Origin of the sequence: Bradyrhizobium sp. HKCCYLRH2047, from assembly GCF_051168175.1 — a bacterium.
GTDB lineage: Bacteria > Pseudomonadota > Alphaproteobacteria > Rhizobiales > Xanthobacteraceae > Bradyrhizobium.
Genome location: NZ_JBNPUM010000002.1, coordinates 462,501 through 807,065 on the forward strand (window position 1 = coordinate 462,501; position 344,565 = coordinate 807,065).

Genomic DNA, 344,565 nt, shown 5'->3' on the forward strand with positions numbered 1-344,565 from the left:
CCTCAACGATCTCAATGCGGCGCTCAAGGCGAAGCCGCCGGAGGTCGAGAACAAGGGCAATATCGATCTCGTGGTCAAATATTACGACAAGCTCGCCGCGGCCTTCGGCGAGGACGACAACTGACAACCGAGGCTTTGCCTCCACCTCGATCCGCCAAGCCCCGACCGTCGGTCGGGGCTTTTTCGTTGTGGGTCATGCGAGCGGAGCGCGCGCTCAGCGCGCGAACGCGGCCTCCATCTGCTTGCGTACCTTCACGGTCTCGTCCGCGGCATCGGCTGCGACGTCGCTCCAGCGCACGATCTCGCCATGCGCGACGTCGTTCACGAGCTTCAGCCGATGCGCCAGCCCGATCGGCAGTGCCCCGAGCTGCAGGCTGGTCCTGGCCGGTACGACCTTGCCCCACACCGTATAGCCACCTTCGCCATCGAGCATCTCGCCAGCCCGCAGATCCTTCTTGGCAACGGCGACGACATCGCCGCGGAAGCCGAGCGGTTGGCCGGTGGGCTCCTTGCGCAGGGCCGCCGAGAGCACCGAGACGTTCAGCTCCAGCCCGATCAGGTGATAGGGCTTGTACATCGCCGCATAGCGGCCGCTTGAATCGGTCTTGAGTCCGTATTGCCGGAAGCAGTCCGCGGCGTAGTCGTTCGGCGCCTCCAGCACGACATAGACGCCCCAGCGCAGATCGCGAAATACCGGACGCCCGTCCCGCTCCAGCGATGAGACCACCTCGACCATGCCGGAGCGCTCGAGCACGCCGCCGCGGTCGCGAGGCCGCAGCACATGCGGCAGGTCATCGACACCGCAGGGTGGAAACAGCAGTCCGTTCGTGGGCACGTCGAGCCCCGTCGCGTTGGCGATCGCGGCCATCTCGATCGCCGACTTGGTGCCGTCGAGGAAGGAATTGAACATCTGCGGGTTCATCCCGGCCGACTGCGCCTCGCCGGCGGTGAGGCCGTAATGTTGCCAGACGCCGTCCGGCGTGACGTCGTGATAGGCCGGCAGATACTTCGTGCCCTTGCCTGCGGCGACGACATGGAAGCCGGTCGCACGCGCCCAGTCGACGAGCTCGGCTGTCAATGCCGGCTGGTCGCCATAGGCGAGTGAGTAGACAACGCCGGCCCTGCGCGCCTCGTCGGCCAGCAACGGCCCCGCCAGAACGTCAGCCTCGACATTGACCATCACGATGTGCTTGCCGGCCCTGATGGCCGCCTGCGCGTGGCGGATGCCCGCGGCCGGACTGCCGGTCGCTTCGACGACGACATCAATGGTGTCAGCAAGCGCTTTTGCGCCGTCGGGACTGAACGCGGTGCGTTCGATCCGCTCGGCGCTCCAGCCGACGGTGCGGCAGGCGTCCCGCGCGCGCCCCGGATCGAGGTCGACGATGACGGGCACCTCGAGCCCCGCCACGTGCGGCACCTGCGACAGGAACATCGAGCCGAACTTGCCGGCGCCGATCAACGCGACGCGCACGGGCTTGCCGGCGGCGGCGCGGGCTTGGAGGAGGGCGTGGAGGTTCATTGTATTGTCCGGTTTCCAGATTGTCGCGCGACCTGCAACTACCACCTCCGTCGTCATGGCCGGGCTTGACCCGGCCATCCATCTCTCAGCAGGGCGGCTTTGCCGAGAGGATGGATGCCCGGGTCAAGCCCGGGCATGACGACCTGCTTTCGTGATGGCGATATGGCTTACTCCGCCGCCTCGCGATGCGCTCGCGCGAGTTGCAGCAACACATCATCCGGCAGGGTTTCGATCGGCGTGAAGTCGCGATGCGCGATGTACTCCGGGCGCGTCGGGGTGCGGATGTGGTTCGAGACGGCGTTCAGCGTGAGATACACGATCTTGCGCGGGTAGGGCGTGATGTTGCCGGCGGAGCCGTGCACAAGATTGCCGTGGAACATCAGCATGCCGCCGGGCTTTCCGGTTGGCGCGACGATGCCGCCTTCCGCGACCAGCCGCGTCACCGTGGCCTCGTCCAAGGTCCACAACGGATAGGACGTGGTCGCGAGATCATGCGAGGCCTCGAGATCGCCGGCATGCTGGCTGCGCGGCACCAGCATCAAGGGGCCGTTGATCGGCATCACCTCGTCGAGGAAGATCGCGATGTTCATCGCGCGCGGCTCCGGCATGCCGTCGTCGCGCTTCCAGGTGCCGTAGTCCTGGTGCCATTGCCAGACATCGCCGGTGAAGGCCGATTTGGCGTTGATCTTGAACTGATGCATGTAGAGTTTCTCGCCGAAGATCTGCTCGATCGGCTCGATCATGCGCGGATGCGCGGCCAGCACGCGGAAGGCGTCGTTGTAGAGGTGGGCGGCAAACGCCGTGCGCGGCGCGCCGCTCTTCTCGCGCCAGACCTCGGGCCTGTCGGCGGCATAGATCGCCTCCGCCTCGCGGGCGAGGAACGCGGTCTCCTCCGGGCTGAACAGCTCGGGCAGGAACAGCCAGCCCTCGCGATTGAAGAATGCAATCTGCTCCGGCGTCAGCTTCATGGCCTTCTCCCTCGCCTTGGTTTCCTCGGATGAGGCGCCCGCTCTTTGCGCCGGGCTGCCCCTGTGCCGTGCTCCCATCCTTTCGGCCTGCCGATGGGCATCACGGCGCTTCCGCTGTCGACATTGGCAGAATCCGGGTGGATCGCAACATTCTCCAAGCCTAATTTGACTGGCAGATGATACGGGGCAGAGCGGCGATGGAGTCCGTCATGTCAGAGCACAGCTTTGCGATTTTCGAAACCGCGATCGGCCCTTGCGCGATCGCATGGGGAGCGCGCGGCATCAATGCGGTGCAACTGCCGATGGGCGGCGTCCCGCAGATCCGCATCCGGATGCAGCAGCGTTACGACGGCATCGGCGAGGCCGAGCCGCCGCCGCATGTGCGGCGCACCATCACGCGGATCACGGCGCTGCTTGCCGGAGAGCCGGATGATCTCAGCGATGTCGACCTCGATCTCGACGGCGTCAGCGCGTTCCAGCGCGGCGTCTACGAGATTGCGCGCCGGATCCCGCCGGGCCGGACCCTGACCTACGGCGATATCGCCAAGCAGCTCGGCGGAGTCGAGCTGTCACGCGAGGTCGGCCAGGCACTGGGGCGCAACCCGTGCCCGATCGTGGTGCCCTGCCATCGCGTGCTCGCGGCCGGCAACAAGCCCGGCGGCTTCTCCGCCAACGGCGGTGTGGAGACCAAGCTGAAGATGCTGGCGATCGAAGGCGCCGCCGTGAACTATACGCCGAGCCTGTTCGATTGATGCGAAAGCGCGCGGCGGGCGCCAGGCTCGGGCGTCAGACCGCCTCGCAGGCGAAGGCACTGCCCTTGCGCCTGATGCGGCCGACCGAGGGCGACGGGAAATGCGCCGTGCAGCACAGCGTCGCGGTGTCGCAATAACGCTCCAGGAACGTTCGTCGCGTGACAGCCGCCTGTTTCGGGTCGACGTCGAACTTCGGTGACAGTTCGGGAAGCCCGAGCTGCAACGGCGTGTGGATCAGGTCGCCGGCGAACACCGCGTCGTCTCGGCCCTTGCCCACGGCGATTGCGACATGGCCGGGCGTATGCCCCGGCGTCGGCAGCAGGCGGATATGATCGCCGATCGAGAATTCGTCGCCGACGATGTCGGCGCGCTTGGCCTCGACCACCGGCAGCACGCTGTCGGCGAATGGAGGCACCTCGGCCTTGGCGTTCTGCGCCACCCAGTAGTCATATTCGCGCTGCGCGAAGACGTAGCGCGCATTCGGAAAGGTCGGCACCCAGCGGCCATTGTCGAGCCGCGTGTTCCAGCCGACATGATCGGTGTGCAGATGGGTGCACATCACGACGTCGATGTCGTCGACCGAGACGCCGGCGGCTGCGAGCGCCCGCATATAGCTGTCGTCGCTCTTCATGTTCCAGACCGGCCGCGCGCGCGGCTTGTCGTTGCCGATGCAGCTGTCGATCAGGATGGTGTGGTGAGGCGTCCTCACCACGTAGGACTGAAAGCACAGGATCAGCGTGTCCTGCGCATCGAGCGCGCCGGCCGCCTGCAGCGCGCTGCGCTCTGCCGCCAGCATCTCCGGCGTCAGCTCCGGAAACATCTCGCGCGCCGGCAGGAACGTGGTTTCCTGCTCGATGATGCGATGAATGGTCGTGTCTGCAACCGAGAATGTCAGCGTCACGGCAGCTCCTGTTCGGGGATCAAGCCGCCGGCGGCACCGAGATCTTCACCGATTCGCGTTCGAGCATCTTGTTATGGAACGCGTCGAGCGCCGGAAACGCCTTGCGCCAGCCGCAATCGGCGAAGCGGAAATCGGCATAGCCGAGCACGCAGACGAGGCCGATCGCGGCGACGTCGAACGGGCGCGTCATCAGGTCGCTCTGCGCATTGAAGCGCGCCATGCCCATCCAGGCTCTGTTCCAGTGGTCGTCGGACCAGGCCTGCCAGCGCATTCCCTCCGGGCGCACCAAGGCCTCGTAGCGGCACAGCAGCATGGAATCGAGCATGCCCTGCAGCATCGAATGCTCGCTCTTGACCTTCCAGCGCGACGGGCCGGAGGCGGGGATCAGCTTGTTGCCGCCGGCGAGCTCGTCGAGATATTCGACGATCACGTAGGAATCCAGGATGACGTCGCCATTGTCGAGGATCAGCACCGGCAGCTTCTTCAGCGGCGTGATCTTCGAATATTCCTCATTGGCCTGACCCGGCACCACGGCCGCAGGCACGAACTCGATTTGATCGATCAGTCCGAGCTCGATGGCGGCGATGCGCACCTTGCGGGCGAACGGCGAGGCGGGCGAAAAGGTGAGTTTCATCGGCGTCTTCCTGTTGGCTCGATGCGGATTGTTATCCGTCATTGCGAGGAGCGAAGCGACGAAGCAATCCAGAGCCGCGCGTGACGCCCTGGATTGCTTCGCTTCGCTCGCAATGACGGTGAGGTGACGTTACGCCTCGATGATCTCCTGGCGCTGCTCGCCGAGGCGCTCGATGCCGAGCGTGACGACGTCGCCGACGTTGAGGAAGGTCGGCGGCTTCATTCCCATGCCGACGCCGGGAGGCGTGCCGGTGGTGACGATGTCGCCGGGCAGCAGCGTCATGAACTGCGAGACGTAGGAGATGCACTTGGCCATCGAGAAGATCATCGTCGCGGTGGTGCCGGTCTGGCGGCGCAGGCCGTTGACGTCGAGCCACATCGACAGGTTCTGCACGTCCGGAATCTCGTCCTTGGTGACGAGCCACGGGCCGACCGGACCGAACGTGTCGTGCGACTTGCCCTTGGTCCACTGGCCCAGGCGCTCGATCTGGAAGTTGCGCTCGGAGACGTCGTTGCAGACGGTGTAGCCGGCGACGTGGTTGAGCGCCTCGGCCTCCGAGACGTATTTGGCGCGGGTGCCGATGATCGCGGCGATCTCGACCTCCCAGTCGAGCTTGGTGGAGCCGCGCGGCTTCTCGACCTGGTCATAGGGACCGCACAGCGCGGTGTTGGCCTTCAGGAAGAAGATCGGCTCGGCCGGGATCGGGTTGCCGGTCTCCTTGGCGTGGTCGGAGTAGTTGAGGCCGATCGCGACGAATTTCGAGATGCCGGTCACGGGGGCGCCGAGCCGCGGCTTGCCGGCGACGGCGGGCAGGGAGGCCGGATCGAGCGCGGCGAGCTTCTTCAGGGACTCCGGCGCATAGGCCGCACCGTCGAGGTCCTTCACATGCGCGGACAGGTCGCGCAGCTGGCCGGATGCATCGATCAGGCCCGGCTTTTCCGCGCCCTTCTCGCCGTAGCGAACAAGCTTCATTGGTTTCTCTCCCTCAATTCCTTGGTATTCCAGAGCCCTGTCATGGAGCATGGCGGGGCGAAATTCAACCTCGCGGGCTATGCGCTGCCGCGGCCCGGCACTGCCTGGAAGCGGAAGGTGGCGCCGTTGCGCCGGATATGGCCGGCATCGAAATGGCCGCCGATCACCAGCGCCTCAGTGTCGGCGAAGCGCGAGAACAGCGCCCGGCGCGTGGCGGCCGCCTGCGCCGGATCGGAATCGACCGTCGAACTCCAATCGAGATGCGCCATCTGGCAGGGATGGTGGGCGACGTCCCCGGTCAGCACAGCCTCCGCTCCCTCCGAGCGGATGTGCAGGCTGACATGACCCGGGCTGTGCCCCGGCGTCGGGATCAGCGTGATTTCGTCGGTGATCACATCCTCGCTTCCGACGAGCTCCGCGCGTCCGGCCGCGACGATCGGCTGGACGGAATCGGCGAAGGTCGCGGTCTCGTCGGCGGCCTCGCTGTGATCGCGCCAATGCTCATATTCCGCGCGGCCGAAGACATAGCGCGCATTGGGAAAGGTCGGCCCCCAGCGGCCGTCGACCAGCTTCGTATTCCAGCCGACGTGGTCGACGTGGAGATGCGTGCAGATCACCATGTCGATGCTCTCAGGCGGAAAGCCGGCCGCGCTTATCGTCTCGAGGAAGGGCATGGTCCGGTTGTTCCAGATTGGCACGCTGCGGCCCTGCTTGTCGTTGCCGAGCCCGGTGTCGACCACGATCCGCATCGTCGGTGTTTCCAGCACCAGGGTGTGGATCGACATCTTCAGCCGACCTTCATCGGTCGCAAAATCGGGCGTGAGCCAGGACAGCTCGCGGATCGTCTCGGGTGTTGCCTGCGGCAGGATGAAGCGGGTGCCGCCGACGGTCTCCAGCTCGACGAATTTGGTGATCCTGACCCGGCCGATCGTCCAAGACATGCGCGCTTCCTCGTCTTATTCTTGATGCCGGTAACGATGCCGCGCGGCTTGTTCCGGCGCAATGGATCAACTGCCCGGAACAGGCGTTGCTGCAGTCCGTCCATGAGGAGAACGCCATGCCAGAGCTGACGATATCGCCCGAGAAGGTTGCCTTCCTGATCGAAAAGGCGCGCGAGTTCGACGTCAAGGAGCAGGCGACCGATGAGGATTCCGGCTCGAATGCCGCCGATGACGACATGGTCGACGTGCTCCAGGACAGCGGCGATGATCCCGTGGTGCGCGAGATCACCGGCTTCATCAACGCGATGACCGAGGATGAGCAGACCGATCTCGTCGCCTTGATGCGGCTCGGTCGCGGCGACGGCGATATCGACGAGTGGGACGAGCTGCGCCGCGAGGCCGCCGGCCAGCGCGACCGCCACACCGCGCGCTATCTGCTGGGCGAGCCGATGCTCGGCGACCTGCTGGCCGAGGGCCTCGATGCGTTCGGCATCGACTGGACCGAAGGCCGCACCACGGCGGATTCGTCGAGCCCGAGCCAGCGCGACGAGGACGAGATCACGAAGCGGTAGGTCTTTGCAGATCAGGGCAGGTAACTACTACGCAATAGTGACCGCAGGCTTTCCAGCTAAGAGTCGAGCGCTCTCCGCGACGCCGGTGCGCTCCCTCTCCCCGTTCTTCACGGGGAGAGGGGTGGGGTGAGGGGCAGCCGCACGGGAGGTGTCAGAGGGCAAACGCTCGGGGAGTGTTCGTGGTGAGGCCTGTACCCCCTTCACCCGGATCGCATCTGGCGATGCGATCCGACCTCTCCCCGCACGCGGGGAGAGGCGCAGAGCGAGCGAGTCGCGAGAGACCTCTGCACTCCAACGTTTCCCGCAATACGCTGCTCACAGCGTGCCCGGGAACGCGCCGCCGTCGAGCAAAATGTTCTGGCCGGTGATGTAGCCGGCCTTGGCGGCGCACAGGAAGGCGCAGGCGAGGCCGAACTCTTCGGGATCGCCGAAGCGTCCGGCGGGATTGGTCTTGGCGCGGTCGGCCAGGATCTGCTCCGGCGTGACGCCGCGCTTTTCGGCTTCGCCCTTTGCCGTGGAGAGAAGGCGGTCGGTCTCGAACGGCCCCGGCAGCAGCGCATTGATGGTGACGTTGTTGATCACGGTCTTGCGCGACAGGCCGGCGACGAAGCCGGTGAGGCCGGCGCGGGCGCCATTGGAGAGGCCGAGAATGTCGATCGGCGCCTTCACCGCGGCCGAGGTGATGTTGACGATGCGGCCGAACTTGCGCGCCATCATGCCGTCGACGGTCGCCTTGATGAGCTCGATCGGCGTCAGCATGTTGGCGTCGAGCGCCTTGATCCAGTCATCGCGCGTCCAGTTGCGGAAGTCGCCGGGCGGCGGGCCGCCGGCATTGTTGATCAGGATGTCAGGATCCGGGCAGGCCTTCAGCACCGCGGCGCGGCCCTCGGGCGTGGTGATGTCGCCGGCGACTTCGGTCACGGTAATCCCGGGATTGGCGGCGCGGATCTCGGCCGCGGTCTTGGCCAGCGCCTCGGCGCCGCGCGCCGTGATCGTGACATGCACGCCCTCATTGGCGAGCGCGATGGCGCAGGCGCGGCCCAAACCCTTGCTGGAGGCGCAGACGATGGCGCGGCGGCCCTTGATCCCGAGATCCACGATTGATCACTCCGATATGTCAGTGAGGCTGGAAGACAGATGGGCGCATTCTAGCCAACGGGATTGCCGCTGATAAGAGCAGTCGGCCTGTGCCGAATTGCATGGCTCGGTAAGACGGGAGAGACGACGCTGCCGGGTCGGTCAGATGCGCCGTTCCTGCTTCAGCCGGTCGATCAGGCTTGCGACCTCCGGGGGCAGCGAGCGGAAGCCCTTTGCACCTGCGAGCGAGAGCAGCGGACGCAGGCGTGATCCGTCGAGGAAGCGCGGCTGGCGCTCGGGGGGAACGATCCGGTCGAACACCAGCACCAGCGTGGTCGCGACCATGCCGGTGCGGACCGCGCCCAGCAGCGCGCCGCCGAGCCGGTCGCCGAAGCCGGCCTCGGAACCGATCGCCTCGTCGAGCAGGATGCGGCCGATCTTGCCCAGCGCCATGCCGATCACGACGAAGGCGGCGAAGAACTGCAGCCAGTTCTGGGCCAGCGGGGTGCCGTGCGCGTCCTGCAGCTGCGGGCTCATCGCTGCGACCGCCCCCATCGCCAGCGGCATCGCGAGCAGGTAGGCCAGAATCGTGATGGCGCTGCGCAACAGCCCGGTCGAGAAGCCGCTGTAGACGGCAACCATCAGTGCGGCACAAGCGGCGAGGTCGAAAGCGTTCATGGTTGCTCCGCCGCGGTTGTAGGCCGCGCCCGGTAAACGATTCCGGTTTGCGCTGCTTCAAATCGTCTGTATCAATGCGCCGCAACAAATGAGCAAATCGTGGGAGGAACCATGTCCGAGCTGTTCGACGTCAGCCGCGAGGTGATCCTGATCACCGGCGCGAGCCAGGGTCTCGGGCGGCAGTTCGCCCGGGTTCTATCGGCGCATGGCGCCGCCGTCGCGCTCGCGGCACGCCAGACCGGCAAGCTCAAGGCGCTGGAGGCGGAGATCAGGGCGAGGGGCGGCCGCGCTGCTGCCGTGGAGATGGACGTGACGAGCATGGCGTCGATCGCCAGGGGCATGGACGCCGCCGAGGCCGCGCTCGGGCCCGTCACGGTGCTGATCAACAATGCCGGCATCGCCGTGGAGAAGCTCGCGGTCGAGCAGAGCGAGGCGGATTGGGACGCCGTGATCGGCGCCAATCTCAAGGGCGCCTATTTCGCCGCAACCGAAGCGGCGCGGCGCATGGCCGCGCGCAAGGCCGGCGGCAACATCATCAACATCGCCTCGGTGCTCGGCTTCAGCGTCGTGAAGTTCATCTCGCCCTATGCGATCTCCAAGGCCGGCGTGGTACAGGCGACCAAGGCGCTCGCGCTGGAGCTCGCGGCGAGCGGCATCCGCGTCAACGCACTGGCGCCGGGCTACATCGACACCGACATCAATCACGAGGTCTGGGAGACGCCGGCGGGCGAGAAGCTGATCAAGCGCATCCCGCAGCGGCGCGTCGGCCATGAGAGCGACCTCGACGGCGCGATCCTGCTGCTGGCGTCCAACGCTTCGCGCTACATGACCGGCAGCGTGGTGACGGTGGACGGCGGCTTCCTGCTGACGTGAGGCCCGGCTGATCCGCAGGTTGATTTCCCACGATGGCGAGCGGTCTCAGCCCTTCAGCTCGTCCTTGATCATGTCGGCGGCCTTCTCGCCGATCATGATCGTCGGCGCATTGGTGTTGCCGCCGATCAGGGTCGGCATGATCGAGGCGTCGACCACGCGCAGGCCGGACGTTCCGTGCACCTTCAATTCGGGATCGACCACGGCGAGCGGATCGTCGACGCCCATCTTGCAGGTGCCGACGGGATGATAGACCGTATCGACGCGGGCTCGCAGGATGGCGCGGATGTCGTCGTCGGTCCTGACATCCGAGGTGAACAGGTCACGCGTGGCGAGGCTGCGCATGGCCGGCGTCTCCATCAGCCGCAGCGTCGTCTTGTAGCCGGCGACCATGGTCTCGACATCGTCGGCCTCGCCGAGGAAGTTCGGATCGATCAACGGCGGCGCCAGCGGATCGGCACTCTTCAGTCCCACCGTGCCGCGGCTCTTCGGCCGGAGCAGACAGAAGTGGCAGGAAAAGCCGTTGCCGTGGCGCTTGCGGCCGTGATCGTCGGTGACGGCCATGCCGAAATGCAGCTGGATGTCGGGCACGTCGAGATCAGGCCGCGTCTTCAGGAAGCCGCCGCATTCGGCGAAATTCGAGGTCAGGACGCCGCGGCGCTCGCGGCGATATTGGCCGATGCCCGCCAGCAGCCGGCGCAGGCCTTTCGGCGACAGCGAGGAGAAGTTGGGGTTGTCGGAGGTGTAGGCGAAGATGAAATCCGGATGGTCCTGCAGGTTCTGTCCGACGCCGGGCAGATGATGGATGCTGGCGATGCCGAGCCGCGCCAGCGCGCTTGCATCTCCGACGCCGGAGAGCATCAGCAATTGCGGGGTTTGGAACGCGCCGGAGGCGAGGATCACTTCGCGGCGGCAACGGATCTGCTTGACCTCCTTGCCCTGGCGGTACTTGACGCCGACGGCGCGCTTGCCCTCGAACAGGATCATCGACGCATGCGCCGATGTCTCGACGCGCAGGTTGCTGCGGCTGCCGATGTGCGGCTGGATGTAGGCCCGTGCCGCGCTCCAGCGCTCGCCATTGGCTTGCGTGACTTGATAGAGGCCGAGCCCTTCCTGCGTCTCGGCATTGAAATCGTCGCGGACCGGAAACTGCGCTTCGCGCGCCGCCTGGAGAAAGATGTCGTGTACGGGATTGTCGGTGCGCAGCCGGTTGACCGGCAGCGGTCCCGATTGGCCGTGATACGCGCCGTTGAACTCGGCATTGTTCTCGGCGCGCTTGAAGTAGGGCAGCACGTCGTCATACGACCAGCCGGTATTGCCGAGGGAAGCCCAATGATCGTAGTCGGCGCGGTGGCCGCGGATGTAGACCATGGCGTTGATCGCGGAGGAGCCGCCGAGCCCGCGGCCGCGCGGCTGATAGCCGCTGCGCCCGTCCAGGCCCCTCTGCGGCACGGTGGTGAAGGACCAGTTGTTGACGGGCCCCGCGACCATCAGGAATAGCATGTAGGGCGTTGTCACGATCCAGTTGTCGTTGCGCCCCCCGGCGTCGAGCAGCGCGACGGATGTCGCCGGATCTTCCGACAGGCGGCCGGCAACCGTTGCGCCGCCGCTGCCGCCGCCTACGACGATGAAATCGACCTCGTCCGTCACGTGCTGTCTCTCCCTGATTTGCTTTTTTATTTGGTCGTCATCCGGGGCGCCGCGCGTCCCGGAATGACCGAACGGGTCAGCTCAGAAACCGCAGCAGCTTCTCGATGCGGGCGATGCTGGCCCCATAGGGCGGATAGAGATCCTTCATGCGGTTGAAGGGCGAGCGGTAGAACACCGGCTTCAGCTTGCTGAAGCTGTTGAAGCCCCATTCGCCGTGATAGTGGCCGATGCCGGAGGCGCCGACGCCGCCCATCGGCTGATTCATCTGCGCAAAATGCAGAAGGCAGTCGTTGATGGTGACCCCGCCGGAGACGGTGCGCGCCAGCACCGCGTCGCGCGCCGCCGCGTCGCTGCCAAACCAGTACAGCGCAAGCGGCCGGTCGTGGGCATTGATGTGGCGGATGACGTCGTCGGATTGCCGATAGGGCATGATCGGCAGCAGCGGGCCGAAGATCTCCTCCTGCATGATCGCCATGTCCGCGCTCGCACCCGTCACGATCGTCGGCGGAAACTTCCGCAGTTTCTTCCAGGCCGGATCCTCCGGGCTGGTCGTGCTCAGCGTGCTGGCGCCGCGCGCGATCGCGTCGCGCAGCAATCCTTCCAGCCGGGCATAGTGCCGCTCGGAGATGATCGACGTGTAGTCGGCATTGGCCGGGTTGGTGCCGAACATCCGCAGCATGTGCCGGTGCAGCTTGCTCGCGAACGCGTCCGCGTGCTGCTCGGGCACGAACACGTAGTCCGGCGCGATGCAGGTCTGGCCGGCGTTGAGCAGCTTGGCGTAGGCGATACGCTCGGCGGCCTCGTCGATGTTGGCGGAGACGTCGACGATGGTCGGTGACTTGCCGCCGAGCTCGAGCGTCACCGGGGTCAGGTTGCGCCCGGCGGCCTCGGCGACGATGCGGCCGACGCGGGTCGAGCCGGTGAAGACCAGATGATCGAACGGCAGTGCGGCAAAGGCCTCCGCGACGCCGTCCTCGATGCCGGTGACGGTGAGCTGGGTCGGATCGAAATTCGCCGCGATGAGCTCCTTGAGCAGCGCGGAGAAGTGCGGCGTCAGCTCGCTCGGCTTGATCATGACCCGGTTGCCGGCGGCGAGCGCGCCGATTGCTGGGGCCAGAGTCAGCTGCAGCGGGTAGTTCCAGGGCGCGATGATGCCGACCACGCCGAGCGGCTGCGGCATCAGGCGGTTGCGCGCCGGCCAGAACTGCAGCGCGGTGGCGATGCGTCGCGGCGCCATCCAGCGCGGCAGCGCCTTGAGCGTGTGCCTGATCTCAGCCTGCAGGAACAGCGTCTCGGCAATCGTCGTCTCGACCGCGCAGCGGTGGCCGAAATCGGCTGAGATCGCCTGCTCCAGGCGGGTCTCATTCTCCGACAGCATGGCCCGCAGCCGCGTCAGGCCGTCCAGCCGTGCTGCGAGGGCGGGCGGAGGCGCATTGCGTGAGGCTTCGACCTGCGTGTGGAACGCGTTGTCGAGCGCCGAGAGGGCGGGGCTCTTCAGGGACTGGTCCATGGACGTCTCCTCGCGTGTAGCGCGGCCGCGTGCAGGGCCGTCATTCTGGTTGGCTTAAAGCTGCCGCGTTGCGGAACCCTTGGCAAGCGCGGCGTCGGTTTCGCGCCGCCTGGCGCGCGCGTGGAGCCGATCCATTTGGCGGGCGTGTGTCGTCGGTCCCTGCCGCCGCCCTTCGAGGAACTTTTTCCTTGTCCCCAGCCCGCGCCGTGCCCCTGGTCCCGGCCGGCAAATAGGCCGCCACATAAGCGTCTGTCATATCGATGTAATTTCTGAAATGAGTCCCGCGACAAGCGGTGTCACAATCCGGCAAAAAAACTTCCCGAAAGCCCTTTCCAAACCGGCCTCGCATTGGTACATACCGCCCGCACCCGACGGCCGGCTAGGCCAACGGGCTCAAGCCTTCTCAGGAAGCCTTTGGGATGGATCGGCAGCGCCTCAGGTGTCTGCCAGGACCGCCCGGCACTTCCCTGAAGGTGACGCACAAGTTAACGCGGGGTGGAGCAGCCCGGTAGCTCGTCAGGCTCATAACCTGAAGGTCATAGGTTCAAATCCTATCCCCGCAACCATTGAGACCGACACTCCCGTAGCCGATGAGGCTGCGGGAGTTTTGGTTTGTGCCTCTGCATCCCTGTTTCATCCCCGTAAGCTGCTGTGCAGCTGAGGAGGACGGTGCCGCCTTCCTCGGGAAGCGTAGCGTCGGACGATCCGAGGATTATCAGGGGGACTGCGCTCCAGACGGGCCACTGGGAGTGGGCAGTCAATTTGCGAAGCTTGCGTTGAACTGAAAGCGTTGAGGGAACGGACGAAATCCACGGTCCGCTTGCCTGCGGCACAGCGTCATTGGCCAGCCGTGGGAGCAAGTTCGCACATTGCGCGAGCGTAGCCGCTCGTCACGATGTCAGACGCAGCAGGTTGCGCACGGCAGGGCGCCATTCGCCGGTCATGGTGTATTCGAGGCCGAGACGTGCGCCGCAGGTGATCGCCAGCATCGTCAGCGGTGCCGAGACCGCCAGCGTCGAGAAGGCCGAGAGGCCCTGTCCGATCGTGCAGCCCATCGACATGATGCCGCCGGTGCCCATCAGCAGTGCGCCGGTCATGTGACGCTTCAGCTCGCGCGCGTCGTCGCAGGCTTCCCAGCGGAAAACGCGCGAAAACATCGCCGCGACGAACGAGCCCAGGATCACGCCGGCGACCGAGCCGATCGCGAAGTCGGCGTGCGTGCCCGAAAGCGTGGCGATGTAGAGCACGGTGTTGCCGAGCGGGGCAACGAAGGTGAGGGATGCCACGCGCGCCGGATCGAAATCGTCATTGCCGAGCCAGCTGGTGGCGAACCAGCCGAACGCCACCGCGAAGCCCACGGCGAGGCCGGATAGCAGCAGGCGCGGCGATCTCACGAGGCGCCCGTCGGCCAGTGCCCAGGCCGCGAGCGCAACTGCTGCGACGGATACGGTCAGCGGCCGCGCATATGAGCCGAGTGCGGACGACAGCAGCGCATCCATGCCCTGGGTCATGGTCTCGGGCAGGCGGATGGAGAGCGGCTCGATCAGCGAGATGCGCAGGAATCCCGTGAGCCCGCGCATCGCGGCTAGGGCCGACACGCCCAGCACCAGGAACACGACGATGGCGCGCAGGTCGCCGCCGCCGATCCGGACCAGCGTGCCGAAGCCGCAGGTGCCGACGAGGGCCATCCCGATTCCGAACAACAAGCCGCCGATGATGGCGCCGCCGAGCGGAATCGAGGATGTCAAATAGATCGAGCGCGACAGGTCGATCAGGCCGAAGCTGGCGAGCAACTGGGTTGCGACCAGCGCCACCGCGGCCGCGAGCGCGAACGATTTGAGCCGGCGGGTATCGGCGCCGAAGAACGCGTCCTCCAGCATCGCGAGCGTACAGAAGCGGCCGGCGCGGCCGGCGACGCCGAGGACGGCGCCCGCGAGCAGCCCACACATGAACGTCAGTGCTGACGGGCCGAGCATTCCTCTCCGACGTCCTCGTTGGTTTCCCGGTATTGTGCTCCAGGAACGGCGGGGACGCCAGACCTCTTGCGCCGCTACAGGGCGCGCCGATGCGAAGCCCGAGACCGCGAGGGCGAACCTGTCAGCGGCGGCGCTTGCGGACCGGCTCGCAATAGACGTCGTAGATCGCCGTCAGGATCTTGCGGACATCTTCGCTCGCAAGGCTGTAGTAGATCGTCTTGCCGTCGCGCCGCGTCGTGACCAGCCGGTCGAGCCTGAGACGGGCGAGCTGCTGCGAGACGGTCGACTGCCGCTCGCCCAGGAACTGCTCGAGCTCGGTGACGGATTTTTCGCCTTCGGCGAGGATACAGAGCAGCAAAAGCCGGGACTCGTGGGACAGCGCCTTCAGCATCTCGCTGGCTTCCCGCGCCTTCTCGATCATCTGCTCGAGCTCGGCAGAGGTTTCGATGTCCTTCAAGTTCGGCAGCGGCATGAATTCGGGATCCCTCGGTTGGCGTCAGGAGCGGGCCGGCGCCCCGCTTGTAGCATTCATTATACGACCCAGCATCCCAAAGAAAAACGCGTCGCCGGGATAGCCGCGGATGCGTCCGATCTCGCGGCCCTGATCGACCACCACGAAGGTCGGGGTGAACGCTCCCGGATCGATACCGGACAGGTCCGTCGGCAGCGGCTTGGCAAGGTCGACCCGTCGCAGCGGCAGCGCGCGCCCCTCGTCGGTCTTGTCGTAGATCGGACCGATTTCCGCGTTGAAGCGGGCGCACCAGCCGCAGCCCGGACGTTCGAACATCACGAGCTCGGAGGCGAAAGCCGGCGACGAGAGGCAAATGCCGGTCACCACCGCTCCTGCGAGCGTTGCGAATCCGCGCGATGCAGTTCTGCCGGTCATGCCGAGATCCTCTCTGGACTTGTCGGTCAATCTATCATTAAATTCGAATATGTACTAGTGCGCGATTTCCGAATCCTGCCCGGCAGGCCGGGCACGCAGCGCTGGCCGACCGGGAGGAAAGATGGATCTCGACGTCACGCTGGGCGCCGCGCTGGCCGCGGGTCTGTTGTCGTTTCTGTCACCGTGCATTCTGCCGCTGGTCCCGCCGTTCCTGTGCTACATGGCCGGCGTCTCGGCGGCCGACGCGATCGGCGAAACCAGCATGGCCCAGCGGCGGCGGACGGTGCTGACGGCGCTGTGCTTCGTCGGCGGTTTTTCGCTGGTGTTCGTCGGTCTCGGCGCCACCGCCTCGGTGTTCGGACGGTTCATCGCCGGCCATCTCAGCCAGCTCGGCATCCTCGCCGGCCTCGTCATCATCATGATGGGGCTGCACTTCCTCGGGGTGCTCCGGATTCCGCTGCTGTACCGGAGCGCGACGATCGACGTCGGACGCAAGCCGGCCGGCCTGCTCGGTGCGTTCGTGATGGGACTGGCCTTCGCCTTCGGCTGGACGCCGTGCGCGGGGCCGGTCCTGGCCGCCGTGCTGATGATGGCCGGCGCGGAGGCGACGGTGGGGAAGGGCGCGCTGCTGCTCGCCGCCTACTCGGTCGGGACCGGCATCCCGTTCCTGATCGCCGCTGCCTTTACGGGGCAGTTCATGACCATGCTCAAGGGCATCAAGCCGCATCTCCCCCTGGTCGAGAAGACGATGGGCGGCTTTCTCGTCCTGACCGGCGCTGCCTTTCTCGCCGGCGTGATCCCACGGATGTCGGAATGGATCTTCGAGCGCTTTCCGTCGCTCGCCACCATCGGCTGATCAGCCGAAGCGGAAGTCCAATAGATTGACGAAGGACTGCAGTTCGATCTCATAGCGATGCACCAGGCCGGCGTCGCTCTCGCGCGCAGCGCGGCCGATCTCGTTGGCACTCGTCGAGGCGCCGTCGATCAGGCGGCGGAATTCGGCCTGGCTCGCCACGTCGGGCGTGGCGAGGCCGTTGCAGCGTTGCAGCCGGTCGCGCAGCGCTGTGCCGGCCTGGACGACCTCGCCAGGCTCGGCCTTGCCCGCTGCGAACCGCGCCGCGGCGTTGCGCAACGCGTCCATGACGGGTGACAGGTCGAACACGCAATCACTGAGCTCGACCACGCCGGCGTCCTGCCTCAGGGCGTGAAGCGACCGGCGCAACGCGGCAATGGCCGCCGCAGCGCGTGCCCCGTCACCTGCGGTCAGCGCTTCGTCCGCCTGCTTCAGGCGATCGTTGCCGGTGGCGATCAGCTCTGCAAAGGATCTGGCCGAATAGGGCGCATGGGAGCGCTCGGCGAGCCGGCTGAGCCTGCCCCAGGCGATCCGGGCGTCGTCGAGCTCGATCTGCGCCAGGCCCACATTGCCGGTGCGGCCATAGCTCGCGGCTGTGCGCAGGCTGGCCATCGCCGAGTGCATGAAGGCAGCAACATCCGCGTTCCCTTCGGCGTGCCCACGGACGCCATGCGTGAGGCATGACAGCACGAGCGACAGCATGATGACGCGGCGCAGCATCGAATGTCCTTTTCACATTCTGTTATTCGAATATCATGTATCGAAATTCCGTGGACTTGGCAAAGTGGACTTGGTGCCAGTGACTTGGCAAAGCGCGCGAGCAGGCTGATGACGACGAACCGGACGATGACACGGCGCAATCTGGTTGCGCTGCTGCCTGCCGCGGCGGCCGTCGGCCTGGCCTCAGCGCCGGCGCAGGCCGACGCGGTGCTGGGCGACGACGGGCTCTATCACCAGTCCTGGTTTCTCAACAGCTTCCTGGACCTGCGCGAGGATCTCGAAAGCGCGGCGTCGGAAGGCAAACGGCTTGCGATCATGTGGGAGCTGCGCGGCTGCCCGTATTGCCGCGAGACGCATCTGGTGAACTTTGCCGATCAAGAGATCACGGACTACATCCGTGCCAATTTCGAAGTGCTGCAGCTCAACCTGCTCGGCGCGCGCAAGGTGATCGACTTCGACGGCAAGGAGCTCACCGAGAAGGAGCTCGCCGAGCGCTACGCGATCCGCTTCACGCCGACGTTCCAGTTCTTTCCGCCATCGGCCGAGGGCGTCTCTGCGAAGGAGCCGCTCGCGCGCGAGGTGGCGCGCGCGCCGGGCTATCTCAAGCCGCCGCATTTCCTCGCAATGTTCCGCTTCGTGCGCGAGAGGGCCTATGAGCGCGGCACATTCCGCGACTATCTCGCTTCGACCAAGGGTTGAGTGCACTGCGGCATCGAAATACGCTTGACACCAATCACATTATCAAATCATAATTCTTGAATATGATGGATCGTAAGTCCGTCGTGTCATCGTAAGGCGAGGGGACGCCTCGTCGGTCAGGGTGGAAACATGCGCCGTTTGATTCCGGCCGCCTTGCTGTGCGTGTTGCTGTCGGCAACCGCGCGAGGTGACGAGCCGATCAGGCTCGATGTCGTCGACTATGCCATTCCGAAATCGCTGACGGGCGCGCCCGGCAATGCCGATGCCGGCAAGAAGGTGTTCTTGACGCGGACGCTGGGCAATTGCCTCGCCTGCCATCAGGTGTCGTCGCTGAAGTCGGAAGAGTTTCACGGCGAGTTCGGTCCGTCGCTCGACGGCGTCGCGACCCGCTACAACACGGCGCAACTGCGCCTGATCGTCGCCGATCCCAAGCGCATCTTCACCGACACGGTGATGCCCGCCTTCTACAAGAACGACGGACTCAATCGCGTCAGGCCTGAGTTCGTCGGCAAACCCGTCCTCACCGCCGCGCAGGTCGAGGACGTCGTCGCCTATCTCGAAACATTGAAATAACCGCCTCTGGAGGATGATGCATGGGCGCAATCAACAGACGACAGGCGTTCCTTCTCGGCGGCGGTTTCGTCGCTTTGACGGTGCTGCCGATGGCCGCCAACGCCGAGCCGAGCAACGACGCGGCCGAGATGATCAAGAAGTTCACCGGCGGCAAGGAAGCGGCCAAGGGCAAGATCACGCTCGATCTGCCTGAGATCGCCGAGAACGGCAACACCGTGCCGCTCGCGCTCTCGGTCGAAAGCCCGATGACCGCCGAGAACTACGTCAAGGAAGTGCTGTTCGTGGCCGACGGCAATCCGAACGGCGGCGTCGCCACGCTGATGTTCACGCCGATGTCCGGCAAGGCCGAGGCGTCGATCCGTATCCGTCTGGCGCAGACCCAGAACGTGATCGCGGTCGCGAAGATGAGTGACGGTTCGCTCTTCACAGAGCGCAAGACCGTCAAGGTCACCATCGGCGGCTGCGGCGGCTGAGACAGGGAGAGACGAACATGGCAGACAAGCCGCGCATCAAGCTTCCGAAGGAAGCCAAGAAGGGCGAGATCATCCAGATCAAGACGCTGGTCTCGCATCTGATGGAATCGGGTCAGCGCAAGGATGCGCAGGGCAAGCCGATCCCACGCAAGATCATCAACAAGTTCACCTGCGAGTTCAACGGCAAGCCGGTGTTCTCCTGCGCGCTGGAGCCGGCGATCTCCGCCAACCCGTACATCCAGTTCGACGCAAGGATCGACGAGGAAGGCACGTTCAAGTTCGCATGGACGGATGACGATGGCTCCGTCGTGACGGCCGAAGAGAAGATCGCGTTGAAGGCCTGATCGGCAGCGTGTGATCGCTAGGAGGAGTGACGGATGTCCATTCGCTACGGTTCTCTCGCCGTCCTGGCGTCGGCCGCGCTGGCCCTGTCGGCAGTCGCGACGTTCGGCCAGGAGGCCGAACGGAAGGGCATTCCGGCGCCTCCCGGCCACGTCTTCAAGACCATCATCTCGGGCTATCAGTTCCGCACCAAGGAAACGCGCGCGCTCCAGGATGACGATCTGGAGAATCCCGGCTTCCTCGCGGTGGAGCGGGCCGCCGACGTCTGGAAGACGGTCGACGGCGGCGAAGGCAAGTCGTGCATGAGCTGCCACGGCGAGGCGGAAAAGACCATGAAGGGCGTCGGCGCGGCCATGCCCAAATGGAGCGAGAAGCTCAACAAGCCGGTCAATCTTGAGCAGCAGATCAACATCTGCCGCACCGAGCACATGAAGGCGCAGCCCTGGCCGTTCAAGTCCAAGGAGCTGACGGACATGACGACCTTCGTCCGCTATCAGTCGCGCGGCATGCCTGTGGCGGTGAAGACCGACGGCCCGATGTCGCCGTGGTTCGAGAAGGGCAAGGAGATCTACTACACGCGGGTCGGCCAGCTCGATCTCGCCTGCGCCTCCTGCCACGAGAAGAACAACGGCAAGTTCATGCGCGCCGATTTTCTGAGCCAAGGCCAGACCAACGGCTTTCCGACCTACCGGCTGCGCGATCAGCGCCTGGTCCCGCTGCACGAACGGTTCGAGGGCTGCATGTTCGACGTTCGCGGCGTGCCCTACAAGCCGCTGTCGGACGAGTTCCTCGCGCTCGAAATCTACGTCGCCTGGCGCGGCATCGGGCTTCCCGTCGAGACACCGTCGGTCCGCAACTAGCCGCGGCCACAAGGAAGACACATCATGATATCGCGTCGCGAATTCGTTCAGGTCGCATTGGCGGCGGCTGCCTTGACGGGTGGCTCCGGTCTTGCGGGTGCGACCCGCGCCTTTGCTCAGCAGAAGCTGACCGAGAAGGAGCTGCTGGCGTTCGATCCGGTCGGCAACGTCACCTTGGTGCATGTCACCGACATCCACGGCCAGCTGATGCCGCTGTATTTCCGCGAGCCGTCGACCAATCTCGGCGTCGGTGACGCCAAGGGCCAGCCGCCGCATGTCACCGGCAAGGATTTCCTCACCCGCTTCGGCATCGCGCCGGGCTCGTCGTCGGCCTATGCGCTGACCTCGGAGGATTTCGAGGCGCTCGCCAAGACGTACGGGCGGATCGGCGGGCTCGACCGCGCCGCCACCGTCATCAAGGCCATCCGCGCCGAGCGCGGCGACAAGGTCGTGCTGCTCGACGGCGGCGATACCTGGCAGGGATCCTGGACGTCGCTGAAGACCCGCGGCCAGGACATGATCGACTGCATGGCGCTGCTGAAGCCGGATGCGATGACCGGGCATTGGGAGTTCACCTACGGCACCGAGCGCGTCAAGCAGGCGGTCGATGGTTTGGGCTTCCCCTTCCTCGGCCTCAACATCCGCGACACCGAATGGAACGAGCCGGCGTTCGAAGCCTCGACGATGATCGAGCGCGGCGGCGTCAAGATCGCGGTGCTCGGCCAGGCCTTCCCGTACACGCCGGTCGCCAATCCCCGCTGGATGATTCCGAACTGGTCGTTCGGCGTGCGCGAGGAGGATGTTCAGACCCAGGTCGACAAGGCGCGCAAGGACGGCGCCGGCCTCGTGGTGCTGCTGTCACACAACGGCTTCGACGTCGACCGCAAGCTGGCCAGCCGCGTCAAGGGTCTCGACGTCATTCTCACGGGTCACACCCATGATGCATTGCCTGAAGCGGTCAAGGTCGGCAAGACGCTGCTGATCGCGTCGGGGTCGTCCGGCAAGTTCGTCTCGCGGCTCGATCTCGACGTCAAGGACGGCGAGGTGAAGGGCTATCGTTACAAGCTGATCCCGCTGTTCTCCGACGTGATCACGCCGGACCCGGCGATGGCGGCGAAGATCGCCGAGGTGCGCAAGCCGTTTGCCGCCGATCTTGCCCGCCCGCTGGGACGGACCGAGACGCTGCTGTATCGCCGCGGCAATTTCAACGGCACGTTCGACGACCTCATCTGCCAGGCGCTGCTGCAGGAACGCGATGCCGAGATCGCGCTGTCGCCGGGCTTCCGCTGGGGCACAAGCGTGATGCCGGGCCAGGACATCACCTTCGAGGACGTCACCAACGCCACCGCGATCACCTATCCGGCCGTCTATCGCATGGGCATGACCGGCACGCGGCTGAAGGAGATCATCGAGGACGTCGCCGACAACCTGTTCAACGTCGATCCCTACTACCAGCAGGGCGGCGACATGGTCCGCATCGGCGGCATGTCCTATGCCATCGACGTCAACAAGCCGCAGGGACAGCGCATCTCCGACATGCGCCTGATCAAGACCGGCGCCGCGATCGATCCGGCGCGCGAGTATCAGGTCGCGGGCTGGGCCAGCGTCAACGAAGGCACGCAGGGGCCGCCGATCTGGGAGGTCGTGTCGAGCTATCTGCAGCGCCAGAAAACCGTTCGTCTCGAGCCCAACCGGGCCGTCAAAGTCTCCGGAGTGTGACGACGATGTCCAAGGACAAATCACTTCCCTCAGCCTCACGCGCCTCGCGTCGTGGTTTCCTGACTGCGGCCGGCGGTCTCGCCGCCACCGCGCTGGCCTCGCAGGCGCGAGCCGGCGCCGGCAATCCCGCCAACCAGCCGCCGAACGTGCCGGAATGGACGCGCACCCTCGGCGAGGGCGTCGCCGTCCGGCCCTACGGCAAGCCGTCGAAGTTCGAGAAGGACGTCGTCCGCCGCGACGTCGAATGGCTGACGGCTTCGCGCGAATCCTCGGTCAGCTTCACGCCGCTGCACGAGCTGGAAGGCATCATCACGCCGAACGGACTGTGCTTCGAACGCCATCACGGCGGCGTGGCCGACGTGGATCCGGCCGATCACCGGCTGATGATCCACGGCCTGGTCGAGCGGCCGCTGCTGCTGTCGCTCGACGAGCTCAAGCGCTATCCGCGCGTCAACCGCATCCACTTCATGGAATGCGCTGCCAACTCCGGCATGGAGTGGCGCGGCGCCCAGCTCAATGGCTGCCAGTTCACGCATGGCATGATCCACTGCGTGCAATATACCGGCGTCTCGCTGCGCACCCTGCTCGAAGAGGCCGGCGTCAAGACCAACGGCAAATGGCTGCTGGTGGAGGGCGCCGACTCCGCGTCGATGGATCGCAGCCTGCCGATCGAGAAGGCGCTCGACGACTGCATCATCGCCTACAAGATGAACGGCGAGGCGCTGTATCCCGAGCAGGGCTATCCGATGCGCCTGGTCGTACCCGGATGGCAGGGCAATCTCTGGGTCAAATGGCTGCGCCGCATCAAGGTCGGCGACCAGCCCTGGCACACCCGCGAGGAGACCTCGAAGTACACGGATCTTTTGCCGAACGGCAAGGCGCGACGCTTCACCTGGGCGATGGATGCGAAGTCGGTGATCACGAGCCCGAGCCCGCAGGCGCCGATCAAGCATGGCAAGGGCTTTACGATCGTGTCGGGCCTGGCGTGGTCGGGCAACGGCAAGGTCAAGCGCGTCGACGTCTCGCTCGATGGCGGCCGCAACTGGTGGCCGGCGCGGATCGACGGCCCGGTGCTCGACAAGGCGCTGACGCGCTTCTACTACGAGTTCGACTGGAACGGCGAGCCGCTGCTCTTGCAGTCGCGGGTCCAGGATGAGACCGGCTACGTCCAGCCGTCCAAGGCCGAACTGCGCAAGGTGCGCGGCTACAATTCCATCTATCACAACAATGGCATCCAGACCTGGCACGTGCAGGCAAACGGTGAGGTCGAGAATGTCGAGGTCGCCTAAGCTCATCATTGCCGCCGCAGCGCTCGCAACCCTTGCGGGCTCGGTGGCATTCGCCGGCGGTCCGAGCGAGAAGACAGAGGCCAAGATTGATGTAAAGGCGCCGCAGCGCTTCAACATCGGCCGCGCGCCGAGCGCCGAGGAGATCCGCGGCTGGGACATCGACGTGCGTCCGGACGGACAGGGGCTGCCCGTCGGCAAGGGCACCGTCGCCCAGGGCGAGAAGCTGTTCATGGACAATTGCGCCAGTTGCCATGGCGAATTCGGCGAGGGCGCCGGCCGCTGGCCGGTGCTTGCCGGCGGCAAGGGATCGCTGACATCAGACAATCCGGTCAAGACGGTCGGCTCCTACTGGCCCTATGCCTCGACGCTGTTCGACTACGTCCGCCACGCGATGCCGTTCGGCAGCCCGCAGTCGCTGAAGGTCGACGAGTACTATGCGCTGGTCGCCTATGTGCTCTATCTGAACGACGTGATCACCGATCAGAACTTCGAGCTGAGCAACAGCAATCTCGCCACGATCAAGATGCCGAACGAGGGCGGGTTCATCATGGATGACCGGGCCACGAGCGAGAAGGCGTTCTGGCAGAAGGATCCCTGCATGAAGAACTGCATCGCGCCGGTCAAGATCACCGGACGCGCGACGGCGGTCGACGTCACGCCGGAAGAAAAGGACGGCAAGCCGCGAGGCGTCGAGTGAGGATTGCCGGATGCAGCCGCCGCGAGATGCTGTTGGCGGCCGCATCCGTCGCCCTGGCCGGAAGCGGGGTTGCATCCATCGCCGCTGCAGCCGAGCCACATAGGCTCGCGTTGCAGATCAGCGACGAGGATCCGGCCAAGATGCGCGCGGTGCTCGACGTCGCCGCGAATGTCTCCCGCCACTATTCGGGCGAGGGCGCGGAGGTCGAGATCGTGATCGTCGCGTTCAATGGCGGCCTCGACATGCTGCTGGCCGACCGCTCGCCGGTGAAGGAGCGGGTGCTCGGCTTCGCCAAGTCGATGCCCAATGTGAGCTTCATCGCCTGCGGCAATACCTTGGAGACGCTCGCGAGCAAGGAGGGACGGCGGCCGCCTCTGCTCGATGGTGTCACGGTCGTCAAGACCGGGGTCGCGACCCTGCTGGAGCTGTCCGAGAAGAACTGGACGATCGTGCGTCCCTGAGGAATTTGCGATGCGGTGGTGGCTCGCTCTTGTCGTCTCGTTCATTGCGTCGGTCGCATTCGCGGCCGAGGAGCCGCGCGAGCTCACGATCGGCGGGCGTACGGCGCTCGGCACGCTCCGACTGCCGGCGCAGTCTGGACCGGATGTGCCGCTGGTGCTGATGACGCACGGCACGCTCGCGCACAAGGACATGGAGACCATCCAGGGCCTGTCCAAGGCGTTGGCCGAGCGGGGCATCGCCTCGCTCGCGCACAATCTCGTGCTCGGTCTCGATCGCCGCACCGGCATGTACGATTGTGCCAAACCCCATGACTATGTGACGGACGATGCGGTCGTGGAGATCACCGCCTGGCTGAGCGAAGCGCGCAAGACGTCGTCGCACGTCTTCGTCCTCGGACATTCGCGCGGCGCCAATCAGGTCGCGCGCTATCTAGCCGCCAATCCCAAGGCCGCGGTCGACGGTGCGATCCTCCTGGCGCCGGCGACGGCGAGCATCGAGACCGGCTTGAGAGACGCCTATGCGGAGAGCTACGGCCAGCGATTGGCGCCGCTGCTCGACAAGGCCGAGGCTGCGATCGCCGCCGGGCGCGGCGGTGATTGGATGTCGGTGCCGGGCTTCATCTATTGCCGCGATGCCAAGGTGACGGCGCGCGCATTCGCAGCATTCTATCGCGCCGACCGGCGCCAGGATACGGCGGCGCTGATCGCCGATGTGAGCCTGCCGGTTCTGGTGCTTGCGGCAGCGCAAGACAAGACGGTGCCGGACGTGGCAGCGTCGTTCGCGCCGCTGGCCTCACGCGCCGGCAGCCGTGTCCGACTGGAGACGATTGACGACGCAGATCACTTCTTTCGCGATCTCGCCGCCGAGGATGCCGCTGATCGCATCGCAGGATTCATTGCAGCCGCGCGCTAGGAGCCACCATGGAACGTCGATCTTTGATGCAAGCTGGTCTTGCCAGCCTGTTTGGAATCTTCGGTGTCAGCAGCGCACGCGCGGCGACGGAATCTCCGCGCCAGCGCGTCGCCTATCATCTCGCCGATCAGGACCGCGCCCTGTTCGTTCTCGGCAACCTCCAGAACCACGTCGATGGCACCGGAGGACCTGGACGCGCAGACATTCGCCTGGTGATCCACGGTCCGGGCTTGCGGGCCTTTCATGCGATTTCGGCCGACCAGACCATCTCGGCTCTGGCCGAGCGCCTCATGAAGGCCGGCGTCGGCTTCGAGGCCTGTGCGAACACCATGAAGGCGCAGGGCGTGAAGCTCGACGATCTCTTGCCGGGCTTTGCGGTGGCGGAGAAGGGCGGCGTCGTGCGCCTCACCGAGCTGCAGCAGAGTGGATACGCCTACCTGCGCCCGTGACGGGCACATGCGTCCTTGCCGATGCCGCCCGGCAGGTTGAGCGGCCGGCCTGAACGACGGGAGCGCCTGTGCTCACCGCATTGATCGACCTTCTGGGTGAGGAGCTGGTGTCGCTGCTGTGCGGGCTCGCGGCCGGCGGCGCGTTCGGCTTCTTCGCCCAGCGCAGCCGCTTCTGCCTCCGGGCGGCCACGATCGAGTTCGCGCGCGGGCAGGGCGGTCCGCGGCTGGCGGTGTGGCTCCTCACCTTCGCCTCGGCGCTGCTGGGCACCCAGGCGCTGGTGGCAATGGGCCTGCTCGACGTCTCCGAAGCGCGCCAGCTGGCGCAGCAGGGCAGCATTTCCGGCGCGATGATCGGCGGCACGCTGTTCGGCTGCGGCATGATCCTGGCGAGAGGCTGTGCCAGCCGTCTGCTGGTGCTCTCGGCCAACGGCAATCTGCGGGCGCTGCTGTCCGGCCTCATCTTCGCGGTGACGGCGCAGTCCGCCTATCGCGGCCTGCTCGCGCCGGCACGCGAGTGGCTCACCAATCTTTGGCTCGTCGACGGCGGACCGTCGCGCGACATCATGAGCCTGTTCGGCGGCGGTACGCCCGAGAAGCTCGGCTTCGGCATGCTGTGGTTCCTGGCCGGGCTCGCCGCCGTGTCGAAGTTTCAGGTTGGCCCGAAGATCCTGCGCTCGGCGGTGGCCGCGGGCGCGGCGGTCGCCGGGGGCTGGCTCCTCACCTATCAGCTCGGCCAGGCCTCGTTCTCGCCGGTGCCGCTGAAGAGCCTGACATTCAGCGGTCCTTCGGCGGAGCTGCTGATGCAGGTGCTCGCCAGCCCGCAACTGAAGCCGGGCTTCGATCTCGGCATCATTCCGGGCGTGTTCATCGGCTCGTTCGTTGCGGCCGCGCTGGCGCGCGAACTCAATCTCGAAGGCTTCTCGGATGGGCGCGGCATGCGCCGTTACATGATCGGCGCCGTCCTGATGGGATTCGGCGCGATGCTGGCGGGCGGCTGCGCCGTTGGCGCCGGCGTGACCGGGGCATCGGTGTTCGCGCTCACAGCGTGGATCGTGCTCGGTGGCATGTGGTTGGGTGCGGCCGTCACCGATTTTGTCGTCGACCGCTGGCTGTTCGCCACCAAGCCGGCGCAGAGCCCGGTTCAGTCGCCCTCCGCCATGCCTTCTTGAGGCATCCTGCGGAAGCGAGCCTGCCTCTGCCGAGCGGCATTGCAAATGCAGCGTCAAAGAGCAGCATTCATGAATCTCCGGTCACAGGCTCGTCGATGCCTGGCGTGTCGGCGCACTTCCAGCCTCTGACGAAAAATACTGTCTGATCAGATCGGATCGAACCTGAAGACACGCGTCTTTGCGTCGTCACGCCGGCGCGCAGATCGCGTAGTCCGCGGTTGGCTACAGGAGATGCGCGCCGAACACGGCATTCGGACCATCACGCCCGAACATCACGTTGGTAGATCCCATTCTGGAGATCCCGCATGTTAACCAATTTGCGAAGGTCGGGTGTTACCGTCGCGCGGGGGACGGCGCAATCATGCGGCGGACCGATAGGAATCGCCGGGACGACGAAAGGCACGCGAGATGTCGCAACTCTCCATTCGAGCAAAGATGGCGGCCGTCATTGCGCTGCTGCTGGTGGCGATGTCCATCGTCGGATTGCTGGCCGTCCGCGGCATGCAGACAATCAATACGCATACCGAAATGATCGCCAAGAACTGGCTGCCAAGCGTGCGCGTGCTCGGCGAGTTGCGTTCGGCGATCAACCTCAATCGGGCGCAGCTCCGGGCTTACATGACGGCTGATACGACTGAGGAGAAGGACAATCTCGACCGCAACATGAAGGCAACGCTCGTCGTCATCGCGACGGCGCGCCGCTCCTATGAGGCGATGATCTCGTCGGCCGAGGAGCGCAGCCTGTTCGAGAGCTGGTCTCGGGGCTGGGAGCAATACGTCAAGGCTGCCGATGGTGTGCTCGAGGTGCTGCGCGCAGGGAAAGGCAATACGACCAAGCAGGCGAGCGATCTGTTCAACAAGACGGTCCGGAGCGTCGCCAATCAGTCGGACGAATTTCTTCGGAAGCTGATTGACCTCAACAATCGTGGCGCCGACGCCGAAACCAAGATCGCCGCGGATGGCTATGCGGAGGCATTTGAATTGATGTCGACGGTCATCGTCCTTGCCGTTCTCGCCGGCATCGGCATCGGAAGCTGGTTCGTTCGCGACATTTCCCGGTGCATCGCCTCCATCATCAGGCCGATGCAGGCGCTCGGTGAGGGCAACCTGGCGATGGAGATCCCCTATCGCGGCCAGAAGACCGAAGTAGGCATGATGGCCGACGCCCTGGAGGTCTTCAAGACCGCCCTGATTGCGAAGAAGCAGGCCGACGACATCGCTTCGAAAGAGGCGGAGGTGAAACTGGAACGCAGCCGGCGGCTCGACGAGATCACTGGCCGCTTCGAGGCCGTGGTCGGCGAGATCGTCGACACCGTGTCCACGGCATCGAGCACTCTGGAGGGTCACGCCGGCGGGCTCAGCAACACGGCGAGCCGAGCCCAGAACCTCGCCACGTCCGTCACCGCGGCTTCCGAGGAAGCCTGCACCAATGTGCAGTCGGTGGCATCTGCGACCGAGGAGCTCTCCGCGTCCGTCAACGAGATCAGCAGGCAAGTCCAGGATTCCGCCCGGATGGCCAATGAGGCGGTGGCACAGGCCCGCAAGACCAATGAACAGGTCAGCGAGCTTTCGAAGTCCGCTGCCCGCATCGGCGACGTCGTCGAGCTGATCAATACGATTGCCGGACAGACCAATCTGCTCGCGCTGAATGCAACGATCGAGGCCGCACGCGCCGGCGAGGCCGGCCGCGGATTTGCGGTGGTCGCATCCGAGGTCAAGGCGCTGGCCGAGCAGACGGCGAAGGCCACGGGCGAGATCGGCCAGCAGATATCCGGCATCCAATCCGCCACCCAGCAATCGGTCGGTGCCATCCGCGACATCAGCATCACCATCGAGAAATTGCAGGAGATTTCGTCGACGATCGCATCGGCCGTGGAGCAGCAGGGCGCCGCGACGCAGGAGATCTCGCGCAACGTCCAGCACGCGGCGGCGGGAACGCAGCAGGTCTCGGCCAACGTTGCGGATGTGCAGCGCGGCGCCGTCGATACCGGAACCGCCGCGTCCCAGGTGCTGTCCGCCGCGAAATCGCTGGCCGACGACAGTGCCAGACTGAGCATCGAAGTGAAGAAGTTCATCGCCGGCGTGAGAGCCGCCTAGGAGCTCGCAGCGACCGAGAGCCGCAGAGATCCGATCTCGCCGCCATTCGCCGGGCCGCGTCGGGGGTGCTGGACAGGTGCGCAGGCCCCGGCCACCCCTCGCCGGCCATCGCTTCTGCGTTGGCCTGCGAGCCCAATCTCGATGACTTCTCCCTGCGGCCGCGGCAAGCTGCGCGACCGAGTCGCGTGGTGACGATGGGCTTGCGAGGCCCGCGCCGACATGAATAGAGCGCGTGGGGCCGCGGCGGATCAAGCTCCGCCGCGGCTTGCGCGGGGCTGCCGTTCCCGAAGTCGTCAGTGCCGCTGTTTCCTCACCGTCACGCTGCCGCAGAGCCCCGCCTCTTCACCTATCGGCATCGTCACCTATCGGCACCCGCTGAATTATAATTGCATAAATTCGAATATATGCATATAGTGGCGTACGTCGGTCGCGGCGCTGGGCCGCGTCAGCAGGAGGACCCGTCGTGGCAATGATGAACGACGTCATGGTCAAGGATCTGGGCACGTCCCGGGGGATCGACTGGTCGCCTTATCTGGTCGGCGCCGGCATCGGCATCCTCAGCTGGGTGGCCTTTGCCGGGTTCGGCGACCCGCTCGGCGTGACGACGGCGTTCTCGCGCATCGCGGCGCTGTTCGCCGCGCCGGTGATCGGATCCGACGCCGTCGCCGCCAACAGCTATTGGAAGTCGATGCCGCTGAAATGGGACTATGGCGTCTGGTTTCTGGTCGGCATTCCGCTCGGCGCATTCCTGTCGGCGGTCATCTCCGGCACGTGGCGCCTCGAGCTGGTGCCGGAGGTCTGGAGGGAGCGCTTTGGTCCGTCGGTGTTCAAGCGCTTCGTCGCTGCGTTTCTCGGCGGCATCGTCATCATGTATGGCGCGCGTCTGGCCGGCGGCTGCACCAGCGGACACGGCATTTCAGGCGGTCTGCAACTGGCGCTGTCGAGCTGGCTGTTCCTCGCCGTGATGTTCGCGACCGGCCTTTTCGTGTCGCGCCTCATGTTCCGCAAAGCGTAGGAGAAGGGCCATGACGTCGCTGATGAGCATCGCCGGCCCGCTGTTGATGGGCGCCGTGTTCGGCTATCTGTTACAGCAGGGCAAGGTCACGAGCTGCAACGTGATCGAGAATCAGTTCCGGCTGCGCGACTTCACCGTCTTGAAGGTGATGGGCACCGCGATCGTCGTCGGCGGCATCGGCGTGCTGCTGCTGGTCGACACCGGCAACACCAAATACTACGTCAAGGACGCCAACATGCTCGCGGTCGCGCTCGGCGCGGCGCTTTTCGGCATCGGCATGGTGGTCTACGGCTACTGCCCGGGCACCGCGCTCGGCGCCATCGCCAGCGGCAGCGTGCATGCCGCAGTCGGCGCTTTCGGCATGATCGTCGGCGCGATCCTCTACGCGCTGAGCTTCGACTGGGTGAAGGCCCACGTCCTGAATGTTTGGGCGCTCGGCAAGGTGCGGCTGCCCGACATCACCGGCGTGCCGGATGGCGTCTGGTTCGCCGCGCTCGCGATCGGCGCAGGTGCGTTCTTCTTCTGGGTCGAAGCGTCCGAGGCCAAGGCGAAGCGGACGCAGGGCTAGGCTGAGTCGCCCGAGTGCCCCTACGTCAAACAGTGAGAGGTTCCTCCCATGCTATCAGGACTGTTCAGCAGGTTGACGGGGTCGACCAGCGTGCCGGCGATCGAGCATGATGAGCTGGTGCGGGCGCATCAGCAGCGAAGCTGCGTCATCGTCGACGTGCGCGAGCCGCATGAGTTCAAGGGCGGCCACATCCCGGGCGCCGTCAATCACCCGCTGTCGCGTTTCGACCCGGGCAACCTCGTGCACGACAAGCCGGTGGTTCTGATCTGTCAGGCCGGCGGCCGCTCGGCCACCGCCCTGCGGCGGGCGCTGTCGGCCGGGCGGCAAGATATCCGCCACTATGCCGGCGGCATGAGCGGCTGGCGGGCGCGGGGCGGCCCTGTCGCGTAGGCTCGTACTGTCCCGACCAGCCCGACATTCAGCGATGTCATGGCCTGAGATCGAAGATATGCGAAGTTGAATGTCGGCATGTCTGCAATCAACGGGGATTGCGGCAGGTTAATAACAAGTCGGGGGACGGGAGTTTCGCTAGCAACGTCGCGCCGCCCCGTCGCGAGAGTTTGCTGTTAGTCCCGCTACAATGGCTGACTCGTTCAGGAATAATTAGTTGCAGCGCTGCAATACTCGGACACCAGTCGACGTTCGAGGATCGCATGTTGAAGTTTGTTGGCTTGAGAACCCGGATCACCCTTTCTCTGGTGATCGGTGCGGCAGCGACGGCCCTCTTCGTGCTGCTGGTCGCCATGTGGATCATCGGCGGCATCATCGACCGCGCCAATGAGCGCGAGCTCCACGCCCAATATGACGCCTTCAATTCGCGCCTGCAGCTGGAGTCGACCCGCGCGGAAGCGATGAGCGCGGTGGTCGCCAAGATCCCCGCGGTCCAGGACGCCATGGCGCAGAACGACCGCGACGCCTTGATGCGGCTGTTCGGTGCGGGCATGGCCAGCCTGAAGGCCGATTACGGTGTCGACCAGTTTCAGTTTCACACGCCGCCGGCGATGTCCTTCCTGCGGGTGCACCAGCCGGCCAAGTTCGGCGACGATCTGTCGGGATTCCGCAAGACGGTGGTGGCCGCCAACACCGACCGCAAGCCGATCGTCGGGCTGGAGGGCGGCGTTGCCGGCCTCGGCCTCCGCGGCGTCGTACCGATCGTTTCCGCCGGCAAACATCTGGGCTCAGTCGAGTTCGGCCTGACCTTTGGCCAAAACTTCTTCGACGAGTTCAAGCGCAGCCGCAGTGTCGACGTCGCGTTCCGCCTGGCTGGCGACACCGGCTTCAAGCTGTTCGCGACGACGATCGGGGAGACCTCCTTCTTCGCAAGCGGCGACTATCGGGAGGCGTCGGCCGGCGGCTTCCTGTCGCGCCAAGGACAGCTCAAAGGTGTTCCGGTCGTCGCGTTGCTGGGCCCGATCAAGGATTTCTCCGGCAAGCCGATCGGTGCCGTCGAGATCGTCATGGACAACAGCGAGTTCATCCAGGCTCGCAATCGCGCCGGGGCGTTGGCAATCGGGATGACGCTGGCCGGCCTCGTGCTGATCGCGCTCGCCGGGCTGTTCATCGCGCGCAGCATCTCCCGCCCGATCGTCCAGATGACGAGCGCGATGCGCGAGCTCGCCGACGGCAACCTGGACGTTCGCGTCCCGGCCGACTGGCGCAAGGACGAGGTCGGACAGATGGCAGGCGCCGTTTCGATTTTCAGGGACAACGCCGTCCGGATGAGGGATCTGCAGGCGGAGCAGGAGAAGGCCCAGGCTCGTGCCGAGGAGGACCGGCGCCGCATGCTGATGGAGGTGGCCGATGGCTTCGAGGCCAGCGTCCGCGGCGTCGTCGACGCAGTGTCGGCTGCGGCCATCGAAATGGAGGCGACCGCCCGTTCGATGTCGGTGACGATCGATCAGTCGAAACAGCAGGCCCTGACGGTATCGCAGGCGTGCGGCTCCGCATCGGACAATGTCAACACCGTTGCCTCGGCGGCCGAAGAGCTGTCATCCTCGATGAACGAGATCAGCAAGACGCTCGAGCGTGCGTCGTCCGTGGTTCGCAAGGCGGCGGACGAAGGGCAGCAATCCAACGACAAAGTGCAGCGGCTCAACCTCGCGGCCGGCAAGATCGGCGAGGTCGTCGCGCTCATCACCCAGATCGCCAGCCAGACCAATCTGCTGGCGCTGAATGCGACGATCGAGGCCGCGCGCGCCGGCGAGTCGGGCAGGGGATTCGCCGTCGTCGCCAGCGAGGTGAAGACGCTGGCGACCCAAACGGCCAAGGCAACGGAAGAGATCGGGGCTCAGATCGCCGCGGTTCAGGCCGAAACCGCCGCTGCCGTCCACAGCATCGGCATGATTTGCGCCACGATCCAGGAGGTCGATGAGATCTCGACCATCATCGCCTCATCGATCGCGCAGCAGGACGCGGCGACCCGCGAGATCGCCGGCAGTGTGAACGTCGTTGCCGGCAAGACCCAGGACGTCACGCGCAACATCGCGGGCGTCACGTCCGGCGTCGTGCAGACCGGCCATGCCGCCAACGAGGTGCTGTCGGCGGCCGGCGAACTCGCGCAGCAGTCGACCCGGCTGCGCAGCGAGGTCAACCAGTTCCTGGCCCATATCAGAGCGGCCTGACCGCTCGTTGGGCGGCTGACGTATCGAGCTCGCCGACACGCCGATCGCTCCGGCGTATCCGCCACGGGCGCGAGCTGGGGCGGGGCATCCTGTCCCGTGGCTCACGCCTGCTTCGCGGCCGCCTTCTCGAGCCGCTTCGCCATCACGCGCCAATAGGTGCCCGGCATGAACCGCTGCAGGACATCCATGAAGCGCGCATCGCCGCCGATCAGGATGCGGGGCTCATTGCGCTCGATGCCCTCGATGATCCGCAACGCGGCGTCGCGCGGGCTGGTCCTGGCAAGCCGCTCGAACCGCTCGATGGCCTGCACGCGGCGCGCATTGTCGGTCATGCCCTGGCCGGCGCGGGCGTTACGCGCAATCGCCGTGGCGATCCCGCCGGGATGCACGACCGACAGCCGCACGGGACTGCCGGCGGCTGTGAGCTCGTGACGCAGGCTCTCGGAAAATCCCCTTACCGCGAACTTTGCCGCGGCGTAGGCCGATTGGCCGGGCGGAGCGATGATGCCGAAGATCGAGGACAGGTTGACGACATGCGCTTCGCGCCGGCGCGAAAGATGCGGCAGGAACGCGCGCGTGCCGTGCACGACGCCCCAGAAATTGATGTTGAACAGCCAGTCCATCTCCGCCTGATCGATCTCGGCGAAGCTGCCGAACAGGGCCACGCCGGCATTGTTGACGACGATGTTGAGGCCGGGATGCGCGCGGGTCGCGTCCTCGGCGAACTGCGTGACCGCAGCCACATCGCTGACGTCCAGCCGGTGCGTGGTCACCTTGCGGCCGCTTGCGGTGAGCTCGGCGGCGAGGCTTGCGAGGCCCGCCTCATCGCGATCGGCAAGTGCGAGATCGCAGCCGCGCGCCGCCAGCTCCTGCGCCAGCGCACGGCCAATACCGCTGGCTGCGCCTGTCACGGCGGCAGCTGCGCCTCGAATGATCGTCATTGTCGCTTCACTCCCCTGATGGACCGGTTCCACGTGCCTGGTTGAATTGCAGCTGGGTTTTCTGCCACTTTTTCTGATTGGAACCGAACCATCCGGCGGTTCAGCTTTTAACTCACATTACTTTACGAGCACACATTCGTGGAGGACCTGCATGGGACAGTCGCAACCTTTTCGCGCCACCGCACTGATCGTGGAAGACGATCTGGCGCAGCGCGAGATGATCACGCTGCTGCTCGAAGAGAGCGAGTACGACGTGATCGCGTGTGAGAGCGCGGAGGCCGCCGAACTCGTCCTGAACAAGCCGGGGCATCGCATCGTGCTGCTGATGACCGACGTCAATCTGGCGGGCCGCATGAACGGGGTCGAGCTTGCCCATGTCGCCAAGGCGCGTCACCCCCACATCAATGTGGTCGTCACGTCTGGCCGCCCGTTGTCGCAGCCGCTGCCGGGCGGCACGAAGTTCTGGAACAAGCCGTGGGCGCCGCTGGACGTGCTGCGCGAGGCCGAGGTGACGCTCGAGCGCACGCCCGATATCGGATGAGGCAAGGTCTCGCGCCGCCAGCGTTGCTCAAAGGGTGATGCGTGGCAAACGCCGACCGGTGGAGACGTAGTAGAATCGGCTAGCGGTCGAGCCAACTGAGAGCCGGGTGGAAGCCGCGCTCCCACCCGGGAAGTGCAACTACTTCTTCTTGGCAGCCTTCTTGGTCTTCTTCGCAGCTTTCTTGGTGGCCTTTGCGGCCTTCTTCGCCTTCTTCGCCATGGAATCCTCGTCAGGAGTTTGATGGATTGCAACGCGACTTCGAGGCTTCGCTGGCGCACGCCAGCCATGCATCAGCCTCGGGTGTCGATCCCAGCAGATTCGCGAAGCTCTGCCTCACGCCGTCACCAGCGCCGTTGCGCTTATCCACAGCTCGATGCATTGGCCGGCCAGTTGCGCCGCTGGCGCTCGGGTCCTGACAAGGTTAGCGGATTGTAAAAAGTGTCTTCATTGATTCAAAACCAAGGCGCAATCTTGGTTGCGCCCTTGAGGAACCGTTAACTGCGCCGCGCCCATGTTGCCCCGAACAACAGGGTAGCTCATGAGCGTGGCGTTATTGAACATCGAGGACAGGGCCTGCGGCGTCCTGCTGTCGGGATGCTGAACGTTCCGACGCTGTGGACCGCCTTCGTGGTCAATTTCCTCGCGTTGGGCCTGATCTGGGCCTACGTGATGCGCAGCTATCCCAATCTGGATTCGGCACGGTACTGGACGGCATCTGCGTTCATGTGCGCGCCGGCGGCGACATTCGCGCTGACGCGGTTCTATTTTGGCTCGTTCGTTCCGCTGCTGGCCGGCGGCTCGCTGATGACCTTCGCGATCTGCCTCGCGGCGATGGGCGTGGAGCGCTTCTACGGCTACAGGGCGTCGTGGCGGCTGAGCCTGACCGTCGTCGCGATGACCTGCGCGTCGATCGCATTTTTCCAATACGCATACGACCACGGCCCGCTGAGGATCCTGTGCTACTCGATCGGGCAGGCGGTCCCCATGGCGATCATCGCGCGACTGGTGCTGGATGCGAGGCGCGGGCCCATCAATCCGGGAGCGCGGCTGGCCGGCCTGCTGTCCGTTCTGATCATCGCGGTGTTTGCTGCGCGGTCGATCGGGGCGTTCATCGGCGCCGATTTCAATTTCAGCCACTCCACCAGCGGCCAGGCCGCCGCGGTGCTGCTGCTGATCTTCCTGTCGATGTCGCTCAATTTCGGCTTCCTGCTGATGGCGGTGGACCGGCTGCGCAACGAGGTCGCCGATCTCGCGCTGCTCGACGATCTCACCGGCGTCGCCAACCGCCGTCACCTGATGCAGCGCCTGAGCGAGGAGTGCGCGCGCGCCGAGCGCTCGCGACGGCCGTTCGCGCTGTTGGTGATCGACCTCGACGGCTTCAAGATCATCAACGACACCCATGGCCATGCCGCCGGCGATGCCTGCCTGCAGCACTTCACGCTGATGGCCCAGACCCGGCTGCGCCCCGGCGACATGCTGGCGCGTACCGGCGGCGACGAATTCTGCATCGTGCTGCCGGCGTCCTCGCTGCGCGAGGGCGCGATGATCGCGCGGCGCATCCTGCAGGTCTGCCGCGACGATGCGGAGGCCTGTGCCGGCGCCGAGGTGCCGATCGAGGTCTCGATCGGCGTCGCCGAATGGAGCGAGGATGTCGGCGCATTCCCCGACCGGCTGATGGCGCGGGCGGACCAGGCGCTGTACGTCGCCAAGAAGGACGGCAAGAACCGCTATGCCGTCGTCACGCCCGACCACGAGACGCCGGCGCTGGCGCCGGACCAGATCGAGCCGCTGGTGGCAACGCCCCGCCGCCAGGATGCCGCCGCCGGGTAGGCGGTGCTATCATGGCCGGCCATGAGGCCGGTCCTGTTCTCCCTCCGCGCGGCGCTCGCGCTGCTTCTCAATCTTCTCCCTCCGCCCGCCTCGGCCGAGGACCTCGCCGCGCTGGCCCGATCATCCGGCACGCCGGAGATCCCGGGGCTCAGAATCGTCTGGCTGGCGCCGTGGGGCGATCCGCACCTCGCCCATCCCTGGACCAACATCATCGTGCACCAGACCGAGGGGCCGGCCGGGTCGGCGCGGGCGGGGGCGCTGGCGCAGGCCAAGAACCCGAAACGGCGTGGCGTCACCATCTGGGTGGAAACCGAGGGCACCGTGTACTGGGCGGTGCCGGAAACCCTGGTGACGCTGCATGGCGACGGCGCCAACCGCAACGACAACCGCTATATCGACAACGGCCCGACCTATCGCAAGGTCGTGCGCGACAATTCCATCGGCGTGGAGTTCGCCGGCAACTATCCCGACGTCACCACGCCTCCCACCGAGGCCCAGATCGCCGCGTGGCGCATCCTCTCGAAGCTGCTCCGGCTGCGCTACAACATCCCGCGGGAGCGGATCTATGCGCACAACTGGATCGACTACAAGGACGCCCGCTACTGCGAGGGCTGTGCGCTCGCCGGGCTCGCCCGCGCCGCGCCGGACTGATCGCACCTAACAAAGAAGCCGGCGTCTCCGCCGGCTCCGATCGCATCCAAAGACCACCTTCAAGCAAGCCGTGCACCTAGTGCGCGGCCTCCAGCGCCGCCGCCTCCTGCTTGGCGATGGCGCCCTTGACGGCGGACTGCACCTTCTCGAACGCGCGCACCTCGATCTGGCGGACGCGCTCGCGCGACACGCCGAACTCGGCAGCGAGGTCCTCGAGCGTCATCGGCTCGTCGGCCAGGCGCCGCGCCTCGAAGATGCGGCGCTCCCGCGCGTTGAGCACGCCGATCGCGCCGTTCAGCGCCTGCCGCCGGTGGTCGTACTCCTCGTGCTCGGCCATGATGGCTTCCTGGTTGGGCGAGTTATCGACCAGCCAGTCCTGCCATTCGCCCGCTTCGCCGTCGTCGCGGATCGGCGCGTTCAGCGAGGCGTCGCCGCCGAGGCGGCGGTTCATGTCGACCACGTCCTGATCGGTCACGCCGAGGCGCTTCGCGATCAGCTTGACCTGATCCGGGTGCAGATCGCCTTCATCCAGCGCGTTGATCCGGCTCTTGGCCTTGCGCAGGTTGAAGAACAGCTTCTTCTGGTTCGCGGTCGTGCCCATCTTCACGAGCGACCACGATCTCAGAATGTACTCTTGTATCGACGCCTTGATCCACCACATGGCGTAGGTGGCGAGGCGAAAGCCCTTCTCGGGCTCGAACCTTTTCACCGCCTGCATCAGGCCGACATTGCCTTCCGAAACGACTTCGGATATCGGCAGGCCGTAGCCGCGATAGCCCATGGCGATCTTGGCCACGAGCCTGAGGTGGCTGGTCACGAGTTTATGCGCTGCGTCGCTGTCGTCATGCTCGCGCCAACGCTTGGCGAGCATGTACTCCTCCTGCGGTTCCAGCATCGGGAACTTGCGGATCTCGGCGAGGTAGCGTGAAAGTCCCGATTCTCCGTTGAGAACCGGCAGAGTAGCTGTACGGGCCATCGAGCGCCCTCCAGTTGGTTCAGGCCCCCGATAGCGGCGGGCCAGGCAAAGCGGTCGCTTGGTTAAAGCCGGCCGGTTTGCGACGTTCCATGCGTCGACCATTCGACGCAGGCGCAACATACACCATTTTCGCCCCCCGGTGGAAGGATTCCGGGGGTCACGACCCCGTGTGGCTCCATTAAGTTTTTGACATGCTTGCGTTTTTCTGAAGGTCCTGCGTCATAGCGCCGCTCGCAAGGCGCGCCCCAAAAGAGAAAGATCCTCCGGAAGCTCCGATTCCCAGCGCATTATTTCTCCGGTCCGGGGGTGCTCGATCACCAGCAGATAGGCGTGCAGCGCCTGCCGTCCGAGCGCCTCGAGCGCCGCCCGCGCGCCCGGCGCGAGCTGGTTGGCCTTGGTCTTGAAATGCGGGCCATAGACGGAATCGCCCATCAGCGGGTGCCCGAGATGGGCGAGATGCACCCGGATCTGGTGGGTGCGCCCGGTCTCGAGATGGCAGGCGATCAGCGACGCCACCGGCTTGCCGTCGCGGCCGGTAAAGCCCTCCTGCACCTCGTAATGGGTGATGGCCTCGCGCCCTTTTGCGCGCACCGCCATCTTGTCGCGGGCATGCGGATGGCGGTCGATGGCCGCGTTGATGGTGCCATGCGGCCGGTGCGGCACGCCCCAGGCGAAGGCGAGGTAGCCGCGCTCCATCGCGCCGGTGCGGCCGTGATCGGCGAACTGCGCGCTCAGCGAGGCGTGGGCGTGGTCGTTCTTGGCGACCACCATCAGGCCGGTGGTGTCCTTGTCCAGCCGGTGCACGATGCCCGGCCGCTTGACGCCGCCGATCCCTGAAAGACTGGCGCCGCAATGCGCGATCAGCGCGTTGACCAGGGTGCCGGTCTCGTGCCCGGCGGCGGGATGCACGACCAGGCCGGCCGGCTTGTCGATGACGACGATGTCGTCGTCCTCGTAGATGATTTTCAGCGGGATCGCCTCGGCCGCGGGCTCGGCCGGGACAGCCTCCGGAACGTCGATTGTGATCGTGTCGCCGGCTGTGACGTGATAAGCGGGGTCCCGCACCGCCTGCGCGCGGAGCGACACCTGTCCGGCCAGGATCAGCGCCTTCAGCCGCGACCGCGACAGCTCCGGCAGCTTGGCCGCGAGCACGCGATCGAGCCGCGGCGAGCCTTCGTCGCCGGCGACCGTGACCGTCATCAGACCGTGGGATTGTGAAGTCGAGATGTCCATGAACTCTACCGTTGCGCCCGAGCCGTCCTCGCCGGAGCAGGCCCAGCTGATGGCACGGCTGCGGCGCATGATGATGATCGCGGGCGTGACCACCTCGATCGCGATCGCCGTGCTTCTGGTCGCCATCGGCTACCGCCTTTTCCGCGGCGAGGGAAGCACAGCTTCGGGCCCGGACCTCACCGCCATGCTCCCCAAGGGCGCCCGCATCGTCGCCACCGGCACCGCCGGCGACCGCCTGGCGGTCACCCTGGATGTCGGCGGCACCACCGAGATCCGCACCTTCGACGCCAAGACCCTCAAACCCACCGGCCGCCTCCGCTTCGCGGTGGAGCCGTAAGGGCCCGGCGGTTTCGCCCGCCCGTTTCGGCCCCTCTCTCTTTTGGCCCCACCTCCGACGACACGGGCAGTCAGCGCCTCCCCCGCCTGCGGGGCGAGACGAGCGAAGCTCGCTCTGAGAGCTTGCATCGCATCTTCGGTGCGATGCGAGTGGGGGGAACTCTCTCCATTGGCACCAGCGCCCGCGGCGCCCCCACCCCAACCCTCCCCCGCAAGCGGGAGAGGGAGCCCACAGCCCTCGCGGCCGGCTGCTTTCATCCCATGATGGTCGAATGAGCGATCCTCGCCACCCGGGGCAGTCCGTTCCCCTCCCCTTGTGGGGAGGGGCTAGGGGAGGGGGCCCACACGGGGAAAGACCCTTGGGGCACGGACACCGCACCCCCACAAATTCTGCATCCGCCGTCTTGCGGCGCGGCGCGTTCAAGGCTATGCGGTTCACCTCACGCTCCCTTCGTCTAGCGGTTAGGACGCGGCCCTCTCAAGGCTGAAACAGGGGTTCGATTCCCCTAGGGAGCGCCATTTCCCGGCGCTCAACCCTTCATCTCTGACCTGTACGCGCGGCTCCTCGGCCTCGCGGCGCACAGTTGCGTCCGAGCTTTGCTTCATCTCGGCACCCTCCAGAAGAAGGGCGCAGGGAAGGCCGGGTGCAGGCCGCACCCATGGCCCGCCTGCAGAAAGAAAAGCAGGCGGCAGTCACCACAGGATTGGCCGAACAACCGGCCTTCCCTGCGCGATGGTTTGAACGGCTGCTCCGTGCTCTCCCAGGGGACCGGGCTTGCTTGCCCCCGTCATCGGGATGTCGCCGACCAAGACACCAGCGTCGGGGTGTCGGGACCACACGGCTTGACCGTCCGCTCGGGGTTCGTTCGTCCGCACGCGAAACGCGCACTGCGACCCCAGGCGGCCACCGCATCTCCCGCTCCACGGTCCGTGACGATCGCGAAACGCCCCTTCAGCGAGCAGGAGACGGCGAAGAGCATCGATCTGATTTGCCCGACGACACAAGGCCGGATTTGCCCGACGGAATGCGACAGATTGGCACGACGGGCAGTTTGGGCAGGGGCGGCTCACTCGGACAGACATGGAGCCAACTCAGGGCCGGAGAATGCAACGTCCTAGCGGCCAAGCCCTCGCCGGCGTCGAGTTCACTGCCATCGTAATCTGATGCGACGTAACCTCTTTTGACGGGCGGCTATGTAGGGCCCGGGTCCAAGTTGTGTGTTGCGGTGCAATGCGTGAAGTCCGCCCTTGAGCATTGCGGAACTTTCCTTAAGGTTCACGTACAACGTGTACCGAGCCCCAACACAGGCTCCAGACGCTCTCATGAGTCAGGTCCAGACCCAGACAACACGGAAGACGACGGCGCCCGGGCAATATCTGGGCTACTCGCTTCAGCAGCTTCGACTTTGTCATCATTTGCTTCGCAAGAAAGCGAACTATGAAGTTTCCTTGGAATTTCTCGACGACATAGCAGTGCACACGGCCGGCGAACCCCTGTTGCTGGAGCAGTGCAAAAGCGTAACGTCTACCAATGCGCTTGCCGATCGTGCGGTCGATCTCTGGAAGTCGCTTGCAAACTGGGCGGATCTTTGCAAGGCGGGCACAGTCGATGCCAACGAAACAGTTTTTCGACTCTATATATGTCCTGACGGAAATCCAACGCTCGCCCTGGAGCTAAGTAGTGCAAAAACGATCCAAGCCGCTTCGGAAGCGCTTAAAAAAGTAAAGAAACTTCTGAAGAAGGGCAAACAAGCTGCGGCTGTCGACGAACATATCGCTCGTTTTCTTGCGGTTGGTGATGATATCAACCAAGCGATCATCCGGAATTTTGAACTTGTTATCGATAATAATCCCGTCGAGAGCGTAAAGAGCCTCCTGCACCTCTCCGCTGTGTCGGATGTCGTGTTAGACGAAATCGCAGCTGCTGCAATCGGTATGGCTCGCGACAGGATCGATAACTTAATTTTCAAAAAGCAGACGCCGATTATCGGCTCATCCAATTTTCAGACCGATATTCGAGCGTTCATCCGCAAACATAACTTGGCAAATCTGCTCATCTCGAAGGCCCCAGAGCCGTCGCCGGAGCATATCTCCTCGCATCTTGATGCGCCTCCCATGTTTGTGAGGCAGCTCCAATCGGTCGAAGCCTCGTCTGATCTACTAACGACAGCAATCAGTGATTGGTTAAAGGCAAATGCCGACAAGATCTACTGGGCCAACGAAGGGCACGTTTTTGTTGGAAGCTTCCAAGATTTTGACGCGGCACTCATCCGCAAGCACAAGTTGGTGCGTGACGAAGTCGAAGACATTCTCTCGGAAAAGTCTGCAGAACAGCGCGGTCGAGAGGTCTATCGGCGCTGCACACAATCCGCCATACCGTTAGAGGGAAATGATCTACCTGATCACTTCGTTGCAGGCTCCTACAACTGCCTTGCCGACGAAATGAAACTGGGCTGGCACCCTCAATATACCAAGCTTTTTCCTGCCGAGGAGTCCGTTTAAATATGGCCAGCGAACGCCCTGTAGCGCTTGTCCAGAATCCGGCTCTCGGCGCTATTCTGCTTTGGAGATTTTGCCGCGGCTTTCAAAAGGAGCGTCCCGACGCTCTTCCATTGCTGCCCAGCCTGTTCTGTGTGCTGCCCATCGTCTACCACGGTCCGACACTTCGAGATCTCAAATCGACGCTATTGCCTTCCGGGCTGGTGAGATTTGCGACGAAACTGGGTGAAGAGCGAGAGGCGCTCATGGCAATCCATGATCGGGCACTCGTTATGCGAGAGTTGACCTTGGAATCCATAGCTACCGGCATAGCGGCGGGGGTGCTTCGACTGAATTATTCCAATGCAGAGGTCAGCGGAATTGAGGAGCATCCTCCCATCGTGCCGGACAGGCTGAAGGATCATCATTCTGGTGCGGAGAAGCTCGGACATTGGTTTGCACGCCTGCCGCTTTCTCATGCGCTTTCAACGCTTAGGATTGAGATCTAAAATGCGATTTCAGATTCTGAAATTGGTCCTTTGGTCGAAGGCCGAACATCCGCCGCGAGTGATTGAATTTGAGCCGGGCCTGGTCAATGTAATTAGCGGCGCCTCAAAAACCGGCAAGTCTGCAGTGATTCCCATAATTGACTACTGCCTTGCCAGCGGGAAATGTAGCATTCCGGTAGGAACCATACGAGAGGCGTGCTCGTGGTTCGGCGTCGTGATCGACACGATGGAGGGGCAGCTGTTGCTTGCCCGACGGGAGCCGGGGGACGCGAGGCAAACAGGCGACATGTTTGTTCTGGAAGGGGAGGCGATCGAAATCCCGCCAGCAATCCCCGAAAAGAACTCGTCCGTTGATGCGGTGAAGCGCAAATTAGACGCGCTCGCTGGCTTATCGCAACTAGGACTAGAGCCGGAAAGCGACTCTGGATTTTTATCGCGTGTCAGCTTTCGCGATTTGGTCGCATTCACGTTCCAGCCACAATACATTGTGGCCAACCCGATGGTCCTCTTCTACAACGCTGACACGACGGAACACCGAGAGAAGCTCAAATCGATTTTTCCATATGTTCTAGGCGCGCTGACGCCTGCTATGCTGGCAGCAAGTTGGGAAATCGCTCGCTTGGCGCGCGACCTTAGGAGAAAAGAGGCAGCTCTCGCATCTACGAAGTCGGGAGTGAGGGCATGGCAAGCTGAATCGCAGTCGTGGATACGGCAGGCAATTGAACTTGGCCTACTGCCTGCTGATACGCAGGTCCCGGGCGAATGGCCTGATATCGTGGACCTTTTGCGGCAAGCCGCCAACAGCAACACTCGGTCTGCTCGTCCTTCTCTCGAAACGATCGAAGGAGCCCTGTCCCAATTAGAAACGTTGCGAGAGGAAGAGTCCGCTGCTGCCGCAGATCTAACTCTAAAGCGGCAGCGACTGAATGAAATTCAAAGGCTCGTACAGAGTAGCCAAACATATGGTTCTGCGATTCGAATCCAGCGCGATCGGTTGAACATCGCAGGATGGTTGCGTGACCGCGCTGTTAAACCAGTTGGTCCGCTCGAGACAGTTACTGGCGCGGGCAAGGAGCAACTGGATAGCCTCGTTGAAGCCTTACAGGGCGTTGAGATCCAACTGCAATCCCAGCCGGGGCTCTCTGATGCCTTCGATAAGGAACGCCTCCGTATCCGGGGGGACGTCGATGACGCCGCGGGAAAGCTATCAGAGGTTCGGCAGTCGATAGCCCTGTTAGAACGTCGATCAGAACAGGTCCGCCAGGAGATTTTTCGTCAAGATCGCGTCGAGCGCTTCGTTGGGCGATTAGAGCAGGCGCTGGAGTCATTCGATCGGTCGGACGAGGGGGCAACGCTTGCCCAAGACGTCGTCCGAATTAAAGATCAAATCGCCGAACTGAGGAAGATCTATTCCGAGGGGCAGGTGAAGGCTAAGACTGAAAACGCGCTATCGATCATCGCCTCCTACTGTGGAACCGTTGTTCCAATGCTCGATGCAGAATGGCCCCGAACGCCAATCAGGTTGTACGTGCCTGATCTCACGGTTCAAGTCATTCAGCCAGATCGGCAAGACTTCCTCTGGGAAATTGGCAGCGGCGCCAATTGGCTTGCTTATCACATCGCAGTTACGGTCGGCCTTCAACGATTCTTCCTGGATCGGAAGGATCATCCAGTGCCTGGCTTATTGATCTACGACCAGCCTAGCCAAGTATATTTCCCTCGCGGGTTTGAAGGCGAGCATGTCTCGTCCATGGGCCGATCGCGTGACGAGGATGTCGCCGCTGTGCGAAAGGTTTTCGAGGCCCTGGGCAAGGAAGTGATAGAGGCAAAAGGTCGCCTGCAGATCATCGTTCTGGACCATGCCGGTCATGACGTGTGGGGCGAGATTAGCGGCGTAACGCTGGCCGGAGAATGGCGGGGCGACGAGAAGCTTGTCCCTGATAAATGGCTGAAGCAATAGATCGGCGCACGCAACCAATATCTTTGATCTGACCGACGATGAAGGACCATTGTGCATGTCGGAGGAAAAGCCGAGTCCTGAAGCTGCCAACGCCGCGACACAGCCTAGCACCGAGGCAAGTAGATTCATTCAGAGCATCATCGACGCCCGCGGCATCACGATCTTATCTTATGCCCAAGTCGAATGGTACCTGGCCAAACTCATTCTGGAGGGAAAAGAGTACGACCAATATAAGCAGATCGACTTGTCGTTTTCGCAGGATGCGAAAACTAGGGCGGATAAAATTAAGGCCATGCTCAAAGTCGATGGTGGCCCCTTGAGTCCCTATGCCGACAAACTTACGAAAGCGATTGACGACGTCTTGGCATATGAGGAACTCCGGAACTATGCAGCCCATGGCTTGCTCGTTCGGCCCGACCCTAACGATTATTCGTTGAATTCGAAGATCCACCTGCGACGGTTCAAGATGTTCAAGGGAGGGAAACTCGACGACGCAAGCCGAACTTTAACACTCAAGGAATACACTGATGAGCAGGTAGCTCTGACAAAAGCAGCCAAGAGTTTCTTTTCGATCGTGCAAATAATTTGGAAAGACCTTGGTTTGAAGAATCTGGACGAGTAGTCGTGAACGTCCTTAAGCTCTTCCGTTCCGAAAGCTCCTCGATATGGTCGTTCGTAGCGAAAGAGATGAGGTGAGCCGGGCCCTTGTGCTTGCGCACAAAATGGCCGACGCGGTCGCAGGTCCTATTATCAATTAGCTCGTGAAGAATGCGGTGCGCTCCATGTTGCGCGTTCGGGGCGCCGTGGTGGACGACGGTCGGCAACAGTCCGCGGCCGTATCGCATGTACTGAGGCAATACGAAGAACGACGCCCCCACTCTATCGCAACCTCACCGCCAACCCCAGCGGCCCTCGAAACCCGAACCCGTGCCACCGCACGCTGGCCGCATCCACCAGCTCCATCCGCGGAAACCGCTCGAACAGCATCGGCAGCAGGATGGCGCCAACGGTGCGGCGGGAGAGGTGGGCGCCGGCGCAGTGGTGGGGGCCGTTGCCGAAGGCCTGGTGGGGGTTGGGGTCGCGCAGCGCGTTGTAGTGCTCGCCGTCGGTGAACAGGTCCTCGTCGCGGTTGGCGGAGGCCTGGATGGTCATCACGGTGTCGCCCTTCGGGATCAGGCAGCCGCGGATCTCGGTGTCCTCCATCACCAGGCGCGAGCTCGCCTGGATCGGCGCCACCCAGCGCACGCCTTCCTCGAAGGCGGAGCGCCATTTGTCCTGCGCGCGGACAGCTTCGAGCTGGTCCGGGTTGGTGAGGAGGCCGTAGAGGATCGTCAGCAGCGCGTCGCGCGGCTCGTTGATGCCGCCGCCGATCGCGATCTTGATGTTGGCGATGATCTGGCTGTCGGGGATCGGGTTCTTCGCGTTGACCATGAAGGACAGCGCGGAGGAATCCGGTGCGGCCTTCACGCGCGCCATGTTGGCACTGATACAGCGGTCCATCTCCGCATTGGCGATATCGGACGCGTCGAATGGCCCCGGCGTCCAGCCGAAATTGCCGGCGCCGTCGATCAGGGCCTGCGACCAGCGCTGCATGTCGGCATCGCTGGCGTCGGGAATGCCCATGACATGGGCGAGGATGCGCGCGGCCAGGGGGCCGGCGAGCGCGGGGAAGAGATCGACGATCTCGCCGCGCGGCAGCCGGTCGAGATATTCGGTGGCGAATTGGGTGTAGAGCGGCTCCCAGACGGCTTCGATCGTCTTCGGCATCAAGGCCGGCATCATCGCCATGCGCTCGGCGCGGTGCTCGTCGTGATCCTTGCGCATCAAGGTGTGCGCGAGGAAGGCGCGCTTCATCGGCGTGTTCGGATCGTCGGACGAGAACAGCGCCGCATTGTCCTTCACATATTTGGTGTCGGCCGCCTTGGTGAGGAACGTCCGGCCCACCGACTTGACCCGCAGTACCGGCGCCTCGCGCCGCAGCCGGCGGTAGATCGGATAGGGATCGCGCGTCAGCTCCGCGATGGTGATAGTCTCGTCCAGGGGAGCCGGAGTCTGAGACAAAGTCGCGGTCGGCATGGGGCGCTCCTGTTGCGGTGCGGGCCAGCGCGTGTCGTGCCTGAGGATAGTGGCAGGGACGGAGCCGTGCAATCCCGCTCCGCTGCCCCGGGCAGGGACGAGCGCCTGATCTGAACGAGCTTCCGACCTCGCCAGTTCCGCTGCTGCAGCGATGCCGCCGCGGAATTCATGCCTCTGAAGAAGCGACCGGCCGGGGCCGTGGCCCGACCGCCGATCTCGGCGGCTGTCAGGTGGCGTTCGGGCCACGAGGTCCTCGCAGCACGTGGCGGGTCAGCTCTGCGCAGCCGGCCAGACCTCCTGCGGCTTGGTCAGCAGCTCTCCCTCGCGGCGCAGCTGTCCTGCGGCGAGAAGATCCTGGAGGCTGCCTTGCAGCACCTCGCGCAGCTGGGCGCTGGTCGAACCGAAGCCGAACAGCCGGGCGACCGCCTGGATCAACTGGTCTTCCTCGGCGCCGTAGTTCTGCGCCACGACCTGCATGATCGCCGCCTTGATCTCGTCCGGCGGCAGCATCTCGGGCTTGCGCAAGGACTGTGATTGCACGTCCTCGCGGTTTCGAATGATGATCGCCTGGCCGGGGACGGCGTAGAACGGGCCTCCGGCGATCTGTCCCTTCGCCACTGCCGACGTCAGCGCCGTTCGCACGGCATCGCGGATGCGATTGCCGGCGCGGGCAAGGCCCCAGGCCGACCTGATCCGGACGATGATCTCCGATTCATGCACCGGCCCTTCGACGGCGACGATCTCGACGACATGCCGCGTCATGTCGGCGAGCGGCGTCTCGTGCGGCTCGATCTCCCGACGCACGCGCAGCTTCGCCTCTTCATAGGGGGCCACCGTCGGTGCCTGTGCGAGCATCTCCAGAGGGCGCTCCTCGGCCTGCTCCGGCGCCGGCACGGCGGGGATTGCCGGAGGCTCGGGGTGAGCGCGCGCAGCCCCTTGGTCGATGTCTTGCCAATGCGCCTTCGCCGCCTCGATCGCGCGAACAACCTTGTCCGTCTCTTCCTGCGGGCGGAGAAACCAGTCGGTCGACCAGATGCGATGCAGCACCCAGCCATGCGCCTCCAGCACGTTCTGCCGCAGGCGGTCGCGGTCTCGCGCCGAACGGGACGCATGGTACTGGGCGCCGTCGCATTCGATGCCGAGCAGGAAGCGGCCGGGCTTGTCGGGATCGACGACAGCGAGATCGACGAAGAAACCGGCGGTGCCGATCTGCGTCTTCACGTCGTGGCCGAGCGCCCGCAGCCTGGCGGCGACCTGCTCCTCGAACACCGAGTCGGGATCGCGCCCGGTCTCCTGCGCGATGCCGAGCTGCCCCGTCTGCGCGAAGGTCAGGAACGTCTTCAGCGCCGCGATGCCGCGGCCCTTGGCGCGCGACAGGTCGATGTCGTCGCCGGTGATCGAGGAGAACACTTCGCATCGGAGCTTGGCGCGCGAGATCAGCACGTTCAGCCGGCGCTCGCCTCCGTCGGAGTTGAGCGGGCCGAAGCTCATCGAGACGAAACCTTCCTTCGTTCGCCCATAGCCGATGGAGATGAAGATGACGTCGCGTTCGTCGCCCTGGATGTTCTCGAGGTTCTTCACGAAGAACGGCTCGCTGGCCCCGCGGACGAAGAAGCTCTCCGTCGCCGGGTTTTCCTTGCGCAGGATTTCGAGCTGATCCTGGATCGCCTGGCGCTGTGCCACCGAGAAGGTCGCGACGCCAAGGCTGCGATCCGGCGTCTCGCGCGCATGGCGCATGACGGCCTCGGCGACGAGCCGCGCTTCCCTGGGGTTGGTCCGGCTGCTGCCGCGCTCATAGTGCGCATCGGGGGTGTAGTTGAACTTCAACCCCATTCCCGCAACCGCATCGTACGGGCTCGGCACGATGAACAGCCGGTTGTCGTAGAACTGCTTGTTGGACACGGCGATCAGCGACTGGTGCTTGCTGCGATAGTGCCAGTTCAGCATCCGATGCGACAGGCCCTTGGCAAGGCAGAGGTCGAGAATGCTCTCGGCGTCCTTGACCTGGAAGGTCGGCTGATCCTCGTCGTCATTGTCCTCGTCGTCATTGCCCGTCAGCTTCGCGAAGAAGCGCGTCGGCGGCAGCTGCCGCTCGTCGCCGACGACCACCATCTGCCGGCAGCGCGCGACCGCGCCGAGCGCGTCGACCGGCTCGATCTGCGAGGCCTCGTCGACCACCAGCAGATCGAAGGCGATCGCGCCGGGCTTGAGGAACTGGGCCACCGACAGCGGACTCATCAGGAAGATCGGCTTGATCTGCTGAATGACCGGACCGGCCCGTTCCAGCAGCTGGCGGATGGGCAGATGATTGCGCTTCTTGGCAAGCTCGCCGTTCAGCACGCCGAGCGGCCCGATGCCGCCGGCGTTGCGCGGCAGGGCCGCCGCATGCTCGTGAGCGATCTGGTCGCGGGCCAGCTGCATGCGTGCGACGTCGAGCTTGCGGAAGCCGTCGACCAGCCGGTCGTGCGATTCGCCGTCGAACCGCTTCAGCTCGGGATGCTCGGCGAAGATCACGCCGCGCATGGCGTCGTAATAGGACCGGTCGAAGGCGGCTTCGAGCGCGTCGCCCGGCAAGGAGCCGTCGAGCGCGCGGTCGGCCAGCGCGGCGAGGCCTTGCGCGCGCGCCAGGCGGACCCGGCCCATGAACGCGATCCAGCGGGTGAGGCGCTCGGTCGCGGTCTGCCACTCCGACAAGGTCTGCGACAGGTCGGCCAACCGGATCTGGTCGCCGGCGTCGAGCGGGATGCGGGCAGGCTCCAGCTGGAGGAAGTCGATCAGCCTGCCGAGCCCGGACCTCAGACTTGCGAGGCTGTCGTTGAGCTGTTCGATCGATCGCCGATCATCGGCCGACAGCGTGAGCTGCGCCAGCCGCTGGCGCGTGTCGTCGTTTGCGAACGGTTTGGGGAATGCGGTCCACCAGCTCGCCAATCGGGACAACGCGTCCCAGTCCGACTGTTCCTTCTGCCACGCCGTTCCGAAGGCGGTGCTGCCGGCGGCTTCGACCTCCGCGAAGGACCGGCGCGCGGCTTGCGCCGCGATGAGGCCGTCGAGCAGCAGAAGCCGCTGCTCGAGCGTTTTCGGCATCGGCACCTTCAGGTACGAGGCCAGCAGCGCCACCTGCTCGCGATAGCGCCGGCTGAACAGGCGCAGCCAGGAGCGGCCCTTCTCGGCGATGACCTTGCGGCACTCGGCGATCGGTGCATCCCAGGCGGCCTCGACGAAGGCGCTCTCGACGGCCGTCCTCAGTTTCGCGTAGCGCAGCCCCTTGTCGATGATGTCCGTGATGAGTCCGGCCTGGCTCCAGACGGCGTCGCGGAAGGCCGTCCGGTCGCACTCCGGCATCGCGGCCGCGGCCTGCGCAAAGGCCAGCACCGCCGCGGCGTCGGCCAAGGTGGCCGGCGGCGGGAGGCCGAGCAGCGTCCCCAGGCGGGCCGCGCCCGTGGCGACGCTGTCGACAGCGTTCGAGATGTCGTTCAGCGAGCTCCGCAGCTCGGTCATTTCGGCGGGATCGAGCGCGTCGCGGCCGACGCCGCGCCACGGATGCAGGTGAGGCGCGCCGTCGGTCGCAATTCGTTCGACGAGTTCGGCGATCAGCTCACGCCGCCGCTCCAGATCCAGGGGAGACCAGGAGGGGGCGCCCTGCAACGGGTAGGGAGGCTGCGCGGAGTTGTCTCCGCAGCGCACGAGATGACCGAGCAGCCTGAACGGTGTCAGCTCGCTCGGCTGATGCGGCTGGTGCATCATCTCCGCATGCCGGTTGAGGCCATCACGGCTGTCGGTCAGGCGCTGCACCAGCGTGGCTTCGCCGCGCGGGACCGCGACCTCGGCCGATTTGCAGCGCTTCAGCTCCTCGAGCAGAACGCGCTTGTTGGCCTTGTTGGAGTGCAGCTCCAGCGCGAGCGCGCCGAGACCGACATGCTTCAGCCGCCGGTGCACGACCTCGAGCGCCGCCATCTTCTCGGCGACGAACAGCACCGTCTTCCCCTCGGCGGCAGCCGACGCGATGATGTTGGTGATGGTCTGCGATTTGCCGGTGCCCGGCGGTCCCTTGACGACGAGGTCGCGTCCGCGGACCACTTCCTCGATCACCACGGCCTGCGATGAATCGGCGTCGACGACATGGTTCATCGCCACCGGCTGGATGACGGAATCGATCTTGCCGTCGTCGGCCACGATCGGCTCCGCGCCCTCGAAGCCGTCCTGAAGCAGCGCCGCGATCAGGGGATGACGATCAAGGCCGCCATCTGCGGGCCAGTTGTCAGGGTCCAGATCGCGATACATCAGGAACTTGGAGAACGAGAAGAAGCCGAGGACGATCGCGTCCGTCCTGACCTCCCACCGCTGCTTGCTGGCGATCGTCTCCGCGACGCCGGCGAGATAGGCCGCGATGTCGACATCGTCCTCGTCGCCAAAATCCTCGATCTTGAGTCCGAACTCGGCGTCGAGCTTGGCCTGGAGCGAGAGGTTCGGCGATGGTGGCTCAGCGCGCGAGACCAGGTGAAACCGATCGGCGGCACTGCTGCGCTCGAGACGGACCGGCAGCAGGACGAGCGGCGCGAAGCGCTCGACGTCGGATTTGTCGTCCTCGAACCATTTCAGCAGCCCGAAGGCGAGATAGAGGATATTGACGCCCTGTTCTTCCTCGAGCGTTCGTGCGTCGTACCAGATGTCCAGCAGGCGCTTCTGCAGCGACTCCGATGACAGCCGGGTCCTGAGCCGGGTGTCGGGCTGCCGGGGCTCTGACTCCGAAGCAGCTGACTCCGAATCATTCTTTTGCTGGTCCACCTTGACGCTCGGCGCGTCGGACCGAGGGGCCGGCAGGCTCAAGGGCAGGGTGCCGTCCGCTTCCACAGCCTCCGCCTTCGCCGGCAGGAACGTGAAGCGCTTGCCTTCGCCGAGAAGCTCGAACAGCGCAGCAGAGCGCGCGGCGACGATGTCGATGGTGCGGATGGTCTTGGTCTTGAGCGGGATGTGCACGAGCCGGTTGCGCGTGCCCAGATCGAGCAGCGCGCGCCGGTCGGCCAGCAATCGGTCTCGTACGGATGTGGTTGCCACGTGCAATCCTCCTGCGATTCGAGGATTGCAACCCGGCGTGATCGCGGTCAAGCATCCGGCGCGGTGGAGATGTGCTCGTGGAACAATGTTCGATCTCCCCGCACCATTTCATCTCCCCATGAGCGGGAGATGAAATTCGCATGCGGTTTACGCCGCCGCCTTGTGCCGCGCCAGTTCCGCCTTGTAGAGCTCGAACTCCTCGGCGATGGCGCGCGCGACCGACGGCCGTGCGCGCAGGCGCTCGTAGTAGGCCTTCACGGCCGGCCATTTCGCGAGCTGGACCGGCGGCGTCGCCATGGTCCAGTTGATCACGGTGACGAGATACGCGTCGGCGACCGTGAAATGATCGAGCAGATAGTCGCGATCCCGCAGGTGGTTATCGAGATGATCGAGCCGCGACAGGTTCTTGTTCAGGACATGGGCCTTCATCTCCTCGGGCGCGGTCTTGTCGAGGATCGGAATGAACAGACCCTTGTGCAGCTCGGTGCCGATGAAGCACAGCCATTGATGCAGGCGGCTGCGGTCCATGCCGGGGCCGGTGCCGAGCTTCGCTTGCGGGAAGTGATCGGCGACATATTGCAGGATCGCGGCATTCTCGGTCAGCAGGTCGCCGTCATCGGTGCGGAGCGTCGGGACGAGGCCGAGCGGATTGACGGCGCGGAAATCGGAGCCGTCGTTGAGGACGATCTTGGTCTTGGGGTCGACCTCGAGATAGTTCGCCGCGGCGCCGGCTTCGTAGAGCGCGATGCGGGTGGCGAGGGAGCAGGCGAGCGGCGAGAAATACAGGTCCATGGACGTCTCCCTCGGGCTCCGGACCGGAGCGTTGATTGATTTTTATACTGTCCCGCATAATATAAGGCCGGTCAAGGAATTTAGTGCGAAATGGTACAAAAAAAGAAGGGGCCGCCGCAGGGCGACCATCCCCAGAAAATGGCTGCCGCCCAGGTCGAGCCGAAGCGGCGCGGGAGGCCGCGGGCGTATGAGCCGGAGGTCGCGCTCGGCAAGGCGCTCGACCTGTTCCGGTCGACCGGTTTTGCGGCGACCTCGCTCGACGATCTCAGCGCCGCCACCGGCATGAACCGGCCGAGCCTCTATGGCGCGTTCGGCGACAAGCGCGAGCTCTACATCAAGAGCTATCAGCGCTATCGCGACAACGCGCGCGCCCTCATGGGCGACGTCTTCAGCAACGATTGGCCGGTGCGACGGCAGCTCGAGCAGATCTTCGCCACGGCGCTCGACATCTATCTCTCGGGCGAGGAGGGACCGCGCGGCTGCTTCACGGTGATGACGGCCGGCTCGGAGGCGGTTGCCGATCCCGACATCCGCGCCATGGTGCAGAACGCGTTGACGGAGCTCGACAAGGCCTTCGCGCACTGCTTCCGCCGCGCCAAGGAGAAGGGCGAGCTGCCGGCGGACGCCGACCCCGCCGTGCTGGCACGGCTGGCGTCGGCGACGATCCACTCGATCGCGGTCCGCGCGCGCGCGCGGGTGCCGCGTCAGGAGCTGGAGGCGATCGTCGCCGGCGCAATCGATATGATGATTGGCAAAAAATAGCGTTTCAATATCCCCTGACGCGATCGACCAGGTTGCGCAGCGCTCCGCCGGCCTCGAAGGTCGCGATCTGCTCGGCGACGTAGCGCGAGATTGCGTCGGCGTCGGTGTCGGCTGCGTTGTGCGGCGTCAGCACCACCTTCGGGTGGGTCCAGAACGGGCTGTCGGCCGGCAGCGGCTCCTGGCCGAACACGTCGAGCGAGACCGAACCGAGTGTATCGTCGTCGAGGCAGGCGAGGATGTCGGCCTCGTTCTGCAGCCCGCCGCGTCCGGCATTGATCATGACGGGGGCGCCGAGCGGCGAGCTGCGCCGAAGCCGCGCGAACATCCTGCGATCCAGAATGCCGCGCGTATCCGGCGTCAGCGGCAGCAGCGACACCAGGATGTCGGTCCGCGCCAGGAACGCATCGAGCTGCGCCGCGCCGTGGAAGCATTCGATGCCGTCGGCCTGCTTGGCGCTGCGGCTCCAGCCGGCGACCTGGAAGCCCAGCCGCTTGAGCACCTCGGCCGCATCGATCCCGAGCGTGCCCAGTCCGAGAATGCCGACGCCGATCGCGGCCGCCGGCCACTGGTACTTCGGCGCCCAGCGCTTCACCCGCTGCGACTCGCGCAGATACAGCTCCTGGCGATGATGCATCAGCACGTGCATCACGACATATTCTGTCATCCGCGCCGTGAGATCGTCGACCGCGACGCGCGCCAGCGGCACGCTCGGCAGCGTCTTGTCGGCCATCAGCGCGTCGACGCCGGCGCCGAGGTTGAAGATCGCGCGCAGGTTCGGGAAGCCGGCGAGCTCGCCGGGCACCGGTTTCCAGACCGCCGCGTAATGCACGTCGGCCGGATCGAGGCCGGCATCGGGCAGCAGCACCACCGGGCGGTCGCCGCAGACATCGTCGAAACGCGCCTTCCAGCGCTGCGGCGACCAGTTGTCGGTGCCGCCATGGATCAGGAGCGCCAGCGCGCCTTTGGTCATCGGAGGGTCCTCGAGCTTATGTGACGCGTTCCACATACCAGATCGTGCGGGCAGGCCAATCTCCGGCCATCAACACGGAGACATCGCCATGCGCAAATTGCTTCTCGCCACTGCTCTCGTCATCGCATCCGCCTCGGCCCAAGTCCCGGCTCAGGCCCAGACCATCGACGTCGGCTCGATCCTGTCGGCCAACGGCATTTCCATCGGCAAGGGCGGCAGTCAGCCGCAGGCCGGCAGTCAGCAGGGCGCCGCGGCCGGCATGGCGCAAGGTGCGGGTGGTCAAAGTGCCGCAGGGCAAGGGCAAGGTCAGGGGCAAGGTCAGGCCCAAGGTCAGTCGCAGCGCCAGGCCGGCCGGGCCAAGCAGCCCCGCGAGAGCGCACAGGAGACGCGGGCGCGCAACATCGCGGCCAAGTACGGTATCTCCTGGTAGGCCGGTCGTTCCGGCCTGCGGAACCGGCGAAAATTCTTCGCCGGTCTGTCGGCTCCGGGCATACTCCGCCGTCTTGAAGACGAATGGAGATGCCTTCCGATGTTGTATGCGCTGCTCTGCTATCATGACGAGGACGTCGTCTGCACCTGGAGCAAGGACCAGGACGCCGCCGTCATGGCCAAGCTTGCCGTTGTGCAGGAGAAGCTCGCCAAGCAGGGGCGGCTCGGGCCGGTGGCGCGGCTGCTGCCGACCACGGCCGCGACGACCTTCCGGAAGGAGGATCCGCCGCTCGTCATCGACGGTCCCTACGCCGAGACCAAGGAGCAATTGCTCGGCTTCTATCTCGTCGACTGCGCCAATCTCGACGAGGCGCTCGAGGTCGCGCGCGAGCTCGGCGAGGCCAATCCCGGCGGCTCCTACGAGATCCGTCCCGTCGGCACGTTCAGGCCGGGCGGAGCGCTGGCATGAGCGACGCGGCCTGGATCGATGCAGCCCTGACATCAGCACGTCCCCAGGCCGTCGGCGCGCTGCTGCGCTATTTCCGCGACCTCGACACGGCGGAGGAGGCGTTCCAGAACGCCTGCCTGCGCGCTCTGAAGAGCTGGCCGCAGAACGGGCCGCCGCGCGATCCCGCGGCCTGGCTGATCATGGTCGGACGTAACGCTGCCATCGACGATGTCCGCCGCGTCCGCCGCGAGCAGCCGCTGCCGGAGGACGAGGCGATCTCCGATCTCGACGATGCCGAGAGCGCGCTGGCCGACCGGCTCGACGGCTCGCATTATCGCGACGACATCCTCCGTCTGCTGTTCATCTGCTGCCACAAGGACCTGCCGGCGACCCAGCAGATCGCGCTGGCGCTGCGCGTGGTGTCCGGGCTGACGGTGAAGCAGATCGCCCGCGCCTTTCTGGTCGGCGAGACCGCGATGGAGCAGCGCATCACCCGGGCCAAGGCGCGCGTCGCCCAGGCGAACGTGCCGTTCGAGACGCCGGGCGCGGTGGAGCGCTCGGAGCGCCTGACCGCGGTCGCCGCCATGATCTACCTGATCTTCAACGAGGGCTATTCGGCCAGCGGCGAGACCGCTGCGCTGCGCCAGCCGCTGTCGGAGGAGGCCATCCGGCTGGCGCGGCTGCTGCTGCGCCTTTTTCCGAGCGAGCCGGAGATCATGGGGCTGACGGCGTTGCTGCTGCTGCAACACGCGCGCAGCGCCGCCCGCTTCGATGCGGAGGGGATGCCGATCCTTCTCGACGACCAGGATCGTTCGCTGTGGAACCAGCCGATGATCGCGGAAGGCGTAGCCCTGATCGACAAGGCGATGCGCCATCGCCGCAGCGGACCGTATTTGATCCAGGCCGCGATCGCGGCGCTGCATTCGCGCGCCGCGCGCCCGGAGGACACCGACTGGACCCAGATCGACCTGCTCTATGGCGCGCTGGAAGTGGTGCAGCCCTCGCCGGTGGTGACGCTCAATCGCGCCGTTGCGGTGTCCAAGGTCCGCGGCGCTGAGGCGGCGCTCGACCTGATCGCGCCGCTCGAAGGGCGGCTCGCCAACTATTTCTATTTCTTCGGTGTGCGCGGTGCGCTGCTGATGCAGCTCGGGCGCACCGACGAGGCACGGACCGCCTTCGACCGCGCCATCGCGCTGGCGCACAGCTCGGCGGAGGCCGCGCATATCCGCATGCAGCTCGACCGGCTGATGCGCGACGGTGCGACGGCTCGGGCTCGGGTCGGCCAGTGAAATTCTGCCGAGATTCGATCTAAAATTCTGCACCGGGCTGTCGGTGGCACGCTCCTTCATTCGTCCTTGGAGCAGCATCACGGGGGAGGAGCTGCAGATGACGACGATCACCTTGGAAGAACCGGTCTCGCGCGCCGAATTGTGGAGCGGGCGCATCCTGAGCGGGCTGGTGACGCTGTTCCTGCTGTTCGACGGCGCGATCAAGCTCGTTCCTCTGCCGGTCGTCACAGAAACGCTGGACCAGATGGGCTATGGTGCAAGCGACGCCATGGCGCGTGCCCTCGGCCTCATCACGCTTCTCTGCACCGTGCTCTATATCCTGCCGCCGACATCGTTCGTTGGCGCGATCCTGCTGACAGGCTATCTCGGCGGCGCCATCGCCTCGCATGTCCGGATCGGCAGTCCGCTGTTCAGCCACGTCCTGTTCGGCCTCTATCTCGGGCTGATGCTGTGGGGCGGCTTGTGGCTTCGCGACCGCCGGCTGCGCGGACTGCTGCCGCTCTCGCGCTGACGAATGATCTTTCAACCAAGGAGGATGACGATGATCTGTCCCTATCTGACGTTCAACGGCGATTGCGAACAGGCGTTGAAACACTACGGCGAGGTGCTCGGCGCCAAGGTCGACATGATGATGCGCTATGGCGAGGCGCCGCCAGAGATGCCGTCCGCGCCGGAGCACAAGGACAGGATCATGCATGTCCGCTTCTCGATCGGCGACGGCGTCCTGATGGCCTCGGATTCGCCGCCCGAATATTATCAAGGCAAGCCGCACGGAATCTCGGTCTCGCTCCAGATCGCAGACCCGGCCGAGGCCGAGCGCAAGTTCAACGCGCTGCTCGCAGGCGGTGCCGTCACCATGCCGTTTGGCAAGACCTTCTGGTCCAAGGGCTTCGGCATGGGCGTCGACCGCTTCGGCATTCCGTGGATGATCAATTCCCCGGCGGACGGCTACGCGGCGTGACGCCGCTAGCGGCGCGAGGCGTACATCGCCTTGAGCTCGCGCCCGCGCAACAGCAGAAGCCGCGACGTCAGGCCGCCGCGGCGCTCGATCCAGCCGCGCACCGGCCTGGGATAGGTCTGCAGCACCAGCTTGGAAGCCTCGGGTTCCGCATAGACGCGGCCGCGCCGGTCGACCGAGCGTGCGGCGTGGAAGCCGAGGGTGGCCCGCCGCGTCACGCAGATGCGGTCCTCGGGCACCACGCTGAGCACCAGCGTGCAGGCCGACAGGCAGGGCCCGTCGATGATGACCCGCTCGCCGGAGGCGCGCACCTTCTCGAACAGATCGAGGAACGGACCCACCTCGCCGCCGGGCGAGGAGATGATGCGGACGTCGGCGCGCGCCAGCATCGTCGCGATCCCCCACAGGACGGCCGCGAGCAGCAGGGTCAGGATGATGCGCATCCGGCTCGGCATCGTTTCATGTGTTCCTGCGTTGGCCGCGCAAGGTCGGCAATCCGATTCCCGCGGCATCGAAGCCGCCATCGACGGCCAGGATCTGTCCGGTGATATAGCTGGAGCGTTCGGAGCTGAGAAACAAGATGGCCTCGGCGAGCTCGTCCTCGAGGCCGTAACGATTGAGCGGAATGGCGTCGTGATAGTCGGCGCGGATCTCCGGCGTGTGCACGTCCTTGGCCATCGCGGTCTCCACCGGGCCCGGCGCCACCGCGTTGACGCGGATGCCGGCGGACGCGAGCTCGACCGCGAGCTGCTTGGTCAGATGCGCCAGCGCCGCCTTGCTGGTGCCGTAGGCGGAGCGCAGCGTGGAGGCGCGGACGGCCGAAATCGAGGTGATGTTGACGATGGTGCCGCCGTGCTCGCGCATCAGTGGCACCGCGGCGCGCGTGCACAGAAACGGCCCGGTCAGGTTGACGTCGAGGATGCGTTGCCAGTCGGCTTCGCTGGTTTCCATGATCGGGGCGAAGCGCGCCACGCCGGCATTGTTGACCAGCGCATCGAGACGACCGAATCGGCCGGCAATGCGCGCCAACGCATCGGCGACCATCGCCGCGTCCGCGACGTCGCAATGCAGCGCGAGCGTTCGATCGGGGGATTTGAGTGCCGATGTGGCGTCGTCGAGCAGCGTCTTCTCGATGTCGAGAAGCGCCACGCGCCAGCCCTCATGCAGAAATCTCTTTGCTGTCGCCAGCCCGATGCCGCGTGCCGCCCCGGTGATCAGGGCGACCTTGTCAGTCAACGTCGTCGTCGATGTTTCCGTCACAGGGGTCGACTCCTCGGGCCGGCAGTCCGGCTCTTCTCGTCGTTGAGTCCTAACATGCGCTGCGCGGATCGGCTGTGAAGGCCGTCACATCTGTCAGTGTACGTTCAATCCAGCTCCACGCGACGCGTATAGCCAGCGAAGTTCGTGGGCGTTGTCAAACAGCCAGGGGTAGCAGCGGGCACATCGGTTCGCGTTTTCGCGGTGTCAAAGCATCCGAGTCGTGCTCGCCTTGGTCTCCCTCCCGATCGGAGGGAGCAGGGAAGACCGGGAGCTCGCCGCCCCATGGCTCCCGGCGGGAAAAATGCACGGGGCAGGAACCACAAGGTTCTGCTGAGACATCACGGCCTCCCTGCGCGATGGTCTGACGGCTTCTACGCGCTCTCCCCGGGGACCGGCTGTCTTGCCCCCGTTTCCGCCACAATGCGTTCATGCATCGGACACGGCATCAGCATCGGGATGACAGGACCACACGATTTCGCCGTACGCGCCGCGTTGTTCGTCTGCGTGTCCTCATATGAGCATGATCTTGTCGGAAAGCTGTGGCGCAATGCGTGTCAACGGCCTCCGGTTCCGAATCATGCTCCACGCTGCAACATCGACGCGTCCACCGCATCCTGCTCCCCACGTTCGTGACGATCGCGAAACGTCCCTCTCGATCGGGAATAGGACGTGGCTAAAAGAGCGTGAATTCTGGAAAGGCGAAATAGAACTATCTTTACGGGTAGGACTGGACAAGGGTAATCGACTTGAAAGTCTTCACGAAAAGAGCTCCGTGGCACGGGCGGTGTCGCGGCCGCGCCACAGCCTGCCAAGGCGCATTCCCCCGTGGAATTGGACAGTCCCGCCGTCGGCTGATTTGCCCGTCGTCGGGTCGCTCTCGGACGTGTCCGGGACGAATCTGAACCGGTAGCGTAGAGTTTTAGAGTCTCGGTAGAATCGACATGGGCGATCTATTCATCAGCCGGCGAATCACTCTCGTCAGAACCACGGAGCTGCACGCTTCGGCGCACGGGTCGAATGGTCTGAGGCGCGGGTGCGGCGCGTTGCTGTTGTCGTGCATTGTCCTCGGGCTCGCGGCGTCCGGCGCCGCCGGAGCGGATGGCAGCGTTGCTGCGAAACCGGCAGAGACCGAGCAGGCCGCGCACGATGTCGCGCCGCCGCCGCAGCCGCAGACCGCGGAGCCCGAGACGGTGGGGCGGCCGTCGGACGTGCAGACGCCGGCTCCGAAGGTGGTCGTGCCATCGACCGAGCCTGCGAAGCCGGTCGCGGCCGAGCGCAAGGGCGACGCCAAGACCACGAAGAATCTGTCGGTGCCTCAGCGCGCGCTGCCGGCCGACGTCGCGCAGATGATCGGCCGCAAGATCTGGCTCAACGAGGCCGGGGGACGGCGCGACGCGATCACGTCGTGGAATGCGGGTGAAGAATTCGCCTCGCTGGGAATCGGGCATTTCATCTGGTATCCGGCCACCGCGAAGCCGCCGTATGAGGAGGGCTTTCCGGGGCTGATCGCATTTCTGCGCAAGGGCAAGACGCCGTTGCCTGCATGGCTCGACAAGACGCCGACTCCGGCATGCCCCTGGACCAGCCGGGCCGACTTCAAGCGGAATTTCAACTCGCCGCAAATGCGGCAATTGCGGCAGTTCCTGCTCGACACGATTGCGGAGCAGACGCAGTTCCTGGTGGCGCGTGCGCAAGGCGCAATGGACAAGATCCTCGCCAACACGCCCGACAGCGCCGAACGCGAGCACATCGTCGCGCAGTATTCGCGAGTCGTCCGCGCCTCGAACGATCTCTATCCGCTGATCGACTACATCAACTTCAAGGGCGAGGGCACCAACCCATCCGAGACCGCCGTGGACAAGGAGACGGGCCAGCGCCAGGGCTGGGGTCTCAAGCAGGTGCTGCTCAAGATGAACGGAACCACGACCGAGTCCAAGGCCGTGCTCGCCGAATATTCCGACGCGGTGCAGGTCGTGCTGCAGCAGCGGGTGCGCAATCTACCCTCGAACCGCGTGTGGGAGGCGGGCTGGCTGCGTCGCGCCGAGACCTATCGCCGTCCGATCGCGCAGCTCGAGCAGACCCCCGAGCGCGCGCCGCGCAGGTCGTCGCGTTACAGGGCCGACAACACGCGGTTCTGACGGGAGCATCGTTCCGGACGATCGAGGGGCGTGCGATCCGCGCGTCCCATGCGCGTGTCCGGCAAGCGAGCGTCTGATCACGACTTGCCCGAAGCGGCCTTCTTGTCGGCAACCACCTTCTCGTAAGCCGCCCTCAGCCGCTGACCGACGCTTGGCCCGGCCTTCCTGCGCCGTTTCGTGCCGAGATGAATCTCGCGCAGCTCATCCATGAACTCGGCCCACATCTTCGGCCCGCCTTCCATCAGCAGCCTGGCGCGGATGCCGAGCTCCTCTGAAACCGGCAGATATTTGTAACCCCAGCCCGCCATCTGCGCGAGGATCGGCAGCAGCTCGATGCCCTGCTCGGTCAGGGAATAGATGCCCTTCTGCTTGTGGCTCGGATCGTCCTCGCGGCTGATGATGCCGGCGGCGAGCAGCGTCTTCAGCCGGTCGGCGAGAATGTTCGAGGAGATGCCTTCCTCCGAGCCGCCGAGCAGCTCGCGATAATGCCGGCGATTTCCGAACATCATGTCACGGATGATCAAGAGGCTCCATTTGTCGCCCACCACTTCGAGCGAAAGGTTGATCGGGCAGCCGGAACGCTGAAGGTCGGACATCGACGTCTCATTGGGAGGGATCGCATATAAACCGCTTGCAATATTGCACCGGTCTGGGCATTCTCCAACTGCTTGCAAAATGAAAGCAGTCAGGGAGGAGCGTCGATGGCGAGACTGGTGATGTGGAACATGATGACGCTGGACGGCATGGTTGCGGGCCCGAACGGCGACATCTCCTGGCACGAGGATGTGTGGGGCCCGGAGCTAGAGCAGATCTCCGAGACGCAGCTGCAGGAGGCGGGCGGATTGCTGTTCGGCCGGGTGACCTACGATCTGATGGCCGGCTATTGGCCGACGGAGAAGGGCGTGACCGCCGACTTCATGAACAGCATCCCCAAATATGTTGCCTCCCGCACGCTGTCTCGCCTGCCATGGTCGAACGCGCATCTGCTGGGTCCGCAGCTTGCGGCTGAGGTCGACAAGCTCAAGCAGGAGAATGCCAAGGACCTGTTCCTGTTCGGCAGCGCGGACCTCGCCTCGACGCTTGTGGCGTCCGACCTGATCGATGAGTTTCGAATCGCGATCAATCCGCGCGTGCTCGGTGCCGGACGCCCGCTGTTCAAGCCGGGTCAGGCCTTGAAGCTCCGCCTGATCGACAGCCGGGCGCTGTCCAACGGCGTCGTCATCGCGCGCTACGCCCCCGTTCGGGACGTGTGAGCCCTATCTTGCGCCGCGTTCCGTGTCCCGGGCGAGCGCAGGTCTTTCAACTCACGCACCCGCCCGTCCAGCCCCTCACCTCAGCCCCCTCGAACAACGGGGCGCGGGAGCGCGCCGTCCTGCGGCCGCGCGTTCGGGACCAAACAACTTGTTCTCACCCCAACCTATCAGGAGCTTAAGATGTCCCTGACCCTTTACTATCATCCGCTGTCGTCGTTCTGCTGGAAGGTGTTGATCGCGCTGTATGAGAACGACGTTTCGTTCACGCCGAAGCTGATCAATCTCGGTGACGCGGATGAGCGCGCGGCGTTCTTGAAGCTGTGGCCGGTCGGCAAATTTCCCGTGCTGCGCGACGAGCAGCGCACGATTCCGGAATCGAGCATCATCATCGAATATCTCGACCAGCACTATGCGGGCGGGACGCGCTTCATTCCCGATGATCCCGATCTCGCCTTGCGGACACGTCTGCGCGATCGCTTTCTCGACCTTTATCTGCACATGCCGACGCAGACCGTCGTGTTCGACCGGCTGCGGCCGGCCGATGCCCGCGATCCGCTCGGCGTCGCCGACGCGCGAAGCCGGCTGCGCACGTCCTACGCGATGCTCGAGGCCGAGCTGCCGCCGCGTGGCTGGGCGATGGGCGACCCGTTCACCCTGGCGGATTGCGCGGCCCTGCCGGCGCTGTTCTACGCCGACAGAGTCGAGCCGCTGGGTGACGGGCTGCCTGGGGTCACAGCCTATCTCGACCGGCTCAAGGCGCGGCCATCCGTGGCGCGGGTGCTCGCAGAGGCCCAGCCTTATTTCCACATGTTCCCGCAAGAGGCGGGCTGAACCGGGAACCCGGTCAAAATAATCGCGAGGGCGTGTCGGCGGCGCCGGGACCGGATCGTCTTACTGATGCGGGCAGGGCAGTCCTGCCGCACAGCATCAGGAGAGAAGCCATGCGGTTCATGGTGATCGTGAAGGCGACCCGGGACACGGAAGCCGGAATCCTGCCGACCACCGAGGAGTTCGCGGCGATGGGCCGATTCAATGAGGAATTGGTCAAGGCCGGCATGATGGAGGCGGGCGAGGGCCTGCATCCGACCGCGAAGGGCGCGCGGATCGACTTCTCGAACGGGACGCCGAGCGTCGCGCGCGGTCCATTCGACCTCTCCGGCGATCTCGCCGCCGGTTTCTGGATGATCAAGGCCGGCTCGCTCGACCAGGTGATCGAGCACATGAAGCGCGCGCCGCTCCCGGGCGGCCAGATCGAGATCCGGCAGGTCTATGCACCGGAGGATTTCGGCGAGACGTTCACGCCCGAATTGCGCGCGCGGATCGAACGGCTGCGTGCGCAGGCCGCCAAGGGCTGAACCGCGACCCTGATCAGGAGAGGAGAAACGCGGATGCGATTCATGATGCTGATGATCCCGCTCGGCTATGAGAGCGCGCCGCCCGACGTGGAGCTCGATCCCGAGCGGGTCAAGGCGATGATGCGCTACAACGAGGCGCTGAAGGAGGCTGGCGTGCTGATCACGCTGGAGGGCCTGCATCCGCCGTCGATGGGGGCGCGGGTCTCGTTCGCGGGCGGCAAGCCTGTGGTGACGGACGGCCCGTTCGCGGAGGCCAAGGAGGTGCTCGGCGGCTATTGGATGATCGAGGTCGCGTCGCGCGACGAGGCGATCGCCTGGGCCAGGCAGTGCCCGGCCGCGGACAACGAGATCATCGAGATTCGCCAGGTCCAGGAGATGGCGGACTTTTCCGAGGAGGTGCAGCAGGCCGCGGCCGGCTTCGCCGAGCTGCCGCATGCCGGCCGTGTCTGATCGATCCGTTTCACAGCAGGAGAGGGAAGTGCAATGAGCGACAACAGCAACACCTATCTCGCCGTCTTTCTCGGCAGCAAGACCAGTCCGGCCTCGAAAGCCTGGGAGGCGCTGTCCGAGACGGAGCGCAATGCCAGGGGACAGCAGGGCATGGCGGCCTGGCATGCCTGGGTCGACCAGTACAAGGACGCGATCCTCGCGATGGGCGGGCCGCTCGGCAAGACCAAGCGGGTCGACAAGGGCGGCGTCAACGACATCGCCAACGAAATGGGCGCGTTCACCGTGGTCCGCGCCGCCTCGCATGAGGATGCGGCGAAGATGTTCGTGAACCATCCGCATTTTGCGATCTTCCCGGGCGAGCGGGTCGAGATCATGCCGGTGCTGCCGATCCCGGGCGGCGGATAGTTTCCAGTGGCGAGGACGCGCGGCCTTTGCCGCGCGTACGTTCTCAAGCGGGAAAATGCTCGACATGCGTCTCGGCGGTGCGGCCGAAATAGACCACGCGGCGGCCGGCAAACGACACCAGGTAGCCGGCGCAGCCGGCGGCTTTCGCCTTCTCGCAGAAGGCCACGTAGTTGTAGTCGGCGGGATTTGCCTGCGCCCATCGCACCAGATGCGCGATCTCCCGGGCATCGAAGGCGGGCGCGACGCGTCCGGCTGACGGCTGCATCGCGAGCGTCGCATGGTCGCCGTCGGGCAAATAGCAGGTCTGGGTGTTGCAGCGATAGTCGACGGTGTAGCTCTCGAATCCGGCAGCCATCAGCCGGCCGACGATTTCCGGAAAGCTCAGGCTGCCATCGTGGGCAGCATTGAGGCATGTCTTGGCAATGGAAATCCGGTCCGTGTCCATATCGGCGTCCTTCGATGAATCGAGTGCGTTCAGTCCAACGGGATCGTCTTGAGGCCGCGTCGTTCGGCGAGCGCCTTCAGCAGGCGGTTGAGCGTGTGGTGCTCGCCTTTGCTGAGCACGCCGAAATAGGCTGCGTCGTTCGCATCGGCCAGCGCGGCAAGCACGGGCACCTTGAACCGTCCCTCGGCCGTCAAAGCGAGGCGGTGCCCGCGCTTGTCTTCCGGGTTCTCCGTTCGCGCGATCAGGCCTTTGCTCAGAAGCCGATCCGCAAGCTTGCTGACCGCCCCCCGGGTCAGGCCCATCCGCTGCGCCAGAACGGAGGGGGGCATCGGGCCTTGGTCGTAGAGCGCCCGCATGAACGACCATTCCGCAACCGTGACCCCCTCGGCCGCGACCTTCCGCGCGAATTCCTGCGACACCGCGTTCGACACCATCCGCATCCAGAAGCCGGTATGGTCAGTCAGGTCCGAGACGGGGGTCATGTGATCGCCATGTGGTTGACAAGGAAACTAAATGGATTTTGTTTCCTGGTCAACTACATTTGGGCAAGCCTGCGCGCCGGGACGCCGGGGGCCGGCCGCAGGACTGCGGACAGCCGCAGGCGCCTGAGCAAGTTCATCGACGCCGGGGACGGGGGACGTAAGCGCTCCGTCAATGTCGGCGGTAGTCGGTGACTGTCGGCACGTTCGAAAAGTCTCTGGCGTCTTTTCGTCCGGCTCATGTAAAAGCCCTTCACATGAGCTGGCGCAAGGAGCAGCGCCGCGCCGAGCGCGGCTATCATCACGGCAACCTCAAGGAGGCGCTGCTGCAGGCGGCGCTCGACCTGATCGCGCAGAAGGGCGCCGCCGGCTTCACCTTCGCCGACGCCGCCCGCATGGCCGGCGTCAGCCCGGCCGCGCCGTACCGGCATTTCCGTGACCGCGACGAGTTGCTGTCGAGCATCGCCCAGCGCGGCTTCGAGCAGTTCGAATCCCAACTCTCTGCGGCGTGGGACGATGGCCGCCCCGATACCGTTACGGCGTTCGAGCGCGTCGGCAAGGCCTATCTCGCTTTCGCCCGCGCGGAGCCAGCGTTCTATTCGGCGATGTTCGAATCCGGTGTGCCGGCCGACTCCACGGCGGGCCTGCTGGCGGCCGGCGAGCGGGCGTTCGGCGTGATCCGCGCCGCGGCCGAGCGGCTGGCGGCGCTGGCGCCGCCTGGCGTGCCGCGGCCACCGGCGATGATGATGGCGCTGCACATCTGGTCGATGGCGCACGGCATCGCCTCGCTGTTCGCCCGTGGCGACGCCGCCCGGCGCAAGCTGCCGATGTCGCCCGAGGAGCTGCTGGAAGCCGAGGTGCTGATCTATCTGCGTGGGCTCGGCTTCCCCACCGATCGCCGGCCTGCCGGGTCCTCCGCCGCCGAGCCGCCGCCGCTGCCGGACGACGACAAGCCGGCAGGGCCCTGGGGCCGCCCGAAATAAGGTTCAAAGACGAGCGAAAAATAATTCGGGCGACGCGTCAGGCGGTCGCCTTGACAAAATCCCGGGTTGGTCTAGCTATGTAAATGTTATTTACATTCACACGGCATGGCGCCGCGAATGGAGAGGGAGATGGCCTACACCGCAGATGTCAATCGTTGGCGCGGTTCGGAGGAGGAGCAGAGGTACCGGCCCCACATGATGGAGTCGCCCTGGCATCCCGGCTGGATCGCCGTGACCGTGCTCGGCTTCATCATCTGGTGGCCGATCGGACTTGCCCTTCTCTTTTTCACACTCGGGAGCAGAAAGATGGCGTGCTGGAACGGCGGTGATCGCTGGTCGAACAAGATGGAGCGGATGCAGTGGAAGATGGACCGCATGCGCGACAAGATGGAGCGCCGCGGCTTCGGCTTCGGGTTCTCGGCGCCGTCGTCGAGCGGCAACCGCGCCTTCGATGAATACCGCATGGAGACCCTGCGCCGGCTCGAGGAGGAGCAGCAGGAGTTCCGCGACTTCCTGACCCGGTTGCGCCACGCCAAGGACAAGGAAGAGTTCGACGCGTTCATGGCCCAGCACAAGCCGCGTCCGGCGACCCCGCCGAACGACCAGCCCTCGAGCTGATCGCCCCTCACCCTGACGCCGCAGGGCTTTCAGCCCCCGCCCTGACGGCACAAGACGCCCGCCTGCGGTTCCCCGCCGGCGGGCGTTTTGCGTTTCCCGTTACCGTCCGGCTGCGGCGGCTGGCCGCTGCCGACGCCGGCCAAAATGGTCAAGCGGCTGATCACAAAGGCTCTATCTGGCTGGTCCGGCTGGACCTTTGACCTCCGCAATACTCCGCGGTAACCCCGCCTTAACCCCGGACGGGGTTTGGTTAAGGGGCGCTTACGCGCGCCAAGAGCCCTTGTTTTGACACGTTGGCAGAGGAAGCAGGCCGCTTATGGCTTCGGCGGGCCTCTTAAAGCGATCAGTTCAGGGTTTTCTCGCGCAGGCGCTTTCCGCCGCGACAGCATCCGGCATGGAACGGCGGCTGCATGGTCCCGGGCGTCCCGGGATGATTGGTTGAGAGGATATTTGCAGATGTCTGTCGATAGCGGCGGCCTGTCCCTGATCGATCTGTTCGGCAATGCCGGCTGGGTGGTCCGGATCATCATGCTCGGCCTGATCTCCTGCTCGATCTGGGTCTGGGCGATCGCGATCGACAAGATGTTCCTGTTTTCACGCACCCGCCGCTCGATGGACCGGTTCGAGCAGGCCTTCTGGTCCGGGGAATCGATCGAGGAGCTGTACCGGGTGCTGTCGGCGAAGCCGACGCAATCCATGGCGGCGTGCTTCGTGGCGGCGATGCGGGAGTGGAAGCGCTCGTTCGAGGGCCATGCGCGCTCCTTCGCCGGCCTGCAGATGCGCATCGAGAAGGTGATGAACGTCTCGATCGCGCGCGAGGTCGAGCGGCTGGAACGCCGTCTCCTGGTGCTCGCCACGGTCGGCTCCGCCGGCCCGTTCGTCGGCCTGTTCGGCACGGTCTGGGGCATCATGACCAGCTTCCAGGCGATCGCGGCCTCCAAGAACACCTCGCTGGCGGTGGTCGCCCCGGGCATCGCGGAGGCGCTGTTCGCCACCGCCATCGGCCTGATCGCGGCCATCCCGGCGACGATTTTCTACAACAAGTTCTCTTCGGAGGTGAACCGGCAGGCGCAGCGGCTGGAAGGCTTCGCAGATGAATTTTCCGCCATCTTGTCCCGTCAGATCGACGAGCGGGGATGAGGGCAGGTATAGTGGCATCCGGATCGTGAGTACCACAGCATGGGCATGAGCATGGGCAGCGCGTCCGGCGGCAGTGGTCGCCGCGGTCGGCGCAAGGCGGCCGTGATGGCGGAGATCAACGTCACGCCGATGGTCGACGTCATGCTGGTGCTGCTGATCATCTTCATGGTCGCAGCGCCGCTGCTCACCGTCAACATCCAGGTCGACCTGCCCCAGGCGCAAGGCGGCTCGGCCTCGACGGCCGACGCCAAGCCGCCGCTCGAGGTGACCGTGAAGAAGACCGGCGGCGGCTGCGCGTCGAAGGTCGACGTGTATCTCGGCGACTCGCCGATCGCGATCAACGAGCTCGGGCCGAAGATCAAGGCGATGAAGGATGCGGGCGCCGGCGGCGCCGACAACGTCGTCAAGATCCGCGGCGACCGTGACGCCTGCTACTCCGACATGATGAAGGTGCTGGGACTGGCGCGCGACGCCGGCTATCGCGCCAGCATCGTCGTGCTGCCGGATCAGGGCTCATGACGTCGAAAGACCTCATCCGGTTCGTGCGCACGCGCAAGGGGACGGTGCTGTCCGTCGCCCTGCACGTGCTCGTGCTGTGCTGGGGTCTGTTCAGCTTCTCCGCGCGCTCGATGGTGGCGCCGCCGGAGGACCTGGTGCCGGTCGACGTGATCTCGGAGGACAACAGCTCGAAGGCCAAGGCCGGCGCCCTGACCGGCAAGAAGGAAGCCCAGAAGCTGCTGGCCGACAAGATCGGCGAGAAGAAGCCGACCGAGGACATCGTCGGCAAGGTCGATACCAAGCAGGTCACCGAGACCGATGCTGCGCCCGAGCCGCTGCCCAAGCCGGAGAAGCCGGTCGAGAAGAAGCCCGACCCGCCGAAGCCGGTCGAGAAGCAGCCTGATACGCCTAAGCCCGTCGCCGAGAAGAAGCCGGAGCCGCCGAAGCCCGCGCCGGCCGAGAAGCCGAAGCCGGAAGAGAAGAAGCCGGATCCGTTCAATCCGGACCAGATCGCCAGCATGCTCAACAAGGACAAGACGAAGCATCCGCCGAAGCCGCAGCAGGCCGCCGCGGCGCCGCCTGAGCCGCCCAAGCACAAGAGCGAGCGCAAGTTCGACGCCGAGAAGATGGCGAGCCTGATCAATCAGAAGGACCCGACGCGCCAGGCCGTGACGGGTTCGGAGCTGAACGCCAACGCCGCGCTCGGCGCTGTTCATGGCACGGCGGAGAGCAATGTCGCGAGCTGGCAGGCCGCCTTCCAGGAGGCGGTCACGCGCTGCTTCACGACGCCTTATAACGGCGTCGATGAAGACAAGATCGAAGTCGATATCGACATCCAACTCCGTCCCGACGGCTCGCTGGCCGCCGTCCCCTCGGTCGCGGGAACGCGAGGGCCGCCGCGGGTGAGCGCGGCGATGGCGGATAGCGCGAAGCGTGCGGTCGAGAACTGCGCGCCCTACGCGTTTCTGCCGAAGAACCGGTACAATGAGTGGAAGTTGATCCCGACGACATTCAATCTCAAAATGATGAATTCGATGCGAGGCCGAACTTGACGACACCTCCAACGCGCAAGACTGGATTCACCACGCGGCGCCAGGTTCTGCTGGCCGGAGGAGCCGCGATGGCGGCGTGGGGCGCGGGACCCGCCTTCGCTCAGCAGCGTCTGCAGATCAATCCCGGCGAGTTCAAGCCGATCCCGATCGCGATTCCGCCCTTCGTTCCCGGCGGTGCGGGCGATGCCGATGTCGGCAACGGCATCGCGCAGGTGATCACGAACAATCTGAAGCGCAGCGGCCTGTTCGCGCCGGTCGACCCGGCTGCGTTTCCCGAGCGCATCAGCAATTTCGAGGCGCCGCCGCAGTTCGCCAGCTGGAAGCCGCTCAACCTCACCGGGCTCGTGACCGGCCGCGCGACGCGGCAGCCGGACGGGCGCCTGAAGGCCGAGTTTCGGCTGTGGGACCCGAACTCAGGCCAGCAGCTCACCGGGCAGCAATATGTGACGGCGCCGGAGTATTGGCGGCGCATCGCCCATATCATCTCCGATCAGATCTACACGCAGATGACCGGCGAGAAGGGCTATTTCGACAGCCGCGTGGTGTTCGTCGACGAGAGCGGGCCGTCGGAGCGGCGCGTCAAGCGGCTGGCGCTGATGGATCAGGACGGCGCCAACGTCCGCTATCTGACCCGCGGCGCCGACCTCGTGCTGACGCCGCGATTCTCGCCGTCGAGCCAGGAAATCACCTACATGGAGTTCGGGCAGGGCGACCCGCGGGTCTATCTGTTCAACATCGAGACCGGCCAGCGCGAGATCGTCGGCAACTTCCCGGGCATGTCGTTCTCGCCGCGGTTCTCGCCGGACGGCCAGCGCATCATCCTCAGCCTGCAGCAGGGCGGCAACTCCAACCTGTTCGTGATGGACCTGCGCTCGCGCACGACGACGCGTCTCACCGACACGCCGGCGATCGACACCTCGCCGTGCTACTCGCCGGACGGCAGCCAGATCTGCTTCGAGAGCGATCGCGGCGGCAAGCCGCAGATCTATGTGATGGCCTCCAGTGGCGGCGCCGCGCAGCGCATCTCGTTCGGCGAGGGCAGCTACTCGACGCCGGTGTGGTCGCCGCGCGGCGACTACATCGCGTTCACCAAGCAGGGTGGCGGCCAGTTCGCGATCGGCATCATGAAGACGGATGGCTCGGGCGAGCGCATCCTCACCGCCGGCTTCCACAACGAAGGGCCGACCTTCTCGCCCAACGGCCGCGTGCTGATGTTCTTCCGTGACCCCGGCGGCACCGCCGGCCCGTCGCTGTATTCGATCGACGTCTCCGGCCGCTTCGAGCAGAAGGTGCCGACGCCGGGCTTCGCCTCGGATCCGGCCTGGTCGCCGCTGCTGTCGTGACGGCGAGCGAGCCTCTGGGCCCGCTCACGTCGTGGTGGACGCGATTTTTCGAGTCGCGCGATGCGTGTTCCCGTAAAATATGGAACCATTCGTTGCAGCAACCGGGTAGTGTTTGCCTAGTTGGCTGAATTTTCGAGCGAATCCGATCACTTCGCGAGTGCGGAAACGCTCTGCTAACGATGTTCCCTCAGAAAGACTTCACCTGCGAACGGTAATGTTGCGCACCGAACAGGACGCGTGCGCACGAATGCAGCTTGCCACTCAGAACGGAGAAGACGATCGAAAGTTGTCGCCTGCGATCCAGGCGGCTCTCGTCGACTCCCTCTTCCAGGATCCCGGCCCGATGTTCGCCGGCGCACTCTGCGCTGCCGTCGCCGCCGTCATGACCGCGATCAAGAGCGGCGACGTCAATCTGTGGCCGTGTGCCGCGATGCTGATCATCGCAGGAGCGTTCCGCTCGCTCGACATGCGCTACTATCGGAGCCTGTGCGACGCCGGCCGCCTCACGCAGACGGCGGTCGAGCGCTGGGAGGTTCGCTATCAGATCGGCGCCATGATCTATGCGCTGGTGCTCGGCATTTGGTGCGTGGTCGCCCTGGTCGACAACAGCGACCCGGTGGTGCACCTGATCGCGATCACGGTGACGCTCTGCTACATGTCGGCGGGCGCAGGCCGGACCTACGGGCGGCCCTGGATCTTCCACGTCCAGATCCTGCTCGCCTGCGGACCGCTCGCAGTGGCTCTCGCGATCCACGGCAGCCCTTATTACCTGGGCATGGCGGCGTTCTGCGTGCTGTTCTTCCTGTCGCTGAAGCACATCTCGACCAACTTGCAGCGGATCTTCGTCCAGGCCTTCGTGGCGCGCGAAAGCGAGGCTGCACTGGCCAAGCAGTTCGATACGGCCCTGAACAACATGCCGCACGGCCTGTGCATGTTCCGCTCCGACGGGCGTCTGGCCGTGATGAACCATCGCTTCGGCCAGATGATGAGCCTGCCGGATGACATCCTGCAGCGTGGCGGCAAGGCGGCCGACATCATCAACGCCTGCGTGATCGCAGGCTCGATCTCCGCCTCGAGCGGCCGGCTGATCCTGGCCGAGATCGAGCACACCAAGACCCATAATGTCATCACGAGCGATCCCGACGTCGCGCGCGACCGGTCGCTGTCCTGGACCTTCCAGCCGATGGCCGACGGCGGCGCCGTGGTCCTGCTCGAGGACATCACCGAGCGACGGCATGCCGAGGCGCGCATCTCGCATCTGGCGCGCTACGACGAGCTCACGACCTTGCCGAACCGCGTCAGCTTCCGCGACGAGATCGAACGGCTGCTCAGGATTCCGCAGCGGCACGGCGAATTGTCCGCGCTGCTGTTCGTCGATCTCGACCGCTTCAAGCAGGTCAACGACACGCTCGGCCATCCCTGCGGCGATCAACTGCTCTGCGCGGTCTCCGAGCGGCTGCGCGACATGCTGCGTCCGGAAGACTTCGTCGCGCGCTTCGGCGGCGACGAGTTCGTGGTGTTCCAGCGCAACATCCGCTCCAACGACGACGCCGCGATGCTGGCGCGCCGGATCGTCGATCAGCTCAGCGAGCGCTACAAGATCGACAATCACCTGGTCGAGATCGGCGCCAGCGTCGGCATCGCGATGACCGCGCCGGGGATCAGCGCCGACACCCTGCTGAAGAATGCCGACATGGCGCTGTACCGCGCCAAGGCGGAGGGACGTGGCACCTTCTGCTTCTTCCGCGACGAGCTCGCCCAGACGGTGGAAGCACGCCGCATCCTCGAGCTCGACCTGCGCAAGGCGCTGGCGAACGAGGAGTTCGAGCTGTTCTACCAGCCGCTGGTCAACCTGAAGTCCGGCAAGATCTCCACCTGCGAGGCGCTACTGCGCTGGAACCACCCGGTGCGCGGGACGGTCTCGCCGGTCGACATCATTCCCGTCGCCGAGGACATGGGCCTGATCGTCGATCTCGGCCGCTGGATCCTGCGCAAGGCCTGCCTGGAATGCATGAAATGGCCGGATGCGGTCAGCGTCGCCGTCAACTTCTCGCCGCAGCAGTTCCATCAGCGCGATGTGCTCAGTGAGGTCCGCTACGCGCTGGAAGTGTCCGGGCTGCCGCCGCATCGGCTCGAGATCGAGATCACCGAATCCTCGCTGTTGCGCAACACCCAGCTCACCCACGATGTGCTGTCGCAGCTGCACATGCTCGGGGTCCGCATTTCGCTCGACGATTTCGGCACCGGCTATTCCAGCCTCAGCTATTTGCACAACTTCCCGTTGGAGAAGGTCAAGATCGATCGCTCTTTCCTCGAAGGCATCGACAGCGATCGGCCGCTGACTCTGTTGCGCGGTGTCGCAAGATTGTCCGCCGATCTCGGCATGTCCGTGGTGGTGGAGGGCATCGAGACCAACGAGCAGCTCGAACTGGTCAGCGCCGACGGCACGGTCACCGAAGCGCAGGGCTATCTGTTCAGCCGGCCCGTCCCCGCAATCCGCATCCGGCAGCTCCTGAATGCATCGCATGGGCGCCGTTCGAGCGACGGGGCGATCGCGGCCGCCGGCGGGACACGTTCGATCGCTTGATCGCTCGACCTCCGCCTTGATGCGGAGGTGCCGCGAAGATCGACCATTGGAGGCGAGCCCTGTGCGCTGCATCCCGCCGGTCCGAGCATGGCTCGTATGTGAATGGCGATGTGACAACCCCACGTCGCATCATTCGGAAACATTGCGCGTGTATGCCAAGCGAATCCGTTTCGATTTGACACGCAAGTGATCCGAAGCAATCCGTCCAGCACTGCATCCAATCCCGTAAGTCACGGTTAAGTCTCCGGGATTCTACGTGCCGTTAACTTTGTACCGCCGAAAGCTTTGCGTCGGCATTAACCCGCTGTTAAGCTCATACTGCTCGTAGGAGTTGTGTGAAAAGGGGTTGCGGATGAAGTCGGCGGCTAGAGTGAGTGCCGTTGCTGAACAGAAGTCGGATGTGCTGGAGAACGTGGACTATCGACTGGCGCTGACTGCTGAGGACAAGGACGAGATCTATCGGCTGCGCTACCGCGCCTATCTGCGTGAAGGCGCCATCCTGCCGTCGCCCAGCGAACGCGTCAGCGACGAATATGATGATCTTCCCAACAGCTTCATCTTCGGCGTCTACGTCAATGGCGAGCTCTACAGCTCGATCCGCATCAGCGTGCTGAACTCGCAATGGCGCCGATCGCTGTCCTCGGACATGTTCGCCGACCTGCTGCATCCCGAGCTCGACCGCGGCAAGGTCATCATCGACCCGACACGGTTCGTCGCCGACCATGAGAAGGCGCGGCTGTTTCCGGCGCTTCCCTATGTGACCGTCCGGCTCGGCTACGTCGCCTGCGCCCATTTCAATGCGGATATCGGTCTCGCCAACGTGCGCCCGGAACATCGCGCCTTCTACAAGAAAGTGTTCCTGCAGGAACCATGGGGGGAGCCGCGGCTCTACTCCGGCCTCACCAAGCCGGTCGGCCTGGTCGCGGCGCATTATCCGTCGATCCGCGATCGCGTGTTCCAGCGCTTTCCGTTCATGCGATCCAGCGCGTTCGAACGGCGGATGCTGTTCGATCGTCCCGCGCCGGACGCCTTCACTGATTCGTTCAGGATTCAGGCGGTCGCGAAGGCCGGCTGATCATCGGCCGATATCGGAGCCGGTTCGGCCGTCCGGCCGGTTCACACCGTGGCGCTGATGCAAAAATCAGCGAAAAAGCGCCCTGCTGCAGGCGCTCAGCGGCTTGCCTTCACCCTGGCGCCACATTTACAACCCATTAACCATCGCGGTCGCTTTTCGGGTTTCGTTAGCATTTGACGGGGTTCGGCAAGACCCCATCAAGGTTGACGGAACGTTCGCTTAACCATCGCCCTGTAGACCGGATGGCAGTCTAAGAACGTGAGCGTGGAGGCTCCGGGAATGAAATATCAGATGCGTATCCTCCAGGGATTGAAGTTGGCCGCCGTGCTGGCCGTGGCGCTGTCGATGGGCGCCTGCGCCAACAAGAATCTCACCGGGGCCGACGGGGCGATGGCCAGCGCTGCGACTCCAGGCAGCCAGCAGGACTTCGTCGTGAATGTCGGCGATCGCGTCTTCTTCGAGAGCGATCAGACCGATCTCACGCCGCAGGCGATCGCGACCCTGGAGAAGCAGGCGCAGTGGCTGCAGAGCTATCCGCGCTACTCCTTCACGATCGAGGGCCATGCCGACGAGCGCGGCACCCGCGAGTACAACATCGCGCTGGGCGCGCGGCGCGCGCAGTCGGTCCGCAACTTCCTGGCGTCGCGCGGCATCGACCAGGGCCGCATGCGCACGATCTCCTACGGCAAGGAGCGGCCGGTGGCGGTCTGTAACGACATCTCGTGCTGGTCGCAGAACCGCCGTGCGGTGACGGTCCTGAACGCCAGTTCATAAAGCTGAACGAATCCGTTGCTGATGAAGCCGGCGTCGCCCATCGACGCCGGCTTCGTCGTTTCTGCTCGGCGGGTCTCGTCCGGAATTGGTTTTGTCTTCGCTTGAACGTCATTTGTATCTATCGCATTTCTGCTTTACAGCCTCGCTCACAGGCCTGTTTTCAATGTCTCGCCGATCCGGTCGTCAGGGCAGCATGTCATTCATGTTTCTTCCACGGAGCGCCGCCGCGATCCTCGCCGCGCTCGTCATTTTCTCGTGCCAGGCAGTTTCGTCGCGGGCGCTCGCCCAGACCGATGATGATGATCCCGAGATCCGGATTCAGCGGCTCGAAAATCAGCTCCGGCAACTGACCGGTCAGAACGAGGAGCTGCAATATCGCAATCGCCAGCTCGAGGAGCGGCTGCGGCAGTTGCAGAGCGCTGCACCCGGCGGTGCGCCCGCGGCGCAGACCAACGCGGCTGCTCCCGCGCCGGCCAATCCCGCTTACGGCCAGCCCCCTCAGGCGGCCAACGGCCAGCAGCCCTATGGCCAGCAGCCGTACGGCCAGCCGCAACAGGCCTATCCGCAGCAGCAGCCGGTCTACGCGCAGCCGCCCGCCGTCGGTGCGCCGGTGCAAATCGTCCAGGAGCCCGCGGCCCCCGGTCGGGGCCGCCGCGGCGATGCGTTCGACCCGAGCCAGAATCCGACCGCTCCAGGCGCCCCGCAGGCGCTCGGCGGCGGCCAGTTGCCGATCCAGCCGGGTGGCGGCCAGCCCGCTGGCCGTCCCGTCGGCGATCCCGCGGCTCTCGCCAACACCGCGGGCGGGCGCTATCCCCAGGGCGCGCCGCCGGCCGCCGCGCCGGGGGCGGGCGGACTGGAGACCGCGCCGCCGCGGCAGACGCCGCGCGACGAATACGACCTCGGCATCGGCTACATGCAGCGCCGCGACTACGCGCTGGCCGAGCAGACGATGCGCAACTTCACCCAGAAATATCCGAACGATCCGATGGTCGGCGACGCGCAATACTGGCTCGGCGAGAGCTTCTACCAGCGTCAGCAATATCGCGATGCCGCCGAAGTCTTCCTCGCCGTGACGACGAAATACGAGAAGTCGGGCAAGGCGGCGGATGCGTTGCTCCGGCTCGGCCAGTCGCTCGCCGCGCTGAAGGAGAAGGAGGCGGCCTGCGCCGCGTTCGGCGAAGTGACGCGCAAATATCCGCGCGCCTCGGCGGGCGTGAAGGCGACCGTCGATCGCGAGCAGAAGCGGGTGAAGTGCTGAGCGCCTGCGGGCGAGGGGAGGCCTCTCGCCTATAACCGGCGGGGCGGATAGGCTGCGGCGCCATGTCGAAGGCCCGTTCCGAAGCCGATCTTGCGATCTCCGCCGCCGAAGCCGAGCGCCTGCTCGCGCCGCTTTCGGCCGCGCCCGCACTAGTGCTCGCCGTATCGGGCGGTCCCGATTCGATGGCTCTGATGTGGCTCGCGGCGCGGTGGCGTGCGGGGCTCGCACAGGGACCGCACCTTGTGGCCGTGACGGTCGACCATGCGCTGCGGCGCGACTCCGCCCGTGAAGCCCGCATGGTGAAGGAGATCGCGCGCCGGCTCGCAATTCCGCACCGGACCCTGCGCTGGACCGACGCGAAGCCGGATACCGGAATTCCCGAAGCGGCGCGGTTGGCAAGATACCGCCTGCTGGCGCGCGCGGCACGGCAGGCGCGTGCCGGACACGTCGTCACCGCCCACACCCGTGACGACCAGGCTGAGACGGTGCTGATGCGGCTGTTGCGCGGCAGCGGCATTGCGGGGCTCGCGGCGATGGCACCGCTCAGCGAGCGTGAAGGGGTGTTGCTGGCGCGGCCCTTGCTGAACGTTGCCAAAGTCCGGCTGGTAGCGACGCTGCGCTCGGCCGGCATCCCGTTCGCAGATGACCCGACCAATCAGGATCCCACCTTCACCCGGCCGCGGCTGCGCGCTCTGATGCCGGCCCTGGCCGCGGAGGGCGGCGATGCCCGGACGTTGGCGACGCTGGCCGACCGGCTCGGACGGGCCAACGCCGCGATCGAATTGATGGTGGATGGCGCCGAACGCTATCTTGCACTGCGCGCGGCCGGGAGCAGGCCGGTCGACGGGGTTCACGGCGAGACCTTCGAGGCGCGCGCCTTTGTCGCACTTCCAGCCGAAATCAGGCTGAGGCTGCTGATCCGCGCGATCAATCGCATTGGAACCGAAGGTCCCGTGGAACTCGGCAAGGCTGAGTCGCTGCTGGCGCGGCTGGACCGGACTCTTGCGGGGATCGCAGATGGTGGTACGTCTGCTCCGGGCAGGCTAAAACAGACCCTGGCTGGTGCACTGGTAAGCATGACGAGAGAGACGATCCGCATCACGCCCGCGCCGCCGCGGCGGTCGCGCGGGATTTGAAGCGGTTCACCGCCTTCGCGGACGCTTAACCACCTGCCTTGGCGACGCTTTCCCGCGCCATTTTTTGAGCGGGAATCGGGCTAGGATGCGATAAATAGTCCTTTCTAGTTCCCTTGGCATTGCCGTGAGTGGTACCTAGATTACGAGACGGTCGACCGGGGGATTCCCTCGTGGCTACCCAGGGATGAGTCCGAGGACTAACGGCCGCGATCCGCGCGACCACGAAGGAAAATCGATGAACGCCAATCTGCGCAATTTCGCCCTTTGGGTCATTATTGTCCTGTTGCTGTTGGCGCTGTTCACACTCTTCCAGAACCCGGGGCAACGCGCGTCGTCGACCGACATCAACTTCTCGCAGTTGTTGACCGAGGTCGATCAGGGCAATGTGCGCGACGTCGTGATCCAGGGGCCGGAGATTCACGGCACCTTCAAGAACGGCTCGTCGTTCCAGACCTACGCGCCGAGCGATCCGAACCTCGTGAAGCGGCTGTACGACGCCAAGGTCAACATCCAGGCCAAGCCGCCCGGCGACAACGTGCCGTGGTTCGTGTCGCTGCTGGTCTCCTGGCTGCCCTTCATCGCGCTGATCGGCGTCTGGATCTTCCTCTCCAGGCAGATGCAGGGCGGCGCCGGCAAGGCGATGGGCTTCGGCAAGTCGCGCGCCAAGATGCTGACCGAGGCGCATGGCCGGGTGACGTTCGAGGACGTCGCCGGCGTCGACGAGGCCAAGCAGGACCTCCAGGAGATCGTCGAATTCCTGCGCGATCCCGGCAAATTCCAGCGGCTCGGCGGCCGCATTCCGCGCGGCGTGCTGCTGGTCGGCCCTCCGGGCACCGGCAAGACGCTGATCGCGCGCGCCGTGGCCGGCGAAGCCAACGTGCCGTTCTTCACCATTTCGGGTTCTGACTTCGTCGAGATGTTCGTCGGCGTCGGCGCCAGCCGCGTCCGCGACATGTTCGAGCAGGCCAAGAAGAACGCGCCCTGCATCATCTTCATCGACGAGATCGACGCCGTCGGCCGCCATCGTGGCGCCGGTCTCGGCGGCGGCAATGACGAGCGCGAGCAGACCCTCAACCAGCTGCTGGTCGAGATGGACGGCTTCGAGGCCAATGAGGGCGTGATCCTGATCGCCGCTACCAACCGTCCCGACGTGCTCGATCCGGCCCTGATGCGTCCCGGCCGCTTCGACCGCCAGGTCGTGGTCTCGAACCCCGACATCATCGGCCGCGAGCAGATCCTGAAGGTTCATGTCCGCAAGGTGCCGCTGGCGCCGGACGTCAACCTCAAGACCATCGCCCGCGGCACGCCCGGCTTCTCCGGCGCCGACCTGATGAACCTCGTCAACGAGGCCGCCCTGACCGCCGCCCGCCGCAACAAGCGGATGGTCACGCAGTCCGAGTTTGAGGAAGCCAAGGACAAGGTGCTGATGGGCGCCGAGCGCCGCTCGATGGTCATGACCGAGGAAGAGAAGATGCTGACCGCCTATCACGAGGCGGGCCATGCGATCGTTGGCCTCAACGTTCCGAGCCACGACCCGATCCACAAGGCGACCATCATTCCGCGCGGCCGCGCGCTCGGCATGGTGCAGTCGCTGCCCGAGGCCGACCGCCACTCGCACACCCGCGAATGGTGCGTCTCCAAGCTCGCGATGATGTTCGGCGGCCGCGAGGCCGAGGTGCAGAAGTTCGGGCCGGAGAAGGTGACCAACGGCGCCACCGGCGATATCCAGCAGGCCACCAACCTCGCGCGAGCGATGGTGATGGAATGGGGCATGTCCGACAAGCTCGGCCGCGTCCGCTACCAGAGCAATGAGCAGGAGGTGTTCCTGGGCCATTCGGTGGCGCGCTCGACCAACATCTCCGACGATACCGCCCGCCTGATCGACTCGGAAATTCGCGGCCTGATCGAGGCCGGCGAGCAGGAGGCGCGCCGTATCATCACCGAGAAGCGTGACGATTGGGAAGCGATCGCCCAGGCCCTGCTGGAATACGAGACGCTGACCGGCGAGGAGATTCTCGACCTGCTCAAGGGCAAGAAGCCGAACCGCGAATCGGCGATCGAGCCGTCGACGCCGCGCGCGTCGGCCGTACCGCCGGCCGGCAAGCCGCGGCCGCGACCCGATCCGGGCCTGGAGCCGCAGCCCCAGGCGTGAGCTGATAGCCGCGACAGGCTTCCGGCGGTCAGCCCGTCTGATCCGGAAGGCCAAGAGAAACGAAAGGCCCGGCTTGCAGCCGGGCCTTTTGTTTGTTTGGAGATATGTGCCGGCGGTGGTCCGAACCGGGGGTGAAGAGCGTGTCAGCTCTTGCCAAGTCGGTGGTTGACGGAGTGCCGCGGACCGCATCCAGCGGCGCCGCGCGCCTTACGGCTTATCGAACCAGGCCTTCCACTGCGGGACGGCGGTCGCGAACGTGCCGCGATGGCTGGTCGGTCCCGTCGACACCGCCTCGACCTTGCTGTTGCCGGCCCCGATCGCCTGCTGGTAGGTCATCGCCAGCCGACCCAGACCGGTCGAGATCGCCTCGTCGGTCTCGCCGTAATAGTTGCGCACCGGCGTCTTGATGATCCAGCGATAGGCCTGCGTCTGCGCGACCAGGCGGCCGTAGGCCGACGCCGCGAAATACTCCGCATCGAAATAGTCGGGCTTGAGCAGCTTGTGCAGATCGGTCGGGACGTCGGCGACGTTGAAGGGCTCGCGCTCATAGGCCTTGCGCGCGACGTCGTAGTAGCTGTCGCTGATCACCGAGCGCGCCAGCCCCGGCACCGCATAGTAGTTCTCGAACGCGAACGCCGACAGGATGAACAGCGAATTGACCCAGGCGGCGTCGTTCTTGCGCGGGAAGCTGAGGAAGCCGTTGAGCGCCACGGACACGTCGACAGGAGCGCTCGCGGTCGCCGCCGCCGTCACCGGCACGCCGGCGCCTTCGAGCTTCTCGAGAAAGGCCATGGTCACGAAGCCGCCTTGCGACCAGCCGGCGATATCGAGCCTGGAGCTCGTCAGCTTCATCTGTTCGAGCACGGCGCGGCTCGCCCGCAGCATGTCGTAAGTGGCCTGCTGATGGCTGGCCTTCACCATGTAGCCTTCCGGCTCGGTCGAGATGCCCATTCCGAAATAGTCGGCGCCGATCAGCAGATAACCTTGTCCTGCGAACTGCGCGATCATCAGCTGGGTCTCGGGCGACTGCTCCGGAAACGACGGCACCTCCTGCTTCCCGTACACCGTCCCGTGCTGATAGGACACCATCGGCAGGCTGGTCTCGCCGGTCTCGGGCACCGCGAGCAGGCCGCTCGCCGTGATCGGCTTGTTGCCGCGCTCGGGGATGACGGACGCATAGGTGACGCGATAGAGCCTGACGGCGTTGCGGGCCGGGGTGTAGGTCACCGAAACGCCCGCGAATTTCGGCGTGTCGACGGCGAGGATGGTGTTCAGCCGGGCGACGTCCCAGCGGGCCAGATATTCATAGCTGACGTCGGAGGAGACGCGGACGGGAGCCTTGTCCTGGGCACGGCTTGCGGTCGGCCAGATGGCGCAGACGAGCACCGCGATGAGAGCGCGATAAACGAACATGGAATCTCCCCGGCCTGCCGCCGTCGGTTGCATTCGGACTCCTGCGATACAGATCGCGAGTAAACAATCGGTGCGGCGCCGGCAGCCGCGCGCCGTCGCCCGCGCCCACGCTTAAGCCTTCTTCAAGCGTCCCCGCCTATGTCTCGATGAGGAGGCGCCCATGCAGGCGCGGGGCGAGGTCCAGATGGCTGACAATCCTGATGCCGCCGCGATCCCATCGCAGCGCCGTGACGTTCCGCTCGGCTTGTTCGCGGCCTGCTTTGCGCTCGCCTGCATCAACGCCTCGTTCTTCCCGGCCGGACTGTGGTCGGGCACCTGGATCTGGGACCAGGCGGGTCTCGGCATTCCCACCGACTTCGTCAACGTCTGGGCGGCCGGCAAGCTCGCGTTGCAGGGACATCCGGCGCTGGCCTGGGACTGGAACGTGCAGCGCCAGGTCGAGCTCGATCTGCTCCGGCAGGATTTCCCGGGCTACTTTGCCTGGCACTATCCGCCGCCGTTCCTGTTCGTCGCGGCGTTCCTGGCGCAGTTTCCCTACACGCTCGCCTTCGTCGGCTGGGTCTATGCCAGCTTCGTTCCCTATGCGCTCGCGATGCGCGCGATCGTCGGCCGCGGCTTCGGCCTGCTGCTGGCAGCCGGCTTTCCGGCCCTGTTCTCCAACGCGCTGGTCGGGCAGAACGGATGCCTCACCGCCGCGCTGGTCGGCGGCACGCTCTATCTGCTGCCGGTGCGGCCGGTGCTGGCGGGGATCTGTCTCGGGCTGCTGACCTACAAGCCGCAATACGGTCTGCTCTTCCCGATCGTGCTGATCGCCACCCAGCGCTGGACCGCGTTCATGTCGGCGAGCGTCACCGCCGTCGTGCTGGCACTGCTGTCATGGCTCGCCTTCGGGCTGGAGAGCTGGCAGGCCTTCTTCCATTGGCTGCCGATGTTCTCGCAGGCGTTCCTGACCGAGGGCAAGGCGACCTGGTGGAAGCTGCAGAGCCTGTTTTCGCTGGTGCGCTATTTCGGCGGCTCGGAAGCGCTCGCCTGGACCGTCCAATGGGTGCTGACCGCAACCGTCGCAGTCGTGCTGGTGACGCTGTGGCGCAGCCCGGTACGCTACGCGCTGAAGGCGGCGGCGCTTGCCGTCGGGCTGCTGCTGACGACGCCGTATCTGTTCATGTACGACATGATGGTTCAGGCCGTCGCCGTGGCCTGGCTGGTGCGGATCGGCCTCGCCGAGGGCTTTCGCCGCTACGAGCTGCCCGCGCTCGGCGGCATCGCGGCGCTTCAGATCACGTTCATGCTGTCCGGGATTCCGCTCGGGCTCGCCGCCAACCTGATCATGGCCGGCCTGGTGCTGGCGCGCGCCGGCTCGTGGTGGCGTCGGCAGCCGGCGCCCGCCGACATGGCGCTCGCGAGCGCCTGACGCTCCGGTCGGGGTCGGGCAGGGTCATGATTTCCCTTGTCTTCCTTCGTGAACAGGTGTTCAGTTCTTCCCACCTTTTGTGAGGTCGATCCTCCAAAAACACTGAACCAGCGTTCGCCGGGTGCCCTGGACGAGCGCGTCCGGGACGAGAAACGCCATGGTCTATCGGCGAACCCATCAGGTCGTGAAGCGGCTGGCGGCCCGCCGCAGCGCGATTTTGGCTGCCGCCCGTGAGACCGCCGCCGAAGGCGGCATGTCGGCCGTCCAGATCGCCCCGGTGGCGGTCCGGGCCAATGTCGCAGCCGGCACCGTCTATCGCTACTTTCCCTCGAAGGCCGATCTGATCTCGGAGCTGATTGCGGAGGTCTCGCGCGACGAGCTCGCCGCCGTCCGGCGCGCCGCCGACGCCGCGCCCGGTCCATCCTCGGCCCTGGCTGCCGCGGTATCCACAGTCGCAGTGCACGTCCTGTCGCAGCGCAAGCTCGCCTGGGGCATCCTGGCCGAGCCCGTCGACGTCGACGTGACGGCGTCACGGATCGCGAGCCGCCGCGAGATCGTCGGCGAGATCGCCTCGCGGATCGACGCGGCCGTCCGTGCCGGCCACCTTCCGGCGCAGGACACCCAGTTGGCCGCGACCGCGCTGCTCGGCGCGCTGCACGAGGCGCTGGTGGGGCCGCTGGCGACGGAGAATCCCGACGACCCTGCCAAACTCCGCGACACCGTTCAGGCGGTCACCCTGCTGGCGCTGCGCGCGGTCGGCGTCATGGACGCGCGTGCGCGCGGTCTCGTCGTGCAGGCCGTGCTGCCGGTCAGGAGCCTGGTCGGCGCGTAGTCCGCGCTTAAGCAAGGATTCACCCGGCGCGGCGATGGTGAGGCTGGCGTGCCGCGAGAGCACCGCCTTGCCCCACTCCAGGTGCCTCCTCGGACGATGTCGATTGCACGCAACCCTCTGGCGACGCGCCTCGTCATCGCCGGATCGGCCGCCGCCGGCGCCGTCTATGCGTATCTGGCCGGCGAGGACATCAACTGGGACTGGCAGAACTATCACGACTATGCCGGCTTCGCGCTGCTGCATGGCCGCTTCGATGTCGATGCGGCGCCCGGCGGCTTTCAGAGCTTCCTCAATCCGCTGATCTATGTGTTGCCCTATGCCGTCCGCCACGGGCTCGATGCGCCGTGGTGGGGCGTCACGCTGGGCGCGCTGCACGGCCTCAATCTCGCGCTGGTCTATTGGGTCGCGCGCGTGCTGCTCGGGCGCCTGGCGGACGCGTTCACGCTCAGCGCTGCGCTCATCATCGCGGCCCTCAGTCCGATGGCGCTGTCCGAGGTCGGCACCAGCTTTGCCGACATTCTGACGACCCTTCCGATCCTTGCCGGCATCGCGCTGATCTTCGGCGAGGACGATGAGCGTGGCCGCCGTTTCGTCGTTGCCGGCCTGCTGATCGGCGCGGCCACGGGATTGAAGCTCACAAATGCGACGTTTCTGGTCGGCGCCGGCGTGTCGCTGCTGCTGGTGGCGCGGCCGTGGCGCGCGATCGCCGCGTTCGGAGCGGGCAGTGCGGCCGGCGTGATCGTGACTGCGGGGCCGTGGGCGCTGAAGATGACGCGCGACTACGGCAGCCCGCTGTTTCCGTTCTACAACACGATCTTCCGGTCGCCCGAAGCGCCGCTCGCCTCGATCGTCGATACGCGCTTCATGCCGCAGGGCCTGCTCGATGCGCTCGCCTATCCGTTCTACTGGGTGATCGGCAAGCATCCCTCGTCGGAATGGCCGTTTCGCGATCCGCGCTTCGCCGTCGTCATCGTGCTGCTCGTCGCGCTGATCGTCACCGGCCTGTGGCAGCGGCGCGAGGTGCTGCCGCTGCGCGAGCGGCGGCTCCTGATCTTCTTCTGGCTCAGCTACGTCCTGTGGATGCTGGCCTTCTCGATCCAGCGCTATCTGATGCCGCTCGAGCTGTTGTCGGCGCCGCTGATCGTCCTGCTGCTCATCCGCCTGATTGAGTCCTGGCAGGCGGGCTCTGGCTTGGACGTGTCACCGCCGCGGCGGATGACGCAGGCCGTCGCGGTGATGGCCGCGCTCGGCATCGCGCTGGCATCGCAGCCGACCGACTGGATGCGGCGGCCGTGGTCGGATCCCTACCGGCCGCAGCTCGCGGCCAGCCTGCAACGTCCGGCGACGTTCCTGCTGCTGCAGAAGCCGCTCGGCTACGTCACGTCGTTCCTGCCCCAGGGCTCGCGCGTCTATCAGTTGTCGGAGCTCGTCGTGCCGATCGTGCCCGGCGGCGTGCTCGATCGCCGCGTTCGCAACGGCCTGGCCGATCCGTTGCCGGGCGGCGTCTGGGCGCTGTATTTCTCCAACAGCCCGGACGACAACCCGCCGCGGCTCGCGGCGCTTGCGGACTACAACCTTGAGATCGATTCATCGCGCGGCTGTGAGCGCATTCCCGGCGCCGCCGGCATTGCGATCGAGGCGTGTCCGGTGATTGCGCGGGTCAAGGCGCCGTCAACGGCCGGACTGGGATCGATCGAAACGACCCAATAGGCTCGTCTCAGATATGGGCGTCGCTCGACGGCCCGACATAGGCGATCCGCACCATGTTCGTGGTGCCGGGTGTGCCGAGCGGCACGCCGGCGACGATGATGACGCGCTGCCCGGCGCGGACGAAGCCGTCGCGGAAGGCGATCGAGCCGGCGCGCTCGACCATGTCGTCCTGGTCGCGCGCGTCCTCGGCCACCACGCAGTGCACGCCCCACACGACCGACAAGCGGCGCCCGGTCGCCAGGTTGGGCGTGATCGCGACCACCGGCGGCTTCGGCCGCTCGCGCGCGACGCGGATGGCGGTGGAACCTGACGAGGTCCAGCAGATGATGGTGGGCAGATCGAGATTCTCCGCAATCTGCCGCGCGGCTTCGGCGATGGCGTCGCCCGCGGTCGATTCGGGCTCGGGGCGCTGGGCCGCGATCACGGAGCGGTAGACCACGTCGCGCTCGACTTCCTCGCCGATGCGGTTCATGGTCGAGACCGCCTCGACCGGATATTTGCCGGCGGCCGACTCGGCCGACAACATGATGGCGTCGGCGCCTTCATAGACCGCGGTGGCGACGTCGGAGACCTCGGCGCGGGTCGGCACCGGCGACTGGATCATCGATTCCAGCATCTGCGTCGCCACCACCACCGGCTTGCCGGCGCGGCGCGCCAGCCGCGTCATCTGCTTCTGCAGTCCGGGCACACGCTCCAGCGGCAGCTCGACGCCGAGATCGCCGCGCGCCACCATCAAGGCATCGGAGACGTCGACAATGTCGTTGAGCCGGTCGATCGCCTGCGGCTTCTCGATCTTGGACATCACGGCGGCGCGGCCGCGGATGATCTTCTTGGCTTCCAGCACGTCGTCGGCGCGCTGCACGAAGGACAGCGCGATCCAGTCGATGCCGATGTTCAAGGCGGCGTCGAGGTCGGCGCGGTCCTTCGGCGTCATCGCCGACACCGGCAGGTCGGTGTCCGGCAGGCTCACGCCCTTGCGGTCGGACATCCTGCCGCCGATCACGACCCGGGTGACGGCGCGGGTCGGCGAGGTCTCCTCGGCGATCAGCCGCACCTTGCCGTCATCCAGCAGCAGCGCATGTCCGGGCTGCAGGGCGGCCAGGATTTCCGGATGCGGCAGGTGGACCCGCGTCGCATCGCCCGGCGTCTTGTCTGAATCGAGCACGAAGCTCTGGCCGTTGTTGAGCTGAACCGGGCCCTCGGCGAAGGTGCCGAGCCTGAGCTTCGGGCCCTGGAGATCGACCAGAATGCCGATCGGGCGGCCGTAGCTCGCCTCGACGCTGCGGATCGTGGCCACCAGCTCCCGCAGCTTGTCGTGCGGGGTGTGGCTCATGTTGATCCGGAAAATGTCCGCCCCGGCCTCGAACAGCTTGCGAATCATCGCGCTGTCCGAGGAGGCGGGACCGAGCGTGGCGAGGATCTTGATGCGTCGCAGCCGCCTCATGGCTTGGGTGCTTGCCCTGGCGGCAGGGCCGGCGCGGCCGCCGGCGGCGTGCCCTGCGGCCCATTCGGCAGACCGGGGACGTTGCCTCCGGGTCCAAGCGTGCCGGGAATTCCAGGCACGCGCTGCTGCGCCGGCTGCTCGTTGGCCTCGGTGAGCTGTACCGTCCAGGCGCGCTGGTCGCCGGTGTCGACTTCGAAGAAGCCGGTGCGGTCGAAGCCGCGGGCCAGGCAATTGTCGGTGCCCTTGATCGTGAATTCCTTGTCACGCGAGCACATGAAGGCCTGTCCCGACCATTCGCCGCCGCGGTCATAGTCCAGCGCATAGATGTAATAATAGCGCGCCACCAGCGTGCCCTTGAGCAGCGTCTCGCAGCTGCGTGACGACACGTTCCACCAGCCTTCGGTGGTCCAGCCTTCGGAGTCCTTGTAGCCGAGGGCGATCCCGACCCGGCTTGAGGTGTTGTTGCAGAGCCGAAAATCGGCGGCCGCAGGGGAGGACCACAGACAGAGCGCGGCCAGCCCAAGCAGCGAAAGCAGTCCGTAACCGGGGCGGAAGGGATTGCGATGCAGGAGAGAGGAGATTTTCGGGATCATTGCGCGACGCTATATCAACCGTTGAACGATGTCGCTGGGCTTGGCTGCGGCTGTCAACGCCATGACGATCTCGTGCGAAGCCGCTGCGATCGAGCGCCTCGCTCCTCCTGACGGTGCTGCGATATGGCCAAATCCGCGACGAAGCCTCATTATATAGCAGACATCCGTCACGGCGCGGAACAGGGAACAAAGAGATGACGATGGACAGCACCACCCGGACCGAGCTCGAAGCCGCCGCCTTTCGCCGGCTTGTCGAGCATCTGCGGACGAGAACCGACGTTCAGAACATCGATCTGATGAATCTGGCAGGCTTCTGCCGCAACTGTCTCTCCAACTGGCTGAAGGACGCCGCCGACGCCCAGGGAGCGCCAATGACCAGGGACGAGAGCCGCGAGGCGGTCTATGGCATGCCCTACGAGGAATGGAAGGCGAAACACCAGCGTGAGGCCAGCGCCGAGCAGCGCGAAGCCTTCAAGAAGTCGCATCCGGGCCACTGATCAGACGCGCAGGAGCCGCGCTGTCCGGCGCGGCAATGTGCGAATCGGGTGCTGCGCGGGATGGCGACGAAACACAAGTGGCGCGAGCTGCTTGCGCAGGCTTGACGCTGCGCAGGCCAACAAGGTGTGGGCGCTCTGTGGATGAGGTCGATGCCGCCTTGACGCAGGGCACGCCAGATTTGAGGGTCGCGGCGAACACGTAGCGCCCTTTGGCGCCTTTCTTGGACACAGAGTTCCACTCAGGAGTATCAGATGGCCACCTCCGCCGCCGCGAAGGACGACGACTCGCCCGCGACCCGCTTTGCCGTAGACCAGCTCAAGTCGATCATCGAGCGGATCGAGCGTCTCGAGGAGGAGAAGAAGGCGATCTCCGAAGACATCAAGGACGTCTACGCCGAGAGCAAGGGCAATGGCTTCGACGTCAAGGCGCTGCGCACGATCATCCGGCTCCGCAAGCAGGACCCGAACGAGCGCCAGGAAGAGGAAAGCATCCTCGAGACCTATATGCAGGCGCTCGGAATGATCTGAGCAGCAGGCCTCGCTCACCTGCAGGAGATCTCCGCTGCCCCTGACGGGGCATTCGCTTTCTCCAGATCAGGCTCGGCGCGCCGGCGGCATGCGCGTGTTGCGGCGATCGACGCCGCACTCCAAACCCGTCGATGCTGAGGAGAACGACTAGCAGGCCGCCGCGGCGTCAGCGCAAGGCTGCCGCGCGCATGGCGAAGGATTTGGTTTCGAGCTTGATGATCGCCGGCCCTGTGAACTGGTCGTAGCTCAGTCCTGGCGTCGGCTCGGCGGCGAAGCTCATCGCCAGCGCGACCTGCGGCTTGACGAAATAGCTGCGCATTACGGTGAGGTCCACGTCGCCCATTTTCGTCACGGACATCGAGGATGAAGCGCTCGGCGTCAGCATGATGGCCCGCATCCAGGTCGAATCGGGACCCTTGGCCGCCGAGATCCGCGTCGCCATCGTGATGGCGCCGTCCTGACCTTGCCCATTCTTCGCGGCCTCCGGCACCGGCGCGACGCTGCGGGTCGCCGGGCGGGCATTTCGCACCGGGATGACGGTCGTGGAGGCGGCATTGGCGCGATCGAGCGGAGAGGAGGCCGGGGGCGCGAAGGCCATGGCCTGCATCAGGCTCGCGGTCTGCTGCTGATCGATCGACGACAGCGCACGGCGCGCCGTGATCGCGGCAACCTGCTCGGGGGTGGCCTGCTTCGGCGTGCCGGGATTGTCACCCCAGAAGCCGCGCGAATTGATGATGTCGGCGACGCTCTGCGGCGCGCCGTCCCTGGATCTGCTGCCGACGGCGCCCGTCGTTTCGGACTTCGTCTCCGGCTTGGTCGCCACGGGCTGAGCTGCAGATTGCGCATCCGCGGAGGCCAACTGCAGGGTGTTGACGATCTTGCCACGCGCGGTGGCGGCTTTGCTGTCCACCGATCGCTCGGCGGTCCGGCTGTCCTTGTCGGAGTTCTTGTCAGCCGGCTTGGCGGCGAGTGCCGCGGTTTGAACCGGCTTGGCGTCGGCCTTGCTCTCGCTCTCGCCCGACTCCTCGTCATCCTCGCTCGGACGACCGCGGAACAGCCGTGCAAACAGGTTGGGGCTGGACGACGTGTCATCGCCATTGCCGCGCTTCTCGATCTCGGCCTTGGCCAGCTCATAGCCCTTGAGCGGAACGCCGTTGCTCGGCACGTGAACGGTCTTGCCGTCCGGGAACACGCGGGCGAGCTGCTCGGCGGTCATGCGCGGCCAGTGGCGGATGTTGCCGGTGTCGAGATGGACGAAGGGCGAGCCGGAGGTCGGGTAGAAGCCGACGCCGCCGCGCTGCAGGCGCAGGCCGGCGAAGCGAATCTGCTCCAGCGGCACGCCAGGGATGTAGAAGTCCATCGCATGGCCCAGCATGTGCTGGCTGTGGCGGGCCACCCCGGAATGCGCCGAGCGCCGGCGCAGCATCGAATTGGTGGCGGGCGACCGGTACGACGAGATGATCTGGATCGGCTGCTTGGCGTCGACGTCGCGATAGACTTCCCAGAGGATGTCGAACAGGCGGCGGTCCATGACCGTCTCGTCCTGGGTGCGCCAGTCGCGCAGGAAATGGTTGAGCTTCTTCAGCGCGTCTTCGTCATAGCGGCCTTCGCGCTTGAAGGTGACCGTGAGATCTTCGCCGGAATGGGTATGGTGGAAGGAGAGCGTCTTGGTCTCGTTCAGTGCAGCGGCGTCGTGCACCGAGCCGGCGCCCAGCACCAGGAGCAGTGCCGCCAGTCCGTATTGGCATCCAGCCTTCCAGCCCGCTCTCGTGAGCGAAACAGATTGGCGCGCGAAAACAGACAGCAAGATGCAGCCCACCCCGTCGACGAGCGTTTACTCGAATACCCTCTTGCGGCCCGTCCGGCGGAAGAGAGAGGAAACGCTTACCTAAGGCGGGATGGTTAAGGGATACTCACCGACCCGCCCCCCAATTACCCTTAACATATACTCTTGAGTGTGGCGAAAAAGAGCCATCGAATCTTGGTTGATCATTGTGGTTAACCTAAAGCAAAGGCCCCGCCGATCGGCGAGGCCTTTGATCTCAAAATGGAATTTGACCGTGATCGGCGGCCTGATCAGCGGGTGAAGACCCGCCGGGCAGGGCGGCCGACCGGCGCCGGCGGCGTCGGCGCGCCGCCGCCGCCGCCAAACAGCCGCTCGAAGAAGTTCGGGCCGGAGGAGAAGCTGTTGTCGCTGAGGCTGACCGAGTTCGGCAGCGGCCCCTTCGGACGCGCGTAGCTCGGCTGGGCATGGGCGACGACGTTCTCGAGATCCTTGCCGCGGCTGTTCTTCAGGATCGCGATCATGGTGGCGTCGCGGCCATAGATGTCCTTGCGGAATTGCAGCTTGCCGGCATCGTCGACGAAGGCGGTCTGGTAGGTGATGTTGACCGGAATCGGCGTCGGGAATTTCAGGTCGATCTCGCTCCGGCCGTACATGCTGCGGATGCGCTCGGGCGTGTAGCGCTCGCCGGGCATGGTGATGTTGAGCAGGACCGACGCGTACTGATCCGGATACTGTACGCGCATGCAGCCATGGCTGAAGGCGCGCTCGTCACGGGCGAACAGGTTCTTGTCCGGCGTGTCGTGCTGATAGACCAGGAACTTGTTCGGGAAGTTGAAGCGGATGCGGCCGAGCGCGTTGGCCTCGCCCGGCGGCTGCGAGATGTGGATCGAGCCGTCGCGCGCGCGCTCCAGCCGGAGCCCCATGCGGTCGAGCACCGTCGGATCCTGCTGCAGGGCCGGCAGATACTCGTTGTAGATGATCGACGGCGGCACGTTCCAGGTCGGATTGACCGTGATGAACTTCATCGTCTCGCTGAGCAGCGGCGTCGCATGCTGCCCGGGCTTGCCGGTCACCACGCGGGTGCTCCACACCTGCGCGCCGTGCTGCATCACCTTCAGCGTGTAGTCGGGGATGTTGAGGATCACATAGGCGTCGCCGATGCCGGGGGCGCCGAGGTCGCGCGGCAGCCAGCGCCAGCGCTCCATGTTGACGAGGACCGTATCGATCTGCTTGTCGCGCTTGGGCGTGTTCAGCGCCTTCACCGTGCGGTCGTCGAGCACTCCGGTCGGCTTGAGGTCGACGCTCTCCTGGAACTTGCGGACGGCGGCGGCGACCTTGGCGTCGTAGCGGATGTCGTCGGCATTCTCGGTGAGACCGAGCTTGGCGCGCAGCTTCGGCACGCGCGGGTCGGACATCTGCGCCTCGGCCTCCGGCGCATTCTTGCCGCGGGCAGGCGTGTATTTCAGCGGCTGGCCTTCGTCGATGATCACGGGCGCGCCGTCGGTGACGCCGCGCAGCTCGGCGAGCTTGGCCTTCAAGAGCTTGTAGAGCTTGTGCGGAGGGTTGTAGCTCTCGAGCGCCGCCGAGGCGTCCTTGGCGCCGGTGACGTTGGCCAGCACCTCGTTGGGGTCGACCGGATGCTCGGGATACTGGATGTCCGCCGAGACCTGCGACCAGTGCATGCGGCCGCTCTGCGCCTGGCGCGCGTAGTCCATCATGCTCTCGGTGAGCCTGAGGTCGGCTTCCGCGAGTGCATCCGGTGCGGAGGCTGCGGCTGCGAAGTCCGGCACCGGATAGTCGCCGGGATTGAGGCCGTCGGCTGCTGCATCCTTGAGACGGGCGATGACGCCCTTCGCGGCGGCGGTCAGGCTGCCGCCCTGGGTCCAGACCGGCGCATAGTCGCGGCCGGTGTAGAACTTCTCGACGGCGGCGCGCTCGGCCTTGCGGTCGAAATACTTCGTCGCCTTGGTCGCCATCAGGTCGCGCAGACGGTCGGCAACGGGCTGGTCGGCGGCGGGAATGGTGCTGGCGGCCTTGACCGGCTCCGGGGCTGTCGCGGTGACAGGAGCCGCTGCGGGCGGCGTGGCGACGGTCTTGGTGGGATCGGCCGCAGGCGCCGCCGCAGAGTCGACCGGCTTGACCGTGGTCTCGGGCGCCTTGACCTGCTCGGGCGACACGGTTGCGGTGGTGTCGGATTTGGTTGTGTCGAGTTTGAAGTCACTGGCGGTCGGCGGCGGCACGTTGGCCGGCTCGGGGAACGGGATCGCCGCATCGATGGCCAGCTCGGCCGCGCTGTTGCGGGGCGGATCGCTCTGGGCGAAAGCAGAGGTCGAGGACACCGCGAGGAAGGTCGCCGCGACAGCCATGAGCACGCGGTCATATCCGCCACGGGTGGTCACACAATCTCGCATCGTCAATCCCTCGGATGATCTGTCCCGGCTGGAACAGGTGTAACAAGGTCGATCCGCCAGCTTCGGCGTAGGTACCGCCGGTGAGGATGGCTCACGTCTGCACGCAATGATTCACGCCCAAACGATACTCAAGCCCCACTTCTGCGGCCAGCGCCACACGGGACAACTCACGACAAACTGACTCTTGGGAAACCCCGGCCAAACCGATCGTGCGTTTGTGCCACGCGTTATTTCCTTTGTCTGTCACCGCAAGGCAACGGTTCAGATGTTCCATTGTTGCCAAGACTTGCGGCCTTTTTCGGACGACAGCCGAGCGCGACCATGGTGAGCATCCGCGCGGCTCAGCCGAGCGGCGGGCTTTCCGTTGCGGGCGTCTCGCCATTGGCTTCGTCGAGCTTGCGGTAGAGCGTTGAGCGTCCGATTTTGAGGCGGCGCGCCACCTCCGACATCTGGCCGCGGTAATGGGCGATGGCGAAGCGGATGATCTCATGCTCCATCTCCTCGAGCGGCCGCACCTCGCCGCTCGCGGTGAGCAGCGGCAGGAACCCATGCGAGGGCAGAGGGGCAATGGGTACTTCACTACCCGGTACCATCGCAGGCAGGGGAGGAACAGGCCGCTCCACGGTGAGGGCCGGCGCAGGCTCGACCGGCGGCGCGTGGGTGGGAATCAGCGGAAAATCGGCCACGCCGAGCTGGTCGCTCTCGCCCATGACGACGGCGCGGTAGACCGCGTTTTCCAACTGGCGGATGTTACCGGGCCAGTCGAGCTTGGTCAGATAGGCGACGGCCTCGCCGGTGATGCCCGAAATGGCGCGGTTCTCCTCGGCCGCAAACCGCGCGAGGAAATGCCGCAACAGATGCGGGATGTCCTCGCGGCGGGTGCGCAGCGGCGGAATGGTCAGCGGCAGCACATGCAGCCGGTAGAACAGATCCTCGCGAAAATGTCCTTCCTTGACGCGGTCGAGCAGCCTGCGATTGGTCGCCGAGATGATGCGCACGTCGACCTTGACCGGCTTGCGGCCGCCGACGGCCTCGACGGCGCCCTCCTGCAGGGCGCGCAGCAGCTTGACCTGGGCGGCGAGCGGCAGCTCCGAGACCTCGTCGAGGAACAGCGTGCCGCCATGGGCTTCGACGAACTTGCCCATGTGACGCTCGGTCGCGCCGGTGAATGCGCCCTTCTCGTGACCGAACAGGATCGATTCCACCAGATTGTCCGGAATCGCGCCGCAATTGACGGCGACGAACGGCTTCGTCTTGCGCTCGCTGGTGCCGTGGATGGCGCGGGCGAACAGCTCCTTGCCGACGCCCGATTCGCCTTCGATCAGCACGGGAATCGACGAGGCCGCGGCCTTCTCCGCGATGCGCAGGATCGGCGCCATCGCCTCGGCGCGGGTGATGATGTCGGCGAAGGTCAGGCGGCCTTCGCGGCTGTGCCGGATGCGCTGCAATTCGCCCTTCAGGGCCGAGGTATTGAGCGCATTGCGCAAGGAGACCTGGAGCCGCTCGATGCCGACCGGCTTGACGACGAAATCCTGCGCGCCGGCGCGCATCGCGGAGACCACGTTGTCGATGCCGCCATGCGCGGTCTGCACGATGACAGGTATCGAAATCCCGATCTCGCGCATCTTCGAGAGCACGCCCATGCCGTCGAGGCCGGGCATCACGAGGTCGAGCACGATGGCGTCGATGGGGCCGGCGTCAGGATTGGTCAGCTTCTCGATGACGGCGTCGCCGGTCTCGACGACGACCGCCTCGTAGCCGCATTTCTGCACCATGTTCTCCACCAGCCGGCGCTGGACCGGATCATCATCGGCAATCAAAATGCTGGCAGCCATGGCTTTCCTTGCACGCTACGACTATCTGTCTCGAATCGGGGCACTCTCGCCGACGCCGATTAACGCAACCTTAAACCTCGCTGATCGGGATAAACGTTCGAACAACAGGTTACCCATCCGATGACCTCGCGCGCCTCTTCTGCCCTTCGCAAGCCGACCAAAGCTGCTCCTCCGCCCAAAGCCGCGTCAAAGACTGCCAAGGCCAAACCGGCCAAGACGTCCGTCGTCAAGACGCCGTCGAAGCCGGCGGCCGCCAAGGCCAAGCGTGGCGCGACGGCCAAATCATCTGCAAAGCCGGCGAAGAAGGTGGTCGCGGCCAAGACCGGAATCGGAACGCTGCCCGAATGGAATCTCGGCGATCTCTATATGGGCATCGACGCGCCTGAGATCGCTCACGATCTCGCGAAGATGGATGCCGAATGCGTCGCGTTTGAGACCGACTACAAGGGCAAGCTCGCCGAGCACGTGGCGCGCGAGGATGGCGGCGAATGGCTCGCAGAAGCCGTGCGGCGCTACGAGGCGATTGACGATCTTGCCGGACGGCTCGGCTCGTTCGCCGGTCTCGCGCATGCCGGCGACAGCGTCGATCCGGCGATCTCCAAATTCTACGGCGACATCTCGGAGCGGCTGACGGCCGCGTCGACGCATCTGCTGTTCTTTCCGCTCGAGCTCAACCGCATCGACGACGCCGTGATCTCGCGCGCGATGGAGACGCCCGCGCTCGGTCACTACCGGCCGTGGATCGAGGACCTGCGCAAGGACAAGCCGTATCAGCTCGAGGATCGCGTCGAGCAGCTATTCCACGAGAAGTCGCAGACCGGCTATTCGGCCTGGAACCGGCTGTTCGACCAGACCATCGCTGGTCTGCGGTTTCAGGTCGGGGCCAAGGAGCTCGCGATCGAGCCGACCTTGAACTTCCTGCAGGACCGTGACGGCGCCAAGCGCAAGGCCGCCGCCGAGGCGCTGGCCAAGACCTTCAAGGCCAATGAGCGAACCTTCGCGCTGATCACCAACACGCTCGCCAAGGACAAGGACATCTCCGACCGCTGGCGCGGTTTCCAGGATGTGGCGGATTCGCGCCATCTGAACAATCGCGTCGAGCGCGAGGTGGTCGATGCGCTCGTGGCCTCGGTGCGCGCGGCCTATCCAAAACTGTCGCATCGCTACTACCAGCTCAAGGCGCGCTGGTTCAAAAAGAAGAAGCTCGCGCATTGGGACCGCAACGCGCCGCTGCCGTTCGCCGCCAATGCCACCATCGCGTGGCCGGAGGCGAAGAGCATGGTGCTGACGGCCTATCGCGGCTTCTCGCCGGAGATGGCCGACATCGCCCAGCGCTTCTTCGATCACAGCTGGATCGATGCGCCGGTGCGCCCGGGCAAGGCGCCGGGCGCGTTCTCGCATCCGACCACGCCCTCGGCGCATCCCTATGTGCTGATGAACTACCAGGGCAAGCCGCGCGACGTGATGACGCTCGCGCATGAGCTCGGCCATGGCGTGCACCAGGTGCTGGCGGCCAAGAACGGCGCGCTGATGGCGCCGACGCCGCTGACGCTCGCCGAGACCGCGAGCGTGTTCGGCGAGATGCTGACCTTCAAGCGGCTATTGTCGGAGACCAAGGATGCCAAGCAGCGCCAGGCGCTGCTCGCCGGCAAGGTCGAGGACATGATCAACACGGTGGTGCGGCAGATCGCGTTCTATTCGTTCGAGCGCGCGGTTCATACCGAGCGCAAGAATGGCGAACTGACCGCGGAGCGGCTCGGCCAGATCTGGCTCTCGGTGCAGACCGAGAGCCTCGGCGAGGCGATCGAGATCAAGCCGGGCTACGAGAACTTCTGGATGTATATCCCGCACTTCATCCATTCGCCGTTCTACGTCTACGCCTATGCGTTCGGCGACTGCCTCGTGAACTCGCTCTATGCCGTCTATGAGCACGCCGCCGACGGCTTCGCCGAGCGCTATCTGGCGATGCTGTCCGCCGGCGGAACGAAGCACTATTCGGAGCTGCTCGCCCCATTCGGACTGGACGCCAAGGATCCCAAGTTCTGGGACGGCGGCCTGTCGGTCATCGCCGGCATGATCGACGAGCTGGAGGCGATGGGGTAGGGCTGTTAAACATTTGTTGAACGGCAGAAAGGGGTGCGTTATACGTCTGTATAACACGCCCCTTTCTCGCTAGCGGACCTCACCATGAAGATCGAGATCAAGAAGATCGGCAATTCCGATGGCCTGTTGCTGCCGCGCGAGTTGATGCAGCGGCTCGATCTCAAGCGCGGCCAGCAATTGCATATCGTGGAACTGCCCGGGGGCGGATTCCAGGCGCTCCCCTACGATCCGGATTTCGAGCGGACGATGGAGATCGCCGACGACATTATGGATGAGTACCGCGACACCCTCGCCGCGCTCGCCAAATGAGCGACCAGCAAGAGCCGCTTTGGATCACCTACGAGCAGGCGATCGCGATTCACGCCCGTCAGTTGCGCCGCTTCGGCGGCGCGCCAGGACTGCGCGAAGAAGGAATGCTGCGGTCGGCGTTGGAGCGTCCGGTCAACAAATGGAGCTATGAGCAGGCGACGCTGCCGGAGCTTGCCGCGGCCTACGCATTCGGGCTCGCCAAGAACCACGCCTTCGTCGACGGCAACAAGCGCATCGCGTTCATGGCGATGATGACGTTTCTGCGCAGAAACGAAATCGCGTTCGCGCCCGACCCTGCGCAGGCAACTGCCATGATCCTCGCCCTCGCCGCCGGCGAGGTCAGCGAGGCCAGCCTGACGCGCTGGATCCGTGACAATTGGCCTGGCCAATAGCCCGATCGGAAAAACCGATAAAATCGCCTTGCATGCCAGCCGTTGCCCTTGCATCGGCTTTGAGGTATGCGACCTTAACAAAGCAATTTTTCTTTGGGGGACCCCGATGGCAAACCATGGCGAGATCGCCTACTCGACGGCTGACGGCAACGACTACGTGGCGCATGAGGCCACCTATGAGGGCTTCATCAAGCTGGTGAAGTACGGCACGATCAGCGTCGCTCTCATCGTCATCTTGATGGCTATTTTCCTCGCTTAATGTCGCTATGGGCCCGCCGGCATCTCCGCCGGCGGGCCTTCAGCTGACTGGCCGGGCCGATCCGCCGTCATGCTGAAGCCATGGACGTCCCGCCCTTTTAAGCTCGCGCGCGCATTCGCGCCGGAGGCCTCATGAAGATTGCCGTCGCCAAGGAAATCGACCCGTTGGAGCCGCGGGTCGCCGCCTCTCCCGACACGGTGAAGAAGTTCAAGGCGTTGGGTGCCGAGATCGCGGTCGAGCCCGGCGCCGGCATCAAGTCCGGCCTGCCGGATTCGGAATTCACGGCGGCAGGCGCAACCGTCAGCGCCGACGCGCTGAAGGACGCCGACATCATCATCAAGGTGAAGCGGCCGGAAGCCTCCGAGCTCGCCAACTATCGGCGCGGCGCCTTGGTGTTCGCGATCATGGATCCCTACGGCAACGATGCCGCGCTCAAGGCGATGGCCGATGCCGGCATTGCCTCGTTCGCGATGGAACTGATGCCGCGCATCACCCGCGCCCAGGTGATGGACGTGCTGTCGAGCCAGGCGAACCTCGCCGGCTACCGCGCCGTGATCGAGGGCGCCGAGGCGTTCGGTCGCGCCTTCCCGATGATGATGACCGCGGCCGGCACCGTGCCGGCGACCAAGGTCTTCGTGATGGGCGTCGGCGTCGCCGGCCTGCAGGCCATCGCAACCGCGCGCCGGCTCGGCGCCATGGTCTCCGCCACCGACGTGCGCCCCGCCACCAAGGAGCAGGTGGAGAGCCTCGGCGCCAAATTCCTGGCGGTCGAGGACGAGGAGTTCAAGAACGCGCAGACGGCCGGTGGCTATGCCAAGGAGATGTCCAAGGAGTACCAGGCCAAGCAGGCGGCGCTGACGGCGGAACACATCAAGAAGCAGGACGTCATCATCACCACTGCGCTGATTCCCGGCCGTCCAGCGCCGCGCCTCGTCACCATGGAGATGGTGAAGTCGATGCGCCCTGGCTCGGTCCTGGTCGACCTTGCGGTCGAGCGTGGCGGCAATGTCGAGGGCGTCAAGCTCGGCGAGACCGTCGAGATCGACGGCGTCAAGATCATCGGCTACCCCAATCTCGCCGGCCGGGTCGCAGCGTCCGCCTCCGGCCTCTACGCCCGCAACCTGTTCTCCTTCATCGAGACGATGATCGACAAGAAGGAAAAGACACTGACGGTGAACTGGGACGACGAGCTGGTCAAGGCCACGGCTTTGACAAAGGATGGCGCCATCGTCCACCCGAACTTCCAGCCGAAGGCCTAAGGAGCAGAGCCATGGAACATGTCGTCCAAGCCGTCGACCCCTTCGTCTTCCGGCTGTCGATCTTCGTGCTGGCGGTGTTCGTCGGCTACTTCGTGGTGTGGTCGGTGACGCCGGCCCTGCACACGCCGCTGATGTCGGTGACCAATGCGATCTCCTCGGTGATCGTTGTCGGCGCGCTGCTGGCGGTCGGCGTTCCCATGCTGTCGAGCGGCAGTGGTCTGGCGCGAGCGTTCGGCTTCATCGCGCTGATCTTCGCCTGCGTGAACATCTTCGGCGGCTTCCTCGTCACCCAGCGCATGCTGGCGATGTACAAGAAGAAGTCCAAGTAACAACGCCGCACGACGCGGGATGACAGGCACAACGGGGCATCTGCAATGAACGCCAATCTGTCGGCACTCCTTTATCTCGTGGCAGGTGTGCTGTTCATCCTGTCTCTTCGCGGGCTGTCGAGCCCGGCCTCCAGCCGGCAAGGCAACTTCTTCGGCATGGCCGGCATGGCGATTGCGGTCGCCACCACGCTGGCTGGGCATCCACCGGCGGATGCGATCGCCTGGATCCTCGTGATCCTCGGCGTTGCGATCGGCGGCGGCATCGGCGCAGTCATTGCGCGCCGGGTGCCGATGACGTCGATGCCCGAGCTCGTCGCCGCCTTCCACTCGCTGGTCGGCATGGCCGCGGTGCTGGTCGCCGCCGGCGCGTTCTTCGCGCCGGAAGCGTTCGACATCGGCACGCCCGGCAACATCCATCCGCAGAGCCTGGTCGAGATGTCGCTCGGCGTCGCCATCGGCGCGCTGACCTTCACCGGCTCGGTCATCGCCTTCCTCAAGCTGTCCGCGCGGATGAGCGGCGCGCCGATCATTCTGCCGGCGCGTCACATCATCAACATCGCGCTCGCCGTGGCGCTGGTCTTCTTCGTGATCCGCCTGGTGATGACGGGCGGCGGCTTCGACTTCCTGATGGTGACGCTGCTGGCGCTGGCGCTCGGCGTGCTCATGATCATCCCGATCGGCGGCGCCGACATGCCGGTCGTGATCTCGATGCTGAACTCCTACTCCGGCTGGGCGGCCGCGGGCATCGGCTTCACGCTCGGTAATTCGGCGCTGATCATCACCGGCGCATTGGTCGGCTCGTCCGGTGCGATCCTGTCCTACATCATGTGCCATGCGATGAACCGGTCCTTCATCTCGGTCATCCTCGGCGGCTTCGGCGGTGAGACCGCAGCGGCGGGCGGTGGCACCGGCGAGCAGAAGCCGGCCAAGCTCGGCTCGGCCGACGATGCCGCCTTCATCATGAAGAACGCCTCGAAGGTGATCATCGTGCCCGGCTACGGCATGGCGGTCGCCCAGGCGCAGCACGCGCTGCGCGAGATGGCCGACACGCTGAAGAAGGAAGGCGTCGAGGTGAAATACGCGATTCATCCGGTCGCTGGCCGCATGCCCGGCCACATGAACGTGCTGCTCGCCGAAGCCAACGTTCCCTATGACGAGGTGTTCGAGCTCGAGGACATCAACTCGGAATTCGCCCAGGCCGACGTCGCCTTCGTGATCGGCGCCAACGACGTCACCAATCCGGCGGCCGAGGAGGACAAGTCCTCGCCGATCTACGGCATGCCGGTGCTGCAGGTCTGGAAGGCCGGCACCGTGATGTTCATCAAGCGCTCGCTGGCGTCGGGCTATGCCGGCATCGACAATCCGCTGTTCTACCGCGACAACACGATGATGCTGCTCGGCGACGCCAAGAAGATGACCGAGAACATCGTCAAGGGCATGTAGCCGGCGGCATCGGGAGCCATGACGTTTCTGAAATGGCTCCTGATCGTCGTGGCGGCGGTCTACGGCATCGTGCTTGCGGCCCTATTCGTCCGCCAGCGTGCAGTGCTGTTCCCCATTCCGCCGGTGGGCCGCACGGCACCGGCTGCAGCCGGGTTTCCTCAGGCTGAGGAGCATGTGCTGACCTCGGTCGATGGCGAGAGGGTCATCGTCTGGCATGTGCCGGCGAAGCCTGGCCACAAGGTCGTTCTGTACTTCCCGGGCAATGGCGATTTTCTCGCGGGCGTGGTGCCGCGCTTCAAGGCGCTCACGGCCGACGGCACCGGTCTCGTTGCGCTGTCCTATCGCGGCTATGCGGGGTCCAGCGGCAGTCCCAGTGAGCACGGGCTGCTGCAAGATGCCGCAGTCGCCTATGCGTTCACGACACAGCGCTACGAGTCGGGACGGATCGTGGCCTGGGGTTTTTCCCTCGGCAGCGGCGTGGCCACCGCGATCGCCGCGGAGCATCCGGTCGCCAAGCTGATCCTCGAAGCGCCCTATACATCCACGGTCGATGTCGCGTCGGAGATGCTGAAGGTGGTTCCGGTCAATCTGCTGATGCTCGACAGCTTCCATTCCGATCGGCGCATCGCCGATGTGCGTGTGCCGCTCCTGATCATGCATGGCGAAAGGGATCCGGCGATTTCGATCCGCTTCGGGGAACGATTGTTCGCACTTGCGCATGACCCCAAGCGCTTCGTACGGTTTCCCAACGGCGGACATAATGACCTGGATCTTTTCGGTGCGACTGAGACGGCCAAGAGCTTCATCGACGGCTTGTAACGTCCATCGATCGCGGTGGCCGGCTCTCCTCGGGATCGTCCTGCTCTTTGGGAGCCTGCCGGTGCAGGCGCATGCCGCCGGGCTGAACGGCGCGGCGATGACCTGGCCGTTCGCACTGCCATTCGCGGGACTGCTGTTGTCGATCGCGCTCGGGCCGTTGCTGTTTGCCAGGTTCTGGCATCATCACTACGGAAAGATCGCCGCGGCATGGGCCTTGGTGGCGTTGGCGGCGTTGACCTGGAATGCAGGGCTTGGCACGGCGCTCGCTGCCTTCGTCCACGCGCTGCTCGCCGAATATCTCAGCTTCATCGTGCTGCTGTTCGCCCTCTATACGGTCGCCGGCGGCATCCTGGTGACCGGCGACATCAAGGGCACGCCCGCGACCAACACCGCCATCCTGGCGCTCGGCACGATCATCGCGAGCGTCGTCGGCACGACGGGCGCCGCGATGATCCTGGTGCGTCCCCTGATCCGCGCCAATCTGAGCCGGCCGCATAATGTGCACGTGCTGATCTTCTTCATCATTCTGGCCGCCAATGTCGGTGGTGCACTGAGCCCGCTCGGCGATCCGCCACTGTTCGTCGGCTTTCTGCGTGGCGTCGACTTCTTCTGGACGACGCAACACCTCTGGCTGCAGACCGCGATCGTCGCCGGCCTGTTGCTCGTGATCTTTGCCGCGATCGACGCATGGCGCTTCCGTGCCGAGAAGCCTTCGAGCACGGATGGCACGAGCGAGCCGGTTCGTGTTCGCGGGCTCGTCAACGTCGTCCTGATCGCGGCCATCGTCGTCAACACGCTGGTATCGGCGACCTGGAAGCCGGGCATCTCCTTCGACGTCTTCGGCACGCATGTCGAACTTCAGAACCTCGTGCGCGATGCCGTTCTCTTGGCGATCGCCGGACTGTCGCTCTGGCTGACGCCGGACGAGCACCGCGAGGCGAACGGGTTCAACTGGGAGCCGATCCGAGAGGTCGCCAAGCTGTTCGCGGCGATCTTCACCGCGATCGTTCCGGTCATCGCCATGCTGAATGCGGGTCGCAGTGGCTCTTTCGGCTGGCTGTTGGATGCCGTGACGACACCCGCCGGCGCGCCGCGGGAGGTCGCCTATTTCTGGTCCACCGGGCTGATGTCGGCCTTCCTCGACAATGCCCCGACCTATCTCTTGTTCTTCGAATTGGCGGGCGGCGATCCCAAGGTGCTGATGGGCGAGCTCTCGGGAACGCTGGCGGCGATCTCGATGGGCGCAGTCTACATGGGCGCACTGACCTATATCGGAAATGCGCCGAACTTCATGGTCGCAGCGATCGCCAATGAGCGGGGCATCCAGATGCCGAGCTTCTTCGGCTACATGCTGCGGGCAGGTGCCGTCCTCATTCCGCTGTTCGTGCTGCTGACCGTGCTTCCGATTCATCCGCTGCTCAGTCCGCATTGACCTGATCGACGGCACCTTCGGAGACCGTCCTGGTTGAGACCCTGTCACGGCCGGACCGCGTGACGATCGCCTCGCTGTCGCGCATAGTCGGACAGAACGGATCGAAGGACGCGAATCATGAGCGTGAAGGGCGCAACGCCCGCATCATCGGTGATCTTTCCCGGCTTGGCGGTCGCGCTGGTCGCAATCGTCACGGCGACGCATTATGACTTCACGCCTTCGGCCGCTGGCGTGGTCTTCGCCGCGGTGCTGCTGGTGGTCCTGTTCGGCACGGTGTTCGCGGCCGTGCACCATGCCGAGGTGATCGCGCATGAGATCGGCGAGCCGTTCGGCACGCTGCTCCTGACCCTGGCGGTGACGGTGATCGAGGTGGCGCTGATCGCCACCATCATGCTCGGCGACAAGGCTGCGCCGGCGCTGGCCCGCGACACCGTGTTTGCGGTGGTCATGATCGTGTGCAACGGCCTGGCCGGCATCTGCATCTTCATCGGCGGCCTGCGTTATCGCGAGCAGGACGTGCTGGTCTCCGGTGCCAATCTGTATCTCAGCGTACTGTTCACGATGGCAACCATCACGCTGGTGCTGCCGAATTATACCTTGACGTCGCCAGGTCCGGTGTATTCTGCCGTGCAGATCGCCTTCGTCAGCGTCGTGACGATCCTGCTCTACGCGGTGTTCCTGTATACGCAGACCACCCGCCATCGGGATTATTTCGTCGGCAACTCGGTGGGGTTCGCCGATGACGATGTCAGGCTGCCGCGCGCGAAGCTGTTGCTCAGTGTCGGGCTGCTGCTGGTCGCGCTGCTCGCTGTGGTCCTGCTTGCCAAGAAGTTCTCGCTGGTGGTCGACGCCGGCGTTGCCGCAACGGGTGCGCCGCAGGCGGTCGCAGGCGTGCTCGTGGCGCTGTTGATCCTGCTGCCGGAGAGTGTCGCCGCCCTCTCGGCCGCCCGCGCCAACGACCTGCAGAAGAGCATCAATCTCGCGCTTGGCTCCTCGCTCGCCACCATAGGGCTGACCATCCCGGCAGTGGCGGTCGCCGCCCATGTGCTCGACAAGCAGCTCGTCCTCGGGCTGGACCCGCAGGGAATAGTGCTGCTGGTCCTGACCTTCGTCCTGAGCATGCTGACCTTCGGCACCGGACGGACGAACATCCTGTTCGGGCTGGTGCACATGGTGGTGTTCGCGATATTCCTGTTTCTGCTCTTCGTCCCCTGATTCAAGAGATCCAGCATGCTCAGCGCCCAGTCCGACGTCCAGGTCGATACGCCCGAAGTCCGCGTCACGGAGTGGCGGCTATTGCCCGGCAGTGCCACGGGGCGCCATGTTCATGAGATGGATTACGTGATCGTGCCGGTCACCGCGGGCGAGATGACGATCGTGGCGCCGTCCGGCGAGCGCTCGAAGGCGCAGCTCGCGGTCGGCAAATCCTATTTCCGAAAGGCCGGGGTCGAACACGATGTGCTGAACGAGACCGGTTCCGAGATCGTTTTCCTCGAAGTTGAATTGAAGCCGTAACCAATTGTTTACCGGGATGCCGCTGATTGTGGTATCTTGAGCCGGCGATCCGGAAGCTGTGGCAACACCCTCGGATTGCTGCACGGCTCCGGTTCGAAGGGTTTCAGGAAACGACTTTTCGGCGGTCGCGGCTGCACGGAGTGCAGTCCGCGAGCTCCGGAAGGTGTGGGATGGTCCCTTAATTGTGCCTCAAAGTTCCCGCAAATACCGCGCGGGAGTGGTCAGCATGCTGAAATATCTCACAAAGTTCGCCATGGAGATCATCCCGTCGGTGGTTGCCACCATCATCGGGGCCTACATCGTCAATCACTACATCAACACCAAGCCCGACTCGCCGCCATCGACCATGGCGGCGGTGGCCTCGGCTGCTTATGCCAAGCTCACAGGCTCAAAGAGCGAGGCTCCGAAATCCACGGGCAAGGGGACCGACCCTGCCAAGCTGGACGCGAAGGCCGATCCCAAGTCTGACGCCAAGCCGGCGGAAACGTCGAACGAGGTCTCCAGCATTCCCGCTCCCGGCATCAAGGCCAAGGGCGTGTCGGAGAAGTCGCTGGCCGACAAGGCCGCTGAGAAGGCCGTCGAAGTGAAGCCGACCGAAACGGCGAGCCTCCCGGCCGATCCGCAGGCCTCGCGCCATCCTGCATCGTCGAAGGAAAAGCTGATCGTGCGTGGCACTTCGGCCGAGGCCCCAGCGACCCAGCAGGAAGATCGCCGGGATGCTGCCGACCTTGCCCGCGCCGCGATCGAGCGGTTGCGCGCGAGCGAAGGTGCCGGCAAGGCGGCTGCCGAGAAGCCATCGACCGATGCAGCCCGCGGGGCTGGCGAGGCGCCGCGCGTCGCAACCGTGTCACCTCAGGTGTCGCCGGTTCGTCCGCTGCCGCCTCCGGTGACGGTCTCCGCGCCTCCGGCCGAGCAGGGTTTCATCATGCCGTCGGCCTCGAGCCCGACCTACACGGGATCATTGCAGCCGGACGGGCGCCCGACGCCGCCCGCGGAGATCCCCGTCCAGCAGTTGCGTCCGCTCGACCTGCGTGCCGACAAGTCCGATCCTTCGATCAAGGACCAGATGTCCAACGTGGCGCAGGACATGATGTCGGCGGCGAAATCGGTGTTCCACTCGGTGCTGCCGAAATAATTGATCGGCATTGCTCTCGAACGAGATCGAGCGGCGGGCCTGCTGGTCCGCCGCTTTTTCTTTGGGGCGTGCCGTGCTCTGCATCGTAGCGACGGGCGGGCACACCGCGGCTGGATCCGGACGCCGGATGGCAGGGAGGCGCGAAATCAAAATGAGGTGCCCAAAACAAAAACGCGAGCCAGAGGCCCGCGCTTCAGACGACGTCAGATCTATCGGGCCAGATCAGCGCGGCGCGCCGGGACGGGCACCTGCGCCCGGACCACGACCAGCACCACGGTCACCGCCGGGGCCAGCGCCAAACACCGGCTTCGGCTTCATCGGCAGCAGGCCTTCACGCTGCAGCTTCTTGCGGGCCAGCTTGCGCGCACGGCGCACGGCTTCGGCCTTCTCGCGGGCTTTCTTCTCGGACGGCTTCTCGTAATGGCCGCGAAGCTTCATCTCGCGGAAAATGCCCTCACGCTGCATCTTCTTCTTGAGCGCCTTGAGGGCTTGATCGACATTGTTATCGCGAACGAGAACCTGCACGCGGCATCCTCTTTCTCAGTCTATCGGTTTGAAATCTGGTGAAGTCAGGGCTGGCAAATGGCCGCGCCCTTAACCTTGAGGGCGCCCGTGTATCAGAGGACACCGTCGCTGTCCACCCGCTGACGGGCTCTTGACCGCAAGTTTAACCCGCCCGAGCGGTTTATTTCAGCCCTGCCTCGGCGGCAGGGGCGAGACCTGGGTCACATGCCCCATCTTGCGACCCGGGCGGGCGGCGCCCTTGCCGTAAAGGTGCACGGTGGCGCCGGGAACCGTGAGCCACTGCTCGTAGGTGTCGATCTCGTCCCCGATCAGGTTCGTCATCGTGACGTGGCCGTGGCGCAGCGGCTTGCCGAGCGGCCAGCCTGCGATCGCGCGGATGTGCTGTTCGAACTGGGAAATCGAGGCACCGTCGAGGGTCCAGTGGCCGGAATTGTGCACCCGGGGGGCAATTTCATTGACCAGGACGCCGGGCGCAGGTCCATCGGATACCACGAACATCTCCACGGCGAGCACCCCGACGTAATCGAGGGCGGTGGCGATCCGGCTGGCAATGTCCCGGGCCTCGTCGGCGAGCGGATCGGGGATGCGGGCTGGCGCCCGCGACACCTTCAGGATGTGATCGCGATGCTCGTTCTCGGTGACGTCGAAGCACTCGACCTGGCCATCGGCCGCGCGGGCCGCTACGACCGAGATCTCGCGCTCGAACGGAACGAACGCCTCGAGGATCGCCGATTTGGTGCCGAGCTCGGCCCAGATCCGATCGAGATCGTCACCCTGGCGGATCTTGATCTGGCCCTTGCCGTCATAGCCGAACCGCCGTGTCTTCAGCACGGCCGGCAGGCCGATCCGAAAGGCTGCTTCGCGCAACGTGGCGAGTGAGGACACGTCGGCATAGTTCGCCGTGCGGATACCGAGCGAGGTGACGAAATCCTTCTCGATCAGCCGATCCTGCGTCGTCTCCAGCGCAGAGCGGCTCGGCAGCACCGGGCGCCTTGCCGCCAGCACCATCGCGGCCGCCGACGGGACGTTCTCGAACTCGTAGGTGACGACGTCGACGTCATTGGCGAACAGCTCGAGCGCCTCGACGTCGGCATATTCGGCGCAGGTGGCGTTCAGCACGACGTCGAAGGCGGGCGAGTCCGGGTCTGGCGAGAACACCTGGCAGCGCAGCCCGAGCCGCGCCGCAGCCAGCGCCAGCATGCGGCCGAGCTGGCCGCCGCCGAGAATACCGATGGTGTCGCCGGGCTTGAGCTTCACCCGATTGGAGCCGGTCACGCCGTGCCCTCCGGACGTTCGGCGATCGCATTGGTCTGCGCCTGCCGCCAGGCCGACAGGCGGCCGGCGAGCGCGGAATCCGAGAGAGCGAGCACGCTGGCCGCCAGCAGCGCTGCGTTAATGGCGCCGGATTTGCCGATGGCGAGCGTTCCGACCGGAATTCCGGCCGGCATCTGGACGATGGAATACAGCGAATCGACCCCCGACAGCGCCTTCGACTCGACGGGGACGCCGAACACGGGCAGTTCCGTGAGCGAGGCCGTCATGCCCGGCAGATGGGCGGCGCCGCCGGCACCGGCGATCACGACCTTGTAGCCCGCCGCCTTGGCACCCTTGGCGAAAGCATACAGCCGGTCCGGGGTGCGGTGCGCCGAGACGATCCGGGCGTCGTAGCTCACGCCCAGGGCTTCGAGCGTCTCGGCGGCATGGCGCATGGTATCCCAGTCCGACTGGCTTCCCATGATGATGGCGATCGGGGCGGTCATGACCTCAATTCTTCTCGGGAATCCATCAGCATGGGCCGGAGTATAGGATCGGTCCTGACAGCGGCAAGCCATGGCATGAAGGTCCGAATGGACTATCCTGTCTTGGTCAAGCCCGGCAAGCCCAAACGGTGGCGCGGCAGGTGTCCGATGAAAAAGAAGCGCATGGCGGCCGCGTGGCGAGCCGGGAAGCGAAGAACCCGGTACCGTCATCGGCCTTCGCGGCGCGCGCGGGCTCCTGAACCCGGTTCCGTACCGGCAGGCGCGCGGCAGACGATCCGACGCCTTAATGCCGAGTTGGCGACAGCACAGGCCCGGATCGCCGAGCTGACGGCCTCCGCTGAGCGCGACTTCCTGCTCGACATCTTCAATCGTCGCGGCTTCGCCCGCGAGCTCCATCGTTCGATCGCCTTCATCAAGCGCTATGACGCGACCGGTGCCCTGGTCGTGCTCGACGTCGATCGGCTGAAACCGATCAATGATACGTTCGGCCATGCCGCCGGTGACGAGGTCCTGAAGGCGGTTGCGCGTGTCCTCAGCGAGCATGTCCGATCCTCCGACGTGATCGGCCGGCTCGGCGGCGACGAGTTCGGCGTGCTGCTCTGGCATCTCAGCGCGGCGGACGCCCATGCCAAGGCGGCGGAACTGGAGCAGGCCATCGACAGCCTGACCTTCACCTTCGGCGATCAGACCGTGCGTGCCGGCGCGTCGGCCGGGATTGCTCTGCTCGACAAGCGCGTCAACCCGGTGCGTGCGCTGGAGGAAGCCGACCGCGCGATGTACATGCGCAAGGCCCAACGAAGGTACGAGAGCCCAGCGCACGCAACGGCCCGGTCGGGCGACCAGCGGTGACGCTCCCGGGCCATCCGCGCCGATGACAGAGCTTGTGGTGCACGGCGCTCACAACTCGCCGAGATCGTCGGGCAACTCGCCGAACTTGTGCAGCAGCCGGGCGTCGCTGAATTCCCCCATCAAGGGATCGCCGCTGCGGCTGAAGGCAATGGCGCCGATGTTGTCCGGCAGGCGCGACATCGCTTCGGCACGACGCAGCGCTGCGGACGAACTCTGGCATTCCTCGGCCGCGCCTGCGACCAGCATCCCTGCCTCGTCCCGTCTGAACGGCATGGCGACGTAATAGGTGATATCAGGCATTGCACGCACCTCCCGGCCTTCGTCGAAGCTGCGAGCGAGCGCGGTGGCAATCGTCCGGAGAGTCTCGACGGCCCGAGGACTCAGGTAAGACTCAGGCAGGGCTCAGGCCGCATTGCTCTCCGGACCGTCCGAAGCGGTGTTGGGCACGCAGCCGCAGGAGATCGCGGCCCGCAGCTCCTGCAGCTCCAGCTCGAGATACTCGTTCGCCATGATCAGCGCCTTGATCGTGGAGCGCAGATTGCCGTCGCACATCGCGATGGCCTGGTCACAGGCCTGTTCGTAGAGCCGATCCTGTGGGGAGAAGGAGGCGGGCATCACAACCATCCTTGTTGTCGTCAGGGGACGAGGGATGACCTGATTGTTCTCTTTTTGTTCTGTTTGTCAAGGCGCCTCGGCATATCCTGCACCGCTGATGCATATTGCCTGTGTGCATACGGTCAGGCGTGCTGACGCTTCGCCTCAGGCGATAATGTCGGGCGTGATCTGGTCTTCGATGAAGGCGATCCGATCGCGTAGCAGAAGCTTCCGCTTCTTCAGTCGTTGCAGCCGCAACAAATCGGGGGCGGGCGATTGATGCAAAGCGTCGATCGCCGCGTCGAGATCGCGGTGCTCCTGCTGCAGGCGCGCGAGTTCGGCCTGCAGTTCGCGCTCGTCTTGGTCAGCCATGATCTATGATAGCAAAAAAGCGGAAGGAAGTGGAAAGCCTTGCGAAGGCGGGCGCAAATATTGCGCCTGCGAAGCTGATAAGCAAGCCGCGCCCCTCAAGATCCGTGCAGCTGTCCCGTGAATTTCAGGTTGGCACCGGCGTTAGATTCGTCCGGATCTGCTCACGGTTCGTTACACACGGCGCTCAAATTTGCATGTGCGGTCTTTTGGCCCCATCGACAGGTCAAGCGACTTGTGTACACTCATTAGCCCTGGTCGAATCTCAGGTTCACCTACCGAGGAGGTTTCGAATGGCCATTCAGGCGCATCTCGTTGAACTGGAGCGTAAGCATAAAGTTCTTGAAAGCGAATTGCATGAAGCTCTCCTGCATCCATCGACGGACGACCTGCGAATTGCCGAACTGAAGCGACGCAAACTGATGGTGAAGGACGAGATCGAGCGCTTGAGACAGGTAACCAGCGAAACACTTCACTGACATGTGACCATCACCCGCCGTACCATCCGATCGTAAGACCGTGCGCCTGGGATGGTGACTGTCCATCCCAGACGCAACTTCAATCAAATTAGTTGCGATAGACTTAGTTGCGATAGACGATGACGCGAACGCATCTGCCTGCGTTGTCTCCCGCTATCGCCACACGCCGTTCATCCCGATATCGGGGTCTTCAGCTCAAGGCGAGATCGCGGACGTGAGCCGCAATCGCCAGCGATGACGTCAATCCAGGCGATTCAATTCCGAACAGATTGATGAGTCCGGGCACCCCGTGATCGCGGGGGCCCTGAATGACGAAATCCTGCGACGCCACGGCCGGCGGTACGATCTTCGGCCTGATGCCCGAATAGCTCGGCATCAGCGCCCCATCCGGCAGCGACGGCCAGTACTTGCGGATCGCCGGGTAGAAGCGCTCGGCGCGCGCCGGATCGACCGTATAGTCGATCCGGTCGATCCACTCGACGTCGGGGCCGAATCTGGCTTGGCCTGCCATGTCGAGCGTGAGGTGCACGCCGAGGCCGCCTGGTTCCGGCACCGGGTAGATGAGTCGGCTGAACGGTGCCCGGGCGCTGCAGCTGAAATAGTTGCCCTTGGCGAGATAGGTCATCGGCACCAGCGGCGACGGCATGCCGTCGATCAGCCGCGCCAGCTCGGGCGCGTCGAGGCCGGCGGCGTTCACCAGCAGCCGGCAGCTCAGCGTCATCGGTTGCGCGCCGCCCGCATCGACCTCGATCGATCCCCCCGTCGCCTTGGCCCGCAGCAACGGCGTGTGGAAGGCGAAGGCGCCGCCGGCGTCCTCGATCTCGCCGCGCAGCGACAGCATGAAGGCATGGCTGTCGAGGATGCCGGTGGATGGCGACAGCAGCGCGGCCTGGCAGGCCAGGGCCGGCTCCAGCGCCAGGGCTTCGGACCCGGGCAGCAGCCGCATCCCTTCGACACCATTGGCTTCGGCGTGCGCGCGGATGCCCTGCAGCTTCTCGGTCTCGGCTGGATTGGTTGCAACGATCAGCTTCCCGCAATTGCGGTAGGGCACGCCATGCTCGTCGCAATAGCGGTAAAGCATGCGCTTGCCGGCCACGCAGAAGCGGGCCATCAGGCTCCCGGCCTTGTAATAGATGCCGGCGTGGATCACTTCGCTGTTGCGAGACGACGTGACGGTTCCGATGCCCTCGGCCGCCTCGAGAACGATGACCTCGCGTCCGGCCCGCGCCAGTTGACGTGCGACGGCAAGTCCGACGACGCCGGCGCCGACGACCACGCAATCCACTCTATCCATGCATAGTCCTGAAACGATTCGGGGAACTCATGGCTCGCCGCAATCCCTGGTGGGTAGATCTCGGTCCGCCCTTAGCAAACGATTCATCATAGGGCGGCCATTGACCAAATTTGCTTCGTCTTTTTCGAAGTTTGCGGAACCCGTTTACCCGATCCCAATAGGTGAAGCCAGATACTGTCGCCGAATACCGCGGGTGATTGATGGCTGGCAAGAATTGGCAGGCGAGCGACCGAAACGCGTTTTCTGCGCGTGTCGTTGCGGCCTCGGTGGCCGCCATGGCAGCGTGGGCGGCTGCGCCGACGCGCGCCTGGGCCGCTTCCTCCGATTTCTCGCCCTCCGGCTACCTGGGCACCATCGAGCCGGACGTGCTCTGGAAGGTGTTGATCGCCGGCGTTGTCGTCTGCGCCTTCCTCGCGTCGGTCGTGATCTGGATCCATTCGGCCTTGCGGCGCGCCAAGCGGGCACAACTTCGGCGTAACGTTTTCATCAGCTCCGCGCTCAACAATCTGAGCCAGGGGCTGATGCTGACGGACGCCGCCAACCGCGTCGTCTTCTACAACCACCGCTTTCTCGAGATCTACGGCATGAGCCGGGCTGACATTCCGCCCGGCTGCACCGGCCGGGATCTGGTCGAGTTGCGGCGGCAGCGTGGCCTGCTCAATCTGACGGTCGAGGACTATGCGCGCCAGGCGCGGCAGCCGGACGGGTGCCTGACCGAGCTGCCCGGCGGACGTGTGGTGCGCGCCCAGATGTTCCGTCTTCCGACCGGCGGATCGATCGGCATCCATGAAGACTGTACGGTGCAGCACCGGCTGGAGCGCGAGCTCGCCTCGACCAAGCAGTTCCTGGAATCGGTGGTCGATCAGGTTCCCGTCTGCGTCGCCGCCAAGAACATCGAGGACGGCCGCTACATCTTCGCCAACCGGGCGTTCGAGCAGTTCGCGCAGGTGCCGCGGGATCAGATCATCGGACGGCGCCCGAGCGACCTGTTCGGCGAGGAGACCGCGGCCGACATCGCAGCTGCCGACCGCGAAGCGATGCTGGCGCCCGGCTCCACCTATTGCAGCGAACTCGTGGTTCAACGCGGTGACGAGAAGCGCATCCTGGACGCCCACCGGGTCGTTGCACGCAACGACAAGAACGAACCGCAATTCCTCATCGCGCTGTTCGACGATGCCACGGAGCGGCGATCGCTGAGCCGCGAGCTGGAGAACAGCAAGAAGTTCCTGGAACTGGTCGTCGACAACATTCCGGTTTCGCTCATCGTCGAGAGCGTCAGCGACGGCCGCTATCTGCTCGCCAACCGCAGCGCCGAGATCATCCTCAACCGCAAGCGCGAGGACGCCACCGGCCTGACCACCGCCGACATCTTCAATCCGCGCGAGGCCAGACTGATCACGGCGCGCGACGAAGCCGCCATCAAGAAGCGCGGCCTTCTGACTGAGGAACATCCGATCTCGACCAAGGACGGCCTGCGGCTGTTCCTGACGCGGCGGGCAACCGTGCTGGGCGAGACCGGCCAGCCGCAATATCTGATCAAGACCTATGAGGACGTCACCGATCGGCGCCAGACCGAATCGCGGATGGCGCACATGGCCTATCACGACGGCCTGACCGATCTGCCTAACCGCGCCGCGTTCCTGCAGGCCCTCAGCCAGATGATCGAGGCCTGCGCGGATACGGACGAGGAGTTCGCGGTCCTGAACGTCGATCTCAAGGGCCTGAAGGACGTCAACGACGTCTTCGGCCACGCCATCGGCGACAAGCTGTTGATCGAGGTCGCCCGTCGCGTCCATGCCGTTGCCCGGGGCGGCGTCGTTGCCCGTCTCTCGGGCGACGAGTTCGGGCTGATCATCGACGGCAAGCAACCGGAAACGGGCAGGGCCCTGGCCGAGCAATTGGCGGCGGCGATCGCGGTGGACTTCCAGATCGAGGGCAAATCGATCCGCACCGCGCTGACGACGGGCATCTCGGTGTTTCCGCACAATGGTTCGGATCCGGCGTCGCTGCTCGCCAATGCGGGTGCTGCTCTGTTCCGCGCCAAGGCCAAATCGCGCGGCAGCATCACCTTCTACGAGCCTGAAATGGATCAGCAGATTCGCGACCGCCGCGTTCTGCATCAGGAGCTGTCTGTCGCGATCAAGCATGGCGAACTGTCGCTGTACTTCCAGCCGCAGGCCGTCTCCGGCCGCACGGTCGACGCCAGCGAGATCATCGGCTTCGAGGCGCTGGCGCGCTGGCAGCACCCGGTCCGGGGGTTCGTGCCGCCGAGCGACTTCATTCCGCTCGCGGAAGAGAGCGGCCTCATCGTCGAGATGGGCGAGTGGATCCTGCGCGAGGCCTGCCGCGAGGCGGCGTCGTGGCCGAAGCCGCTGCAGGTCGCGGTCAACCTGTCTCCGGCGCAGTTCGTCCATGGCGACCTCGTTGCGCTGGTCCACTCGATCCTGATCGAGACGGGGCTCGCGCCCGGCAGGCTCGAGCTGGAGATCACCGAGGGTGTGCTGATCGAGGATTTCGATCGCGGTGTCGCGCTGCTGCGCCGGCTGAAGGCGCTCGGCGTTCGCGTCTCGATGGACGATTTCGGCAGCGGCTACTCGTCGCTGAGCTACCTTCAGGCGTTCCCGTTCGACAAGATCAAGATCGACCGCGCCTTCGTCATGAATATCGGCCGCAACCCGCAATCGGCGGCGATCATTCGTGCGGTCATCGGTCTGGGTCACGGCATGAACATGTCGATCGTGGCGGAAGGCGTCGAGACGCCGGAGCAGCTCGGCTTCCTCGCCGAGCAGGGCTGCGACTCGGTTCAGGGCTATCTGCTCGGCAAGCCCCTGCCGATCGACAAATATGACGGCATTGTCGGTCGCGCTCACGACGACGACGACGTCGCGTCCGTTCGCAAGACCGGCTGACCTGGCAGTCCGGTCAGAGGCTGTTGCGCAACAGCGCGAATTTATCCGCACTCGTAACAGTTGGGTCGCTACGAGAATCATTTCCGCCGGTCTACGATCGTTCGTCCTGGCACGCTCGAAGACCTTGCGTATGGCGGACTACGATCTGGCGATCATCGGCGGAGGTCTGAACGGCGTCAGCCTGGCGCGTGATGCGGCTGGCCGCGGTTTGCGCGTGATCCTGGTCGAGCAGGGCGATCTCGGCGGCGGCGCCTCGTCGGCCACGTCGCGGCTGGTGCACGGGGACCTCGCGGCGCTGGAGCGCCGCGGCTTTCTGCGCGTGCGTCGCGCGCTTGCCGAGCGCGACGTCTGGCTCACGGTCGCGCCGCATCTTGTGCGGCCGATCCGTTTTGCGATTCCGGCTCACGCCGATGAGCGGCCGCCATGGCAGTTGCGCGCAGGGCTCTGGCTCTACGATCGCCTCGCTGCGCGCAACCGGCTGCCGGCCGCGTCGGCGCTCGATGTCACGCATCATCCGGTCGGCGATGCCTTGAAGCGTCCGATCGGGACGGCATTCGACTATTCCGATTGCGTGGTCGACGATTCCCGCCTGGTGGTCCTGACCGCGATGGATGCCGCCGAGCGCGGCGCAGAGATCCGGACCGGCGCCCGCTGCGTGCGGGCCGACCGCGACCAAATATGGCGCCTCGCCATCATCGACCGCGGCCATCGCCGCATCGTCACCTCGCGCGCGCTCGCCAACGCCACCGGCGCGTGGAGCGTCTCGACGGCGGAAACCGTGCTGCGTCAGCCGCTGCCGTGGGTCACCGTGCGGCAGGTCAGCCAGATCATCGTGCCGCGGCTGTTCGATGTCGAAGCGGTCTACGTGTTTCAGAATTCGGATGGACGGCTGATCTTTGCCCAGCCCTACGAGCAGGATTTCACCCTGATCGGCACGGTGGCCCACGGCTTCAAGGGCGACCCAGCCGTGGTGGCGGTGCCTGCGGCAGACGTGGCTTATCTCTGCAGGGCGGCGAACCGCTATTTCCGCTCGGACATTCAGCCTGCGGACGTGGTCCGGAGCGTGGCTGGCGCCAACATGATGGTGCTGCGCGCCGCCGACAGCGGACGGTTGGAAACGGTCGTGTGCCTCGATGCTGGACGCGCCAGGGAGCCGGCCAAGGCGCCGCTGCTGACCATGTGCGGCGGCGACGTCACGACGGTCCGGCACCGGGCCGAGCAGGCGGTCTCCCGCCTCGCGCGCTTCTATCCAATGTCGCCACGCTGGACTGCGAGCGCGCCGCTTCCTGGGGGCGACTTCGCCTGGGACCGGTTCGAGGATCTCGTCGATGACGCACGGGACCGCTGGCGCTTTCTCGGCGAAGCCGAGGCCCGGCGGCTGGTCGGCGCCTATGGCACCCGGCTGGCGGAGATGCTGGGCGAGGCGAGATGCCGGGCCGATCTCGGACAGGCGTTCGGGCCGCAGCTGACCGAGGCGGAGGTCCGCTACCTCATGACGCGCGAATGCGCACGCTTTGCCGACGACGTGCTGTGGCGGCGAACCAAGCTGGGCCTGACGCTTCCCGCTGCCGACCGCGACGCGCTCGCTGCGTTCATGGCCGCTGCGACCTGTGGCCGGAGCACGCCGCAGGCGGCTGACGCGAGCGGGGATAGTCCGGCCCGTGCGGTTGAGCTGCAATCCGCGGGCGGCTAGCTTGCCGACTGGCCCGGCGTTGTGGCCGGGCAGGGTGACTAGATCAGGACATGGCTGACGAGACCGCAAATCCAGCACCCGCCGAGGAGCCGGTAGCATCGCCACCGCCGGATCCGCGCCCCGATCCTCAGCCGCCGCTCCTGCGCATCGAGAACGTCGTCAAGACCTTCGGCAGCTTCCGCGCCGTCGATGGCGTCTCGCTCGACATCCGCGCCGGCGAGTTCTTCGCGCTGCTCGGCCCCAGCGGCTGCGGCAAGACGACCTTGCTGCGCATGCTGGCCGGCTTCGAGACGCCGGATGAAGGACGCATCCTGCTGTCGGGCGAGGACATCGCGCAGGTGCTGCCGCATCAGCGGCCCGTCAACATGATGTTCCAGAACTACGCGCTGTTCCCGCATCTGAACGTGCGCGACAACATCGCCTTCGGCCTGAAGCGTGCCGGCATGCTGCGCGCCGAGATCGCCACCCGTGTCGCCGAGATGGTGGCGCTGGTCCGGCTCGAAGGCCTGGAGAAGCGCAAGCCCGATCAACTGTCCGGGGGCCAGAAGCAGCGCGTCGCCTTGGCGCGCTCGCTGGCGCGCCGGCCGCAGGTGCTGCTGCTGGATGAGCCGATGGCGGCGCTCGACAAGAAGCTCCGCGAGAGCACGCAGTTCGAGCTGATGGAGCTGCAGCGCAAGCTCGGCATGACCTTCATCATCGTCACCCACGATCAGGAAGAGGCGATGACAGTGGCGAGCCGCATCGGGGTGATGAACGCGGGACGGCTCGAACAGGTCGCTGCACCGCGCCGGCTGTATGAAGAGCCCGTGTCGCGGTGGGTCGCGGAGTTCGTCGGCGACATCAACCTGTTCGAGGGCGAGGTGATCGCGCGGGAGCCGCACCGGCTGCGGATCACGACTGCCTCGGCCGGCGAGCTCGCTGCGGCACAGCCCGTCACTCCCGTCAGCGAGAGCAGGGTTGCGGTCGCGATCCGTCCCGAGAAGATCCGTCTCGCGCTTCGCCGGCCGGCCGGCGATGCCGCCGCGATCAACTGTGTCGAGGGGACCATTTCCGATGCGAGCTATCTCGGCGGCAAGACCGCGTACAAGATCCAGCTCGACGGCGGCGCTGTCCTGCACGCCTCTCAGGCCAACACGGCCCGGCTCGACGTCGACGGCTATGGGCTGAACCAGCGCGTCGTGGCCTGGTTCACGCCCGATGATTGTGTGGTGCTGGAGCGATGAGCGCGCGCCGCATCTTCTCGCGTCCGGCCCGCTTCGCGGCGATCGCGCCCTACGTCTGGATGGTGCTGTTCTTCCTGGTGCCGTTCGCCTTCGTCGCCAAGATCAGCCTGTCGCAGACTGCGATCGCGCAGCCGCCCTATACGCCGGTGTTCTCGCTGGCTGATGGTTTGTCGTCGCTCCGGGATGCATTTGCGGCGCTGTCGCTCGACAATTTCCGTCTGCTGCTGTCGGACGACCTGTATCTCGCGTCCTATCTGCGCAGCGTCGTCGTCGCGGCGACGTCGACGGCCATCCTGCTGCTGATCGGCTATCCCGTCGCCTATGGCATGGCGCGGCTGCCGAGGCGCTGGCAGGGCGTCGCGATGATGCTTGTGATCGTGCCGTTCTGGACCTCGTTCCTGATCCGCATCTATGCCTGGGTCAACATCCTCCAGCATGACGGGCTGTTGAACCAGGTGCTGCTCGCGCTGCATCTGGTCTCGGCGCCGGTGGTGTGGTTGTCGACCGACAGCGCCATGTATGTCGGTATCGTCTATTCCTATCTGCCGTTCATGATCCTGCCGCTGTTTGCGACGCTGACGAAGCTGGAGCCGGCGCTGGAGGAGGCCGCTGCCGATCTCGGCGCCTCGCCGCGCGAGACCTTCTGGCTGGTGACGTTTCCACTGTCGCTGCCGGGAGTCGGCGCCGGCGCGCTGCTGTGCTTCATCCCGATCGTCGGCGAGTTTGTCATTCCCGACCTTCTCGCCGGTTCGAAATCGTTGATGATCGGCCAGACGCTCTGGCTCGAGTTCTTTACCAACAAGGATTGGCCGGTGGCCTCCAGCATCGCCGTGGTGCTGCTCGCCGTCCTGTTGCTCCCGCTCCTGCTCTACGACCGGCTGCAACGCCGGCAGCTGGAGGAGAGCCGGTGATGGCTGGAGTGCAGCGAGGCACGCTCTCTCGCTCCCCTCCCCCTTGCGGGCAGGGGTTGGTGGTAGGGGTCCGCATCGGCAGTCTTTGCTGGGGGCCGCCCTCCTTGACCCTCCCCCACAAGGGGGGAGAGAACGGAGAAAGCTTCGCCCGGGTCGACGGAGGAGGCGCTCATGCCTAAAGCCTCCCGCCTTTCTCGCTTCAATGTCGCCTCGCTGACGCTCGGGCTGGCGTTCCTGTATCTGCCCATTCTGATCCTGGTGATCTACTCGTTCAACGCCTCGCGGCTGGTGACGGTGTGGGGCGGCTGGTCGCTGCGCTGGTATCACGAGTTCTTCAACGACCGTGCCATGATCGATGCGGCCTGGATGAGCCTGCGTGTCGGCGCCACCGCGGCGACGGCGGCGACGGTGCTGGGGACGCTGGCCGCGGTGGCGCTGTCGCGCGGCCAGGGCTTTCGCGGCCGCATGCTGTTCTCCGGCATGCTGTATGCGCCGCTGGTGATGCCCGAGGTGATCACCGGCCTGTCGCTGCTGCTGCTGTTCGTGGCGCTGGAGGCCGAGCGCGGCTTCTGGACGGTGACGATCGCCCACACGACCCTCACGATGTGCTTCGTCGCTGTCGTCGTGCAGTCGCGTCTGGTGTCGCTCGACCGCAGCCTGGAGGAGGCCGCGATGGATCTCGGCTGCGATCCGCTGCGCGCGTTCGTGATGGTCACCTTGCCGCTGATCGCCCCTGCGGTGATCGCTGGCTGGATGCTCGCCTTCACGCTGTCGCTCGACGATCTCGTGATCGCGAGCTTCACCACCGGACCGGGCTCGGCGACGTTGCCGATCCGAATCTACTCGGAGGTGCGGCTCGGGGTAAAGCCGGAGATCAACGCGATCTGCACGCTGGTGATCGGAGTCATCGCCGTGGTGATCGTGATCGCATCACTCGCCTCGAAATTGTCGAGCGACCGCGGCGAGAGCGCGGCCCCGCTCTAACTTCTCGTCATTGCGAGCGAAGCGAAGCAATCCAGGGCCGAGCAAGGACTCTGGATTGCTTCGCTTCGCTCGCAACGACGGAGGATGTTGTCGCAGCGTCACTCAACAGCGAACAGCTCTAACGCAGCAGCGATGACCGAGCGATGAACCGCGCCGCGATCGACCGAAGGCGGATCGACGCAGCTGGCCGGATCGGAGCTGCGGCCGAGGTCGGTGCTCTCGGGCAAGAAGACATAATGGCCGGCGTCGGCGGCGACCATGTCGAACGTGCTGCGCGGCAACCGCTCCTGCAGCCAGCGTGCGGCCGGCAGCAGCGCGTCCACACCTCCGACCATGATGCGGGTCGACACGCGGATCGCGGTGACGCTCTCCTCCGAGAAGCCCTGCACCGATCGGCCCGGCGCCAGCAGCAGCGCCGCCTTGATGCGGGGATCGCGATAGGAGGCCGACATCCGCGCCCAGGAGTCGCGGAAGACCTGGCTCTTCTCCATCAGCCGCGGCAGATGATCGACGAGATCGGGAAACTCGCGCGGTCCGCGGCCGAGATTGGCGCCGGGCTCGAACGGCGAGCGGAGCATGATGGCGCCGAGCAGGGCCGTCGCCGTGACGCCACCGAGCGAATAGCCGATGGCGTAGTTGCGGGCGAGGTTGATGCGGCCTTCGAAATCGGGATGAGCGACGATGTGGTCGATCAGCAAGGACACGTCGCGCGGGCGTTCCCATGAGCAGAGGAAGCCCTCTGCGCGGTAGGGCTCGGCGTTGCTGTTGCCATGATGATTGACGGCGACCGCGACAAAGCCGCGGGCCGCCAGCTCGCGCGCCAGCCATTCGAACTGCAGGCCGTTGCAGCCGGTGCCGTGCGAGTACACGACGAGAGGACAGGCGTCCGCGCTTGCAGCGAGCGGCGAATTCAAGGCCGCTGGTCCCGCATTGAACCAGCCCTGCGGCCACGGTGCGAGCGGGAGCGCCGTCTCCTCGGCGTCGTCGGCGACCGGGTACCAGGCGAACCAGTCGATCGGTCGCGGCCCGTCGCCATCCCAGTTCGCCCGCGATGCGTCGGCGAACCGTCCCTGACGAAATCCGACCCTCATCGCTCCGTCACGACTTCACGGCGCCCGCGGTCAGCCCGCCCACCATATAGCGCTTGAAGGCATAGTAGACCGCGGCGGGCGGCAACGCGTAGATGAAGCCGGTGGTCATCAGCAGCTCCCACGGCGAATCGTCGGCGGCCAGGAAGTTGCCGAGCGCCACGGGCAGCGTGATATCCTTGTCGTTCGAGAGCAGCAGGAACGCGTAGAGGTACTCGTTCCAGGCCAGCAGCACGGCATAGGTGCCGATCGCGACCAGCGAAGGCATCATCAGCGGCACATAGACGAGGCGGAAGATCTGCAGCGGACTGGCGCCGTCCATGACAGCGGCCTCGTCCAGCTCGACCGGCAGCTTGTCGGAGGCCTGTTTCAGCACCCAGATCGCGTAGGGCGAGGCGATCGTCACCATCGCCAGGATCAACGACCAGTCGTTGTTGAGGAGGCCGTATTTGCCCATGGTGCGATACATCGGCACCGCGAGGAACGCGGCCGGGATGAAATAGGTGAACAGCGCAAGGTTCATCACCACGCGGCTGCCGGGCACGCGCAGGCGCGAAATGGCGTAAGCCGCGCAGGTCGCGATCACCAGGGTCAGCGCGCCGACGGCGGCGGCAATGAGGACGGAGTTGCCGAACTGGATCCAGAAGTCGCGCAGGAAATAATGCTGCTGGTGGAACACGATCGAGAAGTTGTGCAGCGTCGGATGATCCGGCCACAGCTTACCCGAGAACGCGTCCTCCTTCGGCGAGATCGCGAACAGGAACATGTGGTAGATCGGAATCATCGTCCAGATGAAGACGGGAATGCCGATCAGCAGCAGCCGGGCCTCGGTGCCAACCTCGCGCAGGGTGGGGAGCTTCATCGCGACAACCGCTTCATCATGAAATAGACCAGGGGGAGCACTAGCGGCATCGCGCAGACGATCGAGGCCATGGCAAGGCTGAGCTGATCGAGCCGGAGATAGCGGATGCCGAGTGTCGACAACACGTGGGTGAGATCGGCGGGACCGCCGCCGGTCAGGAGATAGACGCTGTTGAAGTCGCCGAGCGTCCAGATCATCGAGAGCAGCGTGCAGGTGATGTAGAGCGTCTGCATCGACGGCCAAGTGATGAAGCGGAACTTCTGCCACCAGGTGGCGCCATCGACCTCGGCCGCCTCGAACAGGTCCTGCGAGATCGCGAGCCGACCCGTCATCAGGATCAGCGTCCAGAACGGCAGCGACTTCCAGATGTGCATGCCGATCGCCATCGACAGCGCAACGGTCGGATCGTTCAGCCAGTTCGGGCCGTCATCGCCGGTGAACTTGAAGATCAGCTGGTTCACCACGCCCCATTCGGGATTGAGCATGAAGCGCACCGACAGGATGGTCGGGATCGAAGGCACCGCCCAGGGCAGGATGAAGATGACCGACAGCCATTTGATCCAGCCGCGCTGCTGAATGAAGAAGCCGGACAGGAACAGCGCGACCACCATCTTCAGATTGATGCCGACCAGAAGGAAGATCAGCGTGTTGACGGCGGCGCGCGCGAAGATGGGATCGTTATACAGCGCGACATAGCTGGCCGGCTCCCGGGCGAGCCACAGGCCGTAGCCGACGGGATAGACGACGAAGGCGAGGAAGACGAGCAGATAGGGGGCAAGCATGACGATGCCCCACACCTGTGACGGTGTCAGCAGCACCGGGCGCGGCGCCTCCGCGATCGCGGAATCGGAAGCTGAGAGCGTGATCGCCATGGTCGTTTTTCCCGGGTCGTCTCTTCCCGCCTATAAGCCATCCCGGCCGCATGCGCTGCGGCCGGGATTTGTTGTCTTGTCAGGATCTCGCCAGTGCCTCGCGAGGCGAGAGACTAGCCGGCGACCTCCTTGAGCCGCGCGATCAGCTCGTCGACGGCCTTCTCGACCGGCACCTTCTCGCTGACAACGCGGTTCATCGCCTTCGCCCAGACGTTCTCATTGTTGAGGATCGTGAACTTGTAGTTCTTGGTGAAGTCGAACGGCGTGGTGCCGCCGGTGAACTGGGTGTACACGGCCTTGCGATGGCGGTCGGCCTGCCAGAACGGGCTCTTCTGGCCGGCGGTCGTCACCGGGAACCAGCGGCCCAGCGCGCCCTCGACGTAGGGACCGAGGTTCTCCTCCTGCATCAGGAACTTGATGAACTCCTTGGCCTGCGCCTTGTGCGGCGCATTGGCGAAGATCAGGCCGGTCTTGACGTCGGAGCGGTACTTGATCGGCGTGCCGTCGGGCTTGTTGGGGAAGGACGCGGTGATGATGTCCTCCTCATAGGCCTTCTTGCCGGCCGCGCGCTGCTCGGGTGTCAGCGCCGGGTTGGTGGAGTCCTCGAACCACTTGGCCGCGATCGAGATCGTGAAATTGTGGGTCATCACGATCGTCTTGTTGTGGAAGGCGACGTTGTTGTCCGGATCCTTCCACGTCGTGGACGAGGGCGGCGTGCAGCCCTTGATGTAGGTGTCGGTATAATCCTTCATCGCCTTGACGAGGCCGTCGCGCACCTTGGGGTCGTCGACCAAGAGCTTGCCATCGTCATCGACCAGCTTGACGTTGTAGGCGTCCATGAAGGTGTAGAACGACTGGAACGAGTCGGTGGATTCCACGCCCATCGGCTGGCCGACGCCGTAGATGCGCTGGCCGGTCGCCTTGCGGATCGCCGGCTGCACCTTGTCGCACCAGAACGTCCAATAGTCTTCCCACTTGGTCGGGATGTCGCTCTGCTTGAAGCCGGCCTTGCCCAGCATGTCGCCCCAGATCTGGACGTGCATGCTCTGCTGCTTCAGCGGGAAGCCGTAATAGGCCTTCTTCTTGGCGACGTTGTTGTAGAGGTAGGCGGTCTCGAGCGTGTTCGGAGCGAACGCCGACTTCATCGGCTCCAGGATGTCGGTGAGATCCTCGAGCTTGCCTTCGTAGGCCCACTTACCCTGCGCCTGAACGTCGTAGGTGTCCGCATAGGCTACGTCGGGCACGGTGCCGGAATCGAGCGCGGCGACCGTCTTCGGAATCATGTCCTGGATCGCGTATTGCGACAGCTCGACCTTGATGCCGGTCTTGGCCTCGAACTTCTTGACGACGTTGAGCAGCGCATCGTCCTCGGACTTGTAGAAGCCCTTGCTCCACCAGATCGTGATGGTGTCCTGAGCGATAGCTGGTGCTGCAGCGCAAAAAAGCCCGGCGGCTACTGCGATTGAAAGCGCACCCATTCCCCTGGATTTCACATGTCTCTCCCTGATCCGCCGATCTTGCTCGATCGGTTGTGGCGGGACACTAGCCCAGGGACCCGACGTGATCCAGAAGTAATATATCAGACATAGGTCGTGGCGGCGGCCGCGTCTCGGCACGCGAAGCAAGCCGAGTTGGTCAGTTCTGCTTGGTGGGAGTGCCGCCCGTCGGCGCGTCAGCCTGCGGCGCATTGTCCGGCTGGGCCGGGCGCAATCCGCCGCCAGTGAATCGTTCCAGCACCGAGCGCACCGCATCCCTCGTCTTGCGGTCCTTGACTGCATCGAGCAGAGGGGCGGCGGCCGGGGCGCGGCGGATCAGGCTTTCCGGATCGGGAAAGATCAGTGGATCTTCCCAGGGGCCCTGGACGACGAAAGGCAGTTCGAAGCCGTTGCTGCCATTGCCTGATGACAGCAGGCTCGCGACGCCCTTGAAATCGTATTCCCGTGTCGGCACCGAGGCCGTACCGGTCATCGTGATGCGCGCGGTCGGGCTCTCGACGCGGATGTCCTCCGCGGTCGCGATACCCTCGGAGAATTTGACCGCGATCGTCAGCGAATCGTAAGGCGTCGAGCCGGAGCGGAAGCTGCCGCCGCGCGACAGCGGGCTGCGCTCGAGGCGCTTCAGGAGCTGCTCGACGTTGAAGCCGGAGATCGCGCCATCGCGGCCCTGCAAATTGGCGCTGCCGTCGAGCGACTGGGCGAGCCCGAACGGGCTCGAGCCCGAAGCCGTCAGCGAGACGTTGAGATTGCCGCGTCCCGACAGCGACGACACGCCGAACATCTCGTTGGCGCAGGCCTGTAGATCGACATCGTTGAATTGCAGCTCAGCCTTCACGTCGGCCACGGTGTCGGCCCGGGCGATTCCGAACGAGCCGCGCACGATGCCGCCATACATCTGAGCCTCGCCGACCGAGAGGGCGAGCACGCCGTTGCGCAGGTTGGCGCCGAAGGCCGTGCGTCCGATTTTCGAGGAGCCGACCGTGACTTTTGCGGCCGATAGCCGCATGTCGAGGTCGGTGGTGGACAAGGCCTTGAGGTCGAACAGTTGCCGGTTCCAGTCGCGCGCACCATTGGCCAGCAGCCGGACTGTCGAGATGTAGGGGGTGAAGTCGAGCGCGTCGGCCGCCAGCGTCGCCTGCAGCGTCTGTCGGCCGTTATTGGCGTAGGTCATCACGCCTTCGGCGGTGTTGCCGTCGAGCTCGACGTTGACATTGGTGAGGGCGACCGAGGCGCCGACCACGTTGGCGCGGGCACGCAAGGCGAAGCGCCCGAAGCCGCCGCCGCCGAGCGGCGTCTGCCCCGTCCAGCGCAGCGCATCGCGGAGCGACGGGCTGTCCACGGTCAACGTGCCTTCCATCAGCGCGCTGGTGCGGTTCGCGACCGTGCCATCGAAGGCGACCTTCAGTGGCGGGCTGGCGAGACGCATCTTCAAGCCCGACCGGTCCCCCGACAGCGCAGCCAGGAAGTCGCTGACGCTGATGGAGCCCTCGATGCGCTGGCCGCGCCAATCGAACTGCCCGGTCGCCGCGAACGAGCGCGAGATCGACGGCCAGGCGAGCGACAGATCGATATCGTCGAGCCGCTCGGAAGCATGGTGGTCGGTGTCCTCGTAGACCAGGATGCCGTCCTGGATGCGGATCTCGGAGAACGACATCTGGCTGTCGGGCCCCGGACGCATCGTGCGCGCGATGGTCTCGATGAAGGGAGTCCAGTTGCTGTTGCCGTCGGCCTCGCGGGTGACGTTGATCTGCGGCCGCAGCATCATGACATCGGCGATTTCGAACCGCTGCAACAGCAGCGGCAGCAATTGCAGATTGGCGGTCAGCACGTCGACGCGCAGGGCCGGATCCTCGGTGCCGCTGCCCTTCAGGCCGACATCGTGGAACGAGACGTAGCTGCCCGGAAACAAGGAGACGTCGATATGTCCGTTGACGACGAGCTCGAGCCCGGTCACGGCGCGGATCTGGCGCTCCACCGCCTGCCGCAGTGCCTCGCGATTGACCAGCCAGGAGCTCGCCAGCAGGGCCACGAACGCGATGCCCAGCAGCACCGCGATCGGTGTGCCGAGGCGCCTCATTCCTTGGGCCATGGTCACGGACATGTCCTGGGATCGTCGGATCGCTGGTTGCGCGGGATGGGCAGGGTGCGCCGAAAACCCCTGCCAACATCAACAACTTGATGCGCTTTCTTGACGCTTTCAAGGCCACGCCGCCGGTGTGGCCGGATTGCGGCGGATCCCTGATATTCCGGACTCCGGATCGCCCCGGAGGCGCAGGCTGGCGCCACAGCTAAAGCAGGATGTGCGCGTTGGGAAGGCATCATTGACGCATTGCGAAGATTTCGCCTAATAATCCGGTCGATATCCGCGCGGTCGCCGCTCTGCATCAGGTCATTTCCGTATGAACAAGGTCTATCCGGACGCCAAATCCGCCCTTGCTGGCCTCCTCAAGGACGGCATGACCATCATGTCGGGTGGGTTCGGTCTTTGTGGCATCGCAGAAACCCTGTCCGACGCCATTCGCGAGTCCGGGGTGAAGGACCTCACCGTCATCTCCAACAATGCCGGGGTGGACGGCATCGGCCTCAGCCGGCTGCTGGAGACACGGCAGATCAAGAAGATGATCTCGTCCTATGTCGGCGAGAATAAGCTGTTTGCCCAGCAATATCTGGCCGGCGAGCTGGAGCTCGAATTCTGCCCGCAGGGCACCCTGGCCGAGCGCATCCGCGCCGGTGGCGCCGGCATCCCGGCCTTCTTCACCAAGACCGGCGTCGGCACGCTGGTCGCGGAGGGCAAGGAGGTGCGGGAGTTCGACGGCGAGAAATATCTGATGGAGCGCGGCCTGTTCGCCGATCTGGCGATCGTGCACGCCTGGAAGGGCGACACCGCCGGCAACCTCGTCTACCGCAAGACCGCGCGCAACTTCAATCCGATGATGGCCACTGCGGCCAGGGTGACAGTCGCGGAGGTCGAGCATCTGCTGCCGGCCGGCCAGATAGATCCCGACCACATTCATACGCCCGGCATCTTCGTCAAGCGCATTATCCAGGTCGGAACCGAACTGAAGCGCATCGAGCAACGCACCGTGCGCAAACGTGAAGCCGCCGCTGCAGCCGGGGAGGAAGTCTGATGGCCTGGACGCGAGAGCAGATGGCGGCGCGCGCCGCCAAGGAGCTGCGGGACGGCTACTACGTCAATCTCGGCATCGGCATTCCGACGCTGGTCTCCAACTTCATTCCGCCGGGCGTCGACGTCGCGCTGCAGAGCGAGAACGGCATGCTCGGCATGGGTCCGTTCCCCTATGAGGGCGAGGAGGATCCCGACCTCATCAATGCCGGCAAGCAGACCGTCACCGAGCTGCCGATCACCAGCTATTTCTCGTCAGCTGAATCCTTCGCCATGGTCCGCGGCGGCCACATCGACCTGTCGATCCTCGGCGCCATGCAGGTCGCCCAGAACGGAGATCTCGCCAACTGGATGATCCCCGGCAAGATGGTGAAGGGCATGGGCGGCGCGATGGATCTCGTCGCCGGCGTCAAGCGCGTGGTCGTGGTCATGGAGCACAGCGCCAAGGACGGCCCGAAGCTGCTCAAGCAGTGCACCTTGCCGCTGACCGGCGAGCGCGTGGTCGACATGGTGGTGACCGATCTGGCGGTGTTCACGATCGACAAGCACGGCAATGACGGCATGGCCCTGATCGAGCTCGCCGATGGCGTGACGCTCGACGAGGTCAAGGCCAAGACCGAAGCCGAGTTCCGGATCGCGCTCAAGAATGCCTGAGGGCGCGACTACCAGCGACGGCACAGCATCTCCGCGACCTTGACGGCGAGCCGGCACGCAGCATGCCGTGGCGGGCTCGCAGCAGCGGGCGGCGCGGTCTCCGCCAGCCCCTGGATGATGAGGCACGGCACACTGCGGCTGAGGCAGATCAGCCCCATCGCATAGGCCACGTTGTCCGTCGCAAGCGCACCTGGAAACGCTGCTGATATCTCGGCATCCGTGCCGTCGCCATCGCACGTCACTGTCATTCCTTCGAAGAACACGCCGATGTCATCCAGCATGCCATCCGTGGCCTCGTGCGCGAGGCGGCAAAGCTCGGGGTCGGCCGGAATGATCATTCCGCTGTCATCGACCGAGGGCGGCTCGGCAATGCTGAGCGCGTCGCGCAGCTTGATCTGAATCCGGAATGGCGCGACCGAGGTGGCAATGACGAGGTCACCGGGGCCGGCCCCGACGAATCGCGGGCCGCGGGAGACGTGCGGGAGATTCGGTCCCAGTGCCTCGGCCCGTCCCGGCATGATCAGCCACTGCGCCCCATGCTCTTCGATCGCCACTGCGGCCGCGCTCGCCACCTCGGCCATCGATCGCCCGAGGCATACGACCGCATGGAAGCAGGAATGCCTGATGATGGCGCGCGCCGCGTTGCGCTGTTCAATCAGTGTGCCCGGGCCCATGGCCTGGACCAGGGCTTCGATATCCTCCGGCGTTTCGACCACGAAGCCGATCGTGTTGGCTTTGGCATGGAGAAATCGCAGCGCGTCGAGCATCGCGTTGATGCTGGCCTTCTCCCGACCATCGAGCTGCTGCCACAGCGCTTCGAGCACATCCAGGGAGGCCTCGATGCCGGCGCCGATCACGCCCTGGCCGAGCGGGCGGCCGGGTGTCTCACAACGGTAGAGCTCCTCCAAGGCCTGCAGGACGGTTCTGCGGTCCTTGACGGCGTAGGCTCCTTGCAGGATGCGCGCGAGAACCTGGGCGCGCTTGCCAAGTTCGAGCGGAACGGCAAGCCAGGCAAAATCAGCCAGCTCGGCGGCCTGCTCGCTGGCGGCACGCTGAAATTCGCCGACGACCTGACCGTAGTGCCAGCACAATTGCCACGGGGTCACCTGCCTCCCGCGATACCTGCCGCGCTCGATGCGTTCGAGCGATTGTGCCTGCAACTCGTTGCGCAGGTCGGGATCCATTCCCGATGCGCGGGAATCCAGCAGCCGATAGGCGCGTGTTGCGATCGCCGGTCCGAACCATTCGTGCTCGGGGTCGCCGACCGAGAGACCGCTGGGCATGCGGATGTGGACCGTCCTGCGAAACTGGTCGAGCTCGCGTCTTGCCACCTGGGCCGCGGTCACCGAGACCTGCTGTACCTCGAACAAGCCGTCGACGACACTGGCCCAGTCCCAGAAGTCGTCGCCATAGAACGGAATGCGATATTGGCGGCTCGCGACGATCCGTGCGCAAACCTGTTCGATGGCGGGAGCCACACGATCCAGAATATCCTTGCGCGCCAGCGCGCCGTCCGTGAGACATTGGTGCACGAGACGCGCCGCGCCCGCATTCACCACATGCCAGTCCTTGGCGGCGAACTTAGGCGACGTCCGCAGATATTCGAGCGCGTCGATGAGGCAGCGTCCAGCCAGTGCGCGAGGCGAATCGTCGTCGAACCAGCTGGTGTTGCCAATTCCGTAACCATGCAGGTCGGACGTGAAGAAGACCGGCGGATGTCGAGAATTCACACTCGCCTCCTGGTCCGCTCATCGCGTCTCTCAACGGAAATTGTCTAACGTTTGTAGCTTACATCTCGCAACCGAAAGTTGATTTTGTATGACTGTCATTTGTGCCAGTGCCAGGGCACCGCCGATCCGGCACCGGCGTCGGCTGCTGTCGAGCGTGCTTGAGGCTGAGCATGCCGCGTCATGCGCGAATGGCGCCGAGGAGCCGGCTGAGGCGCTGCGTCAGGCTGCGGCTCCATGAAGGCTGTTCGCGGACCAGGCGGAAGCCGAGATTGGCAGGTGGCGTGCCGGAGGCGCACCCGCCGGCGCGCGCGTCGCGGATGAAGTCGGTCACGTAGGCTCGATGCGCGCCTTCGGCCAGCCGCACGCCGCAATTGCTGACGGTCTTGGTGACGCGACCTGCACTATCCTGCATCTTGCGTGTGAAGCAGGTCGAGGTCCATTCCCAGACATTGCCCGCCAAGTCAGCAACGCCGTGCTCATTGATGCCGAAGCCGCCGAAGCCGCGCGTCTCGGAGTCCTCTTGCAGGGCGGCTTCCCGTTCGTAGCGGGCAATCCAGCGCCGCGAGGGATCGGCGTCGTCGATCGAGACGCCATCTTCCTTGAAGCGGCTGCCCGCCGCATAGGCCCACTCGGTATCGGTCGGCAGACGATAGCTGTGGCCGGTCCGGCGTGAGAGCCATTCAGCGTAGGCCACCGCGTCATGCCAACTCACCTGCACGGCCGGGCGATCGATGGCGATGGGAACGTTGCGATCGAGCGCGCGGCACGCATGCGCTTGGACGCAGGCGTGGTAGTCTGCGGCACTGACCTGGTTCGTCATGATCGTCAGCGGATGATCAAAGCGGACCGTCGTGATGGGAGCTTCGGCCTGCCGCCCGCTGCGGAGATGGTCACCGGAGTCGCGGTAGCTGATCGTACCGGGTGCGATCTCGGTGAGGGCAGGGCCGTCGAGGCCCGCAGCGCGGTTTGGCAGATCTGCAAGGATCGGTGCCATTGCGGTCGGGCCAGCCAATCCGACGACGCAGGCGATGGTGAGCTTGATCTTGAAAGCGAGCAGCATGGCAGCACACTCAGGAGAGTGGGGGCCGGATACGCCGGCCCCCCTGGGCCGATCAGTTCGTCGTGCCGGTCGGAATGTCCGCCGGGGCTTTGACCTGCGTCATCAGGTCGTCATTCCACTTGCCTTCGACCTTGAAATGGGCGGTCGCGCCGAGATTGGCCGCCTCGATCAGGTTGTGGGTGACGTAGGCGTAGATGCCGGGCTGCAGGAATTTGTAGAGCGCGGCGCCCGCCGAGCCGCCGCGGATGAACCAGGTCTCGAGCCCGGTCTCCGGCGCGTTCGAAAATTTTCCGGTCTCCCAGACATAGTCGCCGTGGCCGCCGATCAGATGCGGACGACTATCGCGATTCGCCTGCGAGTGCACGATCAGAACGTTCTCGCCGACATTGGCCGTGAGCGCATTCTTTCCGGTGAGCGCGCCGGCCTTGCCGTTGAACACCACATGGGTCGGCGTGAGCTTGCGCATGACCTCCTCGGTGTCGCTATAGGCTTCGCCGGGCGAGTCGTAGGACTTGAAGTTTCCCTTGTCGTCGCGCGGGACGTAGAGGTCCTGCTCGCCGATGTAGTAGATGCGATCATAGCGCAGCGCGTGTCCGCGGCCGTCATTGAGACCGTCGCGCGGCAGCACCATCACGGCGCCGTTCATGCCGGAGACGACATGCCAGGGGATCATCGGTCCGCCCGGGGCGCAGTGGTAGACGAACACGCCGGTCCGCGTCGCCTTCCAGCGTAGCACGACCTGCTCGCCCGGATTGACCAGGGTCAGCGCGCCGCCGCCCAGCGCTCCGGTCGCGGAGTGGAAGTCGATATTATGCGGCATGCTGTTGGTCGCGGGATTGACCAGGGTCACCTCGACATAGTCGCCCTCATGGACCACCATCAGCGGGCCTGGCATCGAGCCGTTGAATGTCATGGCCTGGAAGGTGGTGCCCTTCTCGTCGATCACCATCTTCTTCTCCTGGACCACGAGCTTGAACTCCATGATCTTGGGTCCCTGCTTGGTCGCCTGCTCGTGCGCATGCACGAACGGCGGAGCCACCAGATCGACCTTCTGGCGCGGCAGCTTGAGGTCCTCGGCCATCGCGGGAGCCGCAATCATCATCGCGGCGATGGCTGCACTGAACATGGCGGTGCGGCGGGTCAACATGGATCGCTCCTTCATTGGATCTGTTGTAGTGCCGCAATCAGCATGCTCCCGTTGGAACTCGGCTTGTTTGTGCTGCAACAAGCAACTTCGCAATTGCGGAATCAGACGGCGGATTTCGAGCGAGATTGGCGCGACTGTACCCGCGCAGAGCGCTAATGAGTTGCATCGGCGCGCAGTTTCTTGGGAGGCCGGACAGGATGCGGAGCAAAGCGGGGCAGACTGTCCCGCGCGACTACGCGATTAGACGGGCCTCTATCCGTTTGCCGATACAGCACGAGAACCGCGGGCGCTATGATGCGCGCTTCAGAGCAGAGCCCTGGACCGACAATGGGCTCCCGAACTCATCAGCTCAGCCAGCGCACCGTCAGCAACACAACGAAGGCCACTGCTGCCGCGATGCAAAACACCGTGGTCATGAACATGGCGATGTTGCCGAGCAGGCCCGTTGGCCCCGACTCGTCACGGAACGATTCGAAGCCGTCGGACTGGGGGATATGGCCGCGGATGCCGGCGAGGAGAGCAAATGAACGGATCAGCAGTTGCAAAGCTTCCATTGCGGCTTCCTCGAATCGTCAACAAATCAATGATGACGTGAAATGAGCCGGCCACATTGAGGAAGCGCAAAGTCCGCGGTGATCACCGGCATTCTACTGAGTCAACAGGTATCTGCCGGCCGCGCCTTGAGAAAGCTCAAGGCCGTCCCTCTTGCCTTGTGTCAAGAATCTTCGAACCCCAGGTCGACACGCTCAGGTGATAGGCAGGACATGAGACCAGATCTTGCAGCATGCTACGGACAGGAGCGCCTCCCGCGCTACACCAGCTATCCTACGGCGCCTCATTTCTCCGCCGCGGTCGGCCCGTCCACCTACGCAGAATGGCTGCGCGCGATACCAGCGAGCGCGACGGCATCGTTATACCTGCATGTGCCCTTCTGTCGCTCGATGTGCTGGTATTGCGGCTGCAACACCATGGTCGCCAAACGCGACGAGCCGATTGCGGTCTACGAATCGGCCCTGCGTTGCGAGGTCGACATGGTGGCGCGCCAGATCGGCCGGCGGCTGCAGGTCGGGCACATTCATTTCGGCGGCGGCACGCCCACCATCATGGCGCCGGAGTCCTTTGTCGATCTCGTCGGATCGCTGCGCCATTCCTTTTTCGTGCTGCCGTCGGCGGAGATCGCCATCGAGATAGATCCGCGCACGCTGACGCCGGAGATGATCGCGGCGCTGGGGGTGAGCGGGGTCAATCGCGCCAGCCTGGGCGTGCAGAGCTTCGATCCGCGGGTGCAGCAGGCCATCAACCGGGTGCAGAGCTTCGAGCAGACCGCGGCGGCGACGAACGGATTGCGTCAGGCCGGCGTTGCCGGCATCAACTTCGACCTGATCTACGGACTGCCGCATCAGAGCGTTGAGTCGTGTCTCGACACCGTCCGGCGCGCCATCGACCTGCGCCCCGACCGGCTCTCCGTGTTCGGCTACGCTCATGTGCCATCGTTCAAGACGCACCAGCGCAAGATTCAGGACTCGGCGTTGCCGGACAGTCTGGAACGCTACGATCAGGCCTGCGCGATCGCTGACGCGCTGAAGGACGCCGGCTACGTGCAGATCGGGCTCGATCATTTCGCCTTGCCCACGGATCCCATGACCATCGCGTTCCGCGAAGGCCGCCTGCATCGCAATTTCCAGGGCTATACGACCGATACAAATGATCTGCTGCTCGGCTTCGGGGCCTCGGCGATCGGGCAGCTGCCGCAAGGTTATGTCCAGAACGCGCCGCAGGTCCGGGCCTATGAGCAGAAGATCGCCTCCGGCAGCCTCGCGACCGTGAAAGGCTATGGACTGACCGATGACGACCGCCTGCGGGCCGACATCATCGAGCGCATCATGTGCGACTACGGCGTGGACCTCGATGTCATCTGCACCCGCCATGGCACGGACACCGACGACATGCTGAGATCGGCGCCGCGGCTGCAATCGTTGATCTCCGACGGTGTGGTCGAGCTCAACGGCGGTGCGCTCGCGGTGACCGAGCATTCCCGGTTCCTGGTGCGCAGTGTCGCCGCGGCGTTCGATGCGCATCTCGACGCGTCGAAGCAGCTGCACAGCCGGGCGGTCTGACCGTCGAGGTGCCGCGGTGCTTGTGCCGCGACAAAGACCGCCAACGGCATGCCCGCTACCATTCGCGCTGGACTTGGAATGGAGGCGCGCATGCCAATCTCCTTCGATGAACTGGTCGACGATGTCATGCGGCGAAGCCCGGAGACCATCGGCGTCTTTCTTGCTTTCCAGATGCGTTGCGTCGGTTGCCCGATCGCCTGCTTTCACAACGTCGCGGATGCCTGCCACGAGCATGGCGTCGATCCCGACGCGTTCCTCTCGGCGCTGTGTGCCTGCGCGTGATCAGCTACGCGATGCGGCCGCATCGCCGGCGCCCTGCTGCGCCAGCAGCACGATCTTGTGCGGCTCGCGCAGGACGATCTTCTGACGCCCGCTTTCGACCAGGCCGAGCTGCTCCCAGCCGGAGAGGATGCGGCTCACCGTGTGCAGCGTCGTCCCGGTCATCTGCGCAATGTCCTGCCGGCTGATCGGGAAATCGATCTGCACGCCATGATCGAGCTTGCGGCCGGCCTGGTTGGCGAGCCGGAGCAGCGCATGCGCGATGCGCTGCTCCACCTGCTGGGTCGACATCTCGATCACGCGCGCATGGGTTTCCTGCAGCCGCTGGCCGACCGTCTGCAGCGTGTTCGCCGCCAGCGACGGAAACCTCGCAACCAGTCTCGGCCATGCGGCGGACGGCCAGGCCAGCACGATGCTGTCGTCGACGGCGGTCGCAGTCGCCGGATAGTGCTGCAGGCCGATGGCCGGGGCGACGCCGAACGTATCCCCGGGCACGACGTAGCGCACCACGATCTGGTCGCCGGTCGGCGTCGTCTTGCTGGCGCGGACATGGCCGTGCAGCAGCAGGAAGAACGAGATCGCATCGGCGCCCTGCTCGAACACCGCGCCGTTGCGTGGAACGCGAATCGAACGGGCTTCGCGCAGCACATCCGTCAGATCCTCCGCGGACAGCCCCGCAAACAGCGGCAGATGCGCGACCAGCGAGCGGTCGATGGAAGCCATGATATTCTCCGGGCCGACGGCGGATTTTGCCCGCTCAATAGCACGTTTTTGCGATCCGTCGGAAGTTTGTGCTGGCGCAAGCCATATCGGACGACGCGCAACTACATGTTAAGCACACAGCGCCATATCGGCGCGGTTCCCGTCGCCCATCGAGCGAGCATGCACATGGCCATTCCACGCAACTATCAGGGCTGGACCGTCCTCGCCAACGGGTTCAGGCCGTTCTTTCTGCTCGGCGCGCTCCAGGCTGCGCTGGCGATCCTGATCTGGCTCCCGGCCTTTTACGGCGAGCTGAAGCTGAGCTCGGGCTTTGCCCCCCGAGACTGGCACGTGCACGAGATGCTCTACGGCTACCTGCCGGCCATCGTCACCGGCTTCCTGTTCACGGCGATCCCGAACTGGACCGGACGGCTGCCGATCCGGGGCGTGCCGCTGCTCACCCTCGTGCTGGTCTGGATGGCCGGACGACTGGCGGTGACGATGTCTGCGCTCGGTCCGTGGTGGGCCGCGATGCTGATCGATGCGAGCTTCCTGGTGCTCGTCGTGCTGGCCGCCGCCCGCGAGATCGTCGCCGGGCGGAATTGGCGGAATCTGCCGGTGGTCGCGATCGTCACGGTGCTGTGCGCCGGCAACATCGCGTTCCATGTCGAGGCTCATCTGCGCGGTTCGGCCGACTACGCGATCCGCATCGGCGTTGCCGTGATCGTGCTGCTGCTCGCACTGATCGGCGGCCGCATCACGCCGAGCTTCACCCGCAACTGGCTGGTCAAGCACAATCCCGGCCGGCTGCCGGTGCCGTTCGGCCGCTTCGACCTTGCCGTCGTCCTGTTCAGCGCGCTGAGCCTGCTCGGCTGGATCCTGGCTCCCGAAAGTGCGGCAACGGCGCTCGCGCTCGCTGCGGCCGGCGCGCTGCACGGAGCGAGGCTCGCGCGCTGGGCCGGTGATCGCACCTTGCGCGAGCGTTTGCTGGTGATCCTGCATGTCGGCTATTTGTTCGTGCCGCTCGGCTTCCTGCTCACGGCCGCCGCCAGCCTCGGATGGATTCTGCCGAGCGCGGGGCTGCACGCCTGGATGGTCGGGGCCGCCGGCATCACGACGCTCGCCGTCATGACGCGGGCCACGCTCGGCCACACCGGCGAGGCGCTGACGGCCGCGCCCGCGACCCAGGCGATCTATCTGGCGATCATCGTCGCAGCGGTCACGCGGGTCTGCGCCGTGTTGGCGCCGACGCATGCCGAGGCGCTGCTGCACGTCGCGGCGTTGGCCTGGATCATTGCCTTCGCCGGCTTCGTGGTGGCGTTCGGTCCGCTCCTGCTCGGCCTCAAGCGTCGTTCACTGGCGGTGCGACGGGCGGGATCGGCTCAGCCGGTGCTCTGATTGCGCGCCACGGCGCGCGAGAACACCACCTCGATCAGCGTGCCGGATTTCGGCGCCGCCTTGATGTGAAACTGCGCCCGGTTGGCCTCGACCAACGCCTTGGTGAGCGACAGGCTGAGACCGGCGCCGTCGGAGCCTTGCTCGGCCGCCGAGGGCGCACGGAACGGTTCGAGCGCGGCGGCCACCTCCTGATCGTTCAGGCCATGACCGGTGTCGCGCACGCGCAGCGCGACCTCGCCGAAATCGGTCAGCGCGGTCGAGACGATGACCTGGCCGCCGGGATTGGCCAGCGAGATCGAGGCCGAGATCAGGTTCATCGCGATCTGGCGCAGCGCCCTGACGTCGGCGATCACCGGCGGCAGCAGTTGCGACAGCGAGGTGCGGATGATGATGCGGGCGCGGTTGGCCTGCGGCTGCATCGCTGCGACGCAGCCCTCCACCAGCTCGTTCAAATTTTGGCTGGTGAAAGCGAGCTCGAGCTTCCCGGTCTCGATGCGCGACAGCTCCAGGAGATCGTCGATCAGGGACACCACGCGCTCGCCCGAGGCGCGGATATCCTTCATGTATTCGGCGTAGCGGGTGTTGCCGATCGTGCCGAAACGTTCGCCGATCATGACCTCGGCAAAGCCGATGATCGCGTTCAGCGGCGCGCGCACCTCGTGGCTGATCCGGGCGAGCATGTCGGCCTTGGCGTTGGCGGCCCGATCGGCGACGCGACGGGCCTGCAGCAGCTCGCTTTCGCCGCGGCGGAGCTGCGACAGATCGCGAAACACGGCGAAGAAATTCGGACCGTCGGTCCTGGTCCGGCCAATTGCCATCGACAACGGAATGACGCCGCCCTGAGCGATCTTCCCGAGCACCTCGTGGCCCTTGTCGAGCCCGCTCGACGCGCCGGACTGCTGCGCGCTGTCGAGATAGTCGAGCACGAGGCGTGCGCTCTCCGGTGCGAACAGCTCGATCAGGTTGCGGCGGACCAGCGCCGCGCCATCGTAACCGAACAGCGCCTCGGCGCTGCGGTTGCAGGCGTGGATGTTGCCGCCGGCGTCGAACATCAGGATGCCCTCGGCGGTGACGTCGAGGATCGCCGCCAGATCTTCGGCTTCGGCGTGGCCCGCAGCCGGAGGCGGGGCGACGACCAGCGCGGCGGGGGCCGGGGCCGGCATCGGTGCCACGTCGGTCGTCGGAATCGCAGCCGCAGGGCCGGGCAACGGAGCGAAGATCAGGGCATGCGCGCTATCGCCGTCCCAGGTGATCGTGAACAGGCGGGCTTCCGCCTTCACCTCCTCGCTGGAGGAGCCGTCGGCGGCCGAGATCGTGACGGGAGTGCCGGCCTCGGACTTGTTGGGTGCAGATGACACGCCCGGCTCGACATAGAGCGCATCGAGCCCGCCGGCCTGCTCCAAGGCCGCAAGGTCGGCGTAGCCCATCTGCTTGAAGAAGGCCGGGTTACCGTAGAGCAGGCGGTCGAGCCGGTAGATCAGCATGCCCGTGGGCAGCAGGTCGAGCAGGATGCGGTCGCGCTGGCTGTCGCCCTGGGCCGGCGGCTCCTCGGGTGTGAGCCATTCGGTGTGCAGCTCCGCGCCTTGATCGGGCGCCGTCTCCGTCGCCGACGGAGCCTGCTGCGGCGGCGGGACGAGCGGATCGCTCATTCGCGATCCCGGCTCGGGCACCACGCCCTGGACGTCCGCGGGCGCGTTGCGGATCTCACCTTCGAGGCGGGCCGACAGCTGGCGCGCGAGCTCATGAAACGCACTGTTCTCCACCGGCGTGAGCACAGGATGCTTGGACTCGCCCGGAGCGCGGAACGGGACCACGTTCCCGGTCGTTTCGAGCCCGATGCCCTCGATGTGGTGTACGTCCGGCGCAATGGAAGCCTCACGCGATGACGCAGTGACGTTGTCCTGCTGCGGCGGCACATCTGCGGCCCGCACATGGTCGGATTGGGCAAGCTCGGTTTCGTCGGCGTCCGGAACATCGGTCGCGGCTGCATCGGTCGATGCGGGGCGACGCAGTGCGGCCAGCCGGTCCAGGGCGTCGAGGTCGCGACAGACACCGAAGCCGCGATAGCCGGCATGGGTCCTGTCCTCCGCCAGGACGGGCAGTCCCGACAATTCGACCGCAAGCCGCTCGCCCTCGGCGGGCCAGCTGACGACGAGCCCGCTCCAGGTCTCTTTCGTTTCGATCGCGGCACCGACCCGCCCGTCGGGATCGAGGCCTAGCGATGCAGCGAGCTCATGCCAGGGACGGCCGAGCTCGGCGGCGCCGTGCCGCCCGATCAGGTGGGTGAATTCATCGGAGCCGATCGAGAACCGTCCCTCGGCATCCATCTGCCAGGAAAATCGGAGCGGATGGCGACGGCCGACTAAAGGCTCCGCCGCGCCGGATTCGGCAGGATGCGCGTGATCTTCCGTTTGCGGCGCCGGCGCCTTGAACAGATCAGCTTCGGCCGGATCGTCGATCAGCAGGAACTCGGCCGGCGCGTCGTTCGACAGCGCGGGGGATTCGTCGTCGGTTTGGCGTTCAGTCATTGCATCCATCGGAAGAGGAGGCGAAGTCACGACCGCGGGCCCAGCGGCAACATCCACGGGGGCTGATGATGCCGGGGCGGCATCTGCGGTTGGCTCAGGTATTGGCGCCGAGCCCGGCGCCTCGATCTCGTCGGCAGGGGCCGGCATCGGGACGGCCACCAGCCCGACCTGATTGCCGCTGCCGATGCGGTAGAGCGCTGCGCGCTCCGTGCCGAACGTCACCTCGGCCATGCCATCGGCCAGCGCCGCCCTGCGTATCTCGACGAAATCCGGCTCGGTCAGGTCGCGCATGCCGAACAGGCGCCGTCCGGCTGAACTAATGCCGGCGAACTGGCCGTCCTGGGTGAATGCGATCAGCGCATGCTCGCTCGTCTCCGCCAGCCGCTTCAGGCGATCCGCCAGTGGGAAGCTACGTCCACCCCCGTCAGTGCTGGTGATCAGCACCGCGCGCGTGCCATCGGGCAGGTCGATCCTGGCGCAGCCGCAGGTCGCGAGCGTGCCGAGCGGCGCGCCGAAACCACGTAGACGTTCCAGCCGCAAAGCGCCGGTCTCGGGCAGCCGCCGTCCCAATTGAGCGACCTGGCGGCGATGCGCGTCGGCGGGGCCGAACGTTTTCGCGATCAGCGCCGCTGCGCTTGTCGCACCGAGGGCGCGCGCACCGGCCGCATTGGCCCACAGCACACGGCCGCCATCGGCCGACCATAGCCAGGCCGGCAGACTGCCGGCGGCGTGGACGGCCAGCCGGGGGTCGCTGAGGGCCTGCAATTCGAGATCGGCGTGGGTCATGGGCGACGACGGCGAACGGCTCTTGTGATGTTGATCGGCCGTGGATGACCGGCGGCCGGAACTGGAAGCGTTAAGAATTCGTTACTATCGCGCGTTTTGAGGGCCGAGGTCCACGGCGGGGCCGCACTCCTGTCCTGCTAAAGCTTGGATAACCTTAATGTGTTCCTCGTGAGCCCCCGGGCTCGGAATCGCGGCGAAACCGGCATGGACCGTTGCAATCTCGGCTCTCGATAGCACGATGATACCCTGGACTGGTTCGGGGCCGCTCGGCAGCGGGAAAGCTGCTGAGAGACGAGGGCGCAGCCAATCGGGACTTCAGAAGGAGGAAAGCATGACCGACGATGGACGACGGTCCGAAATTCCGAAAGACGTGCGGGCAATGGCGGAGGCGGGCTTCGACCAGGCACGTCAGACGTTTGAGAAGTTTCTGGCCGGAGCGGAGGCGACGGCCGGCTCGCTCGAACAGCGCGGTGCGACAGTGCGGGCCGGAGCCAAGGACATCGGCTCCAAGGTCTTGTCCTACGCGGAAAAGAACGTCCAGTCGTCGCTCGACTACGCCCAATCGCTGGTCCACGCCAAGGACCTGCCCGAGGTGCTGCGGCTGCACAGCGAATTCGTTCAGGGCCAGATGCGATCGCTCGCCGAACAGGCAAGCGAAGTCGGCCAGGCCATCGGCAAGGCCGCGATCGACGCAACCAAGCCCAAGGCCTGATCAGACATGCCTCGATCCCCCTTTTTCTGGAAGCGGGCGCGGCAACAGTTCCTGATAGTGGAATTTCCGTTGCGTTGCACAAAAGCGCCACGATATAGCTCTACGCGAGGTTGTTACCTCCCAGGGGCGGTTCCTCTGCGTGATCCGAAGTGACTTCCCGATTGCCGGGCCGGTCCAGTCTCAATGTTTCGAAGGATGCATGCCATGACCAATGCCACCGATCCTTTCTCCGCGTCGATCATTCCGTTCGAGGTTCCCGAACAGGTACGCGCGCTCGCCGAAAAAGGCGTGTCGCAGGCCCGCGAGAACTACGCCAAGTTCAAGGACGCTGCGGAAACCCACAATTCGGCCATCGAGGCCTTCTTCGCCAACGCCAGCAAGGGCGCCGGCGTCTACTCGTCGAAGGTCATGGAATTCACGAAGGCCAATACCACCGCGTCGCTCGACTTCGCCCAGGAGCTGTTCGGTGTGAAGTCGCCGTCGGAGGCGATGGAGCTGTGGACCGGTTTCGCGCGCAAGCAGTTCGAGACCTTCACCGCCCAGGCCAAGGAGCTTGGCGAGCTCGGCCAGAAGGTTGCGGCCGAGACGGTCGAGCCGATCAAGGAAAGCGCCACCAAGCTGTTCAAGACGGCGGCCTGAGGCAGCCTCAAGTCTCGCCAGGTGCGCGATGCGGCCGCGCGCCGACATGGACGGCGGTAGATCCAGAACCCGGGCGCGTTGCGGCCGGGTTCGATACTTTCTGGGCTCCCCGCTTGAACGGGGGCTCGCTCGGGCCGAAACGGCGTCAAAAAACGCAGTCATGGCAGGGGACTTTATCCGTTCTCGGCCTTGCCAAATTCGCCCGTTGCACCTAGTTTCCGGCCCGTTCGGACGCCCCTCGCGGGCAGTCCCATGGCGGATGCAGTTGTAGCTCAGTTGGTTAGAGCGCCTGTCTGTGGAACAGGAGGTCGGTGGTTCGAGCCCACCCAACTGTACCATGGCCGGGACCATCGCTGGGCCGTTCGCAAGCTCACCTCTATCCGTGCTCCGCGTCCCATTGATCGTGCGCCGTGATTGGTCGCCCGTCGCGACCTCTCGCGCATGGCTGTGGCCGGGGCGTGGCCGCAGAGCTTTGCCCGCGGAAGCCTGAGCCCGGTCTCCGTATTTCGACGGATATATCGCCGGGCGTGCGCTCGCTTGCGGTTTGCCGCGCCGGATCGGTAGCACGGCGTGGCACTGTTGCTTGCGAATCCGGTCTCCTTCAATCACACTTTGCGGCAACGAGGGGGAGGGGACGATGAGAGGGATTGATCTCGATCCACGCATCTCTGCCGTACTGATCGTAATGGCCGCGCTGTTAGTCCCCGTAACCGCACGGGCCTATACCGCCGAGCAGGAGCAGGCATGCACAGGCGATGCGTTCCGGCTTTGTAGTTCCGACATTCCCGACGTCGATCGTGTCACCGCCTGCATGATTCGCCGCAAGGCCGAGCTGTCGCCGTCATGCCGCGCCCAATTCGGGCCGCCAGAGCGCCAGGCAGCGTCATCTGGCCGCGCGGAACGGCCGATGAGCATTCGTCCTGTCACCAGGAAGCCGGTCACTGCGCGCGCTGGCAAATCGAAGAAGTCGACGCGACCAGACGCGACCTGAGCGATGCCGATTGCCGCCTTTGGCGGCACTCGGCATGACCGCAGTCTTCGGACGCACACCTCGATGCGCAGCCTCAACATGTAAATGCGATGGGGCATGACCGGATGTTGTCGAACATCGCCGCCTGATCTGCTGTTTTGCCTGCTTTGGTGTGACTCAAAAACCAATGCGTTTCGGCAATCAGGAGTTACGTCTTATCAATCGCTAAATTTATCTTCCGCGAATCAGTCCGCTGATTCATTTTCGCTGCCGGGGTCAATCTGGAGGCCAAGGTATGAACGTTATTGTTTTCGCATCGCGTAAGGGCGGTTCAGGCAAGAGCACCCTGGCCGCCCATCTCGCTGCGCAGATCAAGTCGAGCAAGTCTTGTCTGCTCATCGATGCCGACCCTCAGGGGTCGCTCACGCTTTGGCACAAGCTGCGCGGCACCAACGAGCCGCCGATCAAGACGGCCGTGAACTCGGTGAGCGCGATCGTGTCCGCCGCCCGCCGCGACGGCGTCGAGTGGGTGCTGATCGATACGCCGCCGACCATCTCGGCCGTCGTCGAGGATGCGATCAAGAATGCGACCATGGTAATCATCCCGGCCCGCCCCGGCGTGTTCGACGTCAACGCGGTGCAGGAGACGATCCAGACCTGCCGCGCCGCGCGCAAGCCCTACGCGGTCGTTCTCAATGGCGCGCCAGCGCGCCGCGACGATGCCGAAAGTCCGATCGTCACCATCGCCCGCGAAGCGCTGGCGAAGTTCAAGGCCCCGGTGTGGGGCGGCCAGATCACCAACCGCGCCGATCTGCTGATGGCGCTGGGCCAGGGTGAAGGCGTGCGCGAATATTATGCGGAGGGCCGTGCTGCGGCCGAGATCGCACGCCTCTGGGCTGCGATCGAGCGTTCGGTGCGGGCTATTCGCGGTACTGTGTCGGCCAACGGCGCCATGCACAAGCAGGCGGCCTGATCGCGGCATCAGATGGGGCATCGACGCGCGGTCCTCCGCGCGTTTTTTGCGTCGGGTCACAAGCTCTCGCGTGAGTGCCGAATTCGCGCCGCGCGAGAGGGCTTGGCGAGGTCAGGCAACCATCAGGAAATAGAAGGCGATTGCCGGCGTCAGGGTCAGGATCACGGACCAGATCCCGACCGCCCAGAGAATGTCTTCGACGCTGAAACCCTGATGCTCAGGGTATGGATGATCCTGCAAAGCCACGACGTCCTCGCGCTCTTTGACGTTTTCAACATCCATAGCGGAACATCTTTAAACACGAGGTTGCGGACTGCGCCGCTTTTGATCGCGTTTGTTAGCTCGGATTAACCACGGAGATTCTGCTCCGGCTCCACAGCGGTGGCGCGGCTCTGCCTGGCCTTTCCGATCGGGAAGGCCAGGCAGAGCCAGCGAATGGGTTGGGGCGTGCTCAGGCAACGCGGTTCTGCGTGGTCGTCGGCTGGCGCCGCTCGATCTGCTGATCCAGCCGTGCGGCCAGCTCGGCGCCAACCTCTACCATTGGCAGCCGTACTTCTGGGCTCGCAATGACGCCGGTGCGCGCCAGCCAGTACTTGGCCGGTGCGGGGCTCGGCTCGGTGAACAGCAGTCGCGTGAGATGCTCGACCAGCGCCCAGCACGCTGCTGCCGCGTCGTGACGGCCGGCCTTCACGTGCTGCAGGATTGCGGCAAACGTCTCGGTCTCCAGATGTGCCGAGAGCAGGATGGCGCCGTCGGCACCGGCCTGCAGCGCATCGAAGCTCTGGGCGTCTTCGCCCGTCAGGATATGAAACCCTGCGCGCCGACGCGTGATCAGGTCGCGCGTCTGCGTGCGGTTGGCGCAGCAATCCTTGAGGCCAGCGATAGCGGGATGCTCGGCGAGCTGCAGCAATGTCTCGTTGTCGAGGCCAACCGCCGAGCGATAGGGAATGTTGTAGAGCACGATCGGATGGGCGGTGCGGTCGGCCAACGCGGTGAAATGCGCCAGCAGGCCGCGCTGCGACGGACGCACGTAAGGCGGACTCGAGATCAGATAGAAGTCGATCGGCCATGACGAGGTTCGGTCGAGCGCTTCGATCACCTCGGCCGTCGCCACGCCGCCGACACCGAGACAGATCGGCAGCGGCCGGCCGATGGTGTCGAGCTCGTCCCGGACCACGCTGATCAGACGGGCGCGCTCGTCCCATGACAGCGCCAGTCCTTCGCCTGACGTGGCACCGAGCACCAGTCCATCGATCGGCTTGGCGGCGTAGTGCCGAACCAGATTGCGTAAGGATGGTTCGTCGAGCGCGCCATCGCGGAACGGCGTGATCAGGGGCAGCCAGAGGCCTCGCAGTCGGGTCGTAACGTTGGTCATGGTCCATCTCCTTGGGTGGCAGGAGCCGGAGACGGGACACGCAAAAAAGCCCCGTCCTCGCGACGGGGCTGGTGATGCGGCGGTGAATTCGAGAGATTCTAGCGCGCGCGTCCACATGTCCCCGGGAGGGGAGCTTTTTTCGACAACAACTTGGCGTGCGAAGACGTGGACATGCGATCTAGATGCGCGGTGCAGGCGATGCTGTCAACGCCGCATCGGGCACGACACGGAAACATTCGGCAAAAAAATAGCCGGGCCCAAATGAGCCCGGCTGGAGGTATTGGCCAAAGAGGCCGACACAATCACCTTCCAAGAGGGATTTCTGAGCGCTCGCGCCACTGGAGGAGGGGGACAATGCGCAACGCCAACGCTCAGCACATGCTCACTATGGGCTCTCGCATGGCGTCGCAGCAACCATGCAAGCCGCATGTCAGACATGCACAATGTCACGCCGGCCAGCGCTGCGCTTTGCTCACGACGAAGTCACGGAACACTTGAACGCGTGCGACCGTCTTCAATTCCTCGGGATAGACGAAGTAGGTGTCGAGCTGGATCGAATCCGACTCTCCGAACAATTGCACGAGACGGCTGTTTTCCTCGACGAGGTAGTCCGGCAGCGCGGCGATGCCGAGCCCTTGCTGGCAGGCGCGGACCAGGCCGAGAATGTTGTTGACCCTGAAATAGGCCTCGCGCGGACCGGATCCGTTGCGGCCGGCATCGACCAGCCAGCTGCGGTTCTGCAGATGCGGGGCGACCTGGCCGTCGGCCAGCATGATAATGCGATGATCATCGAGCTCGTCGAGGGTGCGCGGCGTACCGAAGCGCTTGACGTATTCCGGCGAGCAATAGGCGTGGAAGCTGATCGCGAACAGCTTGCGCTGGATCAGATCGGGCTGGGTCGGCTTGCGGGTACGGATCGCCACGTCGGCCTCGCGCATCGACAGATCGAGCTCCTCGTCGGTGACGATCAGCGAGATCCGGATCTCCGGATAGAGCGCGGTGAATTCCCCGAGCCGCGGGATCAGCCAGTTGATGCCGACGCCCGGGGTTGTCGTGATCTTCAGATCGCCGCTCGGCCGCTCGCGGCTGTCGGTCAGCTTGGCGCGCGCCGCCTGCAATTGCATGAAGACGTCATGCGCGGTCCGGAACAGCAGGTCGCCCTGCTCGGTAAGGATCAGCCCGCGGGCGTGACGGTGGAACAGCGAGACTGCGAGCTCCTGCTCGAGCGCACTGACTTGGCGCGACACCGCCGATTGCGACAGCCCGAGCTGCTCCCCGGCATGCGTGAAGCTGCCTGCTTCCGCCGCTGCGTGAAACACCTTCAGCTTGTCCCAATCCATATCCGTAAATCCATCCCGTGATCGTGGCATCGTCAGTTCATTCCGCCGCGGCGCGTTCGCTCGCGGCGTGGGCGAGGAAGCGTTCGGCTTCGAGGGCAGCCATGCAGCCCATGCCGGCGGCGGTGATCGCCTGCCGATAGGTTTCATCGGCGACGTCGCCGGCGGCAAACACGCCGGGAACGGAGGTCGCGGTCGAGCCCGGCACCACCTCGACGTAACCGGACGGTTTCAATTTGAGCTGACCGGCGACCAGCTCCGTGGCCGGCGCATGGCCGATCGCGACGAACACGCCGTCGGCGGGCAGCTCGGTGAGCGCGCCGGTCTTGACGTTCTTCAGCCTGACATGCGTGACCTTGGATGGCGAGCTCGCGCCGCAGATCTCATCCAGGGCGCTGTCCCAGACGACCTTGATCTTGGGATGCTTGAACAGCCGCTCCTGCAGGATGCGCTCGGCGCGGAAATGGTCGCGCCGGTGCACGACGGTGACGGCCGACGCGAAATTGGTCAGGAACAGCGCTTCCTCGACCGCGGTGTTGCCGCCGCCGACGACGATGACCTCCTTGCCGCGATAGAAGAAGCCGTCGCAGGTCGCGCAGGCCGAGACGCCGAAGCCCTTGAACGTCTCCTCCGACGGCAGCCCGAGCCAGCGCGCCTGGGCGCCGGTCGCCAGAATGACGGTCTCGGCGAGGTAGACGTCACCGGAGTCGCAGGTCAGGCGGAACGGACGCTGACCCAGCTCGAGCTTGGTCACGAGGTCGGTCTTGATCTGGGCGCCGACATGCGTCGCCTGCTTCTCCATCTGCTCCATCAGCCAGGGACCCTGGATGACGTCGGCAAAGCCCGGATAGTTCTCGACGTCGGTGGTGATGGTGAGCTGCCCGCCGGGCTGGATGCCCTGGATCAGCACCGGCTCCAGCATAGCTCGTGCCGCGTAGATCGCCGCCGTATAGCCGGCAGGGCCGGAACCGATGATGACGACTTTGGCATGGATCGGAGCTTGCATGTGACCGAAGACTCGCTGGGAGAGGGAGAATTGACGACGCAGCGAGCGGAATGCGCAAAAGAAACGCCCCGAAGCCCCATCGAAAATGTCAAATCCAAGTCTAAGCCATCTGGCAAGCTATGCAAGAATTGCAACGCATCTCGGCGAATTTTCCCTTCACGACCCGGTCAACGGGGGAAATCTAAAGTAATAAAATTGCGCAAATTGACCAGCCTGCGCTAAGAGAGTTGCCCATCGTCCCCCGGCGCCCCTGCGCCTCCTCCTATCCCGCCAGAGCCCACAATCCCCGTGTCCAAGAATCTTGATGAGATCGATCTCAAAATCCTGAGCGAAATCCAGGCCGATGGCAGGATCACCAATGTCGAGCTCGCCAAGCGGGTCGGCATCTCGCCGCCGCCTTGCCTGCGCCGGGTCAGGACCCTGGAGGAGGAAGGCTACATCACCGGCTACCGGGGCCTGCTCGACCCGCGCAAGCTCGGCTTCGATGTGACCGTGTTCGCCTCGGTCCACCTATCCAGCCAGGCGGACGCCGACCTGAAGGCGTTCGAAGAGTTCGTGCGGTCCGAGCCGCTGGTGCGGGAATGCTGGATGCTGTCCGGTGAGGTGGACTTCATCCTGAAATGCGTGGCACCGGACATGGCGACGTTCCAGGAGTTCGTGACGCATCTGACGGCGGCGCCCCATGTGCGCAACGTCAGGACCTCGCTGGTGCTGCATAACTCCAAATACGAGGCGGCGGTGCCGCTCGAGGTCAAGGGACGGAGCTAGGCCTCGAGGGTCATTCCGGGGCAGCCCCGCAGGGGCTGAACCCGGAATCTCGAGATGGCGTCGATAAGCTCTGGATTTCGGGTTCGATGCTGTCGCATCGCCCCGGAATGACAGTGGAGCGAGTGATCAGCTCTTCTTCCGCAGCAGCGCGTCCAGGCTGATCGGGCCGCCGCCGGCCGTCGCCAGATACAGGCAGGAGAAGCAGAACGCGATCGCCGCGGTGCCGTTGTTCAGGAGCGGCAGCCATACCGGCTCACCTGTCTTGAACATGTGGCCCATGAAGTAGGCGAAGGCCATCTCGCCAGCCAGGATGAATGCGACGGGCCGCGTGAGCAGACCGACCATCAGCAACGCGCCGAGCACCAGCTCGATCATGCCGGCCGTGTAGATCAGCGGCGGAATGTTGGCGAAGTACGGGATGACAGGAAACTTGAAGATCTTGGCCACGCCGTATTGAAACAACAGCAGGCCGGTGATGAAGCGAAACAGGCTGAGTGCAGCCGGTTGCCATTTCGAGAGCATCTGCTCCATGTGTGATCGTCCCCCAACAGAAAACCATGATGCGACGATGGCCGGTTCGGTCGTTGCCGCCCCGGCTCGTCGGCCGCAGATTTAGCTGATTACCGCAACTGCGTCACCGGCATGCGTCGTGACATGCGATGAATTGGGCGTGTACTGCCGAAGTGGCGGCCTTCCGCTGCCCTGCAACCACCGGAAACGACGAAGGGCCGCGCCTTGGCGCAGCCCTTCGATTCGCTCCGGCGGGACGTTGCCCTGTCTCAGCGCCACTCGACCTTGGCGATCTCGTAGGACTTGGCGCCGCCGGGCGCCATGACCTCGACGGTGGTGCCCATCTTCTTGCCGATCAGTGCGCGCGCCAGCGGCGAGGTGATCGAGATCTTGCCCTTCTTGGCGTCCGCCTCGACCTCGCCGACGATCTGCCAGACCGTCTTCTTCTCGGTGTCCTCGTCGATCAGGGTCACCGTCGCGCCGAACTTGATCGTGTCGCCGGAGAGCTTGGTCACATCGATGATGTCGGCGCGCGCGAGCTTGTCCTCGAGCTCGGCGATGCGGCCCTCGTTGTGAGACTGCTCTTCCTTTGCGGCGTGATATTCCGCGTTCTCGGACAGGTCGCCATGCGAACGCGCTTCCGCGATATGTTCGATGATGCGCGGACGGTCCACCGATTGGCGCTGCTTGAGCTCGTTCTCCAACGCGGCGTAGCCCATCGAAGTCATGGGAACCTTTTCCACCATCTCTTCTCGTCCTTCAGTCGTGCGGGCGGGGGCGCGCACGATCAGCATCTTCAGAATAGGCCTTTGCGGCTCAAAGCAAAGCCTGAAGGCCCGGCAAGACCGTCCCGTCAAAGGCCGGTACAACATCGAACGGGGCGGCGAGTTCCTGAAAGCTTCTATTGCCGATTGTTGCCAACCGCTTAGCGGGCGTTCGCCCGCGCGCTGCGATTAGTTTTCGGAAAAGTAACTCTGCAGGGTGCGGACCTCAAGGTCTCCCCCGAGATAGGCACGGATGCCTTGCGCGGCCGCCACGGCACCCGAAAGAGTGGTGTAATACGGCACTTTATGCAAGAGGGCAGCGCGCCGCAGCGAGCGGCTGTCAGCCAGCGCTTGCGGGCCTTCGGTGGTGTTGAAGACCAGCTGGATGTCGCCATTGGTGATGGCGTCCACGATGTGCGGCCGTCCCTCCAGCACCTTGTTGATCTTCTCGGTCGGCACGCCCTGGTCGGTCAGGAAACGCTGGGTGCCGGACGTCGCCACCACCTTGAAGCCGAGTTCGTGGAGCATCCGCACCACCTCCGTGATGCGCGCCTTGTCGCTTTCACGCACCGACACGAACACCGTGCCTTTGCGCGGCACGCGTGTGCCGCCCCCAAGCTGGCTCTTGGCGAACGCCACGGCGAACGAGCGGTCGATGCCCATCACCTCGCCGGTGGAGCGCATCTCCGGGCCGAGCACGGTGTCGACGCCGGGGAAGCGGGCGAACGGGAAGACCGATTCCTTGACCCCGACATGCTTGAGCGCGCGCTTTGTCAGCCCGAAATCGGCGAGCTTCTCGCCCGCCATGATCCGGGCCGCGATCTTGGCGACCGGCGTGCCAACCACCTTGGCGACGAAGGGCACCGTGCGCGAGGCGCGCGGGTTGACCTCGAGCACGTAGATCGTGCCGTCCTTGATCGCATATTGCACGTTCATCAGGCCGACGACGTCGAGCCCGAGCGCTAGCTCGCGGGTCTGCCGCTCCAGCTCGGCGATGGTCGCCTCGTCGAGCGAATGCGGCGGCAGCGAGCAGGCGGAGTCGCCGGAATGGATACCGGCCTCCTCGATGTGCTCCATGATGCCGACGATGAAGGTGTCCTTGCCGTCGGACAGGCAGTCCACATCGATCTCGGTGGCGTCGGACAGGTAGCGGTCGAACAGCAGCGGGTTCTTGCCCAGCACCGTGTTGATCTGGCCGGTCTTGTCGTTGGGATAGCGCGCCTTGACGTCGGCCGGCACCAGCTCCGGCAGGGTGCCGAGCAGGTAGTCGCTGAGCTGGTTGTCCTCGCGGATGATCTGCATCGCGCGGCCGCCGAGCACATAGGACGGACGCACCACCAGCGGCAGGCCGAGATCGGCCGCCACCAGGCGCGCCTGCTCGACCGAGTAGGCGATGCCGTTCTTCGGCTGCTTCAGATGCAGCTTGTCGAGGATGCGCTTGAAGCGGTCGCGGTCCTCGGCCAGGTCGATGGCCTCAGGCGAGGTGCCGAGGATCGGTACCTCGGCGGCTTCGAGCGCGCGCGCGAGCTTCAGCGGCGTCTGGCCGCCGAACTGCACGATGACGCCATGCACGGTGCCGTTCTTGCGCTCGGTGGCGATGATCTCGAGCACGTCCTCGGCCGTCAGCGGCTCGAAATAGAGACGGTCGGCGGTGTCGTAGTCGGTCGAGACCGTCTCCGGATTGCAGTTGACCATGATGGTCTCGTAGCCGGCATCGGCCAGCGCGAAACAGGCATGGCAGCAGCAATAGTCGAACTCGATGCCCTGGCCGATCCGGTTCGGGCCGCCGCCGAGAATGATGACCTTCTTCTTGTCCGACGGCGCGCTCTCGTCGCCGAGTCGGCCTGCAAACGGCGTCTCATAGCTCGAATACATGTAGGCGGTCGGCGAAGCGAACTCCGCCGCGCAAGTGTCGATTCGCTTGAACGCTGGACGGACGCCGAGCGCCTGCCGCTTGGCGGCGACCTCGGCTTCGGTGGTGTTGGCGAGCACCGCGAGCCGCGCGTCGGAGAAGCCCATCGCCTTCAGCGTGCGCATGCCGCTCGCGTTCGGCGGCAGGCCGTGGCGGCGGACCTTGTCCTCCATCTCGACGATTCCACGCATCTGCGCCAGGAACCAGGGATCGATCTTGCAGGAGTTGAAGATGTCCTCGTCCGACCAGCCGAGGCGCATCGCCTGGGCGACCTGGAGCAGGCGGTTCGGGGTCGGCGTGCCCAGGGCGGCGCGGATCGCATTCTTGTCGTCGCCGCGGCCGAGCCCCTCGATGTCGATCTCGTCGAGGCCGGTGAGACCGGTCTCGAGACCGCGCAGCGCCTTTTGCAGGCTCTCCTGGAAGGTGCGGCCGATCGCCATGACTTCGCCGACCGATTTCATCGAGGTGGTCAGCGTGGTCGACGCGCCCGGGAATTTCTCGAAGGCGAACCGCGGAATCTTGGTGACGACGTAGTCGATGGTCGGCTCGAACGACGCCGGGGTCGCGCCGCCGGTGATGTCGTTGGCGATCTCGTCCAGCGTGTAGCCGACCGCGAGCTTGGCCGCGACCTTGGCGATCGGGAAGCCGGTGGCCTTCGAGGCCAAGGCCGAGGAGCGCGACACGCGCGGGTTCATCTCGATCACGACCATGCGGCCGTCGGCCGGGTTGACGCCGAACTGCACATTGGAGCCGCCGGTCTCGACGCCGATCTCGCGCAGCACCGCCAGCGAGGCGTCGCGCATGATCTGATATTCCTTGTCGGTCAAGGTCAGCGCCGGCGCGACCGTGATGGAGTCGCCGGTGTGCACGCCCATCGGATCGAGGTTCTCGATCGAGCAGACGATGATGCAGTTGTCCTTCTTGTCGCGGACGACCTCCATCTCGTACTCCTTCCACCCGAGCACCGATTCCTCGATCAGCACTTCGTTGGTGGGGGAGGCATCGAGACCACGCTCGATGATGTCGAGATACTCTTCCTTGTTGTAGGCGATGCCGCCGCCGGTGCCGCCCATGGTGAAGGAGGGACGGATGATCGCGGGCAGGCCGATCTCGGACAGCGCCATCAGCGCCTGTCCCAGCGCATGCTCCTGATAGCGCTTGCGGCGCTCGTTCTCGCCGAGCGTCCATTGCCGGTCGAGCTCGTCGCGCGCGGCGCCCGACAGCGTCTCGCGCTCGGCCAGATATTTGTCGCGATATTGTTTCTTCAGCGCCGACGCATTGGCGAGCCGCGACTTCGGCGTCTGCAGCCCGATCTTCTCCATCGCGTTGCGGAAGAGCTGGCGGTCCTCGGCCTTGTCGATCGCGTCAGCCGTGGCGCCGATCATCTCGACGTCGAACTTCTCCAGCGTCCCCTGCCGGCGCAGCGACAGCGCGCAGTTCAGCGCGGTCTGCCCGCCCATGGTCGGCAGCAGTGCGAAACCGCCGGGGATGATGTGGCGTTCCTTCTCGATGATCTTGGCGACGATCTCCGGCGTGATCGGCTCGATATAGGTCGCATCGGCCAATTCCGGATCGGTCATGATCGTGGCCGGATTGGAATTGACGAGGACGACGCGATAGCCCTCCTCCTTCAGCGCCTTCACCGCCTGCGTACCGGAATAGTCGAATTCGCAGGCCTGGCCGATCACGATCGGACCGGCGCCAATGATCAGGATGGTCGAGATGTCGGTTCGTTTCGGCATTCAAGCTCACGGGCAAGAAACGGCAGAGAATTGGGCACAAAAAAAGGGCGCGCGTGCTGCGCGTCCCCGAAGGCCAAGGGCCAAGGCGCGACCAGTGCTCGCGCGCGAGCGGTCTTTAGACCAGTTTCCTCTGAGCGAAAAGGGTTTTGGCCCGAAATCAACGGTCAAATTGGCCGGAGCTGGCGGAAGGGCGGCGGATGGCTCGCAGAGCCGAAGCCGCGCAGCGGCGAAGGCTGGAGGCCCGGCCTGGACTTGAACCAGGTTCAAGAGCGTTGCACCGCTCTTCGCGTCGTAGCTTCCGCCACCGGGCCGGGAATGATCTTACCTCTCACGGCCGCGTGAGCCAGCCCGTGTTTCAGTTAACCCTAATCCGGTTGCTCGATGTTGGGCCAGCGCGCGGGCTGGTCGGCTCGGCCGGTCACGCGGTTCCCGTCACCGGCTGCGCCACGAAGGTCATGCGCCAGGGATTGTGGCCGATATTCTTCGGCGCTCGGACAGCGCTGAGGCCGGCCTTCTTCAGCCGCGCCAGGATCTCGGTCTCGCTGTAGCGCTGCAGGCCGACCTTCGTCCGCAGCTGCCGGTAATCGGACAGGGCAGTGGCGACCAGCCCGACCATGGCATCCTTGAGGAAGCCGTCCCGTGCGGCGAACATCAGCAGCGCGAGCACGTCGCGGCCCATGCCAACGTCCGGGCGCAGGACGTCGCCGAGGACGAACTTTCCGGACGGCTTCAGCAGCCGCCTGATCACGGCCAGGGCTGCGTCGAATTCCGCCTCGCTCATGTACTGTGCCACGGAGTTCATGACGACGAGGTCGATCGAGCCTTCCTGCATGTTGCGCAGCTCGTCCAGCGAGCGCACGCGGATCTTGGTGTTGGGGGCGAAACGCGCGATCAGCCGGCCGCGCACGCCCGGCGCCGGCTCGGCCAGGATCAGCGTCATGCAGGCGTCGGCGACCTTGGCGGCCGATAAGGCTTCTCCGCAGGAATAGTCGAGAACGACCGCGTCGGGCGAGGGGATATAGCCGACGATGTCGCGCGCAATCGCCTGGAAGTGCAGGTCGCGATGCAGCTTGCTCGCATAGATCGTGTGCGTGGAATCGTAATAGTCGATCCAGTCGTCCATGGCGGGTTCCGGCAAACACAGTTCCTTGATGGGAACTTGGGGGGTCAGCGAGCGTTAACGGGTCCGATCACCCGTGTCCATCGCTGCTTCTAACAGGAAGGCTGACCCGTGAGTAAAGCAAAGACCGACAAGACCGCCCCCGAGCTCGATACCCCGACCGATCTGTCGCCGGACGCCGTGAACAAGATTTCGACGGCGTTGAACACGCTGCTTGCCGATGCGTTCGCGCTTTACCTTAAGACCAAGAATTTCCACTGGCACGTCAGCGGCCGGCACTTCCATGACTATCACCTGATGCTCGACGAGCAGTCGGACGCGATCTTCGCCACAACGGACCAGCTCGCCGAGCGAGTTCGCAAGCTCGGCGGTACCACGGTCAAGTCGATCGGCCAGATCAGCAAGCTGCAGACCATCAAGGACAACAACGAGGAGTATGTGCCGCCGCGCGAGATGTTGCGGGAGTTGATGGAGGACAACAAGCACATGGCGGCCGCGATGCGCAAGGCGCACGAGCTGTGCGACGACAATGACGATCCGGCCACCGCGGGATTGCTGGAGACCTTCATCGACGAGACAGAGCGCCGCACCTGGTTCTTGTTCGAAGCCAGCCGCCAGGAAGGCAGCAACGCGGCATAAGCGGGCCCGCGTCGAGTTGAGGTCCGGGCGCGCTGCGAGCACGCGGTGCGCCCGTCCAGTCTCTATGCCGGGCTATGCGGAGTGGCCGAGTGCCGACCAGCTCCGATAGATCATGTAAGCCGCCACCACGAACACCACAGTGGCAAACACCTTGTTCAGGGTGCCGCGCGTGCCTGACAGTCGAGCCGCCAGCTTCGCACCGACCAGGCCACCGGCGATGCCGGCGACGAGAAAGGTCGCCGCCAGCGTCCAGTCGACCAGTCCCGACAGCGCGTAGTTAGCCGCGGTCGTCAGTCCGAACGCCGTGACGGACACGAGCGAGGAGCCGATCGCGTAAAGGATCGGCATGCCCGTTGCAAACATCAGAGCCGGAACGATCAGGAAGCCGCCGCCGATGCCGAAGAAGCCGGACAGCGTTCCGGTGCCGAAGCCGAATGCCACTAGCGCCAACAGATTGTCGCGCGAAAGCTTGACGTCCAGCTGGCTGTTCGTGCCACGCTTGCGCAGCATCAAGAGTCCGATCACGATCATGACGAGGGCGAACAGCAGCAGCAGCTTCTGACCGTCGACCATCTTGCCGAGCGTCGAGCCGGCGAAGGCGCCGACCACGCCCGTTGCCGCGAACACCAGCGCACAAGGCCATTTGACGTTGCCGGAGCGGGCATGATTGGCGAGATTGGCCGCCGCGTTGATCGCCACGGCGACCGCGCTCGTGCCGATCGCGACGTGGGGATTGCCGACGCCTACCAGATACACCATGAGCGGCACGGCCAGCACCGATCCGCCCCCGCCGATCAGGCCGAGCGTGAATCCGACGAAAGAGCCGGACAGCGAGCCGAGCGCAAGCTCGGCAGCGGACAAGGTCATCCTGCGATGCTCCAGAGTGGCGTGCCGCGCCGGTGCCCGGCCGCTGCCAAATGGGAAAGCCGAGCCGCGACGTCTGCCGCGTGCTCGGTGGGGCGAGGGGTGTCTTAGAGTGCGTTGAGCGGCACTTTCAGGAAGCGCCGGCCGTCCTGATCGGGCGTCGGCAGCCGTCCCGCCTTCATGTTCACCTGCAGGGAGGGGATGATCAGTCTGGGCATGTCCAAGGTGCGGTCGCGCGCCTCGCGGGCGGCAACGAACTGATCCTCGGTGATGCCGTCGCGGACGTGGATGTTGTTCGCGCGCTGCTCGGCCACCGTCGTTTCCCAGCGGATGTCGCGGCCGTTTGGACCGTAGTCGTGGCACATGAACAGCCGCGTCGCGTCAGGCAGGTCCAGCACGCGGCGGATCGAGCGATACAGCGTGCGCGCATCGCCGCCAGGAAAGTCGGCCCGTGCCGAGCCGCCATCCGGCATGAACAGCGTGTCGCCGACGAAGGCGGCGTCTCCGATCACATGGGTCATGCAGGCCGGCGTGTGACCCGGCGTATGCATGGCGAAGGCGGTCATTGCGCCGATCCGGTAGCTGTCTCCATCATGGAACAGGCGGTCGAACTGGCTGCCGTCGCGCTGAAACTCGGTGCCTTCGTTGAAGATCTTGCCGAAGGTCTCCTGCACCATCCTGATGTTGGCGCCGATGCCGATCCTGCCGCCCAGCCGGGACTGGATGTAGGGCGCAGCCGACAGATGGTCGGCATGGACATGGGTCTCGATCAGCCAGTCCAGTTGCCAGCCGCGATCCTCGATCAGGCGGATGATCTTGTCAGCCGACTGCGGCGCGATGCGCCCCGAGGCATAGTCGATGTCCATGACTGAATCGATCACGGCGCAGGCCCGCGAGCCAGGGTCCTTGACCACGTAGCTGACGGTGTTGGTGGCGGGGTCGAAGAACGGTGTGACCTCGGGTTTCACCGACAGGTCGACCGGATGTGGCATGCCGGGCATTCAATCCTTCCTCATTCTGAAGTGACCGCGGCGAGCGAGGGCCGGCGGCGCGAGAGCATGCGGGCTGCGGCCATTCCGATCATCATGGCCGTGACGAACAGGACGACGGCAGGCGAGCCGTAGCCGAGCGCCACGAAGGCCGGGCCCGGGCAGATGCCGGCGAGGCCCCAGCCGATGCCGAAGATCGCAGGGCCGGTTGCGATCCGCCAATCCAGCATCTGCGAGGATGGCAGGTGAAATTGGTCACCGAAGACGGGACGCCGGCGCCGGAAAACCAATCGGAAGCCGGCGAAGGTGACCCCGACCGCTCCAGCCATCACCAGGATCAGGCTCGGATCCCAGCCGCCGGAGCGGATCGCGGCGAAATCGAGGAAGTCGAGCACCTTCTCCGGATTGGACATGCCCGAGAGCAGCAGCCCGAGGCCGAAGACGAGGCCGACGATGAACTGGATGAAGATGATCATGGCGCCTCACAGCACGTGGCGAACGAGGAAGGTGGTCGCGACCGCGGTGGCCATGAACACCAGCGTGGCGACGATCGAGCGAGGCGACAGGCTGGCGATGCCGCAGACGCCATGACCCGAGGTGCAGCCGTTGCCCCAGACCGCCCCGAAGCCGACCAGCAGCCCGGCTGCAACCATATCGATCGGACCGACCTCCAGCTTCAGCGGCGGCAGGCTCCCGCTGACGATGCGGACTGCAAGGGCGGCCGCGACCAGGCCGCCTATGAAGGCGAGCCGGCCAGCGAGGGCGCTGTCCCAGGGCGGCAACAGCCGCGCGGCAATGCCGCTGACGCCGGCGATGCGGCCGGTCAGGCCCATCAGCATGACGGCTGCAGCGCCGATGAGGGCGCCGCCTGCGAGCGCCGTGACCGCTGTATACTCCGTGATCATATCGTCCTTGATTCCCTCGTCAGGGGGGGCATGTTGCAATCAGCTATCATGTGCATTATTGCATATATACGAAAATGAAGAAGTAACAATGATGACAACACAGGCCAGGCGCAAAACCCGTGAGGCCATGGTGGCGGCGCTCGACGTCAAGGCGGAGGAGGCGGCGGGCCTGCTCGCTGCCATGGCGAATTCGAAGCGCCTCATGGTGCTCTGCAACCTCATCGACGGCGAGCGCGCGGTCGGCGATCTCGCCGAGCAGGTCGGGTTGCGACAGGCGGCGCTGTCGCAGCATCTCGCCAAGATGCGCGCGCTGGATCTCGTCGCCACCCGGCGCGATGGCCAGACGATCTACTATCGGCTGGCGAGCCGCGAGGTCCGCGAGATCCTGCAGACACTGTATCGGCTGTATTGCGCCTGATCAGCGCGCCTGGTGCCACAGGCGCGTCAGTGGGCCGCCCGCACCGAGAACGGGATCGGTCGCGGGCAGCGGTACCGCCGGGATCGTCTTCAGGGCGCGCGCGTGGTTCTCCGGCGTCGGCCGCGTGACCTGCATCTTTGGTCCGGGCGGATAGGCGCCGACGATGCAGAAATCGCTGCTGGCGGAGATGCATTGATGTCCGGTGCCCGCCGGCAGGATGGCGACGTCGCCTGGCCGAAGCTCCAGTTCCCGACCGCGGTCGCCGCCGAAGCGGACCCGCGCCGTTCCGCTGGCGACGCCCAGCGCCTCATGCACGGTCGCATGATAGTGCAGATAGTCGTAGACTCCGTTGCGCCACATGTCGCCCCAGCCATTGGCGGCGAACATGCGCTCGATGTCGGCCGCCGGATCGGTGCTATCCAGATCGATGACGGCCTCGTAGACCAGGAACGGCAGCGGATTGTTGGGCACCAGGCCGTCGTCCGTGAATACGATGCCGAGCGGTTCGCTTGTCTTGACGCGTGGCGAGGGGGCGGCAGGCATGGCGACCTCGGAAAAAGATGAACCTCACCCCCATCAACCGGCCTGCGTGGCCGCCGTTCCAGTTCACGCCTTGGGCAGTTCGAACACCAGGCAAGTCGTAGTGGCGTGCGCCAGCAGGCGCCCTTGCGAATCGGCGATGCGTGCCTCGGCCGTCGCGGCGCGGCGTCCGAACGACAGCGTCCTGCCCTCCGTTCTCACGATGCCGGTGGCCTCGGTCATGGCCTTGATGAAAGAGACCTTGAATTCAAGCGTGGTGTAACCGCTGCCCTGCGGGCACATCGTGTGGACGGCGAGCCCCATCGCGGAATCCAGCAGGATCGCGGCGTAGCCGCCGTGCACCGAGCCGATCGGATTGTAGTGCCGCAAGGCCGGAACGCTGTGCATGACGACCTGGCCGGGCTCGGCGCTGCAGTCAAACGGCGCGACGGTCTGCATGATCGGCGGCTGCGGCAAAGTCCCGGCAAAGATGCCGCGCACGAAATCGAGCCCGGGCATCGACGCCAGCACCGCCAGCGGCACCACGCCGAAGTCACCGCGCAAATCCGTCTCGCTCATGTTGTCGACCTCCAAGGTATGACATCTATCATATAAATGCTGTGCGAAAAGATCGAGGGCAATACCGACGCAGGCGATCACATGATTGCGGACAGAAAAATGCCCGGGACCAGCCCGGGCATTTCGAATTGTCTGGAGTCACCGGCCTCAGGCTGCGCTGCGCTTCTTCTCGCGCATCAGCTCGGCAAAGCGTTGAAACAGATAGTGCGAGTCGCGCGGGCCGGGCGAAGCTTCCGGGTGATACTGCACCGAGAACACCGGCTTGCCCTCGAGCTGGATGCCGCAATTCGAGCCGTCGAACAGCGAGATGTGGGTCTGCGTCGCGCCCGATGGCAGCGTATCCTGGTCGACAGCGAAGCCATGGTTCATCGAGGTGATCTCGACCTTGCCGGTGGTCTCGTCCTTGACCGGATGATTGGCGCCGTGATGGCCCTGATGCATCTTCTTGGTCTTGGCGCCGACCGCAAGTCCGAGCATTTGATGGCCGAGGCAGATGCCGAAGGTTGGCGTGCCCGACGAAATCACCTGCTGAATGACCGGCACGGCATATTTGCCGGTCGCCGCGGGATCGCCCGGTCCGTTCGACAGGAACACGCCGTCCGGCTTCATCGCCAGGATGTCCTCGGCCGGCGTCGTCGCCGGCACCACCGTCACCTTGCAGCCGACGCCGGCGAGCAGGCGCAGGATGTTGCGCTTGATGCCGTAGTCGATCGCGACGACGTTGAACTCCGGCTTGGTCTGCTGGCCGAAGCCCTCGTTCCACACCCAGGGGGTCTCGTCCCAGGTGAAGCGCTGGGCGGAAGTCACCATCGGCACGAGGTCCATGCCCTCCAGGCCCGGCCACTCCCGCGCTTCCTTCTTCAGGGCGTCGAGGTCGAAATGGCCGTCCCTGGCATGCGCGATCACGGCGTTCGGCATGCCCTTGGAGCGGATCAGCGCGGTCAGCGCCCTTGTGTCGATGCCGGACAGCCCGATGATCCCGCGCGCGCGCAGCCACTGGTCGAGATGGCGCGTGGCGCGGTAGTTCGATGGGTCGGTGATCGCCGTGCGCAGGATCACCCCGCGCGCGCCCGGCGTCGCCGCCATGTTCACCGTCTCGATATCCTCGTCGTTGGTGCCGACATTGCCGATATGCGGGAAGGTGAAGGTGATGAGCTGGCCGGCATAGGACGGATCGGTCAGGATCTCCTCGTAGCCGGTCATTGCGGTGTTGAAGCAGACCTCGCCCACCGCGTGGCCCTCGGCGCCGAGGCCGTAGCCTTCCAGCACCGTTCCATCGGCGAGCACGAGGAGCGCGGTCGGTTTATGGTCCGGCCAGGCGGCGTCAGTATCGATGTGTGTCATGAGGCCTCTACATAGTGCCCCTGGCGCGCGGCGTCAAAGCGGGAAGCGAGCGATTCACACGCGATTTCGGTCAATTTGCACGGAGAATGGCCTGGTTTACGAGTGAACGGCCGGAACGTATGCGGAACCGAGTTGTCTCGCCGGGACGAACCGCCTAGACCAGCCGCAACGGAATTCGAGAGGGCAAGATCATGCTGCGCGACGACATCAACAATGCGGTCAAGGAGGCGATGAAGGCCAAGGACGAGCGCAAGCTGTCCACCCTGCGCATGGTCAACTCGACCTTGAAGAACGCCGACATCGCCGCGCGCGGCGAAGGCAAGCCGCCCTTGACCGACGCCGACGTGCTCGCGGTGCTGCAGAAGATGATCAAGCAGCGTCAGGAATCGGTCGAGCTGTATGAGAAGGGCGGCCGCGCCGAACTCGCCGCCGGCGAGCGCGAGGAGATCGCGGTCATCTCGGCCTATCTGCCGAAGCAGATGAGCGACGACGAGGTGAAGACCGCCATCTCCGCTGCGGTCGCCGAGACTGGCGCCGCCGGCATGAAGGACATGGGCAAGGTGATCGCCGTGCTGAAGGCGAAGTATACCGGCCAGATGGATTTCGCCAAGGCGAGCGCGCTGGTGAAGGCGGCGCTGTCGGGCTAGCCACCGCCTATTTTTGCGCACGGCGCGAGCCGCACGGGCAGTGCGCTCCCTCTCCCCGTTCTTCACGGGGAGAGGGTTGGGGTGAGGGGCAGACGCACGGGAAGTGCTGGTGGTGAGACCTGTACCCCTCACCCGGATTGCATCTTCGATGCAATCCGACCTCTCCCCCGCATCCGCCTTCGCTCTTCGAGCTACGGCGGACAAGAGCGGGGTGACGTAAGGAGACCGTGCAAGCGCCCATGCAATCGCCACCTCATGGGCGAAGCGCTTGAACTAACAACCGAGAGGGAAACGCCTCCTCCATGCTCAAGGAAACGTCCGACTACGAACAGCTCACGCGCGACTTCCGCTGGGACATCCCGGCGCAGTTCAACATCGCGGTCGCGACCTGCGATCGCCACGCCGACGGCTCCAGGCGTCTGGCGCTGATCGTCGTCGAGGAGGACGGCGCCGCACGGCGCGTCTCATTCGATGAGCTGCGGGAGCACTCCTGCCGCTTCGCCAACGTATTGAAGGCCGATGGTCTCGCGCAGGGCGACCGCGTCGCGGTGTTCCTGTCGCAGTCGCTGGAGCTGCCGATCGTCCATTTGGCGGCGTTTCGCGCCGGTCTCGTCTCGGTGCCGCTGTTCACGCTGTTCGGCGAGGACGCGCTGCAATTCCGGCTGCAGAACTCCGGCGCCAAGGTCGTCGTCACCGACACCACGGGCTTTGCGAAGCTTGCGCGCATTCGCGACCATCTGCCGGAGCTCAAGACGATCTATGTCACTGACGGCGACGGCCTCGGCGCCCGGCCATTCTGGCCGGCGCTGGAGCGCGCCTCGGATCAATTCCCGACCGTCGCCACGTCAAGCGACGACCCTGCCATCATCATTTACACCTCGGGCACGACCGGTAACCCGAAGGGCGCGCTGCACGCCCATCGCGTGCTGCTCGGACATCTGCCCAATGTCGAGATGGTGCACGGCTTCCTGCCGAAGCCCGGCGACGTCATGTGGACGCCGGCGGATTGGGCCTGGATCGGCGGCCTGTTCGACGCGCTGTTTCCCGCCTGGTATCACGCGGTGCCGGTGGTGGGGTATCGCGCGAAGAAGTTCGTGCCGCAGGCGGCGATGCAATTGATGGCCGACTACGCCGTCCGCAACGTATTCCTGCCGCCGACGGCGCTGAAGCTGATGCGGCAGGCCAACGTCAAGCACGAGGGGGTCCGGCTGCGCAGCATTCTCACCGGCGGCGAGTCGCTCGGCGCCGAGCTGCTCGACTGGGTGCGCGCGACTTTCGGCATCGATGCGCACGAGATCTACGGCCAGACCGAGTGCAATCTCGTGGTCGGCAACAATGCAAAGCTGTTTCCGATCCGGCCGGGCTCGATGGGCAAGGCGACGCCCGGCTTCCAGGTTCTGATCGTCAACGACAAGGGCGAGGAGCTGCCGCGCGGCGAGAGGGGCATCATCGGCGTGCGCCAGCCCAACCCCTGCACCATGATCGAATATTGGCGCAATCCGGAGGCGACGCGGAAGAAGTTCGCGGGCGACGTGCTGCTGACCGGCGATCTCGGCACCCAGGATGACGACGGCTATTTCTGGTATGCGAGCCGCGAGGACGACGTCATCACGTCGGCCGGGTATCGCATCGGCCCGGCGGAAATCGAGGACACGCTGCTCAAGCATCCGGCGGTCGCGCTGGCGGCCGTCGTGGGCATTCCCGACCCGGTGCGCACCGAGGCCATCAAGGCGTGGATCGTGCTGCGGCCCGGCTTCGTTGCAAATGACACGCTATCGCGAGAGATCCAGGACTTCGTCAAGGTGAAGCTCGCCGCGCATGAATACCCCCGCCACGTTGAATTCACCGACACCCTGCCGATGACGGCGACCGGCAAGGTGCTGCGGCGGGAGTTGAGGGCGCGGGGGTAGGGGCGGCGGTCCGACCGCCTTTTCGTCGGTAGTCGCTGAGATGTAAAGCAAGGTGGCGCGGCACGCTCGGTGCACCTCGCCCCGCTTGCGGGGAAGGTCGGATTGCATCGTCAGATGCAATCCGGGTGAGGGGGGACAGGTCTCGCCACGGACACTTCCCGTGCGTTTGCCCCTTACCCCAACCCTCACCCCGTAAGAACGGGAGAGGGAGCATACCGTCCGTGCTGTGAGAGCTTCATCGTCGGACGAGATGTGAAGGTCACGCCCTTATCCTCTGCCTACAAGTTGAAATTGAAATCCCCGCCCTCCCGCTGTTAGCATCGGTGCAAAGAACAACAGTCTGGAGGGTACGCCGATGACCGCATCCGTCTCGGGACGATCCGATCCCGTGGTGCGCCGCATCACCACGGCCGATATTGCCGAGGCCTTGACGCAAGGCCTCCGCGATTTTCAGGCTCAGCCCATGTTCGGCCTTGCTTTCGGGCTGATCTACGTGCTCGGCGGCATCAGCATCGTGCTGTGCGTCACCGCCTTCGGCATGGTCTACTTGGCCTATCCGCTGGCCGCGGGGTTTGCGCTGATCGGCCCGTTCGTCGCGATCGGTCTCTATGAGGTCAGCCGCCGCCGCGAACTCGGCCAGCCGATGTCCTATGGCGGGATCTGGCGCACGATCACTTCGCGCGGCGAGATCGGCTGGATGGCGTTCGTGACGCTATTTTTCTTCATCATCTGGATGTACCAGGTGCGCCTCCTGATCGCGCTGCTGCTCGGGCTCAATGCCTCTTTCTCCAGCATCAGGGAGTTCATGACCGTGGTGCTGACGACCAACGAGGGTCTGCTCTTCCTCGCGATCGGCAATCTCGACGGCGCCGCCCTGTCGCTGGTGCTGTTCTCGCTCACGGTCGTGTCGTTTCCGCTGCTGCTGGAGCGCGACGTCGATTTCGTGACGGCGATGATCACCAGCGTGCGCGCGGTTGTGACCAGTCCCGGCCCGATGATCGGCTGGGCCGCCGTCATCACCGTGCTGCTGATCATCTCGGCATTGCCGTACTTCCTGGGACTGCTGGTCACCGTGCCGGTGCTGGGCCATGCGACCTGGCATCTGTACCGCCGGATCGTAGCTCCGGCGTAAGGCAAGGGCGAGCCGCGACGAAGGTTCGATGGAGCATGGACGCCCTCGAACGGGCTCGTTTCGAAACGCGGCTCGCCGGTGGTCCTTCCGGCGCCAATATCGGAGGAGAATGATGCCGGACAACATCGCGTTGTTTGCCACGATCGTCTTGTTGCTGCCAATGTTCTATCTGCTGCTGGCCGCGCCGGCCTTTCTGCTGGTGCGGCTCGACATCGTGCCGGTCACCCGGCTCCTGCGCGGCATGTTCGACTCCTACTTCGTGGCGCTTTCGATCGCTGGTGGCATCGGCGCGCTGGTCGTTCTGGCCGACGGTCGCCCCGTTCTGGGGCTGGGCATTGGCCTGATCGCGGCGTTCGCGCTGCTCTCGCGCCGCTGGTTTCTGCGGCAGATGGACGCGCGCATCCGCGACAGGGATTCCGGCGATGCGACGGCCGTGCGTCGGCTGCGCCGGTTACATTGGGGTGGCATGCTGAGCAATGCGGTCCAGGTCGGCGTTGTTCTCGCCAGCATCCCACAGATCGCTGCGGTATCGTAGCAGGCCTTGTCGTTCAAGGCACTGCAATCCCCATCGCCTTCAGGGCCGCCAGCATGCGCGTCGGCGGCGTCATCTTCACCGCGAGCGGCTTGCCGGTCTCGAGCACGCTCTTGAGGCTCGACAGGATGGCCGGCCAGCCCTGGCGCCCGCCGGACAGGATGTCGTCGGAGAGCGGCCGCTCATGCGCTTCGGTCATCGTGAGACGGACGGCGTCGCCAGCCGGTTCGATCTCGTAGGTCACGAGCGTGCGGCCCAGTGCGTCGACGAGGCCCGGCCAGTTGACATCCCACGTGACCGTCAGCCGGTACGGCGGCTCGCAGACGATCACCTGGCCGCTGATGTGCTCGGAGCCGTCGGGCGCGCGCACGATGAAGGCGCCGCCCGCCTTCAGCTCGGCTTCAATCGCGAAGCCGAAGAAATATTGCCGGCTGAACTCGGCCGAGGTCAGCGCCTGCCACACCTTCTCCGGCGTCGCCGCGATGTAGATCGTGTACACCGTCTCCGGCTTGAAGTGCGCAAGATCGACGGCGTGGGTCTCCTTCGGCTCAGTCATCCCGTTCCTCCAATCGCTTCTTCAATTCACCGAGCGCGACGAGCTTGGCGCGCTCGAATTTCCTGATCCAGCGGTCGCCGATCTGGTGGATCGGCAGCGGATTGAGGAAGTGCAGCTTCTCGCGGCCGTGCCGGAGCGTCGTGACCAGATTGGCCGCTTCCAGAATCGCCAGGTGCTTGGTCACCGCCTGCCGCGTCATGGCGAGGCCGTCGCAGAGCTCGGTCAAGGTCTGGCCGTTCCGCGCATGAAGCCTGTCGAGCAGCGCCCGCCGCGACGCATCCGCCAGCGCCTTGAAGACGTCGTCCATATGATGAAGAATAGGCAACCAAAAGGTTGCGTGTCAAGCGGAGCGCTGCAAGTTGTTCGACTTGGAATACGTCGAGATGTTGCAGCTTCCCTCTGCCGACATGCCGTGCATTAGTGACATCTCATCCACATCGAGGCGCCTCATGTCCCTGCAAGTCTATCTCGCCTTCGTTGCCGCCTGCATCGGGCTTGCGCTGCTGCCCGGTCCCGTCGTGACGCTGCTGATCGCCAACGGTCTGCGTCACGGAACCCGTGCCGCGTTGATCAATATCGCCGGCGTGCAGACCGGGCTTGCGATCGCGATCGGCATCGTCGCTGTCGGCCTGACGTCGCTGATGGCGACCATGGGCTATTGGTTCGAATGGGTGCGGCTGATCGGCGCGGCCTATCTGGTGTGGCTCGGCATTCAGCTCATCCGCTCGCCGATCGAGGGGATCTCGGCGGGCGAGGAGCCGCCTCCGCCGCCGCGCGGCGGCTTCTTCCTGCAGGGCTTGCTGGTGCTGCTGTCGAACCCGAAGGTGATGGTGTTCTTCGGGGCGTTCCTGCCGCAGTTCATGGACATGGGCCGGGATCACGTGCCGCAGGTCGGATTGCTCGGCGTCACCTTCATGGTGATCGCGGGTCTCACCGACGCGATCTATGCGCTGCTCGCAGGCCGTGCGCGAAAACTGTTCTCGGCCAGGCGGACCCGGCTGGTGTCGCGCATCTCCGGCGGCTTCATGATCGGGGGCGGGGTCTGGCTGGCGCTGACGCGGGCGCGGTGAGCCCGCATTGAGTTTAGCGCCTGCTCTCACCCCGGAGAGCCCTGGGGGAGGAGGGGCCGCCGGCGTTACAGGCTGATCGTCCCCTTCACCACCGGCGCGACGTCGCCGCCGATCCAGATCGTGTCGCCGTCCTGCGCGACATGGACGCGGCCGGCGCGGCCGAGCACGGTGCCCTGGGACGCAACATATTGCTTCGGAGCAATTCCGGCTCCGATCAGCCATTGCGCCAGGCTTGCATTGAGGCTGCCCGTCACCGGGTCCTCGCCGCCGCCCCACATGAAGCCGCGGACCTCGTAGTCGGCATCCGTGCCATCCTGCGCTCGATCCCATGGCGCGACCACGCCGATCGGCTGTTGCGGCAGCGCCGCCGGATTGAAGCGGATGTCGAGCAGCGCGCGGCGCGAGTCGAGGAGCACGCCGATCCAGCCCGGGCCGTTGTCGACCCACTGCACGGCGCGCATCGCGCTCGATTGGATGCCGAGCGCTGCTGCGATCCTGCTGGTCAGTTCGGCATCGACTTGGCCGGAGCGCCTGAGCGGCGGGGCTGCGAAGGCGAGCCGCTCTCCGTCGCGCCTGATGCGCACGAGGCCCGCGCCGCATTCCTGCACCACGTGTTCGCCCTTCGGCCGGCCGCCGAGCGCGAGCCATACGTGGCACGAGCCAAGCGTCGGATGGCCGGCAAAAGGCAGCTCGCGCTGCGGGGTGAAGATGCGCACGCGATAATCAGCGCCCGGATCCTGGGCACGCGACAGGAAGGTGGTCTCGGACAGGTTGGTCCAGTTGGCGATCGCCCGCATCGCCGCATCGTCGAGGCCGTCGGCCTCGGCGATCACGGCGAGCGGGTTGCCCTTGAAGGCGACCTTGGAGAACACGTCGACTTGATGGAACGGAAGCGTCGGCATTTCGGTGTCCTCCTCGTCGTCGTTGTCAGTCGCGCCAGAACGGCTTGTTGGCCTCTTCCTGGACGATCGCCGGATCAAGGCCGCAGTCGCGCATCTGGTCGCGGTCCAGCATTGCCAGTTCGGACCGCCAGAACAGGCGCTGCAGCCAGAGTTGCGGCACCCCGAGCAAATTGCTCTTTCCGTGGGCAACTTGCGGAGTTGCCCAACGCTGCGCCAGGGAATATGCCATGAGTCACCTATTGCTCTTCAATTGCGTTGTTCGAAGAGCAATCGCGCCATACATATCTCGGTGCAATCGAAACATTGCTCTCGGTACAATATAGCATGAATGCTTCGTATACGGCCCTGGTCGACGACATCGCCGAGGACATCGCCAACGGCAGGCTGAAGGCCGGTGACCGGCTGCCGCCGCAGCGCCAGTTCGCCTATGAGCGGGGAATTGCCGCATCCACGGCAGCCCGCGTCTATGCCGAATTATTGCGCAGGGGCCTGGTCGTGGGCGAGGTTGGGCGCGGCACCTTCGTCGCGGGTGAGGCGGTGCCGGTGCCACCCTCGCTGCGGCTGGAGCCGTTCGACGGCCGCATCGATCTCGAATTCAATTTTCCGACCCTGCCGGATCAGGCGGCCCTGATCGCGAAGTCGCTGGCCGCGTGGCAGCGGCCGGAGAAGCTGGCGCCGGTGCTGGCGCCGATCACGCAGCGTCGGCTGGCCGAGGCCGGGCGCACCGCCGCGGCCTTCTTCGCCAGCGAGCGCTGGCGCCCGCGCGCGGAGAATTTCGTCTTCGCCGGCAGCGGGCGGCAGTCGCTTGCCGCGGCGATCTCGGCGCTGGTGCCGGTCGGCGGCCGGCTCGGCGTCGAGGCCGTGACCTATCCAATGATCAAGGGCATTGCGGCGCGGCTCGGCGTGACCCTGGTGCCGCTCGCGATGGACGGCGAGGGCATCCGTCCGGAGGCGCTGACCAAGGCGCATCGCAGCAGCGCGCTCAACGCGATCTACATCCAGCCGGTGATGCAGAATCCGCTCGGCCTGACGATGAGCGAGGCGAGGCGCGAGGAGATCGTGCGTCTGGTGCGCAAGCACGAGCTGATGATCATCGAGGATCTGGTCTACGGCTTCCTCAGCGATCAGGTCTCGCTGGCGACGCAGGCCGAGGAGCGTGTCGTCGTGGTCGACAGCCTTGCCAAGCGGCTCGCGCCGGGGATTGCCGTCGGCTTTCTCTACGTGCCGGCAAGCATGCGCGAAAAATTCGCCGCCACGGTGCGCACCGGGGCCTGGTCGGTGACGTCGCTGGCGCTGGCCGCCGGCATGGGGCTGCTCGCCGACGGCACGGCGGCCGAGATCACCAGGCGCAAGCGCGCCGATGCGCTGGTGCGCCAGGCGATCGTCGCCGAGTGCCTCGCCGGCCATCACATCGAGGCCGATCCGCGCTCCTACCATGTCTGGCTGCACCTGCCGGAGGGCTGGCGCGCCGAAGCCTTGACGGCCGCAGCAGCCCGTGCCGGCATCGCGATCACCCCGGCGAGCGCCTTTGCGGTGGCGCACGGTCATTCACCGAACGCGGTAAGGCTCGCGCTCGGCCTGCCAAGCCACGAGGATCTGCGCACAGCTCTGTGGCGGCTTGCCGGATTGCTGTCGCATCACGACGCCTCCGACATGACGGAGTAGCAGGCTACGCGAGGCCCTTGCTGCGCAGCTCGGCCTCGATCTCGCCGAGAATGCGGATCAGCCGCTCGGCCCAGCGCTGCTGGCCCTCGGGCTCGGCGATTTCGTTCTGACGAATCTCGATGCCGGAATTGATCAGCCCGCGCGCCTCGCCATGCACGGGGATGGTGTAGTCGGTGCCGTCGCCGACCGCATAGGGCTGATTGTCGCCCACCACGAGATCGGGCTCGGCCCGCAGCGCCTTCAACAGCAGCGGCGGCAGCACACGGTCGTGCTGATACAGCGTGCCGATGTGCCAGGGCCGCCCGATGCCGGCATAGACGGGCGTGAAGCTGTGCAGCGAGACGAGGATGGTCGGCCGCCCCGCGACCTTGCGCGCATCGAGCACCGCGGTGATGCGGTCGTGATAGGGATCGAAGATGGCGCGCCGCCGCAGCTCGGCGTCCTCATGCGTCAGGCCCTCATTGCCGGGGATCGTGGTGCGCTCGCTGATCATCGGAATCGCGTTCGGCGCCTTCGGCGAGCGGTTGCAGTCGATCACCAGCCGCGAATAGCGCTGCGCGATCAGATGCGCATCTAGCGCGCGCGACACGGCCTCCGCCACGCCGGCGATGCCGATGTCCCAGGCGATGTGCCGCTCCAGTTCGCTTTCGTGCAGGCCGAGATCGCCGAGTGCGCGCGGCAGCAGGCGGCCATAGTGATCGCACGTGAAGAACAAGGCCGACGCCCCATCGGCGTTGCGCTCGAGCACGGGTGGAACTTCGTCTGGCTGAAGGAGTCGATGAGTGTTGCTCGTGCCGGACACGGTCATGCTGCCTCTCGTTGCTTCATGAAGCGGCAGACCGATCTCGGATTGGGCAGACAGATGAGGATTGGGCCGGCGGACATCATGATGGTCGCCCAAACGATGCTGATTCTGGCGATCATTCACAAGACAGAAGTTCGCAATGGGCCTACGGTCCGGGCCGGATGAGGCTGGCGCATCGTGCCGCCCGAACGGGGCGAAGGAGCCTTCATGCTGATCAAGGTTGGATTTGAGATCGCCTATGCGGCTCCGGCGGCAACGCCGATGGTGATCATGCTGTCGATCCATCCGTCGCGCTTTCCCGACATCGTCGGCACCGAGACGATCACGACCGAGCCGAAGGTGCCGATCAAATTCTACAACGACAGCTTCGGCAATCTCTGTGGGCGGCTGGTGGCGCCGGCCGGCGGGGTCACCTTCCACGGCAGCGCCATCGTCCGCGACAGCGGGCGGCCGGACGCGATCGATCCCGGCGCCCAGCAACTGTCGATCGAGCAGCTGCCCGATGAGCTTCTGCTGTATCTGATGCCGAGCCGCTATTGCGAGACCGACAAGCTGGCCGAGGTCGCGTGGTCGTTGTTCGGCAGCGCGCCGGCGGGATGGGCGCGCGTGCAGGCGATCTGCGACTTCGTGCATAACCACGTCACGTTCGGCTATGAGCACGCCCACGCCATGAAGTCGGCGCACGACGTCTATCAGCAGCGTGCCGGCGTCTGCCGCGACTTCGCCCACCTCGCTTTGACCTTCTGCCGCTGCATGGGCATTCCGGCGCGCTATTGCACCGGCTATCTCGGCGACATCGGCGTGCCGCCGGACCCGGTCCCGATGGATTTCTCGGGCTGGTTCGAGGTCTATCTCTCGGGCCGGTGGTACACGTTCGATGCCCGCCACAACGTGCCCCGCATCGGCCGTATCCTGATGGCGACCGGACGGGACGCCGCCGACGTCGCGCTGTCGACCTCGTTCGGCCTGATGACCCTGACCAAATTCTACGTCGTCAGCGATGAGATCGCGGCCGCCTGAGCAGAGAAGGGCGCGGCCGGCCGCTTCGCATCAGCCGCGATCGCCGCTATAGACGGGCCATGACCACCGATCTGCTGTTCGTCTACGGCACGCTGATGCGCGGCTTCGACCACCCGATGGCGCGGCTGTTGTCGGCCAATGCCGATTTCGTCGCCGAGGCAAGCTGCCGCGGCCGGTTGTACCGCATCCAGCATTATCCCGGCCTGGTGCTGTCCGATGACGCGGCCGATCTCGTCCATGGCGAGCTGTTCCGGCTGCGCCAGCCCGAGCCGATGCTGCGCGAGTTCGACATGTATGAGGCCTGCGGCGAAGGCTTCGCCGCGCCGACAGAATATCTGCGCCGGTGCCTCGCCGTGACGCTGGCCGACGGCAGCGTCAGCCAAGCCTGGACCTATCTCTACAACTGGCCGGTGGATGAGGCCGGCCGCATCGTCTCGGGGCGCTTCCTGGCGCCGTGACCCAGTCTCTCCACGCCGTCACTCCGGGCTCGCCCTGCGGGCGCCCCGGAATGACCGGAGGATAGAGCTGGCCTGTGAATAGCCCGGACAAGCCGGAGGAAGTTCACATTTCGTACACGGGTGCCTATATGCGTAAGTCCATCAACACAGGACCACCGCCTCACCCATGGCTCGCTTCACGCCGGAATTTCTCGATGAGCTGCGCGCCCGGCTTCCGGTCTCGGACGTCGTCGGCAAGCGCGTGAAGCTCAAGAAGGCGGGGCGGGAGTGGAAGGGGCTGTCGCCGTTCCAGCAGGAGAAGACGCCGTCCTTCTACGTCAACGACCAGAAGGGTTTTTATCACGACTTCTCCTCCGGCAAGCATGGCAACATCTTCGACTTCGTGATGGAGACTGAGGGCTGCTCGTTCCCTGAGGCGGTCGAGCGGCTGGCGGGGATCGCCGGCCTGGCCTTGCCCGCGGTGACGCCCGACGCGGCGCGCCAGGAGCGGCAGCGCAAGACGCTGTATGACGTGATGGAGCTGGCGGCGAAGTTCTTTTCTGACACGCTGGCGTCCCGTCATGGCGCGCGCGCCCGTGGCTATCTTGCCGATCGCGCGATCCTGCCGCAGACGCAGCTCCAATTCCGGCTTGGCTACGCGCCGCCGGATCGGTTCGGCTTGAAGGAATATCTTGGCGCCCAGGGCGTGCCGGTGGCCGACATGGTCGAGGCGGGATTGCTGGTCGGCGGCGACGACATTCCTGTGCCGTACGACCGCTTCCGCGACCGCGTGATGTTTCCGATCACCGATCTCCGTGGACGCGTCATCGCCTTCGGCGGCCGCGCGCTGCAGAAGGACGTGCCGGCGAAATACCTGAACTCGCCGGAGACGCCGCTCTTCCACAAGGGCGACAACCTCTACAACCTGCCGAGCGCTCGTCAGGCCGCGCATAACGGCGCGCCGATGATCGTGGTCGAGGGCTATGTCGACGTCATCGCGCTGGTGGCGGCCGGCTTTGCCGGCGCCGTGGCGCCGCTCGGCACCGCACTGACCGAGAGCCAGCTTTCGTTGATCTGGAAGATGGTGGACGAACCGATCCTCTGCTTCGACGGCGACCGCGCCGGCCAAAAGGCAGCCTATCGTGCCGCGGACCTTGCTTTGCCGCATCTCAAGCCCGGCAAGAGTCTCCGCTTCGCGCTGCTGCCGGAGGGACAGGATCCCGACGATCTCGTCCGCTCCGGCGGCCGCGGCGCGGTCGAGGAGGTGCTCAAGGTCGCAAAACCTCTCGCCGAGGTGATCTGGTCGCGCGAGATCGAGGGCGGCAGCTTCAACACCCCGGAGCGCCGCGCCGCGCTGGAGGCGCGGATCGGTCAGCTCACCGGCGGCATCGCCGACGAGGTGGTACGGCGCTACTACAAGCAGGATCTCAGCGACCGGCTGTACCGGGCGTTCGCGCCGGACGGTGGCCGGGGCTTTGGCCGCGGCTACGGTGCCGAATCAGGACGGCGGTTTGGCCCCCGCAGTCCCGGTTCCGGACAGCCGGGGCGGTTATCCACAGGGGGCGGCCGCCGCGGCGGCGCGCCATCCACAGCACCCGCGATGGCCCGCGGACCCTACCAGGCGGCGAGCCCCCAGCTCGCCATGAGCCCGATCATGCGCGGCCAGCGCTCGGCGATCTCGCGCCGGGAGGCGCTGATCCTGCAGTGCCTGATCAACCACCCCTGGATCCTGCACGACCACCTCGAGGAGGTCGCAGCCCTCGAACTGGCCCATCCCGAGGCGCACAAGCTCCGCGCCGCGATCATCGCGGCCTTCGCCCACGACCACCACCATTCGCCGGACCCGGACGAGCAGGCCGAGAAGATGCGGGCCGACCTGGAGAAGTCAGGCTTTTCCGAGCTTCTTCAACGGGTTGAGCGGGCAATCACGACCGCTGCGGTGTGGGCGGCGAAGCCCGGCGCGGCGCGCGATGACGTTCTTGCGACCTGGCACCAGCTCGTTGCCTTGCATCGGCAATGGCACTCCTTACTTAGGGAATTGAAGGATGCCGAGCTTGCCTTGGGCGAGGAGCCGAGCGAGCCGAACATGGGCTGGTTGAGGGACGTGAAGGCCAGGATGGCCGAGATGGACGGCACCGAAGCGCTGATCGAAGGCTTCGGGGAACTGTCCGGTCGCACCAACCGCAACGTGTAGACCGGATGCCCGGCGCCCTGTCGCGAACTGAGCACATTTCGACCCGGTCCGCTTGCGCGGTCTCGGGTCCGCGCGAAAAGACTCGCCAAATCCATGGTTTGGCTGCAAAAACAGGGTTAATCGAAGTTTAAGAGGTCCGGGGCATTTTCTGCAGCAGATGGGTTGGTTTCGCTGTCGGACACCGCGCCTGCATGTCGGGCGCCGGATTCGATTGCAAAACCGGTATCGCTTTTGCAAGAAACGCGCGCCGGTCCGAAAACGGGACGACACCAGCGTAGGGCGACACGAGCGAAAGACTTCATGGGGTGGCGACGTTGAATGTGCGCCGCCCTTTCCGCGTCGAGAACAGTTTGAGTAGAGCAGGCGGGCGCCGCGATGCCAAGGGCGAAGATGCCACGGGCGGAGCGGGCGCGTTTCGGGAGCAATGAATGGCCACGAAGGCAAAGACGCTGCAGGTGAAGGACAAGGAAAAGGACGACAAGGCCGCGGACGCTCCTGAGAAGGACGCCGCCGATGCGCCTTCGCCGTTGCTCGACCTGTCGGACGCCGCCGTCAAGAAGATGATCAAGCAGGCCAAGAAGCGCGGCTTCGTGACCTTTGATCAGCTCAACGAGGTCCTGCCTTCCGACACCACCTCGCCGGAACAGATCGAAGACATCATGTCGATGCTATCAGACATGGGCATCAACGTGACCGAGGCCGAGGAGGCCGACGAGTCCGACGAGAAGGACGACGGCGAGGACGAGACCGACAACGAGCTCGTCGAGATCACCCAGAAGGCCGTCACCGAGGTCAAGAAGTCGGAGCCCGGCGAGCGCACCGATGATCCCGTGCGCATGTATCTGCGCGAGATGGGCACCGTCGAGCTCTTGTCGCGCGAGGGCGAGATCGCGATCGCCAAGCGCATCGAGGCCGGCCGCGAGGCGATGATCGCAGGGCTCTGCGAGAGCCCGCTGACCTTCCAGGCCATCATCATCTGGCGCGACGAGCTCAACGAAGGCAAGATCTTCCTTCGCGACATCATCGATCTCGAAGCCACTTATGCCGGCCCGGAAGCCAAGGGCGGCATGAATCCGCAGATCGCCGCGCCCGTGAATGGCGAGGGCGCTCCGGCCGAGGGCGGCGACGTCCAGGCCGCGGTCGCGCCGCCGGCCGCCCCGCAGCAGCCGACCCCGTTCCGGGCCGCGCCGAACGGCGCGCCCGCCGAGGAGAAGGATCCCGGCGAGGCGGCAGCCGAAGCCGACATGGACGACGACGAGTTCGAGAACCAGATGTCGCTCGCCGCCATCGAGGCCGAGCTGAAGCCGAAGGTCGTGGAGACCTTCGACAAGATCGCGTCCGAGTACAAGAAGCTGCGCCGCCTGCAGGAGCAGGACATCGCCAACCAGCTCCAGAGCGAGTCGCTGTCGCCGTCGCAGGAGCGCAAGTACAAGAAGCTCAAGGACGAGATCATTGTCGAGGTGAAGTCGCTGCGCCTCAACCAGGCCCGCATCGACAGCCTCGTCGAGCAGCTCTACGACATCAACAAGAAGCTGGTCTCGTTCGAGAGCCGGCTGATGCGGCTTGCCGATTCCCACGGCGTCGCGCGCGAAGACTTCCTGCGCAACTACCAGGGCTCCGAGCTCGATCCGCGCTGGCTCAACCGCGTCTCCAAGCTCTCCGCAAAAGGCTGGAAGAACTTCGTCCATTACGAGAAGGACCGCATCAAGGACCTGCGCCAGGAGGTGCAGGCGATGGCCGCGCTCACCGGTCTCGAGATCGGCGAATTCCGCAAGATCGTGCATTCGGTGCAGAAGGGCGAGCGCGAGGCCCGTCAGGCCAAGAAGGAGATGGTGGAAGCCAACCTCCGTCTCGTGATTTCGATCGCCAAGAAGTACACCAACCGCGGCCTGCAGTTCCTCGACCTGATCCAGGAAGGCAACATCGGCCTGATGAAGGCCGTCGACAAGTTCGAGTACCGCCGCGGCTACAAGTTCTCGACCTACGCCACCTGGTGGATCCGTCAGGCGATCACCCGATCGATCGCCGACCAGGCCCGCACCATCCGCATCCCCGTGCACATGATCGAGACGATCAACAAGATCGTCCGCACCTCGCGCCAGATGCTGAACGAGATCGGCCGCGAGCCGACGCCGGAGGAGCTTGCCGAGAAGCTCGGCATGCCGCTGGAGAAGGTGCGCAAGGTCCTCAAGATCGCCAAGGAGCCGCTCTCGCTCGAAACCCCCGTCGGCGACGAGGAGGATAGCCACCTCGGCGACTTCATCGAGGACAAGAACGCCATCCTGCCGATCGACGCCGCCATCCAGTCGAACCTGCGCGAAACCACCACCCGCGTGCTCGCCTCGCTCACCCCCCGCGAAGAACGCGTGCTGCGCATGCGCTTCGGCATCGGCATGAACACCGACCACACGCTGGAAGAGGTCGGCCAGCAGTTCTCGGTGACGAGAGAGCGTATCCGCCAGATCGAAGCCAAGGCGCTGCGTAAGTTGAAGCATCCGTCGAGGTCAAGGAAGCTGCGGTCGTTCCTGGACAACTAATCACTGCATCAGTCGTCATTGCCGGGCTTGACCCGGCAGGACAACGGCGGACCGAGAGGTTCGCCGTTTTAGTTTGTGATCCATGTAAGCCAGGCAATTTGTCGACGTGACCTAACGCGCACGCCTGGCGCTCCAACGGCGCTCGAACTCTTCCTTCGAAATCTCTTCCGCCACGAATTGAGGATCCTGCCCGATCTCGTCGATGGGAGGAACAGCTATCTGTCCGAGCCGCGTCCGATCTGTCGCCTCGGTCGCGGTTGCGAAGCCGATGCTGCCGTCCCGAAAGATCTCCAGCTTTCGCGTCTCGAAGCGCTCGCCGTCGAGTTCGCTCCAGCGTTTTGCAAACCCAGGCGGCGACAGTGATGCGTAGGGTGGGCAAAGGCACGTGCACGGTGTCGAGATTGGCGACGGTGTCGTGCGCCGTGCCTACCGCGGCAGGCGGCCAATTGTGGGCACGCGCCGCCTTCGGCGGCGCTTCGCCCACCGTACGCATTAAGTTGGTACTCTGACGGCGATGGACGTGACGCGCTGCGGAAGGACCAATGACGGCATTCACCCAGCAAATTCCCGCAGAAAACATGGTTAATGAATTGTTTACGCTTGTCATCGAAGGTTCGGCGGGCGACCGAATGACGCCTGCATTCCGGCACTCTGCCCCGTCGTGACAGAACTTGGCGATGGCGGCTGATCCCTGGACGTTTTCAGCATGCAGCCAGCCTTGCGGAAAGGCGATGAGATCGCCGACCTGTTCGCCCGGGCGAGTGCGTTTCACCGCTCCGGCGATCTGGCCAAGGCTCAGGCCGGCTACAAGAAAATCCTCAAGAAGCGGCCGAACCATTTCGGCGCGCTCTATATGTTTGGACTGTCCGAGCACCAGAGCAACAATTCAGAGGCGGCGGAGCGCCTTCTGAAGCGGGCGGTGCTGGCAGACCCGCAAAACGTTGCGGCGAGATATGCGCGGGCCGTCGTCCTGTCCGCGCTCCAGCGCGACGACGAAGCGCTGACCTGCTTCGACGATCTCCTGGCCTTGAAACCGGATTTCTTCGAGGCGCAGCTGGAACGCGGCAAGCTGTTGTCGCGCCTCCAGCGCTTCGCGGAGGCGGTCGTCAGTTTCGACAACGCCCTCCGGATCAATCCGCAGCACCTCGACGTGTTGATGAACAAGGGCGAAGCGCTGCACTATCTCGGCCGGTTCGCCGATGCGATCGCATGCTACGACCAGCTTCTCGCGGCGAAACCCACGCATCTGGCCGCCATCATCAATCGAGGCTGCGCGTTCAAGGATCTGCGTCGATCCGATGAGGCGATCGCCGAATTCAACCGGGCGCTGGCCCTTGCGCCCGACGACACCACGGCGCTGATCAATCGCGGCGAGACGTTCCTCCAGCTCAAGCGTAACGACGACGCGCTCGCTGATTTCGACCGGGTGATCGCGCTCGATCCGCAATTCACCCTGGGCTGGCTCGGCCGCGCCAACGTCCTGATGCTCAACAAGCGGGTGAGCGAGGCGCTGGAGGCCTGCCAGCGCGCCGTTACGATCGAGCCGAACTCCGCGAAAGCGCTGAGCCAGATCGGTCAATGTCATGCGCTGATGGGCGATGCAGAGGCGGCTGTCGCACTTTTCGATCGGGCGCTCGCGATCGACCCGGCCGACGAAGTCGCACTGGCGAACCGCATCTTCTCGTTGGACTTCTGCGATGTGGGCTATGCGGAGCACCAGGCGGCCCGAGCGGAGTGGTGGCGCCGGATCGGATCCAAGATTGCCGAGAGGCATCCGCCTGATCACAGCAATGATCTCGACCCCGACAGACGGATCGTCGTGGGATATGTGTCGGGCGACTTCAAGGAGCATTCCGCCGCCCGCACGATCCGGCCGGTGCTGCAGAACCACGACAAATCGCAGGTCGAGGTGATCTGCTATTCGAACTCGCCGGTCCAGGACGAGATCACCGAGACGTTCCGGGCGGCTGCTGATCGATGGCACGACGTGATGCAATGGTCCGACGATCAGCTCACGGATTGCATCCGGTCCGACCGGGTCGACATTCTCGTCGACCTGTCCGGACACTCCCGCGGCAATCGGCTGGCCACCTTCGCGCGCAAGCCGGCCCCCATCCAGGTCACCGCCTGGGGCCACGCGACCGGCACCGGTCTGGCGACGATGGACTACCTGTTCGGCGATCCCGTCATGGCGCCGCTGGAGGTACGTCACCTGTTCACCGAGCAGATCTATGATCTGCCATGCCTGATCATCATCGAGCCGCCGCCGGCGGGGCTGCGCAGCCTCGAGGCGCCCGTGACGTCCAATGGCCATGTGACTTACGGCGCGTTCACCCGGGCGAACCGCTTATCGAGCGCCGTCCTCGACGTCTGGGCCCGCATCCTGCGCGCCGATGTAAGCGCCCGGCTGCTCGTCAAGGACTATCTGCTTGGCGATGCTGCGATCCAGGCCCGGCTGCTGGCTGACTTCGCCGCGCGCGGCATCGCGCCGGATCGCATCGACCTGATGGGGCCGACCTCTCGCGACGAGCATCTGGCCGCCCACCGGCTCATCGACATCTGGCTCGATCCATTTCCCAATGGCGGCGGCGTCTCCGCCTGGGAAGCCCTGCACATGGGCGTGCCGGTCGTGTCGAAGCTCGGCAACGGGATGTGCAGCCGCGCCGGCGGCGCGATCCTGACGGCGATCGGCATGGCCGACTGGGTCGCGACGAACGATGATGAGTATGTGGACATCGCGTTGCGGTCGACGCCGGACCGGCTCAGGATGATACGTCACCAGCTTCCCGACCTCATCGCCGCACGTTGTGGTCCGGCCATCTACACCAGGGCCGTCGAAGCGGCCTATCGCGAGATGTGGCAGACCTATTGCCGCGGTCGACAGACCTAACAAGAAACAGTCATCGAGAAGCGGGAAGCCAAACGATCGTGCCGCAGGCGCAGCGGCGGTGACTGCGCCCTCGCCCCTTGTGGGAGAGGGCATGTAGGACAGTGCAACGACCTCGGTCGGGTGAGGGGTCTATCTCCCCGAGTTGCGCTCGCGGACAGAACCCCTCACCCAACCGAGCCCGCGGCTCCGCCAGCGCTGCCCTCTCCCACACGGGGCGAGGGCACTGCATCGCGCGGCGGTGGGGAGGTTGCAGGAAGGTTTGGAAGGTGGCGTCGAGGTGCCGGGGGCCGACAAGGCCTCTTGTCCGCAGATGTCCGTGCCCTTGCCGCAAGAGGCTGAACTTTGCGCAGACGGCGTGGGGCGATCGACTGCTAGGGATTGGCGTCTCACCGGACGCGGACTCCCATGCACGACAACGAGGTTTCATCGGCCGCAGCGCAGTCCAGTGCCGCCGCCATCTGGCCGCCCCTGCGCCGCTTCATCGCCGCGGAGGCCCGCCTCGCGGCGCGTGCGGCCGAAACGCCGTGGACTGCCTTCCTCTATGAATTCAGTCGCTTCGGCGTGAAGCAGGGCTGGGCCTGCCTGTTCGGCGGCATCGCGCTGGCATTGATGCTTGTGACATGGCGGTTCTATCCGGCCGATGCGCCGCTGGCCCGGTACGACTTTCTCTTCCTCTGCATGCTCGCCGTCCAGGCCGCGCTACTCGCGGCAAAACTCGAGACCTTTGAGGAGGCCAAGGTCATCCTGGTCTATCACCTTGTCGGGACAGCGATGGAGCTGTTCAAGACCGCGACCGGCTCGTGGATCTATCCCGAGCCGAGCCTGATCCGCCTGGGTGGCGTGCCGCTGTTCTCCGGCTTCATGTATTCCTGCATCGGCAGCTATCTCTGCCGCGTCTGGCGGCTGTTCGATTTCCGCTTCACCGGCCATCCGTCGCGGCGCTGGCTGGTCGGGCTGAGCGCTGCGATCTATCTCAACTTCTTCACCGACCATTACAGGCTCGATCTGAGGCTCGTGCTGTTCGGCTGGGCCGCGCTGCTGTTTGCGCCGGCGACCGTCCACTTCAAGGTCTGGCGCGTGCACCGCTCGATGCCGCTGCTGCTCGGGCTGATCCTGGTGTCGCTGTTCATCTGGCTGTCGGAGAATATCGGCACGCTGTCGCGCACCTGGATCTATCCGGCGCAGGCCCAAGGCTGGGCCATGGTGTCGGTCACCAAGCTCGGCTCGTGGTTCCTGCTGCCGATCATCAGCTACACGCTGGTCAGCCTGATCAATCGGCCGCAGGAGATGGACACCCGGGAAAGCGTGCTGTTGCCGGAGCGACAGAAGCAAGCCGCATAGCGCCCTGCCGTAGGGTGGGCAAAGGCGCCTGCACGGTGTTGGGGCTGGCGCAGGTATCGCGTGCCGTGCCCACCGCGTTTCGCGGCAGGCACCTGATGGTGGGCACGCGCTGCGCGCTTTGCCCACCCTACGGCAGCGGGGCTTTCGCTACTTCTTCTTCGCGCCGACCCGCTCCAGCGACTTGATCGCCAGCGGCGGGCGGCCGGACTTTTCGGCGATGTCGCGGTCCTGCTCCATGATGAAGCCGCGGGCCGGCTCGTCGCCGTCGAGGCCGCCGAGCAGCTCGGCCGGCACCCGCCGGTTGGAGCGCTGCGAGCCGTCCTCATAGGTGACGTTGAAGAAGGCGAATTCGCCTTTGGGGTTGGTGCCGGGTTTCTTTGCCATGATCGGCGGTCTACGGCGGCGGGGCCGGTCCGGTCAATGCAGGAAAATGCTTATCCGCTGTCCGAATTTGACTTTTCCGTCATATGATTTTCGTGGAATCGGAGGAGTGGCCGGGCACGGCCGCGTCCTCTCGAAAACTCCTCGAATTTGCCGGATGACAATGCGTTCATCGCGGCCCCGAACCCGCGGCGAATTCCCGACATGTCGATGCCCCAACTCACCGTCTGGTACAACACGCGCTGCCCGGTCTGCGACGCCGGCATCGACTGGCAGCGCAACAAGCTGCTGGCGCTGGTCAGGTCGGGGCGGGTCGCGTTCAGGGACATCAATGAAGAGCCGGAGGCGCTCGCCGCATTCGGCGCCGATGTCGACGCCGTCCGCCGCCGCCTGCACGCGACCGACGAGGAGGGGCAGTTGATCACCGGCGCCGACGTCGCGCTCTTGCTGTGGGCGCTGACGCCCGGCGAGGGCTGGCTCGCCAAGCTGTTCGGCAACCGTCTGGTGCGGCCACTGACGCGGTTCGGCTACGACCGGTTCGCCGATGTGCTGTTCGCCTGGAACAGGCGGAAGGGGCACTGGTGAGGGCGGACGGACGCTTGCCATGTCGCCACAACGGCGGTGCGCTCCCCTCCCCCTTGCGGGGAGGGGAGCGCACCTCCATTGCGGCAGAGATTTCAAGCTTATCGCCTCCGCACCTTCACCCGCGCATGCACCCGTGTGCCGCCGCGCGGCTCGTCGTCATCGTCGCCGCGGCCGAGCGCCATGATGGCGGTGCCCATCGCAGTCGAGCCGAAGGTGACGAAGAACGAGCCGAGCAGCAGGCCGATGGCGACGCCGGGCGAGCGATCGGAGAAGATCAGGTGGCGCAGGCCGAAAGGGTCGAGCGCCAGCAGGCCGCCGACCAGCACCACGGCCATGCCGAGGCCGAGCGCGAGGTTGATCGCGAGCAGGCGGAACAGAGGGATCTGAAGCAGTCTGCGTCGTCGCTGGCCTGGCGGCATCGGCGATCTCCCGCGGATCGTGAACGACCTCGACATGGTAGCACCGGCCGCAACGGGCTCAAGGCCGGAGCCGTCCGGCAGGAACATGGCTGACGCGCCATCGCGGCGCGCCGTTTCTGGACGATGGCGCGCCGGGCAGGCCGCGCGCCGATGACCTCACGCCGCCTCGCCCTCGGCGACGCCATGCTGCTTGGCGATCACGCTCTGCCAGACGCTGGCGATCGCGCGCTGGGTCTCCGGCGCGATCAGGCAATGGCCCTCGGGATCGAAGCCGCAGAACCGCACAGACGGATCGTGCCTCGTCTCGATCAGCGCCTTGTTGATCATGTCCAGCGAGGCCATCACCTGGCCGATGTTCTGCAGCCGCGTATGATGCAGGATGTCGATCAGGCGGAACATCATCACCGGCGGCTGGCCGAGTGCGATGCCCGGGCGGCCGAACTCGAAGAACACGTTCACGGCCGGCAGCACGCCCTGGATCTGCGCCAGGATCTTGGCCGCATCGTCGGCCGAGCAGGCCACGAGGTGCGCGCCCGGCTCCGGCAGGGCGGGCGGTGCCGAGGGGGCCTCCGGCCCGAGCCCGAGCCCCGACAGCACCTGGTGCTCGATCCAGCGCCGCACCTCCGGTGGCGCCGAGCGGATCTGGTCGGCGGTCAACGTAATTCCGATCATGGCGTCGTCTCCAGTTTGGCCGCGGAGCTTAGGGAGCCACGATGGCACTGTCTTGACGAGGATCAAGCGGGTTGCGCGCCGTCTCAGGGCGCCACCAGCTCGACGCGCCGGTTGAGCGCGCGGCCTGCATCGGTCGCGTTGCTGCCAACCGGAGCGAGCAGGCCGACGCCCGCGGTGCGCAGCCGCGCCGGCGCGATGCGATAGCTCCGCGCCAGCTCGGCGGCGACCGCCTCGGCGCGCCGCCGCGACAGATCGAGATTGTAGTCGTAGCTGCCCTGATTGTCGGTGTGGCCGACGATGAAGACGCTGAGCTGCGGCTGGCCGGCGAGCAACTGCGCGATCTGCTCCAGCGTCGGCCGGCTCTCCGGCTTCATCGTCGCCTTGTCGGTATCGAAATAGATGCCGTAGAGCGCGATGTGGCCCTTGTCGCCGAGGCCCTTCGCCATCTCGGCGGCGCTCACCATCTTGTTCTCCATCGCGCCGAGTTCGGCGATGGTGAGCTGGGCGTAGATCTGCTGGTTGTTCTGGCTGACCAGCACGCTGGCATAGGTCTCGCGTCCGCCTGCCGTCTTGTGGCCGGCGACATAGCGAAAATCGAAGCCGTCGACCCACATCTGCGGCACCGGCAGCGCGTCGATCGCTTCGGTGAACGGGATGGCGCCGCAGGCATCGGTGTCGCAGGCGAGGAGCGGCTCGAAGCCGGCCTTGGCGAGCTGGTTCTCGAAATTGCGCGACACTTCAAGGATCGAGGGACCGGGCGCGGTGCGATAGGCGATTCTGACGATGCGGCCTTCCGGGCGCCGCTCGTCGGTCGCCTTGCCATCCTTGAACGGCGCCGCCTGCATGCGCGCCGCATCGAAATCCTTGGCGACGTAGCCGGTGATCACGCTGCCGGCGAAACGTCCGATGCCGGGATAATCCCTGGCTCCCGCGATGTCGCCGGGCTGGGCGGCTGCAGGCGCCAGCGTGCGACAGAGCAGAGCCGCGAACAGCGCGAGCTGCGTCAGTGCGCCGAGTCGGAACGTCATTCTCATGGGGGACCTCTCCAGGCAAAGGGCAGGCAAAGCGGGCTAACGCGTGTGGCGTGCAGAGGGCGCTCGATCAGCGCGCGCAAGGAATGCGACCGCGACGAAGACGCGCCTTGCATATGTGGCGGGGAGGCCGCGTTGCGTTCAAAGGAGGCGAAGGCGCAATGCAGATCGGGGGCGATCCCTGCCGGCTGGCCTGCCGCTGCCAAATCGGGCATGGTGAGGGCGCTTGGCGCCGCCTGTCCTCATCACGCTTTCATGCAGGGACCTTTCTTCTCATGCTCGTTGTCCGATCCCTCGTAGTTGTTGCGATCCTCTCATTTGCCTCTCCAGCCCTGGCCGCGCGCTGCGGCGGCGACTTCAATACCTTCATCACGAGCTTCTCGGCGGAGGCGCAGAGCGCCGGCGTCTCGGGCGGCACGATCAGCCAGGCGCTGTCGGGCGTGACGCTCGATCCGGCCGTGCTCGCCTTCGACCGCCGCCAGCGCTACACCTTCAACAAGAGCTTCGAGCAGTACGTCTCGACCCGCGTCGGCGCGGGCCGCATCAATGGCGGCCGCGCCATGCTGCAGCGGCACGCGGCGCTGCTGTCGCGGATCGAGCAGCAATATGGCGTGCCGCGCCAGATCCTGGTCGCGATCTGGGGGCTGGAGACCGATTTCGGCAAAGGCGACATGGGCAAGCTGCCGGTGATCCGCACCTTGGCGACGCTCGCGCATGATTGCCGCCGCACCGAATTGTTCCAGGGCGAGCTGCTGGCCGCGCTGAAGATCGTCCAGCGCGGCGATCTCACTCTGCGCGACCTCGTCGGCGCCTTCGCCGGCGAGATCGGCCAGACCCAGTTCCTGCCGTCGTCCTACATCAAATACGGCGTCGACTTCGATGGCGACGGCCGTGTCGATCTGCGCCACTCCACCGCCGACGTGCTGGCCTCGACCGCCAACCTGCTGCACAGCAACGGCTTCAAGATGGGCGCGCCCTATGATGAGGGCAGTGCGAATTTCGAGGCGATGCGCGAGTGGAACAGGGCCGTGATCTACCGCAAGACCATCGGCTACTACGCCGATCAGTTGATCGGGCGGTAGGCAACTCGGCACGCGCTCAGGCCGCGCAAGCGTCGGGAGTGACGAGGATCGCTTCAGAGGAGACGGGTCATGTCGCAGTTGTCGCCACGACCGTTCGCCGCGTTCGATGCCCAGGTCCAGCGCCAGAGCCAGAGCGGGCTGCGCGCCGCGATCACCTCGGCGTATCGCCGCGCCGAGCCGGAATGCATCGCGCCGCTGCTCGATCTCGCCGCGCTCCCGGAGTCGTCGTCGGCGCGGGCCGCCGAGCTGGCGCGCGATCTCGTGTTGCGTCTGCGCGGCAAGGCGCAATCCGGCGGTGTCGAGGGACTGATCCAAGAATACTCGCTGTCGAGCCAGGAGGGCGTGGCCCTGATGTGCCTGGCCGAGGCGCTGCTGCGGATCCCGGACACGGCGACGCGCGATGCGCTGATCCGCGACAAGATCGCGACCGGCGATTGGCGCGCCCATATCGGGCACAGCCCGTCGCTGCTGGTGAACGCCGCGACCTGGGGCCTCATCGTCACCGGCACGCTGACGGCCGCCGCGAGCGAGGACAGCCTGGCGTCGGCATTGACGCGGCTCATTGCCCGCGGCGGCGAGCCGATCATCCGCAGGGGTGTGACGCTCGCCATGCGCCTGATGGGCGAACAGTTCGTGGCAGGGCAGACCATCGACGAGGCGCTGTCGAACGGCCGGCCGTGGGAAGCGCAGGGCTTCCGCTACTCCTACGACATGCTGGGCGAGGCCGCGACGACGGCGGACGATGCTGCGCGCTACTTCGCGGCCTATGAGACGGCGATCCATGCGATCGGGCGGCATGCGGCCGGTGCCGGCATCTACGACGGACCGGGCATCTCGATCAAGCTGTCGGCGCTGCATCCGCGCTATGTCAGCATCAAGCGCGACCGCGTCATGAGCGAGCTGCTGCCGCGACTGAAGCAGCTGGTGCTGCTCGCGCGGGGATACGACGTCGGCCTCAACATCGACGCCGAGGAAGCCGATCGTCTGGATTTGTCGCTCGATCTGCTCGAGGCGCTCTGCATCGATCCGGACCTCGCCAGCTGGAACGGCATCGGCTTCGTCATCCAGGCCTATCAGAGGCGCTGCGCCTTCGTGGTCGATTGGCTCATCGACCTCGCACGGCGCACGCGGCGCCGGCTGATGGTGCGCCTCGTCAAGGGCGCCTATTGGGACAGCGAGATCAAGCGCGCGCAGGTCGATGGTCTCCAGGACTTTCCGGTCTTCACGCGCAAGCCCCATACCGATGTGTCGTACCTCGCCTGCGCCCGCAAACTGCTGGCCGCGCCCGACGCCGTGTTCCCGCAGTTCGCGACGCATAATGCGCGCACGCTGGCATCGATCGTGGAGATGGCCGGTCCCAATTACGAGCGCGGCCAGTATGAATTCCAGTGCCTGCACGGCATGGGCGAGCCGCTCTACGAGGAGGTTGTCGGACCCGCACGGCTCGGCCGCCCGTGCCGCATCTACGCGCCGGCCGGCTCGCATGAGACGCTGCTGGCCTACCTCGTGCGCCGGCTGCTGGAGAACGGCGCCAACACCTCCTTCGTCAATCGCATCGCCGATCCCGCGGTGTCCGTCGACGATCTGATTGCGGACCCCGTCGCCATCGTTCGCGCGTCGGAACGCATGGGCTCGCCGCACGACAAGATCAGGCGTCCGCCCGCGCTGTTCGGTCCGGGTCGCGTGAACTCGGCCGGATTCGATCTCTCCGATCAGCGCGCGCTGGCGCGTCTCGGCGAAGGCCTGGTCACGAGCGCGAGCCTCGATTGGACGGCCGCGCCGCGCGGAACGACGACCAGCGAAGGCGCGCGCCGCATTCGCAATCCCGCCGATCGCCGTGACGTCGTCGGCGCGGCCAGAGATGCCGCGCCTGCCGAGATCGAGGCCGCACTGTCGCGTGCGGCGAACGCCGCGCCGGCCTGGGCCGCGACCAGCCCGCGCGCGCGCGCCGCATGCCTGCGCGCCGCGGCCGAAACGATGGAGGCGCGTCGCCTCGTCCTCATCGGCTTGATCGTCCGCGAGGCCGGCAAGACCTTTGCGAACGCCGTCGGCGAGGTGCGCGAAGCCGTCGATTTCCTGCGCTATTATGCGAGCGAGATCGAAGCTCTCGCCGAGGGCGAGATGCCCAAGCCGCTTGGTCCCGTGGTCTGCATCAGCCCGTGGAATTTTCCGCTCGCGATCTTCACCGGCCAGGTCGCGGCCGCGCTCGCGGCCGGCAATCCCGTGCTGGCGAAACCTGCCGAGGAGACGCCGCTGATCGCCGCCCAAGCGGTTCGCATCATCAACGAGGCGGGCGTGCCCGCGGATGTCCTGCAATTGCTGCCCGGCGATGGCCGCGTCGGCGCCGCGCTGGTCGGCGATCACAGCGTGCAGGGCGTGATGTTCACGGGATCGACCGACGTCGCGCGGCTGATCCAGAAACAGCTTGCCGAGCGCCTCACCGTCCATGGACAGCCCGTGCCGCTGATTGCCGAGACCGGCGGCCAGAACGCGCTGATCGTGGATTCCTCGGCGCTCGCCGAGCAGGTTGTCGGCGATATCATCGCTTCCGCCTTCGACTCCGCTGGCCAGCGCTGTTCGGCGCTGCGCATCCTCTGCCTGCAGGCGGACGTCGCCGACCGCATCCTGTCGATGCTGCGCGGCGCGCTGCGCGAGCTTGAACTCGGCAATCCCGCGTCGTTGTCGGTCGATGTCGGCCCGGTGATCAGCGGCGAGGCCCGCGACACGCTCGATGCGCATGTCGCCACGATGCAGGCGCGCGGCCATGCCGTGGAGCGGCTGCCGCTGCCGCCGCAGGCGGCGCATGGCACGTTCGTCGCGCCGACCATCATCGAGATCGGCAACATATTCGATGTCGAGCGCGAGGTGTTCGGCCCCGTCCTCCACGTCCTGCGCTACCGTCGCGAGCAGCTCGCTGACCTCATCGACGCGATCAACCTGACCGGTTATGGCCTGACCTTCGGCATCCACTCGCGGATCACGGAGACCATTGCGCGGGCGTCGGGCCGCAGCGCCGCCGGCAACATCTACGTCAACCGCAACGTGATCGGCGCGGTGGTCGGCGTGCAGCCGTTCGGCGGCTCCGGCCTGTCGGGGACCGGGCCGAAGGCCGGCGGTCCGCTGTATCTGCGCCGGCTGTTCGCGAGGCCGCCGCGCCAGCGGCTCATGGCGTCGCAGTCTGACGCGGTCTTGCGCTCTTATCTCGACGGGTTGCGCGCCAGCGGACATGCCGAGGCGGCGCTGGCGTGCGAGGCGCATGGGCCCCAGGTGCTGGCCGGGCTCGAGATCGAGTTGCCAGGACCCGTTGGCGAACAGAACATCTATCGCATCACCGCGCGCGGCGTCGTCGCTGCACTGGCGAGAAGCGAGCAGGCGTTGCTGGTCCAGATCGGCGTCATTCTGATGACCGGCAACGACGCGTTCGTCGAACGCGCGAATCCCGCTGCTGCCGTGTTGGGACCGCTCACCAGCCGGCTGCGCGGCCGCCTGCGGATCGTCGACAGCTGGCGGGCTCTCCGCGATCTGCAGGCCGTGCTTTCCGATGGCGCGGCGGATGAATTGATCGCGCTCGGCCGCGACCTCGCCACGCGCCCCGGACCGATCGTCCCGCTCGTCACGCCGCGCGCCAGCGACGGCTGCTACGATCTCGACCGGCTGGTCACCGAGGTCAGTCTCTCCACCAACACCGCGGCTGCCGGCGGCAATGCCAGCCTGATGTCGATCGGCTGAGAAGACAGCTATTCCGTCCCGGGCTGGCTCGAGGCCCCAGGACAGGATAGGGGAGAACACCGTCATCGTCGGCCGCTCCGCCCGCTGACGCACGCTTCGCTCCGATCGAGGACACCTTGATGTCGACCATCCTGTTCAAGAACGCCGCTCTGCTCGACCCGCTGCAGCCCGATCTGCTCGAGGGGCAGCACGTCCTGGTCGAAGGCAACCTGATCAAGGAGGTGTCTGACAAGCCGCTGCAGACCAGCGTCGACCAGACCATCGATCTCCAAGGCAAGACGCTGATGCCGGGGCTGATCGACCTGCACGTCCATGCGATCGCGGTCGAGCTCAATCTTGCCCAGCAAGTGCAGATGCCGAACGTGCTGGTGACCCTGCGCTCGGCGCTGCTGCTCAAGGGCATGCTCCGGCGGGGCTTTACGACGGTGCGTGACGCCGGCGGCGCCGGCTATCCGCTGAAGCAGGCCGTCGACACCGGCCTCACCGAAGGCCCGCGGCTGTTCGTCTCCGGCCGTGCGCTCAGCCAGACCGGCGGCCATGGCGACATGCGGGCGCGGACGGATTTCCTCTCCGACAATGCGCCTTGTCCGTGCTGCGTGCGCGTCGGCGCGCTCGCCCGCGTGGCCGACGGCGTCGATGCCGTGCGCAAGGCGGTGCGCGAGGAGCTGCAGATGGGCGCCGACCAGATCAAGATCATGGCGTCCGGCGGCGTGGCCTCGCCGACCGATCCGGTCGGCGCGTTCGGCTATTCGGAGGACGAGATCCGCGCCATCGTCGCCGAGGCCCGCGCGCGGCAGACCTACGTCCTGGCGCATGCCTACACGGCGGAAGCGATCGCCCGCGCCGTCCACTGCGGCGTGCGCACCATCGAGCACGGCAATCTCGTCGACCTTCCGACGGCGCGGCTGATGGCGGAGAAGGGCGTCTATGTCATCCCGACGCTCGTCACCTATGAGGCGCTCGCCAATGAAGGCGCGCAATATGGCCTGCCGCCGGAGAGCGTCGCCAAGATCGCGGATGTGCGCGATGCCGGCCTGCGCTCGCTCGGCATCTATCGCGAAGCCGGCGTCAAGATGGGCTACGGCAGCGACCTCCTGGGACCGTCGCAGCGCCTGGAGAGCGATGAATTCAGGATCCGCGCCGAGATCCTCGGTGCCCGCGAGGTCATCGCCAGCGCGACCGTGATCGGCGCCGAGGTGCTGGGAATGCAGGGCAAGCTCGGCTGCATCGCGCCCGGCGCCTTCGCCGACCTGCTCGTGGTCGAGGGCAATCCGCTGCGCGACGTCTCGTGCCTGCTCGGCCAGGGCGATCACATTCCGCTGGTGATGAAGGCCGGCAAGGTGCACATCGACCGGCTGAACGCCTGAGGCAACTCGGCGCCGAAATCCACCGGGCCAACGGTCGACAGTCCCAGCGTTTGTGCGCGCTGTCATGCGGGACGTCCATCGTCTCTCCGCCGCCTCGACGCCGCGGGCGCCGACATCTGCGATGAGTGCTTCTTGGAACGCAGTCATTCGGCCTCGCGGCGCTCCCTGCGTCCGAGTTGTGCGGGTCGTTTCGCCCTCATCGACGAAGAGGGCGCAGGGAATGCCGGGAGCTGGCCGCCCCCATGGCCCGCCTGCGAAAAAAATGCAGGCGGCAGGAACCACAGGTTCAGCCGAGACATCCCGGCATTCCCCGCGCGATGGTTGGGCGGCTTATACGTCCTCTCCCCGGGGACCGGCTGTCTTGCCCCCGTCACGAACGGATCATCGTCACCGTCCGCTTGGCCTCAGCACCGGGAGGCCAGGACCCTACGATTTCGCCGGCGCATCGGGCTCGTTCGTCCGCACGATTGCTCGCGCTGCGATCCAATGCACCCACCGCATCCCGCACCCACGTCTCGTGACGATCGCGAAGCGCCCCTCATGGCGGGACGGGATGCGCATAGTCAATCATGTTTTTCTGAAAAACGAAAGTAGAATATTTTCCGTGGGAGGACTGGACAAGGGTGATGTGCTTGAGGCGGTGAGCAGAATCAGTTTTTGGGCGCATCGCATCAGAGATTGTCTTGCCGGTCGTGCGCGCCTGGCTCCGGGCCCGCACGAGTCTCGAGAAGCATATCCGCTCAAGCCCAGCAGCCCGACGTCTTTGGCGGCGGCCGGAAGGTCCGAGAAGGGCGAATTGCGGACGTGACGAGGCGTGTCGACGCCGTGCGGCCTTGGGCAAACCAAGGAGGATCAAGCAACCTGACTGCAACGGCGGATGACGCATTCGGCTAATCCGTCCTACGCGCTAAGGTGCTGGCTTTTTGGTCAGCATGAGGCACCGAATCTTGGCTTGAATATTTTATGCAATTCGCTCTAAAGTTGATTTTTGTCGATAAGGACTTGTCGAATGAACGACCAAGAACGCAGAAGCGATGCTTGGAACAACTCGGTTCATGCGGAAGGCACAAGAGTCATATTTGAACGGAGAGCCTCCCGGTTACGTCGCAAGGTTCATCTCCGAGATTTTGTTGGTTTGGCAGTACCAATATTTCTAGCCTATGTGCTCGGTTCCGAAGTCCTTGAAGCGCTCAAACCTTATCGCCCTTTGGTCATAGGTCTCCTCAGCTTCACAGCGGTCATGCAGACACTATTAGTATTGTGGTCGTTGCTGGCGAAATGGGACGAAGAACTTGCATACGATGTGAATGCTGCGCGCGAAAGCTACATGTTGAAGCAGGCTTGGAAAAAGCTTGGAAAAGGTGACACTCAGAATCTGGCCATAGAATATGACCTTCTGAACCATCAGCAATCAATCGTAGATTCTCGTGATACAGAGAAGGGCATTACAAGCAAGGAGAAAAAGCTAGGCATTCGGGCTGCTTTGATCGACGCTCAACGAAAATGTGTTTGTGGGAGCATGCCAAATAGCATGTCGACGCCTTGGTTTCCGAGCCAGAAATGCTCGGTTTGTGGAGGCAATTAGGAGGATTTAAATGGACGATGAAACTATGAGAACTTTGAGAGCGTTTAACAAGCTGAGCGACAAACAAAAAAAGGAGTTTTTAGACGCAACTAAGGGCTTTGAGATCAAAGGAAGGATCGATGAGTCGATAACAAAAAATTGGGTTTCGATGGGGCCTCTGCCGGGAGCCTGCCCTTATTGCGGAAGATCATGAACTAGCACGCAGGGCGGATTAGTGCGGCGTAATCCGCCCTACCGGCTGGTCGACAAAGATCGATTGAGTCGCGTTCTTGTTGCGAGGAAAGCCCAGCTCCGCGCCGAGAGTCTCGTAGTCGGCTATCCATTCTTCTATATGTTCGACAAGTGCATCGAGATCGGCGACGGTGACGAGGCGATCTCGTATCAGCTCGGCTCTGTCAAGGTTTGCCGTGTTGACCATAGCAACACCCGGAGAGGAGTCCGTAGCGGTCCAGAGACCATGCACGAGTTCGTTTCGCTCGGCGCGAATGTCGTCCACTCTATCAAGAAGAGCTATCACTTTTGCTGTTGCCTCGGGTTCTTTGTAAGCCTTGACGCTAAGCAATCCTCGTATGCATTTAACCTGTGTCGAATTCGAAACGATGTTGGTCACGATCGATGAGCCTCCTAAATCGGCGCCCATTAGCGTGCCGAGGAGCATCGCGACCCAGCTTTCGACCGACGCCCATAGGGTTACGACCTTACCGAGTCGAACGAGTAGTTCGGGGGCAATCGCATTCTCGTTCAAATGAACATCCTTCTTTGCCACTCATTCTTGGGTATTAGCATTCTGTTGATCTTGCATGTCACACTCCTCGGTTTCAAGGACGGAAGAGCACAGGCCGTTGGCTAACGCCGCTGGAATTGGGGCGGCTCTCAGATTGCGGCGGACTGGGCTCAGTGCTGTTGTGGTTGAAGGTTCCGCCGACGAACGTCCGTTTCGGGCTGAATGCGGACGCCGGTCATTCGGTCGCGAAGGTCTGCAGTTGACCAGGGACAAGCTCGTCAACACGGGTCGGAAGTCAATCTCCTTCATCCGGCCCGCACGGTGAAGCGTCGAGCAGCCACGTGCGGCGAACGTCGCGGACGGCTCACGCCCACGATCAGCTCGCCATGACATCTCCGTGGGTCTGCACGCCGCGCGCAAACCGGCCGAAGCGCAGCGCCAGGGTCGGCAGCACCAGCAGGTTGAGGGCCATCGAGGTCAGGAGTCCGCCGAGGATGACCACGGCCATCGGTCCCTCGATCTCGCGGCCCGGCTCGCCGGCGCCGAGCGCGAGCGGCAGCAGGCCGAGGCCGGTCACCAGCGAGGTCATCAGGATCGGCACCAGGCGGTCGGCGGCACCGGCGATCGCGGTCTCCAGAGTCCAGGCGCGGCCTTCGACGACGACCAGATGCTCGTAATGCGAGATCATCAGGATCGAGTTGCGCAGCGCGATTCCGAACAGCGTCACGAAGCCCACCATCGAGCCAAGCGACAGCACGCCGCCGGTCAGCGCGACCGCGATGACGCCGCCGACGAAGGCGAACGGCAGGTTGATCAGCACCAGCACCAGGTTGCGCCAGTGCCCGGTGACGAACGACAGCAGCAGCACGATGCCGATCGTCGCCAGCAGCGAGTTCACCAGCAGGTCGCGGCGTGATTTGGCCTGCGCCTCGGCCGCGCCGGTGAATTCGACATGGGCGCCCGGCGGCAGCTTCACCTCCTTGGCGATCTTCCGCTTGGCTGCGGCCACGAAGGATTCGAGATCGCGCCCGGCGACGTTGGCGGTGACGGTCTGGACGCGCTGCCCATTGCGATGAAGCACGACGTAGCGCCCCGCGGTGCCGTAGACGTCCGCGACCTGCTTCAGGAGGATGTAGGCGCCGCTCGGCGTCCGGATCGGCATGTTGCCGATCTCGGTCGGGCGTGCCGTCGCATCGGGGTCGAGCTTGACGATGACGTTGAAGACCACGTTGCCTTCATAGGCCTGGCCGACCACGTCGCCCTGATAGGCGGTGCGGATCAGCTCCAGCACCTCCACCGCGTCCAGGCCCCAGGATTGCAGATCGGTCGGGCGCAGGGTCACGTTGACCTGCGGCATGCCCGGCGGCGACTGCTGCTGGATGTCGATCGCGCCCCAGACCTCGCCGAGCTCGCGCGCGATGTCGCGCGCCGCGCGCTCGAGATCGTCGAGATCGGGGCCGAACACGTTGATGACCACGGCGGCGTTGAAGCCGGACAGCGTCTCCTCGATGCGCTCGGTCAGGTAGGTCTTGATCGACAGGTTGATGCCGGCGAAGTTGGCGAGCGCGGCGCGGATGCGCTGCTGCGCCAGCTCCTGCTGGTCGCCTGACAGCCCCGGCTTCAGGTCGACCTCGATCTCGCTCGAATGCGTGCCCGCGGTATCGACGCCGGCTTCGGCGCGGCCGGCATGCTGCGCCACGCTGCGGACCTCGGGGACACCCTTCAGGGCCTCGGCGATCAGCGTGCCCAGCCGCAGCGATTCGTCGAGCGAGGTCCCCGGCAGTGTTGAGACGTGGAGGATCAGGTGGCCCTCCTTCAGGTCGGGCAGGAAGGTGCCGCCGAAGAACGGCACCAGGCTTGCGCCGCCGGCGGTCACCAGCAGGGCCGTCACCATGACCGACTTGGGAAACCGGCCGAGCCGCCGCAACAGCGTCTCGTAGTGGCGGCGCGACCAGCGCACCAGTGGCGGTTCGCGTTCCTCGCGCGGCTTTTGGCCGGCCAGCAGCAGCATCGACAGCGCCGGTGTGACCGTCAGCGCGACGATCAGCGAGGCGACCACCGCGAGGATGTAGGCGATGCCGAGTGGACCGAACAGGCGGCCGGCGAGGCCCGGCAGCGCAAGGATCGGCACGAACACCAGGAGCACGGCGAAGGTCGCATAGGCGACCGCGCTGCGCACCTCGAGCATGGCATCGTAGACCACGCGCGCTTCGCTGCGCGGCGACGGCAGGCCTCGGTTCTCGCGCAGCCGGCGCACCACGTTCTCGACCCCGATCACGGCATCGTCGACGACCTCGCCGATCGCGATGGCGAGGCCGCCGAGCGTCATCGTGTCCAGGCTCTGTCCCATCCACTGCAGGGCCAGCACGGCCGAGAGCAGCGACAGCGGGATCGCGGTGCAACTGATGACGGAGGTGCGCCAGTCGTAGAGGAACAGGAACAGCACGATGATGACCAGGGCGCCGCCGATCAGCAGGGCGAACAGCACGTTCTCCGTCGCCGCATCGATGAAGGTCGCCGGACGAAACAGATCGGCGTGCAGCTTGACCTTCTCGCTGTCGAGCGCCGGCCGCAGATCCCGCAGCGCGGCCTCGACGCGCGCCGCGACGTTGCGCGTGTTGGCGCCGAATTGCTGGCTGATCATCATCATGATGCCGGGCTGGCCGTTGATCAGCGCGCCGCCGATCGGTGGCTCCGGCGCGTTCATGACCGTCGCGACGTCGCCGAGCACCACGCTGGCGCCACCCTGGTGCAGCAGGACCGTGCGCGCCAACTGCTCGGGTGTGAGCGACTGGCCCTGCGTCTGCAGGATGACCCGTTGATTGGCGGTGTCGACGAAGCCGGCGCCGCGCACGCCGGTGGCCTTGCGCGCGGCGGCGACGACGTCGTTCATGCCGACGCCGAAGCGGACCAGATCGTCGGATCGCACCTGCACCTGCAGCGACCGGATGTCCCGGCCATAGGTCGTGACCTGCGCGACGCCCGCGACCGCCAGCAGCCGTCGGCTCACGGTCCAATCGGCGATGGTGCGCAGATCCATCAGCGAGCGCTGCTCGGAGGTCAGCCCGATCGCCAGCACGGTGCCGGCCGCGGGCACCAGCGGCGTCATCGATGGCGCCCGCACGCCCTGCGGCAGGCTGCCGGCGACGACCGCGAGTCGCTCGGTCACCAATTGCCGCGCCCGGAAGACCTCGGTGCCGGGCTGGAAAATGACCGAAATGACGGACAGGCCCTGGATCGACGACGACCTCATGCTCTCGACGCCGGCGAGACCGTTGATCGCGGTCTCGATCGGCTGCGTGACCAGCACCTCGACCTGTTCGGGACTGAGACCTGGCGCCTCGGTCTGGATCGAGACCTGCGGCGGAGCGAATTCGGGAAACACGGCATAATTGGCGCTCCCCAGCGACAAGATGCCATAGCCGAGAATGGTGCAGGCCAGCGCCAGCACGATGCCGCGAAAGCGGATGGCAAACGAGATCAGCGCCGCCTGGGGGCCGGCCGCGGCGCCGCGAGCGCCGTCAATCATCGTCGCCGCCGCCGCGCAGCTCGCTCTTGGCCTCCTCCGACAACAGCACCTGCGCGCCGCGCAGGACGATCTCGGAGCCCGACGGAATGTCCTGCACGACATAGTCGTCGTCGGACACCGGCTGGTCGGTGCGGATCGGGTGGCGCTTGAAGAGATCGGGACCGGCGCGCAAATAGACCCACGAGCGGCCCTGCCATTGCACGATCGCGGTGTCCTCGACGAAGACGCCGTCGAACGACTTGCCCGAGGGTACGTAGGCGATGGTGTTCATCCCCGGCAGCAGCCCGCTGTCGCCGGCGGCGACGAAGTAGTAGCTCACGCCCTGGATGCGCGGATCCGTTCGCGGCGCAGCCGACAGATAGCGCAGATCGATGTTGACGCTGCGGGTCGGCGCCTGCGCCAGCGCACCGCGCGGCGGCGCGGCCAGAGTCACGCCGGGCGGCAGCGTGACCTGCACCAGCAACTGTTCGCGTTCGATCAGTTGCACGACCTGCGGCGAGCGCTCGATGATGCCCTTGCCGATGACGGCGCCCCATTCCTGCCGCGCCGTCGCCATCAAGGTCTTCACTTGCGATTCCGCCGCGGCCAGGGAGGCTTGATCGGTCCGGAACGTGCCCTCCGCCGCCTCGGCGTCCTTGCGCGGCATGGCCGCCGACTGCACGAGGTCGCGGGCGCGCTCGAATGCGAGCCTTGCGACGTCGAGCTTCGCTTGCGCCGTCTGCAGCTGCGCCTGCGCATTGGCGTAGTTGTTGGTCAAATCGGTCAGCCTGGCGACGTCCAGCACCGTGCCGTAGGCGCGAAATTGCTCGGGATGGGATTCCGCCGTCAGGACGGCGGTCTGGAGCCCGATCTGCTTTTGTTGCGTCGCGGAAAGCTTGACCGACGCAGGTTCGCGCTCGGCCGGACCGGCAGTCTGCGCCTGCGCGCGCGACGGCAGCGAAACCAGCGTGAACAGCACGGCACCGCATGCGGCCGCAGCCCTCGTCCGTTGCCTCACCATGCAGTCCCGGCCCCATCGATCGGGAAACGTCTGGACGACGTCGATGTCATTGCAACAACAGCTACTTCAGCTTCGAGGGTGTTTCAAGCAGCGTCGGCTGCAGAGCCATCGCATGGGATCCGGCGACATCCCCGGGCTTCTTTGGCGGGCCATCGTGTGGGGCACGGCGACGCCGTTTCGGTCGGATGCAATCACCGTATTCGGGGAGGGAACGACGCGGTGCCATGCACGCTGGCGCCAATGCTTGTGGCGCCGCCCCCTGCATGCGAGCCGCATACGCGGCGGGCTCGTGGCCGAACGGGGCCCTCAGCCGTGCTGCGGCGTGGACATCGGACGTTCGGCATGCGTCTCGATATTTCTTCTTGAGCGTTAGAAGTATTCTTAGACACATTCCAGCGTATTCGTCCGCAACCCAAGCTTGTTGTCGGCCACGCGCGCGACGCTACACAAAAAGCCAAGACTAACAAACTTCTTAGCTAAGATTTTCCTCATCGAATGACCCGGGATTTTTTCCCGATTCTCCGACGGGAGCGAGAATCGTCACATTCATCTACCTGTCGGGTCATTGATGTGACCTCACTTCGCCATACCCCTCCGCAACGAGTCGGGAGTTCCGTCGACGTTGCAGCGAGGCAAGCTTGTCCACTCTGAACCCACTCTCCGATCGCCCGGCGCACCGTGATCATGCGCAGGGCCATCCTTGTCGGTCAGCCTCTCGCCGAGCTTCCGCCGACGTTGCGGCCGACTTCAGAGAAGGATCTGTGCGATGAGCCAGCTGGTGAATGTGCGGCCCAACGAGGCCGGCGCGGGCGATCGCAAGGCGCAGGGCAGTGCAGCCGATCACGGCATGCGGCTGCTTGGTGCTATCGGCGCGGCAGCCCTGGAGCCGCAGTCGCCGACCGACGCCTGGGCGTCCTCGACGAGCGAAGCACTCGGCATGGGATCGGTCGTCGAGCCGTTGCAGGATGTGCTCGGCAGTCTGACCGAGATCATTCGTGCCGAGGGCTCCCCGGCGGAGCGTCAGCCGGATCATCCATTCGCCGACGATCATGGCTTCGCGCTCGACCAGGAGGAGCTGGCGGGCCTGCCGGGCGTGGTGATCAATACCTTCGATGTCGACGGTCCGGTCTGGCTCGCCGTCGAGGCGCTTGCCGCGACGGAGCCGCCTGCCATCGACTACGATCTCAAGACCTGGGTCGAGCCGTCGTCCGACCCCGACCGCCGTCCATCGCCGCACGAGAGCATCGTGGTCACGGTCGATGAGATCGAGAAGAACCGCCTCACCTTTGCCCGCCACGCGCGGCCCGAGGATTTTTCGCCGGCCCCGGAGCTGGGCGCCTGGACTGGACGGCTGCGCCTGGAGCAGCGTCCTGACCTCGTGCAGCGGATCGAGCGCTATATCAGCGGGCCATGGACCGCCTGGGCCGACACCGAGCGCATGCGCCGCCGGACCATGTCGATCCACCAGCGGCTGCGCGACATGGCGGCCACGGCCGGCGCCGATCAGGTCATGGAGGTCATGTGGGGCGTCGCGCTGTCGTCTTGGCGGCAGGGCGGGCGGGAATTCGAGTTGCCGCTGTTCGAGCGCGCGGTCGAGATCGAGATCATCGCGCGCCCGGATGCCGAGGTCAGGGTCCGGCCGCGTTTCGTCGGCGCAACCGTCAATTTGAGGGCGCTCGATGCCGTGGCGCCGGACGCCGCGCTTGCCGTGCGCGACAAGCCGGATCGCCTGGTCGAGGCGCTGGAGCAGCGCGCAGAGCTGTCGCCGTTCACGCCGATCGGGACCGATCAGATCCTGAGCGCCGCAGGCGTGCAATCCGGTAACAGGACGTCGCGCGATCCCGTGTCGTCGGACGGCACGCCGGCCATGGAGGCCGCCATCGCGGCGGGACGCTGGGTCATATCCGCGCGGCGGCGGCCGGAGAGCCTCGCCCTGCGCGACATCGACAGTCTCAAGACCGCGATCGAGCATGCGCCGCAGAGTGAGTGCTGCCTGTCGGGAGCCGTGAACGCGCTGCTCTCGCAGCCGGATGGACGTGGCCACGCCAATGCGCGCCGGCACCTGTCCGGCATCGTCGGGGGCCCGATCGACATTGCGCCTGCGCCCAAGCCTGCCGCGGTCGAGCAGGGTGATCTGTTCTTCCCGCTGCCGGCTGTCGCGGAGGATGTCGAGGTCGTGCGCGAGCTGTCGCGGTCGGATGGCCTGATGGTCCAGTCTGTCGCACGCGACGATCGGATCGCGGCGCTCGTCAACGTCGTCTGCCATCACCTCGCGCTCGGCTCGCGCGTCCTCGTCGTGTCCAGGGACGAGGCTGCACTTTCCCTGCTGCATCAGAAGCTGCCGCCGGCCATTCGCGAGCTGACCGTCAGCTCGACCGGCTCCGACAAGGACGTGCTCAGGAAGGCCGAAGCCCTGGCCGGCCGGCTGCAATCGATCCTGGACACGCCGAATCTGCGCGATCAGGTCGGTCAGATCGGCCGGCTCGAACGCGACATCATCTCGAAGCGCACGCAGATCGCATCGCTCGACGACGAGATCGCCGAGATAGTCCAGCGCAACCTGCGGCTCGCCGGCGGCTTGCCGGAGCTGCCGTTCGATCTGTTCAAGGCGCTGATCGGCGAACAGGAGGCGCATGCCTGGTTCACCGACCGGCCGAAGCGCCTGCTCGCGGCCACCGACCCGCTCGTCACGGCGGTCGACAAGGCACGCGAGGCGCGGCTGCGGCTTGCCGGTGATCTCAAGCACATCGATGTCGAGTTGCCAGAGCTCGCGGCGCTTCCCGACACTGCCGCGATCCTGCGTCTGCACGCGGAGCTGCAGCACCAGGCAGGGCTGACGTCGGACGCAGGCCGCGACGAGGATCTCGCGCTCGACGCCATCGCGACCTTCGGGCTCGACGCAACCAACCGCCTGGCGGCCGATCTCGATGCGCTGGTGACTGGCCATCGCGCCATCGCGGAGGCGCCCTGGCTCGCGCGTCTGTCGCCGCTCGGCACCGCCAAGGCCGACGAGCCCGTGGCTCTCGACAAGGTCGTGGGCTGGGCGCGTGATGCGTCGTTCCAGCTGTCCCGAAGCGCCGAATTCACGAGGCGCCAGGTGCAGGCGCCGGTCGAGGCGTTCACCAGGAGGGATGCGATTCGCGTGGTCGAACGGCTCGCGGCCGGCGAGAAGCCGTTCGCGCGGTTCTCGCCGTCGCGCCGCGCGCTGAAGGCCGCCGTCGAGGCCATCACGGTGGACGGGGCCGCGCCGTCGAAGCCGGCGGATTGGCAATATGTCGGGCGCTTCCTGCTGTGGCGTCACGACCTGCATGCGTTGCGCGCGCGCTGGACGTCGATCGCAACGCAGATCGATGCACCCGCGCTTCAACTGGAATCGGCGCGGGCGTTCGATGACCTCGAGCACATCGTCAGGAGCGTCGAGGCCGCCGTCGTGACGGCCGCGCTCGCCGTCCGCAACGTGGCCGATGCCTGCTCCAAGCTGTCGATGCCGGACGGCGACGTCAGGGCGATGCTGGCCGATGCACAGCGGCTGGCCGCGTTCGGCGCGGCGATCCGGACCGTCATGACGCGCGTATCGGGACCGCTGGTCGAGCTCGCTCGCCTGGGCGAGTTGTTCGCCCGGGCGGGAGAACTCGCCGTCTCTGTTCAGGATGACGTGCTGTCGCGGGTCGGTGACGCCGAGACGGAGCCCCAGGAGCTCGAAACGCGGTGGACAGGCATTCTCGCAACCATGGAGAAGATCCGCGAGGCCGGCCCGGACTACGAACTCGTCAGGACCGCCTGCCGGATGGCGACTGCGGCGGGCGCGCCGAGTCTGGCGCAGCGACTGCGGTCCGCGCCGGCCGCGGGCGAGGCGAAGGATGCGACGACGCTCGCGGAATGGGTGGCGGCGTGGAATTGGGCCGTGCTGATGCGGATCGAAAGTCCGGAGGAGCGGCAGCTGCTGCATGACCTCGCGGCTCAGCGCGCGCGGCTTGAGACGCGCTCGCTCGCCCTGTTCGAAGCGGTGATCGGTGCCCGCATGTCGCTGGCCATCGCGCAGAATGCGGGCGGCGCCGTCAGGCAAGCGGTGAAGCGGTTCAGGGACTCGATGCAGAAGATGGCGTCGGCCTGCTCCGGTCCGACCGCGCGCCGGCTTCGGTTTGCCGCGCGCAGGTCTCTTGACGGCTGGCTCGAGGAGATTCCCTGTCACGTAATGCCGGCCTGGCGTGTCGCCGAGTTGCTGCCGGCCCGGATCGGCACCTTCGATCTTCTGGTCGTCGACCACGCCTCGCGCTCGGATCTGCGCGAACTGACGGCGATGCTGCGGGCCCGCAAGGTTCTGATCAGCGACGAGCGTCACGACGACGGGACCTTGGTCGAAGCCGGCCGCAACGATACTGTTGTCAAACGCACCGAGACGACCGCGCTGCGCCGCGTTCCGCCGGCGCTGGGGCGGCTGCTGATGCCGGGTGCCTCGCTGCGCGATCTCGCCGCGATCCTCTTTCCCGAGCGCATGATCGAGCTGCGTGCGCGACCTGCCGGCGTCGAGGCGGCCTCGGTCACAGCTCAGCTGCTGCCCGCCGATACGTCCAGATCGGCCGATGCACCAGCCGCCGAGCTGCCGCGGCCGGCCCGCGCGGCTGCGCCGGCGCCGCAGCAGCGGCCGCAGCCGCGGCAGGTCATCACGACGCACTCGCTCGAAGAGGAGATCGCCACTGTCGCGAAATATCTCTCGATGGCGCGCCGCTCGGGGACGGACATCGTCACGTCTGCCGCGGGCAAGCCGGGCGCGCCCGCGATAGCGCAGCGTGCCGAGAGCCGCGCGGCTGCGCCCAAGCCCTCGCCGGAGATTCGCGTTCTGCGCCGGCGTCCGCCGCGCGAGCCGGCCGCGGACATCGTGACGCCGGCTTCGGCTCCGCCCGAGCTTCCGGCCGTCGAGGAGCCGGCCACGGTCGAGCCGACCCAACCGCGCGCGACCATCGTCGCCGAAGCGCCGATCATTGTCGCCGATCGGCTCGCGGTGCCGCAGCGCCCTGGCGAAAGCAAGGTGGTCACAGCAGAGATCGACGCGAAGTCCGCGAGCGCCGCGCCGGCAGAGCCCGTGAAGACAGGCGTCGTTGCGACATCCGCTGCGGCAGCGGCTTCTGCCACCACTGAGCCTGCCGCCGCTGCCGCGGCTCCAGCCTCTGTTGCGGAGTCCGTAACGCCGGCGGCAGAGATCAAGATTCACCCTTCTCTCGTCGAGATGGCGTTCAAGGCGACGGAGAACGCCGCGGCACCACGCCGCCGTGTGCCGAGCCGGCGCGTGATGGCAGTTGCCGCGGCCGGGCTGCTGGCGATCGTCGGTGCGGCGGTGTCCTGGGAGCGCGCGTCGGAATGGATCCAGCCGGCCCTGAGCGGTGCGACGGCAGCGTCCGCGCTGCCGAGCGAACCGGGCGCCCGCAAGGTCAATGCGGAGCGGATTACGCCGGAGGCCAAGCCGGCGATCGCCGCTGCGGCCGAGGAGCATGCCACGGTCGGCATGAGCGTGCCGGTCAGCACACCGGCGCAGGCGTTCCTCTATCACGAGGATCCGCAGGATCCGAAGGGCAAGCGTTATCCTGGCAAGGTCACCTGGTCGATCGAGCAGAGCAAGGGGCCGCGAGTCGATGCGGCGCCGGCGATCAAGGGGGAGATCGAGATCGAGAACGGCACCAAGGCCACGATCTCGCTGCGGCGGAACGCCGACATGGAGATGCCGGCGAGCCACATCATGGAGCTCAAGTTCGACTGGCCGGATCAGTCGGTGAGCGGCCTGACCAGCCTGAGGGGCATCGGCCTGAAGGGCGAGGAGGCCGAGCGCGGGACGGCGCTGGTGACCCAGACCGCCCGGGTGACACCGAAATACTTCATGGTCGCGCTGTCCGCCAACGAGGTCGACACCAAGCGCAACCTGCTGCTTCTCAAGGGCAAGCAGTGGTTCGACATTCCGATCGTCTACGAGGGCGGCAACCGGGCGCTGCTGTCGATCGAGAAGGGATCCGACGGCGACCGCGTGTTCAAGGACGTGTTCGCGAGCTGGGGTCAGTAACGGGGTTGGCGGGCATCACGAGCGAGGACAGCATGAGCGAGAGTTCAGCGTTGCAATGGCTGCGGGCTCCCAAGCTCGCCGAGGATGCGCTGCCGGAGGATTCCCGCGCGGTGGCTTGCCGGCGATGCGGCCGCACGGTGCAGGTCTCGCTCAGCCCGATGCGTCCGCCGAGCTTCCTGCGCGTCGAGGATCAGGTCGAGTGTCCCGAGGTGCAGGAGCGCTGGACCGGCAAGAGCGAAGGCGGGCTGTTGCTGATGATGTGCGGCGCGCTCGAGCAGTCGCTCGATGCCGAATGGGAGACCGCAGAGCCGGAGGGTGCGGCTCGACGAGAAGCTGCGCCAGTCTCTCCGGTGCGCCCGTCGCTTGCGCCGGCGGCGTCCGGTCCGGACAGATGGGACGACGGCAGCGACGATGATCAGGAGGAGACGGGTGAGGGCGGCCGGCTGAACGTCCTCCTCGCACCGGCTCCAGGACGTCGCAAGAAGCTGATCCGCGGAGCGCTCGGCGTCGGGGTCCTCGGCATCGTCTTCCTCGGCGGCGTGCTGCTGCCGTTACGCGAGATCAGGCTGCTGATTCAGGCGCCGCCTGGGTCAGGATCATCGAGCTCGCAGCAGGAGGCGCAGTCCGCCGTGCCGCTGCCTCCGCCGCGCCGGATCCTGCTGGAAGCCGCCAGCGCGCCCCAGGACGTTGCGCGATCGCCGTCCAGCGCCTTCATCGCGCCGCGTCAGCCGGCTCCTGCACTCGAGGCAACGCTGGCGCGATCATCCGGCACCGCGGCGATCCCGCCGGCGCCGGACGCCGAGCCGAAGCTGCGCGTGCCCGAGCTGGTTGCGATCGCCGGCGGCAGTTTTGCGATGGGCGGCGACGACGAGTCCGAGCAGCCGTCGCATCAGGTCAGCGTGCGACCGTTCTCGCTCGGCAAGCATCCCGTGACGATCGGCGAGTGGAAGCAGTGTGTCGCGGCGGCAAGCTGCGCCGACATCGCGGCCGGTGCGGATGATCGTCCGGTCACCAACCTGAGCTACGACGACACGCAGGCCTATCTCGCCTGGCTGTCGAAGGCGACCGGCAAGGCGTTCCGGCTGCCGACCGAGGCCGAGTGGGAATATGCCGCGCGCGGCGGCCAGCGCACCCGCTATTGGTGGGGCGATCGCATGCGCCCGGGGATGGCCAGTTGCAAGGGCTGCAACGGCACGGGGGACGCCGAGACGGATCAGCCGCCGAAGATCGGCAGTGTCCAGGCCAATCCTTACGGCCTGTTCGACATGGGCGGCGGCGTCGGCCAGTGGGTCGCCGACAACTGGCATAAGAACTACAGGGGCGCGCCGGCGGATGGATCGGCCTGGCTCGAGGAGGGCAGCTATGCCCGCGTCATCCGCTCGGGATCGTGGAAGAACGGCGCCGCCGATGCGCGGGCCGGCAGTCGCGACCGCTATGACGGCCGCATCCGGCATCCGACCCTGGGCTTCCGCGTCGCGCTCTCACCATAGGGGATTTGCATGCTGCCGAGGTCTGCGCGACTCTGCCTTATCCTGACCGCATCGCTCGTGCTCGCGCCGTCATTGGCGCCAGCCAAGGGAACGAAGGCTGCGAAGGATGCCCGCGTGTATTTCATCTCTCCTGCGGATGGGGAGACGGTGACCGGACCCTTCATCGCCCGCTTCGGACTGCGCAACATGGGCGTCACCCATGCGGGCGACGATTTCGCCGGCAGTGGCCATCATCATCTTCTGGTCGACGTCGACGAGACGATGCAGGCCGGCGAGGAGATTCCGCGTGACAAGAAGCACGTTCATTACGCAGCGGGGGAGACCGAGGCGCGGATCGAATTGTCGCCCGGCAAGCACACGCTGCAGCTGGTGCTGGGCGACACCAGGCATCTCAACTTCGATCCGCCCGTGATCTCCGAGAAGATCATGATCACGGTGAGCAAGCCGAACGGAGGCGAGCAGGAGGCGCGGGCGACGCGCAGCGTCACCGTCCGAAACCGACCGCAGATCCGGTCCGTACCAGCCGAGCCGCCGGCCCAGCCCGAGCCTTCGCCGGAGATGACGAAGTCGCCCGAGAGCTCCGACTTCATCAGCCGCGTCTTCTCCGGGACGAAGTGACGACCTCTCCATTCCCAACCAGGGCTATCGCATATGAAGATCTGAGTGTTTCGCTGCGCTGCCTCCACGTCGTCATGCCCGGGCTCCGTCCCGGGCATCCACGTCCTTCCCAGGATGCCGAACGACGTGGATGGCCGGGACGGAGCCCGGCCATGACGGTGTGGAAGGAGCCGACCTCAAACTTGTATCGTCAAGTGCGATAGCCCTGATTCCCAATGGCCGGGCGCGTGATGCGCGTCGGCTTGCGCGCGACCGTGGGACGCAAGCTCGGTCGCTCCTCGAGGATCCATCGCTGAGGGCGGCGCCTGTCGCGCGATGGCGGCAAGGACGATCCACCATCCGGCAACGGTCGCTCGTCCGGGCGCGCGTCCATGGCAGATCCCGATGCAAGCGGGGACGTCGTCGCCGAGGCATCCGACACGTCGTTCTCCTGCAGCGACTCGCCATCCTGGTCGGCAGTCCGTGTCGGCAAGAGTATCGCCCGCGTCCAGGATCAGGATGGCCTTGCCGTTGTCCGCACGGATGTGCGTCTGACGGCCGCTAGATCCGTTCGCAAGCAGCCGCATCGTCATCGTCCACCACCGATCTCGATCTGGTCGTGCGAACGATCGCGATGCTCAGAAAATTTTTCTGAGGCTTAAGGTCGCAGCCTTGTAGCTGTCGGTTCCTTTCTCGCCTCACCATGGTCACAGCGGCAATCGGGCGGGAGTGTGGTCCCGCACGCCGCGCCGGCCACGCCTTGTGCGGGAGCAAAGCGCATACGCCTCACGACGATGCTGCTACATCCTTGCGAATCAATATCAGTTGCAACGCGCAGGGAACCCGGCACGGGGTCGAGTCCTGAAGAGATCAGTAGCCTGCTGACATGGTTCGATCCTGACTGGACCGCATGTGAGTTCGCATCTCAGCGACATTGCGGCCGGATGCGGAACGTTTCGAGCCGCGCCTGCGTGGTCGAGGCCATCCACCGCGGACGATGACGTCCAAGTTTCGTTGAAATCTCCCTCCCCTTTGTAGTCCGCGCATCGAGCGCTGTTGGCGCCGATGGCGCAGTCTTCGAGGAGGGATTTCATAATGAAGGTCATCAAACTGTTAGGCGTGGCTTTGGCGGCGGGTCTGGCGTCGGGCTCCGCGGCGCTCGCCGACGGCTACAAGGATTGCACCAGGCTCGACAAGGCGTCGTGGAAGACCACCGCCGAAGCCGAGGCGAAGGCGAAGGCCGCGGGCTACGAGGTTCGGCAGACCAAGATCGAGGGCACCTGCTACGAGGTTTACGGTGTCAAGGGCGGCAAGCTCTATGAGCTGTTTTACAGCCCCGAGGACCTCGCGCTGAAGCACACCAAGGCGAAGTGATCTGATGGTCATGCGTGACGCAGGCCAGGCGCAGCGGAGCGTCGCCTCCCCGACGCCGGCGAACTCACGTCCGGGGACCGTGGCGGTCTGGGATTTTCCGCTGCGCGTCTGGCACTGGTCGCTCGCGGCCTTCGTGCTCGTCGCCTGCGTCACGCCCAACACCTTCGATCGCCTGCACCGCCTCGCGGGCTATGCCGTCATCGGTCTTCTCGCCTTCAGGCTGATCTGGGGGCTGATCGGCAGCCGTCATTCGCTGTTCGCGCGGATCAGCCTCAAGCTGCGGGCGGCGCCTCAGTATATCGTGGGCATGCTGCGCGGAGAGACGGGACGCTATCTCGGGCTGAACCCGGCGGGGGCCGCGATGCTGGTCGTGATGCTCGCGCTTCTGATCGTCTCGACCATCAGCGGCGTCATGCAGGTCTCGGTCCGGTTCTTCGGCGTCGGCTGGATCGAGCAGGCGCATGCGCTGTCGTCCAATGCCATCATCGCCCTGATCGCCGTGCATGTGCTCGGCACGGTGTGGATGAGCTTGCTGCAGCGGGAGAACCTGATGCGCGCGATGGTCACGGGACGCAAGCGCGTGCCGGGCATCATGCGCGCCGCGCCGGCGCGCAGCGTCGCACGCCAGAGCCCGGAGCCCGAGCCCGTGGCGGACGAGGAGCAAATATCCGTCGTCCCCGATCTGCCGCCCCTGCGCGTGAATCCGGCGCCCGGCGCCGCGAAGCCTGCGCGTATGCCGCGATCCCTCAGCGTTCACGACAGGCGGCTGGGGGTCGGCAGGTGAGACGGCGGGCATCGGTCGTGTGCGCTCGCCGGCGATATGGGCGAGCAGGCCCGCGCCTGATTTCATTTCTGGTGCGCGCGAGGCTCGTCCGCGCACGGCTCGAGGCGGATGGACGCACACGCACATTGCGGCCCATGCCGCATGAGACCGGCACGAGCGCGTTCCTTCGTGCATTTCGCTTGCACTCGTCTCCATGAGCCGGTGCATGAGGATCGCGCATGTGCCGTGCGCAGCGTAAGCGGTCGATCGTGAGTCTCGTGCGGTTCGCGCCGTGCGCGACGGCGCTACATGACCTGTCGTGTCTCATATCAGCACAGCTGCGAGCCAAGGCGATCGTGCTGCTCCCGACCGCGGAGACCGCTGATGTTCGTCATTGTCATTCGGCGCGCGTCGGCGATGCTCGAGCCGACGCGTCTGCGCGGCGCCTCGACGCCGAACAACTAATAAATTCGCGCGCTTTGTCGCACACAACGATGTTGTCAAATTTCGACACGGCAAATTGCCGCATTCGGGACTTCATAGTCGTTCTATGAAGTGTCGGAGACTCGTCGAAGCAGGCGAGCGCCGGAAGACGTTCGGCACATTCGGGTGAATTCGGGACAGGGACATAAATCATGAATCTCTTTGGGAAGGGACAGGCAGCGGGAGCCGCCGTGCTGTTGATCGCGGCGTTCGCGCTGCCGGCAGGAGCGGCTGAGACGACCATCGAGATATCGGTCAAGGACAACAAGTTTCAGCCGGCGGAGATGAAGGCGCCGGCCAACACGCCGATCGTGTTCAAGGTCAAGAATCTGGATGGCGCGCCGGTCGAGTTCGAGAGCGAGCCGCTGGAGTTCGAAACGGTGATCAAGCCGAACATGGAAGGCGTCGTGAAGGTCAAGGCGCAGAAGCCGGGACGCTACGAATTCTTCGACGATTTCCATCAGGGCAACAAGGGCGCGCTGATCATCGAGTGATCCGGCCTTCGGTCCCGCGGCGCCGTGATGCCGGAATGCGTCACGCCGCGGGCGCCGCGCTTCGCAGGTTGCCGAACTCGACGGAGACGAGGCTTTTTGGAACGGGCAGCACGAGAGACGGTCGCTTCCAGACGTGGCATCGGTCGCGACGTCTCACGGTGCCAGGAGGAGACGGTGGCGATCACCGTGCTGCTCGTGACGCTGCTTGGAGCCGCGCCGTCGTCCGCTGAGACCGTCGTTCCGAGCAGCCAGGTGAGAGCCTATGCAGATCCCGGAGCCTCCGACGGGGGGCCGGTGGTAGTCGTGCCCAATCGCCGCCGGCAGCCGGCGCGGCCTGCCAACGGCAACGGACCGCTGGTCATTCCGCAGGTGATCGTTTCGCCTGGTGGCGTCGAGCCGGAGCCCAAGGCGGCCACCCAGGTGGACGAGGCTCCACCGCCGCGGCCGCGATCTCCGGTCGATGCCGGAGCGGGCGCGCTTCCGCAGGCCGCGCGCCGCGAGCCGGCGCCGCGCCTGGCGCCTGTCCGCAATGGCTTCTTCGGCACACCGTCAGCCGGCCTTCTGGTCGGTGGCTGCCTGTCGACGCCGGGCCGGTTGTCGGTCACGAACGTCCCCAATCGCTGCCTGGACGCGCTGGCGTTCGCCGTCAGTCCGCCGCCGGCGACGCGCGGCGTGCTGCCGCGCAATCTGCCGCCGATTCCGCGACAGGATGCACAGCCGATTCCGCCCGTTCTGGCCGACAAGCCCAAGATGCGGCTGCCGCCGGTGAACAAGGGGCAGAAGCCGCAGGATCAGCCGCAGCCGCCGATGATGGAGGAAGACCCCTATGAGCCCAAGGGCATCACGGTGGGAAACTTCATCCTGAAGCCTGCGTTCGAAATGTCCTCAGGCTTCGACAGCAATCCCGGCCGTGTGCCGCAGGGCAAGGGCTCGGCCTTCGTCAGCGTTGCGCCGGTCCTGCTCGTGCGCTCTCAGTTCGAGCGGCATCTGCTCAACGCCGATGTGCGCGTCGGCTACATCGACTATGCAAAGCTCCGGCAGCTCAGCAGGCCTACCGTCGACGCCAAGGTGAATGGGCGCTACGACATCACCGATACGTTTGCGCTCAACGGCGAGGGCCACGTTGCCGTCGATGCCGATGATCCCGGCACGCCGCGCTTCGCCGGCCGGTTCGCCAGGATTCCGCTGGCCTCCACCGTCGGCGGCTCCGCCGGCGTCACCAAGCGGTTCGAGGAGGTCGAGGTCTCGACCAAGGCCGCTATCGACCGCGTCGCGTTCCAGAACGCGCCGCTCGTCGATGGCCAGATCGTCAGCAATGCCGATCGCAACTTCGTCCAATACGGCTCGCAGAGCCGCATCACCTACAATCTGACGCCGGAGATCCGCCCCTTCGTCGACGTCGCCGTCGATCGCCGCGTTCACGACATCGCGGTCGATGCCGAAGGCTTCCGCCGCGACTCCACCGGGACGGCGGTCGAGGCCGGCGTGACATTCAACTACGCCGACAAGCTGACCGGCGACGTCGCCGTCGGCTACCTGACGCGCCGCTACCAGGATCCGATGCTCAAGCCGGTCAACGGCTTCATTGCCGATGCCAATCTGACATGGCAGTTCGCCAAGGAGACGGCGATCGCGCTGGGGGCCAAGTCGCAGGTGGTGGAGATCACCGAGCCCGGCATTTCCGGCGTGCTCAAGCGCGACGTCACCGTCGGCGTCGAGCATCAGTTCGAGCCCTGGCTCATCGGCACGTTCCTCGCCGGCTATGGCGAGGACGCGTTCACCGGCACGACGCGGGTCGACAACCGCTACCTGGTCGAGCTCGGCATGCTCTACAAGTTCTCACGCCTGCTGCAGCTCAGGGCCAGCGTCCGGCGCGAGGAGACGCGCTCCAACTTCCGCGAAAACAACCTGTCGGCGACCGTGGTGCAGGTCGGGGCACGGGTGCAGTACTGATCGGCAGCCCGGCACGCACCCGCGCGCGGCATCTGTGGTCTTCTGAGGACGTGCCTGGAGATCGCGCTTCTTGTCGTGACGCAGCCAACAGTCATCCCCCGGGCAAGGCCGCAAGCCTGGAAGCCGGAGTTTCCCGCTCTGGCTTCGCCGTGTAGTACAGCTCCCCTGCAACGGGTGGACGCGCGGCGGGAGTGCCCGGCTCCAGTCTCCAAAATGAAATGCAGCGCCCACGACGTGAGCGCTGCCAGGTCCGGATCTGCGCGGCAGTCCGGCCGCGACTATTTCTTCTGATTGAAGTTCACGTCGAGGCTGAAGCTGAACTGATCGTCCGTCAGTCCGGACGGCGGTGCAGGCACAGGGTCGGAGCGGCGGATCATCGCCAGCGCGGCATCATCGAACATCGAGTCGCCGCACGACTGCATGACGGACGCGGACACCACCTTGCCGGCCCGGCTCAGCACCAGCGCCACCTTGACCGTGCCATTGTGCTTCTTGCCTTCCGGATAGCGCTTGTGCAGTTCGAAATAGGCGCTGATCTTGCGGCCCCAATCGTTGGTCAGCTTCTGCTTGTCCTTGCCCATTCCCGGATTGGGGGCCTTGGCCGTCTCGGCCGGCGGCGCGGCCTCGTCCAGCGCCTTGCGGGCCGATTCCTCCTGCGCGGCAGATGCGACCGACGCCTCGGCCTGCTCAGTCGCCTGCTGCTGTTCCTCCTTCTCCGGCTTCTTGGGTTCGTTCTGCGTGACGACCCGATCGGCCTCCTCCTCGGTTTCGGTCGGCTTGTCCTTGACGGCGTCGGACTCCTTGACTTCGGCGGTCTGCTGCATCTGCTCCGGCGCAGCTTCGGCCGCGTCGCTGTCGGGACCCGGCGGAAGATCGTTGTCCTCGACCTGGGGCGAGGCTATCTCGAGCGCGAATTCGGCGCCGGCCGCGCCGAGGCCGCCGTCCACGTCATTGCCGCTGAGATGGACGACCGCGAGCGCGGCGCCGCCACCGTGCAACATGAGGGCGCCGATCGCGGCTGAGATCCACAAGCGGCGCGACGCTCCCTGATACTTGTGTTCGACCATTCTTCAGTTCCGTCGTTTCACTGGTTTCAATGTGCAGCCTGGGCGGCGGCCTGTGAGACGCCTTCGACAGTCACGAGCTTGATCTTCGGATAGCCGCCGGTCCGCAGCAGCTCCATCACGTCCATCAGCTCTCCATACGCCACGCCCCGGTCGGCGCGCAGGAAGATGAACTTGTCCTTCGCTGCCTCGGGGATGTGTTCGAGGGTGCTCACCAGGCTCGCCCGTTTCACCTGCTCCTCGCCGACGAACAGTGTCAGATCCGGCTTGATGCTGACATAGATCGGCTTGTCCGGCTTCTTCTGCGGCGTGGCCGTCGATGTCGGGAGATCGACAGGCACGTCGACCGTCGACAGGGGTGCCGCCACCATGAAGATGATCAGCAGCACCAGGATCACGTCGATGAAGGGCGTGACGTTGATGTCACTGGTCTCGCCGAGATCATCGTCGCCATCGCCTTCCGAGAGAGAAACGGCCATGGAGCTACTCCGCTGCCAGCGCCATCGGAGGCGCTGAGTGGACGTGGATCGGCTCGAAGCGCTCGCCGTGATGGCTGCTGTGGTGGCTCTGGCCGCGATCGAGATCGCGCGACAACATCCGGGCGGTGGCGCCGGAGGACCGGTTCACCAGCTCCATGTAGCCTTTCGTCACCCGCGTGAAGTGATTGTAGATGATCACGGCCGGGATCGCGGCGACGAGGCCGATGGCGGTTGCGAGCAGCGCTTCGGCGATGCCGGGCGCGACGACGGCGAGGTTGGTGGTCTGCGACTTCGAGATGCCGATGAAGCTGTTCATGATACCCCAGACCGTGCCGAACAGGCCGACGAAGGGCGAGATCGAGCCGATCGTGGCGAGCAGGCCCATGCCGGTCCGGCAACGCCGGCCCTCGGCACGCACGATCTCGGAGAAGCTCGACGCAGCGCGCTCGTTGACGCCGTGAGACGGCAGCTCGGACGACATCCTGATTTCGTGCATGGCGGCATCGATCAGGGTCGTCAGCACGTTCTGCCGTGATCCCAGCGCGAGCTTGGCTTCCGACAGCCAGCGTACGTCGTCGACCTTGCGCAGCGCGCGGCTCAGCTTCCGGCGCAGGATGGAGAACTCGATGGTCTTGGCGATGAAGACGGTCCAGGTCGCGAGCGAGGCGAGCGCAAGCCCCATCATGACCGACTTCACGAGAACGTCGGCGGCCAGGAACATCGACCATGGCGACAGATCATGCGGAACGTGAGCTGACGGCTGCGCGCCGCCTTGCGCCGGCTTCTCTGCCTGGTCCTTCGCCTTGTCGCCCGCTGCCGCGTCAGTCACGGCTTCGGCCGCCGTCGACGGTCGGGTGTCGGTCGTTGCGGCCGCCGGCGGCTGGCTCGGTGCCGCGGCTTGCGGCGTGGAAGCAGACGGAGCCGGCGCAGCCGTCGGTGCGACGCCGCTGGTCGTCGGAGCCGCGGGCGCAGGCGCCGCGACCTGCGGCGCGGGCGCGGCCTGGGCAACGGCCGGCGCCGTGGATGCCTGTCCCGTCGTCACCGGCTTCGGTGCCATGCTCTGAGCCGGAGCCGCATGCGCAGCGGGAGTCGACGCACCGGCCGCGGTGTTGACGGGCGCAACTGCAGGCGCCTGCGCGGTGGCGGCTGTCGTCGGAGTCTGAACGGCTTTCGCTCCGGTCGCATTCGCTGGATTTGATGCTGTGGTCTGCGGCGCTGTTGCAGCCTGGCCAGGTCTCGGCGACGTGGCCGGCTGCTCGGCATGCGCCATGGCGCCGGCCGAAACGGCTGCGATCACCGCTCCTACTTGAAGAACGATCCTGAACATGTTGCTGAACACCCCTTGGTAGTTAACCGCTCCGTAATGTTTCCAGTCCTAACCCGGCTGTTTTGAGACGCCGCGTTGACTCAAAGCGGGAACATCGATGTCGGCCGTTGCCGCCGTGGGTGCGATGCCAAACGAAAAATCGAATCGTGCGACCTGCGTAGCAGCTCTCGATGGCGTGCACCGCGTCTTAACTCCCTGAAAGTCCTGCCGTGAGGCGGATGCGCGTTGCGCGGCGTCGCCAATGCGGCTGCCTGTCACGCAAATGCCGCCGTTCGGTCTTCCATCAATTCTAATTAGTCGGTGGGGCGTGACGGGCCTGTTCGGCCGGTGCGAGGACTTATGCGTGCATCTGTGATCCCGTCCGACAAGCCAGAAGGCCTCGGTACCGAATCATCGTGCTGCTGAGATCGGCATGGTTCGAAACATTCCGTGCGCCGCGCGACTCTCGTTTCGTCGTGATCAACGTCGATTTCGGCTGCAAAGGATGGCCGTAGTTCGCGAAGCGCACGAGCTCTCCGGCATGGAGAATCGCGGAGCTCGCCGGTGACGATCTGCCGGAAGCCAAAGACGCGGATCAACTGAGAAGAGATAGCTGCCGCATGCGAGCTCGGATGGGGGTCCATCGCGAGCGCCGAGAACAGCGCTACAGCGAGCGGTCGCCATCCAAACGAATGAGCCGGGCTGCATCTCGTGCAACCCGGCTCAAAGGCGATCGAACTCAACGTGATCGGCGCGATTGGGGACGGAAGTTCAGTTCTCCGCCCAGTAGCGGATCAGGTTGTGATAAAGGCCGGTCAGCCGCACCATTTCCGGATCGTCGCGCCCCATCCGCTGCGACAAACCCTGGATCGTCGTATCGAGATCGAAGATCATGCTGCGCGCGAGGGGATCGCGGATCATGCTCTGCAGCCAGAAGAACGAGGCGACGCGGACGCCGCGCGTCACTGGCGTGACCATGTGCAGGCTCGAGGCGGGGTACAGCACGAGGTCGCCGGCGGGCAGCTTCACCTCGTGCGAGCCGTACAGATCCTCGATCACCAGCTCGCCGCCATCGTAGTCCTCCGGCTCGGAGAGGAACAGCGTGACCGAGAGGTCGGTGCGAATGCGCAGGCCGGTGAGCTTGTCGCCGCGCACCGCGTTGTCGACGTGGATGCCGAAATGGTGGCCCGACTGCGCGCTGTAGCGGTTGAACAGCGGCGGAAAGATCTGCTGCGGGATCGCGGCGGCGAGAAAGCGCGGATTGGCGGTCATCGCCGAGATGATGCGGTGGCCGAGCTTGCGCGCCACCTCGCTGTCGGGCGGCAACTGCTCGTTGCGCTTGACCATGGCCGACTGGGCGCCGGCCGTCGAGCGGCCGTCCTCCCAGTCGCTGGAGTCCATGATGCGGCGGAAATCCGCCACATCGTCTTTGCTCAGAATTCCGGGGACACAGATCAGCATGAACTCATCACTTGATGTAGGCCCCGGCTTGGGTGAGCGATCAGAACCGTCCTGACAGGACGATCGATGCGCTTCGTCCCGGACCGACGAGCACGAACGGGGTGGCACTCTGATAGAGAGCGTCGTAGTAGAGCTTGTCGAAGATGTTGGCAACGAACAGCTTCGCCGTCCAGTTCTTGTCGAGCTTGGCTTCCGCGAACGCGTCGAAGCGCCAGTAGCTCGGCAGCTCGGTGCCCTGGTTCGCCGCCAGCCAGGTGCCGCCGAAGATCTTCGAGCGGTACACTGCCTGGCCGCCGATCTCCCAGGTGTCGTTGATCTGGTACTTCGTCAGCAGGCTGAACGACTGGTGCGCGGTGTTGGCGAGCTGCAGGCCGACATTGCTGGTGAACAGCGCGGTGTTGGCCGGCGGGATGTTCGACTTCGTGACCTCCGACTGCATCAGCACGATGCCGCCGAAGATGCTCCATTTGTCAGTCAGCTTGCCGCCCGCCTGCAGATCGATGCCGCGGATGCGGTAGGCGGCACCGGCCGAGAGACACGGCACGGAGCCGACGGTGCCTGCCGGATACGGGCAGTCCGCGGTGGCCTGCGCGGCGCTGGTGATGTTGCGCGACTCGCGGGCATTCTCCTTCTCGGTCTGGAACAAGGCGCCCGTGACCAGCAGGCGGCCGTCGAGCAGCTCCCATTTGGTGCCGATCTCGATCGAGGTGTTCTTCTCCGGCCCGAAGATCTGGTTGGCGCCGCCATTGGTCACCGCCGACAGGCCGCCATATTGCGGGCTGAGACCGTCGAACTCGGCGCCGACCGGGTTCGACGACGTGGCGTAGGCCGCATAGAAGCTGGCGTAGGGCACCGGCTTCAACGTCATGCCGACGTTGAAGTTCGGCATGCCGCTGGAGGCCGCGGTCGAGCCCGGCGTGTTGGCGACGCCGTTGACCGTCCCGAAGCCATCGACCCGAACGTCGTATTTGTCATAGCGCACGCCGCCGTTGAGGATGACGAGATCGCGGTAGTTGACGCTGTCCAGGGCGTAGACGCTCGCCGAGTCGATCTTCACGTTCGTCGGGAATTGTCCCAGCGACGGAATGCCGAACGGCAGGTTGGTGAACTGCGGGTTGAACACGCTCACGCCCGACAGCGAACCGCTGCCGGCGAACGCGAGGCCTTGCTGCTCGGAGGTCAGGCCGGTGTAGCTGTTGATGAGCGCCTTTTCCTGCGAGACCTCGAGGCCGGCGAGCACGGTATGCCTGAAGTTGCCGGTGTCGAACTTGTAGGTCGCCTCGAGCTGGTTGGCGAGCACGTCGGTCTGCTGGAAGCGGCTCTGCGGATTGGCCCGGATCACCGAGTTCGAGAGAGGATTGGTGAGCGTCGGGCCTTCCGGCAGAGTGCCGATATAGTTCAGGGTCGAGCGCGATACCCGGAACTTGTCGGAGATCGTCAGGTCGGGGGTGACCTTCACCTCGGCATTGAGCGTGCCGATGTCCTGTCCGACGCGCGAGAAGTCGCGGTTGACGAAGCCGTACCAGGCGTTGCGCGGAGCGCCGACCTCGGGGAACGGCGCGCCGGCGGTGAGCGTGCTCGGCCGATAATACGGTACGCCGAAGTCCGGACGTCCCGTCACCTCGTTGTGGATGTAGTTGGCGGACAGCGTCACGGTGTCGAGCGGCGTCCACTTGGTGGCGATGAAGCCGCCGTTGCGGTTGTCGGTGACGTAGTCGCGGCCTGCGACGCCGGCATCCTGGAACAGGCCGCCGACGCGCGCGGCGAAGGTCGGCGTGATCTTCTGGTTGACGTCGATCACCACGCGCTTGGTGCGGTCGGTGCCGAGCGTGGTGTCCATGTTGTAGAAGCTGTTCTCGGTCGTGGCCTGCTTGGTCACGATGTTGATGGCGCCGCCGGTGGTGCCGCGGCCGGCGAACGAGGAGTTCGGGCCGCGCAGGATCTCGACCTGCTCGGTGAAGAAGTTCTCGCGCACGGAGACGCCGGCGTCACGCACGCCGTCGATGAAGACGTCGTTGCGGGCGTCGAAGCCGCGGATGAAGAAGCGGTCGCCGAACGCGTTGCCGCCTTCGCCGGTGCCGAGCGTCACGCCGGCGGTGGAAAGCACGGCGGATTTGAGGCTGGTGGAGTTCTTGTCGGCCAGGATCTCCTTGCTCAGCACCGTCACGGTCTTCGGCGTGTTGAGCAGCTTCTCCGGAAACTTGCCGGAAGCCTGCAGCCGCTCGCCCTTGTAGTCGGAGGCGGGGCTGGAATAGGGGTTGCGGTCGGGCGGCAGATTGCTCTTCGGCGCCGCGGCCTGCTGCTGCTGTTGCTGGCGGGCGGCGCGGCGCATCGCGTCGCGGGCGCGGACCTGGTCCGCGGTCGGACGCGAGGCGGCCGGCTTGGGACGCGCGACCGGGGCTTCGACGTTGACGGACGGCAGCGGCGCCTGCTGGGCTTCGGCACTGGAGAACGAGGCAACCGCGATCAGGCTCGCGACTGCCGAGACTTTCACGCCGGAAATCTCGGGAGATGGCTCCCACTCGTGCCCGCTTGCCCCTCGCAAGCTCCTTGGAAAGATTGCCTTACCCATACTCGACCACCCCATTCGTTACGCAAAACTCTGACTTGGGTTCGTTTGAACGCCCGCAACCGGCGCGTGCCTGTTGCGAATGCAAGTCAAGAAGCGGGGGAAAGCGGTCCAAAGCTGGTTCCGCCGGTGGCTGGAATGCGAAAAGTTTCCATCCATTTCTGAAAATGAGAGTTGTTCGCAAAGTGTCGCGTCACGGCAACACTTGAAACCTCCTGGTTGAGCTGATCTCCATCATTCAATTGCTGATGGGAGAATTGGCCGGCCTGCACCCCGTCCCGCGAGGTAAATCGTGCGCTTGATGATCACTTCGGCGATCTGCGGTTCGAGCTGCTTCCCGCCGCATCGCGAGATGCGGCGGGAATCTGGCGAATCTGTTTCCCGACCGGGACGCGCGCGGCCTTAGAACTTCGCCGTCGTGATCAGGTAGAACGCACGGCCGGGAGCGACCTGGGTGAACGGCACGTTGCTGCGGTAGAAGGTGTCGTAATAGAGCTGGTTGGTGAGGTTCTGGGCATAGACCTTCATGCTCCAGTTCTTGTCGATCTGCTTCTCCACGAAGGCATCGAACCGCCAGTAGCTCGGCAGCTCGTTGCCGGTGTTGGCCGCGAACGTGCCGCCGAACACTTTCGAGCGGTAGACGGCCTGGCCGCCGATCTCCCAGCCGTCGTCGAACTTGTACTTGGTCAGCACGCTCAGCGACTGGTGCGCGATGTTGGCGAGCTGCAGTCCGGTATTGGACGCGACGCCGCTCTGCGTCACCTTGGACTGCATCAGCACCAGGCCGCCGAAGATGCTCCAGCGGTCGGTGAGCTTGCCTTCGGCCTCGATGTCGATGCCCTGGATGCGATAGGCCGCGCCCGAGGTCAGAAGGCCGTTGACGGTCTCGCGGGCGTTCTCCTTCACCGTCTGGAACAGCGCGCCGGTCACCAGCAGATGGCGGTCGACCAGCTCCCATTTGGTGCCGATCTCGGCGCCCTTGTTGCGCTCGGGCCCGAGGATGATGGTGCTGTTCGGCGGAATGCCGCCGTAGTCGGTGGCGGTGCCGTCGAGCTCGGAGCCGAACGGATTGGCGGAGGTCGCGTAGGCCGCATAGAGGCTGCCGATCGGCAGCGGCTTGTAGACGAGACCGAGATTGTAGTTGATCAGGTCGGAATCGACGGTCGCCGAGGCGGTGTTGTTCGACGAGCGCATCGCGTAGCCGTCATAGCGCAGGCCGCCGGTGAGGATGAGGGTGTCGCGCCAGTTCGCGGTGTCGATCACATAGGCGCTCTTGCTGTCGACGTCGTAGCGGGTCGGATTGCCGGTCAGGAACGGCACGGTCGTGAACGGCAGGTTGGTGTAGGCGGGGCTGAACATATTCTGGTTCTGCAAGCCCCCGCCGGTGGTGCCCTGCGAGCCGAACGCCTCCGAGGTCAGCCCGGCGTAGCGGTCGATCGAGATGTTCTCCTTGGAGAACTCGGTGCCGACCACCGTGGTGTGCTTGACCGGGCCGGTGTCGTATTTGAACGTCAGGTCGTTCTGGTTGGCCCAGTTGTCGACGGTCTGATAGCGGCTCTGCGCGCTGGCATTGAAGAACCATTTGGTCGGATCGGGGCTGGCCGTTCCCGCCACGCTCGCATTCGGCAGGGTGCCGATGTAGTTCAGCTCGGAATGCTCGCCGCGCAGCTTGCTGGTGAAGGTCACGCTGTCGCTGAGCTTGAGCTCGCCCGCGAGCGTGCCGAAATCCTGCCGCGCGGCCTGGAAGTCGCGGTTGAGGAAGCCGTACCAATTGTTGCGCGGGATGCCGGCCGAGGTCGCCGGAATGTTGCCCTGCTTGTAGAACGGCACGCCGAAATCCGGATAGCCGGAGAGGTCGGTGTGGACGTAGTTGGTCGTGACCTTCAGCGAGTCCGTCGGAGTCCACTTGGTCGAGATGAAGCCGCCCCAGCGGTCGTCGGTGACGTGGTCGCGTCCCGCGACATTGGCGTCCTGGAACAGGCCGCCGGTGCGCACCGAGAAGGTCGGCGAGATCGTCTGGTTGACGTCGAGCGTCACGCGCTTGGTCTGGTCGGTGCCGAGGGTCGACTCCGCGTTGGTGAAATTGCGGTCGCCGGCCTGCTTGGTGATGATGTTGATGGCACCTCCCGCGGTGCCGCGGCCGGCATAGGCCGAGGCGGGACCGCGCAGGATCTCGACCTGCTCGGTGAAGAAGTTCTCGCGCACCGACACGGCGGGATCGCGGATGCCGTCGATGAAGATGTCGTTGCGGGCATCGAAGCCGCGGATGAAGAAGCGGTCGCCGAACGCGTTGCCGCCTTCGCCCGAGCCGAGCGTGACGCCCGCGGTCGAGCGGCCGACCTCCTTCAGCGTGGTGACGTGCTTGTCCTCCAGCACCTCCTTGCTCATCACGGTGATGGTCTTCGGCGTGTTCACCAGCTTCTCGGTGAACTTGCCGGAAGCGACGCGGTCGACCTTGTAGGGCGCGGCCGCGTCCGCGTAAGGGTTGGCGTCGGGCGGCGTCTGCGGTCCGGTCTGAGCCGGCGGCTGCTGCGGCTGGCGGGCCGCGCGGCGCAGCGCGCTGCGGGCGCGGACCTGGTCGGCCGACGGCCGCGACGGCGCCGGCTTGGCGCGCGCGGCCGGCGCTTCGACGGTGACGGAGGGCAGGGGCGCCTGCTGCGCCTCGGCGCCGGAGAACGAGGCGACGGCGATCAGCCCCGCGACCGCCGACACCTTGACCCCCGATACATCAGCGGAGGGATCGCCTCGAAGCGCGGTGCCCCCGCGCAAGCTTGCTGGAAAGACGGCTCGACCCATACTCAACCACCCCAATGGCTACTCAAGGACAAATCTTGTTCGTGGATTCGCCATCAGGATCACTCCTGTTGCGAACGCCTCTCAACAAGTCCTCGAAATTCGACCAAAACGGGTTGCGCTGGTGGCCCGCCTGGGATGATCGTACCTAATGCATGTGATAATCAGTCGCAGGTAAGGGTCTGTTGGTTATTCGTTACCGGTCGCGCCCAAACTCCCGCGAGGTCTCCGCAAACCGCGGGAGCGGCGCCTGCCGGATCTCGATACCGCCGATCTAGCCGCGCGCGACGATCACCGCGACCGGCCCGCCGCCGTCAGGGCCCTGGTGCTCAGCGCCGCCCGAGACGAACAGGTCGGTGAAGCCAAACAGCCCGGCCAGCGCGCCGCCGACGAAGGCGCGGGCATGGCGGGTCGAGGAGACGTCGCTGTCGTCGAGCATGGTATGCCGCTGGCCGCGCAGCCGGCCGCTCTGCGCCGCCTCCGCCTTGGCGAGCACCGCGGCGATGCGGCTGCGGTCGGCCGCCGGCACCTGGCCCGTCACGTTCAGGCCGAGCCGGGCGAGCGCCTGCCGCGCCGGCTCGATGTCGATGGCATCGCCCATGACGGCATGATCGATCGCGAGCGGCCCGCTCCACTTGGCCGACATGCCGGCCACCATGATCTCGTGGTCGAGCAGCTCGACGCCGCCCGAGGTGGCCGCGCGCCCGCTGTAGCGCGAGACATCCGCGCAGATCGTCGCATCGGACAGATCGCCGGCTGCGAGCTCGCCGAGCGCGACGGCGACCCCGAGCGCCGAGGCGCCGCGCGAAAAGCCCATCGACTTCAGCGTATCGCGCACGGCGGTGCGCTGTCCCCGGGCCTCGACCGCCTCGATCCGCTCCATCGTCAGCAGCGGGCATTTCACCTGTACGTAGTGAACGTTGGCGGGATCGTCGATGCCGGCGTCGGCCATCGCCGCACGCACGCCGGCGGCCACGAGCTCGACCTGCGGCATGCGGCCGAGATGCTCGCCCGCCAGCACCGGCGTGCGTGCGCGCCCCAGCGCCAGCGACGTCGGCACATCGCGCGGCTTCGCGGCATCGCCGCCGTCGCGTGCCTCGAACACGATCATGTGCGGCGACAATGCGCCCTCGGTGCCGCCGGACATTACCATCGCGATCTGCTGCACGGCGTCCGCCGCGAGATATCGGCCGAGCAGCGCCTCCAGCGAGCGCACGGCGAAGGCGCGGGTGAAGTCGTTGACGCAGCCATTGCCCTCGGTCTTGCCGAGAATGGCGACGATCCCTGCGGGATCGATCGCCCCTTGCGCGATTCCGGCCTCGAGCGCGCCGACATCGTCCGGGCTCCGCATCGGCAGGCGGTGAACGTAGGCGCGGCGCAGCCGGGTCGGCATGTCGAGAACTCCTCTGGTGCGGTCCGGCGACACTAGGCAATCACGAAGCCGCGCGCGACGGTGTTTGGCAATGGCCCGCATGCTATCCTCGGCATTCCCGACCCGAACGACGGGTGATCCATGCCTCTCTGGATCTGCTTTCAATGCGGCGCGCAGTTTCCCGATACGCCGGCGCCGCCCGGCCATTGCGTCGTCTGCGAGGACGAGCGGCAATATGTGAACTGGACGGGACAGAGCTTCCTCAGCCGCGACGACCTCGCCGAACGGCATCAGGTCGTCTGGCGCGAGGATGACGGCCTCATCGGCCTTGCTCTGGAGCCGAGCTTCGCGATCGGCCAGCGCGCGCTGCTCGTTCCCGGGCCGGACGGCTGCGTGATGTGGGACTGCATTCCGCTGGCGACGGATGCGGCCATTGCCCATGTCCGCTCGCTGGGCGGGCTGAAGGCCATCGCCGTGTCGCATCCGCACTATTATGGCGCGGTCGCCGATTGGAGCGCCGCGTTCGGCAATGCGCCGGTCTATCTGCACGGCGACGACGCGGCCTTCGTCACCCGTCCGCATCCTGCGATCGTGCCGTGGACCGGCGACCGCCTCGCGCTCTCGGACGAAATCGTGCTGCTGCGGACCGGCGGGCATTTCGCCGGCGCCACCATCCTGCATTGGCGGAAGGGAGCCGAGGGCAGGGGCGCGCTGTTGACCGGCGACATCGCCATGGTGGCGATGGATCGCCGCCATGTCAGCTTCATGTACTCCTATCCGAACTACATCCCGCTCGGCGCCGCCGCCGTGCGCCGCATCGCCGATGCGGTCGCGCCGCTCGCGTTCGATCGGATCTACGGCGCCTGGTGGCAGAAGAACATCGCCGACGATGCCAAGGCGGCGTTCGATCGCTCGGTGCGGCGCTATCTCCAGGCGATCGCTTGAGCCGACGGTTTCGCGGAATCCCCGTAAAGTAACGGAGCATTAGGCACAACCAGAAGGTTGCCTCAGGACATCTTGCAGTCTTTGGTCGGATGGTATCGAAGTATCCCGGGCGGAATGGGGTACCTCAATGCATTTGCCATCGTGCTCGCCGGCGACTGGCGCCATCGCGCCGGCCAGCCTCCTCGTGCATTCAGACTTCCGATCAGTCCCCCATCCTCCCGTGTCCGCCTCCAGCGCCGGCGAGCTGCCCTGGCGCTGGATCCTGCTGGCGCTGGTGCTCGCCATCGTGCTCGCGGTGCCGTTTCTGTTGGTCGATGTCCCGCCGGTGCTCGACTATCCGAACCACCTCGCGCGGCTGTTCGTGCTGGCGCATCCCGACGATCCCGTGCTGTCGCAGATGTACGCGCCGAACTGGCGCATCCTGCCCAATCTCGGCATGGACGTGATCGGCGTCGCGCTGCTGCGCATCACCGACGTTCATGTCGGCGGCCGCATCCTGCTCGCGCTCAGCCTGTTCGCGCCGCTCCTCGGGGTCATCGCCTATCACCGCGCGGTGTTCGGCCGGCTGTCCTTATGGCCGCTGGCGGCCGGCATCGTCGCCTATGACGGCGTCTTCCTGCTCGGCTTCATGAATTTCCAGCTCTCGCTCGGTCTTGCCCTCGGCGGCGCCGCCGGCTGGGTGGCGCTGCGCCGTCGGGGCGGCTGGCTGCCGGCGATCGCCTGGGGGGCCATCACTGCGTCGGCTGCCTTCCTCTGCCACATCTTCGGCTTGCTGTTCTTCGCGGTCCTGATCGGCGCCGGAGAGGCCGATCGGCTGTGGCGGCTGCGCCGGTCGGCGGTCCTGACGCGGGAGCTGGCGGTCGCGGCCTGTGCGCTCGGACTCACGCTCAGCCCGGCCGTGCTGCTCTATGGGCTCTGTCCGCTGGGCGAGGGAGGGTTGCAACTCGGCGACTGGGACGGACCGCCGAAGCTGTGGCGCATCATGACGCCGTTCCTGACCACCAGCGCCGAGCTGACGATCATCACGACCGTCGTGGTGATGTCGGTGCTGGTTCTCGTCCGGCGCCAGCTCGTCATCGCGCCGGGCATTCCGCTGGCGCTGGCGGCGCTGTTCACGGCCTTCGTCGCGGCGCCCTGGACGGCGCTGGGAGGAACGCTGATCGACATGCGCTTTGCCGCGATGGGCGGCCTGCTGCTGTTCGCCGGCCTGCATCCGGTCGTGTCCGGCAGGAAGGCGGCGCTCGTCGGCATCGTCCTCGCAGGGCTGATGCTGGTTCGGACCGCGGATATCGCATCGGCCTGGATCGATCACCGGGTCGACCTCGCCGAACTGCGCGCGGCGATCGCGCACGTGCAGCCCGGCGCGCGCGTCATCGCCGCGCATGGCCACGAGCAGCCCGTCTCCAGCCGGCGCGAGCGCATCCTGCCCGGCTTCCGTTATGTCGATTCCCATATGGCGGCGCTGCTCGTGATCGAGCGGCGGGCGTTCTGGCCGCTGATGTTCGCCCATCCGAACCAGCAGCCCGTCACGGTGCGTCCCTCCTTCGCGCATCTCGCGCAGCCGCTGGCCGAGCCCGTCGCGTGGCGCTGGCTGCAGCCGGACACGCCGCCCGCCGACGTGTTGCCGCTCGCGCGCTATCTGGCCGGCTGGCGGTCGAACTTCGATGCTGTCCTGCTGCTCGACCCGCCGGTCCCGGCGCAGCCCGTGGCCGGCCTCACGGCGCTCTATCTCGGCAGCTACATCCAGCTGTTCCGCGTCGGGCAGGACAACGGCAAAACCGCGCAGGAGCCTGAGCCCGCTCCGCCGGCGGCCTCGCCTTCGTGAAGCCGGAACGACAGCCGCCGCTCCCCATCAGTCTGCGGTGATCCTCTGCCTCCGTTGGGCCGTTGCCTTGCGCTGGCCGTCGCCGCGCGCGGCGGCGGCGCCACGACGGAGAAGGGACATGCAGCGGATCGTGCCGGGACCGGGCCAGGAATCGGTGTGGGACTATCCGCGGCCGCCGCGGCTGGAGCGCTGCAGGGCGCGGCTGCGCGTCGCATTCGCCGGCGTCACCATCGCCGACACGCAGGACGGCTATCGCGTGCTCGAGACCAGCCATCCTCCGGTCTACTACTTCCCGCCGCAGCATGTCGCGATGCAGTGGCTGCGGCGCGCCCCCGGCCAGTCATTCTGCGAGTTCAAGGGCGTCGCCGGCTACTGGACGCTGGAGGTCGGCGGCCGCGTCTCCGAGCAGGCGGCCTGGAGCTACGAGCAGCCGACGGCGCCATTTGCGCCGATCGCGGGCCATCTGGCGTTCTATGCCTCGCGGGTCGAGGCCTGCTTCGTCGGCGACGAGTGCGTTGCCGCGCAAGATGGCGATTTCTACGGCGGCTGGATCACCTCCCGCGTCGTCGGACCGTTCAAGGGCGGGCCGGGTACGCGGCACTGGTAGAGACAGACGCTCGTCTCGATGCGTGATCCGATGGCCGATCTTGATCGTATGGATGACGGGTGACGGCAGCCCGCGCATGCAGCGTGGCTTGACTTGGCGGGGACCGCGATCCCTGCCGGAGGAGATCTCATCTTCACGACGCCGGGGAATGCCATGCGACGGTTGATGAAGTTCCTGCACACGATGGGCGCGATCGGCATGATGGGCGCGATGGCCTGCCTCGTCGTGCTGCTCGGCCTGATTCCGCAGCCGTCGGTGTCGCTGTCGCATTATGCCGAGATGCGCGCGGCGATGGGCGCGATCGTGCGCTACGTGTTCTTCCCCTCGCTCGGCCTGACCCTGATCGCCGGACTGCTCGCCATCGCGATCAACCGCGCGCTGCACAGCGCCGGCTGGGCGCTTGCCAAGCTGGCCTCCGGCATCCTGGTCTTCGAATGGGGTTTTGCCGCCGTGCAGGGTCCGATGCAGGAGGCGGCCGAGGAGGCCGCCCGCGCCGTCGCCGGCCAGATCGACCCGGCGACGCTTGCGCCCAACTTCGGTACCGAGCAGGGCGCCATCTGGGTCATGCTCGGCGTCGCCACCGTGAACGTCATATTGGGCGTGTGGCGACCGAGGTTTACCAATCTGCCGGATTGAACGGGGACGCTCGTCCGACGCCGGTCGCGGTCAGCTTCCAGCACTCTGCGCCGCGAGCGCCGCTCTCGCGTCTCCCCCTCCCCCTTGCGGGGAGGGGTCGGGGGTGGGGGTCCCCACGGGTAGTGTTTCGATAGCTCGGATCGATCGGGAGCTGTTGGGCTGACCAGCCCCAAACGAAACTCCGCGCCCGCGGACCCCCACCCCCAACCCCTCCCCGCAAGGGGGAGGGGAGCGCACCACCGCCGCTGCGCGATCTACGGATTTCGCGAAATTCATCTTGCCATTTTTCCGAAATCATGTTTATCTCCGCCCATCCCGCCTCGTGCAGAGGGACGTACGCGTCGTCACGAACGTTGAGGTGGGCTGCGATGGACGCGGCGGCTGTGCCAGACGAGCGCAGGTCGGCGCGGACGGCGAAGTCGTGTGGTCCTGGCCTCTCGACGCTGAGGTCAAGTCCGCTTTCGATGCTGTGACGGCTCGGGGCGGGCGATGGGGGCAAGAACGCCGATCCCCAGGGAGAGCACGAAGGACACCGTTAAAACCGATCGCGCGGGGGAGGCCGGTTGTCAGGCCCGACCTGTGGTGACTGCCGCCTGCTTTTCTTGTTGCAGGCGGGCCATGGGCCGCGGTCAGCACCCGGCCTTCCCCGCGCCCTCTCGTCGAGAGGGCTGACGGCCGCATCACCCGGGCACCGAGCGTGCCGCGGGATCGCGAGCACGCATGCAAGATCACATGTTCAGGATGACATCAGGGGGCGGGCGCGCAGCCTTCGACGACGCGCATTGTCTTCAGCCGGTCATGCCCGACGTCAGCGCCGCCTCGGCGCTGACGCCGGCCATGTCGACGTCTTCAGAGCTGGGTCGCCCGCAGCTCGATCGTGAGCGGCGCGGTCGTCCGCCGGGCGGCCGGGTCGGCTGGCATCTGCACCACGTGGGCGCGCTGGCCGGTGGCCAGGTCGGTGACCTTGACGATCCGGCCATTGGAGAATTCGAGCGCATCGTGATGTTCGGTCGGCTTGTTGGTGTCGACCTGGCGGAAGCGGGCGAGATGCGCACCGACCTTGCGGCGGAAGAAGAAGCCCTTGATCCGCACGTCGCCCTCGAAGGCGAGCTCGGTGCCCGGACGCAGGCACACCGCGGTCAACGGGTCGTCCTTGGTGCAGAAGCCGCGGGTCTCCGTGCCGGGAAAGCGACAGGAGACCAGCACGTCGGCAGTCTTGGCGTCACGGGAAGCAACAGTATGGAGGCTGTAGTCACACATGGAAAGCTCCTGAAGGCCACCAGCACTAAGCCCGCAACGGCGCAGCAGGAGAGTCGTTCCATGGTGTTGAAGCCCGTCACTCCGACGACGCCCGCCGCGGGACGGTCCCGCGGCGGGAACTCGCGATCAGGTGAGATGCGCGGCTTCTTCGGCCTCGTCCTCGGCGGCGCCCCAATGCGAGGCGTCTTTGATGGTCGGATCGATCAGCTCGCCGCGCAGCAGCGCCAGCGGCGACTTCCAATACAGCGCGATGTTGTGGAACGGGTCTGTCAGCACCTTGAAGGCCCAGATCAGGCCGGTCGAGACATCCTGCGTCGCAAACAGCTGGATGACGCGAAACAGACCGCCGCCGATGCCGACCGCGAGCCAGAGCAGGCCGACGTGGCGGACGAAGTCCATCCGGCCGGCCGGCTCGGCGAACAGGCCGAACAGCGTCGGAAACGCGAACAGCGCCACCGGCACCAGGCCCCACACCGTCAGCAGCACGATCTTGCGGGTCTGATTGTAGCCGACCTTGACCGCCTCCTTGTAGTCATTGCTGACGCCGTTGACGTGGTCATAGCCGTTCGGTTCGAAGAAGAAGTGCCCGGTCTGCCGCGTCAGCATCGCCAGCCAGCCGACCAGGCCGGCCATTGCCGGATCCTTGAACAGCAGCGCATAGCACACGAGGAAGATCACGGCGCTGATCAGGTGCAGCGTCTGATTGATCCGGCTCTGATGATAGTAGCGATAGTCGTCGAAGCGCTGCGTCTGCAGCGTCTTGTAGTAGCGCGACATGCGAATCCCCGTGCCGTTGTGGAACGAGGCGAAGACGTAGAGGGCCTCAGTGAAGGTGGCGTGACATTATGATGTTGTCACAATGAAACCGGCCGGGAGCGGATCGGGAGGCGTTATGAGCGAGAACACGCCAACCCTGTGCCGGCGAGTGAGCCGCCTGCGGGTCTCTTTTCCTGCCAGAGAGCGCGCACGCGCGGCTTTGATCGGGATCAAAACCGCGCCGAAAGTCGAACAAGAATTGATGCGGTCAGCCGGCGGGCGACCTCGCCAGCCGGATCGCCTCGCTCAGGATCGCGCGGTCGCCGATATGGTTGGCGAGCAGCAGCACGAGTCTGGCGTTCATGCGCAGGGCCTCGTCCTCGCTGAGGTCGCGCTGGCCACCGATCAGCTCGGCATAGAAGTCGTCGGGATCGCGAATGTTCGGGGTGAGGGTGAGGCTCATGCTGCAAGCTCCTGCTGGGCCGCGGGGCGCCTGCCGCAGGCGCGCCGGACCGCATCCGTGATCGCGTCCCCGTCGAACTGCGGCCAGCGGGCGCTGACATATTGATCGGGGCGGAACAGATAGGTCGTGCCGGGCGAGGCGCCGTATCGTGCCGCGAGCAGGCCCTTGGGATCGGCGAGGTCGCGGCCGACGACGAGCACCCGCGCCGTGATGCCGTCGATGCTGAGCTGCTCGGCGGTGACGGCGTTGTCGAAGGTGACAACCGTGAAGCCCGAGCCGAGGCAGTTCAGGAACCAGCCGGGCTCGCCCGCGACCATCACCGGCGCGTCCGCGGCATTGATACCTGGCGTCATCGCGCCGGGTACGCTGCCGCCGTCAGGCGTGTTCAGGGACGATGCGGCATAGGGCGTCGGCGTCGACAGCCGGCCGCTGTTGACCAGCGGCCGCGCAAAGCTGTGGTGCTGCGCGAGGTCGAGCACGGCGTCGCGGAAGGTGCGGCTCGCTTGTGTCTTCGGCGTGATGAAGTCGGTCGCCCGCGTCGAGTTCAGGATGTTGTCGTCGGCCGCGTAAGCGCGTTCCTCGTGATAGCTGTCGATCAGGCTCTCCGGCGCCTCGCCGCGCAGCACCATTGCCAGCTTCCAGGCGAGGTTGTCGATGTCCTGCACGCCGGTGTTGGCGCCGCGGGCGCCGAACGGCGACACCTGGTGCGCTGCGTCGCCGGCGAACAGCACGCGTCCCCGGCGGAAATTGTCGATCCTTCGGCAGGCGAACTGATAGATCGACACCCATTCGAGCTCGAACTCGGCGGTCTCGCCGAGCATCGCCCGGATGCGCGGGATCACGCGCTCGGGCTTCTTCTCCTCGTCCGGATTGGCGTCCCAGCCGAGCTGGAAGTCGATGCGCCAGATGTTGTCCGATTGGCGATGCAGCAGCACCGACTGTCCCGGATGGAACGGCGGGTCGAACCAGAACCAGCGCTCGGTGGGGAAGTCCGCCTTCATCCTGACGTCGGCGATCAGGAAGCGGTCCTGGAAGAACTGGCCGGTGAACTCGGCGCCGACCATCCGGCGGGTGTCGGAATTGGCGCCGTCGCAGGCGATCACCCATTGCGCCTCCATGGTGAAGATGCCGTCGGGCGTCTCCACCGCGAGCTGCGCGCAATCCTCGCTCTGCTTCAGGCTGACGAGGCGATGCTTCCAGCGCAGATCGACCAGCGGGCTCCTGCTGCAGGCGTCGACCAGGATCTCCTCCAGATAGTATTGCTGCAGGTTGATCATCGCCGGCCAGCGATGGTCGGGCTCGGGCAGCAGGTCGAACTGATAGGAGAGCTGGTCGCGGAAGAACACCTTGCCGATGTTCCAGCTCACGCCTTTCTCGACCATCGGCGCGGCACAGCCGAGCCGGTCCCAGATCTCCAGCGGGCGCTTGGCGTAGCACACCGCGCGCGAGCCGATGCTGACGGTGTCGTTGTCGTCGAGCACGACCACCGGCTGGCCGCGGGCGGCGACATCGAGCGCCGCGGTGAGGCCGATCGGCCCGGCGCCGATCACGACGATCGGATGGCGGCGGGTCTCGCCGCTGCGCTGCTCCGCCGAGCAGACATAGGGAAATCTCGGATAGACATAGTTGCTCATGGCTGCCTCGCCTGGCGCGCTGCGGTCGGGACTGTCGGAACGAGCAATCGCTCAGTCGCTGCCGGCGAATTCCTTCTCGTGCATCCAGGCGGTGTGCCGCGGCGGCTTCCTGGTCGTGGCCCATTCGTCGACCATGGCGTGGGCGACCGACTTCATCCGCGTGATCTGCTCCGGCGTCGCGGTCCAGGCCGCGATCTCCAGCCGGTGGCCGCTCGGATCATGGAAATAGATCGACTTGAAGATGGTGTGGTCGGTGATGCCGACGACGTCGAGACCGGCGGCCTCGGCGCGGGCCTTGGCTTCCTCGAGCTCCTCCATGTCCTTCACTTGGAAGGCGATGTGCTGGGTCCATTCCGGCGTGTTCGGATCGCGCCCCATCGGCGGCGAGTTCGGCAGCTCGAAGAAGGCGAGGATGTTGCCGTTCCCGGCATCGAGGAAGATGTGCATGTAGGGATCTGGCGCCTTGGTCGAGGGCACCTTGTCCTCGGCGATCGCGCCGAGCAGGTCCATGTTGAGGACCTTCTTATAGAACTCGACGGTGGCCTTGGCGTCGACGCAGCGATAGGCGACGTGATGAATCTTCTCGATCTGCACGATGGTCCTCCCATGATCATTGTTGGCAGGATAGTAACGAATGATACGATTGTGTGGCTTTGATCCAGATCAACCCGATTGGGATCGGATTGAGGTCGCCAGGAACGAGCGCCTGGAACGGACGAGGGCAGGGGACGCGATGACGAAGGTGGCCAACGAGACCCGCGGCCGAACGGGTGGAGAGGGGATCGCCGAGCGTGAGCTGAGGTTGCAGCGCTATTTTCCCTACCGGCTTGCCCGGCTCGCCGAGCAGGTGTCGCTGGCGGTGGCGGAGGTCTATGCCGACCGCTTCGCGCTGTCGCGCCAGGAATGGCGGATCCTGGCGGCGCTCGGCGAGCAGCCGCGGCTGCCGACCAAGGAGATCGGCCGGCTGACGACTCTCGACAAGATGAATGTCAGCCGCGCCATGCAGAGCCTGGAGGCCCGCGGCATCGTCAGCCGGAGCCGCGATCCCGCGGACGGCCGCGAGCGGATCGTGGCGTTGACGGCTGCCGGCAGAGGGCTGTACCGCAGGATCGTGCCCCATGCGCTGGCGCGCGAGGCCGATCTGCTGAGCGTGCTTTCGGCCGCCGAGATCGCGACCCTCGACACGGTCATCGACAAGCTGCTCGCGGCCGCCGAACGATCGGTCGACGATCCCCCTGGCCGAAAGGCTTGATCGGTGCCGCCGCCGCGCTATATCGACGGTCTCTCTCCACCCCTGATAGCATGGGCCAACGTACGACGATGACCGACACCGCCACCGTTAGCCATTCCTTCCAGGCCGAAGTCTCCGAGCTGCTCCATCTGATGGTGCATTCGGTCTACTCCGAGACCGACATTTTCCTGCGCGAGCTGATTTCGAACGCCTCGGACGCCTGTGACAAGCTGCGTTACGAGGCGATCGCCAGACCCGATCTGATCGGCGACGGCGAGCCGCCGCAGATCCGCATCATCCCGAACAAGGCCGCTGATACGCTGACCATTGCCGACAGCGGCATCGGCATGGAGCGCCAGGAGCTGATCGACCATCTCGGCACCATCGCCCGCTCCGGCACCAAGGCGTTCGTGCAGAAGCTGGCCGAGGCCAAGGACGGCACCGGCCTGATCGGCCAGTTCGGCGTCGGCTTCTATTCGGCCTTCATGGTCGCCGACCGCATCCAGGTGATCAGCCGCCGCGCCGGCGGCGGCGAGGTCTGGACCTGGACCTCGTCGGGCGGGGCGGGCTTCGAGGTGGCGCCCGCGTCCGAGGAGGATGCCAAGCGGGTTGCGCGCGGCACCGAGATCGTGCTGCACCTCAAGGACGACGCGAAGAAATATCTCGAAACCTATGAGATCGAGCGCATCGTCACCGCCTATTCCGACAACATCCAGTTCCCGATCATGCTGGTGCAGGAGGAGGGCGAGCCGCGCCAGATCAACTCCGCCAGCGCGCTGTGGCAGCGCTCCAAATCCGAGCTGACGCCGGAGGACTACAGCAAGGCCTACAAGTCGATCGCGCATGCGTTCGACGAGCCGGCGATGACGCTGCACTACCGCGCCGAGGGCCGCTATTCCTATGCCGTGCTGCTGTTCGCGCCCTCGACCAAGCCGTTCGACCTGTTCGAGCCGGCGCGCAAGGGCAAGGTCAAACTCTATGTCCGCCGCGTCTTCATCACCGACGACGCCGACCTGATGCCGGCGTACCTGCGCTTCATCCGCGGCGTGATCGACAGTGAGGATCTGCCGCTCAATCTGTCGCGCGAGATGCTGCAGAACAATCCGCAGCTGGCGCAGATCCGCAAAGCGGTGACGACGCGGGTGATCAGCGAGCTGGAGCAGCTGGCCGAGAAGGACGCCGAGAACTTCGACAAGATCTGGGACTCCTTCGGCGCCGTCATCAAGGAGGGACTCTACGAGGACTTCGAGCGCCGTGACAAGCTGCTGGCGCTGGCGCGCTTCACCACGACGACCGGCGAGAAGCGCTCGCTGAAGCAATATGTCGAGGGCCTCAAGGAGAACCAGACCGAGATCTACTTCCTGGTCGGTGACAGCATCGAGCGGCTGAAGTCCAATCCGCGGCTCGAGGCGGCCAAGGCACGTGGCGTCGAGGTGCTGCTCTTGACCGATCCGGTCGATGCGTTCTGGACCTCGGCGCGGCTCGAATATGACGGCAAGCCGCTGAAGTCGCTGAGCCAGGGCGACATCAACTTCGATCCGATCCCGGTGACGGAGCCGAAGGCCGAGGACGAGGCGCAGCCGGCGGCCGACGAGGCCAACACGATCGCGTTGATCAAGGCGAGCCTCGGCGATCACGTCACCGACGTGAAGGTCTCGACCCGGCTCACCACCAGCGCGTCGTGCCTGGTGGCCGGCAGCCATGGTCCCGATCGCGAGCTGGAGCGCATCCTGTCGCAGCAGGCGCGCGGGGCGCGCACCAAGCCGATCCTCGAGATCAATCTGCGCCATCCGCTGGTCGTGGCGGTCGCCAAGGCCGCCGCCGACAAGGCCAAGGTCGACGATCTGTCGTTCCTGCTGCTCGAGCAGGCGCAGATCCTCGACGGCGAACTGCCGGAGGATCCGGCCGCCTTCGCGGCCCGTCTCAACCGGCTGGTGCTGCAGGGCGTCGCGGGGGCCTGAGGCAGGCGGGTCGCCGGGCGCGGAGGTCAGTTCTTCGCGCTCACCTGCGGCACCAGCTTGCGCCAGTGCATGATCTCGGCGCGGTAGGTCGCGGTGTAGACGCCGACGTCGCCGATGAGCGGCGTGGCGCCGACCTCGGCGAACTGCCTGCTGATGTCGGGATCGGCCAGCGCGGCGTTGATCTCGCGGTTGAGCAGCTCGACGATGGCTTTCGGCGTGCCGTGCGGCACGGCGACGCCATAGAAGCCGGAGGTTTCGAACGCCGGCAGCGCGTCGGCGACCGGCGGCAGATCGGGGAAGGCGGCGGCGTGCTCGCGCGTCGTGACGGCCAGCGCCCGGACCTTGCCGCTGCGCAGGAGGTCGACCGCGGAAGCGGCGTTGTCGAACATCGCGTGGATGTGGCCGGAGGCGAGGTCGGTCAGGGCCGGACCCGAGCCACGATAGTGCACAGTCGACCACGTGAGGCCGCCGAGGGTCCGGAACAGCTCGGCCGACAGCAGCTGGACGGTGCCGGGACCGGCGGAGCCGACGCTGAGCTTGCCCGGGTTGGCCTTGGCATAGGCCAGGAATTCGGGCAGCGTCTTGACCGGCAGCTGCCGGCTGACCAGCAGCAGCAGCGGCATGCGCGCCATGCCGGCGACCGGCGTGAGGTCTTCGTCGGTGTTCGGCGAGCCGTCGACCGAGGCGGTGATGACGTTCGCGGTCGAGGTCGCGAGGATCGTGTAGCCGTCCGGCGCGGCGCTCGCGACGCTCTTGGTGGCAGTGGCGCCGCCCGCACCCGGCCGGTGATCGAGCACGAAGGGCTGGCCCAGGCGGCGGGTCAGCCGGTCGCAGATCAGGAGCGACAGCCGGCCGGTGGCTCCACCCGGGGCAAACGGAATGACCCAGGTGACGGGCTGAGCCGGATAGGGCGCATCAACTCCGGCGAACGCCGTGGTCGAAGTCATGGCTGCAACACTGCTCCAGGCGGCGCAGCGCAGCAATGCGCGTCGTGTCATCGTGTCCTTGGGCATGCCGGCCTTCGCGTTGGCATGTTCTGGGAGCGGTACGCTAACCGGCATTTCCGAGAACTTCGTAAAGGATCGCATTCGCATCAACAGCGACGCACTCTCGGCCGGTTAACCCTCCCGATTAACGGCTGGTGAGGCCACACCGCCTATAAGCACGCCGAATTGGGGCGAGGGCGTTCATGAACTCCGGGCAGTCGGATCGATCTGTGGAACTCAGCACGGCCTCTCGGAAGCCGTCGGCGGCGAAGATCTGGCTGAAGGCGATCGATCTGACCTCGCGCATCGAGGCAGAGCCGGCGCGGCTGTTCGCCGACGTGGTGGACGACTGGGCTGCGAAGCAGCCCGAACGGCCGGCGCTGGTCTCCGATCGCGAGACGCTGAGCTATTCCGCCCTGTCTGCGCGCATCAACCGATACGCCCGCTGGGCGCTGGCCAACGGCATCGGGCCGGGCCACACGGTCGCCTTGATGATGCCGAGCCGGCCCGACTACTTGGCCGCCTGGCTCGGGATCAGCCGCGTCGGCGGTGTTGTTGCGCTCATCAACGCCAATCTCATCGGACCGTCGCTCGCGCATTGCATCAATGTGGCCCGGCCAATCCATGTGATCGTCTCCAAGGACTTCCACGAAGCTTATACGGAGGTTGCGCCGTTGATCGCGGGCGGGCCGCGTGTCTGGTTTACCGACGGCGGCGATCTCGACGTCGCGATCGCCGCGATGGATACGCACGCGCTCGACCCAACCGAGCGCCGCGCTGTGACGATCAACGACCGCGCGCTGCTGATCTACACCTCCGGCACGACGGGCCTGCCCAAGGCCGCCAGCATCAGCCATCGCCGCATCATGAACTGGGGCGGATGGTTTGCCGGCCTCACCGGCGCAGGTCCCGACGATCGCCTCTATGACTGTCTGCCGGTCTATCATTCCGTCGGCGGCATCGTCGCGCCCTGCAGCATGCTGCGCGCCGGGGGAGCCGCGGTGCTCGCCGAGAAATTCTCGGCGCGCAATTTCTGGCGCGACATCGTCCGTCACGATTGCACGCTGCTGCAATATATCGGCGAGCTCTGCCGCTATCTGCTGGCCGCCGCGCCGTCCGATTTCGACCGCGCGCATCGGCTGCGGCTCGCCTGCGGCAACGGCATGCGCGGTGACGTCTGGGAGGCGTTCCAGGCGCGTTTCCGCATTCCTCAGGTGCTGGAATTCTATGCCGCGACCGAAGGCAACTTCTCGCTCTACAATGTCGAGGGCAGGGTGGGATCGATCGGGCGCGTGCCGTCGCTGCTCGCGCATCGCTTTCCCGCCGAAATCATCAAGCTGGACGCCGACCAGCGCGCACCCCTGCGCGGAGCTGACGGACGGTGCCTCGTCTGCACGCGCGGCGAGATCGGCGAGGCCATTGGCCGCATCGGTACGGCGGACAAGGGAGGCGGTCGCTTCGAAGGCTATACCGATACGGGCGAGACGGAGAAGAAGATCCTGTGCGACGTCTTCGAGAAGGGCGATGCCTGGTTCCGCACCGGTGACCTGATGCGCCAGGACGATCAGGGCTTCTTCTATTTCGTCGATCGTCTCGGCGACACCTTCCGCTGGAAGGGCGAGAACGTCGCGACCAGCGAGGTGAACGAGGCGATCCTGCAATGTCCCGGCGTGTTGGAAGCATCGACCTATGGTGTTGTCGTGCCGGGGACCGATGGGCGCGCCGGGATGGCCGCGCTCGTCGTCGGCGACAGCTTCGATCTCGATCGTCTCTCCGTCGAACTTGCCCGAAGGTTGCCGTCCTACGCGCGGCCGGTGGCGCTCCGCATCACGTCGTCGCTGCGGTCGACTGAAACATTCAAGCAGAAGAAGCAGGAGCTGATGCGCGACGGCTTCGATCCGTCGGTCGTGCACGAGCCGCTCTACGTGCGAGACGCCGGGACAGGTGCATATTACCCGCTCGATCGCGATCTGCATGCGCGGATCCTCGCCGGCGAGGTTCGTTTGTAGGTGATTTTAATCATAGGCCATGATGGGCATTTACCAACGGTCCCGAAACATCGCGGGCCAGTCCGGGTTCCTTCACCTTCTGGCCCTATGGTCGGTTTCATCGTTTGAACAGTGCGCGGATTGGCCCATGTCGGTACGGTTAAGAATCATTGCAGCGATCAAGCAGATTGCGGAAGAACAGAAGGTCAAGCTGCCGCCGCTGACCGACGAGCTGACGTTGCATGAGACCGGCTTCGACTCGCTCGCTTTCGCCATCCTGGTCGCCCGTCTCGAGGACGATCTCGGCGTCGATCCGTTCACCCTGTCCGAGGATGTGACGTTCCCCAACACGATAGGCGACTTCATCGGGGCCTATGAGAATGTCCCCGCGTGAGATCTTCGCCCTTCGCGACCATCTCGGGACCGCGCTGACCGAACGGACGATCTCCGATCCGCGTCACGTCATATCGCTCGCCGAGCTCTCGCGCGGGAGCTGCCTCGGCAGCCGCACCGAAGAGCTCAACGGACGTTCGGTGCTGCTGGCGACCTCCGGCCAGCTCCTCGCCGGCCTTGCGCTGATCGAGATCGATGGCGTCGCACGACGTCTCCTGTTGTGTCCGCCGGATCTCAAGGGCGAGCATCTCGCCAGCATCATTGCCGATGCTGAGATCGACGCCATCGTGACCGATGAGGTCCAGCGTTTCGACGCCTGCGGTGTCGATCTCGTGATCGAGGTCGCCCTGCCGCAGCCTTCTGCCGCGGTCGTGCAGACAGTGCGCGCCACCGAATGGCTGATGCTGACATCGGGTACATCGGGCGTGCCAAAGATTGTCGGGCATACGCTGGACGGTCTGTGCGGCGCGATCATCGGCGACCGTCTGGTACCTGGCGAAGCCATGCCGGTGTGGGCGACGTTCTACGACATCCGCCGCTATGGCGGCCTGCAGATCTTCCTGCGCGCCATCGTCGGCGGCGGCTCCATGGTATTGTCGGACCCGGGCGAGGGGCTATCGGACCACGTCGCGCGTCTCAACGCACGCGGCGTTACGCACATGTCCGGAACGCCGTCGCATTGGCGCAAGCTGCTGATGAGTGGGGCAGTGGAAGGCTTCGCGCCGCGCTATGTGCGTCTCTCCGGCGAGATCGCCGACCAGGCCGTGCTCGATGGATTGAAGCTGGCATTCCCCCACGCTTCGATCGGTCATGCCTACGCCTCGACCGAGGCCGGCGTCGGCTTCGCCGTGAATGATGGGCTGGAGGGCTTTCCTGCGACGCTGCTCGGCGAAGGCCGCGGGGCCGTCGACATGAAGGTCGCCGACGGCTCGCTGCGCATTCGCTCCAAGCGCGCCGCGCACGCCTATGTCGGACGCGCTGCGGCCGCCCTGACCGATACGGATGGTTATGTCGATACCGGTGACATGGTCGAGCTGCGCGGCGATCGCTACTACTTCGTCGGGCGCCGCAACGGCATCATCAATGTCGGCGGGCTCAAGGTCCATCCGGAAGAAATCGAGGCCGTGATCAATGGCCATCCCGAGGTGCGGATGTCGCGCGCCAAGTCGCGGCGCAGCCCGATCACCGGCGGCATCGTCGTCGCCGAGGTCGTGCTGACGGCGGATGCCGATCCGGCGCGGACCGAGGCGGTCCGCAATGAGATCCTCGCCGCGTGCCGCGCGCGCCTCGCGCCCCACAAGGTGCCGGCGATGATCCGTGTCGTGCCGGCGCTCGACGTCACACCGGCCGGCAAGCTGGCGCGCGCCGATGCGTAACGTTCTCGTCACCGGCGGCAGCCGCGGCATCGGGCTCGCCATCGCGCGCAGGCTCGCTGGCGCTGGCTATGACGTCGTCACGGTGGCCCGCCGGGAAAGCGAGGAACTGCGCGCTGCGATCGCCGAGTTCAGCGCCAGCAGCGCCGGGATTCATTTCCGCGCCTGTGATCTCAGCGTCGTCGACGAACTTCCGGCCTTCGTGAAGTCGGTCCGCGACGAGTACGGTCCGCTCTACGGTCTCGTCAACAATGCCGGTCTCGGCACCGAAGGGCTGCTGGCGACCATGCACAATTCGGAGATCGAGGCCCTGGTGCGGCTGAACGTTCTGGCACCGATGATCCTGACGAAATATGTCGTTCGCCACATGATGGCCGCGGGCGAGGGGCGGGTGATCAACATCTCCTCGATCATCGCCTCCACCGGCTACAACGGCCTGTCCGTCTACGGCGCGACCAAGGCGGCGGCCAACGGCTTCACGCGCTCGCTGGCGCGCGAGGTCGGCAAGGTCGGCATCACCGTCAACGCGATCGCACCGGGCTTCATCGCCACCGAGCTGACGCAGAGCATGGACGAGGAGCAGCAGCGGCGCATCGCCGGCCGCAGCGCGTTGCGACGGCTGCCGGAAACGGATGACGTGGCGGCGATGGTTGAATTCCTGCTCGGCGATGGCGGGCGCAATGTCACCGGCACCGTGCTGACGGTCGATGCAGGCAATACCGCCTGAGCCATTTGCGGCGATCGGTCGCTCTCGCCGTTGATTTCGCTCAAGGGTCCGACGGGCGGCAGCAGCGATAGTGCCGGCGCAATCCGGAACCGGTATCCATGTTCGAGCGCATTCTGCGGTGGACCCTCGTCGCGATCGCAATCGCGGGCCTCGCCGCGGGCGGCCTCGCGCATGTGCTCGGTCGCCCCGATCTTGCCGGGATCGCTTTTACGGCCTCGACCGTTCCGGTCATCCTGGGGCTGATCGTCTCGATCGTCCGCGATGTCCTGGCCGGCCGCATCGGCGTCGACGCGATCGCGCTGGTGTCGATGAGCGCGGCGATCATCCTCGGCGAGCCGCTGGCCGGCGCTGTCGTGGCGCTGATGTATTCCGGCGGCAACGTGCTCGAAGACATTGCCGTCGCCCGCGCCGAGCACGATCTGCGCGCGCTGGTCGATCGCGCGCCGCGCGAGGCACATCGCCGCCGTGGCGACCAGATCGACAACGTTCCGATCGCCAGAGTCGCAGTCGGAGATCGCCTGATGGTCCGCGCCGGCGAGATCGTCCCGGTCGATGGCATGGTCGAAGCGACCATCGCCGTCGTCGACGAGTCGGCGCTCACGGGGGAGCCGATCCCGGTGACGAAGACGCGCGGGATGGCGATCCTGTCGGGATCGGTGAACGCCGGCGACACGTTCGAAATGGCCGTCACCGCCACCGCGGGCGAAAGCACCTATGCCGGCATCGTCAAGCTGGTGACGACGGCCCAGACCGCGAAGGCGCCGTTCGTGCGGCTTGCCGACCGCTATGCGCTGATCTTCCTGCCCGTCAGCCTCGCCATCGCGGGGGCCGCCTATCTGGCTTCGGGCGATCTGATCCGGAGTCTTGCCGTGCTGGTGGCGGCAACGCCGTGCCCGCTGATTCTCGCTGCACCCGTCGCTTTCATTGCCGGCGTGGCGCAGGCGGCCCGAAGCGGCATTCTGGTCAAAGGCGGCGGCAAGCTCGAGGCGCTCGCGCGCGCCCATACCGTGCTGTTCGACAAGACGGGCACGCTGACCGTCGGCGGCGCGCGGCTGCTGTCGGTCGACGCCGCGCCGGGCGAGGACGCCGATGCGGTGCTGCTGCTCTGCGCATCGCTCGAGCAGGCCTCGCACCACGTGGTGGCGCACGCGATCGTTCAGGCCGGCCAGGCGCGCGGGCTAAAGCTGAAGGTGCCCGAACAGGTCAGGGAAACCATGGGCTCGGGCCTCGAAGGTCTGATCGATGGCCGCCCTGTGATGGCCGGCTCGCGCGACCTCGTGCTCGGCAGCCGGACGCCGCCGCCCTGGGCGGCGCGCGCGATCCGCCGGGCGTCGTGGCGGTCGGCGCTGATCGTCTTCGTTGCGATCGAGGGGCGCCCGATCGGGGCGCTGCTGCTGGCGGACGAGCTGCGCGCGGATACGCCGCGCGCGATCCGCTGGCTCCGCGAGGCCGGCATCGCGCGCATGGTCATGGTCACCGGGGACCGCGCCGCGGCCGCCCAGGCCATCGGCGCGGCGCTCGACCTCGACGCCGTGCTGGCGGACCGTGTCCCCTCCGACAAGGTGGAGGCGGTCAAGAGCGAGCAGCGGCTGCATCCCACCATCATGGTGGGCGACGGCATCAACGATGCTCCGGCGCTGGCCTCCGCCGACGTCGGCATCGCGCTCGGCGCCCGTGGTGCCAGCGCCTCGTCGGAAGCCGCCGACGTGGTCATTCTCGCCGATCGGCTCGATCGCGTCGGCGAGGCGATCGTGATCGCGCAGCGCGCCCGACGCATCGCCCTGGAGAGCATCTTCGTCGGCATGGGCTTGTCGTTCGTGGCGATGGGGGCCGCGGCCTTCGGCCTGCTGCAGCCGGTGCCTGCGGCCCTGGTCCAGGAAGCCATCGACGTCGCCGTCATCCTCAACGCGCTCCGCGCTCTGTTCCCGGCCGGCCGCAGCAAGGCCGGCCGGATCACGGCCGAAGACGGCCGAGGGCTCAGGCATGATCACCAGGCGCTGCTGCGCGGCCTCGACCGCCTGCGCGCGATCGTCGATGCGCTCGACGAAGCCCCGCCCGACGGCGCCGTGGCGCTGATCATGGAGGCAAACGGCGTGGTGCAGGACAAGGTCGTGGCGCATGAGCGCGACGACGAGGGCTCGGTCTATCCGAAGCTCGCGCGGCTCCTCCAGGAGAGCCATGGCCTCTCGGCGATGAGCCGCGCGCATCGCGAGATCCTGCATCTGGCGCGGCTGCTCGGCCGGCTGGTCGAGGATCTGCCGTCCGAACATGTGGACCGCTATCTGATCCGCGATGCGCAACGGGTGATCGAGGCGATCGAGACGCTGGTCCGCATGCACACGGCGCAGGAGGACGACATCTACGAGGCCGTGGTGGCGCGCTCGGTCGTGTGAGCCGTTCGCGTCAGCCTGGATGCCGCGGCAGGTCGATCCGTTCGTTGGCAAATTCCGCAGGACCTTCGATCAGGCGGCGGATCCGCCGCTCGCGCTCCTCGGCGGACAGGCTCGGATCGAGCATCCGATCGATCAGCCGGATCGCATTCTGCTCGATGGCGACGGGATCCCGCGACGTGGGCTGCCCGGCTGCGGCCGGCCGCGATGCATGCAGGCCGATCGTGAGCAACTGGCCGATGGCGTCGGAGCGTGTCATCTGGTGAGCCTCCGCCCAGGCGTCGATCTCGGCGGTGAGCTCCTGGGACAGCTTCACCGCGCTCACCGCATCATGTCCCAGCCGGACGGCCGGGCTGTGATCCCTGCGGACGTCGGAGAATGGCGTCATGTGTTTGCCGGACGTCATCTGCCTGTTGATCATATCAGCCTAAAGTATACGGGAGGGACGGGGATTTGATTTCGATCAAGGACGGCTTAAGAAAGCGGCCTTCTCGCGACGGTTCCGCCGCCGGATGCCACGCGTGCCGCTGCCGCCAGGCAGGCCACGGAGCGCAATACCGTAGACAGTCAGCAAGCCCATGCGATTCCTCCACACCTTCCAGGTCTTCGACTTCCTCGACACGCTCGTGAGCCTGTTCACGGCGTTCGTGCTGGGCACGCTGATCGGTGCCGAGCGGCAATACCGGCAGCGCAGCGCCGGCCTGCGCACCAACGTGCTGGTCGCCGTCGGCGCGGCCGCCTTCGTCGACCTCGGCAACCGCCTGACCGGCGCCGACGGCGCGGTGCGGATCATCGCCTATGTGGTGTCGGGCATCGGCTTCCTCGGCGCCGGCACGATCATGAAGGAGGGCATGAACGTCCGCGGCCTCAACACCGCCGCGACGCTGTGGGCGTCCGCCGCGGTCGGCGCCTGCGCCGGCGCCGACCTGATCGCGCAGTCGGTGGCGCTGACGGTGTTCGTGCTGGCCGGCAACACCTTGCTGCGGCCGCTGGTCAATGCGATCGATCGCATCCCGCTCAATGCGCAGACCTCGGAGGCGAACTACGAGATCGTCCTGACCACCGACGGGCTGCGCGCCGCCGAGCTGCGCGAGGCGCTCGACGAGCGGCTGGAGGCGGCCAAATACCCGGTGCGGGAGACCGAGGTTGTCTATCGCTCCGAGGACATCGTCGAGATCATCGCGACGCTGGTGCCGCTCGCGGTCGATACGGTCGATCTCGACCGCGTCGTGTCCGAGCTGGCGAAGCTTGCCGGGGTCCGTCATGCGACTTGGAACGTCAGAGCGCTGGTGTGACGGCATTGGCGGACCAGCATCGCCGCGCCGGCGGCGGGGCGCTCGCCAAACCTCGTGGCTGGCTGCCGCCGGCGACGGTCGCAAGCTCCCCACCCACGTCATGGTTCGACATCCCCCAGCATCGCTCATCGCGCCCATGCGAGAGTTCCATGCCGCGTCTGAACCATCGCTGAATGCGATGGCCGCCGGTCGAGGCTCTGCCGTCAATGCCCGCCGCGGGCGAAGATCTCGTAGAAGCCGAGCACGATCTCGCAGGCGATCAGGACGACGACGATGACCTCGAGCCGCAGCGAGCGCTTGGTGTCGATGATGTCGGCGAGCGTGGTCGCCGTCTCCGCGATCACCGCGAGCTTGCGGTTGAGGGTGTCCTCCCGCTCCTTCAGCTCATACTCGTCCTCGAGCCGTGCATAGAGCCGTTCCAGATCGGGCCGGTCCCACAACACGTCCGGCTTCTCGCCGACCGCCACGCGGCCGGAGACGCGGTGCTGCACCAGCAGCGCCTCGCCGAGCAGCTTGAGCATCGCCACCCGGCTCTTCGATGTTCGCCCCAGCATCGCCAGCTCGCGCGCGAACGGCTCGATCGTGTCGAAGACGTTGGCGATCTCGCGCTCGCTGCGGCCGAGCACGACGCTCTTGGCCAGCGCATCGGCGACGATGAGCAGCCGCTCCAGCGACAATTCCTTGACCAGGACCGGGCCGCCGACCGGGATCGGCTCGTCGGATTCGCGCGCGACCTGGACCTTGGCCGTCTCCTCCTCGTGCGGCGCGATCGGGCCGAACAGCCGCGCGCTCAGGCGGTCGAGGAAGTTGATCTCCTCGGCCACCGACAGGCCGATGAAGACCACGACGCCGTAGCGGAAGACCACGGCGATCCCCGTCTCGCCGATGCGGACCGCGAGCGGCGTCGCCGACAGCACCTGGCCTTCGAAGCCGGCGGTATTGATGCGGTCCGCGATCTGGAGCGCGCGGGCGGCGAGGTGTGGAACGGGTGTGGTGTCGGCCATGATGGCGAAAGGCTAGCACGTCCATGCCGATGGAACGATAACGCGGCGCAATCCTTCCGGCGACACGTCCGCTGCCGAATATCGTTGCCTGAACCCGCTTGACAGGAAAGAACGTAGCTCCTCATTGGACGCGCACCCCGGACGGATGCCTCTCAATGTCGAAGACCAGCGCTGCGGACTACTATGCCTCGATTCCGGTGTTTCGCGGCTTCGCGCGCCTGATGGAGCCGCAGCTCTACCAGCCGGTGCCGGATGACTGGCTGATCGGCACGGCTGACATCGTCGAGTCGACCAAGGCGATCGCCGACAGGCGCTACAAGGCGGTCAACATGGCCGGGGCGGCGGTCATCGCCGCGGTCACCAATGCCTTGGAAGGGCGCGAATTCCCATTCGTGTTCGGGGGCGACGGCGCGAGCTTCGCCGTCGGGCCGGATGACGAAGCGGCCGCGCGCGAAGCCCTTGCCGCCACCGCGACCTGGGTCAGGGAGGATCTCGCTCTCGCGATGCGTGTCGCCCTGGTGCCGGTGAGCGCGATCCGCGCGCAGGGCCTCGACGTCCGCGTGGCGCGCTACGGTCCGTCGGCCAACCTGTCCTACGCGATGTTCGCAGGCGGCGGACTGGGCTGGGCCGAGGCCGCGATGAAGCGGGGCGAGTTCGCGATTCCGCCGGCGGCGTCCGGTGCGCAGCCCGATCTGTCAGGACTGTCGTGCCGGTTCGAGGAGATCCCGGCGGCGCGCGGCCTCATCCTGTCGGTGCTGGTGCTGCCGGCCCCCGGCGCCGATGCGCAGGCCTATCGCAAGGTGATCGAGGAGATCATCACCCTGACCGAACGCAGCCCCGATGCCGGGCGGCCGGTGCCGGCCGGCGCGCCGGCGCTGCGATGGCCGCCGCAGGGATTCGGCTACGAAGTCCGCGCCGCGCGCGGACCGCTGTTGTCGCGCTGGGCCCGCGTGCTCGGACGGACGCTGTTCGTCTATGCCGTGATGCGGTTCAACATCAGCATCGGCGGCTTCGTGCCGGATCTCTACAAGCAGCAGGTGGTCGAGAATTCCGACTTCCGCAAATATGACGATGCGCTGCGCATGATCCTCGACTGCACCGACGAGCTCGCGCAGGACCTGGAGCGCCGGCTTGGCGCGGCGGCGTCGCGCGGCATCGTCCGCTACGGGCTGCATCGCCAGGATGCCGCGATGATGACCTGCTTCACGCCGTCCGCGATCCGGCCGGATCACGTCCACTTCATCGACGGCGCGCGAGGCGGCTACGCGTCGGCTGCGACCGCGTTGAAGGCCGCGGTCGCCTGAGCGCTGATCAGCGCGCGCGGGTCCAGGTCTCGCCGCCGCACAGCGATCCGACGCAGCCTTCCACCTTCAGCGTGTCCGGGCCGGAGACGGAGATGTGGCTGGTGTAGCTCTGGCCGTCATCGGCGTTATAGATCTTGCCGGACCATTTGTTCGGCCCCTCCGCGTGAACGCCTTCGAACAGTTGCAGGCCGATGATCGGGCGGTTGGCAAGCGCGCGATTCGGATTCTTGTTGTCGACGGCCGGCTTGCCGGTGTCGGTGTCCATCGGCTCCTTCAGCCACACGACGGTGCCGCAGAGACCGGCGCCGCATTTGGCGACCTTGATCCTGGCGTCGCCGGCCTGGGTCAGCCAGGTGCCGGTCGGATCATCGGCAGCCAAAGCGGGCTGCGCCATCACGACGGTCGCCAGCGCAAGACCAGCCAAACGCAATTTCCAAATCATCTTACCCCCCGTTGAAGCCGCGTTTCCATAACAGCAAACGGCGCAGTTGCAATCGCAGAGCAGCGGTTGTCCAAAGCGGGATCATCACGATCAGGTGCATCGCCGACGGAACGTCTCAATCCCTTGCTCGGTTGTCTCATGCACTGGAAATGGCTTTGACTGCCGCGACAAACTCCATTGTCGTCCCGGCCTGGTGCGCAATTGCGCACGCGGCGCCGGGACCCATACCACCAGGGAGGGGTTTGAGGCAGACCGGTCATTGGCATTGTGCCCATCACGTCCGCCGCGGCGTATGGGTCCCGGATCGGCGCCGCGACGCGCTGACGCGCGTCACGGCTTGTCCGGGACGACAGCGGTGGGTTTGGCGGATTTACGACTCAAACAGCTGATGACAGGGCCGGGACACGGCAGCGCGGCCTCGCGGCATGTGATGCCCGAGTGCTGCGATCCATGTGGCCCTCTTGAAAGTGCGGAGGGCGCAGGGAATGCCGGGTGAAGGCCTCACCCATGGCCCGCCTGCGAAAAAAATGCAGGCGGCAGGTACCACAGGCAAAGCCGAACACTCCGGCATTCCCTGCGCGACGGTCTTCACGCTTATACGCAGTCTCCCTGGTGCGCCGGGCTTGTTGGCCACCATGCCGCGACCATGCTTGCGCATTGCGCGGGTGACACCAGCGTCGGGGTGTCAGGACGCTGCGACTTCACGTCCGCGAGGTATCGTTCGTCCGCATCCTCGTCGAAGAGAATGCTGCGATCTCTCGCGGCCATCGCATCCCCACCTCGCGTGTCGTGACGATCGCGCGCTACGCCCCTCTGCGGTGAGGCGGGATGCACGGAGATAATCATGATTTCTGATAATGCGCAAGTGAATTATTTTTTCCGGAAGTTGCACCGGGCGCTGCGCTGTCGTCCCGGTCGGGACATGGTTTGGACTGCCGCGACAAACTCCGCTGTCGTCCCGGCGAACGCCGGGACCCATACCCCCAGGGAGCGGTTTGAGGCACGCTGGCCGTTGGCCTTTCGCGTCTCGCAACCGCCGCGGCGTATGGGTCCCGGATCGGCGCCGCGACGCGCTGGCGCGCGTCACGGCTTGTCCGGGACGACAGCGGAAGGGAGAACGGATTTACGATTCAAACAAGGGAGGGGAGAACGGAGTCACCACGGCAATCCGCAGAGGTCGATGGTGCCGCGGGTCGGCGCGGTGCGCTTGACGTCGTGGACCAGCGCGGACAGCCGGTCGAAGCGGATGCGGCCCTGCTCGGGCTGCTCGGCGTAGACGTCGCCGTCGAACGGGATGAAGCCTCTCGCCGTGTAGAAGGGGATGCGATCCGCCGCGCAGAATAGCACGGCGTAGTTGATCGAGTCCTCGTGCCGCAGGGTCTGGATCGCCGCGTTCAGTCCCACCGTGGCGAGGCCGCGGTTGCGCATGTCGGGACGCGTCAAAACGCCGCCGATGCCGGCGACATTGACGTTCTGGCCGTTCCACTTCACGAGTCGGCGATAGATGCCGACATGGCACAGCACCTCGCCGCTCTCGTCCTGCACCAGCACCCGCAGGTCGGCATGCGCAAATGTGATACCAGCCCACGGCAAACCGGCGACCACCTCCGGCGGCCAAACCGCGTCGTAAAGCGGCTTGACCAGCGGCCAGGCGGCGTCACCATTCAATACGTCGATCTCGATGCTCATCAAAGCGGCTCGCTTTTTCCAAATTCACGGTGTTTTACGGTGTCGGAACCTTCTATAAGAAGGTCCCGTTAAATCCCGTCTTCCACAAGTTGCGGAACCGCCCCCATGACCTTTACGCTTCCCCCCCTGCCTTACGCCTATGAAGCCCTCGGACCCTACATGTCCAAGGAGACGCTCGAGTACCATCACGACAAGCATCATCAGGCCTATGTGACCAACGGCAACAATGCGATCAAGGGGACCGAATTCGAAGGCAAGTCCCTCGAGGAGATCGTCAAGGGCTCGTTCGGCAAGAACCCCGCCGTCTTCAACAATGCCGGCCAGCATTTCAACCACATCCATTTCTGGTCCTGGATGAAGCCGAATGGCGGTGGCTCCAAGCTGCCCGGCCGGCTCGAGAAGAAGATCGACGAGGATCTCGGCGGCTTCGAGAAGTTCAAGGCCGACTTCGCCGCCGCCGGCGTCGGCCAGTTCGGCTCGGGCTGGTGCTGGCTCTCGGTCAAGAACGGCAAGCTGGAGATCTCCAAGACCCCGAACGGCGAGAACCCGCTGGTGCACGGCGCGACCCCGATCCTCGGCTGCGACGTCTGGGAGCACTCCTACTACATCGACTATCGCAACCGCCGTCCCGACTATCTGAAGGCGTTCGTCGAGAATCTCATCAACTGGGACTACGTCGACGAGCTCTACGGCAAGGCTGTCTGATCGCTTATGATCCACGGAGGAGGGCGGTGAGCTCTAAGCTCGCCGCCCTTTTTCGTGACAGGATATTGACGCGACCGGTCCTTGCAAGCGAAGGCGCGTTTCGGCAAGAATTTTGCTGGTGAGGTGCGGAGGGTAGGGCATCCGTTCTCCGGCGCCGTGTGCAAGGTCAGGTTCTGTGAATCAATTGTTGGGCTATCTTCTCGTCTTCGTCGGCGGTGGCTGCGGCGCCTCGCTCCGGCACGCGATCAACATGGCGAGCGCCCGCGCGCTCGGCACCGATTTTCCGTGGGGCACCTTCATCATCAACATCACCGGCTCCACCGTGATGGGGCTGATCGCCGGCTACCTCGCCTTCAAGGGCGGCGCCTCTCAGCATTGGCGGCTGTTCCTGATGACCGGCATCCTCGGCGGCTACACGACCTTTTCGGCATTCTCGCTCGATACCGCGCTGCTCTACGAGCGCGGCGCACCGGGGCTGGCGGCGTTGTATGTGCTGGGCTCGGTCGGCATCTCCATCGCCGGCCTGTTCGGCGGCCTGGCGCTGGTGCGAGTCTTGAGCTGAGGGCCAAATGCTCGCCGCGACGCCGGTGGGCTCCCTCTCCCCGTTCTTAGGGAGCCCACCGCGGTGTCGCGGCTCGAACTCGACTCCCCCTCGGAGGCGGGCGGGTGACGTCCGTCCAAGCGGGAAAACGTCCCTCTGCCGCGGTAGACAAGGGTGATGTTATAATGTAACATTACGACGAAATGACGCAGTCCGCTCTCCAGAGTCACGGCCACAGCCATGCGCATGGCGCGCACGGTCATCATCACGGCCATGCCCACAGTCATGGTCCCGCCGCGCCGCATCCGGCCCAACCGGCGCCGTGGTCGATCCTGCGCATGCCGGCGGCGACACGGCTCGGCGCGGCGCTGGCGGCCAGTGTGGTGCTCTGGGTGATCGTCATCATGGCGATGCGGTGAGGGCGGCGATGGCGCAGCTGCAGTTCCGCGACGTCACCCTGGGCTATGACCGGCACCCGGCCGTGCATCATCTTTCGGGCGACGTGGCGGAGGGCGCGCTGCTGGCCGTGATCGGTCCCAACGGCGCCGGCAAATCGACCTTGTTCCGCGGCATCGTCGGCCTGTTGAAGCCGCTCGCCGGCAGCATCACGGCCGCCGGCCTCAAGCCGCGCGAGATCGCCTATCTGCCGCAGATCGCCGACATCGACCGCTCTTTCCCGATCTCGGTTTTCGATTTCGTCAGCACCGGACTGTGGCGCAGCACCGGCATGTTCGGCGGCATCGGCGCGGCCGCGCGCGAGAAGATCGCCCGGGCCATCGCCGCCGTCGGCCTCACCGGCTTCGAGGGCCGCGGCATCGGCACGCTGTCGGGCGGCCAGATGCAGCGCATGCTGTTCGCGCGCGTGCTGCTGCAGGATGCCCGCGTGATCGTGCTCGACGAGCCGTTCAACGCGATGGATTCCAAGACCTCGGCCGACCTTCTGCAACTGATCGAGCACTGGCATGGCGAGCGGCGCACCGTGCTGGCGGCGCTGCACGACATGGACATGGTGCGCGCGCATTTCCCGCAGACCCTGCTGCTGGCGCGCGAGGCCGTGGCCTGGGGGCCGACGGCGGAGGTGCTGACGACGGACAATCTCGCGCAGGCGCGCCGGATGTGCGAGGCGTTCGACGACGCCGCCGCGCCCTGCGTGCCCGTGCCAGCCTCCAAGGCGGCATGATGCTGCGCGAGGTGCTGTTCGCTCCGTTCTCGGATTTCGAGTTCATGCGCCGCGCGCTCGCCGCGGTCATCGCGCTGTCGCTCGGCTCCGGACCGATCGGCGTCTTCCTGATGCTCAGGCGCATGAGCCTGGTCGGCGACGCCATGGCGCATGCGATCCTGCCGGGAGCCGCGATCGGCTTCCTGCTGTCGGGGCTCAATCTGTTCGCGATGACGACCGGCGGGCTGATCGCAGGCTTCGCCGTGGCGCTGCTGTCGGGCCTGGTGTCGCGCTCGACCGGGCTGAAGGAGGACGCGTCGCTCGCGACCTTCTACCTGGCGTCGCTGGCGATCGGCGTCACCATCGTCTCGGTCAAGGGCACCAATATCGATCTGCTGCACGTGCTGTTCGGCAACATCCTGGCGATGGACGATCCGACCCTGCTGATGGTGGCCTTCAATGCCACGCTCACCTTGGTCGTGCTCGCCGTGATCTATCGCCCGCTGGTGGTCGAGAGCGTCGACCCGCTGTTCCTGCGCACCGTCAGCCGCGCCGGCGCGCCGGCGCACCTGATCTTCCTCGGCCTGATCGTGGTCAACCTGGTCAACGGCTTCCAGGCGCTCGGCACCTTGCTCGCGGTCGGCCTGATGATCCTCCCGGCGGGCATCGCCCGGTTCTGGTCGCGCGACGTCACGCCGATGATCTGCATCGCCGTCGCCTCCGCGATCGTCTCCGGCTATGTCGGCCTGGTGCTGTCGTTCCAGACCCGCATTCCCTCGGGGCCAGCGATCATCCTGGTCGCGTCGCTCCTCTATCTCGGCTCGGTGCTGTTCGGACGCGTGGGCGGCGTGCTTCCGCAACTGTTTCCGGGACGTCACCTCGAAGCCTGAAGTCCATCCCCATGAAACGTTTGCTGTCCGTCCTCACTCTGCTGCTGTCGCTCGTCGCCCCCGCATCGGCCGAGACCCGGCTGAACGTCGTCACCAGCTTCTCGATCCTCGCCGACTTCGTCCGCCAGGTCGGCGGCGACAAGGTCAGTGTCGCCTCGCTGGTCGGGCCGGACAGCGACGTGCACGTCTACACGCCGACGCCGCATGATGCGAAGGACGTCGGCGCCGCGCGGCTCTTGATCGTCAACGGCCTCGGGCTGGAGGGCTGGCTGCCGCGGCTGCAGCAGGCCTCCGGCAGCAAGGCGCCGATCATCACGGCCACGCAGGGCATCAGCCCGCGCAAGCGCGGCACGGATGCCGATCCGCATGCCTGGCAGTCGGTCGGCAATGCCAAGGTCTACGTACGGAATATCCGCGACGCGCTGGTGGCGGCCGACCCCGCAGACGCGGAGGTCTTCAAGGCCAATGCGGAGCGCTACCTCGCCGAGCTCGATGCGCTCGACCGCGAGGTCCGCGCCGAGATCGACAAGATCCCGGCCGAGCGGCGCAAGGTGATCTCGACCCATGACGCCTTCGGCTATTTCGCCGATGCCTATGGCGTCGCCTTCATCGCCCCGCTCGGCGTCTCCACCGAGACCGAGCCCTCGGCCCGCGACGTCGCCGAGATCATCCGCCAGGTGAAAAAAACAGGGATTCCGGCCGTCTTCCTGGAGAATTTCAACGATGACCGGCTGGTCGGCCGGATCGCCGCCGAGACCGGCGCCAAGATCGGCGGTACGCTGTATTCCGACGCCCTGAGCGATGAAAAGGGCCCCGTTCCCACTTACATTGCCATGGTCAGGCACAATATAAGGGCCTTGACGAGCGCGCTGGTCCGTTAGGGTTTTCAAGCCCTCGCGGCCAGCGCTTTTGAGCCATTTTCGATGCGATCTGAGGTTTTCGGAGTGAGCATGTCCGACGCGAGCAAGACACCAGTGACGGTCCTGACCGGCTATCTCGGGGCGGGCAAGACCACGCTTCTGAACCGCATCCTCTCGGAAGACCACGGCAAGAAGTACGCCGTCATCGTCAACGAATTCGGCGAGATCGGCATCGACAACGATCTCATCGTCGGCGCCGATGAGGAAGTGTTCGAGATGAACAATGGCTGCATCTGCTGCACGGTGCGCGGCGACCTCGTGCGCATCATCTCCGGCCTGATGCGGCGCAAAGGCAAGTTCGACGCCATCATCGTCGAGACCACCGGGCTCGCCGACCCCGCGCCGGTGGCGCAGACCTTCTTCGTCGACGAGGACGTGCAGAAGAACGCCCGGCTCGATGCGGTGGTGACGGTGGCCGACGCGAAGTGGCTGTCGGACCGGCTCAAGGATGCGCCGGAGGCCAAGAACCAGATCGCGTTCGCCGACGTCATCGTGCTCAACAAGACCGATCTCGTCAGCAAGCCGGAGCTCGCCGAGGTCGAGGCGCGCATCCGCGCCATCAACCCCTACGCAAAGCTGCATCGCACCGAGCGCTGCCAGATCGCGATCTCCGATGTGCTGGAGCGCGGCGCGTTCGATCTCGATCGTATCCTGGAGATCGAGCCGCAATTCCTCGAAGCCGGCGACGACCACGATCATCACCATCATGATCACGACCACGGTCATGATCATCATCACCACCATCACGATCACGGCCTGAAGCACTATCACGACGAGGAGATGCAGTCGCTGTCGCTGCGCTCCGACAAGCCGCTCGATCCGTCGAAGTTCATGCCGTGGCTGCAGAACCTGGTGCAGACCGAGGGCGGCAAGATCCTGCGCTCCAAGGGCATCCTGGCGTTTCAGGACGATGACGACCGCTACGTCTTCCAGGGCGTGCACATGATGCTGGAAGGCGATCATCAGCGGAAGTGGAAGCCGGATGAGGCGCGCCAGAGCCGCGTCGTCTTCATCGGCCGCGAGTTGCCGGAAGACGCCATCCGCGAAGGCTTCGAACGCTGCATCGTGACCTGATGACGTCGTTCGACCAGGGCGGCGAGGCCGCATCCATCGTCTCCGTCACCGACAAGGTGAAGCAGGTCGCGCTCGGCATGGCCGTCACGGCCGTGCACTATCTCGGCGACCGCGCGGTCTTCGTCGGCACCGAGGAGAGCGTCGCGGTTGTCGACGCGGAGGGCGAGATCAGCAAGATCGAGGTATCAGGCGGCGGCATCCTGTCGGCGGTGTCGGACGGATCGCGCATCCTGTTCGGCGGTGATGACGGCAAGGTCTCCGCGCTCGACAAGGCCGGCAGCGTCAGCGTGCTCGCCACCGATCCGAAGCGGCGCTGGATCGACAACGTCGCGGTTCACCCCGATGGGGCGATCGCCTGGTCGGTCGGCAAGACCGCGTTCGTGCGCGCGCCGAAGGGCGAGGAGAAGTCGCTCGAGGTGCCCTCGACCGCGGGCGGACTGGCGTTCGCGCCGAAGGGCCTGCGGCTCGCGATCGCGCATTACAACGGCGCCACTCTGTGGTTTCCGAACATGGCGGGCGAGCCGGAATTCCTCGGCTGGGCCGGCTCGCATCACGCCGTCACCTTCAGCCCGGACAACAAGTTCCTGGTCACGGCGATGCACGAGCCGGCGCTGCATGGCTGGCGGCTGGCCGATTCCCGGCACATGCGCATGACCGGCTACCCGTCGCGGGTCAAGTCGATGTCGTGGGGCAGCGGCGGGCGCTTTCTCGCCACCTCCGGCGCCGACATGGTCATCCTCTGGCCGTTCGTCGGCAAGGACGGCCCGATGGGCAAGGAGCCGGCGATGTTGGCGCCGATGAAGGCCAAGGTCACCGCGGTCGCCTGCCATCCCAAGCAGGACATCCTGGCCTGCGGCTACGAGGACGGCACCGTGCTGATGGTGCGGATGCAGGACGGCGCCGAGATCCTGGTGCGCCGGAACGAGACACCGCCGGTGGCGGCGCTGGGCTGGAATGCCGCGGGAACCTGGCTGGCGTTCTCGGATGAGAGCGGCGAGGCCGGGCTGCTGCGGCTATAGGGCCCGTTCCGAAAGGTTAATGGGGCATAGCGGCGCAGGCCCAAATGGGAACCTGGCCGCTATCAGTCCGTTGTTCCCAGGCATGATCTGATGCGAGCGCCACATCCAGTGGCGTGTTGCGCATCGGACGATGCGGAGGACGAGCGATGGCCCCGATCAACAGCAAACGCACCCTGCGCCGCGACCTGTGGCTTGCCGGCGGACTGCTCGGCCTCGGCGCGCTGGTCGCGATCATCTCCTTCACCGAGATCAAGGCCGGCCATCTCGACCGCATGGCCCAGGCGACGCCCGAGCCGTCGGCGACGCCAGCCGAATCCAAGCCCGGCGGCACCCGCCCGACCACGCCGGCACCCGAGCCCGCGCGTCCCGACATCGAGGCCCAGAAGGAAGGCGCCAAGCCGGCGCTGCCACCGGCGCCCGCCGAAAAGGTCGCGCCGCCGATGGAGAAGAAGTAGTTCGGTCAGCCCGTAACGCGGCGGCGAACTCCGCCGTCGTCCCGGCGAACGCCGGGACCCATAGCCACCGGCCGTCATGAGACGGGCCGCTGACAGCCAACTTCCCCGATAGCGTCCGCGGTATGGGTCCCTGCGTTCGCAGGGACGACACCGTTGATTGGGCCGCCCCGCCTGTTGTGGAGCGCGGTTGTAGGGCACGCTTCCGCAACACACTCCGCTGTCGTCCCTGCGAACGCAGGGACCTATAACCACAGGGATTGGTTTGAGGCAGGCTATCAGCTCCACCTCCCGCCTCATACCCGCCACGGCGTATGGGTCCCGGGTCGGCGCTGCGTCGGCGTTGCCGTCGCAGCTTGCCCGGGACGACGGGGGAGGTTGGCGCAGACGGCGAGGGCTTACCGCACCAGGATGTTGCGGAACTGCCAGGGATCGCTCGTATCGATGTCCTCCGGGAACAGTCCCGGCCGATCGTTCAGCGGCGTCCAGTCCGTGTAGTAGCCCTTGACCGGGCCGAGATACGGCGACTGGATCTCCAGGCAGCGGCGGAAGTCCATCTCGTCGGCCTCGACGATGCCGGCGGTCGGGTTTTCCAGCGCCCAGACCATGCCGGCGAGCACGGCCGAGGACACCTGCATGCCGGTGGCGTTCTGATAGGGCGCGATGCGGCGGGTCTCTTCGATCGAGAGCTGCGAGCCGTACCAATAGGCGTTCTTGCCGTGGCCGTAGAGCAGCACGCCGAGCTCGTCGATGCCGTCGACGATCTCGTTCTCGTCGAGGATGTGCCACTTCTCCTGCATCTTGCCGGTGGCGCCGAAGATCTCGTGCAGCGACAGCACCGCGTCGTTGGCCGGGTGATAGGCGTAGTGGCAGGTCGGGCGGTACACCACCTTGTCGCCGTCGCGCACGGTGTAATAGTCGGCGATCGAGATCGACTCGTTGTGGGTCACCAGGAAGCCGTATTGCGCGCCCGGGGTCGGGCACCACGAGCGGACGCGGGTGTTGGCGCCGGGCTGCAGCAGATAGATCGCGGCACCACAGCCCTCGGTGTGGCAGCGGCCGTTCTCCGGCATCCACTTTTCATGCGTGCCCCAGCCGAGCTCGGCCGGCTGCAGGCCCTCGGACACGAAACCCTCGACCGACCAGGTGTTGACGAACACGTCCATCGGCTTCGGGTTCTTGGAGCGCTGGGTGTCGCGCTCGGCGATGTGCACGCCCTTGACGCCGAGCTTCTGCATCAGCTGCGCCCAGCCCTCGCGGCTCTTCGGCTCGACGATCTCGGTCTTGGTGTCCTTGGCGATGTTCAGCAGCGCCTGCTTGACGAACCAGGAGACCATGCCGGGATTGGCGCCGCAGGTCGACACGGCGGTGGTGCCGCCCGGGCTCTTGCGGCGCGCCGCCAGCAGCGTCTCGCGCAGCGCGTAGTTGGAGCGCTGCTCGACACCCTTCTGCTTGTCGAAATAGAAGCCGAGCCACGGCTCGACGACGGTGTCGATGTAGAGCGCACCGATCTCGCGGCACATCGTCATGATGTCGACCGAGGAGGTGTCGACCGAGAGATTGACGCAGAAGCCCTGGCCGCCGCCTGCGGTGAGCAGCGGCACCAAGAGCTCGCGATAATTGTCGCGGGTCACGCCCTGCTGGATGAAGCGTACGCCATGCTTCTTCGCGAGCGCGCCATCGTCATGCGGATCGATGATGACGAAGCGGTCCTTGTCGTACTCGAAATGGCGTTCGATCAAAGGCAGGGTGCCCTTGCCGATCGAGCCGAAGCCGATCATCACGATGGGGCCGGTGATCTTCGCGTGGATCTGCGAGCTCATGAATGGTTCTCCGCGAAAGGTGCGTGGGATGGTGGATTCAGGCGGCGCGCGCCTTCAGATGCCTCGCCGCGTTTAGGAGCCGCGGCGCTTGGCGGTGACTTCGATCTCGACCTTCATCTCGGGCTTCAGCAGCGCCGCGACGACCAGCAGCGTTGCGGCGGGGCGGATGTCGCCGAGGACCTCGCCGCAGACCGCAAAATGCGCGTCGGCGTCGCTGACGTCGGTCAGGTAGTAGGTCGCGCGGACGATGTCGGCCATCTCGAACCCGCCCTCCTGCAGGGCGGCCGCGATGGTCTTGAAGCAGTTGCGTGACTGGCTCGTGACATCGGCCGGCATCGTCATCGTGCTGTAGTCATAGCCGGTGGTCCCGGCGACGAAGGCGAAGTCGCCATCGATCACCGCGCGGCTGTAGCCGGCGGTCTTCTCGAACGGTGATCCGGTAGAGATCAGGCGGCGGGACATGACGGACCTCGTGGGGGGATTTTTGGGGGTTAAAGAGCTTTTGCTGCACCTGCGCAACCCCTCGCGGGGCCGCTGCGGCGCCCGTTGCCGGAATGCCTAACGCAGGCGGGTGACGTCGGGTCCGGCGGGCGGGCCGCTGCTCCAGCGCCGGACCATGATGTCGCGAACGATCATGACCCCGAGCAGGATCAGCAGGAGCGTTGGCAACAGCGTTCGCCGCCGCGGCGTGGCCGCCGCCCTGGTCCTCACGCCGCGCACGATATCTGCCGCTCGCGGCGCGAGCGGCGGGCCTTGCGCTCGGCCGCTCCCGTGGCGACGATCATGCCGGTCGCCCCGTGCAGCGCGCCATCGACCAGCTCGAGCCCGAGCAGGCGCTCGCGCGCGAACGCACCAGGCAGCTCCAGCTCGGCGGTCTGCGCGACCGAGAAGCCGAAGCGGGCGTAGTAGGGCGCATCACCGAGCAGGATCACCGCGCCATGGCCGCGCGACGCCGCGATCATCAGCGCGGCATTCATCAGCGCCGCACCGACGCCGAGGCTGCGCGCCTCGGCGGCGACCGCCAGCGGGCCGAGCATCAGCGCGTCGCGTCCGCCGGCGCTGACGTGCCACAGCCGCAGCGTTCCCACGAGGACGCCGCCGCGCGTCGCCGACAAGGCGAGGCCTGCGGCGGGCGCGCGTCCGTCGCGCAGGCGCTGGCAGGTGCGCTCATGGCGATTGTCGCCAAAGCAGGCATCGAGCAGCGTCTCGCGCGCCGGGACGTCGGAGGCACGCTCGGCACGGATCACGAACGGAGCGGCAGTCCGAAGCGGCGTGGTCGAAGGGATGCGAAAAGCGGTCATGGCACGTCAGTCCCCGGCCTGCGCGGCGGACCTTGGGCTCGCGCGCAAACACGTGATGTCAGGTTGAAGATGACGGTGGATCGCTCCCTCCCCCGCTTGCGGGGGAGGGTCGGGGTGGGGGCAGCCCCACCCGAGGCTCTTGCCCATCTCACCCGCGCAGGGGCGAGGGCAGCCGGATCAGATGTGATACGTCTTCAGCGGCGGGATGCCGTTGAAGGCCACCGACGAGTAGGTCGAGGTATACGCCCCGGTCCCCTCGATCAGCACCTTGTCGCCGATCGAGAGCGTCACCGGCAACGGATACGGCAGCTTCTCGTACATGACGTCGGCCGAATCGCAGGTCGGGCCGGCGAGCACGCACGGGGTCATCTCCGCGCCCTCATGCGGCGTGCGGATGGCGTAGCGGATCGACTCGTCCATCGTCTCGGCGAGACCGCCGAACTTGCCGATGTCGAGATAGACCCAGCGCAGCTCGTCCTCGTCGCTCTTCTTCGAGATCAGCACCACTTCCGACTCGATGATCCCGGCATTGCCGACCATGCCGCGGCCCGGCTCGATGATCGTCTCCGGGATCTGGTTGCCGAAATGCTTGCGCAGCGCGCGGAAGATCGAGCGGCCGTACTGCACGACTGGCGGCACGTCCTTCAGGTACTTGGTCGGGAAGCCCCCGCCCATGTTGACCATGGTCAGGTTGATGCCGCGCTCGGCGCAGTCACGGAACACCGTCGAGGCCATCGCCAGCGCGCGGTCCCACGCCTTCACCTTGCGCTGCTGCGAGCCGACATGGAACGAGATGCCGCACGGCTCCAGGCCCAGGCGCTTCGCCAGGTCCAGCACTTCGACCGCCATCTCGGGATCACAGCCGAACTTGCGCGACAGCGGCCACTCGGCGCCGGCGCAATCGTACAGGATGCGGCAGAACACCTTCGCGCCCGGCGCTGCGCGCGCGATCTTCTCGACCTCGGCGGCGCAGTCGACGGCGAAGAGGCGGATGCCGAGCGCATAGGCGCGCGCGATGTCCCGCTCCTTCTTGATGGTGTTGCCATAGGAGATGCGGTCCGGCGTCGCACCGGCGGCCAGCGCCATCTCGATCTCGGCGACGGTCGCCGTGTCGAAGGAGGAGCCGAGCGAGGCGAGCAGCGACAGCACTTCCGGCGCCGGGTTGGCCTTGACCGCGTAGAACACGCGGCTGTCCGGCAACGCCCGAGCGAAGCTCATGTAGTTGTCGCGCACGATCTCGAGGTCGACGACGAGACAGGGCTCGTGGTCCAGACCTTCCTCGCGGCGGTTGCGCAGGAATTCCCGGATACGTTCGGTCATAGCACCCTCCAAACGGCCCCAGCGAAGAGACCCGTTCAAAATGATCCCGACACGGGTGCCTTGGCGTTGCCGCCCGATGGAAAGGCGACAAAACCTCGAACCCGTAGCCGAATTGTGCTGCCGTGGATTGGTTGGGAATTTCCCGCCCGCACACCTGGCAATGAAGGACAAGCCTTTTCAGTAGCCCGCGCCGGCTTTGGACTGCCGGTAGAGACCAAAAAAGCCCGATCCGTCGTTGCTTTAAGTCGCGTCCCCCGTTGAGAGCGGGGTGCGCCGGTTCGCCTCCGGCTGCCAGTCACGGTTGCAAAAGATGGGGTGACCTTCAGCGGCATCTCTTGAGAGAGATGCTGGGCTCTGGAGCATGACGATCTCGATCATGATGATCTTGACCGCAACGATCCGAGGGCCCCTCGGTTCCTCATCCCTTGGCGGCTGTCCGGCCTCTTGTCCGGATACCTACCGACTGACACACGACCACAGGCACGTGCGAAATTGGGCAGAAGCGGAAATAAGCGTTTTGAATTTCGTTCGCAAGGCATTTTTGGACGCGGGGAAAGATTTCCCTCATCTGTGCTTGCGCGACACACAGAGCGGCGTCGATGTCTGAACGAACGTTAAGCGAGCTTAAACTTTCGTAACGCGTTCACGCTTGCAGGACAGTGTTTTTGTGCTGTTCACGCGCGCCTGGTGAAAGGCTCGATGCGCTGCGCGCCGCGGATGAAGCCGATCATCACGAACACGCCGATCGCGAACAGCACGGCCTGAACGATGTGCGCGCCGCTATCGCCGAGCCCGAACAGAATCGCCAGCGCCCAGCCGCCGGCGAAGGCCGCACCGAACACTTCGGCACCGATCAGGATCGCCGCCGAGATGACGGTGATCACGGTCGGCCAAGCGATCTGGCGGCCGGCTTTGGAGGTGGTCTCTGCGTTCATGGTCCAGGGTCCTGTTGCGGGCCGCAATCTCTCCGAAAAGGCCCGGCCCTTCAAGGGGAAATGACCCAAAAAGGGCCGGCTCCGTGATATGAGGGGCGCATCGAACTTCCGGGAGAGGACGGACCCCAGCCGATGTCAGACACCACCGCTGTGATCGACGCCCAGACCAACCCGCTGCTCGTGGCCTGGGAGACCCCCCACCAGACACCGCCCTTCGACGCGATCAGGCCCGAGCACTTCCTGCCGGCCTTCGAGCGCGCCTTCGCCGACCATTCCGCCGAAATCACCGCGATCACTCACGATCCGGCCGAGCCCGACTTCGCCAACACCATCACGGCGCTGGAGCGCTCGGGCAAGCTGCTGTCGAAGGTCGCGGCGGTGTTCTACGACCTGGTGTCGGCGCATTCGAACCCGGCGATTCTGGAGATCGACAAGGACGTGTCGCTGCGGATGGCGCGGCACTGGAACCCGATCATGATGAATGCCGTGCTGTTTGGCCGCATCGCGCTGCTCTACGACAACCGCAAGGACCTCAAGCTCACCGGTGAGGAGCAGCGGCTCCTGGAGCGCACCTACACCCGCTTCCGCCGTGCCGGCGCCGGCCTGTCCGATGACGACAAGGTGCGGATGGCCGAGATCAACGAGAAGCTCGCCCAGCTCGGCACCACCTTCAGCCACCACGTGCTCGGCGACGAGCAGGACTGGGTCCTCGAGCTCGGCGAGGACGACCGTGCCGGCCTGTCCGAGAGCTTCGTGGCTGCCGCCAAGGCTGCGGCGGAAGAGCGCGGCATGCCCGGCAAGGCGATCGTGACCCTGTCGCGCTCCTCGGTCGAGCCGTTCCTGCAGAGCTCCGCCCGCCGCGACCTCCGCGAGAAGGTGTTCAAGGCGTTCACCGCGCGCGGCGACAATGGCAATTCCAACGACAACAACGCCGTCATCGGCGAGATCCTGGCGTTGCGCGAGCAGGCCGCCAGGATCATGGGCTTTCCCAACTTCGCCGCCTATCGCCTCGAGGATTCCATGGCGAAGACGCCGGAGGCGGTGCGCGGCCTCTTGGAGCGGGTCTGGAAGCCGGCCCGCGCCAAGGCGCTGGCCGACCGCGACCAGTTGCAGGCGATGATCACGGCGGAGGGCGGCAACTTCAAGCTCGAGGCCTGGGATTGGCGTTACTATGCCGAGAAGCTGCGCCAGGCGAAGGCCAACTTCGACGACGCGGCGATCAAGCCGTATCTTTCGCTCGATAACATGATCGCGGCCGCCTTCGATTGCGCCACGCGGCTGTTCGGGATCACCTTCGCCGAGCGCAAGGACATCCCGGTCTGGCATCCGGACGTCCGGGTGTGGGAGATCAAGGCGGCCGATGGCAGCCACAAGGCGCTGTTCTATGGCGATTACTTTGCGCGCTCGTCGAAGCGCTCCGGCGCCTGGATGACCTCGCTGCGCGACCAGCAGAAGCTCGACGGCGACACCGCGCCCTTGATCATCAACGTCTGCAACTTCGCCAAGGGCGCGGACGGCCAGCCCTCGCTGCTGTCGCCGGACGATGCGCGCACGCTGTTCCACGAGTTCGGCCACGGCCTGCACGGTATCCTGTCCAACGTGACCTATCCGTCGCTGTCGGGCACTGCCGTGTTCACCGACTTCGTCGAGCTGCCGTCGCAGCTCTACGAGCACTGGCAGGAGCGCCCCGAGGTGCTGCAAACCTTCGCGCGTCACTACCAGACCGGCGAGCCGCTGCCGCAGGACCTGCTCGACCGCTTCCTGGCGGCGCGCCGCTTCAACCAGGGCTTTGCCACGGTCGAGTTCGTCTCCTCGGCGCTGATCGACCTCGAGTTCCACACCCAGCCGGCATCGGCTTCGAAGGATGTGCGCGCGTTCGAAAAGGCCGAGATGGAGAAGATCGGCATGCCGCAGGAGATCGCGCTGCGCCACCGGCCGACTCAATTCGGCCATATCTTCTCGGGAGACCATTATGCGGCGGGCTATTACAGCTACATGTGGTCGGAGGTGATGGATGCGGATGCCTTCGGCGCCTTCGAGGAAGCCGGCAACATCTTCGATCCCACCGTCGCCAAGCGGCTTCACGACAACGTCTATTCCTCGGGCGGCTCGCTCGATCCGGAAGCGGCGTATGTCGCGTTCCGGGGCCGCGAGCCCGAGCCCGACGCGCTGCTCCGCCGGCGTGGCCTGCTCGATGTCCCCGCGGCGGCTTGAGGTGAAGGGGATGGCGGTGGTTCGTTTCGTTCTCGGTGCGCTGATGCTCGTGCTCGGCGCGAGCGCGGCGAGCGCCCATCCGCATGTCTGGGTCACCGCGACCAGCGAGCTGCTCTACGCGGCCGACGGTTCGCTGACCGGCGTGCGGCACGCCTGGACCTTCGACGACATGTTCGCGACCTACGCGTTGCAGGGCCTCGAGACCAAGCAGAAGGGCGTCTACACCCGCGAGGAGCTGGCGCCGCTGGCGCAGACCAATGCCGAGTCGCTGAAGGAATATGCCTATTTCACGTTCATCAAGTCCGACGGCCGCAAGCAGAAGCTCGAGGATCCCGTCGACTACTACCTCGAATACAAGGACACCAAGCTGACCTTGCACTTCACCCTGCCGCTGAAGGCGCCGGTGAAGCCCAGGGAGCTCCAGGTCGAGGTGTACGATCCCAGCTATTTCATCGATTTCCAGATGGCGGAGAAGGATCCCGTCAAGCTGGTCAGTGCTCCCGCGGGCTGCAAGTTCGGCCTGGTGAGACCGAGCGACGGCGGCTCCGTCGCGCAGACCATGAACGAACAGACATTCCTGAGCGGCGGGGCGAACGCCAATTTCGGAATGAATTTCGCCAACAAGATCTCAGTGGAATGTCCATGACACCTCGCCCCAGCTCCGCCCGTCCGCTCCTCACCTGCGCTGCGATCCTCGCAGCGCTTCTCGCCGCCGACGCCGCCTCGCATGCGCTGCTCGCCAAGCCGCCATTCGGCGCGCCGGCGGAGCCGCAGGTCGGCGGCATCGTCGGCTGGCTGCTCGCCAAGCAATCGGAGTTCTACCGGCAGATGTCGGGGGCGATCCGCTCGGCCAAGCAAGATGGCTCGGCGGTGTGGTGGCTGCTGGCGATCTCGTTCGCCTACGGCATCTTTCATGCGGCTGGTCCCGGCCACGGCAAGGCCGTGATCGCGTCCTATCTCGTCGCCAACCAGGAGACGGCAAAGCGCGGCATCGTGCTCTCGTTCGCCTCGGGCCTGATGCAGTCGCTGGTCGCGGTCGTCATCGTCGGCATCGGTGCCGTGCTGCTCAACGCCACGGCTGCGAACATGTGCAGCGCCGAGAAGGTGGTGGAGATTGCAAGCTACGGCCTGATCGCGCTGCTCGGCGCACGTCTGGTCTGGGTCAAGGGCGCGGCATTCCTGCGCACCTGGCAGCCGGCGACGCCGGCGCTGGCCTTGGCGGGCGCGCCTGCGGCGGCGGTGGCGCCGTCAGTGCATGATCATGGCCATGCGCATGATCATCAGCACCGCGCGCCTCATCATGATCATCACGGTCATGATCACCATCATGGTCACGACCACCACGGCCACGATCATCATCACCACGATCGTGCGGACGCCCATGCTGCGGCGGCGCATGGTCACGCTGCTCACGATCACGTTCACGGCGATGATTGCGGTTGCGGCCATTCCCACGGGCCCGCGCCGAGCGAGCTCGCCGGTCCCGGCGGCTGGCAGCGCGGCTTCCAGGCGATCTTCGCCGCCGGCATCCGCCCGTGCTCGGGCGCGATCCTGGTGCTGGTGTTCGCGCTGGCGCAGGGCCTGTTCTGGGCCGGCGTCGCCGCGACCTTCGTGATGGGCATGGGCACCGCGATCACCGTCGCCACCATCGCCGTCATCGCGGTCGCCGCCAAGGACATCGCCCGCCGCCTCAGCGCCGGCCGCGACGGCGGCGGCGCCCTGATCATGCGGGGACTGGAGTTCGGCGCGGCCGGGCTGGTGCTGCTGTTCGGTGTCGGCCTGCTGTTCGGCTACATGGCGGCGGAACGCACGACCTGCTTCTGAGCGGGGTGCGGTCAGCTACTCCGCTCCTGCGCAACACGTCCGCCGCGGCGTACTGGATGCGCCTGCGCGGGGCATGACAGCGGTGGGGTGGGCCGAGATCGCGCAAAACTATCGGTGTCGTCCCGGCCTTGAGCCGGGACCCATACTCCGCGGCGGCTGTGATTGAGCGAGCCTTTAACTACACGCCTGCCTCAAACCGCTCCCTGTGGTTATGGGTCCCGGCTCAAGGCCGGGACGACAGCGAGGGTGCGGATGCGGTGTTGCCATGCCCCTGCGGCCGCAGCGCGCGTCCCAAGGCCATCAGCGGGAAGTAGTGGCGGTACATGCCGTAGCGGAGCATGAAGGCGCGGGACAGCTCGGGGCCCTGCATCAGCCGCTCCTGCAACGAGGGATCGTTCAGCTTGATGGTCTGGCCGACGCCATAGCCGGGGAAGCCGGTGCCGGTGAACTCCGGCTCGTCCCAGGTGCCGGCGGACTGGCGCTCGACCAGCCACATGCAGCCGCGCTCGATCGCCTCCTTGTCATCAGGACGGTTGGCGGCGAGCAGTGCCATCAGCGCCCAGGCGGTCTGCGACGCGGTGGTGGTGCCGCGCCCGACCGCGCTGACATCCATGTAGGAGGCGCAGCTCTCGCCCCATCCGCCATCGGCCTGCTGATTTGCGACGAGCCAGTCGCAGGCGCGGCCGATATAAGGCTGGGTCATGTCCTCGCCGATCGCGGCCAGCGCCGGCAGCACCGCGCCGGTGCCGTAGACGTAGTTGACGCCCCAGCGGCCGAACCATGGACCGCTCGGCTCCTGCTCCCGTCGGATGTAGTCGAGCGCGCGCACCATGGCGGGATGGTTGCGCGAGATGCCGAGCTTGCCGAACGCCTCGACGATATGCGCGGTGACGTCGACCGACGGCGGATCGAGCGCCTCGCCGTAGTCGCAGAACGGAATCTTGGTCAGGATCTGCTGGTTGTTGTCCTTGTCGAACGCGCCCCAGCCGCCGCCGTGGCTCTGCATGCCGATCAGCCAGTCGACGCCGAGCTGAATGGCCTCGTCGATGCCTTTCGCCTTCCACTTGGGGTCATGCCGCAGCGGCGCCAATGCGATCAGCGCCACCGCGGTGTCGTCCGTGTCGGGATAGTAGTTGTTGGCGTATTCGAACGCCCAGCCGCCGGGCTTGACGTGCGGCAGCTTCATCGACCAGTCGCCGGGCACCCGCACCTGGCGCTCCAGCACCCAGTTCACCGCCTTGTCGACGGCTTCCGGATAATCGCCGAGCACGCCGGCGTCGTCGAAGGCGAGCAAAGTGAGGATGGTGTCCCACACCGGGCTGTTGGTCGCCTGGATGTAGGTGGCGTCGCCGACGTCGACCCGCCAGCCGGGATCGTTCAGGGCATCGAGGCCCTTGGCGAGAACGGGGTGATTGAGCGGATAGCCCTCGGCATAGAGCGCCATCAGGCCGTAGATCCAGGGCGGCTGGATGCCGCCCCAGGCGCCGTCGAAATCCTGATGGCGGATCATCCATTCCAGCACGCGGCTGGTCGCCGCCGGGCGGAACAGGCCGAGATTGAGCTTGTTGCCGAAGTTCTGGAGGGCGTGCAGCACCTTGTCGGCGCCGCGGAAGAACTTGTCCCAGCCGCCGGCGTTGGCCTTGACCGGCAGGTCGTAGTCGAACGCGTTGCGCCCATGCGGAAACAGCGCGTCGAGCCGGTTCTCGGGCGGCAGCGGCCGGCTCGGGCGCCGCGCCGACAGCACGGCGATCGGCATCAGGGTGGCGCGTGCCCATTGCGCGAAATTGTAGATCGAGAACGGAAACCAGAGCGGAAACCAGATCACTTCGGGCGGGATGTTCGGCGTCTTCTCCCACGGCCATTCGCCGATCAGCGCCAGCCAGTAGCGCGTGAACACGCGGATGTTGCGCAAGCCGCCCTTGGCCTCGATCCATTCGCGGGCGCGGCGCACCGGCGGCTCATCGTCGCGGAAGCCGAGCGAGCGCAGCGCGGCATAGGCCTCGACGGTCGCGTTGATGTCGCCATTGGGCGCGCCGAAATAGACCTGCCAGGCGCCGTCCGGGCGCTGGCTGTCGAGCAGCGACTGGCCCAGGCGCTTGCGCAGCGGATGGTCCTCGAGCCCCATGAACCACAGCGCCAGGCACCATTGCGCTTCCATGCAGGCGTTGGATTCGGCGCGGCCGACCCAGTGGCCGTCCGGCTTCTGGTTGGCGATCAGCCAGTCCGAAGCCGCCCGCACCGTCGATTGCAGGGCGGTCTGGTAATTTCCCGGGTCGCGCGGCGCGCGCGCGGAGGCCGAGCTGGTCAAAGTCATCACAAGTCCTCTGGCGGCTTACGGCGCCGCTGCAGCCGTCGAATTCACCCCGCCCTATAGGGAATTTCGCCGTCAAATCCAATCAACTGGCCGTAGCAGGCCGGATCAAAGCGGAAACGAAAGGCGTACGGACCGAGGTCTTCAGCGCTCGTGGTTAGCACCTCGGCGGGGACAGGGATGTGACACCGCTCACGCGCAGGGACCGCGGCTTCCGCTCAAACCGGCAGGTAATTGCGCAGCAAAGGCAGGAAGAAGATCCCGACCGTGATGAGGAAGCCGATCGCCCACAGGATCGAGCGCAGCGACGGCCGGTCGCCGACGTAGGTCAGGACGTAGGCGACGCGCACGATCAGGAACAGCACCGACAGCTCGTTGATCAGGTTCTGCGGCGCACCGCGGAACTCGGCCAGCAGCACCGCGGCGGCAAAGAACGGGAACGCCTCGATGCCGTTCTGGTGGGCGCCCAGCGCCCGCTCGCGGATGCCGCCGTCATAAAAGGACGGATCGCGCGGCCTGGCATTGTCATAGCGCCCGGCGCCGTCGACCTTGATCCATTTCGCCGGCACGATCGTTAAAAGGTAGAGCATTACGCTGGCGAAAATGCACCATTCTGCAATCGTCATGGCTCCTCCAGCCCGATGACATCGGTGAAATGGCCCTTATCTTGACAATGTCGAAACAAGCCGCCAAGCCACGCCCTTCACCAGTCACAGGCATCATGACCGCCGCCATCTCCCTCGACAATGCCAGGCCTGTCGATGCCAAGGCTCTTGATGCCAAACCGTTGCCGGCCGCGAGCACGTCACGCGTCGGCGTGCTGCTGGTCAATCTCGGGACGCCCGATACGGCCGACGCCGCTGGCGTGCGGGTGTATCTGAAAGAGTTCCTGTCCGACCGTCGCGTCATCGAGGACCAGGGCCTGCTGTGGAAGATCATCCTCAACGGGATCATCCTCAACGTCCGGCCGCGCAAGAAGGCCAAGGACTACCAGTCGATCTGGAACACCGAGAAGAACGAATCGCCGCTGAAGACGATCACCCGCGCGCAGAGTGAGAAGCTGGCCGCTGCGATCGCCGACCGCAGCCACGTCCTCGTCGACTGGGCGATGCGCTACGGCAATCCGTCGATCAAGGCCGGTGTCGATGGCCTGATGGCCAAAGGCTGTGACCGCATCCTGGTCGTGCCGTTGTATCCGCAATATTCGGCCGCGACCTCGGCCACCGTGTGCGACGAGGCGTTCCGCGTCCTGACCGAGCTGCGGGCGCAGCCGACCATCCGGGTGACGCCGCCCTATTACAACGACGATTTCTACATCGAGGCGCTGGCGGTCTCGATCGAGGACCATCTCAAGACGCTGCCGTACACGCCCGAGCTGATCGTGGCGTCGTTCCACGGCATGCCGAAGGAGTATGTCGACAAGGGCGATCCCTATCGCGAGCAGTGCGTCGCCACCACCGAGCTGCTGCGCAAGCGGCTCGGCATGGACGACACCAAGCTGCTGCTGACCTTCCAGTCGCGTTTCGGCTTCTCGGAGTGGCTGCAGCCCTACACCGACAAGACCATCGAGAAGCTCGCCAAGGACGGCGTCAAGCGCATCGCCGTGGTGATGCCCGGCTTCGCCGCCGACTGCCTGGAGACGCTGGAGGAGATCTCCGGCGAGAACTGCGAGATCTTCAAGCACAATGGCGGCGAGAAATTCTCCGCCGTGCCGTGCCTGAACGACAGTGCCCCGGGCATGGAGGTACTGCGGCAGCTCGTGCTGCGCGAGCTGCAGGGTTGGCTGTAACGGGCTGGCTCTGAGCCGGCCCGCCGGCGCTTCTCTGCCTTCGGCTAGGTGAGCCGTGCGGCGGCGCAAGGTTAATGCCGCTGCAACCTTCGAAAATACTTTCCTGAACCGCGCCTAACGAATCCCCGACAAAATCATGCAGCAATCCCTAGATTGTGATGGCTGCAGAGGCTGGTGAGGGGACGACCGTCTCCTCCCTTGGAGGATCCATGAGCGGTTTCGACATTTTCGCCATAGCGCTGGTGCTGCTGGTCATCTTCACGTTGTATTCCGGCGTGAAGACCGTGCCACAGGGGTTCGACTGGACCGTCGAGCGGTTCGGCAAATACACCCGCACCTTGTCGCCGGGCCTCAACATCATCGTGCCCTTCTTCGATCGCATCGGGCGCAAGATCAACATGATGGAGCAGGTGATCGACATCCCCGAGCAGGAGGTCATCACCAAGGACAACGCCACCGTGACGGTCGACGGCGTCGCCTTCTACCAGGTGTTCGACGCCGCCAAGGCGAGCTACGAGGTGTCGAACCTCAACCAGGCGATCGTCACGCTGACCATGACCAACATCCGCTCGGTGATGGGCGCGATGGATCTCGACCAGGTGCTGTCGCATCGCGACGAGATCAACGAGCGGCTGCTGCGGGTCGTCGACGCCGCGGTGTCGCCGTGGGGCCTCAAGGTGAACCGGATCGAGATCAAGGACATCGTGCCGCCGGCCGATCTGGTCGAGGCGATGGGCCGTCAGATGAAGGCCGAGCGCGTCAAGCGCGCCGACATCCTGCAGGCCGAGGGCCAGCGCCAGTCGGAGATTCTGCGCGCGGAAGGTGCGAAGCAGAGCCAGATCCTGCAGGCGGAGGGCCGCCGCGAATCGGCCTTTCTCGATGCCCAGGCGCGCGAGCGCGCGGCCGAAGCCGAGGCCAAGGCGACGCAGATGGTGTCGGACGCGATCGGTAAGGGCGATGTCGCCGCGCTCAACTACTTCATCGCCGACAAATACATCAAGGCATTCGGCCAGCTCGCCGATTCACCGAACCAGAAGGTGATCATGCTGCCGCTGGAGGCGACGGGCATGCTGGCCTCGCTCGCCGGCATCGGCGAGATCGCCAAGGCGACGTTCGGTGAGAGCGCGGCTTCGGCCGTGGCCGCCGCGCGCCGCGGCGGTTCGGTGCCGTCGGCGGGGACGCCGCCGGCGCCGCCCGTGCCGCCGCGGACGTAGAGCGAAGGAGGCGATCATGAGCGACATGTTCGTCACGCTCGGCACCTGGAACTGGCTGATCTTCGGCGTCCTGCTGATGGCGCTGGAGCTGCTGGCGCCCGGCATCTTCCTGTTCTGGCTAGGCCTCGCGGCGCTGCTGGTCGGCCTGATCTCGTTCGTCATCGCGCCGGGATGGCAACTGCAGATCCTGCTGTTCGCGCTGTTCGCGATCGCGGCCGTGCCGCTGTGGCGGCGGCTGGCGCGCGCCAACGCGGCGCCATCGCAGGACAATCCGTTCCTCAACCGCCGCTCGGCCGCGCTGGTCGGCCGCGAGTTCACCCTGGAGAAGCCGATCGTCGGCGGCAACGGCACCGTGCGCATCGACGACACGGTGTGGCGCGTCGCCGGCCCGGACACGCCCGCCGGCAGCCGCGTGCGCATCGTGCAGGCGGACGGCGCACATCTGACGGTGACGGCGGCGTAAGCTCCGGGTGATGTCGCCTGAAGCAACGCTCTCACCACGTCATTGCGAGCGCAGCGAGGCAATCCAGAGTCGTTTCCAAAACCCTGGATTGCTTCGTCGCTGCGCTCCTCGCAATGACGGAGGAGAGAGCGGGGATCAGTTTTGCAGCCGCACGCCCAGCATCACCACCGTGCCCGACGAACCGGCACCGGCAATGTTGGAGTCCAGCTTGTCATAGCGCAGCGTGCCCTTGACCCAGACGTTGCGCGACATCTTGTAGACGAGGTTGCCTTCGGCCGAATAGGTGCGGTCGCTGCGGCCGTAGCCCTGATAGTCGAGCGTGCCGAAGCTGAACTTGCCGATGCCGGTCAGCCAGCGGCGGAAATCGTGATCGACCTGCACCGTGTAGGTGCGCACCAGCACGCCGGAGGCGCCGGCCACCGTGGTCTCCGCGAGCTGCGTGTCGGAGAGAAAGCGCGCGGTGGTCAGCGGCGTCGCCGACCACACCAGCGAGGCCGTGGTCAGGAAGCCCTGCAGCCGGTTCAGCCGCGGGTCGACATAGCTGCGCGTGGCATAGCCGAGCGAGACCTCGCCGGTCAGCAGCCGGGTGAACTCGAACGAGGTGCCGGCCTTGGCGTAGCCGCCGGATGAATCGCGCTGATAGCCGGACCGATCGATCTTCTCGTCGTGCACGCGGCTGTCGCCCTGGATTTCCGTGAAGGGCTTCAGGCCGGGCATGACCTCATAGGACACCCGGCCGATGCCGCCGAACTGGTTGTAGTTGCGGTCATCGTTCGACGTCATCGTGCCGTCGGTCAGCTTGCTCTGCTGATAGCTGGTGCGATCGGTGGTGGCGCCGGCCGAGACCTGCAGCCGGTTGAAGCGCTGGTCGATGCCTAAGGTGGTGCCGAGCGTGGTGTAGACCGGATAGCGCGACAATCCGGCCTGCACGCTGGGGCTGCCGGGATTGTCGGTCGCCGCGCGCAGGCGGAGCTGGGCGCCGATCGAGGTGTCGCGCGTGATATCGAGGCGGCCGTCGACATGGCCGGTGAAGTCGGGGCGGTCGAGCGTGGTCGGCGCCGAGTTGATGCCGCCGTCCATGATGGCCGGCAGGGTGCTGCCATAGCCGGTGAAGGATCCCCTAAGGTCGGCGACGAGGGCGTGACGCTCCCAGTTCGACACCGCCAGGAATTCCGGCGCGATCACCCAGGCCGGCATGCCGCGCGGCCTGGCGAGGCGGGCCGGGTTGCTGTCATAGCCGGCGGAGAGCTCGACCGCGCCCTTGATCAGGAACGGCCCGGCGTAGTCGCCGACCGCGCCGAACGGGTCGTCGTCGATCCTGAGGCGCTTGCGCGGCGGCTGGCCGGGGACGGTGCCCGCCATCGCGGGCGGCAGCGGCTGCCGGTTGGCGGAGGCCGAGGGCGGCAGGGTCGGGCGCAACTGGCCGGTGAGCTCGCCGGACGGCGGTGTGCCGGGGCCCGGCGCCGGCTTGGGCCGCGCCTGGGCGGGATAGTATTTCGGCTTCTTGCGGGTGCGATTCAGCGAATCATAGCCGACATCGGATGCGCCGCTGGCCGCGGGCACACCGGGCAGGGGGACCAGATTTCGTCGTGCGGCCGAGCTGGCCGGCGCAGGCGTCGCGGGCAGCCCTGGCGTCGGGACGGCATCGGTCAGGCCGCTGACCACGGTCCGCCGCAACGGGGAGTCCTGCGGCGCCAGGAAGCCGTCGCGCACCGGCCGGAACACGTCGATGGTCTGGGAGCGGGCGGCCTCGGGGCCGAGCGCGGCGAGCAGCAGGCATGCGGCGGACGCGCCGCGCCACACCGCGCGCCTTCGCGCGCGCCTCGCGCGGCCGCTGTCAGGCCTCCACCCCACGATGAAAATACTCCAACAAAATCAATTGCGTCGTCGGGACGCCCGCGCCGCCGGCAAACCGCGTCGTTAAGGGAGTAAAAACAAATATGGTTAATGGGCTGTTGATGGCGCCTTGCTGCCTTACCCATGCTAAAGAGCGGCGCCTGACTGTTCAGCCCTGGAAGTCCGCATGCCGAGATCGAAGCCGTTGCCCGACACCGCTCCCGCCAACGCAGATATCCAGTCGGCACTGCGCACGCTCGACGCCGGCAGCAACGGCATTGCCGCGATCTCCGCGGCGCTATCCGGGCCCTTGGGAGCAGCCTTCGCCGCTGCCGTCGAGCTGATCCGCCAAGCCAAGGGCCGGGCGATCCTCACCGGCCTCGGCAAGTCCGGCCACGTCGCCCGCAAGATGGCCGCAACCCTCGCCTCGACCGGCACGCCCGCCTTCTTCGTCCATTCCGCCGAGGCCGGCCATGGCGATCTCGGCATGATCACCTCGGACGACGTCGTCATCGCGCTGTCGTGGTCCGGCGAGCAGCCGGAGATGAAGACGCTGGTCAACTATACCAAGCGCTTCGCCATCCCGCTGATCGCGGTCACCTCCAATGCGCAATCGTCGCTGGGGGAGGCGGCGCGCATCGTGCTGGAGCTGCCGAAGGCGCGCGAGGCCTGTCCGCACAATCTGGCGCCGACCACCTCGACCCTGATGCAGGCCGCGATCGGCGATGCGCTCGCGATCGCGCTGCTCGAAGGCCGCGGCTTCACCGCGCTCGAATTCGCCAATTTCCATCCGGGCGGCAAGCTCGGCGCCATGCTCAAACATATCTCCGATCTGATGCGCTCGGGCGACGCGGTGCCGCTGAAGCCGCTCGGCACCGGCATGGCCGATGCGCTTGCCGAGATGTCGGCCAAGGGTCTGGGCTGCGTCATCATCGTCGATGGCCGTGGCCATGTCGCCGGCATCATCACCGACGGCGACCTCCGCCGGAAGATGCGTGCCGACCTGCTGTCCGTCTCGGTCGACGAGATCATGACCGCGAACCCGCGCACCGTGCGCCGCGAGGCGCTGGCCTCCGAGGCGCTGGAGATCCTGAACTCCGCCAAGATCACGACCCTGATCGTGACCGACGGCGCCAAGCCGGTCGGCATCCTGCACATGCACGATCTGTTGCGGGCAGGGGTGGCGTGACCTTCCCACCATGACCGACCGTTTCGATCTCGACAGATATCTCGCCCGCATCGGCTATCGCGGCCCGCTGACGCCGACGTTCCAGACGCTCGCCGGATTGCAGGCCGCCCATGTCGATGCCATCGCTTTCGAAGGCATCGATCCGCTGCTCGGCCGGCCCGTGAACATCGATCTCGCCTCGGTCCAGGCCAAGATCGTCGACGGCCGTCGGGGCGGCTATTGCTTCGAGCAGAACGCGCTGTTCAAGGCCGCGCTCGAGGCGATCGGCTTTGCGGTGACGCCGCTCTCGGCGCGGGTGCGCTGGCGGCTCGATGCCGACGCGCCACTGACGCCGCGCACGCACATGATGCTGAAGGTCGACCTGCCGGAGGGGCCGTACATCGCCGATGTCGGTTTCGGCTCCTGCCTGCTCGATACGCCGCTGCAGATGGTTGCCGACATCGAGCAGCCGACCGCGATGGGGACGTTCCGTCTGACGCTCTCCGATGGGCTGTATTGGCTCGCGGCGAGGCAGCCGGCCGGCTGGCGCACGATGTACGTCTTCGACCTCGCGCCGCAGATTCATGCCGACTACGTGCACGGCAACTGGTTTACCTCGACCAGCCCGTTGACGCCGTTCACCTCGATGCTGATCCTGGAGCGGTTGACCCGCGAGGCGCGCTACAAGCTGGTCAATCGCCGCCTGGTCATCGAGGCGCGCGATGGCGAGGTGAGGAGCGAGCAGATCATCGAAACGCCCGAGACGCTGCGCAGCGTCATCGAGGAGGTGTTCGGGCTGACACCTCCGGTGTCCGTCGATGTGATCTGGGCGCGCATCGAGGGTTGACGGGAAGGCGTTGCGATGGCGGATGAGTTTCAGCTGGAGTCCTATCTCGCCCGCATCGCCTATCGCGGGCCGCTCGCGCCCGACCTGGCGACGCTCGCAGCGCTGCAGGCTGCGCATGTCGACGCGCTGCCGTTCGAGGCGCTCGATCCGCTGATGGGCCGTTCCGTCCATGTCGACCTGCCGTCCGTGCAGCAGAAGCTCGTGCTCGGCCGCCGCGGCGGCTACTGCTTCGAGCAGAACGTGCTGTTCCAGGCCGCGCTGGAAGCGATCGGATTCAAGGTCAACGGCCTGACGGGGCGCGTGCGCTGGCGCTCGGCGCCATCAGATCCGCTCGGGCCGCGCCAGCACATGATGCTGCTCGTCGAGGTCGACGGCCATCCGCATCTCGTCGATGTCGGCTTCGGCATCTGCATGATGGATGCGCCCATCCGTCTCGAGATCGGGCCCGAGCAGCAGACGCCGATGGGGACGTTTCGCATCGGCACGTGGGACGGACTCTACACGGTCAGCGCAAAGCAGCCGGCGGGCTGGCGCATGATGTACGCCTTCGATCTCGCGCCGCAGATCCATGCCGACTACGTGCTCGGCAACTGGTACACCTCGACCAGCCCGAACGTGCCGGCCACGCATACGCTGATGATGGAGCGTGTCGAGCCTCGTGTGCGGCACAAGCTGGTCAGCCGCCGCTATCAGCGGCAGGCGCGCGATGGCGAGGTGATCGAGGAGCGGATCATCGAGAGCGCCGGCGAGCTTGGCCGTCTCATCGACGACATCTTCCGTGTGACGCCCCCGGTGCCGGTCGAAGACATCTGGGTGCGGACGTCGAGCTGATCGCGTTGCAGGTTGCACGCGGTGTTCTGTGATCGAACGTGCGTTGCGGCCGCGCATGCGAGCACGAGTCGCTGCGGAACTTTTTCGCGTGTCGTGCGGAATTTGACGGGAATGCCGGCCCTCTCATTGTGTTTATGTTAAGAGTCGCACCCTTAGGTTGCGGGAACCTGAGGGGCTCGCGGCTGCCAGCCGTCGAACAATGGGGATCGTCCAGCATGACTGACATCGTGATGCACGCGACGCGATCAATCCTGCCGAGTGTGTCCGAGCAGGGCTGCCCTCACCGAACACGGCCGCATCCTTCCTGACATCGGAGCCGCGCACCGCGGCTCATCCGAGCTGGCCTCACGGCCAGGACGGGTGGGGGCTTCACGGTTGCAACGTCGACCCTGACGCTTCGACGCTCATCCGATCGATCATGAGACCACGGCCTGACCTGCCACTTCAGGCCGAGCGGAGACTCTCGTCGAGGAAGCCCCCATCCCTTTTTTTGTTGTCCGTGCAATGAATGCTGCAAATTGGATTGGAGCTGCAAGCGACGCAATCGGTGCGCTCCCCTCCCCCTTGCGGGGAGGGATCGGGGGTGGGGGTCCCCGAGTCACGTTCGATCTGATGAGAGCTGAATTCTCTATCCGTGAGTAGGGCGCATGCTGAGCTCGATAGTCTCACCGCGTCATTGCGAGCGCAGCGAAGCAATCCAGAGTCGGTTGCGCGGCTCTGGATTGCTTCGTCGCTTTGCTCCTCGCAATGACGGAAGCTCATAGCTGACTTCAGAAGAAGAGGGCGACGAAAGCGGTGACTGCCTTGGGCATGTTCTTCGGCATGTTCTTGGGCATGTTGAAGCGCCGGCGGATCCAACGCTGTTCGGCGCCCGGTGACCCCCACCCCCGACCCCTCCCCGCAAGGGGGAGGGGAGCGCACCGGCGTCGGGGTGGGCAGTCGGGCTAAGGCTGATCTACAGCACGTCCACTACACTCCGCGCTCAGCGCGGCAGCTCGGTCTTGCCCATAAGGAACTTGTCGACGGCCTGGGCGCACAAGCGGCCCTCGCGGATCGCCCAGACCACCAGGGACTGGCCGCGCCGCATGTCGCCGGCGGAGAAGACCTTCGGCAGCGAGGTCTGGTAGTCGGTCAGGTTGGCCTTGACGTTGCCGCGCGGGTCGAGGTCGACGCCAAGGCTCTTGAGCAGGCCCTCGTGCACCGGATGCACGAAGCCCATCGCCAGCAGCACGAGGTCGGCTGCGAGCTCGAACTCGGTGCCCGGGATCGGCTTGAACTGGGCGTCGACGCGGACGCAGTGCATCTTCTTGACCGCGCCGTTCTCACCCTCGAACTTCTGCGTCAGCACCGCGAACTCGCGCATCGCGCCCTCGGCCTGGCTCGACGATGTCCGCATCTTCAGCGGCCAGTTCGGCCAGGTCAGCGCCTTGTCCTCGCGCTCCGGCGGGGCCGGCATGATCTCGAGCTGGGTCACGGAGAGCGCGCCCTGGCGCAGCGAGGTGCCGATGCAGTCGCTGCCGGTGTCGCCGCCGCCGATCACGACGACATGCTTGCCGCCGGCGAGGATCTCGGTCGCATTCACCGGCTCGTTGCCGACGCGGCGGTTCTGCTGCGGCAGGAAGTCCATCGCGTAATGAATGCCGGCGAGATCGCGGCCGGGGATCGGCAGGTCGCGCGGGGCTTCCGCGCCGCCGGTCAGCGCCACGGCGTCGTAATCCTTCAGCAGCGTCTTGGCATCGAGGCCATCCTTGCCGCCGACATTGACGCCGTAGTGGAAGACGACGCCTTCGCCTTCCATCTGCGCGATGCGGCGGTCGATGATACCCTTCTCCATCTTGAAGTCGGGAATGCCGTAGCGCAGCAGACCGCCGGCCTTGGCGTGCTTCTCATAGACATGCACCTCGTGTCCGGCGCGCGCCAGCTGCTGCGCGGCTGCGAGACCGGCCGGACCCGCGCCGACGACCGCGACCTTCTTGCCGGTCTTGACGGAGGCCGGCTCCGGCTTCAGCCAGCCATTCTCCCAGGCCTTGTCGACGATGGCGCATTCGATCGTCTTGATGGTCACCGGGTTGTCGTCGATGTTCAAGGTGCACGACGCCTCGCACGGGGCAGGGCAGATGCGGCCGGTGAACTCCGGGAAGTTGTTGGTCGAGTGCAGGTTGCGCGACGCCTCTTCCCAGTTGCCGTTGTAGACGAGGTCGTTCCAGTCCGGGATCTGGTTGTTGACCGGGCAGCCGGTGGTGCCCGGCGCGGCCGAGCCCGTGCCGTGGCAGTAGGGGATGCCGCAATTCATGCAGCGCGCCGCCTGGTCGCGCAGCTCCTTCTCGGAGAGCGGCACCACGAACTCGTTGAAGTTCTTCAGACGCTCGGCAACCGGCGCGTACTTGCGATCGTGCCGCTCGATTTCGAGAAAACCTGTGACCTTGCCCATGACCTACGACGTCCCTGACTGCTCGGGCCTCATGGTTCGAGACGGCGCTTTCGCGCCTCCTCACCATGAGGGTTTGCTCCTACTTCTCCTCACCCTGAGGAGCGGCGTCTTCGCCGCGTCTCGAAGGGTGAGGCCCCGCTCTCGGCCTCATGGTTCGAGAAGGTGCTGCGCACCTCCTCACCATGAGGGTTTGCTCCTATTTTCTCCTCACCGCTGAGGAGCGGCGTCTTCGCCGCGTCTCGAAGGGTGAGGCCCCGCTCTCGGCCTCATGGTTCGAGACGGCGCTACGCGCCTCCTCACCATGAGGAGAGATATCAAGCCCCGATCGCGATCTTCGGCTCGGCGTCGGCGTTGGCCGCCATTTCCTTCAGGGCGCGGCGGTACTCGACCGGCATCACCTTGCGGAACTTCGGCGCATAGTCCTTCCAGTTCGCCAGGATTTCTGCGGCGCGCTTCGAGCCGGTGGCCTTGGCGTGACGCGAGATCAGGATGTGCAGGCGTTCGATGTCGGACGCCAGCAGGTTCTTGAACACGTCGACCCGGCCATGCGCCTCAAGATCGCCCATCTGGTGATAGGAGGCTTCCGCGATCATCTCCTCCGACAGCACCGGCTCGAGCTCGACCATCGCCATGTTGCAATGCTTGTCGAAGTCGCCGGCCTCGTCGAGCACATAGGCGACGCCGCCGGACATGCCGGCCGCGAAGTTGCGCCCGGTCTTGCCGAGCACGACGACGATGCCGCCGGTCATGTATTCGCAGCAATGATCACCCGCGCCCTCGACCACGGCGACCGCGCCCGAGTTGCGCACCGCGAAGCGCTCGCCGGCGATGCCGCGGAAGAAGCACTCGCCGGAGATGGCGCCGTACATCACGGTGTTGCCGACGATGATCGACTCCTCCGGCACAATGCCGGAGTTGCGCGGCGGCTTGACGATGATGCGGCCGCCCGACAGGCCCTTGCCGACATAGTCGTTGCCTTCGCCTTCGAGCTCGAAGGTGACGCCGTTGGCGAGCCACGCGCCGAACGCCTGGCCGGCGGTGCCCTTCAGGCTGACATGGATGGTGTCCTGCGGCAGGCCGGCATGGCCGTAGATCTTCGCCACCGCGCCGGAGAGCATCGCGCCCGCCGAACGGTCGGTGTTGTTGATCTCGGCCTCGATCTTGACCGGCGCGCCGCGGTCGAGCGCGGGCTTGGCCTGCTCGATCAGCTTGCGGTCGAGCACGGCGTCGAGGTGATGGTCCTGCTTCTCGGCGTGATAGACCTTCTGGCCCGGCTCCGCCTTCTGCTTGACGAACAGCTTGGAGAAGTCGAGGCCCTTGGCCTTCCAATGCGCCACCAGGCGGGACTGGTCGAGCATCTGGGTCTGGCCGACCATCTCGTTGAACGAGCGGTAGCCCAGAGCGGCCATGATCTCGCGGACTTCCTCGGCGACGAAGAAGAAGAAGTTGATGACGTGCTCGGGCTGGCCTGTGAAGCGCTTGCGCAGCACCGGGTCCTGGGTGGCGACGCCCACGGGACAGGTGTTGAGGTGGCACTTGCGCATCATGATGCAACCGGCCGCGATCAACGGCGCGGTGGCGAAGCCGAACTCGTCGGCGCCAAGGAGTGCGCCGATGACGACGTCGCGGCCGGTGCGGAAACCGCCGTCGACCTGGACCACGATGCGGCTGCGCAGCCGCTCGCGCACCAGCGTCTGATGCGTCTCGGCCAAGCCGATCTCCCATGGCGATCCCGCATGCTTGATCGAGGTGAGGGGAGAAGCACCGGTGCCGCCCTCGAAGCCCGCGATCGTGACGTGGTCGGCGCGCGCCTTGGCGACGCCGGCCGCAACCGTGCCGACGCCGACCTCCGAGACGAGCTTGACCGACACCTGACCGTCGGGATTGACGTTCTTCAGGTCGTAGATCAGCTGCGCGAGATCCTCGATCGAGTAGATGTCGTGATGCGGCGGCGGCGAGATCAGGCCGACGCCCGGGGTCGAGTGGCGCACCTTGGCGATGGTGGCGTCGACCTTGTGGCCGGGCAGCTGACCGCCTTCGCCGGGCTTGGCACCCTGCGCCATCTTGATCTGCATCATGTCGGAGTTGACGAGGTACTCCGTCGTCACGCCGAACCGGCCCGAGGCGACCTGCTTGATCGCCGAGCGCATGGAATCGCCGTTCGGCAGCGGCTTGAAGCGGTCGGCCTCCTCGCCGCCTTCGCCGGTGTTCGACTTGCCGCCGATCCGGTTCATGGCGATCGCGAGCGTCGTATGCGCCTCGCGCGAGATCGAGCCGAAGCTCATCGCGCCCGTGGCGAAGCGCTTGACGATCTCCTTCGCCGGCTCGACCTCGTCGAGCGGAACCGGCTTGCGCTTGTCGTCCTCGGCCGACTTGATCCGGAACAGGCCGCGCAGGGTCAGCAGCCGCTCCGACTGCTCGTTGAGCAGCTTGGCGAACGCCTGGTAGCGCTCCCTGGAGTTGCCGCGCACGGCGTGCTGCAAGGTCGCAACCGACTCTGCCGTCCACGCATGGTCCTCGCCGCGGGTGCGGTAGGCATATTCGCCGCCGACATCGAGCGCCGACTTGTAGACCAGCGCATCGCCGAACGCGTCGCGGTGACGGCGCGTGGTCTCCTCGGCGATCTCGGCGAGGCCGACGCCCTCGATGCGGGTGTGGGTGCCGGCGAAGAACTTCTGCACGAACTCGGCGCGAAGGCCGACCGCGTCGAAGATCTGCGCGCCGCAGTAGGACTGATAGGTCGAGATGCCCATCTTCGACATGACCTTGAGCAGGCCCTTGCCGATCGACTTGATGTAGCGCTTGACGACCTCGTAGTCGCTCAGCGCGCCCGGCAGCTTGTCCTTGAGCGCGATGATGGTCTCGAAGGCGAGATACGGATTGATCGCCTCTGCGCCGTAGCCGGCCAGACAGGCGAAGTGATGCACCTCCCGCGGCTCGCCGCTCTCGACGACGAGGCCGACCGACGTGCGCAGGCCGGTGCGGATCAGGTGATGATGCACGGCGGCGCAGGCGAGCAGCGACGGGATCGGAATCCGGTCGGCCGAGACCATGCGGTCGGACAGGATGATGATGTTGACGCCCTCGCGCACCGCGGCTTCGGCGCGGCCGCAGAGATCGTCGAGCACCTGCTCGAAGCCGGCCGCGCCCAGGCTCGCATCGAAGGTGGTGTCCAGCGTGCGTGAGACGAAGTGGCTGTCGGAGACCTCAGAGATCGAGCGGATCTTCTCCAGGTCCGCATCGGTCAGGATCGGCTGATGCACCTCGAGCCGCTTGGTCGAGGCGACACCCTCGAGGTCGAACAGGTTCGGTCGCGGGCCGATGATCGAGACCAGGCTCATCACCAGCTCCTCGCGGATCGGATCGATCGGCGGGTTGGTGACCTGTGCGAAGTTCTGCTTGAAGTAGGTGAAGAGCAGCTTCGGCTTGTCCGACAGCGCCGAGATCGGCGTGTCGTTGCCCATCGAGCCCGTGGCCTCCTCGCCGGTGGCGGCCATCGGCGTCATCAGGATCGCGATGTCTTCCTGGCTGTAGCCGAACGCCTGCTGCCGGTCCAAGAGCGGCAGGTTGGTGCGCGCGCCCGTGGTCGGCGCATCCGGCAACTTCTCGACCTGGATCTGCGTGCGGCCGAGCCACTCGGTGTAGGGATGGCTGGCGGCGAGCTGCGCCTTGATCTCGTCGTCCGGGATCAGGCGGCCCTGCTCGAGATCGACGAGCAGCATCTTGCCGGGCTGCAGCCGCCACTTGGTGACGATCTGGTCCTCCGGGATCTTCAGCACGCCCATCTCGGACGCCATTACGATGCGGTCGTCCTTGGTGACGAGATAGCGCGCCGGCCGCAGGCCGTTGCGGTCGAGCGTGGCGCCGATCTGGCGGCCGTCGGTGAAGGCGATCGCGGCCGGGCCGTCCCACGGCTCCATCAGGGCGGCGTGATATTCGTAGAACGAGCGGCGCTCCTCGCTCATCAGCGGATTGCCGGCCCACGCCTCCGGGATCATCATCATGACCGCGTGTGGCAGCGAGTAGCCGCCCTGCACCAGGAACTCGAGCGCGTTGTCGAAGCAGGCGGTGTCCGACTGGCCCTCATAGGAGATCGGCCAGAGCCGGCTGATGTCCTTGCCGAACAGCTCCGACGACACCGACGCCTGCCGCGCCGCCATCCAGTTGACGTTGCCGCGCAGGGTGTTGATCTCGCCGTTATGCGCGATCATGCGGTAGGGGTGCGCCAGCGACCAGGTCGGGAAGGTGTTGGTCGAGAAGCGCTGATGCACCAGCGCCAGCGCGCTCTCGAAGTCCGGCTCGTGCAGGTCGGCGTAGTACTTGCCGAGCTGGTCGGCCAGGAACATGCCCTTGTAGATCACGGTCCGGCACGACATCGAGCACGGGTAGTAGCCCGACATGCCGCGGTCGCGGCGCTGATAGATCGCCTGCGAGATCGACTTGCGGAGGATGTAGAGCCTGCGCTCGAACTCGTCCTCGGTCTTGGCGGCGCCGTTGCGGCCGATGAACACCTGCATGCTGCGCGGCTCGGTCGGCTTGACCGTCACGCCCAGCGAGGAGTTGTCGGTCGGCACGTCGCGCCAGCCGAGCAGCACCAGGCCCTCGTCCTCGATCTGGTCGGCGATGATGCTCTTGATGACGTTCCGCCAGGCTTCGTCGCGCGGCATGAACAGCGCACCGATGGCGTATTCGCCGGGGGCCGGCAGCGTGAAACCGAGCTCCTTCGCCTTGCGCGAGAAGAAGGCGTGCGGGATCTGCACCAGGATGCCGGCGCCATCGCCGAAGCGCGGGTCGGCGCCGACGGCGCCGCGGTGCTCCAGATTGCAGAGGATGCTGAGCGCGTCCGCGACGATCTGATGCGACTTCTGGCCCTTGATGTTGGCGATGAAGCCGACGCCGCAGGAATCCTTCTCCTGGCTCGGATCGTACAGACCCTCGGCTTCAGGACGCCACGTATGCAACTCGCGGGTGATCTCGGCCGGTTTCTCGTGCGAATCCACAGCCAGCACCGCGCCGCCCAAAATTCCGTGCTCGACCTTCGATCCGCTCATATCCGTCCCCATCAATTATTGGTCAGGGCCTTCACCACAGTCCGGTACACAGTCCGGCGCACCCCGGGCGCTGCGCGGCCCCTCTCCGAAGCCAACGCTCGTCCTTTTTCAGCGAGCCGCATTTGCAGAATTCAGGCCAGCCGCCGGGGGACCATGTCCCCGCTGGACGACCGCGGCCTGTTCATGTCGCAGCGCCCTCAGGCGCCGTAACATCATTGCAAAGTCTCGGTCACCTTTGCAACGAAATTTTAGACAGCATTTCTGTCCTAAACCGCAAGATGCCAAACTTTAACCTATCACACAAGCACTGCGGAGTCCTGCGGCGCGCGCCCGGCAACGCGGGCATTCCCCGGCAAATCTTCCGTTTCTGCCACTGACCGAACGACCCAGCCCGATCGGGCGATCACGCGCTGCGCTCGATTTTGAAACCTAACGCCCCGATCCCGCCCCTTCGCCGACCCAGGACCGCCGGAATCACGGCAGACCTTCCGCCGCACTTGAGAAGAAGCGAACAGCTTCACGTGCGGGGGCATGCAGGAGCTTTGAGCCATGAAGTTGCTAGTTGGAGTCGTCTCAGCCGGGTTGATCGCGACGTTCGCCGCCGCGCAGGCCGAGCCGTTGCCGCCACTGGGCGTCCGTGCGCCCTACACGGCGGTCTCCGATTTCGATGCGCCTTATTCGGATCTGCCGCCGCCGGCCGTCGTGCCCGCGCCGCCGCCGCGTTACGGCTACCGGCCGGGCCCCGATTACGGCTACCGCGACGAGCGCTATGTGCCGCCGGCGCCGGTCTACCGCCAGGACAATTACGGAGAGGGCTATCAGCAGGACTATGGCTATGCGCCCGCGTTCCTGCCGGTGCATGAGGTCTATGCCATTCTGCGCGACAACGGTTTCTCGCCGCTCGGCGCGCCGCGCCAGCGCGGCAATGTCTGGATCGTGGCGGTGCTCGATCGCCAGGGCGAGGACGGCAAGCTCGTGGTCGATGCCCGCTCCGGCCGCATCATCCGCTTCGTGCCGGCGTTCCAATGGGGCGAGGAGTACGAGCGGATGCGCTATGAGCCCGCCCCGCGCGGTGGCCTCGACCGCCTGCCGCCGCCGAGCGTGATCCGGGCCGATCCGCGCCTGGTGCCGCCGATGCCGGCTGCGCCGCGCGTTGCCACTGCGGTGCCGATCCAGCCGAAAGTGCCGACGCCTGCCGCGCGGCCGAGTGCACCGGCACCGCAGACCGCAGCGCTCAATCCGAAGCCGGCCGAGGCGGTCAAGCCGGTCGCGCCCAGCCCCGCGGACATCAGGCCGGCCGAGGCCAAGGCTTCGAACGCCAACACATCTGAGGCCAAGTCTTCAGAGGCCAAGGCTTCCGAGGCCAAGGCTTCAGATGCAAAACCCTCAGAGCCGAAGCCCGTGCAATCGGCCGCGGCTACAGCCACGCCGCAGACGACTGGCTCCATCGCGGTGCCCACGGCGAAGCCGGTGCCCCCGATCCTGCCGACGGCAAAGATGCCGGCTGTACAGGGTTTGGAATAGAGGCGGTCAGACGGTCTGCCCGGCCTCTTGCCACCACCAACGACCTCATCGCCCGGCTCGACCGGGCGATCCAGTCAACACCGGCAACTTGGTCATTCACGACCGCCGCTGCGTGCTGGATGCCCGCTTTCGCGGGCATGACAGGTCGTTTGGAGCAGCCGATGAGACCCCAGCACCATCGGTCGCACTACTCGTGCTGACCGGCGGCCTTCAGGATCAGATCAGCGATCTTCTTCGGATGCGACACCAGCGACAGGTGCCCGGCGTCGAGCTCGATCGTGGTCGCCTTCATGCGGTGGGCCAGGAAGCGCTCGAAATCCGGATCGATGGTCTTGTCCTGCTTCGACACTGCATAGAATGACGGCTTGTCATGCCACGCCGCCTGGGTGGTGCGGTTGCCGAAGATCGTCGCCGCCGTCGGCCACTGCACCGCATAGAGCTCCTTCGCCGTCGTCGCATCGACGCCGTTGGCGAAGTCCTTCAGGAAGGCGTCCTCGTTGAGCTTGGTCTCGCCGTCATGGTCGACGATGCCGGCGCGTGCCGGCGGCGTCGGATATTGCCCGGCGAGCTTGACGAAATCCTCGCCCGCATCGGGGGCGCGGGCGGCGACATAGACCAGCGCGCTGACCTTCGGATCGGTGCCGACCTCGCTCACGACCGTGCCGCCCCAGGAATGGCCGACCAGCACGGCCGGCCCATCCTGCTCGGCCAGGGCGCGGCGGGTGGCGGCCGCGGAGTCCGCCAGCGAGGTCAGCGGGTTCTGCACGGCCGTGACCTTGAGGCCGGCCGCCTGCAGATAGGCGATGACCTTGGCCCAGCTCGAGCCGTCGGCCCAGGCGCCGTGCACCAGCACGACGTTGTGGACCTTGGGCGGCGGCGCGGGCTGCGCCAGAGCAGGGCCGGCCAATGCCGTCAGGGCGGCGACGAAAGTGAGGGTGCGAACGACGTTCATCGTTGAGGCTCCAGTGGCTCGGGTGAGTGAGGTCATCACTGGCGTCTTCGCTGGCCGGGTGCAGGCCGTTACCGCCCGTCACGATCGTTTGATTGCACTGCAGCAACGCACAAAAAAACGCCCCGGCTGCCCGGGGCGTTCGCATTCTCAAGTCTGTGTGCCGGTTACGCGGCGGCCTTCTCGGCCGATCCCTCGATCACCGGCTGCTCGGAGCCTTGCGCTGATGTGGAGATCGGAATCGAACGGGGCTTCTTCGCTTCCGGAATCTCGCGCACGAGGTCGACATGGAGCAGGCCGTTTTCGAGGCTGGCGTTCTTCACCACCACGTGGTCGGCGAGCTGGAACGAGCGCTCGAAGGCCCGGGCGGCGATGCCGCGATACAGCACCTCAGCCTTCTTGCCGTTCTCGTTGGCGGCTTTCTCGCCCTTGATCGTCAGCGTGTTTTCCTTCGCGACGAGGGAGAGCTCATCCTTGCCAAAGCCGGAGACGGCGACGGTGATGCGGTAGGCGTTCTCACCGGTGCGCTCGATATTGTAGGGCGGATAGCCGGGGGTGGGCTCGGCGGTGGCCTGATCGAGCATCGAGAACAGACGGTCGAAACCGACGGTGGAACGATAGAAGGGGGTGAGGTCGTAGGTACGCATGGTCAAAGTCCTCCATTGAGCGACTATTGGGCAAACCCGCCCGCCATCGGGCCGGGCTGTCGTGCAGCCTGATGCGGCCTGCACGATCTCGATGTAGGGCAGGCGTTTCGACGTTCAAGGGCGTTCGGGACCTGCTCTTTTTGCCGTTCCACCCCTTGATTCCCGCTGCCTTTCACCTATTCGATGGGCGCCTCATGACGCTCGTCTCGATTCCCGCCAATCCCGTTCCCGAAAACGTCACTGCCGGCACCATCAAGACCCCTGATGGCGCCGAACTGCGCTTTGCGCGCTGGGCGCCGCCGGCCGGGCGCAAGGGCACGGTGTGCGTGTTCACCGGCCGCAGCGAGATGATCGAGAAGTATTTCGAGACGGTGCGCGATCTGCGCGATCGCGGCTTTGCCGTCGCCATCATCGACTGGCGCGGCCAGGGCCATTCGTCGCGGCGCCTGCGCGATTCCCGCAAGGGCTATGTGCGTTCGTTCTCCGACTACGAGACCGACGTGGAGACCTTCGTCACGCAAGTCGTGCTGCCGGACTGCCCGCCGCCTTATTTCGCGCTGGCGCATTCGATGGGCGGCACGGTGCTGCTGCGGCTCGCCCATGCCGGCAAGCGCTGGTTCGATCGCATCGTGCTGTCGGCGCCGATGATCGACCTTCCGGGCAGCCGCACCGCGCTGCCGGCGCGGCTGTTGCTGCGGGCGATGCGCATCGCCGGACAGGGCGGCCGCTACGTGCCGGGCGGCAACGACGAGATCAGCGGGCTGGCGCCATTCGTCAACAATCCGCTGACCTCCGATCCGGTCCGCTATGCCCGCAACGCCGCGATCCTCGAAGAAGATCCGACGCTCGGCATCGCCTCGCCCACGGTCGCCTGGGCCGACGCGGCGTTCTCCGCGATGATGACCTTCCGCGGCATGAGCTATCCGTCGCAGATCCGCCAGCCGATCCTGATGCTGGCGGCCTCCAGCGACACCGTGGTGTCGACGGCGGCGATCGAGGAGTTCGCCTATCATCTGCGCGCCGGCTCGCATCTCGTGATCGCCGGCGCCAAGCACGAGATCCTGCAGGAGCAGGACCGCTACCGCTCGCAGTTCTGGGCCGCGTTCGATGCCTTCGTGCCGGGCACACCGCTGTTCGGCTGAGCCGTCGCGCCCGTTTGCTGGACACCCCTGGGCGGGCGGGCTAGCTAGAATCGACGTCCTCCTCGGAGCTTGGCGGCAGACGTGAGTGAACGGCGGAAAAATCAGCAGGCGCAGGCGCTGCAGGAGGCGATCCACGCGCTGCGTGCGCGGCAGTTCGCCCGCGCCGAGCAGATCGCCGCCTCGATCCTGCGCACGGCCAGGACCGATCGTGCCGCGCTGCTCGTTCATGCCCATGCGCTGCTGGGCCAGCACCGCGCAAACGAGGCGCTCGTGCCGCTGGAGAAGGCTGTGCTCCGCGGCAGCGATCCGGAACTCGAGACGCTGCTCGGCGCCGCCTTGTGCGAGGCACGACGCGCCGCCGACGGCATCGCGCAGCTGCGCAAGACCGCGGCGCGGCGGCCGCCGTTTCTGCCGGCGTTCCAGGAACTGGCGGGGCGGCTTGCCAAGTCGGGGCAGCTCGGTGAAGCCATCGCCGTGATCGAGGAGGCGCTGACGCTGTCACCCGACAGCGTCGACCTCCAGCTCGATCTTGGACGCCTCTCTCTTCAGGCCAATGACCGCGTTCGTGCCCGCACGCACCTGCTGGCGGCGCGCGAGGCCGCGCCGGGACGGCCCGACATCCTGATCGAGCTCGCCTGGGTGCAGTTCCTCGACGGCGACTATGCCGAGGCCGCAGGCACCTACCGCCATGCGCTCGGGCTGCGGCCGGAGGACACGCAGACCCGCGCCAATCTCGCGATGTGTCTCGCCGAGATGGGGGATCGCGATGGCGCCCAGGCTGCGCTGCGCACGGCGGTGCGCGGCCGGCCGCATCTGCTGACCCGCGCGGCCTACACGCTCGCCGTCACCTCGCACGGCCGTTTCTTCTTCCGTCCGAGCGACGCTGCCAGATTCCTGCAGATCGACGGCGCTGCGACAGCTAAGCCCTGAACCGCTTGCGATAGACGCCGGTCTCGCGCTTCAGCGCATCGCGCACCTCGTGGATCTCGGCGATCTCCTCTTCGGTAAAGGCCGCGGTCTGCATCGCCCATGCCTGCCGCTTCACCGGAATGCATTGCGCGACCGGCGTTCCTCTCGGGATCAGGCCGCGGAACGCCGTGTCATGCCAGTGCGCCGGGAAGTGCACGAACGAGTCGTGAAAGCGGTCGCTGTCGACCAGTCCGGTCAAGGTGGTGAAGGGCAGGTCGAAGCGGTTGAGCGGATGCGTGAACAGCAATGCCCAGCCCTCCGGCGCTTCGATCGTCCAGAGATTGTGAAACTTGAGCAGGAAGCGGTCGGCCTCGAACAGCGGCGATCCCGTGACCTGGGCGACGTCGTGAAAGCTGATCGGCGAGCGCGGAAAATCGATCGCACCGCCCGGCGGCAGCTCGTTGTCCCAGCTGATGCCGCCGTCCTCGACCGCGAGATCGCAGATCAGCGGAATGAGGAAGCCCGTCGTCATCGCGTCGATGAAGGGCGGGCAGCGCTTGACGGTCTGCTCCTCGGCCTGGTTGAGCGCGCTGAACGCGGTGGCCGGCATCGTCTTGACCCAGTCGGGAACGCCCATCGGCGCCGGCACCGGTTGCGGGATCAGGCCTTCGAGCTCCTTCGGACAGCGGAATTTCAGCGTGAGCGGTTCAGTCTCGGACATCGGCGCCGCGGTTCTCCTGGGGACGACGGCAGATGTCTACGCCTTCGCCGCCGAAAGTCCAACCGGCCGAGCCCGGGCCTGGCGATGCTCTATCTCGTCAGATGCGCCTCGGACACCGCATGATTGAACATCGCGTTCAGCGCCGACGTGATGTCGGCGGGCGTGTTCGCAGTATAGAAGAATCCTGGCGAGGCGCAGGCCTTCAGGCTCGGCGGAATCGAAGGAATGTTGCTGTTGGCATAGTCGTCTTCGTCACCGGCGAAGGATGCGTTCACCGGATTGATCACCTGGTAGGGTATGTAGAGCACGGAAATGATGATGCCGCGGTTCTTCAGCGGTGTGCAGGAGGTGTTCGGATCGATCACGGTGGCATGGTTGCTGCCTGACCATGAGCCATTGGGGACGCCCTTGACCTGCGGGTCCTGTGCGCCGTCGGTGACCAGGAATACGTAGGGCAGGGTGTTGGTCGAAGCGCTGCCGTTGCCGACACTGACGATCAGGTTGTTGACGCTGGAGAGGGCCGTGTCGATGTGCGTGCCGCCCGAGCCCAGAAATGCGTTGGTGTTGGTGTCGAGCAGGGTCGCGAGGTTGGCGGCTGCATAGTTGATGGTGGTCGAATCCGACGTCGAGCCGTTGATGCTGCTGGTGAGCGGGAAGTAGGAATAGAGATAGCGAATGAAGGGATAGAGACCGATCCGGAACTGGTTGCTGACCTTCTTGGTGTTGTTCGCAGTGACGAACAGCTGGTTCACGGCATAGCCCACCGCATCCAGCCGCAGCTGGATGCAAGAATCCGTCCCGTCGGTCGGACAGTTCGCAACGGTCGCCAGGTTCTTGTACAGCGAGTTCGGCAGGCCGGACACGATCGACGACGGCAGTTGAACGCCCTTGGGGTTGTTCTTGTTGGTGGTCAGCAGGCTCTTGTAGCCGCTCTGGCTGACGCGCGAGATCGCATAGCCCAGGCAATAGTTGTTGGTAGGATATCCCTGGGTCCCCGTATCGGTGCACGCGCTGTTCTGCGGCGAGAAGTGGCACGCCAGCGTGCACCCCGTGGGGTATTGCCGGTAGTTGTCCGGGCTGATCGCCTGCATGCGCTGCGCTTCGGCCGATGTCGACGGCAGGCCCATCGAGCCGGAGACGTCCAGCGTCAAGTAGAAGTCGAGATAGAGCGGCAGGGTGACGGAGGAGGACGATTGGCCGCTGACCGTCAGATTCTGATAGCCGATCACCGTCAGGAACGTGGCCGGCACGTTGGCGGTGAATTGCACCTGCGACGTCAGTGTGGACCCACTCTTGGTGACGGTGCTGGTCTCAGACGTCAATGTGTAGCCTTGAAAGGTAGAGGCGTTGCCCTTGAAGATGTTGTCCGCCTCGGAGACCCCGGCGGTAACGGTTCCGTCCGACGTCATCGCCATCGCCGCTGCATAGCCTGCCGAGTTGACCGAGATCGAGGCGATGCTCGCGGCATCGGCCGCAGACTGGAGCCTGATCTTCATGCGCATGGCCATGGAGTAGTCGGTCGCGCATCCGATCGCCGTGAGAATCGGCAACAGCGCCAGCGCGAATGTGACCGCGATATTGGCCTTGCTGTCGCGGGAGAAGCGCGCGATGGCGGCGATCGCCCGGCTCGCTGGTCGGCTGATATCCGTCATGCTCTTCCTCAAAAGATCCCGTTGGGGCGGTGAGGACCTGTATTCTTTTCCTTGTTGGCGCTTCCCTGCGGCGATCATCTCCGCGACTGCTTCAAGGAGACCTGCAGTGAGAACCGGGCACGAGCTCCGCCCGCTCCCCGGTCGTGAGCAGAGGGGGACGCCGTCGCGCGCGGGACCACATGTGGATGTATCGGACGCCGATTGCGAATTCGGTTGACCTGCGACGAAACATCGCAGGCGACTGTTGCGATTTTGTTTACGTGGCGAGAGAGAGGCGCCGTCCTCCAATACCGTGCCAGCCCATGCATGCACCCGTCGTCAGCGCGGAGCCGCGCCGACGATCCACGGAGCAGCCGCCGCTACTTGGTCGACAGCACCTCGCCGAACCGCTCCCACTGCTTGCCGGTGAAGCGCATGAACTGCACCTGCTCGACCGGGAGGTGGTCGCTCTCGCTGGTGCTGACCTTGATGCCCGGCAGCAGCATCGGCAGCTCCAGATCCTTGATCGACAGCGCTTGCCGCAAAATGTTCTCGCGCGACAGATCGTTGCCGGCGGCCTTCAGCACGTGCTCCAGCACCATGCCGTTGTTGTAGCCGTTGACGTAGTTGGAATCACGGATGTCGCCGTCGGGCACGTATTTGGCCATGTAGTCGCGCCAGCCCTTGACGCCGGCATCGTCCGCCCAGGCCGGATCGAGCGGGTCCTTCACGTAAGCCGTCGAGATGATGCCGGTGCCGGCCTCGAGGCCGGCCGGCTCCATCACCGACGACATCCACACCGAGACGTTGCTCAGGAACGTCAGCGGGCGCCAGTTGATCTCATGGGTCTTGCGGATCGCCTGCGCGGCGAATTTCGGCGTCGCGGCAATGATCAGCGCATCGGCGCCGGTCGATTTCAGCTTCACGATCTGCGAGTCGATGGTCGGATCGGTCGACTCGTAGCTTGCGACGGTCACCGCGCTGTCGAAGCGCTCGCCCAGCACGTCCTTCAGCCCGGCGAGATAGTCGCGGCCAAAATCGTCATTCTGCGCGAGAATGGCAAAGGTCGCATCCGGCTTCTTCTGCAGAGCGTAGCGCGCATACATCCGGGCCTCGTTGCGGAACGGCGCCATCACCCCCATCAAGGCCAGCGGAAATTGCTGGGGATCACCGAACTTCGAGGCGCCCGAGGCCACGAACAGCTGCGGCACCTTCTTGCCCTGGAGATACTTGGCGATCGCAGTGTTGTGCGCGGTGCCCATGGTCGAGAAGATGAACGACACCTCGTCGCTCTCGACCAGCCGTCGCGTCTGCTCCACGGTCTTGGGCGGCACGTAGCCGTCGTCCAGCGAGATCAGGTTGACCTTGCGGCCGTTAATGCCGCCGCGGTCGTTGACCATCTTGAAATAGGCCACCTCGCCTTTGCCGAGGATGCCGAAGGCGGACACGGGCCCGCTGTAGGGCATGGTCTGTCCAATGCGGATCTCGCCGGCGGTGATGCCCGGCTGATCCTCCGCCCGCACGGGCGCGGCGAGGACGGACGCGACGACGAACAATCCTGCCGCTGCGATGGCGCTTCGCATGGATACCTCCCTGGTGGCCGCGCTGCCGGCGGCGTTTTGGCGCTCAGCATAGGGGGAGGTTGAGGGTCGTGCAATTAAAATATATTTTTTTGATGAAAATGTACTTTCTGGCTCTGCTAGTGTGAATTCCCGCGAAAGTGAGTCGATGTCCGGCAGCGCCACCCAGACCGTCTACGAGCAGTTGCGTGCCAGCCTGCTCGCCGGCCTCTATCGTCCGGAGGAGAAGCTGAAGATCAGCGAGCTCGGATCAGCCTTCTCGGTCAGCACGGGGGCGATCCGCGAGGCGTTGGCGCGGCTCACGGCGGAAGGGCTGGTGACGGCGACGCCGCAGCGCGGCTTCCGCGTGGCGCCGGTCTCGGTGGCCGATCTGCGCGATCTGACCGACATGCGCGTCGAGATCGAGACCAAGTGCCTGCGCCGCGCCATCGCCAACGGTGATCTTGCCTGGGAGACCACGGTCGTTGCCGCGCATCACCGTCTGGCCGCGACGCCGATCGCGGCTCATGACGGCAGCTTCTCGCCGGCCTGGATGCTGGCGCATGCCGATTTCCATGCCGCGTTGGCCCAGGCCTGTGGCAGCGCCTGGATGATGCGGGTGCGTGATCTCCTGTTTGCACACAACGAGCGCTATCTCGATCTCGCCCGCAAGACCGATCGGGGCAACCGCGATGCCGCGCGTGAGCATCGCGAACTGATGGAGGCGGCGCTGGCGCGCGACACCGAGCGCGCTGTGATGCTCATGACGGCGCATCTCGACAAGACCCGGGACACGATCGAGGCGGCGCTGCTCGCAGCGACGGCGATGAACGAGGCGAAGTAGGACCCTATCAGGACGCAGACGGCGAACGTCTTCGACGCGATCCGTCCCTAACCGGATGTCACCAGCCGAATGAATGAGGGTAGCCTGACGGCTGCGGACACTTCATTCGGGGGGCGATGTACTTCCGCTGAGAAGCGTCGAACTAAGCGCGCCGCGCGTAGATGCGATCGCTCGGCGCGACGCGAACCACCATGCCTCGAGCGCGGTCGTAGTCCACCCTTGTCGTCGACATCATCCGTCAAGCGCGAGCTGTTAAGAAAATTCAACCTTTTCGAGCGCCGACGCCTCCCTCGTCCCGATGCATTTGTGAATCCGCCGTCAGTGTTAATCGGGCTTCATGCCGGGCTTGCTGTGCATTCAAGCATGCATTCACCACGCGGCGATCTCTCCAAGTTTGGAAACGTCCCGGTAACGCGCCGTCCCGCTAGTGGCGTCCACTAACGACATTCCTGGAGGAGACATTGATGATTATGAAGATTGCGCGGAAGCTGGTTGGTCCCCATGCGCTCAATTCCGGCTTCGGTCTGGTGACCATGTTCTCATTGACCGGCGTGGTCGCTTCACTCGTGCTGGTCCAGCACGGGGTGAATGTCAGCCCGCCCGCGATGTTCTGATCGAACCGCTGCCGACCCGGCCCCAGTCGGTAGTTGGTCCGCAGGACTCACCCGTCCCGAGGCGGGCTGCCTGCAACCTCTCTCGAGACAAGCTGTCACCGACAGTCATTCGGGCCGTGAACCGGTCTTCCTGGCGCGCGATCCGATCAGCTCGGCGACGAGCGGATTGGCGTAGCGGCGCTGCTGGCTCACGGCAAAGAACTGCTCCTTCAGCGCACTCAGCCGCGCGCGCTCGACGAGCGTGCCGGAGCGCAGCTCGTCGATCACGACGATCGACGGCACCAATGTGACGGTGCCGCTCTCGCGGGCCATCAGGCGCAGCATCGCCATGTCGTCGACCTCGGCGGCGATGATCGGGCGGATCCCGCCCGATCCGACTAGCGCATCGAAGGCCGAGCGCAGCGCGCTGCCTCGGCCGGGCAGGATCACGGGCGTCGTCGCGAGATCCTGCGGAAAGCGGAATCGCGCGGGCCCGGTCGGCTTGCGGCCGACGAGGCTGACGCGCTGTTCGTCGATCAGTGTGTTCTCGAAACTGCTGCGCATGTCCGGCGCTGCCGGATGGTTGGCGAGCACGAGGTCGAGCTTGTGGGAATCGAGCTGCTCCAGGAGCTCGGCGAACTGGCCGGTGCGGATGATCAGCTCAACGTCGACCCGCGCGATCAGCGGCTTCAGGAAGGCGATCTGGAAGTTGCGCGACAGGTTCGCCGCGGCGCCGACCCGCAGCAACTGTCGTCCCGGCCGTAGGCCCGACAGCGTCTCGATCAGCTCATGGCCGGACTTGAACACGCTGCCGGCATAGTCGAGCGCGATGCGCCCGGCCTCGGTGAGCTGCAGAGTGCGGCCGGTGCGCTCGAACAGCTTCTGCCCGAGCTGCGCCTCCAGCGCCTTGATCTGTACCGAGAGAGAGGAGGGCGAGACGTTGAGCCGCTGCGCGGCGCGGCTCATGCTGCCTTCGCTGGCGATGACCCAGAAATAGCGCAGGTGATGGTAGTTCAGGTGCGGCATGGCATCGTTCTATATTTTATAACGATCAGGTTCAATCATTGAAATTTTAAGAAGCATCGTGGGCCGGTAAAGCAGGGGGCAGCCGTCTCATTTGATCAACCTGTCGAGCCGTCATGAACCCGCTCATTCCCTGCCTCGCGGCGCTTGCGCCGCTCACGCTGTGTGTCGCCGCACTTGTGGGCATCCACGCCAGCGCCCGTGACGTTGCTCGCCGCGCGATCCTCGCCGCGGCGATCGCCTTCGGCATCGCGACGGTCGCGAGCCTCGCTGCGGCCGTCGTCGGGGCAGGGCGGACGCCGATGCTTGGCGGATACGGCCTCGGGCTGTCGCTTCAGCTCGACGCGCTCGGCGCCATCCTCTCGGTTCTCGTCAGCTTCATCGGCATGGTCGTGGTGCGCTACAGCCGCAACTATCTCGACGGCGATCCAGGTCAGGTCCGGTTCACGCGCTGGCTGCTGCTGACCCTCGCCGCGGTGCTGACACTGCTGATCGCGGGCAATCTGGTGCTTCTGCTCGCCGCCTGGGTCGCGACGAGCCTTTCGCTCGGCAAGCTGCTGTTGTTCTACGAGACCCGGCCGGCTGCGATCCGCGCCTCGCGCAAGAAGTTCGTCGCGAGCCGGCTCGGCGACGCCTGCCTCGCACTCGCTGCGCTGCTGCTCTACATCCGGTTCGGCACGCTGGAGATTGCCGGCCTCGTCGCCCACGCCCGGGTGGGCGAGGGGGTTGGCTCTCCGATCGTCACGATTGCAGCGCTCCTGATCGTCGCGACCGCCATGCTGAAATCCGCCCAGCTGCCGCTGCATGGCTGGCTGATCGAGGTGATGGAGACGCCGACGCCGGTGTCGGCGCTGCTGCATGCCGGCATCATCAATGCCGGCGGCTTCCTGGTGCTCAGGCTCAGCGACGTGCTGCTGCTGGCCACGCCCGCGCTCGACGTCCTCGCGATCGTCGGCGGCGCCACCGCGCTGTTCGGCTCGCTGGTGATGCTGACGCAGACCTCGGTGAAGGTGCAACTGGCCTATTCGACGGTGGCGCAGATGGGCTTCATGCTGCTGCAATGCGGGCTCGGCGCCTTCTCCGCGGCGCTGCTGCACATCGTGGCGCACTCGCTCTACAAGGCGCATGCCTTCCTGTCCTCGGGCAGCATCATCGATCTTGCCCGGGCGTCCTGGACACCGAGCCCCGGCGGCCAGCCGCACGCGGCACGGCTGATCCTGGCGCTGGTCGCCGTGATCGGGCTCGCGCTGCTCACCGGGTTCGCCTTCGGCATGACCTTGCGCACCAACCCGGCGCAGATCGCACTCGGCTCGGTGCTGCTGATGGGGCTCGTTCACCTGATGGCCAACGCCATCGACGAGCGGCCGAACGCCTTCGTCGTCGCTCGCGCCGCGGTCACCGCGGCCGGTGTCGCGATCGTCTACTTCGCGCTGCAGGCCGCGATGGCCTGGCTGGTCGGGGGCAGCATCCCGGCTGCACGGCCGGTCGACGGCATCGTGCCGATGCTGATCGCGGCCGCCGTCGTCGTGTCGTTCGCGGCCGTCACCGTGTTCCAGAACCAGATGATGCGCCGCGCCGACGCGCCGTTCTGGATCGCGGCCTACGTCCACCTGCGCAACGGCCTCTATCTCAACACGCTCGCCAACCGTCTCGTGCTGACCTTAGGGCCGAGGCATTCGACCGCACGTCTCCCGTCCAACCAGTGATCCGAGATCTCCGATGACCCAGGCCGCCCTCGCCATGTCCATGGCCGATCCGCTCGACACCCCCGCCGATGCCGGGCTCATGGCCCGCATCGACAGCGCCTGTCAGCGGGTCGCGCCGCTGTGGCCGCTGAAGCACTTCGTCGCGGTCAATCCGTTCCTCGGCTTCACCGGCCAGAGCTTCGCGGCGACCGCCGCCACCTTCGAGCGCGTGGTGCGCACGCGCATGCTGATGCCGCGGGCGTATTACCGGCAGGCGCTCGATGACGGCCGGATCGACGATGCCGCGCTGACGCAGGCTCTCATGTCGCATCCATCCATGGGCCTCGACGTCGAACAGCTCAAGCGCAAGGCTCTTGCCGAGGCCGCGCAGTCGTCGCCGCCCGCCGTGGTCGCGACCGTCGCCGAGGTGCTCGACCGGCTCGCCGAGGGCGACCGCTACGTCTCGCTTGTCGCCTTCATGATCGACGAGATCTCGGCCTTCTGCGCCACCTATTTCGACGAGGGGCAGGCGAGCTGGCCGAGCCCGGTGCGGAAGCTGAAGCCCTACGCGGCCTGGCGCAAATTCGCGGCCTACGATCGCAATCCCGAGGCGATGGGCCTTGCCGGATTCCGGAAAGCCGTCGCGGAGCTGCCCGCCGATCCGGTGCAGGCGATCGGCCTGATCGTGGATCGGCTGGGAATCCCAGCTCGGGCCGTCGAGGACTATCTGGTGCGGGCGCTGTTCGATCTCGGCGGCTGGTCGGCCTATGCGCGCTATATCGGCTGGAACGCGCAGCTCGACGGCGGGCGAGACGATACTCTGCTGGAACTGCTGGCCATTCGGCTCGCCTGGGGCTTTGCGCTGTTCCAGGCACGGACCGACGAGGCGTTCAAGAAGGCCTGGGCGCAGGCGATGGCCGAGGCGGCCAAGCTGCCGGCCGACCACCGGCTCGAGGAGACGCCCGAGCTTGCGATCGATCTCATTCTGCATGAAGCCTACGAGATCGGGTTCCGCGAGAGGCTCGTCGCGAAGCTCGCCACCCATGGTGCGCAGCGATCGATCACGCAGCTGCCGGCCCGGCCGCTGGTCCAGGCCGCGTTCTGCATCGACGTGCGCTCGGAGATCTTCCGCCGCGCGCTGGAGACCGCCTATCCGGAAGCCGAGACCATCGGCTTCGCCGGTTTCTTCGGCTTCCCGATCGAATACGTGCCGATTGGCCACACCAGAGGCGGCGCGCAGTGCCCGGTGCTGCTGAAGCCCGCCTTCACCGTCTGCGAGGCCGTCAAGGGCGCCGACGATGTCGAGGAGGCTGAGGTGCTTGGCCTGCGTCTGCTGCGGCGGCGCGCCGCCAAGGCATGGAAGTCGTTCAAGGTCTCGGCCGTGTCGTCGTTCTCCTTCGTGGAGGCTGCGGGCCTCGGCTTCGCCGCCAAGATCGCGACCGATAGCGCCGGCGTCACACGGCCGGTGCCGTCGCCGGTCGTAGATGGTCTCGATCCGGAGGTCGCCTCGCGGGTGATGCCGCAACTGACGCCCGGCGAACTCGGCGGGCGCGTGACCGGCTTCGACGACGTGCAGCGCGTCGCGATGGCGGAGGCGGTGCTGAAGGCGATGTCGCTGACCGGGCCGTTCGCGCGGCTCGTGCTACTGGCCGGCCACGGCAGCACGACGGTCAACAATCCGCACGCCTCCGGGCTCGATTGCGGCGCCTGCGGCGGTCACACGGGCGAAGCCAACGCGCGTGTCGCGGCAGCCGTGCTCAACGACCGGCGCGTCCGCGAGGGCCTCCGCGCCAAGGACATCGACATTCCCGCCGACTGCTGGTTCATCGGCGCGCTGCACGACACCACCACCGATGCGGTCACGCTGTTCGATGAGGACGACGTTCCGGCGGCGCTCGCGCAGGACCTCGCGCGGCTGAGGGCGCGGCTGACCGAGGCCGGACGGCTGGCGCGGCTCGAGCGCAGCGCCCTGCTCGGCATCCGCGACGCCTCGGATGTCGACGAGGCCGTCGTCGCGCGCACCCGCGACTGGTCGCAGGTGCGGCCCGAATGGGGGCTCGCCGGCAACGCCGCCTTCATCGCCGCGCCGCGCAGCTTCACCCGCGGGCTTGACCTCGGCGGCCGCGTCTTCCTGCACTCCTACGAGGCGGGGCGCGACGAGGGACATCGGACGCTCGAACTGATCATGACGGCGCCGATGGTGGTCGCGAGCTGGATCAATCTGCAGTACTACGGCTCGACCGTGAACAATGCCGCCTTCGGCAGCGGCAACAAGGTGCTGCACAACATCGTCGGGCAACTCGGCGTGCTCGAGGGCAATGCCGGCGATCTCCGGGTCGGACTGCCCTGGCAGTCGGTGCATGACGGCACCCGCTTCATCCACGAGCCGGTTCGCCTGAACGTGTTCATCGCCGCGCCGGAGAGTGCGATGGACGAGATCATGCAACGCCACCAGGGCGTCCGCGATCTCGTCGCCAATGGCTGGGTGATGCTGCATTCGCTGAGCGAGCAGGGCACGACCATCCGGCGGTGCCTACGCCCCGGTCTCTGGAGGGCGGCATGACGCGCTGGCGCGCCTCGCCGTCGGCAAGGCGCGCCGCTTCACATCCTCACAACGTCTTCAGATATTCGATGAGGTCCCAGCGCTCGTCCTCCGAGAAGGCGCCGCCGATGATGCCGTTTGGATAATCCTTGTTGGGCTTGGTCGGGCCTTCGAAGGAATGACCGAGCGTGCTGTTGCCCTTGATGGGCTTGCCGCTCGAATCGCTGGCCATGAACAGCGTCTGTCCGACCTTGCACGCGCTCTCGCCGCCCTTCGGCACGGCGAAGCCGACCGCCTTCGGGTCATAGTCGCGCGCGCCCTGGCAGAACGACGTCGGCCGCTCGGCAGCCGGCGTCAGCAGCCAGTACAGCGATGGCACTGAGCCGTTGTGCAGATAGGGCGCGGTCGCCCAGACGCCGTTGAGCGGGCGGGCGCGATAGCTCTTGCCGGCCGGGTTGGGGCAGTTCCTGCGATCGCCCCACAATGCGGTCCGCTCTGCCTCGGAGAGCTTGCGGTCCTCCATCCATTTGTCACTGGCCTTCTGCACGACGGCCATCAGCGCCAGCGCATAGGGCATGTCCGTGGTCGAGTCCTGCGGCAGGTTGCAACCCTTCAGGTCCTTGGCCGGATCGACCTCGAGAAAGCCTGCCACCTTGACCTTGCGGTTGGCGAGAATGCTCGCCTGTCCAGGGTCGGTCTGCATCGCGTCGACCGGCTTCTGCACGAGGTCGAGGATCGGGCCCTTGGCATTCCAGCCCTTGCTCTCCCAGTCATCGGCCGGCTTGATCTTCCAGAAGCTCTTGTCCGGATAGGTCTTGTCGAACACGGTGTCGGCGACCGGCCCGAGATGGCACTCGACGCAGATCGTTGCATAGAGCTTCCGGCCGCGTTCGACGCGGGCCGGATCGATCTTCCAGGCGTCGTCGCCGGCGAACAGCTTCTCCGGCCATTTCGGCGAGGTCAGCCCGCCGAACGCGGGCGTCGTCGTCGCGAACGGATCGGGACCGCGCAGCATGTTCTCGATGTAGAGCAGATTTTCGATCGCCATCGACGAGCGCCACAGCTTGTCCCGTGCGGTCTCCGGCGAGAGGTTGATCTGTGCAAACACGCCGAGCGCCTCGCCGGCATTGCGGATCAAGGGCTGCGCGATCGAGCCGTCATACTGCGCCCAGGAGAACCACGGCACCGTCCAGATGGGCGGATACGACACCGGCGCGTCGATGGCCTCCTGGTTGCCGAGCATGTTCGGCAGGCCGCTCACGGCCATGTCGAGATAGAACACCTGGTTGCCGATGCGGTTGAGTGCATCGAGCCTGCCGAAGCCTTCCTCGGTCTCGATCTGCTTCTTGGCCTTGATCGTGTCCTTGTAGTTCTTGGCCTGCATGTTGAGCGCGAAGGAGGTCGCGTCCTTCAGCCCCTTCTTCAGGGCGTCGCGATCGGCATCGGTTGCATTGGGCCCAAGCACGCGATCGGCAAAGCGCGAGAAGCGTCCGGGCACGTATTGCGTGAAGATCATCGCAAAACCCATGGCTTCTTCCAGCTTGCGCAGGTCGACCATGCCGGGGCCGCCGTCGAAGCGCACGCTCACGCCTTTGTAGTGAATGCTGCCGGCGTGGCAGGCCGCGCAGGTGAGGCCGATCTTGTCGGATTGCGGCGCACCGGTGGTGGGATCGGCAGCGCCAGTGAGCCGCGCGAAGCCGACCGGCAGGCCGCCTTCGTTGCCGGCCGGGGTCGGCTTGAGGCCGGCGGGTAGCGGCGCGGCGGGCTCGGTCTTGGCAGCCGTGGCGGCGTAGCCGAACGGCCGGAGGACGCTTGGGTCGCCGTCGACGCTCTTCGGGCTCGGGATGAAGCCGAAGCGTTCGAGATAGGCGCTGTCGGAGATCAGGCCGGGCGTGCCGAACGGCGTCAGATAAGGCTGCTCCATCGCCATGAACCAGGCGTAGGGAATCGGGAAGGTCGCGGTGCCCTGCGTCACGTGGTGAAACCAGTGCCGGTCCTGCGTGGTCCAGCCCTGGTCGAGCCAGTAGGCCGCCTTGGTCGGCTCGGTCTCGGGCAGCGCGGGCGGCACCAGGGCCGCGGCATCGGACGGCAGGATGGAGCGTAGCTTGTCGCTCACCGCGTCCGGCGCGGCCACCCAGAGCAGCAGCAGCGCCAGCGCCGCGGCGACCGCGCCGCCGACGAGCGCCTTGCCGATGCGCCAGACGATGTTCGCGGGCTTGGGTTTGGCCATCAGCCGCGCGGCGATACGCTGCGGCAGGCGACGCTCGACGAACAGCGCGCGGACCTCGGCCACGGAGAGATAGCGGCCATCGCCGTCGCCCTTACCGAGGATGTTCAGCAGCACCGGCCATTCGCCCTGCATCAGGATCGGGAAGTACCAGCGTGCCTGGTCGCCGTCGCGCGTCAGATTGGCCTTCATGAAGGTCTGGATCTGGGCCGCGTTGAGGCCGCGCTCGGTGCCCCCGTTGGGATCGGGATAGTCGCTGCCAAAGCTTGCGAAGCGGTCGATCTCCTCGGGATGGACCTTGGCCTCGGCGTCGAGGATGCGCGAGCCGCCGCCATGCTTGTCGAGCGGACCGTTGCGCAACTGGTCGAGATCGGCGCCGGACCACAGGCTCTTCAGGAGCCGCAGCGGCGACAGGCCGTTCGCGATCAGCGCCACGCCGAAGGTCTCGATGCCGACGAGCCGCTTCTTGAAGCCGGTCTCGCCGCTTGCCGCCTCGACCCGGTCGCCGATGGTCTTCAGCGGGACGCTGTGGCCGTCGACGAAGCCGCCGGCGACGAGCGCACGCAGGAAGGGGCACGGGTTGTCGGACGAGACCGGAAGCTGTCCGGGCAGGGCGTCACGGGCGCGGGCGCTGTCTTCTTGCATCGAAGAACATCCTTGGAAAGCACCTGAGTGATGAAAACGAAATCACGCAAACAAACGAAGGCGGCGCCGAATTGCGCCGAGGAACGGGCGGGTCGGCCGCCGTCTGAACGCTACAATGCAATCGTGAATGATTGGAGTAACCCGCCCAAGTGTCAACCTCAAGTGTCAACCTCAAGTCGCGATCGCGCTATTCGCCCGCGAATTTGGCCTTGGTGTCCACGAGGGTGAGCTTGGTCAACGGGATGCCGGCCTTGGTGAGGCCGTCGCGATAATGCGCGATGTCAGCAGGATTGCGCCAGCGGATGTTGCTCAGGAGGCGCTCGATCGTCATCCACGGATGCTGGCTCAAAAGCGCCGCGACGGCCTCGCCGGCTTCGACCGAGCGTCCGAGCTGCGCCAGCGCGGCGGCGCGGATCGCGAGGCACTGAAGATGGTTCGGATTCTGATAGTGCGACTCCCGCGCCCAGGACAGCGAGGCGTCGTACTGGCCGAGCATGTAGTGGCTGAACGCGCTCAGCACCGACCATTGATAGCGCGGATCGCTGTTGCCGCGCTGGGCAGCGACCGAGAACAGCTCGATCGCCTGACGGTGCTCGCCGCCGACGAGATGGCAGACGCCAAGCACGCCGCGCGCACCCATGTCATAGGGATTGAGCTGCAGCGCCTTGCGCGCCGCCTCCATCCCGGCCTCGACCCGGCCCTGCATGGCATGGACATAGGCCAGCAGCGAATAGGAGAACGACGAGCGGGAATCGAGCCGGACGCCGGCCTCGGCCAGCGCCATTGCCTCGTCCCACAGCTCCCGTGAATTCCTGATCCAGCCGAAATGGATGCCCTGCAGCAGGATGGTGCCGAGATAGGTGTGGGCGATCGCGAGACCTGGGTCGATCCTGATCGCCTCGCGGAACAGCGCGATCGAGCTCTCGTAGTCGGCCTTGGTCGGTTGGTAGTAGTGCGACAGCCCGCGCAGGAAGCGGTCCCACGCCGTGAGGTCGGTCGTCTTGGACCGCACCGGCACCGCGGCCTCGGCGCGGTAGATCTCGGGGATCAGCGCGGTGCACAGGTTGGCGGTGATGTCGTCCTGCACGGCAAACAGGTCGCCGATGTCGCGGTCGTAGCGGCCGGCCCACAGCTGCTCGCCGTTCTCCGGCGCGACCAGCTCGGCGGTGACCCTGATCTTGTCGCCGGAGCGCCGCACCGAGCCCTGGATGAGATAGGTCGCATCGATCTCGCGTGCGATCAGGCGGGCGCTCATGCCGGCATGCTTGAAGGCGAAGGTGGAGTTGCGGCTGAGCACCCGGAAGAACGACTGCAGCGACAGCGCATGGATGAGGTCCTCCGCCAGGCCGTCCGAGAAGTACTCGTCGGTCTCGCCGCTGAGATTGGCGAATGGCAGCACGCCGACGATGGCGGTCCGGTATTGCGCCGGCAGGGCCGTGGCGGACCGCTGCTCGCGTCTCTTCTCCGGCGAGGACGGATCCCAGGTCCAGACGTTGATCGTGTCTTCGATGTTCTTGAAGCGGAACGGCCCGCGGTCGACGAAGGTGACCGTGAGGTGCTTGCTGGCTTCCTGGTAGGCCTTGTGGGAGACGGCAATTCCGCCAGGCGGTGCTGCGGCTTCAAGTCGCACCGCAGTATTGACGCCGTCGCCGAATACCTCGTCCTCATCGAAGATGACGTCGCCCATGTTGAGGCCGAGGCGAAACTGCATCACGCGGTCGGCCGGCAAATGAGCATTGCGCTCGGCCATCAGCTTCTGCACCTCGACCGAGGCCGCGATGGCGCCGACGACGCTCGGAAATTCCAGGAGAAACCCGTCCCCTGTGTATTTCACGATGCGGCCGCCGTGATTGAGGATGATCGGGTGGATGGCGCCGCGATGCGCCTTGAACGCGGCATGGGTTCCCGCCTCGTCGGCGCCCATCATCCGCGAGTAACCGACCACATCGGCACAGACAATCGCGGCCAGCCGTCTCTCCATTCCGTCTTTGCTCCCACACACGGCGATACCACGGCAACAGCGGTCGAATCCAATCAATTTGCGGAAGCAATGTGTAGGCCATGTGGCGGGCCGGCACCATGCGGCCCGATTGGCTCAAACCAGCCCGGCCCTGATCAGTCCGTCGCGGTAGTGATCGATATCCTCCCGGCGTTTCCATCGGATGTTCTTGATGTGGCGGTCGAGCGTCAGCCAGGGATATTGCGCGCGCAGCACGTCGACGGCGTCGCCCGCCTGATCGGTCGCGCCAAGCTGCGCCAGGGTCGCCGCGCGGATCGTCAGCGCCTGCAGATGGTTCGGGTAGAGAAACAGCTCCTCGCGGGCCCAGGACAACGCGGCCTCATAGCGGCCGAGCAGGTAGTGGCTGTAGGCGTTCAGCGCCGGCCATTGGTAGCGCGGATCGCTGTTGCCGCGCTGGGCCGCGATCGAGAACAGATCGATCGCCTGCTGGTGCTCGCCGTTGACCATATGGCAAAGCCCGAGCACTCCGCGCGCGCCCATGTCGTAGGCATTGAGCTCGGTCGCCTTGCGCGCCGCCTTCATGCCGTCCTCATGGTCGCCCTGCATGGCCTGCACGAAGGCAAGGATCGCATAGGCGAACGACGAGCGCCCGTCGAGCCGCACGCTGTCCAGCGCCAGATTTTTCGCCTCGTCCCAGAGCTCGCGCGAGCCCTTGATCCAGCCGAAATTGATACCCTGCATCAGAATGGTCGCAAGATAAGCGTGGGCGAGCCCGAGAGTGGGATCGAGCGCAATCGCCTGCCGAAACAGCGAGATGGAGATCTCGTAGTCGGCCTTGGTCGGTCGGTAGTAGTGCGACAGACCGCGCAGGAAGCGGTCCCAGGCGGTCGGGTCGGTCGCCGGCGCACGGACCGGAATCGAGGCTTCAACACGATAGATCTCCGGCATCAGCGCCGCGCACAGGCTGGTGGTGATCTCGTCCTGCATCGCGAAGAGATCACCGACGTCGCCGTCGTAGCGACCGGTCCACAATTGAGCGCCGGTCTCGGGCGCGATCAGCTCCGCCGTCACGCGGAGCTTGTGACGAGAGCGCCGCACCGTTCCCTGAATCAGGTAGGTCGCATCGATCTCGCGTGCGATCAGGCGGGGATTGAGGCCGCGGTCCCTGAAGCGAAACGTCGAGGTGCGGCTCAGGACGCGAAAGAACGATTGCAGCGACAGCGCATGGATCAGGTCGTCTGCGAGCCCGTCGGCGAGATACGCGTCGGCGCCGTCGGAGAGGTTGACGAACGGCAGCACGCCGACGATCGCGGAGCGATATTGCGGCGGCAGGCCGGTGACGCTCGTCCCGCTCCGGATCGCCGCGCTACCCGGCTCCCATGTCCACGCCTGCACCGGCTCCTGAAGGTTCTTGAACTGAAAGCTTCCGGCGCTGGTCAGCTTGATGGGCAGTTGCGGGCCGGCCTCCTCATAAGCCTTGGCCGAGACGGCAACACCGCCCGGGACGGCGATCGATTCCAGATTGACGGCGACATTGATGCCGTCGCCGAAGGCCTCGCCGTCATCGACCGTGAACTCACCCTGATGGATTCCCAGCCGGAAGCGCATGTTGCGGTCGGACGGCAGATCGGCGTTGCGCTCCGCCATCAAGGACTGCATCTCGATCCCGAACTGGATGGCGCTGGCGGCGGTGGCGAATTCCAGCAGAAAGCCGTCGCCGGTGTGTTTGACGATGCGGCCGGCGTGGTTGAGGATGATCGGATGGATGGCGCCGCGATGAGCCTTGAAGGCGGCGTGCGTGCCGTCCTCGTCGATACCCATCATGCGCGAATAGCCGGCGACGTCGGCGCAAAGGATGGCGGCGAGGCGTCTTTCCATCACATCGTGCTCCCGCCTCGCGCATACCACGGCCGAGGCGGCCGAATCCAACGCTTTTCCGGAACCCATCGCGGCACCTCGCCATGCGGCCCCGCGCCGGCCTCTGCGGGGCGAGACGGCAATGCCGAGGCCAGGTATGGTTAGACCAGTATTGTTAGGAAATGCTCAATCATGCTCGGCATTCACGATTTGCCTTTGTTTCTCGTCTCCGGGCTGCTGCTCAACATCACGCCGGGTCCCGACACCGCCTACATCGTCGGCCGCAGCGCGCAGATGGGCTGGCGCGGCGGGGCCGCTGCCGCCTTCGGCATCAGCACGGGCTGCCTGGTCCACGTGTTCGGAAGCGCGATCGGGTTGTCGGCGCTGCTCACAGCCTCTGCCACGGCCTTCGCTGCGGTGAAATGGGCCGGTGCGGCTTATCTGGTCTATCTCGGCATCACGCAGCTTCTGGCGCGGCGGCCGGACGCCGCCAGGACGAGTGATGCGACGTCGATGCCGGTGGTGACGCTGCACCAGGCGTTCTGGCAGGGCGCGCTCACCAACATCCTCAATCCGAAGGTCGCGATGTTCTTCCTCGCCTTCCTGCCGCAATTCGTCGCAGCCGAGGCGCCGCACAAGGCGATCGCCTTCCTGCTGCTCGGCACGATCTTCATCGTCAACAGCACGATCTGGTGCCTCGGCGTCGCCGTCGTCGCGGCCCGTGCTGCGCGCCGCGTGCGCGGCTCGTCCGCCACACTGCTCTGGCTCAACCGCGCGATCGGCGGGCTGCTGATCTATCTCGGGGTCCGGATCGCGATGCTCGAGGCGCGCTGACTTTACCAGAGCAGCTCGATGACCGCCGTGCCGGCGAGATACAGGCCGAGCAGGATCATGGCGATCAGGAACACACGGCGGAACGCCTCGGCCGGCAGTCGGGATCGCGCCGCCTGGCCGGCATACATGCCGAGAAAGGCGCCGGCCATCGCGACCGCGCCGGGCAGGGCGGTGGCCGTGCTGAGCAGGCCGGAGCTCGTCAAGTTGAAGGCCAGCGTGACCGTGGCGACCGTGAAGAACACGCCGAGGGCCTGGACCAACTCGTCCTTCTCGAGCCCGATCGCCTGCATGTACGGTACCGAGGGTACGACCTGCACGCCGGTGGCGGCCGAGATCAGCCCGGTGACGAGCCCGACGATGCCGCCGACCCATTTCTCGTGCGGCGGAGCGACCTTGAAGGCGAGCTTGGTGAGGCCGAGCAGGGCATAGAGCATCAGCAAGACGCCGAGCGCGACGTTGCCCCAGCGGGTCGAGGCATGGCTGAGCGCGCCGGCGTTGAGGCAGATGCCGATCGCGGTCCCCAGCATCAGCGGCCACAGGCGCCTGGCGATATCGCGCAGGTAAGGTCCGGCGAAGGTCTGCCAGATGTTGGTGATCACGGCCGGCACGATGACGATGGCGAGCGCGCGGCCCGGCGGCATGGCGACCGCGAGCAGTCCGACGGAGATGGTCGGCAGGCCGAGGCCGAGCGCGCCCTTGACGAAGCCGGCCAAGGTGAGCGCGAAGGCGATGAAGATGAGGATGGGATCGATCATGGTTGTCACATTGACCAGACTGCGCCGGCGGCACAATGTGGAGGTTACGGAGCAAGCCTTCGTCCAGGACTGAGGCAGGATGACCATGCGTTTCGATCTGGTCGATCTCAGGCTGTTCATTGCCGTGGCCGAGGCCCGCAGCATCACCGGGGGCGCCGACCGGGCGCATCTGGCGCTGGCCTCGGCGAGCGCGCGGATCAAGGGTCTGGAGGACGCGTTCGGCGTCGAGCTGTTCAAGCGCGGCCGGCGTGGCGTGGATCTGACCGCGGCCGGCGAGAGCCTGCTCGATCACGCCCGCATCATCATGGCCAATGTCGAGGCCATGCAGGGCGAGCTCTCGGGCTTCGCATCCGGCCGTCGCGCCAACGTGCAGCTGCTCGCCAATACGGTCGGCCTCGCCGAGCATCTGCCGAAGGCGCTGGCGGCCTTTCTGCGCGAGCATCCCGACATCAACGTCGATGTCGAGGAGCGCGAGAGCACCGAGATCGCCGAGGCGATCGCGTCCGGCCGGGCGGATCTCGGCTTTGCGGCGGAGCACGCTCTGCCCGAGACGATCGAGCGCTTCGCCTTCGGCGAGGACCGGCTGATCCTGGTGGCCGGACGGCGCAGCCCGTTCGCGGCCCGCCGGCAGATCGACTTCAGCGAGACCGCGGGGGAGGATTTCATCGGCCTCACGCAGGGGACGGCGCTCAACGTCCATATCGGCCGGCACGCCGCGCGGCTCGGCATCCGGCAGCACGTGCGGGCCAGGCTGCGCGATTTCGACGCGATCTGCCAGATGGTAGCGGCCGGGATCGGCATTGCCGTGGTGCCCGAAGCGGCGGCGCGACGTTGCGCGCGGTCGATGCCGATCAGCCTCGTCGCGCTACGCGACGCCTGGGCCGATCGGCGGCTCGTGATCTGCGCCCGCAGCTTCAAGGCGCTGCCGCGTCCCGCGAAACTGCTCGTCGAGCATTTACGACGGGCCGCCGCGTGAGGCGCCCGACGACAGGCCGATGGAGGCGGGCTCAGCCCGCCGCCAGCCGCTTCAGCGTCGCCTCATGGACGCGCTTGTCGCCGGCGGCGACGATCCGGCCGCCGTTCTGAGCCGGGCCGCCTTCCCAGTTGGTGACGATGCCGCCGGCGCCGTTGATGATCGGGATCAGCGCCGCGATGTCGTAGGGCTTGAGCTCGGTCTCGATGACGAGATCGAGATGGCCCGCGGCCAGCATGCAATAGGAGTAGCAGTCGCCGCCATAGCGCGACAGCCGCGTCTCGGCCTCGACCCGGCTGAAGGTGGCGCGATCGGCCTCGTTCATCAGCAGCGGGCTCGTCGTATAGCACACCGCATCCCCGAGACGCTCGCAGCGCCGCACCGAGAGCCGGCGCTCGCCGCCGCCGTTCTTGTAGTTGGCGGAGCCGTTGTCGCCGGCGAAGCGCTCGCCGATGAAGGGCTGGTGCATCATGCCGAACACCGGCGCGCCCTTGTGCAGCAGCGCGATCAGCGTGCCCCAGGTCGGAAAACCGGCAATGAAGGACTTGGTGCCGTCGATCGGATCGAGCACCCAGACGTAGTCGGCGTCCTCGCGCTCGTTGCCGAATTCCTCGCCGACGATGCCGTGCTGCGGAAAGTTCGCCTTGATCAGGCGGCGCATCACCGCCTCGGCGGCGCGGTCGGCCTCGGTCACCGGGTCGAAATCCTGCCGGCTGCTCTTGTTGTCGACCAGCAGCGAGGTCCGGAAGAACGGCAGGATGGTTTCGCCAGACGCGGTCGCCAGACGACCGATGAAGGCGGAGAAATCGATGACCGTCACAGCGCGTCCTTGGGTGAGGGAATCGGGTGGCAATGAGCCGCTATGCCTAGCTCAAAGCGGTTCGGGGTGCATCCGGATATGGAACACCGGCGTGGCATCATGGATACCGTTTGGTGTCCGGCCGCGCTTACGGGGCGCGATTGAGCCGTCGGAGCCCCTGATGTGAAAGTGAAAGCGAAACCGGCGTCCCTCTCCGATCGTTTGGAATCTCCAATCAAGCCATTGACTTTTATGATGAAAAGCAAAGCTGTTTCGCGCTGAACGCAACCCGGCCTATGTTTTTTTGCATGGAGAAAGGCGGAAAAACCCTTGCGCTTTGTGCAGCGCGATTGCATATTGTTGCGGTGCGGTAGCGCTTCGCGTTATCGCTGCCCTCCTTGGGCGTTTCCTCCCTAGACTTGGGCCGCTTGTCATTCAAGCGGCCCTTTTTTTTGCGTCGGCGCCACCGGCCGGAATCCCTCGGACCGAGGGCGCTGCCCTCTATTCGGCCGCCGCCTGGAACGGCCCGAGGTCGCCGAGCGGCACCGTCGCCAGCACCTCCGCGAGCACGGCGAGATCGGAAGCGACCTGGGCGAAGCGAGGTCCGCGCTCCCTGCGGCGCTCATCCATGTAGATCGCGCGGTTGAGCTCGATCTGGATCGCATGCAAGCCCGTGGCCGGATTGCCGTAATGCTCGGTGATGAAGCCGCCGGCATAGGGCTTGTTGCGGCCGACCGAATAACCGAGCCGGCCGAGCACGTCCTCGACCAGATCCGGCAGCAGCGACGCGCAGCTCGTGCCGTAGCGGTCGCCGATCACCATGTCGGGCCGGCGCGGCTCGTCGCGCGAGACGCCGACCGACGGCATCGAATGACAGTCGACCAGCACCACGGTGCCGAACTGCTGGTGCACGCGGTTGATCAGCCGGCGCAGCGCGCGGTGATACGGCTTGTACAGCGTCTCGATCCGGTGCAGCGCCTCGTCGACGCTCAGCCGGTCGCGATAGATCTCCTGGCCGTCGCCGACCACGCGCGGGATCGTGCCGAGGCCGCCGGCCACCCGCATCGAGCGGGTGTTGGCAAAGCTCGGCAGCCGCCCGGTGAACATTCGCGGATCGAGCTCATAGGGCTCGCGATTGACGTCGACATAGCAGCGCGGGAAATGCACGCGAACGACCGGAAAGCCGCGCGACAGGAGATCGGCGATCAATTCGTCCATGAACGAATCTTCGGAGCGCCGCAGCGCCGGCAGATCGATTCGCGAGGCCCTCAGGAAATCGTCGGGGTAGGCCGATCCGGAGTGAGGGGAATTGAAGATGATGGGCGCGCGCCATTCGGTCGGCTCCATGATCTCGAACGGCGGCAATTCGCCATCAAAGTCCGTCATCTCTGGGCGCCGTCCCCTTGGTCACGTGCGTCGATGTCACGTCCGTTGATGCGCCGGTATCCTCCGGCCGATTCGCTCTGGACAACGCAGGTACTGCTCTCGCCAACGCGCATCTTCGATAATCCCAGCCGGTCTGCCAAGCGAAAAGCAATGAAAAAGTTCATCCCGCGTTTGGAACAACTCTGAGCTGGCATGCTGCTTCGATCGAAGACCGCGGCTTCAGCCCTCAAAATGCCTTGCCGATGTCGGATCAAAAGGCGCAATCTTTCACCCGAAATTTACCGCCCGTCAGGCTTAGTGGCGGCAACGCTCCGCCTCTCACCCGGACCAGACAACCCCTCGCCATGCACAAAATCCTGCTCGCCGAAGACGACAACGACATGCGCCGCTTCCTGGTCAAGGCATTGGAAAATGCCGGGTTCCAGGTCTCGCCCCACGACAACGGCATGTCGGCCTACCAGCGGTTGCGCGAGGAGCCGTTCGAGATGCTCTTGACCGACATTGTGATGCCGGAGATGGACGGAATCGAGCTGGCGCGCCGCGCCTCCGAGCTCGACCCGGACATCAAGATCATGTTCATCACCGGCTTCGCCGCGGTCGCCTTGAACTCCGATTCGGAGGCGCCCAAGAATGCCAAGGTGCTGTCCAAGCCGGTGCACCTGCGCGAGCTCGTCAGCGAGGTCAACAAGATGCTGGCGGCCTGAGCCGCCGGGGCCGGCGTCGCGAAGTTCAGGATTATTCCCATTTTCGCCTGTTTGCGTCCTTGCCTGCCTGCGTGGGAGCCGATATAGGGACCCCCACCCGACGAGACGTTTTGGGTTTAGGGCACGTAGCTCAGCGGGAGAGCACTACCTTGACATGGTAGGGGTCACAGGTTCGATCCCTGTCGTGCCCACCATCGGCCGAAGCGGCCGGTGACCCCCTCGGTCCACTCCGCGACCTTCGAAGAACTCGGCGCCGAGATCCAGGTGCTGTCGTTGGCTGCGCGCGATTGGCGTAGCTGCGCCGAACGTCAGGTCTACAGAGCGTCATGCCGATGGATGGTCCCATGCCGGGCCGATCTGGCGAACCTGATGTTGCCGACGAGGCCGGCTTTCCGCTCTGAACCGGAAGCAGGCATCTGGAGCGCTCCATCAGAACGTCGCCGGTGTCAGTAAGAGAGGCGTCGGCAACAGGCTAGATGACATGTGCCGCAGGCTGCACCTCGACCGTCTCGTTCCTGAGATCGAGGCTCTTCCATAATCCAAGTTCATCAGAGTCTGCGTAGGCAATGCAGAGGCAGACGTCCTCTCGCCCACCTGTTCTCCGGGCATATTCGATGCTGTGAACTGGTCCAGAAATGGATAGCGAAGAGTTCAGCGGCACGCTGACGATCATGCCGGCTTGAATCTGCCCATCCGCTATCTCGCCAGCCAGAACAAACAGCCGGCGACTTTCGATGGCGAAGGTCTCGTCGACCCAAAAACGGGACATCGAGACAACCTACATCAAGATGTCGTGCTCGTCTCGTCTTCGCTCGAGGCAAAAAACGATCGCCGATCCGAAGCTTGCTCAGAACACGTCGATCATTGGAAACCGCGGCTCGCCGGTGATGCAATCCCAGAGGTAGACGGCGAGGCCGACATCGCCGGTCCACAGCGAATAGCGGCCGCGGCCGGTGGCCATCTGGGTGCCGCGATATTGGACGATGGCGGTCATCGCGAACTGGCGCGCGCGGTCGAGCCAGACCGGATCTGTCGTGCGGCGGTGGAGCTTGAGGAAGGCGTAGCCGTTTCCGCCGGTGCCGTGGCAGAGGTTCGCGCCTTTGGTCAGCGGCCCGGCAGCCCAGGTGAAACGTCCGCCATCCAGCAGGAGCGCGTCGAACTCCGGCGTGGCAAACGGCGCGTCGGCGAAGGTGGTCACCATGCCCGGCGCGCCGTGACAGTGCTGGCAGAGGAACAGCCGCTTCTCACGCTTGCTGCGCGGACCCCATGTCGTTCCGACGTCGTAGCGCCACGCATTGGCTTCCAGCGCCTTGGGGACGAACGCGGCGACGTCCGCCTGCTGCGCCGACGTCAGCCATTCCCATCCGAGCAGCAGCGGGATGACATTGCCTGCGAAGCCATGAACCGGTCCGAGAAAGCGGTCCTTGGCGCCATACAGGTCCTGGGTCCAAAGCGGTCCCTGCGGCGTGTCCTCCAGCTCGGCCAACAGCCGTGCCGCCTGCAGCTCGAACAGCCGCCGCCACCGCGATTCACCGGTGATCCGGGCCATGTGAACCGCTGCGATCATCGATCCCGGCAGGCCCCACATCAGCTCCCGGATCGGCAGCTCGTTGTTCTTCTCGGCGTGCCAATGAATGAGGTCGGCGAGGCTCGACATCGGCTCGAGCCGCATGGCGAGCAAGGCCGCGCCCATCTCGCCACGCAGCAACGATCCATGCTTCTCGTAGTCCGCCGGCGAATGGGCCGCGTGATCGATGACCGTCCGCTCCATCAGGCGGAGCAGGACGGAGCGGAAGTCCTTGGTCGCGCGGGTCGCGCCGACGCGATGCAGGTAATCGAGGGCCCAGATGACACCCGCCGCTCCCTTGTAGAAGCTGGGATCACCGTCTGCTGTCCCGTCGTCGCTGGGGTGGGCCGGCCAGAAATTGTCGGGATCGAAATGCGCGATGGCGTCGGCTGCAATGTCCTCGATGGCGGCCAGGGCGATCGCTGCATCCCAGGGAGTTTGGATCAGCGGCCGATGCCGCCCCAACGTGATCATCGTATCGGTTCCCGGGCGCTGCTCGTCCGATCGAGCAGGCGAGCCGCAGATTGGGTTGGCGGGCAGCCTATATAAAAGTCCGCGGGCGGTACAGCGTCGGCGGATCCAAGATGGCTCGCGGCGGAGCGCAAGCCGAGCAGGAATGCAGATGCAAAGAACCCTTTCGATCAGTCGCTACATCGATGCGCCCCGGCAGGTGGTCTATCGCGCGTTGCTCGATCCGTGCGCGATCGCCAGATGGAAGGTGCCGGACGGGATGACCTGCACGCGTGCATGCGTTCGACGCCCGTGAAGGCGGCTCATTCCGGATCTCGCTCACCTATGACGTGCCGGCCGGGACCGGCAGGACGACCGCGCACACCGACACCTGTCGCGGTCGGTGCGTGAAGCTCGTCCCGGATGAGCAGTCGTCGAGGTGGACGAGTTCGAGACCACGGATCCCGCGCTGCGCGGTGGCACTGTCACGCTCGCCGATGCAGGCGACCGCACCGCGCTGCTCGGCACGCATGACGGACTGCCACGCGGCGTATCGCGCGCCGACAACGAGACCGGCTGGCGGATGGCGCTCGCGAAACTCGCGGCACTCGTCGAGGCGCGATAGGCCGGCTTTCGCGCATGCCCGCGGCAGACAGCGGTGTGCCGATCACCGGCAACCGCTGTTCAGCGAAGCCGGGGAACGCCGATCAGAAAAAGCCGGGGCTCAGATCCGTCCCGTAAGTGAGTGCCATCGCCGACACCAGCAAGATGGCGGCACAGAGCAGCAGGACGTGTTTGAGCAATTCGTGTTTGGCACCATCGGATGTTTCGGAAAATGCCTTGTAAAATACTTTGGTCAGAGTCGTCATCGCGACCTCAATCTCCTCCCGCCCTGATGTAGGTCAGGGCAGGGAGCAGAATGGTTCAGTTCGGAATGGCAGCGGCGCATCGCGGATGCCCGCCTGTTTCAGGGCGCGAACGGCCCGCGCTCAGAATGCGGCGGTGAGCCCGAGCAGGACGACGAAGGCGCCGATCGGCGGCAGGTGGCGGAAATCGCGGTGGCGCAGAACGGTCACCCACGCCGGGCGACGATCGCCGCGCCCAGCGCCAGGCCGACGACGCGAGCTGCGGGAAGCGCAATCAGAACGGCGACGACGATCTCCATCCCGCCGGTCAATGTGCTCCACCAGCCCGGGTTGCCCCATCGGACGAAATCGCGTTGAAGACGCCAGCGCCGAAGAAGGTCGCCACCAGCAGCCAGATCGAACCAGCGTGCACCATCTCAGGCGACCCCGATGAGCAGGGGCACCGCCGCCAGGACCATGATGGCGGCCGTGAGGCCGTGCATGCCGAAGGCGCTCGTCTTCGAGCCGTTCGCGGCCAGGATGATCAGCATGTCGCCGAGAGGAATGACGGCTTCCGCCAGAAGGACCAGACCGACCGCGCCGGAACTGCCGCACATCATCATCGCGAGCACCGTCAAGCCCGAGGCGATGTCCCTCACGCCCTTGAGCCGAAGCCACGCCGCCACGTCGGGGCCGCTCTCGGGCGGCGGCAGGCCGAAGCTGCGCATCGCGGTCAACGGACGTGACACATATTGCAGGCCGATGGCGATGATCGCGACCGCCAGCAGCAGCGCGAGCCCGAGCGAAACCCAGTGCATCCTACTCTCCCATTTTAGGGGCGAACGAAAATCTAGCATTGCTAGATAGTATTCTAGCGGAGCTAGATCGTCAAGCGCCGGTATGCTATTTGTCGCCCGCTGCAGGAGGTGGGGGATGGGCATCGCGGAGCGAAAGGGCAGGGACCGGGCCGAGCGCGAGCAGCGCATTGTTGTGGCAGCGCGCGCGATCGCGGAGCGTGAGGGATGGGGCGCGGTGACCATCCGCCGCCTGGCCGACGAGATCGAATACAGCCAGCCAGTGCTGTATTCGCATTTCGAGAGCAGGGACGCGATCGTGTCCGCGGTCGCTCTCGAAGGCTTCAAGGAGATCACGGCCGCACTTCAGGACGCGGCGAAACAGGCGAACGGCCGCAGCTCCGCCCTCAAGACGGTTGCGGCCGCCTATCTCGGCTTCGCGCTCGGCCGTCCTGCGCTCTACGACGCCATGTTCGTGCTGCCGACCGACCTGCGGTTCGCGGCGGCCGAGACGAGGCCGGAGCTTCGGGCGGCCTTCGATGCACTCTCAGCGGTGGTCGCGCCCTTCTGCAAGGATGCCGCGGTCGTCACCGAGACGTTCTGGGCGGCCCTTCATGGCCTCGCCGCGCTCGAACGGTCAGGACGTATCAGGCCCGCCGCGCGCGACGAACGTATCGCACGTGTCGTGCGGGCGATCGCGGGGGCTGGAAGCCGCGCACCAGCTCGCGGCTGACGCAGTCAATGTGCGTGAGATACGGTCACGCGCTGAGACCAGATGAACATCGCAGGACGCGTGAAGAAAGACGTCGGCTCACGAGGTGTCGACCGGAGCACGCGCAGGCCGACAAATGTGCTTCAACTTCAGCTCAGCTGAGGCGGACTAACGGGCGCGCCGCGCTCGCTTCAGCTCGGCGACCTGAAACTTGCCGCCGGCCAAGAGGCTGCTGCAATGCAGCCAGACCTTATTGCGATCCCAGCCTAGGAACGCCTTGGTCTCCGCACAGTCCGCATAGTGCTTGTATCTGAGCGTGTCGCTGCAGGTCGTATCGAAATGTGAGAATTCCTGGCCCGACAGGCTGCATCCGACCCAAGGCGCGTTGCCGGACTTGAAGCTTGTCTCGCAGCCGCCGTTGCAACCAGTGGCAGCTCTCTCCAGCCTGGCGAACCTGGCTTCCACAGAGCCTGGCGCAGCCGACGGCGATTGCGTCGCCTGGGATGCGGCCTGAGCGACTGGCCGTGCCCGGCGCGACGTCACCGCGCCGGCTGCGTGCTGCGGCCGATAGGGCCGTACAGCCTGCTTGGGTGCATCGACCGTGATATCGGGAAGCGTGGAGCTTTTGGTGGGCTGCGCGACCGCCGGGCTGCAGAACAGCATCGTCGCCAACACAGCAACAAATGACGGCGCGACGACACAAGACGACAATCGCATGACGGCGTCCTTCCAGGGCGGGCCAGCCGCCAGATGCATCTACTTGACTGCCATTAGATACCTATCACGCGTTCGGGAACTTGGCTACTGATAATGAGAAAGATTCTCGCTCGCGGTTGCCGCCAGCATCGTTGCTGATCGCATGCGGACGAGTTGCTCGAGCGTCGGCCCATCAGCGGACCGGCAAGTTTCGGATTGCAATCATCGTTCTGAAATTGTGCTTTATCGATTTTCAATTTTAAATTGATCATTCTTCGACCGCTGTGTTCGTCGGCCAGCGCCGCCCGGCGGCCCGTCAGACCACAGGGAATCGGGTTGGAAGTTCCTATGGAGCGGCTGCGACCGAAGCTGCTAGAACCGGCGCATTCACGAGGACAGAACGATGACAAGCAAACGCGTGGTGTTCACCGGCGGAACAGGCAAGGCGGGCCGGCATGTGCTGCCACATCTGCAGGGCAAGGGCTACGAGCTCCTCAACGTCGATCTCAAGCCGTTCGATCACCCCGGGATCAACACCCTGATCGCGGATCTGACGGACAGCGGCCAGGCCTTCAACGCGCTGACCACGCATTACGGCTTCGGCGGCTTCAACGCCGGCCGGCCGCCACGGGCGCCGGATGCGGTGGTGCATTTCGCCGCGATCCCGCGCGTGCTGATCGAGCCCGACAATGAGACCTTTCGCGTCAACACTGTCAGCACCTACAACGTCATCGAGGCTGCGGCGAAGCTCGGCGTACGCAAGATCATCATCGCCTCCAGCGAGACAACCTATGGAGTCTGCTTCGCCGAGGGCGACAAGGATTTCAGGAGCTTTCCGCTCGAGGAGGACTACGACACCGACCCGATGGACTCCTACGGCCTGTCCAAGGTCGTGAACGAAAAGACCGCGCGAGCCTTCGCCATGCGCTACGGCATCGACATCTACGCACTCCGCATCGGCAATGTCATCGAGCCGCACGAATACGACATGTTCCCGCGTTTCCTCGCCGACCCGCCGTCGCGCAAGCGCAACGCCTGGTCCTATATCGACGCGCGCGACCTCGGCGAGATCGTGCATCTGGCGATCCAGAAGGATGGTCTCGGCTTCCAGGTCTTCAACGCGGTGAATGACACGGTGACGGCCAATATGCCGACGCGCGAGCTGCTGCAGCGCTATTGCCCGAAGACTCCGATCACCCGCGACCTCGGCGAGCGCGAGGCGCCGCTGTCGAACAGGAAAGCGCGCGAAGTGCTCGGGTTCAAGGAAGAACATGATTGGCGGAAATATGTGAAGGCGGGATAGCTCATCGAGTAGGGCGGATTAGCGCAGCGTAATCCGCCTTCTTCCGCTTCGGCTGCTGCAATATGGACGGCCATTCGTGCGCGAGGCGGCGGATTACGCTGCGCTAATCCGCCCTACGGAACGTCACGCCATCCGCCGACGGATTACCAGCATCGCGAGTGACAGCACGATGGTGCCGACGATGAACACGGCCGCGGCGGACACGATCGCCGGGCTGATGTTCTCGCGGATGGTGGCGAACATCTGCCGCGCCAGGGTGCGCTGGTTGGGGCCGGCGACGAACAAGGTCAGCACGACCTCGTCGAGCGACGTCGCGAAAGCGAACAGGGCGCCGGAGATGATACCGGGCAGCGCAATCGGAAACGTCACCGTACGCAGCACCACGGCGGGCGAGGCGCCGAGGCTCGCGGCGGCGCGCTCGAGCTGGAGATCGACGCCCTGCAAGGCCGAGGAGACGTTGACGAGCACGAACGGCACGGCGACGACGGTGTGCGCGATGATGACGCCGAGATAGGTGTTGGCGAGCCCGTAGCGCGAAAACATCAGCTGCATGCCGACCCCGAGCACGACCGCCGGCACCACCATCGGCAGCAAGAACACCGTGCGCAGCGTCGAGACCAGCAGCGAGGCGCGTTTGCCGCGCAGGCCGAGCGCGGCCAGCGTGCCGAGCAGCGTTGCGAGGGCTGTGGTCCCCGAGCCGATCAGCAGGCTGTTGACGATCGACAGCCGCCAGGATTCGGCGGTGACCAGCTCGCGAAACCAGCGCGTCGAATAGCCGGGAATGGGATAGTTCAGGAACACGCTGTCGGTCAGCGACAGCGGCAGCACCGCGATCAGCGGCCCGAGCAGGAACACGACGACGGCGATCGCGAACAGCAGCTTGACGACCGGCAGGAGCTTCATGCGTGCTGCTCCTCGGCCGAGGTCAGCCGGATGTAGACGGCATAGAGCAGGATGGTCATCGCCAGCAGGACGAGGCCGAGCGCGCCGGCCATGCCCCAGTTCGCCGCGCCAGTGGCGTAATAGGCGATCACCGAGGAGATCATCTGGTCGTTGGCGCCGCCGATCAGCGCGGGGGTGATATAGTAGCCCAGCGCGGCCATGAACACGAGCAGCGCGCCGGAGACGACGCCGCGCATCGACAGCGGCAGCAGCACGTGGAGGAAGGCGCGCAGCGGATGCGCGCCGAGCGATGCCGCCGCCGGCATCAGGTTGCGCGGGATCGCGATCAGCACGCTGAAGATCGGCAGCACCATGAACGGCAGCAGCACATGCGTCATGGCGATGACGACGCCGAGCCGGTTGAACATCAGCGGGACCGGACCGGAGGTCAGGCCGAGCCCCCTCAGGGTCGCGTTGATCAGGCCGTTGTCCTGCAGCACGACGTACCAGGCCGCGGTGCGCACCAGGAGCGACGTCCACAGCGGCAGCAGCACGGCGCCGAGCAGCGCCTGCCGGCGCCAGCCTTCCACGGATGCGGCCACCATCGCGTAGGGCAGGCCGATCAGGATGCAGGCCAGCGTCACCAGCGCCGAGGTCACGAAGGTCCGGATCATGATCAGGCGGTTGGCCGAGCTGCCCTCCGGCATCGCGGCGATATCGCCGGCGGCGTCGCGCTCGAGGTCGACCGCGGCGAGCAGGTTCTTGTCGGTCCAGGGCGAGGCGACAGCGTCCGCGATGGTCATCCAATAGGATGTCTCGCTCCAGCGCGAATCGATCGCGGCGAGGTCGGCCGCGCCGTCGCCGTCGAGCGCGCGGCGGGTCTTGCCGAGCAGGCTGCGGAAGCCGGACTGCGCGCTGTTGAGGCGGCGCACGAGATCGCCGAACTGCTCGTCATTGGTCAGCCTGCGGATGTCGTCGACGAACGCGGCCTGCGCCGCTGCAGGAGGCACGCTGGTGCGGTCCCAGCGCGCCAGCGCCGTGTGGGTGCGGGGCAGGGACTCGGTCGCGACCGGATCGGACACCGCCGACTTCATCATCGTCACCAGCGGCACGACGAAGAACGACAGCATGAACGCCAGCAGCGGCGCGAGCAGCAGAGATGCCGTCAACCGTTGGCGGAGGTCTGGTCGCATGATCCCACCACCCAGACATCCGACGCCGCGAACGATAGCGCGACCTCGCTGCCGACCTCCGCGGCCTGGCCGGCACGGTCGCCCTTGATGATCAGCCGCTGCGCGCCGACCGTGGCGACCAGACGCATGTGATCGCCGAAATACACCGCGTCCATGATGCGCGCGGTCAGGCGGTTTGCGGTCGCGGCCGCATGATCGTTGATCCGGATCGCCTCGGGTCGGATCGAGACCTGCACCTTGCCGCCATCGACGCGATCAGCGCCGGCATGCGCCGAAAGCGTAAGGCCCGAGTCCGTCGTCAGCCGCATCGCCTCGCCGGCCTGCTCAGCCACCTTGCACGACAGCAGGTTGGTCTCGCCGATGAACTCGGCGACGAACGGCGTCCGCGGCAGCTCGTAGATCTCGCGCGGCGTGCCGATCTGCTCGATCCTGCCGTGGTTGAACACGGCGATGCGGTCGGACATCGTCAGCGCCTCGTCCTGGTCGTGGGTGACGAATACGATGGTGAGGCCGAGCCGGCGGTGCAGGTCGCGGATGTCGAGTTGCATCTGCTCGCGCAGCTTCTTGTCGAGCGCGCCGAGCGGCTCGTCCATCAGCACCACCTGCGGCTCGAACACCAGCGCGCGGGCCAGCGCCACGCGTTGCTGCTGGCCGCCGGAGAGCTGCGCCGGCTTGCGCTCCGCCATGGCCGACAGCTTCACCATGTCGAGCACGCGCGCGACCCGCGTGGCGATCTCGGGCTTGGGCGTGCCGCGCATCTTCAGGGGAAACGCGATGTTGTCGCGCACGCTCATGTGCGGGAACAGCGCGTAGTTCTGGAACACCACGCCCATGTTGCGCTTGTGCGGCGGGAGCCCGTCGACCCTGACGCCATTGACCGCGATCGTGCCGCTGGTCGGCTGCTCGAAGCCGGCCAGCATCATCAACAGCGTGGTCTTGCCGGAGCCGGAGGGGCCGAGCAGGGCGACGAACTCGCCGCGGGCGATATCGAGGTCGAGATCGTCGACCACGGTCAGCGCGGCGAAGCGCTTGACCACCTGCCGGAACGAGATGAAGGGGGTATCCATGACGAAGGCTTTCGGCGCGGACCTCGCCGGGACTCATACGAGGCGGGCAGGCGCGCGTCGCGACGATCGCGCGCCCGGTGTGCGGAAGCGGCGGGCCTCAGCGCGCCAGCCAGGCGTTGAAGCGCTTCGACAGCTCTTCCGAATTGTCCGTCCAGAAGCCGACGTCCAGCGCGATCGCCTGCTTCAGGTTTTCGGGGGTCGTCGGCAGCTCCGCGGCGTATTTCTCCGGCACCAGCTTGGCAGCGGCGATGTTCGGCAGGCCGTAGGCGATGTATTCCGGCAGCTTGGCCTGGTTCTCGGCCTGGCTCGCAAAGGCGATGAAGTTCATCGCGGCATCCTTGTTGGGCGAGCCCTTGAGCACGACCCAGCTGTCGACCGCATAGATGCTGCCCGGAAACACGAAGCCGAAATGCTTGCCCTCGGTGCGGTTGATGGCGGTGATGCGGCCGTTATAGACCGAGGTCATCGCGACCTGGCCGGACGACAACAGCTGCAGCGGCTGCGCGCCGGCCTCCCACCACACGATGTCGGCCTTGAGCGCGTCGAGCTTCTTGAAGGCGCGCTCGACGCCCTCTTTGGTCTTCAACACCTTGTAGACGTCGGTCGCCGGCACGCCGTCGGCCATCAGCGCGAACTCGAGCGTGTATTTGGCGCCCTTGCGCAGGCCGCGCTTGCCCGGAAACTTTGCCGTGTCCCAGAAGTCCGCCCAGGTCTTCGGCCCGTCCTTCATCTTATCGCCGTCGAACGCCATTCCGGTCGACCACACGATGGCGCCGACGCCGCAATCGCTGACGCCGGCAGGGATGAAGCCTTTCTTGTCGCCGATCTTGCTCCAGTCGATCTTCTCGTAGATGCCGTCGCTGCAGCCGAGCTCGAGCTCCTCGGCCTCGACCTGCACCGCATCCCAGTTCGGCACGCCCGCCTTCACCTTGGCCTGCAGCACGCCATAGCCGCCGTCCCAGCTCTCGTCGAGCACGGTGGCGCCGAGCTTGGCGGCGAACGGCTGGAAATAGATCTTGCGCTGCGCGTCCTGGTAGTTGCCGCCCCAGGACACGACGGTGAGATCACGCGCCTGCGCCGAAACGAGGAGACCTAGGATCGCGGCTGCGGTCACCAGCACCGTCTTCGACACGGTTGCGGCTGCGCCTCTGACAGGCCGATCCGTCGCGTTCGACGCTGTTGCCGTCGTGGAGTTGGTCCGCAGAAAAAGCATGCTCGATGATCCCGGGCGCTTGAAAGGTTCAAAAAAGCTATCGGCTGGACCAAGCCCTGGCAAGCGCGAGTTTTGATCGTCACGTGATGCTATTTTGGCGTTCATGCGCTGCATCAGCGACGTTGCGGCGAAGCGCTAATGGATCCGGTTCGCGTGGCAGGGGCGCCGTGCGGCCGCCCGTCCGCTTCACCGCAACGCATGATCTTGATCACGGTTGCGGTTTCACCCGATGTCCATCTCGGTCGACGGCGCTTCCTCATATCTCAGGAGGTCTCCGGGCTGGCAGCCGAGAAACCGGCAGATCCGCTCGAGGGTCTCGAAGCGCACACCCTTCACCTTGCCTTGTTTGAGCAGGGACAGGTTGGCCTCGGTGATCCCGACATACTCGGCCAGATCTTTGGACTTCACATTGCGTTCGGCGAGCATCACGCCCAGCCGCACTCGGATCGGCATGTCCTGTCCTTCAGACGAATTGCTTGTTTTCGTCGGCGATCTCCAGCGCCTCCGTCATCACCCAGGCGATGACCGCAACCGTCCCTGCGAAAATCAGCGCTATGAGCGTATCCGATCCGACGCTCAGCGCGAGGGTCTTCGCTCCCGCGGGCTGACGGAAGCTCAGGACGACCGACAGCGCTGCACCGGCCGGCGGTTTCAGCAGGGCTGATGCCGCGACAGCGATCGCAAACGTCTTCAGCTGTCTGATCGACTCCCGCGAGAAGATGCGGCCGGCGGCGAAGGCGTCGAAGCAACGACGTCCGCTCAGCAGGCCCCAGATCAGCGTGCCCAGCGGGACCATGGCGATGCCGAACGCGAGGGCCCGTGTGGACGAGTCGATCTCGGTCACCGGCGCATTCGGGAGCCCGGCGTGGCTGAACAGCGTGGGCGTGGGCGTCAAAGCCCAGTAGAGCACCATTGCCGCGGCGAGCAATCCGGAAGTGACGAGACAGCCCGCCGCCATCAGTTGGCTCATCCGGCGAATGCGATTGCTGCGTCTGTGACGCGCGGCCGTCGTGCCGAACGTCTCTGCTGCCTGCGTCATCGTTGGACGTCTCCCTGTTGACCAATCTCTCGGCGACCGTCGATAGTTTGGTCTAAAAATTATCGTTTGACAATAATTTATTTTCGCTAGACAGGTTGACCGTTCACTCAGGAGCCAACTCATGTCTCGTTGTCAGGCCAAACTCGCCATAACGTTCATCGCCGCCGCGTCTGCTGTTGTGACGATGTCCCCATCCAGCGCCGCGCCATCCACCTCCCGCGGCCTGATATCGGTCGCGCAGGTGGTTCAGATGCTGGAGCAGGCGCCGACCGACCGGACGGCCCAGCAGGTCCTCACCGCCTACCTTGCCGGCGTCGGCGAGGCCGCCGGCGCAGTCGCCAGCATGGAGCGCGCGACCTGCCGCACCTCGTTGAACTTGAGCGCGGCGACTGTCGGGCAGGCGCTGAGCTCCGCTGCCGCAGCGCAGGACGCGGCGGAAACGCCGGCAACGCCTTTGATCGTCAGGGACATGCTCGATCGCGCAGGATGCAAGCGCCCATGAGCTGTTCCGGCGCACTAGCCATCACGCGCCAAAGCCGGTCTTCGCCATGAATGTCGTTACTTCGTGTTTTGCCGCGGCTTCGTTCAAAGGCGCGCGTGCTGGCCATTGATGCGGCGCCAAGGCGCGCCGCTACAGGCCGGCGCCGCAGCCATCGCGCTCCGGGCAGCTCTGCGATAGCGACGGATCACGTGCTGCCGAATTGTCGACGACCAGGCCCACCGCGGGGCGTGAGCTGGCTGTAGCGCTGACCGGGCCGGCGAGACGGCGAAATCCTCCATGTGCTCCGATGCGCTGAAAACCCTCGGCCGTCTTCATCAGCCGGGCTGCCACCATTTGATTCAAAAAATCCATGTTGCAACTCCTTGTGGTCAAATGACCCGGCGGCCTGGTGCGGGACAGGCCGCCGGGTCGGCGCAACGTGCTGGAGTTGGCGTCCTCCATCCCGCTGCGCTGGTCTGTGATCCGTTTCACAGTCCTGTAGAATTGATCGTTAAACGGATCATCGGGGAGCGTGATGGGGGGCGCCGACTGCCATTTGTCTCTACGAATCAAGAGACGATCGCGTTTCCGGGCCCTCGACATCACGCGCGTTCACATTCCTGTTTACTCCGCGGGCTGAGCCGCCACCGTGCCGTGGCCGCCATGCTGGGTGAGGGGCTTCATCCCGGTCAGTGTTCGCAGCAGCACGTAGAACACAGGCGTCAGGAACAGGCCGAACACGGTGACGCCGATCATGCCGGAGAACACCGCGACGCCCATCGCGCGCCGCATCTCGGAGCCTGCGCCGGTCGACAGCACCAGCGGCAGCACGCCCATGATGAACGCCATCGAGGTCATCAGGATCGGCCGCAGCCGCAGGCGGCTGGCCTCGATCGCGGCGCGCAGCGGTGTGCGCCCGGCGAATTCGAGCTCGCGCGCGAATTCGACGATCAGGATCGCGTTCTTGGCCGAGAGGCCGACGAGCACGATCAGGCCGATCTGGGTGAAGATGTTGTTGTCGCCCTTCGAGAGGTAGACGCCGAACATCGCCGCCAGCAGCGCCATCGGAACGATCATCAGGATCGCGAGCGGCAAGGTCAGGCTCTCGTACAGCGCGGCCAGCACCAGGAACACCAGCAGGATCGCCAGCGGAAATACCCAGAGTCCGGAGTTGCCGGCGATGAACTCCTGATAGGTCAGGTCGGTCCATTCGAAGGCAAAGCCCGGCGGCAGCACCTCGGCCGCGATCCGCTCGGCCGCCGCCTGCGCCTGGCCCGAGGAGAAGCCGGGCGCCGCCGCGGCGTTGATGTCCGACGATAGGAAGCCGTTGTAGCGGATGGCGCGCTCGGGCCCGGCGCTCTGCCTGATGTTCAGCAGCGCCGACAGCGGCACCATGTCGCCGGAGGCGGAGCGCACCTTGAGCTGGCGGATATCGTCGGCACGGGCGCGGAACGGCGCGTCGGCCTGCACGCGCACCGAATAGGTGCGGCCGAACTTGTTGAAGTCGTTCACGTAGTAGGAGCCGAGGTAGATCTGCAGGGTGTTGAACACCTCGGTGACGGGCACGCCGAGCTGCAGCGCCTTGGTGCGGTCGATGTCGGCGAACAGCTGCGGCACGTTGACCTGGAAGCTCGAGAACGCGCCGGCGATCTCCGGGGACTTCTGCAAGGCTGCCATGAAGGCGGTGGTGACGTCGTTCAGGGCCTCGTAGCCGCGGCCGGCGCGATCCTCGATCTGCAGCTTGAAGCCGCCGATGGTGCCGAGACCGTTGACCGGCGGCGGCGGGAACATCGCGATGAAGGCATCCTGAATGCCCGCGTACTTCTTGTTGAGCTGCATCGCCAGCGCCGGCCCCGACAGCGCCGGGTCCTTGCGCTCGTCGAACGGCTTCAACCCGGAGAACACGATGCCGGCATTCGAGGAGTTGGTGAAGCCGGAGATCGACAGGCCCGGAAAGGCAATCGAGCTCTCGACACCGGGCTGCGTCAGCGCGATGTCGCTCATCTTGCGGATCACCTCCTCGGAGCGATCGAGCGTAGCGCCGTCCGGCAGCCGCGCGAAGCCGACCAGATATTGCTTGTCCTGGCCGGGCACGAAGCCGCCCGGCACCTGCTTAAACAGCAACGCGGTGGCGCCGACCAGCAGCACATAGAGCATCATCACGGCGGCCTTGCCGCTGATCACCTTGGAGACGCTGCCGCTGTAGTTCTCGGATGCGCGGACGAAGGTGCGGTTGAAGCCGCGGAAGAACCAGCCGAGGCTCTTGTCGAGAATCCGCGTGAGGCGGTCCTTCGGATCATGGTGACCCTTGAGCAGCAGCGCCGACAGCGCCGGCGACAAGGTCAGCGAGTTGACCGCGGAGATCACGGTGGAGATCGCGATCGTCAGCGCGAACTGCTTGTAGAACTGCCCGGTGAGGCCGGAGATGAAGGCGAGCGGCACGAACACCGCGACCAGCACCAGAGCGATCGCGATGATCGGTCCCGACACCTCGCGCATCGCCTGATATGTGGCGTCACGCGGCGACAGGCCGCTCTCGATGTTGCGCTCGACGTTCTCCACGACGACGATGGCGTCGTCGACGACGATGCCGATCGCGAGCACCAGGCCGAACAGGCTGAGCGCGTTGATCGAGAAGCCGAACAGATGCATCACCGCGAAGGTGCCGACGATCGAGACGGGGACAGCCAGCAGCGGGATGATCGAGGCACGCCAGGTCTGCAGGAACAGGATCACGACGATCACGACCAGCACGATGGCCTCGAAAAGTGTGTGCACGACGGCCTCGATCGAGGAGCGCACGAACTGCGTCGGGTCATAGACGATGTGGTACTCGACGCCTTCCGGCATCGTCTTCTTGATCTCGGCCATGGTGGCGCGGACGTTGTCCGAGATCTGCAGCGCGTTGGAGCCGGGCGCCTGGAAGATCGGGATCGCCACGGCCTGCTTGTTGTCGAGCAGCGAGCGCAGGCCGTACTCGGAGGCGCCGAGCTCGATGCGGGCGACGTCGCGCAGCCGCGTGACCTCGCCATGCGCGCCGGTCTTGACCACGATGTCGGCGAACTGGTCCTCGTTGGACAGCCGGCCCTCGGCATTGACCGAGAGCTGCAGATCGAGCCCCTTGACGCTCGGCGATGCCCCGACCACGCCGGCCGCGGCCTCGACGTTCTGGGCCTGGATCGCCTTGACGATGTCGGACGCGGAGAGGCCGTGCTCGGCCGCCTTCTGCGGATCGACCCACACCCGCATCGAATAGTCGCCGGCGCCGAACAGCTGCACGTCGCCGACGCCGTCGATGCGCGCCAGCCGGTCCTTGACGTTGAGCACCGCGTAGTTGCGCAGATAGGTCGTGTCGTAGCGGCCGTTCGGCGAAATCAGATGCACGACCATGGTGAGGTCGGGCGAGCTCTTCTTGGTGATGACACCGAGCTGCCGCACCACGGCGGGCAGCCGCGGCTCGGCCTGCTGCACGCGGTTCTGCACCAGTTGGGTGGCCTTGTCCGGATCGGTGCCGAGCTTGAAGGTGACCGTGAGCGTCATCGCGCCGTCGGTGGTCGCCTGGCTGCTCATATAGAGCATGTTCTCGACGCCGTTGATCTGCTCCTCGATCGGCGTCGCCACCGTCTCGGCGATCACCTTCGGATTGGCGCCGGGATAGGTCGCGCGCACCACCACCGAGGGCGGCACGACGTCGGGATATTCGGAGATCGGCATGGAGAACAGCGCGATCAAGCCGCCGAGAAAGATCAGCGTCGACAGCACGCCTGCGAAGATCGGCCGATCGATGAAGAATTTGGAGAGGTTCATGGGAGGCCCCGTGGTCGGGAGACTTCAGCGCGTGGCTGACGTTGTTAGTTGTCGGTAGGCTTGTTCAAAGACGCTGAGCGGCGCCAAATAGGATCTCGCTGTCGCCTCACCCTCGGCGTCGTCCCGGCGAACGCCGGGACCCATACCGCGGAAGGCCAGTTGTTGAATAAGACTGCGGGTCATCTTTCTTGGTCGACAAGCACGGCCGGTGGTTATGGGTCCCCGCTTTCGCGGGGACGACAGTTGTGGTTGGCGTTGGCAGACGGGCCTCGATGATGCTCAGCGCTGCGCCAGCTGCTTGTTGTCAGACGCCGCCCCGTCCCGCGCGCCCATCGCTGCCACCTGCGTCTTCAGCAACGCGCCCGGCCGCACCCGCTGAAGGCCGTTGACGACCACGCGCTCGCCGGGCTTGAGGCCGGCGGAGATGATGCGCAGGCCATCGACGCTGCCGCCGAGGCTGACCGGGCGATAGACAGCGCGCTCATCGTCGCCGACCACCATCACGAATTTCTTGTCCTGGTCGGTGCCGATGGCGCGCTCGTCGAGCAGCACCAGCGATTGCTGCTGCGGCTGGCCCATGCGCACGCGCGCGAACTGGCCGGGGATCAGCCGGCCGTCCTCGTTCTTGAACACGGCGCGGACGCGGATCGTGCCGCTCTGCCCGTTGACCTGATTGTCGATCAACTGGATATGGCCGGATGCCGTGATGCCGCCCGAGGTCGTCATCTCGACCGGGATGCGGTCGAGATTGCCGCGTTTGCCGGAGCCGTCGGCAATCGCCGACAATGCGCGCAACACCAGCTCTTCGGTGGCGTCGAAGCTCGCATAGATCGGGTTGACGGACACCAGCGAGGTCAGCACCGGCGAGGCCGACCCGGCGGCGACGAGGTTGCCGACGGTGACCTCGATCCGGCCGACCCGGCCGTCGACCGGCGCGCGCACCTGCGTGTAGTCGAGATTGAGTTTTGCGGCCTGCAACGCCGCTTCCGCGGCCTTGACGTTGGCGATCGCCTCGCGATTGCCGTTGTCGCGCTGGTCGTAGTCGCGCTTGGTGACGATGGAGTTGCCGACCAGCTGCGCGCCGCGCTCCAGCTCATTGGCGGCGAAGGCGGCGCGGGCGCGCGCCGCTTCCAGTTGCGCCTGCGCCCGGTCGACCTCGGCGGCGTAGGGCGCGGGGTCGATCTTGAACAGGACGTCGCCGGCCTTGACCAGCGAGCCCTCGGTGAAATTGGTGCCGAGAATGGCGCCGGCCACCCGCGGCCGGATCTCGACCCGCTCGACCGCCTCGAGCCGGCCGGAGAACTCGTCCCACAGGCTCGCCTGGCGCGGCTCGACGACGGCAACCGTCACGGGGACGGCCTGTTCGGGGGCCGCAGCCCGGGCCGCATTCGGCGCAGGACTGAAGTGGAAATATTGGGAGCCGGCGTAGGATCCGGCGGCAATCACCATGCCGGCTGCGGCGACGGTGCCCAGCCACCGCTTCAGGCGGCCGGAGGAACGAATTTCGGGCGAAGGCATTGGCGCGCTCCAGATTTGTAGTGCTCGCTACAAATGTGGCGCTGGCAACCCGTTCGCAAGAGACTTATGTAACGGATGCTACGAAAATAGTAGCCCGACTTTCGGCGACTGCGCCAGATCAAAGAAATCGCGTTCAATAACAACTAGATAAGAATCAGACGGGGCGGAGACGGGAACAGGAGTTTTGCACATGGGCATCGGACGGCCCCGGACTTTCGATCGCGACACCGCGCTGGACCAGGCGATGGAGGTGTTCTGGCGCCATGGCTATGAGGGCGCGACCATCGCCCAGCTCACCGACGCCATGGGCATCAACCCGCCCAGCCTCTATGCCGCGTTCGGCAGCAAGGAAGCCCTGCTCAAGGCCGCGCTCGACCGCTACACGGCGCGACGGGAGGCCTGGATGGACGAGGTGCTGAGCGCGCCGACCGCCCGCGAGGTCACCGCGCGGATGCTGATGGGCGTCGCCGAGAAACAGACCGATCCCTCCAATCCGCCCGGCTGCCTGCTGGTGCAGGGCGGTCTCGCCTGCGGCTCCGGCTCCGCCAACGTGCCGTTCGAGCTCGCGGCCCGCCGTGCGCAGACCGAGGAGCAGCTCCGGCACCGTTTCGAGCGCGCCAAGCGCGAAGGCGATCTGGCCCCGGCCGCGGATCCGGCCGCGCTCGCGCGTTACGTCTCGGCCGTGATCACGGGCATGAGCGTGATGGCCTCCTCCGGCGGCGACCGTGAGGCTCTGGCCCAGGTTGCGGCCGTGGCGATCAGGTCGGTCGAGGAGCAGTCTGTGCGGGCGTAATGCCCGGTCGCGCGGAGCCAAGCCGCCATGCGACATTCTCAAGCTGTCTCCATCTGTGTGTTCGCGAAGCCCCGAGCAGGCGTAGGAGTGACGGCCTGTGAGATCGTAGCAGGATATCGGCGTTTTCCGGACCGTCAGCCCGCAGCCGTTAAAGCGCACCTTCGCGATGCCGGGCTTCGATCTGATTCCGGGCCGAATAGAGCGCTCGCAACCACCAGCCGCTTAGTCCCGGCGCGTCCGACGTCGCTCAATCTTGTCCGAAGGAGGCCTGCTCTGGAGCACCGTCCGCATGATGCCGGCGAACAGCAATGCTGCGGCCGGCCAATGAAACCAGACTCTGTGCAGACCGGTGAAAACATTGATCAGAAGCAGAAAGCCGGAGACCGTGAGGGCCATTGCGAGGGGACGAGGCAGGCTCGCGAAGTGATCCGCGATCGAGGTGATCGACGTGGATCGCGCATCGCCGTCGCGAAAAGGAGGTGGAGCGCTCGAGGCCGCAAACGCGCGCGCATGGAGGGCGCCGTCGTCAACCGGGAGGTCGGGTCGCTGGCCGGAACGGCCGCCGATCGTGACACGATAGCTGGTCACGGGGGCAACATTCTTCAGCGGTGGCTGGCCAAGACAGTCGAAGCCGACAGTCAGTTTGTTGTGCACCTGGTCGTAGACGGGGGCCGAGACCACGATGCCGCCGGGCTCGGCCAGTTCTTGCAGGCGCGCCGCGATATTGACCCCATCGCCGAAGATATCGGAACCATCCACCATCACATCTCCCAGATTGATCCCGATGCGAAACTGCATCTGGTGTCCGTTGGATGGCGTGGGCTTCTGACTGATTTCCTGCTGAATTTCGACGGCACACCGCACGGCCTCGACGACACTGGCGAACTCGGCGATCACGGCATCGCCCCAAGTATTGACGATGCGCCCGTCATGGCGCTCCACCAATCCTGCAATGGCCGTGCGGTAGCGGCGCAGCGTCTCCAGCGTACCGGCTTCGTCGGCTCCCATGAGGCGGGAATAGCCGTGCACATCCGCGCACAGCACTGTCGTCAACCGCCGTTTCAATTTATCGTCCGCCATGTAGCCGATCGTAGCCTCATCGATTGCCAAATGCATCAGGCATCATCCGGCGCAGCGGGATCAGGCCGCGCTGTTTTCCGTCCCATGCGCTGTGCGGCGGTCGCCCTTCGCATGGGTCTCTTGCGCTTCCTGATGAGGTCCGTTTCTTTGTGGGCCTGCATCGCCGGCCGGGCCGGTGCGCGCCTGCCTTTCCTCGCAACCACCGGGTTCAGCCTTCATGCGTGTCTTCTCCGCCGCCCTTGCCACCGAGACCAATACCTTCGCGCCGATGCCCACGGGGCTCGCGACCTTCCATGAGCGCGCCTACTTCCCCGCCGGCCAGCACCCGGACAAGATGCAGATGCATGGCGGGCCACTATGGGCTGCGCGCCAGGTTGGGCCGTCCAAGGGCTGGACGCTGATCGAAGGGCTGGTGGCCGCGGCCGTGCCCAACGGGCTCGTCACCCGCGCCGCGTTCGAAACCCTGCGTGACCAGATCCTTGCCGACCTCAAAGCCGCGCTGCCGGTCGACATGGCGCTGATCGGCCTGCACGGCGCGATGATCGCCGACGGCTATGATGATTGCGAGGGCGAGCTGCTCGCGCGGATACGCGAGATCGTCGGACCCGATGTGGTCGTCGGCGCCACGCTCGACCCCCACGTTCATATGAGCGAGCTGATGGTCAGAAGCGCCGATCTTCTGATCTGCTGGAAGGAATATCCGCACACCGACATTCTCGAGCGCGCGCAGGATCTGGTGAAACACTGCACCGAGATCGCCGAGAAGCGGCTGAAGCTGCAGAAGGCGCTGGTCGACACCGACATGATCGTCACCCTGCACACCACGCGCGAGCCGGTGCGCAGCTTCGTCGACCGCATCACCGCGCTGGAAGGCAAGGACGGTATCGTCTCGGTCTCGATCGTTCACGGCTTCGGCTGGGGCGACACGCCGTCCATGGGCACCAAGGTGCTGGTCTATAGCGATGCCGCCGTCGATCCGGACGGTGTCAGGGCGAAGGCGCTGGCACGCCGCCTTGCGGACGAACTGATCGGCATGCGCGAGGCGGTGACCGAGCGCATGCCCGGCGTCGATGCCGCGCTTGACCAGGCATTGGCGACAGACGGCACCATCGTGCTCGGCGATGCCAGCGACAATCCCGGCGGCGGTGCGCCCGGCGATTCCACCTTCATCCTGCGCCGGCTGCTCGACCGCAACATCGGCAATGCCTGCCTCGGTCCACTCTGGGATCCGATCGCGGTGCGCATCGCCTTCGATGCCGGCGTCGGCGCCAAGCTGCCGCTGCGGATCGGCGGCAAGATCGGGCCGCTGTCGGGTGATCCCGTCGATGCGACCTGGGAGATCAAGGCGCTGAAGGAGAACATGGTGATGACGGGCCTCGCCGGCACGCCCGCCAAGCTCGGCGATTGCGCGCTGATCGCGAGCAATGGCGTCGAGGTCGTGATCACGACGTTCCGCTGCCAGGCGTTCGGCACCGACTTCTTCACCCAGCTCGGCTGCGATCCTGCCACGCGCAAGCTCGTCGTGGTGAAATCCGCCCAGCATTTCCGCGCGGCATTTGCGCCGATCGCGGCCGACATCATCATGGTCGATGCGCCCGGCGTGGTCGCGCGCGACGTGACGACGTTGCCCTACAAGAAGATCAAGCGTCCGAAATGGCCGCTCGACGAGCTGCCGCAACCATCGCGCGCATGATGTCCCAGAATGCGACGATCATCGCAGCGACGTTAACGTTCGGAACGCGGCTGGAACGAACCGCGTCCGAATCGCTTGCGAATCAGGGTTTGAAATCTGTTCACGGCTAGATGTCGTATCTCTCCGAGATGGCGCGCAACATGCAGCGCCGGCGATCCTGATCGCGCGGCTCGGCTTTCGCGAGAAGGTTAAAGGCGCAGAGGCGCGCCGGCGTCGTTGGAGAGAAAGCTACGACCCCGCATGCGGGGGCGGGCCCGCTCACGTCGTCGACGATCCGAACCGTCGCATCCACGCCGCCCTCAGACTGATCGGTGTCGGCGAGAACGGGCCCGGAGGCGCGCGCGTGATCAGGGCGACCAGCAGGAGCGCGGCGATCGCGAGCCAGAAGCACAGCCAGAACGCGTCGAGATAAGCGAGCACGTTGGCCTCGCGCTGGACCTGCGCGGCCAAGGTCCCGACGGCGCGCGCCTTGGCTTGGCCGCCGCCATGCGCGGCGAAATAGCCGGTCAGCCGTTGCAGCGCGCGCGCGACGTCGAGGTCGCCGCTCTGGATGTTGAGGCCGAGATAGGCCGAATGCAACTGCTCGCGCACCCGCAGCCACGTTCCCATCAGGGCGACGCCGATTTCGGCGCCGCCGAGCCGCATCACCTGGATGTAGGCCGCAAAGGAGGTCGCGCGGGCCGGATCGGAATTCGACAGCGCGAGGATGATGATCGACAGCAAGGTCAGGGCCTGTCCGATCGACTGCAGCACGACGATGACGATGAAATCCTCGCGCGCCCAGGCATGGGTGATCTGGGTGCCGAGCAGATTGGCCGCCGCGAAGGCGCTGAGACCGAGCACGACGACGATGCGGGGATCGAGATGGCGAAGCAGCACGATCGACAGCGGCACCAGCACGATCATCGGCAGCGCGCCATAGAACAACAGCAGCGAGCCGCTCTGCTCCGGCCGCAACTGCGTGATCGTGGCGAGGAAGTTCGGCACCAGCGACGCATTCGAGAGGCTGGTCAGCGTGTAGAGCAGGATCACGACCAGCGACAGCCCGATGTTGCGCGAGAACAGCACGTTGAAATGCGCCCATGGCTGCGGGGCGAGCGCCTCGTTGACGAGGAACAGGACGAACAGCGCGGCGCCGCCTGATAGCAGCGCCATCACCGTGCCGGATTGCAGCCAGTCGAGCCGGTTGCCCTGGTCGAGCCCGGCATAGATCATCGCCACGGCGCTGCCGAGCAGCAGCATCCCGCCCCAGTCGGCGTTCTCGAGCAGCGTGCGGTTGACCGGCTCGGCTGGGGTGCCGAGATAGACCATCAGCGCCATCAGCGGCGCCAGCACGACGCCCTGCCAGTACAGCCACTGCCAGCCGAGATGCTCGACGTAGAAGCCGACCAGCGAGGTCGAGGTATCCAGCGCGAAACCGACCCGGATCGCATAGATCGAGATCGCCGGCAGCCACCAGCGGATCGGCAGGTTGCGGAAGATGATCATGAGCGTGGCCGGCACGAAGGTGCCGAGCAGCATGCCGTGGAGGATCGCGAGCGCGATCAAGGTCGGATAGTCGCGCACGAACGGAATGATCAGCGACAGCACCGCGTAGATCAGGCTGGGAATGCCGAGCACACGGCGCAGACCGAACACGGTCGCGAGCCACGCCACCGCCGGCGCGATCACGATCTGCGAGCCGATCGCCGCGGTGGACAGCCAGGCGCCCTCGTCAAAACCGAGCGAGAACGCGCCGCGCAGATCGGGCAGGCCGACCGAGGTCAGCCGGCTGTCGAAATTCGCCAGGAACGAGCCGAGCAGCACCGCCCCGACGGCAAACAGCGGATGCGCCGCCTGGCCGCCGCGCGACAGCGGTCCGCGATCGGTCTCACTTGGTGCCATCGGCCTGGCCGGCGGTGCGGATGTGGGTCTCGACCGACATGCCCGGCAGCAGCCGCGCGAGCAGCGGCTGGTCGCCGTCGAGGGCGATGCGGACCGGAATGCGCTGCACGACCTTGGTGAAGTTGCCGGTGGCATTGTCGGGCGGCAGCAGCGCGAATTGCGAGCCGGAGGCCGGCGCGATCCGATCGACGCGGCCATGCAGCCTTTGGCCCGGGAACGAGTCCACGGTGACCTCGACCGGCTGGCCGGGCGCGACATGGGTGAGCTGCGTTTCCTTGTAGTTGGCAATGACGAAAACATGCGGCAGCGGCACCACCGCGATCAGGCTGCTGCCGATGTTGACGTAGTCGCCGACCTGCACCTGGCGCTGTCCGACGACGCCGTCGAATGGCGCAGTGATCCTGGTGTAGCCGAGCTTGAGCCGCGCCGCGGCGAGCGCGGCCTTGGCGCCGGCGAGATCGGCGCCGCGCTGCTTCTTGGTGCCGGTGAGCACCTCCAACTGGTGGCGCTGGGCGGCGATCACCGCGCGGCTCGCGCGCACGTCCGCCTGTGCCTTGGCATAGGCGGCCGTTGCCTGTTCCAGCCGCTGCTTGGTCCCTGCCTCGCTCTGCGACAGCGACTGCTGGCGCTCCTCCTCCTGCCTGGCCAGCACCTCGGCCGCGCCGGCCGAGACCTGCTGCGCTTCGGCCTGGGCGATGGTCGCGTATTGCAGCTCGACCTGGTTGCTGAGGTTGTCGAGCGCCGCCTGCGCCGCTTCGACATTGGCCTCGGCCTGCGACACCTGTGCCTCGTAGTCGGCCGGATCGATCTGGACCAGCAGGTCGCCGGCCTTGACCTGCTGGAAATCGCTGACCGCAACCTTCGTCACCTCGCCGGCCACGCGGCTCGAGAGCTGCGTCAGGTCGGCGCGCACATAGGCATCGTTGGTCGACTGGGTCGTTGCGTTGCCGGTCCAGGCGTTCCAGCGCGTGGTCGCGAGCGCCACGAAGGCGAGCGCTGCGATCACCGCAAGCAGCGGAATGCCGAGACGCGCCCAGAGCCCGGGCGCCGCGGCGGACGAGGGGGGCGGCGTCGATGCAGCGCGCGCCGCCGCGTCGACGTTACCAGGTGTTTCACTCAAGGAAGCCTCCTGCATCGGCCGACGCTGATCAGTCCGACGACTCGTACCCCATTCTGCGCCGCGTGCCACCTGGACTCTGGGTTGTGAGCCATGCGCCGCGGGGCATGGACATCTGCGCGCCGAACGGAACCGGCAGGCGATCGGACCGTGATGAAACAGCTAACAGGCCAGCAGGTTGAGCACAGGCACAGCCTGCGATCGCCGCGCCGGAATCGCGCCAACGACATCGGCGCTGCACTCGCTGCCGCGACCAGCCCGCGCATGATGTCCCAGAATGCGACGTCGCGCGCGCTCACGTTAACGTTCAGAACGCGACTTGAACGAACCGCGTCCGAATCAGCGGCGCAGCCCGGTACGAGGTCTGTTCACGGCTAGATGTCGTGCTGCCATCGCGTGACATCAGCTATTCGGCATCACCTGACCGCCACCGGACGACCGGCCGGGGTGCAAGACCGTTAAGAGCGCGCAGAGCGGCGTGCCGCCAAGCGGTTGTCGGTGACGCCGGCCGGCGCGCTGCCCGGTTGCAGCGGTCGCCGCGCTGGGTCACATTTCGCATCCGCGACTGGGTCCAGCCGTTCGCTGATCAGAAGGCCTTCATGCATGGGTCACAACGGAGCGATCCTGGTTGCCGGAGGCGCCGGCTACATCGGGGCTCATTGCTGCAAGGCCGTTGCCGGGGCCGGCTACGTGCCGATCTGCTACGACAATCTGTCCACCGGCCATCGCCGCTTCGTGCGGTGGGGACCGCTGGTGGTCGGCGACATCGCCGACAGCGCCAGAGTGGCTGACACCATCCGCGCCCACGGGGTCGGCGCGGTCATGCACCTGGCCGGGCCGAGCACGATCGGCGAATCCGTCACCGATCCGGAGGCATACTATCTCAACAACGTCGCCGGCAGCCTGCGCCTGCTGCAGGGCATGCGCGAGGCCGGCTGCGCGCGGCTGGTGTTCTCCTCGACCGGCGCGGTCTATGGCGACGCCGGGCGGGATCCGATTCCCGAGAGCGCCGCGGGATCGGCCCTGAATCCCTACGGCCGCTCGAAATACATGATCGAGCAGATACTGGCGGACTATCAGGCGGCCTACGGCCTGTCGGCCATCGTGCTGCGCTACTTCAATGCCGGCGGCGCCGACGCGTCAGGCCTGATCGGTGAGCTGCGCGATCCCGAGACGCACCTGATCCCGCGGGCGCTGATGGCGATCCTCGGCCATGTGCCGGACTTCGCGATCTTCGGCACCGACTATGACACACCCGACGGGACCGCGGTGCGCGACTATGTTCATGTCGATGATCTCGCGGCAGCCCACATCGCGGCAGTGGAGCGTCTGCTGCAGACCGGTTCGGGCGGCACCTACAATCTCGGCACCGGCCGCGGCCATTCGGTGCGCGAGATCGTCGATGCAATCGGCAGCGAGACCGGCGAGCCGGTTCCGCTGGTGGTGCGCGCGCGCCGCGCCGGCGATCCACCGGTCCTGGTCGCCGATCCCCGTCTTGCCCGGCAGGAGCTCGGCTTCGCGGCGCATCGGTCCGATCTCGGCACGATCATCCGCTCGGCCTGGAGCTGGCACCAGACCGCGCACCCCAGGATCGCATGAGGCCGATGCCGCGTGTCGGGAGCTTGTCGGGGAAGTTGTTACGCCGCGGCCGGCGGCGTGTGCGCGAACTCGTCCACGAAGCTCATCTCCGCGCGCTCGTCGTCGACCGACCAGCAGCCGATCTCGGAAGCGCCCCGGAAGAAGTGGACGCTGTGGACCGGTGAGCGGAAATCGTCGCCGCGAATGATCTGGAGCAGCGTCTGCGCCACGCGGCGGTGATCGCCGGGTAGCCTGAGGTCGAAGAATGCGTCGCCATAGCCCGGCAGGATGGTGCCGGCCGAATCGCGAACTTCCATGCGCAACTGAGCCATGCTCGCATTCAACGACAGCAACGGTTTCCGCCCGGTAAATGCCGCCGCGCTTTGGTCTCGATCCGGCGGCACATGCGGCCTCATCATTCGAGAGCTATTGCAGCGTGAACAGACCGAGCGCGTCGCGGACGTCGCGCAAGGTCGCAGTAGTGAGGGTGCGCGCGAGTTCGGTGCCGCGCCTGACGATGTCGAGAACATGGCTGGGATCGCGCGCCAACGCCGCCCGCCGGTCGCGGATGGGCGCGACCACGGCCTGCAGCACGTCATCGAGTCGCCGCTTCACGATGCTGTCGCCGAGGCCGCCTCGGACATAACGCGCCTTGAGGTCCGCAACAGCCGCAGGATCGTCGTCGAACGCGTCGAGATAGGTGAAGACGACATTGCCCTCGACGCGGCCGGGATCCGCGGCCCTGATGTGGCCGGGATCGGTGAACATGCGGCGGACGGCATCGCGGATCTCGTCCGCCGTGGCGGAGAGCGGAATCGTGTTGCCCTGTGATTTGCTCATCTTGGCCTTGCCGTCCACGCCGGGCAGGCGCCCGACGCTCGGGATCAGCGCGCGTGCCTCGGGCAGCACCTCGCTGCCCGCCTGGCGGTTGATGCGGCGGACGATCTCGTTGGTCTGCTCGATCAGCGGCGCCTGGTCGTCTCCGACCGGCACGATGGTCGCCTTGAAGGCGGTGATGTCGGCCGCCTGGGCGACGGGATAGCACAGGAAGCCGGCCGGAATATCGCGGCCGAAGCCGCGCGACTGGATCTCGTCCTTGATGGTCGGGTTGCGCTCGAGCCGCGCCACCGTGACGAAGTTCATGTAGAGCAGCGTGAGATCAGCCAGCGCCGGCAAATGCGATTGCAGGCAGATGGTCGTCATCTCCGGATCGATGCCGACGGCGAGATAGTCGGTCGCGATCTCCAGGACGTTCCGGCTTACCCTGGCCGGATCATGGGCGTGGTCCGTGAGCGCCTGGGCATCGGCCAGCAGCAGGAATTGCCGATGCGTGGATTGCAGCGCGACGCGGTTCCGCAGCGAGCCGACATAGTGGCCGAGGTGCAGGGGGCCGGTGGTTCTGTCGCCGGTCAGGATGACGGGACGGTCTGGCACTGAGGGACGCATTGTGGTTCTCCAGGAGTGAGAACCGCCGCTCGATCGAGCTCTTCGATGCTGTTGATGACAAGAACCGCGTCGCAGGCCGATGAACGGCGGCGACGGGCGATCAAAGACGAGGCCGTGCCGCTCCTAGATGGAGCGCCACCACATGTTCGCGCGCAGGGTCTCGGTCTTGATCATCGGACCGATATGGCCGAAATCGCGGATCGACGCAACCCGCTGACATGCGCCGAGCGCGGCGCGATCCGGCCATTCCGTCTATTCGAGATCGATCGCATGATACTGGCCGGTCTTGTCGAGCTGCGTGCCCCAGACCTTGTGCAGCGCCTGGTGGTCGGAGGGGCCGAAGCTCACCTTCGATCCAACGCCGAGCTCGTAGTTCTGCATCGATTCGAGGACGTCGACCAGCGACTCGGTGTCGACGGCGGGACCGGCGCGCCGCAGCCCTTCGATCAGGACGTTGGCGGTGAGATAGGCTTCCAGGGACGAGTAGTCCGCCGGCTCGCCGGGGAAATATTTGGCGAGCGCCTTCTTGTAGTTCAGGGTGACGGAGGCGTAGCCGTCGACGGCCGGCGTGACCTGGGTGCAGATGACGCCGTCGGCATAGCGCGGGCCGAGCACCATCAGCTCGCTGGCGAGGCCGGTGCTGCCGACGCCCGAGATCGTCGCGTAGGTCATGTCCGGATAGAGGTCGCGGGTCTTCTCGATGAACTTGGCCGCGGCGCGGAAGGTGGCGACCAGCACGACGGCCTTGATCGCATGCTTCTGCCGGCGGAGTTGCGCGATGGCCTCGTCGACATTGACGGTGTTGCGGCTGTAGCTCATGCGGAAGGCGTCGCCCGCGCCGCCGCGCAGCGCGTGCATCGCCTTGCTGACGCCCTCCCACCCCGCGTCGCCATAGGCGTCCTGCTGGGTGAGCACTCCGATCTCCTGCGGTCGCAGCTTGCGGCTCTTGACGAGATAGTTCACCAGCGCATGGGCTTCCTCGGCGTAGCCGGCGCGGTAGTTGAAGACGTAGCGGTCCGGCGGGTCGCGGCGGAGCGAAGGAGCCCCGGTGAAGGCGCCGAAATACAGCGCATGGTGCTCGAGCGCGTAGGGCACCGAGATCAGGGCCGTCGGGCTGCCGTAGTTCTCGACGAAGCCGAACACCTTGTGCTGCTCGTAGAGCTCCTTCATCGCGTTCAGCGTCCGCGTCGGCTCATAGGCATCATCGGCCGTGTAGAGCTTGAGCTGCCGGCCATGCACGCCGCCTTCCTCGTTGGCCTGCGCGAAGGCGAGGTCGATGCCGAGCTTGAGCTGATGGCCCATCTCCCGGGCCGGACCCGAGAACGGCGCCGCCATTCCGAAGCTGATTTCGGTGTCGGTCACGCCCTGGACCGAGGGGCGCGCGCTGGCCGGCGGCGCCGCCGCGGCATTGGCCATCCGCGTGTCGAGCTTCGGCGCGTGGTCCTCCTCCCTCAGAGGCATGCTCTGGTCCGGCGTGACCACGGGGACGGCGCTCGCGAACGCTCCGGTCGGGAAAGCATCCTGGACCGGCGCGACTGTCTGCGCGGCGCGGACCGGCAGCGGGGCGACTGTTGCCGGCGTCGTCACCTCCGCACTGCCGTTGGCGGAGAGCGCAGCGGTCCACCGCGTCGGAAGCCGCATCGCGGCAAAGCCGGCCACGCCAGCGGCGACAGCCACGAGCCCCAGCACGCTCAGCACGCCGAGCAACCGCCGCTCCCGTGGCGGCGGAGGAACCTCCTGCACGCCGTAGCGCGACGCGAATTCAGCGGGCGTGGGCCGGTCGTGCTCGTCGCGCCACGATTGTTCAAACATCGGACGCCGGCCGTCGTCGTAGCCGGACGGGAATGGCGGATCGCGGTCGTCATTGGGCGCACGCAAATGTCTCACGATTTCCCCCTTGGCTCGCGCGTCATGGACTCGTTGGAGTTTTCTTCTTGATCGCGCGGCCGTCATACGCTGCAGGTTCTGCCGGCCGGATGAGTGTGGCCATGCGTCGAGATCTGCGCACGTCACAGGACCAGCACTCATCATCGCGTGCTGGTGGCTCGACTGTCCCAGACATGTTGTCTGGAACAAGTCCGAACGTCGACATGATACTGCGAAGCAATGCGGCGGTTGTTTGTTCGCGCCGTCAATTCCGGCTGAACAACGCGAGAGCTGCGCCGGCATGAGGGCAATTAGCTAAGACAACAAGTAGACGTGAAGCAGTCGAGCCTGGTTGTTGGCATCAGGTGCCGACGATGCTGTTCGCCGGCGCCAAGCCTCTCGTCAGTGGCCGGCTTTCTCCTCCGCCACCAGTCCCGTCACCATCGCCTTCACCATGGTCGCGATCTGCGCGCGCAAGGCGGCGAGCGGCACCGCGATCAGCTTCTGCTCCAAGCCGAGCGCGACCATGCCGTGGACGGCCGAGAACAGGCTGCGCGCGGTGACGCTGATGTCGTCGAACGAGCGCTGCGGAAACAACGCCGCCAGCGGCTGGTGGATGTGACGGAACAGGTGCATCTGGTCGGCGATGGCCCAGTCGGGCAGCGGCTTCTCGGGCGCCATGCGATGTTCGAACAGCGCGCGCCAGAGCTCGAGATTGTGGGCGGCGAAGTCGCAATAGGCGATCGCGATGCGCACCAGCGCAGCCTCGGGGCCGGGAGGGCCCGCGCCCTCGGCTGCGGACAGGTTGGCATCGAGCCGCGCCAGGGTGCGTGATCCGACCATCAGCACGAGCTCGTCGACATCGGCGACGAGATTGTAGACCGCGCCATTGGCGACGCCGATCTCCTGGGCGAGATCGCGCGTCTTCAGGCCGGCGAGACCCCGCGTGCGGATCATCCGCTCGGCAGCCTCGATCAGGGCTTCGCGCTGTTTTGCGCGTCTTTCCAGTGTCTTGGACATTGTCGACCAAAATATTGAGCGTCGCTCAAAATATTCCTTGAGCGCCGCTCATGATTGCGCTAGAAGAAATCCTATGAGCAATGCTCATAACAGGGAGTTCACAATGTTCAAGACCGTTCTGACGCTGTTTCGGGGCACCGTGGCCGTCGCGGAGGAGGAGCTGCAGGACCGGACCGCGCTGGTGATCCTGGATCAGCAGCTGCGTGACGCCGCCGCCGCCGTCGATCGCAGCAAGCGCGCGCTGGCTCTGGCCATCGCGCAGGACCAGCAGGAGGGCAAGCGGCTCGAGGCGACCTTGGCGCGGATCACCGATCTCGAGGTGCGCGCCACCGCAGCCCTCGACGGCGGCCGCGAGGATCTGGCCCGCGAGGCGGCGCACGCGATCGCCGGCCTCGAGGCCGAGCGCGACGCCGCCAGGACGGCGCGGGCGCTGTTCGCGACGGAGATCACGAGGCTGAAGAGGCATGTCGTCAACGCCGAGGCGCGCATTGCCGAGCTCGATCGCGGCCGGCGGATCGCGCGCGCCTCCGAGGCCGTGCGCAATCTGCGCCGCGGCGGCATCGAGGCGGCGCGTCCTTACGAGTGCACGCTGCCCGAGGCCGAGGCGACGCTGAAACGGCTGCGCGAGCGGCAGATCGAGGCGCAAGCCGCGGACGAGGCACTCATGGAGCTCGATGCCGCGACGGGGCCGATCACCACGGCCGAGAAGCTTGCCGAGCAGGGCTTTGGCCCGCGCATCAAGACCACTGCCGACGACGTGCTGGCGCGGCTGAAGGCCGGCCGCACCGCCCCGGCCAACTGAATTTCGTCACCCCCGATCGAACGCATCAACAACCACTGCCATCATAGGAGCCGACCATGAACCAGAACACCCAGCCGCACAGCAGCGCCTTCATCACCTTCTCCTACGCCTCCTTCGCCGCGTCCGCCTTCCTCGTCGCTCTCGGCGTCTTCTTCATGCCGATCGATCTCTGGATGAAGGGCTATCTGACGATGGGCATCGTCATGCTGGTGCAGACCTGCGTCACCCTGACGAAGACGCTGCGCGACCGTCACGAGAGCGGCAAGCTCGTCAACCGTATCGAGGACGCCCGCGCCGAGCGCCTGCTGATGGAGGTGTCGAAGGCGGCGTAAGCCGGCAGTCGCAGCCCCCTTGCTTCCTCGGTCTATGGCATCGATCGTATCGGACGAGATGCATGCGACGCAGAAGCGTTCAATTGGTTACTCCGTCATGCCCGGGCTTGTCCCGGGCATCCACGTTTTTCCGAGGGCGCCGCACGGCGTGGATGGCCGGGACAAGCCCGGCCATGACGGCGTGGAGGCAGGACGTTCATGGAACAAGGGAGGGATGGAGCGGCCCAAGCATGGCTGCCATTCAGACTGCGTTTACCTTTGCCGCCGCTCCGCCTCTCATCATGATCGTGCATTAACGGCGTCAGGTTAGGTCAGTCGGATCTGGCCATGATGCTAGGATGCCGGTGACGGCAGGCATGGTCTGGCGGGTGGGTCTACAAGTGAACATCGTCGCAGCAGTGGGGCGTATCCGACGCGGCATCAGCTTCTGGCTGACCGCGCTCGGCCAGGAGGCGATGGACCTGTCGCTGCGAACCCACGCGGAGTTGCGCACGCGCATCGTCGAGAGCCCGGGGACGACCTTGGATGATGCGGCGCTGGCGGCGCTCGTAGCCGATCTCCGCACCATCGCCGGCAAGACGCTGCCGGCCGGCGAGCTCACCTATGGCATTTTTTCAGGCCAGCGCGAGCCGCTCGCGCGCGCCATCATCACCGTGGTGTCGGAGGAGGCGGGCGGCCGGCCGATCGCGTTCAACGCGCTCGCGGTGATGCAGGTCGAGCGCGACGGCGACGCCCAGCAGGTGCTGCATCTCGGACTGGTGATGGTCGACCCGGACGCGCGCGGCAAAGGCCTTTCCGGCGTGCTCTACGGCCTCACCACGCTGCTGCTGTTCATCCGTGACGGCCTGCGGCCGAAATGGATCTCCAACGTTACGCAGGTGCCGGCGGTGGCCGGCATGGTCTGCGAGACCTTCTCCGACGTCTATCCGTCGCCGCTGCCGCAGGCCCGGCCGAGCTTTGCGCATCTTCAGCTCGCGCGCGGCATCATGCGGGCGCATCGGGCGGTTTTCGGCGTCGGCGACGAGGCCGGGTTCGACGAACAGCGCTTCGTCATCACCGACGCCTATACCGGCGGCTCCGACGCGCTCAAGAAGACGTATGACGACGCGCCCAAGCATCGCGACCCCGTCTACAACGGCTTCTGTGCGCGCGAGCTGGACTACACCAGGGGCGACGACCTGCTGCAGCTCGGCCGGATCGACCTCGCCGCCGCCCGGCGCTATCTGCTGCGCGAGATCCCCTCGGACTCGCTGCCGGCGCTGCTGGCGACCTCGGCCGTGCTGGCGCTGCAGCGGATGATCCTGCCGCTGGCGCACTGGCTCGACGATACCAGGACGTTCGGCACCTTGCGTCCGCGCCGGCCGACCGGCGAGCCCACGCCATGACGGCCGGCATCGTTGCCGACTCCATCGTCAACCTCTGCGGCGCGATCGGCCTCGCGGTGGCCGCCGCCATGCTGCACCGGCGCGATCCCCGGGGACCGCTGACGGCGCGGCTCGTCGTTCTGCTCGGGACGGTCGCCTCGCTGTTCCTGCTGCGCGGCGTCGCCTGGTGGACGGACAATGCTGTCCTCGACCGCCTCTCGCTGATTCCGGCGGCGCTGATCCCGCTCGGCGCGCTGGTGGTGACGGAAGGCCTGCTGCGCCGGCACGCGCATCGCGCGCTCAAGGCAATTGCCCTTGCCGGCGGCGCGGCTCTCGCGATCGCCGGCGCGCTCGGTCCGGTCGCGTTCGAAAGCCACCACACAATCGTGCTGTCAGCCTTTCAGCTCGCGGGCTTTGCGACCTGCGCCTGGCTGCTGCTTCGCCGCGACCGCGCGAGCCTGCTGGCGTGGGAGAACCGCGCCATCGATCGCGTCGCCTTCGGCGCCATCATGGTCATCCCCTTCATCATCACAGATTTTCGCGTGCTGGCGCCGGGCATGCCGGTGCGGCTCGGCGCATTGGGCGCGCTGCTGGCGGTGACCGCGATCCTGATCGCCGGCGCCAGCGCGGAGACGCAGCGCCAAAGCGGGCTGCTGACAATGTTGCGGATCCTCGGCGCCGCCTTGCTCGGCGCTGCCGCGGCAGCGCTCTCACCGGAGGTCGACGCTGCGCAACTGATGCGTTTCTGCGCGGTCGCCGTGGCCGGCGTGCTCACGATCGGACTGATCGGGGACGCCTTGCGCGCGGTGCTGCAAGCCCGCGAGCCGGGCGTGCTCGACTCGATCGGGGCGTCGAATGCGGCGACACGCGACGCTCTGATCGCCGAGCTCACGCGCCAGCCGGTCTTCGAGAGCGCACGCCGTTGCCGCGAGGATGAGCTGATTGCCTATGATCCGCCGCTGCTGCGCGACTTTCTCGCGTCGAGCCGGGTGCTGCGCCGGGCCGATGCGCCGTGGCGGCGGGCGGTCGCCGATCCGGCCGTCGAGCGCATGGTGGCGCTGATGGATGCGCGGCATGCGACGCATGTGATCGTGCTGTCGCACCAGCCGGTCGATCTCATCGTGCTCGCGGTCTCCGTGATCTCGGCCGATCCGGCCACGGAAACCGCGCTCGCGCTGGTCAGGCGCCTGCTGGTGCAGGCGCCTGATCCTCAGGACGTCACGCCCACATGTGATGGTGGGCATGCTGATGCTGTGACATGTCCATCATCGGCCCTTCCATCATCGGACCGTCCATGACGAGGGTCGCCGGAGCGGCGCTGGCGGCGGGCGCCGCGCTCGCCAGCATGATCACGTTCGAGGCGGGCGCCGCCGTGATGGCCGCCAGGACGGCGGCGGCGTCGGCACTGTTGCCGCCGCCGGTGGTCGCCAGCACCTGGCCGATCGTGGTGCCGTCGACATTGTAGGCGCCGCCATTGACCGGGATGTTGTTGCCGCCGACATCGGCTGCGTTCTGGTGCATCTGGTCGGCGGCCGCGGCGACCAGCGCCTTGTTGCCGGCCTGGAAGCCCTCGAGGATCTTGGCGATCTCGGCGCCGAGCGTGCTCTGGTCGCCGAGCAGCTCGTTGTCGAAGCGGGCCTGGAAGATGCCGCCCTGCGCCGCGTCGAAATCGGTGACGTCCTTCTTGAACGTCATCAGGTCGGCGGTGACCTGCGCCATCGCGGCGGCGTCGCCGGCATTGACCGCCGCGATCGCCGCCTTGCCGAGCGCGTTCGACTGGGCGATGAACATGGCCCAGAAATCGGTCTGCGCCTGGTTGTCCTGATAGGCCGGCGTCGGATTGAGGAAGTCGCCGAAGCCGGTCCAGCCGTTGAGGCCGTTCTGCTGCGCCATGTTGGCGAGATTGGTGTCGCCGGCGACGATGTCGATGATGTCGAGGAAATCGTCGTTGAGCGCGCGACCGATGTCGACATTGCCGGCCGCGCCGTTGATGTGGGTGTTGACGAGCGCGAGCTGGTCGATGATGGCGAGCGCGTGCACGCCGGTCAGGCCGCCGAATTGCAGCGGATTGGCGGCGACCAGCGCATTGAGGCCGGCGATCAGCGCGTCGACATCGTCCTGGATGATGTCGACATTGCTGTCGTTGACGCCGCCGATCAGCCGGTTGGCGGCGTCGTTGAAGATCAGGCCGAGCTCGGCCAGCGTGCCCTTGGCGGCGGTTGCGGCCGTCACGCCCTCGGGCAGCAGCGCCGGCGCCTGCAGGAAGCCGGTGACGCCATCGGCGTTGGTGGCCTTGCCCGTGAGGTTCGGATCGTTGTTGACGACGTTGAGGATGTCGAGATGCGCGTTGCGCAGCGCGGTCTCCGCAGCCGCGATGCTGCCGAACGCGCCGCCGCCGGTCACCGACGCCATCGCGGCATCCTGCGCGACCGTGATGTCGGCGAGAATCTTGTTGACGTTGGTCAGCGTCTGCCCGGTGAACTGGTTGGCGGCAACCATCGCCTTCAGGCCATCCTGAATCACGGTGAGATCGCCGGTGTAGTTGTAGACGCTGCCAAGCCCCTGGCCGCCTTCGTCGACCACGTTCCGCCACAGCCCGCCTTCCAGAAAGCGCGTCGCGTCGTTGAACACCACGCCGAGGTCGGCAAAGCCGAGCGCGGGCGTCGGTGGCGTGGGTGTGGGAGGTGTCGGCGTGGGCGGCATCGGCGCAGGCGCCGGCTGGCAGTGATGATTGTGATGATGATGGTGGTGGTTGTGATGATGGTGATCGTGGTGACTGTCGTGATGGTGACGATGATGGTGCGACATGTCCGACGTACTCCCCAAGGCTGCGCACCACTGCGGATGAGCCGAGGCAACGGGGCGCGGCTGACGCGGGTGCGGATGATGCGGGCTATCTGCTGCCCGCTTCGTGGCTGCTTCGCGCAAGGAATGTGGAATGCGTCTGCGTCAGATTGTCGTGCGGCATACGGGGGGCGCTGCCGCACAGCTGCGACATCTCACCGCTTGACGGGTGAGGGGCCGCTTCAAGAGCACGCGACCCGCGGCGATGTCGCGCCACGGCAAATCAGTGAGTTGCAAGAGCGCTCGACCGTCGCGATTCGGTCGATGCTGGACGTTCCGAACGCACGCGGAGCGCCTTGCGACGATCCGACGCGTCCGGCGAAATGATGCTGAGATCCAGAGCAACGACGGGCCGCCGCTCCGATGTGGCCGGATCATGGCGATTTCTTTGCGAAGGCCGCGAATGCGTCGGCGTAGTCGGCATGCCAGCGCGACAGCGGCGGCCGGTTCTCGACGATGTCGCCCGCGGCCCACAGGATGCGCCGCTCGTCCAGCGCGCGCGGCACGTCGTTGTCAGGGCACAGCACGTAGAAGTCGCCGGCCGCGACGCGCTCCAGCATGAAGTCGACCGTCTGCTCCGGCGTCCAGGCTGCGGCCGGCTTCTCGACGCGGCCATTGGCGGTCAGCGGCGTGAACACGAAGCCCGGAATGAACAGATGCGCTGTCACCTGGCAGCCGGGCGTGTTGCGCAGCTCATGCTGCAGCGCCTCGGTGAACGCCTTCACGCCGGCCTTGGAAACGTTGTAGGCGGGATCGCCAGGCGGCGTGGTGATGCCCTGCTTGGAGCCGGTGTTGATGATCAGCGCCGCCCGGCCTTGTGCGATCATGCCGGGGGCGAACACCTGCGCGCCATGGATGATGCCCCACAGGTTGACGCCGAGGATGCGCTGCCAATTGTCGTCGGCAAGCATCTTGCTGCCCGGCTGGATGCCGGCATTGTTCATCAGCACGTCGATCGCGCCGAACCGCTGCCGCACCGCCGTTTCGAGCGCGACCACGCTGTCCCGGCTGCTCACATCGACCGTGGCGGTCATGACCGCAGCCTCGCCACGCTTGGTCGCAGCCGCGAGCCTGGCGGCGGCGTCGCGCAGCCGGGCCTCGTCGATATCGGCGATGCAGACGTTCATGCCGCGTTCTGCAAAGCGCATGGCGGCGGCGAGCCCGATGCCGGAGGCGCCTCCGGTGATGACGGCGGTGTGGTCGGCGGACAAGGCAGGGTGAGACACGGCAGGTTCTCCGGCATGACGATGAGATGCTGGTGTATGATGTCCCGGCGCGGCCGCAAGATCATCCCGCTGACGGCAAGACGGGTTTTTTTGCGGCTACAACGCGAGCCGCATCAGTCCGGTCACAGATGCACCGCGTCGGCTGGAACCGGCTTACGACGCGGTTCTGGCCGCGCGGGCCTTCCGTGGCTTCTCGATGTCGCTGCGCAGCGCGGCGAGATCCTTCTTCACGGCATTGGCCGCGTCGCGCTCGATGCGCCGGTAACGTTCGACCAGCTGCGCGCCGAACGCCGTCAGCGCCGCGCCACCGCCATTGCGGCCGCCGGTCTGCCGCGCGACCGCGGGCTGCCGGCATACCCGGTTGATCTCGTCGACGAGGTCCCAGGCCCGCTTGTAGGACATGTCCATCGCGCGCCCGGCCGCTGAGATCGAGCCGTGCCGCGCGATGTTCTCCAGAAGCGCGATCTTGCCCGGCCCGATCCGGCTGCCGTCATCGAGATCGATGCGCAGGCTGAGCGAGGGCAGGGCGTTCGCTTTCGGCATGGAGGGTCTGCTCATACTGACGTGGGGCGGACATTGCCACCATCATGTTTTGCGAACAAGATGATGCCAATCGACAATCGCAACGACATCTGGGGACGAAATGCTGCCTGCGCTGTTTTCACCGCTCACGATCGGTCCTTATCACCTCAAGCATCGCGTCGTGATGGCGCCGTTGACCCGCATGCGCGCCGCAAAGGAGACGCTCGCGCCGCGGCCGCTCAACGTCGACTATTATGCGCAGCGCGCCACGCCGGGCGGGCTGATCATCGCCGAGGCCTCGCCGGTCGCGCCGACCGGCACCGGTAGCCCGAACGTGCCGGGCATCTATAGCACGGCACAGATCGCCGGCTGGAGGCAGGTCGTCGACGCCGTGCATGCCAAGGGCGGATTCATCTTCCTGCAGCTCTGGCATGTCGGCCGCGTCTCGCATTCCTCGTTCCAGCCGGGCGGTGCGTTGCCGGTGGCGCCGTCGGCGATCGCGATCGGCGACGATCTCAAGGCGATGACGGCGGACGGCAGGCCGGCGGCCTACGAGACGCCGCGTGCGCTCGACACCGACGAGATCCCCGCGCTTGTCGCCGCCTATGGCCAGGCCGCGCGCAATGCGATGGCCGCCGGCTTCGACGGCGTCGAGGTGCATGGTGCGAACGGCTATCTGATCGAGCAGTTCCTGCAGACCCGCAGCAACCAGCGCACCGACCGCTACGGCGGCTCCATCGAGAACCGCTGCCGCTTCCTGCTCGAGGTGACCGAGGCCGTGATCGCCGCCTGCGGTGCCGACAAGGTCGGCGTGCGGCTGTCGCCCTATGGCATCGCCAACGGCTCCGGCGAAGCCGACCCGATGCCGCTCTACACCCATGCGATCGAGGCGCTCGACAAGCTGGGCATCGCCTATCTGCACCTGATCGAGCCGCGCTCCTCCGGCGCCGGCCGCGCCGACGTCAACTGGCAGAACGTGCCGTCGGCGATCGCCCTATTCCGGCCGATCTGGAAGGGCGTGCTGATCGGCGCCGGCGGCTTCACCGGCGAGCCGGCGGAGGCGGCGATCAAGGCCGGCCATGCCGACGCCATCGCTTTCGGTCGCTACTTCATCAGCAATCCGGACCTGCCGGCACGCCTGCAGCACGGCTGGCCCTTGACGCCCTACAACCGCCCGACCTTCTACGGCGGCGAGGAGAAGGGCTACACGGATTATCCGGTGTATCAGGAGACAGCCGAGGCGTAGCCTCCGCTCTCTCCACGTCATTGCGAGGAACGAAGCGTACGATGATCGACGCTCTTCGCTCGTCTCTTTCCACATCGTCATGCCCGGGCTTGTCCCGGGCATCCACGTCCATCCAAGCGTGCCGACCGACGTGGATGGCCGGGACAAGCCCACGGCTGTCCGGTTCAGACAGACTGGACATGGTGCATGGCGTGGATTCTTCTGCGGTCTTGAGCATCGCCAAAT

General features: G+C 65.8%; 311 protein-coding genes and 5 tRNA genes (1 of these 316 cut by a window edge). 174 read left to right on the plus strand and 142 right to left on the minus strand.

Going from position 1 to position 344,565, the window contains the following annotated elements:
- Positions 1 to 124: the 3' end of a hypothetical protein gene (locus tag ACQR1D_RS05645; RefSeq protein WP_316183712.1), read on the plus strand. It extends 470 nt beyond the left edge of the window; 124 of the gene's 594 nt are visible here — the last part of the coding sequence; the start codon falls outside the window, past its left edge; it ends in the stop codon at positions 122 to 124.
- Between the two features lie 90 nt (positions 125 to 214).
- Here the strand turns inward: ACQR1D_RS05645 and ACQR1D_RS05650 are convergent, their stop codons facing one another.
- Together ACQR1D_RS05650 and ACQR1D_RS05655 are read right to left on the minus strand one after the other, a co-directional pair.
- Positions 215 to 1,519 (minus strand): NAD(P)H-dependent oxidoreductase, encoded by a 1,305-nt coding sequence (locus ACQR1D_RS05650; RefSeq protein WP_434837971.1) that lies wholly within the window; start codon positions 1,517 to 1,519, stop codon positions 215 to 217.
- A 167-nt stretch (positions 1,520 to 1,686) separates the two neighbouring features.
- On the minus strand, positions 1,687 to 2,487 hold the full coding sequence (locus ACQR1D_RS05655; protein ID WP_316183598.1) for a phytanoyl-CoA dioxygenase family protein: 801 nt from the start codon (positions 2,485 to 2,487) through the stop codon (positions 1,687 to 1,689).
- A gap of 209 nt (positions 2,488 to 2,696) precedes the next feature.
- Between ACQR1D_RS05655 and ACQR1D_RS05660 the strand changes: the two genes are divergently transcribed.
- Entirely contained in the window at positions 2,697 to 3,239 is a 543-nt protein-coding gene (locus ACQR1D_RS05660) for a methylated-DNA--[protein]-cysteine S-methyltransferase (protein WP_434837970.1), read from the plus strand.
- A 34-nt stretch (positions 3,240 to 3,273) separates the two neighbouring features.
- Here ACQR1D_RS05660 and ACQR1D_RS05665 read toward each other — a convergent pair whose 3' ends face one another.
- The 4 genes from ACQR1D_RS05665 to ACQR1D_RS05680 form a co-directional block, all read right to left on the minus strand.
- Positions 3,274 to 4,140, minus strand: a complete 867-nt coding sequence (locus tag ACQR1D_RS05665; RefSeq protein WP_315805515.1) for an MBL fold metallo-hydrolase — start codon at positions 4,138 to 4,140, stop codon at positions 3,274 to 3,276.
- Between the two features lie 19 nt (positions 4,141 to 4,159).
- A complete protein-coding gene (locus ACQR1D_RS05670) occupies positions 4,160 to 4,774 on the minus strand; it encodes a glutathione S-transferase family protein (RefSeq protein WP_434837969.1) in 615 nt (204 codons plus the stop codon).
- Positions 4,775 to 4,903: 129 nt separating this feature from the next.
- Positions 4,904 to 5,746, minus strand: coding sequence for a fumarylacetoacetate hydrolase family protein (locus tag ACQR1D_RS05675; RefSeq protein WP_434837968.1), 843 nt, complete (start codon positions 5,744 to 5,746; stop codon positions 4,904 to 4,906).
- A gap of 77 nt (positions 5,747 to 5,823) precedes the next feature.
- Positions 5,824 to 6,687, minus strand: coding sequence for an MBL fold metallo-hydrolase (locus ACQR1D_RS05680; protein ID WP_316183595.1), 864 nt, complete (start codon positions 6,685 to 6,687; stop codon positions 5,824 to 5,826).
- Between the two features lie 116 nt (positions 6,688 to 6,803).
- Between ACQR1D_RS05680 and ACQR1D_RS05685 the strand changes: the two genes are divergently transcribed.
- The gene (locus tag ACQR1D_RS05685; RefSeq protein ID WP_315805511.1) at positions 6,804 to 7,259 is read left to right on the plus strand and encodes a DUF3775 domain-containing protein; all 456 of its coding nucleotides are present in this window, start codon (positions 6,804 to 6,806) and stop codon (positions 7,257 to 7,259) included.
- Between the two features lie 315 nt (positions 7,260 to 7,574).
- On the opposite strand, the gene ACQR1D_RS05690 is transcribed toward ACQR1D_RS05685, so the two are convergent.
- Together ACQR1D_RS05690 and ACQR1D_RS05695 are read right to left on the minus strand one after the other, a co-directional pair.
- Positions 7,575 to 8,357: an SDR family oxidoreductase gene (locus tag ACQR1D_RS05690; RefSeq protein ID WP_434837966.1), complete on the minus strand. Its 783-nt coding sequence runs from the start codon at positions 8,355 to 8,357 to the stop codon at positions 7,575 to 7,577.
- Positions 8,358 to 8,498: 141 nt separating this feature from the next.
- On the minus strand, positions 8,499 to 9,014 hold the full coding sequence (locus ACQR1D_RS05695; protein WP_316183594.1) for a CvpA family protein: 516 nt from the start codon (positions 9,012 to 9,014) through the stop codon (positions 8,499 to 8,501).
- A gap of 111 nt (positions 9,015 to 9,125) precedes the next feature.
- Here ACQR1D_RS05695 and ACQR1D_RS05700 point away from each other — a divergent pair, with 111 nt between their 5' ends.
- Positions 9,126 to 9,887, plus strand: a complete 762-nt coding sequence (locus ACQR1D_RS05700; RefSeq protein WP_316217973.1) for an SDR family oxidoreductase — start codon at positions 9,126 to 9,128, stop codon at positions 9,885 to 9,887.
- Between the two features lie 45 nt (positions 9,888 to 9,932).
- Here ACQR1D_RS05700 and ACQR1D_RS05705 read toward each other — a convergent pair whose 3' ends face one another.
- Positions 9,933 to 11,534, minus strand: coding sequence for a GMC family oxidoreductase (locus ACQR1D_RS05705; RefSeq protein WP_315805507.1), 1,602 nt, complete (start codon positions 11,532 to 11,534; stop codon positions 9,933 to 9,935).
- A 76-nt stretch (positions 11,535 to 11,610) separates the two neighbouring features.
- The gene (locus ACQR1D_RS05710; RefSeq protein ID WP_434888130.1) at positions 11,611 to 13,044 is read right to left on the minus strand and encodes a coniferyl aldehyde dehydrogenase; all 1,434 of its coding nucleotides are present in this window, start codon (positions 13,042 to 13,044) and stop codon (positions 11,611 to 11,613) included.
- A gap of 489 nt (positions 13,045 to 13,533) precedes the next feature.
- On the opposite strand from ACQR1D_RS05710, the gene ACQR1D_RS05715 reads away from it, so the two are divergent.
- Positions 13,534 to 13,610, plus strand: a tRNA-Met gene (locus ACQR1D_RS05715).
- Positions 13,611 to 13,934: 324 nt separating this feature from the next.
- On the opposite strand, the gene ACQR1D_RS05720 is transcribed toward ACQR1D_RS05715, so the two are convergent.
- The 3 genes from ACQR1D_RS05720 to ACQR1D_RS05730 all read right to left on the minus strand — a co-directional run bounded on the left by ACQR1D_RS05720 (position 13,935) and on the right by ACQR1D_RS05730 (position 15,906).
- On the minus strand, positions 13,935 to 15,020 hold the full coding sequence (locus ACQR1D_RS05720; protein ID WP_315805489.1) for a YeeE/YedE family protein: 1,086 nt from the start codon (positions 15,018 to 15,020) through the stop codon (positions 13,935 to 13,937).
- Between the two features lie 121 nt (positions 15,021 to 15,141).
- Positions 15,142 to 15,492, minus strand: coding sequence for an ArsR/SmtB family transcription factor (locus ACQR1D_RS05725; protein WP_315805488.1), 351 nt, complete (start codon positions 15,490 to 15,492; stop codon positions 15,142 to 15,144).
- Between the two features lie 24 nt (positions 15,493 to 15,516).
- On the minus strand, positions 15,517 to 15,906 hold the full coding sequence (locus tag ACQR1D_RS05730; RefSeq protein ID WP_315805523.1) for a thioredoxin: 390 nt from the start codon (positions 15,904 to 15,906) through the stop codon (positions 15,517 to 15,519).
- A gap of 121 nt (positions 15,907 to 16,027) precedes the next feature.
- Between ACQR1D_RS05730 and ACQR1D_RS05735 the strand changes: the two genes are divergently transcribed.
- Complete coding sequence (locus tag ACQR1D_RS05735; protein WP_316237062.1) at positions 16,028 to 16,762, plus strand: cytochrome c biogenesis CcdA family protein; 735 nt, start codon at positions 16,028 to 16,030, stop codon at positions 16,760 to 16,762.
- Here the strand turns inward: ACQR1D_RS05735 and ACQR1D_RS05740 are convergent, their stop codons facing one another.
- On the minus strand, positions 16,763 to 17,479 hold the full coding sequence (locus tag ACQR1D_RS05740; RefSeq protein WP_434837965.1) for a hypothetical protein: 717 nt from the start codon (positions 17,477 to 17,479) through the stop codon (positions 16,763 to 16,765).
- A 108-nt stretch (positions 17,480 to 17,587) separates the two neighbouring features.
- Between ACQR1D_RS05740 and ACQR1D_RS05745 the strand changes: the two genes are divergently transcribed.
- The 17 genes from ACQR1D_RS05745 to ACQR1D_RS05825 all read left to right on the plus strand — a co-directional run bounded on the left by ACQR1D_RS05745 (position 17,588) and on the right by ACQR1D_RS05825 (position 33,424).
- Positions 17,588 to 18,178 carry a thioredoxin family protein gene (locus ACQR1D_RS05745; protein ID WP_434837964.1) on the plus strand — a complete coding sequence of 197 codons (591 nt, stop codon included), beginning with the start codon at positions 17,588 to 17,590 and terminating at the stop codon, positions 18,176 to 18,178.
- A gap of 129 nt (positions 18,179 to 18,307) precedes the next feature.
- A complete protein-coding gene (gene soxX / locus ACQR1D_RS05750; RefSeq protein ID WP_315805484.1) occupies positions 18,308 to 18,751 on the plus strand; it encodes a sulfur oxidation c-type cytochrome SoxX in 444 nt (147 codons plus the stop codon).
- 20 nt (positions 18,752 to 18,771) lie between these two features.
- Positions 18,772 to 19,224, plus strand: coding sequence for a thiosulfate oxidation carrier protein SoxY (gene soxY / locus ACQR1D_RS05755; protein ID WP_315805483.1), 453 nt, complete (start codon positions 18,772 to 18,774; stop codon positions 19,222 to 19,224).
- A 17-nt stretch (positions 19,225 to 19,241) separates the two neighbouring features.
- Positions 19,242 to 19,568, plus strand: coding sequence for a thiosulfate oxidation carrier complex protein SoxZ (gene soxZ, locus ACQR1D_RS05760; protein ID WP_315718309.1), 327 nt, complete (start codon positions 19,242 to 19,244; stop codon positions 19,566 to 19,568).
- Between the two features lie 33 nt (positions 19,569 to 19,601).
- Positions 19,602 to 20,426: a sulfur oxidation c-type cytochrome SoxA gene (gene soxA / locus ACQR1D_RS05765; RefSeq protein ID WP_316217968.1), complete on the plus strand. Its 825-nt coding sequence runs from the start codon at positions 19,602 to 19,604 to the stop codon at positions 20,424 to 20,426.
- Between the two features lie 24 nt (positions 20,427 to 20,450).
- The gene (soxB, locus tag ACQR1D_RS05770) at positions 20,451 to 22,145 is read left to right on the plus strand and encodes a thiosulfohydrolase SoxB (protein ID WP_316183586.1); all 1,695 of its coding nucleotides are present in this window, start codon (positions 20,451 to 20,453) and stop codon (positions 22,143 to 22,145) included.
- 5 nt (positions 22,146 to 22,150) lie between these two features.
- Positions 22,151 to 23,434, plus strand: a complete 1,284-nt coding sequence (gene soxC / locus ACQR1D_RS05775; RefSeq protein ID WP_434837963.1) for a sulfite dehydrogenase — start codon at positions 22,151 to 22,153, stop codon at positions 23,432 to 23,434.
- Positions 23,373 to 24,131 carry a c-type cytochrome gene (locus tag ACQR1D_RS05780; RefSeq protein ID WP_434837962.1) on the plus strand — a complete coding sequence of 253 codons (759 nt, stop codon included), beginning with the start codon at positions 23,373 to 23,375 and terminating at the stop codon, positions 24,129 to 24,131. Before soxC ends, ACQR1D_RS05780 begins: the two co-directional genes overlap by 62 nt.
- A gap of 26 nt (positions 24,132 to 24,157) precedes the next feature.
- A complete protein-coding gene (locus ACQR1D_RS05785; protein WP_315805522.1) occupies positions 24,158 to 24,592 on the plus strand; it encodes a DsrE family protein in 435 nt (144 codons plus the stop codon).
- 10 nt (positions 24,593 to 24,602) lie between these two features.
- A complete protein-coding gene (locus ACQR1D_RS05790; protein WP_434837961.1) occupies positions 24,603 to 25,505 on the plus strand; it encodes an alpha/beta hydrolase in 903 nt (300 codons plus the stop codon).
- A gap of 8 nt (positions 25,506 to 25,513) precedes the next feature.
- The gene (locus ACQR1D_RS05795; protein ID WP_409997992.1) at positions 25,514 to 25,954 is read left to right on the plus strand and encodes a DsrE family protein; all 441 of its coding nucleotides are present in this window, start codon (positions 25,514 to 25,516) and stop codon (positions 25,952 to 25,954) included.
- Positions 25,955 to 26,022: 68 nt separating this feature from the next.
- On the plus strand, positions 26,023 to 27,123 hold the full coding sequence (locus ACQR1D_RS05800) for a YeeE/YedE family protein (protein WP_315805477.1): 1,101 nt from the start codon (positions 26,023 to 26,025) through the stop codon (positions 27,121 to 27,123).
- Positions 27,124 to 27,531: 408 nt separating this feature from the next.
- Complete coding sequence (locus tag ACQR1D_RS05805) at positions 27,532 to 29,220, plus strand: methyl-accepting chemotaxis protein (RefSeq protein WP_434893769.1); 1,689 nt, start codon at positions 27,532 to 27,534, stop codon at positions 29,218 to 29,220.
- A 472-nt stretch (positions 29,221 to 29,692) separates the two neighbouring features.
- Positions 29,693 to 30,235, plus strand: coding sequence for a YeeE/YedE thiosulfate transporter family protein (locus ACQR1D_RS05810; RefSeq protein WP_315805520.1), 543 nt, complete (start codon positions 29,693 to 29,695; stop codon positions 30,233 to 30,235).
- Between the two features lie 10 nt (positions 30,236 to 30,245).
- A complete protein-coding gene (locus ACQR1D_RS05815) occupies positions 30,246 to 30,803 on the plus strand; it encodes a YeeE/YedE thiosulfate transporter family protein (protein WP_315805475.1) in 558 nt (185 codons plus the stop codon).
- 48 nt (positions 30,804 to 30,851) lie between these two features.
- Positions 30,852 to 31,193: a rhodanese-like domain-containing protein gene (locus ACQR1D_RS05820; protein WP_315805474.1), complete on the plus strand. Its 342-nt coding sequence runs from the start codon at positions 30,852 to 30,854 to the stop codon at positions 31,191 to 31,193.
- 263 nt (positions 31,194 to 31,456) lie between these two features.
- Entirely contained in the window at positions 31,457 to 33,424 is a 1,968-nt protein-coding gene (locus ACQR1D_RS05825) for a methyl-accepting chemotaxis protein (protein ID WP_434837959.1), read from the plus strand.
- A 101-nt stretch (positions 33,425 to 33,525) separates the two neighbouring features.
- Here the strand turns inward: ACQR1D_RS05825 and ACQR1D_RS05830 are convergent, their stop codons facing one another.
- Positions 33,526 to 34,365 carry an SDR family NAD(P)-dependent oxidoreductase gene (locus tag ACQR1D_RS05830; protein ID WP_434837958.1) on the minus strand — a complete coding sequence of 280 codons (840 nt, stop codon included), beginning with the start codon at positions 34,363 to 34,365 and terminating at the stop codon, positions 33,526 to 33,528.
- 151 nt (positions 34,366 to 34,516) lie between these two features.
- Here ACQR1D_RS05830 and ACQR1D_RS05835 point away from each other — a divergent pair, with 151 nt between their 5' ends.
- The 3 genes from ACQR1D_RS05835 to ACQR1D_RS05845 all read left to right on the plus strand — a co-directional run bounded on the left by ACQR1D_RS05835 (position 34,517) and on the right by ACQR1D_RS05845 (position 37,387).
- Positions 34,517 to 34,906: a response regulator gene (locus ACQR1D_RS05835; RefSeq protein WP_434893768.1), complete on the plus strand. Its 390-nt coding sequence runs from the start codon at positions 34,517 to 34,519 to the stop codon at positions 34,904 to 34,906.
- Positions 34,907 to 35,500: 594 nt separating this feature from the next.
- Complete coding sequence (locus ACQR1D_RS05840; protein ID WP_434893767.1) at positions 35,501 to 36,736, plus strand: GGDEF domain-containing protein; 1,236 nt, start codon at positions 35,501 to 35,503, stop codon at positions 36,734 to 36,736.
- A 21-nt stretch (positions 36,737 to 36,757) separates the two neighbouring features.
- Positions 36,758 to 37,387 (plus strand): peptidoglycan recognition protein family protein, encoded by a 630-nt coding sequence (locus tag ACQR1D_RS05845; RefSeq protein ID WP_434893766.1) that lies wholly within the window; start codon positions 36,758 to 36,760, stop codon positions 37,385 to 37,387.
- Positions 37,388 to 37,463: 76 nt separating this feature from the next.
- On the opposite strand, the gene rpoH is transcribed toward ACQR1D_RS05845, so the two are convergent.
- Complete coding sequence (rpoH, locus tag ACQR1D_RS05850; RefSeq protein WP_315805519.1) at positions 37,464 to 38,363, minus strand: RNA polymerase sigma factor RpoH; 900 nt, start codon at positions 38,361 to 38,363, stop codon at positions 37,464 to 37,466.
- A 219-nt stretch (positions 38,364 to 38,582) separates the two neighbouring features.
- Positions 38,583 to 39,563 (minus strand): RluA family pseudouridine synthase, encoded by a 981-nt coding sequence (locus tag ACQR1D_RS05855; RefSeq protein WP_434893805.1) that lies wholly within the window; start codon positions 39,561 to 39,563, stop codon positions 38,583 to 38,585.
- Between the two features lie 31 nt (positions 39,564 to 39,594).
- Between ACQR1D_RS05855 and ACQR1D_RS05860 the strand changes: the two genes are divergently transcribed.
- From ACQR1D_RS05860 to ACQR1D_RS05885, 6 genes are all read left to right on the plus strand, one after another.
- A complete protein-coding gene (locus ACQR1D_RS05860; protein WP_316183578.1) occupies positions 39,595 to 39,933 on the plus strand; it encodes a hypothetical protein in 339 nt (112 codons plus the stop codon).
- A gap of 443 nt (positions 39,934 to 40,376) precedes the next feature.
- Positions 40,377 to 40,451, plus strand: a tRNA-Glu gene (locus ACQR1D_RS05865).
- Positions 40,452 to 41,255: 804 nt separating this feature from the next.
- Positions 41,256 to 42,434: an ABC-three component system protein gene (locus ACQR1D_RS05870; RefSeq protein ID WP_434893765.1), complete on the plus strand. Its 1,179-nt coding sequence runs from the start codon at positions 41,256 to 41,258 to the stop codon at positions 42,432 to 42,434.
- A 2-nt stretch (positions 42,435 to 42,436) separates the two neighbouring features.
- Positions 42,437 to 42,919, plus strand: coding sequence for a three component ABC system middle component (locus tag ACQR1D_RS05875; protein WP_434893764.1), 483 nt, complete (start codon positions 42,437 to 42,439; stop codon positions 42,917 to 42,919).
- A gap of 1 nt (position 42,920) precedes the next feature.
- Positions 42,921 to 44,879, plus strand: a complete 1,959-nt coding sequence (locus tag ACQR1D_RS05880; protein WP_434893763.1) for a DUF3732 domain-containing protein — start codon at positions 42,921 to 42,923, stop codon at positions 44,877 to 44,879.
- Positions 44,880 to 44,934: 55 nt separating this feature from the next.
- The gene (locus tag ACQR1D_RS05885) at positions 44,935 to 45,501 is read left to right on the plus strand and encodes a hypothetical protein (protein ID WP_434893762.1); all 567 of its coding nucleotides are present in this window, start codon (positions 44,935 to 44,937) and stop codon (positions 45,499 to 45,501) included.
- 257 nt (positions 45,502 to 45,758) lie between these two features.
- Here ACQR1D_RS05885 and ACQR1D_RS05890 read toward each other — a convergent pair whose 3' ends face one another.
- From ACQR1D_RS05890 to ACQR1D_RS05900, 3 genes are all read right to left on the minus strand, one after another.
- Entirely contained in the window at positions 45,759 to 46,955 is a 1,197-nt protein-coding gene (locus ACQR1D_RS05890; RefSeq protein ID WP_434893761.1) for a cytochrome P450, read from the minus strand.
- 270 nt (positions 46,956 to 47,225) lie between these two features.
- A complete protein-coding gene (locus ACQR1D_RS05895; protein ID WP_434893760.1) occupies positions 47,226 to 52,010 on the minus strand; it encodes a DUF3320 domain-containing protein in 4,785 nt (1,594 codons plus the stop codon).
- A 147-nt stretch (positions 52,011 to 52,157) separates the two neighbouring features.
- Entirely contained in the window at positions 52,158 to 52,802 is a 645-nt protein-coding gene (locus ACQR1D_RS05900) for a glutathione binding-like protein (RefSeq protein WP_434837948.1), read from the minus strand.
- A gap of 90 nt (positions 52,803 to 52,892) precedes the next feature.
- On the opposite strand from ACQR1D_RS05900, the gene ACQR1D_RS05905 reads away from it, so the two are divergent.
- Positions 52,893 to 53,564 carry a TetR/AcrR family transcriptional regulator gene (locus tag ACQR1D_RS05905; protein WP_434837947.1) on the plus strand — a complete coding sequence of 224 codons (672 nt, stop codon included), beginning with the start codon at positions 52,893 to 52,895 and terminating at the stop codon, positions 53,562 to 53,564.
- Positions 53,565 to 53,568: 4 nt separating this feature from the next.
- Here ACQR1D_RS05905 and ACQR1D_RS05910 read toward each other — a convergent pair whose 3' ends face one another.
- Positions 53,569 to 54,534 (minus strand): 2-hydroxyacid dehydrogenase, encoded by a 966-nt coding sequence (locus ACQR1D_RS05910; protein ID WP_434837946.1) that lies wholly within the window; start codon positions 54,532 to 54,534, stop codon positions 53,569 to 53,571.
- A gap of 88 nt (positions 54,535 to 54,622) precedes the next feature.
- Here ACQR1D_RS05910 and ACQR1D_RS05915 point away from each other — a divergent pair, with 88 nt between their 5' ends.
- From ACQR1D_RS05915 to ACQR1D_RS05935, 5 genes are all read left to right on the plus strand, one after another.
- Positions 54,623 to 54,964 (plus strand): hypothetical protein, encoded by a 342-nt coding sequence (locus ACQR1D_RS05915; protein ID WP_434837945.1) that lies wholly within the window; start codon positions 54,623 to 54,625, stop codon positions 54,962 to 54,964.
- 99 nt (positions 54,965 to 55,063) lie between these two features.
- Positions 55,064 to 55,432, plus strand: coding sequence for a YciI family protein (locus tag ACQR1D_RS05920; RefSeq protein WP_315802570.1), 369 nt, complete (start codon positions 55,064 to 55,066; stop codon positions 55,430 to 55,432).
- Positions 55,429 to 56,700 carry an RNA polymerase sigma factor gene (locus tag ACQR1D_RS05925; protein ID WP_315802571.1) on the plus strand — a complete coding sequence of 424 codons (1,272 nt, stop codon included), beginning with the start codon at positions 55,429 to 55,431 and terminating at the stop codon, positions 56,698 to 56,700. The genes ACQR1D_RS05920 and ACQR1D_RS05925 overlap by 4 nt, the downstream gene beginning before the upstream one ends.
- A gap of 97 nt (positions 56,701 to 56,797) precedes the next feature.
- Positions 56,798 to 57,211 (plus strand): DoxX family protein, encoded by a 414-nt coding sequence (locus ACQR1D_RS05930; protein WP_315802572.1) that lies wholly within the window; start codon positions 56,798 to 56,800, stop codon positions 57,209 to 57,211.
- Positions 57,212 to 57,241: 30 nt separating this feature from the next.
- The gene (locus ACQR1D_RS05935; protein WP_315802573.1) at positions 57,242 to 57,661 is read left to right on the plus strand and encodes a VOC family protein; all 420 of its coding nucleotides are present in this window, start codon (positions 57,242 to 57,244) and stop codon (positions 57,659 to 57,661) included.
- 5 nt (positions 57,662 to 57,666) lie between these two features.
- Here ACQR1D_RS05935 and ACQR1D_RS05940 read toward each other — a convergent pair whose 3' ends face one another.
- Positions 57,667 to 58,113: a hypothetical protein gene (locus tag ACQR1D_RS05940; RefSeq protein WP_434893759.1), complete on the minus strand. Its 447-nt coding sequence runs from the start codon at positions 58,111 to 58,113 to the stop codon at positions 57,667 to 57,669.
- Between the two features lie 4 nt (positions 58,114 to 58,117).
- The gene (locus ACQR1D_RS05945; RefSeq protein WP_315717595.1) at positions 58,118 to 58,918 is read right to left on the minus strand and encodes an SDR family NAD(P)-dependent oxidoreductase; all 801 of its coding nucleotides are present in this window, start codon (positions 58,916 to 58,918) and stop codon (positions 58,118 to 58,120) included.
- Between the two features lie 941 nt (positions 58,919 to 59,859).
- Between ACQR1D_RS05945 and ACQR1D_RS05950 the strand changes: the two genes are divergently transcribed.
- Positions 59,860 to 61,056 (plus strand): hypothetical protein, encoded by a 1,197-nt coding sequence (locus ACQR1D_RS05950; RefSeq protein WP_434839571.1) that lies wholly within the window; start codon positions 59,860 to 59,862, stop codon positions 61,054 to 61,056.
- A 77-nt stretch (positions 61,057 to 61,133) separates the two neighbouring features.
- On the opposite strand, the gene ACQR1D_RS05955 is transcribed toward ACQR1D_RS05950, so the two are convergent.
- On the minus strand, positions 61,134 to 61,652 hold the full coding sequence (locus ACQR1D_RS05955; RefSeq protein WP_315802576.1) for a winged helix-turn-helix transcriptional regulator: 519 nt from the start codon (positions 61,650 to 61,652) through the stop codon (positions 61,134 to 61,136).
- 105 nt (positions 61,653 to 61,757) lie between these two features.
- On the opposite strand from ACQR1D_RS05955, the gene ACQR1D_RS05960 reads away from it, so the two are divergent.
- The 5 genes from ACQR1D_RS05960 (at position 61,758) to ACQR1D_RS05980 (ending at position 64,519) form a co-directional block, all read left to right on the plus strand.
- Positions 61,758 to 62,309 carry a dihydrofolate reductase family protein gene (locus ACQR1D_RS05960; RefSeq protein ID WP_315802577.1) on the plus strand — a complete coding sequence of 184 codons (552 nt, stop codon included), beginning with the start codon at positions 61,758 to 61,760 and terminating at the stop codon, positions 62,307 to 62,309.
- Between the two features lie 180 nt (positions 62,310 to 62,489).
- Positions 62,490 to 63,140 (plus strand): glutathione S-transferase family protein, encoded by a 651-nt coding sequence (locus ACQR1D_RS05965; protein ID WP_315802578.1) that lies wholly within the window; start codon positions 62,490 to 62,492, stop codon positions 63,138 to 63,140.
- A 110-nt stretch (positions 63,141 to 63,250) separates the two neighbouring features.
- Positions 63,251 to 63,664, plus strand: a complete 414-nt coding sequence (locus ACQR1D_RS05970) for a YciI family protein (RefSeq protein WP_434839572.1) — start codon at positions 63,251 to 63,253, stop codon at positions 63,662 to 63,664.
- Between the two features lie 33 nt (positions 63,665 to 63,697).
- Positions 63,698 to 64,114 (plus strand): YciI family protein, encoded by a 417-nt coding sequence (locus ACQR1D_RS05975; protein WP_434839573.1) that lies wholly within the window; start codon positions 63,698 to 63,700, stop codon positions 64,112 to 64,114.
- Positions 64,115 to 64,147: 33 nt separating this feature from the next.
- On the plus strand, positions 64,148 to 64,519 hold the full coding sequence (locus tag ACQR1D_RS05980) for a hypothetical protein (protein WP_315802581.1): 372 nt from the start codon (positions 64,148 to 64,150) through the stop codon (positions 64,517 to 64,519).
- A 43-nt stretch (positions 64,520 to 64,562) separates the two neighbouring features.
- Here the strand turns inward: ACQR1D_RS05980 and ACQR1D_RS05985 are convergent, their stop codons facing one another.
- Positions 64,563 to 64,964: a DUF1398 domain-containing protein gene (locus ACQR1D_RS05985; RefSeq protein ID WP_434893475.1), complete on the minus strand. Its 402-nt coding sequence runs from the start codon at positions 64,962 to 64,964 to the stop codon at positions 64,563 to 64,565.
- A 29-nt stretch (positions 64,965 to 64,993) separates the two neighbouring features.
- A complete protein-coding gene (locus tag ACQR1D_RS05990; RefSeq protein ID WP_434839575.1) occupies positions 64,994 to 65,446 on the minus strand; it encodes a MarR family winged helix-turn-helix transcriptional regulator in 453 nt (150 codons plus the stop codon).
- 254 nt (positions 65,447 to 65,700) lie between these two features.
- Here ACQR1D_RS05990 and ACQR1D_RS05995 point away from each other — a divergent pair, with 254 nt between their 5' ends.
- The 12 genes from ACQR1D_RS05995 (at position 65,701) to ftsH (ending at position 80,059) form a co-directional block, all read left to right on the plus strand.
- On the plus strand, positions 65,701 to 66,426 hold the full coding sequence (locus ACQR1D_RS05995) for a TetR/AcrR family transcriptional regulator (protein WP_315802584.1): 726 nt from the start codon (positions 65,701 to 65,703) through the stop codon (positions 66,424 to 66,426).
- A 129-nt stretch (positions 66,427 to 66,555) separates the two neighbouring features.
- On the plus strand, positions 66,556 to 67,044 hold the full coding sequence (locus tag ACQR1D_RS06000; RefSeq protein ID WP_315802585.1) for a DUF2852 domain-containing protein: 489 nt from the start codon (positions 66,556 to 66,558) through the stop codon (positions 67,042 to 67,044).
- A gap of 456 nt (positions 67,045 to 67,500) precedes the next feature.
- Entirely contained in the window at positions 67,501 to 68,184 is a 684-nt protein-coding gene (gene tolQ / locus ACQR1D_RS06005) for a protein TolQ (protein WP_315717584.1), read from the plus strand.
- A 39-nt stretch (positions 68,185 to 68,223) separates the two neighbouring features.
- Positions 68,224 to 68,703, plus strand: a complete 480-nt coding sequence (locus ACQR1D_RS06010) for a biopolymer transporter ExbD (RefSeq protein WP_315802586.1) — start codon at positions 68,224 to 68,226, stop codon at positions 68,701 to 68,703.
- Positions 68,700 to 69,734: a cell envelope integrity protein TolA gene (locus ACQR1D_RS06015; RefSeq protein WP_315802587.1), complete on the plus strand. Its 1,035-nt coding sequence runs from the start codon at positions 68,700 to 68,702 to the stop codon at positions 69,732 to 69,734. The genes ACQR1D_RS06010 and ACQR1D_RS06015 overlap by 4 nt, the downstream gene beginning before the upstream one ends.
- A gap of 68 nt (positions 69,735 to 69,802) precedes the next feature.
- Positions 69,803 to 71,077 carry a Tol-Pal system beta propeller repeat protein TolB gene (tolB, locus tag ACQR1D_RS06020; protein WP_315802857.1) on the plus strand — a complete coding sequence of 425 codons (1,275 nt, stop codon included), beginning with the start codon at positions 69,803 to 69,805 and terminating at the stop codon, positions 71,075 to 71,077.
- A gap of 247 nt (positions 71,078 to 71,324) precedes the next feature.
- On the plus strand, positions 71,325 to 73,664 hold the full coding sequence (locus ACQR1D_RS06025) for a putative bifunctional diguanylate cyclase/phosphodiesterase (RefSeq protein WP_434839576.1): 2,340 nt from the start codon (positions 71,325 to 71,327) through the stop codon (positions 73,662 to 73,664).
- Positions 73,665 to 74,016: 352 nt separating this feature from the next.
- Positions 74,017 to 74,739, plus strand: coding sequence for an N-acyl amino acid synthase FeeM domain-containing protein (locus tag ACQR1D_RS06030; RefSeq protein ID WP_315802589.1), 723 nt, complete (start codon positions 74,017 to 74,019; stop codon positions 74,737 to 74,739).
- A gap of 279 nt (positions 74,740 to 75,018) precedes the next feature.
- Complete coding sequence (gene pal, locus ACQR1D_RS06035) at positions 75,019 to 75,513, plus strand: peptidoglycan-associated lipoprotein Pal (RefSeq protein ID WP_172133860.1); 495 nt, start codon at positions 75,019 to 75,021, stop codon at positions 75,511 to 75,513.
- Positions 75,514 to 75,715: 202 nt separating this feature from the next.
- Positions 75,716 to 76,771 (plus strand): tol-pal system protein YbgF, encoded by a 1,056-nt coding sequence (gene ybgF / locus ACQR1D_RS06040; protein WP_316217941.1) that lies wholly within the window; start codon positions 75,716 to 75,718, stop codon positions 76,769 to 76,771.
- Positions 76,772 to 76,833: 62 nt separating this feature from the next.
- Positions 76,834 to 77,907, plus strand: a complete 1,074-nt coding sequence (gene tilS, locus ACQR1D_RS06045) for a tRNA lysidine(34) synthetase TilS (RefSeq protein WP_434839577.1) — start codon at positions 76,834 to 76,836, stop codon at positions 77,905 to 77,907.
- 235 nt (positions 77,908 to 78,142) lie between these two features.
- Positions 78,143 to 80,059 carry an ATP-dependent zinc metalloprotease FtsH gene (gene ftsH / locus ACQR1D_RS06050; RefSeq protein WP_315802592.1) on the plus strand — a complete coding sequence of 639 codons (1,917 nt, stop codon included), beginning with the start codon at positions 78,143 to 78,145 and terminating at the stop codon, positions 80,057 to 80,059.
- 207 nt (positions 80,060 to 80,266) lie between these two features.
- Here the strand turns inward: ftsH and ACQR1D_RS06055 are convergent, their stop codons facing one another.
- Positions 80,267 to 81,472, minus strand: coding sequence for an alpha/beta hydrolase family protein (locus tag ACQR1D_RS06055; RefSeq protein ID WP_434839578.1), 1,206 nt, complete (start codon positions 81,470 to 81,472; stop codon positions 80,267 to 80,269).
- A gap of 184 nt (positions 81,473 to 81,656) precedes the next feature.
- Here ACQR1D_RS06055 and ACQR1D_RS06060 point away from each other — a divergent pair, with 184 nt between their 5' ends.
- The 3 genes from ACQR1D_RS06060 to ACQR1D_RS06070 all read left to right on the plus strand — a co-directional run bounded on the left by ACQR1D_RS06060 (position 81,657) and on the right by ACQR1D_RS06070 (position 85,425).
- On the plus strand, positions 81,657 to 82,883 hold the full coding sequence (locus tag ACQR1D_RS06060; RefSeq protein ID WP_434839579.1) for a glycosyltransferase family 87 protein: 1,227 nt from the start codon (positions 81,657 to 81,659) through the stop codon (positions 82,881 to 82,883).
- 157 nt (positions 82,884 to 83,040) lie between these two features.
- A complete protein-coding gene (locus tag ACQR1D_RS06065) occupies positions 83,041 to 83,715 on the plus strand; it encodes a TetR/AcrR family transcriptional regulator (RefSeq protein WP_315802595.1) in 675 nt (224 codons plus the stop codon).
- 96 nt (positions 83,716 to 83,811) lie between these two features.
- Positions 83,812 to 85,425, plus strand: coding sequence for a glycosyltransferase family 87 protein (locus ACQR1D_RS06070; protein ID WP_434839580.1), 1,614 nt, complete (start codon positions 83,812 to 83,814; stop codon positions 85,423 to 85,425).
- Between the two features lie 7 nt (positions 85,426 to 85,432).
- Here the strand turns inward: ACQR1D_RS06070 and pyk are convergent, their stop codons facing one another.
- The gene (gene pyk / locus ACQR1D_RS06075) at positions 85,433 to 86,869 is read right to left on the minus strand and encodes a pyruvate kinase (protein ID WP_315802597.1); all 1,437 of its coding nucleotides are present in this window, start codon (positions 86,867 to 86,869) and stop codon (positions 85,433 to 85,435) included.
- Entirely contained in the window at positions 86,866 to 87,462 is a 597-nt protein-coding gene (locus tag ACQR1D_RS06080; RefSeq protein ID WP_315802598.1) for a DUF1036 domain-containing protein, read from the minus strand. The genes pyk and ACQR1D_RS06080 overlap by 4 nt, the downstream gene beginning before the upstream one ends.
- Before the next feature lie 200 nt (positions 87,463 to 87,662).
- Between ACQR1D_RS06080 and ACQR1D_RS06085 the strand changes: the two genes are divergently transcribed.
- A complete protein-coding gene (locus ACQR1D_RS06085; protein ID WP_316179843.1) occupies positions 87,663 to 87,959 on the plus strand; it encodes a DUF1244 domain-containing protein in 297 nt (98 codons plus the stop codon).
- A gap of 252 nt (positions 87,960 to 88,211) precedes the next feature.
- Positions 88,212 to 88,487: a DUF2312 domain-containing protein gene (locus tag ACQR1D_RS06090; RefSeq protein WP_008961835.1), complete on the plus strand. Its 276-nt coding sequence runs from the start codon at positions 88,212 to 88,214 to the stop codon at positions 88,485 to 88,487.
- 166 nt (positions 88,488 to 88,653) lie between these two features.
- On the opposite strand, the gene ACQR1D_RS06095 is transcribed toward ACQR1D_RS06090, so the two are convergent.
- The 3 genes from ACQR1D_RS06095 to ACQR1D_RS06105 all read right to left on the minus strand — a co-directional run bounded on the left by ACQR1D_RS06095 (position 88,654) and on the right by ACQR1D_RS06105 (position 94,519).
- Positions 88,654 to 90,294 carry a DUF882 domain-containing protein gene (locus tag ACQR1D_RS06095; RefSeq protein ID WP_434893758.1) on the minus strand — a complete coding sequence of 547 codons (1,641 nt, stop codon included), beginning with the start codon at positions 90,292 to 90,294 and terminating at the stop codon, positions 88,654 to 88,656.
- 269 nt (positions 90,295 to 90,563) lie between these two features.
- Entirely contained in the window at positions 90,564 to 92,639 is a 2,076-nt protein-coding gene (locus ACQR1D_RS06100; protein WP_434893804.1) for a L,D-transpeptidase family protein, read from the minus strand.
- 386 nt (positions 92,640 to 93,025) lie between these two features.
- Positions 93,026 to 94,519, minus strand: coding sequence for a sigma-54-dependent transcriptional regulator (locus ACQR1D_RS06105; RefSeq protein WP_434893757.1), 1,494 nt, complete (start codon positions 94,517 to 94,519; stop codon positions 93,026 to 93,028).
- 120 nt (positions 94,520 to 94,639) lie between these two features.
- On the opposite strand from ACQR1D_RS06105, the gene ACQR1D_RS06110 reads away from it, so the two are divergent.
- From ACQR1D_RS06110 to ACQR1D_RS06165, 12 genes are all read left to right on the plus strand, one after another.
- Complete coding sequence (locus tag ACQR1D_RS06110) at positions 94,640 to 96,622, plus strand: M3 family oligoendopeptidase (protein WP_434893756.1); 1,983 nt, start codon at positions 94,640 to 94,642, stop codon at positions 96,620 to 96,622.
- Positions 96,623 to 96,706: 84 nt separating this feature from the next.
- Complete coding sequence (locus tag ACQR1D_RS06115; protein WP_315802603.1) at positions 96,707 to 96,931, plus strand: AbrB/MazE/SpoVT family DNA-binding domain-containing protein; 225 nt, start codon at positions 96,707 to 96,709, stop codon at positions 96,929 to 96,931.
- A complete protein-coding gene (locus ACQR1D_RS06120) occupies positions 96,928 to 97,323 on the plus strand; it encodes a type II toxin-antitoxin system death-on-curing family toxin (protein WP_315802604.1) in 396 nt (131 codons plus the stop codon). The genes ACQR1D_RS06115 and ACQR1D_RS06120 overlap by 4 nt, the downstream gene beginning before the upstream one ends.
- Before the next feature lie 106 nt (positions 97,324 to 97,429).
- On the plus strand, positions 97,430 to 97,582 hold the full coding sequence (locus tag ACQR1D_RS06125) for an aa3-type cytochrome c oxidase subunit IV (RefSeq protein WP_315736334.1): 153 nt from the start codon (positions 97,430 to 97,432) through the stop codon (positions 97,580 to 97,582).
- 131 nt (positions 97,583 to 97,713) lie between these two features.
- Positions 97,714 to 98,841, plus strand: a complete 1,128-nt coding sequence (locus ACQR1D_RS06130) for a Re/Si-specific NAD(P)(+) transhydrogenase subunit alpha (RefSeq protein WP_434893755.1) — start codon at positions 97,714 to 97,716, stop codon at positions 98,839 to 98,841.
- A gap of 11 nt (positions 98,842 to 98,852) precedes the next feature.
- Positions 98,853 to 99,170 (plus strand): proton-translocating transhydrogenase family protein, encoded by a 318-nt coding sequence (locus ACQR1D_RS06135; RefSeq protein WP_284420324.1) that lies wholly within the window; start codon positions 98,853 to 98,855, stop codon positions 99,168 to 99,170.
- A gap of 45 nt (positions 99,171 to 99,215) precedes the next feature.
- Complete coding sequence (locus tag ACQR1D_RS06140; RefSeq protein ID WP_316236982.1) at positions 99,216 to 100,613, plus strand: NAD(P)(+) transhydrogenase (Re/Si-specific) subunit beta; 1,398 nt, start codon at positions 99,216 to 99,218, stop codon at positions 100,611 to 100,613.
- 18 nt (positions 100,614 to 100,631) lie between these two features.
- The gene (locus ACQR1D_RS06145; protein ID WP_434888155.1) at positions 100,632 to 101,432 is read left to right on the plus strand and encodes an alpha/beta hydrolase; all 801 of its coding nucleotides are present in this window, start codon (positions 100,632 to 100,634) and stop codon (positions 101,430 to 101,432) included.
- Between the two features lie 97 nt (positions 101,433 to 101,529).
- Complete coding sequence (locus ACQR1D_RS06150; RefSeq protein WP_434888161.1) at positions 101,530 to 102,864, plus strand: sodium:proton antiporter; 1,335 nt, start codon at positions 101,530 to 101,532, stop codon at positions 102,862 to 102,864.
- Between the two features lie 117 nt (positions 102,865 to 102,981).
- Positions 102,982 to 104,079 carry a calcium:proton antiporter gene (locus ACQR1D_RS06155; RefSeq protein ID WP_316217933.1) on the plus strand — a complete coding sequence of 366 codons (1,098 nt, stop codon included), beginning with the start codon at positions 102,982 to 102,984 and terminating at the stop codon, positions 104,077 to 104,079.
- Positions 104,080 to 104,094: 15 nt separating this feature from the next.
- Positions 104,095 to 104,379 (plus strand): cupin domain-containing protein, encoded by a 285-nt coding sequence (locus ACQR1D_RS06160; protein WP_315717559.1) that lies wholly within the window; start codon positions 104,095 to 104,097, stop codon positions 104,377 to 104,379.
- Positions 104,380 to 104,605: 226 nt separating this feature from the next.
- Positions 104,606 to 105,514 (plus strand): hypothetical protein, encoded by a 909-nt coding sequence (locus tag ACQR1D_RS06165; protein ID WP_434839584.1) that lies wholly within the window; start codon positions 104,606 to 104,608, stop codon positions 105,512 to 105,514.
- A gap of 222 nt (positions 105,515 to 105,736) precedes the next feature.
- On the opposite strand, the gene rpsU is transcribed toward ACQR1D_RS06165, so the two are convergent.
- The 3 genes from rpsU to purE form a co-directional block, all read right to left on the minus strand.
- Positions 105,737 to 106,039, minus strand: coding sequence for a 30S ribosomal protein S21 (rpsU, locus tag ACQR1D_RS06170; RefSeq protein ID WP_011924350.1), 303 nt, complete (start codon positions 106,037 to 106,039; stop codon positions 105,737 to 105,739).
- 165 nt (positions 106,040 to 106,204) lie between these two features.
- Positions 106,205 to 107,314: a 5-(carboxyamino)imidazole ribonucleotide synthase gene (locus tag ACQR1D_RS06175; RefSeq protein ID WP_315802608.1), complete on the minus strand. Its 1,110-nt coding sequence runs from the start codon at positions 107,312 to 107,314 to the stop codon at positions 106,205 to 106,207.
- Positions 107,311 to 107,799, minus strand: coding sequence for a 5-(carboxyamino)imidazole ribonucleotide mutase (purE, locus tag ACQR1D_RS06180; protein WP_315802609.1), 489 nt, complete (start codon positions 107,797 to 107,799; stop codon positions 107,311 to 107,313). Before purE ends, ACQR1D_RS06175 begins: the two co-directional genes overlap by 4 nt.
- Positions 107,800 to 107,946: 147 nt before the next feature.
- Here purE and ACQR1D_RS06185 point away from each other — a divergent pair, with 147 nt between their 5' ends.
- The gene (locus ACQR1D_RS06185) at positions 107,947 to 108,648 is read left to right on the plus strand and encodes a GGDEF domain-containing protein (protein WP_315802860.1); all 702 of its coding nucleotides are present in this window, start codon (positions 107,947 to 107,949) and stop codon (positions 108,646 to 108,648) included.
- 48 nt (positions 108,649 to 108,696) lie between these two features.
- On the opposite strand, the gene ACQR1D_RS06190 is transcribed toward ACQR1D_RS06185, so the two are convergent.
- The 3 genes from ACQR1D_RS06190 to ACQR1D_RS06200 form a co-directional block, all read right to left on the minus strand.
- On the minus strand, positions 108,697 to 108,948 hold the full coding sequence (locus tag ACQR1D_RS06190; protein ID WP_315802610.1) for a hypothetical protein: 252 nt from the start codon (positions 108,946 to 108,948) through the stop codon (positions 108,697 to 108,699).
- A 102-nt stretch (positions 108,949 to 109,050) separates the two neighbouring features.
- Positions 109,051 to 109,263: a hypothetical protein gene (locus ACQR1D_RS06195; RefSeq protein ID WP_315802611.1), complete on the minus strand. Its 213-nt coding sequence runs from the start codon at positions 109,261 to 109,263 to the stop codon at positions 109,051 to 109,053.
- 144 nt (positions 109,264 to 109,407) lie between these two features.
- Positions 109,408 to 109,614, minus strand: coding sequence for a YdcH family protein (locus ACQR1D_RS06200; protein WP_009028242.1), 207 nt, complete (start codon positions 109,612 to 109,614; stop codon positions 109,408 to 109,410).
- 290 nt (positions 109,615 to 109,904) lie between these two features.
- On the opposite strand from ACQR1D_RS06200, the gene ACQR1D_RS06205 reads away from it, so the two are divergent.
- Positions 109,905 to 110,090 carry a YdcH family protein gene (locus tag ACQR1D_RS06205; RefSeq protein ID WP_315802612.1) on the plus strand — a complete coding sequence of 62 codons (186 nt, stop codon included), beginning with the start codon at positions 109,905 to 109,907 and terminating at the stop codon, positions 110,088 to 110,090.
- Between the two features lie 190 nt (positions 110,091 to 110,280).
- Here ACQR1D_RS06205 and ACQR1D_RS06210 read toward each other — a convergent pair whose 3' ends face one another.
- Positions 110,281 to 111,384, minus strand: coding sequence for an NAD(P)/FAD-dependent oxidoreductase (locus tag ACQR1D_RS06210; RefSeq protein ID WP_434839585.1), 1,104 nt, complete (start codon positions 111,382 to 111,384; stop codon positions 110,281 to 110,283).
- 200 nt (positions 111,385 to 111,584) lie between these two features.
- On the opposite strand from ACQR1D_RS06210, the gene ACQR1D_RS06215 reads away from it, so the two are divergent.
- The 5 genes from ACQR1D_RS06215 (at position 111,585) to ACQR1D_RS06235 (ending at position 119,104) form a co-directional block, all read left to right on the plus strand.
- Positions 111,585 to 114,293, plus strand: a complete 2,709-nt coding sequence (locus ACQR1D_RS06215) for a sensor domain-containing protein (protein ID WP_434839586.1) — start codon at positions 111,585 to 111,587, stop codon at positions 114,291 to 114,293.
- Positions 114,294 to 114,423: 130 nt separating this feature from the next.
- Entirely contained in the window at positions 114,424 to 115,986 is a 1,563-nt protein-coding gene (locus ACQR1D_RS06220; RefSeq protein ID WP_434839587.1) for a glycerol-3-phosphate dehydrogenase, read from the plus strand.
- Between the two features lie 50 nt (positions 115,987 to 116,036).
- Positions 116,037 to 117,209, plus strand: coding sequence for an ABC transporter ATP-binding protein (locus ACQR1D_RS06225; RefSeq protein ID WP_315802616.1), 1,173 nt, complete (start codon positions 116,037 to 116,039; stop codon positions 117,207 to 117,209).
- Positions 117,206 to 118,120 (plus strand): ABC transporter permease, encoded by a 915-nt coding sequence (locus tag ACQR1D_RS06230; protein WP_315802617.1) that lies wholly within the window; start codon positions 117,206 to 117,208, stop codon positions 118,118 to 118,120. Before ACQR1D_RS06225 ends, ACQR1D_RS06230 begins: the two co-directional genes overlap by 4 nt.
- A gap of 171 nt (positions 118,121 to 118,291) precedes the next feature.
- A complete protein-coding gene (locus ACQR1D_RS06235; protein WP_315802618.1) occupies positions 118,292 to 119,104 on the plus strand; it encodes an ABC transporter permease in 813 nt (270 codons plus the stop codon).
- A gap of 98 nt (positions 119,105 to 119,202) precedes the next feature.
- Here the strand turns inward: ACQR1D_RS06235 and ACQR1D_RS06240 are convergent, their stop codons facing one another.
- The 5 genes from ACQR1D_RS06240 to ACQR1D_RS06260 form a co-directional block, all read right to left on the minus strand.
- Entirely contained in the window at positions 119,203 to 120,195 is a 993-nt protein-coding gene (locus ACQR1D_RS06240) for an alpha/beta hydrolase family protein (protein ID WP_434839589.1), read from the minus strand.
- A gap of 7 nt (positions 120,196 to 120,202) precedes the next feature.
- Positions 120,203 to 121,054, minus strand: coding sequence for a carbohydrate ABC transporter permease (locus tag ACQR1D_RS06245; RefSeq protein ID WP_315802620.1), 852 nt, complete (start codon positions 121,052 to 121,054; stop codon positions 120,203 to 120,205).
- Complete coding sequence (locus ACQR1D_RS06250) at positions 121,051 to 121,926, minus strand: carbohydrate ABC transporter permease (RefSeq protein WP_315802621.1); 876 nt, start codon at positions 121,924 to 121,926, stop codon at positions 121,051 to 121,053. The genes ACQR1D_RS06245 and ACQR1D_RS06250 overlap by 4 nt, the downstream gene beginning before the upstream one ends.
- A gap of 113 nt (positions 121,927 to 122,039) precedes the next feature.
- On the minus strand, positions 122,040 to 123,419 hold the full coding sequence (locus ACQR1D_RS06255; protein WP_315802622.1) for an ABC transporter substrate-binding protein: 1,380 nt from the start codon (positions 123,417 to 123,419) through the stop codon (positions 122,040 to 122,042).
- A gap of 142 nt (positions 123,420 to 123,561) precedes the next feature.
- The gene (locus ACQR1D_RS06260; protein ID WP_315802861.1) at positions 123,562 to 125,511 is read right to left on the minus strand and encodes an AsmA family protein; all 1,950 of its coding nucleotides are present in this window, start codon (positions 125,509 to 125,511) and stop codon (positions 123,562 to 123,564) included.
- A gap of 310 nt (positions 125,512 to 125,821) precedes the next feature.
- On the opposite strand from ACQR1D_RS06260, the gene ACQR1D_RS06265 reads away from it, so the two are divergent.
- Both ACQR1D_RS06265 and ACQR1D_RS06270 read left to right on the plus strand, forming a co-directional pair.
- Positions 125,822 to 126,550: a CoA transferase subunit A gene (locus ACQR1D_RS06265; protein WP_315802623.1), complete on the plus strand. Its 729-nt coding sequence runs from the start codon at positions 125,822 to 125,824 to the stop codon at positions 126,548 to 126,550.
- The gene (locus tag ACQR1D_RS06270; RefSeq protein WP_315802624.1) at positions 126,550 to 127,200 is read left to right on the plus strand and encodes a 3-oxoacid CoA-transferase subunit B; all 651 of its coding nucleotides are present in this window, start codon (positions 126,550 to 126,552) and stop codon (positions 127,198 to 127,200) included. Before ACQR1D_RS06265 ends, ACQR1D_RS06270 begins: the two co-directional genes overlap by 1 nt.
- Positions 127,201 to 127,208: 8 nt before the next feature.
- Here ACQR1D_RS06270 and ACQR1D_RS06275 read toward each other — a convergent pair whose 3' ends face one another.
- The 4 genes from ACQR1D_RS06275 to ACQR1D_RS06290 form a co-directional block, all read right to left on the minus strand.
- On the minus strand, positions 127,209 to 128,930 hold the full coding sequence (locus ACQR1D_RS06275) for a hypothetical protein (RefSeq protein WP_434839590.1): 1,722 nt from the start codon (positions 128,928 to 128,930) through the stop codon (positions 127,209 to 127,211).
- A gap of 178 nt (positions 128,931 to 129,108) precedes the next feature.
- Positions 129,109 to 129,990: an SUMF1/EgtB/PvdO family nonheme iron enzyme gene (locus tag ACQR1D_RS06280; protein ID WP_434839591.1), complete on the minus strand. Its 882-nt coding sequence runs from the start codon at positions 129,988 to 129,990 to the stop codon at positions 129,109 to 129,111.
- Between the two features lie 52 nt (positions 129,991 to 130,042).
- A complete protein-coding gene (gene nirK / locus ACQR1D_RS06285; protein ID WP_434839592.1) occupies positions 130,043 to 131,137 on the minus strand; it encodes a copper-containing nitrite reductase in 1,095 nt (364 codons plus the stop codon).
- 344 nt (positions 131,138 to 131,481) lie between these two features.
- Positions 131,482 to 131,691: a hypothetical protein gene (locus ACQR1D_RS06290; RefSeq protein ID WP_315802628.1), complete on the minus strand. Its 210-nt coding sequence runs from the start codon at positions 131,689 to 131,691 to the stop codon at positions 131,482 to 131,484.
- Between the two features lie 210 nt (positions 131,692 to 131,901).
- On the opposite strand from ACQR1D_RS06290, the gene hemN reads away from it, so the two are divergent.
- On the plus strand, positions 131,902 to 133,254 hold the full coding sequence (hemN, locus tag ACQR1D_RS06295; protein WP_434839695.1) for an oxygen-independent coproporphyrinogen III oxidase: 1,353 nt from the start codon (positions 131,902 to 131,904) through the stop codon (positions 133,252 to 133,254).
- 78 nt (positions 133,255 to 133,332) lie between these two features.
- Positions 133,333 to 133,536 carry a DUF1858 domain-containing protein gene (locus ACQR1D_RS06300; RefSeq protein WP_409997929.1) on the plus strand — a complete coding sequence of 68 codons (204 nt, stop codon included), beginning with the start codon at positions 133,333 to 133,335 and terminating at the stop codon, positions 133,534 to 133,536.
- On the opposite strand, the gene ACQR1D_RS06305 is transcribed toward ACQR1D_RS06300, so the two are convergent.
- The gene (locus ACQR1D_RS06305; RefSeq protein WP_315802629.1) at positions 133,537 to 134,256 is read right to left on the minus strand and encodes a Crp/Fnr family transcriptional regulator; all 720 of its coding nucleotides are present in this window, start codon (positions 134,254 to 134,256) and stop codon (positions 133,537 to 133,539) included.
- A gap of 165 nt (positions 134,257 to 134,421) precedes the next feature.
- On the opposite strand from ACQR1D_RS06305, the gene ACQR1D_RS06310 reads away from it, so the two are divergent.
- On the plus strand, positions 134,422 to 135,633 hold the full coding sequence (locus tag ACQR1D_RS06310) for an NnrS family protein (RefSeq protein ID WP_434839593.1): 1,212 nt from the start codon (positions 134,422 to 134,424) through the stop codon (positions 135,631 to 135,633).
- Here the strand turns inward: ACQR1D_RS06310 and ACQR1D_RS06315 are convergent.
- Complete coding sequence (locus tag ACQR1D_RS06315; protein WP_434839594.1) at positions 135,618 to 138,947, minus strand: PAS domain-containing protein; 3,330 nt, start codon at positions 138,945 to 138,947, stop codon at positions 135,618 to 135,620. The two genes, ACQR1D_RS06310 and ACQR1D_RS06315, sit on opposite strands and share 16 nt — an antisense overlap.
- A 331-nt stretch (positions 138,948 to 139,278) precedes the next feature.
- Between ACQR1D_RS06315 and ACQR1D_RS06320 the strand changes: the two genes are divergently transcribed.
- The 5 genes from ACQR1D_RS06320 (at position 139,279) to ACQR1D_RS06340 (ending at position 142,241) form a co-directional block, all read left to right on the plus strand.
- Positions 139,279 to 139,659, plus strand: a complete 381-nt coding sequence (locus ACQR1D_RS06320; RefSeq protein WP_434839595.1) for a phasin — start codon at positions 139,279 to 139,281, stop codon at positions 139,657 to 139,659.
- A gap of 204 nt (positions 139,660 to 139,863) precedes the next feature.
- Positions 139,864 to 140,298, plus strand: a complete 435-nt coding sequence (locus tag ACQR1D_RS06325; protein WP_315802633.1) for a phasin — start codon at positions 139,864 to 139,866, stop codon at positions 140,296 to 140,298.
- 261 nt (positions 140,299 to 140,559) lie between these two features.
- Positions 140,560 to 140,636: transfer RNA gene (locus ACQR1D_RS06330), tRNA-His, on the plus strand.
- A 299-nt stretch (positions 140,637 to 140,935) separates the two neighbouring features.
- Entirely contained in the window at positions 140,936 to 141,289 is a 354-nt protein-coding gene (locus ACQR1D_RS06335; RefSeq protein WP_316179752.1) for a hypothetical protein, read from the plus strand.
- Positions 141,290 to 141,563: 274 nt separating this feature from the next.
- On the plus strand, positions 141,564 to 142,241 hold the full coding sequence (locus ACQR1D_RS06340; protein ID WP_231327589.1) for a ParA family protein: 678 nt from the start codon (positions 141,564 to 141,566) through the stop codon (positions 142,239 to 142,241).
- Between the two features lie 111 nt (positions 142,242 to 142,352).
- On the opposite strand, the gene ACQR1D_RS06345 is transcribed toward ACQR1D_RS06340, so the two are convergent.
- The 4 genes from ACQR1D_RS06345 to trxB all read right to left on the minus strand — a co-directional run bounded on the left by ACQR1D_RS06345 (position 142,353) and on the right by trxB (position 145,959).
- Positions 142,353 to 142,523, minus strand: a complete 171-nt coding sequence (locus ACQR1D_RS06345; protein ID WP_315802635.1) for a hypothetical protein — start codon at positions 142,521 to 142,523, stop codon at positions 142,353 to 142,355.
- Between the two features lie 169 nt (positions 142,524 to 142,692).
- On the minus strand, positions 142,693 to 143,616 hold the full coding sequence (gene dapA / locus ACQR1D_RS06350) for a 4-hydroxy-tetrahydrodipicolinate synthase (RefSeq protein WP_434839596.1): 924 nt from the start codon (positions 143,614 to 143,616) through the stop codon (positions 142,693 to 142,695).
- A 446-nt stretch (positions 143,617 to 144,062) separates the two neighbouring features.
- Complete coding sequence (locus tag ACQR1D_RS06355) at positions 144,063 to 144,986, minus strand: LysR family transcriptional regulator (protein WP_315717522.1); 924 nt, start codon at positions 144,984 to 144,986, stop codon at positions 144,063 to 144,065.
- A 7-nt stretch (positions 144,987 to 144,993) separates the two neighbouring features.
- The gene (gene trxB / locus ACQR1D_RS06360) at positions 144,994 to 145,959 is read right to left on the minus strand and encodes a thioredoxin-disulfide reductase (RefSeq protein ID WP_315802637.1); all 966 of its coding nucleotides are present in this window, start codon (positions 145,957 to 145,959) and stop codon (positions 144,994 to 144,996) included.
- 288 nt (positions 145,960 to 146,247) lie between these two features.
- On the opposite strand from trxB, the gene ACQR1D_RS06365 reads away from it, so the two are divergent.
- Positions 146,248 to 146,727, plus strand: coding sequence for an Lrp/AsnC family transcriptional regulator (locus ACQR1D_RS06365; RefSeq protein WP_015664493.1), 480 nt, complete (start codon positions 146,248 to 146,250; stop codon positions 146,725 to 146,727).
- Positions 146,728 to 146,853: 126 nt separating this feature from the next.
- On the opposite strand, the gene ACQR1D_RS06370 is transcribed toward ACQR1D_RS06365, so the two are convergent.
- The 5 genes from ACQR1D_RS06370 to ACQR1D_RS06390 all read right to left on the minus strand — a co-directional run bounded on the left by ACQR1D_RS06370 (position 146,854) and on the right by ACQR1D_RS06390 (position 152,778).
- Positions 146,854 to 147,258, minus strand: a complete 405-nt coding sequence (locus tag ACQR1D_RS06370) for a DoxX family protein (protein ID WP_315802638.1) — start codon at positions 147,256 to 147,258, stop codon at positions 146,854 to 146,856.
- Between the two features lie 248 nt (positions 147,259 to 147,506).
- Entirely contained in the window at positions 147,507 to 147,983 is a 477-nt protein-coding gene (gene greA / locus ACQR1D_RS06375) for a transcription elongation factor GreA (protein WP_315717519.1), read from the minus strand.
- A gap of 207 nt (positions 147,984 to 148,190) precedes the next feature.
- Positions 148,191 to 151,655, minus strand: a complete 3,465-nt coding sequence (gene carB, locus ACQR1D_RS06380) for a carbamoyl-phosphate synthase large subunit (protein WP_315802639.1) — start codon at positions 151,653 to 151,655, stop codon at positions 148,191 to 148,193.
- A 234-nt stretch (positions 151,656 to 151,889) separates the two neighbouring features.
- A tRNA-OTHER gene (locus ACQR1D_RS06385) sits at positions 151,890 to 151,966 on the minus strand.
- A 107-nt stretch (positions 151,967 to 152,073) separates the two neighbouring features.
- Positions 152,074 to 152,778, minus strand: coding sequence for a class I SAM-dependent methyltransferase (locus ACQR1D_RS06390; protein ID WP_434839597.1), 705 nt, complete (start codon positions 152,776 to 152,778; stop codon positions 152,074 to 152,076).
- A gap of 108 nt (positions 152,779 to 152,886) precedes the next feature.
- Between ACQR1D_RS06390 and ACQR1D_RS06395 the strand changes: the two genes are divergently transcribed.
- Positions 152,887 to 153,414 carry a Dps family protein gene (locus ACQR1D_RS06395; protein WP_315802641.1) on the plus strand — a complete coding sequence of 176 codons (528 nt, stop codon included), beginning with the start codon at positions 152,887 to 152,889 and terminating at the stop codon, positions 153,412 to 153,414.
- A gap of 72 nt (positions 153,415 to 153,486) precedes the next feature.
- On the opposite strand, the gene ACQR1D_RS06400 is transcribed toward ACQR1D_RS06395, so the two are convergent.
- The 4 genes from ACQR1D_RS06400 to ACQR1D_RS06415 all read right to left on the minus strand — a co-directional run bounded on the left by ACQR1D_RS06400 (position 153,487) and on the right by ACQR1D_RS06415 (position 156,172).
- Positions 153,487 to 154,281, minus strand: a complete 795-nt coding sequence (locus ACQR1D_RS06400) for a sulfite exporter TauE/SafE family protein (RefSeq protein ID WP_316236732.1) — start codon at positions 154,279 to 154,281, stop codon at positions 153,487 to 153,489.
- 104 nt (positions 154,282 to 154,385) lie between these two features.
- A complete protein-coding gene (locus ACQR1D_RS06405) occupies positions 154,386 to 155,279 on the minus strand; it encodes an MBL fold metallo-hydrolase (protein ID WP_316236733.1) in 894 nt (297 codons plus the stop codon).
- Between the two features lie 11 nt (positions 155,280 to 155,290).
- Positions 155,291 to 155,743, minus strand: a complete 453-nt coding sequence (locus tag ACQR1D_RS06410; RefSeq protein WP_434839598.1) for a DUF6691 family protein — start codon at positions 155,741 to 155,743, stop codon at positions 155,291 to 155,293.
- Positions 155,744 to 155,749: 6 nt separating this feature from the next.
- The gene (locus ACQR1D_RS06415; RefSeq protein ID WP_315802865.1) at positions 155,750 to 156,172 is read right to left on the minus strand and encodes a YeeE/YedE family protein; all 423 of its coding nucleotides are present in this window, start codon (positions 156,170 to 156,172) and stop codon (positions 155,750 to 155,752) included.
- Positions 156,173 to 156,263: 91 nt separating this feature from the next.
- Between ACQR1D_RS06415 and ACQR1D_RS06420 the strand changes: the two genes are divergently transcribed.
- Positions 156,264 to 156,590: an ArsR/SmtB family transcription factor gene (locus ACQR1D_RS06420; protein WP_315802866.1), complete on the plus strand. Its 327-nt coding sequence runs from the start codon at positions 156,264 to 156,266 to the stop codon at positions 156,588 to 156,590.
- Here ACQR1D_RS06420 and ACQR1D_RS06425 read toward each other — a convergent pair whose 3' ends face one another.
- From ACQR1D_RS06425 to carA, 3 genes are all read right to left on the minus strand, one after another.
- A complete protein-coding gene (locus ACQR1D_RS06425; protein ID WP_434839599.1) occupies positions 156,591 to 157,133 on the minus strand; it encodes a cupin domain-containing protein in 543 nt (180 codons plus the stop codon). It lies immediately after the preceding gene.
- Between the two features lie 63 nt (positions 157,134 to 157,196).
- On the minus strand, positions 157,197 to 157,688 hold the full coding sequence (locus ACQR1D_RS06430) for a PaaI family thioesterase (RefSeq protein WP_434839600.1): 492 nt from the start codon (positions 157,686 to 157,688) through the stop codon (positions 157,197 to 157,199).
- A 147-nt stretch (positions 157,689 to 157,835) separates the two neighbouring features.
- The gene (carA, locus tag ACQR1D_RS06435; RefSeq protein WP_316179737.1) at positions 157,836 to 159,032 is read right to left on the minus strand and encodes a glutamine-hydrolyzing carbamoyl-phosphate synthase small subunit; all 1,197 of its coding nucleotides are present in this window, start codon (positions 159,030 to 159,032) and stop codon (positions 157,836 to 157,838) included.
- Between the two features lie 191 nt (positions 159,033 to 159,223).
- Between carA and ACQR1D_RS06440 the strand changes: the two genes are divergently transcribed.
- The 4 genes from ACQR1D_RS06440 (at position 159,224) to ACQR1D_RS06455 (ending at position 163,256) form a co-directional block, all read left to right on the plus strand.
- On the plus strand, positions 159,224 to 159,679 hold the full coding sequence (locus tag ACQR1D_RS06440) for a GatB/YqeY domain-containing protein (RefSeq protein WP_315717508.1): 456 nt from the start codon (positions 159,224 to 159,226) through the stop codon (positions 159,677 to 159,679).
- A gap of 302 nt (positions 159,680 to 159,981) precedes the next feature.
- Positions 159,982 to 161,589 (plus strand): acyl-CoA synthetase, encoded by a 1,608-nt coding sequence (locus ACQR1D_RS06445; RefSeq protein WP_434839601.1) that lies wholly within the window; start codon positions 159,982 to 159,984, stop codon positions 161,587 to 161,589.
- Positions 161,590 to 161,944: 355 nt separating this feature from the next.
- Complete coding sequence (locus ACQR1D_RS06450) at positions 161,945 to 162,721, plus strand: DUF2189 domain-containing protein (RefSeq protein ID WP_316179733.1); 777 nt, start codon at positions 161,945 to 161,947, stop codon at positions 162,719 to 162,721.
- 112 nt (positions 162,722 to 162,833) lie between these two features.
- A complete protein-coding gene (locus tag ACQR1D_RS06455) occupies positions 162,834 to 163,256 on the plus strand; it encodes a hypothetical protein (RefSeq protein ID WP_315802649.1) in 423 nt (140 codons plus the stop codon).
- Positions 163,257 to 163,269: 13 nt separating this feature from the next.
- On the opposite strand, the gene ACQR1D_RS06460 is transcribed toward ACQR1D_RS06455, so the two are convergent.
- Positions 163,270 to 163,809 carry an SRPBCC family protein gene (locus ACQR1D_RS06460; protein WP_315802650.1) on the minus strand — a complete coding sequence of 180 codons (540 nt, stop codon included), beginning with the start codon at positions 163,807 to 163,809 and terminating at the stop codon, positions 163,270 to 163,272.
- Positions 163,802 to 164,116: an ArsR/SmtB family transcription factor gene (locus ACQR1D_RS06465; protein ID WP_315802651.1), complete on the minus strand. Its 315-nt coding sequence runs from the start codon at positions 164,114 to 164,116 to the stop codon at positions 163,802 to 163,804. Before ACQR1D_RS06465 ends, ACQR1D_RS06460 begins: the two co-directional genes overlap by 8 nt.
- Before the next feature lie 142 nt (positions 164,117 to 164,258).
- On the opposite strand from ACQR1D_RS06465, the gene ACQR1D_RS06470 reads away from it, so the two are divergent.
- Positions 164,259 to 164,879 (plus strand): LysE family translocator, encoded by a 621-nt coding sequence (locus ACQR1D_RS06470; RefSeq protein ID WP_316236741.1) that lies wholly within the window; start codon positions 164,259 to 164,261, stop codon positions 164,877 to 164,879.
- A 65-nt stretch (positions 164,880 to 164,944) separates the two neighbouring features.
- Here ACQR1D_RS06470 and ACQR1D_RS06475 read toward each other — a convergent pair whose 3' ends face one another.
- Together ACQR1D_RS06475 and ACQR1D_RS06480 are read right to left on the minus strand one after the other, a co-directional pair.
- Entirely contained in the window at positions 164,945 to 165,781 is an 837-nt protein-coding gene (locus ACQR1D_RS06475) for a PhzF family phenazine biosynthesis protein (protein ID WP_316179728.1), read from the minus strand.
- A 25-nt stretch (positions 165,782 to 165,806) separates the two neighbouring features.
- Entirely contained in the window at positions 165,807 to 166,010 is a 204-nt protein-coding gene (locus tag ACQR1D_RS06480) for a hypothetical protein (protein WP_315802654.1), read from the minus strand.
- Positions 166,011 to 166,036: 26 nt separating this feature from the next.
- On the opposite strand from ACQR1D_RS06480, the gene ACQR1D_RS06485 reads away from it, so the two are divergent.
- Positions 166,037 to 167,446: a PLP-dependent aminotransferase family protein gene (locus ACQR1D_RS06485; protein WP_316217913.1), complete on the plus strand. Its 1,410-nt coding sequence runs from the start codon at positions 166,037 to 166,039 to the stop codon at positions 167,444 to 167,446.
- Positions 167,447 to 167,450: 4 nt separating this feature from the next.
- On the opposite strand, the gene ACQR1D_RS06490 is transcribed toward ACQR1D_RS06485, so the two are convergent.
- A complete protein-coding gene (locus ACQR1D_RS06490) occupies positions 167,451 to 168,254 on the minus strand; it encodes an N-formylglutamate amidohydrolase (RefSeq protein ID WP_434839602.1) in 804 nt (267 codons plus the stop codon).
- 204 nt (positions 168,255 to 168,458) lie between these two features.
- On the opposite strand from ACQR1D_RS06490, the gene ACQR1D_RS06495 reads away from it, so the two are divergent.
- From ACQR1D_RS06495 to rpoD, 4 genes are all read left to right on the plus strand, one after another.
- On the plus strand, positions 168,459 to 169,271 hold the full coding sequence (locus tag ACQR1D_RS06495) for a transglutaminase-like domain-containing protein (RefSeq protein WP_434839603.1): 813 nt from the start codon (positions 168,459 to 168,461) through the stop codon (positions 169,269 to 169,271).
- Between the two features lie 59 nt (positions 169,272 to 169,330).
- Positions 169,331 to 169,729, plus strand: a complete 399-nt coding sequence (locus ACQR1D_RS06500) for a gamma-glutamylcyclotransferase family protein (RefSeq protein ID WP_434839604.1) — start codon at positions 169,331 to 169,333, stop codon at positions 169,727 to 169,729.
- 166 nt (positions 169,730 to 169,895) lie between these two features.
- Complete coding sequence (dnaG, locus tag ACQR1D_RS06505) at positions 169,896 to 171,902, plus strand: DNA primase (protein WP_434839605.1); 2,007 nt, start codon at positions 169,896 to 169,898, stop codon at positions 171,900 to 171,902.
- 428 nt (positions 171,903 to 172,330) lie between these two features.
- The gene (rpoD, locus tag ACQR1D_RS06510; protein WP_315802660.1) at positions 172,331 to 174,439 is read left to right on the plus strand and encodes an RNA polymerase sigma factor RpoD; all 2,109 of its coding nucleotides are present in this window, start codon (positions 172,331 to 172,333) and stop codon (positions 174,437 to 174,439) included.
- 111 nt (positions 174,440 to 174,550) lie between these two features.
- Here rpoD and ACQR1D_RS06515 read toward each other — a convergent pair whose 3' ends face one another.
- Positions 174,551 to 174,841, minus strand: coding sequence for a DUF6881 domain-containing protein (locus ACQR1D_RS06515; protein WP_434839696.1), 291 nt, complete (start codon positions 174,839 to 174,841; stop codon positions 174,551 to 174,553).
- A 140-nt stretch (positions 174,842 to 174,981) separates the two neighbouring features.
- Here ACQR1D_RS06515 and ACQR1D_RS06520 point away from each other — a divergent pair, with 140 nt between their 5' ends.
- The 3 genes from ACQR1D_RS06520 (at position 174,982) to ACQR1D_RS06530 (ending at position 178,670) form a co-directional block, all read left to right on the plus strand.
- Positions 174,982 to 175,104: a hypothetical protein gene (locus ACQR1D_RS06520; RefSeq protein ID WP_315802661.1), complete on the plus strand. Its 123-nt coding sequence runs from the start codon at positions 174,982 to 174,984 to the stop codon at positions 175,102 to 175,104.
- A gap of 41 nt (positions 175,105 to 175,145) precedes the next feature.
- Positions 175,146 to 177,329 carry a tetratricopeptide repeat protein gene (locus ACQR1D_RS06525; protein ID WP_434839606.1) on the plus strand — a complete coding sequence of 728 codons (2,184 nt, stop codon included), beginning with the start codon at positions 175,146 to 175,148 and terminating at the stop codon, positions 177,327 to 177,329.
- A 405-nt stretch (positions 177,330 to 177,734) separates the two neighbouring features.
- Positions 177,735 to 178,670, plus strand: coding sequence for a DUF817 domain-containing protein (locus ACQR1D_RS06530; protein ID WP_434839607.1), 936 nt, complete (start codon positions 177,735 to 177,737; stop codon positions 178,668 to 178,670).
- A 147-nt stretch (positions 178,671 to 178,817) separates the two neighbouring features.
- Here the strand turns inward: ACQR1D_RS06530 and ACQR1D_RS06535 are convergent, their stop codons facing one another.
- A complete protein-coding gene (locus ACQR1D_RS06535; protein WP_316217907.1) occupies positions 178,818 to 179,054 on the minus strand; it encodes a hypothetical protein in 237 nt (78 codons plus the stop codon).
- A gap of 207 nt (positions 179,055 to 179,261) precedes the next feature.
- Here ACQR1D_RS06535 and ACQR1D_RS06540 point away from each other — a divergent pair, with 207 nt between their 5' ends.
- Complete coding sequence (locus ACQR1D_RS06540; protein WP_315802867.1) at positions 179,262 to 179,636, plus strand: thiol-disulfide oxidoreductase DCC family protein; 375 nt, start codon at positions 179,262 to 179,264, stop codon at positions 179,634 to 179,636.
- Between the two features lie 98 nt (positions 179,637 to 179,734).
- Here the strand turns inward: ACQR1D_RS06540 and ACQR1D_RS06545 are convergent, their stop codons facing one another.
- The 3 genes from ACQR1D_RS06545 to ACQR1D_RS06555 all read right to left on the minus strand — a co-directional run bounded on the left by ACQR1D_RS06545 (position 179,735) and on the right by ACQR1D_RS06555 (position 181,755).
- Complete coding sequence (locus ACQR1D_RS06545) at positions 179,735 to 180,055, minus strand: hypothetical protein (RefSeq protein WP_316217906.1); 321 nt, start codon at positions 180,053 to 180,055, stop codon at positions 179,735 to 179,737.
- Between the two features lie 156 nt (positions 180,056 to 180,211).
- On the minus strand, positions 180,212 to 180,727 hold the full coding sequence (locus ACQR1D_RS06550; protein WP_316179714.1) for a hypothetical protein: 516 nt from the start codon (positions 180,725 to 180,727) through the stop codon (positions 180,212 to 180,214).
- An 83-nt stretch (positions 180,728 to 180,810) separates the two neighbouring features.
- Positions 180,811 to 181,755: an OmpA family protein gene (locus ACQR1D_RS06555; protein ID WP_434839697.1), complete on the minus strand. Its 945-nt coding sequence runs from the start codon at positions 181,753 to 181,755 to the stop codon at positions 180,811 to 180,813.
- A 278-nt stretch (positions 181,756 to 182,033) separates the two neighbouring features.
- Between ACQR1D_RS06555 and ACQR1D_RS06560 the strand changes: the two genes are divergently transcribed.
- The 5 genes from ACQR1D_RS06560 to ACQR1D_RS06580 all read left to right on the plus strand — a co-directional run bounded on the left by ACQR1D_RS06560 (position 182,034) and on the right by ACQR1D_RS06580 (position 189,714).
- Positions 182,034 to 182,840, plus strand: coding sequence for a lytic murein transglycosylase (locus ACQR1D_RS06560; protein ID WP_434893754.1), 807 nt, complete (start codon positions 182,034 to 182,036; stop codon positions 182,838 to 182,840).
- A gap of 69 nt (positions 182,841 to 182,909) precedes the next feature.
- Positions 182,910 to 186,569: a trifunctional transcriptional regulator/proline dehydrogenase/L-glutamate gamma-semialdehyde dehydrogenase gene (gene putA, locus ACQR1D_RS06565; protein ID WP_434893753.1), complete on the plus strand. Its 3,660-nt coding sequence runs from the start codon at positions 182,910 to 182,912 to the stop codon at positions 186,567 to 186,569.
- 119 nt (positions 186,570 to 186,688) lie between these two features.
- Positions 186,689 to 187,936 carry an amidohydrolase family protein gene (locus tag ACQR1D_RS06570; RefSeq protein WP_434893752.1) on the plus strand — a complete coding sequence of 416 codons (1,248 nt, stop codon included), beginning with the start codon at positions 186,689 to 186,691 and terminating at the stop codon, positions 187,934 to 187,936.
- A 1,009-nt stretch (positions 187,937 to 188,945) separates the two neighbouring features.
- Positions 188,946 to 189,521, plus strand: a complete 576-nt coding sequence (locus tag ACQR1D_RS06575; protein ID WP_434893751.1) for a mobilome CxxCx(11)CxxC protein — start codon at positions 188,946 to 188,948, stop codon at positions 189,519 to 189,521.
- Between the two features lie 10 nt (positions 189,522 to 189,531).
- Positions 189,532 to 189,714: a hypothetical protein gene (locus tag ACQR1D_RS06580; RefSeq protein WP_434893750.1), complete on the plus strand. Its 183-nt coding sequence runs from the start codon at positions 189,532 to 189,534 to the stop codon at positions 189,712 to 189,714.
- An 18-nt stretch (positions 189,715 to 189,732) separates the two neighbouring features.
- On the opposite strand, the gene ACQR1D_RS06585 is transcribed toward ACQR1D_RS06580, so the two are convergent.
- The 3 genes from ACQR1D_RS06585 to ACQR1D_RS06595 form a co-directional block, all read right to left on the minus strand.
- Positions 189,733 to 190,287, minus strand: coding sequence for a hypothetical protein (locus ACQR1D_RS06585; protein ID WP_434893749.1), 555 nt, complete (start codon positions 190,285 to 190,287; stop codon positions 189,733 to 189,735).
- 334 nt (positions 190,288 to 190,621) lie between these two features.
- Positions 190,622 to 193,774 (minus strand): efflux RND transporter permease subunit, encoded by a 3,153-nt coding sequence (locus tag ACQR1D_RS06590; protein WP_434893748.1) that lies wholly within the window; start codon positions 193,772 to 193,774, stop codon positions 190,622 to 190,624.
- The gene (locus tag ACQR1D_RS06595; protein ID WP_434893747.1) at positions 193,767 to 194,774 is read right to left on the minus strand and encodes an efflux RND transporter periplasmic adaptor subunit; all 1,008 of its coding nucleotides are present in this window, start codon (positions 194,772 to 194,774) and stop codon (positions 193,767 to 193,769) included. Before ACQR1D_RS06595 ends, ACQR1D_RS06590 begins: the two co-directional genes overlap by 8 nt.
- Before the next feature lie 766 nt (positions 194,775 to 195,540).
- On the opposite strand from ACQR1D_RS06595, the gene ACQR1D_RS06600 reads away from it, so the two are divergent.
- From ACQR1D_RS06600 to ACQR1D_RS06630, 7 genes are all read left to right on the plus strand, one after another.
- Positions 195,541 to 200,826, plus strand: coding sequence for an AAA family ATPase (locus tag ACQR1D_RS06600; RefSeq protein WP_434893746.1), 5,286 nt, complete (start codon positions 195,541 to 195,543; stop codon positions 200,824 to 200,826).
- Between the two features lie 32 nt (positions 200,827 to 200,858).
- On the plus strand, positions 200,859 to 202,316 hold the full coding sequence (locus tag ACQR1D_RS06605) for a formylglycine-generating enzyme family protein (protein WP_316236755.1): 1,458 nt from the start codon (positions 200,859 to 200,861) through the stop codon (positions 202,314 to 202,316).
- 9 nt (positions 202,317 to 202,325) lie between these two features.
- Positions 202,326 to 202,934, plus strand: coding sequence for a DUF4399 domain-containing protein (locus ACQR1D_RS06610; protein ID WP_315802675.1), 609 nt, complete (start codon positions 202,326 to 202,328; stop codon positions 202,932 to 202,934).
- A gap of 1,074 nt (positions 202,935 to 204,008) precedes the next feature.
- On the plus strand, positions 204,009 to 204,287 hold the full coding sequence (locus tag ACQR1D_RS06615) for a PepSY domain-containing protein (protein ID WP_434839615.1): 279 nt from the start codon (positions 204,009 to 204,011) through the stop codon (positions 204,285 to 204,287).
- 10 nt (positions 204,288 to 204,297) lie between these two features.
- Complete coding sequence (locus ACQR1D_RS06620; protein WP_315802869.1) at positions 204,298 to 205,071, plus strand: cytochrome b/b6 domain-containing protein; 774 nt, start codon at positions 204,298 to 204,300, stop codon at positions 205,069 to 205,071.
- 614 nt (positions 205,072 to 205,685) lie between these two features.
- Positions 205,686 to 206,027, plus strand: a complete 342-nt coding sequence (locus ACQR1D_RS06625; RefSeq protein WP_315802677.1) for a cupredoxin domain-containing protein — start codon at positions 205,686 to 205,688, stop codon at positions 206,025 to 206,027.
- A 174-nt stretch (positions 206,028 to 206,201) separates the two neighbouring features.
- Positions 206,202 to 207,980 carry an outer membrane beta-barrel protein gene (locus tag ACQR1D_RS06630; RefSeq protein WP_434893745.1) on the plus strand — a complete coding sequence of 593 codons (1,779 nt, stop codon included), beginning with the start codon at positions 206,202 to 206,204 and terminating at the stop codon, positions 207,978 to 207,980.
- A gap of 278 nt (positions 207,981 to 208,258) precedes the next feature.
- Here ACQR1D_RS06630 and ACQR1D_RS06635 read toward each other — a convergent pair whose 3' ends face one another.
- Genes ACQR1D_RS06635 through exbB form a run of 3 tightly spaced genes read right to left on the minus strand, consistent with a single transcriptional unit; the run spans position 208,259 to position 210,352 of the window.
- Positions 208,259 to 209,047, minus strand: coding sequence for a TonB family protein (locus tag ACQR1D_RS06635; protein WP_434839617.1), 789 nt, complete (start codon positions 209,045 to 209,047; stop codon positions 208,259 to 208,261).
- Between the two features lie 26 nt (positions 209,048 to 209,073).
- Positions 209,074 to 209,523, minus strand: coding sequence for a TonB system transport protein ExbD (gene exbD / locus ACQR1D_RS06640; RefSeq protein ID WP_315736414.1), 450 nt, complete (start codon positions 209,521 to 209,523; stop codon positions 209,074 to 209,076).
- Between the two features lie 4 nt (positions 209,524 to 209,527).
- Complete coding sequence (gene exbB / locus ACQR1D_RS06645; protein ID WP_434893744.1) at positions 209,528 to 210,352, minus strand: tonB-system energizer ExbB; 825 nt, start codon at positions 210,350 to 210,352, stop codon at positions 209,528 to 209,530.
- A 25-nt stretch (positions 210,353 to 210,377) separates the two neighbouring features.
- Here exbB and ACQR1D_RS06650 point away from each other — a divergent pair, with 25 nt between their 5' ends.
- A complete protein-coding gene (locus ACQR1D_RS06650) occupies positions 210,378 to 210,587 on the plus strand; it encodes a hypothetical protein (protein WP_434893743.1) in 210 nt (69 codons plus the stop codon).
- 1,013 nt (positions 210,588 to 211,600) lie between these two features.
- On the opposite strand, the gene ACQR1D_RS06655 is transcribed toward ACQR1D_RS06650, so the two are convergent.
- The 4 genes from ACQR1D_RS06655 to ACQR1D_RS06670 all read right to left on the minus strand — a co-directional run bounded on the left by ACQR1D_RS06655 (position 211,601) and on the right by ACQR1D_RS06670 (position 219,045).
- Positions 211,601 to 212,290, minus strand: coding sequence for a Fe2+-dependent dioxygenase (locus ACQR1D_RS06655; RefSeq protein ID WP_434839619.1), 690 nt, complete (start codon positions 212,288 to 212,290; stop codon positions 211,601 to 211,603).
- A gap of 40 nt (positions 212,291 to 212,330) precedes the next feature.
- The gene (locus ACQR1D_RS06660) at positions 212,331 to 214,862 is read right to left on the minus strand and encodes a TonB-dependent receptor (protein WP_434873569.1); all 2,532 of its coding nucleotides are present in this window, start codon (positions 214,860 to 214,862) and stop codon (positions 212,331 to 212,333) included.
- A gap of 399 nt (positions 214,863 to 215,261) precedes the next feature.
- Positions 215,262 to 217,655: a TonB-dependent receptor gene (locus ACQR1D_RS06665; RefSeq protein WP_434893742.1), complete on the minus strand. Its 2,394-nt coding sequence runs from the start codon at positions 217,653 to 217,655 to the stop codon at positions 215,262 to 215,264.
- 271 nt (positions 217,656 to 217,926) lie between these two features.
- Positions 217,927 to 219,045 (minus strand): ring-opening amidohydrolase, encoded by a 1,119-nt coding sequence (locus ACQR1D_RS06670; protein WP_434893741.1) that lies wholly within the window; start codon positions 219,043 to 219,045, stop codon positions 217,927 to 217,929.
- Between the two features lie 120 nt (positions 219,046 to 219,165).
- Here ACQR1D_RS06670 and ACQR1D_RS06675 point away from each other — a divergent pair, with 120 nt between their 5' ends.
- The 4 genes from ACQR1D_RS06675 (at position 219,166) to ACQR1D_RS06690 (ending at position 223,037) form a co-directional block, all read left to right on the plus strand.
- Positions 219,166 to 219,969, plus strand: coding sequence for an MBL fold metallo-hydrolase (locus ACQR1D_RS06675; RefSeq protein WP_434893740.1), 804 nt, complete (start codon positions 219,166 to 219,168; stop codon positions 219,967 to 219,969).
- A gap of 220 nt (positions 219,970 to 220,189) precedes the next feature.
- On the plus strand, positions 220,190 to 221,794 hold the full coding sequence (locus ACQR1D_RS06680) for a hypothetical protein (RefSeq protein WP_434893739.1): 1,605 nt from the start codon (positions 220,190 to 220,192) through the stop codon (positions 221,792 to 221,794).
- Between the two features lie 118 nt (positions 221,795 to 221,912).
- Positions 221,913 to 222,401, plus strand: coding sequence for a DUF427 domain-containing protein (locus ACQR1D_RS06685; RefSeq protein WP_434893738.1), 489 nt, complete (start codon positions 221,913 to 221,915; stop codon positions 222,399 to 222,401).
- 153 nt (positions 222,402 to 222,554) lie between these two features.
- Positions 222,555 to 223,037: a hypothetical protein gene (locus ACQR1D_RS06690; protein ID WP_434882764.1), complete on the plus strand. Its 483-nt coding sequence runs from the start codon at positions 222,555 to 222,557 to the stop codon at positions 223,035 to 223,037.
- 849 nt (positions 223,038 to 223,886) lie between these two features.
- Here ACQR1D_RS06690 and ACQR1D_RS06695 read toward each other — a convergent pair.
- The 5 genes from ACQR1D_RS06695 to ACQR1D_RS06715 all read right to left on the minus strand — a co-directional run bounded on the left by ACQR1D_RS06695 (position 223,887) and on the right by ACQR1D_RS06715 (position 227,744).
- Positions 223,887 to 224,297: a hypothetical protein gene (locus ACQR1D_RS06695; protein WP_434873565.1), complete on the minus strand. Its 411-nt coding sequence runs from the start codon at positions 224,295 to 224,297 to the stop codon at positions 223,887 to 223,889.
- A 126-nt stretch (positions 224,298 to 224,423) separates the two neighbouring features.
- Positions 224,424 to 225,074: a hypothetical protein gene (locus tag ACQR1D_RS06700; protein ID WP_434893737.1), complete on the minus strand. Its 651-nt coding sequence runs from the start codon at positions 225,072 to 225,074 to the stop codon at positions 224,424 to 224,426.
- A gap of 247 nt (positions 225,075 to 225,321) precedes the next feature.
- Positions 225,322 to 225,516 (minus strand): DUF2783 domain-containing protein, encoded by a 195-nt coding sequence (locus ACQR1D_RS06705; protein ID WP_316179677.1) that lies wholly within the window; start codon positions 225,514 to 225,516, stop codon positions 225,322 to 225,324.
- Entirely contained in the window at positions 225,513 to 227,150 is a 1,638-nt protein-coding gene (locus tag ACQR1D_RS06710; RefSeq protein ID WP_316236768.1) for an FAD-dependent oxidoreductase, read from the minus strand. The genes ACQR1D_RS06705 and ACQR1D_RS06710 overlap by 4 nt, the downstream gene beginning before the upstream one ends.
- A gap of 51 nt (positions 227,151 to 227,201) precedes the next feature.
- Complete coding sequence (locus ACQR1D_RS06715) at positions 227,202 to 227,744, minus strand: VOC family protein (RefSeq protein ID WP_315802694.1); 543 nt, start codon at positions 227,742 to 227,744, stop codon at positions 227,202 to 227,204.
- Positions 227,745 to 227,883: 139 nt separating this feature from the next.
- Between ACQR1D_RS06715 and ACQR1D_RS06720 the strand changes: the two genes are divergently transcribed.
- Both ACQR1D_RS06720 and htpG read left to right on the plus strand, forming a co-directional pair.
- Positions 227,884 to 228,402, plus strand: coding sequence for a MarR family winged helix-turn-helix transcriptional regulator (locus tag ACQR1D_RS06720; protein ID WP_316217205.1), 519 nt, complete (start codon positions 227,884 to 227,886; stop codon positions 228,400 to 228,402).
- A 68-nt stretch (positions 228,403 to 228,470) separates the two neighbouring features.
- Positions 228,471 to 230,342: a molecular chaperone HtpG gene (gene htpG, locus ACQR1D_RS06725; protein ID WP_434893736.1), complete on the plus strand. Its 1,872-nt coding sequence runs from the start codon at positions 228,471 to 228,473 to the stop codon at positions 230,340 to 230,342.
- A gap of 26 nt (positions 230,343 to 230,368) precedes the next feature.
- Here htpG and ACQR1D_RS06730 read toward each other — a convergent pair whose 3' ends face one another.
- Entirely contained in the window at positions 230,369 to 231,355 is a 987-nt protein-coding gene (locus ACQR1D_RS06730; protein ID WP_434893735.1) for a Bug family tripartite tricarboxylate transporter substrate binding protein, read from the minus strand.
- A gap of 176 nt (positions 231,356 to 231,531) precedes the next feature.
- Between ACQR1D_RS06730 and ACQR1D_RS06735 the strand changes: the two genes are divergently transcribed.
- From ACQR1D_RS06735 to ACQR1D_RS06755, 5 genes are all read left to right on the plus strand, one after another.
- Complete coding sequence (locus ACQR1D_RS06735; protein ID WP_434893734.1) at positions 231,532 to 233,337, plus strand: long-chain-acyl-CoA synthetase; 1,806 nt, start codon at positions 231,532 to 231,534, stop codon at positions 233,335 to 233,337.
- A 127-nt stretch (positions 233,338 to 233,464) separates the two neighbouring features.
- Entirely contained in the window at positions 233,465 to 233,710 is a 246-nt protein-coding gene (locus ACQR1D_RS06740; RefSeq protein WP_315802699.1) for an acyl carrier protein, read from the plus strand.
- On the plus strand, positions 233,697 to 235,085 hold the full coding sequence (locus ACQR1D_RS06745) for a class I adenylate-forming enzyme family protein (protein WP_434893733.1): 1,389 nt from the start codon (positions 233,697 to 233,699) through the stop codon (positions 235,083 to 235,085). The genes ACQR1D_RS06740 and ACQR1D_RS06745 overlap by 14 nt, the downstream gene beginning before the upstream one ends.
- Positions 235,078 to 235,809 carry an SDR family NAD(P)-dependent oxidoreductase gene (locus ACQR1D_RS06750; RefSeq protein ID WP_316179664.1) on the plus strand — a complete coding sequence of 244 codons (732 nt, stop codon included), beginning with the start codon at positions 235,078 to 235,080 and terminating at the stop codon, positions 235,807 to 235,809. The genes ACQR1D_RS06745 and ACQR1D_RS06750 overlap by 8 nt, the downstream gene beginning before the upstream one ends.
- 98 nt (positions 235,810 to 235,907) lie before the next feature.
- Positions 235,908 to 238,202, plus strand: a complete 2,295-nt coding sequence (locus ACQR1D_RS06755) for a heavy metal translocating P-type ATPase (RefSeq protein ID WP_434839634.1) — start codon at positions 235,908 to 235,910, stop codon at positions 238,200 to 238,202.
- A 10-nt stretch (positions 238,203 to 238,212) separates the two neighbouring features.
- Here the strand turns inward: ACQR1D_RS06755 and ACQR1D_RS06760 are convergent, their stop codons facing one another.
- Complete coding sequence (locus tag ACQR1D_RS06760) at positions 238,213 to 238,620, minus strand: hypothetical protein (RefSeq protein ID WP_434839635.1); 408 nt, start codon at positions 238,618 to 238,620, stop codon at positions 238,213 to 238,215.
- 157 nt (positions 238,621 to 238,777) lie between these two features.
- Between ACQR1D_RS06760 and ACQR1D_RS06765 the strand changes: the two genes are divergently transcribed.
- Positions 238,778 to 239,494, plus strand: a complete 717-nt coding sequence (locus ACQR1D_RS06765) for an MgtC/SapB family protein (RefSeq protein WP_315802704.1) — start codon at positions 238,778 to 238,780, stop codon at positions 239,492 to 239,494.
- Positions 239,495 to 239,697: 203 nt separating this feature from the next.
- Here the strand turns inward: ACQR1D_RS06765 and ACQR1D_RS06770 are convergent, their stop codons facing one another.
- Complete coding sequence (locus ACQR1D_RS06770; protein ID WP_434839636.1) at positions 239,698 to 240,498, minus strand: RMD1 family protein; 801 nt, start codon at positions 240,496 to 240,498, stop codon at positions 239,698 to 239,700.
- A gap of 155 nt (positions 240,499 to 240,653) precedes the next feature.
- Between ACQR1D_RS06770 and ACQR1D_RS06775 the strand changes: the two genes are divergently transcribed.
- Positions 240,654 to 241,802 (plus strand): DUF3095 domain-containing protein, encoded by a 1,149-nt coding sequence (locus tag ACQR1D_RS06775; protein ID WP_434839637.1) that lies wholly within the window; start codon positions 240,654 to 240,656, stop codon positions 241,800 to 241,802.
- A gap of 7 nt (positions 241,803 to 241,809) precedes the next feature.
- Here ACQR1D_RS06775 and ACQR1D_RS06780 read toward each other — a convergent pair whose 3' ends face one another.
- Both ACQR1D_RS06780 and ACQR1D_RS06785 read right to left on the minus strand, forming a co-directional pair.
- The gene (locus ACQR1D_RS06780) at positions 241,810 to 242,244 is read right to left on the minus strand and encodes a DUF2147 domain-containing protein (protein WP_315802707.1); all 435 of its coding nucleotides are present in this window, start codon (positions 242,242 to 242,244) and stop codon (positions 241,810 to 241,812) included.
- Positions 242,245 to 243,399: 1,155 nt separating this feature from the next.
- The gene (locus ACQR1D_RS06785) at positions 243,400 to 243,933 is read right to left on the minus strand and encodes a GNAT family N-acetyltransferase (protein WP_434839638.1); all 534 of its coding nucleotides are present in this window, start codon (positions 243,931 to 243,933) and stop codon (positions 243,400 to 243,402) included.
- 105 nt (positions 243,934 to 244,038) lie between these two features.
- Here ACQR1D_RS06785 and ACQR1D_RS06790 point away from each other — a divergent pair, with 105 nt between their 5' ends.
- From ACQR1D_RS06790 to ACQR1D_RS06830, 9 genes are all read left to right on the plus strand, one after another.
- Complete coding sequence (locus tag ACQR1D_RS06790; protein WP_315801788.1) at positions 244,039 to 244,638, plus strand: superoxide dismutase; 600 nt, start codon at positions 244,039 to 244,041, stop codon at positions 244,636 to 244,638.
- A gap of 175 nt (positions 244,639 to 244,813) precedes the next feature.
- Positions 244,814 to 245,200: a fluoride efflux transporter CrcB gene (crcB, locus tag ACQR1D_RS06795; protein ID WP_315801789.1), complete on the plus strand. Its 387-nt coding sequence runs from the start codon at positions 244,814 to 244,816 to the stop codon at positions 245,198 to 245,200.
- A gap of 182 nt (positions 245,201 to 245,382) precedes the next feature.
- Complete coding sequence (locus ACQR1D_RS06800; RefSeq protein ID WP_434839639.1) at positions 245,383 to 245,598, plus strand: hypothetical protein; 216 nt, start codon at positions 245,383 to 245,385, stop codon at positions 245,596 to 245,598.
- An 8-nt stretch (positions 245,599 to 245,606) separates the two neighbouring features.
- Positions 245,607 to 246,359, plus strand: coding sequence for a metal ABC transporter ATP-binding protein (locus ACQR1D_RS06805; protein WP_434893732.1), 753 nt, complete (start codon positions 245,607 to 245,609; stop codon positions 246,357 to 246,359).
- Positions 246,356 to 247,228 (plus strand): metal ABC transporter permease, encoded by an 873-nt coding sequence (locus ACQR1D_RS06810; RefSeq protein WP_409997905.1) that lies wholly within the window; start codon positions 246,356 to 246,358, stop codon positions 247,226 to 247,228. Before ACQR1D_RS06805 ends, ACQR1D_RS06810 begins: the two co-directional genes overlap by 4 nt.
- 11 nt (positions 247,229 to 247,239) lie before the next feature.
- Entirely contained in the window at positions 247,240 to 248,109 is an 870-nt protein-coding gene (locus tag ACQR1D_RS06815) for a metal ABC transporter substrate-binding protein (protein ID WP_316179646.1), read from the plus strand.
- A 69-nt stretch (positions 248,110 to 248,178) separates the two neighbouring features.
- Positions 248,179 to 249,222 carry a CobW family GTP-binding protein gene (locus ACQR1D_RS06820; RefSeq protein WP_409997906.1) on the plus strand — a complete coding sequence of 348 codons (1,044 nt, stop codon included), beginning with the start codon at positions 248,179 to 248,181 and terminating at the stop codon, positions 249,220 to 249,222.
- Entirely contained in the window at positions 249,222 to 250,241 is a 1,020-nt protein-coding gene (locus ACQR1D_RS06825; protein WP_434893731.1) for a WD40 repeat domain-containing protein, read from the plus strand. The genes ACQR1D_RS06820 and ACQR1D_RS06825 overlap by 1 nt, the downstream gene beginning before the upstream one ends.
- Positions 250,242 to 250,387: 146 nt before the next feature.
- Positions 250,388 to 250,696 carry a hypothetical protein gene (locus ACQR1D_RS06830; RefSeq protein WP_434839642.1) on the plus strand — a complete coding sequence of 103 codons (309 nt, stop codon included), beginning with the start codon at positions 250,388 to 250,390 and terminating at the stop codon, positions 250,694 to 250,696.
- 395 nt (positions 250,697 to 251,091) lie between these two features.
- On the opposite strand, the gene ACQR1D_RS06835 is transcribed toward ACQR1D_RS06830, so the two are convergent.
- The 5 genes from ACQR1D_RS06835 to ACQR1D_RS06855 form a co-directional block, all read right to left on the minus strand.
- Positions 251,092 to 252,516, minus strand: a complete 1,425-nt coding sequence (locus ACQR1D_RS06835; RefSeq protein ID WP_434839643.1) for a homospermidine synthase — start codon at positions 252,514 to 252,516, stop codon at positions 251,092 to 251,094.
- A gap of 72 nt (positions 252,517 to 252,588) precedes the next feature.
- Positions 252,589 to 252,978, minus strand: coding sequence for a RidA family protein (locus ACQR1D_RS06840; protein ID WP_316179640.1), 390 nt, complete (start codon positions 252,976 to 252,978; stop codon positions 252,589 to 252,591).
- A 245-nt stretch (positions 252,979 to 253,223) separates the two neighbouring features.
- Complete coding sequence (locus tag ACQR1D_RS06845) at positions 253,224 to 253,817, minus strand: GNAT family N-acetyltransferase (protein ID WP_316179637.1); 594 nt, start codon at positions 253,815 to 253,817, stop codon at positions 253,224 to 253,226.
- 177 nt (positions 253,818 to 253,994) lie between these two features.
- Positions 253,995 to 255,137 (minus strand): type III PLP-dependent enzyme, encoded by a 1,143-nt coding sequence (locus ACQR1D_RS06850; protein WP_434846725.1) that lies wholly within the window; start codon positions 255,135 to 255,137, stop codon positions 253,995 to 253,997.
- Between the two features lie 674 nt (positions 255,138 to 255,811).
- Positions 255,812 to 256,072 (minus strand): hypothetical protein, encoded by a 261-nt coding sequence (locus tag ACQR1D_RS06855; protein ID WP_315801799.1) that lies wholly within the window; start codon positions 256,070 to 256,072, stop codon positions 255,812 to 255,814.
- Positions 256,073 to 256,204: 132 nt separating this feature from the next.
- Between ACQR1D_RS06855 and ACQR1D_RS06860 the strand changes: the two genes are divergently transcribed.
- Genes ACQR1D_RS06860 through ACQR1D_RS06870 form a run of 3 tightly spaced genes read left to right on the plus strand, consistent with a single transcriptional unit; the run spans position 256,205 to position 260,110 of the window.
- Positions 256,205 to 258,286 carry a M3 family metallopeptidase gene (locus tag ACQR1D_RS06860; protein ID WP_434873547.1) on the plus strand — a complete coding sequence of 694 codons (2,082 nt, stop codon included), beginning with the start codon at positions 256,205 to 256,207 and terminating at the stop codon, positions 258,284 to 258,286.
- A 10-nt stretch (positions 258,287 to 258,296) separates the two neighbouring features.
- Positions 258,297 to 258,932, plus strand: a complete 636-nt coding sequence (locus tag ACQR1D_RS06865) for a DUF1007 family protein (RefSeq protein WP_316179634.1) — start codon at positions 258,297 to 258,299, stop codon at positions 258,930 to 258,932.
- Entirely contained in the window at positions 258,929 to 260,110 is a 1,182-nt protein-coding gene (locus ACQR1D_RS06870; RefSeq protein ID WP_434839645.1) for a nickel/cobalt transporter, read from the plus strand. Before ACQR1D_RS06865 ends, ACQR1D_RS06870 begins: the two co-directional genes overlap by 4 nt.
- Before the next feature lie 223 nt (positions 260,111 to 260,333).
- Here ACQR1D_RS06870 and shc read toward each other — a convergent pair whose 3' ends face one another.
- Together shc and ACQR1D_RS06880 are read right to left on the minus strand one after the other, a co-directional pair.
- Positions 260,334 to 262,424 (minus strand): squalene--hopene cyclase, encoded by a 2,091-nt coding sequence (gene shc, locus ACQR1D_RS06875; RefSeq protein WP_434839646.1) that lies wholly within the window; start codon positions 262,422 to 262,424, stop codon positions 260,334 to 260,336.
- 215 nt (positions 262,425 to 262,639) lie between these two features.
- The gene (locus tag ACQR1D_RS06880) at positions 262,640 to 263,047 is read right to left on the minus strand and encodes an MAPEG family protein (RefSeq protein WP_434839647.1); all 408 of its coding nucleotides are present in this window, start codon (positions 263,045 to 263,047) and stop codon (positions 262,640 to 262,642) included.
- Positions 263,048 to 263,142: 95 nt separating this feature from the next.
- On the opposite strand from ACQR1D_RS06880, the gene hemH reads away from it, so the two are divergent.
- The 3 genes from hemH to ACQR1D_RS06895 all read left to right on the plus strand — a co-directional run bounded on the left by hemH (position 263,143) and on the right by ACQR1D_RS06895 (position 265,887).
- Positions 263,143 to 264,210 carry a ferrochelatase gene (hemH, locus tag ACQR1D_RS06885; protein ID WP_434839648.1) on the plus strand — a complete coding sequence of 356 codons (1,068 nt, stop codon included), beginning with the start codon at positions 263,143 to 263,145 and terminating at the stop codon, positions 264,208 to 264,210.
- Between the two features lie 209 nt (positions 264,211 to 264,419).
- A complete protein-coding gene (locus ACQR1D_RS06890; RefSeq protein WP_315801805.1) occupies positions 264,420 to 265,424 on the plus strand; it encodes an SPFH domain-containing protein in 1,005 nt (334 codons plus the stop codon).
- Between the two features lie 16 nt (positions 265,425 to 265,440).
- Positions 265,441 to 265,887, plus strand: coding sequence for an NfeD family protein (locus tag ACQR1D_RS06895; RefSeq protein ID WP_315801806.1), 447 nt, complete (start codon positions 265,441 to 265,443; stop codon positions 265,885 to 265,887).
- A gap of 135 nt (positions 265,888 to 266,022) precedes the next feature.
- On the opposite strand, the gene ACQR1D_RS06900 is transcribed toward ACQR1D_RS06895, so the two are convergent.
- The gene (locus tag ACQR1D_RS06900) at positions 266,023 to 267,741 is read right to left on the minus strand and encodes an outer membrane beta-barrel protein (RefSeq protein ID WP_434839649.1); all 1,719 of its coding nucleotides are present in this window, start codon (positions 267,739 to 267,741) and stop codon (positions 266,023 to 266,025) included.
- A gap of 169 nt (positions 267,742 to 267,910) precedes the next feature.
- Here ACQR1D_RS06900 and ACQR1D_RS06905 point away from each other — a divergent pair, with 169 nt between their 5' ends.
- Genes ACQR1D_RS06905 through ACQR1D_RS06915 form a run of 3 tightly spaced genes read left to right on the plus strand, consistent with a single transcriptional unit; the run spans position 267,911 to position 270,569 of the window.
- Positions 267,911 to 268,912, plus strand: coding sequence for a KpsF/GutQ family sugar-phosphate isomerase (locus ACQR1D_RS06905; protein ID WP_315801808.1), 1,002 nt, complete (start codon positions 267,911 to 267,913; stop codon positions 268,910 to 268,912).
- Positions 268,913 to 268,922: 10 nt separating this feature from the next.
- On the plus strand, positions 268,923 to 269,738 hold the full coding sequence (locus ACQR1D_RS06910; RefSeq protein ID WP_434893730.1) for an arylamine N-acetyltransferase family protein: 816 nt from the start codon (positions 268,923 to 268,925) through the stop codon (positions 269,736 to 269,738).
- Positions 269,739 to 269,753: 15 nt separating this feature from the next.
- Entirely contained in the window at positions 269,754 to 270,569 is an 816-nt protein-coding gene (locus tag ACQR1D_RS06915) for an arylamine N-acetyltransferase family protein (RefSeq protein WP_434839651.1), read from the plus strand.
- 982 nt (positions 270,570 to 271,551) lie between these two features.
- On the opposite strand, the gene ACQR1D_RS06920 is transcribed toward ACQR1D_RS06915, so the two are convergent.
- Together ACQR1D_RS06920 and gltB are read right to left on the minus strand one after the other, a co-directional pair.
- Positions 271,552 to 273,000, minus strand: a complete 1,449-nt coding sequence (locus ACQR1D_RS06920; protein ID WP_316179620.1) for a glutamate synthase subunit beta — start codon at positions 272,998 to 273,000, stop codon at positions 271,552 to 271,554.
- A 314-nt stretch (positions 273,001 to 273,314) separates the two neighbouring features.
- Complete coding sequence (gene gltB / locus ACQR1D_RS06925) at positions 273,315 to 278,051, minus strand: glutamate synthase large subunit (protein ID WP_434839652.1); 4,737 nt, start codon at positions 278,049 to 278,051, stop codon at positions 273,315 to 273,317.
- Between the two features lie 549 nt (positions 278,052 to 278,600).
- Here gltB and ACQR1D_RS06930 point away from each other — a divergent pair.
- Positions 278,601 to 279,575: a hypothetical protein gene (locus tag ACQR1D_RS06930; RefSeq protein WP_434893729.1), complete on the plus strand. Its 975-nt coding sequence runs from the start codon at positions 278,601 to 278,603 to the stop codon at positions 279,573 to 279,575.
- A gap of 187 nt (positions 279,576 to 279,762) precedes the next feature.
- On the opposite strand, the gene ACQR1D_RS06935 is transcribed toward ACQR1D_RS06930, so the two are convergent.
- Together ACQR1D_RS06935 and ACQR1D_RS06940 are read right to left on the minus strand one after the other, a co-directional pair.
- A complete protein-coding gene (locus ACQR1D_RS06935) occupies positions 279,763 to 280,527 on the minus strand; it encodes an alpha/beta fold hydrolase (RefSeq protein ID WP_434893728.1) in 765 nt (254 codons plus the stop codon).
- A 164-nt stretch (positions 280,528 to 280,691) separates the two neighbouring features.
- A complete protein-coding gene (locus ACQR1D_RS06940) occupies positions 280,692 to 281,171 on the minus strand; it encodes an Hsp20 family protein (protein ID WP_434893727.1) in 480 nt (159 codons plus the stop codon).
- A 194-nt stretch (positions 281,172 to 281,365) separates the two neighbouring features.
- Here ACQR1D_RS06940 and ACQR1D_RS06945 point away from each other — a divergent pair, with 194 nt between their 5' ends.
- The gene (locus ACQR1D_RS06945; RefSeq protein ID WP_315801816.1) at positions 281,366 to 282,313 is read left to right on the plus strand and encodes an alpha/beta hydrolase; all 948 of its coding nucleotides are present in this window, start codon (positions 281,366 to 281,368) and stop codon (positions 282,311 to 282,313) included.
- Positions 282,314 to 282,394: 81 nt separating this feature from the next.
- Positions 282,395 to 283,243 (plus strand): tetratricopeptide repeat protein, encoded by an 849-nt coding sequence (locus ACQR1D_RS06950; protein ID WP_434893726.1) that lies wholly within the window; start codon positions 282,395 to 282,397, stop codon positions 283,241 to 283,243.
- On the opposite strand, the gene ACQR1D_RS06955 is transcribed toward ACQR1D_RS06950, so the two are convergent.
- The 3 genes from ACQR1D_RS06955 to ACQR1D_RS06965 form a co-directional block, all read right to left on the minus strand.
- Complete coding sequence (locus ACQR1D_RS06955; RefSeq protein WP_434893725.1) at positions 283,233 to 283,943, minus strand: hypothetical protein; 711 nt, start codon at positions 283,941 to 283,943, stop codon at positions 283,233 to 283,235. The genes ACQR1D_RS06950 and ACQR1D_RS06955 overlap by 11 nt on opposite strands.
- An 89-nt stretch (positions 283,944 to 284,032) precedes the next feature.
- On the minus strand, positions 284,033 to 285,595 hold the full coding sequence (locus ACQR1D_RS06960) for a TadE/TadG family type IV pilus assembly protein (RefSeq protein ID WP_434893724.1): 1,563 nt from the start codon (positions 285,593 to 285,595) through the stop codon (positions 284,033 to 284,035).
- Between the two features lie 359 nt (positions 285,596 to 285,954).
- The gene (locus ACQR1D_RS06965; RefSeq protein WP_434863862.1) at positions 285,955 to 287,157 is read right to left on the minus strand and encodes an ABC transporter substrate-binding protein; all 1,203 of its coding nucleotides are present in this window, start codon (positions 287,155 to 287,157) and stop codon (positions 285,955 to 285,957) included.
- A gap of 145 nt (positions 287,158 to 287,302) precedes the next feature.
- Here ACQR1D_RS06965 and ACQR1D_RS06970 point away from each other — a divergent pair, with 145 nt between their 5' ends.
- Both ACQR1D_RS06970 and ACQR1D_RS06975 read left to right on the plus strand, forming a co-directional pair.
- Positions 287,303 to 287,977, plus strand: a complete 675-nt coding sequence (locus tag ACQR1D_RS06970; protein ID WP_316217176.1) for a GntR family transcriptional regulator — start codon at positions 287,303 to 287,305, stop codon at positions 287,975 to 287,977.
- A gap of 464 nt (positions 287,978 to 288,441) precedes the next feature.
- Positions 288,442 to 288,591, plus strand: coding sequence for a hypothetical protein (locus ACQR1D_RS06975; RefSeq protein ID WP_316179605.1), 150 nt, complete (start codon positions 288,442 to 288,444; stop codon positions 288,589 to 288,591).
- Between the two features lie 105 nt (positions 288,592 to 288,696).
- Here the strand turns inward: ACQR1D_RS06975 and ACQR1D_RS06980 are convergent, their stop codons facing one another.
- Entirely contained in the window at positions 288,697 to 289,596 is a 900-nt protein-coding gene (locus tag ACQR1D_RS06980) for a LysR family transcriptional regulator (protein ID WP_316179603.1), read from the minus strand.
- 113 nt (positions 289,597 to 289,709) lie between these two features.
- On the opposite strand from ACQR1D_RS06980, the gene ACQR1D_RS06985 reads away from it, so the two are divergent.
- Together ACQR1D_RS06985 and ACQR1D_RS06990 are read left to right on the plus strand one after the other, a co-directional pair.
- A complete protein-coding gene (locus tag ACQR1D_RS06985; protein WP_434893723.1) occupies positions 289,710 to 291,299 on the plus strand; it encodes an NADH-quinone oxidoreductase subunit L in 1,590 nt (529 codons plus the stop codon).
- A gap of 13 nt (positions 291,300 to 291,312) precedes the next feature.
- Positions 291,313 to 293,841: a YbcC family protein gene (locus ACQR1D_RS06990; protein WP_434893722.1), complete on the plus strand. Its 2,529-nt coding sequence runs from the start codon at positions 291,313 to 291,315 to the stop codon at positions 293,839 to 293,841.
- A gap of 46 nt (positions 293,842 to 293,887) precedes the next feature.
- Here the strand turns inward: ACQR1D_RS06990 and ACQR1D_RS06995 are convergent, their stop codons facing one another.
- From ACQR1D_RS06995 to ACQR1D_RS07005, 3 genes are all read right to left on the minus strand, one after another.
- A complete protein-coding gene (locus ACQR1D_RS06995; RefSeq protein ID WP_434839659.1) occupies positions 293,888 to 296,692 on the minus strand; it encodes a di-heme-cytochrome C peroxidase in 2,805 nt (934 codons plus the stop codon).
- 187 nt (positions 296,693 to 296,879) lie between these two features.
- Positions 296,880 to 298,673 (minus strand): adenylate/guanylate cyclase domain-containing protein, encoded by a 1,794-nt coding sequence (locus ACQR1D_RS07000; protein WP_315801827.1) that lies wholly within the window; start codon positions 298,671 to 298,673, stop codon positions 296,880 to 296,882.
- 114 nt (positions 298,674 to 298,787) lie between these two features.
- Positions 298,788 to 300,530: an adenylate/guanylate cyclase domain-containing protein gene (locus tag ACQR1D_RS07005; RefSeq protein ID WP_316217172.1), complete on the minus strand. Its 1,743-nt coding sequence runs from the start codon at positions 300,528 to 300,530 to the stop codon at positions 298,788 to 298,790.
- A gap of 171 nt (positions 300,531 to 300,701) precedes the next feature.
- On the opposite strand from ACQR1D_RS07005, the gene ACQR1D_RS07010 reads away from it, so the two are divergent.
- The gene (locus ACQR1D_RS07010) at positions 300,702 to 301,343 is read left to right on the plus strand and encodes a LysE family translocator (protein WP_315801829.1); all 642 of its coding nucleotides are present in this window, start codon (positions 300,702 to 300,704) and stop codon (positions 301,341 to 301,343) included.
- A gap of 2 nt (positions 301,344 to 301,345) precedes the next feature.
- On the opposite strand, the gene ACQR1D_RS07015 is transcribed toward ACQR1D_RS07010, so the two are convergent.
- Entirely contained in the window at positions 301,346 to 302,098 is a 753-nt protein-coding gene (locus ACQR1D_RS07015) for a sulfite exporter TauE/SafE family protein (RefSeq protein ID WP_315801830.1), read from the minus strand.
- An 85-nt stretch (positions 302,099 to 302,183) separates the two neighbouring features.
- On the opposite strand from ACQR1D_RS07015, the gene ACQR1D_RS07020 reads away from it, so the two are divergent.
- Entirely contained in the window at positions 302,184 to 303,074 is an 891-nt protein-coding gene (locus tag ACQR1D_RS07020; RefSeq protein WP_315737053.1) for a LysR substrate-binding domain-containing protein, read from the plus strand.
- A 31-nt stretch (positions 303,075 to 303,105) separates the two neighbouring features.
- On the opposite strand, the gene hisN is transcribed toward ACQR1D_RS07020, so the two are convergent.
- Both hisN and ACQR1D_RS07030 read right to left on the minus strand, forming a co-directional pair.
- Positions 303,106 to 303,891: a histidinol-phosphatase gene (hisN, locus tag ACQR1D_RS07025; RefSeq protein ID WP_434839660.1), complete on the minus strand. Its 786-nt coding sequence runs from the start codon at positions 303,889 to 303,891 to the stop codon at positions 303,106 to 303,108.
- Between the two features lie 480 nt (positions 303,892 to 304,371).
- Positions 304,372 to 305,256 (minus strand): N-formylglutamate amidohydrolase, encoded by an 885-nt coding sequence (locus ACQR1D_RS07030; protein ID WP_315801832.1) that lies wholly within the window; start codon positions 305,254 to 305,256, stop codon positions 304,372 to 304,374.
- Between the two features lie 344 nt (positions 305,257 to 305,600).
- On the opposite strand from ACQR1D_RS07030, the gene cpdR reads away from it, so the two are divergent.
- Together cpdR and ACQR1D_RS07040 are read left to right on the plus strand one after the other, a co-directional pair.
- A complete protein-coding gene (cpdR, locus tag ACQR1D_RS07035) occupies positions 305,601 to 305,960 on the plus strand; it encodes a cell cycle two-component system response regulator CpdR (protein ID WP_006610087.1) in 360 nt (119 codons plus the stop codon).
- Between the two features lie 119 nt (positions 305,961 to 306,079).
- Positions 306,080 to 306,154: transfer RNA gene (locus ACQR1D_RS07040), tRNA-Val, on the plus strand.
- 278 nt (positions 306,155 to 306,432) lie between these two features.
- Here ACQR1D_RS07040 and ACQR1D_RS07045 read toward each other — a convergent pair.
- Both ACQR1D_RS07045 and ACQR1D_RS07050 read right to left on the minus strand, forming a co-directional pair.
- Positions 306,433 to 306,729 carry a hypothetical protein gene (locus ACQR1D_RS07045; protein WP_434839661.1) on the minus strand — a complete coding sequence of 99 codons (297 nt, stop codon included), beginning with the start codon at positions 306,727 to 306,729 and terminating at the stop codon, positions 306,433 to 306,435.
- Positions 306,730 to 306,807: 78 nt separating this feature from the next.
- Positions 306,808 to 308,001, minus strand: a complete 1,194-nt coding sequence (locus ACQR1D_RS07050; RefSeq protein WP_434839662.1) for a lanthionine synthetase C family protein — start codon at positions 307,999 to 308,001, stop codon at positions 306,808 to 306,810.
- 415 nt (positions 308,002 to 308,416) lie between these two features.
- On the opposite strand from ACQR1D_RS07050, the gene ACQR1D_RS07055 reads away from it, so the two are divergent.
- On the plus strand, positions 308,417 to 308,602 hold the full coding sequence (locus tag ACQR1D_RS07055) for an SRPBCC domain-containing protein (RefSeq protein WP_434839663.1): 186 nt from the start codon (positions 308,417 to 308,419) through the stop codon (positions 308,600 to 308,602).
- Between the two features lie 82 nt (positions 308,603 to 308,684).
- Here the strand turns inward: ACQR1D_RS07055 and ACQR1D_RS07060 are convergent, their stop codons facing one another.
- Positions 308,685 to 308,846 carry a hypothetical protein gene (locus ACQR1D_RS07060; protein ID WP_434839664.1) on the minus strand — a complete coding sequence of 54 codons (162 nt, stop codon included), beginning with the start codon at positions 308,844 to 308,846 and terminating at the stop codon, positions 308,685 to 308,687.
- A gap of 413 nt (positions 308,847 to 309,259) precedes the next feature.
- Positions 309,260 to 309,640, minus strand: a complete 381-nt coding sequence (locus ACQR1D_RS07065) for a DUF4267 domain-containing protein (RefSeq protein WP_434839665.1) — start codon at positions 309,638 to 309,640, stop codon at positions 309,260 to 309,262.
- Positions 309,641 to 309,755: 115 nt separating this feature from the next.
- Here ACQR1D_RS07065 and ACQR1D_RS07070 point away from each other — a divergent pair, with 115 nt between their 5' ends.
- Positions 309,756 to 310,349, plus strand: a complete 594-nt coding sequence (locus ACQR1D_RS07070) for a TetR/AcrR family transcriptional regulator (protein WP_434839666.1) — start codon at positions 309,756 to 309,758, stop codon at positions 310,347 to 310,349.
- A 147-nt stretch (positions 310,350 to 310,496) separates the two neighbouring features.
- On the opposite strand, the gene ACQR1D_RS07075 is transcribed toward ACQR1D_RS07070, so the two are convergent.
- Positions 310,497 to 311,084 carry a hypothetical protein gene (locus tag ACQR1D_RS07075; RefSeq protein WP_315801847.1) on the minus strand — a complete coding sequence of 196 codons (588 nt, stop codon included), beginning with the start codon at positions 311,082 to 311,084 and terminating at the stop codon, positions 310,497 to 310,499.
- Between the two features lie 343 nt (positions 311,085 to 311,427).
- Between ACQR1D_RS07075 and ACQR1D_RS07080 the strand changes: the two genes are divergently transcribed.
- Positions 311,428 to 312,327, plus strand: coding sequence for an NAD-dependent epimerase/dehydratase family protein (locus tag ACQR1D_RS07080; RefSeq protein ID WP_315801848.1), 900 nt, complete (start codon positions 311,428 to 311,430; stop codon positions 312,325 to 312,327).
- 123 nt (positions 312,328 to 312,450) lie between these two features.
- Here ACQR1D_RS07080 and ACQR1D_RS07085 read toward each other — a convergent pair whose 3' ends face one another.
- From ACQR1D_RS07085 to ACQR1D_RS07110, 6 genes are all read right to left on the minus strand, one after another.
- Complete coding sequence (locus ACQR1D_RS07085; protein ID WP_434839667.1) at positions 312,451 to 313,230, minus strand: ABC transporter permease; 780 nt, start codon at positions 313,228 to 313,230, stop codon at positions 312,451 to 312,453.
- On the minus strand, positions 313,227 to 314,339 hold the full coding sequence (locus ACQR1D_RS07090) for an ABC transporter permease (RefSeq protein ID WP_434839698.1): 1,113 nt from the start codon (positions 314,337 to 314,339) through the stop codon (positions 313,227 to 313,229). Before ACQR1D_RS07090 ends, ACQR1D_RS07085 begins: the two co-directional genes overlap by 4 nt.
- Positions 314,340 to 314,374: 35 nt before the next feature.
- Positions 314,375 to 315,469 (minus strand): ABC transporter ATP-binding protein, encoded by a 1,095-nt coding sequence (locus ACQR1D_RS07095; protein ID WP_315801850.1) that lies wholly within the window; start codon positions 315,467 to 315,469, stop codon positions 314,375 to 314,377.
- A 97-nt stretch (positions 315,470 to 315,566) separates the two neighbouring features.
- Positions 315,567 to 316,682, minus strand: coding sequence for an ABC transporter substrate-binding protein (locus ACQR1D_RS07100; RefSeq protein ID WP_434839668.1), 1,116 nt, complete (start codon positions 316,680 to 316,682; stop codon positions 315,567 to 315,569).
- Between the two features lie 222 nt (positions 316,683 to 316,904).
- The gene (locus ACQR1D_RS07105) at positions 316,905 to 317,135 is read right to left on the minus strand and encodes a helix-turn-helix domain-containing protein (RefSeq protein WP_434839669.1); all 231 of its coding nucleotides are present in this window, start codon (positions 317,133 to 317,135) and stop codon (positions 316,905 to 316,907) included.
- A gap of 10 nt (positions 317,136 to 317,145) precedes the next feature.
- The gene (locus ACQR1D_RS07110; protein WP_434839670.1) at positions 317,146 to 317,721 is read right to left on the minus strand and encodes a DUF2975 domain-containing protein; all 576 of its coding nucleotides are present in this window, start codon (positions 317,719 to 317,721) and stop codon (positions 317,146 to 317,148) included.
- Between the two features lie 250 nt (positions 317,722 to 317,971).
- Between ACQR1D_RS07110 and ACQR1D_RS07115 the strand changes: the two genes are divergently transcribed.
- Positions 317,972 to 318,223 (plus strand): hypothetical protein, encoded by a 252-nt coding sequence (locus tag ACQR1D_RS07115; RefSeq protein WP_434839671.1) that lies wholly within the window; start codon positions 317,972 to 317,974, stop codon positions 318,221 to 318,223.
- A 129-nt stretch (positions 318,224 to 318,352) separates the two neighbouring features.
- Here ACQR1D_RS07115 and ACQR1D_RS07120 read toward each other — a convergent pair whose 3' ends face one another.
- The 3 genes from ACQR1D_RS07120 to ACQR1D_RS07130 form a co-directional block, all read right to left on the minus strand.
- Positions 318,353 to 318,574 carry a hypothetical protein gene (locus ACQR1D_RS07120; RefSeq protein ID WP_434839672.1) on the minus strand — a complete coding sequence of 74 codons (222 nt, stop codon included), beginning with the start codon at positions 318,572 to 318,574 and terminating at the stop codon, positions 318,353 to 318,355.
- A gap of 252 nt (positions 318,575 to 318,826) precedes the next feature.
- A complete protein-coding gene (locus tag ACQR1D_RS07125; RefSeq protein WP_434839673.1) occupies positions 318,827 to 322,009 on the minus strand; it encodes an efflux RND transporter permease subunit in 3,183 nt (1,060 codons plus the stop codon).
- A gap of 279 nt (positions 322,010 to 322,288) precedes the next feature.
- Positions 322,289 to 323,527 (minus strand): efflux RND transporter periplasmic adaptor subunit, encoded by a 1,239-nt coding sequence (locus tag ACQR1D_RS07130; RefSeq protein ID WP_434839674.1) that lies wholly within the window; start codon positions 323,525 to 323,527, stop codon positions 322,289 to 322,291.
- Positions 323,528 to 323,717: 190 nt separating this feature from the next.
- Here ACQR1D_RS07130 and ACQR1D_RS07135 point away from each other — a divergent pair, with 190 nt between their 5' ends.
- Positions 323,718 to 324,320, plus strand: coding sequence for a TetR/AcrR family transcriptional regulator (locus ACQR1D_RS07135; RefSeq protein ID WP_315801856.1), 603 nt, complete (start codon positions 323,718 to 323,720; stop codon positions 324,318 to 324,320).
- 222 nt (positions 324,321 to 324,542) lie between these two features.
- On the opposite strand, the gene ACQR1D_RS07140 is transcribed toward ACQR1D_RS07135, so the two are convergent.
- The gene (locus ACQR1D_RS07140; protein ID WP_316217226.1) at positions 324,543 to 325,400 is read right to left on the minus strand and encodes an adenylate/guanylate cyclase domain-containing protein; all 858 of its coding nucleotides are present in this window, start codon (positions 325,398 to 325,400) and stop codon (positions 324,543 to 324,545) included.
- 217 nt (positions 325,401 to 325,617) lie between these two features.
- Here ACQR1D_RS07140 and ACQR1D_RS07145 point away from each other — a divergent pair, with 217 nt between their 5' ends.
- The gene (locus ACQR1D_RS07145) at positions 325,618 to 327,093 is read left to right on the plus strand and encodes a M81 family metallopeptidase (RefSeq protein WP_434839675.1); all 1,476 of its coding nucleotides are present in this window, start codon (positions 325,618 to 325,620) and stop codon (positions 327,091 to 327,093) included.
- Between the two features lie 258 nt (positions 327,094 to 327,351).
- Here the strand turns inward: ACQR1D_RS07145 and ACQR1D_RS07150 are convergent, their stop codons facing one another.
- On the minus strand, positions 327,352 to 328,977 hold the full coding sequence (locus tag ACQR1D_RS07150) for an MFS transporter (RefSeq protein WP_434839676.1): 1,626 nt from the start codon (positions 328,975 to 328,977) through the stop codon (positions 327,352 to 327,354).
- Positions 328,964 to 330,097, minus strand: coding sequence for an HlyD family secretion protein (locus ACQR1D_RS07155; RefSeq protein WP_434839677.1), 1,134 nt, complete (start codon positions 330,095 to 330,097; stop codon positions 328,964 to 328,966). The genes ACQR1D_RS07150 and ACQR1D_RS07155 overlap by 14 nt, the downstream gene beginning before the upstream one ends.
- A gap of 600 nt (positions 330,098 to 330,697) precedes the next feature.
- On the opposite strand from ACQR1D_RS07155, the gene galE reads away from it, so the two are divergent.
- A complete protein-coding gene (galE, locus tag ACQR1D_RS07160) occupies positions 330,698 to 331,693 on the plus strand; it encodes a UDP-glucose 4-epimerase GalE (protein ID WP_434893721.1) in 996 nt (331 codons plus the stop codon).
- Between the two features lie 38 nt (positions 331,694 to 331,731).
- On the opposite strand, the gene ACQR1D_RS07165 is transcribed toward galE, so the two are convergent.
- The 4 genes from ACQR1D_RS07165 to ACQR1D_RS07180 form a co-directional block, all read right to left on the minus strand.
- Entirely contained in the window at positions 331,732 to 332,076 is a 345-nt protein-coding gene (locus ACQR1D_RS07165) for a hypothetical protein (RefSeq protein ID WP_315801861.1), read from the minus strand.
- A gap of 22 nt (positions 332,077 to 332,098) precedes the next feature.
- Entirely contained in the window at positions 332,099 to 333,118 is a 1,020-nt protein-coding gene (trpS, locus tag ACQR1D_RS07170) for a tryptophan--tRNA ligase (RefSeq protein ID WP_434839679.1), read from the minus strand.
- A gap of 252 nt (positions 333,119 to 333,370) precedes the next feature.
- Positions 333,371 to 335,005, minus strand: coding sequence for an ABC transporter substrate-binding protein (locus ACQR1D_RS07175; RefSeq protein ID WP_434893720.1), 1,635 nt, complete (start codon positions 335,003 to 335,005; stop codon positions 333,371 to 333,373).
- A 381-nt stretch (positions 335,006 to 335,386) separates the two neighbouring features.
- Complete coding sequence (locus tag ACQR1D_RS07180) at positions 335,387 to 336,004, minus strand: TetR/AcrR family transcriptional regulator (protein ID WP_315801864.1); 618 nt, start codon at positions 336,002 to 336,004, stop codon at positions 335,387 to 335,389.
- A 103-nt stretch (positions 336,005 to 336,107) separates the two neighbouring features.
- On the opposite strand from ACQR1D_RS07180, the gene ACQR1D_RS07185 reads away from it, so the two are divergent.
- The 4 genes from ACQR1D_RS07185 (at position 336,108) to ACQR1D_RS07200 (ending at position 339,800) form a co-directional block, all read left to right on the plus strand.
- A complete protein-coding gene (locus ACQR1D_RS07185) occupies positions 336,108 to 336,806 on the plus strand; it encodes a PspA/IM30 family protein (RefSeq protein WP_434893719.1) in 699 nt (232 codons plus the stop codon).
- A 56-nt stretch (positions 336,807 to 336,862) separates the two neighbouring features.
- The gene (locus ACQR1D_RS07190) at positions 336,863 to 337,138 is read left to right on the plus strand and encodes a YiaA/YiaB family inner membrane protein (protein WP_315716622.1); all 276 of its coding nucleotides are present in this window, start codon (positions 336,863 to 336,865) and stop codon (positions 337,136 to 337,138) included.
- Between the two features lie 380 nt (positions 337,139 to 337,518).
- Positions 337,519 to 338,523, plus strand: a complete 1,005-nt coding sequence (locus tag ACQR1D_RS07195; RefSeq protein WP_434893803.1) for a hypothetical protein — start codon at positions 337,519 to 337,521, stop codon at positions 338,521 to 338,523.
- Positions 338,520 to 339,800, plus strand: a complete 1,281-nt coding sequence (locus tag ACQR1D_RS07200; RefSeq protein ID WP_434893718.1) for a hypothetical protein — start codon at positions 338,520 to 338,522, stop codon at positions 339,798 to 339,800. The genes ACQR1D_RS07195 and ACQR1D_RS07200 overlap by 4 nt, the downstream gene beginning before the upstream one ends.
- Here ACQR1D_RS07200 and ACQR1D_RS07205 read toward each other — a convergent pair.
- From ACQR1D_RS07205 to ACQR1D_RS07215, 3 genes are all read right to left on the minus strand, one after another.
- A complete protein-coding gene (locus ACQR1D_RS07205) occupies positions 339,721 to 341,310 on the minus strand; it encodes a hypothetical protein (RefSeq protein WP_434893717.1) in 1,590 nt (529 codons plus the stop codon). The two genes, ACQR1D_RS07200 and ACQR1D_RS07205, sit on opposite strands and share 80 nt — an antisense overlap.
- A gap of 410 nt (positions 341,311 to 341,720) precedes the next feature.
- Positions 341,721 to 342,572, minus strand: a complete 852-nt coding sequence (locus ACQR1D_RS07210) for an SDR family NAD(P)-dependent oxidoreductase (RefSeq protein ID WP_316217158.1) — start codon at positions 342,570 to 342,572, stop codon at positions 341,721 to 341,723.
- A 153-nt stretch (positions 342,573 to 342,725) separates the two neighbouring features.
- A complete protein-coding gene (locus ACQR1D_RS07215; RefSeq protein ID WP_316179535.1) occupies positions 342,726 to 343,115 on the minus strand; it encodes a winged helix-turn-helix domain-containing protein in 390 nt (129 codons plus the stop codon).
- A 100-nt stretch (positions 343,116 to 343,215) separates the two neighbouring features.
- Here ACQR1D_RS07215 and ACQR1D_RS07220 point away from each other — a divergent pair, with 100 nt between their 5' ends.
- Entirely contained in the window at positions 343,216 to 344,340 is a 1,125-nt protein-coding gene (locus ACQR1D_RS07220) for an alkene reductase (protein ID WP_434893716.1), read from the plus strand.
- Positions 344,341 to 344,565: the final 225 nt, after the last annotated feature.

What these genes read in the sequence shown, in the direction of transcription:
- ACQR1D_RS05780 (WP_434837962.1), top strand. Translation starts at nt 23,373, where the DNA reads ATGGCATCCAGACCTGGCACGTGCAGGCAAACGGTGAGGTCGAGAATG.
- ACQR1D_RS05740 (WP_434837965.1), bottom strand. Translation starts at nt 17,479, where the DNA reads ATGCTGCGCCGCGTCATCATGCTGTCGCTCGTGCTGTCATGCCTCACG.
- ACQR1D_RS05935 (WP_315802573.1), top strand. Translation starts at nt 57,242, where the DNA reads ATGATCTGTCCCTATCTGACGTTCAACGGCGATTGCGAACAGGCGTTG.
- ACQR1D_RS05915 (WP_434837945.1), top strand. Translation starts at nt 54,623, where the DNA reads ATGCGCAAATTGCTTCTCGCCACTGCTCTCGTCATCGCATCCGCCTCG.
- ACQR1D_RS06430 (WP_434839600.1), bottom strand. Translation starts at nt 157,688, where the DNA reads ATGAGCGAGACGGATTTGCGCGGTGACTTCGGCGTGGTGCCGCTGGCG.
- ACQR1D_RS06920 (WP_316179620.1), bottom strand. Translation starts at nt 273,000, where the DNA reads ATGGGCAAGGTCACAGGTTTTCTCGAAATCGAGCGGCACGATCGCAAG.
- ACQR1D_RS06370 (WP_315802638.1), bottom strand. Translation starts at nt 147,258, where the DNA reads ATGGAGCAGATGCTCTCGAAATGGCAACCGGCTGCACTCAGCCTGTTT.
- ACQR1D_RS06960 (WP_434893724.1), bottom strand. Translation starts at nt 285,595, where the DNA reads ATGACGGATATCAGCCGACCAGCGAGCCGGGCGATCGCCGCCATCGCG.
- ACQR1D_RS06930 (WP_434893729.1), top strand. Translation starts at nt 278,601, where the DNA reads ATGAAGTTGCTAGTTGGAGTCGTCTCAGCCGGGTTGATCGCGACGTTC.
- ACQR1D_RS06500 (WP_434839604.1), top strand. Translation starts at nt 169,331, where the DNA reads ATGACCACCGATCTGCTGTTCGTCTACGGCACGCTGATGCGCGGCTTC.
- ACQR1D_RS06820 (WP_409997906.1), top strand. Translation starts at nt 248,179, where the DNA reads ATGTCCGACGCGAGCAAGACACCAGTGACGGTCCTGACCGGCTATCTC.
- ACQR1D_RS06490 (WP_434839602.1), bottom strand. Translation starts at nt 168,254, where the DNA reads ATGACCGTGTCCGGCACGAGCAACACTCATCGACTCCTTCAGCCAGAC.
- ACQR1D_RS06280 (WP_434839591.1), bottom strand. Translation starts at nt 129,990, where the DNA reads ATGCTGCTCGCTTTCAAGATCAAGCTCACCATCGCCTGCGTCGTCGGA.
- ACQR1D_RS06805 (WP_434893732.1), top strand. Translation starts at nt 245,607, where the DNA reads ATGGCGCAGCTGCAGTTCCGCGACGTCACCCTGGGCTATGACCGGCAC.
- ACQR1D_RS05960 (WP_315802577.1), top strand. Translation starts at nt 61,758, where the DNA reads ATGGCGAGACTGGTGATGTGGAACATGATGACGCTGGACGGCATGGTT.
- ACQR1D_RS06100 (WP_434893804.1), bottom strand. Translation starts at nt 92,639, where the DNA reads ATGGCTGTCGCGGCGACCTTCCTCGCGGTGTCCTCGACCTCTGCTTTC.
- ACQR1D_RS06455 (WP_315802649.1), top strand. Translation starts at nt 162,834, where the DNA reads ATGCCGGACAACATCGCGTTGTTTGCCACGATCGTCTTGTTGCTGCCA.
- ACQR1D_RS06740 (WP_315802699.1), top strand. Translation starts at nt 233,465, where the DNA reads ATGTCGGTACGGTTAAGAATCATTGCAGCGATCAAGCAGATTGCGGAA.
- ACQR1D_RS06780 (WP_315802707.1), bottom strand. Translation starts at nt 242,244, where the DNA reads ATGATTTGGAAATTGCGTTTGGCTGGTCTTGCGCTGGCGACCGTCGTG.
- ACQR1D_RS05910 (WP_434837946.1), bottom strand. Translation starts at nt 54,534, where the DNA reads ATGACCAAAGGCGCGCTGGCGCTCCTGATCCATGGCGGCACCGACAAC.
- ACQR1D_RS06220 (WP_434839587.1), top strand. Translation starts at nt 114,424, where the DNA reads ATGGCGGACTACGATCTGGCGATCATCGGCGGAGGTCTGAACGGCGTC.
- ACQR1D_RS07070 (WP_434839666.1), top strand. Translation starts at nt 309,756, where the DNA reads ATGGGCATCGCGGAGCGAAAGGGCAGGGACCGGGCCGAGCGCGAGCAG.
- trxB (WP_315802637.1), bottom strand. Translation starts at nt 145,959, where the DNA reads ATGCAAGCTCCGATCCATGCCAAAGTCGTCATCATCGGTTCCGGCCCT.
- ACQR1D_RS05950 (WP_434839571.1), top strand. Translation starts at nt 59,860, where the DNA reads ATGGGCGATCTATTCATCAGCCGGCGAATCACTCTCGTCAGAACCACG.
- ACQR1D_RS06355 (WP_315717522.1), bottom strand. Translation starts at nt 144,986, where the DNA reads ATGCCACGATCACGGGATGGATTTACGGATATGGATTGGGACAAGCTG.
- ACQR1D_RS06245 (WP_315802620.1), bottom strand. Translation starts at nt 121,054, where the DNA reads ATGAAGCTCCCCACCCTGCGCGAGGTTGGCACCGAGGCCCGGCTGCTG.
- ACQR1D_RS06115 (WP_315802603.1), top strand. Translation starts at nt 96,707, where the DNA reads ATGAAGATCGAGATCAAGAAGATCGGCAATTCCGATGGCCTGTTGCTG.
- ACQR1D_RS06290 (WP_315802628.1), bottom strand. Translation starts at nt 131,691, where the DNA reads ATGGAAGCTTTGCAACTGCTGATCCGTTCATTTGCTCTCCTCGCCGGC.
- ACQR1D_RS06655 (WP_434839619.1), bottom strand. Translation starts at nt 212,290, where the DNA reads ATGCTGATCTGTGTCCCCGGAATTCTGAGCAAAGACGATGTGGCGGAT.
- ACQR1D_RS06135 (WP_284420324.1), top strand. Translation starts at nt 98,853, where the DNA reads ATGGAACATGTCGTCCAAGCCGTCGACCCCTTCGTCTTCCGGCTGTCG.
- ACQR1D_RS06195 (WP_315802611.1), bottom strand. Translation starts at nt 109,263, where the DNA reads ATGCCCGCCTCCTTCTCCCCACAGGATCGGCTCTACGAACAGGCCTGT.
- ACQR1D_RS06555 (WP_434839697.1), bottom strand. Translation starts at nt 181,755, where the DNA reads ATGACGTTCCGACTCGGCGCACTGACGCAGCTCGCGCTGTTCGCGGCT.
- ACQR1D_RS06855 (WP_315801799.1), bottom strand. Translation starts at nt 256,072, where the DNA reads ATGAACGCAGAGACCACCTCCAAAGCCGGCCGCCAGATCGCTTGGCCG.
- ACQR1D_RS05835 (WP_434893768.1), top strand. Translation starts at nt 34,517, where the DNA reads ATGGGACAGTCGCAACCTTTTCGCGCCACCGCACTGATCGTGGAAGAC.
- ACQR1D_RS06600 (WP_434893746.1), top strand. Translation starts at nt 195,541, where the DNA reads ATGAGCCAGCTGGTGAATGTGCGGCCCAACGAGGCCGGCGCGGGCGAT.
- ACQR1D_RS06535 (WP_316217907.1), bottom strand. Translation starts at nt 179,054, where the DNA reads ATGGCAAAGAAACCCGGCACCAACCCCAAAGGCGAATTCGCCTTCTTC.
- ACQR1D_RS07060 (WP_434839664.1), bottom strand. Translation starts at nt 308,846, where the DNA reads ATGACGACTCTGACCAAAGTATTTTACAAGGCATTTTCCGAAACATCC.
- ACQR1D_RS06525 (WP_434839606.1), top strand. Translation starts at nt 175,146, where the DNA reads ATGCAGCCAGCCTTGCGGAAAGGCGATGAGATCGCCGACCTGTTCGCC.
- ACQR1D_RS06080 (WP_315802598.1), bottom strand. Translation starts at nt 87,462, where the DNA reads ATGATCCCGAAAATCTCCTCTCTCCTGCATCGCAATCCCTTCCGCCCC.
- tolQ (WP_315717584.1), top strand. Translation starts at nt 67,501, where the DNA reads ATGTCTGTCGATAGCGGCGGCCTGTCCCTGATCGATCTGTTCGGCAAT.
- ACQR1D_RS05985 (WP_434893475.1), bottom strand. Translation starts at nt 64,964, where the DNA reads ATGGACACGGACCGGATTTCCATTGCCAAGACATGCCTCAATGCTGCC.
- ACQR1D_RS06835 (WP_434839643.1), bottom strand. Translation starts at nt 252,516, where the DNA reads ATGAGCTCGCAGATCCACGCGAAGATCACCGGCCCCATCGTGATGATC.
- ACQR1D_RS06765 (WP_315802704.1), top strand. Translation starts at nt 238,778, where the DNA reads ATGCGATTCCTCCACACCTTCCAGGTCTTCGACTTCCTCGACACGCTC.
- ybgF (WP_316217941.1), top strand. Translation starts at nt 75,716, where the DNA reads ATGTTTCTTCCACGGAGCGCCGCCGCGATCCTCGCCGCGCTCGTCATT.
- ACQR1D_RS05650 (WP_434837971.1), bottom strand. Translation starts at nt 1,519, where the DNA reads ATGAACCTCCACGCCCTCCTCCAAGCCCGCGCCGCCGCCGGCAAGCCC.
- ACQR1D_RS07145 (WP_434839675.1), top strand. Translation starts at nt 325,618, where the DNA reads ATGCGTGTCTTCTCCGCCGCCCTTGCCACCGAGACCAATACCTTCGCG.
- ACQR1D_RS06615 (WP_434839615.1), top strand. Translation starts at nt 204,009, where the DNA reads ATGAAGGTCATCAAACTGTTAGGCGTGGCTTTGGCGGCGGGTCTGGCG.
- ACQR1D_RS06635 (WP_434839617.1), bottom strand. Translation starts at nt 209,047, where the DNA reads ATGGTCGAACACAAGTATCAGGGAGCGTCGCGCCGCTTGTGGATCTCA.
- ACQR1D_RS06935 (WP_434893728.1), bottom strand. Translation starts at nt 280,527, where the DNA reads ATGAACGTCGTTCGCACCCTCACTTTCGTCGCCGCCCTGACGGCATTG.
- ACQR1D_RS06450 (WP_316179733.1), top strand. Translation starts at nt 161,945, where the DNA reads ATGACCGCATCCGTCTCGGGACGATCCGATCCCGTGGTGCGCCGCATC.
- ACQR1D_RS06905 (WP_315801808.1), top strand. Translation starts at nt 267,911, where the DNA reads ATGCCGAGATCGAAGCCGTTGCCCGACACCGCTCCCGCCAACGCAGAT.
- ACQR1D_RS07185 (WP_434893719.1), top strand. Translation starts at nt 336,108, where the DNA reads ATGTTCAAGACCGTTCTGACGCTGTTTCGGGGCACCGTGGCCGTCGCG.
- ACQR1D_RS05975 (WP_434839573.1), top strand. Translation starts at nt 63,698, where the DNA reads ATGCGATTCATGATGCTGATGATCCCGCTCGGCTATGAGAGCGCGCCG.
- ACQR1D_RS06990 (WP_434893722.1), top strand. Translation starts at nt 291,313, where the DNA reads ATGACCCAGGCCGCCCTCGCCATGTCCATGGCCGATCCGCTCGACACC.
- ACQR1D_RS07065 (WP_434839665.1), bottom strand. Translation starts at nt 309,640, where the DNA reads ATGCACTGGGTTTCGCTCGGGCTCGCGCTGCTGCTGGCGGTCGCGATC.
- ACQR1D_RS06675 (WP_434893740.1), top strand. Translation starts at nt 219,166, where the DNA reads ATGCCTCTCTGGATCTGCTTTCAATGCGGCGCGCAGTTTCCCGATACG.
- ACQR1D_RS05890 (WP_434893761.1), bottom strand. Translation starts at nt 46,955, where the DNA reads ATGCCGACCGCGACTTTGTCTCAGACTCCGGCTCCCCTGGACGAGACT.
- ACQR1D_RS06940 (WP_434893727.1), bottom strand. Translation starts at nt 281,171, where the DNA reads ATGCGTACCTACGACCTCACCCCCTTCTATCGTTCCACCGTCGGTTTC.
- ACQR1D_RS06870 (WP_434839645.1), top strand. Translation starts at nt 258,929, where the DNA reads ATGACACCTCGCCCCAGCTCCGCCCGTCCGCTCCTCACCTGCGCTGCG.
- ACQR1D_RS06975 (WP_316179605.1), top strand. Translation starts at nt 288,442, where the DNA reads ATGATTATGAAGATTGCGCGGAAGCTGGTTGGTCCCCATGCGCTCAAT.
- ACQR1D_RS06225 (WP_315802616.1), top strand. Translation starts at nt 116,037, where the DNA reads ATGGCTGACGAGACCGCAAATCCAGCACCCGCCGAGGAGCCGGTAGCA.
- ACQR1D_RS05670 (WP_434837969.1), bottom strand. Translation starts at nt 4,774, where the DNA reads ATGAAACTCACCTTTTCGCCCGCCTCGCCGTTCGCCCGCAAGGTGCGC.
- ACQR1D_RS06720 (WP_316217205.1), top strand. Translation starts at nt 227,884, where the DNA reads ATGACGAAGGTGGCCAACGAGACCCGCGGCCGAACGGGTGGAGAGGGG.
- pal (WP_172133860.1), top strand. Translation starts at nt 75,019, where the DNA reads ATGAAATATCAGATGCGTATCCTCCAGGGATTGAAGTTGGCCGCCGTG.
- ACQR1D_RS06625 (WP_315802677.1), top strand. Translation starts at nt 205,686, where the DNA reads ATGAATCTCTTTGGGAAGGGACAGGCAGCGGGAGCCGCCGTGCTGTTG.
- ACQR1D_RS06610 (WP_315802675.1), top strand. Translation starts at nt 202,326, where the DNA reads ATGCTGCCGAGGTCTGCGCGACTCTGCCTTATCCTGACCGCATCGCTC.
- ACQR1D_RS06595 (WP_434893747.1), bottom strand. Translation starts at nt 194,774, where the DNA reads ATGGTGAGGCAACGGACGAGGGCTGCGGCCGCATGCGGTGCCGTGCTG.
- rpoH (WP_315805519.1), bottom strand. Translation starts at nt 38,363, where the DNA reads ATGGCCCGTACAGCTACTCTGCCGGTTCTCAACGGAGAATCGGGACTT.
- ACQR1D_RS06850 (WP_434846725.1), bottom strand. Translation starts at nt 255,137, where the DNA reads ATGACCGAACGTATCCGGGAATTCCTGCGCAACCGCCGCGAGGAAGGT.
- ACQR1D_RS06055 (WP_434839578.1), bottom strand. Translation starts at nt 81,472, where the DNA reads ATGTTCGTTTATCGCGCTCTCATCGCGGTGCTCGTCTGCGCCATCTGG.
- ACQR1D_RS06880 (WP_434839647.1), bottom strand. Translation starts at nt 263,047, where the DNA reads ATGACGATTGCAGAATGGTGCATTTTCGCCAGCGTAATGCTCTACCTT.
- ACQR1D_RS06810 (WP_409997905.1), top strand. Translation starts at nt 246,356, where the DNA reads ATGATGCTGCGCGAGGTGCTGTTCGCTCCGTTCTCGGATTTCGAGTTC.
- ACQR1D_RS06915 (WP_434839651.1), top strand. Translation starts at nt 269,754, where the DNA reads ATGGCGGATGAGTTTCAGCTGGAGTCCTATCTCGCCCGCATCGCCTAT.
- pyk (WP_315802597.1), bottom strand. Translation starts at nt 86,869, where the DNA reads ATGAGGCGGCTGCGACGCATCAAGATCCTCGCCACGCTCGGTCCCGCC.
- ACQR1D_RS05745 (WP_434837964.1), top strand. Translation starts at nt 17,588, where the DNA reads ATGACGACGAACCGGACGATGACACGGCGCAATCTGGTTGCGCTGCTG.
- ACQR1D_RS07020 (WP_315737053.1), top strand. Translation starts at nt 302,184, where the DNA reads ATGCGTTTCGATCTGGTCGATCTCAGGCTGTTCATTGCCGTGGCCGAG.
- ACQR1D_RS06335 (WP_316179752.1), top strand. Translation starts at nt 140,936, where the DNA reads ATGAGAGGGATTGATCTCGATCCACGCATCTCTGCCGTACTGATCGTA.
- ACQR1D_RS06190 (WP_315802610.1), bottom strand. Translation starts at nt 108,948, where the DNA reads ATGCCTGATATCACCTATTACGTCGCCATGCCGTTCAGACGGGACGAG.
- ACQR1D_RS05955 (WP_315802576.1), bottom strand. Translation starts at nt 61,652, where the DNA reads ATGTCCGACCTTCAGCGTTCCGGCTGCCCGATCAACCTTTCGCTCGAA.
- ACQR1D_RS06185 (WP_315802860.1), top strand. Translation starts at nt 107,947, where the DNA reads ATGAAAAAGAAGCGCATGGCGGCCGCGTGGCGAGCCGGGAAGCGAAGA.
- shc (WP_434839646.1), bottom strand. Translation starts at nt 262,424, where the DNA reads ATGACTTTGACCAGCTCGGCCTCCGCGCGCGCGCCGCGCGACCCGGGA.
- ACQR1D_RS06815 (WP_316179646.1), top strand. Translation starts at nt 247,240, where the DNA reads ATGAAACGTTTGCTGTCCGTCCTCACTCTGCTGCTGTCGCTCGTCGCC.
- ACQR1D_RS06580 (WP_434893750.1), top strand. Translation starts at nt 189,532, where the DNA reads ATGGACGATGAAACTATGAGAACTTTGAGAGCGTTTAACAAGCTGAGC.
- ACQR1D_RS05725 (WP_315805488.1), bottom strand. Translation starts at nt 15,492, where the DNA reads ATGCCGCTGCCGAACTTGAAGGACATCGAAACCTCTGCCGAGCTCGAG.
- ACQR1D_RS06325 (WP_315802633.1), top strand. Translation starts at nt 139,864, where the DNA reads ATGACCAATGCCACCGATCCTTTCTCCGCGTCGATCATTCCGTTCGAG.
- ACQR1D_RS06560 (WP_434893754.1), top strand. Translation starts at nt 182,034, where the DNA reads ATGCTCGTTGTCCGATCCCTCGTAGTTGTTGCGATCCTCTCATTTGCC.
- ACQR1D_RS06735 (WP_434893734.1), top strand. Translation starts at nt 231,532, where the DNA reads ATGAACTCCGGGCAGTCGGATCGATCTGTGGAACTCAGCACGGCCTCT.
- ACQR1D_RS06105 (WP_434893757.1), bottom strand. Translation starts at nt 94,519, where the DNA reads ATGGCTGCCAGCATTTTGATTGCCGATGATGATCCGGTCCAGCGCCGG.
- ACQR1D_RS06400 (WP_316236732.1), bottom strand. Translation starts at nt 154,281, where the DNA reads ATGACCTTGTCCGCTGCCGAGCTTGCGCTCGGCTCGCTGTCCGGCTCT.
- ACQR1D_RS05785 (WP_315805522.1), top strand. Translation starts at nt 24,158, where the DNA reads ATGCTGTTGGCGGCCGCATCCGTCGCCCTGGCCGGAAGCGGGGTTGCA.
- ACQR1D_RS07115 (WP_434839671.1), top strand. Translation starts at nt 317,972, where the DNA reads ATGCTGGAGCAGGCGCCGACCGACCGGACGGCCCAGCAGGTCCTCACC.
- ACQR1D_RS06840 (WP_316179640.1), bottom strand. Translation starts at nt 252,978, where the DNA reads ATGTCCCGCCGCCTGATCTCTACCGGATCACCGTTCGAGAAGACCGCC.
- ACQR1D_RS06215 (WP_434839586.1), top strand. Translation starts at nt 111,585, where the DNA reads ATGGCTGGCAAGAATTGGCAGGCGAGCGACCGAAACGCGTTTTCTGCG.
- ACQR1D_RS06530 (WP_434839607.1), top strand. Translation starts at nt 177,735, where the DNA reads ATGCACGACAACGAGGTTTCATCGGCCGCAGCGCAGTCCAGTGCCGCC.
- putA (WP_434893753.1), top strand. Translation starts at nt 182,910, where the DNA reads ATGTCGCAGTTGTCGCCACGACCGTTCGCCGCGTTCGATGCCCAGGTC.
- ACQR1D_RS06270 (WP_315802624.1), top strand. Translation starts at nt 126,550, where the DNA reads ATGGCCTGGACGCGAGAGCAGATGGCGGCGCGCGCCGCCAAGGAGCTG.
- tolB (WP_315802857.1), top strand. Translation starts at nt 69,803, where the DNA reads ATGGCGGCGTGGGGCGCGGGACCCGCCTTCGCTCAGCAGCGTCTGCAG.
- soxZ (WP_315718309.1), top strand. Translation starts at nt 19,242, where the DNA reads ATGGCAGACAAGCCGCGCATCAAGCTTCCGAAGGAAGCCAAGAAGGGC.
- trpS (WP_434839679.1), bottom strand. Translation starts at nt 333,118, where the DNA reads ATGCGTCCCTCAGTGCCAGACCGTCCCGTCATCCTGACCGGCGACAGA.
- ACQR1D_RS06390 (WP_434839597.1), bottom strand. Translation starts at nt 152,778, where the DNA reads ATGGACGACTGGATCGACTATTACGATTCCACGCACACGATCTATGCG.
- ACQR1D_RS07220 (WP_434893716.1), top strand. Translation starts at nt 343,216, where the DNA reads ATGCTGCCTGCGCTGTTTTCACCGCTCACGATCGGTCCTTATCACCTC.
- ACQR1D_RS05675 (WP_434837968.1), bottom strand. Translation starts at nt 5,746, where the DNA reads ATGAAGCTTGTTCGCTACGGCGAGAAGGGCGCGGAAAAGCCGGGCCTG.
- gltB (WP_434839652.1), bottom strand. Translation starts at nt 278,051, where the DNA reads ATGAGCGGATCGAAGGTCGAGCACGGAATTTTGGGCGGCGCGGTGCTG.
- ACQR1D_RS05655 (WP_316183598.1), bottom strand. Translation starts at nt 2,487, where the DNA reads ATGAAGCTGACGCCGGAGCAGATTGCATTCTTCAATCGCGAGGGCTGG.
- ACQR1D_RS06730 (WP_434893735.1), bottom strand. Translation starts at nt 231,355, where the DNA reads ATGCCCAAGGACACGATGACACGACGCGCATTGCTGCGCTGCGCCGCC.
- ACQR1D_RS06605 (WP_316236755.1), top strand. Translation starts at nt 200,859, where the DNA reads ATGAGCGAGAGTTCAGCGTTGCAATGGCTGCGGGCTCCCAAGCTCGCC.
- ACQR1D_RS05820 (WP_315805474.1), top strand. Translation starts at nt 30,852, where the DNA reads ATGCTATCAGGACTGTTCAGCAGGTTGACGGGGTCGACCAGCGTGCCG.
- ACQR1D_RS06200 (WP_009028242.1), bottom strand. Translation starts at nt 109,614, where the DNA reads ATGGCTGACCAAGACGAGCGCGAACTGCAGGCCGAACTCGCGCGCCTG.
- ACQR1D_RS06025 (WP_434839576.1), top strand. Translation starts at nt 71,325, where the DNA reads ATGCAGCTTGCCACTCAGAACGGAGAAGACGATCGAAAGTTGTCGCCT.
- ACQR1D_RS05695 (WP_316183594.1), bottom strand. Translation starts at nt 9,014, where the DNA reads ATGAACGCTTTCGACCTCGCCGCTTGTGCCGCACTGATGGTTGCCGTC.
- ACQR1D_RS06260 (WP_315802861.1), bottom strand. Translation starts at nt 125,511, where the DNA reads ATGGCCCAAGGAATGAGGCGCCTCGGCACACCGATCGCGGTGCTGCTG.
- ACQR1D_RS07005 (WP_316217172.1), bottom strand. Translation starts at nt 300,530, where the DNA reads ATGGAAAGACGCCTCGCCGCCATCCTTTGCGCCGACGTCGCCGGCTAT.
- ACQR1D_RS07135 (WP_315801856.1), top strand. Translation starts at nt 323,718, where the DNA reads ATGGGCATCGGACGGCCCCGGACTTTCGATCGCGACACCGCGCTGGAC.
- ACQR1D_RS07125 (WP_434839673.1), bottom strand. Translation starts at nt 322,009, where the DNA reads ATGAACCTCTCCAAATTCTTCATCGATCGGCCGATCTTCGCAGGCGTG.
- ACQR1D_RS06480 (WP_315802654.1), bottom strand. Translation starts at nt 166,010, where the DNA reads ATGGCATATTCCCTGGCGCAGCGTTGGGCAACTCCGCAAGTTGCCCAC.
- ACQR1D_RS06340 (WP_231327589.1), top strand. Translation starts at nt 141,564, where the DNA reads ATGAACGTTATTGTTTTCGCATCGCGTAAGGGCGGTTCAGGCAAGAGC.
- dnaG (WP_434839605.1), top strand. Translation starts at nt 169,896, where the DNA reads ATGGCTCGCTTCACGCCGGAATTTCTCGATGAGCTGCGCGCCCGGCTT.
- ACQR1D_RS05930 (WP_315802572.1), top strand. Translation starts at nt 56,798, where the DNA reads ATGACGACGATCACCTTGGAAGAACCGGTCTCGCGCGCCGAATTGTGG.
- ACQR1D_RS06090 (WP_008961835.1), top strand. Translation starts at nt 88,212, where the DNA reads ATGGCCACCTCCGCCGCCGCGAAGGACGACGACTCGCCCGCGACCCGC.
- ACQR1D_RS05845 (WP_434893766.1), top strand. Translation starts at nt 36,758, where the DNA reads ATGAGGCCGGTCCTGTTCTCCCTCCGCGCGGCGCTCGCGCTGCTTCTC.
- ACQR1D_RS06770 (WP_434839636.1), bottom strand. Translation starts at nt 240,498, where the DNA reads ATGGCCGACACCACACCCGTTCCACACCTCGCCGCCCGCGCGCTCCAG.
- ACQR1D_RS06620 (WP_315802869.1), top strand. Translation starts at nt 204,298, where the DNA reads ATGCGTGACGCAGGCCAGGCGCAGCGGAGCGTCGCCTCCCCGACGCCG.
- ACQR1D_RS05980 (WP_315802581.1), top strand. Translation starts at nt 64,148, where the DNA reads ATGAGCGACAACAGCAACACCTATCTCGCCGTCTTTCTCGGCAGCAAG.
- ACQR1D_RS06845 (WP_316179637.1), bottom strand. Translation starts at nt 253,817, where the DNA reads ATGACCGCTTTTCGCATCCCTTCGACCACGCCGCTTCGGACTGCCGCT.
- ACQR1D_RS06665 (WP_434893742.1), bottom strand. Translation starts at nt 217,655, where the DNA reads ATGGGTCGAGCCGTCTTTCCAGCAAGCTTGCGCGGGGGCACCGCGCTT.
- htpG (WP_434893736.1), top strand. Translation starts at nt 228,471, where the DNA reads ATGACCGACACCGCCACCGTTAGCCATTCCTTCCAGGCCGAAGTCTCC.
- ACQR1D_RS05940 (WP_434893759.1), bottom strand. Translation starts at nt 58,113, where the DNA reads ATGCCGAGCCGGATGCGCATCATCCTGACCCTGCTGCTCGCGGCCGTC.
- ACQR1D_RS07090 (WP_434839698.1), bottom strand. Translation starts at nt 314,339, where the DNA reads ATGCTGTCGTTCTTCGTCGTGCCGCTGGTGACGATGATGAAGTCGGCG.
- ACQR1D_RS06865 (WP_316179634.1), top strand. Translation starts at nt 258,297, where the DNA reads ATGGCGGTGGTTCGTTTCGTTCTCGGTGCGCTGATGCTCGTGCTCGGC.
- ACQR1D_RS07095 (WP_315801850.1), bottom strand. Translation starts at nt 315,469, where the DNA reads ATGGATACCCCCTTCATCTCGTTCCGGCAGGTGGTCAAGCGCTTCGCC.
- ACQR1D_RS06230 (WP_315802617.1), top strand. Translation starts at nt 117,206, where the DNA reads ATGAGCGCGCGCCGCATCTTCTCGCGTCCGGCCCGCTTCGCGGCGATC.
- ACQR1D_RS06575 (WP_434893751.1), top strand. Translation starts at nt 188,946, where the DNA reads ATGAACGACCAAGAACGCAGAAGCGATGCTTGGAACAACTCGGTTCAT.
- ACQR1D_RS07120 (WP_434839672.1), bottom strand. Translation starts at nt 318,574, where the DNA reads ATGGATTTTTTGAATCAAATGGTGGCAGCCCGGCTGATGAAGACGGCC.
- ACQR1D_RS05730 (WP_315805523.1), bottom strand. Translation starts at nt 15,906, where the DNA reads ATGACCGGCAGAACTGCATCGCGCGGATTCGCAACGCTCGCAGGAGCG.
- ACQR1D_RS06750 (WP_316179664.1), top strand. Translation starts at nt 235,078, where the DNA reads ATGCGTAACGTTCTCGTCACCGGCGGCAGCCGCGGCATCGGGCTCGCC.
- ACQR1D_RS06440 (WP_315717508.1), top strand. Translation starts at nt 159,224, where the DNA reads ATGCTGCGCGACGACATCAACAATGCGGTCAAGGAGGCGATGAAGGCC.
- ACQR1D_RS07010 (WP_315801829.1), top strand. Translation starts at nt 300,702, where the DNA reads ATGCTCGGCATTCACGATTTGCCTTTGTTTCTCGTCTCCGGGCTGCTG.
- ACQR1D_RS07215 (WP_316179535.1), bottom strand. Translation starts at nt 343,115, where the DNA reads ATGCCGAAAGCGAACGCCCTGCCCTCGCTCAGCCTGCGCATCGATCTC.
- ACQR1D_RS06165 (WP_434839584.1), top strand. Translation starts at nt 104,606, where the DNA reads ATGCTGAAATATCTCACAAAGTTCGCCATGGAGATCATCCCGTCGGTG.
- ACQR1D_RS06125 (WP_315736334.1), top strand. Translation starts at nt 97,430, where the DNA reads ATGGCAAACCATGGCGAGATCGCCTACTCGACGGCTGACGGCAACGAC.
- ACQR1D_RS06830 (WP_434839642.1), top strand. Translation starts at nt 250,388, where the DNA reads ATGGCCCCGATCAACAGCAAACGCACCCTGCGCCGCGACCTGTGGCTT.
- ACQR1D_RS06775 (WP_434839637.1), top strand. Translation starts at nt 240,654, where the DNA reads ATGTCGAAGACCAGCGCTGCGGACTACTATGCCTCGATTCCGGTGTTT.
- ACQR1D_RS06410 (WP_434839598.1), bottom strand. Translation starts at nt 155,743, where the DNA reads ATGATCATCTTCATCCAGTTCATCGTCGGCCTCGTCTTCGGCCTCGGG.
- ACQR1D_RS07050 (WP_434839662.1), bottom strand. Translation starts at nt 308,001, where the DNA reads ATGATCACGTTGGGGCGGCATCGGCCGCTGATCCAAACTCCCTGGGAT.
- nirK (WP_434839592.1), bottom strand. Translation starts at nt 131,137, where the DNA reads ATGTTGACCCGCCGCACCGCCATGTTCAGTGCAGCCATCGCCGCGATG.
- ACQR1D_RS05660 (WP_434837970.1), top strand. Translation starts at nt 2,697, where the DNA reads ATGTCAGAGCACAGCTTTGCGATTTTCGAAACCGCGATCGGCCCTTGC.
- hemN (WP_434839695.1), top strand. Translation starts at nt 131,902, where the DNA reads ATGAGACCAGATCTTGCAGCATGCTACGGACAGGAGCGCCTCCCGCGC.
- hemH (WP_434839648.1), top strand. Translation starts at nt 263,143, where the DNA reads ATGACCGCCGCCATCTCCCTCGACAATGCCAGGCCTGTCGATGCCAAG.
- ACQR1D_RS06405 (WP_316236733.1), bottom strand. Translation starts at nt 155,279, where the DNA reads ATGCCCGGCATGCCACATCCGGTCGACCTGTCGGTGAAACCCGAGGTC.
- ACQR1D_RS06460 (WP_315802650.1), bottom strand. Translation starts at nt 163,809, where the DNA reads ATGACTGAGCCGAAGGAGACCCACGCCGTCGATCTTGCGCACTTCAAG.
- soxA (WP_316217968.1), top strand. Translation starts at nt 19,602, where the DNA reads ATGTCCATTCGCTACGGTTCTCTCGCCGTCCTGGCGTCGGCCGCGCTG.
- ACQR1D_RS06155 (WP_316217933.1), top strand. Translation starts at nt 102,982, where the DNA reads ATGAGCGTGAAGGGCGCAACGCCCGCATCATCGGTGATCTTTCCCGGC.
- ACQR1D_RS05990 (WP_434839575.1), bottom strand. Translation starts at nt 65,446, where the DNA reads ATGACCCCCGTCTCGGACCTGACTGACCATACCGGCTTCTGGATGCGG.
- ACQR1D_RS06785 (WP_434839638.1), bottom strand. Translation starts at nt 243,933, where the DNA reads ATGAGCATCGAGATCGACGTATTGAATGGTGACGCCGCCTGGCCGCTG.
- ACQR1D_RS06590 (WP_434893748.1), bottom strand. Translation starts at nt 193,774, where the DNA reads ATGATTGACGGCGCTCGCGGCGCCGCGGCCGGCCCCCAGGCGGCGCTG.
- ACQR1D_RS05805 (WP_434893769.1), top strand. Translation starts at nt 27,532, where the DNA reads ATGTCGCAACTCTCCATTCGAGCAAAGATGGCGGCCGTCATTGCGCTG.
- ACQR1D_RS07150 (WP_434839676.1), bottom strand. Translation starts at nt 328,977, where the DNA reads ATGGCACCAAGTGAGACCGATCGCGGACCGCTGTCGCGCGGCGGCCAG.
- ACQR1D_RS07140 (WP_316217226.1), bottom strand. Translation starts at nt 325,400, where the DNA reads ATGGCGGACGATAAATTGAAACGGCGGTTGACGACAGTGCTGTGCGCG.
- ACQR1D_RS06670 (WP_434893741.1), bottom strand. Translation starts at nt 219,045, where the DNA reads ATGCCGACCCGGCTGCGCCGCGCCTACGTTCACCGCCTGCCGATGCGG.
- ACQR1D_RS07075 (WP_315801847.1), bottom strand. Translation starts at nt 311,084, where the DNA reads ATGCATCTGGCGGCTGGCCCGCCCTGGAAGGACGCCGTCATGCGATTG.
- ACQR1D_RS06965 (WP_434863862.1), bottom strand. Translation starts at nt 287,157, where the DNA reads ATGCGAAGCGCCATCGCAGCGGCAGGATTGTTCGTCGTCGCGTCCGTC.
- ACQR1D_RS06345 (WP_315802635.1), bottom strand. Translation starts at nt 142,523, where the DNA reads ATGGATGTTGAAAACGTCAAAGAGCGCGAGGACGTCGTGGCTTTGCAG.
- soxY (WP_315805483.1), top strand. Translation starts at nt 18,772, where the DNA reads ATGGGCGCAATCAACAGACGACAGGCGTTCCTTCTCGGCGGCGGTTTC.
- ACQR1D_RS06685 (WP_434893738.1), top strand. Translation starts at nt 221,913, where the DNA reads ATGCAGCGGATCGTGCCGGGACCGGGCCAGGAATCGGTGTGGGACTAT.
- ACQR1D_RS05685 (WP_315805511.1), top strand. Translation starts at nt 6,804, where the DNA reads ATGCCAGAGCTGACGATATCGCCCGAGAAGGTTGCCTTCCTGATCGAA.
- ACQR1D_RS05885 (WP_434893762.1), top strand. Translation starts at nt 44,935, where the DNA reads ATGTCGGAGGAAAAGCCGAGTCCTGAAGCTGCCAACGCCGCGACACAG.
- ACQR1D_RS06250 (WP_315802621.1), bottom strand. Translation starts at nt 121,926, where the DNA reads ATGGCGATCACGCTCTCAGCTTCCGATTCCGCGATCGCGGAGGCGCCG.
- ACQR1D_RS06060 (WP_434839579.1), top strand. Translation starts at nt 81,657, where the DNA reads ATGGCTGACAATCCTGATGCCGCCGCGATCCCATCGCAGCGCCGTGAC.
- ACQR1D_RS06705 (WP_316179677.1), bottom strand. Translation starts at nt 225,516, where the DNA reads ATGAGCCTCACCCTCACCCCGAACATTCGCGATCCCGACGACTTCTAT.
- ACQR1D_RS06300 (WP_409997929.1), top strand. Translation starts at nt 133,333, where the DNA reads ATGGAGGCGCGCATGCCAATCTCCTTCGATGAACTGGTCGACGATGTC.
- ACQR1D_RS06150 (WP_434888161.1), top strand. Translation starts at nt 101,530, where the DNA reads ATGACCTGGCCGTTCGCACTGCCATTCGCGGGACTGCTGTTGTCGATC.
- ACQR1D_RS05795 (WP_409997992.1), top strand. Translation starts at nt 25,514, where the DNA reads ATGGAACGTCGATCTTTGATGCAAGCTGGTCTTGCCAGCCTGTTTGGA.
- tilS (WP_434839577.1), top strand. Translation starts at nt 76,834, where the DNA reads ATGTCGAAGGCCCGTTCCGAAGCCGATCTTGCGATCTCCGCCGCCGAA.
- dapA (WP_434839596.1), bottom strand. Translation starts at nt 143,616, where the DNA reads ATGACCAACGTTACGACCCGACTGCGAGGCCTCTGGCTGCCCCTGATC.
- soxC (WP_434837963.1), top strand. Translation starts at nt 22,151, where the DNA reads ATGTCCAAGGACAAATCACTTCCCTCAGCCTCACGCGCCTCGCGTCGT.
- ACQR1D_RS06570 (WP_434893752.1), top strand. Translation starts at nt 186,689, where the DNA reads ATGTCGACCATCCTGTTCAAGAACGCCGCTCTGCTCGACCCGCTGCAG.
- ACQR1D_RS07190 (WP_315716622.1), top strand. Translation starts at nt 336,863, where the DNA reads ATGAACCAGAACACCCAGCCGCACAGCAGCGCCTTCATCACCTTCTCC.
- ACQR1D_RS06545 (WP_316217906.1), bottom strand. Translation starts at nt 180,055, where the DNA reads ATGCCGCCAGGCCAGCGACGACGCAGACTGCTTCAGATCCCTCTGTTC.
- ACQR1D_RS06995 (WP_434839659.1), bottom strand. Translation starts at nt 296,692, where the DNA reads ATGCAAGAAGACAGCGCCCGCGCCCGTGACGCCCTGCCCGGACAGCTT.
- carA (WP_316179737.1), bottom strand. Translation starts at nt 159,032, where the DNA reads ATGACACACATCGATACTGACGCCGCCTGGCCGGACCATAAACCGACC.
- ACQR1D_RS06860 (WP_434873547.1), top strand. Translation starts at nt 256,205, where the DNA reads ATGTCAGACACCACCGCTGTGATCGACGCCCAGACCAACCCGCTGCTC.
- ACQR1D_RS06970 (WP_316217176.1), top strand. Translation starts at nt 287,303, where the DNA reads ATGTCCGGCAGCGCCACCCAGACCGTCTACGAGCAGTTGCGTGCCAGC.
- ACQR1D_RS06120 (WP_315802604.1), top strand. Translation starts at nt 96,928, where the DNA reads ATGAGCGACCAGCAAGAGCCGCTTTGGATCACCTACGAGCAGGCGATC.
- ACQR1D_RS06660 (WP_434873569.1), bottom strand. Translation starts at nt 214,862, where the DNA reads ATGGGTAAGGCAATCTTTCCAAGGAGCTTGCGAGGGGCAAGCGGGCAC.
- ACQR1D_RS06445 (WP_434839601.1), top strand. Translation starts at nt 159,982, where the DNA reads ATGCTCAAGGAAACGTCCGACTACGAACAGCTCACGCGCGACTTCCGC.
- purE (WP_315802609.1), bottom strand. Translation starts at nt 107,799, where the DNA reads ATGACCGCCCCGATCGCCATCATCATGGGAAGCCAGTCGGACTGGGAT.
- ACQR1D_RS05810 (WP_315805520.1), top strand. Translation starts at nt 29,693, where the DNA reads ATGAACGACGTCATGGTCAAGGATCTGGGCACGTCCCGGGGGATCGAC.
- ACQR1D_RS06695 (WP_434873565.1), bottom strand. Translation starts at nt 224,297, where the DNA reads ATGTGTGACTACAGCCTCCATACTGTTGCTTCCCGTGACGCCAAGACT.
- ACQR1D_RS06895 (WP_315801806.1), top strand. Translation starts at nt 265,441, where the DNA reads ATGAGCGACATGTTCGTCACGCTCGGCACCTGGAACTGGCTGATCTTC.
- ACQR1D_RS06310 (WP_434839593.1), top strand. Translation starts at nt 134,422, where the DNA reads ATGGCCATTCCACGCAACTATCAGGGCTGGACCGTCCTCGCCAACGGG.
- ACQR1D_RS06265 (WP_315802623.1), top strand. Translation starts at nt 125,822, where the DNA reads ATGAACAAGGTCTATCCGGACGCCAAATCCGCCCTTGCTGGCCTCCTC.
- ACQR1D_RS06470 (WP_316236741.1), top strand. Translation starts at nt 164,259, where the DNA reads ATGTCCCTGCAAGTCTATCTCGCCTTCGTTGCCGCCTGCATCGGGCTT.
- ACQR1D_RS06985 (WP_434893723.1), top strand. Translation starts at nt 289,710, where the DNA reads ATGAACCCGCTCATTCCCTGCCTCGCGGCGCTTGCGCCGCTCACGCTG.
- ACQR1D_RS05995 (WP_315802584.1), top strand. Translation starts at nt 65,701, where the DNA reads ATGAGCTGGCGCAAGGAGCAGCGCCGCGCCGAGCGCGGCTATCATCAC.
- ACQR1D_RS06980 (WP_316179603.1), bottom strand. Translation starts at nt 289,596, where the DNA reads ATGCCGCACCTGAACTACCATCACCTGCGCTATTTCTGGGTCATCGCC.
- greA (WP_315717519.1), bottom strand. Translation starts at nt 147,983, where the DNA reads ATGGTGGAAAAGGTTCCCATGACTTCGATGGGCTACGCCGCGTTGGAG.
- ACQR1D_RS06240 (WP_434839589.1), bottom strand. Translation starts at nt 120,195, where the DNA reads ATGAGGGTCGGATTTCGTCAGGGACGGTTCGCCGACGCATCGCGGGCG.
- ACQR1D_RS07205 (WP_434893717.1), bottom strand. Translation starts at nt 341,310, where the DNA reads ATGTCGCACCATCATCGTCACCATCACGACAGTCACCACGATCACCAT.
- ACQR1D_RS06800 (WP_434839639.1), top strand. Translation starts at nt 245,383, where the DNA reads ATGACGCAGTCCGCTCTCCAGAGTCACGGCCACAGCCATGCGCATGGC.
- ACQR1D_RS06745 (WP_434893733.1), top strand. Translation starts at nt 233,697, where the DNA reads ATGTCCCCGCGTGAGATCTTCGCCCTTCGCGACCATCTCGGGACCGCG.
- ACQR1D_RS06145 (WP_434888155.1), top strand. Translation starts at nt 100,632, where the DNA reads ATGACGTTTCTGAAATGGCTCCTGATCGTCGTGGCGGCGGTCTACGGC.
- ACQR1D_RS06755 (WP_434839634.1), top strand. Translation starts at nt 235,908, where the DNA reads ATGTTCGAGCGCATTCTGCGGTGGACCCTCGTCGCGATCGCAATCGCG.
- ACQR1D_RS06790 (WP_315801788.1), top strand. Translation starts at nt 244,039, where the DNA reads ATGACCTTTACGCTTCCCCCCCTGCCTTACGCCTATGAAGCCCTCGGA.
- ACQR1D_RS06955 (WP_434893725.1), bottom strand. Translation starts at nt 283,943, where the DNA reads ATGTCCGAGACTGAACCGCTCACGCTGAAATTCCGCTGTCCGAAGGAG.
- ACQR1D_RS06550 (WP_316179714.1), bottom strand. Translation starts at nt 180,727, where the DNA reads ATGATCGGAATTACGTTGACCGCCGACCAGATCCGCTCGGCGCCACCG.
- ACQR1D_RS05905 (WP_434837947.1), top strand. Translation starts at nt 52,893, where the DNA reads ATGGTACAAAAAAAGAAGGGGCCGCCGCAGGGCGACCATCCCCAGAAA.
- ACQR1D_RS06475 (WP_316179728.1), bottom strand. Translation starts at nt 165,781, where the DNA reads ATGCCGACGCTTCCGTTCCATCAAGTCGACGTGTTCTCCAAGGTCGCC.
- ACQR1D_RS06140 (WP_316236982.1), top strand. Translation starts at nt 99,216, where the DNA reads ATGAACGCCAATCTGTCGGCACTCCTTTATCTCGTGGCAGGTGTGCTG.
- ACQR1D_RS06520 (WP_315802661.1), top strand. Translation starts at nt 174,982, where the DNA reads ATGACGGCATTCACCCAGCAAATTCCCGCAGAAAACATGGTTAATGAA.
- ACQR1D_RS06015 (WP_315802587.1), top strand. Translation starts at nt 68,700, where the DNA reads ATGACGTCGAAAGACCTCATCCGGTTCGTGCGCACGCGCAAGGGGACG.
- ACQR1D_RS05965 (WP_315802578.1), top strand. Translation starts at nt 62,490, where the DNA reads ATGTCCCTGACCCTTTACTATCATCCGCTGTCGTCGTTCTGCTGGAAG.
- soxX (WP_315805484.1), top strand. Translation starts at nt 18,308, where the DNA reads ATGCGCCGTTTGATTCCGGCCGCCTTGCTGTGCGTGTTGCTGTCGGCA.
- ACQR1D_RS06420 (WP_315802866.1), top strand. Translation starts at nt 156,264, where the DNA reads ATGACAACACAGGCCAGGCGCAAAACCCGTGAGGCCATGGTGGCGGCG.
- ACQR1D_RS06425 (WP_434839599.1), bottom strand. Translation starts at nt 157,133, where the DNA reads ATGCCTGCCGCCCCCTCGCCACGCGTCAAGACAAGCGAACCGCTCGGC.
- ACQR1D_RS05710 (WP_434888130.1), bottom strand. Translation starts at nt 13,044, where the DNA reads ATGGACCAGTCCCTGAAGAGCCCCGCCCTCTCGGCGCTCGACAACGCG.
- ACQR1D_RS06465 (WP_315802651.1), bottom strand. Translation starts at nt 164,116, where the DNA reads ATGGACGACGTCTTCAAGGCGCTGGCGGATGCGTCGCGGCGGGCGCTG.
- ACQR1D_RS06495 (WP_434839603.1), top strand. Translation starts at nt 168,459, where the DNA reads ATGCTGATCAAGGTTGGATTTGAGATCGCCTATGCGGCTCCGGCGGCA.
- ACQR1D_RS06210 (WP_434839585.1), bottom strand. Translation starts at nt 111,384, where the DNA reads ATGGATAGAGTGGATTGCGTGGTCGTCGGCGCCGGCGTCGTCGGACTT.
- ACQR1D_RS05790 (WP_434837961.1), top strand. Translation starts at nt 24,603, where the DNA reads ATGCGGTGGTGGCTCGCTCTTGTCGTCTCGTTCATTGCGTCGGTCGCA.
- ACQR1D_RS07180 (WP_315801864.1), bottom strand. Translation starts at nt 336,004, where the DNA reads ATGTCCAAGACACTGGAAAGACGCGCAAAACAGCGCGAAGCCCTGATC.
- ACQR1D_RS07110 (WP_434839670.1), bottom strand. Translation starts at nt 317,721, where the DNA reads ATGACGCAGGCAGCAGAGACGTTCGGCACGACGGCCGCGCGTCACAGA.
- ACQR1D_RS06130 (WP_434893755.1), top strand. Translation starts at nt 97,714, where the DNA reads ATGAAGATTGCCGTCGCCAAGGAAATCGACCCGTTGGAGCCGCGGGTC.
- ACQR1D_RS05900 (WP_434837948.1), bottom strand. Translation starts at nt 52,802, where the DNA reads ATGGACCTGTATTTCTCGCCGCTCGCCTGCTCCCTCGCCACCCGCATC.
- galE (WP_434893721.1), top strand. Translation starts at nt 330,698, where the DNA reads ATGGGTCACAACGGAGCGATCCTGGTTGCCGGAGGCGCCGGCTACATC.
- ACQR1D_RS05860 (WP_316183578.1), top strand. Translation starts at nt 39,595, where the DNA reads ATGAACTCTACCGTTGCGCCCGAGCCGTCCTCGCCGGAGCAGGCCCAG.
- ACQR1D_RS05920 (WP_315802570.1), top strand. Translation starts at nt 55,064, where the DNA reads ATGTTGTATGCGCTGCTCTGCTATCATGACGAGGACGTCGTCTGCACC.
- ACQR1D_RS06700 (WP_434893737.1), bottom strand. Translation starts at nt 225,074, where the DNA reads ATGTCGCGCTACTACAAGACGCTGCAGACGCAGCGCTTCGACGACTAT.
- ACQR1D_RS07030 (WP_315801832.1), bottom strand. Translation starts at nt 305,256, where the DNA reads ATGACGGACTTTGATGGCGAATTGCCGCCGTTCGAGATCATGGAGCCG.
- rpoD (WP_315802660.1), top strand. Translation starts at nt 172,331, where the DNA reads ATGGCCACGAAGGCAAAGACGCTGCAGGTGAAGGACAAGGAAAAGGAC.
- ACQR1D_RS05700 (WP_316217973.1), top strand. Translation starts at nt 9,126, where the DNA reads ATGTCCGAGCTGTTCGACGTCAGCCGCGAGGTGATCCTGATCACCGGC.
- cpdR (WP_006610087.1), top strand. Translation starts at nt 305,601, where the DNA reads ATGCACAAAATCCTGCTCGCCGAAGACGACAACGACATGCGCCGCTTC.
- ACQR1D_RS05825 (WP_434837959.1), top strand. Translation starts at nt 31,457, where the DNA reads ATGTTGAAGTTTGTTGGCTTGAGAACCCGGATCACCCTTTCTCTGGTG.
- ACQR1D_RS06890 (WP_315801805.1), top strand. Translation starts at nt 264,420, where the DNA reads ATGAGCGGTTTCGACATTTTCGCCATAGCGCTGGTGCTGCTGGTCATC.
- ACQR1D_RS07000 (WP_315801827.1), bottom strand. Translation starts at nt 298,673, where the DNA reads ATGGAGAGACGGCTGGCCGCGATTGTCTGTGCCGATGTGGTCGGTTAC.
- ACQR1D_RS07015 (WP_315801830.1), bottom strand. Translation starts at nt 302,098, where the DNA reads ATGATCGATCCCATCCTCATCTTCATCGCCTTCGCGCTCACCTTGGCC.
- ACQR1D_RS06710 (WP_316236768.1), bottom strand. Translation starts at nt 227,150, where the DNA reads ATGAGCAACTATGTCTATCCGAGATTTCCCTATGTCTGCTCGGCGGAG.
- ACQR1D_RS05735 (WP_316237062.1), top strand. Translation starts at nt 16,028, where the DNA reads ATGGATCTCGACGTCACGCTGGGCGCCGCGCTGGCCGCGGGTCTGTTG.
- carB (WP_315802639.1), bottom strand. Translation starts at nt 151,655, where the DNA reads ATGCCGAAACGAACCGACATCTCGACCATCCTGATCATTGGCGCCGGT.
- ACQR1D_RS06825 (WP_434893731.1), top strand. Translation starts at nt 249,222, where the DNA reads ATGACGTCGTTCGACCAGGGCGGCGAGGCCGCATCCATCGTCTCCGTC.
- ACQR1D_RS05830 (WP_434837958.1), bottom strand. Translation starts at nt 34,365, where the DNA reads ATGACGATCATTCGAGGCGCAGCTGCCGCCGTGACAGGCGCAGCCAGC.
- ACQR1D_RS05875 (WP_434893764.1), top strand. Translation starts at nt 42,437, where the DNA reads ATGGCCAGCGAACGCCCTGTAGCGCTTGTCCAGAATCCGGCTCTCGGC.
- ACQR1D_RS05870 (WP_434893765.1), top strand. Translation starts at nt 41,256, where the DNA reads ATGAGTCAGGTCCAGACCCAGACAACACGGAAGACGACGGCGCCCGGG.
- ACQR1D_RS05880 (WP_434893763.1), top strand. Translation starts at nt 42,921, where the DNA reads ATGCGATTTCAGATTCTGAAATTGGTCCTTTGGTCGAAGGCCGAACAT.
- ACQR1D_RS06085 (WP_316179843.1), top strand. Translation starts at nt 87,663, where the DNA reads ATGGACAGCACCACCCGGACCGAGCTCGAAGCCGCCGCCTTTCGCCGG.
- exbD (WP_315736414.1), bottom strand. Translation starts at nt 209,523, where the DNA reads ATGGCCGTTTCTCTCTCGGAAGGCGATGGCGACGATGATCTCGGCGAG.
- ACQR1D_RS07130 (WP_434839674.1), bottom strand. Translation starts at nt 323,527, where the DNA reads ATGCCTTCGCCCGAAATTCGTTCCTCCGGCCGCCTGAAGCGGTGGCTG.
- ACQR1D_RS05815 (WP_315805475.1), top strand. Translation starts at nt 30,246, where the DNA reads ATGACGTCGCTGATGAGCATCGCCGGCCCGCTGTTGATGGGCGCCGTG.
- ACQR1D_RS06760 (WP_434839635.1), bottom strand. Translation starts at nt 238,620, where the DNA reads ATGATCAACAGGCAGATGACGTCCGGCAAACACATGACGCCATTCTCC.
- ACQR1D_RS06540 (WP_315802867.1), top strand. Translation starts at nt 179,262, where the DNA reads ATGCCCCAACTCACCGTCTGGTACAACACGCGCTGCCCGGTCTGCGAC.
- ACQR1D_RS06315 (WP_434839594.1), bottom strand. Translation starts at nt 138,947, where the DNA reads ATGACCCACGCCGATCTCGAATTGCAGGCCCTCAGCGACCCCCGGCTG.
- ACQR1D_RS07100 (WP_434839668.1), bottom strand. Translation starts at nt 316,682, where the DNA reads ATGCTTTTTCTGCGGACCAACTCCACGACGGCAACAGCGTCGAACGCG.
- ACQR1D_RS06415 (WP_315802865.1), bottom strand. Translation starts at nt 156,172, where the DNA reads ATGATCACGGAGTATACAGCGGTCACGGCGCTCGCAGGCGGCGCCCTC.
- ACQR1D_RS06205 (WP_315802612.1), top strand. Translation starts at nt 109,905, where the DNA reads ATGGCCATTCAGGCGCATCTCGTTGAACTGGAGCGTAAGCATAAAGTT.
- ACQR1D_RS07200 (WP_434893718.1), top strand. Translation starts at nt 338,520, where the DNA reads ATGACGGCCGGCATCGTTGCCGACTCCATCGTCAACCTCTGCGGCGCG.
- ACQR1D_RS06945 (WP_315801816.1), top strand. Translation starts at nt 281,366, where the DNA reads ATGACGCTCGTCTCGATTCCCGCCAATCCCGTTCCCGAAAACGTCACT.
- ACQR1D_RS07080 (WP_315801848.1), top strand. Translation starts at nt 311,428, where the DNA reads ATGACAAGCAAACGCGTGGTGTTCACCGGCGGAACAGGCAAGGCGGGC.
- ACQR1D_RS06010 (WP_315802586.1), top strand. Translation starts at nt 68,224, where the DNA reads ATGGGCATGAGCATGGGCAGCGCGTCCGGCGGCAGTGGTCGCCGCGGT.
- ACQR1D_RS05970 (WP_434839572.1), top strand. Translation starts at nt 63,251, where the DNA reads ATGCGGTTCATGGTGATCGTGAAGGCGACCCGGGACACGGAAGCCGGA.
- ACQR1D_RS06030 (WP_315802589.1), top strand. Translation starts at nt 74,017, where the DNA reads ATGAAGTCGGCGGCTAGAGTGAGTGCCGTTGCTGAACAGAAGTCGGAT.
- ACQR1D_RS06065 (WP_315802595.1), top strand. Translation starts at nt 83,041, where the DNA reads ATGGTCTATCGGCGAACCCATCAGGTCGTGAAGCGGCTGGCGGCCCGC.
- ACQR1D_RS06910 (WP_434893730.1), top strand. Translation starts at nt 268,923, where the DNA reads ATGACCGACCGTTTCGATCTCGACAGATATCTCGCCCGCATCGGCTAT.
- ACQR1D_RS07085 (WP_434839667.1), bottom strand. Translation starts at nt 313,230, where the DNA reads ATGAAGCTCCTGCCGGTCGTCAAGCTGCTGTTCGCGATCGCCGTCGTC.
- ACQR1D_RS07045 (WP_434839661.1), bottom strand. Translation starts at nt 306,729, where the DNA reads ATGTCCCGTTTTTGGGTCGACGAGACCTTCGCCATCGAAAGTCGCCGG.
- ACQR1D_RS06070 (WP_434839580.1), top strand. Translation starts at nt 83,812, where the DNA reads ATGTCGATTGCACGCAACCCTCTGGCGACGCGCCTCGTCATCGCCGGA.
- ACQR1D_RS06110 (WP_434893756.1), top strand. Translation starts at nt 94,640, where the DNA reads ATGACCTCGCGCGCCTCTTCTGCCCTTCGCAAGCCGACCAAAGCTGCT.
- ACQR1D_RS05925 (WP_315802571.1), top strand. Translation starts at nt 55,429, where the DNA reads ATGAGCGACGCGGCCTGGATCGATGCAGCCCTGACATCAGCACGTCCC.
- soxB (WP_316183586.1), top strand. Translation starts at nt 20,451, where the DNA reads ATGATATCGCGTCGCGAATTCGTTCAGGTCGCATTGGCGGCGGCTGCC.
- ACQR1D_RS05855 (WP_434893805.1), bottom strand. Translation starts at nt 39,563, where the DNA reads ATGACGGTCACGGTCGCCGGCGACGAAGGCTCGCCGCGGCTCGATCGC.
- ACQR1D_RS06000 (WP_315802585.1), top strand. Translation starts at nt 66,556, where the DNA reads ATGGCCTACACCGCAGATGTCAATCGTTGGCGCGGTTCGGAGGAGGAG.
- ACQR1D_RS05680 (WP_316183595.1), bottom strand. Translation starts at nt 6,687, where the DNA reads ATGTCTTGGACGATCGGCCGGGTCAGGATCACCAAATTCGTCGAGCTG.
- ACQR1D_RS06160 (WP_315717559.1), top strand. Translation starts at nt 104,095, where the DNA reads ATGCTCAGCGCCCAGTCCGACGTCCAGGTCGATACGCCCGAAGTCCGC.
- ACQR1D_RS06235 (WP_315802618.1), top strand. Translation starts at nt 118,292, where the DNA reads ATGCCTAAAGCCTCCCGCCTTTCTCGCTTCAATGTCGCCTCGCTGACG.
- ACQR1D_RS06690 (WP_434882764.1), top strand. Translation starts at nt 222,555, where the DNA reads ATGCGACGGTTGATGAAGTTCCTGCACACGATGGGCGCGATCGGCATG.
- ftsH (WP_315802592.1), top strand. Translation starts at nt 78,143, where the DNA reads ATGAACGCCAATCTGCGCAATTTCGCCCTTTGGGTCATTATTGTCCTG.
- ACQR1D_RS06305 (WP_315802629.1), bottom strand. Translation starts at nt 134,256, where the DNA reads ATGGCTTCCATCGACCGCTCGCTGGTCGCGCATCTGCCGCTGTTTGCG.
- ACQR1D_RS05720 (WP_315805489.1), bottom strand. Translation starts at nt 15,020, where the DNA reads ATGCTCGGCCCGTCAGCACTGACGTTCATGTGTGGGCTGCTCGCGGGC.
- ACQR1D_RS05840 (WP_434893767.1), top strand. Translation starts at nt 35,501, where the DNA reads ATGCTGAACGTTCCGACGCTGTGGACCGCCTTCGTGGTCAATTTCCTC.
- ACQR1D_RS06320 (WP_434839595.1), top strand. Translation starts at nt 139,279, where the DNA reads ATGACCGACGATGGACGACGGTCCGAAATTCCGAAAGACGTGCGGGCA.
- ACQR1D_RS07105 (WP_434839669.1), bottom strand. Translation starts at nt 317,135, where the DNA reads ATGCCGATCCGAGTGCGGCTGGGCGTGATGCTCGCCGAACGCAATGTG.